This window comes from Limnobacter parvus (assembly GCF_024623725.1).
In the GTDB taxonomy this organism is placed as follows: domain Bacteria; phylum Pseudomonadota; class Gammaproteobacteria; order Burkholderiales; family Burkholderiaceae_B; genus Limnobacter; species Limnobacter parvus.
This window is the reverse complement of the sequence record NZ_JANKHG010000018.1, coordinates 1-453,389: the sequence shown is the minus strand read 5'-3', so window position 1 is coordinate 453,389 and position 453,389 is coordinate 1. Positions and strand designations below refer to the sequence as shown.

Genomic DNA, 453,389 nt, shown 5'->3' with positions numbered 1-453,389 from the left:
AAAATCGAGACATAATTCTGACACCAAGGGGTGGGTCAAAATTCAATGCAAATCCCGGGTCAAATTTGGGTGCAAATCAACATTCAAGCTACTGAAAGAAACTCTTGAACAGTTGAGACGTCGAGCGACGGAAGGCTTCCGACATTGATGCTGTACTTGATGCTTGTCACACCGAGTGGTGGGACATAGTCATCGGGGAGACGGGGAAACGCGCCGGTGACCTCAAAAACATGCACATCTCGGAATGTGAATCTAAGCAACGCGCCTGTCTGCCGCAAGCCTTCGTGCCAGCCGACCTGCGCCAAGCGTGAATCGAAAACATCGAGCGCACGCCCATCCAATACTAGCTTCTCCCGAATTTCATCGATGCGGTCTGCCAGGGTCTCGTCACCACCCAGACTTTTTTCCAGCATGACGCTGACAAACAGGAGGCGTTTGTTGATGGGTGGCTTCAGCTGATCGAGGCGGGAAATCTCATGTTTTGGCTCAGACCGCGTGGTGGTCTTTACTTCGACATGAATTCCCTGCCCGACGAAATCGTGGCGTTCGCTTTCCGGGCCGCTCCAAAGATGGCAAACCCGCGGGCCGAGGGTCGGGAACAACACATTCGAAAGTACCCAGAGCTCCCCGAACAGACCAATCTGCTCCGTCGCGCCAAGGTCGGGCGTGAGCGGGCGCAGCGCCGCGCGCATGTCGTCGATGATCCGTTCGACCGAGACCGCAGGATCGCGGCCTTCGATGCGAATCGCATGAATGACCTTGTTGGCGACGAGGGTCAGAAGCTCTTCGTGGTGGCTACCGGCGGAGACATCGAGCCAGATCTGTCCGCCTTCCAAGACTCGTACCTGAATGCTCTGCAGATCTGGCGGCAGGGTGTGCGGGGCGACATCAATCGCCAGAAGCAAGTGCAGTCGTCCGTCATCTGAAACGCCGATTAGTACAGCTTCGAGATGTTCTATCGCCTGTTCGTAGATGTCTTCATATGGAAGCCGCTGCTCGCGCAAGAGTGCCCAGCGTTCATGTGTGATCTCACCCATGGCGAACCCCTCGGTTCACGACAAACCGTTGATCGCCATCCGTTGTCCGCGGTAGAGACAGCGCGAGGCCCAACACGGCCTGGGTCGGTGCGCGCAGTGGTTCAGGATCGAGAGGGTAGAGCAGCAGCAGCCCTTGTTGTGCAGGGCGCTCTGCGCGCATTGCTCGGGCATTGAACCCTGAGCCGACGCGGTAGTTGTCCGGTCCGCCGTGCAGATCGACACCTTCGTGGCGTGGATCGATCAGGATGCCTATCGATTCTTTGGCCTGCAGCGAACGCCGCACAAGGCCAAAAGGCCTTCCGCCCAGCAGAACCTGACGTTCCCGCTGCGGATTGGCGACGAACACCGTCCAGTCCGTCAGCTCTCCCGCTTCGACGCGTTCAAGAATCCAATCGGCAATCTCAGCGCTCTGAAAAGCAATGCTGTTCGGGTGCCCTTCGTAGCGTCGCAGGAAGAGTGCGATGTCTTCTGCCGGCACATCGTGCGCAATGGCGCCACCATGCGCATCCTGTGTAGGTGGATGCTGCCACAGCAGCGCCGATGCCAAGTCAACGTTCCGCTCCAGCAGTTCCCTGTCCTGCATGGGAAACAGAATGGTCTGGGGGTTTTCGCCAGACCATGACCGCGCGTCAGCCGTTTGCATCTTGCTCTTGTTCTTGCTGGTAAGCAGGAGCTTGGAATGGGCGCGCATCCGGATGGCCATCTGGTCAGGCCTACAGCCGGCCTTGTTCAGCGCTGTGATGGAGTCACGAAGGGATTCTTCAACCAGCGCCAGCTCCACAAACCACTGCGCGATGCCCTCGGTCGTCCAGATGCGGATCAGGTCTTCGTAGCCTGTCCTGAAACCATACCAGCGGGCCATCTGCAGCAGCGAGTCCGCCAGCGTCGTGGTACGCAGGAAGTAGGCAATCGTCAGTCCTTCAAGGGTCAGCCCGCGCGACAGCCGATTGCCACCCACTGCAACGAGCTGCCGCCCAGGCTTGGCGTCGTACTCCAGTTCGTCGCCCGTCGTACTGTTAAGCACGACGACGACCAGGCGAGCCAAGTTCGTCATGGCCTCTTTCAGTAGAACTTCTTCGCTGCAGGGCAGATCGACCGGTCCTAGTCCTGCAAGCGTTGATCGGAACATTTGGCTGAGCACGCCGGGCTCTGCGCTCTCATGATGGAACCAGTTGCGGATCTGTTCCTCGATCGCCTCACCAATCCGTAGTTGGTCCTGCTGGAGCTGGGATACGTGCACTAGCATCGTGTTTGGCTTGCCCTGCTGGCCGCGTAGCAACCTGATAGCCCCGACTAGCGCAAACATCAGAAGGGCATCAGCAAGCGATTGGGGCAGATCTAGCGGCCCCCGGGCAACGATCGCCTCGCTCTTTTTGCGCTGCTTCGGCTTCAGAGCCTTCACATCTGCCGGGTCGACAGGACGCAGTACATCGCGGCCTTGCGCGCTGGTCCCGAAAAGCTCTTCGGTCCCTGTGTAGCCGTCCGGCCGCGGAAGCTGGACGACGAAGTCCTTGGGGAACAGGTCTTCGCCGACTTGGTTATCGCTGGCGTCGGGGTCGATGAGGATGTTGGCAAATGGCGTTGCCGTGTAGGCGATGTATGTGGCGCGCGGAATCTTCCTGAGAATGTCGCGGATCAGTGCATTAGTGAGTGATGGGGCAGTGTCCTCATCCGGTGCACTGTCCACGTCGATACTCGGGTCACGTCGATTGCCACGTGTATTGATAGATGCCTGATCGGCTTCGTCATCGATGAGAAGAACCGGTACGTCAGCGAGCCGACCTTCGAGTTTGCTGAACCACTGATTGAGCCGCTTTAGGATCGGGGTGATCTTCTTTGCGACGATCAGGACGGTACCGGACGATGCAAATCCGTCGGCTACCTCCGGCTCGCGAAAGTCGGCGGTCTCGTCGGTCAGCGTGATCCAGTCGACGCCTGTCCCGGCCAGCTCCAGGTCCAGCCGCTTCTGCGTCTGGTTCCGCAGCGAATCGTGAATGCCGGAAAGAACGATGATCAGCCGGTAGCCGACATCAGCTGCACGTGCTGCCACAGCCGTGAAGTTAGCTGTCTTGCCTGACTGGACATAGCCGACGACCAGACCGCGGCATTGGAACTCCGAGCGACCGATGGGCGTGGTCTTCGAGATGATTCGCAGCGATTCCTCGGCAACTGAAGCGATCTGATGAGGCTTCCATTTCTGCTGGGACTGCAGATAGGCTTCATGCCGGGACCAGTTGGTCCAGGCTGTTCCATCCGTCCACAGGGTCAGCCTGGGCTTCAGCATGAGAGGGAGGGGAAGCCGGACCTGCATCAAGCCTTATCCGTCAACTGGTTCGGAACACCGGCGTTCTCCAGAGCGCGAAGGAATTCAGAGAGGGCTGCCTTCACCTCGGCATCCTTGTCTATTAGCTGCACGAGCCTCACCAGCGTCGGCATCAGAGGGGTGACCTCGACTTCCTCCCCCTTGAATCCGGTCTTGCGCTGCCATGGTTTGTCGCCACTGCTGACAAGGCGGATCGAGGCTTTTTCCTTCTTCACTGCTGGGGGTGGAGCCAGAGGCGCTACAGTAGTGCCTCCTCCGGCTGCTGTCGTTGGTGGCACAACCCCATTTGGCGCTGGTTTGCCTGTAGTCGAAACATTCTTGCCACCACCTGTCGTTACTGGTGCAGGCTTCTCCTTCTTGTTGTAGCGAAGGCGGGCTGCTGCGCGAGGGGCCTTGATCAGGTCTTCCAGAGGCTTGGTGATCGCAAATGGCAAACGAACTAGTTGCTTGCTGATATCTACCTGCAGTTGCTCATCCGCGAGCCGGTCGAAGTCGATTGCGACACGAATCAGCTTGGTGTGCTCATCCTTGGCGAAGAGATCTTCCCAGCCCCCCCATTTGATGAGGCGGTCAAGACGGTAGAAGTACAGACCCTGGGCATCGTTGGCCCGGCCGTTCAGCGTGTGGCGATCACGTTCCACGCGTTGTTCCAGTGGGGGCAGATCCTTAATGTACTCGTCGAACTCTGCTTCGTTTGGTGTCACATACGCACGAACATAGAGAGCTGGCGTCTTGTCCGGACCAGAGCTCGGAAGCTCGATGCGATGCTGGTCATACTCCTTCGTCAGCGGATGTCCCATGGGATTGTTGGCGCGCAGGACCTCATCGTTCAGTCGGATGACGACCTTCTCGCGCCCGCGCGCTTTGCCTTCAAGGTACCTGTGGAAGACAAGCTCGAGGTGTGACCTGATGGCAGCAAGCTCCTGCGCGTAGGGAGAGTCTGCCTTGCCCCTCGCAGGCTCCATTGAGGGGCGCATCTGCGTGAGTAGTACGGCGGTGCCCGAGTCGCCGATGTCCACTGCCGAGGCATGTTCTAGTGCCACCGGGTCGTTCAAAAGCGCCCAGCGGCGCGTCTTGGCGAGGTGTTCCTTGTCCCAGGTGAACGTTGTGCTCTGGTTTCCAGCAGCCTTCGACACCACAGTCAGGCGATCGGCCTGGGACCAAGCCGCACCCTTCAGTCCATAACCGAACTTGCCCAGGTCGCCGTTGTCGTATTCACGCTGGTGCCCGATCTTCATTGCGTTGCGCAGACCCGATGGAGTCATACCCGTGCCGTCGTCGCGAATACACATCCACCGGCCGCCCACATTGGGATTTGGGAAGGTTATATCGATCTCCCGCGCGCCATGCGACAGGCTGTTATCCACCAGATCGGCCACAGCGCTGGGCAGGCTGTGGCCGGCACGCGCCAGGATCTTGAAGAGGCCGAGTGGGTCCGGTGCGGCGTCATCGTCGTTGTGGTTGTCGTCGTATTCTTTTTGTGACGTCATGGACACTGTCTCTGCCTCCTTGAATAGCTGGGGGAAGTGATCCGAAAGCACAGCCTGGCAGTGCTGACCTTCATCACCGTACAACGCGATCATTGCTGACTTGCCGAGCCGGGCGCTCTCTCCATGGCCAAGGATCGAAGAGCGTGCGGGGTGGTCTGCGGGGATGACAACCCAGGACGCATTGGCCGGGGTTATAGAAGCGTCAACGACCATTGCAAACAGAACACCGGGGTCGACAAATTTGTAGAAGGGGCTCGTCGGGCAGTCGCCTTCGAATCTCCAGTTTCGGTGCTGGCGCTTCAGCCAGGATGCAACCTCTACGACAGTGTGCTCGTCTTCCAGGCGCCGGCAGTTGATGGAGATTGTGTCCTGGTCTTCGGCGGAGGGGAAGACCGTGTCGACGACATCCCAGTCGAAGTTGATGGCGCGCTGCTTGGCGCGTTCCTTCCCCTGGCGGCGGTACTCATGAAACATGCCGAGTTCGGACGGTTTCAGCAGTCGGAGGATGGTGAACCTCATTTCGTCCCCTCGGTGGTCTTGATCTGTGATGGGTCCAGCCCCAGCAGGGATACGCGCATGTCTGGTGTTTCTGGGGCACCCAGGCACTCCCGGATTCCGCGAGCAATGGCATAGGCAAACAGTGGCGGCACGGCGTTGCCGATCTGCTTGAATGCAGGGTTCATCGAGCCCTTGAAAACAAAGCCGTCAGGGAAGGACTGGAGCCGCGCAGCTTCGCGGACGGTGATGGTGCGTGCTTGATCCGAGTCGAAGTGGATGTGGGAATAGGAGTCCTTGCCGAGGTGCGCCATCAGCGTGCGGACAGGGGCATCTGCGCGGAGCTTCCACCACTTGTTCGGAAACTTTCCCGGATCATAAGGAATACGCCAAGCCGCGATATAGGAGCTGACTTCCGGATTTCGCGGGTCAGTGGACAGACCGCTCTTCTTGCGGTTTGTAAGCCAAGTCGCAATCTTCTGCTCGACATAGGCGTGGACCTGCGGGTACTCCCAACCGGGCTCGATCTCGGCAAAGATCTTGTAGTCCCGGGGGAGATATCGAAAGACGTGTCCGGTCGTCGACTTGGTCGCAAAGCCCTTCCACTCGCGCATCAGGCGTGAATAGGCAGTTGTAGGTGTCTCAGTGGTGTACTCGACAGCTTCAGATGGATCTTTTGCCCCGCGTCGGATGGCGCCGGTACGCAGCAGCTCCTTGGCGAACCGCGGCGGGAGATCTGCAAGGGCCTCGGATGCTGATGTCGCTGCGGGATACTCGGGCGCCGGGTCCGGGATCCAGCGATGGTGCGCAGAGCCTTCTGCCTTCAGCACGCGGCGGGCGGCGTTCTTGGAACTGGTGTAGCCGGAAGGCAGGACGAGGTAGTGCGTCGGCACGGGAAACCGGGGTTTGATGCCGGCAGCCCGGTGGATGCCGACAAGAATCATCCGCTCCCGCATTTGCGGAACCCCATACCAGACGGAGTTCAGCAGCGTGTAAGCAACGTCGTAGCCTTCATCGACGAGGCTCTTCGAGACTAGCTCTGCGACGTTGGTGCCGCCATGATTAAGGATGTCAGGTACGTTTTCCATCAGTAGAGCAACAGGCTTTGTCGCCCGGATGAATGCGACGTACCGCTCCCACAGGCTCACCCGACCGTCTACGAGGAAGGCCTGGTCTGCCGTTACCTCTTCACGCAGGCGCGCCTGCTCGCGGAGCTTGGCCCGGCCTACACGGGCAAACGCCTGACAGGGCGGTCCGCCGACGAGTACATCGATCTGGTGGTCCGTGGCGCCCTGCAACCCGAGATCGCCGAAGACGGTGTCTGCGGTTTCGGTCACTGCATCTCGCGGGGCGTGGTGCGCTTCCTTGTCACCTCCGACTGAGCGAGAGCCGAAATTGGCTCCGTGCGACTTCGCAGCCCACGGGTCCATTTCGATGGATGCGACCGGCGTGAAACCGGCGGTCAGTAGGCCCAGGGAGATGCCGCCACATCCGGCAAACATGTCCATGTAGCGGATCTCTCCGCCGTTCTGTATGCGCTGCAGCTTGTCCCGGATCAGCTTGTCGTCGGAAGTCTGAGCGCTGGAGTTCTTGCCCGTCGAGGAGGACAGGCCGGCAGCGTGGGGGCTGGGCTTTTCGTTGGTCTTGCTGGGCTGCGACTTGCGCAGCTCGGTTTGGATGGACATCCGGTATCTCATATAGGGAACATGCGCCAGGACCAGCTGCATGGAGCGAAACCGTAAGGCGTCTCAAGCCTCCTTATACCACGCAACGCAGCCTGTTTCGTCGGAAATTGTAACTGATTCGCTGGCCTAACGCCGAGCTGCACCTGACGGCAATGGTTTTACCGTCTGCTAGTGCATATCAATTCTGTCCGGACGTAATATGCTCTTTGCAAGCTGCTGCCAAATTGGCAATGAGGACTGAATGAGTGAGGATGGCGCATCTGCCGTTCAGTCGCCGGCAGTGGCCAATGACCGCTTTCGTAGAAGAGCAGTCACATACTCGACGCCAGTTGAATCGCAGTCAGAATTGAACTACATCCCCACAAAAGTCACCAACTCATAGCAGCGCATTCAACAATTATGCGTGTTGCGCAATACGCAACAATACACTATGATTCTATCTTTCAAACATAAGGGACTTCGCAAGTTCTTTGAAATTGGCAGCACCGCTGGCATTCAAGCAAATCATGGTAAGCGCCTTCGCTTGCAACTGGCAGCCCTAGATACCGCTGAGACCATCAACGATATCGATATTCCGGGCTTTTCACTTCACCCACTCAAGGGCGAAATGCATGGCCGTTGGTCGATATCGGTGAACGGTAACTGGCGCTTAACATTTGAATTTCGTGATGGCAACGTCCACGTGCTGGACTATGAGGATTATCACTAATGAGCATGCATAACCCACCTCACCCAGGTGAATTCATCACCGGTGTTTACCTTGAACCGCATGGAATCAGTGGGCGGGAACTTGCAGAGAAACTGGATGTGGCTCCGTCTACCCTCAGCCGTATTCTCAACGGAAGCAGCCGGGTAACGCCAGAAATGGCGTTGCGGCTTTCTAAAGCGATCGGTCGATCTCCTGAAAGTTGGCTCGCCATGCAAGACGCTTACGATCTGTGGGTGGCACGCAAAAATGTAGATCTTCGCCGGGTGGGGAAGCTTCGATTGGCAAACGCCTGAAACCCCAACCTCAAACTACTTCTCCACCAACGCCCGTTCAATTAAATAATCCCTACGCCGCAAGCTTCTTAACCAGAAAATCGATGAAGATCCGCACGCGTGCAGCCTGGTTTTGTTTGCTGGGGTAGTACGCATACAAATCGGCGCTGGGCAATTTGAACGCTGGCAACACCCGGCGCAATCGACCGCTTTCAAGGTATTTTGTAACGTCCCATTCCGAGCGAATCACAATGCCTTGGCCATCAAGTGCCCAGCCTTGAACAATGTCGCCGTCATTGCTCGACAATGCACTGTGCACTTTCACAAACTCGGTTTGCCCATTCACCAGAAAACGCCACACACCATATGCATCATCATTTTGCCTGTGCACGATACAGCGGTGCTTGGCCAAATCCGCCAGTGTTTTGGGCACACCATGCTTTTCCAGATAAGCAGGCGCTGCGCACATGAACCGCCGATTCGACATGATTCGGCGGGCATTGATCCGGTTGTCGGGCAACTCCCCAAACCGAATGGCCAAATCAAAACCGGTTTCAATCAGATCAATTGGCCGGTCTGTTACTTCGAGTTGAATTTCAACCTCGGGGTATTCTGCAGTGAATTCAGACACCAAGGGCGCAAGGATGGTGCGGCCAAATCCCAGCGGCGCATTCACGCGCAAAATGCCGCGCGGCGCACGCCGACTGTCCAGAATGAGTTCATCCAGCTCTTGCAGTTCTGCAACCAGCCGAATTGCATGTTGAAGGTAAATTTCCCCCTCGGGGGTCAGGCTGATTTTTCGTGTACTGCGATTCAACAATCGCGCGCCAAGCCGCTTCTCCATCGAGGCCAGCCGCATTGTGGCTGCGGGGGGCGTAATGTTCATGGCCCGGGCGGCAGCAGACAAACTTCCCAGCCTGTTGAGAAGTACAAAAAACTCCAGTTCGGAAAAGGTCGCAGTTTTAAGCAAAACTTAATAATGATTTAAATAATGGATTAAACACACAGTATGAACTTAAAACTATTCTTGCACCACAGAAGCCGAATTTCAGGCCTTCGAACATCAAGGGAGATGCAAAATGAAAATAGTTGAAATCCGCGAGAAAACCATACCAATCAGCTCGCCAATTCGAAATGCGTACATCGACTTCAGCAAAATGACGCTGAGTTTGGTCGCAGTTGTGACCGATGTTATTCGCAACGGAAAACCCGTGATTGGTTATGGCTTCAATTCAAACGGTCGCTATGGCCAGGGCAAATTGATGCGCGAACGATTCATTCCCCGAATCATGGAGGCCGACCCCGCAACGCTAATGAGCGACACCGGCGAGAACCTGGATCCACACAAAATCTGGAATTGCATGTTCACCAACGAGAAGCCAGGTGGGCACGGTGAGCGTTCTGTGGCCATTGGCACCATCGACATGGCGGTGTGGGATGCAGTGGCCAAGATTGCAGACAAACCTTTGTTTCGGTTGCTTGCAGACCGTTATGGAAATGGCGAAGCGAATTGTAAAATTTTCGTGTACGCCGCTGGTGGCTACTACTACCCCGGTCAGGACCACGAGAAGCTGAAAGATGAAATGCGCAGCTACATCGACCGCGGATACACCGTCGTGAAAAAGAAAATTGGCGGTGCTTCGCTGGATGAAGACTTGCGCCGAATCGATTCAATCTTGAGCGTGCTTCAAGATGGCCAAAAACTGGCTGTGGATGCCAATGGCCGCTTTGATCTGGACACTGCCATCAAATATGCAAAGGCACTGTCGCAGTACGACCTGTTTTGGTATGAAGAAGCGGGTGACCCGCTGGATTTTGAACTGCAGGCCACACTGCGCAATTACTATAAGAATCCAATGGCCACCGGCGAGAACCTTTTCTCCATGCAAGACGCACGCAACCTGATTCGCCACGGCGGAATGCGCCCTGATCGCGACTGGTTGCAATTTGACTGCGCGCTAAGCTATGGCTTGGTTGAATATTTACGCACACTGGACATGCTGAAAGAACACGGCTGGTCGGCGAGCCGCTGCATTCCGCATGGCGGGCACCAAATGTCATTGAACATTGCAGCGGGCCTGGGTTTGGGTGGCAACGAATCGTATCCAGATTTGTTTCAACCCTACGGCGGCTTTCCAGACGGTGTGAAAGTTGAAGCTGGGTACGTTACTTTGCCTGAATTGCCGGGTATCGGTTTCGAAAACAAATCAGATCTGATTTGTGAGATGCGTAAATTGGCGGAATAAGCACGCGACGCAATCATTCGACGATTCAGAAGTCGGATGATTGCGCTCAACTACAAGCAACTCTAGTTTGCTTTCCAGAACTTGTAATCCGCCTTGTAATCCACATCCACTTTGTCGCCCGCATTGTCGGCCGTGCACTTTTTCGAAGGTGCAACACCACCCTGCGTGTTCACACGCTGCACATAGCTAACCGTGGTCATGATGCCCATACCGCCTGAAACGTCGGCTTTCACCAACTGGTAAGGAATATTCTTGCCGCCATTGCGGGAAACAGCCACCTGCGAACCGGTTACAAACGAACCATCTTTGGAGGCCCAGCGCGCGGGCGGACCGGAATAGTCGCCAATTTCTTTGCCGTCGCTGTTTTTCAGCACGGCCTTGGGGCCCGCCATGACCCACTTGTAAGTGGTCAGGGGGTCTTTTTCCTTGCTGCACTCATAAGTAATTTTGCCTTCCGCACTGGCTTCAAGCACCAGGGTGTTGCCAGCGGCCACTTGTATCAGGGCGGGCAATCCTTTCTGGTCATCATTGGCTTGGGCCTGCGCGCTTGCGGCGGCCATCAATAAAGAAACAACAAAAACACTCTTTCTTATGCTCATTCAACAACTCCTTTTGACTTGAACATGTTTAACGCCCCGGGTCCAAATCGGGCGTACCCCACGGCTGAACCACGCTTTCCCCGTTGGGGGGTATCACAAAAAAGGGGGTTGTTTTGCCTTTCAATGGCACCGCACTATATAGGACGATGCGCAAGAAGGGATTCCATGGATTCATTGTTGTGATGTCGCCATCCACCCGTGAATTACGTTTGCGAACCTTAATGACAACTTCCATTCGGTATTGGCAAAGCCGTTACAAGCTTATCGCCGTGTTGCTGGGCATATCGCCCTACCTGGCGTATTGGTTTTTGAAAATGAGTACCGCGCATCTGTTAACTGAAGATGCATGGAAAAGTGTTGCGCTGGTGACCACATTTTGGTCGCTGAATAACCTGCTGATTCTTGTCTACTTCGAGTACGGCAACCGAACCATCAAGTCTTCCCTGCTTCAGCATGAAAACGCCGAGAAAGCCCGAGACCTGGCCCAACGCGACCTTCAATCCTTGCTCAACGGTGTTCCTTACCTGCTTGGTTATTGGGACCACACACTGCACAACCGGTTTTCAAACAAAGCCTACGCCAAGTGGTTTGCGGTGAAACCTGAACAACTGCTTGGCCAACACATCAGTACGCTGCTTTCCCCAGCCCGGCTTGAGACAGCCATGCCTTTGATCACCAAGGCACTGGCTGGCCAACACTGTGAGTACACGGTGAAATTGAACGACAGCACCTCTGACAAACCCAGCAACATTCTGGTGCAATATTTGCCAGACATCGTACACGGTGAAGTCAAGGGCTTCTACGCGATTGGCCAGGACATTTCCGAAAAGCACCGGGCGGAACAAAACCTGATGCTTCGAAAGAAACTTCTGGAGCTGACCAGCAACATTGCCAACGTGGGCAGTATTGTGATTAACCCCGACACCACGGAAGTTCGCCTAACGCCTGAAGCCCAGCTGTTGCTGCATTCTGGTCACGAAGCCATGGCAGACCTTGGCGAATTTTGTAAACAGTTTGTGTGTGAAGCCCAACAAAATAATATTGAACAACGCATTCGCCTGGCGGTGCACAAACAGGAACGGCTGTCGCTTGAGTTTTTGGCCAGCGACAACCAGAAGTACTTTGGCTGCTCGGGTGAATCCGTCACGATTCAGGACAAACCCAGTTACGTGATGTGCCTGATGGACATCACCGAATCCACCCACACCAAAACCCGTTTGATTGAAGCCAAAAACCGGGCTGATCAAATTACAGAAGCGAAAAGCCAATTCGTCGCAATGATGAGCCACGAAATTCGCAACCCGCTGCACACCATTTTGGGTCTGTGTAATTTGCTGGATGAGCAATGCGACATCGAGACCAAAAAAGACCTGACCGAGAAACTGAAGTACTGCACCGAAGACCTTGTCGACTTGCTGACCAACTCGCTGGATTCTTTCCGCTTGGACCGGGGCGAACTGCATTTTGAAGAGGCCGATTTCGACCTGTGGGAACTGATCTACAGTGTGTCCAACCACATGTATGGTAGCGCCAAAAATGAAGACCTTGAGCTGAAAATCAACTTGAAAAACAAGCTGGGAAGGTATTGGCTCGGCGACGCTTTTCGGATCAAGCAAATGGTGGGCAACCTGGTCAGCAATGCTTGCAAGTTCACAGAAACAGGCCACATTCAACTGCATGTTGAACAGGTTTCAAACCAGGTCGTCAAGTTCACCGTTGAAGACACTGGCCCTGGTATTCCCGAAGAAAGCATCACCGACCTGTTTGCACAATTGGCCCAATCCACCCCGTCCACCGCGCGCCTGTACGGCGGTTCAGGGCTTGGCTTGAATCTGGTCAAATCGCTGGTGGAGCACATTGGCGGAACACTGCAAATTCAAAGCGTTGAAGGCAAGGGGTCCACAGCCACGCTGTACATCCCCCTGAAACCCGCGAACTCAAAATTCAGGGAAGTCATCAAGCCACTGGGCAAACAGCCTGTACAACTGGCCGTTTCGCATCCAGGCTGCCACGCACACGCGCGGGAAATGCTGGAATACATGGGGTTCAACATTGCGCCACAAAGCGTCTTGTTGATAACCGACGATGTAGACACTGCGCACACACACCTGGATGAACACCCCAGCCACCAAGCTCTGGTGCTGCCAGCACCAAGCGGACGCCTGCGAATTGTGGACCATCAAGCCTACGCCAATCGAATTGTTGCGGTTCAAGGCCCGCTTCAACCTGCAACGATATTGAAGTGGATTGAATCGGGTCAAACTGCCCACTTTGACATGCAGACGCTGCCTGCAACCCCGGAAAAGCCCGTTGAGTTGGTGGTGCTTCTGGTGGAAGACGTGAAGATGACGCGAACTGTCATTCGCACCTTGCTCAGCAAGCGCGGCATTCGATGCCTGGAGGCAGAAAATGGCAAAAAGGCGGTTGAAATTATCAAGGCACAAGGCGACAAAATCGACTTTGTGCTGATGGACATCAACATGCCTGTGCTGAATGGCATTGACGCCACACTGCAAATTCGCAGCGATTGCCGCTTTGGTGATTTGCTGGTGTATGCGCTAACCGGTGAAGACGAATCCACCACCACACACAGCCGAGACTGGTCGGTGTTCGACAAAGTGCTAAGCAAACCTTTGAAACTGCCTGCGCTGGAAGCACTGCTGGACAAGCACCGCGCTACAAAAGCCCACGCAACATGTTCAACACGATAAAAAACAGCACCACCGCGAATACTTTTTTCAGCAAATGGGCAGGTAGTATGTGCGCGGCTTTTGCGCCGAAAGGCGCAACCAATACTGAAGCCACCACCGTGAATAACAAAGCTGGCAAGTAAACGAAACCCAGGCTGCCGGGTGGCAAACCAGGCGCTGTCCAGCCGTTGAATACAAAGCCGATGGTGCCACCCACAGCAATTGGAAAACCCATGGCAGATGCCGTACCAATTGCCTTTTTGAAGGGCACATTGCACCACGCCAGAAACGGCACGGTAAGCGCACCACCCCCCACTGCCACCAGTGAAGAAGCCGTGCCAATGAACGCGGCCACAACGAACTGCCCCCACTTGCCCGGCAACACGCGGCCAGGTTTGGGTTTGTATTCAAAAATCATTTGAAACGACACCATGCCCATGAACAGCGCGAAGAAAAGCACCAGAAAATTGGACGAGACGTGCCGGGCCAGAAAAGTGCCAAACAAGGTGCCCAACAATATGCCGGGTATGAAATTTTTCACCACGTCCCAACGCACAGCGCCATGCAGGTGGTGCGCGCGCACACTGGAAACCGAGGTGAACAAAATGGTGGCCATGGAAGTGCCCAGCGCAAGGCGGAATATCCACTGTTGGGGCAGCGCGGCCAAATTGAATGCCCACACCAGTGCAGGCACCAACACACTGCCACCACCCACGCCCAGCAAGCCAGCCAAAAAGCCAGCGATGATGCCAATCGCAATATAAGCCGCCACGGCCTGCGGCGTGAATATGCCGTGAAACAACTCCATGCTTAGTTCTGCGTACACAAAAACTCCCCTTCTTGGTGTTGTTATCGGGTGTTTTCAGTCAACCAGTTCAATGCGCCATCGAATGTATGGAATTCCGACAATGAACGCGCTGGCACACGTGGAAAACGCTCACGTGCCATGCGGGTCAGCGTGTTTCCCGGGCCCACTTCAAAGTAAACCGTGGCGCCCATCTCGGCGCTTAGGTCGAGTGTTCTGGCCCACTGCAGAGGTTCAGAAATTTGGCGAGACAAGCATTCAACGGCATGCGCCTGTGTTTCAACAGGGCTGCCGTCCAACGCACTAAGTACCGGGCAATCAAACGCCTGCCAAGGTGTTTGCGCCAGCGCCATGCGAAAAGCAACCGTTGCACCCAGCAGCAAAGGGGTGTGCGAAGGCACCGACACATTCAGGTGCACCACATGGGCACCAAAATCGCGTTCAATGCCTTTGCAAATTGATTTCATCACCGCGGTGCTACCCGCCAGCACGGCATGTTGTTCATCGTTCACGATGGCGATGTACAAGCCATGTTCCTGTGCAATCAAGGCCAGCCTTTCCAGTCGCACACCTTTCACAGCCATCATGCCGTGGCCTTGCGGGGTTGCATTGTCCATACAGCGGGCGCGCTGCACCGCCAAGCGCACTGCATCGCTGGCTTGAATACTGCCCACCATTACATGGGCAGTTAGTTCGCCAATGCTGTAGCCCGCGCTTAATTCAATTCGAATGCCCTGATTTTTTAAGGCTGAAATAACCGCAGCGCCTGCTGCCACTATCAAGGGTTGGGCATGGGCATTTAAAAAACATTCACTGGCATTTTGAGCCACCGCCATGGCATCGAAAGGCATGGCTCGCAGCAAGGGTTGAAGGTGCGGCGCAAGCAAAGGCTCGGCCAACAGGCTGGGCAGCATGTCGATGGATTGGCTACCCTGCCCCGGGCACAGAATGCACAGGCTCATCGGTTGAACTCCGCCATGCGTGGCGCAACTGGCGTGTTGAAACCCGAAAGTGACTGAATGAACAGCGCCGCTGAAAGCAGATCGGCACTGCCACCGGGGCTTAACCACTGCGCTTTGAATTCGGCGCACATGGCCTGGGCATTTTTGCGCCAGCTGGGTGAAAACACACCGCCCTGCGCCAGGAACTGCTCCACACGGGCTTGCGCCCATTGCAGGCCTTTCAAACCGCCACGGTGCGCCAAATTGGTATCAGGAAGTTGGGCGATGGTGCACACCAGTGCGTGCAGTTGGGCTGCTTCTGCATCAAGCCCCTCAAGCAGCGCCCAGCGCAATTGGGGCACTGTAGTCCAGAACAAAACCGGGAAACCTTGCGCGGCTTGTTCACGTGCGCCGGGCAAACCAAAAGCATCTTTCACCTGCCTGCCGTGCGTGGTTTCGGCGTTTGAATTTGAGCTGGGCACACCCGCCAACAAAATATTGGCGCCCCAGTGCTGCGCAACCCAACGCCCCAATTCCATGGGTTTGAAACATTGGCGGTCACGGTACTGCGCACCGGCGGCACCCGCCAACAAACCCATCAGAAAAATTGCGCCCTTGTGGGTGTTCACGCGGTGGGTTGCATTGAACATGGCCTTTTCAGCGGCCATGCCAAGCACTTGTAATTCGCGAAATTGTTTGCCTTCATACCCGGCTTGAAAGCAGGCACCAAAGTAGCCTTTCAGCGCATGAATACTGGCGTGAAAGGTGTTGCAGTTCATGTCAGAATGGCTGCCGTTGTTGCCGGGGCACACAAGGCCCGGCTTAAGCTCCAGCTGCACTTCCTGCGCCAAGGCTATGCAAGCCATGTCATCGATTTGTTGTGCAAGTGGGGTAGATTGGGTAAGGGGCTGTGCGCGCATGTTGTTCATTGCACTTCCCCGGCCTGCGGTTCAAAAGCGTTTTTGAATTCGCTTAATTTCATCAGGCGAACTTCCGTATTGCTTTTCGCCAAAACCTGTTCGTTTTCGCTGCACAGTTCAAGCCAGTGCACCGCATCGCCTGCAGGGTTCAACACCTCGCCATCGACTTTGAATGTGGGGTGGTCTTGGCTTAGCTGCTTCAAACGCGCACACAATCCCGAAACGCTTTCCCAACTTGTGGGTTTGAACAACACATCCAGATCAGAATTTTCAGTGATGCAAGGCAAGCCTGTTAAAGCCTCAATGGCTGTTGACCCGTACACATGCGCGGGCATGTTCAATTCATTCAAATACACCAGCAACATATTGGCGCCAAACCGCCAGCCGAGTGGCAACTTGGCCAAAACATCGGCAAGCAAGGGCCCTGTTTGGTGTTGCAACACATCACTTGGGTTCACCAGAAATGACAAACGCCGTTTGCCCCAAGAAGCGGGTTCGGCCAACCCCACGCGCAACATGCCCTGCGGCACATCGGCTTGGCGAGCCACGATTAGCGGGTAGTTGCCCAGCACCCAGCGGTGCAACAGCGACAAGGCACTGATGGGCTCCATGGGCGCAGGGCCTGAATATTCCGCGTGCTTTACCGCATCAATATTCAGCCACACCAGGTCGTGGCGGTTGAAGGCATGCCCCAGTGCATCAAGCATGGCCCAGAACGCGTTTTATCACTTCACCCGCAGTGCGTCGGCCGCCGCGTTCCACGCCACGTTGAATGCGTGAATCTTTGCCAATTTCAGCGCTGGTTTTGGTTTGCAAATTTTTGATGGCTGCCGCCAGTTGCTCGGCATAATCGCCTTGCCACACCGCATCCAGGTGGCCCATGCGCAAATAATTTTCCACCCCCGGTGAAAACACGGGCGATTGCTTGGCCAGTGCTTCCAATTGATCCAAGGGAATTTTCGTAATGCGCGACATGGCCGGTAAGTTCATGACCTTGATTTCTGCATCGGCCAGTGCGTAGCAAGCATCGGCCATCATGCCGGTACTTATGTAGCCACCGCTTACAGCCTCGCCGTACACCACACTCAAAATAACGTGGCCGCGCTGGCGCGCCAGTTCAACTGCCTTGGCCAAATGCGCCATGTAGCCGTTCAAACCCATTAGCTCATCACGGCGGCGAAGGCGCTGGCCTTGTGTATCGAGTAAAAACACAATGGGTTCGCCTGCACGTTCCTTGATGGTTTGAATGACCACCCGCGCCATGGTCAGTGCCATGTCGGCCCCCACTTCGGCTTTCTCTGACGTGCCAATCACGGTCACTTCCTGATTGCCAATGGTGGCACGACCATAAAAATGATCAGCTTCCAGATACTCGGCTTTCCAGCCATCGGCAAACAATGCGTTCAACACTTGGTCGCGGTTCATCGTGCCCCCCTGGCCACATTGCGGGCGCTGGCGGTTGCCTCTACAAATTCATTGGCTGGCATCAAGGCCAGTTCTTCAGCGCTGGGCAAACCCAGCCGCTGCCATATTTGTTTGGCATCGCGGCAATCGCCGAATTGTTCAAGCCGTTGGGTCAACATGGCGTGCTCGGCTTCCAGGTTGTGCAAATCGAAATTCACTTTTCCGGAATCGAGTGCACCAAGTGCTGCATTTCGAAACGCATTCACTTCATCGGCCACCAAAGCTTGTACATCGCCCATCACATAACGGTGCTTGCCACCGCTGACACGCCACACCAGGGCGCGGTCGCGTGAATCGAATTCTTCCACGCCGTACACGGTTTCAATCACCTCTGGGCCCGACATGGCCAAACGCCCTTCTTCCGACATAATCAACACATCGCAACAACGCGCAATTAGACCCGTGCCACCGAAGCAGCCCGCTGCACCGCCGATCAAGCCGATGAATTGAATACCTTGTGCGCGGGCTGAACACACGGCCCGCATAATTTCGGAAACTGCGATCAACCCTGCATTGGCTTCGTGCAGGCGCACGCCACCACTTTCAAAAATCAACAACACCGCGCGCGGTTTTTCTTCAACGGCTTTGGCAATCAGCGCGGTAATTTTTGCACCGTGCACCTCGCCAATGGCACCGCCCAGAAACTCACCTTCCTGGGCGGCCACCAGCACAGGTGCACCACCCAAAGTAGCACGCCCAATAACCACACCATCGTCAAATGCCACGGGTTGTTCAAGCAGCGCCATGTGCGGGCTGCTAATACGATCTGCCGGTTTCAGGATTTCCTGAAAACTGCCTGCGTCGCACACGCCGTGCACACGCTCGCGTGCACTGGCTTCCAGAAAACTATTGGCCATGTTCGTTCTCCCATGCCTCGATGGCCTGGTCCAGCCGCAGGCTGACCACAGCAGGTGTGGCGCCCACATCGTGTATTTCAATTTTCAAACCACCTGCATTTTGGCGTTCTGCAAAATCAGTCAGTACGGCTTGCCAAATTTGTCCAAAGCCGCGTGCAGAAGTTTGAATATCGATTGAACAATGTGCAGCATCGCCGTCTTTTTCAAGCAGCACTTCGCAATTGCCACTGGCGGTAACACCCACCAAAATGGCATCGCTGGCTTTGCCTTGTGCCTTGCTGGGCAACTTGTAACGCAGTTGTTCCATGCTCATTGTGTTTGCCCTTACCAGTTGCGGAAACGGCTGGGCGGGTTGTACAAACCGCCTGAAGCACGCACCAAATCTTTTACGGTCTTAGCGGCCAGCAGGTCGCGGGTGGCGTCGCGCCGGGCAATGCCCAAATCTTCAGCGCGGCGAATTACTCCACGTGCGCGCAACGCTTCCACCATTTTTTTGTCGCGGGCCATGCCCACATCGGTGTAACCCGCCACGCCACGAATGGCTTGCTCGCGTTCTTCTTCACCCCGACACAGCAGCAAATTGGCAATTCCTTCTTCAGTCACAATGTGGGTTACATCATCACCGAAAATCATCACGGGCGGGTTGTTCAAACCCATGCTTTCCGCCAAATCCCAAGCATCCAGACGCTCTACAAATGCTGGGGCCATGTGCTCGCGGAATGTTTCCACCATTTGCACCACCAGCTTGCGCCCGCGTGGCATGTGTTTGGGGTTGGCTTGCGCTTCACGCCCTGCTTTCACCCAAGCTTCACTTTCATGCCTGCGGCCACGTGCATCGGCCCCCATATTGGGTGCACCACCAAAGCCGGCAATGCGGCCCTTGGTGGCGGTGCTGCTGTTGCCAAAGGTGTCTATTTGCAAAGTTGAACCAATGAACAAATCGCAAGCATAGTGGCCTGCTGCCTGGCAGAAAGCGCGGTTGGAACGCATGCTGCCGTCGTTGCCCGTGAAAAACACATCGGGCCGTGCGGCTATGTATTTTTCCATGCCCAATTCACTGCCAAAACTGTGTACGCTTTGCACAAAGCCTGCTTCGATGGCGGGTATTAATGCGGGGTGAGGGTTCAGCGCCCAGTTGGTGCAAATTTTTCCTTTCAGGCCCAGTTGTTCGCCGTACGTGGGCAGCAGCAATTCAATGGCTGCGGTGTCAAAGCCAATGCCGTGGTTCAAACGCTTCACGCCATATTCAGCGTAAATGCCTTTGATCACCATCATGGCCATCAATACTTGTATTTCAGAAATTTGTGCAGGGTCGCGTGTGAACAGCGGTTCAATGTAATTCGGGCGCGGGGCGTGAATTACAAAATCCACCCAATCTGCAGGCACGTCCACACGTGGCAAGGTGTCGCGTATTTCATTGACCTGCACAATCACAATGCCGTTTTTGAAAGCGGCCGCTTCCACAATGGCAGGTGTGTCCTCAGTATTGGGCCCGGTGTACAAATTGCCCTGTGCGTCAGCCGCTTCTGCAGCAATTAACGCCACATTGGGCGTTAAATCCACAAAGTAGCGGCCAAACAATTCAAGGTAAGTGTGAATGGCATTGATTTTGATTTTTCCAGCTGCCACCAGGTTGGCAAGGCGTGCGCCTTGGGGCCCGGAAAAGGAAAAATCAATTTCCTTTGCAATGCCTTTGTCGAACAGTGCCGTGTGTTCAGGCAAAGCCACCACCGATTGCAACAGGTGCAAATCATGCACATGCTGCGGGTTCACTTTGGCCAAACACTGCGCCAAAAAATCGGCCTGCTTCTGGTTGTTGCCTTCCAGACAAACCCTGTCGCCTGGCTGCACCACACTTTCAAGCAAAGCCACAGTTTGGTCTGCTTGCACCACCTTGCCGGAACTTCCGCCGGCAAGGTGAGCGGCGCGGCCCAGCCGGGCTGCCTTGGACTGTTGCCCTTGGCGCCATGCTGTGTTGGTCATGCTCATTGTTGAATCCTTAGCCGCTTTTAATAATCGTAGAACATGTCGGGCAAGAACAGCACCACTTCCGGAAACACTGACAGGAATGCGATGTAACCCGCAATAATCAGAATGAACGGAACAATGCCCCGGAAAATTTCACCGAACTTGATGTCGGGCGCAATGCCGTTGATCACGAACAGGTTCAAGCCCACAGGCGGTGTTATCAAGCCCAGTTCCATGTTGATGGTCAAAATAATGCCGAACCAGATTGGGTCAAAACCAGCAGCCAGAATCGGCGGCAAGATTACGGGTGTGATCATCAGGATAATCGCCACCGGCGGCAGGAAGAAACCCAACACCAGCAACAGCATGTTCACCCAGAACAACAAGGCCCACTTCGACATTTCCAGTGCCACCAGCCATTCCGCCATGCTTTGGCTAATGCGCAAGTAACTCATCACATAGGTGAACAGGAAGGACATGGCAATGATCATCATCACCATGCAGCTTTCTTTCGCAGTGCCTGTGAAAATAGCGCGCAGGTCATTCCACTGGTAGCACTTGTACAGCGCAATCACCAGAACAAGCGCAGCCACTGCACCCACACCCGCCACTTCAGAAGGTGTACCAAAGCCGCCGTACATGGCGCCCATGATCAAACCAATCAGCAAAAGGAAAGGCAGCAGACGCGGCAGCGACTCCATTTTTTCCTTCCAAGTGAAATGTTCTTTTTTGCTGACCTCTGCAATTTCTTCGGGGCTTGCAGTTTTCATCCAGTCATGGCGATCGCGAATGTATTTGATCACCACCCACACTGAAAACAGCACGGCCAGCAGGAAGCCCGGCACGATGCCCGCAACAAACAACTTGCCGATGGATTGCTCAGCCATTACGCCGTAAATAATCAGCGTAATGCTGGGCGGAATCAGAATACCCAGTGTGCCACCCGCTGCAATCAGGCCAGAAGCCAAGGCACCGGTGTAACCACGCTTGCGCATTTCCGGAATGCCCATGCCGCCAATGGCTGCACAGGTCGCAGGGCTTGAACCGCACAGCGCAGCAAAAATGGTGCAACCCATTACGTTGGCCACGCCCAAGCTACCGGGCATGCGGTACAACCAGCGGTAAGCAGATTCATACAAATCTACTGCTGCGCGGGTTTTACCAATGGCTGCCCCCATCAGAATGAACAGCGGAATGGTGAGCAGGGTGAAGTTGTCCAGTTCACCAAAAATGGTTTCTGCAATCAAATGAATATTGGTTGCAGGCATGAAAAAATACATGATGATGACGGCTGAACTTCCCAGCGCAAACGCGATGGGCATGCCCGAGAACAACAACACCAAAGTAAGGGCCGTATAAATCAGGCCAATTTCGACGACGCCCATATTAGCCTCCCTGTCCGCTGGTGGTTGCGTGGCCGTGCTTTGGAAGTTCAGGCGCTTTGCCCATCAAACCTTCCAGAATTTGCACCACGAATTGAAGCGTCAGCAACAGCATGCCGAACGCCATGAAGAAGTAAGGAATCCACAATGGCGGCCCCCAGGTGGAGCTGGTTGTCCAACCTTGGTCCCAGGCCTCGTGGCAATACACTGCCGACAAGTACGCCACCAAACCGCAAAACAACATCGACAAAATATCGCCAAACAAAAGGCGAATTCGGCTGGCACGTTTGGACATCACTTCATCCAGAATTTCAATGCCCACATGGCCGCGTTCGCGTTGCGTGTGCGCGGCTGCCAAAAACGTGGCGGCAATCAACATGAAAATACTGAGTTCGATCACCCAGTCATTTGAAATATTCAGTACATAGCGGGTGATCACTTCGTACACCAGCACGAATGAGCACACCAAAATCAGAAGTGCGGACAAATAAGCCATGGCTTGGTTAACGCCGCGCACGGTGCCGCTGAACAGTCGCCACAATGGGTTGTTCATAGTTTTCTCCGAGTGGAACCAGGTCACCAAACCCCTCGCTTTTGAAGGGGCTTGGTGCGCTTTGCTTTACTTCAAGGCTTTACTTAACTGCGGTGGCCATGTCCAACCACTTCTGGCCGTCTTTCACTTCTTCAGCGAAATCTTTCCAGGCAGACTTTTCAGCCACGGCACGCCACTTGGCGAATGTTGCATCGTCCATCGCGTAGGCTTTTTTGCCAGCTTTCTTCCAGACTTCAGCAGCCATCATGTCGTCTTTCTTGGACTCCTCGATGGAGAACTTCTCAAGACTTGCACCCACTTCCATCACCGCTTTCTGCTGGGCAGGTGTCAGGCGGTCAAATGTGGACTTGGCCATCAAGAGGGGTTCGAACATAAACCAGAATGAGTTCTGGCTGGCGTCGGTCAAGTGATCACCCACTTCTTCAAGACGGAAAGAAATGATGGATGTGCTGGATGTTACAGCCGCGTCCAACACGCCGGTTTGCATGGCGCTGTACACTTCGTTCGATGGCACGTTGGTAATCGAACCACCTGCACCCTTCAGCATCAAGTCCATGTGCTTGGATGCACCGCGAATCTTCACGCCTTTTACATCGGCCGGGTCAAGCACCTTTTTCTTGGAGGCAATACCGCCTGCCTGCCAAATCCAGGTGACCACTTTCACGCCTTTGCTTTCCAGCAGCTTTTCCAGTTCATTGCCAATGGGCTGGCCTTTCCAGCGGTGGCCTTGTTCGTAGCTGGTGATCAGGCCTGGCATCAAGGTGATGTTCACTTGTGGAATCTTGCCGCCTTCATAAGCCAGCGGGTACAAGGTCATGTCGACTGAACCGTTTTGCAGGGCACCAAACTGGGCAAATGTTTTCACCAGCGAGCTGCCCGGGAAAATTTCAAATTTCAGGCTGCCATTGGTTTTCTCGGACACTTCACGCGCAAACTTGCGCACCAAACGGTCACGGAAATCACCTTTTTCTTCGGTGCCACCCGGGAACTGGTGCGACACTTTGATGGTGGTGGTTTGTGCTGACGCGGTGGTGGCAAAACCAAAGGTCAGTGCGGCTGCAGCCATGCCGGCTACGAGGGGTTTGAACATAAAACGCATGAGTAAGTCTCCTCTCTTGCTTCTAATTGAACGCTGTTGAACCAGGTGAGTGATTCGCAAGCGCTTTCCACATCCGAACGAAATTTCTGAGTTCGTTCAATATTTCCCGGACAAAAGCGAGCCAAAGCCCGGGGCATAGGTCTTAAGACCCAATTTCTTTAACATCATGTAAGTCGTTGCGACCGAAGAAGACAATACGGGCATACCCGCGCGGTCTTCGATCTGCTGAATCGATGCCAGCGACGGCATTTGCACACAGGCCGAGGCCACAATGGCGTCCACATTGGCTGTGTTCAATTTTTTCGTGTGTTCAAGCGGGGCCAGCGGGTTCAACAAACCCACTTCCAAATTGTTCGACACTTCAAGCGAAATACTGTCAAGCACTTCAATGCCTTCGTGTTCAAGGTAATCCACCACCAACTGGGTCAGCGGTTTCATGTAGGGGGTCAGAATGGCAACCTTCTTGGCACCAATCGCTTTCAAACCATCCACCAACGCACCTGCGCTGGTGACCACGGGCGCAGGGCCACCGGCTTCCACGGTTCGGCCATGCAGGCGTTCTTCTGATTTTTTGTGATAACCCAAACCCATGCTCATGATGGCAACCAGGCAGGCGTAGCCAAGTACATCGACCCGGGCGTCAGCCAATTCAAGCGCGCAGCGATCGGAGTCTGCGTCCATCTTCGCCAACTCTTCTTTGGTCACATGCTGCATGCGCATGCGGCTGGAATGGAAGGTAAAACGCTCAGCCTCAACTGCCTCACGGGCACGCAAAATGGCTGGAATTTCCGTTTCCATGGTGGTGTTTGAGCTTGGCACAATCTGGCCAATTCGGTAAATCTTGTTCATTGAATACTCCGGGTGCGTGGAATCAGGTTGCCAGTTGGCGGGCCAGGTCCACAAAATCTTGTGCTACGAAATCGAACTCGCCCGCTTCTACTGCGGGCAAAGGCACGTGTTCACCAAACTCAAAAGGGCGCATCACATAAGCGGTGCGCATGCCCTGTGCTTTCGCAGCACGCAAGTCGCTGGGGTGGCAGGCACACAGCATCACTTGTTCTATTGGCAAGTTCAGCAGGCCAGCAACGCCGTGGTAGGTTTCAGGGTCGGGCTTGTAGTGCTTGAACAGCTCAGCCGACACAATGCAATCCCAGGGCAGGCCCGCGTTTTTGGCCATGCCGGTGAGCAGGGAAAAATTGCCGTTGGAAAGCGTGGTGATGGTGAATTGTTTTTTCAGGGCATGAAGACCAGCCACGGTGTCCGGCCAAGGGGCCAAGCGGTGCCAAACCTTGTTCAGGTTTTCGCGCTGCTCATCGCTCAAGCCCTGTAATCCAAACTTGTCTACGATGGAATCCAGGATCATTCGGTGCAGGCTGTCGATGTGCATCCAAGGCAATTCGCCCTTGCGAACACGGTCCATGGCCGGTGCGTAACCGGCGCGCCAAGCGTCAGCAAATGCAAAAGCGTCCAGCTGAATGTTCATGTGTTTGGCAATCAGCGAAACTTCGCGGGCAATGCTGCCACGCCAGTCAACCACCGTACCAAATACATCAAATGCAAGTGCCTTCACAGCACTGGCGGCTTGGTTCATCCATGTCTCCTCGTTTGTTTGCCCGAAACTGTTTGTGTTTGGACCTTTGCTCTTTTATTATTGTATTTAGAGCTTCACACTTTGCATGCGTTATTTGATTTCTTGTATACAAGACTAAATGTGCTCGTATACATTGTCAATAACGCTGATTCATTTTTTTTATCGCCTCCATGAAGAAAAAACTCTCAGAAGACGTTCGGGATCAAATTGAAGAGTTGATTGCCTTTGGCAAATTACCGCCGGGCGACCACTTGGATGAAACCGAGCTTGCCGACCGGTTCGGTGTTTCAAGAACACCAATTCGAGAGGCATTGAACCAATTGGCCACCGCTGGTTTGGTTGAGCTGCGCGCACGCCGGGGTGCGGTTGTGGCGCAATTCAGCGCCCAGCAATTGGTTGAAATGTTTGAAGTGATGGGCGAATTTGAAGGCATGTGCGGCCGCTTGGCTGCCCGCCGGCTGACCGATGAAGAACAAACGGAATTGGTGGCCACGCATGAGGAATGCAAAGCCGCCATGGCCAAGGGTGGTGACCCTGACGAATACTACCTTCTGAATGACAAGTTTCACGGTGTAATTTACCGCGGCAGCCACAATGAGTTTTTGATGGAGCAGGCCTGGAGCTTGCGCCGCAGGCTGCGCCCATACCGGCGCTTGCAATTGCGTGTGCGCGGGCGAATTCCAACCTCGTTGGATGAGCACGACGAAATTGTGAAAGCCATTTTGAATGGCGATGGCGACACCGCCAATGAATTGCTTCGCAGCCATGTGATGGTGCAAGGCCAGCGCTTTGCCGATTTGGTGGCATCGCTGCCTTTGCTGAAAACAAAAGCAGCCTGAACTCAGTGGCCTAAACCTTGGGCCGCGCCAATTCAAAATTACTGCGGGTGGTGCAGTACGCATCGCCCGTCAATTTCCCGACCGCGTCTAGCAAATCGTTTGCAATAAGGCCATTGCGCATCGCGGTGTCGCTTACATCAACTCCCAACACATCCAGCAGCATCATTGAACCTGCCATGGCGCCCTCGCCCACCAGTTTCACTTCACGCAAATTGCATTCGAAACGCACCAAGGCCTCTTCCACACCGGGCACAATCACCGCCTTGCTCAGCGATTTTTTCAATCCCGCTTTTTCGAACTCATCCACCTCAGGTGGGTAGTCGCCACAACTGGTATTCATCGCATCAACCAACACATGGCTAACAATGTTCACCACACATTCGCGCGTGTCCTTCAGGTTGCTCAGCGTGTCTTTTTCGCTGCGGTTGCGCGGGTTCACTTGCACCACGCACAACACCGGTGGCATGCAACTGGCCACAGTAAAAAACGAATAAGGTGCCAGGTTGGCAATGCCGTTTGCACTCAGTGTACTGACCCATGCAATGGGCCGCGGCACCACAGCACCTGTCAGCAATTGATAGTTTTCACGCGGGGCGATGTCGGCTGTGTTGAAGTACATGCTGGGTTTCCGGGTTGGTAGTTTTTTAAGTGCTGTTATAGTTTAGCCTGAACTAGCAATTGGGGTGGACGCATGAACCTGACAGTGAAAGTGATCGTGGGCATGGCGCTGGGCATTGTTGTGGGCTTGGCAATCAACTTTTCTGGCCTCAATTCTGAAGGCAGTTTCGTACAGGAATTTGTAACTGGTGGACTGTTCCATGTCGTGGGCAAAATGTTCATTAATGCCTTGAACATGATGGTGGTTCCGCTGGTGTTGTTCTCGCTTATTTGCGGCGTGTGCGGCATAGGCGACATTAAACTGCTCGGAAAAATCGGCAGTAAATCATTCGGCTTTTACATTCTGACCACCGCCGTTGCCATTGCAAGTGCGATATTAATTGCAGGTGGCCTGGGCATTGGTGAAGGCATGAACGCCAGCAGCAGCACCACTTTCACAGGTCGCGATGCACCCCCCTTAAGCGATGTACTCATCAACATCATTCCGACCAATCCCATCAATGCGATGGCACAAGGTGAAATGCTGTCGATCATTTTCTTCGCGATTTTGTTTGGCATCAGCTTGTTGCTGGTGGGCAAGAAAGCCACCAAGCTAATTGAGCTGATCGAGATCTTGAATGAAGCCATGATGAAGATGGTGACCATCATCATGGCGCTGGCGCCGTACGCCGTGTTCTGTTTGCTGGCAAAGGCCATGGCTGAACTGGGTGTTGAGCTGTTTACGCAACTCATCGGCTATGTGCTTGTTCTGGCGGGCGTGTTGTTGTTTCACCTGTTTGTCACCTTGCTTATTTTCCTCAAAGCATTCTCAGGGCTTAGCCCCCGTATTTTCCTGAAGAAAATTCGCAATGTGCAGGTGTTTGCATTCAGTACATCCAGCTCGAATGCCACCATTCCGGTTACATTGCGCACCGTAACCGAACGCATGGGTGTGAACAATTCGGTGGCTTCATTCACGGTGCCCTTCGGTGCCACCATCAACATGGATGGCACGGCGATTATGCAAGGCGTGGCCACTGTGTTCATTGCCAATATGTACGGCGTTGAGCTGGGTATTGCGGGCTACCTCACCGTCATCATGATGTCGGTATTGGCGTCGATTGGCACAGCCGGTGTACCCGGCGTGGGGCTGATTATGTTGTCCATGGTGTTTGCACAGGTGGGCTTGCCGCTTGAAGGCATCGGATTGATTCTGGGTGTTGATCGCCTGCTCGACATGCTGCGCACCGCTGTGAATGTCAGTGGCGACGCAGTGGTTTCACTCGTGGTGGCAAAAAGCGAGGGCAAGCTGGATGAAGATGTTTTCAACAATGAAAATCTTGAAAACAGCGACACTGGCGACATCCGCGTGAACAATGAAGTGAGGCGCGATTTTGCGCAGGCCATGTCCACGGCTTACAAAGGCAAATAATCAGGGTTTCAGGGTAATTGGCTGTACGGCCGCTTCACCCAGGTACACCGTGCCTTCCTGAATGGTACAAGCCAGGTTCATATTGCGCTGGGCCAGGCTGGCCAGTGTTGCGCCGTCTTCAACGCTTAGCTGAAACACTTGCACTTTGTCGAGCTTGTTCAACCAGTCCTGGTTCTGTTTCCACCACACTTCAGCTGATCGTGTGTAGCAATAAATCACCACGCGGCCCGAGCGGCCACAGGCCTTTTTAATGCGGCTTTCATCAGGTTGACCCACATCAATCCACACCTTGATTTCGCCGGTGGGGTCCACTTCCCAAACCGCTGCTTCATCTTCGGCGGAAAGGCCTTTGCCAAATTGAACGTCTTGACCCGCGTGCATGGCAAATGCCAGCAAACGAACCATCATGCGTTCTTCGGTTTCGGAAGGGTGCAGCGCAAGTGTTTGCGTGTATTGGGCGAAGTGGTTGCGGTCTAAGTCAGACACATCCAGTTGAACTTTGTATACGGTGGCTCGAAGGGCCATGGCGACTCGCGGTTTAAAACATTCAAACCGCGATTATCGCTGATTAAATGCGCCTTAACGACCCATGCGGCGCAAGGCTGCAGTAGAGAAGTCGGCAGGCGTGTACTTCTTGCCAAACTCGGCAAACTTTTCTTCGTTCGTTAAACCACCCACCAGGTAACGGCGCGACTGCAAGTCGTACAACACTTCACCAGTGCCGGCAAACGTGGGCACATGGTAAGCCTGCACCCCATACACTTCGCGTACACGCCACAAGGTGTTGCGACTGTCGTATTGGTCGGCATGCAGCACAGCCCATGAATCTTCATCAATGAAGAACACGCGCTTGGCGTAAATGTGGCGCTTGCCCGGCTTCAATGTGGCCTCCACAACCCACACACGGTGCAACTCGTACCGAACATATTCAGGGTTCACATGGTTCTTCTGAATAATCTGGTTGTACTTCAAGTTGCGGTCAGCAATTTTGTAGTTGTTGTAGGGCACGTACATTTCTTTTTTGCCCACCAGCTTCCATTCATAACGGTCGGGTGAACCGTTGAAACCGTTCAAGTCGTCGTTGGTTCGCAAGCCATCTGCACCAATACCCGGTGAGTCGTAAGCCAGTTCAGGCGCACGAATCACGCGGCGCTGGCCCGGGTTGTACTGCCACGCCAAGCGGGGTTCAGCCACCTGGTTAATGGGTTCATGCACCAAAGCCACCTCACCTGCTGCGTTTGCAGGTGCGGTAATTTGGTTCATGAAGTACAGAATGCGGTTCTCTTCCGGGCTGTCCATGAAAGAAGCAAGCGCAACTGTTTCAATTCGCTTGCCCACCGTGAAGGAACCATCGGATTGAACCGGAAAGTCAGCGGAATAGCGCACCACCGAGCCACCCAGGTCGCGGAAGTTGTGGTTCCAGATCACCTCAACACCGCTTTTGGGCACCGGGAAAGGAATATTCGATTTCTTGATGCCTTGCACACCGTTGCCACCGTCCACCAATTTCACATTCGGTGCCTCGGCCTTGGCTGCATCGTAAACCGACTGGCGATACGATGCGGTGCGGTGGGTTTTGTACACATTCATTTTGTACGTGGGGTAGCGCTTCATCATTTCCATCTGGCCGGGGGTCAAACTGGCCTGGTATTGCGCCATATTGGCCGAGGAAATGGTGAACAAGGGCTTCTCGCCAGCGAAGGGATCCACATAACCAGTTTCAGGATTAAACCCTTTGGGCACGGTGTTCAAACCACCAGTCCATTCCGGGATGGTGCCAGCGGCATTGCCTTTTTTCTCGGCACCGACAGGCGTCAGGCTTTTGCCCAATTCAGACAGGTCATTGGCCAGTGCTGCGCCACTTCCCAGAATGATTGCTGCTGCCAGCAATCCGTGTTTCAACTTTTGCACTGCCATTTCATTGTCTCCTTGTGGATGAATGGTTATCTTCTGGTGTTTTGATCTTGTTCACACAGGGCGAACACCTCGCCACTGCGCATGCTTTGTGTAAAAACGCTCGGATCGCAATAAATGCCGACAGGCGCGAAATCTTTCATGGTTTGCCCAAGCTCATCACCCTTCTCGACATTCTGGATGGCCTCGCCGAAGTCAGGGTTGTGCAACATGTGGCGATAAATAAGCAGTTGATCAGGATATGGGCCCCAAGGCAACCACAGGAATCCGTTTTCGGCGGTGGCATTGGCTGGGCGGTCTACAGGGTCGGAAATGACCACCGTGAAATAACCTTGATCATCCAGTGGCACTTGGAAGTCGGCGGCACAATCGGTGAAACGCTGAGTGGCAAACTCATTGGCGCACAGCGACCAATAACGCAATTGTTCTTCATTGAAGGCCACACCGGCTTGTCCACGGTACGTGGGTGCCTTGCCACGAACCAAGGCGATACTTCCGCCACTCCGATCAAATGCCGTGGTGGTGTAGGCGTTGTGAATGTTGCTTAAGAATCCGCCAGAACCGGAATCAACGCGATTGCCTGCCATGCTGGTGTCTTGCCCGGTCACATTGCCCAGAATTCGAAATGCAGTGTCCCCTAGGCTGAAGAACTTCACGCTGCTGGGCGGCTGGGTGGCCGTGGGGAAAGGCAGCGCCAGCTGGTTCGGGTAATCCAGCCCCAACAGCAATTCATTCAAACCCAATGGTGGCAACGCACCGCCTAGATTGGGCAACAAAGGCTCTGCACAGTTCGGAAGGGTACCCAGTTCACGGCTTCCATCGGCGGTTTCAAGTGTCAGGGTGGGAAGCCCCACACCACCATCAAAAAACTCACCCGCGTTTGATACATACACGCGATACATGAATACAGCCAATGCATTTGGGATGTTCAATGGACCAAGCGCAATATCACCGGTGTAGAAGGTGTTGGCCTTGCGAACCACATCTGGGTTTTGAACGGGAGACGGACCATATTCGAGGTAGGCAGTGTAGTTCCCGCCCGGCTTTGCACCATTGCGCACAAAGGGATTGCCATCCGGATGCTTTGGGTCATTGGGTGCAAGCTCAAAATCGGCCAGTGCATCGGTTGGGCGCAGTGCGGGATCGTAGGCGTTGTAGGAAAAATAACGAGCATCCGGATACCGGCCGTCAATTCGCAAGCGAGTTTGGGGTGAAACCGGTGCGGCCGCAACCCAATACTTGGCTTCGCTGTCGGGAAAGGCAATATTGGCTTTGTCGGGGTCTGATGCTGCCAACCAGCCACAACCTAAACCCAAGGGGCTTTCGGCGCCCATGACCTGTCGAAGCGACTCGCTGCTGAGCACATTTTCAGTGCCGGAAGGCGCCGCCGCCACACTTGCTGCTGTGCTGCTGTTGTCTGACAAACAAGCTGCAAGCAAAACCGTTGCCGTGGCAATGGTTACCGCCGTGAATACTTGTGAAAGTTTCACGCATGTCTCCTGATTTGTAGTTATAGTGTTTTTAATCACTCTAGATTAATACGAAGGTATTAATACAGGCAAGAACAAAATTACTCACAAAAACAAGCACATGAATCAAGCTGCAGAATTCACACCTGTTATTGATACTCGCGAACAGCTGCTACGGATTGCCTTGAATGAATTTGCCCAGCACGGCATTGAGGGAGTCACGCTGAGCAAAATACGGCAGCGTTCCGGCCAGCACAACCGCTCTGCGGTGCACTACCACTTCAAGTCAAAAGAAAAGCTGGTGGAAGAGGTGGTGGATTTTGTGAATGCCCAACTGGACGTGTATTGCAGACAGGCGCATGCTGAGTTTGCGCTTGGTAAGCCTGAATACAAAGAGTGGACTCGCCTGAGCGAACTGATTTTTGATCCTTTCCTGAAACTGTTTGCCAGCGGGGAAACCGGCGCCATTTGCATACAGTTTTTATCGCGCTTGACTTGGCAAACCGGCGAGCAAGGTCAAGGTTTCCTGACACGATTTTTCAACCCTTACATGGCTGTGTTTTCACCCACCATGCAGGAAATATTGCCGCAATATTCAGAAACCCAACTGCGATTCAAAATACACTTGGCAGTGAATACGGCAATTCACGGTTTGGCTGACTTTTCCATGGTGATGCACGATGAAACGTTGCGCCCCTTTCTTTCACAAGCAGGTGGCCCAAAGGAAATGCGCCGGTTGTTTCACGACTATGTCAGTGCTGGGTTAAAGGGCAATTAAACCAGCCGGCTTTGCCGCATGGCATGCAGCCGCGCTTTGCCAAGCTTCAACGATTCTGCATTTTCAACAATGGGTGACGGATAGGCAGGCGTGCCAAATTCAGGCAGCCAACGCTTGATGAACTCACCCTTGGGGTCTTGCTCAAGCTGTTGCTTCACAGGGTCGTAGACCAGCATTTGCGAAAAATGGCTGGTGCCTGAAGCAATTCGCACCTGCCCGTAGTGAATGGCAGGTTCGAAATCAAGAAACTGCTGCGCCAAATACAGGGCCACTGGTTGCCAGGGCAGGCCAAGTTGCACGCAAGCGAATGAAACCAGTGTGGCCCGCGCCCGCATGTTCAGCCAACCGGTTTGGCCCAGGAAACGTTGAAGCGCGTCAATGTAAGCAAATCCGGTTCGCCCTTGTTGCCACGCAAGCAGAAATTCTTCGTTCGTTTCAACCGGTTCTTCGGCATAAAACGCATCGGTTTCCAGACCCGTGTGGTTCTCGAATTGCTGAAAATAGCCCTGCCGCCAAATCAGCCTTTCGACAAAAAACCGGGCTGCGTCTTCCACCTTGGTAATCAAATACGCGTCGTTTTGACCATGCACGGTATTCACCAATGCGTTCAGTTTTTGCAACACTTCCCGGTCGCTGACCACGCCGTAAGCCAAATAAGGCGAGAGGCGTGAACAACCATTCCATGCCTTCAAGGGGCTCGAGATGGAAAACGGATAACTTTTAAGCTTTGCCGGGGTGAAGAATTTCGCGGCCACCGCACGGGCCTGCGCCCGCCCGCCTTTAAGGCGCAAGGGTTTGTCTTCCCCTGCCGCATGTGGCACCTTGGCGCGGTTCAATCCGTTCGGGGGTTTGGGTGCGAAAAAGGCCTGCAAATTTCGCCCAGCCGGGTTTTTGATTTCCTCTTGTGCGGCACGGTCCAGGTAGGTTTGGAAGTTCACTTTCTCGGCAAACGGATTGGCCATGAAGGTGTTTCGTTGCACATTGTTCTGCGGCAATTCCATGAATGCCACGCCCATGCTTTTGCACCACGCCGCCACCGCTTGGTCGCGCTTGTACTGCGCAAGCTGGGTGGTTTCCTGGTGTGCCCAAAGGTGGGTGAATTTGAATTGTGCATGCAATGCCGCCAACACTTCAACGGCTTCGCCCAGTTCTTCATGCAGGTAACCACCCACCTGTTCAAACTGCTGTTGCAGGTCGTCCAGGCATTCATGCACAAACAACTGGTGCTGGCGCGCTGTGTGTGCATCTGCAATTTGGCTGGGTTCGTGAATATAAAGGGGCAGCACCAAACCTTGGTGCTTGGCATTGCGCATGGCTTCAAACAGCGGCAGGTGGTCGCTTAAACGCAAATCCCGTTTGAACCACAACACCTGCATGCCACATCCTTGAACTGCTTAAAGGGGCTGCAAAACCCCGGCCGTCAACAGGCCCAACACCACGAAACCCAAGACCACACGGTAACCCACAAAAAGGCCATAACCACGTGTGCTGACTATTTTCAAAAACCAGATAATGACAGCATAACCGACGAAAAAAGCCACAAAAGTGGCCAAGGCCGTATTGGCCGGGCTAACAGGGCCTGCAACACCCCAACTTTTGTACAACTGGTAGAAGCCAGAAGCAAACACCGCAGGCACTGCCAACAGAAATGAATAGCGTGCTGCGGCCTCGCGGGTATAGCCCATTAGCAAACCTGCCGTGATGGTGCCGCCCGAGCGGCTTACGCCGGGAATCAAAGCCAGTGCCTGTGCAAAACCAAACAAAATACCGTCACGCCAGGTCATTTCACGCAGCTCGGTTTGGCGCTTGCCCACTTTGTCGGCAAGCCCCAGTATCAAGCCGAACACAATCAGCATGATGGCCGTTAGGTAGAGGTTGCGCAGGTAGGTTTCGATAAGGTCTTGAAACAACAAGCCCAAGACAGCAATCGGAAATGTGCCCACAATCACCAGCCAACCTAGACGGGCATCTGGATTGAAAGGAGTGTTTCGTTTGAACGAGGCACACCAAGCCAGGAATATTCGAGCAATGTCGTGCCGGAAGTACACCATCACCGCCAGTTCAGTGCCAAGTTGGGTGATCGCGGTGAATGCCGCGCCGGGGTCGAGCCCGGAAGGCAGCATGGGGCCGATGATGCGCAAGTGCGCACTCGATGAAATTGGCAAAAACTCGGTGAGGCCCTGGATTAAACCCAACACGATGGCCTCAAGCCAACCCACACCGTCGCCGGCAACAAACATGGTGAATTCCTGAAAATTGGTCAAAAACAGGTGGAAAACGCCCCAAACACAACGGAGCAAGCCATTGTTGGGTGCATTTCAATGCGCCACTATAGCAAGCCTGAACGGGGGAAAACATTTTTCTGAAGGGGAAAGAGGGCTGATATTTAACAAATGATTGCGCCTGCTTGCCTTGATAATGAAGAAAATCAAATAGAAAGGCTTGGGTATGGACAATCGGAAAATTTTTGTGACGCAGCCTGCGCTGCCGCCACTCGCGGAGTTCATTCCCTACCTGGAACAGATTTGGGACAGCAAAACCCTGACCAACAATGGCCCCTTTCACCAGCAACTTGAAAAAGCGCTGTGTGAATATTTGGGTGTGCCACACCTCGCCCTGTTCTGCAACGGCACCATTGCCCTGATGACCGCCTTGAAAGCCCTGCGCATTCAAGGCGAAGTCATCACCACCCCCTATTCTTTCGTGTGCACCAGCCATTCCTTGTTGTGGAATGACCTGGAACCGGTGTTTGTCGATGTCGACCCGGTGACCCTGAACCTGGACCCCCGCCGAATTGAAGAAGCCATTACCCCGAAAACCAGTGCAATTTTGCCAGTGCATTGCTATGGCCTGCCCACCAACACAGAGGAAATTCAGCGTATTGCCGATGTGTATGGCCTGAAGGTGATTTACGATGCTGCGCACGCTTTTGGCGTGAAGCAAAACGGCGAGAGCATTTTGAATGCGGGCGATTTGTCGGTGCTTAGCCTGCACGCCACCAAGGTGTTCAACACCTTTGAAGGCGGCGCAATTATTTGCAAAGATGCAAAAACCAAACAGCGCATTGATTACCTGAAGAACTTCGGCTTCGCCGATGAAGTCACCGTGATGGCCCCCGGCATCAACGGCAAGATGAGCGAGCTGAATGCCGCCATGGGCATGTTGCAATTGAAATATGTGGATGAATCGATTGCCAAACGCCGTCACATTCAAGCCCTGTACCGCGAACTGCTGGCCAACGTACCCGGGATTGAACACATGGCTGTGCCAGAAAACGTAGAATGGAATGCCGCTTACTTTCCGATTTTTGTGAATGCGCATTACCCGATTTCACGCGATGCGCTGTACACAAGGCTACAAGAACACGGCGTGAACGGCCGCCGATACTTCTTCCCGCTGATTAGCAGCATGCCCATGTACCGCGGCCTGCCCTCGGCAGCACCAAAGCGCTTGCCCAATGCTCACAAAGCCGCAGAGCAAGTGCTTTGCCTGCCGATTTACCCCGACCTGGCACTTGAAGACGTGGCCCGTATTTGCGTGATCATCGATGAGGCCAGCCGTGGCTAAAGTGCTGTTGGTTGACACCAATTTCTCATCAGGCCCCATTCTGAATTACCTGCGTAATGCCGGCCACACGGTGTTGTTCGCAGGCGGCAAGCCGACTGATTTTTTGGCCAAGGCCACGCCTGGTTACCACCCATTGGATTATTCAAACCCGGCTGCGCTGGCCGATTTGTGCACCGTGCAGGGCATCGAATACCTGGTGCCCGGCTGCAACGACCGCTCCTATTATTCGTGTGCCGAGGTTTCAGAAACCCTGCATTTTCCGGGCATAGACCGACTGGAAGCCACAGAAACAATCAATCACAAACAGAAATTCAGAAGCTACGCGCAGCGTGAAGGCTTGTCGGTGCCGCGTGTGTTCGGCAATGATGAAACACCCGCCTGCGCGGTGATTGTAAAACCCGTCGACGCCTACAGCGGCCGTGGCATTGCTGTGGTTCAAGCGGGCGAAGGTGGACAATTGCGAGCAGCCGTTGCAGCTGCCAAAGCGGAATCGAAAAGCGGCGACTGCCTGGTCGAAGAATACGTTGAAGGCCAGTTGTACAGCCATTCGGCATTCGTGGTGAATGGCCGTATGGTGCAAGACTTCATCGTGATTGAACATGGTTCAGCCAATCGCTTTGTGGTCGACACCAGCCACCTGGCCATCGACTTCCCGATGGAAGTACATACCCGTGTTCGCCGTGAAATTGAACACCTGGCGCAAAGCCTGCGCCTGTGTGATGGTTTGGTACACACGCAGTTTTTATTGCGAGGCGACAAATTCTGGCTGGTTGAAATTACCCGCCGCTGCCCCGGCGACTTGTACAGCCAACTGATCGAGCTTTCCACTGGCTTTCCGTATGTGGCCAGTTATGCAAAAGGTTTTTTGGGGCAAAGGGCGGTTTCTGGGCCGTTGAAGCAACAATTCATTTTGCGCCACACCCTGACCCTGCCACACGAAGGGCTGTTGCAGCACCTGCACTTTCATTACCCTGTTCACATGGAACGCTGGGTGCCGATTGCCAGCACGGGCGACTTGATCGCCCCAAGCCCGGCGGGTCGAATGGCCCTGCTGTTTGCACGCTGCACGAATGCAGCCGAACTGCAAACCCTGGCCAGCCACGCCACACAGCGTCGGCTTTACTCCTTCAATGGTTGAAGCCGCATGCAAAGGAAATCGAACATGAACAAACCCATCAAAGTTGCAATGATTGGCGGCGGCGTGAATTCCGCCGTGGGCCGCGTGCATGAAATCGCCATGAAAATGGACAATGAATTTGAACTGGTGGCGGGCTGCTTCAGCCGCAGCCCGGAATTCAATGCTGAATCGGGTCGTCAATACAATGTGCCTGCGCACAAGCTGTACCCCAGTGCAGAGGCGCTGATTGATGCAGTGGCCAGCGAAGTGGATGCGGTGGTGATTGCCACGCCAATCAAGTCGCATGCGCAGTACATTCACTTGGCACTCGACCACAATTTGCGCGTTATTTCTGACAAGCCACTGCTGGCCAATGTGCAGGAATGCAAAGAACTTTTGGCCCGCGTAAAGCCTGACAACACTCAGGTGTTCTCGATTTTCAATTACACCGGCTACCCGGCTGTGCGCGAGATGAAACGCCGCGTGGAAAGCGGCGCGATTGGCCACGTGTTCAAAGTGATGGTGGAAATGCCGCAAGATTCTTATATGCGCTTGACCAACCAAAACAAAACCCACGCCATTCAGGCTTGGCGGCTTGAAGATGGCGAAATCAGCTGTGTGTCGCTTGATCTGTTCGTGCACTTGCACAGCCTGGTGAACTTCGTGTGCGGCAACACGCCACACACCGTGAATGCATGGCAGCGCGCCATCACCAACGTGGCCCCCGGGCTGATCGACGAAGTGGATGCTGTCATTCGATACAGCGACAACCTGGTGGTGAACGCCTGGTATGGCAAAGCCGTGCTGGGCTACCGCAATGGTTTGCGCATACGTGTATTTGGTACCAAGGGCAGTTTGCAATGGCACCAGGAAAGCCCGGAAATTATTGAAGCTGCCGACGAAGCTGGCAACAAAATGCTGCTGGACCGAATTTCAACTGGCAGCGACATTACCGCTCAACCGCGCTATAACCGCTTTAAAGCAGGCCACCCTTCCGGCTTTATCGAAGCGTTTGCGAACTACTACGCCGACATTGCGCAAGCCATGCGCGATGAAAAATTGAACACCTACACATTGTCCACCGGCGTTGCGGCTGAAGGCTTGGCACTGAGCCAGGCAATTGCGCAGTCGTCTGCAAGCGGACAAGCAGTTGAACTTGGATTGTGAGAGTTTTGTACCCATGAGCACACCCAGCCTGGAAGAACAACTTCAACCGGTATTTGATGAAATCGATGGCAAACTTCAAGCCATTGAAAGTGGCGTGTACCTGCAACGGCAAAGCCCTGAATTAACCATCAACCAGCTTGCAGTGTTGGTGAATGAATGCCAGAACAAGCCCTATGCCAACTTGATGCAACTGGGCGTTCAAGGAACCACTGAACTGTGTACTCGGTTTGCTGCGCTGTATGTGAATGTGCTGACCGACCTGAAACACACCCTGAGCTTGAACAGCGTGCTGGTACTCACCAAGCAAAAGCGCTTCATGAGCCATGTGTTTGAGGTATCGGGTTACAACAGCAACCGCGCGGTGCTTAAGCTGCTGCTGAACAAAGCGCATGAGAAAAAAACCAAGAATTTGAGCGAGAATGCGGCCATGGTGCGCGCCCTGCTTTTGGCGGGCGTGGGCGATCTTGAACCTGGCGACCTGGTTGAATTGACCCTTGAAAATTCTGAGACTGCAGCCTTGCTGGCCATTGGTTTGTTGCTGGACCGCTTGCCCCTGACTGTAACTGGCGATGCAGGCCGCACATTCCTGCTGGAAGAATACAACCCCTACGATGCACTGCGCCCGCTTGAACAATACCGGGCACTGATTTCGAATATCTGGATGCTGTGCAGCTACAGCACATCGCCGCGCAAGCACGACATCAAGAAGCACCTGAACAACTGGTTTAAACGCGTTCACAAGGTTAAAGGCATTCAGGCCAAAGCAGTGGGCAGCGTGAAGCATGCGGGCAACACCCACAACAAACCAGTGATGGCGGTGATCGCAGAAACCTTTAAATCGGTGCACGCCATGTACCGTTGGTATGCGCCCATGATCAAAGAATTGCGGCGCGACTATTACATGGTCATGGTGTCGATGAAAGGCGATGTGGATGAACAATCCATCGGTCTGTTCGATGAATTCATTGAAGTGCCCGAAGAAGAAATGAACCTGCAAAGCGTGTTGAACAGCTGCACACCCAACATTGCCTGGTTCATGAGTGTGGGCATGCGCTCTTGGGGTATTTCGCTGGCTAACTTGCGCTGGGCCAGTTTGCAAGCCATGAGCTTTGGGCACCCCGCCACCAGCCACAGCACGGAAATGGATGTGGTGTTTGCAACACCCAATGTCTATGGCGGCGAAGGCGTGGTTTCAGAAAACATGTTGCTGTTGAACAGCCGCGTCAGCAACGTGGCCGAAGCCCACAAAGACCTGAAGCTTCCGCCCCCTGCCGTGCTGGATGATTCAGTTGTTTGCATTGCAGTGCCTTGTAACGCCATGAAAATCAATTTGGGTTTTGTCAGCGCCTTGAAGGAAATTGAACGCTTGTCTGCAAAGCCGGTGCGCTTCATGTTCTTCCCCAATGAATATGGTGTAGGGCATTTGTCCACCGAAAAACGTTTGCACAGCTATTTCCCCACCGCCGTGGTGGCACGCCGCACAGGCTATGAAGCGTATTTGAATTTACTGAACCAAAACCACCTGGCCCTTAGCCCCTTTCCGTTTGGCAATGCAACCAGCACAGTAGACTGCATGGTGCTGGGGCTGCCAGTAGTCAGCATGATTGGAAAGGAACCCCATTCGCGCAGCGATTTCGACATACTCGATTCATTGGGACTGGCTGAATTCTGCGTGGCCGATTCAATTGAAAATTATGTGAGTGGCGTGGTGCGTTACATCAATGAACCCGGTTTGCTACAAGAACTGCGTGCCATGGTGAATTCAAAAAACTTCATGCAGGAACACACAGTGGTAGACAATGAATTTTCAACCGAAATGTGCGCAGCACTGAATTGGGCCTACCAGCACATGGACGAAGTGAAAGGCCCGAGGGGCCTGGTATTGGAGGGCATGGGAAGGTGGCAGGCATGATGATCAAATCGCACATTGTTGACGACCTGTATTTCGAAATTCCGGAATCACTGGAAAAGATTTACACCCGATTTGAACCCTTGAGCACCCAAGTGGTTTGCGAACACTTGCGGCCCGGCGACACTTTTCTGGACATTGGTGCCAATTTTGGTTATTTCTCGCTGTTGGCCGCACACAAAGTGGGGCCCGGCGGGCGAGTGATTGCAGTTGAAGCATCGCCCGATGTGCTGCCCCACTTGAAGAAAAACCTTGCGGCATTTGCAAACACCGAGCTGGTGCATGCAGCTGTTGGCAAAGAACAGGGCACCACCGAATTTTTTCTGACCGAGGATTTCGTGAACTCGGGTGTATCGCAAAGCCCATTTCAAAAAAATGCTCGAAAAATTTCTGTGGCCCTGAACACCATCGACAACTTGCTGGCTGCGCGCGGTGCGGGCAAAGACATGGTGCAGTTCATCAAATGCGACGTTCAGGGCGATGAAATGGCAGTGCTGGAAGGCGCCAGGCAGTCCATTGCAAGCGCCACACGCCTGAAGATGATCATTGAATGGGCACCCGCCTGGATGAAGAAAGCAGGCTATGAACCCACAGAATTTCCTGCATTTCTGGAATCGCTGGGATTCACATCGATTGTGGTGGTTGACGACTACCTGCAAAAAACAATGACAGTGCAAGCCATGGAAGAAGAGTTTCTGAAAGACACCAGCGGGCGGCGGTTTTGCAATGTGCTGGCAATAAAGTAAACAGGCATGATATTATGACCACGCTCACATGACCATGGTCTTACGATGTCAATTCATGTATCAAAATCTCAATTTAAAGCAAAAGCCTTGGAGTTCTTCAGGCAAATAGAATCAACTGGCGAGTCTGTGATCATCACAGACCACGGCATTCCAACCCTTGAGATCAAACCGTTCAAGCAAGCAAACGCTGATCCTTTCGATGCGCTGCGTGACACAGTGCTGCGGTACGATGCGCCCACCGACCCAGTAGGGGAAGACGATTGGGATGCCAACCAATGATTGCAATTGATACCCATGTGTTGGTTTGGCTGGCCACAGGCACACGCCAACTGATCAGCAAAAAAGCAATGAAACGGATTGGCGAAGAATTGGAACGCGGCGAAGTGTGGGTTTCAACAATTAGTGCATGGGAAATCGCCATGCTGGTCGAACGAGAGCGCTTGGTACTTTCGCTTGATGTGGAGTCGTGGCTCAACAAAATAAATCAAATCAACGCAATCCGTTTTCAACCTGTCAGCAATAAAATTGCGATTGAAAGCGTTCGCCTTCCTGGCGAATTTCACAGAGACCCCGCCGACAGGTTAATCGTTGCTACAGCGCGCACCATGGGTTTGGCCTTGATTACGGCCGATGAAAAAATTCAAGCCTATCCGCATGTGAACACAATATGGTAGGAGTGGTTTTATTTCCACCCCTGCAACCACTGCGCTTCGTCTTGCAAATCGCGCCAATGAATAATTTGAGTTCGGCCTGAATGCACTGCTTCCAGCTCAACCTGCTCCACCAGTAGCTCGGCACTTTCTGGCTGCACCACACTGCGAACCAGAAAATGCTTTTCCTTGTTCACCGGCTTTACCGCAGTCCACTTGCTCAGCAACAACTTTTTCGGGTTCAAGCGGCGCATGGTTTACTTTCCCTGCGGTGAAAGCTCGATTTTGTTCATGTCGAATCCACGCGCTTTCAAGCGAGCAAGCAGGGCATCGTATTTGGCTTGCTCCACTTGCTGCGTACGAGCCAACACCCACAAATACTCACGGCTGGGTTCGCTGACCGCAACCAATTCATATTCCTTGTCCAAATCGATAACCCAATAATCGCCCCACACCATAGGCAGCCAGCTTAGCCAGGCAGGTGCAAACCGCACCTCAAACTTTGGTGAATTGGCACCGCCGACCTGGCGGGCCTGGCCTTCGGCTTCATCCATTTCACCGCTGGCCAATTGGCAGCGGTTCAAGACTTTCACCTTGCCATCGCTGCGCATGGAATATTCCGCGCTGGTGTTGCCCACACATTGTTTTTGAAAGCGGTTGGGATACTTCGCAATTTCATGCCAAGTGCCCATGTAGCGGGGTACATCAAGCGATTGGATGGTTTGCAGGGGCTGGCTGGCATCGGCAAGCACATGGCTTCCAAACATGGGCGTTACAAGCACTACAGCAGCACTCAACAGCATTTTATTCAAGAAAAATTTCATCACCAAGCCTTCAAAATTTGTCACCAATTCATGTGATATCGGGAGCAGCGGCGGGTTTTCCGGTTTATTCACGCCTTGCTTATTTCACCGCAGTGGAATGATGTACCACAACCTCGTCCAGCAAAAAGCCCTAGCTGATCAGCATAACGCATCAACAACAATTAAAAGGCAAGCTCCATGACCCTCAAGGACAAACATCTATTTAACGCCAGCTTACTTCTTGCAGGCGCATTGGCACTGTGTGGTCCCGCACACGCACAAGAAGTACCAGCAGTTTCCCCCACGCTGAAAAAGATGCTTGGCGCCTTGCCGCTGGCCGAAGCCAAAGAACAACTTCAAGGCATGGTTGGTGACTTGAAAAAAACCAGTTGTGGTGGTGGCCTGAAGGGCTGTTACTTCACGGAAAAAGGTCCAGTTCAACTTTACTTTTTCACCAGCAACACCGCGCAGCAAACCTTCTTTGTGGTCGTCGACAAATCATTCCCCATGCCCAAGCTGCTGAAAGAGAATGTTCAGAAAATGATGGGCAACACAGTGCTTAGCTCGCCCATCATTTCCATTTCGACCAGCGACTTTGAACTGGAAACCGTAAAAATGCCGCCTGACCTGCAAAAACTGGTGCGGGAAAAATACTTCAACGTGAATTCGCTGGCCTTCTCCAGTGGTGTGCAATTGGCTGCACGGGCCGACCTGGGTGGCCCCGTTAAAGCCGCCATGCAAAGTTTGGGCGTGCAAGGCAGTGATGTAACCATGCGCGCTGCAGTGGTCATGCCTATACCGACCGATCTGGCGGGTGGCGCGGGTACAGGTGCTGGTATGGCCGACGCAGTAAGCCACGGCGACACCATGAAGAAAGCGGGGGCTGATGCCCTGTCGCCCGAAGCATTCATTGAACTGCAGTTTGCGCCAAATGCAAGAATATCGCTGAGGCAACCAGAAATGGATTTGACCGACGCCACCTTCTTTTTGAACAACGCTTTAACTTTCGGTTACAAGGGCAATGCAATTTATCGCGCTGTACCCAATAAGAAAATCATTACGCAGTTTCAAACACCGCTGAGCCCCGCAGGCGCAATTGATTTTCTTGATTTCTCCTTCCGCATGGCCACGCCACCTGCATTCACAATGGAAGACCAAGCCCGCGTGATGATTGCCATGGCCACACCCGACCCGCGCCTTGCGCAATACGGCGGTGGTTTTATTCGCAACATTGAATCTTACAAAAATACGCTACTCACGGTGACCAAGCCACTTTCAGTGTTTCAGGTGCGCAACCCCAACCCACCCAATGAATACAGGTTTGGCGACAACACCAAACCCTTCCCCACCGACCCCAACAAATTCAACATCACTGTACTGGGCCCCTTGACCGATGGTGGCCCGTGGATGCGCGTGGCAGGTGATGCTTACATTCTTGGTCAAAAGATGGGATGGATGGATGCGTCTGCCGGCAAAGATGGCCTGCACGGCGTGGCCGGTGAAATGATTGACCTGAAACTGGGCCCATTGGGCCGCGTGAAAGTGAAGATGGAAGCCCTGGCCGACGTGGATCAGCGTTCACAGGAAATCAGCATGCGTGGCAACTTTGTGGGTCAGGCTGTGAACGTGGTGCTAAGCGGAAATACATTGAGTATTGAAGTGCCGCCCAGCTGTGTGAACCCATTTGAAATTAAAACAAGCGTGGCCATTGAAGCCAGCACCAACATTGCCACCGTGTTTGAAGGGCAAGGCGGTGCCAACGTGGACCCATCCAAAATACAAGGCTGTATTGGCGCGCAGCTTGAGGCCGCTTACAAGAAAATTGCAGGTGAATACAAAAACCTGAGTGGCTACACCGCCAGTGCGGCAAACGCTGAACTGAAGAAAATTGCCAATGCAGCAGCTGCCGCAGAAGCAGAGGCCAAAAAACAGGCCGAAGCAGCCGAACGGGAATACAACAAAGCGAAAGACGCAGCGCGCAATGTGGCCAGCACAAGTACGAACTCGGTGAATAAAGCCTTCAACGACGCAGGCAATGCATTCAAAAAATTGGGGAAAAAGAAGAAACACAAGCCTGCACCCGATCCCCGCTTTGCAGCCTCAGTGTTCGACTGGGACTTTTACTATGACAACAATCCAGACGTGGTGAAAGCCAAAGTTGACTTGGCCACCCACTGGGCCGACAGCGGATTTGAAAAAGGTCGCCAGGGCAGCCCGGAATTCGGCGCCTCGTTTTACTGGCACCGCTACACCGACGTGCAACAGCTTTGCAAACTGGGTGATCGCCTTTGTGTAACCAACCATTGGCTGAATTACGGTATAGAGCAGGGTCGCCAGGGCAGCCCCAACTTTAGCCTTTACAGCTACATGAACCGTTACTCTGATTTACGCAGGGTATTTGGTGAAGAAAACTACGAAACTGCAATTACCCACTGGTTTGACAACGGCGAAGAACTGGAGGGTCGCGATGCCTCACCGACTTCCACTGCCAAAGCAACCGTGTCTGGCCCAGCCCGGGTTGGTGGCGGTGGTGGCGGTTTCTGGAGCGACATGGCCACCTGCAAAAACCAGCACGTGACCGGCTTCCGGATTGGCGCTGGCCGCTTGGTAGACCGGGTGCAATTCAAGTACCCCAACGGCTGGGCACCTCGCCAGGGCGGTGGCGATGGGTGGCAAGCGGATGTAAACCTGCCCAAAGGCCAATACATTGTGCGAGTTGATTACCGCAATGGCAGCATGGTGGATCAGGTCAGCTTTACCACCAACACGGGCGTGAAGTACGGCCCCTATGGTGGCGGTGGTGGTAGCCCTGGCACCTACCTGGTTACACCGGGCGAGAAATTGGGCTGCATGCGCGGCCGTGCAGGGTCATCCATGGACCGGCTTACCTTTACATCCACAGGGCCACGTTAAATCATGAGTAAATTGATTCACACAGCACGCCTCGGCAAACTGGCCGCGGCCATGGCATTGGCGGTTTGCACCCTGCAGCCAGGTATGGCTGCACAAGAAAACACCGCAAGATCATTCATTGACATGGTGAAAGAGGTTCCACTGGTGCCCACCACTATGCGCGATTCAGACATGCTGACCAAAGTGACAGAGGCAGTGAAACACATCAAACGCCTTGAGCTAAGCGAAGCACATTTTGCCGTGAATGAAGCCCTGCGGCTTGACCCGCGCAATTCGCATTTGCACTTTCTGAATGGCTTTGTGTACCACCTGCAAGCCCGCCAGGGCGACACGCAAAAAGGCGAAATGGCCCAAGAAGGTTACGAGCAGGCCCTTCGCATTGACCCAAGCAACTGGATTGCGCAGGAATTTCTGGGCCTGGCCCACATGGATTTGAAACAGTTTGACAAAGCCAAGCGTGCGTTCTCGGAAGTGTTGTTGTTAACGCCCGACAGTGCGGTGTCCATCTATGGATTGATGGTGACTTCGTATGTCACCGGCGATGCGAAAACTGCCTGCGCCATGGCCACTCAGTTCAGAAAAGTTTCAGCGACGCTTTCACACGGATTCATTCGTTCAAGCATTGCGGTGTACGCTTCATGCGCCGATTTTGAACGCGCTGGTGTAATGCGGGAAGTGTTGAAAGGCCTGAACAATGCCGGGCCTGAGGTGGAGCGCGCCGACCGCCGCGTGGCACAGTGGAAAAATTTTTACAGCAAGCCAGCAGTGTTCAAACCAGGCAATGATCAACTCGCCCAGGCTTTTGATGTGCCTGTGGTGCCGTTCCCAAATCCACCACAAGGTGGCTCGGAATCTGAACCTGAGTCTGCGCCTGAATCAGCGCCAGAAAGTGCCCCAGCGGTTGCAGGGTCCAGCAGCGGCCCACGCATGTTGTTGATTGACGTGGTGTTGCTGTCGACTCAAGAATTGATTTCAACATCCAAGGGTGTGAACTTGCTGAATGCGCTAACCCTGCAACTGGGCAATGTGGCTGGCAACGTGGCCGCCTATTCGCGCGTGAACAATTCCAATGTGGCCAACGGCGGCCCGGCCGATGTCAGCACCGCCATTACACGGGCAGTGACCATTCCCGCCTTGTCGTATTCGCTCAATATTGCGAATGCCAACAGCTCGCTGAATGAGGTGTTGGCCCGCCCCACCCTGGCCGCGATTGAAGGCTTGCCCTCGGAATTTTTCTCGGGCATTAACTTGAGCGCTGGCTTTGTTTCAACCAGCGTGCAAGGTGGTACCACCGTGGTGCCGCTGGAAAAAAGAGTGGGCATTAAGCTGGCCGTAACACCTGTATTTTTGCCAGAGGGAAAAATTCAGTTGAAAGTGGAGGCCCAGCGCACCAACCTGAATGCCACCACCGAAAACCCGCGTGTGGCCTACCAAATTGAAATTGGTGAAACCACCGCCAACGCCAATGTGGTGATGAACCTGGGCGACACACTGGTGCTGAGCGGCCTGAGTGAAAAATCAAGTGCCAACAACAGAGACGGCGTTCCTGGCTTGCAAGATGTACCAGGCCTGCAGTACCTTTTCTCAAACAAACGCACCAATGATTTACAACGCTCTGTGTTGATTCTGGTTACACCCAGGTCGCCTGTACAAGTATCTAGCGCAGCACAAACTGAAGCCGAGTCGATGGACCAACGCATGAAAATGCTGCGCGAAAAGTTTGGATTTTCAAACAGTATGCCGGGCAATATTGAAGCGGTGATGACGCAGTTGGATTCCAACGACTTCTTCCGCGAATTCCGGCAGGGCGATGTGTCAATGGAACGCTGGGAAAGGATGAGGACCACTGGCGACCGTTTAAAAGAGGCGCTGGAGTTTTTGTACTACTAGGTAAGTGGCTGTTTTGCCAAAGCAGCCAAATCTTGCCATGGGGTAATACTCCAATGGCTACGCGCCAGGCCCGAGGGTGAAGGCAACACAAACAACACAGTGTTGCCAATTTTCTCGTCTTGCAGACCACATTGAACTTTGCCGCACAGATATTCTTGCCCTGCCCGCTTGCTGGTGAAGGCCAGTATTTTCGGCGCGTGCTGCAAAATTTTTGCGCGTAGTTCATCGCGACCAAAATCGGTTTTCTTCAACACGCTGTCGGCGCCGTACACATGTTTGGCCAGGTCGGTCAGCCCTAGCTTATATCGAGTGATGCTGGAGAAATTTTCTGCTGAAATTCGGTGGGGGGTTAAACCGACTTCAAACAAAGTGGGCCAAAAAGCATTGCCCGCGTTGGCGTAGTACGCACCACGTTGGGCCGACACAGTGCCGGGTGCGGTGCCGCAAAATACGATGTTTAAATGTGGCGCAAGAAGATCGGGGAGGATAGCGGGAGGTGAAAGATCCACAGCGGGATTAGTTCCAGATCAATTCATACTGACTCTGCACAAACCCAAATTCAAACGCTTTGGTGCTTTTGTGCAGTAGCTTCACATCCTTTGGTAATGGGCCGAATAGCGGCTTGCCTTCGCCCAACAAAACAGGAATGGTGGTGATTGTAATGCTGTTGACCAGCCCTGTCGCCAAAAAGCTTTGAATGGTTTGGCCACCGTCCAGGTACACCTTTTTTACCCCCTGCTTACCCAGCCTCTCAATTAAGGCAGCCGGTGCTTCAGTGCTGACCGAAACGCTGGACGGAACGGTGGGCGGCAAGGCTACTCCATTTCTGCTCATAACAATCACCGGAGTTGAACCATAGGGCCAAGGGGTGAAAGTAAGCACTTGCTCGAAGGTGTTGCGGCCCATCACAAGCACATCCACATCGGCCATGAATTTGCCATAGCCACAGTCCTCGCCGGGGGGCACCACTTGGTTGGCCTGGTTTAACCAATCAATGCTGCCATCTTTACGTGCAATGAAGCCATCCAGGCTTGTGGCGATGAATACCTCACATTGGGTTGTCATAGTTCGCGTTCTTCTAGTTGTTTTTCACAAGCCGAATGTCTATTTCGCGCTCCACATACTTCCACTCTTCCGAAGCCCGAAGTTTCACCAGCAGTTCATCGAATGCAGCCGTGTGCTCGGGTGCAAATTCAAACCATGTCAGAAAATCAAAGGGCTCACCAAGATCGCGGGAATGATGCAACTGCCTGGCAATTTCCGGAAGGTAAGCCAGTCCAATTTCAGTGTGATGCGATTGAGCCTCGAAGATTGCACGCCGCTCGTCTTGCGACAAGGCCCACCACTCTGGGCTTTTCTTGATCGGAATAAGGGCTGCACATGTTGAAGTGGGGCGATTCAAACCCTCTTGCCTGGCACGCAATTGCGCAATTTCATGTCGCTCGGCATAGCGCACATTGCTGGTAAATCCTTGAAGCACCCAAGTGCCACGTTGGGTCAGCTGGCTTGCTGGGGCATTCACCACGTTCAACTTTTGCACCGGCTCAATAGGCTCGCCAATAACCGCTTCGCAACGGTTAACCTGCCATTGGCCTTCGAAGCCGCCGATGAATGAGTAGTGGTTGTTCATGTGGGGAAAGGAGTATAGGTTTCTACTACCAATATCCCAGCTTAGTCCCACATGGTCAAGTGGCTGCCGTACCCTTAACCCACGCTGCCGGTGATCGGCAACACAATGCCAGTGATGTAGCTGGAGCACGCCGCCGAAGCAAGAAACACATACGCGGGCGAAATTTCTTCAGGCTGTGCAGGCCTGCGGTAATCAGATTGTGAACCAAACTGTTCGATCTCCGGACCTGATTTATCAGCAGGGTTCAGCGGCGTCCACACTGGGCCGGGGGCCACTGCGTTCACGCGAATGCCCTGGTCCAGCACATTGCTGGCCAGCGCCATGGTGAAGGCATGAATGGCACCTTTGGTGGTTGAATAATCCAGCAACTTTTCACTGCCTTTTAAACCAGTCACCGAGCCGGTGTTGATTATGGCTGAACCCCGCTTCATATTGGGCAGTGCTGCTTTTGCCATGTGGAAGTAGCCATACACATTGGTTTTCATTGTTTCATCAAAGCGTTCTTCGGTTAGATCGCCCAATGAATCGGCGTGCATTTGAAATGCTGCGTTGTTGACCAATACATCAAGCTTGCCGAAAGCTTTCACGGCCTTCGCAACGGCCTTCCGACAAAACGCAGCGTCTTTCACATCGCCGGGCAGTAACAAACATTGTCGCCCTTCTGCCTCTACATGGCGCCGTGTTTCCTTTGCATCCGAATTTTCACTCAGGTAAACAATTGCCACATCAGCACCTTCACGCGCAAATAACACCGCCACTGCGCGGCCAATGCCCGAATCGCCGCCTGTAATAATTGCTTTCATGCCTTCCAGTTTGCCGCTGCCTTTGTAGCCTTTGGCCAGAAACTTCGGTGCAAGATCCAAGTCAGCTTCCGTGCCGGGCTTTTTCAAATGGTTGCGCGACATGGGCGGCGCGGGTTGTTTCTTGCTGCTGGTTTGCACTGCTGGCTTGGCTTTGCTCGTGGTTTTTTTCGACTTGGCTTTGTCTTTTGAATCTTGGTCGCGCTGAATTTTTTGTTGTTTGCTTACTGTGGTGGAAGTGGCCATGCGTATCTCCATTGGTTGAGCTTTTGGAAGGCTTAATCTCTGGGAACGTCCAGTGAACTACCAGCATTTGGTGACGCGTCGCTGTACACGCCGATTCCCAGCCTTGAGACCAACTCGCCGCCCCACCAGGCTGTGACCAATGCCAAGGCCACCCCGGCGAAAGACCAGGCCATTGCGGTGGCAGTGGGCAGGGTATCGGCTTCCCGCAAATACCAACTTACAATAAACAAAACAGAAACTACAGCGTTACCTACCCCGTGCATCAGCCCTATTCGTTTGGCGCGGGTGTCGGGTGGAATTTTTGAATAATCCATCATGCCGAAAGGGATGGCGAACATGGCGCCAACCAAACCGGCTGTAAGCATCCAGTACGAGACGATCGCCATTGTGCTCAGTTCTGTAACAAGGTAAATGACATCGAAAATAACCGCAGTGCCCAACAAGCCCAGCGGAAAGACAATCAACATTTGATGAATTGGGTGCCCCAAGAATAACGCTTTCGCTTTCATTGCCTTTCCTCATTTTGGTTGGTGATTCCATCATGATTGGCGTCGGCGAGAACGTATGTGGGATTGTGCTGAGTGTGGTGTAAGACAGTGCCTAGGGGTGGGGTGACGACCTAGGGAGCTTCTAATGGGTCAGTTGATGGCTTATGAGAATCCAAACAAAGCCAACAAGGCTATTTACCTTTACTTGCTAGACATTCAATCTGACTTGCTCAGCGATTTACGAACCACCAATGTGCCTGTCCTTCCGGCGAGGCCAGCGCAATAAATAAGGCCACATTCACAAACACCGTTACCCAAAAAACAAACCGGAATGGTGCCTTGCTTGATTTGTGACGAAGCAGGTGTTGCCCGATTAACGCACCAGGCCACCCGCCAAACAAAGAAAGCCAATGCAATGTGCTTTCTGAAGTTCTCCAAGCACCTGTTTTTGCTGCGGACTTGTCCATGGCGTAAATTACAAAGGTGAAAGCACTGACCGTTAAATATACCGCCGCCAGAATCAGCGGTGGTTGCCACAGCAAGCTAACCACACCGAACAAAAAGACAAACGCTGGAATGGCCAGAAAAGACACCGTACCCCAAGACGCCGGCGCAACTTTCTCTTGGCGAAATTGGCTCGCCACAGGGCGAGAAAGGTGTACATTCTTTGCGCGTGGCTTGCCTTCCGGACCCAATTCGATTTCATAAAAAACGCGTTGATTCACCTGCGGGCGAACATTGCGAGCGCTGAACGCCTTGATGTGAACAAACACGTCAGCACCGCCCTGACTTGGCTGAATAAAGCCAAAGCCGCGATCGTCATTCCAGGTTTTCAAAATGCCTTCGATGTGCATATTTTTACAATCTATTAAAGTCGATGGCGACCAGTTTAATTGGCTTTTCCACTCGCTTTAGTCCGAATTTCCAACGCCCTGGCATTGCCCTTCTTGGCATGGTAGCGAACCGCATGGCGAATCAACCATTTCAAGTCAGTTGACGCCCCAGCTTGCAGCCAGCGTTCGCAAATTGAGAAAACCAGTTCCGGGTGGTCTTTGGCAATATCGCCCAGGTGGTTGGCCACACTGCGGCGCACATACAGTTCATTGTCATCTTTCAAATGTTCAAGTATGGGCAGCGTGGGCTGTGGGTTGACCACAAACGATTGAATGCGCTTTCCCCAAGGCAGCTTGGGGCGAGTGCCTTCACTGCACAGCCGCCGCACATGCGGGTTTGGGTCGCTTAACCACTTGCCAACCTGTGCCAGCGTGCGTTCTGGCTGGTGAATCAAAAACGGGCGAATGGCAAATTCGGCGGTGAAGCGCATGGTCAGTTCGCGCAAGGCTTGCGTGGACACATTGAACGGGTCTTCACCGTGGTTGTAACTTGGGTCCAAACCGTAATCGGCAATAAAAACGCTGTGCGGCAAATAGAAAAAACCGGCCACGCCCAACGACCCCACGTCAGCCTCTGCCGGGGTAAACGACTCAATAAGAATAGACACGGCCTGCGTGTAATTGGCAGGCAAAAATTGCCGCAGCGAATTTGCAATGTGCTGGGCACGTTGCATCAGTTCAAGCGGTTCTAAATTGCTTAACGCATGTTTGCAAAATTCATCCGCCGGAAATGCCTTGTGCGCGTAAAGAATGTTTTGCGCAAGGCACTCGATCGAGTCCTGATTCAAAAGAAGTTTAAGCGGCGTGCCCTTTTGAATGGCATTTGGCGCCAGTGGAACAGTGGGCGGACGGAGCTGCATCAGCTTGCAGATTCAAGAATTGTTTTCAAGGTGTGCAAATCGTGTTCAACCGCTTGCGCATCTTCTTCGAATTGCTGTTGCGACATACCCGCCTGCTGAAACAAAGTGAAGGTGAATTCACTGCCCTTGCCATTGGGCACCACACGCATTGGGTTGTGCACCACCACGCCCGATTCAAGCTGCACATCGTGATCGAGAACGCCAAAACTGTTTGCCGGCGCGAACTTGATTTTTACCTTGCCGAAAGGCGCTTGAGCCACCCATGCATCGCCCTGTTTTGTTATTTCAGAACGCGCCAAGCCAGCAGCCCAAAGCGGAAGATTTTCAGGGTTCGAGGCGTAAGCGTATACATCGGCTGGGGTGCGGTTAATGGTTGTGGTGATGTGTTTAACGTTATTCATTTCGTAAGATTACACGAGTGATCTGCCCAATGAAAAGCACGTGGGGTGTAGCGACTTGCCACATTTGTGGCGTTTCGCTACAATTGAAGTAATCACCTTGGAGGAGTTTTACATGGGCACTAGCAGCATTCGCTTGGATCAAGACCTGATCGAAAAAGCAACCATCATGGCCAAGGCGCTTAACCGCACACCCCCCAAGCAAATTGAGCATTGGGCAAAGATCGGTGAAATGATGGAAGACAACCCCGACTTGCCATATGAGTTTGTGAAGCAAGCGATTATCGCGAAAGCGGAACGCGAGGCAGGAAAGTTAGAGAGCTACCATTTTGGTTAAGGCCACCCATGTTTTACAGTCTCCGACCTTTAAGAAAGCTGTAAAAAAGCTGAATACCAATCAGAAACAAGACCTGGACGCAGCCATTAAGGAGCTGATGGTCGACCCCGCCATTGGGGAGCAGAAAAAGGGAGACCTTTCATTTTTGCGAGTACACAAATTCAAGATGAACAAGCAACTGACGTTGCTTGGATATAGTTTTGATGATGGTGCACTCGTTCTAGCACTTCTATCGAGATGTGAAGCGGTAGCTTGCTTGGGTGCACTTTCCCCGACCTGAGACGTTTACTTATTGGCAGGCTTTGGATAATCGTTGAATTTGTCCGGGTCCACACCATGTTCTTCATAGGATGCCAATGTCACATGCATCGTGGTTTCTTCTCATCGGTATCCTGATGTTGAGCAGAGGACTCGGTAGCCGATATCTACAGCGGCTTCCTTTCACCTCGGCAAATGTTTATCTCGCCGTTGGTCTTTTGTTAGGACCGACTGTTCTCAACTTATTTTATTTCGACCCGATCAAGCAATCAGCCCTTCTGGAAACGCTGACGGAGATTGCGGTACTCATCTCCCTGTTTTCGGCCGGCGTCAAAATGCCAGTACCAGTTCAAATTGCGCATTGGCGCGCGCCGCTGCGTCTGGCTTCCATCTCCATGGTGCTCACGGTAACACTCATTGCAGCCTTTGCTTACATCGTACTCGAACTGCCGCTTGGTGCTTGCGTGCTGCTTGGCGCAGTGCTTGCCCCCACCGATCCAGTGTTGGCAGCCGATACTCAGTCCCGCTATGCGGGCGACGAGGATCAACTCCGATTCACACTGACATGCGAAGCCGGTATGAATGACGGCATGGCCTTCCCATTTGTCATGCTTGGCTTAGGGCTGCTTGGCTTGCACGAATTGGGAGACACTGGCTGGCGCTGGCTTGCCGTCGATGTGGTGTGGGCGACCGCTGTTGCGATTGGGATTGGCGTGCTGAGCGGTGTTGCAATCGGAAAGCTCGTGTGGCGGCTTCGCGGTGCCAACGCAGAACACGATGTACTCGATGACCTGGTCGGCTTGGGATTGATTGCGATCGTTTATGGGTTAAGCGAGGCTTTGCATGCTTGGGGGTTTCTCGCTGTGTTTTTCGCTGCCGTTGCGTTGCGCCATACCGAACTCAAGCTTGCAAGCGCCATTGCTGTGAAACCTGAACAACTCGACGCAGGCGATGATGCCGGCGCTGCACCGCGGCCGATTGTGAGCGCCGAAGCATTGGTGTTCAAGGAACATTTAGAGCGGCTGTCAGAGCTAATGCTGGTTCTTCTTGTAGGCGGCATGCTCTTTTTAGATTACTGGAACTGGCAATCGGTCAGCCTCGCGGTATTCGTGTTTGTTGTAGCACGCCCGATAAGTGTTGCCATTGGATTGATCGGCACCCAGACGTCGTGGCGAGTGCGTGGCATTGCAGGATGGTTTGGCGTGCGCGGAATCGGCTCCGTGTATTACTTGATGTATGCGATTCAACACGGTGTTCCAGAAGCACTGGCACGCGAGTTAACGTATCTAACGCTGATTGTCGTTACGCTGTCGATTGTCGTGCACGGCACCAGCGTCAAACCCTTGCTCAATTTGCTATGGGGTCGGCGCGGCGCGTAGCAAGCCCGCCGCTCAGGCGGGCCGATACATCGACAGGCTAGAGTTATCCGCATTCACTTGTGAGCTGGAGACGTGTGTAGCTCAACACCCAATGCACGGATCAATTTCAGAACTGTGTCATACCTAGGTTTTGCTCCAAGAGCCAACGCCTTGTACAAGCTCTCCCTTGCTAATCCGGTGTCTTTTGCAAGTTGCGTCATTCCTCGAGCTTTCGCTACATCGCCAATGGCGATGAGAAAAACATCTGGGTTTTCGTCTTCTAGCGCGGCGTTCAGGTACTCTACGATAACTTCCTCGCTATCGAGATATTCAGCCGCATCAAATGTCGCGAGTTTCTTTTTCATGCCTTAACCCTCATAATCCTTAAGCAAAGCTTTGGCCAGTTTGATGTTACTTTTCTGTGTCGATTTATTTCCACCGCAAAGCAACAGGTAAACCACATCACCTTTGCGCGACTAATAAGCCCGATAACCCGGCCCGCAATGAATTCGCATCTCAGAAACACCTTCGCCTACGGGTTCACAATCACCGAAATTTCCTGCTTCAGCTGAGCGAACTCTTGAAATTATTCGAGCTTTCCCGATCGAATCACGCAATGCTTTAAGCCATGCGTCAAATTCTGATGTGCGTTGAAATGAGTTCATTTTGAGAAGCGTATCCGAACGGATACATTCAAGCAAGAATTGCTATGGAAAACTCTAACGTTGGAGTTGACCGGCACGCACCGGCAGGGCGCCACGAGACGTATGCTCACCTGCACGCCTCGCGGCACCCTGCCGCTGCGTGTCCGTGTCGAATGACCTGTCAGGTCGCGCGCCCCCGGAGGCATGCATGGAGCTCATGGCCTATAGATATGATGCTCTTCAGAAGCCGATCGTACTCGGGCTCCAGAACGTCACGCAATGATGCCGCCGGATAGCGGACACCGTTTCGTTCAAAAGCGGAGACATGGAGTTCCCTGATCTTCGGTTTGGTGCCGGTCCAGTCCTCGTTGTACGCGGCACGCACGACGCTCCGATGCTTGCTCATATTCGCTACTGCGGCAAGCCGCTTCCAGTCCGAGCCTGATTGAAGGGCTGTAAGCGGAGCAGACAAACCAGAGAACTCCTTGTCCTTCTTTAGGCTGGCCGCAACCCGAGGAAGTGAAATCTCAGGGTCCTTCAGTGCACCAGGCCTAAGGTTCTGCCCGGCTCCGAAATACACCGCGTGAGCAAAGATGTCGGGGATGGCGTGAAGGCTTTGGATGGCGGCTAGCGCATGGGCACCGGCTTTAACCATGAAGACGTTGAACGCCAACTCCTTCTTCTCTGCACCTGCGACGTGAAGCTCTAGGATCGTTCTTGCTCCTGAGAGGTGTCGCCGCTCGAAGTCCTTCGAAAGCCGCATTGCTTCGCGGAAATGATACGAGGAGAACGCCTTTCTATCGTTGACAGCACGTGAACTCTCGCGGAAGAGCGTCTCTTGCTCCCGTCCGAACTGGCGCCTTACCAGCGAGCTCGTGTCTTTGAGATCCCAAGGCTCCATTGCGCGACCTAACGTTTAAGCTAAGGGGCTGGCTTTAGCCAGTCCCAGTGAGCGAAGCGAGCGATTTGAGCGCATTGTTAGGCGAACTATTCACCTGTTGCAATATGCTTTCGGTCGGCTGTTCGTGTTAACCGACCTTCCTTCATTAGTAAACCAATAATGCTGTAGCTCAGATAGTCTTTTGAACCACCACCATAGTCTGACTGTAGGCCAAGATATTTTGCGGCATCCGAGTTTGAAATTCCGTGCGGGTTTGCCTTGGCTAGCTCCATTACGGCGGACTTCATGAGCTCAAGCGCCATTTGAGCTTTTTCATAACACCCGTCAGGGATGTTTGCTTTTATTTTTTTGGCTAATATTCTCTGTGTTCGGACGAACTTTATTTGTTAATAATCCACCCTGAGAACGAATTCCGAACGCTGAAATTAACTCTGCTTCAATTTTTAAAGCTTGCTGCTCCGTTAAGTTATCAGCAATTATTGTGTGTATCACTTCGTGTCTCGATTCTTGTATTTTTTTAATTACCGAGCTTTTTTCTGATTCATCAATTTTTGTGTGATGTTCCCAAGCACGATTACCCGTTCCTTTACCGATATAGAAAGGCTTAGATGGCTTTTCTGTTGGGTCTTTAAGTGCATAAACGTAGAACGGATTTTGGGCCATGCTGGTTTGCCTAACTAAATTTGTCGAAGAATAACTGCGATATCCATTTATCCGAACATCACCCCGAGCACTACCCGACCGACGGAGCCCTTTGTACAACTTGGCGATTGAGTGTGGCGTAATCAGCACCTTGAACTCATTTTCTTGATACACCATGGCCACCGCATGCCCTAACAGCAGCGTGGCGTTGAAACACAAATTCACAGTCGTTTTAGAATGTAAATTACCCAGTATTCCAAGGCAAGCAATCGACCCAAACTACCTCTGCTTAATTAACAAACAATGCCTTGAACCCCCCATAAATACTTGTTTTAGCCAACAAACAAATATGCACATCCCCGCATTTGAGGGGTGACGCAAAAGATCAGTTCAGAAGCCAATGCAAAAGATATAAATTCGACAAACTGCGTTGAATCACATGGGCACCAGTTTGTGAATATCGCCAAACTTTCTAATTCGTCTAGCCACTGGAATAGCAATCGCCATTCACCGCGGGGGTTTATTGCCCCGGAAAAATATCAAGCCGCAGGCACAGGCCCTGTCAAAAAACCGTGAATTGGATCGCTAAGTAGAGGTAAGGGCACACGGCGTGGCAGCGTGTTTCAATTTATTAAATGACTGTAGATACTGCGTAACATTCATAAAGTATGTTATTACACTAACTATATTCTGAAGCATCGCAGGTCTGCCCCAATGAATACCCGACTACAACACATGCCCGCCCAAAGCGAGCACTTCCTGCGCACACCTTTTCTGGCGGGCAGCGACATTGAATCCAAACGCGGCGAGCTGTTGCAGTACTTTCACGCAAGCTTTGATCGGTATGAATCGCTGTTTGAGCTACTGACCTGCGACGAGGCCTATTACAAAAAGCCAATCAACCTGCGGCACCCGCTGATTTTTTACCTGGGGCACACAGCCACCTTCTTCATCAACAAATTCATGTTGACCGGCCTGATCGACAAGCGCATCGACCCGCGCCTGGAATCGATGTTTGCTGTGGGTGTGGATGAAATGAGTTGGGACGACCTGGACGATGCGCGCTACGACTGGCCCACCGTGGACGAAGTACGCGCATACCGCCACAAGGCGCGCGAGGTGATCGACAACGTAATTCGCAACACGCCCTTCACCTTGCCGATTGGCTGGAACGACCCGTTTTGGGCCGTGGTAATGGGTATTGAGCATGAACACATTCACCTTGAAACCTCGTCGGTATTAATGCGCCAGCATGCCTTGCACTATGTGAAGCCACACCCAGCCTGGCAACCTTGCCGAAGCACGGGCGTTGCGCCGGCGAACACCCTGGTTAATATTCCTGCGGGCCGCGTGGTGTTGGGGCGTACGTTAACCGAACCCATCTATGGCTGGGACAATGAGTACGGTCGCCACGAGGCCGATGTACCTGCGTTTCAAACCGCTCGCCATTTGGTCAGCAACAGCGAGTTTCTGGAATTTATCAATGCGGGTGGCTACACCAACAATCAGTATTGGGACGGCGAAGGCGCAGGCTGGAAAGAATTCACCAAAGCGACGCACCCCACCTTCTGGGTACCCGACAACACCGTGCAAGGTGGCTGGAAACTCCGATTGCTGGCTGAAGAAGTGCCCATGCCCTGGAACTGGCCCGTGGAAACGAATTACCACGAGTCGCGGGCCTTCTGCTGCTGGAAAGCCGAACAAACCGGCCAGCCGGTGCGCTTGCCCACTGAGGATGAATGGAACCGCATTTACGATCATGCGCAGCTTGCCGAAGTACCGAGCAACACGCGCGCCAATGCGAATTTGCACCTGGATTATTGGGCATCGAGCTGCCCGGTGAACCACTTTGCGCACGGCGAGTTGTTCGATGTAGTTGGCAATGTGTGGCAATGGTGTGAAACGCCCACCTACCCGTTCGATGGTTTTGATGTGCACCCGATTTACGACGATTTCACCAGCCCTACTTTTGACAATCGCCACAACATCATCAAGGGCGGCAGTTGGATTTCATGCGGCAATGAAAGCCGCCATGCCTCGCGCTACGCATTTCGAAAACACTTTTTTCAGCATGCCGGGTTTCGCTATGTAGTCACCGACACACCGGCCACCAACCCGTTGTCGACCTATGAAAATGACGCCTTGGTGTCGCAGTACGCCGAATTCCATTATGGCGACTCGCCATTGGGTGTGCCCAACTTCGCCAAGGCGATGGCTGATTTGGCGATTGCTGCCCACCAAAAACATGGCAACGGCCTGCTTGGCAAAGCACTCGACCTGGGTTGCGCCACTGGACGCTCCAGCCTTGAATTGGCCCGCGTGTTCAACAAGGTGATTGGCATTGATTTCTCAACCTTATTGATTCAGGTCGGCATTCGCCTGAAAGAAACAGGCACCATTCGTTACACCTTGCCAGACGAAGGCGAACTTCTGAATTATTACGAGCGCAGGCTGGATAATCTTGGCCTTGCCGACACAGCCGGCAAAGTGGAGTTTTGGCAAGGCGATGCCTGCAACCTGAAAGACATTCACACTGGCTTTGACCTGGTTCTGGCGGCCAACCTGATCGACAGGCTGTATGCGCCCCGCCGCTTCTTGAATGAAATTGCCAGCCGCCTGAATCCCGGTGGACTGCTGGTGCTTGCATCGCCCTACACTTGGATGGAGGAATACACCAAGCGCGAGGAATGGATAGGCGGATTCAAAAAGGATGGTGAATCGTATGGCACCCTGGATGGCTTGAAAGACATTCTGGGTGAACAGTTCACGTTGGTGGAAGGGCCACAGCCTGTGCCTTTCGTAATTCGCGAAACGCGACGCAAACACCAGTACACCTTGAGTGAACTGACGATGTGGAAGCGCAATGAGTGAACCATTGAATTGATCAGTGGCGCGGCTGGCGGGGATCGAACCCACGACCCTTGGCTTCGGAGGCCAATACTCTATCCACTGAGCTACAGCCGCGCAGGAAGGCGTTAGTGTACACCAGCGCCCGTATCTAGGATACTGGAGGTATATATCCACCGTACTGTTGCTATAAAAATGAAATTCGCCGCTATTCTTCGCTCAAAAGCGCTGATTATTCCGCTTCTTGTCATTGTTTTGTTTTATTTGTTCGCTTGGGCGGGCCTGCCGCGCCTGGTTCACTGGCAAGCCGAAAAGCAGGTACTTGAACGTTCAGGCCATGTGTTAAAAATGGGTCTGCCTGAACTGAACCCCTTCACATTAACGCTGAGCGTGCCCAACCTGAACCTGAGCACGCCCGAAGGCGAACCGCTTGTAGCGTTCGACCAGTTGTACCTGGACATTTCCGGCACTGACCTGTTCAAAGGTTTGATCGCATTAGACCAAATCGACCTGAAAAACCTGAATATGAATGTTGCGCTGCTGCCGGAAGGCCGGCACAACTTCAGCGCCCTAATGGACGCTTTTAAAAACGATGAGCCCGAGCCTGAAGACAACACCGAGCCGCCAGCATTTTTGCTCAGTCAGTTGATTATTTCCGACGCGGTTATCGACTTTCATGACCGCCGCAAACCCGATGGCCTTAAAACCCGCTTAGAACCATTAAACCTTGAACTGCGCGACCTGGCCACGCGTTCTGAAACCGACGGCGCTTTTATTTTGAACGCGGTAACCGGCCTGGACGCCGAGCTAAAGTTGCGCGCTCAAATTCAGTTGGCCGACCCCTCAGTGGTGGGTGAAATGTCGCTAATCGGCTTGAACATTGCCAAACTGGAACCGCTTCTACAACCGCTGTTGCCCACCGCCCCACCGGCTGGCACTGCCGACCTGTCGCTGAATTTTGATGTGAACCTGGCCGAGCCCATGGCTCAACCCGCAGCCGAGCCCACCGCCAATAGCAGCGAAGCGTCGCAGCTAAAAGTATTGATCAACAATGTGAACGCAGAGGTGCGCGATTTCGCCATTGCGGCCAAGCAACAAGGGCAATCGGCTTCAGCGCAGTTTGCCAAGTTGAACATCAACAATGGCAGTTTTGATTTGCAAGCCAACAAGGCCGAACTGGCAGGTATTGTGTTGGCCGGTTTGCAAATGAGCCACGCCAACAAAGCCAAAGCCCTCGCCCTGAACGCCATTGAAGTAGGGCCGATTACTGTTGACCTTGCCAAGCAACATGCTGAAGTAAACAGCGCCACCGTGAAAGGTGGGCAGGTGAATGTGAAACGCAATGCACAGGGCGAACTAGACCTGATGGCGGCGATCAACGACTGGATTCCAACTGCAAAACCGGCAGCAGAACCGAAGGCCAAAGAGGCCGATGAGCCCGCCAAACCCTGGACCTATGCCGTGAATACGGTTGCAGTTTCCGGCATTAACGCAGCAATTGCCGACGAATCGATGAAGCCAACGTTGAGCATTGGTTTGAACAACATTGCCGTGTCCACCAGCGGAGTGACCCAGAACCTGAACAAGGCCCTGCCCCTGAAAGCCAGCCTGGACATTCAAAGCGGCGGCCGCATTGCGGTAAATGGCGATTTAACGCCCGCCACCGCAGCCACGCAATTGAATGTGGAAGTTAACGAATTGTCTTTGAAACTTGCGCAGCCTTTCATAAGTCAGTTTGCAAAACTGGACCTTGCAGCAGGCACGGTTAGCACCAAGGGCAAAGCCACTTACAACGCCAAGGAACAAGGCTATGCAGGTAGCCTGACTGTGGCCAGTTTGCGCCTGAATGAGGCAGGTAACAAAAAGTCGTTTCTGCAATTCAACAGGCTGTCCACCCCGGGCTTCACAGCCAGTGCAAAGGGTGTGAATATTCAGCGCCTGACACTGGATGGTTTGGACACAGCGCTGCTGATTGCGAAAGACAAATCCACCAACATCAGCCGAATTCTAGTGAACGAGGAAGAACCAAAATCCAGCACAGTACCTTCTGAAAAACCTGCGGCCACGTCCCCGGCTTTTGCAGTGAAAATTGATCGCTTCAACCTTGCCAACAGCGAGCTGGATTTCGCGGATGAGTCACTGTTCATTCCGTTCGGCACACGCATTCACAGCCTGGAAGGTGTAGTAAATGGTTTGTCGAACAAGCCCGGTGCGCGCGGTGAACTGGTGTTGAAAGGCGCGGTGGATGAATATGGCGAAGCCGATGCCAAGGGTTCGCTGAACCTGCTCGACCCCACTGCATTCATGGACATTGCAGTGAAATTCACCAACGTCGAAATGAGTAACCTGACCGCATATTCCGGCACGTTTGCGAACCGTAAAATTGAAGCTGGCAAATTGTCACTGAACCTGAATTACAAAATCGACAATCAACAACTAAACAGCACGAACCAGGTGATCGTGGACAAACTGAAATTGGGCGAACGCGTGCAAAGCCCGCAAGGCCGCGACCTGCCTCTGGAACTTGCGGTGGCCATACTGGAAGACAGCAATGGGCGCATCGATTTGGGCTTACCCATTACCGGCAATTTGAACGACCCACAGTTCAGCTTTGGCGATATTGTGTGGAAAACAATTGGCAATGTGCTGACCAAAATTGTAACTGCACCCTTCCGCGCACTGGGTGCTTTGTTCGGGGGCAGTGCTGGCGAGGAAATTGGCAAAGTTGCGTTCAACCCTGGTGCCAACACGCTAAGCCCTTCACAACGTGAAAGCCTGAAAAAGCTGGGTGAAGCACTGACCACCCGCCCCAACCTTGCACTGACCGTGCAGGGCACCTGGGCACCAGCTGACAAAACAGCCATTCAAAACCTGCAAATGCGTCGCGCTGTAGCCCAGCAAGCAGGCGAGAAATTGCAGGCCAATGAAGACCCTGGCCCCTTGGCCATGAACGGTGAAAGCACACAGAAAGCCATTGAAGACCTGTTTGAAAAGCGCTTCGGCGGCGGTGAGTTGGCTTCATTGAAAAGCGGCTTTAGAACGGCCAACCCCGGTGAGCTGGAACAAGGCTTGGCTGGCAAAGCTTTGGGGCAAATTACAAGTTTGTTCAAGGACACCCGCGAGCTAAGCGCCGCAGAAATAAATACACTAAAGGGCAAAAACTTTTACGCCGTACTAACGCAAAAGCTGCAAGATGCTGAGGAAGTAACCCCCGCGCAATTGCAGGCCCTGGCCACACAACGGCAAGATTTGATCAGCAAGGCCTTGGCTGCAACCGGCGTGTCGGCTGAACGGCTGAAGGTGGACTCACCTAAAGAAACCAAGGCCACTGAAGAGAAAACCGTGCCGATGGAGCTCGGAGTGGCTGTTAATAAATAAAACTATTGGACATGCCAAGGGTTGACCACGTTCAACCCTGCAGCTTTAAAAGGTGCCTCATCCCGCGTGGCCACTGCGAAATTGTGCGATTTTGCAATGGCCGCGATATAACCATCGGGAGTTGGAAAGCCCCTTCCAGCTGCGCGCGCCGCGACAGCCAGGTCGGAATGATGCAGAGCGGCATCAGCGTCAAACGCCAGAATACGGCCAGCAAACATATCCACAATGCCATTTAAAATTTGGTTCAGCTCGTTCTTGCGCCGACCTGCCGACAAAACACCGATTCCAAACCGAAGTTCGGCCAAAGTGATGCTGCTCAAGTAAAGCGTGTCGGCAGCTTGTTTGTCGAGCCACTCAATCACAGCGGGGTTGGGTTGGACCCTCATGGTTTCAGAAACAACATTGGTGTCGAGCAAGATCATTCAAACCTCAAAGGCTCGGCTGCTGACTTGTCTCGCGTTTTTTCCATTGCCGCCGCTTCATCATTTGTCAAACCGCTTTTACGGGCCAACTCTGCCAAGGCTGTTCCCAAACGGATACGTTCAGGCGGACACACCGTGGACTGAAGAATGGCGCGAATTTCCGCTTCAGTACTGCGACCATGCTGGGCAGCGCGAACACGAAGAGCGCGATGAACCTCTTCGGGAAGATTTCTAACAGTGACTGTCCTCATGACTTCACCTCTTGATTAATGACATCATTGATTGTATATTATACACAATGCTATCACCACTCAGCAATCACACATTCAAGCCCGCCTTGCTGGCCAGTACCTCGCGTGTAACCCTTATGAACTCCCGGGTTTTGGCGGGCATGGGGCTGGCATAAGGGCACACAGCGAATATGTCGGCTGGCGCGCCAGCCCAGTCGCCCAGCACGCGCACCAGTGCGCCGGTTTTCAGTTCTTGCTGAATGTCCCATTCAGAACGCAGCAGCACGCCCTTGCCTTCCAGTGCCCACTGCACGGAAACATCGCCATCATTTGAACTCACCGGCCCGTGTACTTTCACCGTGGTTTCCTGTTTGCCATTGCGCAATTGCCAGTTGTTGAAGGTGTGATTTTCCTGGCGAATCACCAGGCAATGGTGCCGCGTTAAATCAGCCGGGTTGTTCAACGCGCCTGCGGTGGCCAAATACGAGGGCGCTGCACACAATATGCGCCGGTTGCTGGCCAGCTTTTGCGCAATCAGCCTTTGGTCGGGCGGTTCACCGAAACGCACAGCCAAATCAAAACCCCCTTCGATCAAATCAATGGGGTGGTCGGTAAGCTCCAGAATCACTTCCATGGCGGGAAACTGCGCATGGTAGGCCGACACCACATTGGCCACATGCTTGCGGCCAAAACCCAAACTCGCATTCACACGCAGCTGGCCACGCGGTGTGTCTTGCCCGGCGCGCAGGGCAGATTCAAGTGCGTCAATCTGGCGAAGAATGGTTGCACCTTCCGCAAGGTAGCGTTCACCCTCGGCACTCAAACCAATGCGTCGCGTGCTGCGGTGTAGCAGGCGCACGCCCAGTCGTTTTTCCAGCGCCGCCAGGCGACGGCTGACCGCAGGTGGAGTGACGTCAAACGCCATTGCCGCGCTGGCCAGGCTTTCGTGGCGCACCAATTCGCTGAAAAATGCCAAATCCGACAACTGCTTCACCAGCTTGCTCCTTGTCCAATTCGTGTGTATTTGTTAATAATATTTTAAATATCGCGCCATTGTAGTAATTTTTATAACGAATACACTGGGGCCTTCCTCATTCAACAGCGCACCCACCCATGTCTTGGCTCGCCCTACCCGATTTGCTCCTTATCCTGTCGCTGGGCGCGGCTTTGGGTTTCTTTGGTGGACTGTTTGGCATTGGGGGCGGCATTATTGCAGTGCCGCTTTTTATCATCGGGTTTGGTATGGACCAAGCCCTGGCCCAGGGCACCGCGCTGGTGTTGATGGTGCCCAACCTGCTGATTGGCTGGTGGCGCTACCACAAGCACCACCACATGCCCTGGATTGCGGTATTGGCGATTGGCATCAGCGCCACCATTACCACCTGGTTAACCGCCAAGCTGGCAGTGCAGCTTGATCAAAACGTGCTGCACTGGATATTCAATCTGTTTGTGCTGGCAGTTGGGTTTCGCATGCTGATGCTGCGCAAGAATCCAAGCGATGGAAATACCCTTTCCAACGAACCGCGCACTGTCACCATGCCGTTCGTGGGTGTGCTGGGTGGCACCAGCATGGGCTTGTTGGGCATGGGGGGTGGCTTGGTGGCCACACCCCTGTTAACCAGCGTGTTCAAGCACACCCAAACCACAGCACAGGCCTTGTCGTTGGCCTTGGTGGCACCCAGTTCCGTCATGGCGCTGACCACCTATGCCAATGCCCACCGGGTAGACTGGGCGCTCGGCCTGCCCCTCGCATTTGGCGGATTATTCACCGTTTCTGCGGGGGTGGCGATTGCGCATTATCTGCCTGAAAAAGCACTGCGCCGAAGCTTTGCGGTGGTCATGATCATTGCGGCAATCTGGCTGATTGTGCAATCACTGCACACGCACTAAGCTTTTCCGGTAAGAATAGAGGCTTCCTGCAACTAGCCTTTCCCGCCGAATGAAGCTGGCAGCCCTGTTCCGTTTCGTGTTGTTTGCCACCTTGCTTGGCCTTGCGTCCAACGTGTGGATGGGCGAGCGCGCAGAGCAACTGCAAACCACCCAAACCGAACTGCTGACCGAACGCCTGAACGCGATCAACGAGTTGCGCCTGGTTCAATCCGAATTCGATGCGCTGCAAACCATGGTGGCGGCCTACACCGTGGGCAAAAACAGCCAGCACCTGGTGAACTACTACGAGCTACTGGATACCCACGCTGGCGAACGTGTTTATGAGTACCCGGTGAACAATGTGTACTGGAACAAGTTGATCGCGGGCAGCACAGATCGTGTTGAGTTGATCTTGGCCAAGGGCCCAACGCTTGAAGAAAGGCTGCTGAACCCGGAGCGCCTGGCGCCACAGCTGGGCAGCCAGTTGAAGGAATCGGTAGACAGTATTCTGACGCTAAGCCGCAAACTTCGCGAACGTGAACAAATTGTGTTTGCGCTGACACAAGGGCTGTACGACCCTGTTGCCAAGCGATATGTTTCAGAAGCCGAGGTGCGCGACGACCTGGCCATTCAAATGCTTTTTTCGGAAGAATACCTGGGCATGACCAATGCCGTTCGCGCGGAAATTCAAGGACGGATTCGTGCGGTGGAATTGGGCTTTCAGGATGTGATTACAGAACAAACGGACAACATTAAAACGACGGCCAATTTTGATTTGTATTTGGGTGTATTGGTTACGCTGATGGCCTTGTTGGGCTTGGCGATGTTGCAGCGTTTCGTCGTTGAGCCTTTGCGTGACTTCAACAAAGCGAGCGAGAAAATTGCCAAAGGCAATTACAGCGTGCAGTTGCCTGAACCCAAGTTCGTCACGGAAATGGTGAACTTGTCCAAAGGATTTGCGGTGATGGTGGGTTCGTTTCGCCGTGAACTGGAACAGGGCGATGCAGCCCGCGAAGCACAATTGGCAGCGCTGGAAGCCAAAATGGGCCGTGAACGTGCCGAGGCTCAAGTTGAAGCCCGGGGGCATTTGCTGGCAAACATGAGCCATGAGATTCGCACGCCCATGAATGCGATATTGGGTATGACGGCACTGACCCTGAAATCGAATTTGCCCGAGCAGGAACGCAATTATTTGTTGAAAGTACAAGACGCTGCGAAGTCGCTGCTTGGCCTGCTCAACGACATTCTTGACTTTTCCAAAGCCGAAGCAGGTATGGTGGAATTTGAACAAATTCCATTCACTTTGGACGAAGTACTGGCCAATTCTTTCTTGGCGGTTCAAAGTCAGGCAGCCAGCCGGCATTTGGTCTTGCTGAACGACATTGCGCCGGGTTATTCAGGCCAGTTGGGCCGCAGCCTGGTGGGCGACCCATCGCGCCTGCGCCAAGTGCTTAGCAACCTGTTGAGCAATGCAGTGAAGTTTACTGAGGCGGGGTCAATTCGGGTGTTTTCAAAACTGCAAACCCGAAGCGACAATTTGCTTGATTTAAGAATTGAAGTGCACGACACCGGGCCCGGTTTAAGCAAGTCGCAGCTGGACCGTATTTTTCAAAAATTTTCGCAAGGTGATTCCAGCATTAGCCGCGTGTATGGTGGAACGGGTTTGGGTCTAAGCATTGCGAGAGAACTGACTTTACGCATGGGTGGCGAAATTTCAGTTGAAAGTGCACAGGGCCAAGGCAGCTGCTTTTGGTTTTCCGTGCCGCTGACTTACGACAGCGATATTTTTCTGGAACCCATGCCGCTGGCCTACCAAACTGGCCTGTTGATGCAACAGCCGGGGCAGGTGGCCGATTGTGTGCAATCCGTGCTTGAATCGACAGGCCTGCAGCTGACCAAGGTCAGTACGCTGGGGGCCTGCCTAAGCGAACTGGATACACAAAGTTTTGATTGGGTGCTGCTGCAGTCGGATCCCTTTGAACCAAACCACCCCTTGCCCAAGGAACTGCTTGAGCATTTGAGCAACCCGGCATTGCGCATTGTGGCCATTGATCGCGATCTACTGGCAGCCGACAGTGCTTTGCTTCAACTGCTGCCCAGCGATTTAAGCAAACGCCTGATTCACCTGCCGCACCCTTTGCTGGCACAAGACATATGCACCACGCCATGGGGTGAAATAGCCGTGCCCACATCACGGGGCATTGAGCAAGACGCCCGCCTGACTTTGCAAGGCAAGAAGGTGTTGGTGCTGGAAGACCACCCGGTGAATCAGGTGCTGATTCGCACTTTGCTTGAAGCAGTGGCGCTGAATGTGACGCTGTGCGAAAACGGACAACAAGCGATGACTTTGCTGGACACCAACGATGCGCCAGATTTCGACTTGATTATTACCGACCTTGAAATGCCGGTCATGGATGGTTATCAATTCACTGCATGGCTACGCGACCAAACACGTTGGATGGACACGCCTTTGCTGGGTTTAACGGGCCATGCTTTTTCAGAAACACGCACACGCTGCATGGACCTGGGCATGACTGATTTTATTACCAAACCCGTGGAAGCAAATGTGCTCTACGGTGCTTTGATGGACCTATTGGACACACAAGCCACCATCGACTTTGAACCACCGCCATTGCCGGCCATTCCCTCACTGTTTTTAAAACACTGCGCGGACTTGCCTGACAAACTGCTGGGACACCTTCAGCAACTCGACGAGGTGGCTTTTGTTCGGGAAATTCATTCCATGGTCAGTTTGCTGGCACTGCTGAATGAAGATAGCCTACATCACAGCTTTCGCGAATTCGAGCAGGGTTTAAACACGCAGACGCTAACCGCACGCGAGGTGCATTCGCAAATCCGCACGGTTTGGCCTACATTGGTTCGGAAGTACGCTGAACTGGCTGAGAGCACCACCCCCCACTAGGGGAAACCAACCCCCTGAAAAGGTTAACCTCCCCGGAAACGGTGAACCCTCACCTATGCGATGCCAATTCAATCCTTGTCAGCCCACAATCATTAAACGATCAACGGCGAGGTATTGGATTCACCATGACCATTCGAGCACCCTACCGGGTTCTGCACAGCAGCCCATACAAAAAATACTCGTTCGAGCGTGAGGTGTTTTTCGAGACACTGGGTGCCTGTTGGGCTTTGAGTTCACGCAATGTGTCAGGGCTGTTTGGCATGCAGTTGCAAATCGATTTAAGTCGGGTTCAATTGTTGTATGGCGTGCCCAGTGCTCATCTGCCTGAACCGCTGTTGTTTCAAATTCTGACAGTGTTCCAATCGCGCCCCCGCGTGGGCCTGCATACGCACCACCTGCATGCTGAGCACAATGCGTTGGAATTGCTGGAGGACATGAATGAATCCGACTTCCTGAACTTCACCACAGGTTTTCAAGATGCGGTGAGTCAAATTCTGGAACCTTTGGACTGCTGGACCAAAGAATGCCAACAAGCCCATTTGGCCTTGAAATATTACGGACTGAACCTGGTTGAAAGCGGCATGCGCGAATCGAAATTCAAACGCACGTACGCCGACTTGTTGGTGAATTATTTATTGACCACACAGCGTGTGTTTTTACAGGAAAGCAGAACCTCGACTTACAACATTTAGTTGAGCTGTTTTTGCCGCAAGTGCTGGCGCAGCACCATGCGCAATTCAAGGAACACATCAGGGTCGTTCAGCAAGGTCATGTGATGCTTTTGCGCGAAGGTGACCCGTTGCGCACGGCCTGTATCGTCCGCCAATGCGGAATCGGGCGTGACAAGGCCATCACCAACCGTGGTGTTTAGCCAGGACGAAGTGTGATCGCCAATCGTTGACCCAATCAAGTGAAACATCACTTCCTGACCACCCTGTGCTTGCAAAGCGCCCAGCCCGTCTTTCAAATCACGAATACCTCTTGAACGCACGCCCAACACCTTGCCAATCGGCTTGGACAATTCAAATTTTCCAAACAGCTGTTCGCCCGCTGCAGCCAGCCGAGCCAACGGTGCACCCGCATGGGGTGAGCCCAGACACACCACGTCACGAATGGCGCGTTTCAGGATAATGTCGTCATCAGTTAGCGCTTCAACCACGGCTCGGCTTACCAATCCACCCATGCTGTGGCCCACCAAAGTAATGCCTTCAACGGCCACTGGCCAGTTGCGCACCAGCTTGTTCAACAGGCGTTTGAACTGACGGGCATTTGCATCGATGTTGCGGCCTGTGTTGTATCGCAGGTAAATCGAGGTCACAGGAAACTCATCTTGCAGCTTGTCGCCATAGGGGCGCGTGGCGGGCTCGCTGGGGTTGTAATACATCTGCCAGCTGTCTTCGTTACAGCACAGGCCATGCACAAAAACAATCAAATGATTTTTCGCATTGGGAAACTGGGCCATTAGCGAGGCCTGGTCTGCCGCCAAAGCCTGGCCGTTCGCATACAAATTCATGCGGACTTGCATGGGGTTGCGCGTGGCGGTTAAGTGGTCGCCAAACACACCATTGATGGCACTGGAAATGGCAGAAACCCGCTTGTCGGTTTTCGCATTCGGTGCAGTGGGCATGGGCAGGTGGTCCACCTGGTCCATCAATTCACCGCCCATGGCCTGATCGATAATTTGTGGCGAGGCCAAACTTTGATTGGCTTGGCGCACCACCCAGGCTGCGCCTGAAAACACACCCTTGCCCGCTTCGCGCACCGCGCCATAGACCAGGTCGGTAATTTCGTTGTGAATGGATTCAACCGGCTTGCTGGCATTCAAGGTGGCCGCGCCCACAGCTTTAAACGGCATGTCGCTGATGGCGCGGTGAAGTTCATGCACCCGAGTGGCAGCCTGTGCAATGGAGTCGCCCACGAAGTTCAAGGTGCCTTCGATTTTCTCGCCGGTGCTGGGTTCGGTTTTTTTGTTCATGGTCTGTCTCCGCCATGGAATGCATATTGTGTGGTGTGCAATTTAGTGCACAAATGTACACTTATTATTTTTTTAGCGCTAGAAATTCAACTCTAACGCTTGGGTTCTCTGCCTGCTATTTGACCGTTTTCGACAAGCCAAAGCAATAGGCCCAATACAGCAGCGCAATGAACAAATACCCTTCCAGATAAAAACTGCGCCACTGCACGTCGCCTGCCAGCGCCAGGGTTAGCGAGCCAGTTAATTCGAACAAGGCCACGATGGTGACCAGTGAACACTCCTTGAACAAGGTAATGAAGCTGTTGATAAGGCTGGGCAAACACGCCTTGATGGCCTGTGGCAACACCACCTGCACATTGCGCTGTACAACATTCAAACCCAACGCCTTGGCCGCCATGGCCTGGCCTTGGGGTACTGCCTGCAAACCACCGCGAAGCACTTCAGCAAGGTAGGCAGCGCTGAACAAGGCAATGGTAAACAGCACGCGGGTGAACAAATCGAAACCATCGCCGGGTAACCACAAGGGCAATACAAAAGCCGCCAAAAACAGCACTGTAACCAGTGGCAAGGCCCGCAACAATTCAATGTAGGCAATACAAAAACGGCGAACCGGCGCGAAGGTAGATTGCCTGCCCAAAGCCAACAACAGCCCCAACGGAAAGGCCACGCCAAAACCCACGGTGCTTAAGATCAGGGTGAGTGGTAAACCACCCCACAAGGCGGTGGGCACTGTGGGCAAGCGAGCAAAGCCGCCGTGAAGCAACAATGCGCTGGCAGGCAGCAAAACCGCCCACAGCGTGAAAGCTGTTTTGGGTTTGAACACCCGCGCCGCCGTGGCAAACAGCAACAACGACCACACCACCAGCACCATGCCCGCACGCCACTGCTCGGCCGCCGGGTAGCGGCCAAACAAGATGACCCGCCACTTTTCAGCCACCACACCCCAGCAGGCACCCTGCCCGGCGGCTTGTTGGCAGGCTTGCAGATCAGGCCGAAATACGGCGCTGAACACCGCCCAATCCACCAACGCCCACACCACGGGTGCCAGCAACAGGGGCAGTGCCACCCACAAAAAGCGGTTAAGCACCACGCTGGCGTTCACAGTACCCCCCGGTTCACGCGGGTGTTCAACACATTCATCAGGCCGGATGCCACCGCACTAAGCAGCGCATAGGTGAACAAAATAATGAGCACGCATTCAACCGCCTTGCCACTTTGGTTAATTGCTGTGTTGGCCACCGACACCAATTCCGGATAACCCACCGCCACACCCAGCGAGGCATTTTTCAACAGGTTCAAGTACTGGTTGGAAAGTGAGGGGACCATAACCCGCAAGGCCAAAGGCAACACCACATGCCGTGTGGTTTGCGCAGGGTTCAAACCCAAAGCCAAGGCGCCCTGGCGCATGCCCGGCTTCACGGTCTGTATGCCGGCACGCACCACTTCAGCAACAAAAGCTGCGGTGTACACAACCAGTGCAAGAAGGACGGCCAGGTATTCCGGGCTAAGCACCCAACCCCCTTCAATCGAAAAGCGCCCGCGCACAGGTGTTTCAGAAAACGTGGGAATGGCCAGACCACTTTTGCTGATGAACACAGTGTCGCCGATAGACCAAGCCTGGCTGGCAATCGGCAAAAACTGGGTAATGGCAAAGTAAATGGCCAGCAGTTGAAGCAACAGTGGAATATTTCGAAACAGGTTCACATAGCCCCTGCACAGCCCCTTGAGTAGCGGGTGCTGCACCAGCTGGCCCAGCCCAATGAACAAACCCAGCAAGGTGGAAAGCAGCAATGCAGGCAATGCCACCTTCAAGGTGTTCAACAAACCCGCCAACAAAATTTGCCAGTAAGGCGAATCGAAGGCCACTGGCCACCAGCCTTCGCTAAGGCCAAAGCCCGCAGGGTCGGTTAAAAATTCAAAGTTCACGCGGTGCCAGCCTTAGCGCAAAGGCGGGGCGTACATCAGCCCGCCTTGGGTCCACAGGGCATTCAGCCCGCGTTCCAGCTTCAAGGGCGATTGCTTGCCCAAATTTGCATCGAACACCTCGCCGTAATTGCCCACTTGTTGAATTATTTTCACCACCCAGTCCTGCGGCAAACCCAGTGGTTTTCCCAGGTTTTCAGCTCCGCCAAGAAACCGCTGTACGGCCGGGTTTTTGCTGTGCAAAGCTTGTTCAATATTGGCTTGCCCCACACCGAGTTCTTCAGCTTCGATCATGGCGAATACCACCCACTTCACAATGGCGAAAAATTCATCGTCGCCGCGCAACACGGCTGGGCCAAGGGGTTCTTTGGAAAACACTTCAGGCAACACGGTGTAAGCATCGGGCTTGCCGCTTTGGCTGCTTTTCAAACCAATCAACGCCGACACATCGGTGGAAAACGCCTGGCACCGGCCACTGAAAAAAGCTTTGTAAGCCGCCTCGAAATTGTCGTACACGATGGCTTTGGCCTTGATTCCTTGCATACCCAAGTAGGTGCTTAAATTTTTTTCATTGGTGGTGCCTGACTGCACGCAAATTTCCGCACCGTTCAATTCTTTGGCGCTTTTTACACCGAAATGCGTGGGCATTAAAATGCCTTGACCATCGAAATAAGTGATTGCGGTGAAATGCACATTCAAGCCGGCATCGCGGCTAAGGGTCCAGGTGGTGTTGCGCGAAAGGATGTCGATTTGCCCCGCCTGCAACGCGGCAAAACGTTGTTGTGAACTTAAGGGCGTGAATTCCACTTTCTGTGCATTGCCCAAAACGGCGGCGGCCACCGCACGGCACACCGAAACATCAAGACCGCGCCATAGACCATCTGCACCCAATGCAGAAAATCCGGCCACCCCGCTGCTAACGCCACAGCGCACAGCGTCGCGTTTGTGAATTGCATCAAGCACCGGGCCTGCATGTGCAGTGCCAATCATGCTGAAACCCAGAAAGGCTGCAACCATGAAATTCAGCCATTTCATGGTGCGCCACCTGCGGCATAGGCACCACTTACTTTCAATTGCAAACGGCCCAAATACTCCTTGATGGCTGTGGTGCTTTCTTCAAGTGCCTGCGGTTTTGGCAGCCATTCCCAGACGGGGCGCTGTTCATACAACACCCGAATGTCGGTGCGCACCGGGTACACCGTGAAGCCTGCTTTTTCAAACCACAACACCGAGCGACCCATGTGAAATGCTGAAGTTACCAATGCAATGGTGCGTGCATCAGTACCCAACATTTCACGGGTGCGCAAGGCGTTCTCGAACGTGGTTCTCGAGCTGCTCTCAATCACCATTGCGCTGTCGGGTACACCCATGTCGGTCATGAAAATTCTCATGCCATGGGCCTCGGCTTCGCGCCTTGGGTCGGCAGAGAACTGCCCACCGCTTAACACCACACGTTCGGCCACCCCTTGCTTGTAAAGACGCGCGCCTTGCCACACCCGATCACCCGCGTCATTCAAATCCGGTAAAGTTCTGAGTCCTTCATAACGCCCCTCCAGGCCCCCGCCCAGCACCACGATTGCATCCACTTTGGCAGGCAAGGGTCGGCTAATTTCCAGCGCGGTGGCTTCATTTTCCAAGCCGCCCAGCATGGCATCACTTACCCAAGGCAAGCTAAATACCACCAACTGAACATGCGCCAGCACCAACACACGTTTGCGCCACTTGCGCCCGCCAAACAAGCCCAAACCAGCCAATGCGCACAGGGCAAGCCACAAACCCAAAGGGCTTAACAACCAGATTGCATATTTGGTAAGTTCTGCCGCCACGGCACCCTCCGCAATTGAATTCAAGGGAACATTGTAGACGTGTCACCCCCTGTACTTGCGCGCTACACTGTTTTACTTGTTCACTCCTGACTTGAAATCATGCCCTTTCCAAACCACGAACTCAGCATGACCGTGCTGATGACCCCCGACATGGCCAACTTCAGCGGCAAGGTGCACGGCGGGCATATTTTAAAATTACTGGATCAAGTGGCCTACGCCTGTGCAAGCCGCTATGCAGGTATGTATGTGGTTACCTTGTCAGTAGACAGGGTGCTATTTCGCCAGCCCATCCGTGTGGGCGAACTGGTGACCTTTCTGGCAAGCGTCAACCACACAGGCAATACCTCGATGGAAGTGGGCATCAAAGTGGTTTCTGAAGACATCCACAAGGGCGTGGTCAGCCACACCAACAGTTGCTTTTTCACAATGGTGGCCATGAATGAAGACGGTACACCCGGCAAAGTACCCCCGTTTGTACCGACCACGCCCGAAGAGAAAAGACGCGCCACAAAAGCTGAAATGCGCAAGGCGTTCCGGATAGAATATGAGCATAAAATGAATGCTCTGTAACCAATTTTTGCCGCGGTACTTCCATGGATTTAAGTAGTCTTGCTTCTGAAGTTGAACTTGAATCCACCCTGGATCGCGTGTGCGACGACAAAGCACTGTTGGTGGAATTGCTGGGGATGTTGGTCGATGACTTTAAAGGCGAACAGGCTGAGTTTATTGCTCACCTTGAAAACGAAGATTACCCTTGGCTGCGCAGCAAGGCGCACCACCACAAGGGCATTGGCGCCAACCTGGGTTTGTTGAACTTCATGGCTGCGGCGAAAAGCCTGGAAACATTTGCCCAATTGGCCAATCAAGCAAAATGCAAAGAAGCCTTTCAAGAAATGCTAAACACCGTACTGCACGTGGAAGAGCTGTTAACAAACCTAGCTGAAAAATAGACTGCGCAATAACCAGCACCTATTCTATTGCCAGGTATTTGGCCAGCACTGCATTCAACTTTTCGCGACTTAAGGGCTTGGTCAAGTAATCATTCATGCCCGCGTCGTAGCAACGCTGATCCTCGCCGCTCATGGCATGTGCGGTCAATGCAATCACCGGTATGTCGGAATTGATGCCTTCGAAAGCGCCGCTTCGAATAATTCGAGTGGCTTCGTAGCCATCCATCACCGGCATTTGCCCGTCCATCAACACCACATCGAATTTTTCAACCCGCAGCAAATCAATGCACTCCTGCCCATTGTTGGCCACCACAACTTCAAGGCTCATGGACTCCAACACCTTGCAAATGACCATCTGGTTCATTGTGGAATCTTCAACCACCAGCACGCGGCCGCGGTACTTTGGGCGGTCCTCGCTAAGCGCTTGGGCCGTCAAACCGGGAGAACTTTCCACTTTACTGGTCAAGGCATCCAATGCCTTGCGTACATCGGCCTGTACCAGCGGCGTCATAATGACGCGGTCTGCCTTATTCCATGGCATTGAACCCGATTGGGTTTGCTCAGATTCCGTGACCAACAAACCAATCTTGACACCAGCCTGCGCAACCAACTGTTCAATGCTTTGACCCCAGGAAGGTAGTTCATGCATTAAGCGTGAGCTGACCAAAAGCACATCGCCCGGCTTGAACAGACTGGCAGACAAATCGCACACCGTCGATGAATCGAGTATGCGATTTTTAAAGCCCCACCGCGTGAACAACTCAGCCAAGTAAGTGGCGGTGTGTTTGCCATCAATCGCCAAATACACAGTGCCTTCGAAACCGGATTGCGCCTGGTGCCATGCGCATGGCATTTGCACTGAAGCGAATTTCAAATTCAGGGTAAATACAAATTCTGTACCCTTGCCCAGATCGCTTGAAACACGAATGCTTCCGCCCATCAAATCGACCAGTTCTTTCACGATGGCCAAGCCCAAACCACTGCCTTGGGCGCGGCGCGTGCTGGAATTATCCAGTTGCTTGAACCGTTTGAACAAGTTACTTTTTTCGGCAGGCGGAATGCCAATCCCGGAATCTTTTATTCTGAATTCCAACACCGATTCTTTGTCGCTGCGGCCAATTTCACGACAGCTTACCAACACGTATCCAGATTCTGTGAACTTGATTGCGTTGCCCACAAGGTTCAGCAAAATTTGTCGCAATCTAACTGAATCGGCGCGGTAATCGGTCAAAACCAAGTTGTTTGCAGGGCACACCAGCTCAAGCCTTTTTTGCTCAGCTTCGAACGACAGGGCAGAAGCCACTTCTTCAAAAATGGAAACCAGTTGCACATCTTCTTCACGCAGAGTCATCTTGCCACTTTCCACTTTGGAAAGATCCAGGATGTCATTGAGCAAAATCAGCAAAGACTTGGCGCTTTTTCTCGAGGCCATGGCCAAACGTTGTTGGGCTTCGTCCAGTTTGGTGTCCAGCAACAAATCGATGGCACCCATCACACCGTTCATCGGTGTTCGAATTTCATGGCTCATGTTGGCCAAAAATACGGACTGTATTTTTTGCGCTTGCACGGCCAGCGCTTGCGATTCAATCAAGGACGCTTCGCTGCGCTTTCTCGATTCAATTTCAACGCTCAAGTCCTTGTTCATCTGGCTGAGTTTTTCGAGGTTGGGCAGCGCCATGATGTATTTCAATTTAGGCAGCAAATACAAGGCAGTGGCCACAGACACCGCTGCCGTGGCAATCTTGGCAATTCCTTGGGCGTAATACAGCGGTATCCACAAGGTCAAAATGCCCATAACATGTGTAACACCACAGGCCAGAATAAAACCGGCGAACAAATAATAGATGGGCTGAAAAACCGCTTCGGCTCTTTTCCTGGCCACATAAACAATGCCAATTGGAATCGAAAAATAGGCCAGCGCAATCAGGATGTCGGAGATCACATGCATCGCCAGCAATTGGGGATTCCAGGCTATACAAAATCCGTGGGGCAAGTATTCATTGATGTTGTTCATGGACGAAGTGCTACACCTTCAGGAAACATTTTGGTTAATCGACCCAACGTTCATATTAGAACCCCAACGCCGTAGTGAGTCCAGAACCTTGTCAATCAGAAGCGGTTTGGTCAGGACTTCGTTCATGCCGGCATCAAGTGCCGCTTGATGGTCTGCAGACATGACACCTGCGGTCAACGCCAAAATTGGCAGGTCTTTCATGCCCAAGTTGTGGCGAATGTATTCACAGGTTTCAAGGCCATCCATGTCGGGCATTTGCACGTCCATCAAACACACATTCACATCGGACCGGTCCGGCTGCGACAACACGGCAATTGCCGCCTGGCCTGTTTCAGCCAGAATGACGCGTGCGCCGTGGGTTTCAAGAATTTTTCTTAAGATAAGCAAGTTCAGTTTTTGATCATCGACAGCAAGCACGGTAAGTCCTGACAAAAACACCAAATCATTTTGGTGCAAGTGGCGCTCATTAAAATGCGTATTGCTGTCGGAATTGGTGGCAAGATCTTCGAGTGTGTTTTTCAGAGCCGAAAAAGAAACTGGCTTCATTAACACTGCATCAAAGTGACCTTTGCCCAGTGATTCGTGTATGTGCTCCACTTCTTTGGGCCTGGCCATCAAAATCACTTTCGCGCCCGCTGAGCCATGAAGCTTTTTGATTTTCTGCGCCACTTCAAGCCCGGTGGTGTTGTGCAAGTGGTTGTTCACAATGTACAAATGCGGGCGTTCACTGGCAGGAATGTTTAAGGCCTGTTGCGCATCGCTGATTACCTTGGATTGAATACCGCACCATTCTGTCATGTGGCTAAGGCTTTCAAGCTGATGCCGAAATTCATCCACCACCACCACATCAAAAGGCAATTCACAACGCGGCGGTGTTTGAGAGGCTTGTTGATCGAGCGTTAACACCAGCGAGAAAGCAAACAAGCTGCCTTGCGCGGGTGCACTTACCGCTGAAATAGTGCTGCCCATTAATTCCACAAGCTTTTGGCTGAGCGCCAGACCGACACCAGAACCACCAAACCGACGGGAAATAGACGAATCAGCCTGCGAAAACGACTGAAACAGACGTTTCATGGCCGCTGGGTCCATGCCCAAACCCGTGTCTTGAATCACGAAACGAAGCACGCAATGATTGGTGTCCAACTGATCCAGAGTAACGCCGACTTTCACATAACCATTCTCGGTGAATTTGATGGCGTTGCCAGCCAGGTTGACCAACACTTGCCGCAATTTGGTCTCGTCGCCGATCAGTTTGTCGGGCACATTGGGTTCCACCGACACCACAAACTCGATGGGCTTGTCGGCCACGGCACTGGTCATTAAATCAGCCAGGGAATCAAGCAGACCCCGGGCTGAGAACGGACGTTTTTCCAGTTCCATGGCGCCGGCTTCGATTTTCGACACATCCAGAACACCGCTGACCAGCTCAATCAATCCACGCCCTGCGTTCTCAAGCTTTTCGACAAAATCCAGCTGCGACGAATCCAGTTTGCTTTGCTTCAGAATGTAAGCAAGCCCCACCACTGCATTCAATGGCGTTCTGATCTCGTGGCTGATATTGGAAAGAAACTCGCCTTTGGCCTTGCTTGCAGACTCTGCAACTTCTTTGGCCTGTCGATTCTCCTCTTCAACGCGTTTGCGCTCAGTGATGTCTTGAAAAGCGCCCAGAATAATTCGAGGTTCGCGGTGTTTTCCTTCGCCCTGAAAAATCACCTCGCCGAAAACATGCACCCAGATCAACTTGCCTTTGTAAGTGCAAAGTTGCAACTCAAGATCAACATTGTTTCCGTTTTCTGTGGCTTGCCTCAACGCGTTGGACAACTTCAGTGCGTAGTCACCGGGGTACATGGCAATGGCATCCAACAAGGTGGGCTGGGTTGAAAAATCAGCCTCGACAATATCAAAAACCTGTTTGGACCATCGCAACTCCTGGTTGGCACAATTCAATGTCCAGGCGCCCACACCGCACATGCGGCCAGCCACCTCCAAAAGGTGTGTGGTTGCGGTCAAGTCTTCCAGGCGATCATTTAACTCAATCGCCAAATTGTCCAGCGCAGCGGCCACATCACCCAACTCATCACCTTCAGGCAAGCCACAACGCGCGGCCAGGTTTCCATGCCTCATTTCGTTGGCCACGCTTTCAATTCGCTCAAGTGGTTTGACTACTCGGAATCGAATCAAGATCAATAAAAAAATGGAATTGACTGCGAACAACACAGCAAAAGTTGAAACAATTGTCTTGCGTTGGATGGTTAACTGTTCTTGCTTTGCTATGGCTGAATCAGCAATCTTGTAACTGATTTCGGCAACTTGCTCGGCCTCGGAAATCAAGCGGTCGACCAGCACATCGCTTCGCCTTTGATCCAACGAGGCCTGTTGAGATGCAACCATGTGCGAATAGCCGCTAAACAGAACTGCCAGGTCACTTAGCCTTTCGTCCAGCCTTGCCGGCAAGTCCGTTTGTTCATCCGAGAACTGAAGTTGCTCAAGCTGGCTGTTGATTGATTGATGCACCCCCCACCATTGGCGCAGATTGCTTTCACTGCTGTGCATCGACACAGTGTGTGTCAGCACCAACATTCGGGTTGAAAGCCGCGACACCTGGCGGGCTGCTTCACTCTGTTCAAGTGCACCCTGGCGCTGATCATTGATCAACAATACAGAACCAATGCCCAGCACAACCAGAACGACCAACACCGCCAAGGCAATCATCACTCCTTGTTTTAATCGAAGCGACGTTTTCATCGATACACAAAATCTACAGCGGAAGGGTTAAGTTTTCTCAACAAACTGGAATCAATAAAATCCAGAAATTCAGGATCCGTATTCGTGGCAGCAACATGACCTTCACGCTTGGCCCAGCGTGCCTGACCTTGTATGGTGGTCAGCAAGGATTGCTGGAGCGAAAGTTCGAAACGGTAAGTGGGCCAGGCTGCTTTGACAATTGCCATGCTTACGCCCGTCACTCGTGCCATGGTGCGCATGGCCTCGTCAGGATTTTTCTTGATCAATTGAATGGCGTCTTCAAGCGCCATCAACACCGCGGAAATACGTTTTGATTCAGCAAGCCTGTATTCATTGCCCACCAACAAGTTAAAGGTTTGGTTGTAAAGCCTTGGCGAAGAAACCACCTCTACTTTTGACCCACCCATTTCAAGGGCCACCTGCCCCCAGGGCTCCCAAACTGAAATGGCATCGACTTCACCCTTGGCCAATGCTCCAGCCAACTCATCGGCCCGCAAGGCCACGGGAACAACAGTTCGGGGATCAAGACCGTGGTAAAGCAAAAATACATCCATGAAATAATGCGACGCCGATTTGGACACATAGCCCACGCGCTTTCCTGCCAGGGATTTGATCCCTTCCGGTGCCGCACTTTTGCGCACAAGGAACTTCATGTCGTCTTTGTTGTTTACGAAAGTGGTGATCAAGGTTATCGGCTTGCCCGCATGCACTGTAAACATGAATGGCAGTTCAGATGAAGTGGCCATGTCCACTTTGCCGTCGACCAGTTCCTGCACGCAGCGGTTACCACCAATGCATTCAATCAGCTGGGGTTCAACCCCGTGTTTTGCGAACAGGTTTTTTTCTTTCGCAACAAAGAAGGGCAAGGACAACGGCGACTTCGACACTGCAATGCGTGGGTTGTCGGCCCATGCAGTTTGGCAAAAGGCGACCGCCACAAAAAGCAGGGCAGCGACACCACTTTTGAACCAACGGGAGTCGCCGATGGTTCCGGGCAATAAATTAAACATTGAATGAGCCAGGTGTAGGTTTGGATTCAAACAAGATGCGGGGTTTTTAGTCGGTTTGATCGATGAAAAAAGGGGGATTAACCCCCTTAATTTGTTACTTTACAGTTATTGTCAATTTAACATTGAATTAAGGCTCAGTTTGACGCCCTTGGCACCCTTAATACCTTGGTTTCACCCAGCTTTGCTGCCTCGATCTGCTCATCCGTGTAGGGTAGGCGATGCCAGTTTTTCTGCGAATATGCCTTGGTGTAGTCGTCAAAATGCGGATTGGCCGGGTCGGTAGACAAGGAATACGTCAACATCGCATCCGCCTGTGGATTGCCATTTTCATCCCAAGTCACAGCTTGAATGTAGCTGTTTCCGTAAGTAACCTTGTATCCTTCCGAATTCAGGCGATCCGGTTCTGTGCTCACAATTGTGAACGCGCCTTCAGGGCTGGTGCCACCGAATATGGGCGTGGCACTGGCCTGCACGCCCGACTTTTGAATGTCACCAAGGGGTGCGTCCAGTGCAAAACCAGCCGCTTGAACCGCCAGAATTGCATCGGCCAGCGCAGTCAGTGTGAAAGGATTGAGCACATTCAGGTTGTTGGGGGTGTTCACAGGGTTGGCGGCACTAAACCCGTTGGCCCAGAAATTGGTGGGCAATGAAATGGGCAAAGGGTTGTTCAGCGGCAAATGCAACTGGGGCACACCCACCGGCAAGCCGCCGGGATTGGCAATGGCGCGGCTCCAGAACTCACGCCACAGGTGTGCGCCTTTGCTGTCCAGATTGGCCTTTCCATCCCAAGCGGCCAATGTTGAGCAACCTTCCGCAGTTTGAACCGGCATTAGGCCTGTGCTCAACAACACGGGCAATTGACAAATGGTGTCGACCACCGCTTGTTTGGCCAGGGTGGCGGAATAAATTTCACTGTTCAGCGCAATGTCTTTCAGATTGTCTTGCGTGAATTTGTTGCCAGGCAAACCATCGGTGCCGGCCAGTCTGCGCTCGGCCTGAAGGGTGCACAGGCGAGTACGCAAAGTACGCTCGGCTTTTTCATCACCAATAATTCGCGCAAAGCCCTCCAAGGGTTCGGCAGGGTTGCTTAACCAGTGGCTGTCATTGCAGTTGGTTACATAATCGTCGCGCTGAAGCTTGGGCAGATTGCCAGCCCCAAAAATACCGGGTGCAGGTGCATCGGGGTCGCTGCCCCATTCACAGGCTGCGCGCGAACCGTCCAGCACCGGAAGGCCTGGCTGAAGCTGCCCAACCACCGTGCTGAAAGGCTGGGCTGAACAGCTTGACACCTTGGCATTGGTCACATGCGGCACCACAGTTACATCGCCATAGTAAGCGGGCTTGCCTGGACCACTGGCCACGGTATTAACCCACGGCACACCCAGTTCACTGCCATGCAAACCAATGAATTCTTCAAGCGACTGGGCCATGTTCCACTTCGCAAACTGATTGATCAGCCTGTCGTTTTCCACGTTCGCATCGCGCAGGCTGAAGGCCATTAACTGGTTCCAGCCCAACACGGGCATGCCGCTGACTTCCAATACCAGCATAGGGCCAAAGTGGCTACGGTACATGGTGCGTTGCAGGGTGTTAATGCTGCCATCGGCCTGCTTAACTTCAATTTCAGTGGGCAGCGCAATCATGTCGCGCAATTCACCTTCGTACAAATATTGAGTGGGGTTTGCCGGGTTAATCTGCAGCTGGTACAAGGTAAAGCGGAAGGCGGTTGAAACCGTGTGGCTCCAGGCCACATTCTCATTAAAACCAATCAACACTGCGGGCACGCCGTACAGCCCAACCCCCATGATGTCCATCGCCTTTTCGCCATCCAGTTCCAGAATATTGTGGCTGGGGTACAGGCGCTCAGTGCCCTTCCACGGAAAGTGCGGGTTGCCGTACACCAGCGACTCGCCGTTGGCCGTTGCCTCTTTACCAAAGGCGTACATATTGCTGCCAAAGCGGTCTTTGTTCTGCATGGCCGTGAAGGGGTTGGGGTTGCCTTGTAGCAAAGCAACTTTTTGCGCGGTGCTCAAGCCGGTTGATTCTTCATCGGCTTGCGCTGTGGGCAAAGCCGGAACACCGGGCAACGCAGGCAACAGGCCTGGTGGCTGTGCGTTGCCTATTTCAGTCACAAACACCGAGCTGCTTGCCAACACTGCCAAGCGCACAAAGCGGCGGTACATGTCATCGGTGGTAATTGGGGCCAGCCATTCTGCATCAACACATGCAGCGTGCGCTGGCACTTTGCTGCCATCGGCCTGCTCATATTCATGCTCGCCCGCTTTCAATTCAGCAATGTAGCGGTTCACGCCATCGGCATAGCCGGTCACCACGTTTTGGAAATCAGGAATTGTTTTGTCGCGGGTGCGCTGCCAGGCATTGCGGCTTGTGCCATCTGCACCCTCTTCTTCAAATGCGAACAGGCTTTTCCAGAAAAAATCGCTGGCCACATTGTTGGCCGTTGAACCATTGGGCTCAATGGTGTAAGTGCCATCTGGGCCAAAAAAGCGTGAGCGTTCACCACGGATGGTCAACAGGTCTTCAAGGAAAACGCACAGGTTGTCTTGCGCGAAAGCATAGCCCTGACCATAGCCTAAACTGCCGTAATCTTTGGCGCGAATATGCGGCACGCCGTAGGTGGTTCGGGTAATGCTGACGTCGTACTGAAAATCCGTTTCGTTGGGATTGGTGCGCCCGTCAGTGCCCGCCATGTTGTCGCTACCGCCCAGGCAGCCCGCCAACAGCAGCACTGCCGCGCCCGCCGTTGCCAACATCGTTCCACGCCGCAACGCGGCCTTGTTGTTCAAGCCTGTGATCACCGCTGTCTCCTCAACTTTATTTCTTGTTCTTTTAATACCGCCAATTTTTACAATCGGATTACAAATCAGTGATTTACCGACAAGGCAAGGGTAAAGTGCGGGCAGTAGTGAAAAATTCAAAAGCTTGGTGTAAGCACCGATTCAACCTGTGTACGCCTTGCGCCACAATGTGTACCTTCTGAAGCAAACGAACAGGCTTTCACACCATGCAACCCTACAACAACGATCAAACCGTTGCCCACTTCATCAATGGCAGCACATACAGCCAGCCTGGCGCGAAAACCGCCGATGTGTTCAACCCGTCGCTTGGCGCTGTGGCCCGCAAGGTTGAACTGGCCGACGTGGCCACCGTGAACAAATCCGTGGAAGCTGCCAAAGCCGCGCTGCCCGCCTGGGCCAACAAGCCACCGCTGCAACGTGTGCGCATCATGAACAAATTTTTAGCGCTGATGAACCAGCACCGCGACGAACTGGCCGCCATCATCACGGCCGAGCACGGCAAAGTGTTCACCGACGCACAGGGCGAGGTAAGCCGGGGTATCGACATTGTTGAATTTGCCTGCGGCATTCCACAGTTGTTGAAAGGCGATTACACCGAGCAGGTTTCAACGAATATCGACAACTGGACCCTGCGCCAACCCGTGGGCGTGGTAGCAGGCATTACGCCTTTTAACTTTCCGTGCATGGTGCCGTGCTGGATGTTCCCTGTGGCGATTGCCTGTGGCAACACTTTTGTATTGAAGCCCAGTGAACGCGACCCCAGCGCAGCCAACTTCATGGCACGCCTTCTAAAAGAAGCGGGCCTGCCCGATGGCGTGTTCAACGTGCTGCACGGCGACAAACTGGCCGTGGAAACGCTGTTGAATCATCCCGACGTGGCGGCGCTTAGCTTCGTGGGTTCCACCCCAATTGCCAAATTCATTTACGAAACCGGTGCCCGCAACGGCAAGCGCGTGCAAGCGCTGGGCGGTGCGAAAAATCACCTGCTTGTAATGCCCGACGCCGATTTGGACCAGGTCACCGACGCACTGATCGGCGCCGCCTACGGCAGCGCCGGCGAACGCTGCATGGCGATTTCCGTGGCTGTGCTGGTGGGCGATGTGGGCGACAAACTGATCCCCAAACTGGTCGAACGACTGAAAACACTGAAGGTGACCGACGGCATGGACTTGTCCGCTGAAATGGGCCCGATCGTCACCGCCGAAGCCTTGAAGCGGATCGAAGACTATGTGCAAATTGGCGTGGACGAAGGCGCAACCTTGGTGGTGGATGGTCGCGGCCAAAAGCCCGCGGGTTTCGAAAACGGTTTTTACACCGGTGGCACCTTGTTCGACAATGTAAAGCCCACCATGCGCATTTACCTGGAAGAAATTTTTGGCCCAGTACTGGGTTGCGTGCGCGTGGCGAATTTCACCGAAGGCCTGAACCTGATCAACAGCCATCAGTACGGCAATGGCGTAAGCTGCTACACCCGTGACGGCAATGTGGCCCGTGAATTTGGGCGCCAGGTGCAAGTGGGCATGGTGGGTATTAACGTGCCGATTCCCGTGCCCATGGCGTGGCACGGCTTTGGTGGCTGGAAGGCCAGCCTGTTTGGCGACATGCATGCCTACGGCGAAGAAGGTGTTCGCTTCTACACCCGCCAGAAATCAATCATGCAGCGCTGGCCAGACAGCATCGAGAAAGGCGCAGAATTCGTGATGCCCACCTCGAAGTAAACCAATTCGCGTAGACTCAGTTTCAATTCAACTAAGGCTACGCGAACTCCTCTTGAACACCGAACTCAAAGCGGGCGCACTGGTCGCATTCGGTGGTTACGCTCAAGCAATTGTGTATGGCATGCTGGCCTTCGCCCCCCTGGGTCAAGCCGGTCTGGCCTATGGCATATACGCCGGTTTGGCCAGTGCACTGCTGGGTAGCGCAGTGGGCGCTTTGGGCGGAAAAGCGCCGGTGCAGTTCGGTGGGCCACGTTCTTCCACCGCGCTAATTGTTGCAGGCTCGCTGTTGGGGTTTTTGCAGATCACCGACAATCACACTGAACTGATGTTGCTGCTGGCACTCGAAGTTTCGCTGGCAGGCTTGTTCATAGCCCTTGCACAGCGGCAAGGTGTGGGCAAGCTGATGCAGTTTTTACCCGCCCCGGTACTCATCGGCATGAACACCACGCTGGGCGTTTTTTCCGCCTACAAATTGCTGCCTGCCATTGTGGGTTTTGCGGTTTTCACCGGTTTTCTGGAGGCATTCAGCGAACCAGGGCCCTTTTCACTGGTGGCGCTGGGCGTGTCTGCAATCACGGTCGGGGTATTGCTGTACTTTCGGGCCATTCGACCCAACCCGCTGGGGCTGATGTATGGCCTGGCTGCTGGCTTTGGATTGCACTTGGTGCTTTTGTGGGCATGGCCGGGCGATTTGCCCGTTCAAACTGTCGCTGCGTGGCCTGTACACCCGTTTTTAAATACCACCGCTCAGCAGGTTTCCGGTGCAGCACAACAGTTGCCAGCCCTTTTTCTGGACAGGCCTGAACTGCTGCTGCAACTGGTGGCGGGCTCTGCCGTGTTGGCCCTTATGGTGGTACTGGAAAGCATGCAGTCGCTACTGCAAGTGGACCAAACTTTGGGCACACGCCACAACACCCGCCGCGAACTGAATGTGCTGGCTTGCGCCAACATGTTGTGCGGGCTTTTTCTGGCCTTGCCCACATCCAACTACTTTTCAAGAAGCAACACAGGTTTGTCGGTGGGCTCGAAAAACCGCCGCAGTGAAGCTTGGTACATGCTGAGCCTAAGCGCATTGCTGCTGCTTACCTGGCCTGTATTGGAGCACTTGCCACTGCACATTCTGGCCACCGCAGTGGCTGTCACTTCCCTCCTGTTGATACAGCCCAGCACGGTGCGGCTGGTTCGGCAGTTCTTTCGACCCAGGCAACGAAAAAAAATGTTGCCCACCGACCGTTTCACGGTGTGGGTGGTGCTGTCAATGATCGCGGTAACAGGGCTAAGCAACCTGTTAATTGGCACATTGGTCGGCGTGTTGTTCGTGGCCGCTTACTTTTTGCAACAACAATCCAGCAGCGGGCTGCGCAGCATTGAATATGCGCCTGCCGCCAGGTCGCGCAGCATGCGGCCGCGCGCACAACGCCAACACTTGCAAACCGCATTTGAACATTTGGCCTGGGTGCGTTTTGAAGGCAATCTGTTTTTTGGCAATGCGCCGTCGATCGCCATTGTGTTGCAGGATGAACTGACGAAAGCGCAGTCAATCATTCTCGATTTTTCGCACCTGGGCTACATCGACGACACTGCCTGCGACTGCATTGAACGATTGATCAACAACGCACCCACTTCCCTTGCTGTGGTGGCGGTGATGCCAAATACAAGCAACCCCAATCAAGGCGGGGCCGACCTGCTGCGCAAAGTCTTGGAAAAATTCAATGTGCCGGTTCAAGCCCACATTGATGAAGCATTCTGGTGGATTGAAAACCAGTTACTGGGCACCGCCGTTCACAACATAGCACCTGCCAACACCGAACAAGCACTGGTTCAAAGCCACCTGTGCGATGACATGAACCCGGAACAAACCCGGCAATTCACGCGCTTTTGGGAATGCACCCAAGTGGCCGCAGGTCAGGAATTGTTTCGTGAAGGTGATGACCCCTGCGGCTTGTATGTGTTGTTGCAAGGCCAGCTAAGTGCCTGGCAACACACGGGCAACACAAGCGAACGGCTGATGCGTTTTTGCCCCGGCAGCCTAGTGGGTGAAATGGCCTTGATCGACAACAAGCCACGTTCTGCCACAGTGCGCGCCGATTCCGAATGCAGCCTGCTGTTTTTGCCTGCCCGCCATTTTGAAGAACTTCGGCACGAGCATGCTGAACTGGGGCGCGTCATGTTGAACAACTTGGCCCGTGAGTTGGCCCTGCGCATTCGGTTGGCCAATCAAAGCCTTGCCATGATGCAGTAAGCCCGAAGCACCGAGCAAGCAGCCACTAGAGGAATTCCTCTTTGTGTGCAGCCCCGCGATGCCGTATTTTCTCGGGTGTGCACAACCTTGTAACACCCCATGAACAAAGCAGAATTTCAAAAACGCTATGGCAATTCAATTGGCAAACCCAAGCTAAGCTTGTTGCTGGGCGAAGCCAAAACCCCGTTTGAAGCCGCCAAGCTGGCGGTAGGCTGGCGTTTTCTGACCCGCAAAAATGTGGGCCAAGGCCAAACCGTGTTGCTGCTGCCTGGCTTTGGTGCCAACTCCAGCAGCATGACATTCATCAAGCGCTACCTGGATTCACTGGGTTACAAAGCGGTGCATTGGTCGGCCGGGTTCAACCACGGTGAAGTGGGCAAATTGCTTCCCCAGGTCATTGCCGACATCAAAGAACATGCCGACAAAGCCCAAGCCCCGATCAAACTACTGGGCTGGAGCCTGGGCGGTTATCTGGCCCGCGAAGCTGCACGCGAAGTGCAGCAGAACGTTAGCCGCATTGTGACCATTGGCAGCCCAGTGATTGGCGGGCCCAAATACACCGCCGTGAAAACGTTTTACGACATGCGCGGGCTGGATGTTGAATCGATCGAGAACAGCACCCTGAAACGGTTTGAGCACCCCATTGTTTGCCCCATCGTGGCCCTGTACTGCAAGAAAGATTCGATTGTGAGCTGGCAGGCTTGCATCGACCGCTTCAGCCCCAATGTGGAACACATTGAAATCGATACCCCCCACCTGGCCATGGGTGTTAGCAAGGAAGTGATGAACCTGCTGCCCTATTCATTGGGTACGCCGCTGAAATAGACAGGGCGTTGTGTGCCCCGGGCTTTCACTGACTTGAAAGTTTTCACCAGCGGCGTAGACTGAATTGTGTATAAACCGGGGGCCAACATGATTCGACAACACTACCAAGCACTCGACCACATCAGCGCAGCTGCCACTGACACCATCACGGTTAGCGACCCTAGCCGCCCTTTAAAACTTACACCCGACTCACCTGCTTTCGACGCGATGACCGACCTGCGTCGAGTGCACCCTGTAAGCATTTCAAGTTCAGAAACCCTGGACCAGGCTCGCACCACCATGATTGTGTGCGGCGTGAAGCTGCTGTTCGTGCGCAACAGCCAGGGCAATTTGCAAGGCTTGCTGACCGCGAACGACCTGGCTGGCGAACGCGCAATCAAGGAAGCATCTTCCAGTAATCGCAATGTGCCGGAACTTACTGTGAATGATGTCATGGTGAAGCTGCCCGACCTGGAGTTTCTGGAGTTCGGCGCGGTTTCACGCGCAGAAGTGGGCCACATCATTGCCACCCTGCGTGCGCACAACCGGCAACATGCGCTGGTGGTGGACAACCGCACTGGCAACCTGCGCGTGGTGGGTCTGTTTTCATCCACGCAAATTGCACGGCAAATGGGCATACCGGTGATGGACCCCGTAAAGGCAAGCACCTTCGCGGAAATTGAAGCGGCAGTGGCTTCGGCTTAGCGTTCGAGGCTGCTCAACATTTCGACCACCAGCGGGTGGTCGATGCTTTTCACGTTCCACACGCCGTGAATTTCCTCGTGCAAATCGCTGCACTGCCCCAACAGGCGCAGGCCGCTTAGCGTGCCTGTGTCGTAAACCCCCAGCCTGCTGACTGGAAACACCCCAAACCCGCGGGCTGCAAACACCGACATCAAGGCGCTGTCTTCAAATTCGCCAACCACATGCGGCGCAATGCCCTGTTGCGCGAACCAGTGATTCATGTCCACACGCAGCCTGGAATGGCCAGTGGGCAACAACACAGGCAACTCGGCAAGGCATTGCGGAAAATTGTCCACCTGGTTTTTCTTCACCCAGCGGGAAGAACCGTACCAATCCACTTCCGAAGTAATCAACACCCGGCTTTGCATGCGCAAATTGGGGTTGGCAGGTGGCGGCTGGCCTGCAAAAACGAAATCCAGATGATGCAAGGCCAACTCAGCCAGCAATTGCTCGGGTTCGCCTTCGTGGCAGGTCAAATGCAAATCTGTGGTGTTTAACACGGGCTTTAACAAGGCATGCACGGCCAGTTTGGAAATGCCATCGCACAAACCCACCTTGAAACGCTTCACAGGTTTGCTGGCCACTGCCCGCACCAGTTCCGGCAAGCTTTGGCCGATCTGAAAAATTTCCTCTGCTTTGGCAAAGGCCACCTGGCCCGCATCGGTCAATTCAACGCCACGCCCAGCAGGTTTCAAAAGCTGGTGGCCCAGGTCTTTTTCAAGCTCACGCACCTGCGCACTAATCGTTTGAATGGCCATGTCCATGCGCTCGGCTGCACGGGCAAAACCACCTTCTTTGGCCACCATCCAGAAGTAATGCAGGTGGCGGTAATTCATGCTCATGACATTGCTCCCCTCTCCCAACTTCGTAAAAACCGCAGTAATGCTTCATTAAATACATATTTTTCCGAATCTTCAAGCAGGGCACCATGGCGCCGTGTTCAATTCAACCCTGATGGAGTAATAAAGTGGACGTTTTAATGGAATTCATGCATGCCGACTTTCTGGGCACAGCCGCATGGATTTGGCTGTTGTTTGTCGGTATTGTGGTCGCGTTGCTCGCCTTCGACCTCGGCGTGCTGCACAAGGACGACCATGAAATTGGGGTCAAGGAAAGCCTGCTTCTGTCTGGCGGCTACATCACAGCCGCGTGTATTTTTGGTGCGTGGGTTTGGTGGTACCTAGGCTCGGAAAGCGGCATGAACTACTTCACCGGCTTTGCGATCGAGAAATCGCTGTCGATGGACAACGTGTTTGTCATCGCCATGATCTTCTCCTTCTTTGCCATTCCCCGTCAGTATCAGCACCGCGTCCTGTTCTGGGGCATCTTGGGTGTCATCGTACTGCGCGCCATCATGATTGGCCTGGGCGCAGCACTGGTGAAAGAATTCAGCTGGGTGCTTTACCTGTTCGGTGCCTTCCTGGTGATCACAGGTATCAAAATGTGGTTCATGGCCGACAGCGAACCCGACATTGAAAACAACCCGATCCTGAAGTTTCTGCGCAAACGCATGCGGGTTACCGACGGCCTGCGCGGCAATGCATTCACCGTGAAAGAAACTGACCCCAAAACCGGCAAGGTAGTGACTTTTGCCACACCCCTGTTGCTGGCGCTGGTGTTGATTGAATTCGTGGACCTGGTGTTTGCCGTTGATTCGGTGCCCGCAATTTTTGCGATCACCACCGACCCGTTCATTGTGTACACCAGCAACATCTTCGCCATTTTGGGTCTGCGTGCTTTGTACTTTGCACTGGCCGCGATGATTCACCGCTTCCACTACCTGAAGTATGCATTGGCCATGGTGTTGGTGTTCATCGGCAGCAAAATTTTCCTGGTGAACTTCATCGGCAAATTCCCGCCAGCGTTCTCCCTCAGCGTTACTTTGGGCTTGATTACCGGTGGTGTGCTGTTCTCGCTTTGGAAAACTCGCGGTAAAACCGAGGTTACAAAACTGGAACATGCAACTGAAAACAAATAAGACCGGTTGAAATGAAAACGGCCAGTGATTTACTCACTGGCCGTTTTTTATTCAACACGCATTTACATCCTGATTACTTGGGCTGCTTCACCGCTTCAATGGTAATCAGCACTTTCACTTCAGGGAAAAAACCTTTGTCCACTGCATAGCCCAAGTCGAAATCAGTGCGCTTGAATTCCGCCACTGCGTCGGCGCCACACACTTCGGCTTTTTTCATGGGGTGCATGATGCATTTGAAGGTATTGATTTTCAAAGGCACGGGCTTGGTAATGCCCTTCAAGGTCAGGTCACCCAGCACTTCCACAGGCTTGTCGCCCTCGAAGCGCATTTTGGTGGCTTTGTAAGTGATGGTGGGATGGACTTCCACATCGAACATATCGGAGTTTTTGGCATGTTCATTCATTTTCTCGAAACCGAAATCAAGGCTGGCTGCATCAATTTCAATGTCCACAGTGCCGGTTTTGTTGGCACGGTCCAGGGTCACCATGCCCTTGGTCTTTTCAAACTGGCCGCGCCACAGGGACAACCCGCCCATGTGGTCTGCCTCGAACGAGGGGAATGTGTGCGTGGGGTCGATCACATAGGTGTCTACCGCCGCATGGGCTGCGCCCATCATGCCCAGTGCCATCGCAGCGCCCAATACTGATTTCGATACGTGCTTGTACATCCTTAACTCCTTTTTATTGCTGTGTATTCAAAAGTGCTGCTGCCTTATTTGGCCGGCATCACCAGTTTAAAATCGATCACCACTTCGTCGGCCACCAGGCTGGTGTCGCCCCAATCGCCATCAGCGCCCACTTTGTAGTCCAGTCGCTTGATCTGCGTTTTGCCCGTGAAGGTGTGTTTGCCGCCTGCGGTTTGAATGCTGACTGGAAATTTCAAAGGTTTTTTAATGCCGCGAATGGTCAAATCGCCGGTGGCTTGCAAATTATTGCCGCTGCCCGTTACGCCGGTGATTACAAACACGGCCTTGGGGTGGTTCTTGGAATCAAACCAGTCTTTGCCCGCCACTTCCTTGTTGTAATCGGGGTCGCCCAAATCGTAACTGGCTGTGTCCACATTCAAAGTGGCTTTGGTGTTGGCTGGCTTGGCCGCATCGAACTGCACGTCGCCGGTGAATTTCGTGAAGTTGCCACTCACAGGCACGTTGAACTGCTTGAACGTGGCCTTCACTTCGCTTTGCGCCGGGTCGATGGGTGCGGCAACTGCGGGAACAGCCAGCGTTGCAAATGCCAACGCTGTTGCTGTGGCGGTGAATCGGTGAATCATGCTGCGTCCTGCTTGTATGGTTTCAATCAATTTTCAGTCGGCTTTCATACCAGGGATCATTCGGCCCAATACGCCGTCTTTGTCCAGGATGTGGTGTTTCAAGGCCATCAACACATGGCCCGCCACCAACAAGACCAAGCCTTTGCCCGAAAGTTCATGCAGGGTTTTAAACAACTCTTTGAGTTCCGCGTTCTTCTCGATGATCACCGGCAGTTCGACTATGCCAAACCACATCACCGGAAAACCCGCTGCAAGGCTGTACAAGTAACCAAATGTGGGCACGCCCAACATGGCTGCATACAGGGCCAAATGTCCCAATTTGGCCAGCAACACGGTTTTATGACCCCAATGGGCGGGGTATTTCGGGGTTTTTGAGAAGGTACGCACCACAATTCTTAGCAGCACCAACGCAAACAGCGTGACACCCAGCCACTTGTGCCAATTGAACAACTTCAGCTTGAATGGCGTAATTCCGGGAATGTCGACCATGTACAAACCCATGCCGAAAGCGGTCAATATTCCAACGGCCATTAACCAGTGAACCGCTACCATGGGCAAACCATACCGATGGTTTTCGCTGAGTGCGCTTTTCAAATTGTTGTCCTTGCAGGGTAGTCGCTTACAATGTCAGCAATAAATAGTTGGGTTTAAAGCTTTTTTCACGCTACAATTTACAGTTGTTTTGATGCTGCGTACATGTCTGTTCGGCCAATCCGCTTAGAATGGGCGCTGCGCGTGGGTGGTTTTCGCAAGCCGCCACAAATACGTTTCAAAATTACGTTTCAACCTAGCGCTTTCAATCAGGACGTCGTATGAGCGATTCGAACGAACACGAACTACTAATCAAGACACCGAAGCAACTTGTGTATGCCGTTATTGCTGCGTTTGTCATTCCAATTTTTGTCATTATTCTGCTGGCCTATTATGTCACCAGTAGCGAAAAACCCGCGGCAGGCAGCAATGCGTTCTCGGACGAAGCGATTGCACAGCGCCTGGCCCCGGTGGGCACCATCGACTTCGTTGATGCCAGCGCACCCAAGGTGCTAAAAACCGGCCAGCAAGTGTACTCAACGGCCTGTGCGGCTTGTCATGATTCAGGTGCAGCCGGTGCGCCGAAATTTGGGGATAAGGGCCAATGGGCTGATCGCCTGGGCAAAGGTTTCGACACCTTGTGGAAAAACGCAGTGAACGGCATTGGCACAATGCCAGCCAAGGGTGGCAATTCAAGCCTTGACGACATTGAAGTGGCACGTGCTGTGGCTTACATGGGCAAAGAAGTGGGCGCCGATTACGCCGAACCGGAAGCTCCTGCAGCTGAAGTTGAAGCCACCACTGAAGCAGCCGCCGAATCGAGCGCTGAAACAGCCAAGTAAATCTGGCGACTCAATTCAAGCATTTAGGCAAACAAGAACCCGCTGTTTAAGCGGGTTTTTTTATTGGGTCAGCAGTGTACCCACACCACGAAATATCAGCATGGCGTTTTCCACCACATCATCGACTGGTTTTTTGCAGCCGTCCATGCTCCAGCGGGCGGCCATGTAAAGCACCGACCCCACCAAACCCGAAGCCAACAGGGTTGAATCCAGCCCAGCCACCGCGCCGTCCTTGCGCTGCTCAATCAGCGGCTTGGCCAAGGTTTCCAGCATTTCAACAAAACTGTACAAGGTTTTCAGACTCAATTCTTCAAGGTGGCGATTCACAGTCAGCACTTCCACCAGCAAAATGCGTGCGGCCTGCGGGCTGTCTTTGAACTGGGTGAAGAACACGGTTAAGCCAGTGCGTGTTGCCAACTCCAGGTTGTCTTCATCCATATTCAGCAACACATGTTGCAGCTTCTCGCGCAACGTGTCGGTGATGTGCAGGTAGCAGGCCGTGAACAGCGCTTCCGCGTTGCTGAAGCTTTCGTAAAAATAGCGTTCAGTCAGCCCGGCTTCCTGGCACAAACCCTTCACCGTGGCGGCGTGGTAGCCGGTGGAACCAAAAATCTTGATGCCAGCCTCGATCAATTTTAAACGGCGCTCGGCCTTGCGGGTTTCATTGGACACCCCGCGGTATCGCCGCCCTGCGGCCTTGGCAATTTGCTCCGGTGCTTTCGCATTCATAATTGGAATAGATACTCAAAAAATAGGCATTGACAGTATGCAGGGTCAACATTAAATTGACAACCACGATTGTCAAATTACAGCGCAAGGCACAACCCCGATTGTGCCGCCAAAATCACGGAACGGAGACCAACACATGAAATCATTCAACGGCAAAGTGGCCGCAATCACTGGTGCAGCTTCTGGCATGGGCCGCACGCTGGCCCTTCAACTGGCCAAAGAAGGCTGCAATGTGTCCATTTCAGATGTTGACACCAAAGGCTTGGCTGAAACCGTAAAGCTGGTGAAAGCAGCGGCGCCCAATGTGAAGGTCACCAGCCAGCAACTGGATGTCTCCAACCGCGACGCCATGTACGCCTGGGCCGACCAAACCGCCAAAGACCACGGCAAAGTGAACCTGATTTTTAACAACGCAGGTGTGGCCTATGCAACCCCGGTTGAACACATCGACTACGACAAATTCGAATGGATTATGGGCATTAACTTCTGGGGCGTGGTGTATGGCACCAAGGCATTCTTGCCGCACCTGAAGGCATCTGGTGAAGGCCACATCATCAACACGTCCAGCGTGTTTGGTCTCTGTGCACAGCCCACACAAAGCACTTACAACTCCACCAAATTCGCGGTACGCGGTTTCACCGAAAGCCTGCGCCAGGAACTGGACATGATGAATTGCGGCGTATCTGCAACCAGCGTTCACCCCGGTGGCATTAAAACTGCGATTGCGCGCAAAAGCGTTACCTCGCCTGAAATTGAAGAATTCACTGGCGCAGACCCTGAAAGCGGCAAGGAGTTTTTCGAGAAAATGTTCATCACCAGCGCTGAAAAGGCTGCCGACATTATTCTGAAAGCCGTGAAGAAAGACAAACGCCGTGTGCTGGTTGGCCCGGACGCTGTGGCCATTGACACCATGGTGCGCACACTACCCGAACTGTACCAAACCATTATCGTTGGCCAAATGAAGAAAATGCGCGACAAACAGATTGCGCGCAAAAAGCGCAAAGCGGCCGAAAAGCAAACCCAAAGCGCCTAAGTTGGCTTTTGGACTTTGAATGCAAAACGCGGTTAGTCTTAGGACTGCCGCGTTTTTTTATGAAGGATTGAATTTGGAACAGAAAACCCTGTTGTTGGTCGGAGCCACTGGCGTGGTGGGCCAAAGCGTATTGGCACAGGCACTTGCGCACCCACAAGTTGGCAAGGTGGTAGCACTTACCCGCAAACCCATTGCCCTGCACCCGAAATTGTTGAACCAGGTGATCGACTTCAATGCCATTCCGGAAGAAGCACCATGGTGGCAGGCAGATGCCCTGGTGTGCACGCTGGGCACCACCATCAAAGTGGCCAAAACAGCAGAACAATTTCGCTTCGTGGACTACACACTGGTTTCGGAATTCGCCGCACTGGCTGCACAAAACAGCGTGCCATGCTTTGTTTTGAATTCCGCCATGATGGCCAGCCCCAAGGCGAAAGGTCTGTACCTGCGCACCAAGGGAGAAGCTGAACATGCAGTGAAAAATGCAGGCATTCACAGCGTGGTGATTGCGCGCCCCGGCTTGCTGGATGGCGACCGCGAAGAATTCCGCTTGGGCGAAGAGATTGGTTTAATTGCCAGCCGCCTGATTAACCCGTTACTGCCCAAGCGATTGCGCAGTGTGAAAGTGGAAAAGCTTGCCCATGTGATGCTGGAAGAAGCCCTGAAAGCGGAACCAGGCGTGAAGGTGTTGGAGTCTGAAAGTTTTCAGTGAGCCAGCCCGGCCCTGTAGGGCCTGCGTTCGCGGGTTATGATGTAACAACCCAATTAACCAGTTCAGCCATGGCCATTATTTTACTGATCGACGACGCCAACACCATTCGCAATGTGTGTGCGCAAATTCTGAAACAAGCCGGGCACGTGGTGCGCACAGCACCCACAGCACAAGCGGGTATCCAATCCATTGTTGAGCAAGGCGTACCCGATTTGATCATCACCGACATTGACATGCCAGGCATGGACGGGCTGGAACTGTGTGACCGAATCCGAAAAACCGGGGCAACGCTGCCCATCGTGGTGATCACATCGTATTCAGACAAAGAAATGATTCAAAAAGGAAAACAGCTGAATTTGGCGGGTTGGTTATTAAAACCAGTGACTCCCGACGCTTTGATTCAAAAGGTGAATTCAGCACTGGCGAATCGCTAGGTCAATTTCCAATCTCAGTTTCCAATTTTGGTAAGCAACCCCTTCAAAGCACTTAAACGGTCTTTCGGACTCATCTTGGGTGTGTCGTCAGGCAAGTCTTTGTCAGTTTCCAGTTGAAGCTCCTTGATAAACCGGGACGGAAAACAACTCACCAACTCGCGTGCTTTTTTGCGTTTTCTGCACCATGTAATGTTCAAACTGCGCTGTGCGCGGGTTACGCCCACATACATCAGGCGGCGCTCTTCTTCCAGCCTGTCGTCGGTCAGTTCGCGGCCTTCACCGTCGCCAAAACTGGGCAATATGCTTTCTTCACAACCAATCAAAAACACATGCGGAAATTCCAGCCCCTTGGCTGCATGCAGGGTACTTAGCTGAACCGCATCCGGCCGTGTGCCGTCGTCCTGCCTGTCCAGCATCGTCATCAAGGCGACCTTTTGCGTCAGGTCCAAAAGGGTTGAGCCTTCTTCATCGCCCTTGTCGCCCATCCACTTCACAAAGTCGAGCACGTTCTGCCATTTGCTTTGCGCACCGCGCTCGTCTTGCTGCTCGTACAGCCATTCTTCGTACTTGATGGTGGCCAGTAATTCGTTCAGCAAATCGCGGGCAGGCTCGCGCTGTGCGCGGTATTCCAGCTTGTTGATGAAGGTGCCAAAAGTGCGAAGTGCGTCCACCATGCCAGCATTCAAATGGCTTTCCGCACCCGTCTCGAAAATTGCTTCAAACAATGAAACCCCGCGCGTGCCCGCGTAAGTGCCCAAGGCCTCCAGCGTTTTTTGACCAATGCCCCGCTTGGGCGTGGTCACGGCGCGAATGAATGCGGGGTCGTCATCAGAATTCACCAGCAAGCGCAAATAAGCGATCACGTCTTTGATTTCGGCACGTTCAAAAAAGCTCTGCCCGCCACTCAAAATGTACGGAATCTTCTGGCGGCGCAAGGCCTGTTCCAGAATGCGCGCCTGAAAGTTGCCACGGTACAGCACCGCATAGTCTCCATACTTGGCACGGCGTTCGAAGCGGTGGCCGCTCAACATCATGGCCACCTGTTCAGCCTCGTGTTCATCGTCGGCCATTGGGCTGATCACGATGGGCTCACCCGGGCCATGTTCGCTCCACAGGGTTTTCGGAAACAGCTTGGGGTTGTTCTCGATGAGCCGGTTCGCAGCCTGCAAAATTCGCAAGGTGGACCGGTAGTTTTGCTCCAGCTTGATCACCTTCAGTTGCGGGTAATCCTCGGTCAGCTGCCGCAGGTTTTCAATGGTGGCACCCCGCCAGGCGTAAATGGCTTGGTCGTCATCGCCCACTGCCGTGAACATGGCGCGCGGGCCAGCGATTAAACGCAGCAAATCATACTGGCAGGCATTGGTGTCTTGCACCTCATCGACCAGCAGGTATCGCAGGCGGTTTTGCCAGCGGCTGCGCACTTCATCATTGCTGGCCAACAGGCGGGTGGGCTTCAAGATCAGGTCATCAAAATCCACAGCCTGGTATGCGGCCAAAGTGGCTTCGTAACTTTTGTAGAGGCGTGCAATTTGCCCTTCGTCCTCGCTGGTGGCCTGCGCCAGCGCGGTGTCGGGGTCAACAAGGCCGTTTTTCCAGAGGGATATAACGCTTTGCGCCTTGCGAATAAGTTGCTTGTCGGTGGTGCCATACAACTGCTGCACCAAGCCATAGGTGTCGGTTGAATCCAGAATCGAGAAGCGCGCCTTCAGCCCGGCATGCTTGTGTTCTTCCCGCAGAATTCGAATGCCCAGGCTGTGAAAGGTACACACCAACAGGCCTTTGCCTTCCTTGCCATGCAGCAACTTGGCCGCGCGTTCTTCCATTTCCTTGGCGGCCTTGTTGGTGAAGGTAACCGCTGCAATATTCTTGGCGCTCACGCCCTTGTTTTGAATCAGATGCGCGATTTTTTGGGTAATAACGCGTGTTTTGCCCGACCCTGCGCCTGCCAATACCAGGCACGGGCCATCGACATACACAACTGCTTCGCTTTGGGCTTTGTTCAGGCCTACAGACATACCGGGGGGCAACTCCAGGGGAAGGCATTAATGTACCAGAGGGCAATTACAAATCGACCGGGTCCACTTCCAAAAACCAGCGCACACTGCCGGGTAACTCGTGCAACTGCGCCAGCCACTGCGTTAAAAAACGGTGCAAGGCAGGCCGAGATTCGCTTTCAATCAGCATTTGCGCGCGTTCAATACCACCCACCCGCACCACGGTCAGGGGCACAGGGTCGCACATGAATACCGGGTTGTCAGCGTCCACCAAGGGTTCACCCAGCTCCCTCGCTGTGCTCAGGAACTGCAGGCAGTTGGCCAGCTTTTTGTGATCGGCACGAATGGTGGCCTGGTGCGAAAACGGGGGCATGCGCGCATCTTTGCGGGCCTGCATTTCATGGCTGACAAAGTGTTCGTAATCATGCGCTTTTAAAGCATCAAACAAAGGGTGCTGCGGGTAGCGGGTTTGCACCACCATGCGGGCGTCCCCCGCGCGGCGCCCAGCCCGGCCCGCCACCTGCATCAGCTGGGCAAACAAGCGTTCAGGCGCGCGGTAGGCGTGCGAATACAGAGAGGCGTCTACATTCAAGGCAAGCACCAGTGCCACATTCGCAAAGTCGTGGCCCTTGGCAATCATCTGCGTACCCACCAGCACATCGGCTTCGCCACTGTGGGCCTGTTGAAGCAAAGCCTCCATCTGCCCCTTGTTGCGGGTGCTGTCGGCATCTATTCGCAAAATATTCGCTGTGGGCAACAAGCCACCCAGTGTTTCTTCAATGCGTTGCGTGCCCCGGCCAAAACCCGTCAGGTCCTGGTTGCCACAGGTGGGGCAATGCGTGGGCACGCGCTGGCCCGCGCCACAGTGGTGGCAGCGCAGCATGCGTTCATTTTTGTGCCACACCATGTGGGCTGTGCAGTGGTCGCAGTTGGCCACCCAACCACACGCGTTGCACACCATTTGCGGTGCATAGCCACGGCGGTTCAAGAACACAATGCTTTGCTTGCCTGCCTCGAAGTTTTGCACCAAGGCTTGCATGGCTGGCTCGCTTAAACCTTCCTTGGCCGGAAAGTTGGCGGTGTTGATCAATTCCACTTTTGGCAAGCTTGCACCCAGTACTGCCCGATTCTTCAAGGCAAGGCGCTTGTAAGCCCCTGTGTCGGCTTTCAACCAGCTTTCCAGTGCAGGGGTGGCTGAACCCAATACGATGGGCACCTCGCGCTGTTTGGCCAGCATCAGCGCCAAATCGCGGGCATGGTAACGCATGCCGTCTTGCTGCTTGTACGAGGGGTCATGTTCTTCGTCCACCACAATCATGCCCAAACGCGGCAAGGGGGTTAGCACACCCAAGCGCGTGGCAATAATTACATCGGCTGCACCTGTGGCGGCTTCAAACCAGGCTTTGGTTCGGGTCAGTTCGGCCAGATTGCTGTGCATCACCACCACGCGGTGGGGTGCCAACCGTTCTTTGTACAAAGCCTGTGCGGCTGGGGTCAGGTTAATTTCTGGCAGCAACACCAACACTTGCTCACCGCACTTCAGGCGTTCTTCCACCGTGTGCAAATACACCTCGGTTTTACCGCTGCCGGTTACGCCGTACAGCAAAAAAGGCTGAAAACCTTTTGCGCTGGAAAACTGGGCCACAGCCGCCAGTTGCTCGGCGTTCAAAACCGGTTTCTCAAGTTTATCGACTTTGATCTTGCTGACCTTACTCACAGCGTCAGGATTGTTGCGCTCGGCCAGCAGTTTCATGGCGTGCTCTTTCGACTTGCCCACCATCACGGGTTCTTCACCCCGGGCATTCAACACACGCAAAGCTTTTGGCAAGGACTCCAAAGCAATCATGCCCAATGGGTGGTGGTAGTACTTGGCCGCGAATTCGATCAAGGCCTGCCACTCGGGGCTTAGGCACTCGCCTTCATCAAGAACCGCGTGCACGGCCTTGATGTTGTCAGCCATTTGCTGATCAGGTGCCACCCCTTGAACCAGGCCTATTCGGTGCTGCCGCCCCCATGGCACAATCACTCGCATCCCAAACTGGGGCGTGGTGGCGCACAACCATTGATAGGTAAAAGATTTGGGAAGCGGTGCAGCAACAAGCACGCTTACTAGCAAAAAGGGCGTGGTGTCAGGTGCGCTTGGTGTGTCTTGACTTGGATCTGTCTTCACAGCTTACTTTAAGTTTGTGGACTAGCTGGCTTGAATTAAACGGAATACAAAATCCTGAGCAGCAAATGTGGATAACTTTGTGGACATCCGTGGATTATTACCGGGCCTGCCGTACATGATGAAGTTCATCCTGTAAAGTACAAATTGTACAAAATTATATTTTATTCAATAAAAACAATTACTTAAAGACCCGTTCTTACTTTCGGAAGATCGTGCAATGCAAAAAAAATTTGGCGCAACACTGCGCCAAAAATGTGCATAAGTCCAAGTTTTTACTGCCTTTGTTTGCGGCTATAGGCGTGTACAGCATTCACCATCACTTCCACACTGTCCGGATTGGTGAACTGAGATATGCCATGCCCCAGGTTAAACACATGCCCCGCACCAGCCTGTGGCACACCAAAACTTTCCAATGCCTTGGCCACCTCGGCTTCAATTTGTGCGGGTTCTGCGAACAGCACGTTGGGGTCCAGGTTGCCCTGAATGGCGCAACGGTCGCCCACACGGGCGCGGGCCTGGCCCAAATTCACTGTCCAGTCCACACCCATTGCAGTGGCGCCTGAAGACGCAATGTCTTCAAGCCACAAGCCACCACCTTTGGTAAACACAATTGAAGGAATATCTTCAACAAAGCTTCCGCGGTTGGCTTGCAAGGGCAAGCTGGCCACAATTTTCTTGATGTAATTCAAACTGAACTTCTGAAATGCGCCATCGGCCAGGGCACCGCCCCAGCTGTCGAAAATCATGACTGCCTGTGCGCCTGCGTCTATCTGGGCGCGCAAGTATTGGCTCACCGCCTCGGTGGTCACTTCCAGAATACGGTGCATCAGGTCGGGGCGCTGGTACAACATGGTTTTCACTTTGCGGAAATCGCTGCTGCCGCCACCTTCCACCATGTAGCAGGCCAAAGTCCATGGGCTGCCAGAAAAACCAATTAGCGGCACCTTGCCGCCCAACGCGCCACGAATGGTGCTGACTGCGTCGGTCACATATTTAAGGCTGGTGCCAATGTCGGGCACTGCCAGCTTGGCCACATCCTCTTCGGTGACCAAAGGCCGCTCAAACTTCGGGCCTTCACCTTCAGAAAAATACAAGCCCAAGCCCATGGCATCGGGCACAGTCAAAATGTCTGAAAACAAAATGGCCGCGTCCAGATCAAAACGTTCCAATGGCTGCAGTGTTACTTCACAAGCGGCCTCCGGGTTGGTACACAAGCCCATGAAGTTACCCGCCTTGGCACGTGTGGCCCGGTATTCAGGCAGGTAACGGCCTGCTTGGCGCATTAGCCACACTGGCGTGTATTCCGTGGGCTCGCGGCGCAGGGCGCGCAGAAAGGTGTCGTTTTTGACGGGCTGAAAACTGCTCATGGTCATGGGTACTTTTTAATTGATGCGAAACAAAATTAATTCAAGCGAGAAACAAACGCTGGTGTTCGGTTTTCAAACAGCGGTCCATCACAAAAGGCAAACCCGCCGCGCGTGCTTTGGCTTCCACCAGGTCATTCCGAATGCCCTGCTGCAACCACACGGCGCCAGCGCCGATATTCATGGCTTGTGCAAGGACATCGGGCGTGTGCTCTGCCCGGCGAAACACATCCACCAAATCAACCTTCAAACCGGTTTCTTCAACTGCGGTTTTCAAGTCGGGGTAACAGGTTTCACCCAGCAAGCCGCTGGGGCGCCCCTGCAAGGCAGGGTTGATTGGCAAAATTCGATAACCTTGTGATTGCAAATACTTCGCCACAAAAAAACTGGGCTTGTGGGCTTGCGATGAAAAACCAACCACTGCAATGGTTTTGGCATTCGTCAGCAATTGCTTCAGTTCAGCGTCTTGCATGCACAATCTTCCAGCGGTCGCCCGCCTAAGCTCAAGGTTTGAAGGCTTCCATTGTGCCTGAAAAACCGCTGCTTCGGATCCAGCCAAGGCCATCCCGGGTGGTGGTCTTGGGTCGGTATTCGCATCCAATGTGACCTGAGTAGCTTAAGGTATGGGTATGCAATTGCTGCCACACTTGCTGGTAATTCAAACCCGCACCGTGCAATGCTGGTTCATCGCGATTGGGCACACCTGCAATTTGCAAGTGCTTCACGCGCCCGGTGGGAAGGTACTGCGCCAGCGCGGCCACCGCATCACCTTCCACCTTCTGGCAATGGTACAAATCCATTTGAACGCCCAGGTTGGGCTTGTTGAGCCGTTTGATGATGTTGTGCGCAGCGGCCTGCTCAGCAAGCAGATAGCCCGGTACATCGCCCCGGTTAATGGGTTCGATCAACCAGTCAATTGGCAAGGCACTCATGGTGTCGGCCAACCAATTCAGGTTGTCTTCATAGCAGGCCAAGGCATTTGCAAGTGCATCAGTGCAATTTAAGTCGACTACGCCAGCCAACACATGCACCTTTTTCACACCCAGTGTTTGTGCGTAACGGGCTGCCTGTTCCACTGCATGTCTAAATTCGTTCCGCCTGGCTGGGTTTGCTGCCAAGCCGCGGTCGCCTTGCGCCCAATTGCCCGCTGGCGCATTGATCAACACCCACTCAACGCCTGCAACTTCAGCTTTTTCACGCAACAGTTCAGCCGGGTGTTCATAAGGGAACATGCACTCGGCATATTTAAAGCCGTCTTGAGCACAGGCTTGCAAGCGTTCCGGAAAGTCATACTCGGTGTACAGCCAGCTCAGGTTGGCGGCCAGCTTCATACTTCAAACACCAAATTTGGATTGAAAAACGGGTTTTCAAACACCTGCGGTGTGACTTGCACCTGCCCGCGCTCCATTTTGCGGGCCTTGCCTTTTTTACGCACATAGCCACGCGGGTTCACCAACACGCGGGTTTGCCCGCCATTTTGGTGAACGGTGTAATCGAAGGAATCGTGCATGTGCCCATGCACCCACACATCGGCCTTGCCCATCATGCGGCTAAGGTCAGAAACAAATGCAGCATTGATCGGGCTTAAATTAAACCGGGCATGAATGCTTTGCGGGTGCGGCGCGTGGTGCGTCACCACGACTGTTTTTCCATCGAAGGGTGCGGCCAATGCGGATTCAAGCCAGTCGATGTTTTGGTGATGCAGATCGATACCCATGCTGGGCGAAAATTGATTGCCCCGCATGCGTATCAATTTGTAATCGGGCAGAAACGCTTTGGCCACCAGTTCTGCACCAAAACGCCAACCGGGTTGAATGTTGAAATCTGTCCAAAGTGTGCAACCTAGAAAACGAACGCCTTCAATCACCACACTGGTTCGTTGCAGGTAGTTCAAACTTTTGCGGGCGGCAATATTGAACAAATGATCATCAAGAATTTCAATGTCGTGGTGGTAATACTCGTGATTGCCCGCCACGTAAATGTGCTTATGTTCACCTAGGTCGGCCAGTGCTTCCAGCCCTTTTGTGCCTTGGTGAATGTCGCCGGCAAGAATCATCAAGTCCACGCCTTCTGCCGGGCGCGGCACTGCCGCCAAGGCCGGGAAATTGCGCAGGGTCTCTAGATGCAGGTCAGAATACAAAGCGATTTTCATGCTTTCATTCTAACCTGTACCGGGAATTAATTTGCCTTACACACCCTCGGTGCGTAGTGCTTCGCCCATTTGTTCAATACAGCGCAGCACATGGTCTTCCAGAATCTGGCAGCTAATGTGTCGCCAATCCAGACGGTTGATGAAAATCAGCTTGTCTGTTTTCTCATTGATTGCAAACCAAGTTGGAATGGGTGTGGATGATCCCATTTCACGATTGGCTTGCAACACCTTTTTCGCGGCCGCCAAATTGTCGACATGAAAGTTGCGCAACTCGATGTGAATATCCACCCAATGCACACCTTCCATTTCACCTTCAAGCAGCGCAACAGGTTGGTCATTGAAAAAGAAAACCGGGCCAGTGGGGCCGCGTTCACTTGGACGTGAACGGCTAAGGTCTGTGAGTAGATCGTTGAATTTGGTGTACATAAAGTGGCTCCCTGATAGCCCTTTATGTCGCTGATTTGTGCGCGTAGTTCCAACTTACTTGGAAACACCTCCGTTCAAGTTGAAACTGCCAAGAAAAAAGCCACGATTTTCACCGTGGCTTCTCTCTGGTTTTTACACCGGGTAATACTTAGCGTACTTTTCTCAAGCGCTTGATGGCTTGCAACTGCGCAATCGCGGAAGCCAATTCAGCCTGTGCCTGAGCATAGTCAATGTCTGCACTGCGATTGGCCAATGCTTCTTCAGCCAAACGTTTGGCTTCCGTTGCTTTGGCTTCATCCAGGTCAGTGCCACGAAGGGCCGTGTCTGCCAGAACAGTGACTGAGTTGGGTTGTACTTCCAACACACCACCATTTACAAACACCACTTCTTCCTCGGCCTGACCTGCAATCTTGATGCGAACTGTACCGGGCTTAATGCGTGTAATCAGCGGGGTGTGGCGTGGGTAAATACCCAGCTCACCCTGCTCTCCGGGCAAAGCAACAAACTCTGCTTCACCTTCGAAGATTGATTCTTCTGCACTCACCACGTCCACGCGGATTGTCGACATACTCATTTCCTTTGTGATGGGTGCCGGCTTGGGCTTTCACCTGAACCGGCACACGACACAGCAATCGGATTACTGAATTTTCTTGGCTTTTTCAAAGGCTTCGTCAATGGTACCAACCATGTAGAAAGCCTGTTCCGGCAAGCTGTCACACTCACCGTTCACAATCATCTTGAAGCCGCGAATTGTTTCCTTCAGTGACACGTACTTGCCGGGCGAACCGGTAAACACTTCAGCCACTGTGAAAGGCTGTGACAGGAAGCGCTGGATTTTACGCGCGCGGGCCACGGCCAACTTGTCTTCTGGAGACAATTCGTCCATACCCAAAATCGCGATAATGTCGCGCAATTCCTTGTAGCGCTGCAATGTTTGCTGCACGCCACGGGCCACGTTGTAATGCTCTTCACCAATAATATTGGGGTCAACCTGACGTGATGTGGAATCCAGTGGATCCACCGCAGGGTAAATACCCAACGATGCGATGTCACGAGACAACACAACAGTGGCGTCCAAGTGGGCAAACGTTGTTGCTGGTGACGGGTCGGTCAAGTCATCCGCAGGCACGTAAACCGCTTGCACGGAGGTAATGGAGCCCTTCTTGGTCGAAGTAATGCGCTCTTGCAAGCGACCCATTTCTTCGGCCAGTGTAGGCTGGTAACCCACCGCTGAAGGCATACGACCCAGCAACGCAGACACTTCGGTACCGGCCAATGTAAAGCGGTAAATGTTGTCCACGAACAGCAGAACGTCACGGCCTTCGTCACGGAAGTATTCAGCCATGGTCAGGCCTGTCAACGCAACGCGCAGACGGTTGCCGGGAGGCTCGTTCATCTGACCATACACCAGTGCCACTTTGTCCAACACGTTGGAATCTTTCATCTCGTGGTAGAAGTCGTTACCCTCGCGAGTACGCTCACCCACACCGGCAAACACGGAATAACCACCGTGCTGCTTGGCGATGTTGTTGATCAATTCCATCATGTTCACGGTCTTGCCCACACCCGCACCACCAAACAAGCCCACCTTACCGCCTTTGGCGAACGGGCAGATCAAGTCGATCACCTTGATGCCTGTTTCCAGCAGTTCTGTCGAGGGTGACAGTTCTTCGAAAGCAGGTGCATCCTGGTGAATGGAACGTGTGGCCTCAGTGGTTACAGGACCCGCTTCATCGATTGGGCGACCCAATACGTCCATGATGCGGCCCAGTGTGCCTTGGCCCACAGGTACAGAAATCGGCTTGCCTGTGTTGTGCACAGCCATGCCACGGCGCAAGCCGTCTGATGCACCCAAACAGATGGTACGAACCACACCGTCACCCAGCTGCTGCTGAACTTCCAGTGTCAGTTCGGAACCTTCCATGGTTAGCGCGTCGTACACTTTCGGCATGCTGTTGCGTGAAAACTCAACGTCAATCACCGCGCCGATACACTGTACGATTTTTCCTTCGTTTGTCGCAGTACTCATCGTTATTCCCTTAATTCAAAATCGTTCCGAACTTCCGCTTACACAGCCGCTGCGCCGCCGACGATCTCTGCCAATTCTTTCGTAATGGCAGCCTGACGGGCTTTGTTGTAGGTAAGTTGCAGTTCACTGATCACATTCTTGGCGTTGTCTGACGCTGCCTTCATCGCAACCATACGTGCTGATTGTTCTGAAGCCATGTTCTCTGCCACAGCCTGATACACCAATGCTTCGATGTAACGCAGCAGCAAATCGTCAATTACGGCCTTCGCATCCGGCTCATAGATGTAGTCCCACGACGTGGAATCTTCATCGGCTTGCAGCCTTTCGCCACCCAAGGGCAGCAGTTGCTCAAACACAGCCTCTTGCTTCATGGTGTTTACAAACTTGGTGTATGCCAAATACACGGCATCCACTTCGCCTGCAACGTATGCATCAAGTTGAACCTTGATGGCACCGATCAGCGCTTCCAGGTTGGGCTTGTCACCAAGCCCAGTCACCTTGGAAGTGACCTCAACACCAATGCGGTTAAAGAAGCCTGCGCCCTTTGTACCGATTGCGGTTGCTCGTACTTTTGCACCCTTGCCGCCCAATTCCTGAAACTTGCTGGTCACCAAACGCAGAATGTTGGTGTTCAAGCCACCACACAGCCCTTTGTCAGTTGTCACAACAATCGCCGCAACGCTTTTGATTTCGGTGCGTTCCACCATGTATTCATGGCGGTATTCCGGGTTTGCTTTGGCCAGGTTGGCGCAAATATTCCGAACTTTGTCCGCATAGGGACGAGCCGAACGCATACGGTCCTGGGCTTTGCGCATTTTGGACGCAGCCACCATTTCCATCGCCTTCGTGATCTTTCGCGTGTTTTGCACGCTCTTGATCTTGGTCCGGATTTCCTTCATTCCTGACATCGTATTTCCTCCAATGACCGGGAAGGTGCAAGACCTTCCGAGTTATGCGGTGGGTACAATCAGATCGCTCTGATTAATACGCGCCAGTTTTCTTGAATGATTTCACGGCTTCGTGCAGCTTTGGCTCGTCGTCTTTCGACAACTCGTAAGTCTGCTCGATACGATCGATCAGGTCCTTGTGGCTTGTCTGCATGAACTGACGCAGAGAAACTTCGAAGGGCAGAACGTTCGCGACGTCAACATCATCCAGATAACCATTGTTGATTGCGAACAGGGCCAGTGCCATTTCCCATGTTTTCAATGGGGCGTACTGGGGCTGTTTCAGCAATTCAACTACACGGCGACCACGTTCCAGCTGGCGGCGGGTTGCTTCGTCAAGGTCGGAAGCAAACTGCGCAAACGCAGCCAATTCACGGTACTGGGCCAAGTCGGTACGAATACCGCCTGACAGCTTCTTGACCACCTTGGTTTGCGCTGCACCACCCACGCGAGACACGGAAATACCCGCGTTGATCGCTGGACGAATACCGGCGTTGAACAAGTCGGTTTCCAAGAAGATTTGACCGTCAGTAATCGAAATTACGTTGGTTGGAACGAATGCGGTTACGTCACCTGCTTGGGTTTCAATGATTGGCAGCGCGGTCAATGAACCGGTTTTGCCTTTCACTTCACCCTTGGTGAATTTTTCAACGTATTCAGCGTTCACGCGTGATGCACGCTCTAGCAAGCGGCTGTGAAGGTAGAACACGTCACCTGGGTACGCTTCGCGGCCGGGTGGGCGACGCAGCAACAGGGAAATTTGACGGTAAGCCACAGCTTGCTTGGACAGATCGTCGTACACGATCAGGGCGTCTTCACCGCGATCGCGGAAGTATTCGCCCATGGTGCAACCAGAGTAAGGAGCCAGGTATTGCATGGCTGCTGATTCTGATGCAGAAGCCACCACAACAATGGTGTATTCCAGCGCGCCGAACTCTTCAAGCTTGCGAACCACGTTCACGATGGAAGAGGCTTTTTGGCCAATTGCCACGTACACGCAAGTTACGCCAGTGCCTTTCTGGTTGATGATCGCATCGATCGCCACAGCTGTTTTACCAGTTTGACGGTCGCCAATGATCAATTCACGCTGGCCACGACCAACGGGAACCATGGCATCAATCGCTTTCACACCGGTTTGCAATGGCTGGTCGACTGATTTACGTTCAATAACACCGGGAGCCACTTTCTCGATCACGTCAGTCATCTTGGCGTTCACTGGGCCCTTGCCGTCAATCGGCACACCCAATGCATTCACCACGCGACCACGCAACTCAGGACCTACGGGCACTTCCAGAATGCGGCCGGTACACTTGACCATGTCGCCTTCAGAAATGTGTTCGTATGAACCCAAAATAACGACACCCACGGAATCACGTTCCAGGTTAAGTGCCAAACCAAAGGTGTTGCCTGGGAATTCCAGCATTTCACCTTGCATTACATCTGACAAACCATGAACGCGGCAGATACCGTCGCTCACGGACACTACAGTTCCTTGTGTCCGGATGTCGGCCGATGATCCGAGGCCTTCGATCCGGCTCTTGATCAGTTCACTGATCTCAGAGGGATTAATCTGCATATTGATTGCTCCAATTACGTTTGAGGGCCAAGTTAGGCTGTTAAAGCCGCCTTCATCGCGTTGAGTTTGCCGCGCACCGAACTATCCAAAATCTGGTCACCCACGGTGACGCAAACGCCACCAATCAATGATTCATCCACCTGAACAGTTACGTTCAATTTGGAACCAAATTTCTTTTCCAATGCGCCACGTACGTTTTGAACTTCAGCTTCAGACATTGGGAATGCAGAGGCGATGACCGCGTCGGCAGTACCTTCATGGCTGTTCTTCAATTCTTCGAACTGTCGAGCGATTTCTGGCAAGGCCAGCAAACGGCCATTTTCCACAAGCGCACTCAAAAAATTCGTTGCTTGCGCTTCCGCCGGTGTCTTGGTCAGTTCGGTAAACACTTTCAACACCTGCTCGTCAGTCAACTTGGGGTTGCTGACCAGCAATTTGATGTCGTCATTGCTTGCGACTGCCGACCACGACTCTAGCCAATCACTCCACTGATTCAGGTTTGAAGTTTTAGCAACTTCAAACGCGGCTTCAGCGTAAGGACGGGCGATGGTGGATAGTTCGACCATGTTTTGTTTCCTTAAGCGTTTGGCTTACAGCTCGGCTTTCAGTTGATTCAGCAAATCAGCGTGGGCCTGGGCGTTCACTTCCTTCTTCAGGATTTGCTCTGCGCCTTTCACCACGAGTGTTGCCAACTGATCGCGCAACTGGTCACGGGCACGTTGTGCTTCGTTTGCAGCTTCCGCTTCAGCCTGCGCAAGAATTCGCTTGCGCTCAACTTCGGCTTGTTGTTTTGCCTCTTCAATAATTTGCTGGGCACGCTTTTCAGCTTCTGCCAGACGCTGCTGATTTTCAGAACGGCTTACTGCCAATTCCTGTTCAGCTTTACGACCAGCTTCTGCCAAAGCCTGCTTACCACGTTCCGCAGCGGCCAGGCCGTCTGCGATTTTCTTTGCACGCTCATCGATGCTCTTGATCAGGGGTGGCCATACGAATTTCATCGTAAAGACCGCCAAGATAAAGAAAACGACGAGCTGAGCGAACAGCGTTGCGTTTAAGTTCACGGCATGTTTCCTCTAAAACGCACGAATTGGACTTAAAACATTCGTGCGGTGTTGTTCGAAGGAAGTGGCTGTAAATTAACCAACAAATGGGTTAGCAAACGCGAACATCATCGCGATACCAACACCGATCAGGAACGCAGCGTCGATCAAACCGGCCAAAACGAACATTTTTGTTTGCAGTTCGTTCATCAGTTCTGGTTGGCGTGCGGAAGCTTCCAGGTACTTACCACCCATGATCGCGATACCGATACAAGCGCCGATCGCGCCCAAACCAATGATAATGCCGCAAGCAAGAGCTACGAAAGCAACGTTAGTCATGACAACTCCTTAAATTTAAAAATGAAAAATTAAAAAACCAAAAAAACCAAAATCGATCAGTGGCCCTGATGTGCCTGGCCGATGTAGATCAAAGTCAACATCATGAAAATGAAGCCCTGAAGCAACACGATCAGAATGTGGAAGATTGCCCAAATTGTTCCGGCCAACACGTGGCCCAAGAAGGCAAAGGCACCACCCAAGGACAACGCAGCTGCGCCACCCAGCAAAGCGATCAGCATGAACACCAATTCGCCTGCATACATGTTGCCGAACAGTCGCATGCCCAAAGACACGGTTTTGGCGGCAAATTCAATCAGGTTCAATACAAAGTTGGGGATCCACAGAAGTGGGTTCGAGCCAAACGGCGCGCAGAACAATTCATGCACGAAGCCGCCAGCGCCCTTGATTTTCACCGAGTAATACAACATCAAGACCAACACACCCAGTGACATGCCCAGGGCACCGTTCAAATCGGCTGTGGCCACCACACGCATGTAGGGGTCGCCGGGGTTTTCAGCAAAACCAAGGTTGTACAACAGGTGACCCCACGACATTGGGATCAGGTCGACAGGCACCAAGTCGAAGGCATTCATGACCACGATCCAGAGGAACACGGTAAGAGCCAACGGTGCGATAAAACTGCGGTCGCCGTGAACAATCGCTTTGGATTGGTTCTCGACCATCTCGACCATCATTTCGACGAAGCCCTGAAAGCGGCCAGGTACGCCAGACGTGGCTTTGACAGCTGCTTTGCGAAGCATGAAGATTACAATTAGACCAGACAGGATGGAGAAAAACATCGTGTCAAGGTTGATCACTGAGAAATCGACGATAAAGCCTTGCTTATCGGTAGCGAAATGCTGCAAGTGATGGACGATGTACTCTGAGGGCGTGGGCCCATTCGGTGAAGATGCCATACTTATCTCAAGAAAAATGCCAAAAAATAGCTTTTGAGGGTGACGATCGCCGTGAGGATCAGGGACCACCAAACAATGTTCGGGTCAACCTGGCTCGCTACAAACATGATCGCGATTGTTGCGCCTACCTTCAGAAATTCTCCGGCCAAAAACACAAAGGTTCCGCCCATTGGGGTTTTGCTGCCCAAGGCCAACCGTGCTGCGAACAATGTGCTCGGCAAAGCGACGGCCACGAAACCCCATGCAGCAGACTGCGCGTGAATTGGGGACACCAACAACATGAGGAGGCACACTGCCACCCCGATGACCCATTGGAGCCCGACTATTATCCACATATTTGCTGCGCTGCCACATTTAACCTTAATTGGGTACGTATTTCCCGCAAGGCCCACGTGTATTTTGACAAACCGCCAGATTATAGGGGTTTGTACGGCCCCTAGTCAAACGAAAACGGCTTAATTTTCACACCGATTTGGTGCAGAAATCAAAGCTCGTCTTTGGGAAAGCCGATGCGCGCTAGCACACCGTCCAACTCGTCCAGATTATTGAATTTGATAGTAACACTGCCCTTGCCATTTGCATTGGCTTTTAATTGCACTGCGCTGGCCAGCCAGTCGGCCAAACTTTCTTCAAGGCGGCGAACGTCGGCGGTCTGCTTTGGTTTTGTACCTTGCCGATCAACATCACTGGCCCAATCGTTTACCAGTTTTTCGGTTTCACGAACGGACAAACGCTTGTTGACCACCTCGTTCGCGCAGGCGATTTGCTCAGCAGCGGTTAAAGCGAGCAAGGCACGGGCATGGCCCATTTCAACATCACCAGCCAGCAACATGGTTTGAACCGGGTCGGCAAGGTTCAACAAGCGCAACATATTGCTTGTTGCGCTGCGTGACCGGCCAATCGCGCGGGCTGCATCTTCATGCGTCAGGTTGAATTCCCGAATCAAACGCTGAACACCCAGGGCTTCTTCCAGCGGGTTGAGGTCTTCACGCTGAATGTTCTCAATCAGCGCCATGGCCAAAGCTGATTCATCGGGAACTGCACGCACCAGCACCGGCACTTCGGCCAAGCCTGCCAACTTGGAAGCCCGGAAGCGACGTTCACCTGCAATGATTTCATACTTTCCAGAACCAATTGGGCGAACCAGAATTGGCTGCATGATGCCCTGGCTTTTGATCGACTCAGCAAGCTCCATGAGCGAGCTTTCATCCATGCGGGAACGCGGTTGGTATTTACCGGCCTGCAGCTTGCCCAGCGGCAGAGTCATGACCTGCTCGCCCATGTCGCGGGTAGAGTCATCGCCCGATGGGCCCAACAGTGCTTCCAGGCCCCTTCCAAGGCCTTTGGTGCGTTTAATTGCGTTCATAGCTTCTTCTGGTAATTAAGTTTAGGCGGTAGCTTATGCAACAGTTTAGGCAGCAATCGGCAAGCCCAGGCGTTCTACCATTTCATTGGCGAAGTCCAGGTAGGCCTTGGCCCCTTTGCTGGACTTGTCGAATAGCACACCGGGCACGCCATAACTGGGTGCCTCAGCCAACCGCACATTGCGCGGAATAATTGTTTTGAACACCTTGCTGCCAAAATGCTTTTCGAGCTGGGCGGAAACTTGCTGCGCCAGGGTCATGCGCGGGTCGTACATCACACGAAGCAAACCAATGATGGTCAGGTTCGGGTTCAGGTTCTTGCACACCTGTTTGATGGTGTTGACCAAATCGCTTAAACCTTCGAGTGCATAGTATTCGCACTGCATGGGAATAACCACGCCGTTGGCGCAACACAGAGCATTTAGGGTCAGCAGTGAAAGCGCGGGTGGGCAATCGATCAAAATAAAATCATACTGGCTGTCGACTTCTTGAATCGCCTCGCGCAGTTTGATTTCACGGTCCTCGAATTCCACCATTTCAACTTCGGCACCGGCCAACTCTCGATTGGCTGCCAGTACATCGAACTCGCCTTCTGCACGCACGGTGGCTTCGGCAACACCTACCATACCCACCAACACTTGGTACACGGTGTGCTTTACGCTGCGCTTGTCGATACCGCAACCCATGGTGGCATTGCCTTGCGGATCAAGATCGACCAGCAACACACGCTGTTTGGCCAAGGCCAGACCCGCCGCCAAATTCACCGCCGTGGTGGTTTTTCCCACGCCACCTTTCTGGTTGGCAATGCAGAAAACTTTCGCCATCTTCTTGTCCTGTGAATGAATGCTTTAATTCTAGCGTTTAATCATGAACAAGTGCCTTGCCTCGCCCAGGAATGGCACTTCAATTGGATGAAGCGCATCAATTCGCCAGCCAGCGGGCACGTCGCCGTCGACCTCCACCCGACCTTTCAAAGCAGCAAATTGACCATTTTCAGCCAACAAATGCTGGCTAAGCGCAATGAAATTGTCGATGCTGGAAAACGCTCGGGAGCAGATCAAATTAAAAGGTTTCTGGACTTGGTATTCTTCAACCCGACCATGCACAGCCTGCGCATTTCTGAGCCCCAGACTGGCAATGGCTTGTTGCATAAAAGCCGCCTTTTTTTGGACGGTGTCAATCAGAGTAATTTGCCAGGCGGGCTGTGCAATGGCCAACACCAAGCCTGGCAGGCCTGCACCGGCACCCACATCCAGAATTTCCGGCTTGTTTTCTGCCTGCAAGGCGAAGGAAATTTCCGGCAACACAGCCAGTGAATCAAGCAAATGATGGGTAATTAATTCGCGGTTGTTGCGGATGGCAGTCAGGTTGTACACCCGATTCCATTTCTGAATAAGCTGGCCGTACTTAAAAAGTTGTTCATGCTGTTCGGCATTCAAACCCAAACGCAGCTTGGCAATGCCCTCTTCCAGCAAGGTTTGGTCTGACGACCCCAGGGTTTCAGACTTCGGTTTTCGGTGGGCGGAATTCAAGCCACTTGCTCCGGCGCCTCAGGTGCATCATCGACTTTCGTTTGGCTGGCACGATTCAACAAGTCACGCTTTTTCAAATGAACCAGCAGCAAGGAAATTGCAGCGGGCGTAATGCCCTGAATACGCCCTGCCTGCCCAATCGTTTCAGGCTTGTGGGTGTTCAGCTTTTGTTGCACTTCTTTGCTAAGCCCGTTCACGCCAGCGTAGTCAAAATCTGCGGGCAGGCGAATGGCTCCATTCCCCGCACCACGTTCAACTTCTGCCTGCTGCCGAAGTACATAGCCTGCGTACTTCACCTCAATTTCCAACTGGGAAATCAGCTCACTTTGAGTCAAAGGATTGCCCATGGCCAATTCGCCACTTTCTTTCAGCAATGTGCTCAGGTTCTGATAACTCACATCGGGGCGCTTGAGCAGATCGTACAAATTGTATTCACGGTCAATGCCCTTGTGCAACACACGCTCGGCTTCCGCCTGTGCCACGATTTTCGGATTGATCCACGTGGAACGTAGTCTTTGCTTTTCTTGCTCCACGGCTTCGCGCTTTTCAGAAAAGGCTTTCCAGCGGATGTCGTCAACCAAACCAAGCTTTCGGCCGATTGGGGTGAGTCGTTGATCCGCATTGTCTTCTCGCAGGCTTAGGCGGTACTCAGCGCGGCTTGTGAACATGCGGTAAGGCTCTGCCACGCCCTTGCTGGTCAAGTCGTCTACGAGCACACCCAGATAGGCTTCATCGCGACGAGGCGTCCACTGATCTTTGCCCTGAACCATTAACGACGCGTTAAAGCCCGCCAACAGCCCTTGCGCTGCGGCCTCTTCGTAACCAGTAGTGCCATTGATTTGGCCTGCGAAGAATAAACCCTCAATGGCCTTGGTTTCCAACGTGGTTTTCAATGCGCGCGGGTCAAAGTAATCGTATTCAATCGCATAGCCTGGGCGCATGATGTAAGCGTTTTCCAGGCCTTTGATGGAGTGCAGCAAGTCAAGCTGAACATCAAACGGCAAAGAGGTCGACACACCATTTGGATAATACTCATTGGTGGTTAAGCCCTCGGGCTCAAGAAAAATCTGATGCGATTCCTTGTCTGCGAAGCGATGAATTTTGTCTTCAATGGACGGGCAGTAACGTGGGCCCACACCTTCAATCACACCGGTGTACATTGGGCTGCGATCCAAGCCACCACGAATAATGTCGTGGGTATTTTGATTGGTGTGTGTGATCCAGCAAGGCAACTGCTTTGGGTGCATGGCCGCGGTGCCCAGATAGGAAAACACAGGCACCGGATTCAGATCACCAGGCTGTTCTTGCATGACTGAGAAGTCAATACTGCGGCCGTCAATTCGCGGGGGCGTTCCAGTTTTTAGGCGCCCTTGCGGCAGCTTCATTTCCTGCAAGCGTTGACCCAAACCAATCGAGGGTGGATCCCCGGCACGACCCGCCGAGTAATTTTGCAAACCCACGTGAATTTTGCCATTCAGAAAAGTGCCTGCGGTTAACACAACAGCCTTGGCTTTAAACTTCACGCCCACTTGTGTAACTGCACCGCAAACGCGGTCACCATCCAGCAGCAGGTCTTCTACTGATTGCTGAAACAGGCTTAAGTTGGCTTGGTTTTCCAGACGAGTACGAATGGCTTGACGGTACAAAACACGGTCAGCCTGCGCACGGGTAGCGCGCACCGCTGGGCCCTTGGAGCCATTCAAAATTCGAAACTGAATACCGGCTTCATCCGTTGCAATGGCCATGGCACCACCCAAGGCGTCCACTTCTTTAACCAAATGCCCCTTACCAATACCACCAATGGACGGGTTGCAAGACATTTGCCCAAGTGTTTCGATATTGTGCGTCAGCAATAGTGTTTTGCTACCCGCGCGGGCGGCGGCGAGTGCAGCCTCGGTACCGGCATGACCACCACCAACCACAATGACATCAAATTCTTCTGGGTAAAACATTCTTTGCTCCTGGCACTTGGTGCCGGAATTCCTTAACGGAACTCGAAATTTATACGGCTTCGCCCTGACGCGACATTGCCAACATTGGCGCAATTATATGCTGTGGTGAGTTTTTGCCCAAGTGAACATGTTTCACGTGGAACACAAAACTGACAAATCGTTTGGCTAGGTCTCACACATAGCTAGGTAGAGGCATCTGCAAAGTCGAAGTCCCTCCTCCGCCTGAAAGCGGAAGGACGGACATGCGAACTTCGCAAATGCACACAACCAAACTGCGAACCGTGGATCACCAACTGCTAATTCTCAGATACCGATCGGTACAACTTTATGGCTCAATCACTGATCGCCGTTTCTAACTGGGGTGGTAGCCGTGTCGTGATCTTTCTCTGCCCGAAAGTGTGAGTTGATGGCGTATTGCTGATTTTCAGTGGTGTTACATCATGCTGCCGATTCAAGATCAAGGCGCTCGGCTTGATTCGCAGCGAAGCGCGATCCGGAGGATCGATGCGAATACGCCCCAATCAACCCACTCCACCAACAATCACATCAGCTCAGAAATGTTCCACGTGGAACATCACGCAATCCACCACTTCACGTATGGCCAATAGCTGTCGTAACTGGTTCGCAGAATAAGCAAAAAAACCACTGCCAACAGAATCTTCCGCACAAAGCCAGCCCCCTTACGAATCGCCAAGCTTGCACCAACCTTGGCACCCGCCAAATTAAACACTGCCATCAACAAACCCAAGGCAACAATCACATGCCCAGCAGGCGCAAACCAAGCCAACGATGCAAGGTTACAAGCAATATTGACCATCTTGGCACCTGCCGTGGCCGCCAGAAAATCGAAGCCGAAAAATACAACGAAGGCGACCATTAAGAACGACCCGGTACCTGGCCCGAAAAACCCGTCGTACAAACCAATCGTCAAGCCAACGCAAGCGCCGAAAAAACGCTCGCGGTTCTTGTCGAGCTTGGGTGCATGAACACTGCCAAGGTCTTTTCGCAGGAAGGTGTATATGGCCACCGCTATGAGCAATATCGGCAACAACAACCGCAGCACTTCTGTGGAAACCTGAGTAACAATGTAAGCGCCGCAAAATGCGCCAATTAATGCCATGACGGTGGCTGGGATCACCGCATTCCACGGCACTTGAATGGCTTTGGCGTACTTATAAGCAGCAAAGGTGGTTCCCACCACACTGGAAATTTTATTGGTACCCAACAAAGTGGCGTGACCCTGCGTGGGCAGCAAGCCAAACAAGGCCGGAATCTGGATCAAGCCACCGCCACCCACCATGGCATCAATTAGACCCGCGCCAAAGGCTGCGATGCAAAGTGCAATTAACACCCACAATTCAATATTTTCAAGCATGCAAGAAAAGTTTCCAAAAAAGAAAACAGGCGCCTTGTGGGCGCCCGCCATAGGACTAATTCCGGAGTATCAGAAAAAAGTCAAAACTTTAAAACCAAATCAAGCAGCTAGGCGGCTCGCAATTTGCGCTTTGGTTTCTTCCAGCTGGGCTGGCAAGTTGTGCTTCAACTTCTCGAACAACTCCGCATGCAAATCCAGCTCTTCAAGCCAGGCTGCTTTGTCGATCGCGGTAATGGAATCAAATTCAGCCTTGCTGAAATCCAGACCATCCCATGAAATGTCGTCGTAAGTCGGTGATGTACCAAACACGTGGTCAACGCCTTTGCCCTTGCCTTCAACACGCTCAAGCGCCCACTTCAATACACGCATGTTCTCGCCAAAACCAGGCCATATGAACTTGCCTTCGGCATCGGTACGGAACCAGTTCACGCAGAAAATCGCGGGCAACTTGGCACCGGATGACTCCAGCTTCTTGCCCAAGTCGAGCCAGTGCTGGAAGTAATCCGACATGTTGTAGCCACAGAATGGCAACATGGCAAATGGGTCGCGGCGCACTACACCTTGCTGACCAAAGGCCGCAGCGGTGGTTTCTGAACCCATGGTTGCAGCCATGTAAACACCTTCTACCCAGTTGCGGGCTTCGGTGACCAAAGGCACGGTGGTTGAACGGCGACCACCAAAGATGAACGCGTCAATTTCAACGCCAGCCGGGTTGTCCCAGTTACTGTCGATTACCGGATTTTGTTCAGCGGCCACCGTGAAACGTGCGTTGGGATGTGATGCCTTGCGGCCGCAGTCAGGTGTCCAGTCTTTGCCTGTCCAGTCAACCAGGTGCGCTGGCGCTTCCTTGGACAAACCTTCCCACCACACATCGCCATCATCGGTCAGCGCAACGTTGGTGAAAATTACATTGGCATTCAGGGAAGCCATGCAGTTGGAGTTGGTTTTGGTGTTGGTACCAGGGGCCACGCCAAAATAACCCGCTTCAGGGTTGATTGCGCGCAGCTTGCCGTTGGCATCGGGCTTGATCCAGGCAATGTCGTCACCAATGGTGGTTACTGTCCAGCCCTTCATGGATGCAGGTGGAATCAGCATCGCAAAGTTGGTTTTTCCACAGGCCGACGGGAATGCCGCAGCAACGTGGTACTTCTTGCCTTCGGGGTTGGTAACACCCAGGATCAACATGTGTTCCGCCAACCAGCCCTGGTCACGGCCCATGGTAGAGGCGATGCGCAGTGCCAGGCACTTCTTGCCCAACAAAGCGTTGCCGCCGTAGCCGGAACCATACGACCAGATTTCACGTGTTTCTGGGTAGTGAACGATGTACTTCGTGTCTGGGTTACAAGGCCAGGAAACGTCTTTTTGACCTGCTTGCAAAGGTGCGCCCACGGTGTGTACGCATGGCACAAATTCGCCGTTCGAACCCAACACATCGTAAACAGCCTTGCCCATGCGCGTCATCATGCGCATATTGACTACCACGTAAGCGGAATCAGACAACTCAACACCGATGTGGGCAATCGGGCTGCCCAATGGGCCCATTGAAAATGGGACGACGTAAAGCGTGCGACCACGCATGGAGCCTTTGAACAAACCGTTCAGTGTGGCGCGCATTTTGGCGGGGTCTTCCCAATTGTTGGTGGGGCCTGCATCTTCCCTGTTTTCGGAACAGATGTAAGTGCGGTCTTCCACGCGAGCCACGTCTGAAGGATCAGACCAAGCCAGGTAGGAATTCGGGCGCTTTTCTGGGTTGAGTTTGCGAAGAGTACCCGCTTCAACCATTTCCGCGCAAAGGCGTTCATATTCTTCTTGAGAACCATCGCACCACACAATATTCTTGGGCTCGGTAAGGGCTGCAATTTCTTGCACCCAAGCCACAAGCTTTTCATGCTTGACATACGACGGCACGGTCTGGCTGACCATAGACAGCACTGCACTCATGCTAAAACCTCCAATAGACAAAATGTAATTCTTTGGTGCGGGGGCTTTGGCGTTGCTCGACAGTGTGTGACCGGAACATGACACCAAGCACACGGGCGACAGGCTTGTCGTTTATCCGCAAACTTAGCCCTCGAGTTTAACATGTTGTAAGCAAACGGAAATAAGTTTTTCCTATAGGCATTATCATGTATTCGCATGCCTTGTTTGCATTCGGTTAAAGCCCATGTAAAGTGGCGTTTCTGCCTTACCGACCACGCATTATGAAACTGATCGCCATCTGCACCGGGCTTGTTGCACCGCTTGTTTACCGAACCGCATCAGGCGCTATAAAAACGGAAGCCAGCGGCATTAAAAAACAGCCTGTCAGCACTGAAGAAAACGCCGTACCGATTGAGCTGAAAAAGCTGGGCCTTGAAGGCGATGAACAATGCAATTTGTCGGTGCACGGTGGGCTAGACAAAGCGGTGTACATGATGCCCGCAAAACACTATGCCTTCTGGCAAGCCCGCCGGGAAGAAAAGGGTTTGGACACTGCACTGCCCTGGGGATTTTTAGGTGAAAACCTGGTTGTTGAAGGACTCGATGAAACCCAAGTGCGCATTGGCGATGAATTTGAATTCGGTTCCGTTCGATTGCGTGTCACCGACCCACGCGAACCCTGTCACAAGTTTGCAATTCGAATGGGGTTCGGTGCAGCCCCCAAACAAATGATTCAGCAAGGCAACTGCGGCTGGTACTTGCGCGTTCTTCAAACCGGCCACATTCAGGCCGGCGAAGTGGCAAAACACTTCAGCAACCCCCAGGGCAAAACGGTGCTTGAATCATTCCGTTACAAAACCCACAAAGGCCAGATGGATCTGCTTTAAAACCTTAAGCAGCCAATTGTTTTTTCCACGCCTTGATTTGCTTGGCAGCGGCCACCGAACCAAGACGGGCCAACCTTTCCAGCCAAGCGGGATTGGGATCGTAAGAAAAATGCGTGACTGCCAAGGCCAAGGCTTCCTCATCCCAGCCATCGTCCACATACAAATCAAATAAGGCCTCTGCTAGTACAGGGCTTCGAGGCAAGGCACGCAACCACTGCTCCGCCTGAGTAATCGCATCTCGAGACCTGCCCGCATCGCGCAACTTGCGCACGGCCACCACCGCTTCAAAATCATCAACCGCTGATTTTCGAAGCAACTCGGCCAGCAAAAACTTTTCTTCAAGGTGTTCCAGCAGCGCCCGCAAACGCAACCTGCGCCAGCGCTTGTCAAATGACCGCCAACTCACGTTGCTGGTGGGCTGCATTTCATTCATGTCGTTGATTTCAAGCTCGACCAAACCCAACACGGTGTGCCTGTCGCACAGTGCAATTTGCTTCCACCACCAAGAGGGGTCGACCAAACCGGCTTGATCAAGCATGGCCACTGGGTACACCAAGTGAGCCCGCTCAATCGTATTTTCAACACGGCTGGAAACTATGCTTAACCAGTCGCGAGTGAACTCACGCACAGCCTTCAACAAAGAACCATGTTTGTCATCAGCCCCTTCGCAAATGGTCATCAGCTTCTGCAGAGCATGCGCACCCAAATCAACCAGCAAGTTCGGATCAGCGCTGCGATTCAATTCCGACTGCAACCACCCATCCAGAATCTGAGTTCGAATCGCAATTTTTTCGCAGGATTGCGCGGACGGGCAGCGCGCTGAACCCACGAAGCGATTAATGAGTTGTTTGAGTTTACGAGACCGCAGTTTATGGTCAAGCCCCTCGGGCGAATCGAGCAACTCGCAACTGCCCTCCAGAAACTGCAAAGCACGGTGCAAGTCGGGCATGTATTGAGACGCACGGCCCAACCACAACATCCACTCTTGACCACTCCGAGAGGCCAACGCAGAAGTGTGATGCTCTTTTGCCATCGGGTTTCCTTTGCTAGCGCCGCACTTTGTAGTGCCCGGGGGCATAGGCTTTCGATAGCCCAAACCCTCGCAACTTCAGGTGTTTGGTTTTACGGCCGGTGACCCGCTCGCGCCACATGCGAAAACTGCTGGCTTTCATGTTGGCTCGCATTAATTCGATGGTCTGGGATTCGTTCAATCCAAATTGAAGTTCTATCGCTTCAAAAGGTGTCCGGTCTTCCCAGGCCATTTCAACAATGCGGGAAACTTCTTCTTGAGACAACTTAAACTGCAAAGGTTTGGACATCTGATCTCACTGACCGCTACACTGGAGAAAAACTCAATAATCAGTATAAGACAGAAGGGGCTTTTCCGTGAAAAAGGCGTTGCTTGGCTTAATCATTTTAATGACGTTCGTCATCGTTGCTTTTTTTGCAATGGGCCTTTACTCAGAAACAGGTAAGGCATCGGGGCTGGCCATGGGGCAATTGGCCCCCTGTCCCAATAAACCGAACTGCGTGAGCAGTGAAAGCTCACCCTCAGACGATCATGCCATTCCCGCCTTTTCAATAGTTCCTGCCATGGGCGATGAACCCTTACTTAAGGTCAAGGAAGTCATTGAACTGCTGGGCGGCGATGTCGATTACTCCGACGAAAATTACCTGGCCAGTACATTCACAAGCGACCTGTTCGGCTTTGTGGATGATGTGGAATTTCGCGTCGACCAGGGAAGTGGCTTGCTTCACGTTCGTTCCGCATCCAGAGTGGGATACAGCGACCTGGATGCGAATCGAAAACGTGTTGAGCAAATCAGGCAATTGCTGGCTACCAACTAGAGCGACTATGCACCCAGCTTTGTGAATTTATAAGTGACAAGTTCGTAGAATGTGTCCCCCAAAAGGGGGACAGAGTGTAAAGTATGCACCGAGGAAAAAGCAGGACGGAGACACTTCGAAGATGAGCAGTCCAAAAGAAATTGACGAGGCAGTAAGGCTTACAGAGCTTTACCAACTCGATATTCTGGACACGAGCAAAGAAGAATTTTTTGAAGCCTTGGTGGACTTGGGCTCAACCTCTTTTGACTGTGCTTTTTGCTTCATCGCCTTCGTTGATTCTGAAAGAGTTTGGTTCAAAGCGAAACGCGGGTTCGAAGCCAAGGAAGTACCACGCGACCTTTCAATCTGCTCGCAAACAATCAAACACAATGAACCCCATGTGATTAACGATTGTGCTGTGCATCCCGATTTCAAAAACAATCCTTTGGTCACCGAAAGCCCGGGGATAAGATCCTACCTGGGCGTTCCTTTGCATTCACTCAATGGAAATAAAATTGGCACTTTTTGCTTGTTGGACAACATTCCACGTGACTGGACAGAAGCTGAAATAACCATTGCAAGCAGCATGGCCAAATTGGTCGAACACTCGGTCATTGAGCGAGCCATCAAGGTTAAAGAATCGAGCGAAGCCGCTAGCGGCGCGCAGCATCCATCAACAAACGCACAAAGCCTTGGAAGCTGGAAAAGCATTGATCACAACAGCAAGATTGAACTTTCACCGTCCATGGAGAAATGGCTAAATCTGACCCAGTCCAGGTCGGTGAGCGCCGCCTGGTTCAACGATCTTCCCATTGCAGAAGACAAAGACAAGGTTACATCAGCCCGGCTTGAGCGAAACGGAACGGCCTTCACCTACAGGGTGCGTTTGCCCAACGACTCGATTGTGATGTTCGAAGAACAGGTTTACGGCAATGACCAAGCGGGCATGGTACGGCTGTTCGGCCTGGTTAAGAAAATTAGCAAGCCTTTGCCAGAATCTCCAACACACATGGAAGAGAACGCGGAAGCAGCCCGTATGGAACCCAGTGTGGACCTGAAGCGCTTTCCGAAATCGTTTTTGAAAGAATCCGTGAAGGGCAGGATGCTACTGGATTACACCGGCCAAATCACGGGGCTGGCTGGCCCCGATGATGACGAGTTTTTCAAAATTAAATCCAAAGAAAACCTGATCGATCTGCTTCACGCGGAAGACAAAGACCCATTTCAGACGGTTTTTAAACAGAGCCTTGGCAACAAAACCCCCTGCGAGACATGGGTGCGCCTGAATGACCAAGAGGAAGCCAACACCTGGCTACGAATCGAGCTGTTCCCCAAGAAAGGCTTCACAGCATTCAAGAAACCACATTTTGAGGCGAAATTCACGGCGGTGATCAACAAAGCATCGTCCATGCAAAAATCGGTTTTTGATGAAACCCTGCTGAACCTGACCGGCACTTTGGCCAAGGTGGGTGGGTGGTACTACCACCTGGACAGTGGAATGCTGAAAACCACGGAAATGCTGCGTGAAGTGCTAAGCACCAGCAAAGAATCACTGACAACAATCTTCCACCTCAGCGCCATTGTTTCAAAATTGTCTGGCCGCAATATTGCAGTGTTGTTCATCGAGTGCATCAACAATCGAAAACCGGCCAGCCTGGAGTTTGAATCGCAAGAAGACGAGAACAACAAAAAATGGTTTCGCATGATGATTCGCCCGTCCATCGGTGAAGAAGGTGTGCCAGTGGGCCTTTATGGCTCCATTGCAGACATTTCAGAGAGCCGGAGAACCGAACTGGCGCTGGAAAAAAACCTGTTGGCTTACAACCTGATTGTCGACAACCTGACCGATGGTTTGGTCGAGATTGATGCGGCAATGAACGTGAGTTTCGTAAATCGGAACGCCAAGGCACTGCTGCAACAAGACCGTGAACTGTTTGTGCACGCCATGCCCCTTCACGAACTAATTCCAGACCTCGACATATCCCAATTTTCAGTGCTGCTGGAATCAGTCAATCAAGTTGGTTTTTCTAAACCAGTCGAGCAGTACGTTCAGTTTATCAAGCGCTGGATATCGATTCGCGTATTTAAATCGAGCTCGGGTTACACCATCCTGATCAAAGACATCACCAAGCGAAAAAACCAAAGCAGCGATCTGTACATGCTGAACTCGGCGATCGAACAGATTCGCGAGGTCATAATGGTGACCAACGACGTAAGGAAAACGAAAGAACCATTTGGATTGCTTTACGTGAACTCGGCGTTCGAAACATTCGTAGGTCAGGGTCGAGACAAGTGGCTTGGACGGAATCCTTATCACCTAATCCACGGAAGAATTCCAACAAGAGACTATCGACAGCTGCTTGTGGCTTTTCTGAGCCGACAAAAAATATTGCTTAAAACAGAGTATGAAATCAATCCAGATCACAAAGTACCTTGCGATATTTTGATTTCCCCGTTTCTGGACACTGCACGCAACGCGCCCTGTTTTCTGGTCGTGTTTCGAGTGCTCGAAATTTAGCGGATCAGGCCAGTGTCGTGCCCACGCTCAGCACCTGCGCGCGTGGCGTAAAAACCATGGCATGAATGGTCTTGACCAAGTTGGCCATCGTGTCTGCAGTGTCTTTGCGCAAAAATCTGGCCGACTGGATTGAATCCAGCCTGCTTAGGGCAAATGCTTGCGCTGTTTTCAGACTTTCAGGATTGCAAGACATGTAAGACACTGGCACCAAGTGCAAATACCTGTCGTAGAAGGCGACGATGTCTTGTAAATCATCGTAGGCATTGTCAGGAAAATGTAGATCAGACAAAACAGCGGCCGGCAACGCTTGATTGCCTTGCTCGGCTTGCTCAAATGCATCCCGGATGTCGCCAAACCGCTCAAACACAGTCAACGAAATCGGGACGTAAGTCACTTTCGCAATTTCCTCGATTGCTTCTTCGACAACCAAACGATAGAACGGAGAATCTTCGGCAACCCAGATTTCCAGTGGTGCTGACATCGATTCACTCATTTTGATCACCCAGCCGCACGGCATTTAACTTGACCTAGTCAGGTTAATTGATCCGGCCACAGCCTTCATCAATACAAAGAGACCCCCCCCCTATTTTGGGGAAACCGGCACACACATCCAACGGTTCAAATGAAGCCATCCTCCAAATGAAGGGGCACCACGCAAAGGGTGGGCACGTACTATGGAGTGAATTATCGGTAACGCCGATTCTAATTACTGTGAAACAACAATTCTGGAGGGACGCTAATGAGCCCCAATGCAGTACTTTTGATCGAAGACCACCCATTGGTTTCCATGATGCTGGCCGACATGTTGACAGAGCATGCCCCCGACCTAAGCATTCTCAAGGTGCCAAGCATTCAAGCCAGTGAACAACACATTCATGAAAATCCGCGTTTGGTGATATTCGACTTGAACCTGCCTGATTGCGAAGGCGTGGCATCGGCTCGGCGCGTGCGTGACCTGTTCCCGTTTTCCCAGTTGTTGGCCTTCACTGGAACCACGCACGATCACATATTGGCCGAGCTTCAGGACATGGAAATTCCAGTAGTTCGGAAATCAGCGGATTACCACGAATTGTTGGACGCTGTGATGAAGGGACTCACTGCAATGGGCGTTCAATACCAGCAAGGCATGAATGCAGACAAACTGAAATCGAAAAATGAATTTCAATCCAATATCATTGCTCCGGGTTCAAAAAAACCACTGACCTGGCGCCAAGTTGAAATCATGCGACGAATTGCTGTGGGCATGACAGCCAAGGAAGCAGCCAAAGACATGAATTTAAGTCCGGAGACCGTGCGCGCGCACATGCGGGAAGTGCTTGTTAGACTGGGAGCACAAAATCGCGCCCACGCTGTTTCTATTTTCACCAAAGCTGAACGACAATCCAGAATGTTTGAAGAAACACAAAGTCACTGATTCAGGGCCGCGATAAAATCAATAAACAGGCGGGCCCATGAAACTGACGCTGCTGATTCGCATTTTTGGATTGCTGATTCTGGTGTTCTCGGTGTTTGGAATCGGCGTGAAGAGCGTTTCCATTCACCAGCAAACCATACAGGAGGATTACTACCAAGCGTGGGCTTCCGACGAAGCCATTCTGACGCAAACGCTGGCGGAATTCGATGCCATGCGCAAACTGGTTTTGCTGTATGCAGCCAGTCGCAACCCCGAGTACATCAATCACTACCTTGACATTGTCGGTTTGCACAACGGCAGCCGGGTTTATTCAGAACCCGTAGCGTCTGATTATTGGGTTGATGTGCTGACCGGTGAGAAAAAAGAGTCTGCCGTGTCTTGGGGGGTTGGCCAAAATCTCAGTGAAAGACTTTATACGCTGCGCTTTATCGGAGAAAATGAGCCCGCCATTGAGAACATTCTGGATCTGCGCCACCGGCTGGAAAAAAACGAACTCGGCGCATTTGCAAGTGGTATCACCCGCTTTGTTGACAAACAAAATGGCGAGTACCTTTCCCCGCCTGAAGTGCGCGAAACATTTGGTGTGTTGTTTGATCGCGAACACATAGAACTGACCAATGCACTGTCTGCTGAACTGTCAGGATTCATCGCACAAGAAAAATACCGCTATCTGGCTTTGATTGATGCTTCGCGGAAAGAGCTTACCTACAGTGTTTATCTTGACGTGGTGTTCACCATGCTGTTTCTGATCGGCCTGTTCATCGGTCTGATTTCAATCAAGAAAAAAGTGATTGACCCCATCAATTCACTGTACAACGCCAGCGAAGAAATCATGAAAGGCGATTACACGGTGCGCGTCAACAACCGCACCGGGTCGCATGAAATCAACTTGCTGATCCGCGCTTTCAACCGAATGATTCGTTCGTTTCAACGGGATCTTGAAAAAAGTGAACGTGTAAAGCAAGCGCTGGAAGAAGTCAGCCTGGCCAACGTTGAAAAAGAACGTGCCAAGAACGAATCAAGAATAAAAAGTTCATTCCTGGCCAATATGAGCCATGAAATTCGAACACCCATGAATGCGATTTTGGGCATGACCGCACTTACGCTGAAAACCGACCTGAATGAAAAGCAAAAGGATTACCTGAGCAAAATTCAATTGTCGGGCGACAACCTGCTGCACCTGCTCAATAGCATTTTGGATTTGTCGAAAATTGAATCCGACATGTTCAAGCTTGAGAAACGCCCCTTCCGGCTTGACGATGTGTTGGAGGAGGTGTTTGGCACCCTGGGCAATTCTGCGTTAAACAAAGACATTCGTCTGCTTTACACACTGCAGGGCAAAGGAGTGCAGTCCACTTTGAATCGGCTGGTTGGCGATTCTTTGCGGGTAGGCCAGGTACTAAAAAACCTGATTGGAAACGCCATCAAGTTTACCAACGAAGGCCACGTTAACCTAACGGTTAAAGTGCTCAAGCAGATTGACGACCATGTCACGCTGCAGTTCAGTGTCAGTGACACTGGCATTGGCATGAGCAAAGACCAACTACAACGTGTGTTCGACAAATTCACACAGGCCGATTCCAGCACCACCCGAATGTTTGGTGGCAGTGGATTGGGCTTAAGCATCGCCAAAGAATTGGTTCACTTGATGGAAGGCGATATTCATGCACACTCCACCCCGGGGCGTGGCTCTGTTTTCTACTTCACACTGAACCTGAAAATTCAGGAACAGGAAGCGCCTGCGCGTAACCTTGACTTGCTGCATGGACCAGACATTAAACGCGCTTACATTTGTTCGCTGGACCAAAAACTGCATCGATCCATTTCCAGCATTCTGGATCAGTTCTATGTGCCCCTCGCGGCTTTGTCACCCGAAGAACTGCTGACCGACCAAAAGCCCTTCGAGTCCAAAGACGTGGTGTTTATCGACAGCGACATCGCCAGTTCATCACCAGAACTGCTGTCCTTGCTGAAATCAAATCGTCTGAATGAAAGTGAGAATTTGGTGTGGCTGTCCAATCGAAATGCTGTTGAATTTCAACGAATACACGGTGCTGATTCGCACAACCGGGTGTTGACCACCCCAATTCTGCCCGTGCATTTGATGAAGTTGACAGACCGACAAGTGCCCAATACGGCACCTGCGGAAGTTGTCGCGAAAACGCGAGGCGCCAAAAAAGAACATGCGTCAACATCGAAAACTTCTGGCCAGACCAAAGTTCGCGCAGCAAAAATTTTGATTGTCGAGGACCACCCGTTGAACATGGAACTGTTGCTAGATTTCCTGGGCCCAAAAAACTACCAGATCAAATGTGCGAAAGACGGTCGTGAAGCAATAAAGATTCTAAAGAACTCCCCCGAACCGTATGACCTGATGATTTCAGACCTTGAAATGCCGTTTGTGGATGGTTATCAACTGGCAACCTGGGTGCGCGAAAACGCAGTGCATTGTGTCACCCCGATCATGGCCTTGACCGCCCACGCATTTGAGCAAACTCGAGTTCGATGCGAAGAACACGGCATTAACGACGTGTTAACCAAACCGTTCCATGAACAAAACCTGTTTGATGCCATTCACCGATGCCTGCGCAGCACAGAAGGCGTGTTGACCGGCTTTGAGACCAGCAATGAAACCCCAGCGACCAACAAGATTGAACCAGTGGCCACCCGCCAATCCGCCATTTTCAAGGTCAGTAGCTTTGAACCCGATCGGATGGCGAAATACCTGGGCAAATTCCTGCAAACCAGCGAGAACCTGATTGAACGCCTGGCCGCCTGCATTGAGCAAGACGACCTGCAAACCTTCAAGCGTGAAATTCACTCACTGGCCGGTGTGTTGGGCATGCTGGGTACAGACAGCGTGAAAGAGCAGTTCTCACAGATGGACAAACTATTAGAAGAACCCGGCACGCACATTGCCGTGATGGAAGAAATTCAAAGCGTGTGGCCAGGCATTGTGGATGAAGCTGAAAAAATTCTGGTTTTAAGCAATCGGTTTGGAAAACATTGAGCTGCAAAACAAGGTGAATTGTTTTTAACGCCCACCATGTTTTAAACTCGTTCTACAAGAATTAACAAAGTAGAAGTTCTGCGCACTTTGGGTGCCAAGAGCTCACCAAAAAGCTGTCGAAAGTATTTCAAGGGTTTGATGTGAAACAATTCGTGTTTGCAGTATTGACTCGCCTGTCGCTTGGCGCCATGGTCATGGCCACTGGCGTGGCTCACGCAGAGGTTGTTGTAGTGGGTTCAAAACAAATTCCTTTCACCCAGATTTCTAAAACAAAACTCAGGGATTTGTACACCGGCCAAAGCCAACTGGTGGGCGATGCCAAAGTGTTGGTGATTGACAGAGAAGATACATTCGATCGAAGGGAGCAATTCATCTCTCGCACCTTGGGCTTCACCAGTGAGGAATTTGCGACGGTTCAAAGACTGATGGAATGCATCGGAATCAGCAAAGCCCCCACAGTGGCTGACAACAGCCAGCACATGGTGGAGATGTTATCGAACAACCCGAATGCACTGGGTTATTTGAGTCGGGACGAATTGGAGAACCATCCCTTGGGAGCCAAACTACAACACATCAAGGTACTGGCTGAATAAAAGGCAAACGTTTATGTACAAAGCGATCACATTGCTAACGCTGACCGCAACACTGAACTTGTTGGGCCAGGGTTTTGCTCATGCATTTTGTGCTGGTGCGATTGTGAAAGAAATTCAGTCGATTGCCAAAAAACCAGAAGTTGTGGAGGCAGTTAAGCTGGCCAATTTGAACCCGCCATTGCCAGCAGACCTGCATGCGCTGGACGCGCGCTGGATTGCTTCAAACGGTCAGGAAGCAGAGGCCAGAAAAATTCTGGCATCTACAGCCTCTGAATTCTTGAGGAAGACATTAGAAAAGCGGGTTTACTTTAAAGAAGCCATATTGACTGGAAAACTGGGTGAAACAGTTGCGATGAACATGGTCACCAGTGATTACTGGCAAGGCGATGAAGAAAAATTCACCGAAATTTTCGATACCAACCAACCCTCCAGAAAGCCGGATTTCTACATTTCGCGGGCGCGCTGGGACGAGAGCGTCAAATCCATGATTTCACAGGTCAGTGTGCCTGTTTACGATAGCGCATCGATGATTGGTACCTTGACCATAGGCATTGATCTGAAACGCGTTCCACAACAAAATCATTGAAATCAATTCGACCGGCAGACAACAGTCAATCGTTTAACTTCATTTTTACGCTGCGTTCCGCTTTCAAAAAAACATTCACCGCTTGCGCTTTGTTGGACACTTCCAGCCGCTTGAAGATTTCCCGAATGTGACCCCGAACCGTCTCGGGGCTTAAGCCGATGCGTTGAGCCACCATTTTTGCAGACAATCCTTCTGCGGTCATTCGCATGATTTCAACCTGACGCCAAGTCAGGGGCTTCGCACCCGGGTAAGCCACAATGCTGGATTGATGCTCGTTTGCAGGTGCGGCTTCTGAAAGAGACCTGTCCAAAATACCCGACTTGAACAGTGCCGCCTCAATTTCATGGGCCAACACAGATTGGCTGCACGCCTTGTCGATAATGGCGTAATTCAACTGCACGGCGCGCGCTTTGATTTCCTCACTGACGAAGCCGGTGTAAATCAAACCACACACCTTCGGAAACATCGAGTCGAGCCAGTTGATCGTGGCTTCACCTTTTGAATCTGTCAACGTTAAATCAAAAATAATCAGATCAGGTTTGTTGAACAGGTGTTCACGCGCCTGGGCAAGGCTGGTCACTACGCTTAATACAGCATGGGGTGCCATGTCTTTGCACACATCCTCAATCACCATTGAAATAAGCGGGTGATCTTCAAGCACCAGAATTTTTTGATTTTTCATTGTCAGCAGGCTGGGTCGAGCACACGGGGGCCCTTAATGGCTTTTTTGGCCTCTTTCTAATTCCCAAAGAGTACATGAATTCAACGGAACAAATAAGTGTGCTTTTTGCATTTTCTCGCAATGGGCTCCACCAACTGGGGGGCCCTCACAATCAAGCATCCCCAATCTACGGAATGGTATGAATGTCTAGAGTCCGTAAGATAAACCCATGCATCAACATCTCAAAGGTATTGAATCATGAACATTGCGCTGGTCGTGCCACATCGAGACGACAAACTTCTTTCGCTGGATTGTCAGTCAATCGAAACAGACATTGCACTGGAGCTGGACCATGTGGCGTATGGTTTAAAAAGTTTTGCTGATCAATTAAGAAAAACCAGATCCGCCCAAGCGCGGTTTGCCAAAGTCATTCAACTTAAAATTTGGGTGCTGAACAAGCCCACTGTGTTGACCTTGCTGGAACAATATTTGGAACAGGTTACGCTGGCTCAACAATGGCTGCACCTGGACATGCAGAGCCACGACAATGCCATTGAATCGCTTTGTGAACAACTGCTGTTTTTAAGCACTGTGTTTGAACAAGAATCGGAGTTGATGGAACAGATAGCAGTGGTTGATCCAAACCTGGCACTGTGCGACTAAGTGGCGTACCTGCTTGAAGCTATTTGCCAATGCAAAAACGGCTAAAAATCAAGCCCAGTAAATCATCGGGCAACATTCGTCCCGTAATTTCCCCCAAGGCATCGTGAGCCAAGCGCAACTCCTCGGCAAACAAGTCCAGAATACGGTCATCTTGCTTCGCAAATTCGTGCGCAGTGCTCAGATGCTGCCCACACACATGCAAGGCATCCACATGGCGCTGACGGGCCATGAAACCATGGTCGGGCGTGTGGGCAATGCCCACTTTGGCCAGTATGGCGTCTTTCAATGCTTCCAGCCCTTGACCACTTTTGGCTGACACGGCTTGTACACCCGGCGTAACAGCCAATGGCTGGGCAAGCAAGTCAATTTTATTTAGTACAGTTAATGTGGGCAGATGAACGGGCAATTCCAAGTGCTGTGCAAAAGCGTCTTCTGAAGTCAACGTTGCATCTTTCAGCACCAGTACCAAGTCGGCTTCCGCCACCGATTTGCGTGTGCGTTCAATGCCGATTTTCTCGACTTCGTCCACCGTGTGGCGCAAACCGGCTGTGTCGACAAGCACCAAAGGTATACCCCGAATGTTCAACTCCTGTTTGATGCGATCGCGCGTGGTGCCTGCAACTGCCGACACAATGGCAATTTCTTCGCCTGCCAAGGCATTCAACAGGCTGGATTTTCCCACATTCGGTTCTCCGACCAACACAATTTGCAAGCCATCGCGAAACTTCACGCCTTCTTGCGCCGCGTTCAACAATTCGCGGTGGATGGTCATGATGTGGTGCAACTGGCCTTTGGCGTCCGCTTTCTCCAGAAATTCGATTTCTTCTTCCGGAAAATCCAGTGTGGCTTCCAGCAACAAACGCAGGTGAACAATTCGATCGGCCAAGGCATTGACCTGTTTGGAAAACACACCACTTAGCGAGGCTGCTGCAGCTTTAGCGGCGGCCACAGACCCCGCATCAATTAAATCAGCCACGGCCTCGGCCTGCGTCAAGTCCAGTTTGTCATTCAGGAAAGCGCGTTGCGTGAATTCACCGGCCATGGCATGGCGCAAGGGAATATTCAGTTGACGGGCCACTGACAATGCGTGACCCATCACGCCTTGCAACACAGCCTGGCCGCCGTGGCCTTGAAATTCCAGTACGTATTCACCCGTGAAAGAGGCCGGTGCATTGAACACCAGTGCAATGCCTTCATCGATGGCGTGCTGCTCAAAATCGCGAAGTGTTAACAGCGTGGCTGTGCGGGCTTGGGGCAGTTTGCCGCAAAAAGCCAGGCAGAAAGATTCGAATTGGGAAACAGAGGGAAAGGAGAACCGCACCACCCCCACCCCGCCCTTGCCGGGCGCGGTGGCGATGGCCACGATGGGGTCACCGTGCTGTTGCGGGTGCAGACTCAATTTGGCGTGTAATTACCCACTGTTGGGCAATCGACAAAATGTTGTTCACAACCCAGTACAGCACCAAACCGGCCGGGAAGAAAATGAACATGACCGAAAATACCAGGGGCATGACCATCATGATTTTGGCTTGCACGGGATCGGGTGGCGTGGGATTCAATTTGGTTTGAATGAACATGGTCACTGCCATCACCACTGGCAGAATGTAGAAGGGATCGGGTGCAGCCAAGTCGCTGACCCAACCCAGCCAGGGCGCGTTGCGCATTTCCACACTGGCCAGCAAAACCCAGTACAAGGCAATAAACACCGGAATTTGTACCAGAATTGGCATACAACCACCCAAGGGGTTGATCTTTTCTCGCTTGTACATTTCCATCATGGCGCGCTGGAAGCCCATTTTGTCGTCGCCGTATTGTTCCTTAAGCTTTTGCATGCGCGGACCCACTTTGCGCATTTTGGCCATCGATCGGTAACTGGCTGCAGACAAAGGGAAAAACATCAATTTGATCAGAATGGTAAGTACCACAATGGCCCATCCCCAGTTGCCAATGTAACTGTGAATTTTCTCAAGCAGCCAATAAATGGGTTGTGCAATCACGGTAAGCCAACCATAGTCGACCACCAGATCAAGACCTGGGGACAATGCTTCCAGCACACGCTGATCTTGTGGGCCCGTGTAAATTTTTGCAGAGTAAGATGCGGTTTGCTCGGGCGCCAAGGTACCCAGGCTGCTGACCAAACCGATGGAATACAAATTGGCGTCCACTTGGCGTGTGTAATTTTCGCGCGGACCATCTTGCCCGATAACAGCTGACACAAAGTAATGCTGGATCATGGCCAACCAACCAGAGTCGGCCGTTTTTACGAAATCGGCACTGCGATCAGCAATGTCGTCAAAATCAATTTTTTGATATTTTTTCTCGGGTGTGTAAACGGCAGGGCCAGTGAAAGTAGCGTACAGAGCCGAATCGCTTTCAAGCGGATTGCCGTCCCTAGTGATCTGAACATAGGCACTGGGCGAGACCGGTTCGGCATTCAAATTGCGCGCAGTGATCGCCAAATCAATGTCGTAACGGTTCCTGAACACGGTGTAGTTGTACGTGCTTTCAATACCACCACTTGTTGCCTTGAACACCAAATTAAGACTGTCTTGCCCAGCAGCGAAGCTGGTTGCACCGGGCTGCAGCTCAAACAGTGTGCGGTGATTTGGCGCATCAGCAGCACCCACCAAACCGGCTTGACCCACATAGGTTCGATTTGTTGACTGCTCAAACAACTGAACAGGCAATTCCGGATTTTCAACAGCTGGGTGATTCAGTAACTTTGACGTGATTAACTGAGCACCTTGGGTGGAAAATTGCAATTCAAGCACGTCGCTTAACACAGTGATTGTTTGTGCAGCCGGCGCAATTTCGACGGCAGGTGCAGCGATTGCGTTGGGATCTGCTGGCACATCGCTGGACGCTTGAACAGGGGCGTTGGGCAAGTCATTGATTGCAGCAACATTGCCAGCACCTTGTTTGGTCGCCGCATCTTGATCAACTGTTGAAGCACCTGTGCTAAGGCCAAACAAGGTGGGCTTGCCAATCGAAGCCTGGTAGTTGTCCCACAACATGATCAGGGACAAACTGAATATCATCAAAAGGACTAGCCTGCGCGTTTCCATTTAAATCCTTAATTACTAAGATTCGTGACCGGGGCGTTTGGCTTCGGGAACAGGGTCCAGCCCGCCAGCATTCCAGGGATTGCATCGACAAATGCGGCCCAGTGACAGGACCGCGCCTTTCCATGCGCCATGAATTTTAACTGCATCAAGCGCATATTCCGAGCAACTGGGGTAAAAACGACAAGATGGCGGGAAAAGAGGGCTAACTGCAAGCTGATAACCACGAATTAACGCTGTGATGGCACGCGCCGTGATAGATCGCTGAAAAGTTGTTGGAGTTCTGTCCACCATGCCGCTCGATCTGACTGACCTATTGCCTTGACTGGTTTGCTTAACCGAACCAAGAATTTGCCTTGGTATTCACCCAGCGCATCTTGGCAGGCATGGCGGATTAACCGCTTCAAGGTGTTTCTGTCGACTGCCCGTTTGGCCAAGCGTTTGGGTATTAAAATTCCGAATTGGGGAGGGGTTTCTTGGAACAATGCGTGGAGCATCAATCGGTCTGTTTTGGCAACTGGCCTTGTTTTTAACAAACCGCCAAATGTTTCAGATCGAGTGATTTTCGTCGCGTTCGACCCGGAACCCACCCCGTGCAATTCAGAATATTCAAAGCTTCACGGCTTAAACAGCCAAGCGTGCGCGGCCTTTGGAGCGACGTGCGCGCAGTACTGCACGACCACCGCGGGTGCGTGAACGTACCAAAAAGCCGTGTGTTCTTGAACGGCGAACTTTAGAAGGTTGATAAGTGCGTTTCATGGCAAGCCTCTGGCCCACATGGGCTTAAAATTTGGCGGAAAAAATAGGGTGTTACCTGGTGCGTCATTCAGCGCGTTGCCGAGTATCTCAAAGCAGGCACCAAGGGAACCCAAAATTATAGAGGCAAATTCGTGAAAAACCTAGAAAAATCTTCAAGTTCACTGCAAGGCGATGAATCGGCCACTCAATCCGTGGGGGTTTGGATACAATGGAACGCTATGTTTCAAATTCCTGCAAAGCAGTTCATCCGAAAAATAAGGCTATCCATAACGTGATTGATCAATTCTGGGACCACTGTGTTGAAGCGCTTCGGAAGGAAATTCCCGCTCAACAAATCAAGCTGTGGATCGAACCACTCAGTGTGGTTGAATTTGATGAAAACACCGCAAGCCTGAGCATGGCTGCGCCCAACCGATTCAAACTGGATTGGGTACTTAATAATTACGGGGGACGGTTTAATGAACTGGCCACGGAATTTTTTGGATGTGACATGGCCATTCAATGGCAAGTGGCGGCCAAACAAGCCAGCCCCTTGATGGCCCCGCAGCCCTCGGCTGCAAAAACCAGCAGTGAAGCAGCCTTGCAGGGCGCCCCAAAAGTGGCAGCGGTAAAACGTGATGAAATTGCGGCCACAGTATATGAACGCAGCCGCTTGAACAGGGACCTTTGTTTTTCCAACTTTGTGTCCGGTCGAGCCAACCAGCTGGCCAGGGCTGCGGCTGAACAAGTGGCTTCCAATCCCGGCGTTTCCTACAACCCCCTGTTTTTGTATGGTGGCGTTGGTCTGGGCAAAACCCACCTGATTCATTCCATCGGCAACCGCCTGCTGGAACAAAACCCCAATACCCAAATTCGCTACATTCACGCGGAACAATATGTCAGCGATGTGGTGAAGGCCTATCAGAAAAAAGCTTTTGAAGAATTCAAACGCTCCTATTACTCACTCGATTTGCTGCTTATCGATGACATTCAGTTCTTTGGTGGCAAAAGCCGCACCCAGGAAGAATTTTTCTATGCATTTGAGCAACTAATTGCCGCCAAGAAGCAAATCATCATTACCAGCGACACCTATCCCAAAGACATTCAGGGCATGGATGATCGCTTGATTTCTCGCTTTAACAGTGGCCTGACAGTTGCGATCGAACCGCCTGAACTGGAAATGCGTGTGGCCATTCTATTGAAGAAAGCCGAACAGCAAAAAATCCAATTTTCAGACGATGTGGCTTTTTTCGTGGCCAAACACATGCGCAGTAACATTCGTGAACTGGAAGGTGCGTTGCGCCGCATCATGGCCTTTGCCAGCTTCCACAACAAGCCTGTGACCATGGATTTGGTGCGTGAAGCACTGCGCGACATGATTTCTGTTCACCATGGACAGGTTTCGGTCGACTCCATCCAGAAAACCGTGGCCGATTACTACAAAATCAAAGTGGCTGACATGTTTTCGAAACGTCGACAGGCTCAAATTGTGTTACCACGCCAAGTGGCCATGTACCTGGCCAAAGAGTTAACAGAAAAAAGCTATGTCGAGATTGGAGAGCTGTTTGGTGGGCGAGACCACACGACCGTGCTACATGCCGTAAATAAAATTTCCGAATTGCGCAATCAATCTGCAGAGTTGAATCATGCACTGCATGTGCTGGACCAAACATTAAAAGGTTGATTTAGAATTGTGGAAAAGTATGTAACAACGGTGCACAAGCAGTCGAGTTATCCACAGAAAAAAATGAAAATTGAATATCCGGGAAAAGTTATCCACAGAGTCCAGATCGAGTCCCGGAAGTTCTACACCAGTTTTGAAAGAACCTAAGAAACTCAATTCAAAGGGAAAAATGGAGTTGTCCACATAAATGAAGCAACTCTATTAACTAATCCTATAAGGAAATATTAAATGGAATTAATTCATAGCTCACGCGATGCATTGGTTCGAAAGCTGCAAATCGTTAGCAACATTGTCGAACGTCGAAACACATTGCCTGTGTTAGCCAATATTTTGTTGAAGAAAGAAGGTGGCTTGCTAACCCTGTTGTCTTCAGACATTGAAATGCAGATTCAAACCAGCGCTGAAGTTGGTGGAGGCGGTGAAAACACGGCTACCACTGTGGCTGCGAGAAAATTCCTGGATATTTTGAGATCACTGCCCGAAGACTCGGATGTGATGGTGAAACTGGAAGGCAAAAAGATGTCAGTGCAGGCCAAAAAAAGCCGTTTTGCATTGCAAACTCTGCCTGCGGAAGATTTTCCATTGGTTCAGGAACCCAAAGAATGGGTAACACAAATCAGCTTGCCGCAGAAAATGCTTAAAAATTTGCTGGGCATGGTGCATTTTTCCATGGCCCAACAAGATTTGCGGTATTACCTGAACGGTGTACTGCTGGTCATTGAAAGTGCCTGCGTTCGTGCGGTGGCGACAGATGGGCACAGGTTGGCTTACGCCGATGCGCCCGGACAAGGCGGAGCATCCAAACATGAAGTGATCATTCCTCGTAAAACCGTGCTGGAACTGTCGCGTTTATTGAATGAAACTGATGACCCAGTAACGATCGATTTGGCCAGTAACCAGGCCAAGTTCTCATTTTCCGATATCACATTGATCACCAAACTGGTGGAAGGGAAATTCCCCGATTACCAGCGGGTTATTCCCAAAACCCATCAACATCATGTGGTAATTGCGCGCGATGCCCTCTTGCATTCTTTGCAGCGGGCTTCGATTTTGACCAGCGACAAGTTCCGAGGCATTCGTTGGGTATTGGGTGCAAATGGTTTGACCATTGTGGCCAACAACTCGGATCAGGAAGAAGCACGGGATGAAATGGAAGTCGAGTACCAAGGGCCCGAGATTGATGTGGGTTTTAACGTAAACTACCTGTTGGATGTGTTGAACAACCTCAAGTCGGACACCGTGCAGTTTACGTTGCAGGACGGAAACAGCAGTGCATTGGTGACCACTCCAGGCAAAGACGACTTCAAATACGTCGTTATGCCCATGCGTATTTAAAAAACAAGATTAAAACAACAACACCCTATGACTTCAGAAACACAGAACGACGGAACTTTGCCTGATCAATCCACAGGTGCAGATTACGGCGAAGGCGCCATTCAGATTCTTGAAGGGCTGGAAGCCGTTCGAAAAAGACCAGGCATGTACATTGGCGATACCTCTGACGGTACCGGTTTGCATCACCTTGTGTTTGAAGTTGTAGACAACTCGATTGACGAAGCCTTGGCAGGTCATTGCGATGACATCGTCGTCACGATCCATGCAGACAATTCAATCAGCGTGACAGACAACGGTCGGGGTATCCCAACTGGCGTCAAGATGAACGACAAGCATGAGCCCAAACGCTCGGCGTCTGAAATTGCGCTGACCGAATTGCACGCGGGTGGCAAGTTCAACCAGAACAGCTACAAAGTGTCGGGTGGTTTGCATGGTGTGGGTGTGAGTTGTGTGAATGCACTGTCGATTTGGTTGCGCTTGATTGTTCGCCGGGATGGCAAAGTGCATCAGTTGGAGTTTGCACGGGGTTTCGTTCAGAATCGCATCATCGAGCAGGTGGATGGCGTCGATGTGTCGCCGATGAAAGTAGTCGGAACTACCGACAAACGCGGTACAGAAGTTCATTTCTTGCCCGACACCGACATTTTTCAGCACAACCACGATTTTCATTATGAAATTTTGGCCAAGCGCCTGCGCGAGCTGAGTTTCCTGAACAATGGCGTACGCATTCGCCTTAAAGACGAACGCACTGGCAAAGAAGATGATTTCGCCGGCAGCGGCGGCGTCATGGGTTTTGTTGAATTCATCAATGCCAATAAAAAAATTCTGCACCCGAATACGTTTTATGCCGCTGGTGAACGACCGGCTGAAACTTATGGTGGTATTCCCGGCACCAGCATTGGAGTTGAGGTATCAATGCAGTGGAATGACGGGTTCAATGAATCGGTTCTGTGTTTTACCAACAACATTCCACAACGCGACGGTGGTACCCACCTGACAGGCTTGCGCGCTGCGATGACCCGAGTTATTGGCAAGTACATCGAAACGCACGAAATTGCCAAAAAACAGAAAGTGGAAGTGACCGGCGATGACATGCGTGAAGGATTGTGTTGCGTGCTTTCAGTGAAAGTACCTGAACCCAAGTTCAGCAGCCAAACCAAAGACAAGCTGGTTTCAAGTGAAGTACGCGCCCCGGTGGAAGACATTGTGGCCAAGGTACTGAGTGAATACCTTGAAGAACGCCCAAATGACGCCAAGCTGATTTGCGCCAAAATAGTAGAAGCAGCTCGAGCCCGTGAAGCGGCGCGCAAAGCGCGAGACATGACACGCCGCAAAGGTGTGCTGGATGGCGTTGGTTTGCCCGGCAAGCTGGCCGACTGCCAGGAACGTGACCCCGCGAAATGTGAAATTTACATTGTGGAGGGTGACTCAGCGGGTGGTTCGGCCAAACAGGGCCGTGACCGCAAATTTCAAGCTATTTTGCCTTTGCGTGGCAAGGTGCTGAACGTTGAAAAAGCACGGTTTGACAAACTATTGACGTCAGAGCAAATCACGACACTGATTACTGCGCTGGGCACCAGCATTGGCAAAGACGATTTTAACTTGGCCAAGCTTCGTTACCATCGCATCATCATCATGACCGATGCGGACGTGGACGGCGCTCACATTCGAACTTTGCTGTTGACCTTGCTGTATCGCCAAATGCCCGAACTGGTTGAGCATGGCCACATTTACATTGCGCAGCCACCGCTTTACAAGGTGAAGCATGGCAAAGACGAACGTTATCTGAAAGACGACCAGGAAGAAGCGCAATACATGTTGGGCATTGCTTTGGAAAAAGCAGCCTTGATTCCAGGTGAAGGCAAAGATCCAATTAAAGGTGAAACCCTGGAAGAACTGGCACGCCAGTTTGTAACTGTGGAAGCCGTGGTTCGCCGCTTGAGCCGAATGATCGACCCCGATGTGCTGAATGCATTGGTGGAAGGTGTGGAACTGGATCTGGATACCGAAGAAGCATCGATTGCCAGCGCAGCGCGTTTGCAGGCAGTACTTGACCCCACCATCATGACGGTGTTTTCGCAGTTTGATGAACAACGAGACAAACACCGGGTATTGATTCACCGCCGCCACCACGGCAATGTGCGCGTAACCACCATTGACCCTGACTTCGTTCACGGTGCCGATTATCCCCTGTTGGCGCATGCGGCCAAAACTTTCAAGGGTTTGATCATGGAAGGCGCTGAAATGCAGCGTGGTGAGGGTGACAAACAAAAAGTACAGGCGGTACAAAGCTTCCGTGAAGCCATGCAATGGTTGCGTGAACAAGCCGAAAAAGCAGTTACAAAACAGCGCTACAAAGGCTTGGGTGAAATGAACCCACAACAGCTTTGGGAAACCACCATGGACCCCACTGTGCGCCGCTTATTGCGTGTTCAGATTGAAGACGCCATTGCAGCTGATCAAATATTCACAACGCTGATGGGCGATGAAGTGGAACCGCGCAGGGCATTTATTGAGAGCAATGCCTTGAAAGCAGGGAATATCGACATTTAAGCGATTGTAGAGCGAAGAAATAGTTGGCCAGTTTTGTTAAATAGTTGGCCAACCTTTTTCGAACTTTGAGATATAGAGAAACGGCTAACTTTGGTTGGCCGTTTTTATTTCATACAAAAGATTATTGATTTGACAGAATTTGTCCTTGATCATAGAAGAGGTTAATTTCCAGTCAGCCCTTGCACTGGCATTACAGGAGCTTTTAGGACACTGCACCAAAAGCCACCTGTGTAAGATCAAATGGAGGCTATGAAAAATTATGGCTGCTTAGCACGATCCAAATGAAAAGCACTTTGATTGGATTTTGTAACTGCAAAGCTGTGCCGTAGCCAGATGCTATTCTGATAGGGTCGTTCCAACTTTAAGATTATGAAATAGGCTTTTGCTGCTTCATAGTCAGTGGTGATAGCAGTACCATCGCAGTTTGCCTGGATGTACCAAGATTCGATTTGGTAAACAAAGGCTGGCGCGGGCGCTCCGTAGACTTCGAAAACTCCGGTTCCATCAGCATTTAATATGGTTCGTGGAGCATTCCGATCGTTTGCCTTGTAAGTTCCCACATATTTGGCAGTTTCTTGACGAGTTAAACCATATAAAGCAACCTCACCAGGGTGCAAAGAATCCGGATTTTCAACTGTCAGTGGAATCCCTGTGCACTTGCTTGCTGTTGGTTTTTGACTCAAAAGAACAAGCCGAGTGTGTTCATTTGCTGCCTGCCCTGGTTTGTAAAGAACTACCGACCCTTTGTCCGGCCTAGCAAGATAAGTAATGCCATTGTTAGGATTTGTATAGCTATATTCGCAGTTGCCAACATGCTGGTAAATTGAGGTTTTGTTTGCTTCTTTGAAAGTCAGTGTGTCTTTACTTTGGGTAACATCCACTCTGTATGTTGAGCCTTTTAGTTCGTAAACTCCGTCTTTTAGCTGGCAATCAGGTTTGTTGATGTTCTTTGTTGATTGCGCTGAGACACCGGTGACGTTTCCAATGAACAGGTAGAAAAAACTTACTGTTAGTAAGGTGAATATGGATATTTCTTTGGATATGTTGCGAGACGTTGTATTCGTCATGGTGAAGATCCCTGTCTAGTTCCTTTGAAACAGCGTATTTGCGTAAGCTTATTCTTGCAAAGCCCTCAAAAAAGGGCCTGTAACTTTACGGGCAACCTACTTTTTCTTAGTCAGATTTACATCAACCGTGACTTCTGCATGTACGAAATATTAGTCAGAAGAACAGTCGGATAAACATCCTCTAGAACCGCGACGTTAGTGAGTTTGTTGAAAAATAGCTTTTGGCAATTCATGTCGATCACCGCTGGTCAACTAATTTCGGTTGGCCGTTTCCTATTCCAAGGGCTCAAGGAAAACAGTAAGCTTTGGTGCTGTTCACTGATGCAACTTTATTGGATTCAAATTGAGCAAACCAGACAATTCAAAATGGCTTGGACTCACTGTCATTTCATTGGCTTGCGTGCTGTATTCCATGGACCTGACGGTGTTGAACCTGGCGATACCGGCCATCAGTGCAGACCTTCAACCCAGCAGCGCACAACTACTTTGGATCGTCGACATATACGGTTTCATGGTGGCAGGGGCTTTAATCACCATGGGCACCTTGGGCGACAGAATTGGTCGGCGCAAATTGCTGATGATTGGTGCAACTGCCTTTGGAGTTGCTTCGGTGTTGGCGGCGTTTTCAAACAGCGCTGAAATGTTGATTGTGACCCGGGCACTTCACGGTTTGGCAGGGGCAACCATTGCGCCGTCGACGCTTTCATTGATTCGAAACATGTTTGATGATCCCGCTGAACGCATGAAGGCGATTGGTATCTGGATCAGCAGTTTTTCGATCGGTGCAGTCATGGGACCCTTGGTGGGCGGTGTATTGCTGGAATATTTTTGGTGGGGCTCGGTGTTTTTAATCAACGTGCCAGTGATGATTCTTTTGCTGGTTCTGGCACCTCGCCTGCTGCCGGAGTACAAAGATGAGACTGCCGGCCGCCTGGACATTTCAAGCGCGGTGCTTTCACTGGCGGCCGTGTTGTTTGTAATTTATGCGTTGAAGCACACTGCAGAAAATGGTTTCAGCCTGTTGAGTGTGATGTGTTTGGCGATGGGTTTGACCTTGGGTACTTGGTTTGTAAGGCGACAGAAAAACCTGAGTCATCCATTAATCGACTTGAACCTGTTCAAGGCACCAGGATTTGTCGCGGTATTGGGCACGTACTTGTTAAGTTGCCTGACCATGTTTGGTGTGTATGTGTACATTGCACAGTACTTGCAGCTGGTGCTGGGGTTAAGCCCTTTGGTGGCTGGCGCGTGGACCGTACCCTGGGCTTTGGCTTTTGTGGTGGGCACCAATGTAACACCATGGCTTGCTGCCCGCCTGGGGCAGGCTCGCCTTGTGGTGTTGGGTTTGCTGGGCACTGCGGCTGGTTTTGCAGGCCTTGCCTTGTTGACTGTGCAGCCGAACATGACTTTGCTGGTGGGTGCCACTGTGGTGTTGGCTTTGGGACTGGCGCCCATGTTCACTCTGGGCACGGAATTGATTATCAGCAGCGCGCCCCCGGAGCGGGCGGGCTCGGCCTCTGCCTTGGCGGAAACCGGGGCTGAATTTGGAGGTGCTGTGGGCATTGCGGTGTTCGGCAGCATTGGCGTGGCAATTTACCGGGCGCGAATGAACGATTTGTTGCAGCCTGAGTGGCCTGCCGAAGTGTTGCGTGCTGCACAGGACACTTTGGGTGGAGCTGTGGCGTCAATGGTTCAGTTGCCTGTGGCAGAGCAAGCCACGCTTTTGCTGGCTGCACGCAGTGCATTCATGGAAGGCATGCAGCTCATTTCAATTGCTGGTGTGGTGGTGATGCTGTTGGCCAGTGTTCTGGCTTACCGAAGTTTGAAACACCTTCATTTGACCCATTAAGAAGGCCGAATACTTCGATAGGTGGTTTCACGTTCCTGACGGCTGAATACGAGCTGCCACAACATGCCTTTGCGCGATCGAAAATAGGCTGCGCAGGTGTTCAGGTAGTAAGTCCACATGCGACCAAATCGTTCATCGTAGGCAGATTCCAGTTTGGGCCATGCTTGTTTGAAATTGGCATACCAGGCCATGAGTGTTTTGTCATAATCGCCACCAAAATTGTGCCAGTCTTCCAGCACCAGTTTGCCGTCGATGTGTTCTGTAATTTCGCCGGGCGATGGAATTTTTCCGTTCGGGAAAATGTACTTGTCAATCCAGGGGTCTGTGGCCTCGGTTTTGTTGAATCCGCCGATTGTGTGTAATAAAAAAAGCCCCTGCGGATTCATCAGCCTGTGCACAGCGTCAAAGTAATCCGGGTAGTTTTTCAAGCCCACGTGTTCAAACATGCCTACGGAAACTACTTTGTCAAACTGCCCTTTCAAGTCGCGGTAGTCGATTAATTCGATGTCTACGAATAGGCCTTTACACCGTGCACGTGCATAGGCCTGTTGCTGGGCCGAAACTGTAATGCCCAGTACCTGAACATCAAAATGTGTGGCGGCGTACCAGGCCAGTCCACCCCAGCCACAACCAATGTCGAGTAGTTTCTCGCCTGGCTTGAGTTGAAGCTTGCGGCAAATCATGTCGAGTTTGTGAAGCTGGGCTTCTTCCAGATTGGTCGCCTTTTCCCAATACCCACAAGAGTAAATCATCAGTGGATCGAGCATGGCCTCAAACAAGTCATTGCCTGTGTCGTAATGGTGTTCACCCACTTGAAATGCGCGCGTGGGCGCTTGCAGATTGATTACCTTTTCGCGCAGTGCCAACATCAGCCACTGCATTTTGGTCCATGCTTTGGTGTGTTCATCGGCGTTGCTGCGCATGAGCCGATACATCAGTTCATCAAGTTGTTCGGCATGCCACCAACCGTTCATGTAGGCTTCGCCCAGGCCCAGTGAACCTTGGCTGAGTACGGCATTGAACAAACGCTCGTCAAGTATTTGAATGTCATGGGGGTTCGGGCCGTTAATTTCTACACCTGCATTGTGCAGCGTATCGGCGATTAGTTTGGGCACGCGGCTGGCGTTGACCAAATCAGCGGTGTTCGTTTTCATAGGCAGGTGTGCGTGCTATGTCGACGAATTAATTATTGCAGATGGTTAATGAATTGCCAACGAACCTAAAAGGTTACCAGTTGTAATGCTTGGCGTTGGGTGGAAGTTCTTTCACCACATTGCCTTTCCATCCCTGTAGATGTGCTGCACCCTGTGCTGCACCCATTACCATTAAAGTGGGGATGGAGAAGAGAAACATCAAAATACCAATGTTGGCTATGGAATATTGGGGTGAGGGGTTGGTGCCAATATCTAGGTTTTCCGGACCTGAAAAGATAGGGACGACTGTACCAAAAATAATGGCCAGTAAAGCACCACCCAAACAACGGCCCACACTGTGACACATGCTTCGTGAGGCTGGCCCGGTTCCAAGGGTTCTTTGCCCGTTCGAAGCCAAATTGTTAGCGATTCGGGAAAGGTTCGCATTCGATGCCAGAATAATGTTCATGTTAAAAATGCGTAATCCTTCGGCTATAAGGATAAGCCCACGTGTAAAGCCGTGGTATTGGTGCATGTTTTTCACCATGTATTCGCCCTTGAAACAGTTTTGGGCGGCTCTACTTGGGTCTGCCATTTTTGCGGAATGTTTTTCGGCGTAACCTTTCGTTCCCCACTTGTTAAGGGTTCCCGACATTGAGGTGCCCAACATGATATCAACAGGCTTCACTGCATGTGAAAAACCTCTTAAGGTTGCACGCTGTACTTTTGGCACCCACCTGTTCTCCAGAATTTTCCTGGCATCGGTCAGGTCTGTTGAAGGTTTTTTCGTTTCTGAGTGGTCAATCAGGCTGAGCAAGGCCACGAAATGACTTTCTTTCGTGGTTACGGCTTTTGCATAACAGTATTTGGCCCACTTAGAACCATTTACTGGTTTGTCCACTTGAAGGTAGCTTCCTACGGCGCGCCTTAAGGCAAGCATATTCTCAGCATCAGATTTGCTCAAATCAATTGCAGCCAGCGCCTGGTTTAAAAGCACGGGTACCTTGTCGCTGTCTAAATGTGCTGCACCAACCTTCCCAAAAATATGCAGACCTTGCATGGCTTTGGCCGTTATCTGAACTAATTCGGGTTTTCCATGCATCGATTTCAAATGATGCAACAACTGATTCATGTTGGTGCTCAAGTCGGTCTGAAGGTCTTTTTTCTGGCCATTGCCCATGTGCTGTCTTTCGACGATTCTCTGACTTCTCACCCCAATTATGGTACCGATCAAACCCATGAGAGAGGACGCAGCCGGAAATGCAATAATTGCCCCAAGTAGGCTTTGTCCGAACAGGGAAGGAAGCTTATCTTCACCAATTCTGTTTTTTGCGTAGCTAACTCCCATCCCGGTTCCAACACCAATAAACGCAAGCAAGCCAAACATGAATGCTTTGTTTTTGGTGCTTTTGTCGTCGGTAGATTGAGTAACTAAATTTCGGGCGAGGGTGGTTGTCATGCCCGTTGGTGCAGCCATCATTTCGCACAAGCCGTGAAATCCGTGTGCATAGCTCGATACTTTGTGCGCCTTGGCATTGCGCTTGGATGCACCTTTGGCTTGGTCGAAGTAAGCGGGGTTGTAACGAACGTGATCTTCGCGATTGGTGCGGGTTTGAACGCCGCCCGAATCCCATACTATTTTGTCGTATTCTTCGTCAGTCAGTGCCTTCCCACGCTCTTCAGACTTGCGAGTTGCGATTTCGTCTTTTCGAAGCAGGGCAGCTTGTACATATTGCCGGGATTCAAAATGTGCCTTGGCCATCACACTGACACCGCGTGATGCGCCAATAGCATCCTTCAGTTTATTGAAGAACGTCCGTTCTTTGAAAGTATTGCCACTTACGTACTTATGGCCTGACTTGCGCGCAATATTGCATTTCACCTTTTGGTCTAGGGCAGCGTTGGTGCACAGCGAAGGTAGAGCAACAATTTCTAAGGCCACGGTAGGTCTCCCGTCTGCACAATCACGGTGCAGTTCATATTGTTTATGCCCCTAAACATGTCACAAAAGTGTCAGATGTTCAAAAGCAGTCGGATAGGTATCACTCTTTATGTATCACTTGAAACATAAAAGTTTGACAAAATCCGGGTTTTCCCTAGTTTTTGTGCACTGCAATAGCGCAGTATTTGAACTCAGGAATTTTGCCGTGGGGGTCGAGCGCAGCATGGGTCAGTTTGTTGATGGCGGCCTCTGCATAACAGAAAGGCACAAAGACATTGCCCTGTGGTGTGCAAGAGTCGGCACGGGCAAAAATGGTAATTTCGCCGCGCCTTGAACGCAGGCTGACCTTGTCGCCTGGTTGGATGTTCAGGCTGTTGAGGTCTGAAGGGTTGAACAAGGCCGTGGGTTCGGGTTCGATTGCATCCAGAACACTTGCCCGGCGGGTCATGCTGCCGGTGTGCCAGTGTTCCAGCTGACGACCTGTGATTAGTACAAAGGGAAATTCCACATCGGGCTTTTCAGCAGCACCGCGATATTGGGCGGGCACCAGCCGCGCTTTGCCGCTGTGCGTAGGGAATTCTTCGGTGAATACAACGGCCTGACCTGCATCGCCCTCGTGCAGGCAGGGATAAACAACCGCGTGTTCCCGTTGCAGACGTTGCCAGGTTATGCCTTCAATGCTGTGCATGGCGCGGCGCATTTCATCAAACACGTCTTCAACTGTTTGGTAATTCCAGCTCAGCCCCAAACCCTGCGCAATGCTTTGAATGATCCACAGGTCTTGCCGGGCCAGGCCGGGCGGGTCGATTGCCTGTTGGCCCAGTTGCACAAGCCGGTCGGTGTTGGTGAAGGTGCCTGTTTTTTCCGGAAAGGCGCTGGCGGGCAGCACCACATCGGCAAGCGTTGCGGTTTCAGTCAAGAAAATGTCTTGCACCACCAGAAAATCTAGCGCGGCCAATGCTTTGCGGGCATGGTTCAAATCGGGATCGGACATCGCCGGGTTTTCACCCAGTATGTACATGCCTTTTACGGTGCCCGCCAAAATGGCCTGCATGGTTTCCACCACAGTAAGGCCGGGTGTGCTGCTTAAAGGGGTGTTCCACAGGGTTTCGAATCGCCGTTGTGCTTCTGTGTTGCCAACGGGCTGGTAATCGGGGTACATCATGGGGATCAATCCGGCATCCGATGCGCCTTGCACATTGTTCTGCCCACGCAAGGGGTGCAAGCCAGTGCCGGGGCGGCCAATTTGCCCGGTGATCAGCGCCAACGATATCAGGCAGCGTGCGTTGTCGGTGCCGTGGGTGTGCTGTGAAATGCCCATGCCCCATAGAATCATGGCTGATTTCGATTTGGCGTAAAGACGAGCCACTGCGCGCAATTCGCTGGCCGGTATGCCGCAAATCGGGGCCATCGCTTCAGGGGTGCAGGTGGCTACATTGGCCTTCAGCGCATCAAAACCTTCTGTGCGGGTTTTGATGAATTCTGTGTTGATTAAGTTTTCATCAATGATGACGTGCAGCAGGGCATTGAGCAGCGCCACATCGCTGTCGGCCTTGAACTGTAAAAAGTGCGTGGCATGGCGCGCCAAATCAGAGCGCCGTGGGTCGGCCACAATCAGTTTGGCGCCCTTCTTCACGGCATTTTTAATCCAGGTGGCGCCCACGGGGTGGTTCACAGTGGGGTTGGCACCGATCACAAATATGACTTCGGCTTGGTCCACGTCCATCAACGGGTTGGACACAGCACCCGAACCAATCCCTTCCAGCAATGCGGCAACGGAAGACGCATGGCACAAGCGCGTGCAATGGTCCACATTGTTGGTGCCAAAACCTGTGCGCACCAGTTTCTGGAACAGGTAGGCTTCTTCATTGCTGCCTTTGGCCGAGCCAAAACCAGCCAGGGCATTGCCACCGTGGGTGGTCTTTATCTGCTTCAGCTTGCTGGCTACCAGGGCCAGTGCTTCTTCCCAGGAGGCTTGGCGAAATGCGGTGTGAACCTGTTCGGTATTCAACAGATCCACAGGGTTTTTGGGCACACCTTCACGCCGAATCAGCGGGTGGGTCAGGCGTTGTTCATGGTGAACATAGTCAAATCCGTATCGGCCTTTCACACACAGGCGGCCTGCGTTGGCGGGTCCATTTTGGCCCTCCACGCGCAAAATTGTGTTGTCTTTCACATGGTAGGTAAGCTGACAACCCACACCGCAATACGGGCACACGGAATCGATGGTTTTGTCAGCCTGCTGGTGGGCATTGGGCTTGGCTGGGCTCAGTGCGCCGGTGGGGCAGGCTTGCACGCATTCACCACAGGCCACGCAAGTGGATTGGGCCAGGGCATCGCCTTGATCAAACACAATGGTCGCATGTTCACCTCGGTGGGCCAGGCCGATGACATCGTTCACCTGCACTTCCCGGCAGGCGCGCACGCAGCGGGTGCACTGAATGCAGTGGTCCAGGTTCACGGCAATGGCAGGGTGGGAATAATCGGGGGGCACGGGTGCGCGGGCGTCAAATCGTGTGCCGTCAATGCCCATGATTTCGCACCAGTGGGCCAATTCATTGTCGGCTTTTAACGCGGCCAGGTTCGTATTTTCCGGCATGTCAGCCAGCAACAGTTCCAGCACCATGCGTTGCGAGGCAACGGCTTTGGCGGAGTCGGTGGTAACCACCATGCCTGCTTCAACTTGTCTGCAACACGATGCGGCCAGGGTGCGTTCACCGTCAATTTCAACCATGCAGGCGCGGCAGTTGCCGGCGGGCTCAAGGCCATTCTTGTGGCACAGGTGGGGTACGTTGATGCCTTCACGCTGGGCCACTTGCAACAGGGTTTCGCCAGGCAGGGCTTGAACCTGTTCACCATTGAGCTGAAAACCGATCATGTTGCGTGTGTTCATGTGGCCGCTCCCGGTGGGCTGTTGGCAACTTCATCGCCTTCAATTTCATGCGGAAAGTAGCGAATAACACAATCGACAGGGTTGGGCGCTGCCTGGCCCAAGCCGCAAATGGAGGCGTTGCGCATCACATCGCCCAACTCAGTAAGCAGCGGTACATTCCAGTTTGGCTGATTGACCAATGCCAGTGCTTTGGCGGTGCCTGCGCGGCAGGGGGTACATTGGCCGCAGCTTTCATGCACGAAAAAGCGCATCAGGTTACGGGCCATATTCACTGCGCTGTCGGCTTGAGAAAACACCACAATGGCCGCCGAACCAATGAAGCAGCCGTGGGCTTGCAAGGTGTCGAAATCAAGCGGCACATCGGCCAGCCTGGCAGGCAAAATTCCACCCGATGCGCCGCCCGGCAAATAACCATACAGGGTGTGCCCGGGCTGCATGCCGCCGCAGTATTCTGCAATTAATTCCTTGAGTGTGATGCCCGCGGGCGCCAAGTGAACACCGGGTTTGTTCACCCGGCCAGACACGGAAAATGACCGCAAACCGCTGCGCCCATGGCGGCCCTGCCCGGCAAACCACTCGGCACCTTTGTTTAAGATGGTGGGCACCCAATACAGGGTTTCAAAGTTGTGAACCAGCGTGGGCTGTTTGAACAAACCCACTTGGGCCACATAAGGTGGGCGCAGGCGGGGCAGGCCACGTTTGCCTTGAATTGATTCCAGCATGGCCGATTCTTCACCGCAAATATAGGCTCCTGCTCCGCGCCGTAGTTCGATTGTTGGCATGTTGGGCATGGGTGGCTGGGTGTTCAGAGCTGCCAATTCAGCTTGCAGCATGGCGCGGCAGGCGTGGTATTCATCGCGCAGGTAAATGTAAACAGTGCTGGCCTGAACAGCCCAAGCGGCGATCAGCATGCCTTCCAGAAACTGGTGCGGATTGCGCTCCAGGTGCGTGCGGTCTTTGAAAGTACCGGGTTCACCTTCATCAATATTCACCGCCATAAGGCGGGGTGCGGGCTGTTCGCGCACAATGGCCCATTTTCGCCCTGCCGGAAAACCTGCACCACCCAGGCCCCGCAAACCGGAACTTGAAAGTGTCTTGATAACCGATTCAACAGAACGCTTTCCTTGTGCGCATTCCTGTAGGTGTCGGTAACCGCCTTGCGCGTAGTAATGGGCCAGATCTACATAGGGTGGGGGCAGTGCTTGAGTGTGCTGGCCAAAAGCCGCTTCCATAATTTCATGGTGGTTGGCCCAACCCATTTCATGTTGGCCCACGGCCACTGCGGGCGCTTGCTCGCAGCGGCCAATACAAGGCACAGGCTGAACACGCACCGTGCTGCCCAACAAGCTGGGCAATTTTTCAATCAAGGTTTCAGCACCCGCCATGCAACAGGCTGGGCCATTGCACACCCGCACCTTGAGTGTGTGTTTTATAGAGTTTTCAGAATCCACCACATCGAAGTGGTGGTAGAAAGTGGCCACTTCAAACACTTCGGTTTGGCTTAAGCCAAGGCATTCGGCCAGTGCGGCCAGGTGAGTTTTGGGAAGGCAGCCCAAACGGTCGTGCAGCAAGTGAAAGTATTCAATTAGCAGGTCGCGCCGCAGGGTTTGCGGGCCCAAACATTCGCGAACAAAGGCCTGAACCCTCAAATCCACTTGCCTGCCTTTGGGTTGGCTGCGGCGCTGTTGCGCAGAATCAACAGCCTTGGCAATCGGAATGATTGCGTGATTCATCTTGTCCCCGCCTTGTTGTGTTGCTTTATGTGGCTACATTAGGCCCGCATTGAACTTACACAGCCCTTTCTAGGACCAAGGGGGGTGGGTGAAGTTCACCGCCAAGGTGCAGCCGGGATTTGCGTTAGTAGATTGTGTCAACCCAAGTTTGTTGCGCTGCGGTAGCATCGGGTTCTTGAATTCTGTTTTTAGAAAAATGTGTATGAAAAACAAGCCTTTTGGCATTTTATGGGTGGCACTGGCAGCATTGATTTTGTCGGCTTGCGCCACTGTGTCGCCTTCGCCTGAACCTGCGCCTGAAGCGGTGCCGCAAGCACAGGTGCAAAACCCCGATGTGCCGAAAACCCGCGAACCCGTGGTGGCACTGGTGCTGGGCGGTGGTGGCGTAAAAGGATTTGCCCATGTGGGCATAATCAAGGTGCTTGAAAGCCACGGCATTAAACCCAGCATTGTGGTGGGCACCAGCGCTGGCAGCTTTGTGGGCGCCTTGTACGCCAGTGGCATGAATTCATACACCTTGCAAAGCGTGGCCCTGGGTATGCAAGAAGCCGACATTCGCGATTTAACCTTGAGTAGCCAAGGATTTCTAATTGGCGAAAAATTGCAGCAATATGTGAATGCGCAGGTGAAGAACAAGGCGATTCACCAGTTCCCGATTCGCTTTGCCGCTGTGGCCACCGACCTGGAAAGTGGCGAGAAAGTGGCTTTCAACTACGGCAATGCCGGGCAGGCGGTGCGGGCTTCATGCAGCATTCCCAACGTGTTTTTGCCCGCGCGAATTGGCAAACGCCAGTTTGTGGATGGTGGGCTGGTTAGCCCTGTGCCCGTATTAACAGCCCGTGAAATGGGTGCCGATGTGGTAATTGCTGTCGACATTTCGGCCAGACCACGCAGCGGCGCTGGCGCGTTGGGTTGGTGGGGGTTGCTGGACCAAAGCATCAACATACTAAGCCAACAAGCCATACGCGCTGAACTGGCCCATGCCGACGTGGTCATTCAGCCCAGCGTGCAGCACGCTGATGCGTTGAACCTGGACCAGCGCCATGAGTTTTTGCTGGAAGGCGAAAAGGTGGCGCAGCAGTTGGTGCCTAAAATTCGGGCAGCAATACAAGGCAGCCGAGAACGGCTGATGGCCAAGGCCGCACAAGCAAACCCTGGGGCACGTCTCTAAGTTTTCGCAGTACAATGCCTGGATGGCAACAGATAAAACAGGGCATGCAGGCATGGGTTCCGAGCAGCACAAACCCACAATATTGATAGTTGAAGACCACCCGATGATTTCAATCATGTTGGCTGACATGATTGAACAACTTCTCAACCACAGCGAAATCATTGTTGTCGACAATCTGGAAAAAGCCCGTGGGCTGAAGGCCATGCCCGAAGTGGTCATTGCCGACCTGGATCTTCCTGATTCCAAGGGGGTCGGCACCATCAACGCATTTTCTTTGATGTTTCCTGACTGCACAAAAATGATCTGCTCTGGCGTGCTTGACAAAAGCCTGGCCCGGGAAGCCGAGGCAGCGGGCTATTTCTATGTGAACAAAGCGTCTACCTACCCGGAATTGCTGCGCGCTTTGCAGGTGCTGTTGGTGCAAGCAGGTGTGCTCGACATTGCACCACGCAGCACGGAAAAAACCGCCAATGAATACCATTCCAATATTTATGCTCCAGGGTCAGACAAACCCCTAACCTGGAAGCAGGTTGAAATCATGCGCAAAACTGCCGAAGGCCTGTCGGCCAAGGAAGTGGCCCGGGAAATGGACATCAGCCCCGACACCGTGCGCGGGCATATCAAAGAAATTTTTCTGCGTTTGGGTGCCAAAAACAAAGGCCAGGCGGTGGAAATTTTCGTACGTGCCGAACGGCAGGCACGCCTGCTTGACTCTTGAATATGACCCGGCTGGAGGCCACACCATGCGTTTTTTCATTCGTCCTTTTCTGATTGCTTTAACCTTAATGTATGCAGGCACTGTTGCAGCCAACAATTTGTCGGGAATTACCAGCAAAGAAGCAGTGACCGCATTGCGCACCACGCTGGACAAGGGCGCCGATGCAGCGGTCGGTAGTTTGGGCAAAGCCGATGGGTTTTTGGGCAACCCGGCGGTGCGAATCAAGCTGCCGGATTACCTGGAAAACAGCAAAGGCATGCTGAAAATGATGGGCATGGGTTCGCAACTGGACCAAATGGAAGTCAGCATGAACCGCGCTGCGGAAGCCGCTGTGCCCCAGGCCAAAGCTGTGCTGAAAAAAACCATACAGAACATGACCGTTGAAGACGCCAAGCAAGTGCTGGGTGGTGGCGACACCGCAGTGACCGACTTTTTCCGCAGCAAATCTCAGTCGGATTTGTTTGCCCAGCTGCTGCCCATCGTGAAGGGCAAAACCGCCCAGGTGGGTCTTGCCCAACAATACAATGCGTTGGCAGAGAAAGGCAGCCGCTTCGGTTTGGTGAAAGCAGAAGACGCCAATCTTGAAAGTTATGTCACCAACAAAGCGCTTGATGCGTTGTTCTTGATGGTGGCCGAAGAAGAAAAAGCGATTCGGGCCAACCCAGTTGCGGCGGGTAGCGCCGTACTTAAAAAAGTTTTCGGGAGTATGAAGTGAAAAAAATGACACAACTGGCAGCGCTATCTGCCTTGGTTTTGTTGGCTTCTTGTTCAGAACACCATGAACATGGTGCAGATGCAGAGCATACACATGATGCACCAGCGGTAGTGGAGCAGGCTGCAGCCCCTTCTCAGGTTCAAGATGGAATCGCCGTTCAAAATGCCTGGGTACGCCCCACGGTGGGCGAACAAGATGCTACAGGGGCGTATTTGAACATTACCAGCCAAGACGACTTGACCCTGGTCGGTGTGGCCACGCCTGCTGCTGAAATTGCCGAAGTGCACGAAATGAAAATGGACGGCGACATCATGCGCATGCGCATGGCTGAACGCATTGAAATTAAGGCTGGTGAGCCGCTGGAACTGAAGCCCGGTGGTTACCATGTGATGCTGATGGCACTCACAGCGCCAGTTGCGGCGGGTGATGAAATCGAGCTAAGCCTGCAGTTTGAAAAAGCCGATGGCAGCAAAATTGAAATGCCCGTCAAGGCCGTGGCTGGGCAAAATGCGGGTGGTGACCACCACAGCCAGGGTGGCAGTGGCGATCACAAACACTAACTGGTTAGAACGCGAATTTGACACCCACCAGCACTGAACGGCCTGCCAGTGGCGTGTAGCCTCGAACAGTTTTCAGGGTGGTGGCTGAAAATGCCAGCTCATCGGTCAGGTTTTGCAGGTTGGCGAATACTTCGCCACCTGTTTGGCCCCATGTAAAAGCTTTGCCAACGCGCAAATTCACCAGTTCATAACCCTCTACCTCCACATCCCCAGCGCCGGCTTTGCTGCCGCTGACCCAAATCAGTTCTGGTGTAATGGTCCAGCCCAGTTGTGTGTAGGCGGCACTGGCCACCACGCGTTGCGGGCTGATGCGTGGCAGGTTGCCGCCACCATCGGTTCGTTTGCCGCGAACAAAATCGTATTGGATACTGGGCTGCAACTTGCCCGCGCCCATTGAGTAGGCGGTTTGATAACCCAATTCAATTCCTTGAAACTCAGCGGGCACGGCGGTGAAGTCGAACACGTCAATCAGTTCGCCGCCATCGTTGAATTGCGCGTTGGCACCTGTCCGACCAATCAGCGCGATGTAATTGCTGTATCGGCTGGCAAAGGCCGTGGCATTGAATTTGGATTCCCCCTGTGCCCAGGTGCTGGTCAACTCCAGGTGGCGGCCGCGTTCTTCCTGCAAATTCGGGTTGCCTTTTTCATAAGCATCTGTGGCCACATGAACGCCATCGGCATACAACTCAAAGCTGGACGGTGCGCGTTCAACCCGCGATACCGAACCACCCAGCGACCAGCCATTGCCGATTGGTGCCGTGTAACCGAATGAAACCGAGCTGGGACTGAATGCCCGATTAATGGCTGGGCCACCGGTAACACCAGCGCCTGCCACGGGGCCGTTTTGTGGTGACAAACCACTGCTGGCAGCGTTGACGTCGACCTGATCGCCACGAAGACCAAATTCAAACACACCACTGTGTTCATGCCCTCGGCTGGCGCGGAAAATCGTGAACACGCCAGTTTGGTCGGTGCTGGTGCTGGGCACGAAGGCCTCATCTCCCACAGCGGAAAAATCGGTGCGCTCAAACTGCACGCCTGTGCTGGTGTTGATGTTCAAGCCCGCGATAGAAAAAGGCTGCAGGGCCACTTCCACACGGCCATCTATGCCGTCGTTCACAAACAGCGTGGCCGGTGCGCCGTCTTCAAACTCCTGATGCTGGTAATCCGTTTTGGCCAGGCGGTATTTCACTTGCTTGAAGGCGGCGTTGTTAAAATTCTGCTCGCCCTCCAGTGCATAGCGCTCGCTTTCCATGCCGATGCGCACATCAAGCGATTTCGGCACGCCGTATTCATTGTTGTACCGCTCGGCGGACACACCAATGTAGCCGTTACCCGTTTGGAATGATGCACCGATGGCTGCACCATCTGATTTCGAGGACGAGTTTTGCACGCGGTTGCCGCTTACACCATCGGGGTCGGTGAAGGTGGGGGTTTCAAGGTCGCTGGTGGTGCGCTTGAAACCGTCCAGATGAATGCTGACGCCTTGCCCCAGACCGGCGTCCAGCTTGAAGCCGCCCGCTGTTTGGTCGGCGGCCCCGCCGCCCAGCAAATTCACTTCACCTTCAAAGCCTTGTACTGGCTTGCGGGCGATACGCTGGTCGACCAGATTCACCACGCCACCCACTGCGTTGCCACCGTAGGCCAGTGCGGCCGGGCCACGAAGAATTTCAACCTGGTGCAAGGCAAAGGGATCAACGGGCAAGGCGTGATCAAAACTGAGCGCAGACACATCGACCGTGGCGGCTGAATTGCGCAGAATCTTAATCCGGTCGGAATCTTGCCCGCGCACAATCGGTCGGCTGGCGTTTGGTCCAAAACCGGTGGCAGAAATGCCCGGCTGGTAGCGCAGGGCTTCGCCCACGGTGCTCGCGCCATTGGCGTTCAACTCATCGGCAGTCATGATGGAAAAAGGTTTGGTGATGGATTCCGGTTGTTCGGTCGTGCCAATAACCACCAACGATTCAAGAACTGGTTGCAAATCAGTTTCCTGTGCAAGCGCCTGTGTTTGGGCGATAAAAAGCAGACTGGCCAACGCTACGGCGTGGCGTTTGAAATGAAAAGTATTCATTGTTTTTCCTGAAATGCCGCGCGCCAACACACCGCCTAAAGTTGAAACAACAAGACGAAGGCGTGGCAACTTGGCCAAAACCAAGCGGCAATTAATTAAAAGAGGGTGTTGTTTGCTTCAGGAAAAGCCGGGGGGTCGCGCACCCGCACGCGTTGCGCGAACAGGGTGTTGCGTGGTGCTGCGCTTGCCGTGTGTTGTGTACCCAACAGGTTAAGCAAGGGCAAGGCGCAGCTGGTTGGTGGGTTCGAGACCGCCGCTTGTGCGGAGGCAAGTCCGTCAAACAGCAGGCAAGAATGCAGCGGGTCGTTGTGGGCTGTGTGCTCGTGACCATGGCTGTGAAGTGACTCGGCTTGAAGCTGTTCCCGATGCTCGATACTGTGGGCAAGCCCAACCCATTGCGCGGCCACAAGGGTCAGCGCAATCAGCATGTGTGTAAACCAGCGTGCGTGCAATCGAAAAACCAAAGGAGTTAACGGTGATGCAAGTAGTGTAGCAAGGCTGTCAAGCGGGTGAAAAATTCATCGGCCTGCTTTCTTTCGCATCTGCTCAAGGCGCTGGTCTTTCATGGTCCAGATGTCGCCAATCCACGATTTGAATCGACCTTTGAATTCAAGGTCACCCCGAAAATCGCCGGCAATCATGTCAGTGGGAATAGGCAAAATTTCCACATGCACCTGCATGTTCGGCTGCTTGCCGCACAGCCATGACCAAGTGGTGTTGCCCTTGCTGGGGCCATACGCAATGGTTACATTCACCATGCCTTCAAATTGCTCACCCATGGCATTCAGCGATGCAGAAAGGCCGCCGTATTTGGGGCCCAGCAGGTAGGTGTAGGGCGATTTGGTTTTGGCCTTCTTTACATTTGTGAATCGTGTGCCTTCCAGAAAATTGATTACCGTGACTGGGCTTTCTTTGTAAACCTGGCAAGCCTTGCGGGTGGTTTCAAGGTCTTGGCTGGCCAGCGCCGGGTTGCGGGCAATGGCACTGCGGCTGTGGCGTTTCATGAACGGAAAATCCATGGCCCAACACACCACGCCCACGATAGGCACCCAAATCAGTTCTTTCTTCAGGAAAAAGCGGCCAAACGGTGCGTGGCCGTGCAGCACATCGAACAACACCACTATGTCGGCCCATGCCGCGTGGTTGCTGATCACCAGGTAACTGCTTTTGGGTTTGAACTCACCCTGAAATTCCACATGTCCCTGCGCGCCATGCAACACCTTGTACGACAGTTTGTTGGAACCCACCCACCACGTGGCAATTTGCACACAGCAGTTCGACGCCACGCGCTGAACCCGGTATACGGGCACCAGGCGCAGCACAATAAACGGGAACATAATGATGAACCAGAACGTGATGCACAGGCTCATCAGGGCAACGGTGAGTACACCAATGACCGGGGCAGGTAAAATTTTAGACAAAGGCACTTGAAGATCCGGAGGGTAAAAGCTTTGCGGGCTTGTGGAATCAAAACAAGCCCGGATATTACCCCAGATTTCTTTAAACGCCCAACAAGCCAGTGACTACATCCAGGGGGAAAATGCCCTGCGGTGTAATGCGATTGGCGCCATCGGCCACTTCAAACGAAGCCGACAGCCTTTCAGATCCACCCCGTTCAAGAATGGTGCTGACCGCCCAATATTCGCAAGTGGTTTTGTCTTCGGCCACCCTTAATACGCTATAGCCGCGTTCAGTGACGTTCACGTGTTTGATGTGCGGGCTGGTAAGGCGAATGGCTTGAATGATCTGGTTGGGCAATTCAAGGCCGGGCGAGGTTACGGATGTAACCACGAATTCAGTGGCCACGCTGCCTTGGCCAGTCACTGGGTTGTAACCACCCACCAAATCGATGGGCTGGTTGGGGTTGTCCGTGATGTCGGCCACCCAGCTGGTGTGTACATCCCCAGTCAAAATCACCACATTGTTGATGGGTTCGCCACCATCGTCGCCGCGCAGGGCGTTGATAATGCGCTGACGTTCGGCACTGTAGCCGTCCCAAGAGTCACCATTCAAGCCGGAGGGGGCCAGAATTTCGCCCAGTTGCGCGGGTGCCGGGTTGTTTAAACCGGGTTTGATAATCCACTGGTGAAACACGACCTGGTTACCGATCAGTTTCCATTGGGCTTGCGAATTACGCATGCCGTTGATCAAAAAGTCGTATTGCTCTTCGCCAATCATGGTGCGATCTGGCTGGCTGGCAACGCCATCGACGGGATTCACTGGCGTTGCGGCTTCAACATCGCGGTCGAACAGACGAGTGTCGAGCATGAACATGTCGACCATGTCGCCAAACTGCACACGGCGGAAAATTTTGGCCTGATTGCCAGGTTCGGGCAGTCTGATCGGCATCCATTCATCGTAAGCACGCTGGGCAAAGCCCTTGCGCTCCTCCCACACGCCTTCGGCACCCTCAGTGTGATTTTCTGCGCCATCGCGATAGGAGTTGTTCGTGGATTCGTGGTCGTCCCAAATCGTGATGAACGGAAAACGCGTGTGCAGTTTTTGCAGGTCTTCATCGCGCTTGTACTGTGCGTGGCGGGTGCGGTAATCAGAAAGGGAGATGATTTCTGTTGCAGGTTCGTACTCACGCACATTGCCGTATTGCCCTGTGCCATATTCGTAAATGTAATCGCCCAGGTGAATAATCGCATCGATGTCGTCGCGCTCGGCCAATTTGGCATAGGCATTAAAAAAGCCGTGTGCCAGGCTTGAACAGCTCACCACTCCAAAATTCAAGGGGCGCTTGTTGCCAGCGGCGGGCGTAGTGCGTGTGCGGCCCACAGGGCTGGTTTTGCCATTGCTACGAAATTGATAGAAGTACACCTTGTCTTGCTGCAAACCGTCGCAGATAAGTTTCACAGTGAAGTCTTGTGCGGCAGTGGTTTGGAAGTTCATGGACTTCACAAACATAGTTAAGCCCTCGTCTTCGAATACATCCAGCCGGCCGCCCACTGTGCTGTCTGCGTTCTCAGGCGTAATTCGGGTCCACATCACCACGCTGTCAGAAGCCGGGTCGCCACTGGCCACGCTGTGCAAAAACTGAACGTTTTGGGTTGCCGTGTCTTCATTCGGATTAGCGCCAGGGCCGTTGCCCAGTCCTGGGTTGTTGTCACTGCCACAGCCATGCAGCAGGCTTAATCCGGTTACACCTGCAGTGCCAATACCCAGACCCTTCAGAAATGATCGGCGGGTAATGCCCGGGCGCTTTTGAATTCGGCTGCGTTTGCGGCGTGGACCTGACATGGGGTGTTCCTTGAATTGGGTTTGTACCCTAGGCGCCGGGCATCAATGCAAGAAGACAACGATGTGGCGGGCACCCGAGTTAACAGAGTTAACCTTTTATACCCGCCGAATTGAATTTTGGTTTTTGCAGCATTATTCAGTGTGACGCGTCACCAATTCGTCACATGCCTTGTCACACTGAAATACTGCTTTTATGTTTTGAAGTAAGACACAGCGCGCTGCAAGTCTTCCGACATGCTTTCGACCTGACGCGATTGCCCTTCAAGTTGCATACTGGCCATTTTCAGTTGTTCCGACAAGGAAGAAATGTCGCTGACCCGTTCCGAAATATCCTGGCTGGCAGCTTCTTGTTCCTTGGTGGAATTGGCCACGGCCAGAGCGTATTCGACAGATTGCTCAAAGTGCTGGACAATCTCCTGCAATCCACCCATTAGTTTGTTGGCGTACTGCATGTTTTCTGTCATGTGCTCGCCCACCTGTTCCACTGATTTGTTGGAACGCTCGGAATAAGTGCAAATTTCGCCAATCAAGGTGCGAATTTCATCGGTGGCTGTAGCGGTATTTTGTGCCAAGGTACGCACTTCATCGGCCACCACCGCGAAGCCGCGGCCCTGTTCGCCAGCACGCGCCGCTTCAATGGCCGCATTCAAAGCCAACAAGTTGGTTTGCTGCGCAATGCCTTGAATCACAGACACAATGCCGTTGATGCGGTCAGAACGCTCCACCAGGCCAGCAATTTCTTGCGTGGTGGTGTGCATTTGACCGGCCATGTCGTTCATTTTGCCTTGAAGGGCTTGCATCAGCTTCATGCCGTTTTTGGCGGTGTCTGCTGAAACTTTGGCTTGCACTTCGGTTTTGTGGGCATAGTCAGAAATTGATTTGGCGCTGGCGCTCATTTCTTCCACGCTCACTGCCGTGGCGTTTGAACTGTCCGCCTGTTTTTCGGCTGAAGTTGACAAGCCCGACGCCACATTCACCAATTCGCTGGACGCACTTTTGAACGTACTGCAAGCCTGTGAAACCTGATTGATGATTTCACGCAAACGAACTTGAAGCTGTTGCATGCCATCCATGAGTGAACCGCTTTCACATTTGAGCACAGCCTGCGTCAAATTACCTTGGGCCATTGTGGCCACCACGTCCAGTGCTTTGGCAGGTTCGCCGCCGATTTGTTTGCGAAGCGAGGTCGCCACCATACCCACGGTAATGCCACACAGCAAGACAATCAGCACGCACACAACGGCAATGGTGGTTACTGCGGTTTGAAACACCGCGTCGCCTTGTGCAACCGCCGCCTCCATGGTGCTTTTCACACTGGAATTTAATGCGTTCATGGCGTTGTCAATTTGTTGCTCCAGCGGATCGCCCTGGCTGAGCAGTATCAGGGTAGCTGCTTGAACTTCACCCAGTTCGGACTGTTCCACAACCCGCGAGTAAACCGCATGCAATGCGGTGTTGTCAGTATTAATGGATTCGATCAAACCGCGGGTTTCGCCTTCGGGTGCATTGGCCAGCATGCTTTGCCCGAGCAGGTCAATTTCCGCATCCAGAGCCAACATCCGCGATTTGGCCAGGTCGAAGCGGTTCTGTTCGTCGGCAAGAATAACATTGCGTGCCTCACGCGCCAGCAAAGCAGATTTACTGCCCAGATTGGACACCTCGGTCAGCAAATTCACCTGCTTTTCCGTGTTTTGTTGATTGAACTGGTTCAAGGTGTGGATTTCATAGACCGCAAACACGCTCAATGCGAGCAAGGCGGCGATGGGTATGCCCATGACCACACCCAGCCGCATGTTCAGGCTGGTGTTGATCACTTTGTTCATGATTGTGGATGGCATGGTTTTGACCTGCTTGGTTGAACTTACTTAAGGGCTTGAATGTTGACACCAATTGTCAGTGTGCCGATGGCCTTGCCACCGTCCATCACAGGAACAGAAACCTGCGACACCACCGCACCCGAGCTTTCGTCTTTCTTGGCACGGGCCACGTAGTCAGCGCCTTTGCCTTCGGCGTAGGCGTTCACGAATTTGGGTTCGTCGCCTTGCCAGTAGTCGGAAGTCATGCTGCTGATGGCCACATTGGCTCCCTGGTTGTCAGTCAAGATGCTCTCGACAAAATAGGGCTTGGCTTTTTCAGCGGTTAGCAACAATTTAGACACTGGGGTTGCCATCATTGTTTTGCCTTCGGGCAAGCCGCCGGCTGCAGCAATCCATTTGTTGTCCAGGGCTTTGATTGCATCCATGGAAAGGCCTTGCGAATTTTGCGCTTTCACGGCGGCAATCACTTCAGGTTTTGCCGCAATGGCTTTGATTTCGGGCAACACATCGTTCGCGCTGGCGGCGAAAACTATGCTTCCTGTTGTCAACAAAAGGCTGGCCAAACCGGCTTTGGCAAAAGACTGGAATTGATTCATTGGGTGTGCTCCATTTTGACTAAGCGCAGGTCTTAATCTGTAGTTGGTTTGAACATGTCCACCGTCAAGGGGATTCCAATAGATTAAGGATTTGATTTGCAAAGCAATTCAAGGATTAACCACAGAATTCGCCCTTACTAAATATGCTTGCTACAAATGAATGAATTGCTAGGGTAAACCCTTGCATCTGTGCTTGAGTTGATCGAACAGTTGCGCCAAACGTGCGTTGGCGCTATGTTTGGTGGGGTACCGCACATAGCGCTCACAAAAAAGGGGAAAACATGAAGAAAATGATGCTTGCTGCTTCTGCAGTTGTGGTTTTGGCGGGTTGTGCTGCGGGTGGCATGTTCGGCCCAGCGCCGAAAGACGGTGAACTGGCCCAGCCAACCGATTACAAATCCTGGCCCGTATTCCTGGCCGGAATTGAGAAGCCAACCGGACACATCCGCGACATCTACATCAACCCAACTGGTGCGGCTGCCAAGAAAGGCGATGCCTTCCCCAACGGCACCGTGAGCGTGATGGAAATCTACAAAGCCACCAAAACTGGCGACAAGATGACCAAAGCGGGTCTTGAAAAAGTTTTTGTGATGTACAAAGGCAGCGACTGGGGCAGCACAGCGCCAGAAGGCATGAAGACTGGCGACTGGGTTTACGCGTCCTTCGAGCCGAATGGCCAGCCTTCCAAAGTCGACTATGCCACTTGCCGTGGTTGCCACTTGCCTTTGGCTGACAAAGACTACATTTTCCACTATGACAAGTATTTTGACACCCGCAAGAGCGCCCAGATTCTGGACGACCATGCAGGCAAAATAGCCATGTCTGTGGAAGAAGCGCATTTGGCCGCATTGGTCAGCAAATAAGCAAATCCAGAGCAATTTGCTGGATAGAAAAGCCACCTGATGTCAGGTGGCTTTTTTTTATGGTCCGTTGCTGGCGCTATCATGGTGCGCACCACACCCCTGTTCCGGAGTCACTATGCGTTACTTCCTTTCTGCCTTGTTTGCTGTTTTGCTGTTGGCAATTGGCGGGTTGGTGTACTTGCTGAAATCACACCCCGTCATTCAGCCAATCGACGGTGCCGATGGCAATCCACAATCGTCAATACGCCTGTTGTTCCTGGGTACTTCGTCGATGGCCTGGACCGACGACACCAGTACCTGGCTGATCGATGGATTTTTCTCACGCCCAGCCATTGAAAAGGTCATTTTCACGCGTTTGAACGTCGACAAACCCCGTGTGGACGAAGTGATCACCGAAGTATTCCGGCGCTTGAACATGCCCGAGGTTCTAAGTGGCATCGTGGTGGCGCATTCGCATTACGACCATTCAATGGATGCGCCTTATTTGGCCATGCAGTATGGTGGCCGCTTGGTGGGCTCGGAATCGACTTGGCAAATTGCCAAGGGCCAGGATTTGCCTGCCTTGCAGATGGACCTGCAAGCCGAGCAGGGGCAGGTCAGTTTTGGCAACTTTGACATCCGTTTGCAAGAATCTGCTCATGCCCCCACCGGTTTCACCGGCGGCTTCAATAACAAGCCAGTCTTCCTGCCTGCCCACGCCTTGCAGTTCAAAGAAGGAGTCAGCTATTCGTTTTTGGTGTCGCACCCATCAATGGGTTCTGCACCTTTTGCGCTGATTCAACCCAGTGCGGGTTTTATTCCGGGTCAAAACAAAGACGTTCGCGTGAACACGGTGCTGCTGGGCATGGGCGGTTTGGGCAAACTAAGTGATGAATACATCGCCGAGTACTGGCAGGAAATGGTGCTGAACACGCAGGCAAAAACCGTGTACCTGATTCACTGGGACGATTTCACCTTGCCCTTGATTCAAGAAGGTAAAATCAAGCCGCTTAAATCAATGCCAACAGCACTCGATGACTTTCCAAGATCCCTTGAATTGTTAAAGATGTTTTCGAAACGTGATGAAGTAACGCTACACATATTGAATGCGTGGGAAATGGTTTACTTTTAATTTCACCGTGCGAATCAAGCACGCACAAGCCATACATTTGTCGTACCTCAACCATGCCCAAACGCAACAACCTGCAGTCCGGAAGTTTAAGCAAGTCGTTTGCAGACCTGGTCCACAACGAGGTCACCGCTTGGCTTGTGTTGGCACTTTCCCTAATTATCACTGCGCTGGGTTGGTGGCTGTCCAGCCAGGCCATCGAGAAACGCGCGAATGATCGTTTTTCATTTGAAGTGCGCGATGCGCAAGAACGCATTCAAACCCGAATCAAGCAGTACCAGCAAATTTTGCGAGGAGGTGTCGCCTTCTTTGACGCGCACCCTCAAGTGTCTCGTGAACAATGGCGCGTGTATGTCTCGTCGCTAAATCTTCCACAAGAGCTTCCGGGTGTGCAGGGGTTTGCATTCGCTGAAAAGGTAAGGCCAGAAAACTTGCTTGCCCATGAATCCGCGATTCGCAAAGAAGGTTTTAATGCTTATTCGGTTACGCCCCAAGGCCCCCGAGAACTTTATTTTCCAATTGCCCTGATTGAGCCTTTCGATACGCGCAACCAGCGCGCGTTTGGTTTTGACATGTATTCCGAGCCGGTTCGTCGTGAAGCCATGATTCGATCCATGGACACTGGTCTTGCCACAGTGTCTGGCTTGGTGAGGTTGAAACAGGAAGATGAGCTCAATCCCAAACCTGGTTTCTTAATGTATCAACCAGTGTACGCAAATGGTGTGGACCCTGGCAATGTGGAGGCTCGTCGGCAGGCCATTCGTGGTTTTGTGTACAGCCCTTTTCGCGCCCCTGACATGATGCGCAACGTGCTGGGCCTGGAGAAAATCGCTTTGCATTTTCAACTATTCGACTCACCCAGCTTGAACCCGGAATCATTAATTTACGATTCAGAACCCAAACTGGAAGACGCTGATTTACCAGACAGCCGACCACACCGTCACTCTGCTGTTGTGCCAGTTGAATTGTCTGGGCGAACCTGGACCGCCGTGTTTGAAAGCGCACCGGAATTTGACAAGGAAGTGCACAGTCAATTGCCCAATTTGATTTTGATTGCAGGCGGACTTATTGATTTGCTGCTGTTTTTGACCCTTGTGTCGCTGGTTAGGCAGCGCAAAGAGCAAAGCGCCACCCGAGCAAAAAGCTTGTTTTTGGCCAGCATGAGCCATGAAATACGCACCCCGCTGAACGCCATTATTGGTTTGAACACCCTGCTGAAAGATCAGGTCAAAGACCCTGAAGCAGCCTTGAATGTTCAGCAAGTGCATGATGCATCCCAGCGTTTGCTGGCCACACTCGATGATGTACTCAGTTTTTCGCAGATTGAATCGGGTTCTCTAACCCCCGAAGCGATTGAATTCAATCTGCATGAACAGATCAACAAAACACTGCGTCAATTCACCTTGCGGGCGCAACAAAAAGGGTTGGACATTCAGCTGGAACTGGATGCGCTGACACCCAAAACAGTGCGTGGGGACCCTAACCGCTACACACAGGTTCTCGACAATTTGTTGAGCAATGCCATCAAATTTTCTGAACAAGGTCTGGTTTTGATACATGTTCAAGCGGATCAAATTGATGAGCACCAGGTTATTTTGCGCACTGAGGTACACGATCAAGGCATCGGTTTTGACATGCTTGAATTTCACCGCCTGGTCGAACCGTTTGAGCAAGCTGACAACACAACCACCCGGCGCTTTGGTGGTACAGGCCTGGGCTTGGCCATTTCAAAACGACTTGTGGAGTTGATGGGGGGCAAACTTTCCGCCCAATCAAGACCGGGCCTAGGAAGCACCTTCACTTTTACGGTACAAGTTCAGGCGGTGTATGCCGAAAGTTTGCAAGTTCCACCACAGGCCGGCATTGACAAAGCAACCTTGTTTGGTAAAAAAATCCTGGTGGTTGAAGACAACCGACTGAACCAGCATGTCATTAAGGCCTTGCTAGAACGGATGCAGGCAGAAGTGGTGTTGGCAGAGAATGGCCAACAAGCTGTCGACGCAGTGATTGCCGACCCCACCATCAGCCTGGTGCTGATGGACATTCACATGCCAGTGATGAACGGCATTGACGCCACCCGCTTGATTCGGCAACTGCCCGGGGCTTCGCGGCGACTACCTATTGTTGCCTTGACTGCATGTGCCTTGCGGGAAGATGAGTTAATTTGTCGGGCTGCTGGCATGAATGAATTCCTGACCAAGCCGGTCGACGTGCCCTTGTTGCACAGTGTGCTGGTTCAGCTACTGTTGGCCCCGCGCTGAGAACGCGAACATGCCCACCAGCATGGAAGCCGCGAACACCAGTCCATCTGTCATTCCGCTGGCTGCCGCCACCACCGCAGGCCCAGGACAAAATCCGCCTATTCCCCACCCTGCACCGAACATCACCGCGCCCAGCAACAGTTTTCGATCGATTTCCGTGCCGGTGGGTAAATTCATCGGCATGCCCAACAGGCTGTGTTTCAAGCGTTTGGCCACCAGGAAGCCGGGCAAGCCGATCGCAATGGCGCCCCCCATCACAAACATCAAAGAAGGGTCCCAGGGCACTGACAGGTCAAGAAAGCCAATTACCTTGGCCGGGTTCGCCATGCCGGAAACGAGCAGTCCGAATCCGAAAATCAGGCCAGTGACAGCGCTCACAATGGCAAACAATGTGTTGTTCTTCATACCGGGTGTCCAGTTAAATTGCGTGCATCAACACGGAGGCCACCACAAAACCCGCGACCATAAAAACAGCAGTGGCCACTACGGACCGGGGCGACAAGCGGGAAAGTCCGCACACGCCATGCCCACTGGTGCAGCCCGAGCCCAAGCGCGTGCCGTAGCCCACCAGCAAACCAGCCAAGATCAACGCCCCGGTGCTGCGCGGGCTTTCAAATTCAAAAGGGCCCAACAGTGCGATGTATAGCCACGGTGCTGCCACCATGCCCAGCACAAAGGTGATTCGCCACAGGGTTTCATCGGTTTGGGGTTTTAGCAAACCGCCCAGAATTCCGCTGATGCCTGCAACCCGGCCATTGAATAAAATCAGCATGACTGCGGACACACCAATCAGCGCACCGCCCAACAAGGCTGGATAAGGGGTAAAGGCGTCCCAGTTAACAGTGATCATAAAATACCCCAAATGTATATGATTATTGACTCATATTAGCATGGTCCGAATTCAGTCGCCAATCTGGGCCTGCGTTACAATGTTCGGTCCGCTTTACACAACCAAGCCTTATGTTTTGTCCAGAAACCGTTCATGCCGTGCGCTCGGCTTGGTTAAAAAGCCAAGGGGTGTTCACTGCACTCGATCCGGATTTTGGACAAGGTGAACAATTCGAAGCCCTGTGCAAAATTGCGCAAACCGACGGGCATGCGCCAGCCTCGCAACTGCGCTATTTGGGTTTGCTGGAAGAATCAGCCAGCCACGCCCCCGGCCTTCACTACCTAAGCCTGCCTGAAATCAACATTGAATTGCACCTGTGGGTTGGCCCTGCGAAAGCGGGTCTTCAGGAATTTAACGGGCAGTTTGATGCGGTGCTGCATCCGGATGCGCAACGCCTGTACAGCCGCCGTATCAAAGTGCAGGCGCTCAAGCCAATTCAACCGGCAAGTGTTGCCGTGGTGGGCGCTGGCATTGCAGGCAGCAGCGTGGCCTGGGCACTTTGTAAGAAGGGTGTGAAGGTGCACCTGTACGACAGCGCCAGCGAGCCCGCTGCGGGTGCTTCTGGCAACTGTGTGGGTGCCTTTCACCCACACATTACCCGGGGCGATTCACCATTGTCCAAACTCAGCCGCCTGGGGTTTCAACACACCGTGCAGGCCTTGAAAGAACTAAGTGCTTTGGGTTTGTTGGCAGAAGGTGAAGACTGGGCCACGCCCGGGCACTTGCAAACCGTGCCACACGATGAAGCCGAGCGCACCCAGGAAACCCTGGCCATGCTGAATTTTCCTGAAACGCTGGTGCGTTGGGCACAGCCCAATGAATTGCTGCCCACGCCGCTGGGCGGACTTTACTTTCCGCAAGGTGGCTGGGTAAAACCGGCACATTGGGTGCGCGCCAATTTGAAGGCATGCGGCGAACTGTTGACCACCCACTTCAACAGCAAAGTGACCAATTTGCAGGCACTGCGCGAACAACACAGTGCGGTGGTGGTGTGCTGCGCCGAGGGGTCTATTGACCTGGCCCCAATCGAAGGTGCAAAGGTAAGCAGTGTGAAAGGGCAAATCAGCAAGTTGCGCAGTGTGGCGCAACCGGGCGTGGTGTTGTCGGGTGAAAGTTATGCCATTGCCCCTCAGGGTACCGACTGGATGGTGCTGGGTGCCACTTATGAACGACCTGTGGTGGATTTAACTCCTAGTACCCAAGCTGATGCCGAAAACATGGCGCGCTTCAGCGCTGCATTTCCAGGTTGGCCATTGGGTGAACTGATTGACCACCGCTGCGCTGTGCGCTCGGTGTGGCACGATCGCCTTCCTGCCATTGGCCCAGTGCCCAACAAGCCCGGGGTGTACATGAGCACAGGCTTTGCATCACGCGGCCTGCTATGGGCAGCGCTGGGCGGCTGGCAGGTGGCGAATTACTGCACGGGCCACGCATTTGAATCGAAGTTGCTTGGAAAAATTACACCCCGGGCAGCCAGGGCGTAATTTGAGTAGGCGCAATACCAATCAAGTAGCTTATTAGCTTGCCTTGACTTTGGGTTTGGCAACTGCTTTTGTGGCAGTTTTTGTTGCCGCAGGCTTGGCAGCGGTGGGTTTCGCGGCAACCTTACCTTTGGCAGCACCTGGCTTCTTCTCGGCTTTCGCTTCGAATTCAAAGCCAATTGCACCATCGGGTTTCTTCACCAAAAACGCTTTGAACGCACGCCGCGTTTTCGACGACACAAAGCGCGTTAACAAATCGGTTTTGCCTTCCAGCAGCAGTTTTTCCATTTGCTCGCGCTCAATGGGCTGCTGCAAAATTACTTTGCCTGAACGGAAGTCGCAGGTTTTTGCCGCGCCTGTCGATTTCTCGCACACGTAGTTGGTGGGTTGCTCGTACACATTGGACGCGCACTTGGGGCACGGACCCAAACGTGTTTCACCTGAAAAGTCAATGGGCTCGCCATTGTCGTCGTCTTTGGCTTGGCCAAAGTCGAATTCCAGTTTGTGCTCGTTGCTAAGCTTCAACACAGCAGCAAATGGACGGCCCATTTTGCTGCGAAAGCCATCAAGCATCGGCAGCTCGCGGTCTTGAAGCAGCTTTTCAACTTCTTCAACTTCAAACTGACGTCCGCCTGGTACTTTGGAAATTGAAAATTCGCATTTCGTGCAAGCGAAACGGCGGTAGTTTTCTTTCACCACGCTGCCGCAGTTCGGGCAGGGTGTTACCAATGTGGCGTAGTCGCCGGGAATGGTTTCCTCGGTGTAATTCTTCGCGCGGTCCACAATGTTCTGTGTAATCTTCGCGATTTCTTCCATGAACTGCTCGCGCGACAACTCGCCCTTTTCCATACGGGAAAGTTTGTACTCCCACTCACCGGTCAGTTCCGGCATGGTCAGTTCTTCAACATCCAGGCCGCGCAGCAGGGTCAACAACTGAAAGGCTTTGGCGGTGGGCACCAGCGCGCGTTCTTCACGCACCAGGTACTTCTCGTTGATCAAACCTTCAATGGTGGCCGCACGGGTGGCGGGCGTGCCCAAGCCCTTGGTGCCCATGGCGTCGCGCAATTCTTCTTCTTCCACCAATTTGCCAGCGCCTTCCATGGCGGAAAGCAACGTGGCTTCGCTGTAGCGTGCGGGCGGCTTGGTGTGCAGGGTGTGCACATCAATTTCATCGGTGCTTACTTTTTCACCGGCTTCAACAGCCACCAAGCTGTCGTCGCCAGCCGCCGCCGCGGCACGGCCGTAAATGGCCAGCCAACCCGGCTTCACCAGCACCTTGCCTTCGGTTTTGAAGGGGTGGCCTTCCACCGTAGTAATGCGGGTGGTGACATTGAATTCCGCAGGCGGGAAAAACACCGCCAGGAAACGCTTCACCACCAGGTCGTACAACTTGGCTTCGGGTTCACTCAAATTCTTGGGCACTTGCAGGGTTGGAATAATCGCAAAGTGATCTGAAATTTTGCTGTTGTCGAACACCCGCTTGTTGGGCTTCACCCAATTGTTCTTCAAAATCTGTTCGCAGAATTGCCCGTAGGCCCCTGCAATGTGCCCGGTTTCCAAACCCACAAAGCTTTTCAGGGTCTGGTTCACCGTGGGCATGTAATCTTCAGGCAAGGCCTTTGAATCGGTACGTGGGTAGGTCAGCACCTTGTGCTTTTCATACAGTGCCTGGGCCAGGCCCAGCGTGTTTTTCGCTGAAAAACCAAAGCGGCTGTTGGCCTCGCGTTGCAAGCTGGTCAAATCAAACAGCTGCGGTGCAATTTGTGTGGTGGGTTTGCTTTCTTCTTCCACCGTGCCTGGCTTGCCGTCACAGGCGGCCACAATGGCTTTGGCCTTGGCTTCATCCCACATGCGGTCGGCGCGTTGTTCGGGGTCTTCGGCCTTTTTAAAGCCGGGGTCGAACCATTTGCCTTCATAGGCACCGGCCTGCGCACCAAAACTGGCGCGCACCTCGAAATAGGTGCGGGAAACGAATTTGCGAATTTTTTCTTCACGTTCCACAACAATCGCCAGCGTGGGGGTTTGTACCCGGCCAACTGTGGTCAGGTAAAAACCACCTTCCTTGCTGTTAAATGCGGTCATGGCACGCGTGCCGTTAATGCCCACCAACCAGTCGGCTTCTGAGCGGCAACGCGCTGCATCGGCCAGCGGCATCATGTCGGCGTCGCTGCGCAGGCTTGAAAATGCCTGGCGAATGGCGGCCGGTGTCATGGACTGCAGCCACAGGCGTTCAACCGGCTTGCTGCTTTTCGCGTATTGCGCAATCAGGCGGAAAATCAGTTCGCCTTCGCGCCCCGCGTCACAGGCGTTGATCAGGCCGACCACGTCTTTGCGTTTGATCAAACGATTCAGCACCTTCAGGCGCGATTCTGTTTTTGCAATCGGATTCAGGTCGAAGTGCGTGGGCAGCACAGGCAGGTTTGCAAAGCTCCACTTGCCGCGCTTCACTTCAAACTCTTCTGGCGCCTTGATCTCCACCAAATGGCCCACTGCCGATGAAAGCACATAATCATCGCTCTCGAAGTAATCGTCGTGCTTGGTGAAACCACCCAGCGAGCGCGCAATGTCGGCAGCCACAGATGGTTTTTCCGCGATGATCAGTTTTTTGGGGTTTTCGCTACTCAATTAGTTCAACTCGTCAGTGTGTGTAATTTCAAGGCCTTGTGCGCCGAAGTGTAAGTGGGTGTTATCCAACAAATCAAGGCTTTCTCAACAATCTTCAATTCAGGCGCCGCGTCTGCTTTTTTTAACATACACCATTTGTGCGCACCCAACGGTTACCGCTCTCACCCAGCACCAGTCCGCTTAACTCCAGTTCGGTCAGTGCGGCCAACGCTTCGTCGCTACTCAAACCCAATTGTTGCGCCAGTGTGTCGGCGTGCAGGGGGTCGTGACCCAGGCATTCCAGCACCCTGCTCAAGCTTTCGTCCAGTTCAGTGTCAGTGTCCATGTCGCAGTTCAATACTGTGTGGCAAAGGCTGTCATCTTCTTGCAACAACAACGGTAAACAGCTCATTTTGGATTCAGGCAGGCTGGCCAGGGTTTCTTCAAGCAGTTCTTGCGCGGTTTCTATTAGTTGAGCTCCTTTTTTAATCATGGCGTGGCAACCCTTGCTTTGGCTGCTGTGAATGGAACCGGGTATGGCGGCAACCGGGCGGCCCAGCTCGCTGGCCACGCGGGCCGTAATCAGTGAACCTGAACGCAAGGCCGCTTCCACCACCAGCAAGGCATCGGCCAAGGCAGCAATAATGCGGTTGCGCCTGGGAAAGAAGGCTGGCTGTGGCGCGGTACCGGGCGGGTATTCCGACAACACCAGTCCACCTTGCTGAATAATCTGGTTCTTCAAACTCGCATGGTGTTTGGGGTATATTTCATCGGACCCACAGCCCAACACGGCAATGGTTGCACCTTTGGCCTCCAGCGCGCCTGCGTGCGCTGCCCCATCGATGCCCTCAGCAAGCCCGCTGACCACTGCCCAACCGGCCTGTGCAAAGGCTTTGGCAAATCCATGCGCATTGCCGATGCCCGTGCGTGTGGCATTTCGGCTGCCCACCATCGCCACACCTCGCGCATTCAGCAGTTGCCGTTGACCCTCTCCGAATAAAATTAAAGGCGGGTCTTTCAGCTGTAAAAGGCCTTTTGGATAGTCTTCACAGTGAATGCTGACCCAAAACCGGTTGTTGCTTTGCAACAACCAAGCGTTCCCAATGGCATGCCAAAGCCGGACCGCCTCGCAAGGCGCAGGTAAACTACAGCTTGGGCCCTGCTGGGCCAGTTCAAGGCGTGCGCGGGCTTTCAGTGTGGTGTTGTAAGCCAGGTTCATGGCACCCAGTAAATTATGCATGGGGCTTGCCATGGAATTTGCGAACTATTTTTGCCACAGAAGGTATATCCTTTTAAGTATCGACAGTGAAGGTTTTTGAAAGCATGGCTTTACTCCCAATTTTGCGTTATCCGGACCCGCGCTTGAAAACGGTTGCCACCCCTGTCACTCAGTTTGATGACGCGCTTGTCAAGCTGACCCAAGACATGGCAGAAACCATGTACGATGCCCCCGGCGTCGGCTTGGCGGCCACACAGGTGAATGTGCACAAACGAATCATCGTGATCGATGTGACCGACGACAATTCCGGCCTGACGGTTTTCATCAACCCGGAAATCATCGACGCCAGCAAAGAAAGCAAGGTGTACGAAGAAGGCTGCCTGTCTGTTCCAGGCATCTACGAGAAGGTAGAGCGGCCAGACACCGTGAAAGTGCGCGCCCAGAATGTGAAAGGCGAGTGGTTTGAAATCGATTGCGATGAACTGCTGGCCGTGTGTATTCAACATGAAATCGACCACCTGAATGGCAAGGTGTTTGTTGAATACCTGTCGCAGCTCAAGCAAACCCGAATCAAAAACAAAATCAAGAAGCAAGACAAGCTTCAAACAGCTTGACCGCTGGCCCCCCTATGAATCGAACCCTGAAAGTGGGCTTTGCCGGCACACCCGAGTTTGCTCGGGTTGCGCTGGGGAAACTGATGGCTGCTGGCTACCGGGTGCACTTGGTGTTGACCCAACCCGATCGCCCCGCCGGCCGCGGCATGAAATTGCAGGCTTCCCCTGTAAAACAGTTGGCCCTTGAACATGGTTTGCCCGTGCTTCAACCTGTCAGCCTGAAAAAAGGTGAAGAAGCTGAACACGCATTGACCGCAATCAAAACCGCCGTGCATGGCCAGCCGCTTGATGTACTGATTGTGGCTGCTTATGGCTTGATACTGCCCCAGAATGTATTGGATGCGCCCCGCTTTGGCTGCCTGAACATTCATGGCAGCCTGTTGCCACGCTGGCGCGGTGCCGCGCCGATTCAGCGTTGCATTGAAGCAGGCGACACCGAAACCGGCGTGTGCATCATGCAAATGGAAGCCGGGCTTGATACCGGCCCTGTGCGCCTGTGGCGTGCGCTGCCCATTGAATTGACTGACACCGCCAGCACCCTGCACGACAAATTGGCTGTGCTGGGTGGCGACCTGCTGGTTGAAGCGCTCGATTCCTTGCAGGCTGAAACCCTGCCCTTGGTACCGCAGCCTGCTGTGGGCGTTACCTATGCTGAAAAAATTACGAAAGCGGAGGGCATTATTGACTGGAGCCGCAGCGCACTTGAACTTCAGCGTACACTGCGTGCCTTCGATCCGTTTCCCGGTGCCAATACCCTGTTCAAAGGCGAACCGCTGAAGTGTTTCGACTCAGAAACCGTGGCTGTTGCAGGCCTTATGGGCAAGCCCGGTGAGGTGTTGTCGGTCGATTTCCAAGGCATGGAAGTGCAGTGTGGCCAAGGCGTACTGCGAATCCGCATCCTTCAAAAGGCGGGCAGCAAGCGCCAGCCTGCGCAACAGGTGGCTCAGGCCATGGGCTTGGTGGCGGGAAACCAATTCGGCGAAGCAAGCTCCAATTAGTCGCGTATTCGAAAACTTGCTTGAAAAAGCAGAGAAAATCCTTATTTTTAAGTTGTTCAAACCACTAGGCCGTAACGCGGTCGGGAAGCGAAAATCATGTACAACTGGATGAAAACTTTCATGCTGATGGCGGCCATTACCGCCCTGTTTCTGGTGTTAGGTGGCATGTTGGGTGGCCGTGGCGGCATGTTGCTGGCTTTGGGCGTGGCTCTGGCCATGAACTTTGGCGCCTACTGGTTTTCCGACAAAATGGTTTTGCGCATGTACAAGGCCAAGGAAGTCGATGCCAGCAATGCGCCCGAGTTCTACAACATGGTGGCCGAGCTGGCGCAGCGCGCCGACCTGCCCATGCCACGTGTGTACCTGATTAACGACCAGGCCCCCAATGCGTTTGCAACCGGGCGCAATCCCGAGAATGCTGCCGTGGCTGCAACCACTGGAATTTTGCAGGTGCTTTCAGCACGCGAATTGCGAGGCGTGATGGCCCATGAATTGGCCCACGTGAAGCACCGCGACATCCTGATTTCAACGATTTCAGCCACCATGGCGGGTGCTATTTCCGCTTTGGCCAATTTCGCCCTGTTCTTTGGTGGTCGCGGCGAGAATGGCCAGCCCATGAATCCGATTGCCAGCATTGCGCTGGCCATTCTGGCGCCCTTGGCGGCCTCGCTGATTCAAATGTCGATCTCCCGTGCGCGTGAGTTCGAAGCCGACCGCGGAGGCGCTGAAATCAGTGGCGACCCAGCGGCTCTGGCCAGTGCACTGGACAAAATTCAACGGTATGCCAAAGGCATTCCGTTCCGTACCACCGAAGCGCATCCGGAAACTGCTCAAATGATGATCATGAACCCGCTGTCAGGCAAAGGCATGGCAGGCCTTTTCTCAACCCACCCACCCACTGAAGAACGCATTCGCCGCTTAATGGAACTGGCCCAGTCCACTGGCGGCCCACGTTGAAGCCTGTTCACAGCACCCCGCCCAAGCTTACCGAAGCCAGCCTTGCTTTTGCCCTTTTAAAAGCCGCCGCCGTTTTAACCCGAGTGTTGCGTGAAGGCCGGTCGCTGGACCAGGCATTGGCCGCGGAAAGCAAAGGCGTAAAAAGCCCACAGGCGCTGGGCGCCATTCAGGACCTGGCCTACTTCGGCATGCGCAATTTGGGTCCGGGCCAAGTGCTTACGCGCTTGATCAGCGGTAAAACCCTGCTAAGCCCTGAACCGTTAAATGAACTGATGGCCTTGGGCTTTGGTCTGCTGTGGGACGACAAAAATCCCAAGTACCCAGCCCACACCGTGGTCGATCAGATGGTGTATGCCTGCACCGGCAGCGAGCAGTTTGCCCGCGCCAAGGGGCTTGCCAATGCCTGCTTGCGCAACTTCCTGCGCGACGCCAACACTTGGCGCACCAAAGCGCTGGAAGACCCGCTGGCCCAACACAAATTGCCTGTGTGGTGGGTTGAAAAGCTGAAGAGCAGCCACCCTGATCACTGGGAAACCATTTTGACGCAGGCGCAAAGCCACCCACCGCTGGTGGTTCGTGTGAACAGCCGAACCAGCACCCCACAGGCATATGCAGACCAGTTGAATGTCGCAGGCATGCAAGCCAGCTTAATTGGCAAGCAGGGTGTGTTGCTGGCCAAGCCCGTGCCGGTGTCTTCACTGCCCGGCTTTGATTTGGGTCAGGTGTCGGTTCAAGACAGCGCAGCGCAACTGGCCTCGCAACTGTTGAACCCCAAAAACGGCCAACGCATTCTGGACGCATGCGCTGCCCCCGGCGGCAAAACAGGCCATTTGCTGGAACTGGCTGACATTGAATTGGTGGCCCTTGATTCCAACCCCCAACGCCTGGGCAGTGTCGAAGACAACATTCGCCGCATTGCCCCAACTTTAAACGGGCAGTGGGATTTGCGCTTGAAAGTGGCCCAGGCCGAACTGCTGGATACGTGGTGGGATGGCGTGCCCTTCGACGGTATTTTGGCCGACGTGCCGTGCACCGGTTCAGGCGTGGTTCGCCGCCACCCCGACATTCCCTGGTTGCGCAGACCCGATGACATTGCCAAGTTGTCGCAGATTCAACACAAAATATTGAATGCCTTGTGGTCTACCCTGAAGCCGGGCGGTACACTTTTGCTGGTGACCTGTTCCATCTTTCCTGAAGAGGGGCCCCTGTTGGCAAAAGCTTTTCAAGAGAATCACCCCGACGCCCTGGCGCAAACTGCGCCGGGTTGGGTGTTGCCAACGGTTTCTGGTAATCCCGACCAAGGTTTCGATTCGTCTCCAGACGGCTTCTTTTTCGCCAAGTTCGAAAAATCTACAACCAGTTGAGGATGTGCCTTGAAATCTAGCTGGGCCCACGCCTTGTCATGGAATGTCATTTTGCGCGGGCTGGTGGGTCTGTTGCTCATGTGCATTCTGGCTGTGGCGGTGGCGCAGCAGGATTCCCTTACCCGTGTCACTGCAGTGAAGCTTGAGCCTGGCAAGCCTACGTCCTCGGCAGCTGCGTGGAATCTTGCGGCCGAATTCCAGATTGAGCTGGGCCCTAAGCTGCGTGAAGCAGTGGACCGTGGCCTGCCTCTGCAATTCACAGTTGATTTTCAGCTCATGCGATCGCGCTGGTACTGGATCGACGAAGAGGTGGTCAACACGACCTACCCGCTGAATTTGTCCTACAACGCCCTAACCCGCACCTACAGGGTGGTGACACCCAACAACACATACACCACCCCCACGCTTGAAGACGCCATGCAACACATGGTAAAGGTGCGCGATTGGGCTGTTATTCCCCGCGACCGAATTGAAATTGGTCAGCCATACACGGCGCAGGTGCGCTTCCGACTTTTGTTGACCGAGCTGCCCAAACCATTTCAAATCAGTGCATTGGTAAACAGCGAATGGGATTTATCCTCCGAATGGCTGGTGTTTGAGTTCACACCCAAGCGCGAGAGCTGGAAATGAACCCCTGGCTGGAAAATACCCGGTGGATGCGCTACACGCTGCTGATTCTGGGTGGCCTGGGTGGCGTGTTGTTATTCTTGTTGGCCTCCGCCTCGTCAAACACCGATTTTTTTGAAAGCAATTACCCGCTGTTGATCACCCTGAATGGCGTAATTGCGGCTGGCCTGTTTGGTATTCTGGCACTGTTGATTGTGCGCATGGTGCGCCGTTACCGGGCCGGTGTGTTTGGCTCGCGCCTTATGTTGCGCATGTCTTTGTCGTTCGCACTCATGGGTTTGATACCCGGCTTTGTCTTGTATTTGGTGTCAGTGCAGTTTCTGGCAAAAAGTATCGACAGCTGGTTCGATGTGCGGGTGGATGGCGCGCTTGAATCGGGTTTGAACTTGGGTCAAACCGCACTCGATAGCTTGATCAACGAACTGGCCTTGAAAGGGCAGTCGATTTCGATCGAATTGTCGCGCGCCACACCCAGTGAGCAGTTGCTGGAACTGCCGCGCCTGCGCGATGCAGCCAATGTGCAAGAACTCACCTTGCTGACTGAAACAGGACAAATTCTGGGCAATTCCGGCGGGCAACTGGACAGTTTGCTGCCCAGCATGCCCACCCAGGTGATGTTGCGCCAGGCGCTGATGACTCGCCCTTTCCAGCAGCTTGAACCCGACCCGGATGACCCCGATGGCCGCCTTTACATGCGAGTGGTGGTGCCGATTGCACCACCCTTGACCAGCTTTGATCTGGGTCAGCGCTATGTGCAAATCATGCACCCCGTGCCAGATACCCTTTCCCAGCGCGCCAACGCTGTGCAAAGTGTGTACCGCGATTACCAGGAATTGCAGCTGTCGCGTTCTGGCTTGCGGAAAATTTACGGCATCACGCTAACGCTGGCATTGTTGCTTACGGTTTTTGTGTCGGTGGCCGCGGCGTTCTGGTTGTCATCGCGTTTGTCATCGCCCCTGTTGTGGCTGGCTGAAGGCACAAAAGCATTGGCCAGTGGCAATTTCAAGACCATGCAGCCCGTGAACGCGGACGATGAATTGCGTGAACTTGTCGATTCTTTCAACACCATGACCCGGCAGTTGTCGGAAGCGCAACGCCGCTTGCAAGCCAACCAAAATCAACTGGCAGCCAACAATGATTTTCTTCAAAGTTTGCTGACCAGTTTGTCGGCAGGCGTGCTGGTGCTGGACCACAAACTGCGCTTGAAGATGTACAACGATGGCGCGCTGAGAATTTTTGACCGTTCCCTGGCTGAAAACCAGGGTCACCCGCTGGACGACATGCCCGGCCTTGAAGGCTTCGCCATGGCAGTGCGTGCCAGTGTGGCCGACAATCAGGGCACCGACAGTGAGGAAAGTGGAATTTGGCAAAAACAGCTTGAAATTCCGCGCGCCTTTGATTCGCAAAGCTCCAAATCCATTTTGGTTCGAGGCTCGCGTTTGCCCGGCGAAAAAGCCGGTTACGTGCTGGTGTGCGACGACATTACAGCGCTGATTTCCGCCCAACGCACTGCGGCTTGGGGTGAAGTAGCGCGTCGCTTGGCGCATGAAATCAAAAACCCGCTGACCCCAATTCAGCTTTCGGCTGAACGTTTGCAAATGAAGCTGGCCGACAAGCTCGAAGAACCGGAATCGGGCATTTTGCTTCGCGCCACACGCACCATCGTGAATCAGGTTGAATCGTTGAAGCGCTTGGTGAATGATTTTCGTGATTATGCGCGCTTGCCACCTGCCGATTTAAAGCCGCTTGATTTGAACGACTTGGTGGTGGACGTACTGGCACTGTACGATGTGCATGTGGGTATTGACGAACAGACGGAATCGCGATTCGTGCCTAAATTAACTGAAAATTTGCCGCTGGTTGCTGGAGATTCGTCGCAGCTTCGCCAAGTGATCCATAATTTGTTGCAAAATGCATTGGACGCATGTGTTGATTGCGCCGCGCCGCGAGTTGAGTTGCGCACCGAAGGATTGAAAGCGCCTGAAGGCGAACACGATCACCTGGTGGGTGTGAAGTTGGTGGTGGCAGACAACGGGCCGGGCTTTAATCCGGATTTGTTGGCGAAAGCGTTCGAGCCCTATATCACCACCAAAACCAAAGGCACTGGTTTGGGATTGGCGATTGTGCGCAAAATCGCAGATGAACACAAAGCACGTATTGCCATTCGAAACAGGGTAGATGCACAAGGGCGGGTTGTTGGTGCAGCGGTGGAGTTAACCTTCCCCGTGTTGCAAGACGCCTTGAACAATGCTGAACATAGTCAGGCCGCATAAAGAAGGAACTCTCTAACATGGCGACCATTCTCGTTGTTGATGACGAAATTGGAATTCGAGAACTTTTATCTGAAATCCTGGGAGACGAAGGGCATGCCGTGCTGCTTGCAGAAAATGCGAGTCAGGCACGAACGCTTCGCGACCAGGAACAACCAGACTTGGTGCTGCTCGACATCTGGATGCCCGACACAGACGGCGTGACGCTGTTGAAAGAATGGTCAGTGAAGGGTCTGTTGACCATGCCGGTCATCATGATGAGTGGCCACGCCACCATCGACACCGCGGTAGAAGCCACCCGCATTGGTGCGCTTGATTTTCTGGAAAAACCAATTTCCTTGCAGAAGCTGCTGGGCGCTGTTGAAAAGGGCTTGGCCCGCGGAAAAATGGTTCAATCGGCCCGCGCCTTGATGCAGTCTCAGCCCAAAACAAACGGTGTCCCCGGTACGGTGAACGGTGGTGGCGCAGGTTTAATTGCAGGTGCTGCAGGTGCCTCATCTGCACCCGATTCCAGCCCATTGGGCCAAGCCTTGGCAGAACTTTCCACGCTCGATCTGGATGCCCAACTGCGCGATGCACGCGATTCATTTGAACGCATTTACTTCGAATACCATTTGCGCCTGGAAAACGGCAGCATGACTCGTCTCGCCGAGCGCACGGGCATTGAACGCACCCACTTGTATCGAAAACTGAAGCAACTGGGCGTTGAAGTGGGCCGCACAGCGCGAAAAAATATCGCATGAAAATTATCATCGTCGGTGCCGGGCGCGTGGGGTCAAGCCTCGCAGAAAGCCTGGTGTCCGAACACAACGACATCACCCTGATTGACCCAGACCCCAAGGTGTTGGCCGACCTTCAAGATCGTCACGACCTGCGCACCATAGCGGGCAACGGCGCTTTACCACGGGTGTTGAAACAAGCTGGTGCGGAAGACGCCGACATGTTGGTGGCTGTAACACGCAGCGATGAAACCAATTTGGTCGCCTGCCGCATGGCCGCCTTGATGTTCAATGTACCCCGCCGAATTGCGCGGGTTCGTTCGCCTGAAATGATGGAACAGGCCAACCTGCACGGCGACGATGGTTTCAATGTTGACCATGTCATTTGCCCCGAACAAAGCGTAACCGATCACCTTGAAAGGTTGATTGAATTTCCCGACGCCCTGCAGGTGCTTGAATTTGCCGACGGCAAGGTTACTTTGGTGTCTGTTCGTGCTTATGCAGGCGGCCCTTTGGTTTCACACCCCATCGAAGACATTCGTAAACACCTTCCCAAAGTGGATGTTCGAATTGTTGCCCTGTTCCGCGAAAACCAGCCTGTGGCCGTTGAGGGCTACACCATGATTCAGCCCGGCGACGAGGTGTTTTGCTTGTCCGCCACCGAGCATGTTCGCACGGTCATGTCTGAACTTCGCCGCATGTCCAAACCGGTCACGAAAGTCATGATTGCCGGCGGTGGCAACATTGGCCTTCGCCTTGCCAAAAGCCTGGAAGACAATTACCAGGTGAAGGTAATTGATTCTGATCGCAAGCGTTGCGAAGACCTGGCCAACCAATTGGGCTCGCGCACTTTGGTGCTGTATGGCGATGCCACAGATGAAGACCTGCTCGCCGAAGAGAACGTGCAAGACGTGGATACTTTTATTGCGCTGACGAATGACGATGAGAACAACATCATGTCATCGTTGCTGGCCAAACGCATGGGCGCCCGCCGCGTTATCGCGCTGATTCAGCGCAAGGTGTATGCCGAACTGGTGCAGGGTGGCCAAATTGACATTGCTTTGGCGCCGTCCAATGCCACGCTGAGTGAACTGCTGAAACACATTCGCCGTGGCGACGTGGTGGCTGTTCACAGGTTGCGTCGCGGTGTGGCTGAGGCCATTGAAAGCATTGCCCATGGCGATTCAAAATCATCCAAGGTTGTGGGCCGTTCAATCGATAAAATCGACATGCCCAAGGGTGCCGTGATCGGCGCAATTGTTCGGGGCGAACAAGTCATTATGGCGCACCACGACACGGTGATTGAACCGGAAGACCACATCATTACTTTTGTAGAAAACCGCAAGCTGGTGCCGCAAGTTGAAAAGCTGTTCCAGGTCGGCGTGGGGTTCATTTAAAGTGGTGCGCTCGGCATGAGGAATTCCCTGTTTCCAGTGCTGGGTGTATTGGGTTTTGCCGTGGCATTGTTCTCAGTGGCTTTTCTGGTGCCGTTGACCTATGCCTTCATCACCGGCGAGCCCACGGTGCGGGCCTTTGGTATTGGTTTTCTGATCACTTTCGGAATCGGCGTGGCTGCCCATTTGTTAACCCGCAGCTTCAGGCGTGAACTTCAGCCGCGTGACGGATTTCTGTTGGTCTCCACAGTGTGGTCCGGTCTACCTGCATTTGCCACCATTCCCATGCTGTTGTTCTTCGAAGACCTCAGCGTCACGGATGCTTACTTTGAAATGGTGTCGGCACTGACCACCACGGGTGCAACCGTGCTGAGTGGTTTGGATGACATGCCCGCCAGTATTAACATATGGCGACACCTGTTGTCGTGGATGGGGGGCATGGGCATTCTGGTGTTGGCCGTTGCCATTTTGCCTTTGCTGGGCGTGGGCGGTTCGCAAGTGTTCAAGGCCGAAACCCCCGGTCCAATGAAAGACAGCAAACTAACCCCCAGAATTACGGAAACCGCCAAGTCGCTTTACATGGTGTACTTCATGTTGTCGGTGGCGTGTGCAATCAGCTACAAACTCGCGGGCATGACTTGGCTGGATGCATTTTTGCACACGGGTACCACTGTGTCATTGTCCGGGTTTTCATCGCACGACGACAGCTACGCATACTTCGATTCAGCCGCAATTGAAATGGTGGCGGTGGTCTTCATGATGATCGCTGCAGTGAACTTCTCCATCCACTTTTTGGCTTGGCGTGGCAAGTCTTTTCGCCCCTATGTGAATTGCCCGGAAGCGAAATGGTTCTTCATGTTGATCATTGGCGCGGTGCTGTTGATCACGGTGTACTTGCTGGCGCACCAGGAATACACCACTTTCAGCGAGGCGTTTCGTTACGCTTTGTTCAACACCGTGTCGGTGGCCACCACCACTGGTTATGCAAACACTGATTACGGCCAGTGGCCATTGTTTGCCCCTTTGCTAATGATTTTTTTAAGTATGTTTGCAACCGCAGCGGGCTCAACAGGCGGCGGCATCAAAATGTTGCGCGCGGTTATTCTGTTCAAACATGCCATAGGCGAGTTGTCGCGTATTCTGCACCCGCGCGCCATTAACCCTGTTCGTATACGGGGCTCTGCCGTCAGTTCACAGGTTATTTTTGGTGTGCTGGCTTTCATGTTGATGTACGGCATGAGTGTGATCACCATCACGATGCTGTTTATCTTCACCGGGCTGGATCCAGTTTCAGCCTTGACCACCGGCATTGCTATGATCAACAACCTGGGCCCCGCGCTGGGCAATTTTGGTCCGGTTGACAATTATTCTGCATTGGGTACTTTTCAAACCTGGGTGTGTTCATTTGCCATGTTGCTGGGTCGCCTGGAAATGTTCACCATCCTGGTGCTGTTTACTCCGGCTTTCTGGCGGAAATGAAAACACACGCTTTCCTGGTGCATGGTCGAAATCCGGAATACCGTGCCCGTCGAATTGAACAATTGCTGGCTGAGCAAGCAGGCGCTGGCAAAATCACCGTGATGGCCAGTGCTGAGATATTTTCGCGTGCATCTGTGCAAGTGCAGGCTGAGCTGTTTCGTGCAGATGAAGATCGCAAGGCACGTGGCATACATGTGCTTCGCTTAAGCCCGGGTTGCTTGTGTTGTTCCTCCAAATTGGTGCTTACAACCCACCTTGCTCGTACCTTAAGATTGAACCAACCGAATGTATTGTTAGTCGAACTGGAAAGCCAAAGTCATCCTGAGCAAGTGTTAAAGTTATTGAAAGAGCCTCAATGGAATGACTGGTTTGCCGATATAACTCTTGTGGAGGAAGTTGCTTAGGGGGTTCAACGCCCGGTGCGTGGCCTTGAAATTGCTAGATAGATCACCATATTCAACCTGAAAGTATTATTTGGAGGTTTGCGATGTTAATGATGATTGATAGCCCCTTTTACTGTGTGGTGGATTTGGTCATGAGCGAGGGGCAACCCAGCCTTGGCATTGAAATCGTGGACAAGAACAATCAGCGTGAACTGTTTTTACAGGGCGATGCGGCTGAACGATTCCGCGAAGAGGTGAAATACCTTGCCGCCCAAGAACCCGATATCGACGACATTGAAGCCTTTATTGAAGGCTACAAACCCTGGATGCAGCATCCTGTTACTTTGCACTAATTAAAGCCCAAATTAGCCGACCCTGTGAACTGCCAATTGTTCAAACAGGTCGGCCCCACTTCCTGTTTATTCCTGACCCGGATGCATCACGACCACTGGAACAAGACGGAATATCGACCGGTTCAGCGTGTTCGCGGTTACAGGATCTATCACCAATCTTCCACGGTTTCTGAACATGTGCTCTGTCAACCTGGCAGGCATGGGTTCGGGTATGTCGTTTAATTCGTTGTAAGACACATCCAGTTCGTGAAGATTTGAAAGTTGCCAGATACTGCCTGGCAATTCGTTCAATTCATTGTGGTTCAGGTCGAGTATTCTCAAGCCGCGCAGCAGTTGAATGTCGATGGGCAAGGAGGTCAGGTGATTGCCACCCAGTTCAATTCTGTGAACTCGAGGCTGCTCGGCCAGGTTGACACCATAAACCTGGGGGCCGCCCAGCAAGCCCGGCGCGAACAACCTACCCTGCGGAACTGGAAATGAGGTCAAGCGATTGTTTTGAACTGAAAGTTCGTGCAGCATGATTTTATTCTTCCAGAAGTCCTCAGGAAGTGTTTGCAGCCGGTTTCCACACAGCCTTAAAACGGTCAAGTTTCGCAAGCAGTGCAGGCAATCTGGAAATGACTCAAGACGATTGCCGTTCACATCCAGGGTTCGCAACTGGGTTAAATGCCTTAGGCAGTCAGGCAGGCTTCGCAGCCCAAGTCGGCCCAGATCAAGATTTGTCGTTCGTTGTGTAAAACAGCGCAGAATACGCTGGCTTGTCTCTAATCGATACTCCGTGTTCAAGCCGTTTTGGCTCCACTCATTGAGCTGACGGGAAAATTCATGGAGATGAATTTGATGATCTGCGTCGGCGCCGGTGTCAATTTCCGTGAGTGCGCGTTGAATGTGATTCAGGTTGTTCAAGCCACCCGCTGCAATTCCGTTGTTCATGTTGCTTACCTAGTTTTGCTGCTGAACGTATGGCGACATGAAACCCGTAGAGGTGCTTTTGGCGCGTTGGTTGGCAGGCGTGTAAAGCATTTGGTAGCAACTGGTGCTAAATGGTTCACGCTGAATTGACTAGGCTTGAATCAGGCCGTTCCAGGCGGCCAGTGCCAGCGCTGCACGCTGCTCCACCACCTTGGCTATGTCGCTTACCTGATCAAGCCCAGCGGTAAGCCATGTGCCACCTACGGCTTGCACGGCTTTTACTTCACGCCATTGCGCCATGTTTTCCAATGTCACGCCGCCGGTGGGCACAATGCGTGCAGCAGCCAAGGGCGCGGTAATACCAGCCAGCGCCTTGGGGCCACCAGCCGCCATGGCCGGGAAAAACTTCAACAACTCAAAACCCAATTCAAGTGCGCGCATCATTTCTGAAGCGGTGGCCACACCGGGTACCCACGCGTAACCGCTTTTCAAGGCGTGTTCCGCTAGTGCTTCCGTTAAGCCGGGCGATATGAACAAAGTTGCACCCAAGTCGGCAGTTTGGTCAAACTGGGTGGGCGTTAGCACGGTGCCTGCTGACACGCGCAGGTCGGGAAATCGCTTGGCGATTTCACCCATGGCTTGCAGGGCCTCGGGGGTGCGCAGCGTAATTTCAATTTGAGTAATTCCGCCCGCACAAAGGCCTTCGGCAATTTCCAGCCCTTGCTTCACGCTGGGAATAACCACCACGGGCAGCACGCCTTGCTGTAGCCAATCGCGGGTTCGTTCAGCTCGGGTTGTTGGGTTGTGAATCATTGTAATGCTCCAGTTTTAGTCGGTGAACAGGTTGCTTGCGCCTTCTTCGGCGCTGCTGACTGTGTTGCGCCACACCTGAAAGTAACCGCGCCCGTGGCTTACGGCTTGGGCAGGTGTGGGCATGGGTTCGCGTTGGCTTAAATCAGCGGTGGTGTGCAGCACACCTTCATGGGCATCCACGCGCACCACATCGCCATCGCGAAGGCGTGCAATGGGGCCATCGGCTTTGGCTTCGGGGCACACATGAATGGCGGAAAGCACTTTGCCGGAAGCGCCACTCATTCGGCCGTCAGTCACCAGTGCAACGGGCAGGCCGCGGTCTTGCAATACACCCAGAATGGGCGTGAGCTTGTGCAGTTCCGGCATGCCATTGGCGCGTGGGCCTTGGTGGGCCAGCACCACCACCAAAGCCTGCGTAAACTCACCGCGCTCGAATGCATCGATGACCTGGTGCTGGTCTGTGAATACGCGGCAGGGTGCTTCAACAAATCGGTGTTCTTTTTTTACAGCTGAAATTTTGCACACGCCACGGCCCAAATTGCCTTGCATCAGGCGAATACCGCCATCAGGCTGAAAGGGATCGGTGTAGGGGCGCAGCACCTCAAGGTTGCGCGAAGGGCCTGGCGGGCGTGTTGAAAATGCTTCTGCGGTGGGCAGCACTTCAGCCACCGTGTTGGCCATGCTGGTGCCCCACACGGTGGGTGCTTCACCATCCACAAAACCGCCATCAATCAGCGTGGCCAGCAAACCTGCCGTGCCGCCTGCTGCCTGAAACGCGTTGACGTCTTCAGTGCCGTTGGGGTACACACGGGTCAGCAATGGGGTGACGCTTGAAATCACTTCAAGGTCGGTCCAGTCGATTAAATAACCCGCAGCGCGCGCCACGCTAACCCAGTGAATGGTGTGGTTGGTGGAACCGCCGGAAGCCATCAGGCCCACCAGTGCATTCATCAGGCAGCGCGAATCAACCAGTGTGCCCAGTTGCAAGGCCGGGTTGCGTGTGGCGCTTTCCAGCGCTCGCACACTTTCTGCAATCAAGGCTTGGCGTTGTGGGCTGCTGGGCAATTCAAACGCACCGCCCGGAAATTGCAAGCCCATGAAATCAAGCATCAACTGGTTGGAATTGGCTGTGCCGTAAAAGGTGCAGGTGCCAGGGCTGTGGTAGGCTTTTTCTTCCGATTGCAACAGTGTTTCGCGGCTGGCTTTGCCTTGTGCAGCCAGCTGGCGTGTTTTGGCTTTTTCAGAATTCGACAAGCCAGTTTCCATGGGGCCGGCGGGAATGAACACAAAAGGCAAGTGACCAAAGCCCAATGCACCGATTAGCAAGCCAGGTGCAATTTTGTCGCATACACCCAGCAAAATGGCGCCGTCGAACACATCGTGGGACAAGCCCACGCAAGCGGAAAGCGCAATTACATCGCGTGAAAACAGCGACAATTCCATGCCCTCGCGGCCCTGGGTTACACCGTCGCACATGGCGGGCGTGCCGCCAGCCACCTGTGTGGTGGCCCCCAATGCGTGGGCGTGTTTTGCAATCAATTCCGGGTAAAGTGCAAAGGGTTGGTGGGCCGACAACATGTCGTTGTAGGCAGTCACAATGCCCAGGTGCGGCGACTTGTGCAGTGAAATAACACGCTTGGTGGGGCTGGGAAAAATTGCCGTGGTGTGGGCCAAATTGGCACAACCCACCGCAGTGCGGTTTTGTGGCCCTTGTGGCAAGTTGCTTAAATAGGCCGCGCGCGTCGCTGCTGATCGCTTTTCAATGCGTTCACGAAGCTTCAGCAATGTGGGGTGTAGTGTGGTTGCCATTGCACAGACCTTGTTAAGATTGCTTGTAGAGGTTCAATGTTTGTAACATAATTACAATAAGTAATCAATTTTTGTAACCAATTCGTTCAGCCACTCTGGAAGCCAATATGACCGACAATTCTCCACTGCCCGTGGGCGCTTTCACCTTTGTGTTGCACGGTGCGGGTGGCGATTTGGCCAAGCGTAAAATTATTCCCGCCCTGGCCCACCTGGCCAAATCGGGTTATTTCTCGCCTGAATCAAAGATCATCTTCGCACAACGCGATGCATTAAGCCCTGCGGATGCCTTGGCACAGGTCGATGCATTCCTGGCTGCCGCCGGCGATGAAGCCGCACGTGAATCTATCCCGGCCTTGTTGCCCTACCTGCACACCTTGCAAGTGGTGCTGGGCACCGCAGACTCTTGCACTGCCATGGCGGGCGCTGTGGCGGGCAGCCCCGAACCGGTGGTGCATTACGCCGCCCTGCCTTCTTCCCGTTTTATCGATTTGATTAACTGCATACCCACCGTGCGCGACCCGGCCAAGCTGCGCTTGGTGCTGGAAAAGCCATTGGGTTTCAACGCCAAAGAATCAGCCTTGATTGAAGAAGCAGTGGCCGCCAAGCTGGATGAATCGCAGGTGTATCGCATTGATCATTACTTGGGCAAACAGGCGGTTCAAAACCTGCTGGCGCTGCGTTTGGGAAACCGAATTTTCGAGCCATTGCTAACGCGCGAACACGTGGCCCATGTGCAAATTACGGTGGCGGAAGATTTGGGTGTGGAAGACCGGGCCGGTTTTTATGAACACGCTGGTGCGCTGCGCGACATGGTTCAAAGCCACATGCTGCAATTGCTGGCCACCGTGGCCATGGAACCACCTGTCAGCCTTGAAGCAAATTCACTGCGCGATGAAAAGCTGAAGGTGCTGCGTTCGCTGAAAGTGCCGCAGGTAACCGGCATTCCGGAAATTGTGGTGGGTCAATATGGCGAGGGGTATGTGAAAGGCCAGCCTGTGCCCAAGTACCGCAATGAAAAAGGTGTGGCAGCCAATTCCACCACAGAGACCTATGTGTCGTTTCGCACCGAAGTGCAAACCTGGCGTTGGGCCGGTGTGCCTTTCCTGTTGCGAACAGGCAAACGCATGCCCCGTCGCTTCGCTGAAATCGTGATTCAGTTTCGCGATGTGCCCAAGCCGCTGTTTGAACCGGTGGGTGGGCAGTGGGTGGGCAACCAGTTGGTGATTCACTTGCAGCCCGAAGACAAACTGGAATTGAAACTGCTTGCAAAAACACCGGGCGAGCGTGAACGCTTAAAGCCAGTGTCACTCGACCTGGATTTTTTCAATACATGGCGCATTCCGGTGCGCGATGCTTACGAGCGTTTGATCACCGACATTTTGCGGGGTCGCCTGGGTTTGTTTTTGCGCCGCGACGAAGTACAAACCCAGTGGGAATTTGTAGACCGCATTTTGAATGATTTGAAAAACCATGGCATGGAACCTGTGCCTTACACCAGTGGCACCTATGGCCCATCATCGGCCACTGCAATGGCCATGCGGGCAGGTGCAATTTGGTCAGAAGACGGGCTTTGATTCTGATCTGACAAGGAGTTGATTGTTGGAAACCATTCAAATTACCGACTGGAACGAGTTTGTTGCCCTAACCACCGAATGTGATGGTTGGGCGTTTCGTGGGCTACAAGACGCAGATTGGTCATTGCTCAGTTCCCTTTCGCGGTACTTGCACAATTACGTGCCCGACAAAGCGACCTGGCGTTCACGCGAGGAACGTGCCTTCCGGATTTTTCGCCGCAAGGCGCACAATTATTTGCCTGATGCCAGCGTGCTGGACGACGATGTTCGATGCCTTGCGCTAATGCAGCACCACGGCGCACCCACGCGCATGCTTGACTTCACCAAGTCGCCATTTGTGGCCGCATTTTTTGCACTGGAAAGGGCCACGAAAAATTCTGCGGTGTTTGCGCTGGACACGCCCCGTTTGTGGATGGCCACACCCAGCAACAATGCAACCTTGCACCGCGACATGATCGACCCGCGAATCGAAGGCAATTTCGAGCGTTACTTTGCATCGAACACCAACGACATTATGTGGGTGGGCGAACCCGACCGAATGGACGGGCGGCTGGTTGCGCAATCGGGAACATTCGTGGTGCCGGGGGTGCTGGACAAACCCATTGACGAAATTATTCAGCACTATGAAACCGGCCCTGCGATGATTCGCAAGTTTGTTTTGCCTGCCAGCCTTCGCAAGGAAGCCATGTTGGCCTTGTACCGAATGAACATTACCCACGCCACGCTGTTTCCCGACCTGGACGGGCTTTCGCGCTCTATTGCCTATGAACTTGAAATTACCTGGCCCGGGCATTTGCAGGCCACGCGTGTGTAGTTATTGGATTTCCTGGCGACTTGCCTGACGGTATTCTTCAAGCCGGTTGCCCCGGTACACTTGCTTGAAAAATATTGGGGTCAGGAATGTGGTCACAATGCCCATCAACACCAGTGTTGAAAACATGGTGGGCCCAATAAAGCCGTTTTGGTAAGCAATGCCAGCAACCACCAGTTCCATCACGCCGCGGCCATTCAGCACAGCACCCAGACCCAGGGATTCGCGGTGGTCCATGCCCACCATCAAGCCGCCAAGCCAACCCGCGAACAATTTGGTTACGATTGAAACCAAAATCACGATCAGCGGGAAATCCCATTCGCTCAAGCTGACCAATTGCAGTTCAAGCCCCAGGTAGGCGAAGAAAATTGGCGCCAGAAAACCATTGGTGATTGAACCCAAGCTGTTTTGCAGATCTTTGTAGCGCGAGGCAATAAAGTGTTTTTTGTCCAAAAACAGCGCCCCGAAAAACGCGCCAATTACGAAGTGAAAACCCAGCGCTTCGCTGATGGTGCCGAACACCAATACAAACACCACCACAATGCCAAACAGCGCTTCCGGGCCAAACACGCGGATCATCGATTCAGGCAATGCCTGCACATTTACATTGCGTTTTTCCAGCCAGTTGAGCAATTGGTTAAGCCCCACTACTACCAAACCCAGCGCAAGCAATTTGAGGGTGGCAATGCCAACCGCCTGGCCCGTGTCGCCCAAGGTTAGGGTTTCAGGCAAATTCAGAACAATACCCAGAATAAAGAGGGCAGCCACGTCGTTCACCACCGCAGTGGCCAGCGAAAACTTCGCGATAGGCGTGTGCAGAATACCCAGGCTGTCCATCAGCTTAACGGCCACGGGCAGGGCGGTGATTGAAATGCACAGACCCAGAAAAATCATTCTCATGATGTCTTGTCCAAATGCTGCGGCCACCAGAACGCCACCACCAAAAGGAATGAAAAAACTGATGGCGGCCAATAGCAGTCCCCGGCCTTTCATTGCGCCCACGATGTCAGAAAAGCGCATTTCAAGGCCAGCATTCAGAATGATCAGAAACACTGCAAGTTCGGTGACGCCTGCCAAAGCCTTGTTCGGCTCAATCAAACCCAAAATTGCTGGCCCCAACAGCACGCCCGCCAGAATTTCACCGATCAGTTCGGGCTGGTTGTAGCGTGCAAACAAGCGCCCAAACAAGCGGGCAACTACGATGAGCAACAGCAGGCTGGAAAGCAGTGACATGGGGAAATGTAGAAAATGTTGGCGATTGAGTTTACCACCGGGAAGGTTAGGGTAAACGCGAAGTTCTCAATGTGTTCAAATGTGCAGATTGTTTAATTTTGAAGTTGCCCACATGTCTGATTCTGAAAAACACCTGGAAGAAACCTGCATTAACAGCACCCGCGTTTTCGATGGGCATTTAATGAAGGTGAACCAAGACACTGTGCGCCTGCCCAACGGTGAAGAATCGGTGCGGGAATACACTGTGCACCCCGGCGCTGTAGCCATTATTCCCATTCTGGACGACGGCAGGTTCGTGATGGAACGGCAGTTCCGCTACCCCCTGCACCGTGTGTTTCTGGAATTCCCGGCGGGAAAAATTGACCCTGGCGAAGACCCTGTGGCAACCGCCCACCGCGAACTGCTTGAAGAAACCGGTTATGTGGCGCAAACGCTGGAATACATCACCACCATCCACCCTGTCATTTCCTATTCCACAGAAAAAATCGAGCTGTATGTGGCGCGTGGCCTAACCCTGCAAGAAAGGCAACTGGACCACAACGAGTTTCTGGACGTGGTGCTGGTAGAACCGGCCGAGTTGATGAAGCAAATCAAGGCCGGTGAGGTGAGCGATGTAAAAACCATTATTGGGGCGTTTTGGGTGGGCGGATCGTAAATTTATTGAGGTAAATCTGCTTAGTGTTGTATTATTTGCTCATATTTGATCAAATTATTAGATAAGTGAGCAGATTAATGAATGATCACCCTGTAAAGATCAACCCGATCAAAGTTCTGCTTGCGGTTCAAAAATTGGCGCGTTCGGGCTTGCAGGAAGTGTCTTCGACCGATGTAATTGAAGCCACGCAGGGTAGTTCTGCCACCGTGCGGCGCCATCTTGAAACATTGTGTCAGGAAGGTTTGTTGATCCGGCAGGGCAAAGCCCGCGCCACCCGGTATCGACTGGCTGGCTTGGCGGAAGTGTCCAATAACCCGCATACCAATTTTCTGGAATCACCCGCTGCGCCATACGGGCCCGCACAGCCGCGTGAGCAGCCGGAATGGTCTGCACAATCGCAAGCGCTACTACGCAAACTCAACAAGCCCCTCGCAGCGCGAAATCCAGTGACTTATCAACGCGATTTCGTTGACGGGTATGTGCCCAATCAAAGCAGCCTACTTTCAGAGCAAATCGCTGATCGTTTGTATCAGGCAGGGCGGCTTCGTGAACAACAACCTGCGGGTACTTATGCACGCAAAGTGCTTGAGCAACTCTTGATTGATTTGTCATGGGCTTCTTCGCGTTTGGAGGGCAATCGTTACAGCCTGTTGGCCACCGAGGAATTGTTCAAGCGCGGTATGGTGAGTGGCGACATGGATGCCGTGATGTTGATGAATCACAAAACCGCAATTGAATTTCTCGTGGACACCGTGCCATTGCAGGGTTTGACTTCTGCCCTGCTTAAAAGCCTGCACACCGCGCTTATGCAGGATTTGCTGGAAGACATGAATGCATTGGGTGCCATTCGCCAAAAAGTGGTGAATATCAGCGACACAGTGTATGTGCCCACCCAGGTACCTGCTTTACTGAATGAAATGTTGAACATCATTCTTGAAAAAGCCCGCCTGATTAAAAACCCCTTGGAGTGCGCGTTTTTTCTATGGATAAATTTGGCGTATCTGCAGCCATTTGAGGACGGCAACAAACGCACCAGTCGCCTTGCTGCAAACATTCCTTTGATGCTCTACAACTGCGCGCCGCTTTCATTTCTGGATGTGGAGCCCATCGATTACGCAAGAGCCATGATTGGCGTGTATGAATTTCAGGATGTGTCATTGGCAGCCGATTTGTTCTGCTGGACCTATGAACGATCGATGAACAAGTATGTGGTCGTGATGAATTCAATGGGTGTGCCCAACCCCTTGCGCATTCAATACCGTGAAAGTCTGAATCAAACGGTGGGCTTGGTCGTGCGGCGGCGTTTATCGGCCGCGCAAGCACTTGAACAACTTGAATTAACCGAAGACAGCTCACCTGGATTGAAAGCGATGCTGATGGACGAATTGCAAATCTTGCAAGTGCACCATGGCTCGCGTTATCGGCTCGATATGAATTCAGTGCAAGCCTGGATCCAGGATGGACGGCCGCACTGAGAGTTTAAAATTGCAAGTCGCGCACATACGGGTTGCTTCGGCGCTCCTGCCCAAAGCTGCCTTCCGGGCCATGGCCGGGAATGAACACGGTGTCGTTGCCCATGGGCCACAGCCGGTTCCGAATGCTGTCGATCAGGGTTTCATGGTCGCCACCGGGAAAGTCGGTTCGGCCCATGCTGCCCACAAACAGCACATCGCCCACAAAGGCACGTTTTGCTTCTTCTGAATAAAACACCACATGGCCCGGTGTGTGGCCAGGGCAATGGCGAACATTCAAGGTGCAGTTGCCAATTTGCACCGTGTCGCCATCGCTTAGCCAGCGGCTGGGCGTGAAGGGCTTGCTTGGTGGAAAGTTGAACATGCGGCTTTGATCGGCCAGGCGGTCTATCCAGAACTGGTCGCCCTCGTGCGGGCCGATAATGGGCAACTTCAACTGTGTGGCCAATTCTGCCACACCACCAGCATGGTCAATGTGTGCATGGGTCAGCCAAATCGCTTCCAGTTCCAGTTTGCGGTCGGCGATTGCTTTGTTCAGTTTTTGAAGATCGCCGCCCGGGTCGATGATCGCTGCCTTGTTGGTTTCACCGCACCACACGATGGAGCAGTTCTGCGCAAATTGGGTAACCGGTATGGTGTGGTAGTGAAGCATAGTGGGTGACTGGTTTGAAATAGAGGTAATGGTAGTGAGTTTGCTGTGGCGATTCAATGTTTGTAATACATGTCACAAAGGAACGAATTCAAAGGCCCAGCTACTTAGTGGTCCTATTTACAACACGGAAATAAAAATGATCAACGCTTCAGCGGGAAGTGCAGCCCCTAACAGCTCTGCGCCTGTGTGTGAGTCAATGCAGGGAAGGAATGGCATCCATGAACTGAATCAGCTAAGCCCCAACAACTCATCAACAAGGTGCACGGCCCACGATATTTTTGTCTGGAGCGGCCTGAGTGGAGCGGCCTGCGTTGTTGCAGGCCCAGGACTGGCACTGTCGTACAACGTGATTTTAGGGGGCGTAATCAGCGGTTTGGCCGTGCTGTGTTGCAGTGTTGCTTGTTACAACAGGAACAGTACGGAAGATGACCCAAATATGCGTGATCCGAATTTCATGCTGGATTGATGAAGCTTCAAACCCGAGACGCGCCAGCGCTGACCTGCTCGGGTTTTGAAGCGCGGAAAAGATGTTGAAGCGCTCAATTCAATATCGGGTTGTCGGCAATGTCATGATTTACGTCGGCGTGGCCTTGTTCGTCATTTCTTACGGCAATCACCACGTCACGCAGTTTGGCGTCGGGTTGTAGCTTGTAATAGTCGATCGCAATTTTCGGCGCGGCGATGTTTTCAATTCGGCCAGAGTCAATTTCGTTCAAGTACTCGGTGTAACTGATCACCGCCTGGTTCTCGAAGTACCCCACCATGCGGTGCGCAGTTTTTGGGAAAAACACATACAAAATAAAGTAGAAGTGCCAAAACACCAGTTGGGCAAACAAAACCAACAAGCGTTCCATGGTGCTTGGTTTAGCAATTTCAAGAAAGATCATCAAATGCATGCGCTCGTTTTCAGCTTCTTCCAGCAAAGTACGAATTTTGGGCCCATAGCCGGTCTGCATTTTTCTCAAACTTTTCAAATGAATCCACATTCCGGCGACCATACCGGGTACGCCAGCCACTGTTTCCAGAACAACAGCACGGTTGCCATAGCGTTTGGCAAAGAAGGTGTCTGCGAACCACCGAAAGAACATTGTGAGGGATTTGGCGAACTTGTCTGAGAAATCCTTGGGTACCGGTTCCATGTGTTCAACTCCATTTAATGCTGTGGCGAGGCAGGCTGATTCATATCGAAAAATGTATGAATCTGGTTTACTAAGAATTAGTCTACGCTTATATAGGTATGTAGGCTAGCTTAGGCCCTATTGGGTGGAAATCCATAATTCGCACACCTTGCCACGGAGAAAATCGCACCATGTCCGAATCAGTCTTTAAAGCAATTTTGCTTCTCGCAGCTCTTTTCTTCACCGGGTTTTTTGCGTTGGTTGTTGTACCGCCCTTAGTCGAAAATCCGGATGTGTGGGGTGCTTTTGCAGCTGGATTTGTGAACCCCTATGCCAGCGGCTACTCGACCGACGTTCTGGTGTGCTGGTTTATTCTTGCGACTTGGGTGGTTTATGAAGCCAAAACCCATGCAGTTCGGTACGGGTGGGTTTGCCTGCTTTTGGGCGTTGTACCCGGGGTGGCGGTGGGGTTTGCTTTGTACTTGTTGATTCGGGGCAAGCAGATTAAATAGGTTAGCCCGTACTCGATAACAGGGGTATACATAAGACGATAGTTTGCGTTGCAAATAACGACCGCTGCAATCTTTAGTAACTCACCCGCATCCAGTTGAACTTCCTTAATGCTCAGGTCACGACCGCAGGCGCAGCCTATCGGTCTCTTCGTTTAATTCCAAAACAATTTGCTCTTTGCCGCTTCACGTGTTTAAATACCATCCATGTAGAGGGTAATTGGATGTTATGCAGATGGCAAAAAATGAAATTGAAGTTCGACCCCGAGTCGGCGAAACCGAAAAGTTGACGATTAATCTGGGCGTTGTTGATCTGGGGCAGATCGACCTTCTGGTTCAGGAGGGGTTCTATTCGAACCGCACCGACCTTATTCGCACCGCGATCCGCAATCAGCTGACCGTGCACGCCGAGGAAGTCAAGCAGACAATCGCTCGCCGAACCTTGTTGCTGGGTTTGCAGCACCTTACCCGTGCCGATCTTGAGCGGGCATTGGCCGCCGGAGAAATGCTGCAGATTCAGGTCCTTGGCCTGGCGCGGATTGCCGACGACGTTTCCCCTGAACTGGCTCGCGCCACCATCGAATCGGTTGTTGTTCTGGGCGCCTTTCAGGCGAGCGCGGCAGTGCGTAAGGCACTGGCCGATCGCATTCACTGAACTCATTCACTGAACTTATTCACTGAGCTTAATTTCTCAAGGACAAAATTATGAAACTTTCTGACGATCTGCGTAGCCGCTTTTTCAAGGCAATGCCCTTGCCCAAAACATCATTCCCGATGGGCTCGTTCAATATTGATTCAATCAACGCGACGATCAATGGGGCGCTCAGCTCGGCCGGTCTGAATACGCAGACGGGTCCGATGAAAAATGTCATGGACACCATTCAGCAATCGCTTTCCACCGCTGGCTTAAACCACGCCGGCCTAAACCAGCATGTGCCAGCAGCCAGCGAGCGAGGTGTGATCATTGAGGGGGTTGCCCGGGAAATCGTCACGCCCGACGAACGTGGCGAGTTCCTTAGCCGGTCGTTCACCAACCATGCCGGCACGCGAGCCTACAAGCTTTACATCCCGGCGAGCTATGCAGGCCAGCTGGGCGAACCGGTACCGGTGGTCGTGATGTTGCATGGCTGCACCCAATCGCCAGATGACTTCGCTGCCGGCACGCGGATGAATGCCTTGGCCGAGCAGCACGGTTTTCTGGTGGTTTATCCCGCCCAAGCCGCCAATGCGAATGGCTCAAAGTGCTGGAACTGGTTCCGCTCGGAAGACCAGGATCGCGACCGCGGCGAGCCCGCACTGATCGCCGGTATCACGAAAGAAGTTGTGGCCAATTATCACGTGGATGAACGTCGCGTGTTCGTGGCCGGGCTGTCGGCGGGGGCCGCCATGGCCGTTATTCTCGGCGTAACCTACCCTGACATTTATGCTGCGGTTGGCGCCCATTCCGGCTTGCCTTATGGCGCTGCCCACGACATGCCCTCTGCCTTCGGTGCCATGAAAAGAAGCACAGGCCTGCCCGGTATGCCGAATCGAACTGGATCGAGCGCCCATCAGGCAGCAGGGCGATGTGGCGTGCCAACCATTGTTTTTCATGGCGACCGCGACCATACAGTCGACGCGCAAAATGGCACCGAAATCGTCGAGCAGGCCATCCGTAGCCACTCGGGCGAATCGCGTTTGCAAAGCAGTGTTAGTCAGGGTTCGACAGCAGGTGGCCGCCAGTACAGCCAAACAGTGTATGCCGATGCAACGGACCAACCTGTTGTCGAGGAATGGGTGGTGCATGGCGCTGGCCACGCGTGGTCAGGCGGCAGTTCACAAGGGTCGTACACCGACATGGGCGGACCGGATGCTTCGGCCGAGATGGTCCGCTTTTTTTATTCGCAATTACGCGCGGGCAACGCGTAATCCAGGATGAGGACTGCTTCAGATTGGCCGACAAGGCCCTTTGATTAAAACCTTTTCATATTCAAGAAACACTGAGAAGCGCGGCACAGATGGCGCGCTTTTCCGGTTCTGGAAGTGGATGCGCAAGCAGTCCCTCAATGGTGAACACGCTGATTTTCACTCTGGCTTCAATCATGTCTGGCGCCACCCCTGCTTGCTGTAACTCAAAGCGCAGCATTTCTTCACTCAGCAAATGGAACTGATCGTGCCAGGCATTGATGGTCGCAGACTTCTCCAGCCTACTGTGCACGGTGCTGACCAGGCGGCTGACCCGTTTAAGCTGGCTTGCAACCCAAAGCATTCGGTCTGTGGGGTTCGATGCCGATAACAGTACATAGCCCTCAACGCTTGCCGAGAACTCGGCATCGAGCACAGCGACCAACACCTCATCTTTGTCCTTGAAATACCAGTAAATGGTGTTGGGTGCTACCCCTGCGGTCGCGGCCAGGCGACTCATCGATGTGGCCTCGTAGCCTTCGTCAATGAACAGTGCCCGCGCGGCTGCAACAATTTCCTTGTGCTTGGCCTCGCGGTCTTGATCACGCTTTGTTTTTGCCATCTTGGGCTCCTGCTTCCTTCACTCATGGGCCTTGCGCCCATCAAAATTGCTAACAACATTGTAACAGGTGTTGAATGTCATTCAACAATCAGATAGTATTGTGTTGAATAGCATTCAACAGCAGCCTGCAAGGATAGAAAAAAATGGCTAAAGCGCTTTTAAAAGCCGATTTGCATCGGCTTCCCACAAACGAGCTACTTCAGCTGTTTACAACACTGCAAGCCCCAGAAATACAGGAAATGCAGGGTGATTACCGGGCAAGTCTACTAACGCAGCCAAACTTGCTGGCCAAGGCTTTCGGCTGGGTGGCGGTGGCCAACCCCATCAGAAGCTGGCAATCCAAAGCCTTCCGGTCGGTGGATGGCGAAACTGGCCGGGGTTACAACACCTTTCTGCAGGGTGGTCAGCTTGTGCAGCACTATCCCATGCTAACCCTGCTGGCACCCTCTCGCTTCGATGGCCGGCCGGCCTACCAACTTGTTTACCGCCATTTCGAATCCCTGTGCGGCGATGTGAACATGGTGGACGAGGTACGCAGGGTAGGGCCTGGGCTTTATCTCGGCATTGGTACCTGGGGTTTTAGCAAGGGTCAACGTCATATTCCCCTTCCCTTTGTGCTCGAAGGCCCTGTTGCACCGTATCAAGGCGACATCGGCCAGGTACGCAAGAATTTTGTTATCGGATCGCGGGAATTGCCCGCATTTTCAGGAGCATGAACACCATGAATACCACCCAACGTACTGCACTGGTTACAGGCGCTTCCGCAGGCATTGGCGCTGCTTTTGCACGCCATCTGGCCTCGGAAGGATATGCGCTGCTGCTGGTTGCACGCCGCATAGATCGCTTAAAGGAACTTGCTGATGCGCTGACTGCGCAGTACGGCGTGCGCTGCGATGTATTTGCCGCCGACCTTAACGACCCGGCTGCACCAGCCGAAATCATGGCTTTCGCCCAGAAGCAGGGCATTGCCATTGACGTGCTTGTTAACAATGCGGGCCTTTCCGGCAAAACAGCGTTTGCAGACACGCCATGGCCAAAGCTGGCTGCCGAAATTCAGCTGATGGTTACCGCCCTCACCGAGCTTTGCCATCGCGTGCTGCCCGGTATGCAGGAACGTGGCTGGGGCCGTATTGTTAATCTTTCCTCTTTGGCTGCGTTTTCGCCACCAGGCGCCAGCCTGCTGTACACCGGCATCAAGAGTTATGTGCTGGGCATGTCGCAATCGCTGGACATGGAACTGAAGCCACAAGGCATTCATGTGACGGCGCTGTGCCCGGGTTTTACACGCAGTGAATTCCACGACACGATGGGCACGCGCGATTCCGCAGACAAGTTACCCGACATGCTTTGGCAGGAGGCAGACGACGTTGTGCGTGAAGGCTGGAAGGCCGTGATGAAGGGCAAGCCCGTGTGCGTGCCCGGCACCGTCAACAAGATCCTGGCCGGCAGCATGAGGCCCTTACCGGTGGGTCTTCAGTACCACCTGGGTAATCGCCTGAATCCATTCAAGGAAGGTTGAGGGGATATTACTAAGGGGTGCTTGTCGGCCGAAGGGGACTTTGGACGAGCCTTGCGTTTAGGTCCGTATCTCCAAGTTGCAGACTTCTCTCCCACGAAAGATCAAGTTCGTGTAAACAGAGGTTGTGTGATGTTTAATTGTTGGAGTACTCGTTTGCGCTTATTAAGTTTAACGATGGGAATGGGGTTGTTTTGTCTGTTGCAGTCAGGCACTGCATTGTCTGATGATTCGCTGGGCTTGCCTGGTATCGTCAACGTAAGTTGTGCGAACTCAAATTATTCGCCCGTGGTATTGGTACATGGAACCTTCGCCAATGCTCGTCGTGCTTATTCAACTGTGGCACCCGTCCTTAAGGAGAATGGCTTTTGTTTATATGCGTTGAATTACGGTAGACAAGGTGGTTATGGCGTAAATGGAACCGCTGATATCGAAGCCTCGCTTTTAGAAGTAACTCAGTTTATCGGTACTGTCTTGCAAGAGACGGGTGCAAAAAAAGTCAGTGTTATTGGTCACTCACAAGGTGGGCTGTTAGCCTTTCTTGCTTCGAATACGCCGGAGTTTGCTGACAGGATAGACCGAATAATCGCAGTCGCTCCCAGTTTGAGGGGCACTGATCGGATCTCACCCAAGGTATCCTCAGTACATTGCCCCGCATGTGTTCAACTTGGTAGCAAATCTGACTTTATGACAGATCTGCAGAACAGAAGGCTCAATCAGGCTGGTTTGCGAGCCCTAGTGCTTGCCACAAAAGATGATCTAGTTGTTACACCAGTTGAAAGTCAGTTTCTAGATGAACCTGGTGTAATCAATTTATATTTACAAGATCGATTCCCGAATTTACGCGCATCACATTCGGGTTTATTGCATGTGCCTCAGGCCGTAGCATTGATCAAGGAGTTTCTGATCCAGGAGTGAACACCAAATGTTCGCTCCGGCCGACCAGCAGAAACAATCGAAACAAGCCTCACCCTCCATAAAATGCAAACACCAACAAACTCATACCGTCTGCATCAATTATTTGCACACGTATATCAGTCATTCCCATTTCAGCGGTTAATGATTCCAGGTGCTGCGGTGTGTACAAAGCATCTAATTGAACTTCCTTTAACGCTGCCTTCACCTTTGCCACATCCACTGCGGGGAATAACAAGGCTGGCAATACATCGAACGTTGTAGTCACGGTCTCGGCGTTGGGGTTAGGGCCAAGAAGAACAGTCAGCGTTGCACCGTAGTGCACGCAACTGAAAAGTTGCAGATGAAAACCACCAATGCCTTTCAGGGCACCCATGTAACCAGTATTTCTCTCCAACTTCTCAAAGCCAATCACATGCCTCGATTTTTTAAACTGCTGGACATCAACGCCACTGTGTTCATACACGCAGTCGCTTCCGGAACCTGCCCAAGCAGGCGCTAGGGAAGTTGAAAGACACACAAAGAGAAAATATAAAGCAGTTTTCTTAATCATAATTTCTCGGGCTAAATGAAAATGAAGTTACGCATGGTTTTGGTCTTTTTGAACAGGTGGTTTAAGGCGGGGCTACCTTGTTGGCCAAATTTACAGGGAACCGCAACACCAGCTTTTCAAGACGGATTCAAAGTGTTCTTCGGAGAAAGGCGAATTAGCTTATCAGTAAGCCGATAGGCCACAGCCCATAACAGCAGGTTGAAAACAGTGACGCCGATACTCAGAGCAATTGGTGCATCAAACATTAAATGCAAAAACGACAGTGGGAACAAAAGTACGATCACAGTTTTGGGCCACTTTCTTGCATGTAGATACGCTTGTCTTGCTGCCAAGGTGGCGTAAACGGAAATAAAAAGCATGCACGCAAGCATCCACTCGACGGAAAGATTGCCGTACAACGATTCAGCCGCCGCCAGGTTTAATACCCCCGCCATGCCTGTTGCCACAATGCAGATCGCCCAAGAAAAAGGGGTGGAAAGTTGTAGCTTCATGAGTTCAAACCGACCAGGTAAACATTTATTTCCTTGATGTTGCCATCCAGTGCGCTGGATAGAAATGAAAGGCCAGCTGCGATAGAGTCTTTCAAGCTTTTGATTGCGCCCGCTGTAATTTGTGGGGCTGGGTAGCGCTTGGGTTCCACGCCTTCACGTACAAGTTTTTTGAGTTCGCCATTTGAAATATTTGGCCTGCGCAATCTGATCATTTCCTTGGTAAGCAAGGCTGCTTGTTGTCTGTTGATATTGCCGGTAAGAGCCGTGGGAATATGAACTCCTGCATTGCTTAGTACCTTGATTGCGCGGCGAGCAGCAACGGCAGAGGCCCCAACGCCCAAAAGTGAAACACCGTCTAGTACTTGCAGGCTTGTTTTATAAGCCTGCACATTGTCCCATTGTTGATTCCTTCCAACATGGAACATCGCATTGTATGTCCGAATGCCAGAGTTGAAGCAACTGAGCCCCGTGGCGGCAGTAGCGGCGACGCCGATTGTAGTTAAAGCCAAGCTTGTGCCGCCTGTAACTGGCGCTGCAGCGGCAGTACCGAATGTCACCACGCCCGCAATAACAGCGGCTGAACAGTTGATGGCTGCCATTGCACCTTCCCCAGCCACTTCACGCGCAGAAACTTCTGGTTTTCCTGTTGTTACATCAATAACGATGTAATGATTGTCTACTGGTGCGGTGTGTGGTTGACGCAGTACTTCGGCGTTTCCATCGATGGCCAGAACCACACCCAAAGGGCGAAGTTCAATCACTGAATTAGTCGCTTGAAGGCATTGCTGACGAATTTGGGGTGTAATCAGAGTAGACATTTTTGAAAACGAAATGTGGGCAACCGAGCATTATTATTTCGTTTTGGGAAAAACTGAAAAATAGGGTGGAACGGTCACTCTGAATGGTTACCTTGGTTAGATCCCCTAACGGTTAAACCACGGGGCACCCAAAGTACTTCTTAAATACCTGTATAACAAATACTTGCTTTTTACCTGTAAAACAAATAAATTAATTTTATTCGTAATGCAGGTAAATTTTCCATGGCAAATCAGCAACAGGTTTTGGTTACAAGTTCACAGCTTGGGCACATTTTGCAAACGTCTCGCAAGGCCAAGCGCATGTCTCAGTCTGCGCTGGCCAGCAAGTTGGTGTTAAGCCAATCGCGCGTGTCGCATTTGGAGCTGCACCCCGAAGAACTTAGTCTGAATCAGCTAATGAACTGGTGCGCAGTTTTGGGGCTGGAGTTGCTTGTGGGCGTGCGTGGCACCCATTCAAATCAAGCCGCCAAGGCGGATTGGTAACATGGGCCGCAAATCAAGCAGTCAGAGTTTGTCTATTTGGTCCAATGGGCAGCGCGTTGGTGTCTGGACCATTCCTGCGCGGGGCGACATGCTGCTGCAGTACGATGCAGATTGGGTTGCCTCTGCCATGGGTCGGCCTTTGTCCTTGTCTTTGCCTTTCAATTTCCAAAATTTGCCATTCAGCGGCAAGAAGGTTTTGAATTATTTTGACAATTTGCTACCTGACAGCGATGTCATTCGCAAACGAATTGCTGAGCGATTTAAAACCGGCTCCACAGACCCTTTTGATTTACTGAAAGCCATTGGCCGTGATTGTGTGGGCGCAGTTCAACTGTTGGGCGAAGACGAAGAACCTGAGGCGGTACGCACTGTTGAATGCACACAGGTTACGAAAAAAGACATTGAACACATTTTAATCGACACCGTGTCGCCTGCTGGTATGGCTGCTGGGCGCCACAACAGTGCCGAATTAAGAATATCAATTGCCGGCGCGCAGGAAAAAACAGCCCTGCTGCGCTGGAAGGGCAAGTGGTGCCTGCCACAAGGTTCAACACCCACCACCCACATTCTGAAGCTGCCCTTGGGTTTGGTGGGTGGGCGGCAGGCTGATTTCACAAGTTCGGTCGACAATGAGTGGCTATGCATGACCTTGCTGAAAGCCTATGGTTTGCCAGTTGCTCACGTTGCCATTGAAACATTTGGTGCGCAACGCGTGTTGGTAGTCGAGCGATTCGACCGAAAGCTGGCACCCAATGGTGAATGGCTAATGCGTCTTCCGCAGGAAGACTTTTGTCAGGTTGAAGGCTGTTCGCCTTTGCTGAAGTATGAAAGCGACGGCGGCCCGGGGCTGAAAGCTTTATTCAATACACTGCGCGGGTCTGAAAATGCTGCCGCTGATTTACGCACTTTGATGGCAAGCCAGGTTTTGTTCTGGCTGCTGCGCGCGCCAGATGGACATGCAAAAAACTTCAGCATTCAAATACTGGCAGGAGGCAAGTTTCAGTTGGCCCCTTTGTACGATGTGATGTCGGCTTACCCTGTGCTGGGCAAGGGTCCCAATCAGTGGTCGCCTTACCAATTAAAGCTGTCGATGGCTTTGCTGGGGAAGAATCGTCACTACGACATGCATTCAATTGCTCGAAGGCATTTCAACAGCACTGCCCAACAGCTTGGTTATGGCGACGATGCTGAACATGTCATTCAAGAGTTGATTGAGCGCACGCCAGCCCTCATTGAAAGTGTGCAAAAAATTCTGCCCAGCGGATTTTCTACGCATGTTGCGGAAACGGTTTTGGGTGGTTTGGAAAAAGCTGCAAAAAAACTTGGGTCAATGCAAACATCATGAAAACCCTCCTCATCACATATCACTCCATCACCGGCGGTTCCAAAGCCATGGCCCAGGCAGTGGCCGAAGGCGCGGCCACCGAACCCGGCGTGCACACACAGCTTTTGCACGCCAGCGAAACAAATGCTGAACATGTGTTGAATGCGCATGGCTATGTGTTCATTGCGCCGGAAACTTTGGGCAACATGGCGGGTTTGATGAAAGACTTCTTTGACCGCACCTATTACCCGGCCTTGGACCAGTTAACAGGCAGGCCCTACGCCGTGTTGGTGTGCGCTGGCAGCGACGGCCAGGGCGCTGTGAAACAAATTCAGCGCGTTGCCACGGGGTGGCGTTTGAAGGAAATGGCTGAGCCGATTGTGGTGTGCACGCATGCGCAAACGCCAGAGAAAATTCTGGCGCCCAAAACAATTGGCCCTGCCGATCTGCAACGCTGCCACGATTTGGGTGCTGCCTTAGCAAGTGGTTTAAGCATGGGGCTTTTCTAGCTCACTAAGCTAATTCCGCCACTCAGTTTCTCCACTCCGGCAGCCGCACATCTTTCCACACCGCAAACGCGCGCAAGCCAACAGTAACCACCACACAGCCCACCAAGTTCACATAGGCGGGGTTGTCCAGTTCACGCAGGCCAATATAGGCCCAGCCGCCAAAGAAGGCGCAAATGGCATAGGGGCGGTGGTCTTGAAAAGCCTGTGGAATTTCATTGCACACAATGTCGCGCAGCACACCGCCAAAAACACCGGTAATTACACCCATAAACACCGCCACCAGGCTGGGCATGCCCGCTTGAATGGATGCGAACACACCCGCTGCGGTGAACAGGCCAAGCCCCAGGGTGTCGGGCCACAATATGGCTTTTTCAGTGAATTTGAAATGCCGCTGCCGCATAAACAGCATGGCGATGATGCACAGCACGAACACGGCCCACAGCAGCTCAATGTACTTTACCCAGAAAAAGGGCCGCACATCCAGCAGCAAGTCGCGCAGCGTGCCGCCGCCAAATGCGGCAAGAAATGCCACCACGCAAACGCCCACCGCATCAAGCCGCTTGCGCGCGCCCACCAGAATGCCGCTAAGCGCAAAGGCCAATGTGGCCACCACTTCAATGCCCAGTTGAATGTTCTGGCTAAGTTCGCCAGGGTTTAGCGCGGCCATATTACTGTACCACCGCGCGATCAACGATCACGTAGTGTTTGCGCACAGGCTCCAACACCTCGAATACGCCCGTGAATTCCGCAGGAATTACCCCCGCATCGCCTGGGCCAAATTGTTCAGCCTGGCCATCAGCGTTCGTAATTTGAACGCGACCTTCCAGCACATGAAAGAACTCGTCTTTCCCCGGTGCAAAGGCAATTCGCCATGCCCCGGTTTCGCAGGTCCACATGCCGGCGCTTACGCCGTTTTGTTCGTAGTGGTTCCAGGTGGTGCGAAGGGGGTTGCCTTTCTCCAGGCGATCCGGGCGGGGGTGGTCGTGTTCCAGCGGTGTGTTGCACTTGGCAAATGCAGTTAGTTTTTTGATCATGGATTGAACTTTGTTTTAAACCGTGGTCTATTGTAATGGCAGGCAGATTGGCTGCCTGTTTTTTTAACTTAGGAGTTTTTCATGAAATCAATCATTACTAAAACCAGCGTATTCCTGACCAGCTTGTTGGCCACTACCTACGCATTTGCAGGCTCTTGCTGCGAAACTGGTGCAATTTGCTGCGCCATGGCCATGCCTTGCTGCTAATGCAGCACGCAACTTAAACAGCCTGCTGTTTTAAACCATGTCGCGATTCTGGAAAACTGTCACACAATGGCTCGTGGCCCTGTTGTTGGGTGCGTTCTTGTTTCAGGCTTTGGCCGCAAGCGCGAGTGAATTGTGTCGTCTACAGTGCCAGAAGGATTGGAAAACCAATGCCGCTTCAATTGGTGTTTTCCAAGGCGAGCCCACTGACCAGTGGTCATCGTTTTCAACACCCTGCCCCGATTTGTCCGTTGGCAACGATTCAGTCCCGGCTGATTCCAATGCCTGCAACGAATGTGGCATGTGTGCTTTGAACCCGGTGTTTGCCGTGCAACAAGTCCACGCGCAAATGGTTGTGAAGCACCCACCCCAGTCATTTCTTGAACCCCCTCAGGTTCAGGCGTGGTTGAATGATCGACTTTTCAAGCCACCCCGAGTTTAAAACCCCGCAGTCCAATTTTCCCTACCCGGTGTAGAATCTAGCCACGTTCCGCTAGAGGTTTCATTGTGTCCACAGCTTTTCGTGTGTTGTCGTTCATCCCGCCGATGACGCAGCTCAACACACCGTATCCGTCCACTGCCTACATCACCGGCTTTTTGCGCAAGCAGGGCATTGACGCCGTGCAGGCCGACATTGCGCTGGGCCTGGTGTTGAAACTGTTTTCGCCGCAAGGGCTGGATAGAATTGCCGAGGAAATTGAGCAGTACGAGGAAGTTACCGAGCGCGTTGCCCTGTTCATGGACCAGTTCAGCCGTTACCGCGCCACCATTGGCCCCACCATCCGCTTTTTGCAGGGGGGTGATTCCACTTTGGCACACCGAATCAATAGCCGGGGCTTTCTGCCCGAAGGCCCACGGTTTGAATCGCTGGACGTGTATGTGGACGAAGAGGGCGGCGACCCACTGGCCTGGGCCTTCGGTGCCTTGGGTGCGCAAGACAAAGCCCGGCACCTCGCCACCCTGTATTTAAACGATTTGGCCGATGTAATTGCCGATGCCGTGGATGAACGCTTCGAGTTTGTGCGTTACGCCGAATCGTTGGCGGGCAGCCAGGCCAGTTTCGACCCGTTGGCCAATGCCCTGCAACAGCCTTTCACTTTGATTGATGAAATTTTGGTGGAACTGACGCTGGCTGAATTCAAGCGCCAGCAGCCGCAACTGGTGTTGTTGTCGGTGCCCTTTCCTGGCGCTGTGTACGCTGCCTTGCGCATGGCGCAGGCCATGAAAGCCGAAAACCCCGACATTAAAATTGGTTTGGGCGGTGGTTATGCCAACACGGAATTGCGTGAACTGGCCGAGCCACGGCTGTTCGACTTTGTTGATTTCGTTACGCTTGATTCTGGCGAACGCCCCCTGCTGTGTTTGATTGAGCACTTGCAAGGCAAGCGTGGCCCGCAGCGCTTGGTGCGCACCTTTACGCGCAATGCCGAGGGCAAAGTGCAGTACACCAACTGGGCCGAACCCGATGTGCCCTTCGGCGATGTGGGCACCCCCACTTGGGACGGCCTGCCACTGCACAGCTACCTTAGCTTGCTCGACATGCTGAACCCCATGCACCGCCTGTGGAGCGACGGGCGCTGGAACAAGCTGACCGTGGCGCATGGCTGCTACTGGAAAAAATGCAGCTTTTGCGATGTGTCGCTCGACTACATTTCTCGCTACGAAAACGCAACAGCCACCGAGCTGGTGAATCGCATTGAAGCCATTGTGGCGGAAACCGGGCAAACCGGTTTTCACTTCGTGGATGAAGCCGCACCGCCCAAAGCGCTGAAGGCCTTGGCACTGGAATTGATCGAACGCAATGTGTCGATTTCCTGGTGGGGCAACATTCGTTTTGAAAAATCCTTCACGCCCGAGCTTTGCCAGTTGCTGGCCGACAGCGGTTGCATTGCCGTCAGCGGCGGGCTTGAAGTGGCATCTGATCGCCTTCTGAATTTGATGAAAAAGGGCGTGTCGGTTGAACAAGTGGCGCGGGTCACCAAGGGCTTCACCGATGCAGGTGTGCTGGTGCATGCCTACCTGATGTACGGCTTCCCCACCCAAACCGTGCAAGACACAGTCGATGCACTGGAATACGTGCGCCAGTTGTTCGCAGAAGGCTGTATTCAATCGGGCTATTTTCACCGTTTTGCCTGCACCGTGCATTCGCCCGTGGGCAAGAACCCGGAAGAATACGGCATTCAACTAAAGCCCCTGCCCCAAGGCACCTTTGCAAAAAACGACATTGGTTTTGTTGACCCCACCGGGGTAGACCATGCTGCGCTGGGCGAAGGGCTGAACCGCGCCTTGTACAACTACATGCACGGCATTGGGCTGGATCAAAACGTGCGCAGCTGGTTTGATCAGCAAGTGCCCCGCCCCTCGGTGAAAAAAGATTTCATCGAGCGCGCTTTGTACAGCCAACTTAATACCCAGGTGAAATAAAGCAGTTAATATTAACAGGGTGTAAAATTCAAAGGCGGCACCATGAGTTTGAAAACCCTGCTGATGCCCACTGTTACCCAACGCCGCTTTGCGCGCAGCACATTGCTGGCCAAGCGGGCCAAGGCTGAAAAGCAACGTTTGGCATCGGGCCGCCCCCATCAAGTTTTCTATTTTCATCAAGTTGACGACCCCTACAGCCATTTGTTGGCGCAGACGTTGCCGCTTTTTCTGGCGCGCTACAAGGTCGAGCTGACGCCCTATATTGTCAGCCTCCCACCTGATTCAGCTGCGCCCGAACGCGACAGGCTGGTGGCCTACAGCCGCGTAGATGCGGCTTTGCTTGCAAAACACCATGGTTTGAATTTCACTGATCATGGCAAACAGCCCGACAAAGAACGCTGTGCGCACGCCACCCATTGTCTTGTGGCAGCCATAGAAAGTGGGCAGTTTGTTGAACATGCCAGTGCGCTGGGGCAGTGGTTGTGGGCGAAAGATGAAATGCAAACCCCACCCGAACATCTCAATGCTTTGAAAGCTATTTCAAGTGAAAAAGTTCAAACATATATTGCAGAAGCCGACGCCCTGCGCGAAAAACTGGGGCATTACCTGGGCGGCATGCTGTATTACGAAGGCGAATGGTATTGGGGCATTGACCGGCTTTACCACTTGGAGCAACGCCTGCAAGAACTTGGCGCGCAACACGAGGGTGTAACGGGTGTGCTTTTCCCTGCAGACGATGGCCTAACCCAAACCCAGCCACTTGAACATCCGCCAAACATTGATTTTTTCTTTTCATTTCGCAGCCCCTATTCCGCCATTGTGGCACCACGCATTTTTGAGTTGGGTCGGCGAACGGGCGCAAAAGTGAATTTGCGCTTTGTGTTGCCCATGGTGATGCGGGGCTTGCCGGTGCCCAAAGTGAAGCGCGAATACATTGTGTACGACACCGCGCGCGAAGCGCATGTGCGCGGCATTCCGTTTGGCCGCTTGAACGACCCCGTTGGCAAACCCACCGAGCGTGGCCTGGCTTTGATTCCATTTTCCGAGCAGCACAGCAAGGGGCAGGAATTCGTACTCTCTTTCATGCAGGGTGTGTGGGCCGAAGGCATTGATGCAGGCAGTGATAAGGGGCTCCGAAAAATCGTGGAGCGCGCTGGATTGAGCTGGGAAGGCGCGCAGGTGGCCTTGCAGCACGAGACCTGGCGGGAACGCGCGGCGGCCAACCGCGAGGAATTGTTTGCGGCAGGTTTGTGGGGCGTGCCTTCATTCATGGTGGGCAACACCGTGGTGTGGGGGCAAGACAGGTTGTGGGCCTTGAGTGGGCCTTGACCTTGCCACCGTGTCAGGGTTTCTAATAGAGTAGTTGTTCGTACTCATAAAGGAAGCGCCATGCCCGGTTGCAACCATTGCCACACAGACGAAGCTGCAGTAAGTGCCGCCAACCCCGGTTTCCGCAAGGTGCTGTGGATCGCATTGATTGCGAATGCGGCCATGTTTTTCATTGAAATTGGTGCAAGCTGGCGTTCGGGCTCCGTGGCCTTGTTGGCCGATGCCGTAGATTTTGGTGGCGATGCGGCCAACTATGCATTGTCCCTCTTCGTACTGAGTATGGCTTTGCAAACCCGCGCCAAGGCGGCGTTGGTGAAAGGTGTTTCAATGGGTTTGTATGGTGTGGGTGTATTGGGTTTTGCGCTTTACGCTGCATTCAGCGGTGAAGTGCCGGTGCACACCACCATGGGCTTGGTTGCCCTGTTGGCTTTGGCGGTGAATGTGGGGGTGGCTGCCATTCAATACAAGTACCGCGAGGGCGATTCCAATATGCGTTCGGTGTGGCTGTGTAGCCGAAACGACGCAATTGGCAACCTGGCGGTGTTGGGTGCCGCGGTGTTGGTGGGCGTTACCCAAACCGCATGGCCTGATCTGGTTGTGGCGGCGCTTATGGCTTCACTGGGTTTGTCTGCTTCAGTCAGTGTGATCAAACAGGCGCGGGGAGAAATGCGGGTGCCATAGCTGAACCAACCCATACCGAGGAAATGTGGAACTGATTGTTGGAATACGCAACGAAGTGGTCCTTTTATCACCATGGAGCACTCTAATGCCAACACCCATTTCAAATGCCGCGACCAGCCAGGCGCCTGCGCAACAATCGATGGATAGAAATCAATCATCGCAAATCGATCGCGAAATAAATAGATGCATGATGTGTGTTACGGCTGGATGTTTGGCAAGTTCAGTAGGAATGTTTGCTGGGAATGTTTATGCAAGCCCCATTGCTCTGGCCCACTGTTTGTATGTTGGTGGACTTTTGTCAGCGATGGCTGGTGTTTCGTTGGGTTGCGCGGTGATTTGCGAGGCTACGCCGTGTTGTAATTCTGAGTCTACAGGCGAAGACACAGTAGACTACTCAGACCCTAGCAACTACAGCGCCTGATACAACACACGCCCCCACATCCACCCGCGCTTTCAGCCGGGTGACCAGCAAAAACAGCCCACCCAGTTTGCGGTGAATAAACAGGCAATCAATGGGTGGGGCATGCCAGAATTTTCTGTCTTCGCCCAGCTCAAAGCCTTTGTCACGAATTTTTGCAGCCAGGTCGGTGTTGCCAAAATCGAATACGCCTTCTGTGCACAGCGGTATGCAGGCCAGTTCCATCAAGTCCAGTACCAGGTCGCGGTGGTAAGGTTTTGTGGTGGAATCAAAGTAGCCAATCCGCAGGCCCGCTTTTTCCATTTGGCTTCGGCTGCTGGCTTGCGCGGCTTTCATCACATCCACATAGCCATCCACCAGTTCTTTGTTGAAACTGCGTGTGGCACCAAAATCAAGAAGCACCACTTTGCCGGTTTTGGGGTTGTAGCGGTAGTTCGCAAAGTTGGGGTCGGTTTGCATCAGGCGCATGCCCAGCAATTCTTTGAACAACAATTCGAACATGGTGGTGGCAATTTTGTCGCGAACGGGCTGTGTGGCATGTGCCATTTGTTCAATCGGCACACCTTCCACATAGCGCATGGCCAGAATACCGCGCGTGGTCAAGCTGGCATCCACGGTGGGAATTTCAAATCGCTCGTCTTCACCCAAGGCTTCTGTGTATTTCACAATGCACTCGGCTTCACGCAGGTAGTCGGCTTCTTCGTGCAACTGCTTTTTGGCTTCAGCCAGCAGCGCAGCCAAATCAAAAGTTTTGGGCACCAGGCCTGTAAAGCGCAGAATGGTGGCCACGTTGTCGATGTCGCTGTCGATGCTGTCGCGCACACCTGGATACTGAATTTTAATCGCCAGCTTTTCACCAGTTAATGAAATGGCTTCATGCACCTGGCCGATGGATGCAGCTGCAATTGGGGTCAGATTAAATTCCCGAACCCGTTCATCCCAGTTCTCGCCCCATTCTTTTTCAAGCACTGCCAGCAGTTGCTTGCGCGGCATGTGTTTGGCGTCTTGCCGAAGCTTGGCCATAATTTCTGCCAGTTGGGGTGGCAGCATGTCGCCGGCATCCATCGACACCAGTTGCCCCAGTTTCATGGCTGCACCGCGCAGTTGCGCCAGTTGGTCGGCCACGCGCATGGCATTTTTGGGGGTCATTAACAGGCTGCTCAGCTTGGGCCGCTTGCCTTGCGCCAACTGTTTGGTGCCATTTTTCACCACCGACCCGGCCACTGTAGTGGCCAAGGCACCAAAGCGGCTTAAGCGCGCAAAGCGGCCAGCGGGTACTGCCGATTCATTGGCATTTTTAGTTACAGGGGGTTTGTTGCTGGACGACATGGGAAGCACTGCTTTGAAGCAAGATCGAACTTCATCTTAAAACAAAAGGCGCCTGTGCGGGGAATCACAGGCGCCCTTTGAAAACCGTCACATCGACTGATTTATTTAACCATTAGCTGGCATCGCCCTTGTTAAGGTTTGCACCTTTGATCATGCTCAACACTTCAGCGCGTGTTGTAGTGGATTTGCCGGGTTGAACAATCGCGCTTGCATCGCCAGGCACTGTGTTGAATTCACCTGCTTGAACAGCTTGAATGTAATCGTTCAGGACAACCTGGCGTGTTAACTGACCGCGCTGGCTTTGTTCGGTGAATACATGCGTTGTGGCATCACCACCGGCCAGCACCACGGCTGGAAAAGATGCTGAAATGGCCAGTACGGAAGTAGCGATTAGTTGACGTGCGTTCATGGTATATCTCCTGTAGTACAACGTTGAGTTTTGGCCGCAGCGTTTGTCGCCTTGGCATGAGTTGTACTTTACGCAGGCTCGAATGACCAAGCACCCACAGGCACATTACAAGTTTGTAATTTAAAAATGGGGCTTTGCCTTCTATACTGCAAGGCATGTTCAGTCACGAAAGTGAAGTGGTGTGTATGAAAGTTCTGGTGATTGAAGACGAGAAAAAACTGGCCAGTTACCTGCAAAAGGGACTGAATTCCGAAGGGTTTGTGGTCGATGTTGCGCACAATGGCATTGATGGTTTGCACCTGGCCACGGAAGGTCATTATGAATTGATTATTCTCGATGGTATGTTGCCCGATCTGGATGGCTTGGGCGTACTTGCAGCGTTGCGCCAAACCATGAACATACCCGTGTTGATGTTGACTGCCCGATCCATGGTGGAAGACCGTGTGAAGGGCCTGCAAGCGGGTGCCGACGATTACCTGACCAAGCCCTTTGCATTTTCAGAATTGGTGGCGCGCGTGCATGCATTGGCTCGCAGGGCCAAAGGACAGGCGGGCGCGGTGGCCGAAAGCAGCCACTTGAGTTTGGCCGATCTGGAACTGGACGCTGTAAAGCGCCACGCCAAACGTGCTGGTCAGGATTTGCGGCTTACCGCCAAGGAATTCAGTTTGCTGTGGCTGTTGTTGCGCAGAAAAGGCGAGGTGCTTTCACGCACCGAGCTGGCTGAGTTGGTGTGGGACATGCACTTTGACAGCGAAACCAATGTGGTGGATGTGGCGGTGCGCCGGCTTCGCAGCAAAATGGATGAACCCTTCGATCAGCCATTGTTACACACCGTGCGCGGCATGGGTTATGTGCTTGAACAAAGGCAAGTGGAGCAGGCGTTGTGAGGCGCTCCATTGCGCGGCGGTCTTCGTGGCAAATGTCGATTCTCAGTATTCTGGGCGTGGGCATTATCGCCGTTATCAGTTATCAAGCTATTTGCATGTGGCAAGACATGCGCCAACAAGACACCCTGGACCGTGCGGCGTCCAGCATTGAGCAAATTTTGGCGCGCAACAGCGAGTTAATGCCGGTTGAAATGTGGAGCCGGGTCGATGAGTTGTTAGTCAGCCTTGGCGATGTGCGCGCCAAAGTACATGGCACTGATGGCCAGGTTTTGTACGGCCCGCAGGTGTTACTGAGTCAAGAGAAACACAAAGTTAGCGCGATGTATCCCTTGGTGGGTTTGGGCGGCAACATGCCAATGCGCGATCTTGAACTGGCCATTGATGTGTCTGAGGAAAAACAGTTCTTGAACTTCATTGCCCTGCTGTTCACGGGTGTTTCAGTGGTGTGGGGTGCGTTCATTCTTTTGTTGAGTGGTACTTTTGCGCGGTTTCAGCTAAAGCCCTTGAACAAGTTTGGTCGGAAAATTGCTGATTTTGATCCATCCAATTTAACCGCGCGAATTGAAGGAGATCACGAGCCTGAAGAGCTTTACCCCGTTATTGAGCAATTCAATAAATTGATGGGCAAGGTGGGTCAGTACCATGACCAACTGCGTGCCTTCAATTCAAATGTGGCGCATGAACTGAATACCCCGCTTTCAAGCCTGACGGTAAGCCATGAGCTTCTGCTGCGCGAGAAAAACACTGATCCGGCGCATTTGCGGGAGGCACTGCACAGTCACCTTGAGGAGCTGCAGCGCATGAACCGCATCATTCAAAGCATGCTGTTTTTGTCGCACGCCAGCCAAGGGCAATACAAGGATTTTCGCCAGATTGAAAAACTCAGCGAATTGGTAATTCCTGTGATGGATTACATGGAGGCCATGGTGGACGACAAGCACCTGAAATTTGATTTGCAAGGTGATGCAGGCGCGAAAGTTGATGCCGAGTTAATAAAACGGGCTTTGTCCAATCTGGTTTCGAATGCCATTCGCTATGCCGAAGAAGGCAGCATCATTCATGTGAATATTCAGCAAGAAGCAACCACTGGGCTGGTGAAAATAACGGTGAGTAACAAGGGTGTTTGTATTCCTGAAGCCAGCGTACCGCATTTGTTCGAACCGTTTTACCGGGTCGACCAGGCACGCAAAGAAAGCGGTCAAAATCATGGTTTGGGCCTGGCCATTGTGGCAGCAATTGCGCGGCTGCACGGCGGTGAGCCGTTCGCGCAAAACGATGCGGGCTGGGTTCAAATTGGTTTCACTGTCAGGAATTAGTATCTTCTAAAAGTACCTCCGTTCTGTGTAAACGCATGGTGAGCTGGAGCGTTGGGAAAGGTGCAGCTTAATTCGCACCAATCTCAACGTATTCTAAAAAAGGTTACCCGCCATGTTTAACCAACGCAGCAGGTCGCGCTCCCTGTCGTTCGATTCGCATCGCAACCAAGGCTCTTTTGTGGGCAAGGTTGGCAAGTTTCTGTTTGTTGTTTTCACTTTGATGTTGGTGATCGGGCTGACCATGTTTGGCGTGTCGTCTTGCCAAGACAACGCCGCTTCTCAACAACTGTTGTCTTATGCTTCGAAGAATGAATGTGAGTTTCGTTTCGAGGGCGTTGGCCTTACCCTGATTGAAAAGCATTGTGGCAGCGACGCCGGTGTGTATTTCATGACCCCACAGGGTTTGCACACCGCCCCCTTGATTGACCCAGAAGTCAGCGCTTTGATCGATCAACATGGTTGTGAGGCGCCGAATCAGTGTGCATTCAATCTTGAAATGAACAACAGCTCGATTAGCGGTCAATTTGATTACACAATCAACGGAAAAGAAGGTTTTTACAGCTTTGAATGGCCGCGAGATGAGCAGCCCCGTTTGGTCGAAACAAGCAGCTCCCCCAACAAATCTTGATTCTTATTTAATTCATATCTCCTGCCAAGGCCCACTGATATTGGGTCTTGAGTGGGTACCACAGCTTCAGCAGGCTTTGTTACAGCCAGCTTCATAAAAGCGTCACAGCGCATTCGTACACTTCGTGCATTGTCTACATGTCTAGATCACTGCCATGACCCTGTACGCCCTTGCTCGAGACACCGGTGAAGCCCTTTACTTCCAGATTGCACGTCAACTGGAACAAGAGGTACTTCGCAACTACCAACCCGGTGATGGTTTGCCTGCCGAAGGCGAGCTTGCAAAAAACTATGGTGTGAACCGCCACACCCTGCGCCGAGCCATTGATGAATTGGTCGATTCTGGTCTGCTTGAACGCCGACACGGCAAAGGCGTGTTTGTGCTCGACACCTACCTGGACTATCAAATTGGCCAAGGTACGCGCTTCACAGAAAACCTGGCAGCCCATGGCATGCAGGCCGAAGACATCGTTCACAAACGGCAGGTTATTCCCGCCATTCACCGCGTGGCCGAGCGCTTGAAGATTGCGGTCGCCGACCCAGTGGTTTGGATTGAATCGGTGCGCACTGGCGAAGGGCGCCCCTTGTGCGTCATTTCACATTTCCTGCCCGCCGTTAAATTCCGAAATCTTGAGAACTTGTACGAAGGCGGATCGCTGCATGCCTTGCTAAAAAAAGAATACGGCTGCACACCGCGCCGTACAGAAAGTTTGGTCACTTCAGTGCTGCCACAAGGCGAAGATGCGCGCTTGCTGAGCATGCCGCAAAACCGCCCGGTACTGCGTGTAAAAAGTTTGAACCTGTGCAGCAAAACCGGCGAGCCCGTGGAATACGCCATCACACGTTTCCGCGCCGACCGAATTCAATTGCGTATTAATCCTTAATTACCATTCGGAGAATTTTCATGATTTCCAAACGCAACACCCTGAAAACCCTTTCTGCGCTGGCTGTTGCAGCGGTATTCACACCCAGCCTGGCTTTGGCCCAAGTTCAAAATGATGGTTCAGCCAACAAGCCCCTGCGCGTGGTGTTGATTCCCGCAGACGGTGGAACGGAAGACGGCACCAAAAAAGACTTCCAGCCGGTATTCAACGCCATTACGCAAGCCACTGGCGTGAACTTCGACATCAAAGTGGGGCAAAGTTATTCCGCCGCAGTGGAAGCCATGTGCAGCGGCGCCGCCGACATTGCGTTTTACGGCCCAGCCACTTACCTGCAAGCCAAGGCGCGTGGCTGTGCTGAACTTCTGGCACTGGCTGTGCGCGGTGGTGGCTCGGTTTACTACAGCGGAATTTTTGCCCGCAAAGATGCGAACGTGAACAGCTTTGCCGACATCAAGGGCAAGCGCATTGCTTTAGGTGATGTGAACAGCACATCCAGCTTCAACATTCCAGTGGCCATGATGATGCAAAACGGCGTGAAGCCATGGGCTGACGCCAGTGCTGTGAACATGGCTGGCAGCCACGCCAACGTGTTGAACGCGCTGAACGAAGGCCTTTCCGATGTGGGTGGCGCGTCGTTTGATTCATTCGAAAAAGCAGTGAATGCCAAGGCCATCGACCCCAACAAGTTCAAGGTGGTGGCCAAAAGTACTCCGATTCCATACCCACCGCTGGCCATTCACCCCAAAGTGAATGCCGATGTCAAAGCCAAGTTGCGCACAGCTTTCGACACTGTGCACACCATGCCCGGCATTACCAAAGACCAGATTCGAGGTTACGGCGGTGGACGGGTTGATGCCTACACATCGAAGGTGAGTGAAGAAGACATGGCCAACGCTGGCAAGTTGTTTGATCTGGTGACCGACAACGTGAAACAAGACCTGATGGCCAAAGCCAGCAAGCGATAAGGAGTAACACCGTGATTGAGTTCAACACCATTTCCAAGCAGTGGGCCGATGGCACGCAAGCGCTAAGCCAAGTTTCACTGAAAGTTCCGAGAGGTCAGTTTTGCGTCATTCTTGGCCCCTCGGGTGCGGGCAAATCTACTTTGCTGCGCGCAGTCAACGGCTTGGTAAAACCCACGCAAGGCTTCGTAAAAATTGATGGCGAGGTGTTGAACTCAAGCACTGAAAAATTGCTGCGCCAACGCGTGGCTATGATTCACCAGCACTTTAATTTGTCGCCGCGCTTAAGCGTTGCATCGAATGTGTTGGCGGGCATGTTGCCCAAGGTCAGCATGGCCCGCGCCTTGTCGGGTTGGTTTGAACCCGAGCAGCGAGACAAGGCCTGTGCCTTGGTTGAACAGGTGGGTTTGAAGCCTGAGCACTTAACCCGCCGTGCCGGTGATTTGTCTGGCGGCCAACAACAGCGTGTGGGCATCGCCCGCGCTTTCATGCTCGACCCCGAAGTGGTGCTGGCCGATGAACCGGTGGCCAGTCTGGACCCCAAAATTTCATCCGACATTTTGGGCTTGATTCGCGATGCAGCCCGCGAGCGCAATGCCACCGTAATTTGCAGTTTGCACCAAGTGGATTTGGCCCGCGAGTTTGGCGACCGCATTGTAGGCATGCGCAACGGCAAGGTGGTGTTTGATGGCACGCCTGCTGAGTTCACCGATGAAAAAGTGAATGACCTGTACCACGGTGCGCGTTGGGAGGACACGCCTGCCGAGGAAGAAGAATTTGAGTTGGCTGTACCGGGCTTGCGCCTTGCCACAGCTTAATAACAGCACCCACACCATCACTGCATACGGACAACTACACCATGAGTAGCAAACCCATTCCCATGCCGCCACCCGGCACGGAACTGCGCTGGAAACTGGAAGCCCCCTACAGCGCCAAACACCTGTTGATTTTGATTGCAGTGTTTGCTTTGTTGCTGGTGACGGGCCACCGCACCGAGATGGACAAAATGGTCAACATGACCAGCCAGGCTGTCGGCAACCTGATGGGCTTTAACGACGATTCCCAAGTGGTGCGCGGCTTTTCCCGCGTGGGCGACGTGATGTGGCCGCCCATTGTGGCCACGCAGGAAGAAACCAACCGCTTGCCTGATCTGGATCGAGAGAATTTACCCGGCTTTGCTTACATTGAAACGCAGGAAATCACGACGCAACGCATGAACACCGACACGCTGGAAATGGAAAGCGTGACAGAAACCCGCGAGGTGCTGGTGCGCCCCTTGGGTTATGTGTGGGACGTGTTTGTAAAAATGATTCAAACACTGGAAATTGCGTTCTGGGGCACCATAATTTCAGTGGTGTTGTCTATTCCGCTGGCTTATTTTGCTGCGGTGAATTACAGCCCCAATAAGTTCACTTACACCGCAACGCGGGGTCTCATCAGTTTGCTGCGTTCAATGCCCGAACTGATTGTGGCGCTGTTTTTGGTGTTGGCCTATGGCTTTGGCCCAATAGCTGGTGTGTTGGCGTTGGGCTTTCATGCAGCCGGTTTTCTGGGCAAGTTCTACGCTGAAGACATTGAAAACGCAGACAAGAAACCGCAAGAAGCGTTGGAAGCGATTGGTTCCGGCAAGCTGAAAACCTTGTGGTATGGCGTTATTCCGCAGGTGTTTCCGCAGTACATCGCCTACACCGCCTACATTCTGGATCGCAATTTGCGCATGGCCACTGTTATTGGTTTGGTGGGTGCGGGTGGCATTGGTCAAGAACTGAAAGGTCGATTTGATCTTTTTCAATATGGCCACGTCATGACCATTCTGATTGCAATTTTCATCTTCGTGTTTGTACTCGACCAATTGTCGGCACGCATTCGCGCCAAGCTGATTTAAGGGTGATCTGAACATGAGCGTGAACAACATACCTCGCAGCCAGTGGTTGCGCATGTGGCAAGCCAGCGAACCTTCGCACATCAAGGCCTTGGCCAGGCAAGTCACTGTGGGCTGCGAGATCACCGACCTTCACATTCCCAAAGCGGGTTTGGGTTTGCTGCAACTTCGCGACAGCGCCTTGGGCGACGCCTATTTTCTGGGTGAAATTCCGGTCATCAAAGCCCATGTGCGAATACAAAGCCCCACCGGCAAATCGGTTGAAGGTGGCGCAGTGTGTATGGACGACCGCGTGGGTTTAACGCGCGCCATGGCCATTCTGGACGGGGTGTTGTCGGCAAAGTTACCGGGTTGGGAATTGGTCGAACACAGCCTGCATACAGCGGCTGCACAGGTACAGGCCGACACCGCTTTGCGCCGCGCCAACTTAAGCGCCACCAAGGTGGATTTTTCATTGTTGGGCACGATGGACGAGGATGACGATGCTTGATCAATCCAACTACTTAAGCACTTACACCCCGCAAGTTCAACAATTGAATTTCAGAGCACTGATGAATGCATTTGCCTACCCAGGCCGCATTCAAAACCTGCATGGGAACAGCACCGCCCTTGAGCAGGTGTTGGCCACGCTGATTGACGGCGAAGTGGCTTTGGCCGACCCCGACAATTTGTTGAATGGCGATGTGCGCATGCGGCTTGAGGCGCGCATGGAAACACCTGAATGTGCGCAATTCATTGTGTGCAAAGGTGAAAACCCACCCGTATTTCAACCCCTGCTGGGCACGCTGGAAGAGCCCGAACACGGCGCAACCCTGATTGTGCAGGTGCAGGGTTTTAGTGCCACGAACGAATCAAGCGAACTCACACTGACAGGCCCCGGCATTGAAAAAGAAAACACATTGCACGTGGCCGGATTGAATACGGCATGGTTGCAACGCCGTGCCTTCTGGAATGCAGCATTTCCAACCGGTGTTGATTTCATTCTAGTGAGCGAAAACCAGGTGGTGGCTTTGCCCCGCAGCACCCAAGTTAAAGGAGAATTCTAATGGGTTATGTGGCCATTAAAGGTGGTGCAAAAGCCATTGAAGGCGCCGAACTGGCGTTTGAAGCATTGCGCACCGCAGAAGGAGAGCAAGGCACGCCGATTAGTTTGAACGCCATTGAAAACCAGTTGCGCCTATTGACCAGCCGCATTGTGTCGGAAGGAGGCTTGTACCACCCACGCCTTGCGGCTTTGGCCATCAAGCAGATGCAGGGCGACACGCTGGAAGCCGGTTTTGCCTTGCGGGCTTACCGTTCCACAAAGCCGCGCGTGCTGGAAACCCCGGTGCAAAGCACAGGCGACATGCGCTTGATTCGCAGAATTTCAAGCGCTTTCAAAGACATTCCCGGCGGGCAAATGTTGGGCCCCACCACCGATTACGCCTTGCGCCTGATGCGCCTGGATTTGGTCGATGAACAACCTGAGGTGTTTCAAAACATGGCGCGTCGGTTTTTGAAAGAACACGCTGCGGCTGCAAACCTGCCCGACACCTTTCCCAAGGTACTTGATTCCCTGCGTGCCGAGGGGCTAATTCCTGAAACAAAGAACAACCCCGCGCAAGCCTTTGATATTACCCGTGAACCGCTGGTGTTTCCTGTGACCCGTTCCGCATCGCTGGCCACCATGGCGCGTGCAGAAACAGGTTCACTGCTGGCCATGGCGTATTCCAATATGCGTGGCTATGGCGATGTACACCCCACTGTCGCTGAATTGCGTGTGGGTTACCTGCCCATCATGTTGCCGCATCCGGTGACTGGCGAGCCCACCGAGGCCGGCGAAGTGTTGGTGACCGAATGCGAAGTGGTGGCCATGTACGAAGGGGCCGAGCCCGGAGAAATACCCACTTTCACATTGGGTTATGGCGCGTGTTTGGGCCACAACGAAACCAAAGCCATTTCAATGGCCATTCTGGATCGTGCCTTGCAGAAAGGCATGCGCGATGGCCCTGCCAACCCGTCCGAAGACCCGGAATTTGTGCTGCTGCACATTGACGGTGTTGACTCCATGGGGTTTGCCAACCACTACAAAATGCCGCACTACGTCACCTTCCAAAGCGACATGGACCGCCTTCGCGCCACACAAATGAAAACAAGAGGAGACCTGCACGATGCGCCACTATGAACTGCCCATCCAAGAGGCAGACAGCGACATGCTTGATGGGGCTGCCTACAATTTTGGTTTTCTGGATGAATACGCCAAGCGCGAAGTGCGCCGTACCATTCTGAAAGCGATTGCCATACCCGGTTATCAAACACCCTATGCCAGCCGTGAAATGCCAATGGGCCGTGGTTTTGGTACGGGTGGTTTGCAGCTTACGCTGTCCTTGATCGGGCAAAGCGACACACTGAAGGTAATTGATCAGGGTGCCGACGATTCCGTGAATGCGGTCAACCTGCGCCACTTTGTGGAATTGACTTGTCCCGGTGTGTCCACCACCGAGCGCACCGTGCAAGCCACCATTATTCAATCGCGCCACCGCATACCCGAAGTGCTGTTGCGCGAAGACCAGGTGCTGGTGCTGCAAGTGCCCTACCCCGACCCGCTGGTGGTGGTTGAAGCATCCGAGGAAAAACGCAAAACCATGCATGGCGAAGGCGATTATTCACGCTTGCTGACCAAGCTGTATGAAGACATTGTTCAGTTCAATGAAATTACCATTTCGCATCGCTACCCCACCAAAATCAATGGACATTATGTAATCGACCCCAGCCCGATTCCGCGTTATGACGTGCCCCGTTTGCACCATTCGCCCAATCTGATTTTGCTGGGTGCTGGCCGGGAAAAGAAAATTTATGCCGTGCCGCCCTACACAAGCGCAGTGCCGCTGGCGTTTGAAGACATGCCTTTCCGCATTGAAAACTTTGTGGATTCAAAAGGCAAGCGCCACGCCTGCATGCGCTGCGGTTGCACCAACAGCTTTCTTGATGAAGTCATCAGCGAGCAGGGCCAGCGGCAATTTCAGTGTTCAGACAGCGATTACTGCAACGACCAGTTGGCCTTGAAAGTGCAGCACCCTGAAGGAGCCAACGCATGAAACCCATTCTTCGCGTGCAGGGCTTGAGCAAAATTCATGGCCGTGGCTGCTCCAAATGCATCGAGACCACAGGCCCCGAGCATGAAACCAATATTTGCAGTTGGTGTGGTTCGGTGGTGGCTGCGCATGATGTCAGTTTCGATCTTCACCCCGGGGAAATTCTGGGCATCATGGGTGAATCGGGCAGTGGAAAATCAACCGTGGTGAAAACCCTGTTTTTTGATGAAGAGCCCACCCGCGGATCGGCACAGTTTCTCGAGAGCCCCGACGAAGACAACTTTGCCTGGAACCTGTTTGAACTGAACGCCGCGCAACGCCGTTGGCTGCGCAACCACCGCTTTGGCATGGTGTATCAAAACCCGCATCTGGGGCTGAATTTCAATGTGTCTGCGGGTGGCAATATTGCCGAACGTTTGTTGATGAGCGATTTGGTAAATTACAAAGCCATTCGTGAACGCGCGCTTGATTTGTTGGCACGCACCGAGGTGCTCGCTGATCGAATTGATGATTCGCCCAAGAAGTTTTCAGGTGGCATGCAACAGCGCGTACAAATTGCGAAGGCTTTGGCCACTCAACCCCCTTTGCTGTTTCTGGATGAAGTCACCACCGGCCTGGACCTGTCTGTTCAGGCCCGTATTCTGGATTTGATTCTTGAAATTCAGCAAGAGTTGAAAACCGCCATGGTGGTGGTAACACACGACCTGGGCGTGATTCGCCTATTGACCAGCCGCGCCATAGTGATGAAGTATGGCCGCGTGATTGAAACCGGACTGACCGATCAAATTCTTGAAGACCCCCAGCATGCATACACGCAGCGGCTGGTGGCTTCTGCCTTGTAAAGGCTTGCAGAGAACATGAACCCAATTCTTGAAATCAACAGCCTGGGCAAGCACTTCACCCTGCATGAACAGGGCGTGCAAATACCATCGTGCAGCCATGTGAATTTAACTGCAACCACGGGCGAGCTGACCGCACTGGTGGGCCCCACAGGCGCGGGAAAATCGTCGGTATTGAAGTGCGTTTACCGAACCTATTTGCCCAGCAGTGGCAGCATTCTGTTCACGCAAGAAGATGGCAGCACCATTGATTTGTGCACGGCCAGTGAAAGCGAAATGCTGCAGCTTCGCGAACGCGACATTGGCTTTGTAACCCAATTCTTGCACTGCCTGCCCCGCAAGGCCGCCATCGATATTGTGGCGGCACCAATGCTGCGCCAGGGTGAAAGTGCAAATACTGCGCGCGAAAAAGCACGCGAACTACTCAACACCTTGAATGTGCCTGAACGTTTGTGGAATGTGCCACCTGCCACATTTTCTGGCGGTGAAAAGCAGCGCGTGAACTTGGCTCGGGGCTTGATTGCCAAGCCACGTTTGTTGTTGCTGGACGAACCCACTGCCAGCCTAGACCCCGACACCACCGACCGCGTGGTTGATTTACTGAACCACATTAAACAAGACGGCGTGGCCATGTTGGCTATTTTTCACCACCCGGAACTTGTTGATCGCTTGGCCGACAACGTGGTTGAACTGGCCATGGCACGCAACACATTGGAGTTACACGCATGACCAAGCAACTATTGACCAACGCCCGCGTGGTGTTGCCCCACGGTGTATTTAACAACACCGCAGTGCTGATTGAAAACGGTGTGATCACATCAATCGACCCGGTGAACACCACCGGCGCAACGGTAATTGATTTGAAAGGTGCCTTGCTGATGCCCGGCTTGGTCGACTTGCATTGTGATGCACTGGAAAAAGAAGTGGAGCCGCGCCCCGGTGTGCACTTTCCCGTGAACTTTGCCTGTGCACAAGCCGACAAACGCAATGCAGCAGCGGGTGTTACCACCATTTACCATTCGCTTTCTTTTGCCAACCATGAGCTGGGTGTGCGCAACAACACCTTCGCTGCAGAATTGGCGCGCGCCGTGCATGCCTGGCAACAATATGCATTGGTCGACAACCGCGTACACGCCCGTTACGAGGTCACCGATGAAACCGCGGTGAATGTACTTACCGACTTGCTGGTGCATGGCGATGCACATTTGATTTCATTCATGGACCACACACCGGGCCAGGGCCAGTTCAAAAGCGTTGAAGCGTATCGAAATTATCTGGGCAAAACCTACAAGAAAAGCGATGAAGAATTCGACGCTATTCTTGCCCAGAAAATGCAGGCTGCGCAGGGTGCCACTGCCCGCATGGAAGCACTGGCCGCTGTTGCAAAAGCGCATGGTGTTTCCATTGCCAGCCACGACGACGACAGCCCCGAAAAAGTGGACATTGTTCACAGCCTCGGTGCAGTTATCTCCGAATTCCCGATCAACCTTGAAACCGCGCAGGCCGCCAAGGCCAAAGGCCTGGCCACCTTGTTCGGCGCACCGAATATTTTGCGCGGCAAATCGCAATCGGGTTCCATGCGCGCGCTTGATGCTGTGATCAATGGTGTGGCCGACTGCCTGTGTGGCGATTATTCCCCCGCCGCCTTGCTACCCGCTGCACTGGCTTTGCCGGCACTGGGAGGTATTTCAATCAGCGACGCTGTGGCGCTGGTTACCTTGAACCCGGCACGCGCTGCGGGCTTGAACGACCGTGGCCAAATTGCCGTGGGCAAGCGTGCTGATTTAATCGCAGTGGCCCACCCCGACAACTTGCCCCAAGTGGAACGTGTGTGGGTGGCGGGCAAACCGGTATTCAGTGCGCAATTTGCCAACTTGAACCACAGTACTGCTGCGCAACATCATTCGGAGCATTCGCTTGTCTAACCGCCTTGTTTACGTGGTTGGCCCCAGCGGCAGCGGAAAAGATTCTGTGATGGCCTATGCCCGCACTCAGTTGGCGGGCCAGCCCATGGTGCAGTTCGCGCACCGTTACATCACAAGGCCTGCCCATGCGGGGGGTGAAAATCACATCGCTTTGACCGAAGCTGAATTCAAGGCACGCGTGCAGGCAGGCTTGTTTGCCATGCACTGGCAAAGCCACGGCAACGGGTATGGCATTGGCACCGAGGTCAACCAATGGCTAAGCAAAGGCATTACTGTTGTAGTGAACGGATCGCGCGAGTACCTGCTGCAAGCCATGAAAAATTATCCTGAACTGCTTGCAATCACGATTGAGGTGACACCGGATATTTTGAAACAACGGTTAATGGACCGTGCTCGCGAAAGCGAAGCCGAAATTGACACGCGAATGAATCGAAACCGGATTCTGCAACTTAGTCATCCGAAAGGCATTGTGATCCACAACAATGGCGCGCTTGAACACGCAGGTGCCGCGCTGGTGGATTTGATTGAACAACACAGCAAGGTGACATTGTGCGAGTAACTTATTTGGGAACGGGCGCAGCAGGTGGAGTGCCCCGCTATGGTTGCAACTGCCTTGCGTGTGAAAGAGCGCTTGCCAACCCTGTGTTTGTTCGCAGACCTTGTTCTGCCTACATTGAAGATGGCGACACCCGCGTGGTGTTGGACGCAGGTTTGATGAACCTGCATGAACGTTTCCCCATGGGCAGCTACAGCGCGATTGTTCTCACTCATTTTCACCCCGACCATGTGCAGGGTTTGTTTCATTTGCGTTGGGGTGTTTCAGGCCACGTGCCCGTGTATTGCCCGCCCGATTCCGAAGGCTGTGCCGACTTGTTCAAGCACCCGGGTATTCTTGAATTCAGGCCCCAGGCCAAGTTCGAGCCCTTTCAAATCGGTTCGCTTACTTTCACGCCGCTGCCGCTGATTCATTCCAAAGTCACCTTTGGATATCTGATTGAAAACCAGCAAGGCGTGCGTTTTGCTTACCTCACCGACACAGCGGGCCTGCCGCCCGAAACGCTGGCCATGCTGCAGCAAAATGCACTGCATGGTATGGCCATTGATGCAACAGCCCCGCCGCCAAGCAATGCCGACCACGCACCCGGCAATCACAACCACTGGAACCAGGCGTTGGAATTGATTGAACAAATCAAACCCACCCGCGCTTGGCTAACCCACATTGGCCATCGCAGCGACACTTGGCAAATCGACACCAACCCGGTGCTGCCTGCTGGTGTGAATGTGGCCTGTGACAACGCCATTATTGATTTGCAATGACCCAAGCTGCGTTGTTCATCGTCTTGTCAGTGTGCATGCATGTGGTGTGGAATCTCATGGCGCGCCAACAGCCCAAAGCACGCTATGTGCTGTGGTGGGTGTTGATTGGGCACCTGGTTCTGCTTGCGCCCTGGGGTTTGTACCATCTATTTCAGCACACTGAATTCACATCTGAATTCATGGCGGTGGCTGCCATTTCCGCCACTGCAAATGCCTTGTACTTTCTGGGTTTGAAAAAGGCCTATGACCACGCACCTGTTGCCTTGGTGTATCCACTGGTGCGCAGTTCGCCCTTGCTAATCGCCCTGTGGGGTCTTTGGTTGTTCGACCAACACCTCAGCCTTGCCGCATGGCTTGGCATCGGTATCAGTGTACTTGGGCTGGCTTTGCTGGCCGACACGGGGCGTGGCAGTGCCAACAAAGCCGCCTTGCCTTGGGCGTTTCTGGCCATGCTGTGCACCAGCGTGTATTCGCTGAGCGACAAAGCCGCTACAGCCCACATTGAAAGTTTCAGTGGACTGTTGGGCTTCGTTTCAATTGGCTATTTCGCAGCATGGCTGGTGCTTACTTTCGAAATGAAATTTAGCAGTGGCCGTTGGGTACCCGCACAGCGCCCGCCGTTGTGGGTTATCGCTGTGGGTGGTTTGTGCGTGGGCTTGGCTTATGTGCTCGTGATTGCCGCAATGCGCAGCATGCCCGCCGCCGTGGTGGTGGCTTTTACCAATGCAGGCATTGTGTTGGCCACGCTGGCCTCCATTTTCCTGTTCAAGGAAAACGCACACTGGAAAATGCGCTTGGCAGCTTCGGCCACCATCGTGAGTGGTTTGGTTGTGTTGCGCTTTTAAGCTTCAATTCAGGTAAATCAGGTAAATTGGTAGCATCATGAAAGCCAATTCCAGCACTTTGATCATTGTCACACTATTTGCCATCGGCATTACAGCCATGGTCTCCACTGTGTATGCCGATGATGACCATCAACGCATCCGCCAACTGCAGCGCAGTGGCGAAATCCTTTCACTAGAGCAAATTTTTGACCGAGCGCGTGCCGTCAAGCGAGGCCGCATTCTGGATGCTGAGCTTGACGACGATGATGGTCGATACATTTATGAAATAGAATTGCTGGATGCCAATGGGCGGGTGTGGGAAATGGAATTTGATGCGCGCACAGGTCGTTTGCTTGAACTGGAACAGGACGATTAAAAGTCATGCGATTGTTGCTGGTTGAGGACGATGTGTTGATTGGCGGGCAGCTGCACAAACAACTTGGCAAGTCTGGTTATGCTGCAGATTGGATACAAGATGGCATTGAGGCCGAGGCACAAGGCCGCATCGAACCATACGATTTGGCTGTGCTTGATCTGGGTTTGCCTGGAAAACCAGGATTGGAGGTATTAAAAAGTTGGCGAGCGCAAGGCTTGAAGTTGCCTGTGATCGTGCTGACGGCGCGTGGTACCTGGCAAGAAAAAGTGGATGGTTTCAATGCTGGGGCAGATGATTATGTGTCAAAACCATTTCAAATCGAGGAATTACTGGCCCGAATCAGTGCCGTGCTGAAGCGGGCCGTGGGCACAGCACCGGAGTCATTGAAGGCCAAAGGATTGTTGCTCGACGAAACACTACAAACCGTGAAAGTCGGCAATGAAGAACCTCAACAACTGACGGCCACCGAATTTCGACTGCTTCGCTATTTCATGATGCACCCAGGCCAACCTTTGAGCAAAACGCGATTGACTGAACATGTGTATGAATACGACGCTGACAAAGACAGCAATGTAATGGAAGTGTATGTCAATCGGCTGCGAAAAAAAATCGGTCCGCACTGGATACAAACCCGCAAGGGTCAAGGCTACGTATTCAGCGAGCCCTCTGAATGAACTCACTTCAAAAACGTTTGTCCTCGGGGCTGATTCTCAGTCTTCTGGTACTTTTGTTTGCGCAATGGTGGTTTTCATCCAAAGCCATTGAAAGACTGCTTGAGAACCAGTTGCTTGATCAACTGCAGCAAGACAGTGAAGTGCTGCTTGCCGGAGTTGAGTTTGATGCTGCAGGAAAGCTAAGCTTAAGTTCAAGTCGTTTGGTACCCGCTTACCAACAACCTTACTCGGGGCACTACCATGCATTGAAATTTGCTGCGGACACTCAGTATTCCCGCTCGTTGTGGGACGCAACATTTGCAATGCCCCAGCCTAGAGGTGCGCCAGCATCCACCTCACGACAAGCTGGTCCAGATGGTCAGCAATTGCTGGTTTACACCCGAAACTATCAGAAAGACAACCAACAATTCACCATTGCGATTGCCAGAGACATCACCCCACTTCAGAACAACCTGATGAATTACCAGTGGGCAAACGCGGGCTTTTCCGGATTGTTTTTGCTGGCCTTGGTGCTGATTCAAAGGTGGATTGTTGTAAGTACTTTAAAGCCTTTGAAGGCGGTACAAATTGCGATGGCCCGCCTGCGACAGGGTGAAATTACGCAGCTTCAATTCCACGGCCCGGATGAAATAAAACCTTTGGTGGATGAGTTGAATCGTTTGTTGACAGCCATTGATCAACGTCTAAAACGCTCGCGTGAAAGCATGGGTAATTTGGCGCATGCCTTGAAAACTCGTCTCGCCCGGCTCACACAACTGAGCGGGGACAATGATCGCTCTGGTTTTTCAACCGAAGTCGATGCCATGACCCTCGAAATTGCACGACTGATCGATCGCGAAACCGCTCGAGTGCGTGTGGTGGGCGATTTGCGCCCGGGACAACGCGTGGATTTGGCTGAAATAATTCAAGCCTTGGTGAATAGTTGCAAAGCAATTTACAGAGAGAAGAATCTGCGATTTGTTGTGAATGTGCCAACGTCCGCACGCATGCTCGGCGACCGCGAGGACCTGTTCGAATTGTTTGGAAACTTGATTGACAATGCATCAAAATGGGCAGCCCTCCAGGTTCATATTTCGCTCAGTGGCAGCACCCTGATTGTTGCAGATGACGGCCCCGGTTGTCCCGAAGACTCTTTGCCAACTTTGGCCCAGCGGGGTTTTCGCGCAGATGAAAATACCCCTGGGAGCGGGTTGGGCCTGGCCATTGCGCAAGACATTGCAGGCAGTTACAACGCTGTGCTTGAATTCAAGAACAACAACCCCGGGCTCGTCGCGACTATCACCTTCAAGCCCGGGACACTGACCTAGAACCAGTCTTTGTCGATTTTTAATACCTTGCCAGTTTTTGCATCCAGATCGACTTCAACTTCACGTCCGTCAGCATCCACAACTTCAACTTCCCATTTCCAGCCTTTGGCGTAATCGCGGTCATCCAGCTCCAATTCCGTCACAACGCCTGGCGCTTCTTTCAACGCAATTGCTCGGGCCTGATCAGCGCTGATCAGGTCAAAAGTCTTAATAATTTCCGCGCTGCGTCTTCCATCGTCATCCGCCAGCGCGTATGCGGGCAATCCAAGCAACAAAGCCAAAGTCAGTGCGGCGAGTGTGGGGGTAGGTCTTCGCATCATGTTATTTCTCCTGAGTGGGTTCAATGTGTAGCCAGTTTAGGAAAACAAGATGAATTGAAGCTGAAAATGGAATTAACTTGTGTGTGGCAATCTGTTGTTAAGTGGTGGGCAGCAATATTTGCACCGCACAACCCTTTTCTTCTTCACTTTCTATTTCAATGTGTCCACGCATGCGTTTCACAATGCCATACACCATGGCCAGCCCAAGGCCTGTGCCCCGCTCGCCCTTGGTGGTATAAAACGGTTCCAGGCAACGTTTGCGGGTTTCTTCATCCATGCCCACGCCCGTGTCGTGCACTTCTATTACGACCTGTTCCTGGTCCGCGCGTTTTTCCAGCCGGGTCGACAAGGTCAAAATTCCCCCGGTTGGCATTGCATCTACTGCATTCAGAATCAAATTGGTCAATGCTTCACGCAATTCAGGTTCTGATGCATCCACCATCGGTACATTGCTCCCGTGCTGAATTTTGAATTCAATGTTGATGCCGTTGCGCTGTGGAATGTCTTGCCAGCGGGCCTGGGTAAGTTCCATGGACTGCTCGCAAATTTCAACCAGATTCACACGAGTCAGCGCAGTACCCTCTTCTTGTCCCCGGGCAAATTGACCCATTCGTTCTATGGTTCTTGCAACATCATCAATGGCCAGTTGAATGGTTTTTAGTTGCTTGCGCCCGCGGTCGCTTAGATTGGTTTCCGAGCCGAGCAATGCGTCGGTATACAAAGCCACTGGAGAAATGGCGTTGTTGATGTCGTGCGCAATGCCCCCCGCCATCTCAGCCAAAGCTCGCAGACGTTCTTGCTGAAGCACAAGCTGTTGCGTCCGCTTCAAATTCTGGTAGGCCTCTTGAAGCTCTTGCAGCAATTCTGTTTGAGCCAATGCCAGGGCCACATGCTCGGCCAGTTGTCTTAAAAACTCCAGTTCATCGCTTGAAAATGCATCCAGCCCCTTGCGGGCGGTGGTAATTGTACCCAGTACTTTATTGCCCTTCATTAAGGGTGCAATTACCATGCTGTTTAAGCTGGCCACTGCATGCATTTTTTCGGCCGTTGCGCACCGACTGCCAGCCAGGTTGGGTTGATAAACAAATTCACCGCGCAGCGCACGGTCCAGGTGTGCGCCTTTGGCTGGAATGGACTCATTCAGGTAAAAGCCGACCTTGTTGGCGGCACGTCCGGTTAGGTTGCCCAGTGACCTGAAAGTGATGGTGCCGTCTGTTTCCGAATACGACGCAGTCAGGCAAAAATCGGCTGGCAATTCATTTTCAATGCTGTTGGTGACCACTTGGTAAATGCTGTCCAAGTCGTGGCGATTGCCAATCGCGCGCGTAATTTCATTGAGCAGGTTCATGCGGGTCAATTGCGCGTTGCTGCGCCGTTCCGCTTGCCGAATGTGGGTCATGTCCGTCATGCCGCCAATCATTCGAATGCCTTTGCCGTGTTCATTGCGAATCACGTAGCCACGGTCCATCACATCAAGCCAGTGACCTTCCACATGAGCAAACCGGTATTCATCTTGCCAACTTTCTGCGTCTGAATTGATGGCAGAAAAAATACTCTTGACCGCGCGGTCCCTGTCTTCCGGGTGAATGCGGTTAATCCAGGAGTCATTGCTGGGTTCAACCTTGCTGCGGTCAAAGCCGAACAATTTTTCAAAACCTTCGTTCCACCATATTTCATCGCTGACCAGGTTCCAGTCCCAGATGCAGTCTTTGGCGGCGCTGGCCAGCAGGCGGAATCGTTCGGATCCTTCTTTGAGTGCCGCTTCAGCCTGTTTTCGCTCTGTAATGTCCCGTTCAATCGCAACCCAGTGGGTGTACCAGCCAGTTTCGTCAGCCACGGGAACGATCTCAAGTTCCAGCCAGAACATTTCTCCAGATTTGGTGTAATTGATTAATTCTTCCCGCACGGGGCGCCATTCCACCAAGGCCGCCCGAATTCGGGCCAAGGCATCCCGTTGAGTCAGTTCGCCTTGCAGAATGCGTGGCGTTTTTCCAATCGCTTCTTCTCGCGTGTATCCGGTGCGGCGCACAAAGGCTTCGTTCACATAAAGAATTTTTGGGCCATCGTCGCCGATGGGTTCGGCTTCGGTGATCAACACAATGTCATTGAGTCGGTCCACACAGGTTTCGAGCAGGTTCAGGCGTTCTGCGCTGCGTGCCCGCTCTTCAGCGAACATCAGGTTTTCAAGTGCCAGCGACAAATTTTTTCCGACTGTTCTTAGCAGTTGCTTCACTTCGTTTGTAAAAAAATGAACGCCCGCGCCAAACAAAACCAGGCTGGCGTGAAGTTTTCCTTGCGCATGAACAGGCAGAATTACGAACGATTCCAAGCCTTCTGCAATGGCTTGCTGATGCCACATTTTGGCTTGAGGTTCTTCCGCCACATTCTGGCAAACATGCATTTTCCCGGCGCGCAGCCGGTCGGCCAAATTGTGGTCATTCGGCAATGTTGTGGACGACATGATTCGGTTCACAAACTCTTGTTGTGAGCCGTCAGCCGCAGTCACTTTCAGGTCGCTTAAATCGTGCCCGAATTCACAGACCCAAGCCAAGGGAAGCCCGCCCAACGAACAAAACACATTGCACACTTCCTGTAGCAATCGCTCTGGTTTGTCCAAAGTGGTGGTAATTTCATTCACGCGGTGCTGCGCTTCCAGCAGGCGGTTCATGTGCATCAAGGTGAGCGCCGCCTGCTTTGATTCTGTAATGTCCTGAAATGCGCCTTGCACTCGGGTAATCGCACCGTTGCTGTCACGTACCGCTTCACCCACAACACGTGCCCAGATTCGTCGGCCTGTCACGGTTCTCATTTCAGGCTCCATTTCAAATGGAACCCCTTCAGTTGAACACCTAAACAGTGCCGCCCGCACAATGCCCTGCCATTTGCCATGGTAGTGCTGCAAAGCGTCTTTGTAAGACGACGGCAGTTGCCCGCTTGGAATGTCGAGTATGCGGAAAATTTCCTCTGACCAGTACAGCTGTGGTTCAGTGCCCAGTTCGATGGCCCAGGCACCCAGCTTGGCCAGTCGCCCCCCAATTCGTTGCAAAGCCTCGTTGCGCTGAAGCTGGTCCTCTGCCGTGTGTCGTTTGAGGGCGTTGTGTGTGGTCGCAACGAATGGCACTTGCGGGTTTTGCCGCAGGGGCAGGGTGATTGAAAATGTGGCGCCTTGTCCTGGTGTTGAAGTGGCCTTGATTTGCCCACCGTGCCGTTCGACGATGCGGAAGACATTGGCCAGGCCCATGCCATGTCCCTCGAAATCATGTGCATTGTGCAGGCGTTGAAAGGGTTTGAACATCTCATCTGCGTGTTCAGGGTCAAAGCCTGCACCGTTGTCTATGACTCGAATCTCGATGTGATCATCGTCGACATTCGCTTCCACGGCAACACAAGGTGGTTCTTTCGCCTGGCTAAACTTCAGGGCATTCGAAAACAGATTCACGAAAACCTGTTCCAGCAACGATTCATCCCCCTCAATGTCTGGCAGCTTCGCAATCGTCCATTCCACTTGGTGAACAGCTTCAGCCGACTCAACTTGTGAACGGGCTTTTTCCACCACTTCGTCCAAGGCCACTTGGTCAAATTTCAATTCGCCCGTGCCCAGCCGTGCGAAAGCCAGCAGATCCGACACCAACTGCCCACCACGCGCACTGGCTTCGTTGATTCGCAGCAGGTAACGTTGCTCTTGATCGTCCAGTTTGCTGTGGGCACGGCGTGTCAAGCTGCCTGCAAACCCTTGAATGATGTGGCACAAAGAGTTCAAGTCATGCGCAACACGCCCGGCGAAGTGGTCCAATTCCTGGTTCATTTCCACCAGGCGGGTGTTGCTGGCCGAAATATCCTGTATTAAGCGGGTGTTCTGTTGTTTGAGTTTGCGAACCTCAATGGCCCTGTGGAGCACAGGCATCAATTCGCTCACCTTGAACGGTTTCAAGACGTAATCGAGTACGCCCAGCTTCATTGCGTCTACAGCAGTTTTCAGGCTTCCGTGCCCAGTCATCAGCACCGCGCTTAAGTCAGGGGCAAGCTGGTGTGCTTGCTGAACCAGTGCAATCCCATCCATCGTCGGCAGGCGCAGGTCGGTTAGCAGCACATCAAAACTTTGTGTTTGCAGCGCCCTCAAAGCGGTTTGGGGGTCGCTAAAGCCCGCAACAAAATAGCCCGCATCCTGAAGTAAGGAACACAGGGCCTCAAGTTGGGGCTTCTCATCATCCACGACGATTATTCGGAACTGCTCGAGCATCTAAAACTCCGGTCGTCGGCTTGTTGCAAGAATTCGCTGATTACAATGTCTCACAATTACTGGATTTTCCTAAATGAATCAATCCCCTCTTTTGAGAAACGCTTCATTGGCACTGCCATTCGTGCTGATCTGGACCAGCGCATTTCCCGCGGCAAAAATTGGCCTTCTGGACAGCCCACCTTTGCTGTTTTTGGCTTTTCGGTTTTTGGTGGCGGGCCTGTTGATGCTGGCTTGGGCCCACTGGCGCGGCACCCTTCGAATGCTTAGCCTCGCTGAGCTGGGTATTTTAAGTGCCCTTGGCCTGTTGAACCATGCGCTTTACCTGGGCTTAAGCTGGACTGGCATGGGCAGTCTTTCTTCAGGCCTGTCCACAATCTTGATCAGCGCCAACCCAATCGTGGTGGCTCTGTTGTCCTCATTTTTGTTGCGCGAACCGTTGACCCGCCAGAAGGTAATCGGCCTTGCCTTGGGTTTTCTGGGGGTGGCTTTCATTGTGCGCAATCGAATCGGCAGCACCACCGACACGCTTGAAGGTTTTATCTTGGTGCTGGCTGCTCTGTTCACCTTGGCTTTTGGCACGGTGCTGTACAAAAAATGGCCGGTTCGCACCGACATAGTGACCGGCACAGGGTTTCAGATCATGCTCAGTGGCTTGCTGCTGTTACCTGTTGCTTTGTGGGCAGAAGATTTGTCGATGGTGAACTTCACACCCAGCTTTGCAGCAGCGTTTGCCTGGCTGGTGGTTGTGGTGTCAATCACGGGGTATCAGCTGTGGTTCAACTTGCTTGAACGCGGCAGCGCCAGCGCGGCCAGTGTGTGGTTTTTCCTGACACCGCCCCTGGGGTTACTGGCTGGCGCCTGGTTGTTAAACGAGCCGTTGAACTGGATCGACTTTATCGGCATTGTGCCGGTGGTGCTGGGCATTGTGCTGGTTACCCGGGCCAAATAAAAAAAGGCGAACCAGTCAGGTTCGCCAAAACAGCAATCAGTGATGGAGATGACTAGCGATTGCTTACGAATTCGGGAGCAAAACGCTGTCGACCACGTGAATCACTCCGTTGGACTGGTAAACGTTGGCAATCGTGACCTCGGCAGTGCCGCCTTTTTCGTCCATTAGCAACACTTTGTCACCGTTTAGCATTGCACCAAGCGATCCGCCAGCGGCGGTTTTCACTTTCACCATGCCACCGGCCTGCACAATCAGATTGCTTAGGTCAGCGGCTGAAATCTTGCCCGGTACCACGTGGTAGGTGAGCACGCCTTGCAAGGCTGCTTTGTTTTCAGGCTTCAATAGTGTGTCCACTGTTCCCGTGGGCAACTTGGCAAACGCGTCGTTGGTGGGCGCGAACACTGTAAATGGACCCTTGCTTTTCAGTGTATCAACCAAGCCAGCAGCTTTCACTGCTGCCACCAGGGTGGTGTGGTCTTTCGAATTCACAGCATTGTCAACAATGTCTTTGTTGGCATACATTGCTGCTCCGCCCACCATGACATCGGCCTGTGCTGGCAGGGTAAAGGCCGCGGCAGAAAGAGCCACACCACTCAACAGCACAGATTTTGTGAATTTTGACTTCAACATGATTATTACCTCCAATTGGAATTTCAAACTACAAGATTTTCCACACGCTTCGGTGTACAAACCGGAATCGTTGTTAGTTCGAGGCCATTGAGGGCGGTAAGTTCAAGTATTGGCAGTTAAGTTTTGTTAAGACGCCCGCTGGCGCCTCGCCGGGCTTATTTTGAAGTCTTCTCGGCCTGTACCCGCCCAAGCACGGTCACCTGGCCTTTTGGGGAAAATTTGAACAGCACCACCTCCCCGGAATTTGGATATATCCCGGTCAATGCGGTGGTGTTCACCTGGTGGCTGACATAAAGCACCTTGTCGTCGGGATTCAAGGTGGCCAGATGTTCCTTTAAAGCTGCAGTTTGTTCGGCGCTGCTGCCGCGACCTTGAAAAAATGAATTCAATGCCGGCAACTCTTGAGCTTTGCCCAGGTTTAATTCTTTGGCCGTGTGCAAGCACCGGCACCACTGGCTGGAATAAACGGCAGTCAGTTTTATACCTTTGCTGCGAATGGCGTTCCCCAAACTCCGAGCTTCTTCACGGCCTGTCTTATTCAGGTCTCGCTGGGTACTGCATTGGCCCAAGGTAAAGCCATCGGGGTCACCATAGCCTGGTGCCGTGGCGTGTCGCATGATGGCGTGTACCCCCGGCTGTTTCCAGATTTCCCATGGGTCCGAGCCAGTTTGCGCAGCAGAAATCGCGGGAAGCACGGCAAGCATTGAAAGGGCAGCGATGGAAGCAATTCGGTACAACATGAATTCACCTTGTTGATGCGTTTTTCCGGATCCGGAAAACAAAAAAGCCAGTTTACACTGGCTTTTTTGTCATTTCACTTCAGCAGTAATCAGGCTTTTGCTTTTGCCAAAGCCTCAAGTCGTTGGCGCTTGGCCTTGGAGCGCAGGTTCAGCAACTCAACCAGCAGCGAGAAGCCCATGGCGCTGTACAGGTAAGCCTTGGGGACAGACTGCCCAAAACTCTCAGCCACCAACAGCATGCCCACCATCATCAAAAACGCCAGTGCCAGTACTTTCACTGAAGTGTGCGCCTCAACGAATTCGCCAATTGACTTGGCGAAAACCATCATCACACCCACAGCAACCATCACGGCGGCGATCATTACTTCAATGTCGTCGGCCATGCCCACCGCAGTAATTACCGAGTCCAAGCTGAACACGATGTCCAAAATACCGATCTGGACAATTGAGTACCAGAACAGCTTGGCACCAGTCTTCTGGATGGCGGCGCCGGCTTCCAGTTCTTCCGTAACCTGATGGGGTGCTTCCACTTCCAGGTAAATTTCCTTGGATGCCTTCCACAGCAGGAACAAGCCACCAAAGAAGAGAACAAGGTCCCTGCCCGTAATTGGATTACCCGCAACTTCGAACATGGGTTCAGTCAAACCGATAATCCATGACAGCGAGAACAGCAAACCCACGCGTGTGGCCATGGCGAACATCAGGCCAAACTGACGAACCTTGTCGCGAATGTCGGCAGGCAATTTGGACACCAACACTGTAATGAACACAATGTTGTCAATGCCCAAAACAATTTCCAAGGCCGTCAAAATCGCAAAGGCGATCCAGACGTTTGGATCCATCAGTAATTCCATGTGAATCTCCACTTTCGAATCAAAATCAACAGCCCGCTATTTTGCACCACATTTCGCGATGTGGGTGATCATTTCGTATTCTGACTGCTCAATGCCAATCGATTTAGCAACAAATTAAATTGAATCGGTTTTGCAAAGTGGTAATTGAAGCCAGCCTCTTCCGCTTTTTGAATGTCGCTGTCAAAGGCATAACCCGTCAGTGCGGCAATTTCTCGTGCCTGATTCGGGCCGTCTGTGGCTCGAATCTGCTCGGCCACCTCGTATCCATTCAACTTGGGCATGTCGATGTCCAATAGAATGAAATCGACGGGCTCAGACAAGGCAATCTTTAGCGCTTCAGCACCATTTTTGGCCACGCTGACTGTGTGCCCGTCCTTTTTCAGGAAAGTCTCGATCAATTTGATGTTCAACGGCGTGTCGTCTGCCACCAGCACATGAAGTGATCGGGTTGGCAAAATACGCTCTGCACTAAGACTCGTAAGCACCTGTTCGCGTTTCAGTGTGACTGAAAACACCACCTGGGTGCCTTTGCCAGGTTCGGAGTCCAGTTGAATTTCACCGCCCATGGCCGTGATCAGGCTTTTCACAATCGACAGGCCAAGCCCGGTGCCACCATATCGGTTTTCGCGGTCGGTGTGCACTTGGGAAAATGGTTTGAACAGCTGGTGTTGTTTGTCTTTCGGAATGCCAAGTCCAGTGTCACTTACCTCAAAAGTAAGCATGTCTTGGTCCGCATTAACAGGCGTGCTGCTGACTTTTAGGCTTACTTTGCCGTGAGAAGTGAACTTGATCGCATTAGATAGCAGATTTTGTAAAATCTGGCGGAGCCTGCCCATATCGCCGGAATAAATCTGTTGCTCACCCAGGTTGTTGTGAAGTTCGAATTTGACCCCTTTGGATTCACAAGTCAGGCGTGGTAATTCAGAACTTCCCTTGAGCAACTGGTCCATCAAAAATGGCGAGTCAATTATTTTGACCATGCCCGACTCTAGTTTGGAAAAGTCCAAAATGTCATTCAGGATCGCAGACAAAGTTTCAGACGATTGCACCAAGTGCCCCGCTTGCTCCTTCATTTCCCCATCCGGAAGGTCCATTTCCAGCAATCGCGCAAAACCCATGATTCCATTTAGAGGCGTGCGAATTTCATGGCTCATCGTGGCCAAAAAGCGACTTTTCTCGGCGTTGGAGTCTTTTTCTGCTTTTGCAGCAATCGCGGTTTCCCGCAACCTGCTTTCAAGTTCAAGTTGTACGGTGCGGTCCAGGTGAGTGCCGACCACCCGGGTCGGTCTGTCCTCTTCATCCCGCACAATCAATGCTTTGGCAAGAATATGAACCCAATGCCCACGCCTGTGCGCCATGCGGAACTCCGCTTCATAGGAGTCCTTTTCAGGGTTGTTCAGGGCGTCGTGAAGTGCTTTTTTCGCCAGTTCCAGGTCGTCTGGCGCTGTCAAACGTTCCCAAGTGCCGAAGTCATTGGTCAACTCATGGTCTTCATAGCCCAACAGTCTTTTCCAACTGGGCGAGAAATACACCTTGTCAGTGCCGACATGCCAGTCCCACAACCCATCGTGCGAACCCTCCATGGCCAATTTAAAGCGCTCTTCGCTTTCGGCAAGGCTGTCGCGCATCAGGCGTTCTTCAGTCACATCCTTGCACATCAAGATAATGCCGCCCCGATTGCCATCCGGACGCAGCCAGGGCTCAATCGCCCAGTCCAGCCAGATGGTGCTGCCATCGGCGTTAACCCAGGGGTCGGATGTGGCGGAAACGCTTTCACCAGCCAGTCCCGCGCGGTGAGCTTGGCGCCAGCGTTCGTTCAAGTTGGGCACCACCTCATAATGATTTTTGCCCACCAGGCTGCCCTTCGCTTGGGTGAATGTTTGAACCCACCGGGAAGACGCAGCAACGTAATTCATGTCCTGGTCAAACATGGCAATTGGAATTGGCGCTTGCACAATCAATGCCTCAACCACCCAGTAGCTTTCTTTGGCCGACCTCAGCGCTTTTTCCAGCGAAAGGCTTTTCTCAGTCAGACCCCTGGTCAGGTCTAGAATATCTCGGGAAATCGGTTGCAGCTCGGTGGGCAATTCCCGCATCGTTCGCTCAAGTGCTTCCGGGTCGTTCTTGCGGACTTGATTCAGGTAAGCGCTTGCTTTTGCAGACAAGCTTCTACCCAAAGCCAAAACCAACAGCAAGGTGGCTGCAGTGCCAATAATCAAGGCAAAAATCGCACCGAGAAGCGCCTGGGAAATGGGGGACGACACCGCATCCAGCGGCGTCACCGTGGCTGAAATCCAGCCCAGGCTTGCCGTGTCCGCACTGTTGTTGGGCGCAAAAGCGATCAAGTAGTCTTCCCCATCGCTCAGGGTTTCAATCGACCAATTGCTTTGACCCGCCACTGCCTTTTGAAAGCCTTCCATGGCGGTCCATGCCGTGCTGTCCTGAAAGTCCGCGCGATCAAGGCGGTTGCCCATGCGCAAGGCGCCGTCTTTGGTCAGAATCACAGTGGGGGCAGATGGATTGATCCTGTTGAAAACATCTTGCTCAATCTGGGAAATGAAATATTTCCAGTCCAGGTGAATACCAATAACACCGATCACTTCCTCTTGTTGGTTTCTAAGCGGCGTCGTGAAATCGATGAACTGATATTTTTCCTCGGCCCGGGAAGGCAGCAAAGCCGCAAGAAGCGCGGCTTCGTGAACATCCATAATTGCAGGTGCGATCAAACCCTGCTTGAACCAGGGCCTCGCGGCCACGCTTTTGCCCACCAACAGGTCATCGAGTGCAGCCAACACGGTGCCATCTACTGCGGCCACACCAATCCACAAATAGCCGGGTGTGTGTTCGCGCATGATCTGCAGCAATTTCGTTTGCTGTTCAGTTGAATAGTCGCCGAAAGACTGCTCAATCCTGCTGGTATAAACCAGGTCCCGAAGGTGTTCGGTCAAATGGCTGTCCACCGACTGGGCAATTTGCTCGGTCTGTGCCTGCGCGGTCAGGCCAGCTTGATTGATGGTGTTGTCACGTAAAATCCAGTGAGCGGTAAGCACCACCGGAATTGACAAAAGAAGAAGGGCAATCAAACTGCCCACGATCAGGCGGCTGGTGAAGCTTGACCGAATATTGAAATTGAACATTTAAAGGAATTCGCAGAGAAATTGGGGGAAATTGGTTCACTGTATCTCAGTGTGCGACAAGGCTCAATCGTTAAACAAGGTCAAAAAGCAAGCCAGTTTATGTAAATGCTCTTTAACAGCATCTAACTACCAACATTGTTGAATATTAACAATTGGCGGGTAACATATAGCCACGTTAATTTATGGTGCACCCAACAATGAATCTGGAAGCTCCCGATGTTCTGATTCGTACCGTGGGCGCGTTGGCTTTTGGGCTTAGCATCGCTGGGTTTTGTGTTATCTCCGAGCGCGGTACCAAACTGCTTTTTGCCATCTCCTCGTTTGCTTGGGGTCTTCAGTATTACCTTCTGGGTGTGCACACCGGCTTTTTGATCATGATGCTGACCGGGGTTCGTCAAGCAGTCACCATTTATTCCAACATCATGAGCAAACAACTGCGTTTGTTTCTAGTTTTCGCCTTTGGCAGTTTGGCAATCGCGATTGCGGTGTTCACCTGGCAGGGTTTGCTGGCCAGTTTGTTGCCTTTGCTCGCCACTTTGTTGGGGACTTGGGCACTGTTCATGATGGGCAATGTGGGCATGCGAAAAGCCACGTTGGCCACCAATGTGTTGTGGGCGGTACACGGATACCTATTCGATTCCTGGGAGCTTTGCCTGACCATGATCGTGATTACTGTGGCGAACCTGTATGGCTTGTATCGGTTGCGAGTTTCGCCGACGGTTGTTCCGTAAGCGATCGATATGTTTTGAGGTTCGTGTGCTGCATCGCCTTGCCTATGCAGGACATTTGCTCTGGGCGTGATCGCGAAGTTCCCGTGCTGCATCACCTTGCCTATGCAAGGCTTCTGGTTCCGGCTTAACGATTCTGGCTTGGGGTATGCAAAGCGCAATGGCGCCTTTGCATCGATTGCTGCGCAATCGCCCCGCGCTGCGAACCCGCCGGGAAGCCTCGCTTGAAATCGGCAATGTGATGCAGCACCCAAACCTCGCGATCACGCAAACTTGCGCCGAAGCCGAAGCTGGCGAAGGTCGCATTGCCCTCAGCCCGCCTTAAAGAAAGCCTGCCCGTTTGAATTCACACGCCACGTTCGGCGGCAAGCCGACACCGAGTTCGGCCATCAGTTTTGCCGAATCTCGATGAGTCAGTGTGAATTACAAAAAGGGAGTTTTCAGGCTTTCAGGCGGAATGAGGGCATGCGCCTGAGCAAGTCAAGGGGTCTAGGCAAGTGAAGTGCTTAGACATGCTCCTGAGCAAGCGAATCGGCATTTTTAAGGAATCGAGGCGCTTGGTCACGCAAACGCCAAGCTGGACGGCGCTTTACGTCACAAATTCGCACCGCATCACGCCATTTCCCTGCTAAAATGCAGCCTGTTTTCAAACCCTTGCATCATAAAGAGGCCCCGCGATGAACACGCGCCCCGCTTCTTCGCCTGCCCAGCACAACAGCCTTGTTGTCAACGGCGCCGCAGTCGAAGCCCAACTCCGTGAACTCCTTCAAAAACGCATCCTGATTCTGGACGGTGCAACCGGCACCATGATCCAGCAATACAAGCTCACGGAAGCCCAATACCGGGGCGAGCGTTTCGCTGATTTTCACCGCGATATCAAGGGTAACAATGAGTTGTTGGTCATAACCCAGCCCGCCATCATGACCGAGATTCATGAGCAGTACCTGGCCGCTGGCGCTGACATTCTGGAAACCAACACCTTCGGTGCCACCACCGTGGCGCAGGCCGACTACGACATGGAACATCTTGTTGATGAGATGAACCGCGAAGCTGCCCGCCTGTGCAAAGAAGCCTGCGTGAAGTACTCCACGCCCGAAAAGCCCCGCTTTGCCGCGGGTGCCTTGGGCCCCACGCCCAAAACTGCGTCAATCAGCCCCGATGTAAACGACCCCGGCGCGCGCAACATCACCTTTGATGAACTGGTCGCCACCTACTACCAGCAAACCAAAGGCTTGGTTGAGGGCGGCGTGGACCTGCTGCTGGTCGAGACCATTTTCGACACGCTGAACGCCAAAGCCGCGCTGTTCGCGATCGATCAGTATTTCGAAGATTCCGGCAACAAGTTGCCCATCATGATTTCCGGTACGGTGACCGATGCTTCGGGTCGTGTGTTGTCTGGCCAAACCGTGGAAGCGTTCTGGAATTCCGTGCGCCATGCCAATCCCATCACCATTGGTTTGAACTGCGCCTTGGGTGCATCGTTGATGCGCCCGTATGTGGCCGAATTGTCCAAAATTTGCGACGTGCCCATTTGCGTGTATCCCAACGCTGGCTTGCCCAACCCCATGAGCGACACCGGCTTTGACGAAACACCGGAAATTACCTCCAGCCTGGTAAAGGAATTCGCAGCGTCTGGCTTTTTGAACGTGGCCGGTGGCTGCTGTGGCACCACGCCTGATCACATTGCCGCCATTGCCAAAGCACTTGAAAACCAAAAGCCGCGCACCATTCCCACAGTCGAGCCCAAGTGCCGCCTGTCTGGCCTGGAACCTTTGAACATCGACGACAATAGCCTGTTCATCAACGTGGGCGAGCGAACCAACGTGACTGGTTCCAAAGCTTTCGCCCGCATGATTTTGAATGAGCAGTACGACGAAGCCCTCAGTGTGGCCCGCCAGCAAGTTGAAAACGGTGCGCAAATCGTGGATGTGAACATGGACGAAGCCATGCTCGACTCCAAAGCTGCCATGGTGAAATTCCTGAACCTGATGGCCTCTGAGCCCGATATTTCACGCGTGCCCGTGATGATCGACTCCTCAAAGTGGGAAGTGATTGAGGCCGGTTTGAAGTGCGTGCAGGGCAAGGCGGTGGTCAACTCCATTTCCATGAAGGAAGGCGTTGACGAATTCAAACGCCAGGCCAAGCTGTGCAAGCGCTATGGTGCCGCAGTCATCGTGATGGCCTTTGATGAAAAAGGCCAAGCCGACACCTACGCCCGCAAAATTGAAATTTGCGAACGCGCCTACAATATTCTGGTGAACGAAGTTGGCTTCCCCGCCGAAGACATTATTTTCGACCCGAATATTTTCGCGATTGCCACTGGCATTGAAGAACACGACAACTACGGCAACGACTTTATCGAAGCCACAGGCTGGATCAAGAAACACCTGCCACACGCCAAAATTTCAGGCGGTGTGTCCAACGTGTCATTCAGCTTCCGCGGCAATGAACCTGCGCGCGAAGCCATTCACACAGTGTTCCTGTACCACGCCATCAAAAATGGCATGACCATGGGTATTGTGAACGCCGGCATGATGGGTGTTTACGATGAACTGGAACCTGAACTGAAAGCCCGCGTGGAAGACATTGTGCTGAATCGACAGCCCAATCTTCCGTCCAACGATCCAGACTTTGGCAAATCAGCCACTGAACGAATGATCGAATTCGCAGGCACCCTGAAAGCTGGCGGCAAAAAACTTGAAGAAAACCTGGAATGGCGCAACCAGCCGGTACAAAAGCGCCTGGCCCATGCGCTGGTGCACGGCATTACCAACTTCATTGTTGAAGACACCGAAGAATGCCGCGCTGAAATCGCAGCCAACGGTGGCCGCCCAATCAATGTGATTGAAGGCCCGCTGATGGACGGCATGAATGTGGTTGGCGACCTGTTCGGTGCAGGCAAAATGTTCCTGCCGCAGGTGGTGAAAAGCGCCCGCGTCATGAAGCAGGCGGTGGCCCACCTTATTCCTTACATCGAAGAAGAGAAAAAGCAACTGGTTGCCGCTGGTGGCGACGCAAAAGCCAAAGGCAAAATTTTGATTGCCACGGTGAAAGGCGACGTGCACGACATTGGCAAAAACATCGTCACAGTAGTTCTTCAGTGCAACAACTTTGAAGTTGAAAACATGGGCGTGATGGTGCCCGCCGAGCAGATTCTGGCCAAGGCCAAAGAAATCAATGCCGACATCATCGGCTTGTCGGGTCTGATTACGCCATCGCTTGAAGAAATGGCCTATGTGGCTTCTGAAATGCAGCGCGACCCCTATTTCCGCGACCGTGGAATCCCGCTGCTAATTGGCGGTGCCACCACCAGCCGCGTACACACCGCCGTGAAAATTGCACCACATTACGAAGGCCCCACCGTGTACGTCAGCGATGCAAGCCGCTCCGTCGGCGTTGCTTCCAACTTGTTGTCCGATGAATCAGCCGACACTTTCAAGGCCGACCTGAAAGTTGAATACGAGCGCGTGCGCGAACAGCATGCCAACAAAAAGGCCCAACCGCTGATCAGCATTGAAGCCGCACGTGCCAACAAACAGCAGATCGACTGGGCTGCTTACACGCCGCCCAAGCCCAAGTTCATTGGCAAACGCTACTTCAAAAACTACGATTTGGCTGACATTGCCCAGTACATTGACTGGACCCCGTTTTTCCAAACCTGGGATTTGCATGGCGGTTACCCCCGTGTGCTGCAAGACGAACTGGTGGGCGACGCCGCCCGCAAAGTGTTCGCCGATGGCCAGGCCATGCTGAAAAAATGCATTGAAGGGCGCTGGCTGCAAGCGAATGCGGCGGTGGCGTTTTTCCCGGCAAACACTGTGAATGATGACCACATTGAAGTGTATGCCGACGAAAGCCGCAGCCAGGTGCTGTTCACCTACAGCCCGCTGCGCCAGCAAGGCGAAAAACGTGAAGGTATTGCCAACAAATCGCTGGCCGATTTCATTGCACCGAAAGGCCGGGGCGACGACTACATTGGCATGTTTGCGGTTACTGCTGGTTTGGGCGTGGAGAAGAAAGAAAAAGAATTCCAGGCCGCCCACGACGATTACTCCTCCATCATGTTCAAGGCCCTTGCCGATCGCATGGCCGAGGCCTTTGCCGAATGCCTGCACCAAAGGGTTCGCAAAGACCTGTGGGGTTATGTGGCCGACGAAACCTTGAGTAACGACGATCTGATCGCCGAGAAGTATCAAGGTATTCGTCCTGCACCGGGTTACCCCGCTTGCCCGGAACACACCATCAAGCGAAACATGTTTGAGGTAATGCAGTGCGAAGAAATTGGCATGACACTGACTGAAAGCCTGGCGATGAACCCGGCGGCCAGTGTGTCAGGTTTCTATTTTGCCAACCCGGAAAGTGATTACTTCAATGTGGGGCCAGTGGGTCAAGACCAATTCGGCGCCTTGCTGAGCTACAGCGGTCGTGAGGCGGACGACCTTAAAAGAGCTTTGTCTACCGTCTTGGCGTAATCAATCCCATCTCTCCCTTGCCTTGTCGTTCCTGAGGCAAGGGATTCACACTTTGTCCGTTTATACCCCTTCCATACCTCCATCTAGCTAACATTTCTGCGCAATCATTGCGCGGAAGGAACCATCCTGATTTCTCTGCCACTTATTCACATGCAGGGAAAAAATAAATAGGTCAACTGTACGCAGTGTGGCCAATGTTTCAGGGGTTCAGCACATGTTGGAAGCGCTCAATCGTTTTGCCCGTTTGGCGTCGGCTCGGTCCGAAGTGGTCGGTGCCTCACTCATCATCCTCATGATCGTCATGATGGTGATTCCTCTCAACCCCGCAGTGATCGACGTGCTGCTGGCTGTGAATATCTCCATCTGTATTCTGCTGGTCATCAGTGCTGTACTGATCGAAACCCCGCTCTCGTTCTCGTCATTCCCGGCCATCTTGTTGATGACCACGCTTTTCCGGCTTGCCCTGACTATTTCAACCACCCGGCTTATTTTGCTTGAAGCCGACGCCGGCCACATTGTTCAAACCTTCGGTGAGTTTGTGGTGGGCGGCAACATCGCAGTAGGTCTTACCATCTTCCTGATTATTTCAGTGGTGAACTTCCTGGTGGTCACCAAGGGTTCTGAGCGAGTTGCCGAGGTTGCCGCAAGATTCTCTCTAGATGGAATGCCGGGCAAGCAAATGTCAATCGACAGCGATCTTCGCGCTGGCCTCATTACGCAGCCCGTGGCCAAAAAACGCCGTTCCGATCTTGAAAAAGAATCACAGCTTTTTGGTGCCATGGACGGTGCCATCAAATTCGTAAAGAACGATGCCATTGCTGGCTTGGTTATTACGGTGGTGAACTTGCTGGGTGGGCTCACCGTGGGTATGTTGCAGCGTGACATGAGCTTTTCAGATGCAAGCCAGATTTACACAATTCTGTCGGTGGGTGATGGTCTGGTAGCAATCATCCCATCGTTGATGGTGTCGATTGCTGCGGGCCTTATCGTAACGCGCGTTACCAAAGGTGAAGCAGATGGTGCCAACGTTGCTCAGGACATGATTAAAGACTTGAGCAACAACAGCAATGCCTTGCAAATCAGTGGCATTGTTTGTTTGATGTTTGCCTTCGTGCCAGGCATGCCAAGTTTTGCCTTTGTCACGATCGCAGGTTGCTTTTTTGCAGGATGGTTCTTTGCCAGCAAGAAAAAGGAAAAAGCACCCCAGCTAAACGTGTCTGATCAGTTTCAAAGCATGGTGCACGGTGCCATGGGCGGCAAGATGGAAGACGTGCTTAGCACCGATACTTTCCCTGCCTTTGAAATTCGCATACCCGCATCTCTGGAACCTAACTCTGCCACCTTGGTGCAGAATATTTGCCGCATGGCAAGGAACAGACAGGTTGATCACCTGGGTATCTTGATTCCGGTATTTGAATTCAAGAAACATCCAGGTGATCTGGTCGAGTTCTATGTGTACGGCGTACCGTCATTGGAACTGGATATCTCCGACAAGCGCCTCACCTTGTTTGCCGAAATCGCAATACTCGATCAAATTGCGGGCCTGCAATATGAAATTGAAAAAGACGTAATTACGGGCAAGTTCAACCTCTTGTGTGATCCGATACACAAACTGTTGCTCGATCAGTCAGGCATTCAATACGAAACTTTCGAGACAAGACACATTGCAAGGGTCAGTGCGTTGGTCATTCAAAAAATTGATCAACTTTTCACCTTGAATGAATATCAGCGCCACGTCACCACTTTGGGCGACAAGTTTGGTGAGCAGCTCAAGGAACTGGAGCGTGTTTTGCCAATGACCAAGGTGGTTGGTGTCATGCAGCGTTTGATGGCAGAGCAGGTGTCCATCAAGAATTTCCGCTCCATCTTAAATTCCCTGATTGAGTGGGGCCAGCGGGAGCGAGACATTGGTGTTATTTCCGAGCAAGTTCGTCGCGGTCTACATGAGCAGATTTGCCACCAATATGTGGTCAATCGAAAGTTGAAGGTATTCATTCTTAGCCTTGAATTTGAGCAATTAATTCGAGAATCCTTGCGCAGCGATGTGGGCGGCGCATTTATCGACATTGATGCCAGTTCATTGAATGAATTGGTAGATCGCGTTGAATCGCAGATCAAGCAACATTTGGTTTACCAATACGTGCCTGTAATTATTTGCTCCATGGATTGCAGGCAGTTCGTACGCCAAATTATTCAGAACTCACTTTTCACTGTTCCGGTTCTTTCACACCAAGAGCTTTCTTCGGGGATCGATGTTGAGGTCTTGGGCTCGATTGAGCTGGAACAAGAATCAAAACAAATTAATTAAAACAGGTAACGCACATGCTTCATATTCAAATTAAAGCAAAATCCGGGCTGCATGCTGGTGCCTTGTGGAGATTCGATCAAACGTTTCTGACCATGGGTGCCCATCCACAAGCAGATGTTTTTCTGTGTGATCCTGACATACCAGACAATTTGATCACGTTGCGAAAAATGGGTCGTCGCTATGAGATTGAAAGCATCAATAGCGAAGCACGTTTAACCTCGCCTGATATGAAAAAGGTTGAGGCGACACTGTTTCCTTCGCAGTCACTGATGCTGGATTTCAGGCATGTGCAGTTAGAACTTGAGGTTCTAAATGCTTCGTATGGGTTGGCAACTTCCGTGCGAGACAAAGCCGCCCGAAACCTCTATCGGGCAGTGCAGTTTCTACGAAGTTTAGGTGCCAGGGCCATTGTGGCCTTCCTCTTTGTCATCAGCTTGCTGATCACAACCACTGTGTTGTTCTTTGGAACTGCAGGCGTTGTGAAGTCTCAGGCCAGCGTACCCAACAAGCTAGAGCAAGCAAAAAAGCGCAGTGATGTGATTCCTGTCAAAGCGCGAATGGCCATGAATATTGAACAGGAGTTCAATGCGTTAGCTCGAAGAATGTCTTTTACTTCAATGAATGTGAATGTAGAGAATGATGAAGTAGAAATCGACGTCGAGCTTTCGCGCGCTCAGGCCATTGAATTTGAGCGACTCCTTTCGCAGGTCACTCGCGACTACGGGAATGAAGTTGGAATCCGTGCATCCCTGCGTTTATCTGCAGAGCAACTTGCGATTGATGAGATCCAAGTGGAACAACTTGTTTTGGGTGTAAAGCCTGTTTTGGTTTTACGTGATGGCGAACGTCTGTACATCGGCGGCAACTACAACGGTGTAAAGCTGGTCGGTATTCAATCGGACAAAGTGGTTTTTCAAGGAAGCACTCTCTATGAGGTGATGCTGTAATGTCGAAGCTAGACTTGGAACTTCAGCCAACGGTTTTAAATGCAGATGCACTGCAGCAACTGCGCAGCCGTGTTAAAGCGCTAAGTCCAGTCCGGCGAATCGGTTTTGTTAACGAGATTGTTGTAACAACCGTGAAGGCCAATTTGCCCGATGTTGTTCAAGGCGAACTGTGCGAAATTGAATCCACCAATGGTCAGGTGGTGTTGGGTGAAGTGATTGCATTTACTGAACATGAAGCAACTATTTCTTGTCTTCAGTCGGTGGTCGGAATCGCCCTGGGTGCAAAGGTTACCCCACTGGGCAAACCACATTGCGTGAAAGCAGACGACCGGGTTATGGCCACGGTACTGGACGGCATGGGGCGCAGCATGGATGAGCCAAACAATTGGCGCCTGGGTGTCTTATCCACAGAACAAGATGCAATACCTGTTATTCGCCCGGCACCACCCGCAACCCAGCGCCCGCCTGTTGCCGAAGCGTTCACCACTCAGATACGTGTTATCGATGGTTTGCTCACCCTGGGTATCGGACAAAGACTCGGTATTTTCGCCCCACCCGGTTGCGGTAAAAGTACATTGATGGCGCAAATTGTACGTGGCGCAAATGTGGATGCGGTTGTATTCGGATTGGTGGGTGAACGTGGTCGTGAACTGCGTGAATTCATGGAACGAGAAATTTCTGACGATATTCGGGCAAAAAGTTTTTTTGTGTGCGCAACATCCGATCGCTCACCTATCGAAAGGGTGCGAGCAGCATTCACAGCCACTTCAATTGCAGAGTATTTACGTGATCAGGGAAAGTCCGTTTTGTTGGTGGTCGACTCCCTGACCCGACTCGCACGTGCACAACGGGAAGTTGGCCTTATGGCGGGTGAGCCCTCAACCCAGTCAGGCTTTACACCTTCCGTGTATTCAATTCTTCCGGAGTTAATCGAGCGTTCAGGACGCACTTCCAAAGGCAGTATTACTGCCGTGTACACAGTATTGATGGAAGGAGAGAAGCTTGAAGATGATCCAATCGCCAGCGAAGCCAAAAGCTTGCTGGATGGCCACATTGTTTTAAGCAACAAACTCGTTGAGAAAAGCCATTTTCCCGCCATTGATGTTTTAAAAAGTTTGTCTCGAGTGGCCAGCCACGTGGCCAGCACGCGAACTCAAAGTGCCGCTGCGGCATTACGTCGCGCGTATTCCCTGTTTCAGGAAGTTGAGTTATTGATTCGACTGAATGAATATCAGCCTGGCACAGACCCTTTGATTGATGAGGCCGTACTGATCAAGCCAAAGCTTGATGAGTGGTGCAAGCAAGGACGTTTTGACATCGACTCACCCAAGCAGGCGCTATCTCGATTGGACGCAATTGTGTCCAAATTCGAAAGTGTAGTCAGGTCCAGAGGTTAAGGTGAATTCGATTGAGAAAGAGCTCAAGCAAATCGAACAAATTCGAAAGTTGAGGGTGGATAACTTCCGTCGCCAGCAAGGTATTGTGGCTGCCGAGAGGAATCAGGCAGCCAGACAGATTCAACAAGCAGAAGAAGCGTATCAAAGCACCGAGATTGAGCTAATCGGAGAACAAAAAAATCAGCTTCAAGCATTGAAAAGCTCAAGCTCTGTCAAGTCTCACGAGGTCGTTGCTTATACAAAACTTCAACTCAAAGGCGTCAAACAGATTAAAGACGCATTCAATCATGTTGAAGACTCAAAAGCAAAGCTTAAAGAGGTTCAAGAAAGACTTAATTCAAGCACGGTTGAACTAAATCGGGCGGAAAAGAAACTCATTGGTTTGCAGGAAGTAATTAAAGAAGAACTCTGGGAATGAAAAATTGATGACTGAAGTAGATCCAGTTGAGATTCTTCAAAACGAACCGCAAAGGTGGAGTTTTGAAAGCCTCCGTTCTGTGCGTTATGACCCCACGCATACAACGGTATTTGCGCGCTCATGCGGCATACTTCAGCGTTTTTATGAATATGAAACTGAAACCCAGTCGGAATTGGCGTTTCGAAGGGTCACTGGTTTACCCTTCAAGGGGTCACTGGGCGATTTGATCTGGCTTAGTGCGTCGAATGAACACAGTGCGGACATATCGATCGGTGTGGACAGTGCCTATGTTTATGAAAGAACAGGTTGCTTTGTCACGCCAAAGTTAGCTGCCTGGGGTGGCGGATCAGTCGTGCCTCTCTTCGACATCGTGTGTGCGGCAATCAATGAAATTGAGAATCTGTTGAACATTCGTGTTAACCGGTTCATGACACTTGAAGAACTGCCCAAGAAAAGCCCTTCAAATTATCTGGCTGTGGATCATCGAAGAGTCTGTAAAGTTTTCATTCTCGGTAACCCAGTAACCATCGGCGCTTTGGAAGAGCAGGTGCGTCATTATTGCCCCGCGTTCTGGGCTGACCACGAAACCATGTCAAAGGTGGTTCATTTTGAAATGTCGGTTTATTTAAATCCTGTTCAGCGCATCTGGGCCAGTGAGGAACTTGGCTCGCTTGGGTTAGGCGATTTGGTGGCTGTCCAGAATTACACCGCTGACTCAGTATCCAAAAGCCTGCGCGGCTTCTTGCGATTTCGTGGAAACAAGTTTTCCAAATCCAAATATGAGGTATTTCTCGTGATGAATGAAGAAGACACCAAGCTTCACTATGGTTCCGACGACATTAATAAATTTGAGCAGGAGGAGTCTGACAAGTTGTTGGCACCTCATGAGCAAATTGAATTGGAGATTCATGCGGGCCGAACGACGATTCTGTTCAACGACTTGTGTAGTGTTCAAGCCGGCACCTTGATTGAGCTGCGTGAACATGCCTTGCCCACTGTCACTTTGTGCGTGATGGGTTCGCCAATTCTTGAAGGCGAACTGGTTCATTTCCAGGATCAGCTGATGGTTCAGGTTACAAGACGACTGGACTAAAAAGGGTTTTCACATGAACGAGAGCATTAATCCAATCGGGTTAATCGTTACGATCGCTTCACTGTCTGTGTTGCCTTTGGTCGCGGTTACTTGTACCTCTTTTCTGAAAATATCAGCAGTGTTGCTAATCCTCAGGAATGCAATTGGCGTCCAACAGGTGCCCTCGAATATGGTGCTGTATGGTATTTCAATGGTCATGACCTTGTTGGTCATGGGCCCCATATTGACCGATGCAGGAAATCGATTTGCCCCGGAAGGAAAAATGCCTGTTTCCGGCGTTGAAGTGCTGGAATCAATTAACTCCGCGGTTCCCCCGTTCAAGAAATTCATGCTTGCCAATGTGGATGAAGACTACCTGAACAGCTTCCACAGTACCGCGCAGCAATTTCAGAAAAAATACAGCTCTGCGCCAGTTGAGAAAACAGATCTTTTTGTGGTCATGCCCGCATTTGTTGCTTCCGAGCTGGCAGACGCATTTCGTATTGGGCTGTATCTGTATCTACCATTTGTGATCATTGATTTGGCGGTATCCAGCGCATTGATGGCCTTGGGCATGATGATGGTGTCGCCGATGTCACTGACCGTGCCTGCAAAAATCGTTCTTTTTGTTGCTGTAGAAGGATGGGCAAAAGTCCTTCAAGGTTTGGTTAATTCTTACTTGATGTGACCCATGCTCTCCTACTATGTTAATCAAGCATTGCTGCTTTCACTGTTGATCTCGGCACCCGTCGTCATCGTGACGGTTATTTTGGGTTTGCTGTTGGGCTTGCTACAGGCTATTTTCCAGCTTCAGGATCAGGCACTTCCCTTTGGCATCAAGCTTGTTGCAGTTGTTTTGGTCTTGTTCGCTACGGGGCCGTGGATTGCACAAACCTTGATTCAGTTCACAGATTTAATGCTGGATTTGATCTCGCGGAGCGCCAAGCTGCCATGATTGAATTGATGGGAGATACAGGTGATGGTCTGCGAGATTTCATCGCCGTTATCTCTTATCACCTGCCCCGTGCTGCGGCTTTCATGTGGTTCTTTCCACTCTTTGCGAAGGGATATACCAGTCCATTCATCAAAGCGGCCGTGGGTGCCACACTGGTCATGTACCCGGCTTTGGCATCCACTGAATTCTACACCGTTGGAATCGCCGTTCCTTCCTTCAACGTCCTTACTTTTGTGAGCGAAATTCTTTTGGGTGTGTTGCTTGGGCTGACCATTGCCTTGCCATACCACGCATTTAAAGGTTTTGGTGCGTTGGTGGATGTGTATCGCGGGGCTACATTTTCTGCCCAGGTAAGCGGTAATGATTCCGGCGAAGAGCTGCCACTTGAAACTTTATTTGGCCTCTTGTTTGCCGCCTTAATGTTTGCAGGCCCCGGTTTGCACGCAGTCACGGTGCATTTACTACAAAGCTATCTTTTAATGCCGCCCGGCACTTTGGTGATGGGTGGGTTTGATACCTGGATTACGACATTGATGAGATTGACAGCAGATTCGATTGCGTTCGCTGTGCTTCTAAGTGGCCCAGTGTTAATTGCCATTCTGGTTGTTGAACTGGCAGTAGAAATTGTGTCCGCATTTGCCCAGCAACTGCAGGTGTACAGTCTGGAATATGGCTTGCGCAGTGTGTTTGGGATTGCCGCTTTGTTGGCGCTGATGCACTACGCAGAAGATGAAATCTTTCATCTGTTTCGAAATTACAGCGAAAGTCTTTTTTTGTTGCTGGAGGGTATGCAATGAGCGGCGAAAAAACCGAACAACCCACGCAGAAAAAGCTGGATGACGCCAGAAAAAAGGGCCAGGTCGCTGTTTCCAAAGACATGCAGATCGTAGTGAAACTGGGCATGTTTTACCTGGTGTTTTTTTGGCTTTCAGACAGTTATGCTCCTCGTTTTGTCGAACTGATTGATTTGATTATTGACAGTGGGTTCAATCAGCAGGGCCACTTTTCACCCGTCATATTTAATCTTGCCAACGAAATCCTTTTTTTGATTGTTGGCCCTTTGGTGGCAGTGTGTGCAATCGCCGCGACTTTGATGACCTGGGCCCAGATTGGATTTCTGGTCGCTCCCGAAGCTTTGATACCTTCGTTCAAAAAATTCGATGCGGTGTCAAATGTAAAAAACATGCTTTCCAAGAAAAGTTTTATTCAGCTTTTTCTTAATGTTGGCAAAGTTTTAATCTTGTCGTGGGTGGCTTACCTGGTGTTCATGGACAGTTTGTCCAACATGATCAATAGCTACAGAGTGGGTATCGGGTATTTCTTTACAGTACTGGTTGATTGCTTAAAAGACATTATCTTTTTCTCGCTGGCCTTGTTCCTGATTCTTGCCGCCATCGATTGGGCAGCAGAATACATGAATTACATCAAGAACAATCGAATGAGTAAAAATGACATTAAGGATGAGCACAAGCAGAGCGAAGGCAGCCCAGAGAACAAGAACCGCAGGCGCAGAGAGCACAGAAGCATCTTGAATTCCTCGCTGAACAAAATGGGTGATGCAAAGGCCATTGTGGCCAACCCAACTCACATTGCAGTCGCGCTGGACTACGAACCTGGAAAACATGATTTGCCTTTTATTCTTTGTATGGGCGTAGATGATGAAGCAATGCAGATGCGCAAGCGAGCCAAGGAGCTCGGTATACCGGTGATCGTCAATGTGCCTTTGGCAAGAAGCCTGTATTCCGATTGTGAAGAAGAGGAATACATCAAGAAGGAACATCTTGTTTTGGCTGCAGAAGTGTTTCGCGCAGTGGTTCAACTTAGCCAAACAAACGGCACAACAGATTCCCCCCCATCAGAACACTGACCCTGATTGTTTCAATATTGGAACTTCCGCCTGTTTTAAGTCACAGAAACAGGTAGTGGTCTGCCCGGTATGCAGTCGGACAGGGCCAATGTTCAATTTGGAAGGGTTCACGCGATGCAAACCACAGAGCTACATCTGATTCAGTTACTTCCACCTGCGGTGGTCTTAATCATTCTAGTTGCTGCCTGCTATTACTTTTATAGCCGGTATGTGACGCCCTCACGGGAACTGCGCAGCCTTTTGGCAAAAACCAGCGTCACCATTCGTTCAATGAGCGATGGCGATGAAGGAATGCGGCGTATTGGTGCAGCAAAGGTGTTTCAAAATACGCCTCTGGAATCCGTGTGGAAGGACTTTGCCAAAACCTTGCACACCCAGACCATCAGCAATTCCGAGTCAAAGCGTGTTCGAAAGTCCAGATTGACAGTACCCGTGTCTTATTGTTTTTCTGTGGCGACTGTGATTGATCGCCCTTTGGGGGTTGATTATTTCAAGCATCTGCCCGGTATTCTTACTGGCATCGGCATCATCGGAACCTTCTCTGGCCTGTTGTTTGGGCTTTCCAACTTCGACGCTTCCAATGTTGAGCAAATGAACAAAAGCGTTGCCATGCTGCTTGCTGGTGTCCGCGACGCTTTTTACGCTTCGGCTGCCGCAATTACTGTTGCCATGGTTATTACGCATTGGGAAAAACTGCTTTACCGTCACTGTCTGAAGTCCCTGGATGATCTGGTGGATGCACTCAACAATCTTTTTGAAGCGGGTGTTGGCGAAGAATATTTGGCCACTCTAGTGCATCATTCTGCCAACTCCAGTGATCAGGCCAAAAGCTTAAAAGATGAGTTGATCCAGGCCATGGTGCCAGTGATTCGGCAACTGGAAACTGTTCAAACTCAACAATTGGAAGGCTTGGGTGAGGTTCTTAGTCAAGCATTGAACGAGTCGAACCGGCGCTTGGCTACGCAACTGGAAACTGCCCTCATTCGTCAGGTGAAAACACCGATCGAAGAAATGGGACGAAATCTTGAAAATCGTATTAGTCACATTAGAAACAGCCCGCAAGATCTGGCGCTAAAGGTTATTCGCGCCCGCCAGCAAGAAGGTGGCGCAGAGTTAACGACGGAGGCGCCATGAGCTCCGGCAAATACCAGCCATCCAGCTCACTGGATGACGCTGAGAAGCCCTTCTGGATTTCTTATGCAGATTTGATGACAGCGTTGATGATCTTATTTTTGGTCATCATGGTGACTGCTTTATCGAATATCAGCGCCAAAACACAAGAAGTAATGAAACAAAGCGAGAAAGTTGAAACTGTGATTGAAAACCAAGAGGTTCGTCAGTCCGAAATAGAAAGCGTGTGCGACTTTCTTGCCGAACGGACCGCCGAATCGTTGCGTGGTGTGTATGTTGATTGCAAGTTAAATCGCATCAATTTCGGTGAGGTTGGGCGGTTCAAAACAGATGAATTCAAGCTGGGGGCAGACGGAGTCGAGGCTCTTGAGGGCATGGTGCCCTTGATTCTGGAAGCCGCTGAAACTCCGTTGGGGAAGAAGTGGCTGAAACAGATCTTGATTGAAGGGTTCACCGACACCGATGGCTCGTATCTGTACAACTTGAACTTGAGCTTGAAGCGGTCCGAGTGGGTGATGTGTACCCTGCTGCAAAACGAGCATGCTAGCAATGTCAACTTAACTGCTGAACAGCGTCGCCAAATCAAGAAATTGTTTCTCGCTGGCGGTGTTGCGTTCAATAACTCCCGTGAATCCAAGGGCGCAAGTCGTCGAGTTGAATTGCGGCTGCAGTTTTATGGCCTTGATTCCGAAGAAGGCGTTAACCGCACCAATGAAGCGAAGTTCGATGACATAGGCCCAGAGCGTTGCATGATTTAACACGCTTAAATTTGGCGCGTTGGGATTATTGGAACTATTCGCCATTGCAGGGCACTTAAAGTAACGATCAGTATTGGAGTGAGAACATGACGGTTAACCCCAGCTCAGCTTTGCCTGTTACTTTGGGTCAGGCAACTCAAATCCAGGCGCCAGCGGAAAACGTCGCTCAGTTCAAATCCCTGATGATGAGCATTGAAAGCTCGCTGGGTAAAAGCCAATCCAGTTTGGATGACAAAAAAAGCTCTAGTGAATGGGCTGGCTCCAGTCTTTTGGAAGACACCGCGATACGGGTGAATCTGGCGGAGAAAGCAGTTCATCGACTCGAGAAAGACATCAACAGTAAAACCGCTGAAATGAGTACGGCCAACGACTTAAAAGGCAATCTTGCTCAATTGATGGTTGAGCAAAGACATGCCCAAACTTACTATTTTGTTGGATTAAACCGGGTAGGCGAGGCTTCCCAAAATTTTTCCGAAGAGTTGCAGTCCGTGACGCGGGGGCGTTGATCATGTCACGCATTGGTTCAACCGTTTTGCAGTTAATCGTCTCCTTTATTTTTCTGGGGTCAATTACTGCTTGTTCCGACAGAACAAATTTGTTTACGGGGCTAAGTCAAGCCGAAGGCAATGAAATTTACTCGTCTCTGCTCGAGGCTGGCATTCCAGCCGAGAAAAGTTCAGGCAAAGAGGGGGAAATCATTACAGTTCCTCAACAAATGTCGTCTGAAGCGTTGCGAATTCTCGAAAAGAAAGGTTTGCCTCGCGACAAGAAAACCTCGATTGGCGAAGTGTTTAAAAAAGACAGCATGATCAGTTCGCCTTTGGAAGAGCGTGCGCGCTATCTGTATGCCTTGTCGCAAGAACTGGAGCAAACTGTAATGGACATGGATGGCGTATTGTCTGCCCGTGTGCACATAGTTCTTCCCGAGCGCTCGAATCCCGGCGAGGCATTATCCCCTTCATCAGCAGCGGTATTTGTTAAGTATGCCGATGGCGCAAGCTTTCCAGCATATGTACCTCAAGTAAGGGAGCTGATTTTCAAAAGCATACCTGGGCTTAGTGGTGACGCACAGCGCAGCGTAACGATTGCGGCAGTGCCCTCAGAGGCCAAGGTAGACAATTGTGTGCCTTTGCTTTGGTACGGCCCAATCGCCTTGCATCCCGAAGACAAGTTTTATTTTCTCAGCATTGTGTACTTGTTTTTTGGCATGTGGGCTTTGTCTTTGGGCATTGTCTGGTTGCAGGCCAAAGATCCGTCGGAGTGGCCCGAGTCGTTGTTGAAATTTAAATCGAGGTTCATGAAATGAACGGCAGTCTGCGCTTCGACACTCAGTGGTGGGCATGGTGGTCAAATCCGCTAGTGAATGTGCATGATGAACAGCTTGCTGTATTGCCCGTAATCACACAGAAAACGCAAAAACTGGATTACTTCAAGTTATTCGAATTGCGAAGTGTACTCGCACTTCCAGACATGCCAGATGATTCTCTGGATACCAAGCTTCAGCTACGCGCTTTGGCTTTGGCCAGTCGAAGTCAGTTGGAAAGTCATTTTTTAAAGCTGGCTGTATGGGGCATGGATACAAGCATTCTCCACGCCAGGGCACAAGACTGGCAATCGAATTACGGGATTACTTCGCCGGATCACATTCGTGAAATCGTCACACTACGAAACGAAATGCCAGGCGAAATATACGTGTGGCACGACACGTTCGCAAGCCAACTAAAAATGCTCAATAGCCAGCCCGTGCTAGTCGGTGACAGGGCTCTTCTAAGTCTTGCAATCTATTTGAAAAGTTTTTTCCCGCTGTTGTATGCACGTTGGAAGTTGACTGTTCCGTTGGCAATTTCTGAACTTGCATCGAAGCTTGAATCGATTCCTCTTGATTTGTGGGAGACGATCGACTCGCTTACTTCGTTTGCAATCGAATCGCTTCACCACGAAATTTTTGAACCCTTCAAAGCGGACAGTATGGAAATGCCTGATCTTGAAGGGTTGGACGAGTTGGATGAATTTGACCTGCCGAGCGATCTAAGTCGGGGGTTCAGTCATGCTTAAGCTGCTTCGTCGCGTGGAGTTTCCTGATCAACTTCAAGCAGCGGCCCCTTTAATAAAGGCCTCATTGCTTCGTCATGTTAGCGATTACCACAGCATTGTTCACCAAGCCAATCTGGAAGCCCAGCATATTGTCAGTGAGGCGCGCGAAGAAGCAAAACACATCCGTGAATCTGCCCGGCAAGAAGCTTTGGGGGAACTGCAAAAAGAATTGAAGTCAATCGCATCGCTGTTTGCAGCCGAGGTGGTTGGCTACAGGCAGAGAGCAACCTCGGTTTGCCTTGAAATTTGTACTGCCTTGCTCGAAAACATGATGGGTGAATGTGATGAAAAGTCAAAAATGCGCCTGTTAATCGTTGCATTGCTGGAACGAAGTCACAGTGCCCGGGAACTTACATTGCAGGCGCACCCTGATCAGCTTGCACTGGTGGAGCGCACTTTGATGGATGTACTGGGTGGTCAACTGAACTACAGAAAATGCACCGTACAAAGCAATGAAGAGCTGGGCTTGTTTGAGTTAAACATTACTACCGCAAATGGCGCGCAGATCATTGTTTCAATCGAGAACCTGATGCACATGTATCAGGAAGAAATTGACTCGCTGAAGCCCGAAATTCAAAGGGCATTTCAAGGAACTGGGGAAGTAAATGAAGTCGCCACATAAATTATTGTCTGGTTTTGTGATCGCATGCGCCGTGCTATTTGGCCCGATCAGCACTGTTTATTCGCAAGCCAAGGGTGATACAAAAATTTACATTGCACAAGGTGAAGGCGCAAAACTGGTATTGCGAAATTTACTCTCGATGTTTGGCAAAAAACTGGTGGCAGATGGCTTGACTTCTGCCCCCGTCAGCGGTCGATTTGAAGCGAAATCGGTTGAAGACGTGATGGGCTATTTTCAAAGCGCGTATCAAATTAACTGGTTCCAGAATGGAAACACGGTGTATGCCTACAGTGTGGGGGATTGGAGTACCAAACGCCTTTATGTGGGCGGGGAGCGCTCAAATGACGACTGGAAGCAGATGATTGAGTCTGCAGGGTTGGCTTACAAAGAATTCAATGTGGTTTATAGCCAAGATCACAAAGAGCTTCTCGTTGCCGGGCCCCGGTCATATCTGAAGCTTTTGGAAAGCGCTTTCAAGCAGGAGCGACCTGATCCGTCAGAACAGGACAAGTACGGCATTGAGTTGATGGTGTTTCCTTTGAAGCATGCCTCAGTTGAAGACCGCATAACAAATTTGCGCGGATCGAGCGTGGTGACTCCGGGCGCATTGACCGTATTGCTAAATCTGCTCAACTTACCGAGCCAGTCAATGTCGGTTGCGCCCGAGCTTAAAAGCCAGTCCTCTATGAAGTCAAGAAATAACATGCCAACCGGTATAGTTGGTATGGGTGATTTAGCAGCATCCCAAGGCAACGCCGGGCGGATGGGGCAAATAGCGGATATCGGGGGCGCAGCGTCGAAGCAGGACCCCTCTAAAGAAGCTGCATTAAGCGTGACTTCAGACCCTAGAACCAATGCAATTTTAATTCGTGATGCCAAAACCAAATACAGCTATTACAAAACCTTGATCGACCAATTGGATAAGCCCGTTCAAATGGTCGAGATTGAAGCCATGTTGATCGAGATTGATCAACGAAGCTTGAACCAGTTAGGTATGGAGTTTGGAATAATCAGCTCTCGGTTTGGATATGATTTCCCAGGTGATGCGGTTGGTCGGCCCAACCTGGTCCCGCGCCCAAACCTTATACCCGGAAGTAACTCAATTATTGACCCAGCCCAGTTCATGGTGAGGCTTAGGGCATTGGCCGCTGACGAGCAAGCCAAAGTGCTGGCACGCCCCACAATTGTTACTCAAGACAACGTGTCTGCTTACATCGATTTAAGCCAAACCTTGTTTTTGCCGGTTTCCGGTGAGCGTGTTGCCGATGTGGTCGAAGTAACTGCAGGTAGCTTGTTGCAAGTTACGCCGCGCGTGGTGTTTGAAAATGGAGATGAAAAAATATTCCTTCGTGTTGAAATTCAGGACGGAAGTTTGGTCAATTCAATCGGGCAAGGTATTCAAACGCCTCAAGTTCAAAATACATCGCTAAGTACACAGGCTCTAATTCATCGTGAGAAGGCCATTTTGATTGGTGGTTATAACCGGGACAGCAGTGAAGACAAAGAATACAAAGTACCCGGGTTGAGTAGTTTGCCTTTCATTGGAAAAGTGTTTACCAGTACAGAAAAGAAAAGCCAGACCGTTGCGCGTTTGTTTCTGATTACACCCAAGCTGGTCGATGGTGGTGCATTGCACGATACCCAATCAACCAAGAGTGCACTGGATAAAATGCAGATGTCTTTCAAGATCAAGGAACCTGAGTCTGCCCCGGTTCCCACACTTCTAAAAATTGATGGATCTTTGAGGAGGTAATTGACATGGCCGTAGAAGTCAAAGGAGTTCCTCAGGTAGTTACTGCGCAAGAAGCGTTGCAAAGCGGGCAGCGCCCGCAAAATACCCTAACTACGAAAGAAAAATCCAAGGTGGGGCGCTTTGTAGAAGCGCATAGAACCAGCAAGACGGGCCATCAGCCTGACGCTGTTCAGCAGATTAGAAATGCAGAGTTAGGCAAGCCACAAATAAGCGCAGCAGAGCAAATGGCTGCTGTCGCTTCATCTGGCAGGTTGAATCGGCCAGGTTCAAGCTCACGAAAGTTTTTCAAGCAGATGTACAAGGTTTTGTTCATCGACAATGAAGACTTCCTGAATCGTGATCTGCTCCATTTTGTTAAATCTTTGAAGCAAGCATCCAGTGGCTTTGTTGAGTCGTCTTCAACGCTGAGCCAAGATCAAAAAACTTTAAGAAAGTACCTGCTTGCGGAAATTGGTCAAAATACAGATTTTCTAAGCCAATCAGACCAACGTTTGTTGAACGCCTACAAGGCCAACTTAAGTGCAGCCGAAGAGGACTTCATTCAGCAATCAATTGCGGCATTCAAGTCTGCCGCCTCACAGCCCATGAAAAGGGTAAGTCAACGAGAATTTGTTAAAGCCTTTGCCGTAATGGACACCTCAGAGGCAGAAACCAGCAATGAATTGGCGCGGTGTTTCAAACTTTATGCACATTTGATTGATGCGCCAGACTTTGTCAGTCAAATGAAAATGGTTCGCCACGGCTTAATTGATTTGCTGAAACGTGAAAACGTAAAACAGAAAAAGGGTGAAAACCGGACCAGAGAGCATCAAATTGCATCAAGAATCAATGCAATAAACCTGCTTATTAAATCGCATTTGATTAACAAGAAATTTCTGGATGTATGTAATAGGTCTGCACTGAAGTCACTTCCAAAGTTAAGCGCCCTGGTCGAACACTGTTACCAGATTGTAGTAGCCATAGATTTGGTTGCTGGGGTCACTGCATTGATAAAGGCTTCGGCCCAGGTAAAGGGTGAAGGAAAACAGGCCAAAGGTGTTTTTATTGCAAATTTTGACAGGCTTGTACTTCAAAGTGACTTGTACAAGGACCTTTACAAAAACAGTGCGCACCGCCAGCACATTGTTGATGCAATAACCAAACACGCCAAAGCTTTTGCTGTGCTTTCTCCAGGTGAAGCGTGAGCGAAGAAGATGAATCATCTATCGTTCCCAACCTAGAGCGTCTGGATGATTGGGTGCTCTTGCCAGAAGAACCAAATTCATGGGGCTATAGGGGAGATTACTTTGTTGTTTGGGTGGCAGACACGCCGCCTCATTCCTCGGTAATCGAAGCTTGCAAGGCACTTCAAAAAGATTCACTTGCATTTCCTGCCTTTACCGTTCGCATGGTTGAAGCCCCATCTTTCGGCTTGATTGCCAATTCCAAAAATGCAATTGGTTTTGAAGACGCCATTCGTGCGAAAGCAACCTTGGAAAAAATTATTTGGGAAATACAGCGAGTCAGTAGATAACTTAGCAGGTAATCAATCATGAAGATTCAAAATGACGGCGAGAGAAATCCTAACGACCTATCTACCTTGGTGAAACGGCGACTGGAAAAAAAGGCTGCTGGTATTACTTATCAAGCCGACTTGGTTATGAACAAGCCGGTGCACAACAAATCCATCGAAACACAAAAAGAGCATGAACATGAAAAGCCTTTGGTTGATGCATTCAATTCCCTGATGTTGGGCTTTCAGTCTGAGTTTGAACCTCCTTCGCCGCAAGACGATGCAAACCGGGGGGCCGGAAAATTTCCGACTACCCAGCGATACCCAGAATTAAATGGAACTTCAAATCCTTTTTCCGCACTTAATAAACAGGAGGTCTCTGAAATTAAAGCAGTTACCTCTGAAAGAAAAGTTGAGTTCATGGTGGATTTGCATGATTTGGGTAAGGTGAAGGTGCTTGGTCAGTTCAACGGAAGTGGTCTTCAGGTTCAGTTGGTATTGCCCAGTGTATTGCCCAAGTCAAAGCATGAATCGTTGGCAAAAATATTAAGCACCCAGTTGGCGAAAGCGGTTGGTGTACCTGTGGAGATTCAAATTGATTGATCCTGCTTCAGCTATAGAAGTTTCGCCTTCGGCGGGCGGTGGTGTTAAGGCAAATGCTTCACCTAACCTGGTTCAAGATTTTGAGGCTTTGATGAACAATCCTGCTCCGGTGCCGGGCACCGTGGTGAACTTTGTTCAAAAAGCAGAAGGAAGTTTGAAAGCCACTGAAAGCAAAATTGAATCCAAGCTTGATGATTTTGGATCAAGTGGTCAGGTTTCGTCGCTGATCGATGCCATGCACCAAAGTAGTTTGCGGTCAGTTTCCCTTCAGCTGACATCTAAAGTGGGTGCGAAGGTTTCAGAGGGTTTTGAGCAGTTGGTAAAGCAGCAATAAATCATAGTTTGTTGTGAATTTTTGAATGTAGCAAGGAGGTTGTATGGAAGTTCTTGATGCAGGGCAGAAGGTTTTCGCTTTTGCTGACCGGCATGGCAAAAAAATCTCTGAACTTATATCCATGCCTGATTTTGGTAGTTCAGTTGTTGATGGTGCCACATTGAATTATGAAATGACAATGATGGGCATTTATTGGCAGATGGCGGGGACTTTGGTGAAAGAAATGACTGAGCCACTTAAAAGTATTGTCAACAAGTAGGAGTTGAAAATGGAGGTAAGCAACGCGACATCTGTAAACCAAACTGATGCTGTTCCGACAGCTGATGAAACCGAAGCAGCCGAGGCTGCATTTGAACAGCAAATGATGGATTCACTTTTTCGTGAAATATTGTTGGCAGATTCACCCTTTAAAGAAATGAATTAAGGAGAAATAATCATGGCTCAAGCCAATGGTCAGGTAGGTGCTATATCAGCAGCGCTTCAAGCTTCTGAAGACGAAGTTCGGCGATTATCAGGAGAGCTGGGAGCGGCTGTAGACGTTACGCAAGCCGCTCGAATCAAGGCGGATCTTGATTTGGAAATTCAAGAGATGGTTATGAATGCAAAAGCATTGGAGTCTTTTACCGATGGTGTGGCAAAGGGCAACGCTGCTGCTGGTATTCGATAATAGAAGTTTTGTTGTTTAAGACTTTGGGTTTTCGAATCAATACATCAGGTTTGAAAACCCAAATATAAGGAGATGCCGTTATGTTTCTTTCAGATGCGAAAGGTTTATCGGATCATTTAAATCACGATTTCGAAGAATATGATCGGGCCAAGGACATTGCGGCTATTAATAAAAGCTTTAGCCAAGTTAGTGCGGGCAATACATTGTCGGCCGATTTAACGCTGTTTTCCGTTAATCTTTTAAGAAGCACATACCCCGCTGAACAGCTCACAGCAATGGCTGAGGAAGTTACTCCGATTGAGATGGAAGTTAAGCAGTTGGTTAATAATCTAACGGGTGCTAATTCTTCTGATAAAGACACCGCTTACAAAATTAGTTCGCATTCATTGCAGGGCATTCAGGCCATGGTGCAGAAAAATGGAAAAGACGGTGTTATGTCAGATCTGATCTTGAGTAAGATCGCAAATGACAATTTGACAGAAATTGAACTTAGCCCAAAAGAGGCACAAAATCTTGCTGTGGTTTTGCGAGAAAATCTATCGAATTTAATTCTTGCTAAATTTACTAGTGAGGCACTTATGGGAACTATAAGAACCCATAAAGAACAAACAACTAGCACTATAAAACAATTCGAAGACACTGTTTCTGGTCAATTCAGTATTTTGCGTTAAGGAAATTGATATGTCTACAGCCAACCCTACAGCAGCTGGAAATCCGCCAGTTCATTCTACCAACGTTGAAAAAAATTCTGCGCCCCCAAGCCTTGATAAACTCACAGACAATTGGTTGGCTGTTAATGGTTTTAGCGATATTTCCGAAGTTGGTATTGACGACCTTGAAAAGTTCTATAACCATCTTAAGATTATGTTGGAAAGGTATCCTCAACTAAAAAATTCCTTCCAGTTTATGAGCACTTTGGACAGAGTTGAGAATCTGTATGCAGAATGGTCCAAGTTGCCTCCCGATCTTGATTTTAATTCGGTCAAGCTTCAATACGCTTTAGTTGAAGATTTTATGAGCATATTGGGTTCTGCCGGCAGCGAAAACACGTCGGCTGTTGAAATGTTGGATACGGCAAAGGCCGTTAATGCCCAGTTCGACAAAATCCAGGATTTTATGGAGAACCGGAATTACACAGCCGATTCCCCTGACGCCATGATTGCGGAAATAAAAGCATTTCAGGGCAGCGTTGCCAAGCTTGGGGATTTGGGTTTGTCCGATTCTGAACTTCAGGCAACCGGGCTTGGCGAAGAGGGCTGGTTATTAATCTCGCTAACACGCGCTGTATCAAGTTATGAAACTGGAAAATCAGCGGGTGCAGACGAAGCGAAGAACGCTAGCGTTTTTAGAAGCAATGTGGCCACTGCAAAGCTGGGTTATGTAAAGCAACAGAATTTGAATGAATCTGTTGTTGTTTCCCATCAGAACGCAATTGACGCTGAGTCATTGGTTCAAATGGACAAAATTACGGACGCATCAGAAATTCAATGGTTGCTTGAGTCTGCAGATCCGGAAGCGATCGACAATTACATCCACGCTTTATCGGACAAGCTGAGCAAGTGCCCCGACACGCCTGAACATTCTTTATTGCGGGGATACATAACAACTCTAATTGGCGCAGCCCGTGAGCTTAAGTCTGCGTTGCAAAATGTGGGTATGGGCTTTCATACGGCTTTCTATGCGTTTGTCGACAAAACAACCAGCGCTACAAAAGTTTTTAACACTGGTCTTGCGGGGTATGCCAGGGATGAAGGCGATTTGGCACTTGAAGAGACTTTCAAAGGCAGTGCAAGACAAGCTGAGGAGCTTAGAAACACGATTCTCAGGATTTTGAATCAAATCGCCGAAAGGTGGCTTGAGGCCTACAAGGAGATTCGTTGATGAATATCGTTTTTGATCAGGCTGTCACTGAAAACCTTGAGACATACGGCGATTCAATTGAATCTTTTGAAAAATTCATTCTCGATTTGACTGAATCATTGAGAGAACTCATCGAGAGTGGTTTTCAAGAAACAAGCAGACTTGAACTGGCTGAAAATGAAAAGGCACGTGAAGCCACTGACAAGATGCTGAAGAGCTGGGACAAAGCCGAATCAGCCCGAGTTTGGGGCATGGTCGCCAAGGCTTTTGGATTTGCTATTGTCGCTTTGACTATGGCCACGCCCTTGGTGTGTTTAACACCCATGACTGCTGCAATGGCAATGACTACGCTTGTTTCCTTGGCAGCCTCCCCTCTGATTGAAAAAGGTTTCGCCAAACTTGCGGAGGAGTTAGGACCGGTAGCAGGTCCAATTGTGGGTTTGCTGGTTATGGCTGCCTTGTTGTTGGTGGCCTGTCGAGGATGTGCCGCCGGCTTTTCGAAAATGTCTGCGAAGGCAATGACCATGCCAAATGTGACAACAGCCATTTCAAACTTAAAAACTGCGTTTATGAATGCAACCAAGGGTGGTTTGTCTACCCAGCAACTGAATGCGGTGCAAGCCTTTTGTGACAAATTGAATTATTCCATGCTGGGTGTGCAGTCGGGTGCGCAATTGGCAACCTCGACGTTCAGGTTCCAGGCTCAAAGCCTAATGGCTAATGTAGATATGGATAAGTCGGATATGCAGGATATTTTGAGTTTGATTGACGCGTTGATGGATGAAACACAGCTAACCAAACAGCAGCATGACGCCGCAATTGATATGTTGAGCACCATTTACACCCCCGCCCCCAAATTTTAAGGAACCACAATGAGAACAGATGCAGCAACAACCAGCCCCGTTCAAGTGGTTGATTTTGGGCAGTCGGAAACGGGTGTAGATCTTGAATTGATGAATCTGTTTCAAACGCAAGGGCTTTCAAAAGAAGATGCGCAGGCAAGCGTTGCAACGTTAAGTGACGACCAGAAAAAAATCATGTTGAGTGCACTCAGCAGCGGACGCGACTTTACCAACGAAGACTTGGTTGCGCTTGGGTTTGACCCATCCGTGGCTGACAATTTGTTGGTTGTGCAGAATGCCACAACTGTATATGGCCTGCCGTTGGCTAATTTCTCGATCTTGTTAATTCAGTTGTTAAGAGAGTCTTCAGCTGAAAGCAAGAAGATATTGAAGGACCTTCTTGAGGCTAGGGGAGTACAAGCAGAAAAAGTGTTTGGCCACGCCATGACAGCAGCATTCATCGACATTGGTTTTGGCGCTGCAACTGCTGGGGTTGGAACGGCGATTGGTGTTGCAGGTGCGCTCAAGGGCAGTCCAAAGCTGAATGACAAGGGGCAGCCTGTGCCAAGTTTGTTGGATAAATTTTTGCCCAGCCCAATTGCCTACAGCACCGTAAGCCAAGGTTGGAACTCAGTAGGGCAGGGTGTGTCAGGTATCGAACGTGCCAAGGGTGACATGGAAAATTATGAGAAAGAAGAAATTACCAGCTTGTACGATTTGGCAAAAACAGCATTTGATGAAGACAACCAGTTAATACACACCGCCGCCAACACCATTTAAAGGAGAGCAGAGCATGGTAACTCCCTATACACCAGGCATGTACGACAGTGGTGCTACTGGTCAAACAACATCAACCGGCACCGACACTGATGCATCTTCAGTGGCAGGTGATTTTTACGAGTTGCCAGATGGCCGGTGGGCTTATGACATCAGCGAATCTACCACGGTTGTGGCCAGCAGCAAGGAAGATCTATTGATAGTGCTGGAATTCGCGGGCGTACAGGTTGCTTATAATAAAAAACAACCGGACGGACCCAAGGGTAAGCAGGTAGGTGACATAAGCCTCTCCGACATGTTGGAAATGGGTATCCCACTATCACTCAGTCTTGAAAGGATTAACGGCCAAACTAGAAGTGTAATTGTATTTGACAAAGGGCTGGTTAACGAGGCAAAAAATTACGCCAATCAGAATTTCATGGGTGGCGACATTATCGAATACCCACCAGGATTTGATGTTTATTTTGAATCAACGCACAAGTTGGATTCTGAGGACCCCAATGTGCTTGCCCGTGAAACTGCCGGATTAAAGGGAGCAGCATTGGCACTCTATGAGCCGGGTAGTGCTCCAATTAATAAAGGTGAGGTAAGCCCGGAAACTCAAACAGTGCTTGATGAAGTGTTTCCCGGCGTAAAGCATGACCAAGGTCACGTGAATGCGCTGATTGCCATGGGTTTTCTTCAAAAAAATGAAAAGGGCGTGGTTGTAACAACACCGCATGGTACAAATTTCATGAACGCGCAGACCACAGTTGCGGGCAGCCAGAATACCCCGTTGTATCCACCTGCTTTGGGTCTTGGTGCATATAACCAGGAACAACTGGATGACGCTGCAAAAGCCAGCGGCTTCTTTTCCGGTGAGGGCTATGCGCCAAACGCCAACGCCGGTAGTGTTTCTGATTTGGCAAAAAAGCTTCTGGGTGGATTGGGAGGTGCGGAAACGCCGGTGCCATCCAATACTGTTATAGGTGAAGGCGCTGAAAGCATGTTTCAAGCCCTATTTGGTGGTGGGCCGCTTACTGCAGAACAGCTTGCGATTGCACGTGACATGGGGCTGGTTACATGGGACGCCGACACCGGCAAGATTGAACTTACGCCGAATGGCAAAATTTATGCTGATTCCGTGAGTGCGGCAACCTCGTCAGATCCGGCAGCTTCAGGACCCGTTGCACCTGCAAAACCCACTTACATGACCCACCCGGATTATCAAGCGTGGGTGAGGGCAGAAGCTTTGGGGAATGACAATGTCAAATTCCACCCAGACAACAGTGAAAAATCGTGGGATGCGGACAAATATGGCTCTCCACAAGAACTTGCGGACAAAGGGCTCCCTCTTTGGATGGCTGAATGGATTTTCAGAAATTTCGCAAACAAAGGAGTTGTTAGTGAGACAACCCTGAATGCCTTGATCGCAAACGGTGTCATAACCCAAGAGAACAAGGACAAGGGTGGCAAGAAGCATGATGCTTATGGCCTGACAGAGAAGGGGGTTAAATTGGCGCTTGCTGACCCGACTTCCAGCTTTATTAATGATCCCGAGACAATTGAGGGATATTTTCATGAGGGTATGGCAAGGGCTTGGTATGCAGAGCATAAATCACGCCCTGACCTTAAAGACGAGAAGGGCGGCGCATCTAATAAAGCCAGTTTTAGGCACTATTCGGTGATACACGGTAACGCGTTGGAAAATACGGCGAAGACTGGTCCGGACAGCGCCAAGTACACTGATTACTACAATACCTGGGCCAACGCTCCACAAGCGTTCGCGCCTGGAGCTGCCGAGGCACCCGCTTATGGTTAATTGGCCAAAGTGATTGTTGAGATAGCATGTGGCTTCGACCCTGCACTTACCGCACTGGAAGAGCAGGGGGAACTAAATAAGGCGATGGGTTACTTAAGAAAAACTACACATACCGGAATTTATGTCTTCTCCTTCATCAGCTAACAATTTACCTATCATCTCTGGGCCAAGCCAAGCTGGTCGAGAGCGGGTCGAAGATACTTCTGGCCATACAAAGAAATCTGCAATCGTTTGTGGCGCGGCCGCGCTGGGTCTGGCTGCTTTAACCGTGGGTTTGGTGGCAACACTGCCAGCTTCTGGCCCTGCCGTAGTGGCATTCGTGTTTTGTGCGGCAGTGGCCGGGTTGTTGATTTTTGGGGATTCTTCCGGAAAAAATGATGATCAGCCTGCACTTTCGCAAGCCGAACTTAACAGGCGGTATGAACGAAATTACATGGTGAATAACCAGCATGCAGATCAATTTGACATTGATGATCATTAAACACAAAAAATCAGTTGGCGATTCTTTGACCTGCATGTAATTCAATTATCTTTGATTCCCCACTAAATTTGAATATGTGTATATCCGTTTGACTTTCCTCTAGCTTGTCTTCAAAATCAAACAAACGTTTGATTGTTAAAGAATGCAGAGGAGACATTGCAGTGAGACTGACCCAGGAACACAAAGAACTGCAGCGCACCATTGAGCGCTTCGTAGACAATGAAATCAACCCGCATGTGGCCACTTGGGAGAAGGAACAGATGTTCCCCGCCCACGAGCTATTCAAGAAGATGGGCGATTTGGGTTTGTTGGGCCTGACCAAACCGGAAGAGTTTGGTGGTATGGGTCTGGATTACAGCTATTCTGTGGTCGCGGCCCAGGCTTTGGGAAAAATTCATTGTGGTGGCGTGCCCATGGCCATTGGTGTGCAAACCGACATGGCCACGCCCGCTCTGGCCCGCTTTGGCAGCGATGAACTACGTCGCGAATTTCTGGCGCCCGCTGTGGCTGGCGACATGGTGGCCTGTATCGGTGTATCAGAACCCGCAGCGGGTTCTGATGTGGCGGGTGTAAAAACAACCGCCAAAAAAGACGGTGGCGACTACATCATCAATGGCAGCAAGATGTGGATTACCAACAGCTTGCAAGCCGACTGGATCTGCCTGTTGGCCAATACCAGCGAAGGCAAGCCGCACCAGAACAAATCCCTGATTATTGTGCCCATGAAAACCCCGGGCATTACAATCGAGAAGAAGATTCACAAAATCGGCATGTGGGCATCCGATACCGGCCTCATCCACTTCGACAATGTGCGCGTGCCGCAGCGAAACCTGATTGGCATGGAAGGCGCGGGCTTCATGTACCAGATGATCCAGTTTCAGGAAGAGCGCCTTTGGGGCGCTGCCAACAGCATTGAAGGCATGATGCATGTGGTGAATGAAACCATTAATTACACCCGCCAGCGCAACCTGTTTGGCAGCACGGTGCTGGATCAACAGGTGGTGCACTTCACACTGGCTGAACTAAAAACTGAAATTGAAGCCCTGCGCGCCTTGGTGTGGCAAGCCACCGAAGAATACGTGGCGGGCGGCGAAGTGACTGAACTGGCCAGCATGTGCAAACTGAAAAGCGGCCGCTTGGTGCGCGAAGTGGCTGACAAGTGCCTGCAATTTTGGGGCGGCATGGGCTTTACCTGGGAAAACCCGGCCTCGCAGTTGTACCGCGATGGTCGCCTGATTTCGATTGGCGGTGGCGCCGACGAAGTCATGTTGAGCATTATTTGCAAATTCATGGGAATTTTGCCGGGCAAGAAAAAGAATGCCTAGGATCAAAAAACTGCTGGTTGCAAACCGCAATGAAATTGCGCGCAGAATTTTGCGCGCAGCCAAACCTATGGGTATTGCCACGGTGGCGGTGTATTCAGAGGCCGATGCAAAAGCACTCCATGTGCAGGAAGCCGATGAGGCGTATTGCATTGGCCCCGCCCCTTCGCTTGAATCGTACCTGCGAATCGACACCCTGATTGAAACTGCGCTGAAATCCGGGGCTGACGCCATTCACCCTGGTTATGGTTTTGTGTCGGAAAGCCCTGCTTTTGCACAAGCTTGTGCAGACGCTGGAATTACATTGGTGGGCCCCACGCCGCAGGCCATTGCTGACATGGCGGACAAAGCCCGTGCCAAAGAAATTGCGCAACAAGCTGGGCTGCCATGTATTCCGGGCTTCAGTGAGGCGGATTCGACCGTGACTGACTTGATGGCCGCGGCACAGCGCATCGGCTACCCGGTGATGATCAAGGCACTGGCAGGTGGCGGCGGGCGCGGCATGCGTTTGGTGAACAGTGAATCGGAATTCGCTGCGCAACTGCATTCAGCCCAGCTGGAGGCAAAAAACGCGTTCAACGACGACCGGGTGATGCTCGAAAAAGCAATCATCAACCCACGCCACATTGAAATTCAGGTGCTGGCAGACATGCATGGCCATGCGGTGCATCTTGGCGAACGTGATTGTTCTGTGCAGCGCCGCCACCAGAAAATTGTGGAAGAAGCACCCAGCCCGGCAGTGAATACCGAGCTGCGCGCGCGCATGGGTGAGGCGGCACTGAAACTGGTGCACGCCACAAACTACGTGGGCGCAGGTACGGTTGAATTCTTGCTGGATTCAAACTGCGATTTTTATTTCATTGAAATGAACACGCGCCTGCAAGTTGAGCACGGCGTAACGGAAGCGATTACCGGCATTGACCTGGTGCAGTGGCAACTGCGCATTGCATCGGGCGAACCCTTGACCTTGCAACAAAGCGACATCAATTTCACCGGCCATGCAATTCAAGGCCGTCTGTGTGCCGAAGACCCGGCCCGCGATTTCATGCCGCAAACAGGCCCTGTGTTGGCCTGGAAGCCCGATTTGCACAGTCGTTGCGACCACGCTCTTGAAGTGGGTGGCGAAGTAAGCCCGTGGTACGACAGCCTGTTGGCCAAGGTGATTGTGCATGCTGAAAGCAGACTAGCAGCTTGCGAGAAACTGGCCGATGCTTTGAATAGAACTACGCTGGTGGGCTTTGAGCACAATGCCTTGTATTTGCAACGCATTGCCAGCCATGCAGTGTTTCAACGTGGCAATTTTGGCACCGGGTTTTTGGCAGCGCATGCTGATGAATTGTTGAAGCCACAAACATTCGATGCAGAGCATGCAGTGGCCGCCGTGTTTCTTGCCTTTGAGCAAAACGCAACAAACAGCGCTTGGCCTTCAAGCCTGAGTGGCTTTTCAAGCACACGTGCATTGGCTCGCCCTTTGAAGTTGAAAGCTTCGGGTGCAGCGATCAATTTAAGTGTGACTAAAAACGCGGGGAGTTTTCAGGTTCAGGTGCGTACCGCCGGGCAGGAAGAAAGTGAAGTTCAACTTGAGCATTGGCAGGCGCTTGCCACTGAACAAGGCTTGCAAGTGAACACTGTGGTGAATGGCTTGCCGAGTCGGTTCATTGTATTGCCTTACATTGGTGGTGTTTGGGTAAAACGCCAACTGAACCCGCAGGCTGTGTTTGTGGAGGATGAGACATTGCGCAGTGCCTCAGCAACCGCAGAAGGGGTGTTTCAGGCCCAGATCAAAAGCCCGATGAATGGCAAGATTACGCAGGTGTTGGTACAGGTTGGCCAGGTTGTAGAGCCAGGCACGGTGTTGGTTTGCCTGGAGGCTATGAAGATGGAGCATCGAATTGCGGCCAAAGCGAGATCGACTGTAGAACAGGTGTTGGTTCAGGTTGGCGAGCAAATGAAATTGAAGCAACTCATGGTTCAACTCAAAGAAGTCGAATAACAGAAGCCGAATAACAGAAGCCCAGCAACGCGGCTTACGGAGACAGAGGAATGGATGACTTCTTCCGAAGTGTAGAGCGGTTTGTGAATGAACAAATCAAGCCGAATGTGAATGATTGGGATGAGGCCGGGGAGTTTCCTCGCGAGTTGTACAAGCAGGCAGGCGACTTGGGTTTGTTGGGCTTGGGCTACCCGGAAGAAGTGGGTGGATTTGAATGCACCCTGGCCGATCGATTGAAGCTTTCGAATCTGGTGTGCTCTGCGGGCAGTGGCGGTTTGTTGGCGGGTTTGTTCAGCCACAACATTGGCTTGCCACCGTTGTTGAACCACGGCAGTGAAGAATTGATTCAAATGATTGCCCCAGCTGTGTTGAAAGGTGAGGCCATCAGTGCACTGGCGATCACTGAACCCTCGGGTGGGTCGGATGTGGCGAACCTGAAAACCAAAGCCGAATTGTTCCAGAAAGACGGTGTGGCCCATTACCGCATCAATGGCGAAAAAGTGTTTATTACCAGTGGTGTGCGTGCCGATTGGCTAACCGTGGCGGTTCGTACAGGCGAGCCCGGTGCACGGGGTGTTTCAATGATGATGGTCCCTGGCAATGCCAAGGGCCTGACGCGCAGCCCGTTAAAGAAAACTGGATGGTGGATGAGCGACACCGCCAGCATTTACTTCGACAATGTAGAAGTACCTGCCAGCCATTTGGTAGGCAAGGAAGGCAAAGGCTTTCGAATTGTGATGGAAAACTTCAACACAGAACGTTTGATGCTGGCAGGGGCCTGCGTGGGGTTTTCGCGCGTGTGTTTGAACGAGGCGCTGGACTGGGCACAAAACCGGCAAACATTCGGCAAGCGTTTGCTGGACCACCAAGTGATTGCGCACAAGTTGGCCGACATGCGCATGAAAATTCGGGCAACCGAGGCGTGGTTTGATGAAACGATTGCTCGAATCGACAAGGGCGAGATCAATGAAGAGTTGATTGCCGACATTTGTTTGCTGAAAAACCAGTCCACTCAAACATTGCAGCATTGCGCAAATGAAGCTGTGCAAATTCTGGGTGGCATGGGTTTTATGCGTGGAAGCTCGACCGAGCGTATTTACCGGGAAGTGAAGGTGATGTGCATTGGCGGAGGGGCCGAGGAGATTATGAAAGAGCTGGCGATACGCCAACTTGCGTGGTGATTTCAAACCACCCCCCGAAAGAGGTACACTAAGCTGCTGCTGTTTGAACAATTCGAATAAATCGGCGCGCCACGGGAGTAATTTGAACGCGGTAAATCAGGATTTGTCAGTATAAAACCTACAATTATTGTAAAAGATTGTTAATTAATACGCAATTTTCGCATCCATTTTCTGATTTCAGCCAGTAAAACTCTCACAAGGCGAAACATTGCCGAACTTTTAAATGAACACACCATTGTCGGAGAATGCACTGTGGCTAATATCACTGGAATTATTAAAAGCGTGTTGGGAGAGGTTTCTGTAACCCGTCCTGACGGAGAACAAGTCCTTCTGAAGGAAGGCGACATTATTTCTGCAGGTGACACGGTCACCACCAGCGCTGAGGGCTCAGCCTACATTGAGTTCCCAGGCGTAGAAGGTCAGCAAGCCACCGAAGGTATTTTGCAAAGCAATGCGGTTGCTACTTTAAAGGAAGGCGAAGCGGGCGCTGAGTTCGAAATCGCACAAGGCGAATTTGAACTGATCACCGAAGGCGAAACTGTTGCGGTATCCGGCGCGGGCGGAATGTTCGGCCTGTTTGGCGCAGGTTTTGCCGCAGGTGGCTTGGCTGGTCCTTTGGCTGCAGCAGCAGGCGCGGCTTTTGTGTTGAGCAGCGACAACGATGACAACGGCGCAGTAGGCGGCGGATCAGCTGGTGGTGGTTCGGGCGAGCAGGTTGTGGGCGCTTTGGAGCCAGTTGTTGATGCAACCGGCTCAGCAGCGCCAGCCGTCGGCCAGCTCCTGGACGTATTGTCACCGGTTACCACGGTGGTTGATGAGCCTGTAGGTGCCTTGGCACCTGTTACCGGTGCCTTGGACCCCGTGCTGGAAGAGACCGCACCCGTAACCGATGCGCTGGAACCAGTTTTGACCCCGGTGAACAGCACGTTGACTGATGCGCTGGACGGCTTAAGCCCAGCCACTGATGCACTTGACGAGAACGTAACGCCCATCACTGAGGCTGTTGAAGAGGCCCTTTCACCTGTGGTCGACGTTATTTCTGGTGCCGTGGATACATCGCCCGTGAATTTGAGTGTGGTTGCTGATCAACTTGCCGGCGGTTTGAGCATGGTTAGTCCACAAATTGCAGATGGCGTTGCACAAGTGGTCGGTCAGCTCGACCCGGTTCTAGCTCCTTTGAATGATGGATTGGCTCAAGGTGTAGGCGCTGCTGCGCCTTTGTTTGATGGCTTGGCCACTGCAACGGATGCATTGCCAATGGTTTCGCAACCGTTGGCCGATGGTCTGGACCAGGTATTTGACGCACTGACTCCAGTCACTGATCCACTAATCGACGCCCTGTCCGGTGGTTTGCCAATTCCTGGTGGTGATGGCGGTGGTGCAGCTGGCCCAACTGGTACACCTTTGGACGCAGTACTTGGCCCAGTGACTGATGCCTTGGGTGGCGCCGGTGGTGGCGCAGGTGGTTTGCCCGGAATTCCAGAGACAGGTACTCCGCTGGACATGATTACCGAATTGCTGGACCCAGCCATTTTGACCGACGCCTTGGCGGGTGCTGGTGGTGGCGGTGCGGGTGGATTGCCCGGAATTCCAGAGACGGGTACTCCGCTGGACATGATTACCGAATTGCTGGACCCAGCCATTTTGACCGACGCCTTGGCGGGTGCTGGTGGTGGCGGTGCGGGTGGATTGCCCGGAATTCCAGAGACAGGTACTCCGCTGGACATGATTACCGAATTGCTGGACCCAGCCATTTTGACCGACGCCTTGGCGGGTGCTGGTGGTGGCGGTGCGGGTGGCCTTCCTGGCTTGCCAGCAACTGGCACGCCCCTGGATGATGTGACCTCCTTGCTGGATCCATCTTCCTTGCCAATTTCTTCAACGGGCACCCCGCTGGACGGTGTGTTGGGAATGCTGCCAACAGACAGTTTGCCCATCTAAGCTTTGTGGTATTGCTTGGGGCTCCGACCCCCGGGCAAAGTGAAAAGGCACCCTTCGGGGTGCCTTTTTGCATTCAGTTCGCTGCCAGCTGAAGCGCACCGGCTTTGGTCAGCATGCTGTCTGCAAAAGCGATACTGTCTGGCCTTAGCGCTGCTGCGCTGTCGTGCTCAGGGTCGCGATTCGAGAAATCGGTGCGAATAGACTTCACCCTTTTGTAGATTACCTCGAATGCTTCAGGCGCGACTTTGGCTACGTATGCCAAACCCACCAGGTCGGCCAAGGTTTCCTCAAAATGAACATTGTTTTTGAACTGAACACCCAGGTACGCTTCAAGCGCCTTTTTTGACTCAACGCGTTTTCCTTTCTCGGACATCAAGCAGTGTGTCAGTTCATGGGCTGAAGTGAAAGCCAGAAATGCAGCCTCCATTCCTTCATGGCCCGAATCCAGAAAATGCGACCACACGCGTTTGGCATCAGCATGCTGATTCACATGCAGCACGCAGGCCTTGACTCCACTGTTGGTCAAAAATGGTGAGGGGTTGTTCATGGTGCTTTCACGCACATGAATGCGCCTGGTGTCGATTGCGTACACCTGCGCAAACTGTCGAATTTCCTGTTGCATGGTGGCCGTGTCGGGCAGGCTGGCCTGGGGCGTGAACAAATTGACCAAACCAAAAAACAAACCGTTCCACATCGCATGCTCCAAAAACTCCGTTGATGTTTGTAGAACGGCAGTTTTGGGGTCTTTCAACATTGCACCAATGCGTTGCCCTTAAAGGGGGTATTCAAAGCGGGTGGGGGCGTGAAATGGGTGCGGTCGTGGCAAAATAGGGCGAATACGGCGCATATGAAAGGAGTCAATTCGAATGAGTATCAACAGCCCGGTGGCTATCGTGACAGGCGCGGCAGGCAATTTGGGACAAGCTGTGGCTGCCCATTTGGGAAACTTGGGCTACCGCCTGTTGTTGGTTGATTTGAAGCAGCCCGATTGGGACGGCGAGGGCGATGCAGTGTCGATCGGCAATGTCGATTTAACTTTGCCCGAGCACGCCGACGAAGTGGTGGCCCAAGCTTGGGAATATTTTGGGCAAATTGATGCGGTGGTAAACATCGCAGGTGGTTTTGTGTGGGAACGCCAAGTGGACAGTAGCCTGGACACTTGGAACACGCAGTACGCCATGAATGTACAAACCGCGGTGAACATGTGCCAGGCCATATTGCCGCAGTTTCAAGCGCAACAAAGTGGCGTGCTGGTGAACATTGGCGCGGCCGCTGCAGGCAAGGCCGCCGAAGGCATGGGTGCTTATGCGGCTGCAAAATCTGCAGTGCTGCGTTTAACCGAGGCACTTGCAGCGGAGAACAAGCATTTGGGCGTTCGAGCCAATGCAGTATTGCCCAGCATTCTGGATACGCCAGCCAATCGCGAAGCCATGCCGGACGCAAACCCGGCCGACTGGGTAACACCCGAATCGCTGGCCGGCATTATCGCGTTTTTGATTTCTGATGCAGCACGCGACATTAACGGCGCCGGTATTCCGGTGACTGGTCGGGTTTAAACAATGGAAACTGATTACTTTCGATTGGCAAGGCCGAACAGGTAGTTGTCGATCGTGAATTCCGCCTGTTCCATCAAATCGAACAATTCAGGGCTTAGCACGTAGTTCGCAAACAAGCCGTCGATCAGCGAGTGCAGGCCAATCGCCGCACGGCGGGCATTGATGTGTGCAGGTAGATCGCCCTTGTCAATGGCTGCCTGAAAGTCGGTTTCAATGGTCTGCAGACAGCCTTGAATGGTTTCCAAGTGCATGTCGCGAATGGGCAGCATGTCGTCGACCATTTCGGTTTTGTGCATCACGATGTCGAACACGCGTTGAATTTGCGGGTTTTCAGCCAAAGTGCGCACCACATGCATGGACCTAATGCGCAGGTACGCCAAGGGTTGTTGCTCGGGGTGCAGGTCGGGTGTCGCAATAAATTCATCCATTGGCAATATCACGCGCTGTAACATGGCATCGAACAGGTCGGCCTTGTTTTTGAAGTGCCAGTAAATGGCGCCCCGCGTTAGTTCAGCAGCCTTGGCAATGTCGTTCAGCGTGGTTCTGGACACGCCTTTTTCTGAGAACACAGCTTCAGCCGTGTCCAGAATCAGGTTGCGTGTTTCTTGCGCTTCTTCTTTCGTTTTTCTTACCACAATCGTTGTCGCCAATTTACAAAGTTATTTACATACACTCATGTATGTATGTATTATCTGACTTCTCAGTCATTAAATCAAGCCGAAAAATTCCCACAAGGATAGTACAGGGCACACATCATGCACAGCAAGCCATTGAATCTAAAGCAAACTCAAGCTTCTTCCTACAGCCGCGCATTCGCAGGGGTAACCCTTCTGCCCGCGTTGCTGGTGACTGTTTTGTCCGGCGCACTGTTGCTGGGCTGTGGCCAAGGCGCCGATGCGCAGGCACCCGGTGGCCCGGGTGCTGGCCAAGCCGCACCCGTGCCTGTGGTCGAGGTAAAAACCCAACAACTTGAACTGACCTACGAATACCCGGCACAAATTGCGGGTTTGCGCGAGGTTGAAATTCGCGCTCGAGTGGCGGGTATTATCGAGCGCCGCCTGTTTGAAGAAGGTGGCCGGGTGAAAAAAGGCCAATCGTTGTACAGCCTGGACAACGCCCCTTACCAAACCGCATTGGCCCGTGCCTTGGCTGATGAAAACGCTGCAAAAGTACGCGCAGCGCAGGCCGAACGTGATTACAAGCGCGTGATGCCCTTGGCAGAAAGCAAAGCGGTTTCGCAATCGGAACTGGATGGTGCGCAATCCGCGTTTGAAGTGGCCAAGGCCGATGTGTTGGTGGCCAGCGCAGCGGTGCGCGCAGCGCGTTTGAACCTTGAATATGCCCGCGTTGAGTCGCCTGTGAATGGTTTTGCAAGTCGTTCGCTGTATTCAGAAGGCAGCTTTGTTTCCGGCCCTTCCGAATTGCTGACCACGGTTACGCAGATTGACCAGGTGTACGTGAATTTTGGTATTCCTCAAAAAGACCATGAGCAGCTTAGAAAAGGGCTGGCCAGTGGGGCAGTGAATTTGCCCACCGGCGATTTGGTGGTTGAGGTGCTTGGGGCTGATGGCCAGCCCATGGGTTTCAAAGCCAAGCTTGGTTTTCAAGACGTGCGTGTGAACCCGGCCACTGGCACGGTGGACGCACGCGCTGTGCTGGTCAACGAGCGGGAAGTGTTAAGCCCAGGGCAGTTTGTGCGCGTGCGGATAAGCGGTGCAGTACAGAAAGATGCGGTGCTTTTGCCACAACGCGCTGTGCTTGAGAACCCGGAAGGCGGAAAAGTGGTGATGACAGTTAGCCCGGAAAACACCGTGGCACCCCGCCCGGTGGAAGTAGCCCAATGGATGGGCGACCAATGGATTGTGACCAAAGGCTTGGCCGCCGGCGACAAAGTGATGACCGATGGTTTTATGAAAGCGCCACCCGGTGCACCTGTAAAGCCGGTAATGGAAGGCAGCGAGAACCAGCCTGAGGTTGCAAAACCTGCAGAACCTGCAGCGCCAACCACTGAACCGAAGCAGTAAGGGGTCGATTCATGTTTTCCAAATTCTTTATCGACCGGCCTGTGTTTGCGGCTGTGTTGTCGATTTTCATCATGCTGGCAGGTTTGGCCGCCATGCGTGGTTTGCCAATTGCCCAGTACCCTGAAATTGCACCGCCTGTGGTGCAAGTTCGTGCTATTTACCCCGGTGCATCTGCAGAGGTGATTGCAAGCACTGTGGCAGCGCCAATTGAAAACGCCATCAACGGTGTGGAAGACATGATGTACATGAGTTCAACTTCGGCCAGCAGTGGCGTGGTTGAAATCATGGTGACGTTCGAGATTGGCACCGACCCAGACCAGGCTGCGCTGAACGTGAACAATCGCGTGAAGCAAGTGGAAAATATTCTGCCGCAAGAAGTGCGCAGGCAGGGCGTGACGGTCAACAAGGGCTCGTCCTCGTTCTTGCAAGTGTTGGCGTTTTATTCTGAAGATGGCAGGTTCGATGACTTTTACACCTCGAATTACGTAACCCTGAATGTGCTGGACCGCATCAAGCGAATTCCTGGCACCACCAACGTGCAAATTTTTGGGGCGAAAGACTACGCCATGCGCGTTTGGATCAAGCCCGACCGCATGGCCCAGCTGAAACTGACTGCAGGCGACATTGCCGCCGCATTGAATGAACAAAACGCGCAGTTTGCAGCCGGCAAGGTGGGCCAGGCGCCCACGAATAACGGTCAAGAGTTGGTGTACACCATTACCACGCAAGGCCGCTTGCAAGAGGTAGCAGAATTCGAGAATGTGCTGATTCGGGTGAATGAAGACGGGTCGTCCTTGCGCTTGAAAGATGTTGCCCGCGTGGAACTTGGATCGAAAGATTACGACTTCACCGGCCGCATCAACGGCAAGCCTGCCACGCTGGTGGGCGTGTTCTTGCAGCCGGGTGCCAACGCGCTTGAAGTGGCGCAAACCGTGAAAGGCACTGTCGATGAAATTGCTGCCGATTTTCCGGAAGGGCTGGATTACGCTGTGCCCTACGACACCACCCGCTTTGTGGAAGTGTCGATTCGGGAAGTTGTGAAAACCCTGATTGAAGCGATGATTTTGGTGTTCATCGTGGTGTATGTGTTTTTGCAAAACTGGCGCGCTACCTTGATACCAATTTTGGCGGTACCGGTTTCATTGCTGGGCGCGTTTGCTGGCCTGTATGTGCTGGGTTATTCCATCAACACCTTGACGCTTTTCGGCATGGTGCTGGCCATTGGTATTGTGGTCGACGATGCCATTGTGGTGCTGGAAAACGTTGAGCGGATTATGCATGAAGAGGGCTTGGGCGCGCGCAAAGCGGCAATCAAGGCCATGCAGGAAGTAACAGGGCCAGTGATTGCGATTGTGTTGGTGCTCTCGGCGGTGTTTATTCCAATTGGCTTCCTGGGTGGGCTGACTGGCGAGCTGTACCGGCAATTTGCGATCACGATTGCGATTGCGGTGATTGTTTCCGGCATTGTGGCGCTTACGCTGACGCCCGCTTTGTGTGTATTGCTGCTGAAGCATGAGCACAAAAAACCGGGCAAGTTTTTCACCTGGTTTAATGACTGGTTTGGCCGCGTTACCACCAAATATGTAGGTGGCGTGAAGTTCATCAGCATGCGCCCCGCCATTGGCATTGGCTTGTTTCTGGTGATGCTGGTGGTGACCGCCGGCTTGTTTAAAGCCACACCCGGTTCGCTGGTACCCGATGAAGACCAGGGCTACTTTATTGCTGCAGTATTTCTGCCCGATGGCGCAACCTTGCAGCGCACCGACAAAGTGGTGGCCGAAGTGGTGGATGCGGTGGCCGCCAACCCAGCCAACGAGTATTCAGTGGCATTCACGGGTTTCGACTTTTTGGGCGGCAGCTTTAAAAACAACGCCGCAACCATGTTTGTAACCCAGCGCCATTGGGACGACCGCGAGGCCGTGACCACTGATTTGGTGGGTGAGTTGTTTGGCCGCACTGCGGGCATTCAGGAAGGTTTGGTGTTGGCCTTTGCCCCACCACCCATTTTCGGTTTGGGCAATGCCGGTGGTTTTGAGTTTTATATTCAAAACCGGGGTGAAGGCGGGCCTGCAGAACTGGCGAAAGTCATGAATGCATTCATTGCCAAAGCCAATTCCGACCCACGTTTGGCGGGCGTGCAAACCCTGTGGCGCCCAGGCACCCCGCAGTTGTATGTAGACGTCGACCGCGAACGTGCGCGCGCCATGGGCGTGAACATCAATGAAGTGTTCGACACCTTGTCTGCAAGCTTGGGTACTTACTATGTGAACGACTTCAACAAGTTTGGCCGTACCTGGCAGGTGTTGATGTCGGCCGATGCGCAATACCGCAAAAGCCCAACCGACATTGGCAATATGTATGTGCGTTCCAACAAAGGCGAGATGATCCCGATTTCAGCCTTTGCAAAAGTAGAGTTTTCGCAAGGTCCGGAAACTTTAGAGCGTTTTAACAATCTACCAGCGGTGAAGTTGCTGGGAAGCGGCGCGCCCGGTGTAAGTTCAGGCGAGGCCATTCAAGCGATTGAAGACATTGCGGCAGAGGTATTGCCCAATGATTTCAGCTACGATTTTTCCGGTGCTTCATTTCAGGAAAAACGTTCAGCAGGTTCATCCAGCTTTGCGCTTGTTTTGGGGGCACTCATGGTGTTCCTGATTCTGGCAGCTCAATATGAAAAGTGGACTTTGCCGTTTTCGGTGTTGCTGGCCATGCCATTTGGTCTGTTCGGTGCATTGTTGGCGGTGTGGATGCGCGACATGACCAATGACGTGTACTTCCAGATTGGTTTGGTTACCCTGCTGGGCTTGGCCGCGAAGAATGCAATCTTGATTGTGGAATTCGCGGTGCTGAAGCGCGAGGAAGGCATGAGCGCTCTGGAGGCTTCACTGGAAGCGGCCCGTTTGCGCTTCCGCCCAATCTTGATGACCTCGTTTGCGTTTATTCTGGGCGTTGTTCCGCTGGCGTTTTCCAGCGGTGCGGGTGCCGGTGCGCGGGCAGCAGTAGGTACTGGCGTGATGGGTGGCATGACTGCCGCCACGCTGTTGGCCATTTTCTTTGTGCCCCTGTTTTACCGCTTGATTGATCGCGGTGAAAAAGGTGGACGACACCATGGTGATGAAGAGGAAGCAAATGATTCATCCAATCAAAATTCAACAAACAAAGGGGGCGAGCATGTTTAAAGCCCTGCCGAAAACTGCCATCGCAATGGGATTGGCACTTACACTTTCGGGTTGTGCATCCAGCATTCCTTTGCTGGAAAAATTCCAGGGCAAACCCGAGCAGCCCATGCAGGTGGAAGTGCCCGAGAACGCCAAGGGCGTTGGCATCGACACGGTTCAAAATGAAGCCTGGTGGTTGTTGTTGGGCGACAAAACCTTGACCACGTTGGTTGAGCAAGCCCTGCAAAACAACACCGATGTGCGCTTGGCCAATGAGCGATTGAATGAAGCGGGTGCTGCGCTGGGTATTGCCAAGTCGCAACAGTGGCCTTCAATTTTTGGCCAGTTCACCACGGGCCGCAATCGCCCTTCACAGGCTGGAAATGTGCCCGTGTTTGGCGGCCAAAATGTGTATGAGAACCAACAGTTGGGCATCGGTGCTACCTGGGAACTTGACCTGTGGGGCCGAATCGGCGCACTGGAAGATGCAGCACGTGCCGGCTTCATGCAGCAGGGTTACAACGTGCGGGGCGTGCGCTTAAGTGTGGCGGCCACAACGGCGTCGCTGTACACCCAGGTGCGCGTATTGGGCCTGCAAGTGAAGGTGCTTGAGCAAACGCTGGAAAGCCGTGATTCAGCCTACAAACTGGCCAAACAGCGCTACGACGTGGGCTTGAGCAATGAACTGCAATTGCGCCAAACCGAAGCCGAGCTGTTGGCTGTGCGCGCGCAACTACCAGACACCCGCGAACAATTGGCCCGTGCGCAAAACGCGCTGGCTGTGGTGGTGGGTGGCAACATGCCCGAACTGCCTGCTTTGGCGGTTGACAACCTGCAACTCACCAAGCTGTTTATTTTGCCCGAAGACACACCTTCAGAATTGTTGTTGCGTCGACCTGATCTGGCTGCTGCCGAACAGCAATTGCTGGCTGGAGAAGCCAACTTGGAAGCAGCCCGCAAAGCGTTTTTCCCTACCATCGGTTTGAGTGCATTTGGTGGCCGTGAAAGTGCAGATTTGAGCGACTTGTTCAGTGGTCCAGCGCGCATTTGGAGTTTTCAGACCCAAATTACCCAACCGATTTTTCAGGCAGGTCGCCTGTTTGATGAACGGGATGGCGCGGTGGCACGCCGCAACCAATCAGTGTTGCAGTACGAGGCTGGTATTCGCACCGCATTCCAGGAAATTTACGACGCCATTGTGGCGCAGCGTGAAGCCCGCGAGCGCTTGCAGGCCCGCCAGGAACAAGTTCAAACCCTGACCCAGGTGGTACGCTTGGCGCAATTGCGCGTCGACAATGGCGTGGCCAATCAGCTTGAGCTGCTGGACGCGCAACGCAATTTGCTGAATGCACAGCTCAGTTGGGCGTCTGCATGGCAAAGCCAGCAAGGTGCCACGCTGGCCATGATTCGTGCGTTGGGCGGTGGCTTTGATGCCGAGCAAGTGGCCTTTAAGGAGTAATGTGCCTGTGATATAACCACATTGGGTTAACCCATGGCATTTACAAAAACTTAAAGTCAAGGAGCAGGAGATGGCAGGTTATTTTGAGTTGAGCAACAGCAGCGACGGCCAGTTTCGGTTTGTTTTGAAGGCAGGCAATCACGAAACCATATTGACCAGCGAACTTTACAAAACCAAAGCTGCTGCGCAAAACGGCATTGAATCGGTTCAGAAAAACTGCGGAGATGCTCCACGGTATGACAAGAAAGTGGCTGCCAATGGCAAGCACCATTTCAACTTGAAAGCTGCCAACCACCAGGTGATTGGCTCCAGCCAGTTGTACGCATCGGAGGCGGCTTGCGACAACGGGATTGAATCGGTGAAAACCAATGGCAAGACCACTACTGTGAAGGATTCGACGAGTTAATTTTTAAGCCCACACAATTAGCTTCGGTTTTTGTGTGGGCCTATGCTTTATTTGATGTAGCTGTTTTTTGACAGTTTCATTATGCGTGTTATGAGCGCACTGGCAGACTCCTTAGCCATCGCTTCATCGACTTCGAACTTAAGTCTTCCAAATTTCAAATCCATTATTTTTTTTGCACGAATATTAACTTGAAATTCATTTTTTGACGCATTCTGAAAAGCTTTTATCGCATTTTCCGCCTCTTGTCGCGTCTCAAAAATTTCACTGATCAAAATTATTTCGTGAACATGATTGTGTAAGGTGAACTTGAATCGGTCGTCAATTGTTTTTGCCAACGAGAAGTACCCGGAATGTTCTGATTTTTCTAAGGGAGCTGAAATGTATTCTTTAGATCTATCATGCAACATTTCTCGCGAGTTCCCTCCGGAGGGACCGGAATCTCCTCGTGCCTTAGCCAGCAAATGAAGCCCTTCTTCAACAGGTGTTTGCTTGCCTCGCATGGCACGAACCTGGAATCGGGTTTCAGCATCAAACTCTGCCAACATCAGCGTAGTCATTTCATCAATTAGCGCATTCAAAGGTGTGCCACGCGCCTTGGCTAGCGCCTTCAGTCGAGCATGTTTTTCATCAGATAGGCGCACAGTTAAAGCAGCCATTCAAACCTCCTGCAAAAGCTGGTTTGGGGTCAGAATTCTCAAATTACCAAAGAACAATTCAGTCCTTTTAAAGTCCTTGATATTCTGGGTCACGATTGCTTCCGCATTACCAGCAATCGCAAGTTCAATTAAATGATTGTCTGCTTCATCACGAAGGTTAGGCCGCCAATTGAAATAAATTTTCTGAAGGTTACATTTCGAAAAAAACAAATTCAAAAGCGTATTTCTCTCGTCGTGGTTTAAGCGGCTTGATTTGAATAAGTTTTGCCTGGATAACACGGCTTCGAACTCATTGATCAAGGCGGTTCCAATCAAAGGGCGAACCTTCTCAAGAAGTACAGCCTCGATCACTCGTGTGCTGTCGCCATTGCCAAGGCAAGCTGAAATAAAAACATTGGTATCGATAACAACAATCATGGTAAATGGTAGCATTTTTGACACCACAATACATGTTTGGTTTCAGTAGAACAAATCCCCTATCCGTTCTGTCACTTCCCGGTTATGATCAAACCATGACATCAAAGAATGTCATCTAGACTAAAACGCCGGAGACCGATCATGACCGCCACCACCACTGCCCGTAGAAAGCCTGCGCGTGCTGCATCCAATACCGACACGGTACTGAAGCAGCGCAATGTGAAGTTTGACTGGTCGGAAACGCCCATAGACTGGCTTCCCAACGAGCCCTATTCCAGTTACTTCATCAATGAAATCAACCTGATTTTGCCAGCAGGTGAATTCTGGTTTTGTCGTCTGTACAACAAGGCCTTGCCGCTGGTCAGCGACGAAAAACTGAAAGAAGATGTGCGCGGTTTCATCAAACAGGAAGCCATGCATGCGCGCGGCCACAGCTCGGCCACTGAAGAATATTTGGCAGCGCGGGGCATTAAAACCGAGCGCAATCAAAAACTGATGAAGTGGCTTTTTGATGTGGTGCTTGATGACAAACCCTTCGGAAAGAAGGTACCGGCCCTGCTGGAGCGCCGCTGGTTGTTGGCCCGCCTGGGCCTGGTGGCCACCATCGAACACATGACTTGCGTGTTGGGCATGTATGCACTGGAAAACAAAAAGTGGGATGAAATCAATGCCGACCAAGTGATGCTTGACTTGATACGCTGGCACGGCGCCGAGGAAGTCGAGCACCGCAGCGTGGCCTTCGATTTGTACAAACACCTGGGTGGCGATTACCTGTCGCGTTATTACATGGCCGCAATCGTGGTGCCCATGATCATCGGTTTGTGGGTGGATGGTGCCGCCAATATTGCCGGGCAAGACCCGCGCTTTGCCAAGAAAAAACCAACGGTGTACAAACCCTGGATGTGGGTGGAATGGTTCAAGAGTTCCCGCAAGGGTTTGCTGCCCAACCCACTGTGGTTGGTGATGCAGCAATTGCCTTATTTCAGCCCATGGTACGATCCCTCCAAAGAGGGTTCTACTGAATTGGCCCAAGCCTATTTGAACCAGTCCCCGGCTGCCATGGCGGCCAGTACGATTGCGGCAAACCTGAAGGAGGCCGCTTAACTTTTGCGAGGATTCATGTCCACACACAGCACAAACAAACCGGTAGTTTTGGACAATGTTGAACAGTGTGTGGATGAAATCCTTCAGCGGCTCGGCAAGCAGATTAGAGTGGGTTTGCCTTTGGGTTTGGGTAAACCGCCTGAACTGATCAACGCCTTGTACCTGCGCGCAAAGGCCGACCCGTCAATTGATTTGACGATTCTTACGGCATTGTCACTAGAAAAGCCTGTGCCAGGTTCCGACACAGAAGCCGCTTTCCTGAAACCCTTTGTGGAACGCGTTTGGGGCGATTGCCCCGACCTGCTGTATGCCGTCGATGCAACAAATGGCAAGTTGCCTGGCAACATAAAGGTGCACGAGTTTTTCTTCAAGCCGGGCAGTCGCATGGGTAATGTGGATGCCCAGCAAAATTATGTCAGCACCAACTACACCACAGCAGCGCGCGATATTTTCCACATGGGCTGCAACCTGGCCATGCAGGCGGTGTGCAAACCCGATGAAGGCGAAGCCACGCATTATTCCCTGAGTTGCAACCCCGATACATCGATAGAACTGGTGCGCATGCTGAGGCAAAGTGGCCGTGGCCACATGGTGGTGGGGGTTGTGAACCAGCGCTTGCCCTACATGGGCCACAGTGCAGAAGTACCTTGTGAAGAATTCGACGTGGTGGTGGACCACCCCCGGTATTCCACCACACTGTTTTCCACGCCGAAATTGCCAGTGGGGCTGGCTGATTATGCCTTGGGTTTTTACACCAGTGCGTTGATTAAAGACGGCGGCACTTTGCAGGTGGGCATTGGTGCCTTGGGCGATGCAGTTGTGCATGCGTTGCACCTGCGGCACACCCAAAATGCGAATTACCAAAGTGTACTAAAAGCCTTGAACTGGGGCGAGGCAAGCTACAAACTGGCTGAACAAATCGGTGGAAATACCCCGTTCGAAAACGGCTTGTATGGTGCCACCGAAATGTTTGTGGATGGTTTTTTGCACTTGATGCAAGCCGGGGTGCTGAAACGCAAGGTTTACGATCACTGGGCTTTGCAACGGTTGATCAACCAAGGCGGGCTTGACCCCGCCAAGCCCACTTCCGCAGTGTGGGAAAACCTGGTTGAGCTGGGCGTTCGTGAAATTACCCCTGACGATCTTGCCGTGTTCAAACACCACGGGCTGTTGCAGAACAATGTGCTGATGGATGGCGTGTGGCTGGTGTTGCCCAACGGACAACGTGTTTTGGCCAATCTGGCTGACCCGAATACACTGTACGCTTTGGCGCAGAATAGTCTGGGTTCACCGTTAAAAGGCGGCACGGTGCTGCATGCCGGGTTTTTTCTGGGCCCCACGGCCATGTATTCAGCATTGAAAAACATGCCGCAAGACGAGCGCGATGCCATTCACATGCTGGGTGTAGAGCATGTGAATCAACTGGATTTGAACCACACCCTGTACAACGAACAACGCACGCACGCACGGTTTGTAAACACCGGTATTTTGGCCACGCTGGGCGGTGCGGTGGTGTCAGATGGCCTAGCTGATGGCCGCGTTATTTCCGGCGTGGGCGGGCAATACAATTTCGTATCGATGGCGCACAAGCTACCCACCGGGCGCAGTATTTTGATGATTCGCGCCGTGCGCGAGAATGAACAAGGTGGCAAAGCAACCAGCAATATTGTGTTCAGTTACGGGCACTGCACAATTCCCCGCCACTTGCGCGACATCGTAGTGACCGAATACGGCATCGCCGATTTGCGGGGCAAATCAGATTCCGTTGTGGCCAAAGCGCTGCTTGAAATTGCGGATTCACGGTTTCAGGCCGAGCTGTTGAAGCAAGCCAAAGAAGCAGGAAAAATTGAACCTGATTATCAAATTCCTGCCGCGTTTCAAAGCAACACCCCTGCCAACTTGGCTGCCCGGTTGGACTCACCGGAGAAAGAGGGTTTTTTGCCTGCATTCCCGCTGGGCTGCGACTTCACCGAGCAAGAATGGATGCTGGCCCAGGCCCTGAAGGACGTAAAAACCCTGGCGGCCACCACGCCCAAATGGAAGTTGTTACTGAAGGCTTTGATGGCGGGCAGCCCACCTGCATCGGCTCAACCGTATTTGGCGCGAATGGAGCTGACCGAAACCCATGGTTTACAAGCCAAGGTGGTGCGCGCACTGTTGGTGGAGCAGTTAAAAATTCAAGGTGCCCTGGGTTAGGCATTGCAACTTTCCCCAGCTTGCCGAGTCTAGGTACAAGTGATATGTTGCGGTCTATGACAAAAGTGGTAAGAACCCTTCTACTGTGGATGATGTTGTTTGCGTTGCCTGTTCAAGGCATGGCGCAGGCAAGCATGTTCGCATGCCATTTGCAGGGGGATAGTTCCGCTGAGTCTGTATCCATGCTGAATCACAGCGACATGGACCACGGAAGCATGGATCACAGCATGCACGCCACCGACGACACCGACCCTGATTCAGCCAAGAAGCTGATGAAGTCGCTACACGGTTGTTGCAACTGCGCCCCTACCTGCGCGGTGGTTTTATTGCCCGTGGCTCAAGCCAGTTTTGGTGCTGTTCAACACGACATACTTCACCCCATTTCAGCCCCTCAAATTCCCCATTCAGCCGACACGCGCCGAATAGACCGACCGCCAAAAACACTCGCAATTTGATTCGTGGGCACTGAGCGGGCTAAAACCTGCACGTGCCCTGTGTATTGAACAATTGCGAGGACCTATGAAGTTCCATTATTTAGTCGCGTTGCCCTTGTTGGGCGTGGCTTTGCCCGTCCACAGCGAAACAGCAGCGCAAACATTTGAATACCAATCGGCGTTTGAGGGCTACCAGGCCTATTCCGATCCTGAAATTCAAAACTGGCCCAAGGTGAACAGGCTGGTTGAAGAAATTGGTGGTTGGCGCGTGTACGCCCGCGAACCTTATGAAAGCAAAGCGGAAAACAACTCGGACAACCCAGAAAAGGGTGCTGCACCCACCGGTGCCGCCAATCCACCTGCCGCCAAGCCGCATCAACACGGAGGCGCCCAATGAACGCGCCGATTGTGTTGAAAAAAACAGCCATCGCTTTTGCGGTGCTTGTGTTGGCGGGTTGTGCGTCGGTGAATATCAATGAGTCAGTCGAGCAAACCAATCAGGAATTGAATGGTTTTACCGATGGCAAGCTGAGCCTTGTTCAAACCGACGAACAGCGCCAAGCCATGGCTACCAAAGCAAGCGAAATACTGAAAGAGCCGCTGAGCCAACCCGCTGCTGTGGAACTGATGTTGACCAACAGCCCGCAGTTTCAAACTGTATTGGCTGAAAACTGGGCACAGGCTTCCCAAGCCGCGCAAAGCGGGCGATTGCACAACCCGGTGTTTGTATTTGAACGAGTGCGTTTCAAAGACGAGGTGGAAATTGGGCGTTTGCTCAAGTTTGGCCTGCTTGATCTGTTAAGCCTGCCTGCCCGTCAAGGCATTGCTCGCAGTCAAATTGATCGAGCCCAGTTGCAGTTAACCAGCAGTGTGGTGGACCAGGTAACTCAAGTACGACAGGCTTGGGTAGACGCAGTGGCTGCCAAACAGGCACACACCTACGCCCAACAGGTGTTTGAAAGTGCACAAACCAGCGCCGAACTGGCCCGCCGCATGCAGGAAGTGGGCAACTTCACTCGCTTGCAGCGTGCACGTCAGCAAAGCTTTTATGCCGATGCTGCCTTGAACCTGGCCGCCACGCGCCACAAGGCAACCGCCGCCCGTGAAAACCTGGTGCGCATGTTGGGCTTGAACACAGAGCAAACCATGCAACTGAAGTTGCCTGACCGGCTGCCCGATTTGCCAGATGCGCCCAAGGCCCCGGCCGAAGTCGCCAAACAAGGCGAAGAACGCCTGGATGTACGCATGGCCAAGCAAGGTTTTGACACCAGTGCCAAGGCGCAAGGGCTGGGCAATATTGCCAGTTTCCTTGACCTTGAAGGCGCAGTTCGTTACGACACCGTATTTGACAATGGCAGTGGCGAACGCGCCAACAAAAAGGGTTGGGAGCTTGAATTGCGCCTGCCAATTTTTGATTGGGGTGGTATGAAGCGTGATGCCTTCAATGCCAATACCCTGGCGGCAGCCAACCGGCTTGAATCAACACTGCGCAGCGCGCAGTCTACCTTGCGTGAAAGCTATTCCGCCTACCGCACCACCTATGACATTGCACGCCACTATCGCGATGAAATTGTGCCCTTGAAACAAACCATTGCCGATGAAAACTTGCTGCGCTACAACGGCATGTTCATTGGCGTGTTTGAGTTGCTGGCAGACAGCCGCGACCAGGTGAATACCGTGGTTCAGGCCATCAATGCGCAAGCTGATTTTTGGCGGGCCGATGCGGCTTTGCAGGCCACTGTGGTTGGCAAACCCGTGCTGGTGTCGGTCAGTGGTGCAGCGGCAAGTGCTGGCGGCGACGCCGGCGGTGGCCACTAAATAAAAGGATATTGAACATGACTTCCAGACGAGAATTTTCCAGACGAGAGTTTTTTAAGGCCGCCGCACTAACAGGCGGCGCAGTGGCAGCAGCCAGTGTCAGCAAAGTGGCCATGAGCGCTTTGCCTGAACCCATTTTGCAAACATCACCCGACACCATGCCCCCCTTGGTGCCCAACACCGGCCGGCCCTACAACCCCGTGGTTACCTTGAACGGTTGGACATTGCCCTGGCGTATGAACAACGGCGTAAAGGAATTCCACTTGGTGGCTGAACCAGTTTTGCGTGAAATGGCACCGGGCATGACGGCCCACTTGTGGGGCTACAACGGCCAAAGCCCTGGCCCCACAATTGAAGTGGTGGAAGGCGACCGAGTGCGAATTTTCGTGACCAACAAACTGCCAGAGCACACCAGCATTCACTGGCACGGCCAGCGTTTGCCCAATGGAATGGACGGTGTAACTGGTTTGAACCAGCCGGGTATTCCGGCGGGCAAAACCTTTGTGTATGAGTTCGAAGCGCGCAGGCCCGGTACCTTCATGTACCACCCGCATGCGGACGAAATGGTGCAAATGGCCATGGGCATGATGGGCTTTTGGGTCACGCACCCAAAAAACAAGAACCCGTTGATCAGCGAAGTAGACCGCGATTACTGCTTCTTGCTGAACGCCTATGACATTGATCCTGGTGCTTACACACCCAAAATCATGACAATGCTGGACTTCAATTTGTGGACCTGGAACAGCCGCCTGTTCCCCGGCATTTCGCCTCTGGTGGCACGCCAGAATGACCGCGTGCGTTTGCGTGTTGGCAACCTGACCATGACCAATCACCCCATTCACATTCACGGCCATGAATTTGAGGTAACGGGCACCGATGGTGGCCCCACGCCGAAGAATTCACGCTGGCCTGAGGTGACCGTGGACATTGCGGTGGGGCAAATGCGGCAAATGGAATTCATCGCCAATGAGGAAGGCGATTGGGCGTTCCACTGCCACAAAAGCCACCACACCATGAATGCCATGGGCCACGATGTGCCCACCATGATTGGCGTGGACCACAGGGGCATGACCAAGAAAATCACCAACCTGATTCCCGACTACATGGCCATGGGTGAACGCGGCATGGCCGACATGGCTGAAATGCAAATGCCGCTGCCCGACAACACCATTCCCATGATGACTGGCGATGGGCCTTTCGGGTCGGTGGAAATGGGTGGCATGTTCAGCATGATCAAGGTGCGCAAAGACCAAAAGCCCGGCGATTATTCAGACCCTGGTTGGTACAAACACCCAGAGGGCACAGTGGCATATGAATTCACAGGTGAACTGGCCAAACCGGCGCGCAGCAGCAACGCAGGGCAGCCCAGCATGAAGTTGGCTCAGAAGCAGCAGCCGCACATTGAATTGCAGGTGCGTAAACCCACTGGCCATTCCGGTCATTAATAAATTGTTGTAAAGGAATGTAAATGTTGAAATTATCTGGAATCGTATTGGCCTGTGCTGCGTTAACTGTAGGTATGGGCAATGTTGCGTTCGCCCATGGCGAAAAGAAAAGTGGCAGCGCTGCGGTTGTGAAAGAACAAACCGATTGGGGCATTGCTGGCGATGCCGTCAATGTAGTGCGCACCATTGATGTGAGCATGGGCGACGACATGCGGTTCAAGCCAGGCAAGCTGGAAGTAAAAGAAGGCGAAACCATACGTTTTCGCGTGAAGAACACCGGCAAGCTGCTGCATGAATTTGTGATTGGAACGAAAGCAGAGAATGCCAAGCATGCAGAGTTGATGCTGAAATTCCCTGGAATGGAGCATGACGAGCCGTACATGGCCCATGTGAATGCAGGGGAGGCAGGTGAAATCATCTGGACTTTCAACCGGGCGGGCAATTTCGAGTTTGCCTGTCTGATTGCAGGTCATTTTCAGGCGGGCATGGTGGGCACAATCACCGTGGTAGCCCAATAATTTTTGAGATTTTTGAAGGGGAAGTAATCATGAAAAATACATTAAAAACCAGTGCCTTGCTGTTGGCTTTGTTGGGTTCAAGTGCCGTGTATGCTGGCAACCACGCAGGCGGGCACAGCCACGATCATGGCAGTGTTAAAGAAGCGAAGGAAGCCATGGCCGCTAACACTGAAATGGCCGACGGCGAAATTCGCAAAATCAATAAAAACACGGGCAAAATCACAGTGAAGCACGGCGAAATCAAAAGTGTTGAAATGCCACCCATGACCATGGTGTTTGGTGTGGCCGACAAAGCCATGCTGGAAGGTTTGAAAGAAGGCGACAAGGTGAAGTTCAACGTGAAGCAGGAAGGGTCGAACTACACCGTGACTGAAATCAAGAAAGCACAGTAAAAGCTTAATTTTACCGATAAGAAATCAGGCCATTGGGTTTGGTGGCAAACGCCTCCAGCCCATTGGCTTGGTCTGCCAACACGCCCGCAATTTCGCCTTCGAAATGCGCCTGTTCGTTAAAACTCGACAGGCTGATTCCGCGTTGCCCAAACAACAATTTGCTCACGCTGCAATTGGTGATCATCCAGTTCAAACTGAATGCATTGGCATCCGGCAGTTGAAGCAGGTTTTGTGCGACCACCGTGATTGGTCCGCCGGAAGTAAACACCACCACATTGGCAGAACTTGAACTTGAATTCGAAGCAGTGCTTTGCCGAAGTTGCATGGCCTGCGCGGTAACGGAACCCAAACCAGCCATGACCCGTGTTTTAAATGTGGCCCAGCTTTCCGGGTAATCAGCATCGTGTTGACCACTAACCCAGCGTGCAATGGCTTTCTCGAAAATTTGCTGAAAGGCTTTGCGTGGGTCGGCGTTCTGCATCACCTGTTTTTCAAATGCATCTGATTCATCGTATTGGCCGATCAGTGCTTGCAAAATGGCTTCATGGTCGTACTCGTTCAAACCGGCATGCTGCACCGGTTCCTTAAATACGCCGTAGGTGCTGGCAAAGGCCTGTGCGGTTTGCAGATGCCTGTTCATGCTGCCACTGAAAAAGCCGTGTAGTCTAATTTTGCGTGCCTTGAACCATGCGCCCAGTTGTGCAGCTTGCAACTGTCCAAGCTCAGAAAGTTGATCGTAATCGGCACTGTCAAAACTGGCTTGGCCGTGGCGCACCAAATAAATTGTTCCCATGCGTATTAACCTAATTTTTTGATCAACGATTTGCAGCGCCAATCGAAGTAATTCACCATAATCCAGAAGTTTTTGAACGCTGGGTTGCGGGTTTGCTTGTGGTGGTAGCGGTAATAAATTTGCTGTGCAATTACGGCAATTCTAAACAGGCCAAACACTTCATAGAAAGTCCAGTTGTCGGTCTGCATGCCAGTTTTCTTCAGGTAGTAATCCACCATTTCTTGACGGGTCAGCATGCCGGGCAAGTTCGATGGTTGGCGTTGCAGCATTTTCATCAAGAAATTGTCGTCGCCTTGCACCCAGTAGGTAATTACACTGCCCAGGTCCATCAAGGGGTCGCCCACTGTGGCCAATTCCCAGTCCAGCGCACCTATAATTTCTGTCGGGTTACTTGGGTTTAACACCACATTATCAAGCCGCCAGTCGTTGTGAATCATGCACAGCTTCACGTCTTCGGGGCAGTTGGTATTCAACCATTGGCGCACTTTTTTGAATGAACTCACGTTCCAGGTTTTGGCTTTGTCATAACGCTGGTTCCACCCGTCCAGTTGGCGGCGTGTGTAACCACGGCCTTTGCTCAAAACATCCAACCCACTGCTTTGAATGTCGATTTGGTGAAGCTCGATGAAGCGGTCCAGAAAGTTGGTGCTCAATTCACGTGCTTGTTCTTTGCTCAGAGAAACACCGCGCGGCATGTGCTTGCGCGGAATAATGCCTTCAATGCGGTGCATCACATAAAATTCGCTGCCAATCAACGATTCATCGGCACAATGGCCCACCATATTCGGCACATAAGGGTACACGGGTTTTAACAGGCTTTGAATGCGAAACTCGCGGCCCATGTCGTGTGCACCTTTGGCTTTGGTGCCCTTGGGTGGGCGGCGCAAAATCAAGTCCGCTTCCGGGTATTTCAAGCGGTAAGTCCAGTTTGACGCACCACCGGAAAACTGCGTGAGTTCGGGTGTGTCGCTCAGTGTTAAACCTTGCGTACGCAACCAGCCTGTGACCACATCGGTGTTCAGTTCCTCGCCTTTCCGAACCGATGAGCCTGTATCAAGCACGGAATCAGTCATTACTTGAAACCCCGCTTCATCATTTCAATGCGGGCAATCACGCCTTTGTGCACCTCGTCCGGGCCATCGGCCAGGCGCAGGCTACGCGCCTGAATGTAGAAGCCGGAAAGCGGCGTGTCGCGGCTAACACCTGCGCCACCGTGCATTTGAATCGCCATGTCCACCACCTGTTCAAGCACATTGGGTGCCACCACCTTGATGGCCGCAATCTCGGTCATGGCGCCCAGCGCGCCGACCTGGTCCAGTTTCCATGCTGCATACAGGGTCAACAAGCGGGCTTGGTCAATCGCCAAGCGCGCTTCGGCCACGCGTTCGCGATTGCCGCCCAAATTAATCAGCGGTTTGCCAAAAGCAACGCGGGAAATGCCGCGCTTGATCATCAAATCCAGCGACTCTTCGGCGGCGCCAATACAGCGCATGCAGTGGTGAATGCGGCCTGGTCCCAGTCGACCTTGCGCAATCTCGAAGCCTTTGCCCAAACCAGCAATTACATTACTTAATGGCACACGCACATTGTTGAATTCCACTTCGCCGTGGCCGTGCGGTTCATCGTAAGTGCCGAACACGGGCAACATGCGTTTTATGGTGACTCCAGGCGTGTTCAAGGGCACCAGCACCATGGTGTGCTGGTGGTGGCGGTCTGCATCGGCATTTTCAGTGCGGGCCATCACGATTGAAATTTTTGCGCGTGGGTCGCCAATGCCGCTGCTCCACCACTTGGTGCCATTAATCACTACTTCATCACCTTCCAGTGTGGCGGTGGCTTGCATATTGGTGGCGTCGCTGCTGGCCACATCAGGTTCAGTCATGCAAAATACTGATCGAATTTCTCCAGCAAGCAGAGGCTCAAGCCATTCTTTTTTTTGTGCTTCGCTGCCGTATTTCCACAGCACTTCCATGTTGCCGGTGTCGGGCGCGTTGCAGTTGAACACTTCAGGGGCCATCAGGCTGCGACCGGTTTCTTCGGCCACCAGCGCATATTCCATGGTGCTTAGTCCTGCACCCAGTGTGTCGTCGGGCAGAAACATATTCCACAAACCTGCTTCGCGTGCCTTGCTTTTCAAGGCTTCCATTTCGGGTGGAATGCGCCAGTTCACCCATTCACGGCCATTGCACTGGGCTTCAATTTTGTCCCAGTAAGCCGCCTCAAGCGGGGCAATTTCGTTTTTCATGAAGGCGCGAACGCGCTTTACAAAGTCTTGCGCTTTTGCGCTGGGCTCAAAATTCACAGCTTGTCTCCTGAATGTTTTTGAGGTTCGGCTTGTTTCCTCCGATATCATCCATGCTATCGGAAAAGATAAGGTGTCAACAACATGCAAGCTTTGGGCAAACTTTTGATTGCGGCAGTTTTGCTGCCCCTGCTGATCATTGGCGGTGTATTGGTGTTTGGTACTACCAAAGCCGAGCCCGTGGCCTGGAACCCGCCACCCATGCCCAGCCTGACATCGGGCCCATACGCCAACAACGATCTGTTGAAAGATGCACAAGTGTTTGGCACCTACAACCTGCTGCAACCCGAGTCGATTGCACCCGGGCCAGATGGCCTGCTGTACACCGGCATGAACACAGGCGAAATTGTTCGGTTTGATCCTGAAAAAATGCAGGTTCTTGATGGCCCACAAAAGAGCCCGCAAACCACTCCTTTCGATTTGATTTCAAATACCAAGGGGCGCCCATTGGGCATGGTGTTTCACCCCGAAGGGTTCCTGGTGGTTGCAGACGCAATCAAGGGTTTGTTGAAAGTAAGCCTGCAAGGTGAAACTACAGTGCTTTCCACAGAATCAGAGGGTTTGCCTTTCAGGTTTGTGGACGATGTTGCGGTAAGTGCTGATGGCCGATACGCCTACTTTTCCGATGCGTCCAGCAAGTTCGATTTGAACAATTATGTACTGGATGTGCTTGAACATGCAGGCAACGGCCGCTTGTTGCAATACGACTTTCAAACCGGTGAAACCAAAACCTTGCTCAGTGGTTTGCAGTTCGCCAATGGCGTTACCTTGTCAAAAGAAGGCGATTATTTGTTGATGACCGAAACTGCTGATTACCAAATTATTCGGTACTGGCTAGAGGGCGACAAGGCGGGTACCAGCGATGTGTTCATCGACAGTTTGCCCGGCTTTCCAGACAACATTCGCACCGATGCCGATGGCAATTACTGGCTGGCCATTCCCAGCCTTCGCGACCCTTTGCTGGACTCACTGGCCGACAAACCGGCATTGCGCAAAGCCATGGCCAAGTTACTGAATCATGTCGAGTTTCCCATCAAACCCCATGCGATGGCCTTGGCCATTAACCCGCAAGGCACTGTAATCGCTAACCTGCAGGCGCAAAAGGCCGGTGATTATTATTACTACATCACGCAGGTCACGCCGTTTAATGGCAAACTGTATTTTGGTTCCGTACACATCAATGGGGTGGCAACTATTTCCAACCCCTTGGGTCAGTGATGTATTAATGACATAGGAGTGTGTTCGATGACAAAATCCACAACCAAGGCTTCAATCAAGGTCTCAACCAAGAAGCCAGACATGCCTTCCATCAACATCGGTATTCCCGATGCCAAGCGCGCCGCAATTGCGCAGGCTTTAAGCCGCTTGTTGGCAGAAACTTATACCCTTTACCTGACCACCCACAATTTCCACTGGAATGTGACGGGCAAAATGTTTAATACCCTGCACACCATGTTCATGGGTCAGTACACCGAAATGTGGAATGCAGTGGACCCCATTGCTGAGCGCATTCGCGCGTTGGGTTTTCATGCACCGGGTTCGTATGCCGAGTTTGCCAAGTTAAGCACCTTGAAAGACGCGCCCGCCAAGCCACCCAAGGCCATGGAAATGGTGGAAATTCTGGCCAAAGGCCATGAGGCCATCGCCCGCACTGCACGTGAAATTTTTCCGATCATTGAGGCTGGTGATGATCAACCATCAGCAGACTTGTTGACGCAACGTATGGACATTCACGAGAAAACTGCCTGGATGCTGCGAGCGATGCTTGAGGATTGATTCAGCTTCTTCTCAAGTAACCCAGGCGGGGGGCAAGGCAGTATTTGCCCCTTTTTTTGCATCTGTTTTGCCTTGCAAAGAGTAGTGTTAACGTGACCGAAAAAAATTCTCCAGATCCGAGTGAGTTTGATTACGAGGCCGCTTTACTAGCGTGCGCGCGGGGCGAGAAATTCGCTTTGCAAGCCATTTATGCCCGAGACAGCCGTTGGTTGTTCGCAGTGGCATACCGAATCGTAAAGCGTCGTGAATTGGCCGAAGAGGTGCTTCATGATGCCATGGTCAAAGTATGGAATCGCTCGCGACTTTATTCCCCAGCGTTGGGGTCAGCCCGAGGATGGGTGTACACGGTGGTGCGCAATCAGGCGTTAAATTCAGTGCGCAAACGCATGATGGAGGTGTCTTCCGAAGACCACGATGTGCCGGAATTGTCGACCACCGACAATCAGGAGCTCGCCCAGGAAGCAGACAAACTGAGTGCTTGCCTTGGCAAATTGGATGAAACCAAACGCAATGCCATTGTGCTTGCATTCGTAGATGGTTATACACACGAGCAGATTGCTCAACGACTGGATTCGCCGCTGGGCAGCGTCAAAAGCTGGATACGGCGCGGATTATTGAAATTGAAGGAGTGTTTGTCATGACAGAGACACAGGCAGAAGCCCGAATTATCGAGGCTGGCGAGTACGTGCTCGGCGTAATGACAGACGCCGAGCGTTTCGACTTCGAGCAGCGCTTAAGTCAAGAACCCGAGTTGGCCTTGGAAGTAAAAAGCTGGACTGAACACTTCGCTGCCATGTCGCAAAAGCTTGACCAAGAGCCGGTGAACCCGCGCGTATGGGCCAAGGTGGACCAATCAGTTGCCAAGGCCAATACTGCAGGCAACGCATCGCCATTGGCATGGTTGTGGAAAGGTTGGGCTGTGGCTGCCAGTGCGGCCGTGGTGGTGTTGGGTGTTCAATTGCTGGGCGCTAGCCAAGGCGCAAGCGATGCACCCCGTTATGTGGCCGTAATGAAAAGCCCGGACAAAACCACTGAATGGCTTGTTGAGGCCATGGCAGACGACACCATTCGTGTGTACCAAATCGGCAATTTGCCCATTGAAGGCAACCCCGCCAACATGGGCAAAACCTTGCAGTTGTGGACTAAGGCACCCAATGACCCAGCGCCTACATCACTGGGTTTGATGGAGTGGGGCAAGCCCATGGTGGTGCGTGCTGACAAGCTGCCCGATCTGGTTGAAAAACAGTTGTTCGAAGTTACGCTGGAACCTGCCGGTGGCTCGCCTTTGGGCAATCAGCCATCGGGTGAAATCATGTTTATTGGCAATGCGGTGGCGTTGAAATAGTTTATCAATTGAATCATATTGTCAAAATTGCATCCAAAAAGCCTACTTTGGAGTTGCTTGATGATTAGGAGCTATTTGCCCCTACGTATTTGGTAACTTCAGAGGGATACAACATGTCTTTTAAAAATAAAACGATCACAATTGCAATCTCGGCAACTCTGCTGGGCGGCTGTTTTCTGGACGACGACAACTCAATTGTTGCAGCACCGGACGAAGCCGATGTGCTTCTGATCACTGATGACAACCGGCTAATTGGGTTCAATCGCACTGCACCAGCCACGATTTTGAAGAACGCGGCTCTAACTGGTTTTGTCGATGCCAATACTGAAGAAGTTGTTGGCATGGATCTGCGCCCCAGAAACAGCACGGTTTATGTTCTGACCAAACAGGACATGACCAACACCGGTCGCCTTTACACCTTGAACGAAGACACCAACACATTGACGCTCGTTGGGACAAATCTGGGAGTGGCTTTGAGCGGCGCATCATTTGGTGTGGACTTCAATGCCCAGGTAGATGGCCTGCGCGTAATTAGTGATCAAGGTCAGAACCTTGTGGTTAACCCCACTGCTGGCACAGCCACTGCTTTCACTGCACTGAGTGGCTCCTCAGTCGACGGAGACGCTGCTGCATACACCAACAGTTTTGACGGTACCCTGAACGTGCGCATGTTCAACATTGATGCTGCGCGCAACAAGCTGGTACGCCAAGGCACTGCTGCCCGCGCATTCAATGCTGGCGTAACCGAAGATGTGGCCAGTTTGGTCACTTTGCCGATGGGCGCAACGATTGAGTCTGATGTAGCTTTTGATATCGACGGTTTCAACAACCTCGGTTACGCCATCATGACAATTGGCGGTACCACCAAATTCTACGAAATCGATATCCCCTTTGATGCCGATGGTACAGAAGCCGCCGTGCTTCCCATCCCAGAAAACCCTATGTCCCTCAACCCTTTGGCTGCCGTGGAATTGGGAACGCTTAATTTATCGGATGTGGTTGTGGGCATGACACTGTTGCCACGTGGTGCTGACCTGGCACCTGTAGTGGTGGGTTTGAATGGTGACCCGGCAGGAATGGGTACCCAGTCTTTGGCATCTGTACCAGCGAGGACTCCCAACGTGGCGCCCGAAGTGGCCGACATTACCGGTCTGGAAGCCGGTGAGCGCGTGCTGTCAATTGATTTCCGTCCGTTCGATCGTAAAATTTACGCTTTGACCAGCGAAGCCAACATTTACACAATTGACCGTGAAACCGGTGAAGCAACTTTGGTTGTGGCCATCGCGAATCCTGTCGGCCAAGCCATTCGGGATGGCGTCGCTGCAATGGCGCCAAACACGAAAGCTTACAGCATCGACTTCAACACCACGGTTGCCGCTTCCGCTACTTTTGATGCCCTACGTATCATCGGTGCGACGGAAACTGGTGCAGCAACGAATAACTACCGTATTCCTGGTGTTCGACTGGATGCAGACAATGCAATGGCCGGCGTGGCAGCAACGGATCCTGACGTTCGCTTTGCACCGGCAGAAGTTCCAGCTGTTGACTTCGGGCTTTACGGGATTGCCTATGCCAACAGCGTGACCCGCCCAGCACGCCCAGCCGGAGCGCCGGCTCGTGTAATTCCAGCTCCACGATTGATCGTTTCGGATGCAACCAGCAACCGCTTGCTTGAACTTTTCAATTTGCCCGTTAACGCTGATCCGATGATGGGTGAGGTTGTGACTGCTGGCAACTACAGTGGTTTGAAGAACCTGCGTACACCTTTGAGCAATGTCTCTAACGGTGCAACCCCGCCAGTTGGTGTTGATCAGGCAGCATTCAACGACTTGAGCGGTTTGGATATTTTCGGTGGTGATAACGGCCTTCGTTACTTGGTCGCCAGATCGATGAACAGCGGCCCATACTCGGTGTTCAATGTGAACATTACACAGGGTTCTGTTGCTCCGGTGTTGACTACTGTTGGTCAGTTTGGAACTGGCACCACCGACACAGCCGCTTTGTTTGACATCACGATCGCAAACTAAGTCAACTGTTCAGCTTTACAAATGAAAAACGGGCCAGCTTTTCTGGCCCGTTTTTTTGGTTTATCAAGATTGGGTTGTCTACGATACCTGCGCTTTCGCTTTCAAACCTTCCAAATTCAGAATTTCAATATTGCCCCTTCCCAACTGCAGCAGACCGTCATGTTCCAGTTCTTTAAGCATCTGGTTCACGGTTTGGCGGGAAATGGAAAGCATGGCCGACAATTTCTCTTGTGACACATGCAGTGTGCGGGCACTGATGGTGCTGCTGTCAGACCGAATGCCGTAACCTTCGGCCATTTGAAGCAGCCTGCGCGCAAGGCGTGTGTGTGTGGGCAATAGCGCCGCGTCTTCAATGGCGCTAAAAATTAATCGCACTTTCTGGGTTAACAACAAACCAAATTCCCGCCAGTAGTTGGGGTTTTCTGCAATTAATTGGTCGAGCAAGGCTTGGCGTACATGAAGTATGGTGGCTGGACCGTCGGCCAGTGCGTCGTGCGTGCGCGGTTGACGGTCGAACAGGCAAATTTCGCCGAACCAGTCGGGCGAGTCGATCAGGGTCAAAATTACGTGTTTGTCGTCGGCACCATGTTTGCTGGCCCCCACAATCTGCACGGAACCGTTTAAAACGGCATACAGCCCGTCTGCGCAATCGCCCCGAGAAAACAGGCGTTGCCCGCTCTGAAATTGCCGCAGTACGCCCTGTTTTACCAAAGCCTGTTGAAGGTTGACCGGTAACTTGGCGAACCACCTACCCCGGTTCAATATTTGTTCAATGTGGTGTGTTTGCATTTTTTTTTAATGTCTCCTGCCTCTTAATCGTAAATTAGCATCAAATGTCAGGCAATTGACAGACCTTTCAGTGCTGATTTGTAACCATAAAGATTCAAAATCATACAATTACTGCACACGCCGTTTCAGGGAAATACGCATCATGAAAACATTGGTTGAACAGTTGGCCACGTACGCCACGTACCACCGCGACCCTCGCAATATCGCCACCCACTTCATTGGCGTTCCGATTATTGTGCTGTCGGTGTTGATTTTGCTCTCGCGAGTGTCTGTCGATGTGGCAGGTATCTCGGTTACACCGGCGCTGGCCGTGTTCATCCTATCCAGTCTGTTTTATTTCAAGCTTAGTCTGGTTTATGGTTTGGCAATGTTTCTTGTTCACGGCGCTTTGCTGATAGTCGCGGGGCACTTCGCAAGCCTTGGCACCGCCGCTTGGTTGAGTGCCGGTATTGGCATTTTTGTGGTGGGCTGGATTATTCAGTTCATCGGCCACTACTATGAAGGTCGCAAGCCCGCGTTTGTAGATGACATGATCGGTTTGGCGATCGGCCCCTTGTTCGTGGTGGCTGAATTGGGTTTCCTGGTCGGCTTGGGTAAGAAGACCCAAACGCAGGTAGAGGCGATTGCGGGGCCAGTGCGCCGCCGCGAGACAGCCAGCGCCTGAGTTTTTAAAGAAGCTTTCGAAGCTGGGGGTTGATTAAAACCCCCAGTGCACATCCACATTTTTCTTCTGCGCTTCTTCCAGCATTTTTAGCAAAGGGTAAGCACGCTGCTCCAAGCCAACATGGTTTTTCAGCGCAATTTTTTCTTCCGCCGTTAGCTCGTCTTCATCGATTGGATTTTCCGCTTTTGCCATGCGTTCCGCGTTCACCGCTGCCACCAATTGGGCATGCGCGTGGGCCAGGTCTTTCGGCTCAATTACGCCGCGTTCCCCAGCATCAATGCCCATGATGCGAAACATTTGTTCGGCATTGGATTTGAACATTACAATGTCGCCCGCCGCTTTTGACTTGAATTTAACAATACCCATTCTGTTCACACTCTGGTTATTACTGCTATTGGTCTGCATGAAGTGCCCCTACAATGGGGCACCTGCCTAATTTTCGCCTCAAAGCGCTTCATGAATTCAATCATTGCCCAAAGCCGCCTGTTTTTCATCGCCTTGTTTGCTTTTATCACGCTGGCGGCCTGTTCTCCGCAATACAACTGGCGTGTTGTTCCAAACACGGATGTGGGCTACATGGCCACTTTTCCCGACAAACCCGCACAAGTTACACGCACTCTGGAATTAATTGGGTTACAAGTTCCGTTGACGATGCATGCTGCGCAGGTCGAAGGCATGTACTTTGCCGTGGGCACTATGCCCCTGAAAGGCGAACTGCAGGTTCAAAGCGTTGCACTGCGCGATGCCCTGGCGCAGGCCGTGGCCAACAATATTTCAGCAGGTAAACCTGAACTGAAACCCATTCAGTGGCTTGGCAAGCCCGTTCAGGAAATGACCTTGAGCGGAACCCTGCCCAATGGCGACACGGCTTTTGCGCATGCTCGTTTTTTTGAACATCAAGGCACATTGTACGAGGTGTTGATGATGGGCCCAGGCCCACAGGGCAATCCCGATGAATTGACTTCCTGGTTTGGTGGCTTTTCCCTGCTGGGGCAGTAATGCGCTACAACCCCAATAATGTATCGCGTGAAACAGGACCCGATGGCGTTGAGCACATGTATGTGAACGGTGCTTTGGCCGTTCGCATGTTTGTTATTTTCGCGGCCGCGTACATCATGTCGTATGCCTTTCGCGCCATCAACGCCGTTATTGCGCAGCCCCTGGTCAATGAACTGGGTTTGTCGGCAGGGCAGTTGGGGTTTTTGGCGTCTGCCTACTTTTTGTCGTTCGCTTTGATGCAACTGCCCGTGGGCGTGATGCTTGACCGTTACGGCCCCCGCCGGGTTGAAGCAGTGCTGATTGGTTTCGCCGCACTGGGCGCTTTGTTGTTTGCTGTGGCCGATTCCTATGCAGTGTTGTGGTTGGCGCGGGCGCTGATTGGGGTAGGCGTGTCGGCGTGCTTGATGGCCGCAGTCAAAGCTTATTCTTTGTACTTCCGGCCCCATTTGCAGGCCAGTTTGTCGTCGTGGATGCTGGTGGCGGGTTCACTGGGTGCGCTTACGGTCACCACGCCGGTTGAGGCGGCACTGCCCGCCCTGGGTTGGCGCGGTGTGTTTGGATTGGCCGCAGTGCTGTGTGTGTTTGCGGGTTTGGCGCTTTGGTTTGCCTTGCCGGCTTTGTTCAAACCCCAGAAAACCGAATCTGTTGGGCTAATGGCGCAGGGCTACAAGGCCATTTATGCGCACCCCCACTTTTGGCGTGTTGCGCCGCTGGCCATGATTACGCAAGGTGGTTTCATGGCCTTCCATGGTTTGTGGGTCGGGCCATGGTTTACCAATGTCATTGGCTTAAGCAATGCGCAAGCAGCGCAGAACATGTTCTTGATTTCAGCAGTGCTCATGTTGGGTTACCTTACCCTGGGCTTTTTAACCAAACGCATTTCCAAAGCGGGTGGCGATGAAGACCAAATCATGATGATCGGCATGGGTTTGTCGCTGGTGGTGTTTGCTGTGCAAATTTTGCAAGGCGCAGGTTCCAGTGTATGGGGTTGGTTGATTCACGCCTTCCTGATTTCATCAGGCATCATGACCTACGCCACCTGCAACAAACCATTCCCAAAAAAGTTGACCGGTCGTTCAAGCACTGCTTTGAACTTGCTGATTTTCATTGGTGCTTTCAGCATTCAATGGGGCATTGGCCTGGGCATTGATGCTTTTGTGGCATTGGGCGTCAGCAACACCGATGCCATGCGGTGTTCGCTGGCAGTGCTATGGCTTATGCAGCTGTGCAGCTGGATTTGGTACGCCCGCCCGGGGCGCAAAGTCAGTCATTTGATTCCATTCAAGGGCTTGCGGTATTGAATGGCAGTGGCAATGTGCTTTTTCTGAATATGGGTTTCCTCTTCAAGGTCGGCCAGCGTGCGCGCCACCCTGCAAATGCGGTGCAGGGCGCGTGCCGATAAATGGTGTTTTTGTGCATAACTTAGCAACAGCTTTTCACCTGTGCTTTCTGATTTGCAGTGCATGGTAATTTGCCCTGCAGTCATTTCACCGTTCAGGCACCCCTGCCGAGCCATTTGAATTTTGCGCGCCTTGATTACCTGTGTCAGCAATTCAGCGCTGCCTGTGTTCGTCACACTGGTGTTACTAGTCTGCAGCAGCGAGGCATGGTCGACGGCTTGAACATCGACAGAAATGTCCAGTCGGTCGGCCAGGGGGCCCGATAACTTTCCTTGGTACTTTCGAACCTGGTCGGGTGTGCATCGGCATTCTTTCACCGGGTGCCCCAGCCAGCCGCAGGGGCATGGGTTGTGTGCGCATACCCACAAAAATCGGGCCGGGAAGCTGGCCTGGTGACCTGATCGGGAAATATTCACTCGCCCGGTTTCCAGCGGCTCGCGCAGCGACTCCAAACAGCGGCGATCAAACTCAAGCACTTCATCGGTGAACAAAATACCTTGGTGGGCCAAAGTAATTTCACCCGGTGATGGCGGGTTTCCCCCACCAATCAGTGCGGCCATTGAGCTGCTGGGGTGTGGGTTGCGAAACGGGCGGGCCGGGCTTAGCTGGTCGCTTTCGCCTTTCAGGCTGCGAATGGCTGAAATTTCCAATGAATCCTCAAAAGGTAGTGCGGGCAACAAACCGCCTGTGCGTTGGGCCAGCATGGACTTGCCACTGCCGGGTGGCCCCACCAGCCGGATGTGGTGTTGCCCGGCTGCCGCCGCCAGCAGGGCGTGTTTTGCAGTTTGGTGGCCAACCACTTCCGACATGTCGGGTGTTGCTTTGGGCGCGGTATCTGTGATGTTGTGTGTTTGCTGTGCAATGGGTTCGCCATGCCCCACCAGGTGTGCCGCTGCTTCAAACAAATTGTTCGCGCCAAACACGGCAATGTCGGGAACTGCTGCTGAAACGGCAGCTTGTGTCTTGGGCATCATCAGTTTCAAAGGGCGATGGCGTTGTGCGGCTTCCTTGCGTGCAGCCACGGCCAGTGCGAACGGGCTTCTAACCGAAGTAAGCGCGCCTGAAAGTGACAATTCCCCTGCAAACAGCCAGTCAGTCAAATCAGCCTTGGCCAATTGCCCAGAAGCACTGGCAATGCCCAGCGCAACTGCCAAGTCAAAAGCCGCGCTGCCCTTGGGCAGGTCGGCCGGCGCCAAATTTACAGTAATGCGCTGGGAAGGAAATTCAAATCCGCTGTTCAGTAGCGCAGACCTAACCCGTTCCTTGGATTCGCGAATTTCTGTATCTGGAAGGCCAACCAGCGCAAATGAAGGTAGGCCAGCGGACAAATGCACTTCAATTTGAACGGCGACGGGACGCACTCCCACGAAAGTGAGGCTGTGAAGTGTGGCTAGGGGCATGGGGGCGGGCAGGTTAATCAAACCTCGATGATTATCCCCACCCGGCTGCTCAGAGCAAACGAGTGCTCTGGTCTGTGTCACCCAGTGGGGTCAGGCGCGCTTTTCCAGTTCGGCCACGCGCAATTCCAGTGCATGCACCTTTTCGCGCAGTCGGTTCAACACTTCCCTCTGAATCTCGAAGTCCTCAAGGCTTACAAAATCCATGTCTTGCAAACCTTGTCGAATGAGCTGAGTAACAGGATTCTCAAGGTTTTGAAGGCCCTTCGCATTGAGCAGATCGCTCACTTTGGATGCGATTGCATCGAATGGAGTGTTTGCCAAAATTTCCCCCAATAGAGTGGTGTTGTACCGCACCAAAATAGTGCACTAAAATGGTGCGGTGTCAGAAAATTCAAAAAATCGAATCGTTATTGTGCCCGAAAAAGGGGGATTTATCGCGAATTTACCGACGAGTACCGAGCTGGCACGCTTCTCGCTAATAGACCCTTGCCAAAAAAACTTTACGGCATTCATCTATTTTTAGGAGAGTGAGATGAAAAAATTAGTACTGGTCGCTGCAATCGCCGCATCAACCTTCGGGGCTATTTCTACTGCACAAGCTGAAGTCACTACATCTGCAAACGTGGGCGTATATTCCGACTATCGTTTCCGTGGTGTTAGTCAAACCAATAACGATTTCGCCCTTCAGGGTGGATTCGATGTGGATTTCGGCAACGGCTTTTATGTTGGCAACTGGAACTCCAACGTTTCTTTCGGCGCCAACAGCCTGGAAATGGACTTCTACGGTGGCTACGCTGGTGAGTTCGCAAACGGCATCGCCTACGATGCTGGCCTTTTGTACTACTACTACCCCAACACACCCAACAACACGGGCTTGACCGACGCGGACACTTTGGAAGCTTATGGTTCACTGGGCTTTGGTGGTCTGACCGCATCATTGAATGTGTCTTTGACTGATGACTACTTTGCGCTGCAATCAATTACCAATGGTGTGCAACAAGGCGCAAACTCCGACCTGGCTGGTTCAACTTACTTCAAGCTGGCTTACGAGTACCCAATCTCTGAGGCCTTGGCTTTTGGCGTGTCTTATGGCATCACGAACTACGCTGATGACATCGTTGCAATCGACGGCGTGACTGCTCTGGATTCATATCAGGATTACTCAATTGGTCTGACCTACACTGCTGGTAAGTTCACCTACGGCGCGGCTTTTGTTGGAACGGATGACGACGGCGAAATGGTTCTGGGTAAAGACCAGGGCGAAGCCGACCTGATCCTGTCCATCAGCACATCGTTCTAAATTTATTACAGACAGCGCTCTGAAGAGGGGCGCTGTTTTTACCCTCTTCAAACTTAATTCAGGAGTGCGTAATGAAGCTAATTTCAGCAGTCATTAAGCCTTTCAAACTCGATGAAGTCCGTGAAGCGCTGTCTGCCATCGGCGTGCAAGGCATTACGGTTACCGAAGTGAAAGGTTTTGGTCGCCAGAAAGGTCACACAGAGTTGTATCGTGGCGCCGAGTATGTAGTCGACTTTTTGCCCAAAGTGAAAATTGAAGCGGCAGTGGACGATAGCCTGGTTGATCAGGCCTGTGAAGCCATTGAAGGCGCAGCCAAGACCGGCAAGATCGGCGACGGCAAAATTTTCGTATTTGATTTGTTGAGTGTTACCCGTATTCGCACAGGCGAAACCGGTAAAGACGCCCTTTAACCAGAGAGAAGTGAGGAAATCATGAAAAAACTTCTGACTGTCTGGCTCGCGGCCGCTGCACTGGGTTTCAGTGTTGCAAGCCCGGGCGTGTTTGCACAAGAAACACCGATGGCGCCCGCCATTGAAGCCACTGAAACAGTGCCTGCTGCAGGTGATGCAACAGCCCCCGCAGTTGAACCTGCTGCTGAAGCGCCCATGGCCGCGGAAGCTGCACCGGTTGAAGAAGCCGCACCTGCTGTTGAACAAACAGTGGACAAAGGCGATACAACTTGGATGATGGTTGCCACCGCGCTTGTTATCTTCATGACCGTGCCTGGGCTGGCACTGTTCTACGGCGGCCTGGTCCGTTCTAAGAACATGTTGTCCGTGCTGATGCAGGTGTTCACCGTGTTCTGTCTGATCGTTGTGTTGTGGGCAATTTATGGCTACAGCCTGGCATTTGGCGGTGGTGACAATCCATTCGTGGGTAACTTCAGCAAGATCTTCTTGAGCGGTGTGACGCCAGACTCTCTGTCGGCCACGTTCACTGAAGGCGTGATGATCCCAGAATTCATTTTCATCGCATTCCAGTCCACATTCGCGGCGATTACATGTTGCCTGATCGTGGGTGCATTCGCTGAGCGCATCAAGTTCTCTGCTGTGCTGCTGTTCTGCGCAATCTGGTTCACATTCAGCTACATCCCAATTGCTCACATGGTGTGGGACGCTGCTGGTTTCATTTTTGCAGACGGCGCAATCGACTTCGCTGGCGGTACTGTTGTCCACATCAACGCTGCGGTAGCTGGCTTGGTGGGTGCATACATGATCGGCAAGCGTATTGGCTACGGTAAGGAAGCAATGCCCCCGCACAACCTGGCATTGACTATGGTGGGTGCATCCATGCTGTGGGTAGGCTGGTTCGGCTTCAACGCAGGTTCAAACCTGGAAGCCAACGGCGGTACAACCCTGGCGTTCATCAACACCATCTTGGCCACGGCTGCTGCCACCCTGAGCTGGTCTGCTGCTGAAGCACTGTTGAAGGGCAAGGCCTCCATGTTGGGTGCTGCGTCTGGTGCAGTGGCTGGTTTGGTTGCGATTACACCTGCCTGCGGTACGATTGGCCCGATGGGCGCCCTGATCTTGGGTCTGTTGGCTGGTCCAATCTGCCTGTGGGGCGTAAGCGGTCTGAAGAAAATGCTGGGCGCAGACGATTCACTGGACGTGTTCGGTTTGCACGGCGTGGCGGGTATCCTGGGCGCGATCATGGTAGGTGTGTTGTCTGCACCTAGCTTGGGCGGCACCATGGGCGACGACTTCGTGATCGGTTCGCAAGTTCTTGTTCAGTTGAAAGGTGTGGTCATCACCATCGTTTGGTCTGGCATCGTTGCTGCAATCGCCTTCAAGTTGGTTGACCTGATTGTTGGTCTACGTGTTTCCGAAGACGCAGAGCGCGAAGGTCTGGACATCACCTCTCACGGTGAAACAGCCTACAGCAAGTAAACACACTCTCCACTTAGGTGGAATCCTTCAGCCCGGGGTAAAGGGCTGATTCAAAGGCACCTTCGGGTGCCTTTTTTGATTTCTGAATTCATGCGAACTTTCATAGGCTTAAATGATACCTAAGTGCCCTGATTGCAATTTCTCCTGAGCAAGCTGTATGCCGCAAGCGATTAACTCAAATTTCCGTTCACCCGCCACTCCGAATGTGAATGAACCCAAGAAACGTGCGTGGTCGTGTGTCGTATTGAGCATTGGTGCTGCGCTTGCTGCAAGCTATGCAGGAATGCGTTCATCGCCCGTAAAGAACGCGCTTGATCCGCAAAGTGTTGAGGCGGGTTTTCTGCGCAATGGAACATTTGGTGCCCCTTTGGCGGATGGCCAGCGATTGGACGGGGTTGTGGTGTCGCGGGGAGACCGAGTCAGCAACGTGATCAATGATCCTTATTGCGAGGGTGCTGGCATTATTTTGTCTGATCAAGCCAAGAAAATATTTGATCAACATCGCGACAAACCAAAATACGCAGGCCCTGAAGGGCAGTTCAAGCTTGCCATTCTGGCCGCGAAAAAAACACGTGAAAAGTTCATGGCGCGCCCGGTTTACGGCACCCACGGACAAAACGACATTGCATCCATTCAAATGGCGAATTCCAACGCTGTAAAAGGTGGCTCGCCCCTATTGTCTTTAACACTGAACAATTACACAGCGGCCTATTTTGCTTTGGGTGGAGTAGACGACGACGGCATCCAGAAGCCCGTTAACCAAGACGGCAAAGTTTTTTTGGGCCAAGTCAACAACGCCTCAACGATTTACCCGGTGGTGGGCGGCAAAATAAAAGGCGTTGCCATTGGAAATGATCCCCGCCCGGTGACGGACAGAGGAATGACGCTTGCGCAAGGAATGAACATACCGTTTTCAGAAATGTTGATTGTGGGTGGCTATTATTTTCATGGCACCTTGCCTGTGCAAGATGCCTTCAGGCAACCACTGGAAACCCTTAGACAAATTCCAGATTTGTATGGCAGCTCACTTTCGTTTCAGATGCTCGATCCGATCAAGGGCAAACCGGAATTCTATCCATTTCACCATCACCTGCCGCGCATTTTAAAGGCGATACGTGAAGGGTAAATTGCTGAGTAAACATAGGCCGTCGTTGAATTCACCGGCGGTGACGGGTGGGGGGAAGGTTCAGGGAACCAAGTCTGCGATTTCCAAGCAGAGCTTGGTCTCTGAATCTTCCCCAATCCCCCTAACCCCCCAACACCCTCCGTAAATACCCACCCCCGCCTTCACGCCCGATTTCCCCTCCCCAATGTGGCAGTGCAGCGTTTTGGATTACACTTGGCGAAGTGTCTTACCCAGAGAATGTTGATGGTTCCACATCTAATTACAGCTTTAACTGGTCCTCTATTGGACCTTGAAAAACGAATGCTCGACAAAACCACCGAGATCGAGCGTTGGTTTCGCATGGCTTGGAACGAGAACATCCCCCCGTTTTATACCTCGGTCGATGTACGGAACGCGGGGTTCAAGCTGGCGCCTGTCGACACCAATCTGTTCCCCGGTGGCTTTAACAACCTGGCGCCCGACATGATGCCGCTGGCCATTCAGGCCGCCATGAGCGCAATTGAAAAAATCTGCCCCGAAGCGCGAAGCATGGTCTTGGTGCCGGAAAATCACACACGCAACACGTTTTATCTCAGCAATGTCGCCCGTTTGGCGGCCATTCTGAAGCAGACCGGCCTGGACATTCGCTTGGGCTCAGTGTCGCCAGAAATTACCGAACCCACCCGTTTCGATTTGCCCGATGGGCAGCACATTGTGCTGGAACCGTTGAAGCGATTCGGCAAGCGAGTGGGTGTTGAAGGGCTGGAACCTTGCGCAGTGTTGCTGAACAATGACTTGTCGGCGGGCGTACCGCCAATTTTGCAGGGCATTAAAGACCAAATCCTGCTGCCACCACTGCATGCCGGCTGGGCTACACGTCGAAAAAGTACGCACTTCAAAGCCTACGATTCTGTGGTGGAAGCCTTTTCTGAAATGCTGGAAATTGATCCCTGGCTAATCAATCCGTATTTCACACACCGCAATCAGCTGAATTTTCAGGAACGCGTGGGCGAGGAAGCCTTGGCGCAAGCAGTGGACGAGGTGCTGGTCAAAACCCGCATCAAATATGCCGAGTACGGCATAGACGAACAACCCTATGTGGTGGTGAAAGCCGATGCTGGTACCTATGGTATGGGCATCATGACGGTGAAAGATGCATCTGAAGTGGTGGGTTTGAACCGCAAGCAACGCAACAAGATGTCAGTGGTGAAGGAAGGCCTGCAAGTATCAGATGTCATTATTCAAGAGGGTGTGCACACTTTCGAAAGCATTGAAGACGCGGTGGCTGAACCGGTGGTCTACATGATTGACCGCTATGTGGTTGGCGGTTTTTACCGCGTACACACTGGCCGTGGCCGCGACGAAAACCTAAATGCGCCAGGTATGCACTTTGTACCCTTGGCGTTCGAGACACCCTGCAACACACCCGACTGCAGCGATCGCCCTGATGCCGCAGTGAACCGCTTCTATGCCTACGGCGTAATCGGTCGTTTGGCGGCGTTGGCTGCTTCCCAAGAACTTGAAGCCACAGCCAGTGTGGAATTGGCCGCATGAGTAGCCGCAACTTCATTTGCGTGGTCGACCCGCTGAGCAGCTTGAACCCGAAAAAAGATTCATCGATTGCGATGATGGAATCGGCCCAGTCGCGCGGCTGGAAAGTCGGCGTGATTGAAGATGGCACCATGCATTGGGCCAGCGGTGCAGGTGTTCATGCGCAGGTGGTGTGGATTTCAATTGATCGGGCCAACACCGCTTGGTACAGCGAAGTGGGGCGTGAGGAAGTGGCGTTGAAAGACCTGGACGCCATCATCATGCGCAAAGACCCACCTTTTGACGCGGAATTCGTCACAGCCACCTGGTTGCTGGAGCAAGCGGAGCGTGAAGGCGCGCGCGTGTTCAACAGCCCGCGTGCCATTCGCGATCACAACGAAAAATTCACCATTGCGCAGTTTGAACAGTTCGTGGTGCCCACTGTGGTGTCGCGCAATGCCGCGCAGCTTCGCAGTTTTCTGGACCATTACCCCGATGCCATTGCCAAACCGCTGGACGGCATGGGCGGCACTTCGATATTTCGCCTGAAGAAAGGCGACCAGAATGTGGGCGTTATTCTTGAAACATTGACCGACTACGGGCGGAAAACGGCAATGGTTCAACGTTACATTCCTGAAATTGTGGACGGCGACAAACGTGTGCTGTTGATCAACGGCGAACCGGTTCCATTTTGCCTGGCCCGCTTACCCAAAGAAGGCGAGCACCGCGGCAACCTGGCTGCAGGCGGCACAGGCCGGGCCCAACCCTTGAGCGAAAGCGATTGGCACATTGCCAGAACGCTTGGCCCGGAACTGAAAAGCCGGGGCCTGTTGTTGGTTGGGCTGGACATTATTGGAGAAAATTTGACCGAAGTGAATGTCACCAGCCCCACCTGTTTCCGTGAAATCATGGACCAAACCGGTTGCCCTGTGGCCGACCTGTTCGTTCAAGCCGTTGAAGCAGCATTGCAGGAGACCGCTTGATGTTGGGCCTGGTATTGGTAACCCACGCACCCTTGGGTGATGCAATTCGCCAATGCGTTCAGCATGTGATGGGCTCGATGCCCGAGGGCTTTGCGGTCGTTGACGTGCCCGCCAACGAAGAAATTGACCACACCGTGCAGCGCATTCAAAGCGCAGCACATGAAGTACAGGCAGGCACGGGTGTGGTGTTTTTAACCGATCTTTTCGGGGCAACCCCCTCGAATGCGGCAGTGCGTGCGGGTGTGGAATCGCTTAAGCTGCCATCCGTACTGGTGTCGGGTTGCAACCTACCCATGGTGCTTCGTGCGCTTGGGTTTCGTGACCTGCCCATCAATGAAGTGGCCGAACGTTTGGTCATGGGTGGCCGAAACGGCATTGTAAGTACCGGTGCCACTGCGCCTCAACGTCAAACCTTTAACCCGGCAAAAAACGATGATTCAGCAAGAAATCACCATCAGCAATAAACTGGGCTTGCACGCCCGCGCGTCTGTCAAACTGACTCAAACCGCAAGCCGGTTTCAGTCAGAAGTGTGGATTGCCAAAGGCGGCCGCCGCGTGAATGCGAAAAGTATCATGGGTGTCATGATGCTTGCTGCAGGCAAGGGCCATGAAGTGGTACTGGAAGCGGAAGGCAGCGATGAAGCAGAAGCCATTGCTGCCTTGGTTGCCCTGATCGACGACAAATTCGGCGAAGGCGAGTAAACCATGACTCTGGCCCTGCATGGCATTGCGGTATCCCGAGGCATTGCGGTTAGCCGTGCCCTGGTCTGGGACACCGCCATGCGGGACATTCCCCGCAATCGCATCGAGAAAAAATCGGTGCGCTTCGAGAAAAAACGATTCGACAACGCCATAAAGCGCGTGGCCGATGAACTGGTTGAAATTCGCAGCCAGATTGCCGCAGATTCCCCCGCTGAATTTGATGCCTTCCTGAATTTGCACAGCCTGATTCTTGCCGATCCAATTTTGTCGGAAGAACCGAAGAATCTGATTCAAAGCAAGTTGATCAACGCCGAATGGGCATTGATTGAGCAGATGGAAGTGCTGCTGGAACAATTCTCAGCCATTGAAGACGACTACTTCCGAGAGCGCAACAGCGATGTGCGGCAGGTTGTCGAGCGGGTTTTGAAATCGTTGCGTGGCCACGCAACCGCACTGCCATTGCCGCCAGAGGGTGAGAACGAAGACCCTTGGCTGATTGTTGCGCACGACATTTCCCCGGCCGACATGGTGCAGTTGAAAGGTCGCCGTGTTGGCGCATTCGTCACTGAGCTCGGTGGTGCCACTTCACACACTGCCATCGTGGCGCGCAGTTTGGGCATTCCAGCTGTGGTCGGCGTGCCGCGCGCGCTGGAGTTTGTGCACAACGGCGACCTGGTCGTGGTTGACGGCAAAATTGGCGCCGTGTTTCTGGACCCAGCGGCCATTGTGGTCGAGGAGTACCAGCGCAAGCAAGCCATATTGGCGCTTTCGCGCCAGCGGTTGAAGCGGCTGATTACCACCGAAGCACGCACCCAATGCGGACGGCGTGTGGAGTTAATGGCCAACATTGAATTGCCCGAAGACATCAAAGGCGTGGTCGATGCTGGCGCAGATGGCGTGGGTCTGTTTCGTTCCGAATTCCTGTTTATGAACCGCAAGGAATGGCCATCAGAGGACGAGCAGTTTGAGGCTTACCGCAAGGTGATCAAGGCCATGAAAGGCAAGCCGGTCACAGTGCGCACCCTTGATCTGGGTGCTGACAAAACACTGCAGTTTGACGGGGTGAACAGCAGTGCGCCACCGGTTTCAAGTACCTCGGCTCTTGGCTTACGTTCTATCCGCTTCAGCCTTTCCGAGCCCGCGATTTTTCTTACGCAGATTCGCGCTTTGCTGCGCGCAGCCAAGTACGGGCCAGTCAAGATATTGTTGCCGATGCTGACCAATATTCGGGAAACCAAACAAGCGCTGGCTTACATCGACATGGCACGCGAACAGTTGCAGGAACGCCGTTTTCAAGCCAACCAGGCCGTACCAATCGGCGGCATGATTGAAGTGCCCGCAGCCGCGCTTAGCCTGCCGCATTTTCTAAATTACCTGGATTTTGTGTCAATCGGCACGAATGACTTGATTCAATACACTTTGGCCGTTGATCGGGTGGATCATCAAGTCGCTCATCTTTACGACCCGTTGCACCCCGCCGTGCTGCGTTTGGTTCACGAAGTAATTACCAGTGCTGCAAAAGCCGATGTACCTGTCAGTGTGTGTGGTGAAATGGCGGGCGACATTCGCCTGACGCGTTTGTTGTTGGGAATGGGTTTGACTCAATATTCAATGCACCCCTCGCAGTTGCTGGATGTGAAAGAACTGCTTTTGAAAACTGATTTTGAAGCCATTCAAAAACAGGTCAAGAAAATAACCCGCACATTCGACATTGATAAAATTGACGCACTGATGCGAGAACTGCACAAAGACTAATGGCCTGTTTGAACGCCGACCCGCAGTTGCACTGCTTTCGCAGACCCCTTTGGGATTTATACTCAAAAGCTTGCAAGAACCAATCAACCAACAAAAGAAAAGCCGAATTGTGTCTGCCAACCAGTCTGTGGGCTTTGTAAAGCCCGAACTTATTGAGTTCACTGCACCGCTGTTGCTCGAGTGCGGCAAAACCCTGCCCAGCTATTCGCTGATGGTTGAAACTTATGGTGCGCTGAATGCCGATAAAAGCAATGCCGTGTTGGTGTGCCACGCACTGAATGCCTCTCACCATGTGGCTGGCCTTTATGAAGGGCAAGAGAAAAGCGAAGGCTGGTGGGACAACATGGTGGGCCCGGGCAAGCCCTTGGACACCAACCAGTTTTTCGTCATTGGCGTGAACAATCTGGGTTCGTGTTTTGGGTCAACCGGCCCCAGCAGCACCAACCCGTTAACTGGCAAGCCTTACGGTGCCGACTTCCCGTTTGTGACTGTCCAAGACTGGGTGAATGCGCAGGTTCGCCTGGCAGACCACTTCGGTATTCAGAAGTTTGCCGCGGTCATGGGCGGAAGCCTGGGTGGCATGCAAGCCCTGCAATGGAGCTTGAGTTACCCAGACCGCGTGGGCCACTGCATGGTTGTGGCTTCCACGCCCAAGTTGAGCGCACAGAACATTGCCTTTAACGAAGTAGCCCGCCAAGCCATTGTGACAGACCCGGATTTTCATGGGGGCAACTATTACGAGCATGGTGTGGTGCCCAAGCGCGGTTTGCGTTTGGCCAGAATGATTGGCCACATTACCTACTTAAGTGGTGATGACATGGCCGAGAAATTCGGTCGCACGCTGCGCAACGGCGACTACAACTACGGGCTGGGTGTTGACTTTCAGGTGGAAAGTTACCTGCGTTACCAAGGCGACAAGTTTGCAGATTATTTTGATGCCAACACCTATTTGCTGATTACCAAAGCGCTAGATTACTTTGACCCTGCCCGCCACACGGGTGGCGATTTGGCCAAGGCGCTGGAAGCCGCAAAGGCAAAATTCTTGCTGGTCAGCTTCACCACCGACTGGCGCTTTGCCCCGGAGCGTACCCGCGAAATTGTAGAAGCGCTGATGGCCAACCAGCGCGATGTAACCTATGCTGAAATCGATGCGCCGCATGGTCATGATGCGTTTTTGCTGACTGACGAGCGCTACCACAATGTAGTGCGTGGCTACTTTGAGCGCATTGCCAAGGAGCTTGCATGAAAACCCTGCACGCGGTTCGACAAGACGTACAGCCCTTGCCCATTGTGGTACCCAGGGCAGATCTGGATTTGATTGAAAGTTGGGTGCCCATGGGTGCACGTGTGCTTGATTTGGGCTGTGGTGATGGCTCGTTTCTGGCGCGCTTGATGAAAACTCGAAATGCCACAGGTTACGGCGTGGAAATTGACGACACCAACGTGCAGCGCAGTGTGGCAAATGGCATCAACGTGATTCAGCAAGATCTTGAAAAAGGCCTGGCCATGTTCGAAGATCATGCATTTGACGTGGTTATCTTGTCGCAAACATTGCAGGCGATGCACAACACCGAGCGCATTCTGAAAGAAATCGCGCGGGTGGGCAAAGAGGGCATTGTAAGCTTTCCCAACTTTGGTCATTGGTACCATGTGTGGTCTATTGCTTGGGGTCGCATGCCAGTATCGAAACAAATGCCCTACCAGTGGTACAACACGCCCAACATTCACCTGTGCACCCCCAAAGACTTCGAAGTGCTGGTTGCTCAAATCGGACATAAAGTGCTGGGCAAGCAATTATTTTTGCATGGCGAACCAGTCGAATTTTTGGGCAATTTGCGCAGTACGCTGGCGGTGTATCGCTTCAAGCCAAAATTCGCTGTGTAGCGCATCATGCAAAGCCCGCCACCCACACCCCTTGAAAAGGATTACTGGCAGCAGGTTAAGCGAATTACCGGGCGTTTGTTGGTGGTCTGGATTGCGCTGATTCTGATTGTTGTTCTGTTTGTTCCCCGGCTTGGCATCACGGTGTATGGCGTGCCGCTGACGTATTGGCTGATCTCCAGTGTTCTTCTTTTAAGCTTTTTGGGTTTGGTTGCATGCTATGCATGGCGCCTGGATAGGTTAGAATCGGAATTCAAACGAGCGGTGGAAAACAACCGCAACCTACCAGGAGACAGACATGAAGAGCAGCACCGGCGAGGTGGGGAAACCCCTCTCTGACACCAAAAGCACGCCCCTGCGGTTCGTAACCGGGTCGTCGCTGTTCGACGGGCACGACGCCGCAATCAATATGATTCGCCGTTTGTTGCAAAGTCAGGGTGCTGAAGTCATTCATCTGGGGCACAACCGATCTGTGCAGGAACTGGTCGATGCCGCCATTCAGGAAGATGCCGATGGTTTGGCCGTTAGTTCTTACCAAGGTGGCCACAATGAATTTTTCAAGTACATGGTCGATGAGCTGAAAGCTCAACACGCAGGCCACATTCAAGTGTTTGGCGGTGGTGGTGGTGTCATTCTTCCTTCTGAAATTGAAGCCCTTCAAGCCTATGGTGTAAATCGTATTTACAGCCCGCAAGATGGACAGAAAATGGGCCTGGAAGGCATGATTGGCGACATGATTGCCCGCGCAGCGCAAGTGCGCGACGCGCGTAAAAAGGCTGAAGTTGCGTGCACGCCTGAAGGCATCAAAGCGCTGGCCAGCAATTGGCCGCTGTTGACCCAGCTGATTACCCGCCTTGAACGCGATGAAGTGCCTGCTGCTGACCTGGAAGCAATCCGCACGCTAGCCCAAGCCAGCAAAACCCCGGTGCTGGGCATTACTGGCACGGGCGGTGCGGGCAAATCCAGCCTCACCGATGAATTGATTCGCCGCCTGCGCATGGACCATGGCGATGACTTGACAATTGGCGTGGTGTGCGTTGACCCATCGCGCCGCAAAACCGGTGGTGCCTTGTTGGGCGACCGCATTCGAATGAATGCCATTGGCCCCTGGGCAGGCAATGGCCCCAAAGTGTTTATGCGTTCACTGGCCACCCGTGATTCCGCGCAGGAAGTGCCCGCCACCTTGCCTGATATTATTGCGCTGTGCCGTGCCACCGGCTTTGATGTGGTGCTGATTGAAACCCCGGGTATTGGCCAGGGCGACGCAGCAATTGTGCCGCATGTGGATTTCAGCCTGTATGTGATGACGCCTGAATACGGCGCAGCCAGTCAGCTTGAAAAAATCGACATGCTGGATTTCGCTGATTTTGTGGCGGTGAACAAATTCGACCGCAAAGGCGCACTCGACGCCCTGCGCGATGTGTGCAAACAGGTGCAACGCAACCGCATGGCGTTTACCAGCATGCCCGACACCATGCCCGTTTACGGCACGCTGGCCAGCCGCTTTAACGACGATGGCGTTAGTGCCCTGTACAAAGCACTGCGCGCCGCCATGCCGATTGCCAAGCCTTCCAAAGATCTGTTTAAGGCCATCGACACCAAACACTCCACCACCATGAAGGCGGTGGTGCCTTCCGAGCGCGTGCGCTACTTGGCTGAAATTGCGCAGGCTGTGCGCAGCTACAAAGCGCAGGTGCAGAAAGACGTGGCCGCCGTGTACGACCTGGAATGCATGGAACGTGCGCAAGCCTTGATGCTGGAACACAAGCCCGACAAAACCAAGGCTGTTGAAGCATTGGGCGACATTGTGGAGTGGACCCAAACCCGGATCAGCATGGCTGCTCAAAAAGCCATGAAAGATTATTCCAAACTGGCGGAGGGCTACCAAGGCGACACGCTGACCTACGAGGTGCGTGGAAAGGCCCTGCAAGCACCGCTCACGGTAACCACACTGTGTGGCTTGAAAATCAATCGTGTTAGCCTGCCCAAGTTCACCAGCCGCGCCGATTTGCTGAAGTTTGTGATGTTGGAAAATCTGCCCGGTTATTTCCCGTTCACGGCCGGTGTGTTTCCAGTGAAGCGCGAGGGCGAAGACCCCACCCGCATGTTCGCCGGTGAAGGCGACCCTGCGCGCACCAACCGCCGCTTTAAAATGCTGAGCAGTGCCAGCGACGCCAAGCGTTTGTCGACCGCGTTTGACTCGGTCACCTTGTACGGTTTCGACCCCGACCTGCGCCCCGACATTTACGGCAAAGTAGGCACCAGTGGTGTGAGCGTAGCCACGCTAGACGACATGAAAGTGTTGTACAGCGGCTTTGATTTGTGCGCGCCTAGCACCAGCGTGTCGATGACCATCAACGGCCCGGCACCCAGCATTCTGGCCATGTTCCTGAACACCGCGATTGACCAGCAGGTGGACAAATTCACGGCTGAAAACAAACGCGCCCCGAATACCGATGAATACGCGAATATCAAGGCCGCCACATTGAAAGCGGTACGCGGCACCGTACAAGCAGATATTCTGAAAGAAGACCAAGGGCAGAACACCTGCATCTTCTCGACTGAATTCAGCTTGCGCGTGATGGGTGATATTCAGCAGTACTTCATCGACCATGAAGTGCGCAATTTCTACAGCGTGTCGATCAGCGGTTATCACATTGCTGAAGCTGGAGCGAACCCGATTTCGCAACTGGCCTTTACGTTAAGCAATGGCTTCACATTCGTGGAAGCTTATTTGGCGCGCGGCATGAAGATCGACGACTTTGCGCCCAACTTAAGCTTCTTCTTTTCCAACGGCATGGACCCGGAATACACCGTGCTGGGCCGTGTGGCACGCCGCATTTGGGCCATCGCCATGCGCGACAAATACGGCGCCAGCGACCGCAGCCAGAAACTGAAATACCACATTCAAACCAGTGGCCGTAGTTTGCACGCACAGGAAATTGCATTCAACGACATACGCACCACCTTGCAAGCGCTGATTGCAGTTTACGACCACTGCAACAGCCTGCACACCAATGCCTATGACGAAGCGGTAACCACCCCGACCGAGGAAAGTGTGCGCCGTGCCATGGCCATTCAGTTGATCATCAACAAGGAATGGGGCCTGGCCAAAAATGAAAACCCGAATCAAGGTGCGTTTGTAGTCGAGGAACTGACCGAACTGGTTGAAAACGCAGTGCTGGATGAACTTGACCGCATCAGCGAACGCGGCGGCGTGCTGGGCGCCATGGAAACTGGCTACCAGCGCAGCAAGATTCAAGAAGAGTCGATGCACTATGAAATTCAAAAGCACGACGGCACCTTGCCCATTGTGGGAGTGAACACCTTCACCAACCCGAATGACAACTCCGACTCATTGAACTCGCTTGAATTGGCGCGCGCCACTGAGGAAGAGAAGTTGAGCCAGCTTGATCGCCTTGCAGAGTTTCAGCAAAGGCATGCGGATGAAAGTGGACCCATGCTGGACCGCTTGAAGCAAACTGCCATGGATGGCGGGAATGTATTTGAAGTCCTGGTCGATGCAGTGCGGGTGTGTTCGCTGGGGCAGATTACGCAGGCGCTGTTTGAAGTCGGTGGGAAGTATCGCAGGTCGATGTGAGTTTCTGCCAACTCGTCGCGGATTTCACCGACTCGTCGTGGATTTCACCAACTCGTCGTGGATTTCACCAACTCGTCGTGGATTTCACCAACTCGTCGTGGCTTGCCTGTTCCGCACTGAAAACCGCTTAATCCCTTATTGAATTCATCCTTGCTCAAAGAATTCGGCAAAACAGATGGCCGAATTCTTTGTCGGCCGTGGGCCGAACGCGGCGTGTGAATTCAAACGGGGCGGTTTTCTTGAAGTGCGGAATAAGTAACACACGCCGAGTTGGCTGGTCAGCGCCGCGCTTGCAGATTAGGCACTCTTCAGACCTTTTCATTTGCTGCGCATCAGTCCTTCTTCACTGCTTTGAAGTTCAGAAAACTTGCGCCTTCAAAGTAGACTTTCATTGTGTCCTTGGTAAGTGAGACCACCCAAAAAGTGGTGAATGTCTCTGCGTTTCCTTCTTCCTGACAACTAGCCTCGGCAGTTGTCAGTTCCAAATCGGTCAGGCCCGTGTTTTCAGGTGTGAATTCTTGGATCGGCGACACGGTCTCGTTAAGTTGCTTGATGACCTCCGTGTTCGTTTTAGCGGTTTCCTGTAAGGTCAATTTTCCATTGCACTGAGTTAGCAGGTCGAATCCGTTTTGGGGGGAGTTGAAATCAAGTACCTGCCCCTTGCGCTGATCCAACGCATCAGCAAGCAATGAATCGCATCCAAACGCACAGCTGAACGTTTCGAATTGCCAAGTTGTAGGCGTTTCCTGTGTAACTAGTAATTGAGCAGGCGGTTGCTTGGTAGTCGGATCGCAAGCCACAAGGAGTACTGATATAAACACGAATGAAAGTTGAAGTTGTTTATGCATATGTACTGCCCACGTTCTTCAAGTAAATGGAGACTGATTGAGTGGAGTGGGTTTTCAGACGGCGAAAGTAATGTTCTCGTTTACCCCAGAAACCATTGCTGAATCTGACGTATTCCACGCCGGTAGATGATTGTGAACCAATCCAGCGTTCCTGGTCGACAACGATTCCAATGTGATTCACAAAACTCCCAGTAGCCGGAAAAATAACAATGTCGCCAGGTCGCGGGTTATCCACCGTCTCAAATAACTCGCTGCCAATAAACCCTTGAACATTGGTTTGAAACATTACTTTCTTTTCTGGAAACAAATTGCCCAACACATGAGCAACGAATCCGGAGCAATCAAATCCCTCCAGAGTTTTTCCACCCCATTTGTATTTTCTGTTATCAACAATTCTGTGAACACGCTCTGCCTCGTAAACAATGCCTACCCCACTGTTTTCCAATACGCGATCACTCATTGCAGTCCCTGAAAAATTTAAAGGAAACAAATTAAGTTGAATATCATTAACGGTCAAATGGGGGGGCGTTTGTGTCATCCGATTTGATGGCATTAATTTGGCAGATTAACTACCAAGTTTGCCGATCACTTGCTGCGTTTAGCCCAATCGGCAGCAATGTGCCAATCGCATCGCCTTCAAGAAAACCTGCCCGTTTGAATTCACACGCCACGTTCGGCCAATAGCCGACACCGAGGCTTGGCCGGTAGTTTTGCCAAGCGAGGTGAGTTAGTGTGAAACTCAAAAAGGGATCAACAGGTTTTCAGGCGTGCGCTTGGGACTTGCGACAATTGGGCCTACAAGCGTGATTAACGGCAATCACTTTGCGTTAAAATCAGACGATCGAAGTACGCCAAAAGCAGCACCATGAAACTCAACGCCGATCTTTCCCAACGCGCAGTCGTCAACAGCAAGGAAGTGGATTGGATTGCCTCCCCGGCCCCAGGTGTTTGGCGCAAACCGCTTGAGCGTGATGGTGACGAAGTTGCACGTTTAACCTCCATTGTGCGTTACGACCCGGGTTGTGCATTTCCCGAACACGAGCATGGTGGTGGGGAAGAATTCTTCGTGCTCGAAGGCACATTTGAGGACGAGTTTGGCGCCTACCCAGCTGGCACATTTGTAAAAAACCCCGTGGGTACCAAGCATTCACCAAAGTCGACTGAAGGTTGCACCATTCTGGTCAAGTTGCGCCACATGCGGGCGGAAGATCAAACTCCGGTGGTCATCAACACCAACAAGGCTGAATGGCGACAAGGCCTTGTGCCCGGTTTGAAAGTGATGCCGCTGGACAGTTTCGAAACGCGCCACACCGCGCTGGTTAAGTGGGCTCCAGAAACCTATTTCAATATGCATCGCCACATTGGCGGCGAGGAAATTTTTGTACTGGAAGGTGTGTTTTCCGATGAGAATGGCGACTACCCGGCGGGCACCTGGATTCGCAGTCCGCATGCCAGTGTACACACGCCTTTCAGCAAGCCTGGTTGTACCATTCTTGTTCGCACGGGTCATCTTGTTGACTAGTCGAACGCCGTTTGTTTCAAATCGGTGACTTGTCTCTTAGTAGGTTTCACCTCATCCTAAGCACTCACAACTTGGTAACAGTTCAAACCCATTTGGATTGTCGCCATGCTGTACAACACCCACTCAATTTTCCCTTTATTGTTCATCGCGCTGCTTGCAGCATGCGGTGGTAACAACGATGCCCCTGCGCCCACTCGAATTGATGAGCAAGAAAATCAAGCCACTATCAATGCGGGTGAAGACCAGCAAGCGGCGGAACGATCTACGGTGGTGCTTAACGCGCAAGTAAATACACCCACTGATCAATCGGTGGTCGCTTATTCTTGGTTCCCCGCCAATGAGAATACGGTTTTTTTCGGCGAGGCGGGTCGATCAGACGAATCTGCACTGACCCTGGTGCTTCCTCAAGTTGATCAGGACACCGCGGTTGAATTCGTTGTGCAGGCCCAGCTTTCCAACGGCACGGTGCTTGAAGACCGGGTTGAAATAGAAATTCAGAACACATTCAACAATGCTTTGCCGGTTGTTAACACCAGCTTCACACCCATTCAGGCCGACAACCGCCTTGTTGCCAACGCCTGTGAATCAACAGATGCCGATGGCAGCATTGAATCTTTTCAGTGGCGCAATGAAACGCTGAACCTTGAATACGCTGAAGCCACCTGCAATTTGAGTGTGCAGCTGCCCAATTCCCCAGACTCACAAACCTACACAATTCGTGCCATTGCCATCGACAATCAGGAAGGCCTTGGTTTCAAATTATTCAATGTGACCACACCCAATCGCGATGCCAACACTGCACCCGTGATTCAAAATGCCAGCGCCTTGCCTGAACCGGTGCGCCCCGGTGAAACCCTGAGTCTTCAGGTGCAGGCAAGTGATGCAAACGGCGACACTTTGTTTTATCGCTGGACACAAACCAGTGGCCCAACGCTTTCAATAAACAATGCCGACCAGGCCACCGCACAGGTAACAATTCCCGCTGAATTTCAAGATCAAATGCTAAGTTTTAGCATTGAGGTGTCCGACCGCTCAACGTTTGCAGCAAGTGTGGCTCAAGAAACCGTGAATGCCACCGTGCGGGCCAACACTGCCGGCACGGCAAGCTTGTTCAGTTGTTTGCAAGACCCCACGGGTTTAGGTTGCCCGCTGGCGGGTGTGTTGTCTGCACCGCCGCTGGGTGTGCAGCAACCCGCTAGTCAGCAGTTCTCGGCTGGGCAATGCACGCCGTTCTACGGTGGTGGCTTGACCGGGCAAGGCTATTCCCATTTGCTGGGGGCCATGCACGAACACACCGCCTATTCCGATGGGCAAGCCGACACCGATCCCGAACAGGTTTATCGCCAAACCCGCGAGCGCGGCATGGATTTCGTGATGTCGTCGGATCACTCAGACAACCTGGCCATTCCTTTGGCCCTGCCCGACACCGACAACTGCACCGACAACCCTTTGTCGTGCCTTATATCTGATCCGGACAACCTGCCCAACAGCCTCACCAAGTGGCGCAGCACGCTGAATCAGGCCAATGCCGTCACCGGTGAGTCACCAGGAATGTTCACCGCGATGCGTGGTTTTGAATGGACCTCTGATCGGTTTGGCCATGCCAACGTGTACATGAGCAAGTTCAATATCAATGCCAAACTTGGCCCCGGCTATGTGGTGTCCATGGACTTGTTCTGGCAATGGTTTGTGTTGTCGCCGCAATTTGGCGGTGGTGGCGACGGCATCATGGTGTTCAACCACCCTGGCCGTGAAGACGCCATTCACGGCGTATTGCTGCAAATTGGCGAAGGTGTGGGTCAAGCCACGCGCATGGCAGGTGCATTGAACGCATTAAATGTGTTCCAGCAAGGCGACCCCGCCTATGCATTCAACGACTTCAAGTATGTGGCTCCAGCCGATTACCGGGTGGTGGGGCTGGAAGTATTCGGCAAGGGTGATGAGTACGACACCGACGGCAAGTTCGGTTCTTGGTATGGCCATGCGCTTGACAAGGGTTGGTACTTGGGGCCAGCGGGATCGGAAGATCACCATGCCACCGATTGGGGCGGCAGCAGTTTGCCAAAAACCGTGGCCATTGCCCGTGCCAACAATCAGGCTGAAATTCGGGAAGCCTTTTTGGCTCGCCGGTTTTACACGGTTGCTCAAAACGAAAATGCACTGCGTATGAATTTTAATGCAGTGCAACCCTCAACACAGAGCGCCCAGCGCCTGCCCATGGGTTCACGCATCGGCACACGCAGCGACACTGTTCAGTTTGAATTTGATGTCAGCAGCACCAACACTATGGATGCACTGGAAGGCATGTCGTTCGAATTGTTCAGTTCACAGTCAGGCCCGAGCAGCAATGAAGAGGGGCGTTACTTGCCACTTCAAACCGTTGCTGGCAAGACAGGGCAATTCACCGTTACACCGGCAGATGGAAAGAATTGGTATTTCCTCCGTGTAAAGCGGGGTGATCGCATTGTGGCGGTGAGTGCACCCATCTGGATTTTCAAGGGAAGCGACCCATTGCCGGAATGCAAGGCCTTTTAAAGTGACGTTGATTTAAAACTCTTCAGCCCACTTTTTGAATTGGCTTAGCGAGCCTTTGAACAAGTGGTCAATGTCGGCCAGTTGTTCATCCACAAACTCCCGCACTTTCGAGCCTTTGCTGGCAGGCTCCACCCGCAGGTGGGCCTCGCATTGCCCGTCGGCCGTGCTTACGCGCATGTTCAGCTTGTGGGCAATGCGCAGCATGGCCTCGTTGTCGGTCAGCGTGTATACAAACAGCATTTCAATGCCGTCGTTGCGAGCGCGGCGCAGGGCACGTTGAAACAGCAATGTGCCCAGGCCATGCCCACGCATGTTGGCGTCCAGTGAAAGCCCCAATTCAGCGCCTTTGGGTGCAGGGCTGTCTGCTGATTGGTTCAGTTCAGCCAGGTGCACCACACCCAGCAACACATCATCACGCCCAAAAATACCGAACACCGAATCGCGTTCGAAATCAATGCTGGCGGTGTATTTGGCAATGGCCGCATCGCCCAGCGCATAACTGAAGCGCAAACGGCGGTCGGTTTCATCCAATGCCAGCAAGTGTGCAAGAATCAAGGGACGGTGCGATTCATCCAGTTCCACAATTGGAACCTTCGACAAGCCCAGAATGGACGCAGCCCGGCGCCCCAGGACGCTGGGGATATCAAACCACTCAATGGGCTCTGAAGACATAATGAACTCGACTGCAAAAATTGTGAAAATCGGAAATATGCTTACATGATCCATCAACAAGAAAGCAAGCCGCAACCCAATACCCTGCAAGTTGGAGTACCTATTCAATTCTGCGAACTGGGCCAGGTCGAGTATTTACCGACTTGGGAAGCCATGCGCAATTTCACAGAAGCCCGCTCAGAGCAGCCTGGCGGGCAAATTAGCGACCAGATCTGGATTTGTGAACACCCTCCTGTGTTCACTTTGGGTTTGGCTGGCGACCCCGCACACATGTTGCAGCGCAGCAACATACCCTTGGTGAACACCGACCGTGGGGGGCAAATAACCTATCACGGCCCCGGTCAAATCGTGATTTATCCGCTTTTGGACCTGCGCAGGTTCGGTTTGAAGGTGCGCGAATACGTTCAATTGCTTGAGCAAAGCATCATTGACGCTTTGGTGGCCGTGGGTGTGGCAGATGCCCAACGCAAGCCCAGTGCACCCGGCGTGTACACCATGCACCACGGCAGCCTGGCCAAAATTGCCGCCTTGGGCATCAAGATCCGCAAGGGCTGTGCCTATCACGGCTTGTCGGTGAATGTGAACATGGATTTAGCACCCTTCCAGCACATAAACCCTTGTGGCTACGTGGGTTTGGAAACTGTGGACTTGGCCACGATTGGTGTTAAAATTTCACCCTCTGAGATGCAAGTGCATCTGATGAAATATCTGATTCAACACCTTGAAGCTGCGAGATCCGCAGTGGCAAAGTAAACAAACGGCCATTTCACCCAAAGGCCAGGGAGCAAAAACGTGTCCGAGATCAACGAAAATTCAGCCGTCGCCAAAGAACTCAGCGCGGTGAGCGATCCGACCGTCAAGCAAAAAGCGGCCGCCAAAACTGCCCGCATACCCATCAAGATTGTGCCTATGGAACAGCTGAAAAAACCCAGCTGGATCCGGGTCAAAGCTGGTTCACCGTCTACCCGCTTCTATGAAATCAAGGAAATTCTGCGCGAGCACAAGCTGCACACCGTGTGTGAAGAAGCCTCTTGCCCCAACATCGGTGAATGCTTTGGCAAAGGCACGGCCACCTTCATGATCATGGGCGACAAATGCACCCGCCGTTGCCCCTTCTGCGATGTGGGCCACGGCCGCCCCGACCCACTGGATGAAAATGAGCCTCTGAACTTGGCCAAGACCATTGCCGCTTTGCGCTTGAATTATGTGGTGATTACATCCGTAGACCGCGACGACTTACGCGACGGTGGCGCAGGTCATTTTGTGGCCTGCATCGAAAAAACCCGCGAGTTGTCGCCCAACACAAAAATTGAAATTCTGGTGCCCGATTTCCGTGGGCGCCTGGATCGGGCACTGGGCATTTTGAATGCTGCCCCGCCCGATGTGATGAACCACAACCTGGAAACCACCGAGCGCCTGTACAAAGAAGCCCGCCCGGGTTCCGACTACAAACATTCATTGAAGCTGCTGCAGGAATTCAAGAAAACCCACCCCAACACGCCGACCAAGAGCGGCATCATGGTGGGCTTGGGTGAAACTGATGAAGAAATCTTGCAGGTGATGCGCGACATGCGCGAGCACCAGGTCGACATGATCACAATTGGCCAGTACTTGGCTCCATCAGGTCATCACCTGCCAGTGCGCCGTTATGTGCACCCCGACGTATTCAAAATGTTCGAGGAAAAAGCCTATGAAATGGGCTTCACCCACGCAGCAGTAGGAGCAATGGTGCGCAGTTCATACCATGCCGATGAACAGGCGCATGGCTTGGTGTAACTAGTTGCGAAACTGCCCCGCGCTGATGAATTCGCCAAAGCGTTCACACCAAACAATAGCAGCGCTGTAATTTTGCAAGTCGGTGTTCGGTGGAAGGTCGAGGATAAACCCACCGAAGGTTTTTACAGACCCCACCCGAAGCGATTGATTTTTGATTTCCAGAAAGCCCGCTTCGTCTTCAATAAATTTTGGAGTCAGGTACAAGTAGTAATCGGGCCCCGGCGCAAGCTCACCCTCGAATACCGCTTGGCTTGCCGTCAGGGTTAAGCGACCCTCTCCCCAATGCAGAAAATCACTGCCCTTCAAGTCGCGTTTGAATTCAGTCGAGAACAGTGCACTGCTTTGCGAAGCCGCAATGGCTTCCGTACCAGGGCCTTCAGGTTCTACCAAAATGGGGAGTAAATAAATACCCAGTGCAACACCAAGGACCAGCGCGCCAGCATGGGTAATCAGCAGAAGAAGTTTTTTCATGGTTTATCTAGCCATCAGGGTTTGAATCTATTAATTCGCTCCCTGGGCTAAAAACGTTTCACGCGATGTTTAATATATTCAAGGCGTTGGTAGGTTGGAAAAAGTAAAGGCTTAAAGCTCTCGCTTGTCTGAACACTCACCCAAGCCACCATCCAGCCTGCAGCGAATGCGCTTCAAAATCTTCATCATCTCCGGGTCGTAAAATCCATCGGCAGTCATCTGGATTCTCGATTCACGCATTAGCACATCGTATTTCGCTCGGTCACTAGCGGGAATGTCCAGCCATGCCGCAGCTGGAATTCCTTTTTCGGAGGTATCGACCAGCGCGATCGCCCGGTCAAACTGCTGTTGAATCCATACACGCGACTTCTGCCCGAACCCTTCTGGAAATTTGTCTTTCTTGATCAAAATATTGGCCGTTAACTGCACCAGCGGAAATCGGTAGATGCCGCCCTTGTTGCCAATGCCTTTGTACAATTCAAGTGGTTGGTAGGCAATGGCGGGTGCCGCAATAATGTCCACCTGCCCATTGTTGAATTTGGTGCCGAAGTTGATCACTTCACTTGAAACGGGTTGTGCACCCAGTTGCTGAACCATTTTCGCTTGTGATTTGTCGTAGTCGAGCACAGCAATTTTTTTACCGGCTGCTTTTTCAACTGAATTAATCGCGCGGTCATTCACCATCACATAAGCGGCACCAATCGGCAAAATACCAGCCACTTCAAACAAGCCCGATGTCATTTTGTCGGCCAGTTTCGGGTTGCTCATCAAATCGATTACTGTGCGCAAGTGTTTGTACGTCGGCACCGCGCCAATGGAGTCAATGCTGCCCACGAACTGGTTGAATTGCCGGCCCCGCAGTGTTGAAATCGCGGCTGCGTCGCATTTGCCGGTTTTGAAGTCTTCGGCAGCCAGGCGTTCATCTACATATGCTTCCAACTCTATATTCGCACCCCAGCCTTTCGCGGCCACTGCATAATCGCGCGCCTGCGCAAAAGCGGGGCCACTGCGCCCGGCAATGTCGAAAATGCACATCTTGATGGTGTTGGCGTTGGCCTGTGTGGGAAGTGCCAGGCTTGCACCCAGCAGCAGGAGTGCTGCAGCAGCGGTTGTGTTCATGTCGTCTCCGGTAATTTCAGGCTTTTTTGTAATGAATTTGCCCTTGTGAAATTTGATTCTACAGAAGAATTACTCTACTTCCTCCACTGAAAACCAAGCGGCCGCCATTGTGTCGACACAGGAAGTTTCCGAACAAGGGCTGTAGCCCTCCAGACCTTTCTCGGTTCGAACCAGTCCAAAACCATAGTGGTCTTGCATGTTCAAATGAGCATAGTCGCGTGGCCGCTCGGTCACCACCACCAGGAACTGGTTTTCCCCGGCAGGCCCTGCGGCCTGTATGGGTTCGTTGGCGGGCGGCAAAGTCAGCGCCTTGTTGGCTTGAATCGCCAGCACCGGTACGCGCACATTGGGAAGCAACTGAATGAGCGACTGGTCGGAAGAGCGAACGTAAACCGCCACATAGCCATCGATGGGCGACAACGCCTCAAAGCGCAACAGGTCTTCACCTATTTTCAGAACGGGCTCGCTCATTTGAATGGTGAGCTGCGAATTGGCCTGGTTCAACACCGATTGAAATGCAGGTTCAATCGGGTTGGGTGCTGTTTCAATTTGCTCGGGGGTGGGCAATGGCAACTGCTCAGTGTTTTCCGTGGGCCTGTCAAAAAGCCCTGCCGCCCAGGCAATGCTTACAACAGCAGCAATGAGTCCCGTGACAATCAATCCAATCAACATACCCTTGATACTTGTTGCGTCATCTCCTTCTTTCTCGCTCAGCTTTTCCAAGACGGGCATTGCTGGCACAGTTGTCGGCACATGTGTTGGCAGATCAAACAAGCTGAGTACGTCTGTTTGAACTTTGCACATGGCCTCCCGAAACTGGGCCATGCTGGCAGTTCGATCTTGAGGCTGCACAGCCAGTGCGCTATCGACGGCATGCTTTATTTGCGTACTGAATGGCAGTGTGTTCTGCGTGTGCAGCGGCACATAACTGTCGTTGACCAAGCGGCCCACAGACGAGGGTGGGGTTTTGCCGGTTATTAAAAAATGCGCCACGGCGGCCAATGCATACACGTCGGTCCAAGGGCCTTGTGTCATTGATGGAACTTCCGCGTACTGTTCTATGGGTGCGTAACTGGCTTTTAAAATCACAGTGAACGGCTGCGACACATTGCCAATCACCCGGCGGGCTGCTCCAAAATCAAGCAGAATCGGCAAGCCTGTGCCCTCCTGAATAATAATGTTCTCAGGTGAAATATCTCGGTGGTAACACTGCTGGTTGTGCATCACTTCAAGCGCTTCTGTCAGCGCCACAAGCCACATCAGCAACTGGCTTTCCGGCAAGGGTGCCCCTTGCTGGTCCATGCGCTGTTGCATGTACTGTTTCAGGGTTGTGCCTTGGTACAGCGGCATCACCATGTAGGCGGTGCCTGCCATTTCCCAAAAGCGGTACACTTTCACCAGCGCGGCATGGTCAAACTGGGCCAGCAAGCGCGCCTCGTTGACAAAGCTTTTCAGCCCTGTTTCATAAGTGCCGTTGTGTCGGCGGTCGCGCACTTTCACTTGTCCGTCGGGCATGCGTTGCGCAAGCGATGCAGGCAGGTATTCCTTCAGGGCCACTTGCCTTTCAAGCATGGCATCCCAGGCTTTGTACACAATGCCAAACCCCCCCACGCCAATGACGCCCCGAATCTCGAATCCTTCAATCAGTGTGCCCGGTGGCAAGGGCTGCTGGTTGGCCTCGCATGTTGAAACAGGCGCGGCTTGTATTACCGTGTTGTCGTTCATCACAGTGCGATGCCCATGCCAATCAAGGTTTCAAACGCATCGGCTTTGGGCAGCCCCCGGCACTGCATTACCCAGTTCACTTGCCCGTCGAATTCAATTCTGAACCAAGTACTGTGGCAATCGTTGCTCACTGCGTTTTGACCAGTTGGCACGGTCATGGCAACCTTAGGCAGGTGCTGCAATTCATTGGCCAGTTTGTCCAATGTCCATTCATCGTTCATGGCGGCGGCGCACATGCCATAGGCGTGTGAAAACCAGTCGGTCAAGGTTTGTGGCTCAATGTGCTGATTCAGCACGGTAGAAGGCTCTCCCGCTTCGTTTTGTGCGGGTAGCTGTTCCATCAGTACAAACGGAAATGCGCGCCCCGCTTTGTCTACGGACGGCATGATCACACCCACAGCCAGATTGTCTTCAAGCGCAGGCAGAGCCTTTTTGCCCAACACAAAACCATGCATGGGTGTTTGAAAGTAAGCGCGGGTCCATGCATCGCCATGGGTTTCTTGCCCAACTTGCATGGCCTCGCTGAGCCAGTTGTCGAGCGCTTCGCACACCTTGGCAGGCATGTTGTGGCTGCAAAAATCGCCCACGCAGGGCAACTTGCCAAACCATGAAATTGTGCGTTTGCTATTTATTATGTTCATAAATTGCCCGGGCAACGGAATTGGCGAAGCTCATTCAAGCGAAGCGGATTGAACGCCGAATTCGCCATCACTTCAAATTCAAACTGTTTGCCTTCGAGTGTAAAAATGGCCTTGAATTTTTCTGGCCGTTCGGTGTTTTGAATTTGCGCCGAATCGAACAAGCGGAACAGGGCCCATGGGCCGTTGTAAGTTTTGTACGCGCCTTCCGAAGCCCGAATGCGTAACGTGGATGATGGCGATTGTCCACCCCACTGAATGCGGTGGTTGGGTTGAAACTGTTTGGAAAACATTTTCAAGTCGCCATTTGTTTCCATGTAAAACACATCGCTCGGGTTGCTGGAATTCAGCAAACGCATTTCTACATTGAAGGCTGCGTTGGGCGTGTTGCCGGGGAAGAATACATCGCGAATTCTTGCAGCCCGCTGAAACTGGATAATGGCCGGGTTGGCTGGTGCTTGCGACCCGTCGCTCAGTGGCTTCAATTTCCAGTCGGCCGAACCTGTGTCCACTACGCTGGCCAAGCGGCTTGCAAAAAACTGATCCATCAAACCACCGGGGCCGAAAAAGCGCGCAAAGTCGTCGCTTAGTACATCAAGACCCGAGCCTGAATGAATCGGGTAGCGGTTGGACACAGTGCGTCTGCACACGTCTTGCAGTGGGCGCAAGTCGGCGCTTAAGTTGGCGCGCTCGGCCGCGCGACCTTGCGCACTGCCTTGCCCGGCCAGTTGCCCCACAATGGCGCGAACCGGTTCAGGCAATACACCGGCATTTACCTGAACCTCGTCCATGGCTGCGGGGGGTGGTGGGGCTGACTTGCTTTTTTTCGCACTGGCTATGGCGGCCAGTTGGGCGTACAGGTCGTTCAGCAAAGTGGACACCTGCGAGTAGGCAGGTGGGTTGCCTTCAAAAAGCCCATTGATGTTGCTGAAATGTTCATCCACTTGTTGTTCCAGCGGGGCTACAAAGTCAACTGGTTTGAAATCAGACCCTGCCAACAAAGCCACATTGGGCGACAGTGCTTGATTCGCTTTCTGATTCGCCACTGCTTCAGCTTTGTCGCTGTTTTTCCCCAACGAGCCTGCCAACCGCGTGTTTTCAGAAACGCCTTCCAGAAACTTTTTTAATGGGGACTGCGGGGAAGCCAATACGCGGGATAAATCCACGGCTTGCTCAAACTGTGCCGGGCGCTGAATTTGTACGTCTTTCAGGTAATTGTCCCAAACCTGGATGTAATCGCGAATGTACAGTTCGCGTGCGCGGCGCATCAAACCAGGCGTGTTTGCAGCGTTCATCGAGTTGCTGTTGCCCTCGCCCTTGCCTTCACCCAAAACCCAACTTGCTTCATCGCTCAATTGTTTGGCCTGCACAGGCAGTTGGACCAAAAAATAACTGACATACGTATTGCGCGTATAAAGCGCATCCACACCCTGATTCAACGATTGCCCGCTTGAACGGGTGAAAATGCCGGCTGCACTCACCCCCACTGTTTTCACCAAATTGAAGTCGCTGTTTGCATCGGGTTTGAAAAACCGCACCATACGTTTGTAAAGCCTTTCATCCAGCGCTTGTGCGCCAATAATTTGCCGCGCGTTCTCAATTAGTTCTGCGTCTTTGGGTGGAAGCTGCAACGGTGCCCCCAGCGCTATTGCGGCTTGCAAATGCTGGCTTGCAGATTCACGCAAATCGGGTTCGTAGCCGGAAAGTACATTTTGTTGCCAGTCAAACACCACCCAGGTGGTCAGCGATTCTGCATCGAACTGCGCCGGAGTGTGAATCATCACATAGGCTTTTAAAGACTCGTAAGCCAGCTCCATGTCCTGGTTCAGTGCCGCGCGCAACCTGTCTTCAAGGCGTTTGGCCACACGTGGCATCAATGCCGTGTTCAAGGCGTTTCGATAAGCAAATTGCTCAGCCTGAGCCAGCTTCTCGTCCTGGTTCAATCCCAGCTGGTGCCCAAGTTTATCGGGGCTATTTTGCGCAACCTCTCGCAGCTCGTCCAAGGTTTGAAAAAGTTCTTGCAGGGGCGCTTGCGCTTCGGTGGGCAGGGTGGCGGCTTTGGCAGCAAGCCGTTCCGTGCGCTCAAGAGTTTGGGCAATGGAATTGCTGTTGTTGCCATGGCTAATCCACCAACCCAGCGACAGCAGGCCAAACAGCACACAGACGAATGAAAGTACGCCCACATAGAGGCCTTGTTCCAACAGCGCTTTTTTCTTCACATAAGAAGCAAGGTGTTGTTCTGCGAACACCACTTGCGACAACACATCGCGAATGAAAAAGCTTTTGCCTTGCCCTTTCACCGCAGAATCAATTCCGGCATTCGGCGCCATGGCCGATGCAATTCGATCAAACACCGTACCGTCTTGCGTGCCGCTGCTTAAATAAAGACCGCGCAATACCACCGGCTTTTCAAAAGGACTTTCCGATTGAAATGCCTGCGAAAGAATGGATTCAATCGCTGGCTTGAGTTGTGCCAAAGCCAGTGGGAATTCAAACAATTTGATCCGTCTGTTTTCTTGTTCTTCGCGCATCAGGCGGGTATTCAATTGCTCACTCAAGCGATCTACCATCGCGCCCAGTGCGCTGGGCAGGGTGTTGGTCAGTGTGGTGTTTAGTGTGTTCGGGTGTTCGAAATTCACCCCCCAGGCTTGTGCGCGTTCGGCTTCGCTGAGTCGCCCAAATGTTTCTTTGAAGCCGTTGAGCAAATCGAGTTTGGTGATCAACACATACACTGGCGGGCACATGCCCAAGGCGCGAATCATTTCTTGTAGACGCAGTGCAATTTTCGCAGCCGTTTCTTTTCTTCTCGATTCTGTATCCAGCAATTCCTGAATGCTCAGCGTTAACAACACACCATTCACTGGTTGCTTGGGCCGGTGTTTTTTCAGCAGGCGTAAAAATGAATTCCAGCCAGCGGCATCGGTGTTCTGGTCAGAATCTTGTGTGGTAAAGCGCCCGGCGGTGTCGATCAACACGGCTTGGTCTGTGAACCACCAATCGCAGTTTCGCGTGCCACCCACGCCCTTGATGGCGTCTTTGCCCATGGGATCTTGCAAAGGAAACCGCAAGCCGGCATTTTTAAGTGCCGTGGTTTTTCCACTGCCCGGCGGGCCAATAATGACGTACCACGGTAGTTCGTACAGGCCGGGTTTGCTTTGGTACCAGGCCTTGCGCGCCTGGTGCTGTTTCAGCGTGCCAACTGCTTCATTGAAAATGTCTTGCAGCTTTGCTGACTGCACGCGCGATTGTTCATCCTGGCGAGTCAACCCCGCTTTTAGTGCGTGTTCAGCCTTTCGCACTTTCCACCAGCGCCAGGCCAGCGGCCCAAACACCAGCAGAAAAATCACAATGCTAAGCAGCACCTGAACCCATAGGCTGCTGAAGGGGCGCGATTCGCCGATTGACACAATCGGGCCTACCAGCCAAATCAATGCCAGAAATCCCAGAAAGGCCAACAGGCTCAGAACAAAACGAAGAAGCATAGTGAACTCGGGTGGTATTTATTGGCTGTGAATCAAGGTAATTTCAACGCGTCGGTTTAGGGCGCGGCCTTGCGCCGTGTTGTTGGGTGCAATTGGGTTGGCAGCACCTGCGCCTTCGGTGGCGATCGCCGTATTGGGCAAAAAGGCCGCGATGCGTTGCCCGACATGTTCTGCACGTTCAGCTGACAATTGCCAGTTCGATGGAAAGCGGATAGAGCGAATCGGTTGGTTGTCGGTGTAGCCCGTCACCGTAATTTGCCCGGGGTGCAGCGACAGTTCCTTGGCAACCTTGTCGACCAAAGGCGCGGCTTTGGCGCTTAGCTCAGCACTGCCGGAGTCGAACAAACCATCACCCACCAAAATCACGGTGGATTTGTTGCCCAGTTGTTTCAAAGTCAGCAAACCAGCCATGATTTCCTGCTGCAGTTGAACCGGCAGTTCAAGCCCGAAAACAGGATTGACGGGGGCAGCAGCAATTTGAGTGAACTCAGGCGCAGGAAATGAAATTGACGTAATTTCAGCAAACGCTTGGTCAGATTGAGTGTTCATGTTGAAATACAATCCAAGAAAAAAAAGGGTACCCAGCGTGCTCAGCACACTGATTGGTAACCACAGAGGAATTTGAAGAAAACTTTTTCTGGAAGCGGGCGCTTTGGATTTCCAGAAATCAGGGTGCAGTTGGGCAAGCGGATGGAGTGGATGCGATTGAACCAGTTGAAACAAGCTGGTGCGAAGCTGTACCAGTGCAATGTCGCCACCCGTTTCTACTTTGTATTTGCCTTTAAACCCCAGGCTAAGCACCACAGCCATCAGCTCCAAAAGCTCCTTATTTTCTGCGGGGCTTTGCATCAGTTTCTGGATCAGGGCAAACACCTTTTCGCCGCCCCATGTTTCACTGAAAAACTGCAGCAGCAAACTGTGGTTGGCCCATTGACCCGAACCACCCCAAGGCGTGTTGGCTGCGCGTTCGTCCATGAATGTGCACAGCACATAGCGAACTGAAAGCCGTTCAGCTTGTGGGCGTCGCATTTGTTCCAGTGTTTGGTCGAGTTCTCGTAAGCCCCTCAACATTGTGTTGGACAAGGCCTTGGCTGAAGGCACCTCAACCATGTCGCCCACTGCGCAAATCATTCGCAGCAGTGGGCTGGCATGCACCAGCAGTCCGTTTTCACTCGCCGCCGGGTTGTTTTGCAACTGGCTTAGCATGTGGTCAAACCGGGCCTGTGCGTGGGAGTGCTCGGCCTCGCCAACGCGGCCAACTGATTCAGAAGGCCCTAAAATATTGTCCAGCGACTGGATGGCTGCTGACGCGGGTTTGCCCAGTCGGGGTTTGATAATGGTGCGCTCGCCACCCAAGGCGAAGAATGGATCGTCTGCGTTCAAAGCAAGCGCTCCTGTTCACGGCGAACTGCCCACAGTTCAATGCGCAGTTCGGGCAAATCCCCGGCATAGTGAATGGCCAAATGCCCGGTTTGCTCCAGCATTTTCCACAGGGGTTCTGTGCGTGTTTCCAGTTGGAAATAAATGTGGTCTGCGTAATAGGGGAGCGCCGCAGGGCTTTGCTGAACAGTTTTCATCCGAACGCCCGGCAAATTCAAATTCACCAAATCACGCAGCTTTTCAACCGGGCCAATTTTCACAGTGCTTGGGAATTGGCGTTGTACCAATTCTTCGGGCGCCAGGGCATGCACGGTGAGGTAAAAATGCGCGTCGCTCAGCAAGCTGCGATCGGTTACCTGGCCGATGTGCACACCACCCTGTTTTTGAACCAAGGGAATTTGAATTGCATGTTGATCGTGAAGCCCAGCCAACGCGTTGCGAATACCGTTCAGTACATTTTCAAAAGCCAAGCGCAAGTTGTCGTGGTCGTAATTGGGTGAAAAGTCGGCGGCGGTGTCATCGCCGTACAAAGTCACCGCGCCCAGGCAGGCCAGCAAGCGAAGGTAGGCCACTTCAGGGTGCAATTGTTTGGTATTCAGCAAATGTGCAATAACCAGCCTGTGTTGAGTGCAGCTCTGCAACAAAAGGAAGTCGCCAATTTCAGAACTGTTGTGGCTGCCCTTGCGAATTCTACGTTGGCGAAGTTGCGCTATTTTGCTTTCAAGCAGACCCAGCACAGCTTCAAGTACTTGGCGAATATTCGCGTTTTTCAATCCACACAAGCAGGGTTCGATAAACCGCGTGTTGATTTGAATTTCGTGATTTTTCGATTCCTGAAGTTCGCACAACTGCAGCTGCACATGGCCTTCCTGGTGCAGGGCATCAGCGCTCAAAAACAGGTTAAGCCGGGCCAGCTCGACAGATTGGGAATCAAGTTCAGGGTCGTACACACTCGGAATTTCTTCTGTGTTTGACAAAAATTTTGAAGTACTTGCGGTGTTTTTTTCGGGTTTGTTGGCTTGCCAGTCAAGCTGCCCGGCCGACCAATGTGGTTTGGCCAGTGACAGAAAAACTTTTCCCGATTTTGGAAAGCTAGAAATGTTCAGACAGGGCGGGGCAGGGTCTTGATCAGGAATTGAAAAGTAAGTGCCATCCTGGAAAAAACCAGATGCCTTTAATACACCAATTTTTCCGGCCAGCAACAAATCTGGGTCCAGTTGCAGCGTATGAAAACCATGGGAATACGCATTGAAGTTCGCAGTTCGCACATGAATTTCATGCTCGAAAAAGCGTTCTTGCTGCTGGAAATGTTGTGGCTGTAGAAAAAGCCCTTCACTCCAAATCACTCGGCTGTTTTTAGTCATAACGGGGGATGAGTTTCACTCTCTGTTTACTGGGATGTATCACTCGTTGAGCGAATTTTTTTAAAAGGAATAGACTCGACGCCCAAGTCGCGAAAAATCCTAACACGAGATTTTTTAAGGTGATTTTTTTACCGATGCCCTACCTATTCCGGAGTAGCTATGTTTGAGAAACACATCCTGAAGTTCGCTTTGATGGCGCCCCTCTTTGTTGGTCTGCATTCGCTTGCCCATGCCGATTCGTTGGTGGTCGATTTGGTCGACACAGTTCCCGCTGTAGAGCAGGTGAAAGAAGGTTTGTTTCCTGAAGAGGCTTGTGAAGAACTCCGCAAGAACGGTTTCAAGTGCATGGGCTTTAAGCCTGCTGTGCGCTTTTCAATTCCCAATGCCCACTTCCAGCTAGGCTCTGCGGAATTGCCAGTTGAACTGAAAAAGCAGCTCGATGTGTTTGCCCAAGTGCTCAGCAATCGCCCCTCAGACTCGCCCTCGGTACTGGTAACTGGGCATGCCGACGCAAGCGGTAACGCGCCGTTGAATCAAGCGCTGTCATCCGAGCGAGCCAAGGCGGTGAAGTCTTATCTGGTTCAAAAGGGTGTTGCACCCACCTTGCTGCGCGTGGAAGGCAAGGGAGCCGACAAGCTGGTGGATGCGAATAATCCGTTTGCACCCGCCAACCGTCGAGTTGAAATTAGCCGCTTGCCTTGATCTGGACTGACCCTGTACCACAATGAACAAACTGATTAGCCTGAGCGGATCAGCCCCGCTGGACGAAGTGCATTTCAGGTCTGCACGCCTGCATGAGGCCTTGTCGGAGAACAGCACCGGCACGGTGTACCTTGAGTCTGACTCTGCCACTTTGAATGCAGATGACTTTTTGGGAAAAAACCTTTGTTTGGCGTTTGAAACACGCGAGCAAAGCAAACGCTATTTCGATGGTGTCATTGTTGAAATGGAACAAGTGTCCATGGCCACAGGCGGGCGGTGTGCGTACCGGCTTGAACTGAAATCATGGACCTGGCTGCTCGGTAAAAATCAGGAATTTCGGGTTTATCAAAACAAAAACATACCTGCCATTGTGGCGGAAGTAATTGCGCGCCATGGTCACCCCTCGGTGCGTTTTATTGATCGAAGTATTGGTGCAAAACGCGTTTGGGAATATGTGGTTCAGTACGGCGAAAGCGACCTGAATTTCATTCGCCGCATTCTTGAACAGGAGGGTGTTTACTTCTATTTCGAGAATGCAAACAATTCGCACACCCTGGTGTTGATAGATTCAAGTACTGCCCATGCAAGCTTCCCAGGCTATGATTCCCTGACTTACGACCCGGCTGCGCAAGGCGGTCGTTTAACGCCTCAGGAAATCATTGCCAGCATGGCGATGCGAAAGTCGATTGAGCCCCCCCGGCATGCACACACTGATTACAACTTCAAAACACCGTCCTCTTCTTTGTTGGTGAATTCGCAAGGCAAAGCTGAGTCGTACAACTCGGCCTTTGAGGTGTTTGAATACCCCGGCGAGTATGAAAACGAAGGTGAGGGTGCGCATTACAGCCAGCTTCGCCACGAAGAGGCGCAGGCGCGACAACTGGTGTTCAATGCAAGCACCGCAGCGCGTGGTGTCAGCGCTGGCTATTTGCTGAAAACCGTGTGCAAAGACAACCCCGCTTTTTCCAAAAGCCTGTTGATTGTTAGTACCCGCATTGGCATTCACGAGTCAGAACCCGAAGCCAATGGCGGCGCGCAATCCGATTTTGATTGTCAATTCGAGGCCATTGAGTCCAGCCAGCCTTTCCGGCCTGAACGCAAAACCAGAAAGCCTCAAGTCAGGGGGCCTTTGCCCGCATTGGTGGTGGGTCCGGAAGGCCGTGAAATTCACACCGATGAATTCGGCCGAATCAAGATTCAGTTTTATTGGGACCGCTACGGCCTGCGCAATGAAAACAGCTCGTGCTGGGTGCGCGTGGCTTCGCTTTCAGCCGGAAAGGGTTGGGGCTTTGTTGCAATTCCACGCATTGGTCAGGAGGTGGTGGTGTCGTTTGAAGACGGCGACCCCGATCGTCCACTGGTCACTGGGATGTCGTTCAACGCGGAACAAACACCGCCCTATTCTTTGCCCGGCAACAAAACAGTGTCGGGTTTGCGCTCGCAGTCTTCCGAAAAAGGCTCGCCCAGCAATTTCAATGAATTGCGCTTTGACGACAAGCTGGGCAGCGAATACGTTTGGTTTCAGGCCGAGAAAGATTACATGAGCCTGATCAAGAACAACAGCAGCACTGAAATTCGTGGAAACTCCAACAGCCTGCTGCACGGGAACTTGATTGAAGAAATCAAGGCCGATGTGTCGCGTACCGTGTTGGGCCAGGTTAGCCAGCAAATCGACAAGGCGTTAAGCCTGACTGCAAACGACGATGTACTGGCCACGGTTCAGGGTTTGTTCAGCTTGATGAACAACGGGCAAATTACCATCAGCACTGCTGGGCAATGCTCATTAAAATCCCGGGGCAGCACCGATGTGGATGCAGTGGGCAACCTGAACCTGAGCACAGACATGTTGGGTAATGTAAAGGCAGGTGTTGGCTTGAAGCTGAGCGCTGGTTTGTTCATGTCCTTGAATGTGGGCGCTTCATCGATTGTCATGACTCCGGTGGGCATAAAAATCAGTTCACCTTCCATCACTTATGGCGGCGGCGCTGAAGCTGAGGGTGCAGGCGGTGCTTCGCCTACGCCACCTGAAAGTGCGCTGGCACCTTCGGTGGTCGAGCCGCCCGTTGACCCACTTTCCTGACAGGTAGCATGCGATGCAGTCTGTGTACGGGGTGGCCCCCAGTGATCTGATTTCTCAAGGCCCTGCATTGGTCGAGTTTCCAGCTTTTTTGGGGCGCACCGTGGGCGGTGCCATTCCCATTGATTGCAACGTGAGTGTGGTGAAACTTGCCGATGCGGGCTTGATCAACAACAAGTTGTGGGCGTGGAAGCCGGTTGAACGGGGCTATGTCGTTTCAGTGAATCCGATCCCATTTTCTCTATTAAAAAATCATCTGCGGCGAATGCGCCAACTTCAAGATGAACTGGGCTGCAATCGGGTGTGGCCTTGGTTTGATCCGCGGTATCTGAAGATTGCACTCAATACGCTGAACGGCAGCGATTTGTCGAATCTGTTCGGTCCAATTCAGTCGTTTGGGTTTGCTGTGGGCGAACAGGTTGAGCTGTATGTGATGCAAGGCGATCAGCTACAAATCAAGCAGGTGCCGGCATGATGACGCTCGATTTGAAAGCAGGTTTCGAGGCACTGGCGTGTGAGGACAACTTGCATAGAATTCACGCCTTGCTCACTGAGCTTGATCTGGACCACGGCTACAGCAGCCAATCTGATTTTCAAGATTCCTTAGAAAATGCGATTCAAAGCCTGCAGCAACACGGGGTATTGAGTGCCTATCAGCAAGCGTGCGTGCTGCTTTCTTATTATGTGGGTGAAGTTGACTTCAAGCAATTTTTCGAGGTGCTGTTGTCCCCACAAGCTTTGGTTGCCCAGTGTGTTCAGCTGGCATTGAACCGTGGTGTGCCGCCCACTGCGTATCAGCACTTGCACAAGACTTTGGCAGGTGTGGGCCGTGTTGATCAGGCATGGCTTGAATTACAGGCTGAACCCGATTTGCTTCAAGGTTTGAGGGCACATGTGCCCGGCCAGTTTTTGCTTGAAGTGGCGTGTAATCACGAAGGGGTTATTGATCCCGTTGTTTGTTCGGAATTCAATACACAAGCCAATATCTTTCGAAGTGAAACCGGATTTCAGCACAAGTTGTTTGGAAAGTTCACGCCTGAAAAACTTTTGGCACAAATGTGTGAACAGGCCATTTCAAACGATCCATGGATTGTCAGCCCGAACCCGATTGTTGAGCGGTGTGAATTGGGTATTAACCAGGGCACCAACCAAGGCAGCGGTTTTAAACCCATGCAACAACTTGAAGTGGTGGATGCGCGCACGGCCAGGGTCCAATACGGGCAGCGTGCATTTGAATGGACAAATGCGGCCATCCGCCAAGTTGAAAGTGCCTGGCATGGTGTTGATCACTTGAACGATGCAGGCGTTCGTGTTGCAAAGCCTTTCATGCACGTCGATTTTGACCTGCATGCAGGGTGGCGCAAAGCCACTGGCATTGGTGCACCAGTCGAGTTTGTTTCCACCGGCATCACCACCTTGCATTTGCCCGCAGGTGCATTGCAATGGCATGCCCACTTTCTGCATGCGGGTGTGTTGGTCAACTTGACCATTCAAGCAGCCCGCGATGTGTGCATCGACTGGAATTTATATGATGCACGGCCTGCGGGCCAACTGCCATTTGGCGAACCCTTGCTGATCTGTCAGCAAACCGTGCCCTTGAAAATTCAACTGTCGCCTGTGGTGTGTGTGGGTAGGCCCTTGCTGAACTTGCGCAACCAAAATGCCGGGGAAATGACCTTCACGCTGCTTACCAAGATTGATCCAGAATTTCACCGCCTGGATGCTGAACTTACCTTGAGTCATTCTGAACTGGTGTGCCAATGGCAAGCTTTTGACCCCCTGTGTGGCATTGCCTCCAAAAGCTGGGCTCTGCTTCCTGCTTCCACCTTGATGCAGTGGGAGTTAATACATGGATAAAACCCTGTTGCTGCGAGCCATTGCGTTGGGGCAAGACGCTTTGCTTGCGCTCAATGGAATGATTCTCGGGAAGCTGAATGCAGGGCAGGAAGTTCGCATGCCTGTGCATGAATTTATTCAGGCCGGAGAGAACCGCCTTCAGGTGTTCAGTTTGGAAGAATTGCCAGATGGTGAAGGCAGTGTTCTGGCCAAATCCGATTGCTCGGTTCAAGTGTGGGTTGAGTTGCAAAAAGACCGTGGCTCTGCCACGCAGGTCGAGCCGCATATTCTGTTTGCACTTGAAGAATCATTCAATCGCGGGCAACGAATACACAAAGCACGCATGCTTGATGTACAGCTTGATTTGCCGGTCTCATTTCCGCGCTGGCGTTATCTTGATGTTTTGCAGTCCACACCCACTGAAAGCGACCGCATAAAAATACAGGACTTTGTATTGAACATGCAGGGCCTGTTTCGCGGCAGGAAAGTGTCGGCGTTGTCGCCTTACTTTACGCATCGCAACCGTGAAATCGCCACTGCTTATGGCCTTGATCTTCAACAAGCCCACAGCAATTTCACGAAGTATTTGAATCAACTCTGCATGAACAGCACGCTTGAAGATTCAATGCAGGACCCGCAGGCGTGGCTTTTTTATACCGTGCGAAATTCGGCGGTGTATGCCTTGCTGAACATGCAGCATCAGGCCTTGTTTCAATTTCAATGTGTCGAAGACAACACCACCATCCACCTACCCATGCATGTGGGTGTGTTGGGTGGAGAAGTGTTTGTGCTGCGATAGGAAGCCTCATGAACTCAAGCTTCCAGTTCAAAGTTGATTGTCTGCAGCCTTCAACAACATCGCTTCAGCCGTGGCCCGTGCCACTGCATGGCGGCATTGTTGGTCGTTCGCAGGAATGCACTTGGGTGCTCGATGATCCCAATCGAATTGTGTCGCGTCAGCATGCCCGAATACACATTGATGATGCGCAGTGCTACTGGACCGACCTGGGAACCAACAGCACGCAGGTCAATGGCAAACCCATGCCGCAGGGAGAACAGGTTCGTTTGAATCTGGGTGACGTGTTGAAGATTGGCGACTACCTGCTGACCTTGGAAATGGCAGATGCCCACTGGTCGGGACTGGATGCTTTATTGCCCCGGCAGGAAGTTGATCCGCTTGAGTCCTTGATGCCCCAAGCCGAACCGGCGTTAAATATTGATGACTTGTTGGCCGATTTGAGCCCCGCTTCACAGCATCAGGCACAAGACTCTGTTTCCCGCGTGCCCGTGCTGGCGCAGCGCATGTACGTAGGTTCTCAGGGCGCACAGGTTAATCGATCCATCGAGCCAGAAGTTCCATTGTCGAACGCAGCGCAGCCAGCCACCGAGAAAGAACTCGAAAACCTGCGGTATTTGTTGGGAATCGGTGTTCAAGGTTGCATGCAGTTGTTGCAAGCCAGGCGCGTGTTCAAAGAAGAAATGGGTGGTGATTTAACCACCATTTCAGGCAAGGCCAACAACCCCTTGAAGTTTTCGAGCTCGCCAGAAGAGGCTATGGCCCGGTTGCTGGGCGAACCCTCACAAGCTTACTTGCCTGCTGATCAGGCTTTACAGCAGGCTTTTCAAGACGTGTTAATTCACATGCAATTGAGTGTAGCGCGCATTCAAACCACGATTGAGCAAATGCAAACCACTTTCGACCCCCAGGTCATCATGGCCGAGGCCACCCGCCAAGGTGGATTGGCGATGGGCTTAAGTGCCACACGCAAGGCACGTTTGTGGGATTTGTATTGCGAGCGTTATCAAAAGTTGAACGACACATGGAATTAACACTACAACTCAGCGGTTCAAACGCTGGCAACCCTGTCAAAACACGTGTGCTTGAACGAAGCGATATAGGTCACCGCGCAGAAAATCAGGATGCCTTGGGGCAGCGCATGGTGGGCGATTGGTTGATTTGTGTGTTGGCCGATGGTGCCGGTGGTCATCGGGGTGGTGAAGTGGCATCGACCCATGCCGTAAATGCCTTATTGAATGAGTTTGCCCTCACCCCAACACAAGATGCAAACCAGTTGTTGGCCATGGTACATCGAGTGAATTCGGGCATTTTGAAATCGCAGCAGTTGCATTCTGAGCTTGAAAACATGCACACCACCCTGTGTGCGTTGGTGCTGAATCAACAAAGTGGGCAATTGGTTTGGCTGCATGTAGGCGATTCGCGGGTCTATCATTTTCGGAGCAGCGAGCTTGCTGCGCGAACGAAAGACCACAGCGTGCTGCAGTGGATGGCCGACCACCAGCAAACAGAGCCAGTACCCAGCCGCAACGCCTTGTACACCGCCTTGGGGGAACAACCGCAACAACTGGTTGTTGAGGTGTCCCCAATTTCCGTGGCGAAACCCGGAGATTGTGTGGTGCTCTGCAGTGATGGGCTGTGGGAACACTTCAGTGACTCGGAGTTGGCTTTACTGACTTGCAATCTTCGTCACGACCCAACATGCACTGAGCACATTCATCAGTTGGCCTTGGACCGAGCGAAAGGGCGTGCCGACAACCTCAGCAGCATGTTTATTTTTGTGGAAGGGGTTAGTTCATCTGGTTGATACCAAACCGATGACGCCAATCCAACGACGCAATTTTTACGTTTTGATTTTTAATGCTTCAATCCCGTTCGCCTTTACTTTCAGTATCAAAAACTCATGCATTCCATCCAATTCGTCAGCGCATTGTTGCTGGCCACCTTTGCCTTGCCTGCTGTTGCGCAAGTGTCTACTCCGGCGCCGTTTCTGAATTCTGAATCTGCGCCACCGGCACAGGATATTGAATCGACACCAATGATTGACAACAAAGCTGATCAGAAGGCCGCGCCAGAATTGGGCAAGCCTATGAACGATTTGTCGATTGACGTAACGGCGTATCAGCTTGACGGTTTTTCAACCATTGAGGGTGTGGACAAACGCGATCAGGCTGAGATTCAGAAGCGTTTGTTGGTGTATGTGGGTGCAGGGCGAACTTTCGAAGACCTAAGCAGCGCAGCACAAGTTGTGACTGCCTACCTTCAAAGTGAAATGGGACTGTATTTGGCCTACGCCTACCTGCCCGCGCAAGACATCAAAAACGGTGTGGTCACCATTGCCGTTTTGCCTGGCGTGCTGGAGGGCGTTGAGGTGGTGTGGCCAGCGGATGAATTGCGTGTCAGCAAAGAAATTGTTCAGGCACACCTGGATCGCTTGAGGCCCGGCGATGTTATTCGCGTCGACGACGTTGAGCGGGTCGTGTTTTTACTGAATGACCTGCGCGGTATTCGCATGTCGTTTGCAATCAAGCCCGGAACGCAGGCGGGCAAGGCTATTTTGGTCGCCACACCCATGAATGACAAGCCCTTCACAGGCAGTCTGAGCGTTGATGCCAACGGGTCGCGCTATGCAGGAACTTACCGAGGTATTGCCACCGTGTCTTGGGAAAGCCCGTTTGGTTTGGGGGATTCCCTGTCGATTAGCCATCTGCAGTCGGATACTGGTGGACTTGATTTTACACTGCTGGGCTACACCTTGCCCGTGGGCTCCAGTGGTTTGAAACTGGGTGCGAATGTGTCCACAGTGAACTACACCTTGAACGAAAATGATTTCCCTTTGGGCTTAAACGGCAATGCGGAATCAGTGGGTGTATTTGCACTTTATCCACTCATTCGTTCTCGTAACTTGAACCTGTTTGCTTTAGCAGGTTTCGACAAAAAAGAATTTACTGATCGCCAAACCCTGACTGGTCTTGAAACGGTGAAAGACATTGAATCTGTGAGACTTGCTTTAAGCGGTGATTCCCGCGATGGTTTGATTGGGGGTGGTTTGAATTTCTTCAATTTCACTGTTGAGGAAAGTGAAGTGAATTATCCAGGCGGCGTGCCGTTTGGCCTCGACGATAGTTTGAACGCCATGCGTGTGAATTATTCCTTGGGTCGACTTCAAACGCTGGTGTCGGGTAAGTGGATGTTGTGGACTTACCTGCGCGGACAACAAGCATTGGACAACCTGGACAGCAGCGAGCAATGCTCGCTGGGCGGTGCAACAGCAGTGCGCGCTTTTGCCCAAGGCGAAACCCCGGGTGACAGTTGTGATTTGTTCACCGTTGAAGCCCGTTACCTTCCCACTGCGAGCTGGCTTGGCAGCTACGCACGCGAATTGTCTTTCAACCTGTTTTATGACCAGGGCCGGGCGCAGCTAAGGCACAACGCGAGCGGGCAGGGCAATGGCTTTAACAACCACGCCGACCTTGCTGGCTACGGACTTGGCCTGGCCTGGGACCGGCAAAACGTATTCACTTTCAACTTGAGTCTGGCCTGGGAATTGGCCGGTGTACGCCGTTCCGACCCCAAGCCACAAAGCCCCAGAATTTTCGCTTCGTATGTTTACTATTTCTAACAGGGTACGCACCATGAACACCGCCATTTGCACTTCTACTCGTTCGTTCCCTTTAAAGCCACTGGCCGCTTCCTTCTTGATCATTTATGCCGCAGGCGTTCAATCTGCGCCTGTATTTCAAAGCTCACAGGGTGGAAACGTTGTGGTCACAACCCCGGATGCGACCACTACGGTAGTGACCCAAACTGGAAGCCGCGCGGTGGCCAACTGGAGCGAGTTCTCGATAGATCAAAACGAGACAGTTCGCTTTATTCAGGACAATGCAACTTCAGTTATTTTGAACCGTGTAACCGGCGAAGACATTTCCAATATTTTTGGCACCTTGCAAGCCAATGGCCGCGTCTTTTTGATCAACCCAAATGGCATTGTGTTTGGTGCGAATTCGCAGGTCAGCGTGGGTGGTTTGGTGGCCTCCACATTGAGCTTGCAACCCGGTGCTCAGGGCAACAATTCCGATGTCGAGCTGGAGCTAAGATTAGATGCGGCTTCCATTCTCAACGAGGGGAGCATTACAGCCAATGACATTGTGTTGATTGCGCCCTCGATTACAAACAACGGTACTTTAATGACAAGTGGCGTAAACGGCGCTGTGCAACTCATAGCTGCAAGCGAAGTCACCGTAGACACATCGGGCGACAATTTGGCCTTTGAAGTGCAGGCTGGTTATGAAAACGCATTAATAAGCCAATTGGGTACTGTCATGGCTGAAGGTGGTCGGGTGGTTTTGTTGGCCAGGCCTACTTCTGATTCATCATCGAGCGTTATCAATCTTGCAGGTGTGAATCAGGCTGCGCGAATAACCATTGACGGAAACACGGTTCGCTTGAGTGGCGCCATCAATTCCGGCAATGGCAATGGGACGCTGGAAGTGACTGCTGGCAACATTACTCAAACGGCTGAGGTCAACGTCGACAATGCAACATTGAATGCAACAGACAGTGTCGCACTGGGCGATTTTAACGCAGTCGGTACGTTGACTGTCAATGCGGAAAATTCGCTTACCTTGGGTGATTTGACCGCCAATCGCTTGGTCATGAGGGCCGACAGCATAAACCAGAATGCAGACACAAGAATTGCAGTGGCGAATACCACCAGTTTGACGGCACGCAGTGTTGCTTTGGGCAATGCCGGCAACAGCTTTGAAGGCCCGGTCATATTGAATGTTGCAGAACAAGCCACGCTTGGCAGCAATGCCGATTTGGCTGTTCAAGGTACAGCTGGCAGTGCAACGTTAAATGCCAGCAATGTGATGCTTGGTAATTTGACAACAGCCGACGATCTAGCCGTCACTGCGCTTGGCAGTGTGGGTCAAGTTGAAAATAGCACGCTGACTGTGGCTGGTGCCGCAACTTTGAAAGCAGTGAACGTCGATTTGGACAACGCGGGCAACAGCTTCGCCGAGCCAGTAAATTTGAATGTGACCGAGCAGACCACCCTGCGTGGAGCAGGTCGACTTGAAGTGGCTGGCAGCGTGAACAATGTCTCGCTGGAAGCACAACACTTGGTGCTGAGCAACCTCGCCGCTGAAGGAAACCTAAGCCTGAAGGCCAACACCATTGGCCAGACAACAGACCTTGTTGTTCAGGGCAGCACACGAATTGAAAACACCGGCGCAGTGAATCTTTCCTTGTCGAATGACTTTGTGGGCGATGTAACGCTGTCTGGTTCCAGCAGCGCAACCGTGAATTTGACCGACCGGAACAATGTGCGTGTGGGCGGGCAGACTGGCTCTGTGAACATCACAGCAAATGGACTTGAAGCCGGGACCGGTGTCGTTACGCTGGGCAACTTGCGTGCACAAGAACTGACGGTGAACGCAAACACCGTGCGCAACGCAGACACAAACACCTTCGGTGGCGCAGTGAATGTGTCCGGTACAACCCGCTTGACTGCAGGCAATGTTGAACTGAGCAACGTGAATAATAATTTTGGTGGGCAGGTGGCCCTGCAGGTCAGTGAGCAAGCCACGCTGAGTGATGCCAACAATTTAAGTGTTGGGGGAAATGCAGGCGGTGTGACCTTGAATGCCGGGTCAATTGAATTTGAGCAGGCTTTAAATGTAGGCGGTAATTTGGCTCTGGAGGCTTCCAGCATTACTCAAGACGCTGCGTTGACTGTGGTTGGTTCAACCAGTATTAACAATACAGCATCAGTGGTCTTGACCAATTCAGGCAATGATTTCACAAGTGCAGTTGAACTGCGCAGTGCAGGTGATGTTGAGCTGTTCGATAGAAACAGCATTGAGGTACATGGCAGTTCGGATACATTGAGAGTGACCACAGCTGCTGGCACCACAACTTTGGGCGATCGGACCGCGGGTGAATTAACCGCAGGTAATCTTGTTGTGAATGCAGATCGCATTGTGCAAAATGCACGCGTGGTGGTCAATGATGAGGCCACTTTGAACGCAATCCAGATTGACCTGGCCAGTTTTGAAAACGATTTTGTCGGCCGGGTAATATTGGACTCAGGCGTACAGGCCAACGTGCTGGATGCCAACAGTTTGCAAGTGGCGGGCAGCAGCAATGCGACCAATCTGCGAGCGCAAACCTTGATTGTGGATGGCTTGACAACCCAGGGCACAGCCAACCTGACCGCCGATGTAATTCGACAGGAAGGGGCTTTGATCGCGAACGGCCCGACCAATTTAAAGGGCGGTGAGGTTCAGCTGAACACTTCCGTGAACAATATTTTTGCGGGTGCTGTGAATGTGGACCTAACAGGTGCCGCGAATATTCGTTCATCGAACAACCTGGTGATTAACGGCGCTGCAGCCACAGTGAATGCTGATGCAACAAACAATTTGACTTTGGCCTCACTGAACTCTCAAGACATTACTTTGAATGCCGGGCAAGTGAACTTGCAGAATTTCACAGCTGCTGGCAATTTGACATTGAATGGCGGCACCATCAACCAACAAGGTGCCTTAACTGTAGAAGGAACAACCACGCTGGGTGCCAGCAATGTGTTGCTGGGCCAGCAACGCAATGATTTCAAAGGCGATGTGGTGTTGAACAATGCGGGCAGCGTTGCACTTCAAGATGTAAACACCCTGGGTGTAGCAGGCCGAGTGAATGGCTCAACAACGCTGATTGCCGAATCAATTGGTCAAACCAATGCATTGCGCACCGACTCTACTCTATTGCTTCAGGCCAACAATGTTAGTTTGACCAACGCTGAAAACCAGTTCAACGGCATCGTTCGACTTGAAGGTGCCACGCAGGCGGCTTTGGTCAGCCAAGGTGATTTAACCGTGGCGGGCTCCAGTCTTGGTAACGTCGACTTCACTGCGGAAGAAGTCATGTTGAATGAACTTGGTCCAATTCAGCAATTAAGGGTGGCCGCAGACGAGGTGAAACAAGGTGCCGCCTTGTTGGTACAGGGGCAAACCACGCTTTCAGCCAACAAGGTTGAGTTCAACAATTCAGACAATGATTTTGTGAATACTGTCGTGGTTCAAGCCAGAAGCGCATCGAACCCTTCGGTACAAATTCGTGACAGAAACTCACTGACCATTCAGGGTGAAAACTTGGCGCTGGCCGCCGAAGTTCAAGGCAGTTTGACTGTGCAGGCCAACAATTTGACCTTGGGTCGCAGCACAGTGGGTGGTCTTACCAACATCGATTTGAGCGGTGTTTTAACCCAGACCAATTCAATTACCCTGAACGGTTCACAGTTGTCCGCCGATCGCATTGTTTTGAACAATTCCGCCAATCGCTTTAATGGCACAACCGAGCTTGATTCACATCAACTGATCGAACTCCACACAGCGGGCGATTTAACCGCCGACACTGGTTCTTCCACCGGCGCTTTGGCGCTGAATATTGCCGGCAACACCAATTTGCAGGGTGGGCAAATCACCTTGGCGCAGTCTCAATTTGGCGGTGACTTGGCAGTGAATGCCAATCAGATTTTACAAGCCGCTGGCGCAAGCGCAATTGAAGTGCAAGGCAACACGCAGCTGGCAGCCTTGGGTGGTGCAATCGATTTGCAAAACCCGAACAACCAGTTCAATGGCGATGTAAGCGCCAATGCGGAGCAAACAAGCTTCGCAACGAATGGTGACTTGCGTTTGTTGAGTTTAATAAGCCGTGGTGGAGAAATTACAGCCGATGGGCGCTTGCTGTTGTTGGGCAATATTGAGCAAACAGGTGGAACGCTGGCTTTTACTGCCCGCGGAATTCCTCGCCCCTTGTCGTCGGCAGAACTTGCATTGATGCTGCCACCATCGCTGGATGTGTTTTCGAACAAAGAGGCGGTGAATCCAATTTCCGGCTTCGGGCGTCTTGACGTGGCCAGCGCGGTAATTGATCAACAGGCTGGGCAAATTTCGACTGCAGCAAGTGCAACCACCGTGTTCAATTCCACCCGACATGGGTCTATTAACCTGACCCGGGTGAACCAGATCAATGGTCGTTTTTCCGCTTTGTCGGGTCCAGATTTTGGGCAGGCATTTGTGTACAGTCCGAACCGCGGCGCCAGCCTTATTGCAGTCAACAACGACGTTCGTTTGCGGGCCAGCGAAAACGGAATCGAAGCCGATTTGGTGGCCATTCGATCAAGGGGTCTTTCGACCCAGGGTTCCAATGCGGTCATTCATGCACGCATGCCTTACAACGACATTGCTGTTGGAACTTCCCGTTCGTTCCCGGCTTTGACCTTGTCAATTCCCTTGAGCAACTCAGCAGGCACTCAGAGCGGGGCGGCCCCTTTTGGTGAATCTGCCAATTCCGGGCAATCTGTTGGGGATGGTGCAATTCGCGTTGAACTGGGTGATGCATCGCGCGCCGGTTTGGGTGGTTTCCTGACTGTGTTGCCATTTGAGGGAAGCAATCTGCTGCCAGGGCAGGTGGTGTATTTGGCTGGGCCACAGCGACCTGGAACACAAGCATTCTTTTATGACGGCGCACGAAGCCTTGACCGGATTCCCGTGGTTTACAACGGTACTTTGCTGCTGTCGCCCCAGGAAAATGCGGCTTTGACCACGGCGCAAGGTGCAGTGGTGCTGGCCCGGCAGGAACAAACCCGTTCGGTGGTGCGCACAGAAAATGTGGCCGGCAAGGTGATCAATGGCGTGGTGGTAGAAGTGGGTCCAGGTCGCCCAGCCACCGAAGGTGAAGGCGGTGCAAGCAAGCCAGCTTCCTGTGATTCAGCCGAGGATGACCTGAACTGCAATCTGTGATCTTTGTTTGAATTAGGGACTTCCTGTGTAGCCATGGCAGGGAGTCTCGCGCATACTCCGTGTTGACATTTTTAATCCAAACCGGAGTGAATTCATGAAAACCAAAGCCGTGTTGTCCGCCGACGACGTTCAAGCCATTCTGGCAGCCGCCCGTGCTGAAGCGGATAAAAACAACTGGGGCGTCACCATCGCTGTGGCCGACGATGGCGGTCACTTGTTGGGCTTGTTGCGTCTGGATGCCTCGCCAACCATGAGTGCTTACATTGCCCCAGCCAAAGCCAACTGTTCTGCACTCGGGCGTCGTGAAAGCAAGATGCTTGAGGATGTAATCAACGGCGGTCGTACATCGTTTTTGTCTGTGCCCAAACTTGAGGGCATGCTGGAAGGCGGCGTGCCAATCATGGTGGATGGCCAATGCATTGGTGCGGTGGGTGTCTCAGGTGTTAAATCAGACCAAGACGCACAAATTGCGCGTGCGGGTATTGCTGCGTTGAAGCTGTAATAGCAGTACGGCATATGTGGATAGAACCTCGGCCGTTGGCCGGGGTTTTTTTACGCGCGATTGCTCGTCTATAATGGAGGCATTGCCCAACATTGTGGAGCCTCATGAGCGACCAACTCACCCCCATATCAGACCAGGAAGAATCCAACCGAACCATCGTTCTGATTGCCTACATTCTTGGCGCTGTGGGTATATTCACGGCCTTCATACCCATTCTGATCGCCTTGATTATTTGCTATGTGAAGCGTGGTGAATCTACAGGTACCATTTACTACAGCCACTACGACTGGCTGATTTCCACATTCTGGATTGGCACTTTTTGGTTCGTGGTGTCCATCGTCACTATGTTCGCTTTTGGCTTCGGCATGCTGGTGTATTTTGCGCTCAGTATTTGGCTCTTGTACCGTTTCGTGAAGGGATTGCTTCGTTTCAGTGAGCGCAAAGCTGTTGTCTAAATCATTCAAGCCAATGCACGTTATTCGAGCTTTCCTGTTGTGTGGCTCTGTTTTCCTACTCCATGGCTGTGCCAGTTTGCAAGACGGTTCTACCGATTCCCTGGTGCTAGAGGACGGCACCGTGTTTGTGGGCGATGCCGCTGATCGAGGTGTGGTTCAGCAAGCCCTGCTGGCCCAGTTTCGCGAATGGCGTGGCACCCCCTACCGTCTGGGTGGCAATTCCAAATCAGGTATTGATTGCTCCGGTTTTGTGCAGCAGACACTCGCGTCCCATTTTCAAATCAATGCCCCACGCACCACTGCCCAGCAAGTGAATATGGGTGAAGCGGTAGATCGAAGTTCGCCCAAAGTGGGCGACCTTTTGTTTTTCCGAACAGGCTATAGCACGCGACATGTGGGCTTTTACCTGGGTGGTGGCAAGTTTCTGCATGCGTCCACCAAGGTGGGTGTGACCATCAGCAGGCTCGATGATTTGTATTGGCAAAAAACATTCTGGCAAATTCGCAGGGTGATGTAATAAAAAAGCCCGCTTTGCAGCGGGCTTCCGGCTACGCCGTTGAGGGTTACTGTTGCTGTGCCAAAACCTCAATGCGTTGCTCAATCGGCGGGTGGCTGCTGAACAAGGCCATCACGCCGCCTTTGCCAGAAATTCCCGATGCAGCCATGTTCGATGGTAAATCGCCAGCCTGCATGCCGCCCAAGCGCTTCAAGGCCGAGATCATGGGTTGTTTGGTTCCCATCAACCATGCAGCACCCGAGTCGGCACGGAATTCACGCTGGCGCGAGAAGTACATCACGATGATGGACGCCAAAATACCCAAGGTAATTTCCATCACGATGACCGTGATGAAATAACCCATGCCGTGGCCGCTTGATTCGGAATCGTCTTTGCGCAAAAACTGGTCGACCAGAAAACCCACCACGCGGGCCAGGAAAAACACGAAGGTGTTGACCACGCCTTGAATCAGGGTCAGCGTAACCATGTCGCCGTTGGCCACGTGTGCCACTTCATGCGCCAGCACAGCTTCGGCTTCTTCACGGCTCATGCTTTGCAGCAGACCGGTGCTGACTGCCACCAGCGAGTTGTTCTTGCTGGGACCCGTGGCAAACGCATTTGGGGCGCCTTCGTAAATGGCCACTTCGGGCATGGCAATGTTGGCCTTCTGTGCAAAGCGCTGAACGGTGCTGACCAGCCACTGTTCGGTCGGGTTGCGCGGGGTTTCAATGACCTGGGCGCCAGTGCTCCATTTGGCCACTTTCTTGCTGATCAACAAGCTGATGAACGAGCCACCGAAGCCCAGCACAGCACTGAATGCCAGCAACATGGTCAGGTTCAGCTGGCCCCCGGCCATGAACTGGTTTAAACCCAGTACATTCACGGTGATGCCCAGTACCACCATGATGGCGATGTTGGTGGCTAAAAATAAAACGATGCGTTTCATGATGCGTGTTGTCCTTTCAACAATTGCAATGGGGTCACCCGGTGAAGGGTGTGTTTAAGTTGGCGGCGTACAGCGCGAGCCGCTGATTCAACCGCTTGGTCAATGGCGCTAAGCCAATGCGGCCCGGCACTGTTCACAATCACGGGCGCTTGCCCATCGATTTGAATTTCAATCACACAACTGCGCTGCTCAGCGGGCTGCGTTTTGCGGCGGTCCAGTTTCACAGTGATGTTCTTAATCTGTATCGAAAGTCGGCTGATGGCAGAGCCCATGCGCCGTAGAACATATCGGCGTAAGGTGTCGTCGACCTCGGGGTGCTGGGTCACAATTTCTGTATTCATCGAGCGTGCCCTCCTTGAGGGGAAATAGACAGTTGAAGTGTACGCTGGTTCAATGTAAGAATAAATAGAACACTCATTGATTAAATAATCGAAAATATCGAAGGGTTTAATGAAGCTGACCGACTTGAATTACCACCACTTGCGTTACTTCTGGATGGTGGCCAACACCGGCAGCCTGACCGCGGCAGCCGAGCGGCTGGGCCTTCGAGCGCAAACCCTTTCGAGCCAGATTACGCAGCTGGAACAAACCTTGGGGCGTGCCTTGTTTCAACCGGTAGGCCGGGGCCTGGGGCTGACTGAAGCGGGGCGAATCGCCCTGCGCTACGCCGACCAGATATTCCAGCTGGGCGAGCAAATGGCCGAAAGCCTGGGCGATGAGCAGTTGGATTACACGCTGCGCTTGTCTGTGGGCATTGCAGATGCTTTGCCCAAAACCGTGTCGTTCCACATGATCGAACCCATTTTGGGCATGCAACGCCCGGTGCGGCTGGTGTGTCAGGAAGGTCGGTTTGAAACCCTGTGTTCAGAACTGGTACAACACAGCGTGGACGTGGTGCTGGCCGAGCGCCCCGGCGGACAAGGCACCGCGCACTTGCAAGTGGCGAAGTTGCTGACCTACCCGGTTCGAATTTTTGCCAGCCCTGTCTTGAAAGCCAAGTATGCCGAAAATTTCCCGAACAGCTTGCAACATGCGCCCTTCCTGATGCCATCGCGCAACAACGTGCTGCGCTTGAAGCTGGAGCACTGGCTGGAAACTGTGGGTGTGGAAGTGACGGTGGTGGGCGAATTCGACGACCTGGCGCTGCTGGAAACTTTCGGGAGGGCTGGCTTGGGTTTGTTTGCCGTACCTGCAATCTTGATTGAAGACGTGGTGCGAGACCACACGTTGGTACACATGGGCGATGCGCAGGGCGTGGTGGAAGACTTTTTTGCATTTACCCACCCGCGCAATTTGGATCACCCTGCCTTGAAACTGTTATTTGGCAACAATTCCAGCACTAACCCCAATACAAACCCGGATCGCCCGAAATAAGCGCTTGCAGTACACTGCCTGCTTCTTGCTTATTTCCCTGTACGGTTTTCTATGTTCTTGCGCATTGTTGCGGTTATTTTTCCAGTGTTTGCGGTGGTGGCTCTGGGCTATTGGTATGGCCGGGTGAAAAAGCCGGACATGCGCTTTGCCAATCAGTTGAACATGGAAATTTTTGTGCCTGCACTGGTGTTTTCAGCGCTGGCCAGCAAGTCGTTTGACATTGAAACTTACTGGCTGCTGGCAGTGGGTGGCGCAATCATTGTGCTGGGCTCAGGCCTGCTTGCATGGCCAATTGGCCGTTATTTGGGCATCGACAGCCGAATTTTTGTGCCCCCCATGATGTTCAACAATTCCGGCAACATGGGCCTGCCATTGGCCATTTTGGCTTTCGGTGAACATGCCTTGCCTGCTGCGGTGATGTTGTTTTTGGTCAGCAACACGCTGCATTATTCCTTGGGCACCTGGATGATGAGCCCCAACGCCCGAATCCTGATGCTGTGGAAAGAACCTGTGATTGCAGCATCGATTGCCGGTTTGCTGGTGAGCATGCTGAATATTCAGGTGTGGGAACCCTTGTATTTCGCCATCGACATGATCGGTGACGTGTCCATTCCTTTGTTGCTGTTTTCGTTGGGTGTAAGGCTTACACAGGCCGATTTTTCTGATGTGAAACTGGGTGTGATCGGTGGAGTGTTGTGTCCGCTGACAGGTTTGATATTCGCTGCACTGTGTGTGTGGCTGTTGCCCTTGACCCCCGAACACGCCGCCATGCTGATTGTGTTTGGTGCCTTGCCACCCGCGGTGCTTAGCTTTGTGTTTGCTGAGAAGTATGGCTTGCAGCCGCAGCGCGTGGCTTCACTGGTCATGATGGGCAACTTGATGAGCCTGATTTTCGTGCCCTTGGCTTTGTATTGGGTTTTATGACCCGTCAAGCGCGCCGGGCATGCTAACCCACACGCGTTGTGCTTTCGGAAGGCGCAGCGTGGCGCTGCTTAAAAGTTCAGGGTATTGGGCCAGGTCAATGACCAGTCGTTCACTGCGCGGTGCACTGTAAACATGCCCCAAGGTGGGGCCGGTGCGCATGCCCAAGGCGGTGAATTCCGGTGTGTTTATCCACAAACCTGATGGCAATGTAGCCAAGGTGTTGTAAATGTCATCGGATTCTTTGGAGGCATGCAGCCCCACTTGCACCTGAATGACTGGGCCAAAAGGTGAGCGTTGAATTGGTTTTACTGTTTGCAGCTTGCTGTTCAGTTGCAAAGGTGGCAGGGCGCTGTTCAATGCAATGTGAATGGTGTTGCCCCGCAGCTTCACAGCAGCCTCGTCGATTTTGATCAGGCTTTCCAGTTCCAGGCCCACATACTCAATAATTGGCAGCATCGACATGCCGAACATGTGCACTTGGGTGGGCGTGAATTCAAGGTGCAGTTGATCACTTGAAACCAGCAATTCGCCACGAAGGGTGGCGGGCAGCCAAAGCAAAGGGATCCCTAAAATTTGGGGCTTCACCTGCAATGCCAATTCAATGTGCGGTTCACCGATGGTGCTTTTCACTTTGCGAATCGGGCTACCCGAGTAGTTGAACAGGGCCTTGTTCATCATGATGTTCAAGGCGTTTTCGCTTAGCAGGATTTGGCCCGCATGCACGTTTTGGGGCGCAGTGGGCAGTTGCCCCAGGTCGGTGGCGTTGGTGCTGGCAAGCAAGTTTTCAACGCGCAGCTCGATCCCTTCCTTGGACAGCAATGTGGCCTCGCGCACAGCCAGGGTCACAGTTTGTGGTTTGGTCTGTGCATTCAAAAATCCATCCAGTTCAGCGATGGCTTGCTCGCCCTTGCTTAACAATGCAGTTTCACTTTCTGAAAGCGTGCCTTCCTGTGCACTGATCCAGATTGCACCATCGGTGCGCAGTTGAACGGTGCTTGTTGTAATCAGCCTGTTTAAGTTGTTCAAGGCTATCGGCAAAAAACCATTGGACACCCCTGTGACCAAGGCGGGCTGACCCGACAACACCATGCCGGCCGCGCGAAGTGTGCCGCCCTCGGTGTACACAAAACTGCCAGGACAAGACGTGCTGCAAAAAAACGGGGGTGCTTGTTCTGTGCTTCCAAATTGAACGGATACTTCGCCATCGCCAAGCTGCAGCGCGTTCAATTCAAAATCGATTCGCGGCGCTTGAAGAACCTGATCAAGATTAAGCACCATGGCTTGGCCTTGCAAGGCGACTGCTTTTGATTTCATATTGATCAAAGACTGCAACTGAATGTTCGTAGCAAGCAAGGCTTGGTACACCGGCAAGCCCGCCACTTTCAGTGTGCTGGGCGTTAGCGTAATTTGACGGTGATTTTTAACAGTGGGTTTGCCTTCCATGGTGAAAGGAATCCACAAGCCCAAGCGGCGAATGTCGCCGGCAATTCGTATTGCTTCGGGGGTGGTTTCCACGCGGGTAATTCGCAGCGGCGCATCGCTGGCTTGCAGTTCAGCCTGCACCAGTGTTTGCAGCACGGCATCGGCGATCTGCAGGCGTGCGTAACTTACTTCAACTTCAAAAGCAGAAAAGATGTCCAGCGAAACGGATTGGCCTGCGCCAGTAGGGCGAAGCAGGCCGTGCAATTGATCCACCTTGAATTCAATATTGTCGGCCAGTGAAAGCTGGCTGTTGCGCACCTGCACCAGCGCATGTTCGCCAGTGCTGGCTGCCCGGGGCAGGCTGCTACGCCAGTCTTGAACAGTTTCAAGTGCACTGCTGGCTGCGTTGTTAGTGGTTGCGTCGGCTACCGCCAAGGCCGCAGGCAGCAAGAAAAACACCAAGGGCATGGCCAGTGTGGCTAACAACGAAAACCGATTTTTCATCCTGAACCGCGAAAGTAAACTTGGATTGAAGTGTAGCGGTGTGGTGGTGTTTTGCCTTGAGTTTGACCTCTAGGGCGTGTCACTTCGGTTTGTAGCCCCAAACTTCATTCAGGCGATTTTCGCGGCCACATGTTGTTTTGTAGAACTGGTAGCGCATGGGGTTGGTTCGGTAAAAGTCCTGGTGATATTCCTCAGCCATGTAGAAAGTTTTGGCTGCTTCCACTGTGGTGTAAATTGTTTTGAATTTGCCAGTGTCCAACAATTCTTCTTTGCTTTTTTGGGCTTGCTGGTGCTGTTGCGCATTCAGGTAAAAAATAGCCGAACGGTATTGTTCACCCACATCGCAAAATTGCCGGTTTTCCACAGTGGGGTCGATGTTGGTCCAAAAGTACTTCAACAAACTGCTGTAGCTGACTTGCGCGGGGTCGTACTTCACTCGAATCACTTCGACATGCCCGGTTTTTCCGCTGCTGACCTGTTCGTAGGTGGGGGAAGGCACACGCCCGCCTGTGTAGCCGGAGTCAACTGCTTTCACACCTTTGACTTTCTCGAACGCCTCTTCCATGCACCAGAAGCAGCCCCCTGCAAATATGGCTTCTTCAAGCTGCTGAGCCTGTGCCATGGGAAGCAGGCCTGTGAGCCCCAACAACAAGACCGCTGTGTTTCGGCGCCAAACTCCCCAAGCCATGTGTGTACTCCTTGTGCAACTTTCAAACTGATTGTGGTGTAAACCACGCTTTTGCTTTCAATCAGACCGGCTTTTTGAAATAATGTTCACCCCTTGCCCGAAAAGATCAGTGAAATCATGAGTTTGTTGCCACACGAGTTGGAATTGCTAGCCCCCGCACGCGACGTTGAAATTGGTCGCCAAGCGATTCTGCATGGCGCAGACGCAGTGTACTTGGGTGGGCCCGTGTTTGGCGCACGCGCCAATGCCGCCAATTCAGTGGCTGACATTGCCGGGCTGGTGGAATTTGCCCACCGCTACCATGCGCGCATTTTCACGACAATCAACACGATTCTTCACGATGCCGAACTAGAGGAAGCCCGCAAGCTGGTGTGGCAACTTTATGACGCGGGTGTGGACGCGCTGATTATTCAAGACATGGGTCTGCTGGAAATGGACCTGCCGCCCATTCAGCTGCATGCCAGTACGCAGTGCGACATTCGCACCGTGGAAAAAGCAAAGTTTTTGGCCGACAGCGGGTTTTCACAGCTGGTGCTGGCGCGTGAGCTGACAGTTGAGGAAATTGCAGCAGTGCATGGCGCGGTGGGCAATTCAGCCACCATTGAATACTTTATTCATGGTGCGCTGTGCGTGGCATTTTCCGGGCAGTGTTACATCAGCCATGCGGAAACCGGGCGCAGCGCCAACCGGGGCGATTGTTCGCAGGCTTGCCGCTTGCCTTACACGCTGACTGACCAAAGCGGCGCAGTGGTGGCTTTTGACAAACATTTGTTGTCCATGAAAGACAACAACCAAAGTGGCAATCTTGAACATCTGATTGATGCCGGTGTGCGTTCGTTCAAAATTGAAGGCCGCTACAAAGACATGGCCTATGTAAAAAACATCACGGCGCATTACCGGATATTGCTGGATGAGATCATGGAGCAGCGCGGCGAATTCACCCGTGCGTCCAGCGGCACCACTCGCCATTATTTCAGGCCCGACCCGGACCGTAACTTTCACCGTGGTTCAACCGATTATTTTGCCAGTGGCCGGCAAATTGACATTGGCGCTTTTGATTCTCCAAAATTTATCGGCCAACCGGTGGGCCATGTGGTGGCGGTGAATGACAAAAGCATCGACATTCAAACCAGCGATGAACTGCACAATGGCGATGGCTTGAACTTCATGCGCAAGCGCGAGGTGGTGGGTTTGCATGTGAACCGCGCTGAAAAGTTGCACAGCAAAGGTGAAGGACAGGCTTTGTACCGTTTGTTTCCCAAAGACCCAATTTCAAGCTACGGTGGTTTGAAAGCAGGCATGCCCATGCACCGCAACCGCGACCACGCCTGGGACATGGCTTTGGCCAAGGAAAGCGCCGAGCGCCGAATTGGCTTGTGGCTAACGCTGACCGAGTGGATGGAGGGCGATGAACTGAAAGGCTTGCAACTGGGCTTGACCGATGAAGACGGTGTTGCCGCAACCGCCCGGGTGGAAATGGCACTTGAACTGGCCAAGCAGGCCGACACCGCCATTGAGAGCATCAAAACCCACTTGGGCAAACTGGGCAGCACCGATTTTTCAGCCTTGGGTTTGAATGTGCACTTAAGCCAACCCTGGTTTGTGCCTGCCAGTACCTTGAATGGCATGCGCCGCGAGGCGATCGAGGCCTTAAATGCCGCCCGTGTGGCCGCCTGGCACCGCCCTGCCCGCAAAGAACCAGTGCAGCCTTACGTGGACTACCCGGAAAAGTCGCTTAGCTTTCTGGCCAACGTTTACAACGACATGGCACGACAGTTTTACAAAAAACACGGTGTGGAAATGATTGCGGCCGCCTATGAGTCGCATGAGGAAGCAGGCGAGGTGCCTGTAATGATCACCAAGCATTGTCTGCGATTTTCGTTTAATTTGTGCCCAAAACAGGCCAAAGGCGTGAAAGGGGTGCAGGGGCAGGTTAAGGCCGAGCCCATGGTGTTGGTCAATGGTGATCAAAAGTACACTTTGAAATTCGATTGCAAACCCTGTGAAATGCACATCATGGGTACAATGCGCAAAGACATTTTCAACAGCCCACCCCCGTCGGTGGTACCCATAACCTTCGTAAAACGCAAGCCAGCGTGAGTTTCGACGAGCATGTGTCCGTGCCGTGATATTCGATTTCATGGGTACGTCAAATTTTTGTCATTTTTTTGTCATAATTCTTGGATATCCTTGTAAATCTGCCGAATTCATCGCTGGATTAAATATCTACCTATATGTCTGATTCCTCTACGATCATTGTCCCGACCAAGCGGGGCGACGCCATATTTGGCCTATTAACCAGCGGTGCATCTTTGTTTACACTGCTGTTGTTGGGCGGAATTATCGCTTCCCTTGTGGTTGCATCATGGCCCACCATCACCGCATTTGGCTTGAGCTTTATCTACACAGCCAACTGGGATCCCCCCGCTGAGCAGTTTGGTGCCTTGGTGCCCATTTACGGCACAATCATTACCTCTTTCATCGCCCTGATAATCGCTGTACCAATCAGCTTTGGTATCGCACTTTTCCTGACCGAATTGGCACCACCATGGCTTCGCCGCCCGCTGGGTACCGCCATCGAATTGTTGGCTGCGGTGCCTTCTATTGTTTACGGCATGTGGGGTTTGCTGGTTTTTGCGCCTATTTTTGCAAAGTACGTGCAGGGACCGCTGGGTGCCACACTCGGCCAAGTGCCAGTAATCGGTGCTCTGTTTTCCGGCCCTCCCATCGGAATTGGTCTGCTGACTGCCGGCGTGGTGTTGGCCATCATGATCATTCCTTACATTGCTGCGGTGATGCGTGACGTGTTTGAAGTAACACCAGTCATGCTGAAAGAAGCGGGTTACGGCATGGGTTGTACCACTTGGGAAGTGATCTGGAAAATTGTGCTTCCTCACACCAAGGTGGGTGTAATCGGCGGCATCATGCTTGGCTTGGGCCGTGCCCTGGGCGAGACCATGGCGGTAACTTTTGTTATCGGCAACACCAATTACCTCAACGACATTTCTTTGTTCTCGCCCGGTAACAGCATTACTTCTGCACTTGCCAATGAATTCGCCGAGGCCGACGCCGGTCTGCATACATCGGCGTTGATGGAGTTGGGTCTGATTCTGTTCCTGATTACTTTTGTAGTGCTGGTCGCTTCAAAGCTGTTGTTGTCCAAGCTATCGAGCAACGGGAGATAAAAGATGAGTAGCATTTACACAGCCGCCGATGGCGCGGCTGAAAACCAGCCTGCAGTAACCGTGGCAGTCGACGAAAAAATGCGCCTGAAAATGCAGGCCAAACGAAAGCTAATGAATTCGTTTGCGCTTGTACTGTCTTTGGCCGCAATGTCTTTCGGTCTGTTTTGGTTAATCTGGATTTTATATACCACAATCACGTTGGGCATCAACGGATTGTCGTTGAGTTTGTTCACTGAAATGACCCCCCCTCCCGGCGTGGAAGGCGGTGGTTTGGCCAACGCCATCGTGGGTACTTTGTTGATGGTGGGTTTTGCCACATTGTTCGGTACGCCATTGGGCATTCTGGCGGGTATTCACCTGGCCGAGTCTCGAAAGGACAGCAAACTCGCAGGCTCCGTCCGGTTCATCAACGACATTTTGTTGTCAGCGCCATCCATTGTGATCGGCCTGTTTGTGTATGCGGTGATGGTTCGAGTGATGGGTCATTTCTCCGCCTGGGCGGGTGTAGTTGCCTTGGCCCTTATCCAGATTCCGATTGTGATCCGCACCACCGAGAACATGCTGCGGCTTGTGCCAGACGCACTGCGTGAAGCCGCATTTGCTTTGGGCACGCCCAAGTGGAAAATGGTGATGTCCATTACCGTGAAGGCAAGTTACGCGGGTATCTTGACTGGAATTTTGTTGTCGGTGGCCCGCATCGCCGGGGAAACCGCGCCATTGCTGTTCACTGCACTGTCGAACCAGTTCTGGAACACCGACATGATGAAGCCCATGGCGAACTTGCCTGTGATGATTTTCAACTTCGCGCTGAGTCCGTTCACCGAATGGCAGGAGTTGGCTTGGGCGGGTGTGTTCCTGATCACGGCCGGTGTTTTGATATTGAACATCATCGCGCGAGCGCTGGTGAAAAACTCCAAATAATTGACTATTGAAGGTCTAGCTATGTCTACTACTGAAGTTGTTGAAAGAACGAAACTGGAAGTCAAAGACTTGAACTTTTACTACGGTGACTTTCATGCATTGAAGTCGGTCAACCTGACAATTCCCGAAAGGAAAGTGACGGCATTTATTGGCCCGTCTGGCTGTGGAAAGTCGACCCTGCTTCGCGTGTTCAACAAGATGTACGCCTTGTATCCAGAGCAGCGCGCCGAAGGCTTGGTATTAATGGATGGTGAAGACCTGATTTCCAGCAAGAAAGACATTGCCTTGATCCGCTCAAAAATCGGCATGGTTTTTCAGAAGCCCACACCGTTTCCCATGTCAATTTTCGAAAACATTGCGTTTGGAGTGCGCTTGTTTGAAAAATTGTCCAAAGGGGAAATGGAGGAGCGCGTTGAATGGGCGCTTTCCAAGGCCGCATTGTGGAAGGAAGTCAAAGAAAAGCTGCACCAGAGCGGAAACAGCTTGTCGGGTGGTCAGCAGCAGCGCTTGTGTATTGCGCGGGGCATCGCCATCAAGCCAGAAATCTTGCTGCTCGATGAGCCCTGTTCGGCGCTGGATCCGATTTCAACGGCCAGCATTGAAGAGTTGATCACTGAACTGAAAGAAGACTACACAGTGGTGATTGTGACCCACAACATGCAGCAGGCTGCCAGGGTTTCTGATTACACCGCTTACATGTATTTGGGTGAGTTGATTGAGTTTGGTGTAACCGATCAAATTTTCTTAAAACCCAAAAAGCAGGAAACCGAAAACTACATCACTGGCCGATTTGGTTAATTGTTGTTGGGGTACGTGAATTCAGCGTGTTAAAAACCACATTTGGGTCGCCGAGTGTGGTTTTTTGACATTTATGTGTCTGCCTTATTTCTGTCATTATTCTGAAACATTGGTGCGGCATGATTGAGGCACTTTAATAAGTGAGGTGAAATATGTTCAACATTAAAACTATTGCGACCGCGATCTCCGCGGGTGCTTTGGCCCTTGGCATGACTTCGGTCAACGCCGCAGAAATTACCGGCGCTGGCGCTTCTTTCCCAGCTCCAATCTATTCCAAGTGGGCTGACGCCTACAACAAGGAAACTGGCAACAAGATGAATTACCAGTCCATCGGTTCCGGCGGTGGTATTCGTCAAATTGATGCAAAAACTGTTGATTTTGGTGCCTCTGACGCACCATTGAAGCCAGAAGACTTGAAGGCCAAAGGCTTGATGCAGTTCCCAACCGTGATTGGTGGTGTGGTTCCAGTGGTGAATATCCCCGGTATTGCCCCAGGCGCGATGAAACTGACTGGTGAAGTTCTGGGCAACATTTACCTTGGCAAAATTGCCAAGTGGAATGACAAGGCAATTGCTGATTTGAACCCAGGAATGAAGCTGCCAGACGCGGACATCGGTGTTGTACGTCGTGCTGATGGTTCAGGCACTACTTTCATTTTCACTAACTACCTGAGCAAAGTAAACGCAGAGTGGAAGAGCACCGTGGGCGAAGGCACAGCAGTGAAGTGGCCAGTGGGCTTGGGTGGTAAGGGCAACGAAGGTGTTTCAGCTTTCGTACAGCGCCTGCCTTTCTCAATCGGTTATGTTGAGTATGCATACGCAAAGCAAAACAAACTGACTCACACTCAGATGAAGAACAAGGACGGTGCTTTCGTTCAGCCGGCTGAAGAGTCATTCAAAGCAGCTTCTGCAAACGCCGACTGGTCCAACAGCTTCTACGAAATCTTGACTGAGCAATCAGGCAAAGAAGCATGGCCAATCACTGGTGCAACGTTCATTCTGTTCCACACTGAACAGCCAAACGCAAAGAAGGCATCTGATGTACTGGACTTCTTTAACTGGGCATACAACAAAGGCGGCAAGATGGCTTCTGACCTGGACTACGTTCCACTGCCAGACGCAACCATCAAGCTGGTTCGTGATGCCTGGAAAAAAGATGTCAAAGCAAAAGATGGCGCAATCGCATTGAAGTAAATTTCAGCCTCGGTTGAAATTTGGAAAGGCCCCTTACGGGGCCTTTTCGCTTTTGGTTTGTCAGCAAAGTTATTATTGAGCGCTGATGTACACAAGGTTACGATATGCTGCGACAAATGACCGATGTGTAATATTTCGCTTTGCGAGTAAGCCTATGACCTTGCCTGATTTCGAACACCTGACCTTGCTGATGTATGTGGTGGCAATCCCTTATTTTTTTGCCGCCATGGCGATTGAAGGTTGGGCAATACGCAGAAAGCCCAAGGGGTTCTATGCAGGCTATGAATTCAAAGACTCGCTGTGTTCGATTGCGATGGGCGCCCTGAAGCTGGTGACCATGGGGCTTAGTGTGTTTTGGGCTTATCCCGTGATGTTGTGGTTGTTTGAATACCGCGTGGTGGACTGGGATATTTCTACGTGGTGGTTTGTGCCATTGTTGTTGGTGGCTGATGATTTTTGCTATTACTGGTACCACCGTGTGGCACATCGCTGCGCCGCATTCTGGGCTGAACATTCCAACCACCACACCAGCGAGCATTACAACCTGAGTACTGCGTTGCGCCAGTCGGTGCTTGGGCCTTTCTACACCTTTGTATTCTGGCTGCCTTTGCCGCTTCTGGGCATGGACCCACTGGTACTGACTTTCGCCCACACGGTGAATTTGCTGTATCAGTATTGGATACACACCGAAACATTGGAGGTGCATGGCTGGTTTGAGAAGGTATTCAACTGCCCGCAACATCACCGGTTGCACCATGCCAAAAACGAGGAATATCACGACTGCAACTACGGCGGCATCTTGATTGTGTGGGACCGCTGGTTCGGTACTTACCGAGAATTCGTTCCGGGTGTGAAGCCTGTGTACGGCACTTTGACTCCCGTGTTAACCACCAACCCGCTGAAGCAGGCAGTGGCAGGATGGGGGCATTTGATTCAGAAAATAAAGGCAACACCCGATTTAAAAAACCGGGTGCTGTGTTTGATCAAGCCGCCGGGTTGGGTGCCTGAGAAGTTGTGACCGATTCGTTTGCGCTAAAGGCCTTGTAAAGCACCAGGGCCAGCAATCCCCCGATGATTTCAAACACCACATAAGCGGGTACGTCGGCAGGTGCAATGCCTGCAAAGCTGTTTGAGAACTGACGACCAAAAGCGGCTGCCGGGTTGGCAAACGATGTTGATGATGTAAACCAATAAGCTGCGCCAATGTAGCAGGCCACCATGCCTGAAACCCGTTCTTGCTTGGCCATCAGAATAACCAGCAACAAGCCGGCTGTGGCTACAATTTCACCTGTCCAAATGCCCCAGCCTGTGCGGGCTTTCTCGGAAAACTGCAGCAATTCCATGTCGAACATTTGATGAACCAGAATGGCACCAAAGAATGCGCCGGCCAATTGAACAGCGACATAAGGAAGAAATTCTGATGCAGCTTGTCGCTTTAATATCACCATGCTTAGCGTAACAACCGGGTTAAAGTGTGCACCGCTAACAGGGCCAAACACTTCAATCAGGATGTACAAACCGAACACCGTTGCAAGCGTGTTGGCGATCAAAGCAACACCGTTGTTGCCTTCAGAAAGGTTCTCAGCCATGACGCCTGAACCGATCACGATTGCGAGCAGTAGCAGGGTGCCGAGAAATTCAGCGCCCAGTCGTTTGGGTAGGGTGTACATGGCTACTTAGCTCCGTGCAATATTGGCCAGTGCTGCATTCAGGTCGGCTGTGTTCATGGTGTCCAATGGCAACTGAATCAGTTGCATCATTTTGAAACCAATGGCCTGGCGTGTCAGTTCGAACGCGCGTGGCTTGTTTTCTTCCAGCTCGTTCGACGGGTCGGGGTAGCCCCAGTGGGTTTTAACCGGGCTGCCCGGCCAGTAAGGGCACTGCTCGGCAGCCGCGCTGTCGCACACCGTAATGACGATATCGATTTTGGGTGCGTCTGCTTCGGTGAATACATCCCAGCTTTTGCTGGTGTACTGGCTGGTGTCAATGCCGATGCTTGCCAAGGCTTGTAAAGCGTACGGGTTCACGCGCCCACTGGGCGCACTGCCCGCGCTGAAGGCTTTGATGTTCTTTCCATACTGCTGTGCCAAGTGGTTCAGCATGCCTTCAGACAGCACACTGCGGGCAGAGTTGTGGGTGCAGAGAATGAGTACGTTGATGCTCATGAAGATACTTTTCCTATTTTTTCGACTTCGTGTTGAATGGCTAGTTTTTCAAGTTTTGCAATGGGCAGTGCCAACATCAGCTCAATGCGCTTGCGAAGTAGCAGGCCGACATTGCGGAATTCCTGAATGATGTGTTCGTGGGTGCCCTCGGCTTTGGCGGGGTCGGGTGCGCCCCAGTGGGCCAAAATGGGTTGACCAGGCCAAATTGGGCAAACTTCGCCAGCTGCCTGATCGCACACGGTGAATACGAAATCCATTTGAGGTGCGGTGGGTAAGGCGAATTCATCCCAGCTTTTGCTGCGCAAGTTGCTGGTGTCCATTTCCCATCGCTGCAAAAGTTCCAGCGTGTGAGGATTCACTCGACCTGCAGGGAAACTGCCTGCAGAGTACGCCTTAAATTGCCCGCGACCCAGTTGGTTCAATATGGCCTCAGCCAGAATTGAGCGTGCAGAATTGCCAGTACAGATGAACAGCACATTAAATGTTTTTTCACTCATGATGAGCCTCGTTGTGTTGTGGTGCGGTAACAGGTGTGCAGCCTTGCCCCTCACAGCAGTTTTCCGTGAGGTAGGAAATAACGTTGTTCATGTGATCAAACTGCGCGCTGTAAATCAGGTTGCGCCCTTCGCGGATGGGCTGAACCAATCCAGCGTTGCTGAGTTCTTTCAAGTGGAACGACATGGTTGCCGCTGGTATGTCGAGTTGATCGCAGAGCTGCCCTGGCGTTAGACCGGCAGGGCCTGTTACCACCAGTGCGCGAAATACACGCAGACGCGAGGCGTGGGACAGTGCGGCGAGGGCTTTGATGATGTCATGTTCTTCCATAATTCGATAATAATGGAAATATCGAATCCAATTGTGAATTTTTTATTAAAATCAGGCGGCTCGAGGGATTTTTTTGTCGGCGCGTTTGCGAACTTTGGGCTCTGGTGCTGTTTCATGTGAATGGCCGCTGAGCCATTCTGCCGATTTGTTCCACACATGTTCCCGAGCTTGACTGCCCAGAATTACGCCCATGTGGCCACCGGGGGCCAGCAAGAACGATTTGTCTTTGGAGGCCACCATAGTCAAACTTTTTTTGGCCATGCTGCCAGGAACCAGATGGTCCGTTTCACCTGCAAACACCAACATATTGGCGGTGATGTTGCCAAGGTCGGAAACTTCATTTCCTATTTTTACCTTGCCGTTGGCCAGTTTGTTGTCCACTGCAAAGCGGATCATGAAGTCGCGTACTACACCGCCCGGGTACAGCATCATGTTGTTCAGGTAATCGGCCGTCGTGGTGTGTTGTTCCACAAAGTCGCGGTCGTTTAAGCGGGTCAGCAGATCCCAATAGGTGGTGATGCTGGCCACAGGCGCGGTGAGCTTGAACCCCAGGCTGACCATCCAGCCAGGTGGGCTGAACAGGGTAGGGTTGATCCGGTCCAGGCGAAATTCACTGTACTTGCGAATGAAGCGGGCCGTAACATTCAAGGTGTTGGACGCAAACGCCATGATGTTTTTGCCATCGCGCAAGTCGATCGGACTTGCCACAGTGAGCAGATTTCGGATGTGCTTGTCGTGACCGTAACCGGCGTACAACAGGCACAAAAGCCCGCCCATGCACCAACCGAACATCGATATTTCTTTGGATTGGCTGTGTTCGCGAACCGCTTGCAGTGCTTGGCCCATCATGGTGTGGCTGTAGTCGAACAGGCCAAGGTGTCCGTCTTTGCGCTCAGGCTTGCCCCAATCCACCAGGTACACACGAAAGCCCGCTTCCACCATGGATTTTACCAGGCTGCGGTCGGGCATCAGATCGAATGTTTCGGTGGTCACGCCCAAGGGTGGCACCATCACCAAAGGCACGGCGTGTTGTTTGGCTGCTTCGCCCTTTGCTGCGGCAGGTGCGTAGTAACGAACCCGCATGGGCAGGTGTTCGGCAATTATTTCGTATTCAGTTTTTCCGGATTGAATCAGGATGTCTTTGCGAAAAAACCAGTCCGCCGCGTTGGTGGCAGTGTTCACAGCCAACTCGTTGATTTTCAGGGCGGTTTTGAATAGTTTTTTCACGGTGTTGCGGTGCAATGTTTGGACTGACGCAGTTTATACGCAGAGCAGGGCGATTCGGATGAGGGTTTACTCTAAATGATGGTTTCTGACCTGAACTTGAAGGCTCCCGCTGCGGCTTCTTGCCAATTCGGCGTGGGTTGCCCATTCCGCACTGAAAACCGCTTGATCCCTTTGTGAATTTATTCTTGCTCACCGAGCTCGGCAAAAGGGCGGGCCGAGTCTCGGTGTCGGCTTGAAGCCGAACGCTACGAATAAAATCAAACGGGGCGGTTTTCTTGAAGTGCGCCCCAAGCAATCCCACTGCCGAGTTGGCTAAACAAACCAGCCGCTGAAATCATCCTTCCATACTCGCCCACATGCCATTCCATATCCGCATGCCCGCTTTGTCCACTTCATCCACAGCACTCAAAAACCGCTCGCGTGCTTGAACATCTACCCATTCAGCTGGCAGAAATGGATCGTACACCACGTGCTTGATGGCAGTACCACCCAGCAGAAACGATTCGCGGGCAGCCACTTCAGGTTCAAGTGCGCCTGAACGTTCCAGCCAGGTGTGCATTTTCTTTTCCAGCTGCGCGTAGTTCTGCTCCAATTCTTTGGGCTTCCAAAGGGTGCGAATGCGCTGGGTTAGCTCAGTGTCAAAATGCTGTGCCACGAACACAGGGGCTTCTTTTTCAAGCCCAAGTTTGTAAAGCCTTGCGCGGACGGATTCAAGCGTGTCTTCAATGTTGTTGGGGCGAATGAACAGGTGTTCATTCAGTGGTTGAAAACCCAACATCAGCAAGGCGCGTGCACGGGCGCGTTGTTGTTTGGCTTCGCTGCGTGAAAGTTTTTCGGCCTGAACCACAATGTAGCTGCCATCCCAGGCGCGAACCCGAGTGCTGCGGGTGCGCCATGCGGCCACGTCATCAGCCAACGTGTGGGCATCGTCAGTTAACTGGTAGAGCGCCCTGCCTGCTGATTCAATAAGCCCCTCGGCAGAAAGCCGCACCAATGCAACCCGGGTGTTGTTCACACTGATGTCGAAGATGGCGCAGGCGGCAATCGCTTGTTTTGCTGACAGGGGGCGACCCTTGGAGGCGAGCAGCAGGTCAAGAATCAGGCTTTTGGCGGTGGGTTTTCGCACGATTTGATTGTTCTTCTAAGCAAAGTTGAAGTGTATGCAAGGCAGGCGCACTGCGCAAACATCATCGCTTGTTTGTGCGATCATTGGCTCACCCAGAATAAGGAGACGAAATGATCAGGGCATGGATTTCCAGGGCCGCAGACCAAACACAGGCCGAGTTGGAAACACTCGATGAGTCTGATTTTGCCGGGCAAGACGTGGTGTTGAAGTTGCATTACAGCTGCCTGAATTACAAAGACGCGTTGGCGCTGACGCACACTGCGCCGATTGCGCGCAAGTACCCCATGGTGCATGGTATTGATGCGGTCGGTGAAGTAATTGAATCCAATTCAGCGCAGTGGCCGGTGGGCACGGTGTGCCAGGTCAACGATTGGGGGCTGGGTGAAACCCACTGGGGTGGCCTGGCTGAGCGTGCCAGTGTGCCCGCGCAATGGATTTCCCCAATTCCTGAAGGCCGTAGCGCTCGATGGGCTGCGGCGCTGGGCACCGCCGGTTACACCGCCGCATTGTGTGTAATGGCTTTGCAAGACCACCCGGTGAAGCCTGAAGATGGCCCGGTGCTGGTGACGGGGGTAAGCGGTGGCGTGGGCACGGTGGCCTGTTTGCTGTTGCAACATTTGGGTTACGAGGTGGTGGGCCTGACCGGGTCGATAGATGCCACAGGTGAACCGGTTTCAGAATCGGCAGCCAAGCATTTTGAACGCTTGCAGCTGGGTTCCACGCACTTGATACACCGCGAGTCGATGAGCCGCGCTGGCAAGCCTTTGCAAAAAGAACAGTTCGCAGCCGTAGTTGATAGTGTGGGCAGCCACACGCTGGTAAATGCCTGTGCCCAAACCAAATATGGTGGCGTGGTGGCTGCCTGTGGTTTGGCTCAGGGTATGGATTTTCAGGGCAGTGTGGCGCCCTTCATTTTGCGGGGTATTACCTTGCGCGGTATTAACTGCGTGTACCGCAGCCACGCCGAGCGTGACCGGGCATGGGGCATGTTGGCGCAAGCACTGGGCGAGTACGATCTTGATTTCATGATCAAGGAAGTTCGCTTGGCGCAGGCACTGGAAAGCGCTCGCCAGGTGCTGGCCAATCAATTGCAGGGGCGTGTGGTGGTGAACTGTGCCTAGTCAACGCCTAGGGGCCATGCCGTACCTGGCCCTGATATTAAATGCTTTGGTGTGGGGTGTTTCCTGGTGGCCCCTGCGGGAATTGCAGGGCGAGGGCTTGCACCCGCTGTGGTCTTCGGCTGCCACTTACCTATTGGGTGCGGTGGTGCTGGTGTGTACCATACCCAAGGTGTTGGCGGAATTCATTGAACACAAACCCTTGTGGCTGTTGGCGCTGGCGGCAGGCACCACCATGGTGGGGTTCAACTGGGGTGTGTCGATCGGCGAAGTGATTCGCGTGGTGCTGTTGTTTTACCTGATGCCAATTTGGGCTGTGCTGATTGCGCGTGTGGTGCTGAAAGAAACCATTACGCTGAAAGCTGTGTTGCGGGTTGTTTTGGCCTTTGCCGGTGCAGTGCTGGTGCTTAGTCCCGATGGCTCGCTGGGTTTTCCGGTGCCATCGAATATGGCGGAATGGTTGGGCCTGATGGGTGGCGCTGCATTTGCCTTGAACAACATTATGCTGCGGCATCAAGCAAAGCGAACAGCGCAGTCCCGTTTATTCGCCATGTTTGTCGGTGGTGTTGTGGCTCCCTTGGTGGTAGCCACCGCGCTAGGGCTGTTGCTTGGCGAAGGCAATTTGCTGGTGCAGTGGCCTGTGGTTCCCGGCATGTATGGCATCTTGGTGTTGATTGGATTTGCAGTCACATTGCTTGTGGCGAATTACGGTTTGCAATATGGCGCATCGCGTTTGCCTGCGAATGTGACTTCGGTGGTGATGTTGTCGGAAGTGGTGTTTGCCACACTGTCGGCAATTCTGCTGACGGATGAAGTGCTGACTTTGCAAGTAGGAATTGGTGGGGCCATGATTTTGCTGGCTGCGGCTTTAAGCGCGCTAGACGGAAACGACGCGCATTGATTGAAGGAAGAAAAATGAATCACCTGTTCAGAGTGGCCCTGGCCACAGCGGCTTCAACCTTGCGTGGTTGGCAAGGCATGGTAGTGACTGAGCCTGCTGCAGTTCAACCCGAAAAAGCGTTGAAACTGTATGAATTCGAAAGCTGCCCCTATTGCCGCTTGGTGCGCGAAACGCTGACCGAGCTGGGGCTGGATGCCGACATATACCCTTGCCCGAAAGGTGGTACGCGTTTTCGTCCGGAGGTTCTGGAGCAGGGTGGAAAGGCTCAGTTTCCGTTTTTAATCGACGACAACACCGGCGTGAAGCTTTACGAATCCGGCGACATTATTGAATACCTTTACAAAACCTACGCCAAGCGTGAGGTGCCAGTTCGTGTCAAAGCGGCGTTGCCCCAAGCAGTTTCAAGCTTGGCCAATTCGGCTCTGGGTTTGGGCGCAGGCACCAAAGTGCGCCCTTCCAAACAGCCTGAGCAAATGTTGACCCTGTACAGCTTTGAGGCCTCGCCATTTTGCAGGCCTGTTCGGGAAGTGTTGTGTGAACTGGAAATTCCTTACCACCTGGTGAATTTGGGCAAGGAACAGTTTGCGGACATGGGCGTGAACGGCGTGCACGCTGCGGTGGGCGAATACAACCCGGTCAAGGGTGGCAAGCGCGAGCAGTTTTTGGCGAAAACCAACAAGATGATGGTGCCCTATCTGGAAGACCCGAACACGGGCAAGTCCATGTTCGAATCCAGGGCGATTGTGGCTTACCTGCTAGAAACCTATGGTGGGTGAATGTATTCGCTGGTTTAGCAGGGAATAAAAAACATCACGGTTTCTGTCCAGCCTTCGGTGTAGTGGCGCAAATACACTTTGTAGTCGCTGCGAACGCCCAAAACAATTTCAGGTACTTGCCAGAAATGTGCCGGGTCGTGGTACACGGCCACAGCCAGTTTTGGGTGGTCTTCCTGAATGTGCCATTTCATGCCTTCCAGCGCTTTGGGCTCTGCGCCTTCCAGGTCCAGCTTGATGAAGCTGACTGATTCGGTGGTGCGGTTGTCCAAAGTGTCGACATCGATTTTCACTGATCCACTTTCTGAAATTCTGCAGGCCGAGCCTGCGCTTGCGTCAAACGACAAGGTCTGCTTTTCATTGAACAAACCCACCGGGTGAAATTCAATCTTGCTGTGTGCGGCCAGTTTGGTTTTGGCGGCGCTCAAGGTACTTGGTGTGGGTTCAAAAAAATGCACGCCACCATAGTTGGGGCAGCGTTTGATGAATTCTTCGGTGGTGTAACCATCGAAGCCACCACCGTCCACGAACACCTCGCCGGGTGCAAACCTTACGAAAGGCTCAAAGTACTGCTGATCGGCGGTGTAATCGAAAAAGCGCATGGCGCGCAGGTTGGCATTCAAACGGAATTCCATCACGCGGTTGAACACTTCACGCGATTCCTGATCGGCAAACAGCTCGCGCACCCACTCAAATTTTTCTGGAGCCGCCGCGTATTTTGCTTGTGTTTCGGCCAATGCTTCAACCTGTGGCAGCTGAAAGTGGCTGGCATCCGCCACTGCAAAATAATCCATGGACACCACACCATTCAAGCGCAGCAGTTTGTTCATTGCTGTTTTTGGTCGTGCTTGTGTAACCGTGGAAATCACCATGCTGCCCGCGGGTACTTCGTTCAACTTCACTATTGGTTTGCCACGGTACTCGGTGGCGGTGGTGTATTCGTCGATGAAACCATCCAGATTTGCTTTGTCAGCAACCGCATCGGCAAACTCGTTGATGCCCAGCACAAAGCGCTTCTGGGTGGTGTTGCCGAAAAATTCCGCATGGAAGGCGGCGGCGTGTGCTTTCTGGCTGAGTTGTTTCATGGCGGTGCATATAGAGGTGGCGATGAAACCAGTCTATCGACCTGCCTTGGTGTGTTAGGCACGGAAAAGCGAGGGAAAACAGGTGCTTATAAACTTATTCAGCACCTGTCATCGGGCCTGCTTCTTAACCCATCAAGTTGGGATACGCCCTTTGATACTTATGCAGGAAACCCCGCGGAGCCGCTGGCTCATGCGCGCAATTTCGGGCCAATGTGTGCGCGTAAATCGCAGGCCAATCGTGCGCTTGGGCCAACTCGGTTTCTGTGCGCGGGGGCTTTACAAACGATTTGGCCAAACGCAGCGGTCGCGGTGTGATTTCAAATTCGTCGATCAGCTCAAAGTTGGAATCAAGCGATTCATGCACAACCCGGCTGCGGTCTTCGTCGCTGATGGGTGGAGTACCGAAATACTGGCTGATAATTTTTCCGGGGCTGATGGTGTACTTGCTAAAACCAAGGCCCACAAAATGCTTCTCCGACCATGCAGAAATATTGGGCTCAAATTCACGGATGGATTGGCCGCCTGTGCCAGTCATCACCTGAATGTAACCCAAGGGGTTGGCTTGCCCAAGCACCATGGGTTTGGAGCGCTGGTACACATGGTCGTGGCCGCAAAGCACAAGGTCCACGCCATAGCGCAAAAGGATTTGATCTTCAACTGCGATCAGCGTGGGGTTGCCTGGTGCGCGGCCCTCCTGGTCGGTCCAGATGGTGTAGTGCTGAAAAACCACGATGAAATCGATTTGACCCAAGGCCCGGCGAACTGCTGCCACTGCCAGGTCGGCTTCCAGTGTGGCCAGTTCTTTCAGAATTTTTCCGTCTTCCAGGAATGCACCACCTGTGAAGCCGAAAAAATGCACCCGGTTGTAATCGAATGAGAAGAACGACACTTCGCCAGGTTGGTTGAATCGGTTGTTAAAGGCGTAATCTTTAAGCGGCAGCAGGGGCACGTCGGCCGCTACATTGTCTTTGTTCTCGTGATTGCCGGGCACTGCCATCGTTGTGGTAGTTGCCAGCAAGGCTTGGTTCTGATTAAACCAGGTGTCCCAAATGGGCTGGTTGCCGTCGGCATAACAAAGGTCGCCAGCCAACAACAGCAAGTCGTGCTGGTGCTGGGGTTTCATGATTTCAGCAGTCAATCGTTGCGGCAATTCACCAATTCCGTGATCACCAAAGTGAATCATGGTCCAGGTTTCGTCGGCTTTTGGCGTGGGGTCAATCACGAACACTTCTGACCAGCCACTTTCACTCGAGCCGACGCGGTACCTGAACGCCTGGTCTGGATCGATGCCATTCACCACCACTTTGTGGGTTTGATTCTCAAGCCCTGTGGTTTGTGTGGTGGAGGCCATTGCGCTGTTGGGAAGCGGGTTTGCCAATGCGTTTTTTGCATCCGTAAGCGACATGCCCGCAGGCACGGGGCCCCATTGAATTTCCGTGGCTGGGCAGTCGAGGCCATCGGTGAACCAGCACAGGGCCCGCGAGGTCGATGCGTCGTTGAACAAGGCGGCGTGTACGCCCCGTGGCGGGTGGCTGGCAGGCACTACTACATTTGGCGGTGTAACAGGGTTGCCCACCCCAGGTGTTTCCGTGGGTTGGGTTGGTGAAGGGTTCGGGTTGCTGGCCAACTGCGGGTTGTTTTCCGACCCGCAAGCTGCCGCCAAACTGATGACAGGCACGCTTGCACCCAGCTTCAAAAATTTGCGTCGGTTGCCAAATGATTCAGTGCTCATGATTACTCCCGGTGATCCCATTGGTACTGCGAGTGTGAAGCTTCAGCTTCGAGGGACTTGTCAGCAAGACAAGTCAAAAATACGTCATGATCGCCTTGTGTTTATTTGAAACCGAGTGGTGCTACGATGCTTCAAACTATTCCTTTTTGATGGTGGGTCAGCCAATGAATGAATCCATGAAACTTGCAGAAGAATTTCTCGACAGCCTGGATGAAGAACTCGAATTGTCGCTCGAGGATTTGTCATTCGACCTGGCCATTGACTTGTCAGAAGAGCAGCACAAAGCAAGGCGTAGTTACTTCACCCACTTGTTTGAATTACAACGTGAGTTGGTGAAGCTGCAAGAATGGGTGGTTGCCACCGGGCACAAATTGGTCGTGATTTTCGAGGGGCGGGATGCGGCCGGTAAAGGCGGCGCCATCAAGCGGATTACCCAAAGGCTGAACCCGCGCGTGTGCCGAGTGGCGGCATTGCCTGCGCCCAACAGCCGAGAAAAAACCCAATGGTATTTTCAGCGCTATGTGCAGCATTTGCCCGCAGCGGGTGAAATGGTGTTGTTCGATCGCAGTTGGTACAACCGGGGTGGTGTGGAACGGGTGATGGGCTTTTGCTCGGAAGCTGAGGTTCAGGAGTTTTTCAGAACAGTGCCTGAATTTGAAAAGATGCTGGTGGGTTCAGGCGTTCAAATTATCAAATACTGGTTTTCGATTACCGATGAAGAGCAACACACACGGTTTCAGGCCCGAATTCAGGACCCCATGAAGCAGTGGAAGCTCAGCCCCATGGATTTGGAAAGCAGAAAGCGTTGGGAGGCGTATACCAAAGCAAAAGAAGAAGTGCTGGAAAGAACCCATTCCGACTTCGCACCGTGGTGGGTGATTCGAGCCAATGACAAGAAACGGGCTCGTCTGAATTGCATTTCGCATTTGCTCAGCACCGTGCCGTACACCGAGGTAGCCCAAACCGGTGTTGATTTGCCTGCAAGGGTGAGAAACCCTGACTACTACCGGCAACCTGTTCCGGAATGGATGTATGTGCCCGAGATTTATTGATGTTTGCCCATTTCGGCTTTGTTTCGGCGAATCACCGATTCAATGATTGATTGAACTTCTTTGAGGTCTTTTACTGTGCGTTCGGCCACGGGCTTTTCTTTGGCGGTGTCAATGGCGCGTTCGATGGATTGTCGGGCAACTTTCAGTTCTTTGATCAGGTCTTGCATAAAAATTCTCCAGAAACGGATCGTGATTTTAGTTGCTTCGACATTGTTTGGTGAAAGTCCACATACGTATTTTAGCGAGTGTTTCCTCAAGATGACATGTCATTCAGTCCTGATAATTGATGTAAATCGGGTTGCTGATGGCGACCATGGGCAAGTTGGGTATGAATGATCCAGGTGCATTGGCCAGCGGTGTGGCCACACCTTCCATGGTGACCCGGTAGTAGGTTCTCGTATTCGCGCCGGGCTGATCGGTAAACGACACGCTGGTTTGGCCCGGCAATATGTTCATGCTTGTTAAAACAGAACCATCCCGAATCACATTGGCTCGGTAAAACTTGGGTTGAAACTGGATGTTCTCCAAGTCAATTTTGAGTTGAACTTCCCTGTCTTCAGTCAGTTCCAGGTTGTCTCCCATGCCCAAATCATAATTGCCATCAGATTTCGATGAAGCAGTCAGTACCAGTCTTGGAGACCGTGGGGTTGCGGAGATGGAAACACGACCGGCATTCAAGGCCTCAACCACGGCTTCACCGGTTTTTTCGCGGGCGCGAACCCAGGTGGTCGGCGTGCCCATGGCATTCACAAAGGGTTGAAAGTTGTTGGGGTCGATTCGCGTTGGAAATGACTTGATATAACCATGGTGGGAATCGCTGCCACCGCGCCCAGTCATTCGTCGACCTGTTCGAATTTGATCATCCCAAATGGTTTGTGCATTGGTGTTGAGTAACCACACCGCCGATTGCCAAACCTCGATGGAACGCACCACATCGTAGCCATATCCCCATGGGTCGCCCGAGGCAGGGTGGTTGGCAGAGAAGTGAATGCCCAATGAGTTGACCACTTGTTGAACCTCGATACTTTGGCCATCGCGCACCGCATACAAGGCTTGATGGTCGTACGGACTTGCGGAAAAAGTGTTGGCGTGGCCCTTGCCCGTGGTCCATTCAGCGCCGTACAACACCACCAGTTCATCGTCTGATTTATAGTCAGGATCGGCCCAAGTGTTGTTCGCCAAATCGCCGTTGACCTGGTTGTCGTGGTCAGTCACACCCAGGTAATCAAGTCCGTTTGATTTTGCAATTGCAATGACCTCATTCATCGGGCGATTGGATGCGTCGGTGCTGTAGTTGGTGTGCACATGCAGGTCGCCGGCCATCCAGATGCCTTCATTCACAGGCAAAGCAGCAGGCACAGGAAATCCACCAAAGGCTCTGGATGCAGTGGCCCCTTGGCTGGGGTTGACTGTTGGTGCTTGGTTCGATCCGTTCTCGTTGTTCAAGCTGTCGCTGGAGCAGGCACCCAGGCCGAGCAAAGCAAAAAGGGCAAACGAAAAGTACGCGCGGTGAATCATGAGAATGTGCCTATGCTGCTGGGTGAAACCGAAAAGTTTCCTGGTAAGTAGACTTGATACTCCGGCTTGCGCGAACTCGATTCGAACTGGGTGTCTATATGAATCGACACCGAGTTGTCATGTGGCTGTTCAGAAGTTGTGTTTAAAGCGACTGGTTTTTGACAACTCCAGTTCAATGTCGAGCCAATTCAGGTAATAAGCTCGGCTGGCCGGGCTTTCCGGATTGAATTCGGATATGCCAAGCCCCGCCTGGGTTGCTCGCACCACATCGCTGAGTTCTTTCACAACGCCTGGGCAAACCTTCGCGATTTTAAGCAATTCCTCAGCCACCGCTTTTACTTCTGCCCTGGGCAAAACAACACCCGACAGCAGCCATCGAACTGGAATATTTTTCTGAGTGGCGGCTTCAATGGTTGGAACCACTGCGGCCATGTCGAACAGGCTCGCTTTGGTAGGAATTACCAACAAATCACTGAAAGCCATCACGCGGGCCAGCCATGCTTTGTCGATGGGTGGCGTGTCAATAAAAACAAATTCATGGCCGCTGTCTTTCAGGTGTTCCAGCTCCAGTGCAAAGTCGGCCTTGTCACTTTCGATCAAGCTTAATCGTTTGCTTTTAACCTCGGGGTTGGACTTGCGCGCATCAAACCACACACCCAGCGAACGTTGGGGATCCAGGTCGAGCAGCGCCACTTTCTTTTTGGTCGATTGCAGGGCATTGACGGCTAGGTTGATGCAGACCGTGCTTTTGCCAACGCCACCTTTGCGGCTGGCGACAATAATGGTTTTCAATGTGTCCGAATTGTTGATCAGAAAAACCAATCATACTTCATATTAAAAAGGCAGCGGAATATTCAGTGGCAATGCACCTTCAAACCGGTTGGTGCCGCGCTGAACTGTGAACGATTTGCGCATGGCTTCGTTTTCAACGCCAATCAATGATTCATCGGTAATGCTTTGTGCGTACTTCCAGGTCACGTTCATTTGCTCGCGCTGCATGTCAATCAAGGCGAAGCCTTTGGTTTTCAATTCGCTGTATTTGATGTGCGGGTTGATCAAAGGAAGCAATGTTGACACCAGGTCGGCCACTTCGTCGGGAAAGCCCGATGAGGTGACAGAGGGGGTTACAATTTCAACGCCCAGGCTGCGTTGAAGCTGGTTGCCACCAATCAGGGCAATCGGGTTTTCATACAGTTCAATCGCCCAGCTTGTGTGAATGTCGCCAGTCAACACCACCAGGTTTTCAATGCCGATGTCTTTGATGAAATTGAACACGCGGTTGCGCTCGGCCACGTAGCCGTCCCATTGGTCCATGTTGATACTGACCAAATTGCCCAGTAATTTTTGATCCAGCAATTCAATTTGTGGTGCTTCCAGAATGTTGAGTTGACCAAACATGACCTGCTGGCCCAACACGGTCCATACGCTGTTGCGCTGTTTCGATTCAAAAAGCCGGTCGCTGAGCCAGCGGCGCTGCTCGAACCCCAGAAGTTGGCGGTTGGGGTTAAAGCGATCGGGATCAACCGCCATGATTTCAGCTTGCTTGTCGCGGCCCACAATGCGGGTGTCCAGCATGATCAAGCTGCACAAATCGCCGATTTGAAAGTCGCGGTAAATGACTTCGCGCGGGTCGGGTGCCAGTGTGTTTTCATCGCGCGGGAAGCGTTCGCGCAACGGCATCCAGTTGTAATAGGCGCGTATGGCGGTGGCTTTGCGTTCCTGGTAATCGCCTTCGTCGGGCTGGTGATTTTCAGCACCGTCGATGTAAGCGTCGTTGGTAATTTCATGGTCATCCCACACAGCGATCATTGGGTGGGTTGCATGCAAGGCTTGAAGCTCGGGGTCGGCTTTGTACTGCTGATGCCTTAAAACATATTCCTCGCGGCTTACCATTTCCTTTTGCGGATTCGGGGTGCGTGCAATGCCATTGCGCATCAAGTCAGCACCGCCGCCACCGCCTTCGTACAGGTAGTCGCCCAGGTGCACCACAAAATCAAGCGGTTCACGGCGAACCATTTCATACACCGAGAACAAACCGGCCGGGTAGTTCGAGCAGCTTAGGGTGGCAAACTTCACCGATTCAACCTGCCCGCTGGGCAGTGTTTTTGCCTGACCTATTCTGGAGGGCTGGCTACCCGCTACGAAACGGTAAAGCAGCGTTTGGTTTCCTGCAAGTTCAGGCAGCTCGCCTTGCATGAACCGTGTGTCGCCATACAAAGCCTTGTTACCCAGGTCTACCTTTACGGTGTAATCGCGGTCGCGAAATGCAATGAATTCACCAAGGCGGTTGATGGGGCCTTCCGCAAACCTGGCTTCCCATTGCGCCATGTCGGCCAGTGGTGCGTCCAGCAGCACGTACTCCAGCATCACGGGAATTTGTTCGACCGATTCTTCTCGCGGTGAAAGCGCGGTCCACAGAATGATGGCTTGGTCTGTGGGGTCGCCACTGGACACGCCCCATGGAAATGCACCTTGTGGGTTCAACAATTGGTTGACCGATTCAGCCGGTGTGACCGGGTTTGGAGAACCCGACGAATCGCCGCTGTTGTTTGGGTTCAGACCATCTGATCCGCAAGCCACCAAGGCAGGCAATGACAAGCCGGCAAGGCTGGTTCGAAGAAAGTGACGACGGTCCATGGTGCATCCAGTGAAAGCATTGTGTTGATATTTATACTGGAGTGGCGGCCGGTTTGGGTTCGAGTATTTTGTCAGCGTGACGTGTCATGGGAATTTCATAAACAATTAAATGGAACCCCTTGGGTAGGTTTTGGCCACCCAATTAAGTCGACCATTGAATGAGCGCAATTTCGTATGCGCTTTAACAGCCTTTCACGCGCCACAGGAAACCTTGCAAAACATGTTCGTGGCATCAGCCAGGAATCGGCGCGTATTGCAGACTGCGACGTCATCAAGTTGCTTGGAAAGCATTGCAATTTGAACTATCTCAGGGAAATTGTAGGCAATGGTCGAAGCGCAATCCAGCCCAGAACCGCTCAAACGTCTGTTTCCGAGGCGGGCTTGCTCGCGATTGCTGCCTATACCTCGGCAGGGCTTGACCGCATGATTCATGAAACGTATTCGAGTACGGGCGGACCTAGTCACCATCGCGGAGCCATGCTTGCATTGGAATCGCTGATTCTCAGAACCCTGCACACAATGGCCCTTACCCGGGTCGGTGCCGTAAAAAGAAACCTTACACTGAATCCGGAAGAGTTCAGGTCAATTTACAAACCCGGCGCACTTGTCCGCTTTGATCGAATTACTTCGGTGACCTTGCAGCCCCACCAGGTGTACCGAGGTGGAAATGTTGACTTGACGATTGGTTCTGACATCGATGTGATTGATGTCTCGTCGCTGTCCGCTTTCTCGGGTCAACACGCCAGAGGCGAGAAAGAAGGTCTGCTCGAGCCGGGCAGTATCTTCGAGGTGCTTCGTATGGAGCCGCGTAAAGAACATTCGCCGCTAGATTTACCACAACCGGGTGCGCCGTTGCATTGCGAGGAATGGAGCGTGGTTTTACGTCAATCTGAGCTCACCTTCGATCCCAAGTCCCCATTAGCCAATCCATAATCGGATAAGTAATATTGAAGTTCTTGTGCGCCATAATTCGTTGATCGTGGTGGGTGGTGTGCAGCCGCGCAAAGCGCGTGAAGCCCGGAATGCGGTGCACCCAGTGGCCTTCTTTCAAGTGATAAGAAAGGTGCAACAGCTCGTAGTTCAGGTAATACGCCATGCCCGTGGCCACCAGCAACAGCGCCACATTGGCATTGAACAGCCAGGCCACCAAAAAGCCCATGGGCACAAAAAATGCGGCAATGAAGAACCCCACAATGGTGATGGGAAACAGCACAGCTTTGAAATCTTGGTTGCTGTCAATTTCCATGTGCGTGTCGGTGAAAAATTTGTGGTGCTGCAACGAGTGGCGTTTGTACACAAAGCCCAAGCCCTTCACAGGGCGGTGCATGGCGTATTTGTGCCCGGCCCATTCAGCAAAGTTGGCATACAAGAAGGTGGCGGGAATGGTCAGCCATTCAAGCAAGCTGGGCGATTCAATCCAGTACACGCACAAGGCGATAACACCCAGGCCCAGCGTCATCGTCATGGCCAGGTGCAAATAGCCTTTGTACCCCGCAGAAATAAATTCCGCCCGGTAGTTGGCGCGCACGGATTGAACCGCAGAGTTCTGAGAATCTTTGGGCACCAAGGGTTTGACTTTGGCATGCATGGTATTACTGTCTCCTGCACTATGATTTTTATCTTGTAATGTTAGCTTGCCCTTGATCGGTTGGAATTTCAAGTGCTTTGGTGGGCGTGGGCAAGCTTCGCCGCCTGCGCTGATACACTTTATAAAAAGCACAATTAAAGACGAAGCAAAGGAGCCGATGATGAACGCACTGATTTCCGACAACCCACCCGCCCACATTGCTGCAGCCGAATGGCAGGCCCGTGTCGATTTGGCTGCCGCTTACCGCCTGGTCGCCATGCACCGCTGGGACGATTTGGTGTTCACCCACATTTCAGCCCGCGTGCCCAATGAAGACGGCCACTTCCTGATCAACCCCTACGGCTTCATGTTCGAAGAAATTACCGCCAGCAGCCTGGTGAAGGTGAACATGAATTGCGAGAAGGTGGACAACAGCCCCTATGATGTAAACCCCGCGGGCTTCACCATTCACAGCGCAGTGCATGCAGCGCGCCACGACGCCCATTGTGTCATGCACACGCACACTGTGGCAGGCGTGGCTGTGTCCACTCAAGAACAGGGCTTGCTGGCAATTTCCCAGCAGTCGCTGTTTCCCTTGGCGGGTTTGGCGTACCACGACTATGAGGGCCTGGCCCTGCGGGAAGATGAAAAAGCGCGGCTGCAGGCCGACCTTGGCGAGTGCAACAACATGATTTTGCGCAACCATGGTTTGCTGACATGCGGCGCCACGGTGGCCAATGCATTTTTGAATATGTTTATTTTGCAGCGTGCTTGCGAGGTTCAAATTGCTGCGCAATCGGGTGGGGCAACGCTGATTCCAATTCCCCAAACCATTGTTGAAGGCATTAAAGCAGCAGCCGCGCAGGTTACCCGTGGTTTGGGCGGCAACATTGCCTGGCCCGCGCTGTTGCGCAAACTAGACCGTGAGCAGCCTGATTACAAAAACTGAATTTTAAAAGCGGGCTACTGACTGGCAAGGCTCAGGGTGCGGCCTTGGGTGGTTCAGCACCCGTTACCGTGGACACATATTTCGCCAGAATTTTCATTTGATCCACAGTTAAGTGATCAACAAAAGGGGGCATGCCCCCTTTGCCGTTCTTGAGTGCGTTCAGCACACGATCTTCACTGGGTTTGAGTACATCCAGCACTGGGCCGATTTTTCCTTTCGTACCTGCGTCGGCCAGGGTGTGGCAAATGGCACAAGCTGGCTCGGCATCGGTTTGAAACAGCTTGCGGCCTTGTTCAAGAATGGCAGCGTCGTCCATTGCAAATGCACTGGATACACACAAACCCAAAACCAACACGCAACTGTTTCGCATCATGATCAAGCCCTCAATTTACGGGCTTTGAACAAGCCCCAACTGCTGTCCAGCATATAGAAAAACAGTGCTTTCAGGGCACCTTCATTCGGCACAGGGTTTTTGCCCTTGCCCATGCGGTGAATTTGGCGGGTGTACCACTGAATTTCAAGCAGGCCGGTGCGGTCTACAGCCTTCACGCCCGTTATCAGCGGTTTAACCGGGTACAGAGCCTCTTTGTTGTCCAGCAGGCGGTTGGGCAAATCAGGTTCCATGGCAATAGAACGGGCAAGTCCAATCAAATCCACTGCACCGCTGTTCAGTGCCTCTTTCATGCCGCCCACGGTGCGGAATCCGCCGGTCAGCATCAAGGGCACTTTGCACACGGCGCGCACTTTCTCGGTGAAGTCGATGAAATAGGCTTCGCGTTTTGCGGTGCTTTCTTTCTTGGGTTTTGCGCTGGCGCCTGTCATGGCTGGGGCTTCGTAGGTGCCGCCAGACACTTCAATCATGTCGATGCCGCGTGCAGTCAGTTCTTGAATCACCGCCAGCGATTCTTCTTCAGAAAATCCACCTTTTTGAAAGTCGGCAGAATTCAGCTTGATACCCACCGGGAAATCGGGGCCCACTTGTTTACGCACTTCGTCGTAAATGGCCAGTACAAAGCGGCGGCGGTTTTCTGCACTGCCGCCCCATTGATCGGTGCGCTGGTTGCTCAGGGGGCTTAAAAACTGACTGATCAAATAGCCATGCGCACCATGAATTTGTACGCCATCAAAACCAGCATCTTTGCACACCTTGGCGGTGCGGCCCCAGCGTGCAATCAAGTCCAGAATTTCAGTCTCGGTCAGTTCGCGCGGGGTGGCAAACATCATTTGCAGGCTTTTGTGAAACGGCACGGCTGAAGGCGACACGGTTTCCTTGTTCATGCCTTTGGGGCACTGTTTGCCAGGGTGATTAATTTGCACCCAAATTTTACTGCCGTTGGCCTGGCCTGCTTTGGCCCACTGTTTCAGCATGGGCATGTCGCGGTCGTCTTCAATCACGACGTTGCCTGGCTCTGCACGCGCGCGCCGGTCGATCATCACATTCCCGGTTATATTCAAGCCAATGCCACCGGCTGCCCAACGCTGGTAAACGCGCACAATTTGCGGGGTAACGCGGTTGTCTTGGGTGCCCAAGGCTTCGCTCATGGCAGCTTTTACAAGGCGGTTGGGTACTGTGGCGCCGCAAGGCAGGGTAAGGGGATCGCGAAGTTCTATGCGCATGGGGTGTCTCCGGTGTCTCTAAATTGAAAATTATTGTTGTCACATGGTAGCGTGGACGCATGAAAAAAATTGAAGTCAACACACTAATTTTCACAGCCTTTGCCATGTGCGCATTTGCGGCCAATTCCTTCTTTTGCCGGGCCGCTTTGGGTGCAGGGCAAATTGACCCGGCCAGCTTCACCACAATTCGCCTGATCAGCGGTGCCATTACCCTGTGGCTGTGCCTGCGCATTCAAAACAAAGGCGCGCAACAAGGCAACTGGGTGGGGGCCTGGGCTTTGTTCGGTTATGCGGTGCTGTTTTCCATGGCCTACCTGTACATGAGCACGGGCACGGGCGCGCTGATTTTGTTTGGCAGCGTTCAACTCAGCATGATTGCCTATGCGGCAAGCCAGGGCGACCGTTTAAAGGGCCTGCGCGCGCTGGGTGCGGTGGTGGCAGTGGCTGGCCTGGTGCTGTTGCTGTGGCCGCATCTACAAACACCTGCTTCCATACTTGCGGCGCTTAGTATGGCTTTGGCCGGCGCATGTTGGGGCGTGTATTCGGTGGTGGGCAAGGGTTCGAAATTTCCTTTGGCCGACACCGCGGGCAATTTTTCGCGTGCTGCATTGCTAATGGCGCTGGTGTGGCTGGCCGTTTATCTGGCTGCCCAAGCAGGCATTCATATTCCTGGCGTAACCACTGAACGTGGCCTGGCCCTGTACACGGTGTACTTGCCCACGCCCACTGTGGCAGGGGTGCTATTTGCAGTGGCTTCGGGCTGCCTGGCCAGTGGAATTGGGTATGCAGTGTGGTACAAAGTGTTACCGAATTTGCCCACCACGTCGGCTGCCAGTGTGCAGCTGAGTGTGCCGGTAATCGCCGCACTGGCGGGGGTATTGTTTCTGGATGAATCGTTGACAGCCACTTTGCTGGTGGCCATGTTCATGACTTTGGGTGGCGTGTACCTTGTTTTACGTGCCAAGCGTTAATGCGTTAATGCGAAGTTGACGATGAAATACATTACGCAATGAAAGGGATTTGATGAAAGAAACTGACAAGCCAGCCAATAAACCCGTTGCCAAACAAACCAACAATTTGTCGACTCTGGCCAAGCAGTTTTATTTGCAGCATTGGGGTTTGCTGTTAAGCGCAGCCTTGGTGTTGGCAGTTGTAATCAATTTGTGGCCGGTTTTGGCACCTTTTGTAGCGGCCTTTGTGTTGGCTTACTTGCTGGCTGCGCCTAGCCGCTGGGTGCATGCCAAATTGCGCGGCCGCATACCCCTGCCGGTGTGCGCAGTGCTTACTTTTTTCGTACTGCTGGTAATTTTCTCCAGCGTCAGTTTGTTGTTTATTCCAGTGGTGCTGACCCAGCTTGAACTGATACAGACCAATCTTCCGCAACTGATTGTGAATGTGAAACGCACCGTGTTGCCTTGGTTGAACGAGGTCTTCGGCTTAAGCATTTCAGTGGAAAGCACTGATTTAAAAGACCGCATTGCAGGTTACATCAGCGACAACCGGGGCACCCTGGCTGAAATCAGCACCAAGGTGCTGCGTTCCGGTTCCCAGTCGGTGTTGGGTATTACGGGTTTTGTGTCGCTGACGATTATCGCCACGCTGTTTATTCTTCCGGGGTGGACACAAATCTGCAAACAGTTTCAGCAGGTGTTTCCACCGCATTTGTGGAAGCGCGCCCAGCCTTTTTTTAGCGAAATCGACACGGTCATGACCGAATACATCAAGGGCATGATGATCGTGGTGCTGTTTCTAAGCACTTTTTATTCGATCGGCCTAAGCCTGGTGGGATTGCAAAGCGGCTGGGCGATCGGCATGCTGGCCGGCGTGTTGTGCGTGGTGCCCTACCTGGGTTTTGCAGTGGCTTTGCTGGTGGGCTTGCTTACCGCTGCGCTTGAGTTGCAAGGGTTCTTGCCCATATTCCTGGTGCTGGCGGTGTTTGTGACGGGCCAATTTCTGGAAGGCTTTGTTTTAACGCCGTTGGTGGTGGGCGATAAAATCGGTCTGTCGGCACTTGCTGTGATTTTCGCGCTGGCGTTTTTCGGCGCCATATTTGGCCTGGTCGGTGTGTTTTTGGCACTGCCGCTGGCTGCGATTTTCAAAGTGGCCTACATGCATGCGTTTGCGAAATACGAAAAAAGCGACTACTACACCCAGCGTGGTTAAAAAAAGACCGGTGGGCTGCTCACTTCTCCCACCGGTTGATCATCCCAAGTTTTCTGTCACGAAATCTTCGGCTTTTTAAACGTCAACAAATCTTATGCTGCATTGGCCTTTAACTGGCTGTTCATGCGGGCGCGAATTGCATTGGCAATTTCAGTGTTGGGCTTGCGGCCTGAGCCTTCCACGGTGGCCACGAAGTTGTCGATTTCTGTCAAGAACCGGCTGTTGTCGTGCATCCAGGGATGGAAGTCGGCTTTGAAATAGTCCATGAATTCGCCGTTGGCAACCGGCTTGCGCAGCACGCCCACCTTGTTGCCCCACAACATCTTGGTGACAGTCCAGAAGCCTTTCAAGTGGCCGCCTTTGATTGTTTTGTCGGCCATTACCAGGCGCACATGGAAGGTCATTACCAGTGGCCAGAATATGGCAGTGGCCAGCACCATGGCCAGGCGGCGGCTGAATCGGTTGCGCACGGTATTGGGCAGCACATGGTTCCACACATCGTAAGCCACGGCTTTGTGTTCGGTTTCTTCGTAGGCGTGCCACATCCACATTTGCTTGTAGGCGGGGTCGGATTTTTCGCCCAGCACATCGGGATTGCGCAGCAATTGGTCGGCCATCAGCGCGGTGTAGTGTTCCAGTGCAATGGTGCCTGCCAGTGTCAAGCGCTTGCCCAGCGTTTTTTTGATGAAGGCCAAAAAGCCCCACAGGAAATTGTCCAACTGCGAAGCAGGCAGGCCGGCACGGTCCAACATTTCGTTGTATTCCACATGCTCGCGGCTGTGCATGGCTTCCTGCCCAATAAAGGCCACTACGGCTTTTTTCAATTCGGGGTCGGTAATTTCATCGCGGTAGTTGCGCACAGCGTCCATGAACATGCGCTCGCCAGCAGGGAAGAACAGCGACAGGGCGTTCATGAAATGGGTCACGTGGGGGCCTTGTTCATGCCAATTGGATACCTTCTCTTCGGGAAGATTCAATTTGACATCGCGGCGTACAGGCATGATGTTTTTCATGGTTTGGCTCCTACTTTTATTGTATTGTTGTCGACACGATAAACCGTGACATTGAGCAATGTAACAATAAAATTTCAGGGCGACAATACCTAAAACTGAGAATAACTTCTAGAGAATGATTCGGGTTTACCCGTACTAAAGGCTGGTTTTAAAGCGCTCTGGAATGGGTGTTGAACGGCCTGTTTCCGGGCTTACCCACACCATTTTTGCGCTGCCTGTGGCCACCAATACATCGGGTGCGTCGGTGCGGCGCATTTCATAATGTTGCACCAGGCTGCTGCGGCCCATGTCGCCAGCAAATATTTTTACCTCAACGACGCCCGGTGCTTTCAGCTCTTTTAAAAAGCTGCACTCGGTGTGAACAATCACCACATAGGCGGGGTTGTTGTCGGCGCTTTCGGGGAACAGGTCGATCCATTCAACGCGCGCTTGCTCGAAACAACGGAAATAGACGGTGTTGTTTACGTGGCCAATTTGGTCCATGTCGCCCCAACGCAAAGCAACGGTGGTGGAATAAATTTCTTTCATGGTGGCCTAGCGTTGGTTGCGTTGTTCGGTGCGCCATTGCCAGGGGGCGAGTGGCGCTGTTTGTTGCCACAAACCTTTGCGGCTGTTGCGGGCCTGGTCCTCGGCTTCACCGTACAGCGCACGGTCTTCACTGCTTTGGCTGCGCGCGAATTCCTTGTACCACCATGCATGCCCTGCCTCAATCGCTTTCAGGTTAAGATCGATTTCGCCTTCGCACAGGCGTTGCTCGCACCCCTTGATCGGCAGCACCACCTTGGCCACTTGGCGCTTGTATCGGTCGGTGTTGTTCACCACGATCTTCACATTTTTATTCAACACCTGCTGAGTCAGCCAGTTTTTGGATTGTTCGCCGCCTGCCTGGTTCAATTCCGGTGCGTCTATGGCGTGCATCCGGATTTTGTGGGTGGCACCGTCGCGGTTGCGCACAGTAATGGTGTCACCATCTGCCACACGGGTTACGGTGGCCAGGTAAAAACTACCCGACGTGGCCGAGCCCGGTTTGTTTTGGCTTTCCGAGGCATTGGGGCCGTTACCAATACCTGGACCATAAGGGCTGACGTAAAAGCCTGCCAGCGCCAAAAGCAGAGCCAACACTTTAAAGATCATATTGGGTTTCAGAATGTTCAAGGTTAAGATGGTTGGCGCGCCGAATTGTCAATGTTCGCCGCTTTCCGTCATTATTAAAAAACCAGCCGAGATTACCATGGACAGAGTCAACCTGCAGTTCAACAACGACAACACCGTGGCCACCGTGGCCTTGAATCGACCCGAGAAGCACAACGGTGTGGATTGGCCCATGCTGAAAGCGGTGCGAAAAGTGCAGTTGCAACTGGCCAGTCACAAAACCCTGCGCGCAGTGATTCTGAAAGGCGAAGGCCCTTCATTTTGTGCTGGTCTTGATGTGAAGTCGGTGATGAGTAACCCGAGAACCGCCGTGGTGATGTACGCCAACCTGTGGTTGCCCATGCGCAATATTTTTCAAACCTGGAGCATGGGCTGGCGGGACTTGGGTGTGCCGGTGATTGCACAAATTCATGGCAATTGCTTTGGTGCCGGCATTCAGCTGGCCATGGGTGCGGACATTCGGGTGTGTACACCCGATTCGCAGTTGTCGATTCTGGAAGCCAAATGGGGCCTGGTGCCCGACATGGGTGGCGCAGCACTGGTTCGTGAACTGTTGCCTGTGGATGTGGCCAAGGAATTGACCATGACAGGCCGCGTGTTGAGTGGCTTGCAAGCCAAGGAATTGGGTTTGGTGACCCATGCCGTGGACAACCCCGAAGAAAAGGTGCAGGCACTGGTGCAAGAAATTTTGACGCGCTCGCCCGATTCAGTGGCAGCAAGCAAGTTCATGCTGCAGCGTATTTTCGGCATTGATGAAGACGCGCATTTAACCCAGGAACGCCGCTGGCAGCGCCGCGTACTGGGCTTCAAGAACCAGCGTATTTCAGTTGCGAAAAACAGCAAACAGCCGACCATGCCATTTGCAAAACGCCAGATTCGTTGAAATTGCTGCCGGGCCGCATCCAGCAGGGCACTTGATGAAGTACCAAACAATTAGAAAATAAAAACAATCCGGAGACACTCCCATGAAGGCCCTGACCCCCAACGACCAACTGTTCTTGTGGCTGGAGCGCCGCAACCAGCCCATGCATGTGGGCGGGCTTGTTTTGTTGAAGCCCGGCAAAGGCCAAAACACTGCGGATTACGTTCACAAGGTGGTGGCCGACATGCGAACGTTCACGCAGCCTGTGGCGCCCTTTAATTTGCGTTTGAAGTCGCGTTTGGGCATGTGGTTTTGGATGGAAGACGATGAATTCGATCTCGAGGCGCATTTCATTCATTTGTCACTGCCCAAGCCCGGCCGCATTCGCGAACTGCTGGAATTGACTTCCAAACTGCATGCTTCACCGCTAGACCGTGGCAAACCCCTCTGGGAGGCCTATGTCATTGATGGTCTGGAAGACGGCCGAGTGGCCTTGTACACCAAAGTACACCATGCCCTGGTCGATGGCGTGGCCTGCATGAAAATGTTACAGCGTTCAATGGCCGATAGCCCGGAGATTATGGATATTCCGCCGCTGTGGGCCAATCCGAACCTGCGCGGTTCAGTACAGCGTTCAGACGCTGCCGAAGGCTTGGTCACCTTGCTGAGTCAAGTTGCAAGCACCGCCAAAACCCAGTTGCTCAGCTTGCCCAAGGTGGTGAAGGAAGTGGGCCGTTCGCTTTGGCAAACCAGTGTGGCTGATCCCGATTTTGTGTCAGTGATTCAGGCACCCCGCAGTGTGTTGAACCGCCGCATTACCGCCTCGCGCCGGGTGGCGGCGCAATCGTGGTCGATGGAACGAATCAAGGCCTGTGCCACGGGCTTGAACCTGACTTTGAACGATGTGGTGTTGGCCATGTGTGGTTCGGCCTTGCGTTCCTACCTGGGGGAACTGAATGCCTTGCCGGCCCGCCCGCTGGTGGCCATGGTGCCGGTATCGCTCCGCAAAGACGACACCGCCACTGGCAACCATGTGGCCTTGTTGTTGGCCAATTTGGCCACCGACACCGAAGATCCGGTGGAGCGGATTGAAACCATTGCACGCTCGGTGAACCATTCCAAGGAACGCTTTGCCAGCATGAATCAAACCGAAATCATGAATTATGTCACCACGATGATGGGCATCAGTGGCTTCAACATGCTGACTGGTTTGGCACCCAAGCTGCAAGCGTTCAACATCGTGATTTCGAATGTGCCTGGGCCCAAGCACACCCTGTATTTCAACGGTGCAGAAGTAGACGGCGTTTACCCGGTTTCATTGCTGCTGGATGGCCAGGCTTTAAACATTACCCTGAACAGTTATGCCGGAAAGCTGGAATTTGGTTTGGTGGCCTGCCGCCGCACCATGCCTTCCATGCAACGCCTGCTGCAATTTCTGGAAGATGGTTTGCTTGAGCTTGAACAGGCAGCGGCTACGCGTCGTCGATAGCGCGCGACGCCATCGCAATATTGAACAGAAATGGCCAGCGCTGGAATGAATCGTACACAGCCTGGTCCAGTTGAATGTCTTGGTACATGTTGTAATCAAAGCCCTCTAGCTGCGCGCTGAGGGCGTAGATGTCGTGTGCCATGTCGGCGGGTGGCATGAACAAAGCAGGTGGATCGTTGGGGTTAAACTTTGCCATGTGGTTTCCTTGTGCCCTCAGTTTGCCGTCGCAATGGTTTGTGCGGGCCCCAATACTTTCCAAGCCGCCCCTGGTGCCTTGATCCAGTATGAACCCTGACTTTCCATCACGGTGATATTGCCCTGTTGAGAAACCAACCGTGTGTTGGTCAAGTCACTCAACAACACCGGCCAAGCGGGCTGAAGCTGTTGCTCGCTGGGTTGTGCCAGCCAGCGGGCCAGCAACTCGCTCAAGGCGGTGTAGCTGACTGATTGTTTCACTGAAAAAGGCCCGGTCGCTGCCGGCACATAGCCCGGTGCAACCCAATAACCAAACACGGGCACTTTGGTGATGGCCGGTGTGGGCAGTTCACGTAACCCCACAAGTTGCCCGTATTCGCCCGTTAAGCCAGCGCCGTGTTCCGGTACCACCATCACCAACGCTTTGCGTTCGCTTCGTTTGATTTCTCCCAACACCGATTGAATGTCATTCAACACACGTTCCAGGCGCAATGGGTAGCTGTTCAGGCTGTTCATGTTGTTGTTGGGCAAGCGGTTTCCGTCGTGCAGGGTGATGCTGTTGTAGTAGTACGCCACGGCGGGGCCACTTTGTTCAAGCCGCTTTTTCCACCAGGCGCGCAAGTAGTCACCGTCGCGGCCCACCACCGAGCCGTCAAATGCTTCAACGCCCTCTGGTACTTCGTTGTGGGCTACAGATTGCTTCACTGTGCCACCCATATTGGTTTTGACTAATTGACTGAAGTCCTGAAACTTGCCATCGTGATTCAGGCCCATTTCAATTTCAAACCCCGAGTTGCGCAATTGCTCAAACAACATGCAGCTGCTAGTTGGGGCGCCGTACAGTTCATCGTGTCTGGCTTGTCCGCATTTTCCGCGCAACAGTCGAATGGCTGCAGGGCCAGAATAGCTGGTGGCGGAATTGAAGTTCTCGAAAATGAAATCAGCTTGTCGAATAGCCGGGTGCTGGCTTTGCTTCGCGTACTGAAGATCAGCCCAGGACAAGGAGCAAATTTGCAGCACCACCACATCAAAGTCGGGCGCAATTGCAGGCGCAAATGGCGAAAGTGCCACGGTGCGTTGCCGGTCAAAAAATCCACTGAGTACAGCACCTGGGCCTGCACCTTCGTTTTCATCGTCGCGCAATTTGGTTTGGTTTTCCTGGTCGCGCGCCACGCGCAATTTTTGAAATTCAAGTTGGCCCAAAGCAAGGCGCTCGGCTGGCGACAGGTTCTCCCGCGCCTGTATTTGCGGTTCCGCATTGGCAATGACGTTGCCGGTTTCGGTTTGCTTTTGCAGGAACGGCAAGGCCTGCAGTGCCAGCAGGCCCAACAAGCCGAATGCCACAATGGTACTAATGCGCAGGTAACGGTCCAGAACGCGAATCAGCATGAATGCGAGCAGCGCGCTCCACAGCATCCAAGGCTGAATGGTGCGTTTTAGCAATTCCCACAGGTAATCCAGTGAAAAGCCAAACAGTGCTTTGATTTGATCCACCAGTGCCAGCGAAACCACCAAACCCAATTCATGCAACAGCAGTGCAATGGCAGGGCCGGTGAACACCAGGTAACGGAGTACGCTTAACAGTTGCCTGTTTTGATAGGCGGCCGGGTTTGTGATGATCAGTAGTGCAAACAGACCCAGGTTCCACAGTGGGCTCAAGGTAAGCTGGCCTGCAAAATGCAAGCCAAATTTGATCAGGAAATAAAGGTTCCACAACAGCACGGCCCTAGTTCTCCCACTTCTCGTTTTGGGCCTTGTTACCCATCAGGCGATTGCCCAAGATCACTGCACCGCCTTTGATCCAGGCAAATAGGCGCACATAGCCCGTTATGCCCTTTGCAAACACATCTTTCAGGCCGCCCAAGGCACGGTCGCGTGTTGGGTCTTCCTGCCAATTTAGCCAGGCATCGGCACGTCCGAAGGTGCATTGAATCAGTTGGGTTTCCTGTTCGGGTGTCAGGTTGGTGAACAGCGCCTCCACGCGGCCGCTTTCAGTAAAGTGCACTTTGGCGGGGAACAGGAATTCACGGTCACCGCGATGCAGGCCCACCTGAACCTCGCTGAACTCACGGATGCCGGTGGTGTCTGCAACAGCCAGTGTTAAGCCAGCGGCTGAGTATTCTTCGGTGTAGCAACTCACGGTGTATCCACCGGGCAGTTTTAAAAATGCGGGCATGATCATTCGAACCCGGTGGTGCACATGCTTCTGGACCGACTCGGTGGCCACGCCCACAGCAGCCCCCAAAATTGCCAGGTTAAAACCACACCACAACAGGTTCATCAACACCGTGCCGGTTTCGTGCGTGTTGAATACAAACAGCCGGAACAGACCCACAACGAAACCCAGCAGGTTGATCAAAAGCAAGATCAAATACGGTTTGGCAATGTTGGAATCAAAGTAGCTTTTTTCAATCAAGCCACCTTTGGAGGTCACGTTGAACTTGCCCAGTTTGGGGTTGATGAAGGCCAATGTGGTGGGCAGAATAATGTACCAGGACAACACGGTTTCATACACTTCAGACCAAAACGACCGACGGTATTGGCCTTGAATAACCGAGTTGGTGTAGCTGGAAATAATCAGTTGCGGCAACGCGTAGCTCAGGATGGTCAGCGCGGCGGCGTTGATCAGGTGTTGCTCAAAGAACAGATAGGCCATCGGCATGATCAGGAAAATCATGCGGGGTATGCCATAGAAAAAATGCAACATGGCATTTGAATAACAAATGCGCTGAAAAATGCTAAGACCTTTTTTGAACATGGGGTTGTCGGTCCGGAATATTTGGGCCATTCCCCGTGCCCAGCGAATTCGCTGGCCAATGTGTCCAGCCAGGGTTTCCGTGGCCAGGCCAGCGGCCTGGATGTTGTTCAGGTAAACGCTGTTGTAGCCCAGGCTGTGTAATTTCAGTGCGGTGTGCGCGTCTTCCGTCACTGTCTCAACGGCAATGCCACCCACTTCTAGCAGGGCTTTTCGTTCAATCACGGCACAACTTCCGCAAAAAAATGAGGCATTCCAATAGTCGTTTCCGTCTTGAATCAAACCGTAGAAAAGCGACCCTTCATTGGGCATTTGCCGAAATGAGTTGAAGTTGCGTTCGAATGGATCAGCTGAAAAAAAATGGTGGGGTGTTTGCACCAGCACGCATTTTGGGTCGCGGCTAAACCAGCCCATACAGGTTTGTAGAAAAGACCGGGTTGGAATGTGGTCGCAATCAAAAATTGCGATGTACTTGCCATGGGTGTGCTTCAAGGCATAGTTGATGTTGCCTGCCTTGGCGTGTGAATTGTCCGGGCGCGAAATGTATTCCACACCCGCCTGTTTGGCAAATTCCTCAAAGGCGGGGCGGTGACCATCGTCCAGAATGTACACCGTTATTTTTTCCAGCGGCCAATCCAGCCCCTTGGCTGCATACACGGTTGGGCGCACCACCGACAAAGGTTCGTTGTAACTGGGAATGAACACATCGACGGTGGGCCAGTCGCTTAAATTCAATTCCAGTGGCATGGGCTTGCGCTTTAAGGGCCAAGCAGTTTGAATAAAACCGAAAATCAGAATAATCCAGGTGTAGGATTCGGCGATCACCAGGGTGTAGCCCAAAAATATTTCAGCGCCTGTTTCAAGGTCGAGCGAGCTGGTGAAGCGCCAGAACACATAGCGTGCCAGCAGCAGCATGGTCAATGCCATCAGGCATAGGTTGGCGAACCGCTCGGGCAGCCGTTTAAATAACATGGCGAACAGGTAACACACCACAATAAAAACCCATTGCCCGGCCAGTGGCAACGAGGCTTGTGCTGTGAACAGGAACAGCGCCAGGGCGGACAAGCCCAGCAACCAGCCCATCACTTTAAATCGAAGTATGAAAGCACTGGTGTATTCGATTTTCTGTTCAAGCCTGGCAGCAACAACAAAGCGGTCTGCCAGTCGGCCCAGTCCGCGCTGGAAAGCTTTTAATGGTCGCTGAATGGTGAACCGGAACACAGCAAGCACTGGGCTGAACAGATCATACAAAGCCACCAGAAAAACCCGGAACGCCGCTTTCAAGGGGTGCGTACGCTCGGTGCTCGCCAAGGCACGGTTCAGGCTGTTAGGACGCAGCCACAGGGCCTGAAACAGGCGCTTAAGCCGCACGCCGCCACTTAAGTTGGGGTATTCGCGCAAATCAAGCAAGCGCTCCAGCCGGTTGATCCAGTTCGATGACTTGCTCATCCGATCTCCGAATCTATCCAGTTGCACAGTTTTTGCTGATCGTCCACCAGTTGCGAGCGCGGCGCATAATCGGCCAACGGCAAACCTGCGGCCATGCTTTCCGACAAGGCTTGGTCTTCATGCAGGTAAAAAGGCAGCAAGCGGTGGCTTAATTTCATTTTGCACAAGGTCCACAGGTCCAGATGCAACACCTTTGCCGAGTCGAACCGGTTCATCAAAAAATAGGATGCACCACGGCTTTTCAGCAGGTGTGGCAGCATGGCGTCGATGCCCAATATGGACGCGGAGTCTGGCACCAGGGTAACCAGATTCAAGTCGGACATCGCCATGGTTTTCAAGCACCAGGGCGCTGGCCAGCGGGGAAGGTCAATAACTACAACCGCGTTGTCTTTGATCGCCGGGTGTCGCAAAAGCTCAGCCAGCCGTTCCGGGCGCTCCATCAGGGCGCGATCAACTGCCAATTGCTGCGCAATGCTCAGCTGGCCGAAGGGCAGCAGTTGAAAACCAGCGTCCGTTGTTTTCAAGGAGTTTGGCAGGTGTTCAGCACCCTGCAATATCACCTGCCCCAATCCGTGCGCGGTGGCAGCAGTGTAGCCCAATTGGAATTCAATGTTGTTGGCGGGGTCAGCTTGTACCAACACCACATTTCGACCCAACATGCACAGGTGATTTGCCACTGCAATCGACAAGCTTGTGCGGCCTGCGCCGCCCGAGGGGGAAACCAGGGCAAGAATGATCATGCGTCCTCTTCCTCATCAGGGCCTGCAATCCACTTGCCATGTCGCACGAGCTGGTCGCAGTCGTCTGGCAACTGATTGTTGCTCCAATTGGCCCAGTCGCTTAACCAGATTCGAGTGCCTGGACTTCTCATCATTTTTCCAACCATCAGAATTGTAACCAGAATACCTAGCAACAGGCCGCTGATTACCAAGGTGATTACGATCATGACGGCACCCCTCGCAACAATTGGCCCATTCGTTTAGTCCAGGGCCTGTCGTTGCTCAACGCTTCAGGTGCGTCGTTCCAAAGCTCTGCAAGTTTGGCGGGCTCATTAAAATCATGGCCCATCAGATCTTCAACAGACAGGGGCTCCAGTTCTTTGTACAAATCGGACAGCAGGTCGGCCTGGGTCTGTTCACCTAGAAACTGAATGTCGCCACTGAACAGCACTGCAATGTTCTCCCTGAAACAGGATTCAAGCCAGGCGCGATAGGTGGTTTCATCAGGCTCCACTGCCCACAATTTCAAAACATAAATTGCCTCGCGGGTGGCTGTGAACATGCAAGTGGCCTGTGACCAGTTGGCCAGTCGAAGTGCTGTTTGCGCGGTCATGTGCCGCATCAGGGAAAGTCGTGTCATGGTGCAGGAAACTGACCACCGCTTTGCCAACTGCATCATCATGAGGCCGTGAACGGCAAAAGTGGGGTTCGGTATCACCGTCAGCAGGCCTGGCATGAATACCTCGTGAAGGTCGCGTGCAAAGTTTGCCGAGTGCGAACCTCTCGGGAGTTCCTGCGGCCTGGTTTTAGTAATTTTCTCTGAAGAAAATCCGAGCCAGTTTTCAATACTTTCCTGTTGCAACCACACGGAGTCCGCACCCATGCGAAGCAAAACCGACGCTTCTTGCCGGCTTATATCGCCATGGGCTTGAACATGGATACCTTCCATCTCATTGTTACCAAATCGAAGGCTGTGGCAGGCCTGGGCCAATTCGTTCAGTCCGCTGAAAGTCTGGCTGTCCAGCACATGGTGGATTTTCAATTGGGGCAGCAAGGCATTGTCTGTCCACAAATTGGTTTGCAATCCCCACTGTGTGGGCCACCAAGGGCGAAATTCAAAATCACCCTGATCGGTCACATCGGCCAGCCCGTCGGCAAACACGCCCCAGTCGGGTAGATCACCTTGAACTGGCGTCACAACGTGCGCTTGCGCGTGCAGTGCCCATTGGTTCAATAGGCGCATTTGCGACATGGGGTTTCGCTCATGAAGCAGTTCGTCGCCATGGTCAAACCACATGTCCGCATGCTCAAGAACGACCAGAGCGGGTTGCAGCACACACAGGGAGTCCATGGAGCGGCACAGTTGACGCACGCCATTCTGGCTTCCTGTTTTGCCCGGCAAATTTTTGACTGACACCACGTCCAGGCCTTTCAGGGCTTTGGAACGCTTGCGCAGGTAAGGCTCCAGCAGGCTTCTAACCTCTTTGTGAGGGCTCGCGGTCAGCCACAGGCATGCCTTGAAGGGGGTTTCTTCTTGCGAGTTCAACCAGTATTGAACAAGGCCTTGCGAAAAGCTTTTCGCGTTTGGAGCACGCACCACATACGCACCGGGTTTGGGCAGGTCGATCATTCAGAACCTCGAGTACGGTGAAATGCCTTCCGGTGGAACACTGAGTTCAAAGAAATCACCGAAGGAGTATTTCAGGTACACCTGCATGCGGTCCGGGTTGTAACCTTCCGACCGGTCAATTTCAAAGTAGCCGCCCGCGACCAGGTTTGTGGTCACCTGTTTTTCCAGCGCAAGGCGCAAACCTGTGCTGGTGCCACCACCGGGCCCACCAATTTGAACTGTTGGGTTGCCCTGTGCAGCAGCGGCGGCAGCCAGTTCGGGGTTCAGTGGATAGAGATCGGTGTCGTCTTCGCGTGATTCGCTGGCGCCAATTCTGGCTTGAGCTTGCCAGGACCAGCCATTCATGTTGCCAGTCCATGTGATCGGAAAAGACAGCGATCCGAAGGCTTGTGGGCTGTAATAACCCCCTTGCCCAAATGTGTAGAAGCGCAAGTTTTTCTCGAAAGTCCACAGAAACAGCGAAGCACCGATTTCCACCTCATGGCCTTGCCGCTGGAAGACTGTTTTACCCAGAATACCTTGCAGGTTGAATTCGGTGTTGTCCGGAATGTTTTTGCCGGTAATCAGGTTTGCGCGCGCAATGCCCACGAAATCAAATGTGGGGTTAAATGCTTCGTAATAAACAGCGCTGACACCGTTGCGTCTGGCGCCGCCCCAACTTTCACCCGTCAGTGGATCGATCGCCCCGGTGGTCGACAGTACACTGCCATTGACCATGCGCCGGGCCAGTTCCAGACGCAGCGAACCATCGCCAAGGTTGGTGAACCATTGCAGACCACCCACCCAGTCGTTGACCGGAAAATTGCCCACGGTGGTGCCCAGATCAACCCGGTATTGATCGGTTTGAATGCCCATCCCCACAACATGGCCACGGTAATTTTGATCAAGTCGACCGGGTACAATCGCAGGGTCAGTGGGCAGGGTGGTACCCAGCTTGGCAAAGTTGGCTGCAGTGGCCGGGTCAGCCCGTCCCGACCGCGTGTTGAGTGAGTCGGCCCGAAAGAACAGGGTGCGTTCAAAGTCCATCGGCACGTCAAGCTGTAGTGGTATCTCCTCGCTGTCGATTCTCGAGACGCCCGCGTCGCCGTCGATAAGGGAATTCTCAAATCCCATTCGGAGTCGAATCTGCTGTTTGCGGCGAAGGTCTTTTTCAAATGCCAGTATTTCAGGTTCAGCCCGCCAGGTGGGTGTTTCCCCCACGGCGCTGGCCAGGGCGTTGAACTGCCCGGTCTGTTCAAGTGCGCGCAGTTTGTCAAGGTGTCGGCCGTACAACACCCGTTTCTCAAGGGCGCTCATGCCCTCGGTCCATTTGTCGCGAGGCACCGGTTCAAGCAAGGCAATCGCATCGGTTTGCCTGTCTTGTCTGGCTGCCAAAAGTGCCGAGGCAAAGCGCATTTCCTGGCCCTTTTCAAGGGCCAGGCCATCCGCCATCACTTTTTGCGCCGCCAATTTGCTTTCCTTGTCGCCCTGCTCATCGAGCAACACGGCAAGGTCGTAGCGAAACCAGGGGTAGTCCGGGTTCAGGTTGACCGCCTCTTGAAGCAACTTGGCTGCAGCGCTTGCTTCCTTGGCCTCGATTTTCTTTTGGGCCTGATCGCTCAATCGCTGGCCCAACTCAAAATTCGACAGCACCGGTTCAGTGTCCTCGGCAGGTACCACCTCGACAGGCTGGGCGATCACTGCCGCAACAGGTGCAGCACTTGTTGCCGGTTGACGGGGATTGGGTCGCGGTGTTGCTGGACGTGTGCCTGCTGCTTGCGCAGTGTTGCCGACCGCATCCCCGAGTTCAGCCAACAATGTTTTGTAGCGCTTGTCGTTCGGAAACCTGCGTGCAAGTTCAGCAACTTGTTGGCGGGCGTATGTGCGCCCATCGGCTGTGCGGTTCATCAGGCGGTAAATTTGAACAGCGGCCTCGCCCAAGGGGGGCTGCGGCAAGAGCTGTCTAAGTCGTTCAGTCAGGTTCGCTGGAACAACCTCTGAATCTGCCAAATAGCGCAGTTCCGCGTACTGTTGCCGCTTTTCTGCGGCCAGCGTAATCGCTTGTTGAAGCTCGATGGCAAAGGGATGGTTGCCATGCACCACCTGCAATTTTCCAAGCCATACGTTGGCCGCTTGAATGTCGCCGCGCGCCAAGTCAACAAGACCCTGCCAGCGTAGCGCCGAGGCATTTCTGGGTTCGATCAGTAAAATTTTATTGAACGACTGAGCAGCTAGATCGAATCGAAACCGCTCGTACCAGTAAACACCTTTGTCATTCAACGCCAGAATATTGGTTTGTCGGGTGTCAACCGCCGCATGGGCCGTGGCAGGAACACTTAAAGGCAATGCAGCGCAACACGCTTGGATAGCCAGTGCAAGCCCACACAGGCGTGGACGGATCAGGTCATGCTTAGCCACAGGAAGGTACCTCTTTACCACGGGGCAACAACTCGCCAGTTGCGTTGAATTGATACAACTTGTCCATGTAGCCCTGGCCGAACAGGCTCAAGGCGCCATTGTAGTAGCCGTAGGCCAGCCAGCTGTCCTTGTTGGCTTTTTTCAGGCTTCTTGCGTTGAATTTTTTGGCTTGGTCCGGCAACCCTGCGGCTTGCAGGAACGGCGCCATGGCGACCTGAAAACCGGCAGGTCCGGCCTGCGTAGACACATTTTTCCCCAGCGGTTCAAACCATTCAGGCATGTTCTGGCGCTTGAGCAACAGCCCAATAGTCGGTGATAGTTGTTTCAACAGCGCGTTGGTCACCGGGTCGCCGTTGTGGCTCATCCCAATCCACATGTAGGTTCGAATGGCGTCGTAGTCGCCCCGCTGTTCATCTTCAGGCAAGGTCATTTGCCCGTTGTTGTAAAGCACCCAGTCCGGATAGCTTCCTGTGGCACCGGTTTGCAGCAACAGTTTTTGGCTGGCCAGGTACACTTGTGCCCAGCGGGCATCGTCAGCCCATGCATCGGCAAATCGGGCCATCATGAAGGGTGGCAAATAGCTTGGATTCAGCTTGATCGCACCGTCTTCCTGAACAAACCCGGTGTGGCCGGGCAGAATGCTCAAGCCCAGTCCATTCACATCAATGCTTTCTTTGCTCAAAATCAAATTGCCCAAATCGCGCGCTTTGTCCGCGTACGGTTGATGGCACCACACCCGGCTGGCTTCCAGCAGTGCATAGGCAATCCACAGGTCTGCATCTGACGCACTGTTTGCGTCGATCACCCCCCATGAATCGCCCTGCTTGCCCCAAATCCAGGCCGGCAATTGTTTGCCCATGTCACCTGCACTCAGGTTGTTCTCTGTCCACTTCAATATGGAATCGAATGCCTTTCGGTCTTGCGCAACCAAGGCAAAAAACAGTCCATAAGATTGACCTTCGGACACGGTACGCAGGTCTTCCTGGCTGCGATCAATCACACGGCCGTCTTCACTCACGAACGCCGCTTTGAAACCCTCCCAGCCAGGCCAGCCCGAAGGTGGCGCAGCACTGCAAGCAGCGGCGGATGCCAGCAACAATGTGCCCACGAAAAGTCGCCGCGCGCCCTGATACCACTGCACCATCTTAACCGCCCTTCGTGCGGCGCGATGCCCGGCTCGACAGCCAGCCAAATGCCAGAATGGCCAGAATTACACCGGCCAGTGCGCCACCCACTGCAATCAGGGCGGGGTATTCCGAGAATGCAATCCGCAAACGCAGCCACCAAGGCAAGGCACCACTAATGTAAGTGTTCCCAAGGCTGTAACTTTGAATTTCATCGCTGCGGATCAAACTTACACTGCCTTTGATTTGTGCAACATCACCATAATCCGACAAAGCAGCCACGGCGCGCTCGAAGCTGTCCTGATCGGTTCCTGTAATGACCAGTCCCGCTTTTTTGTCAGCCAAATGCGATTCGAATCCCATGATCGCACCCAGTGAACCAGCCGTTTGGATCAGTGCCCGGGCCTGCTCTGTGGGTTGAAGTTCCGAATCACTTTGCCAAAGGCCTTTTAGCCACTGGAATGCAGGTGGTAGCCCCATGCTGCGTTCAGTAGAATTCAACACCATTGGCAAGTTCATCTCGGCAGTATTAAGCCAGCCCAGTCGATCACTTGTACCCAAGGCCAACCAGTGTTTGTTGCCAATATTTTCTGGTGAGTCAGTGACCAGCACGCTGGTGCGGGTTGCCGGCAAACCCGTCCATTGTCCGAACAAGCCCATGACATTCAAATAAGACTTGATTTCAAGCGGGGTGGGGTTTGCGGGCAACACCACAACGGTGTCGGAAAGGTCAGCCATGATGGTGAATGGGTATCCACCGTTGGCAAACGCTGTCAGGTTGGGCATGCGGGTGTAGTGCGGCAAATCGGAAAAATCAAGCGTGGATTCCGGATCAATCGATCCGCGTGCCACTTGAGTGACGCGGGTGCAATTGCCACCACCTTCCGCCATGAATCCAAATGAGAAGGCCAGCTCGTTGTTACCACCCACGCGAAATGCCGGAATCTGAAGTGATTCCTCACTGGTCAGTTCGGCTTGTCCCAGCAAGTTGATGTTGATCTTGTTTTGTACCTGTTCTGAACGCGGTGCAAGGCGAAACGACTGAATCAAGGAGTTATTGATTTCAATGTTCAACAGCGAGTCATTCCACTTGGAAGGCGCGGTGTAACGGTACTTCAGGTCCATCGGAATGTTGCGGCCTGCCCAACTGAACAGATCAGGTGGAAGGCGCAAACTGACCGCGGCTCGTGGCTTGTCGGAACTGACTTCCAGTTGACCCTGAAAATCAATCAGTTCGCCAAAGCGCACAGGGCGTTCAGTGGACACGTAGCGAGGCGCATCATAGGGCTTGCGCGGCGCACCCAGATCCACTTTCTTGACCAGGGCTTTTTGGCCACTCAGTACTTGCCCTTCTATCACCAGACCATACACAGCCTGAAGCAATTCTTCATCAGTGCGGCCCATCACGTAAAGGTGTTTGATCCATGGGTTCTCGGCTGAGTTCGCCATCATCAAGGTTGGGCCTTCAATGTCAGTGGCGCTCATGCCTTCCGGCATTTTTTGACCCGTGGTCAAAATTATGGTGTGGCGAGTTGGTGACGCTGAATCAATTAAATCGAACTCGGCTTGTCTGTAAAAAGCCTGCGCGCCCATCCACGAGGCCAAAACCCCGGCGGCTTTTGTGCTGGTTTCAGTTTGTTCCGTGGGTAGCACCAAAGGCAAACGCAGCTTGCGGTTGTCGCGTGGATCAAAAAAAGGTGCAGGCAAAAGTGCCAGATCATTCACCAGATTTAGCGGAGTAGAAACAATCGACAAGGTACTTTCAGGGCGAATGTCAAATCGCAAGGTTGGATTGTTGGGGTCGACGCATTCTGTGTCGTACGTTCCATCGTATTCAATTCTTACTGAGGCGAAATCAGAGAAAAGAACCGGGTCCAATTCAATGTCCATGGTGTGTGGCACGCCAGCTCGGTTTGAATTCAGCTGCGAAATTCCCGACAACTGATTGTTCACGTACACCCGAATAAAGGATTGGTCGTGCCGCATGCCCTGTGGATAAAGCACTTTGAGACTTAAGCTGGCCCTGGTTACAAGTTCATCCAGGCGAATGCCGGAATTGAGTTCAATGAATCGACTGCTTCCACTTAAGCGCACGCCGTCTGCCTGACCCATTTGGGCAAAGGTCAATACCCGCGCCCGTTCCGCCACCGGCGCCGAATCTTGAGCGGATGTGGGTGTGGTCACCGTGGTTGTGGCGTTTTCTTGCGCGTGGCTGGACAGGCAAGCTAGGCAAACTGCAAGGGCAATAAATGGTCGCATATACTGGGGTTTGGTCAACTTGATTACAATCATCAAAGCGAAATAGAAGTTAGGTTCTTTCTTCGCAATCCACTGTGGTTAAACAATATTTATTAATTAGTTGGTTTTTAATAGTTTGATGGAATTTATCCACTACATCTAGGTACGTTATCCTATTGTTTTTGTATATGCTCACTCTATTGAGCAAGATTTATACAATTATTATGTGAAGTGTCGTACTGCGCACACTTTGTATGCGAATAATTTAGAGTTTTAGGGCGGAATATATGGTTTCAACTGAAGAGGTCGGCGACGTTTTCGTTTTGCGTGTGGAAGCCGTTCGGCTAGACAGCGCGGTGGGAACAATCGTTCGAAATGCCGTGGTTGACAAACTCGATTCCGTGTCCAAGTTTGCACTGGACATCGGCGCCGTTAAATTGGTGGATTCAGGTGGCTTGGGTTCTCTGGTTGCTTTGTTAAAAAACATTTCGAACCATCAGGGCAAACTGGCCTTGGTGGGCATGAACAAATCAGTTCGCATGATGTTTGAGTTGTCCAGAATGGACCGCCAGTTTTCTTTGATTGAAGACATGCCGCACGCCATCGCGTTTCTTCAGCAGGCTTAATCGAAAGTGACTGAAATCAACCTGGTCAAACCACTGCCCAAAGTTTTGGTCGTTGATGATTCAGTCGTAGAGCGCAACCTGCTGGTTCACATGGTTGCGAAGTGGGGCTACCCTGTCGAGTTCGCTGCGAATGGCCATGATGCCATCGAGTTGATCAAGCAAGAAAAAATTCAGTTGGTGCTTGCTGATTGGCAAATGCCCGGTATGCAAGGTACCGAGCTGTGTATCACGCTGCGCAATCTCGAGTTGGGGCAATACACCTACATCATTTTGATGTCGGCCCAAAACGACGAAGAGTTTTTGATCGAAGCCCTGGGCGCTGGCGCAGACGATGTTTTAGCCAAACCTGTGGACGGCAACGAACTGGAAGCCCGGCTGCAATCGGCTGTGCGTCGTATTGAACTGCAGGCGCGCCTTGCCAACAAAACTGAAGAACTTTCCCGGGCACATGATGTAATCGCTCACGATCTTCGGGCTGTGTCCGGGCTGCAGCGCAGCTATCTACCCGAAGTCGACAGCCCTTTTCCCGGTGTGAATTACAAATGGTTGTCTGTGCCTTCCAAGTATGTGTCGGGTGATCATCTGCATGTGTTCGAATTAACTCCCCAGGTGTACGGTTTCTACCTGCTCGATGTTTCGGGTCATGGCATTCCAGCTGCGGTGAAGTCGATGCAGTTGGTCCAAATGTTTGCCGATCATTCGAGCTCCAGCATTGTTTTCGATCAAGGTGTGGATGCGGATGGCCAGCGTCTAGTTTCCCGGCCACGCGATGTTGTTGCACGTTTGAACCTGTTGTTTCAACAAACAGAATCAGACCTTTCGTATTTCACCATGATCTACGGGTTGATCGATGCCCGCACCCGACAGGTGTCGCTGTGCCAAGCGGGGCACCCTTCGCCTTTGCTGCTGCGGGACGGTAAAAGAGTTGAGATTCTGGGAGACGGTGGCTACCCGGTCGGTTTGTTTGATTTTGACGAGTTTCAAGATGTTGACCTGGTCCTGGGCGATGACGATGCCTTGATTTTGTATTCCGACGGGGTCACCGAAGTTCTTTCTGCAGATTCTGAGGGATTTGGGGAAGATCGCCTGCTCGAATTTGTGAAACAACAAACGCGACTGGGTCGTTGTACCGATTTACCCGAACGCATTCAAATGCGGGTGCAACATTGGGGTGGGGCTGTTGTTCAGCAAAAAGGCTTTGAAGACGACGTTTCCATTTTAATGCTGGCACCGCGCCCCGGCCTGCTTGATCGCGTGGAGGAGGGCGATTCCGACCGCCAGGTGCCTGAACTTGTTTTCCGTTTGCAGGAAATGCAAAACGAAGTTGCTGCACCGTTGTCCGACGATTCAGCCAAGTCGATCGTGATTGTTGACGACTCCCGCAGCTTTTTGCGTATTTTCGAGGCCATGCTGCAAAGTTGGGGTTACAAGGTTCACTCCGCAAAGAATGGTCATGAAGCGCTTGTTCTGATCGAGAAGTTTCAGCCGGATTTCGTGCTGACAGATTGGGACATGCCCGGAATGAGCGGCATTGAGTTGTGCGAGCAGGTCCGTTCCCAAAAGCAAAACGCCTACACCTACATCATCATGATTACTGGATATGCCTCGCGGGACGACCTTTTGAACAGCCTTCGGGTTGGTGCCGACGACTTCATGACCAAACCAGTAAATCCCAGCGAGTTGAAAGTGCGCCTGAAAACCGCTGCGCGCATTGCCAACCTGCACACCGGGCTTGAGCGTCGCCACAGCGAATTGAGTCATTTGTACGAAGCCCTTCAGCGAGACATGCGCGAGGTGTCTCGCATTCAGCGTGCCTTGTTGCCCAAAAGCAAATCAGATCCATGGCCCTTTGCCATTCAAACCCTGTACCAGCCCTTGGGCTATGTGTGCGGCAAGCAAATGGGCGTGCTGGAAACACAGCCGAATGAACACGGGTTTTTCATGTTGTCCATGCCTGGTGACGACACCGCCACTGCCTTGCAAACCATGGCACTGGCCCGCTGGTTTTCCATGGCTCGCGCTACCCGGGTTTTGTTTCCAGTAGAAACCACGAGCGCCAAGGTGCGTCGTTACCTGGCCAACCCTGAGCAAGTGCTCGCCCAGCTCTCCAGCATTTCGCCCACCTTGGGCGAAGAGGCGCCTCAATTCGATTTGTTGTACGGTCTCATCAATCTTGATCAAGGTACCTTGTTGGTTGCCGGCATTGGTGACTGGTCCATGGTTTTGGCCCAGCCTGGTTTCGAGCCAATGTTCCTGGGTGAACATGGTCAGCAGCAGGCGACCCCCCGCGAGGGCAAGGTGATTTATCAGGGCGTGATCTCACCCGGGAGTCGCCTGTATTTTTACCCGAAAGAATGTGCGCAGGCACTCGGGGTGGCCGATGAACAGGTTTGGAAAAACCAGATACTTGCCATCGAGGCCTCGGGCAACCTGATGCACAAAGAGTTTTCACGACTGCTGGACAGCGGTCGTCTGCAAATCGAGATGGAATCGGACGTGGCGTTGTTGGGTTTGCAGTGGCGTGAAAGTTTTGAGCCTACTCGCCTTACCTTGCCCCCTGATCAACTGCAACAATTGCTGGTCACATTACAAACAACGGGTTTGGCATTGAACGATGAATTCACGACCTACCCTAAGGCTTTGAAGACAGGCGAATACCTCGATCACATGGCTTTTGATGCGGTCGCAGACACAGTCAATATTGGCGTGTTAAGCCATGCTGTGCGCGCGTTTGTTGAAGGAATGGCTTACCCTGAAGACATATGTTACAACACCGACCTGGTGGTTTCAGAAGCCCTGACCAATGTCATGGTGCATGGCTTTAAAAGCAAGAAACCCGCCCCGGTGCAGCTTGTTGTGGTCGCATTTCAGCAGATTGTGGGCGTGATGTTGCGGGACACTGGCAGTGCGATTCCGTCTGCAGTGTTTGACAAAATGCGCAATGAGCAATCATTCCAGGATGATTTGTCATTGAGTGAATTGCCCGAGGGCGGCATGGGCCTGGTGTTCATGCGTGTGGTGTCGCAACGCTTTAGCTACCAGGCAACACCGGAAGGCAATCAGTTAATCCTGCTGTTGTAATTTTCAGGAAACGCAGGGCAAGCCACTACTTCTTTTGCTTTTCAGCAGAAGGGGTTTCAGGCTCCCCCACTGTGGGAATTACGCCTGTGGGTTGCAGCGCCAGGTTGTCTGGCATTTCCTCTGCCATCTTGTCGATCAACCCAACAATCCGGTCGTCCACAAACTTGCTGGCCGATTTTTGTAAGGCCCGGGACACCTCGGATTCAATTGCTGTCATGGCCAAGGGCCGTATTTTCCAGATCAACTGCGCCAGTCTGGGTAATTCTTCTTTGGGTGGCAGGTTGTCGCCGTATTGGTCCAGTTCCTTGACGAACAGCGACACGGCCTGGTCGCAGAAGCTTTCCAGGTGACCACGCAATGAATGAATCAGATCGAGCAGGTCGACCAGCGGAATGCCTGCACTCGCCATTTCAGCACCCGCATGCAGAATTTTAGGACTGGGCGCCCGGTAACGCAGGCCGTCGGGTTCCAGTAAACCCAATTCGATTGTCTTGGCCAAGGCCCCCCGGCTTAAATTAGTGCCAAACAATGTGGCCAAATGCACAGGATTGTAATTTTTTGGAATTTCGTCGGTCCACGGACTGGTGATGGCATGCGTTAAGCCAAGCAACTGGCGAAGGTCATAACCTTTGTCGATTGCATCAAGCATTTCCTGAATATTGCTCAAGGTGTAACCGCGACCCAGCATTTGCCCGATCAGTTTCAGGCGTGAAAGGTGGTCTTCGTTGTAAAAACCAACGCGGCCACGCTTTTCTGGTGGTGCTAGCAACCCCCGGTCTTGGTAGGCGCGCACGTTTCGTACCGTTGTGTTGGCAGTGCGTGCCAACTCATCAATGGTGAACTCACGGCCCTGCCCACTTGCGGAAGTGTCTTTGTTTGCCGACGATTTTTTGAAGCGAAATGAAACCATGTAAGAATTGTAACCAAATGTGAGAGTATCTAGCCAACCAAGAATCACGCCGTAACGGATTATGAACAAAACCATTTTTCTAACGCTCGGCCTGCTCGGCGTCGCAATCCAGGCCAACGCCCAGGAAATTCAGAACAAGACCCTGGATGAAGAAGCGCTTCGTTCCTGCTTGTTTCTTGAAGACGACCAACTGCGGCTTCGCTGCTTCGATGATGCCACAGGCCGCAGCCTTGTGGTGAAAGATGGCGCAGCCCCAGAGGCCGCTGCAGCCATTGACGGTGGCTTGTTGCTGTACAAAAGCAGTGACGACACAACCCTGAGCTGGCTTGATCGCCGTTGGGAATTGGCGCCCGCCTCCAAGCGTGGCACCTTTTCAATTCGGCCTTACCAGCCTGTGTACCTGTTGCCCGTGTTTCACAACAAGTCGCCCAATTTGCGCCCCACCAGCCCAAACCCCGACAACACAGTTCAGCCGGGCGATGCACCCGAAAACCTGGACCGCAACGAATTGAAGTTTCAGGTCAGCTTGAAAACCAAGGTGATGGAAAACATGTTTGGTGACAATGGCGATCTGTGGTTTGGTTATACGCAATCCAGCCGCTGGCAATCCTTTAATTCGGACGTGTCGCGGCCGTTTCGGGAAACCAACTATGAACCGGAACTGATATTCACCTGGCGTTCAAGCTGGACCGACTTCGCCGAGGTCACCGGATGGGAGCCACGCCTGTTGGGTTTAAGCTTGAATCACCAATCAAACGGGCGTGCATTGCCTTTGTCGCGTTCCTGGAACCGAATAATTGGCATGGTCGGTTTTGAGCGTGAAAACACAATGGTTCAGTTCCGGCCTTGGTTGCGTATTGAAGAAGATGCCGCCGAGGACGACAACCCGGACATCAGCGAATTCATGGGCCGTGGCGACATGTTGTTGGTTCACAAACGGGACGGCCATGAATATTCATTGCTGACCCGACACAATTTTCGCGGTGGTGATCAATCTCGCGGCGCAGTGCAGTTCGACTGGGCATTCCCGCTGACCAGCAATTTGCGAGGCCATCTTCAATATTTCACCGGCTATGGCGAAAGTTTGATTGATTACAACTACAAGTCTGATTATTTGGGCGTTGGTTTGTCATTGGTGGGTTGGTATTGAAAGCTGCGCTTACGTACTTGTTGGCTGCATGGTGTTGCCTGGCTGGCGTGGCGCATGCCAATCAAGCAGTCGTGTTCGTGCTGGCAGCCGGTGAAAATGTGGTGGTTACCAATCTCAAGGGGCAACGCTACAGCGCCTTGCCCACGCAGCGCCTGCTGCAAGGCCACACGGTCAATGTGCCCAAGGGGCAGCGGTTTTCGGTGGTGGTGTTGAACACCGGCAATCGGCGGGTTTTCAATGGCCCTGCAAAACTCAAGGTAATATCAGACACAATTCGTGTGCTCAGTGGGCCCGCTGTAAAAGTGTTTCCACTGGAGCAATCGCAACTGGATCTGATTGAGCAATGGACCAGCGTTTATGCGCGGCCACGCGACACAGCGCTGATCAGCAGCGCAGAATCAGAAGCAAAGCCTGTGCTTCAGGTGACTCAGCCTATTGATGGTTCTTTGCTGCTAACCCGCACTCCTGAATTTATTTTCCAGGGTGATTTACCGCGCGAAGGTAATTTGATTATTTTCGATGCCAAGGGCAAGCGCTTTTGGGTTGAGCCACTGGAAAGCAAATACGTCAGTTTTCCACCCGCAGCCAAATTCGATTGGGGTCAAAGCTTCACATGGGAAGTGCGGCGCCTGACCGGCGGGCGTGTAGTCAGCGGAAGCTTTCAAATCGCCAGTGAAGAAACCGCGCGTAGTTTGCTGGAAGCGCGCGTTCCCGACTTGCCGGGCACACTGCCCGAAAGCCAGTTGTTCTATGGAATGCGCCTGCAACTTGCTGGCGCCTACAAGGAAGCGATTGAAGTCTGGCATTCTTTGGGTATGACTTTAAGCCCTGGCGGCCAGCCAAGTCGCTTGCCTTAAACACGCGCTAGCTAGCCAAACCAGCATCAATGAATCAAGCGTCCAGTTCTTCCCACCGCGCATAGGCAGTTTGTAACTCACTTTCCACCGCAGCCATGCGCGCCTGAGCTGCTGTAATTACACTGGCTTCTTGCTGATAAAACCCGGGGTCGCCAATTTTTGCTACCAGTTCAGTTTGTTCGGTTTCCAGTTTTTCAATCAAGGCGGGCAACATTTCAAGCTCGCGCTGCTCTTTGTAGCCCAGTTTTTTGGCTTTCTTTGCGGGTTCGGCAACCGGGGTGACAGTAGCCGCAGCGGTGTTCAAAGCAGGCTGTGATTGGGTTTCAATGCGTTCTTTGCCCACATTGGCCCATGGGTCGGTGGTGCGCTGGCGCAACCAGTCGTCATAGCCACCCACGTAATCACCCACCACGCCATCACCTTCAAACACCAGGCAGCGGGTCACAATCTGGTTCAGAAATTCCCGGTCGTGGCTGACCAGAATCAGCGTGCCCTGGTAGGCCATCAACTTTTCTTCCAGCAGTTCAAGTGTTTCAATGTCCAGGTCGTTGGTGGGTTCATCCAGCACCATCACGTTCGACGGCGTGGAAAAAAGCTGCGCCAAAATCAGCCGCGCGCGTTCACCACCCGACAAGCTTCTCACTGGCTGGCGCGCCCGGTCTGGCGTGAACAGAAAGTCTTGCAAGTAACCAATTACATGCTTGGCCTGGCCGTCGATGGTAATGAATTCTTTGCCTGCGCCAATAATTTCAACCGCAGTGTCTTCTTCATTGAACTGGCTGCGCAACTGGTCGAAGTAAGCAATTTCCAGTTTTGTGCCCAGCTTTACATGGCCTGAATCAGGTGGCAGTTGGCCCAGCAGCACCTTCAGTGCTGTGGTTTTGCCAATGCCGTTGGGGCCCAGAAAACCAATTTTTTCACCCCGCATAATTGTGTTGGTGAAATTGCGCAGAATCGGCAAGTCGCCCAATTGCTTGCTGATGTCAGTCAGTTCCGCCACCAATTTACCGCTTCGTTCGGCTTCCTGCACCTGTACCTTGGCGGTGCCCACCACATTGCGGCGGTCTGAAAACTGCTTGCGCATCTCCATCAAGGCGCGCACACGGCCCTCATTGCGTGTTCGGCGCGCTTCAATGCCACGGCGAATCCACACTTCTTCCTCGGCCAGTTTTTTGTCAAACAGGGCGTGGGCTTTTTCTTGCGCATGCAAAAACTCGGCTTTGCCTTTCAAGTAGCCTTCGTAACCGCCCGACCAGCTTTTCAGCATGCCGCGGTCCAGGTCGCACACGCGGGTGGCCAGCTTGCGCATGAATGAACGGTCGTGGCTCACGAAAATAACCGCGCCTTTGAACTGGCGCACCTGTTCCTCCAGCAATTCAATGCTGGGAATGTCCAGGTGGTTGGTGGGTTCGTCCAGAAGCAGCACATCGGGGTTACTGACCATGGCTTTGGCCAGCATCACCTTGCGCTTCATGCCACCCGATAGTTTTGCAAAGGGCAAATCAGGTGGCAATTTCATGCGGCTTAAAATTTGATCCACTTCACTTTCAAGGTGCCAGCCGTGGTGCTCGCCCAACTCGTGCTGTGCATCTTCAAGAATTTTTGCTTGTTCGGGGTTCAGTGAATCGTGGTCAAGCGGACCCAGGGTGCGGCTAATGCTGATGTGTTTGCCCAGTGCACCAAAACCTTGGGCCACCACGTCAAAAATCGTTTCATTGTGTTCTTGCGGCACGGCCTGTTCCAGGCAGGTCATGCGCAGCCCGTCTTGCTTGATCACCAAGCCATCTTCAGGCGTTGTTTCGCCTGTCAAAATGCGGAACAGCGTACTTTTGCCCGTGCCATTGCGGCCCACCAGGGCCACGCGCTCGCGTTCTTCAATCGAAAAATCAACTTGATCCAGCAGAACGGTGGTGCCGATGCGGTACGTGGCTGCTTTTAAACCCAACAACATGTTTGTTCCTTTCGTATTTATTTGGTGGCGCTCAACGCCAGTGCGCAGCACAGGGCTGCATCGGGCGTGAACTGCCAGGCGTTGACTGCTTCAACGCAGGCCTTGGGGCGCATTAACTGGAATGCACCCACTTCGCCATCGCGGTTACAGGGGCGGTGGCCTAGCTTTAACTGGCCGTGAAACAGAATCACGGTTTCATGATGCCAGCCACCATACAGCAAGGGCCGACTTAACACCAGTTCATGGGGAACCAAGGGCTTAATCCACGAAAAATCGTCTGAATTTAGCCCGGCTTCTTCATCCAGTTCACGCCACAAAGTGCTTTCAACGGTTTCCGCGCTGGCAATCCCGCCCGCTGCCAGGTTGTCCAGCATGCCGGGATTTTCATGTTTGCTGGTGGCCCGTACACCGACCCATATATGTCCCAAGTGGTTTTCTACATGCACATGCACTGCACGGCTTCTAAGTCCCAGGGTTTTGAACAAAGCCCGCTCGGCAGTGGCCAGGATTTGCCCCCTCGGGCTGAGCACCAGTTGTTCCTCATCGCGCCAGCCGGGTACCAAGCCCAAGGCGCGAAGGCGGTTGGCAATCGAAGCGAATGCGGCACTTAGTGCTTGCGCGTTCGTGTCAGTGAATAAATCAAACCCACGCAGGCTCTGCGTCAACGGCAAGTCCGCTGCCTCGAATGCGGGCAGCAACAGGTGCAAGTGCTGCCGGTCCAAGTGCCCCAGGTGTTCGTCGTTCAGGTACCAGTTGCAGAAACGCTGTGAAGGTGCGCTTTGCCCGTCGCGCCAGCGCGCGATGAACGGTTTGAAATGAGCGGGTACGTTGTTTTGCAACCAGTCTTGATGAGCGGAAATCATAGTTGCTGTGGCTTAGGTTTGAATCAGTTTTTTGTTGTTTTGAATGCTCATTAAAATACCTGCGCCCATCCCCAGTGTAACCATGGCAGTACCGCCATAACTCATCAAAGGCAGGGGCACGCCTACCACCGGCAAGATACCGCTGACCATGCCAATGTTCACAAAGGCATAGGTGAAAAAGATCAGCGCCATGGCACCGGCCATCAAACGGGAAAACAAGGTAGGCGCATTGCCTGCAATCACCAGCCCCCGAACGATCAGGCAGGTATACAGGGTTAACAATACCAAGCAACCTAGCAGGCCAAATTCTTCCGCCAACACTGCAAAAATAAAGTCAGTAGTGCGTTCGGGGATGAACTCAAGGTGGGTTTGTGTACCCTGTAGAAAACCTTTGCCGGTAAAGCCGCCTGAGCCCACCGCAACAGTGGATTGAATAATGTGAAAGCCTTTGCCCAACGGGTCTTGTGTGGGGTCAAGCAAGGTAAGCACGCGCTGGCGCTGGTATTCATGCATCATGGTCCAGAACATGGGCAGGCTGGCCAGGAAAAGGCCGGTAAGCCATGCCATCACTTTCCACGAAAGGCCGGCGAAGAAGATCACAAAGAAGCCCGAGCCCAACACCAACAGCGCCGTACCCAGGTCAGGTTGCTTCAAGATCAATATGCCGGGAATGGCCAAGATAACGGTCGCCACTGCAAATTCGCGCCAACTGGAGACATTTTCCCGCTGCTGGAAAAACCAGGCCAGCATCAAGGGCATGGCAATTTTCATGATTTCAGAAGGTTGAATTCGGATAAACCCCAGGTTTAGCCACCGTTGTGCACCTTTGGAGATGTCGCCAAACAATTCAACTCCGATCAACAGCACCACGCCCACCACATAAAGGGGCACGGCAATCCGCATTAAAAATTGCGGCTTCAGGTTTGCAGTCACCCACATCACGAAAAACGCAATCAAAAGGTTGCGGGAATGATCGGCAAACCGACCCTCGAAATCAAAGGCTGCGCTGTATTGTGTGATCAGCGCAAACACCACCAGCGACAACAGAATGGTACTAAGAACTGGGTCGAAAACGGTCAAAAAGGGTTTCACACGCGGCCAGAATGGCTCGCGCTGCATGGGGCGGCGCATGTGCCTGTTCATGGGGCTGCCTCCTCGGTCGGAGCTAGCGGTGGTGTCGGCAACATGATCGAAGGATCGCTTTGGGCTTCCTGTGCCCAAAATGTGTCCAGAACCTGTTTGATTGCAGGCGCGGCGGATTGGCTGCCAAAGCCGCCGTTTTCTACAATCGCCGCCAGCGCAATTCTTGGTTGTTCCATCGGTGAAAAGGCAATGAACCAGCCGTGGTCTCGAAGGCGTTCCGCCGAGGCCGAGCGTTCCTTGTAGGTTTCGCCTTGCTTAAGGCCAAAGACCTGCGCAGTGCCAGTTTTGCCTGCAACTTCATAGGGGGAGTTCTTGAACACCAAACGTGCCGTACCTTCCAGCACGGCACCACGCATGCCCAATTTCACGGTGTCCACATGGGCTTGTTTCAAATCAAGCTGACGAAATGCCTCCAAGGGTTTTTCCGTTACTTTCCCGCTGACCGGGTTTTGAAACGCACGTACCAATCGCGGCGTGGCATTCATGCCTCCGCTGGCCAATACGGCCGTGGCGTGGGCCAATTGAAGCGGGGTGTAATTGTTGTAACCCTGACCAATTGCCACCGACACGGTTTCGCCTGAATACCAGCGTTGGGCCTCCGCCTTCTTGAATGCATTCGCTTTCCATTCCCGTGAAGGCAGCACACCAGTGCGTTCACCATCCAGATCAATGCCAGTGCGCGACCCGAATCCGAACCTGCCCATGAATTCGGAAATAATGTCGATGCCCATGTCGCTACCCAACATGTAGTAATAGGTGTTGCATGATTCCGCAATCGATTTGTACATGTCGACAAGGCCGTGACCGCCAATTTTGTCGTCCATAAAACGGCGCGAACCGAAATCGTAATACCCCGGGTCGCGCAGGGTGGTGGATGCGGTACGAAATCCTTTTTCAAGCGCGGCCAAAGCCATGAACGGTTTGAAAGTAGAGCCTGGTGGGTAGGTACCTGAAAGCGGGCGGTTCAGCAGAGGGCGGTCAATGCTTTCATTCAGCAATTTCCAGTTTTCTGAATCAATGCCTTCGACAAATAAATTGGGGTCGAAACTGGGTGCGCTCACCATGGCAAGAATGTCGCCATTGCGTGGGTCGATCGCCACCAGCGCGCCCCGTTTGCCCGCCAGGGCTTTTTCCGCCGCATCTTGCAGGCGAATGTCGATCGACAGCATCAGGTTTTCACCCGGCACGGCGGGTGAGCGAGAAAGAACCCGAACTGCGCGACCGCCTGCCGAGGTTTCCACTTCTTCAAAGCCAGTGCGGCCATGCAACTCGGTTTCATAGCGCTTCTCGAGTCCGTCTTTGCCGATGTAAGCGGTGCCCCGATAATTGTTGGTTTGGTTGAGTTCTTCTATCCGGTCTTGGTCGCGCGCCGAAATGCGGCCAATGTAACCCAGCAAGTGGGCTGCGTGCGCACCGTAGGGGTATTGCCGGAAAAGTCTTGCGCGAATTTCAACGCCGGGAAAGCGAAAGCTTTGGACGGCAAAGCGCGCAACTTCTTCATCGGTCAGTCGGGTGCGAATCGGGATGGATTCAAAGCGTTTGGATTCAGCCCGCAGCTTCTTGAACCGGCGGCGATCCAGCGAAGAAATTTCCACTATCTTGCCCAAGTCGTCAATCATCTCATTGAGATTTTCGATTTTGGAAGGCGTAATTTCGAGTGTGTAGGCCGAATAATTGTTGGCCAGTACCACCCCGTTGCGGTCCAGTATCAGTCCGCGGTTTGGAACCAGCGGAACGATGGTAATTCGATTGTCTTCTGCTTTGGATTGGTACTTCTCGTAACTAATAACCTGTAGCCAAAGCAAACGTGCCACCAGCACCATGAACAGGAGCACCACAAACAGGCCAGCCAGAAACAGCCGAAACCGGAATCGTTTAATGGCCTGTTGTGGATGGGTGAATTCGGTCATATTGGGCGGTCATTGTCTCGATTTTGCGGTAGCTTTTGTGGTGCAAGCAACAGAAAATGCATCAGCGGCCACAGGGCCGCAGTCAGAGCGCTTTCGGCAAAAATGTAGGCGCCCGGAAACGTGCCGCCGAACATCACTCGAATGATCACCGTGATGGCTTGCGCCGCCAGAAGCAGGGGAAAAATGTGGGCGGCCTGCATCAGTGGCGAGAACCACATCACCCTGCGATGAATCGTGATCGCAAAGTAAGACAACAAGGTATAGGCCAACGCATGTTCGCCAAACACACTGGCAGAATGCACGTCGATGGCAGCACCAAAACACCATGCAACGCCAATTCCAATTCGGCGCGGTTGCCGAATGTTCCAGAACACGAGCACCAAGGCCAGCATGTCGGGGGTAATCCAATTGCGATCAATTGGTATAAATTTGAACAACATTGCTGCAAACAGCGAAAAAGCGATGAACCAAGGATTCACCGGTCGCAGAATTTCCGAATCGCCAAATGGGTTAATTGCCATTTCCTGCCCTCAGGTTGTTGCTGGGCAACGGCAAGGCGGTGCTCGGGGCAGTTGTTGCGGCGGCGGCGGGGGGCGCCGTGGTTGGCGCATTCTCTGCAGGTGCTTCGCCTTCTGTGGTGGGGGCGTTCTCAACGTTTGAACTTGTTGTGTCCCGAAAGGTATCCAGCACCAATACAAAACGATGGCGCTCTACACCAGCAATTGGTTCACAGAAAATGCTGGCAAAGGCATAACGCGAGTTTCTTTCCACGCGAATAACCCGCGCCACTGGAATGCCCCGCGGGTAAACTCCATCAAGTCCAGAGGTCACCAACAGGTCGTTGTTCTCGATGTCGGCATTGGCTGCCATAAAGCGAAGTTCGATCAGCCCACCATCCAGGCCACCATACGCCACGCTTCGTAAGCCATTTCGCAGGCTTTCCACAGGGATTATTTGTTCTTTGTCCGTAATCAGGCTGACTTCAGCGCGGCTTGGGAAGGCGCGTGTTACCTGGCCCAGCAAGCCCAGTTCGTCAATTACAGGCATGCCTTCTTTGACACCCTGAATCAAACCCTTTCCGATGATGATTTTGCGGGAAAAAGGATCGCGAGCATCGCTGACAATTTCACTGAGAATGGAGCGTTTCACCTGCAAGGTGTTGCCCACATTCATCAGTTTGCGAAGCTTCTCGTTCTCCTGCTTCACTGTTTCCAGTTCATGCAGCTTCTGCTTGTCTTGAATCTGTTCGCGAATCAGTTCTTTGTTTTCAGACTGAAGTGTGTCCAGCGTGGAAATGTAGTCGATTCCAGCACGACCCCATTCAACTGGTAGGCTGGCAACCTTCTGTACTGGGTACAGCACGGTGCCCACCACTTTGCGCACCACTTCCATAGCACCAAAGCGCGCATCAGCAAACAAAAGCCCCACCGAAAGCGCAACAAAGAAGACCAGCCGCACACGTGCGGATGGTCCCTGTTTGAACAACGGTGGTGGTGTGTACTCCATAGGCTTTTCGCCGGTTCAATGCCAAGCCGTGTCAGAAGCCAGAGTTCGAACCGTTTGTACTCTACTTATTCGCTGGTGAAAATAGTGCCCAATTTGTCCATGCGTTCAAGCGCAAGGCCACAACCACGAACCACGCAAGTCAAGGGGTCTTCGGCCACGTGTACTGGCAAGCCGGTTTCTTCCATCAACAAACGGTCCAGGTCGCGCAGCAAAGCGCCACCGCCGGTCAACATCATGCCGCGCTCAGCAATGTCAGCGCCAAGTTCTGGCGGTGTTTGTTCCAGTGCAGACTTCACGGCGGAAACAATTGCATTCAAAGGTTCGGTTAAGGCTTCCAGAATTTCGTTCGATGAAATTGTGAAGCGTCGTGGAATGCCTTCCGACAAATTGCGGCCGGTTACTTCCATGTCTTTCACTTCTGAACCGGGAAAAGCCGAGCCAATTTGCTTTTTGATGGCTTCAGCTGTGGGTTCGCCGATCATCATGCCGTAGTTGCGGCGAATGTAACTGATGATGGCTTCATCAAACTTGTCGCCGCCCACGCGCACGCTGCCTGCGTACACCATGCCACCCAGGGAAATAATGCCTACTTCCGTGGTGCCGCCGCCAATGTCAACGACCATTGAGCCTGAGGCTTCTGAAACCGGCAAACCAGCACCAATTGCAGCAGCCATGGGTTCTTCAATCAGGTAAACCTGCGACGCACCTGCGCCCAATGCGCTTTCGCGAATGGCACGGCGTTCAACTTGTGTGGACCCGCAGGGCACGCAAATGATTATTCTGGGGCTGGGTGAAAACAGTCGGCTTTCATGCACCATCTTGATGAACTGCTTGAGCATTTGCTCAGTCACCGTGAAGTCGGCAATCACGCCGTCTTTCATGGGGCGAATGGCCTCAATGTTGCCCGGCACTTTGCCCAGCATCTGCTTGGCTTCAAGGCCCACTGCAGTGATGGTTTTTTTGCCGTTGGGGCCGCCTTCCTGGCGAATTGCAACTACGGAGGGTTCGTCAAGAACGATTCCCTTGGTGCGGGCGTAAATTAGCGTGTTGGCCGTGCCCAAATCAATGGCCAAATCGTTTGATAAGTAGCTGCGTAGAAACCCAAACATGGTGATGTTCTAACCTGTATTGTGTAGTTGGAGAGCTGCCAAGCCCGCGAAGCTCAAAGTTGTCTAGAAGTTGTCCGGCTCGCCACTATTTATGGAACTTCACTTGTCAAGTGGCGTAACTACCGATGATAACCTATAAAATATGCAGACTTTGATCAACACAGACTTTCACCAAGTGGCTTTTGCATCATTTAGAAGCGATGCTCTGGCCTGCTTGTTGGCGGAGAAAATTTATGTCCCTGGATTCTGGGCAAATTGCAAAAATTGCGGCTTTGTCGCGCTTGAAAGTAGCACCCGAGCAAGCCCAAGCCCTTGAGCAACAATTGAACAACATCATGCAATTGGCCGATCGCTTAAGCAGCGAGAACACCGACGGTGTTGAACCCTTGGCGCACCCAATTTCGTTGATTCAACCCATCGCCTTGCGCTTGCGCGAAGATGCCGTTTCGGAGGCCGACAACCGCAGCGCCAATATGGCCAATGCGCCCGCGGCCGAGAAGGGGCTGTTTCTGGTGCCCAAGGTGATCGAGTAATTTTTTCACTGCCTTATGTCGTGAGTTCTTCATGAATAGCGTGGTCCCCCTAATTTTAAAAATCTGACATTGGAATGTGGTTTTAAGCATGTCTTCCAAACTTCAAAGCATTTCCCAGCTGCGCACTTTGCTGGACGAGAAAAAGGCCAGCGCCACCGAGTTGGCGCAGCAAGCGTTGCGTGAAGCGGGGCAACAATCCAAATTGAACGCATTCGTCGACATTCGCGATGACCTGACGCTTGAACAAGCCAAGGCCGCCGATGCGCGCCTGGCTGCAGGCGAAACCGGTGCCTTGCTGGGCATTCCTACCGCGCACAAAGACATTTTTGTCACCCAAGGCTGGACCAGCACTGCGGGCTCGAAAATGCTGGCAGGCTACCAAAGCCCGTTTGATGCCGAAGTGGTGGCCCGCCTGAATGCAGCAGGTACCGTGAACATTGGCAAGGTGAATTGTGATGAATTCGCCATGGGTTCCTCGAATGAAAAAAGTGCCTATGGCCCTTGCTTGAATCCTTGGGACACACTGGCCGTACCCGGTGGTTCCTCTGGCGGCTCGGCTGTTGCCGTAGCTGCCGGTGTGGTGCCTTTTACCACGGGTACCGACACAGGCGGCTCAATTCGCCAGCCCGCTTCGCTGTGTGGCATTACGGGCATTAAGCCAACTTATGGCAGTTGCAGCCGTTACGGCATGATTGCCTACGCCAGCAGCTTGGACCAAGCCGGTCCGATGGCCCACAGCGCACGCGATTGCGCACTGGTGTTGAACGCCATGGTGGGCTTTGATGTGAAAGACAGCACCAGTGTGCAGCGTCCGGCTGCTTCCCAAGGCGTCAATGAAGATTTCACCGCTGGTTTCGGAAAGCCCTTGCGCGGCGGAGATGCAGCAAATCCACTCGCTGGTGTTCGCATTGGTTTGCCCTCAGAATTTTTTGGTGAGGGTTTGGCCGCCGATGTGCGTGCGCCAATTGATGATGCGCTGAAGCAATTGGAAGCCATGGGCGCAACCTTGGTGAGTATCAGCCTGCCCCGCACGGAATTGTCGATTCCAGCTTATTACGTGATTGCACCCGCCGAGGCCAGTTCCAACCTGTCGCGCTTTGATGGCGTGCGCTATGGTCACCGCGCTGCCAATTACACCGATTTGAAATCCATGTACGAGAATTCGCGCAGTGAAGGATTCGGTTTGGAAGTGCAGCGCCGCATCATGGTGGGTGCCTATGTGCTCTCGCACGGTTATTACGATGCGTACTATTTGCAGGCCCAGAAAATTCGTCGCCTGATTGCACAAGACTTTCAAGCCGCTTTTCAACAGTGCGACTTCATCGCCGGGCCGGTTAGCCCTACGGTTGCGTGGAATTTGGGCGAAAAATCTGCCGACCCGGTTCAAATGTACCTGGCCGATATTTATACGCTAAGTACCAGCCTGGCTGGTTTGCCCGGCATGAGTGTGCCGGTGGGTTTTGGCGACAAGAATCGCCCGGTTGGCATGCAGCTGATTGGCAATTATTTCAAGGAAGGGGAATTGCTGGCGCTGGCAGATTACTACCAAACCGCCACCGATTGGCACCTTCGCACACCGTTTTAACAAGGATCGCACCATGCAATGGGAAATTGTGGTGGGTCTTGAAACCCACACCCAGTTAACAACAGAGTCAAAAATTTTCTCTGGCGCAAGTACCGCCTTCGGCGCTGAACCCAACGCGCAAGCCTGCGCCGTGGATTTGGCATTGCCGGGCGTACTGCCAGTGATGAACAAAGCTGCAGTACAGCGCGCCATTCAGTTCGGATTGGCGGTGGGGGCCAAGGTGGCCGAACATTCTGTATTCGCCCGCAAAAATTATTTCTACCCCGACTTGCCCAAAGGCTACCAAATCAGCCAGTTTGAAATTCCGGTGGTGCAGGGCGGCACAGTCAGCTTCTTGCTGGGCGATCAAATGAAAACCGTGCGACTGGTGCGCGCTCACCTCGAAGAAGATGCGGGCAAAAGCCTGCATGAAGACTTCGCGGGTCAATCGGGCATCGACCTGAACCGCGCGGGCACGCCCTTGCTTGAAATTGTGACCGAGCCCGACATGCGCTCGGCCGAGGAAGCGGTGGCTTATGCCAAAACTCTACACACTTTGGTTACTTGGCTGGGCATTTGCGACGGCAATATGCAGGAAGGCAGTTTCCGTTGCGATGCCAACGTGTCGGTGCGCCCCAAAGGTGAAACCAAGCTGGGCACGCGTTGCGAAATCAAGAACCTGAACAGCTTCAAGTTTTTGCAGGCCGCCATTTTGTATGAAGCGCAGCGCCAAATCGAGATCATTGAGGATGGTGGTGTCATCAAGCAGGAAACACGGCTTTACGACCCGGATCGCAACGAAACCCGTTCCATGCGCAGCAAGGAAGACTCGGAAGACTACCGTTATTTCCCCGACCCCGATCTGCCACCGCTTGTTATTTCTGCCGAGTGGGTTGAGCAAGTGCGCGCTGAAATGCCTGAACTGCCGGGCCAGAAGCAGGCGCGTTACACCGCCGAATTGGGCCTGAGCGAATACGACGCTGTTACTTTGACTGCCAGCCGCGCAATGACCAATTATTTCGAAAGCGCATTGGAGGTGGCTGGCAATGACAAAGCCAAGCCCCTGGCCAACTGGTTGCTGGGTGAGTTCTCGGCCAGCCTTAACCGCGATGATAAATCACCGGCCGAGTCGCCGATTGTCCCTGAACTAATGGCGGCACTGGTGAAGCGCGTGGTGGATGGTACCTTGAACAACAAAACTGCAAAAGTGGTTTTTGCCGCTTTGTGGGATGGCAAGTACAGTGATGTTGATGCGTGCATCAAAGGCGAGGGGCTGGAGCAAATTTCCGATTCTGGCGCGGTCGAGAAAATGATTGACGATGTGCTTGCAGCGCACCCAGGCCCGGTGGAGGAATACAAAGCTGGCAAGGAAGCCTCGTTTAACTTCCTGGTGGGGCAGATCATGCGCGCGGCGCGTGGGAAGGCCAACCCGGCGCAGGTGAACGAGATTTTGAAAGCGAAGTTGAGCGCGTGATTTTGCCAACTCGTCAGCGTTGCCTGCTTCCTCACTGAAAACCGCTTGATCCCTTATTGAATCAATTCTTGCTCACCGAGCTCGGCAAAAAAGATGGCCGAGTCTCGGTGCCGGCTTTCAGCCGAACGCTGCGAATGGATTCATATGGGGCGGTTTTCTTGAAGTTCGGAACAGGCAAGCCCATTGCCGAGTTGGCATGAATCTGCGCCAGCGACGCTCTACAGCCACGCAATTAAGCGCTGGGTTTGACGCCCAATCGGCAGCGTTGTTCCAATCGCTTCGCCTTCAAGAAAACCTGCCCGTTTGAATTCACACGCCACGTTCGACCAAAGGTCGACACCGAGGATCGGCCATCAGTTTTGCCGACCTCGGTGAGTCAGTGTGAACTTCAAAAAGGGGTCAACAGGTTTTCGGGCGAAAGATTGTGACTCGCGCCGATTCGGGGTCCGGATTTGATTGTTGAATCAGCGGTCTCGCGGTTTTGGAGCCCAGAAACAGACCGGTCATAGCGGATGGTCGTAATCTGCAATCAGCGGCGCATGGTCCGAAAACTTTTGCGCCTTGTACACACTCACTTCGCGAATCGAATCCCGCAAAGCAGGGCTGACCATCTGGTAGTCAATCCGCCACCCCACGTTCTTGGCATAGGCCTGGCCTCGGTTGCTCCACCAGGTGTAGCAGCCTTCCGTTTCTTCGGGGTAAAGCACGCGGTAAGCATCAACCCAACCGCGTTTTTCCATGGCGTTTCCAATCCACGCGCGTTCTTCAGGCAAAAAACCGCTGTTCTTCAAGTTGCCTTTCCAGTTCTTCAGGTCAATTTCCTTGTGGGCAATATTCCAGTCGCCACACAACACAACAGGCTTCTTCTTGCTCTCAAATTCATCGAAAACTTCAGCAAAATGATCTAAAAACCGGAATTTGGCTTCCTGGCGTTCTTCTGAGCTGCTGCCCGATGGAAAGTAAATGGACGACACAATCAGGTTCTCGAATTCCGCAGTCACCATGCGTCCTTCTGCGTCGAATTCAGCATTATTTAGGCCATAAGTCACGTTAAGTGGTTTTATTTTGCTGTAAAGTCCCACCCCGCTGTAGCCCTTTTTCTCCGCTGCCTGAAAGTAGCCAGTGTATTCACCAGGTTGCAGGTGTTGGGGCCCCAGGTCGGCAAGGTGGGCTTTAATTTCCTGAACACACACCACATCGGCCTGGCTTTGGTTCATCCAGTCGAAAAATCCTTTTGTGTGTGCAGAACGAATTCCATTCAGATTTGCTGAGATAATGCGGGTCATTGTTTGAAGTCTGTTTTTAGGGATTGATCGTGGTCGATTCAAATCAAAATTTGCAGGTGCTTTCCGATCAGTTTTTGCAGTTCGCTGTCGAAAAGCAGGTGTTGCGCTTCGGTGAATTCAAAACCAAGGCAGGCAGAATGTCGCCTTATTTTTTCAATGCGGGTTTGTTCAACTCGGGTTCATCACTTCAAAAGCTTAGTGAATTTTACGCACAAACTTTGTTGGAGCAAACCGCTGAGCGTGGAATTGAGTTCGACATGTTGTTTGGCCCGGCGTACAAGGGTATTCCATTGGTGGCGGGTGCAACCATGGAAATGGCCCGGCGCGGCCGCGATGTGCCCTATGCATTTAACCGCAAGGAAGTAAAAGACCATGGCGAGGGTGGCTCACTGGTTGGGGCACCGCTTGAAGGTCGTGTTGTGATTGTTGATGATGTTATTTCAGCAGGCACATCGGTTCGCGAATCGGTGGAAATTATCCGTGCAAACGGTGCCGAACCGGCGGCGGTGTTAATCGCATTGGACCGCATGGAAAAGGGTGTGCGCGACGGGCAAGACACAGAACACTCGGCTGTTCAGGAAGTAGAACAGCTTTATGGCATTCCCGTAATAGCAATTGCCAACCTGCAAGACTTGTTGCGCTATCTATTAACACGGCAAGCAGCCAATGTTCGCTTGGCTGGCTGGTATGAAAAGGTAAAGGAATACCGCGCCCGCTACGGTGTGCTTTAAAGCACGACCGACACGAGTTCATGCCCCGAAAGTGCGCGGTAAATGGCGTCCAGCTCCTCTTGGCTGTTCACTGGCACATTGCAGGTCAGGCTCAAGTAGTTGCCTTTGCTGCTCGGACGCATTTCTACGCCCGAAACATCAAAGCTTGGGTTTAAGGAAAGCAGCAAATCGCAAATGACCTGAGAAAACTCCGGTACATTTTTGCCCATCACCTTGATCGGAAAATCGCATGGAAATTCGATCAGGCTTTGCTTGCCTTGGCCGGGTGTTGTCTCGCTCATTGCTTACTCTTCAAACCAAAGTTTTGCCGAATCCACCACACGCCCGAACAGGCCTGCTTCCTCAATGGTTGTCAGCGCTAGCAAAGGCACCGTGCCGATTGTTTCTCCGTTCAAGGTCAGCTTCAATGAGCCCAGTTCTGTACCCGCAGGAATAGGCGCAATCAAAGTGCTTTTCTTCTCGACAGTGGCTTTAAGTTGTTTGGCCATGCCGCGGGGAACGTTGATTAACAGGTCTTTGTTCACCCCCAGTTTTACCTCTTTTTCCTGGCCCTTGAATACTTCGCTGGTGCTGATGGCTTGCTTGGCTGAATACAGTTTCACGGTTTCAAACATTTGGTAGCCATAGTTCATCAGTTTCAAGCTTTCCTGGGTGCGTGCCTGATCAGACGTGGTACCCAGTACTACGGAAAGCAAGCGACGGTCTACGCCATTGGGCAGTGTGCGATTGGCTGAACTCACCAGGCAGTAGCCTGCTGCATTGGTGTGGCCGGTTTTCATGCCGTCGACCGAGGAGTCAATCCAAAGCAGGCGGTTGCGGTTGGGCTGGCGAATCCCGTTGTAGGTGTATTCCTTGGTGGAGTACATTGTTTTGTAGTATTCCGGAAAATCCAGAATAATCCGTTTGGCCAAAATTCCCAAATCGCGTGCGGTCGTGTAATGCTGAGGATCGGGTAGACCAGTTGCGTTTCTGAAGTTGGTGTCTGTCAGACCCAAGCGTTTGGCCTGCTGATTCATCAGCGTCGCAAAATTGTTTTCATCGCCAGCCAGTAATTCAGCAATGGCGCGGCTTGCATCATTGCCCGATTGCACAATCACGCCATACAGCAGTTCTTCTACGGTCACTGGCTTGTTGGGCTCAATGAACATGCGCGAACCCTCGGCTTTCCATGCGAATGGCGAAACTGGCACTTGCTGGTCCATGCGGATTTGTTTGCTTTCCAGCGCTGCAAATGCCATGTAGGCAGTCATCAATTTGGTCAGTGAAGCAGGGTCAAGGCGTTCCCGGCTGTTAAATTCAGCCAAAGTTTGCCCGGTGGTCAGGTCGAGCAACATGTAACCTTTCGCGCCAATTTCAGGCGGGGGCGGCATAACGCTGGACTGGGCAATCGCCTGGCTTGCGCCAAAGCCAAGGCCCACGATCAAGGACAATTGGCCCAAGTGGCGCTTGAATCGGGAAATTCCTGAATTAAACAAGTAAAAAGCTCCTGTATTTTAAAAATGGAAAAACATGTTTGTTGGCGTTCAGCTAGGGTAGTAACGCACAACCAGCTCTTTAAGTTGAGGCAGTTTTCCATGAAAAAAGTGTTCCACCCCGGGCATTACCACCACGGGAACATTGGTTTGCCCCGCCCAGCGCAGTACATCGGTCAGTGGCACGGTGTCGTCGACCTCGCCGTGAATCACCAGGGTGTCCTCGGGTACGGGTGCAACGGTAAAGCGGCTTGTTGCTGTGCCCACCAGCACCATTTTGCCAATTGCTACGTCTGCTTTACGCAGCTGCTCCGCAGCGTGGGTGGTCACAAAAGCACCAAACGAAAAACCTGCCATGGCAACTGGCTGATTTTGTAGTGTTGCGGGCAGCAGCTTAACCTTGGCTTCATGAGTTAGTTGAACCATGTCGCTTGTTTCACCGTCGCCATTGTCGTGCGCTCCGGCACTTTGACCCACGCCTCGGAAGTTGAAGCGCACTGTGACATAACCCAGTTGAAGAAAAGCGCGCGCCAGCGTTTGCACCACTTTGTTGTCTTTGGTGCCGCCAAACAAAGGGTGCGGGTGCGCAATTACTGCCAGCCCTTTAACATCTTCAGCTGGTTCGTCAATGGACACTTCAATGGGACCAGCCTTGCCTTCCCACAACTCATGTCGTGTTTTTGGATTCATGGCAGTCGAAGGCGTTCAACAATTTGACCGCCCACCAAGTGGGAATCGATGATTTCGTCCACATCGGTGATGTCCACGTAGGTGTACCAAATTCCTTCGGGGTACACCACCAGCACTGGGCCTTCATCACATCGGTCAAGACAACCTGCCTTATTCATCCGAATTTTACCCTGACCATTCAAGCCCAGTTTCTTGATGCGTTCTTTGGCATGCGCGTGGGCTGCCGATGCATGGCAATCCGCGCAACAACTTTCGTTGTTGGGCCGCTGGTTCGTGCAAAAGAAAACATGCTTCTGGAAGTAGCTCATGGCTGGTGGAATCCGCGTGGGTGCTCAGGGTTGCTTTCTATTATCGCCGAAAACGCCGTTCGGGCAGGCTCAAAAACGTTAAAACAGTCACTGCCAGAATGGGCCACAATTCACTGACCCAACGGCCAGCCTCTTGCAAAGTTCTGAAAATCGCCAAAACCCCGGTACCTGGGTCACCCAGTTCCGGATCGTGCACGCCAGGCAGCAGCAGGGTGATCAGCCAGCCGGCAAGAAGGTGAATCAAGCCGATTCGCGCCATGTGGTGCGGCAACACTGGCATCATTGAAATTGCCAGGGACGCCACAAAAGCAATTGCCAGCCCCAGGCTGTTGGCTTCAAACCAGCGCTGGACCAAATAGCTCCATGCTGGCATGGGTGCCAGAACCAGGTAATCGAGCAGGCGAATTAACAAGGTCAGAATTATCAAAACAATCAAAAGGCGTGCGCGCGGAGACCCGGCGTGGGTTTGTGCAAGGCCAATCATCCAGGCGCACATTAAAAAACAGTAATTAATGAATGTAGGCGCCATGGTTTCAATGTGCAGTAAAACCTCCAGTGGAATTCCGAAGGGCGTGCCTTGTTGCAAAGGGTCGGGAATTTCAAACAAGTTTCCCAGCCACAAACCGGTGCTGAACGTTGGGTTTTGGGGCGGAAATATGCTGATGAACCACAGGCTAAGCAACCCCATCCCAATCCATGCGCGCTGAATGAGCCAATGCTCCAGGCGGCGATTCAGCGAGGGGGCGATTCGATGTTGTGCGGTGACATAGATGCCAATCATCACGCCCAGTGCAGCGCCCATGGTGTTTGTTGCCAAATCCATTTTCGAAGGTACGCGGCTGGGTAAAAAGGTTTGCACCGACTCCAGCGCAAATGAAATCAACATGCACAACAAGACCGCCAAAATCTTGTCGAAGGTGCGGGGTTGTTTATTCAGACCCAGCAACATCAAAAAACCCAAGGGGATGTAACCCAAGGTGTTGATCATGATGTCGCCCCAAAGCACTGTTTGGTGCACGGGGATCCAGGGTCCAAACAGAAACTCCAGCGGGCCAATGCCGATGTGTCGCCAACCGCTGTAGGGAAAAAGGCTTAGGTGGATCACCACGCATGCATACAAGCTCGCAAACATCAGAATCCCGGTGTACGGAGTTCTTTTCAGCAGGCTGGAATGGATTGGCGGCATGGAGTTTGAACAATTCCTTGGTTTTATGGCACGTTGGGGGGGTAATATGAGCGCAAATCTGTCATTTACCCAGATGTACCCCTCATTCGATGTTAACCCAAGCCGATGTGCACTGGATCGAACTCGATTCGGTCGACTCTACAAATGATTACCTGACACGCGCTTACCAACAGAGCCGCGTGTCCGGATGTGTTGCTGTGCTGGCGCATGCGCAAACGGCTGGCCGCGGGCGTTCTGGGCGTAGCTGGCAGTCCGCGCCGGGCGCAAGCCTGTGTTTGTCGTTAGGGATGCCATTGGCGGGGTACCAACTTCCCTTCCTGCCCCTGTGTGTGGGGGTGGCCGTGGCGCAGGTGCTGGAAATGCTGAATTTGCCCGTTCGCTTGAAATGGCCCAATGATTTGCTGATTGACGATCAAAAACTCGGTGGCGTGTTGTGTGAATCGTTTCAAACCGATGGCGGACCTGTCACAGTGATGGGTGTAGGGCTTAATCTATTGCCTATGAATGTGCCCGATGCGCTTTCTGGGCAAGGCGCTACAAGTCTGGCAGCCAGCTTGCCAGAAGGCGCAACCCCGTCTGCGCTCACTTTGGCGCAGAGCATCATTCCTTCGGTTTTGAATTTGATCAATCAGGCCCAACAACAGGGTGTAGCCGCAGTGTTTAACCTGTTTACACAACGTGATGCATGGTTGGGTCGCGAGGTGCAGGTGCTGGATCAAGGCGAAGTTTGCTACATGGGCAAGGCCATGGGAATTAACGAACACGGCGCATATTTGGTGAACACCACCGGTGGATTGAGGGCGTTGAATGCGGGCGATCTGTCTTTGCGGGTGAACGCGTGAGCGGCGCCTTGTTGTGCATTGATGCAGGGAATACGCTTGTGAAATGGTGCGTTCATACCGAGCCAGCCCAGCCTTTTGGGTCGAAGAATGAATTTTTTAGTCATCCCACTTCAGGCTTCAAGCCATTTTGCAATTCATTGAACTTGATCCAAGACCAACTCGGGCAGGTCTTGAAGAAGCAAGATTTTTCATTTGAAGCCGTGGTCTTGAGCAATGTGTTGGGTCCCGATTTCGAGCAGGCAGTGCGCCAGTTGTGTGATGCCTACCAGGTGCCTTTGCATGTGTTGGCGGTGAACACGAACACGCAGTTGCAATCGACCTACGACAACCCTGCCGCTTTGGGGAAAGACCGCTGGGCGGCGTGCCTTGCGCTGACGCAGATCAGTCGTTTCAGGGTCAATTTACTCGTCAGTTTTGGCACCGCTACCACGCTGGACGTTGTTGTGAAAACTGCCAACTGGCAGCACCAAGGCGGTTTCATCGTGCCCGGTGTACAAACCATGTTGCGCAGTTTGAATGCCAATACAGCAGAGTTGCCACAGGTTGAATTACAGATTCCCGTTGCAGGTGGTGTGTGGCCCACCAACACGCAACAAGCCATTGGTGAGGGGGTAGGCAGAATGCAGGTCGCGTTGGTTGAGTCGTTGGCCCAAGAGTTGCAAACCCGCCATGGCGAGCTGCCCGCAGTGTGGTTTTGTGGTGGCTTTGCTTCAACGATGCAAACTAGTTTGCCGCAAGCCTTTGTGCTGGAACATGCCGTATTCAAAGGCCTGGTTTTTGATTACCAGTTAAGCAGGCGTGGTTCGCGATGAACAGATGGCGTGCTTTGTTGGGCCTTCTGATTGCAGGCAATCTGGGTTTGTTGGCTTGGGGGTTTGGTGGCAGTGGGGGGAATATTAAAACCATTGAAAGCCCGGGCTTGCGCGCAGAATGGGTATCAGTGGAGCGGCCTTGGCAGGAAGCCGTCGAGGTGGTGCGAACACCTGCCCCAGTGGCCCCGAAAATTAATTTGAAGCAAGGGCAGGCGCAGCTGGATTCCGCAATTGAAACAGCCAGCAAGCAGGTGTTCGACGATCCCAAAAACAATCAGGAATGCTTGGTTTGGGGGCCGTTGTTGCAAAGTGAATCAGCACGTGTGCAAGATTCGCTGGCCAATTGGGGCGGTGAAACAGACCGGCTTGAGCGGCAGGTTCCGGTGGGCTACGTGGTGTACCTGCCGCAAGACATGGTGAACAGTGGCGTGGGTATTGAGCAGTTGTCGGGCAAGGGCATCACCGACATGTTTTACATCACAACCCCTGGCCCTCTGCAGGGCACGATTTCACTGGGGCTGTTTCGTGATGAGGATCGGGCAAACATTCAGAAAGACGAGTTGGCCCGCCGCGGTGTCGAGGGTGTACAAATTCGTGAACGCCTCGGTCCAGTGCGTGTGTTTTTTGAACTGCGGGGTACGCCCGCGCAACTGGATTCAATGCGCGCTATTTTCAATTTGAATCGCAAGGGTGAATTAAAGCCTTGCGAGTCCTAAAGATCTCCGCTTCGATCGTGCTTCAGGAACACACTGTTTAACGCTGTGTCGTCGGCATTCACGCTTTTGCTCCAGCAAATTACCTTGAATGCCTCACCCATGTCCGCTTCGTTCAATAGCGTATTGAGGTTTTGGCGCAGCAGTACCCCAAGTGTAGGGTGTGTAAATTCTGCTTGTTGCGCTGCCAAATCCAGAATGCCATGTCCCAGCAAAAATTCCCCTTGGTGGCAATAGCCTTCCAGTTCGCCTGCGCAGCTGCTTAGCGCCTCATACACTGCGCTGAAGTTCACATGCGCAGTCAAATCCTGTTCCCCCACCTTCACCAAAAAATCATCGTGCGCCGTGTGGCGGCTGGTGGCACGCAAGGTGCCCTGGCTGCGGGTGGGGTGGTAGTACATGGCGGCGTGAAAACCATAGTCAATCAACAAGGCCACGCCGTTTAACCGTTCGGTAATTGTGCGCACCCAAGCAGTGCTCTGTTCTGCAATTTCTGATTCGAACCCCTCAGGCCATGGGCCATACAAGGCGTTCATTTTTTGAATTTCCGTGGCAAACAGTGGGTCGGCTGGTTTCCATACAAACTGCAATCGATCGTCAATATATTGGACCCAGGCTTCCAGTGGCCCGTTGCTGTGCCATTTGAATCGCCGCACCGGGGTTGCATCCAGAATTTCGTTGCCAAGCACCACGCCTTGGATACGTTCTGGCAGCTTGCTCAGCCATTGAATTTTCTTGAGTACTTCCGGGCCATGCTGCGCGGTCAGCCTTGCAAGTTGAACTGTTTTCAGGCCCCCTGACAAATCAACAATGTTGTATTGCGTAACCAAGTCGCCCGCACTGCTCAATACATCACAGGCCAGTTGCCCTGTGCCCGCGCCAAACTCATACACCACGCCGTTGCAGCGTGGCAGTACACCACGAATTGCCTTGCCAATGGTTTGACCAAACAGGGGGCTTAGTTCGGGCGCGGTTATGAAGTCGCCATCGCGGCCAAAAATGCGGTCGCCCCGGCTGTAATACCCGTGTTGCGGGTGGTACAGGGCAAAGTGCATGAATGCATCAAAGCGAGTGGCTTGATTAAAATTCGACAGCATGGGGCAGGTCTGGTTTAGAATAGAGGGTTGTTCTTTTAAAAATCAAAGCCTTGGGGCAACATTGCAGCAATATTCATGTTCGCTTTGATACGTTTTAGATTCTAACCGATGACGCAATTAAAACTATCGACATCATCCTCACCGCAGTTCGCCTTGGTAACAGGCGGCGCGAAGCGATTGGGCAAAGCCATTGCGCTTGAATTGGCGCGCGCTGGCTGGTCGATTGTGTTGCATTGCCGAAGCTCCCTGAACGAGGCCCGAGACACCGCAGTGGAAATCCAGGCTTTTGGCGTTCAGTGCGTGGTGGTTCAGGCCGATCTTGAGAAGCCTGACGAAGTGGACGCTCTGTTTGATGAAGCCGAGAAAGCTGGCCCCATCCGCTGCGTGGTCAACAATGCTTCCTTGTTTGAATTTGATTCAGGTGAAAATTTTCAACCTGCACTGTTCCACCGGCACATGGCATCCAATTTGGCTGCACCCATTCAATTGGCCAAGCGCTTGTTTCACCACGTGCCAGACTACGAACAGGCAGTTGTAGTGAATTTGCTTGATCAAAAACTGAAAAACCTGAACCCCGATTTTTTAAGCTACACGCTGACCAAAGCCGGGCTTGAAACTGCCACCACCATGCTGGCCATGGAACTGGCGCCCAAAGTGCGCGTGGTGGGCGTGGCCCCCGGCCTAACTTTGATATCGCATTTACAAACCGACGCGCAATTCGAGAACACCCACCGAATTTCGCCCTTGAATAAATCTTCCGAGCCCCAAGACATTGCCAACACGGTGCTGTTTTTGGTGCAAAGCCGCGCAATCACTGGCACCACCATTCTTGTGGATGGTGGGCAGCATTTGGTGCCCATGGCGCGCGATTTCAGCATGATGACACCATGACAGACTGGTTTTTTGACCCTCGCTTGGCCGATTGCCGCCGCGTATTCATACGCGATTTCGACGTGTCGGCAGCCATCGGCGTTTTTCCCCAGGAGTTGGGGCGCACGCAGGCTGTGCGCATCAATATCGATTTCTGGGTGAAGTGCGCTTCCACGCCTTCCGAGCGCGATTTGTTGGTTGACGTGGTCGATTATGACTTCGTTCGACCCGGTATTCACGGCCTTATCCAGTCGGGCCACATTGGCTTGCTTGAAACGCTGGTCGACAAAACCCTGGCCCTCGTGCTTGATCACCCCAAAGTACTGGCAGCCCGCGTGCGCGCTGAAAAATCCGAGGTGTACCCCGACTGTGAATCAGCCGGTGTGGAGGTATTCCGCTTCAAATCTTCGCTGAGTATTTAACCATGCAAACCATCACCATTTTCCCCAACAAGGCCGAGCAAAAAGAAGCGTTTGAATTCAACAAACTTGAAAAGCGCTTGACCAAACAGGTGGGTCAAGCCATCGCTGACTTCAACATGATTGAAGACGGCGACAAAGTCATGGTGTGTGTCTCCGGTGGCAAAGACAGCTATGGCTTGCTCGATGTTTTGTTGCTGCTTCGCCAGCGCGCGCCCATTCACTTCGACATCATTGCGGTGAACCTGGATCAAAAGCAGCCCGGTTTCCCGGAAGAGGTGTTGCCCAATTATTTGCGCAGCATCAATGTGCCTTTTCACATTGAAGAACAAGACACATATTCAATCGTGAAGCGTGTCATTCCTGAAGGCAAAACCACCTGCTCCTTGTGTTCACGTTTGCGCCGTGGAATTTTGTACCGTGTTGCGACTGAGTTGGGTGCCACCAAAGTGGCCTTGGGCCATCACAAAGACGACATATTGCAAACTTTGTTGTTGAATTTGTTTTACGGTGGCCGCATGAAAGGCATGCCACCCAAGCTCGTCAGCGACAATGGCGAGCACACCATTATTCGCCCCCTGGCTTATTGCCGTGAAAGTGATTTGGCCCGCTATGCTGAAGAAAAAAGCTTTCCGATTATTCCGTGCAACCTTTGCGGCAGCCAGGAAAACTTGAAGCGCAAGGAAATGGCCGCCTTGCTCAAGCAGTGGGAAAAACACAACCCGCGCTGGATCGCCAATCTGTTCACATCCTTGTCCACCGTGGTGCCTTCGCACCTGATGGACCGCAAGCTGTTTCCGTTTGAAACCATTCGCCCCGGCGCAGTGCTCGAGGACGGCGCGGGCGACACGGCGTTTGATGCGGATGACGAGTGTTAAGCAAGATCCGAAGGCGCTAGGAAATGTTGTGTGCCTGATGCTTTGTGGCCGATTCAAGGCGGGCTTCCCGGTTTGATTTAATGCGAGGTGCAGGCCCGAAGGGCATGATGCGAACACGCTTGGCGTTTCGCATGCACCGAGCAAGAATCAAATAAGGGAACCAAAGCCCGACAAGGCCATGAAGCATCAGGCATTCAATCTGCACCAAGCGACTTCAAGCTTTGCGAAGCATCGTCATCACTTCAAAAACAGCTTGTACGCCGGGTTCTCGGTTTCGTTCACCGCCGGGTAGCCCAACTGTTTCACAAACTTGTCGAACTCAGCATGGTCCGCGGGTGGCACTTGAATGCCCACCAGAATGCGGCCATAGTCAGCACCATGGTTGCGGTAGTGAAACAGACTGATGTTCCAGCCAGGGTTCAAAGCGGTCAGGAATTTGGTCAGTGCACCAGGCCGCTCGGGAAATTCAAAGCGGTACACCAGTTCATGGTCAGCCAAATTCGAACGGCCGCCCACCATGTGGCGCAAGTGCAGCTTAGCCATTTCATCGTCGGTCAGGTTCAGAGCATCAAAGCCTGAGGCGATAAAGCGTTGTTGCAGCTCATCAGCCTGCGCCCGGTTGCCGATTTGAATGCCCACAAAAATATTGGCCTTGGCTGAATCGGACATGCGGTAGTTGAATTCAGTCACATTCGTGGGGCCCAGCAGGTCACAAAATTTCCTGAAACTGCCGCGTTCTTCCGGCACTGTAATCGCGAAAATTGCTTCGCGCTGTTCGCCCACTTCGGCACGTTCTGCCACAAAGCGCAGGCGGTCAAAGTTCATGTTGGCGCCACAGGAAATCGCAACCAGTGTCTGGTTTTGCAAACCCATTTCAGCGGCGTATTGCTTCAAGCCCGCCACAGCCAATGCACCGGCGGGTTCCAGAATGCTGCGGGTGTCTTGAAACACGTCCTTAATGGCGGCACAAGCTTCATCGGTTGTTACCCGCACAATGCCGTCCACATATTTCTCGCACAGGCGGAAGGTTTCTTCGCCCACCAGTTTCACTGCGGTACCGTCGGAAAACAGGCCCACCTCAGCCAAAGTCACGCGTTGGTGGTTCTCCATGCTTTGGGCCATGGCGTCGGAATCTATGGTTTGCACGCCAATGATTTTAATATCTGGGCGCAGTTGCTTTACATAAGCACCCACACCCGCAGCCAAACCACCGCCACCAATGGCAATAAAAATGGCATGAATCGGGTTTTGGTGCTGGCGCAGAATTTCCATGCCCACGGTGCCTTGGCCCGCAATGACGTCAGGGTCATCAAATGGGTGTACGAAGGTTAACCCTTTTGCTTTTGCCAATTCGGCGGCGTGGCCTGCCGCATCGCTGTAACTCTCACCAAACAGCACCACATTCACCCAGTCGCCGCCAAAGCGTTTAACCGCATCAATTTTCAGGGCGGGGGTGGTGGTGGGCATCACAATGGTGGCCAGGCAATTCATTTTGGCCGCAGACAAGGCCACGCCCTGCGCATGGTTGCCTGCAGATGCAGCAATCACGCCGCGTTCAAGCTGAATCGGGGTAAGGTGCGCCATCTTGTTGTAAGCACCGCGCAGCTTGAAGCTGAACACCTTTTGCATGTCCTCGCGCTTGAGCAACACCTCATTGCCGGTGCGTATCGACAAAGAATGCGCACGCTCCAGTGGAGTTTCGATGGCCACATCGTAAACTTTCGCAGTCAGTATGCGTTTTAGATAGTCTAGACCCACAAAACACCTTTTTTGGCGACTTTTTGATTGAAATATGGGCATTGCCCACGCAGGCTACACTTTACAGCATGAGGACAATCCCATTCAGTGCCCGGCGCGTTTGGGTCGCATCTGCGGGTCGCCTTCGGGCATAATTCAGGGTGAGTTTTTCAAGGACAGGTTCAAACCCCCAATGGCACAATCAAAATCGGCTCAATCAAAAGCAAAACCCCAAGCCCACAAATCCAAGGGCAACGCCATTCCGGCTTTCGTATTCGGCATGGTGTTTGGACTGCTAATCGCGTTGGGCGTGGCCCTCTTTGTCAGCAAGTCTGAATTGCCTTTCTCGGGGGCTGAAACGCAGGGCGCGGTGGCCAAGGTGTCGCCAGGCCCTGGCAATAACCCCCCCGATCCGAATTCTGCAATTTATGGAAAAGCCAATGCTAATCAAGGCAATGTGGTAACTGCAGACCCATTCCAGCAGGGAACGGAACCTCAGACCGCCGACTCCACTCCAACCGAGCAAGTTGAACCTGTTGCCCAGACCGTCTACTTCTTGCAGTTGGGTAGTTTCAGGAATCGGGAAGATGCGGAGCAATTGCGGGCGCAGTTGGCCTTCGTTGGAACTGAATCGGAAATCGCTGTGGGTGAGGTCAACGGAAATATTGTGAATCGCGTTCGTGTTGGCCCCTTCGTCAGTGCGAATGAAGCCTATCAAGCCCGAATCCCGCTTACCAAAGGTGGATTCGAAGCAACTGTAGTCAAGGAGTAAAAACATGAAGCGTCGTGAATTAATTCAAAGTGCGGTGGCATTGGGTGTGGTGGGCTCGCTCGGCGGTTTGTCGCCGGTCATCGCTCAGGATTCTGGAGCCTTTCGCAAGGTCAGCAAAGAAGTGCCGCGCTCTACTCCAGGAAAAATCGATGTGGTTGAGTTTTTCTGGTATGGATGTATTCATTGCTACAACTTTGAGCCCAAAGTGAATGCTTGGGCCAAAAAGCTGCCCAGCGACGTGGTGTTCACCAAGGTGCCAATTGTGTTCCAAAGCCAGCGAGTCAACTTCCAAGGCCATCAGCGTCTGTATTACACTCTTGAAGCGATGGGAAAGCTGGATGTGGCGAACATCAAAGTGTTCGAGGCCATGCACAAAGACAAAAAGCAATTGGCCAACGACGCCCAAATTTTCGATTTCGCCGAGTCAATAGGCCTTAAGCGAGAAGAGTTTGCTAACGTATTCAAGTCCTTTGGTGTGAACGCCAAATGTGCACAAGCCAAAGCCTTGTTTGAAAACTACGGTGCCGATGGTGTGCCCACTCTGGGCATTGATGGCAAGTTTTTCACCTCTGCGTCCATTGCGGGTTCTGAAGACAATGCAATTCGGGTTGCGGAAACGCTGATCAAGCGTCAGCGTCAGGCTTAATCGGTTAGGGGGTGAGCATGGGGGCAGTGGTCTGTTGGGGTAGCTTGATTCGCGGTCTGGCAGTGGCCAGCTTGGCGTTGGGACTTGGTGCCTGTTCGAGTGTTCCTCTGGATCAGCCAAGCCCCCCTCCTGCGCCGCGTCAAATTGCAAGCAAGCCCAGTGCGCCACCGCCGGTCAAACATGAAAATTGGGAGCCTGCGCCCCAAGGTGGTGGATACTACTTGGACGATGGCCCCGGCGATCTTCGCCCAGCCAACCTGGACGATCTGCCGTCCGCAGTCCCCCAGTTGGAGCCCATTGCGATTCGCAACACTCGGCCATACACCGTCATGGGTCAAAGCTTCAAACCGCAAACATCGTTGGAAGAGCCTTACACCCAAAAAGGACGAGCCAGTTGGTATGGCAAGAAATTTCATGGTGCCAAAACTGCCAACGGTGAAATTTACGACATGCATCAAATGACAGCGGCGCACCCCACTTTGCCGCTGCCCAGTTATGCCAAGGTGACCAATCTGACCAATGGCAAGTCTGTCATTGTTCGTGTGAACGACCGAGGCCCCTTCTTGCGGGGCCGAATTATCGACCTAAGCTACGCCGCGGCTTTTCAACTCGACTACATTCGACAAGGCAGTGCAGACGTGCTGGTTGAAAAAATGACACCCGATGCAATTGCCCAATACCACGCCGATAAAAATGGCAGGCAGCTGGCCAACAATGGCGTGCGTGTTGAGCAAGTTGGCATGCCTAAGCCATCAGCCTTGGTGCCTGCTCACCGGACACCGCTCTACCTTCAAATTGGCGCATTCGGCAGCAAAAGCAACGCCGAAGCCTTGGTGAATCAGGTTTCCACCAATCATGAAAGTTTTGGCAAGGTCAGCCAAATTTTGTCTGAGTCGGGGGTTCACCGCGTCCTGGTAGGGCCATTCATGTCAATTGACCAGGCCAATGAAGCGGCCATCGAGCTCACTGCATTTGTTAACGTCGAGCCCGTCATCAAGCAAGACTTGATCCTGCCCTGATCGTCCCCAAATCAAGAATCAGCCCGCCAAAGGGCAACACACCCAACTAAGGAAAGGCATGGAGCAATATCACGGAACCACCATTTTGTCCGTACGCCGGGGCAGCAAGGTTGCACTTGGTGGCGACGGGCAGGTTACTTTGGGCCACATTGTGGTCAAAGGCTCAGCGCGCAAGGTTCGCCGCTTGCATCACAATAAAATTCTCGCTGGGTTTGCGGGCGGCACGGCCGACGCGTTTACGCTGTTTGAGCATTTTGAGGCACAACTTGAAAAACACTCGGGCCACTTGCTGCGTGCTGCGGTAGAGCTGGCCAAGGAATGGCGCACCGATCGCATGCTGCGCAGGCTAGAAGCCATGCTGGCCGTGGCCGATGAAAATCATTCCCTTATTATTACCGGCAACGGTGATGTACTGGAACCCGAGCAAGGTCTGGTGGCCATCGGCAGCGGCGGCGCGTATGCACATTCCGCAGCCAAAGCATTGCTTGAAAACACCGAATTGCAGCCCGAAGAAATCGTGAAGAAAGCACTTACGATTGCCGGCGAATTGTGTATTTACACCAACCAACACCACACCATCGAAGTGCTGCCATGACTCAATTGACCCCCGCAAACATTGTTGAAGAACTCAACAAGAACATTGTCGGCCAAGATGCTGCGAAACGCGCTGTCGCTGTGGCACTTCGCAACCGTTGGCGCCGCATGCAAGTGGCCATGCCTTTGCGCCAAGAAATTACACCCAAAAACATTTTGATGATCGGCCCCACAGGTGTGGGCAAAACCGAGATTGCACGTCGCCTTGCCAGGCTTGCCAATGCGCCTTTCATAAAGATCGAGGCCACCAAGTTCACTGAGGTGGGTTATGTGGGTCGCGATGTCGACACCATCATTCGCGACTTGATGGAAATTGCATTGAAGCAGGTGCGCGAAGAAGCGCAGGGCGGTGTGGTTGAAGAAGCCAAGACAGCCGCTTTTGATCGTGTACTGGATGCTTTGCTGCCTCCCGCACGCGATTTCGGATTCACAGAAAAAGCGCCGGAACCCGACGAAAACCGCACGCGGATTCGTTTTCGTGAAAAGTTATTCGCAGGCGAACTCGACGACAAAGAAATTGAAATCGAAGTGGCTGCAACGTCACCCAATTTGGATGTGGTTGGTCCCCCCGGCATGGAAGAGCTGACCGGGCAATTGCAATCCATGTTTCAAAACATGTCGGGCGGCAAGAAAAAGTTGCGCAAAATGAAAGTGTCTGAGGCACTGAAGGTCATTCAAGATGAAGAAGCGGCCAAGCGAGTAAATGAAGAAGAAGTGCGCGCTAAAGCAATTGTTCGCGTTGAACAAGACGGTATCGTGTTTCTCGATGAAATCGACAAAATCGCCACCAAGGCCGATGGCCGTGGCACCGATGTGTCTCGCCAGGGTGTGCAGCGCGATTTGTTGCCATTGGTTGAAGGCACCACGGTCAACACCAAGTACGGCATGATAAAAACAGACCATATTTTGTTTGTGGCCAGCGGCGCATTCCACTTGTCCCGTCCTTCGGACCTTATTCCTGAACTTCAGGGTCGCTTCCCGATCCGGGTTGAACTGGAATCGCTTACCGTGGACGATTTCAAGCGAATTCTGACCAGCACGGACGCCTGTTTGACCGAGCAGTACAAAGCCTTGCTGGCCACCGACGGTGTAGAACTGGAATTCACCGACGAAGGCGTGCGCAGGCTGGCCGAGATAGCATTTACTGTGAACGAGAAAACCGAAAACATTGGTGCTCGACGTTTGTACACAGTGATGGAGCGTCTTTTGGAAGAAGTAGCTTTTGATGCCAATGGCCAGCCGAAAGCTGTAACAATTACAGCTGAATTTGTTGATTCCCGCCTGGGTGAAGCCGCCAAATCGGAAGATCTCGCGCAATTCATTCTCTAGAATCGGCTGATCGGCATTGCCGCATCATTTGTCCGGGTAGATTGGCTTTAAAATGTTTTTTGTGCCCACATTTCTACCCGGACAGCCCATGACCACCGACATTCTTACCCCAGCCATCAAAGCCAAAGTTTTGTCCGAGGCGCTGCCTTACATTCGCCGTTTCCATGGCAAAACCGTGGTGGTGAAGTACGGTGGCAACGCCATGACTGATGTCAACCTGCAAAAATCATTTGCGCACGATGTGGTGCTGCTCAAGCTTGTGGGCATCAACCCGATCGTGGTGCATGGTGGGGGCCCACAAATCGATGAGGCTTTGCGCCGTATCGGCAAGCAGGGCACATTCATTCAGGGCATGCGTGTAACCGACGAGGAAACCATGGAAGTGGTGGAGTGGGTACTCGGTGGCCAGGTGCAACAAGACATCGTCATGATGATCAATGAACACGGCGGCAAAGCCGTGGGGCTGACTGGTAAAGATGGTGGCCTTATTCAGGCACGCCGCATGAAACTGGCTGACAAAAGCGAACCTGGAAAATTTCACGACATCGGTTTTGTGGGTGAGATTGCATCCATTGACCCCGCCATTGTGAAAGCCTTGCAAGACGATGCTTTTATTCCTGTCATTTCACCCATCGGTTTCGGTGAAGACGGCATGGCCTACAACATCAACGCAGACTTGGTGGCTGGCAAAATCGCTGAAATATTGAAAGCTGAAAAGTTGATCATGATGACCAACACGCCTGGTGTTCTGGACAAAGACGGCAAGCTGTTGACCGGGCTGACCGCCAAGCGCATTGATGAGCTGTTTGAAGACGGCACCATTTCAGGTGGCATGCTACCCAAACTGTCCTCAGCCATCGAGGCGGCAAAAAGCGGAGTAAACTCGGTTCACGTGGTAGATGGTCGTGTGCCGCACTGTCTGTTGCTCGAAATTCTCACCGATCAGGGTATTGGCACCATGATCCGAAGCCACTGATTACGCGCGGGCCAATCCGCGAAACACGCAGGGGGAGATATGTCGAACAAACGAATACCCAATCTGTCGGTCACCGATGGTTTTGATTTTGTAAAAAAAATCTGGGGAAATTTACCAATCCCCAGCGTAATGAATCCCACCACCGATCTCGACGAGCTCGACAAACGGATTTCCGATTTGAAAGCAGTCGAGCAGTGGTTGAATGTCAACCTCAGCATGTTGCGCGCCACAATTCAAGGGTTGGAAGTGCAGCGCGGCACCATTGCGACCATCAAGTCTTTTAGCTCGAACTTGGGTTTGGGTGGCGATCGCCCAAGCGATGTCAACAAAGCCGTGAATGACGAACTGATTCGAAACGCCATGCAGGCTGCAGTGGCCCCGCCGCCGGTCCCTCGAGTTGAGCCCGTGGCACCCCGCATGCCAGATCCCGATCCAGAGCCAGCGGACAGTGATGCAAGCGCTGCCTCGCAAGAATCATCCAAAGCCATGATGTCCAACGCAACCGCATGGTGGGGCTTGTTGCAAGATCAGTTCAACAAAGTGGCGGCGGCAGCCATTACAGCCCCTGGACTGAATCCCGACGGCGAAGCTGCGGCTAAGAAAGTTGCAGCCGCTGCAGCAAAACCCAAGGTCAAGCGCGCGTCAACTCCGCGTAAAAAGCCGGCAAGCAGCACTACCACCAAGGCTCGCACCACGCGCACAAGGACTTAGATGTTTCGATTTGGCCACGCCACACACCCCAACTGGAGGGAAGCACTTGAACTCGTGTTGGTGCAGCTCGAAGGCCAAATGCAACTGGAGCAGTTCGCAAGCGACATCACTCGGCCACAGAAGCTGGGCCTGATTTACGCCACTGAAGCATTTGCAGAAACCATGCCGCAAATTTTGCAAGGTTTAAAACAGCGAACCGGTTTCAAAGACTGGGTGGGTGGCATTGCGCCCGGGGTTTGCAGCAGTGGCGTGGAGTACTACCAAGAACCCGCATTGGCCGTCATGTTGATGGAATTTCCTGCAGACTCTGCTCGTGTTTTTTCAGGCAAGGTGCCCCTTCCAAAGCCTGGCACACTCACCGCCTCGGGTCGGGAAGCCATGTCTTCTGCGCTAATACACATCGATCCTTTGACAGAAGACATCGACGACCTGCTTGATGACTTGTCATTGAAAGTCAGCACCCGTCAAATATTCGGTGGGCTTGTTTGCGCAGGCGCGGCAAAAACGCACATTGCAATCGAGCCTTTGTCTGGCGGGGTATCTGGCGTGGTGTTTGCCAGTGGCCTGCCCATCGAGGTGCGTATGACCCAAGGCGTACAAGTGGTGGGTGCTGAACATGAAATTACTGGCTTGCGCGGTAATTTTGTTGAAGAACTCGATGGTCTTCCTGCACTCGATGTCTTGCTCACCGACCTTGGCTTGCAGCCCGACACCGATGAAGAAAATCCGGCCAATCAGGCCGCCGATGTGTTGGCCAAACGATTCGCCCACGGTTTGTTTGTAGGCCTAACCGACCAATCGCTGGCCGAGGCAGTGGCCTTAAGGGGCATTTCAGCAGGTCGCTCGGAAGCGCATCAACTTAAGGTTCGCCCGGTTGTGGGCATGGACCCCAACAAGAAATCTCTGGCCGTGGCCGAAGACTTCAAGCTGGGTGACCGCCTTTCATTTTGCACACGCGATGAAAACTCAGCCCGAATGGACCTAACCCGCATGTGTGCTGAACTTCGTGAAGACTTGGATGCACCGGCACCCAAGCTGAACGAACTTCAGGCTGCTGGTTTTTCTGGAATCCATTCTCAGCGCAAACCGCGTGGTGCAGTGTACATTGCATGCAATGGGCGAGGCGCAGCACTTTTTGGCTTGCAAGGCGTCGAGCAACAAATTGTGCGCGAACAACTTGGCGACATTCCCTTGATCGGGTTTTCTGCCAATGGTGAAATTTTCCGGGGTGCCCTGTATGGGTACACGGGCGTGTTGGCCTTATTTTTCTAAATTTGATTACGAATATGAATATTTTGATTCTGGCTGCAGGCAAGGGCACGCGAATGAAATCCGCCTTGCCCAAGGTGCTTCACGCTGTGGGTGGGCAGTCCATGCTGTCGCGCGTTTTGGGTACTGCTTCACAATATGAAAACCCACATGTGGTGGTTGTGGTTGGTCATGGTGCGCACGAAGTAAAGCAACACTTGGCGTCGAATTCCAGCGTTCATTTTGCAGAACAAACCGAGCAGCTTGGCACGGGCCATGCCGTTCAATGTGCCAGCTCCGCCTTGGCAGACCACCCGGTTACGCTGATTTTGTACGGCGATGTGCCGCTTATTCAGTTTGATTCTTTACGACCCCTGGTGAAGGCCGCACAGGCTGGTCAGCTGGGTTTGATGACATTGAACATGCCAAATCCGCAAGGCTATGGGCGCATTCTTCGCGATGCAGAAGGCGCAGTGGTTGGCATTGTCGAACAGAAAGACGCCACGCTCGCCCAGCAGGCCATCACGGAAGTCAATACCGGCATTTTGGCTTGCCCCACGGTGCAGCTTAAGCAATGGGTCAGCCAGCTCAGTAACAACAATGCTCAAGGCGAGTACTACCTCACCGACATCATTGCCATGGCGCATGCCGAGGGCTTGCTGGTGCGCACTTCGCAGCCTGCAAACAGTTGGGAAGTCTCTGGCGTGAACTCTCGCATTCAGCAGGCAGAACTTGAGCGAATTTGGCAGTTGCACCAAGCTGAAAAACTGATGCTGGAAGGTGTGCAATTGCTCGACCCCGCACGAATTGATTTGCGCGGCGATCTGGTCTGCGGCACTGACGTGTCCATCGACGTGGGCTGTGTGTTTCAGGGCAAGGTGAGCTTGGGCAACAATGTGTCGATTGGCCCCTACTGTGTTCTGAATAACGTCACCATTGCGGCGGGTACGCGCGTAGAGGCTTACTCCCATTTGGCAGATGCAACCGTGGGTGAAAATGCCGTCATTGGCCCCTACGCACGCCTGCGCCCCGGTGCCAAGCTGGGCAATGAAGTACACATCGGCAATTTCGTCGAGGTGAAAAATGCAAGCATTGCCCACCAGTCCAAGGCCAATCACCTGGCCTACATCGGTGATGCGCAAATTGGCGAGCGCGTAAACGTGGGTGCAGGCACCATCACCTGCAATTACGATGGGGCGAACAAACACCTCACCATCATTGAAGACGACGTATTTATTGGCTCCGACACCCAGCTGGTTGCGCCAGTCACCGTGAAAAAAGGTGCCACACTCGGTGCTGGCACCACGCTGACCAAGGATGCACCTGAACATGCGTTGACTGTTTCACGCGCGAAGCAAGTTACGATCACGGGCTGGAAGCGCCCGGTCAAATCAACCAAAAAATAAAGGAATACCTCCCACCATGTGCGGAATAGTCGGCGTACTTTCAAAAACCAACAGCGTGCCAGTGTTGATTGATGGCCTGAAAAAACTCGAATACCGCGGATACGATTCCGCAGGTTTGGCCATTCAGTCCAATAGCGATCAATCCATTCAACGCGCACGCAGTGTGGGCCGCGTTGTTGAACTCGATTCCACCACCAAAACACTGGCCGCCCGCATGGGCATTGCCCACACACGTTGGGCCACGCACGGCGTGCCCAGCGAACGCAACGCTCACCCGCACGTCAGTGAAGGGCAGGGCATTTCAGTCAGTGTGGTGCACAACGGCATCATTGAAAATCACGAAGACATTCGTAGGGCACTCACCGCGCAGGGCTATGTATTTCAATCCGACACCGACACAGAAGTAATAGCCCATCTGTGCCACAAGCACTTGGTGCAAGGCCTGCCATTGTTGGCTGCGGTGCAGGCCACAGTCAAGCAACTGGAAGGAGCGTTTGCCATCGCAGTGATTTGCAACACGGCACGATTGAATTTGGTGGCCTCCAAGAAAGGCGCACCATTGCTGGTTGGGCATGGCGAAGGCGAATTCTTTCTGGCCTCGGATGCCTCCGCTTTGGTGGCATACACAAAGCTGATTACTTACCTTGAAGAAGGCGACGTGGTTCAGTTAGAAACTACAGGCGTGTCTTTTTACGATGAGGCTGGCAACACCGTCGAGCGGCCTATTATCGAAAGTCAGTTGTCAGCCGATGCGGTGGAACTGGGTCCCTACGCCCACTACATGCAAAAAGAAATTTATGAGCAACCCGGCGCCATTGCCGCCACATTGGAAATGGTCAGCAATGCGTCGGCCGTCAAGCCCGAGCTGTTTGGCGCCGAAGCGGGCGATGTTCTTCCCGGTATTCAGCAGGTGCTGATATTGGCTTGTGGCACAAGTTACCACGCCGCTTTGGTTGCGCGTTACTGGCTTGAATCAATTGCCGCCTTGCCTACCAGCGTGGAAATTGCCAGTGAATATCGCTACCGTACCAGTGTCAGTTTGCCCAACACCTTGGTGATTACCATTTCGCAATCTGGCGAAACAGCCGATACATTGGCAGCGCTGGAACACGCCAAATCTCAAGGCATGGTGAACGCCTTGTCCATTTGTAATGTGCCAGAATCTGCGCTGATTCGCGCTAGTAAATTAAGGTTTCTTACACGCGCAGGCCCAGAAATCGGCGTGGCTTCCACCAAAGCATTCACCACTCAGTTGGCCGCGCTGTTTACCTTCACCATGGTTATGGCCAAGCTGCGTGGCAAATTGTCTGCTGATCAAGAGAAGACGTTAATCACTCAGCTTCGGCATTTGCCTTTGGCCATGCAGAACATCCTTGCACTTGAACCTGAAATCAAGGAATTGGCCGCGAGTTTTGCAGAAAAGCGGCACGCACTTTTCCTGGGGCGTGGCGTGCATTATCCAATCGCCATGGAAGGTGCGCTTAAGCTGAAAGAGATCAGTTACATTCACGCAGAAGCATATGCCGCTGGCGAGTTAAAGCACGGCCCGCTAGCACTTGTAGATGCCGACATGCCCGTGGTTGCCGTTGCTCCGAAAGACACCTTGATTGAAAAATTAAAATCGAATTTGCAAGAGGTGCGCGCGCGTGGTGGCGAACTCTATATTTTTGCCGACCGCGACACCAAAATTGAAAAAGCCGATGGTGTGCACGTCATCAATTTGCTTGATCATGCCGGGCACTTGTCGCCCATTTTGCACACCCTGCCTTTGCAGTTGTTGTCTTATCACGTGGCCTTGGTCAAGGGCACGGATGTTGATAAGCCCCGCAACCTTGCGAAGTCGGTTACGGTCGAATAACCGTTTTTGCTTCATCGTCTTTGAACTTCCGCAAGGCTTTTTCGGAGCCTTGCATGCGGCTTAGTTTCTCAGCCACCCGGTGAAACAAACCGGGTGCCAAAACCAAAGGTGTAATCGTCTTTGGCGCAATAATTTTGCGCTGGCGTTTTTCAATTCCCCGGTACATCGCATCAATGACCTGTTCGGGCTCCACTGCACCAAAAGCGCCTTTGTGCCCACCCCACAGTACGCCCGCGTTCACCTCCTTAATCATGGCAGTATTCGTGAAAGTAGGGTGCACGCAACCTACATCAATACCGTCCAGTGCCAGTTCTTGTCGTGCCACATCCGCCAATGCCTCCACCGCAGCTTTGGACGCAGCGTAGTGCCCCATCAGCGGCGTGTGAATCGCGGCAGCAAGAGATGAAATCACTTGCAAGTAACCTTTTGTCTCTCGCAAATAGGGAATGCCGGCACGAATTGTGTTGAACACACCATTCACATTCACCTGCATCACTGCATCAAAATCTGCAGGATTCATGTTTTCAATTGAACCCATTTTTAGAATACCCGCATTGGCCACAATCACATCAATTCGGCCAAACCTTTCTTTGCATTCGGCCATGGCCAATTCAAGTTCAACCTGATTGCATACGTTGGCCCTGCAGCCTGCAATCGCCTCGCCGCCCAAAGCGTCCACCTGTTGAAACACTGCATCTGCATTCACATCCACAATGAAGGCTTTTCCGCCTTTGATCAATACGCGCGCGGCCAAACCAGCGCCCAAACCGCGTGCACCGCCTGTAATAAAAACCACTTTGCTTTTCATGATGAAGTCCAAATAATTAAAATCATATTTTTTCAATGAAATCGATGCAGTCTGCAGCAAAACGATCCGGTGCTTCTTCCATCGGAATGTGTCCAATTTCGCGGTAAATCTTTAATTCTGAATTTGGAATGTCTTTGTTGAATTTCACCGCCATTTCTATGCTGACCCAACGATCGTTTCCGCCCCACACAATCAGTGTTTTGCACTGAATTTCCGGCAATCGTTCAGGGCCCAATTCACCATCGGTAAACACGCCCACCATCTTGCCCACCGCACTGCGGTTGGGCTTGTGCATGAACAGCTCCAGATATCGGTTCAGAACCTCTTTCTTCAATTTCCGTTTGTCGCCATACACATCGCGAACTGCCATGCGCAACAAGAAGGCAGGCACTGTGTACTGGGTAAGCCAGGCAATCGGTTTAATGGTGAACAAGGTAATGTAAATCGGCAAGGGGGCGTGGTACCCCACCGCATCTGAAATAATCAAGCCGCGCACGCGTTCAGGGTGGCGTTGGGCTTGGTCCCAACTCAAAAATCCACCGAATGAATTCCCGATCATCACGCACTTTTTAACTTGCAGTTCATCCAGCAGTGCATCAACAAATCGCTGATAAAAAGCCACATCCATCTTGCGCACTTTCCCGTGTTCGTCCAGCACCGGGCCAGTCAGTCCAAAGGGTGGTAAATCGAATCGAATTATTCTGAACTGCTTGCTCATGTGGCTGCACACATCGTCCCATGTGTGCAGGCTCGCAGCAAAGCCATGAATCATCACCACATCAGGCCCACTGCCCTCAATGCTCACGTGCACATCAATGCCCATGCAGTGCACAAATGTCGATGTGTTCAACGCATGTTTTGCGCGAAGCGCGTGTGCGCCTGGGCCAGCCCATCCAAACTCATTCAGCAGCGTGTTCAAATCGAGTCTCCTGATCGTTGTGTTTGAATAGAGTGTAGAAGTACCCTAGCATCGGCGAACTTGATTACAATCAAGTTCAATTGACATTTCCGGACAAAACTATTTTCGTTATGCCAGCACGTCGAACCGTTGTCAGCGTCAAAATTTTATGCGATCTGGGTATGCGTTTGGGCTCTCCCCTGAATGCATTGCTTACAGGCTCTTCCATTTTGCCTGCACAACTCGCGGATCCTCATCTTGAAATCGATCCAGATCAGGAGCTACAAGTCATACACAACCTGGTCCGTTTGCACGGCAAAGTGCCGGGTTTGGGGTTGATGGCTGGGTCTGAATATCACTTAACCACCTATGGTATTTGGGGTTATGCGCTTATTACCAGTCCGACTTTTCGACAGGCAGTTGAGTTGGGCTTGCGTTACCTCGACCTTACATTCGCATTTTCAAAAGTAGAGCTAAAACAATCTGCTGGCGTTGCATCCATTGTGTTGTCAGTCGATCATCTTCCGCCTGCTGTGCGTGCATTTGTGGCCGAGCGAGACAGCTCCGCCATTCAGGTTTTGCAACGTGAGCTGTTCGGTGTCAGCTTGCCTTTGCGTGCCATGGAATTCACCTTCGCGCCCAATGCGCCCATGTCCCAATACGAAGCCATGTTTGCCTGCGTGCCGCAATTCAATACAGAATTCAATCGCGCTACTTTTGATGAGCAATGGCTGAACCTGCCGCTGCCAAAATCGAACGAAACCAGTGCCAAGTTCTGTGAAGTGCAGCTCGAAAGTTTGTTGTCGCGACGCATGCAACGGGGCGGTGTTTCTGCATGGTTGCGCAACAAATTGCTGGCTGATATTTCTTCATCGCCCAGCCTGGCACAAATTGCCACCGACCATTTCATGACTGAACGCACGCTGCGCCGCCGATTAACCACTGAGGGCACCAGCTACCGCGACCTGCTCACCGAAGTTCGGCAAACCATGGCCGAAGAATTACTCACCTCCACAGGTCTTAGCGTGTCGGAAGTGTCGTCCCGGCTAGGTTACTCGTCGCCGTCTGCATTCATTCACGCCTTTCAGAAGTGGCATGGCTGCTCACCGCGTCAATTTCTTGATACTCGACCTGAGCAGGTAAAGCGCGATTAATCCAGGAATGGCCGCCGCAGTCGAGAAAATAAAGAAATCGCTCCATCCGTATCCCGCAACCACATAGCCAGCCGGGGCGGCCAGATACACCCGACCCATTGCTGCAAGTGAGGAAAGCAGCGCGTACTGCGTTGCTGAAAATTCTTTGCTGCACAGGCTGGTCAGCAGGCCGACAAATGCAGCAGTGCCCATGCCACCGCACAGGTTCTCAACAAATACTGCGCTGCCCATGGCCCAAATGTTGGGCTCCATAATCGACAGCACCCAGAACGACAAATTCGACACCGCCTGAAAAATTCCGAACAGCATCAACGACCCATACAGGCCCATCCGTGTCATTAAGGCGCCGCCCAGAAATGCTCCCATCAAGGTAGCGATCAGGCTCACTGTTTTGTTCACTGCACCCACTTCAGTCAGGGTGAACCCAAGCCCTTTCAGCAAAAAAGCAGTGGTTAGCGAGCCTGCAAATGCATCGCCCACCTTGTAAAGCACAATCAACAGCAGAATCCAGATTGCAGCTTCTTTGTTCAAAAAGTTGCGTGTGGACTCTTTCACAATGTCGAACAACTTCCTTTTTACCTCTCGTCTGGCAAGGTCCTCGGGTGTGTCCGCAGTGGGGCTGAATGCTGTAATTACCGCGCAGGCCGCAATCAGGCCCGCCATCAGCAGGTAGGTGCCAGTCCAGCCCAGAAACTCCCCAGCCAGAATCAAGGCCAAGCCGCCAGAAACCAGCATCGCGACTCTGTAGCCCGTCACATAATACGCGGCACCCAACCCCCTTTCCTGGGCAGGAAGCAGGTCGGTTCTATAGGCGTCGATCGCCATGTCCTGGGTTGACGAACAAAAAGCAATCGCCACGGCCACTGCCGCCACAGTCCAGGCCGAATGCGCATCCACGAATGCCATGGCGGCAATCAAGGCTGCACAGGCAAGCTGCATGATTGCGATCCAGCCACGCCGCTGATCAAAAAAACCAGGCTTTAGATAATCAAGGAAAGGCGACCATAGAAATTTGTAGGTGTAGGGGAATCCCACCACTGCATACAAACCAATGGTCTTAATGTCTACATTTTCAACCGCCAGCCACGCTTGAAGCGTGCTACCGGTCAAGGCCAAAGGCAGGCCGCTGGAAAAACCAAGAATTAATATACAAATAAGTCGGAAAGGGGGCATGAGGTGTTGACGTTGTGTGAAAAAGCATACATAATCCGGGGTTCTCTTTTGGAGAGATGTCCGAGTGGCTAAAGGAGGCAGACTGTAAATCTGTTGGCGTACGCCTACGCTGGTTCGAATCCAGCTCTCTCCACCAAGAATTCAAGCAGTTTAACCGAGTGTGCCCCTGAAAAGGGGGTCACAAGGTGTGCGGGTGTAGCTCAATGGTAGAGCTGAAGCCTTCCAAGCTTATGACGAGGGTTCGATTCCCTTCACCCGCTCCAGGCTTTTATAGAAAGATGCTCATGTGGCTCAGTGGTAGAGCACTCCCTTGGTAAGGGAGAGGTCGGCAGTTCGATCCTGCCCATGAGCACCATACCGTTTAACCGCACTCCCCAGTTTGGGTGCTCGCACCGAGGTCGTCATGGCAAAAGAAAAGTTTGAGCGTAAGAAGCCACACGTAAACGTTGGAACGATTGGTCACGTAGACCATGGCAAGACAACATT

The 453,389-nt window shown here is 52.6% G+C and carries 427 protein-coding genes, 4 tRNA genes and 3 pseudogenes; 239 read left to right on the top strand and 195 right to left on the bottom strand.

Annotation, left to right across the window (positions count from 1 at the left end; translation table 11 throughout):
* Window positions 1-83: 83 nt before the first annotated feature.
* From NSP04_RS12570 to NSP04_RS12555, 4 genes are read right to left on the bottom strand one after another with little or no spacing between them, the layout of a single operon-like run.
* Window positions 84-1,037, bottom strand: coding sequence for a PD-(D/E)XK motif protein (locus NSP04_RS12570; RefSeq protein WP_257512693.1), 954 nt, complete (start codon window positions 1,035-1,037; stop codon window positions 84-86).
* A complete protein-coding gene (locus NSP04_RS12565) occupies window positions 1,030-3,348 on the bottom strand; it encodes a Z1 domain-containing protein (protein ID WP_257512692.1) in 2,319 nt (772 codons plus the stop codon). Before NSP04_RS12565 ends, NSP04_RS12570 begins: the two co-directional genes overlap by 8 nt.
* A complete protein-coding gene (locus NSP04_RS12560; protein WP_257512691.1) occupies window positions 3,348-5,369 on the bottom strand; it encodes an ATP-binding protein in 2,022 nt (673 codons plus the stop codon). Before NSP04_RS12560 ends, NSP04_RS12565 begins: the two co-directional genes overlap by 1 nt.
* The gene (locus NSP04_RS12555; RefSeq protein ID WP_257512690.1) at window positions 5,366-7,030 is read right to left on the bottom strand and encodes a DNA cytosine methyltransferase; all 1,665 of its coding nucleotides are present in this window, start codon (window positions 7,028-7,030) and stop codon (window positions 5,366-5,368) included. Before NSP04_RS12555 ends, NSP04_RS12560 begins: the two co-directional genes overlap by 4 nt.
* Before the next feature lie 430 nt (window positions 7,031-7,460).
* On the opposite strand from NSP04_RS12555, the gene NSP04_RS12550 reads away from it, so the two are divergent.
* On the top strand, window positions 7,461-7,739 hold the full coding sequence (locus tag NSP04_RS12550; RefSeq protein WP_257512689.1) for a type II toxin-antitoxin system RelE/ParE family toxin: 279 nt from the start codon (window positions 7,461-7,463) through the stop codon (window positions 7,737-7,739).
* The gene (locus NSP04_RS12545) at window positions 7,739-8,032 is read left to right on the top strand and encodes a HigA family addiction module antitoxin (protein ID WP_257512688.1); all 294 of its coding nucleotides are present in this window, start codon (window positions 7,739-7,741) and stop codon (window positions 8,030-8,032) included. The genes NSP04_RS12550 and NSP04_RS12545 overlap by 1 nt, the downstream gene beginning before the upstream one ends.
* Window positions 8,033-8,084: 52 nt before the next feature.
* Here NSP04_RS12545 and NSP04_RS12540 read toward each other — a convergent pair whose 3' ends face one another.
* Window positions 8,085-8,897: a LysR family transcriptional regulator gene (locus tag NSP04_RS12540; RefSeq protein ID WP_257512687.1), complete on the bottom strand. Its 813-nt coding sequence runs from the start codon at window positions 8,895-8,897 to the stop codon at window positions 8,085-8,087.
* A gap of 193 nt (window positions 8,898-9,090) precedes the next feature.
* Here NSP04_RS12540 and NSP04_RS12535 point away from each other — a divergent pair, with 193 nt between their 5' ends.
* Entirely contained in the window at window positions 9,091-10,257 is a 1,167-nt protein-coding gene (locus NSP04_RS12535) for a mandelate racemase/muconate lactonizing enzyme family protein (protein WP_257512686.1), read from the top strand.
* 62 nt (window positions 10,258-10,319) lie between these two features.
* Here NSP04_RS12535 and NSP04_RS12530 read toward each other — a convergent pair whose 3' ends face one another.
* Complete coding sequence (locus NSP04_RS12530; protein ID WP_257512685.1) at window positions 10,320-10,856, bottom strand: DUF3455 domain-containing protein; 537 nt, start codon at window positions 10,854-10,856, stop codon at window positions 10,320-10,322.
* A 221-nt stretch (window positions 10,857-11,077) separates the two neighbouring features.
* Between NSP04_RS12530 and NSP04_RS12525 the strand changes: the two genes are divergently transcribed.
* Window positions 11,078-13,567, top strand: a complete 2,490-nt coding sequence (locus tag NSP04_RS12525) for a PAS domain-containing sensor histidine kinase (RefSeq protein ID WP_257512684.1) — start codon at window positions 11,078-11,080, stop codon at window positions 13,565-13,567.
* Here NSP04_RS12525 and NSP04_RS12520 read toward each other — a convergent pair.
* The 13 genes from NSP04_RS12520 to NSP04_RS12460 all read right to left on the bottom strand — a co-directional run bounded on the left by NSP04_RS12520 (window position 13,533) and on the right by NSP04_RS12460 (window position 25,126).
* Window positions 13,533-14,372: a sulfite exporter TauE/SafE family protein gene (locus NSP04_RS12520; RefSeq protein WP_257512683.1), complete on the bottom strand. Its 840-nt coding sequence runs from the start codon at window positions 14,370-14,372 to the stop codon at window positions 13,533-13,535. The two genes, NSP04_RS12525 and NSP04_RS12520, sit on opposite strands and share 35 nt — an antisense overlap.
* A 23-nt stretch (window positions 14,373-14,395) precedes the next feature.
* Window positions 14,396-15,313 (bottom strand): acyltransferase domain-containing protein, encoded by a 918-nt coding sequence (locus NSP04_RS12515; RefSeq protein WP_257512682.1) that lies wholly within the window; start codon window positions 15,311-15,313, stop codon window positions 14,396-14,398.
* The gene (locus NSP04_RS12510; RefSeq protein WP_257512681.1) at window positions 15,310-16,221 is read right to left on the bottom strand and encodes a triphosphoribosyl-dephospho-CoA synthase; all 912 of its coding nucleotides are present in this window, start codon (window positions 16,219-16,221) and stop codon (window positions 15,310-15,312) included. Before NSP04_RS12510 ends, NSP04_RS12515 begins: the two co-directional genes overlap by 4 nt.
* Complete coding sequence (gene mdcG / locus NSP04_RS12505; protein ID WP_257512680.1) at window positions 16,218-16,919, bottom strand: malonate decarboxylase holo-[acyl-carrier-protein] synthase; 702 nt, start codon at window positions 16,917-16,919, stop codon at window positions 16,218-16,220. Before mdcG ends, NSP04_RS12510 begins: the two co-directional genes overlap by 4 nt.
* On the bottom strand, window positions 16,912-17,637 hold the full coding sequence (mdcE, locus tag NSP04_RS12500) for a biotin-independent malonate decarboxylase subunit gamma (RefSeq protein WP_257512679.1): 726 nt from the start codon (window positions 17,635-17,637) through the stop codon (window positions 16,912-16,914). Before mdcE ends, mdcG begins: the two co-directional genes overlap by 8 nt.
* Window positions 17,634-18,533 (bottom strand): biotin-independent malonate decarboxylase subunit beta, encoded by a 900-nt coding sequence (locus NSP04_RS12495; protein WP_257512678.1) that lies wholly within the window; start codon window positions 18,531-18,533, stop codon window positions 17,634-17,636. The genes mdcE and NSP04_RS12495 overlap by 4 nt, the downstream gene beginning before the upstream one ends.
* The gene (mdcC, locus tag NSP04_RS12490) at window positions 18,523-18,846 is read right to left on the bottom strand and encodes a malonate decarboxylase acyl carrier protein (protein ID WP_371825024.1); all 324 of its coding nucleotides are present in this window, start codon (window positions 18,844-18,846) and stop codon (window positions 18,523-18,525) included. Before mdcC ends, NSP04_RS12495 begins: the two co-directional genes overlap by 11 nt.
* 11 nt (window positions 18,847-18,857) lie before the next feature.
* Window positions 18,858-20,516 carry a malonate decarboxylase subunit alpha gene (gene mdcA / locus NSP04_RS12485; RefSeq protein WP_257512711.1) on the bottom strand — a complete coding sequence of 553 codons (1,659 nt, stop codon included), beginning with the start codon at window positions 20,514-20,516 and terminating at the stop codon, window positions 18,858-18,860.
* A 26-nt stretch (window positions 20,517-20,542) separates the two neighbouring features.
* Window positions 20,543-21,886, bottom strand: coding sequence for a TRAP transporter large permease (locus NSP04_RS12480; RefSeq protein ID WP_257512677.1), 1,344 nt, complete (start codon window positions 21,884-21,886; stop codon window positions 20,543-20,545).
* A 1-nt stretch (window position 21,887) separates the two neighbouring features.
* Window positions 21,888-22,436, bottom strand: coding sequence for a TRAP transporter small permease subunit (locus NSP04_RS12475; protein WP_257512676.1), 549 nt, complete (start codon window positions 22,434-22,436; stop codon window positions 21,888-21,890).
* Between the two features lie 79 nt (window positions 22,437-22,515).
* Window positions 22,516-23,535 carry a TRAP transporter substrate-binding protein DctP gene (dctP, locus tag NSP04_RS12470; protein WP_257512675.1) on the bottom strand — a complete coding sequence of 340 codons (1,020 nt, stop codon included), beginning with the start codon at window positions 23,533-23,535 and terminating at the stop codon, window positions 22,516-22,518.
* A gap of 96 nt (window positions 23,536-23,631) precedes the next feature.
* On the bottom strand, window positions 23,632-24,384 hold the full coding sequence (locus NSP04_RS12465; RefSeq protein ID WP_306815346.1) for a maleate cis-trans isomerase family protein: 753 nt from the start codon (window positions 24,382-24,384) through the stop codon (window positions 23,632-23,634).
* A gap of 22 nt (window positions 24,385-24,406) precedes the next feature.
* Window positions 24,407-25,126: a haloacid dehalogenase type II gene (locus tag NSP04_RS12460; protein WP_257512674.1), complete on the bottom strand. Its 720-nt coding sequence runs from the start codon at window positions 25,124-25,126 to the stop codon at window positions 24,407-24,409.
* 170 nt (window positions 25,127-25,296) lie between these two features.
* Here NSP04_RS12460 and NSP04_RS12455 point away from each other — a divergent pair, with 170 nt between their 5' ends.
* Window positions 25,297-25,965 carry a GntR family transcriptional regulator gene (locus tag NSP04_RS12455; RefSeq protein ID WP_257512673.1) on the top strand — a complete coding sequence of 223 codons (669 nt, stop codon included), beginning with the start codon at window positions 25,297-25,299 and terminating at the stop codon, window positions 25,963-25,965.
* Between the two features lie 10 nt (window positions 25,966-25,975).
* On the opposite strand, the gene NSP04_RS12450 is transcribed toward NSP04_RS12455, so the two are convergent.
* Window positions 25,976-26,584, bottom strand: coding sequence for a flavin reductase family protein (locus NSP04_RS12450; RefSeq protein WP_257512672.1), 609 nt, complete (start codon window positions 26,582-26,584; stop codon window positions 25,976-25,978).
* 72 nt (window positions 26,585-26,656) lie between these two features.
* Between NSP04_RS12450 and NSP04_RS12445 the strand changes: the two genes are divergently transcribed.
* Complete coding sequence (locus NSP04_RS12445; RefSeq protein ID WP_257512671.1) at window positions 26,657-27,994, top strand: dicarboxylate/amino acid:cation symporter; 1,338 nt, start codon at window positions 26,657-26,659, stop codon at window positions 27,992-27,994.
* On the opposite strand, the gene NSP04_RS12440 is transcribed toward NSP04_RS12445, so the two are convergent.
* From NSP04_RS12440 to NSP04_RS12430, 3 genes are read right to left on the bottom strand one after another with little or no spacing between them, the layout of a single operon-like run.
* Window positions 27,995-28,519 carry a YaeQ family protein gene (locus NSP04_RS12440; protein ID WP_257512670.1) on the bottom strand — a complete coding sequence of 175 codons (525 nt, stop codon included), beginning with the start codon at window positions 28,517-28,519 and terminating at the stop codon, window positions 27,995-27,997.
* A 54-nt stretch (window positions 28,520-28,573) separates the two neighbouring features.
* A complete protein-coding gene (locus tag NSP04_RS12435; protein ID WP_257512669.1) occupies window positions 28,574-29,911 on the bottom strand; it encodes a DUF1329 domain-containing protein in 1,338 nt (445 codons plus the stop codon).
* Window positions 29,912-29,937: 26 nt separating this feature from the next.
* Window positions 29,938-31,398 carry a hypothetical protein gene (locus tag NSP04_RS12430; RefSeq protein ID WP_257512668.1) on the bottom strand — a complete coding sequence of 487 codons (1,461 nt, stop codon included), beginning with the start codon at window positions 31,396-31,398 and terminating at the stop codon, window positions 29,938-29,940.
* Between the two features lie 100 nt (window positions 31,399-31,498).
* On the opposite strand from NSP04_RS12430, the gene NSP04_RS12425 reads away from it, so the two are divergent.
* Window positions 31,499-32,155 carry a TetR/AcrR family transcriptional regulator gene (locus tag NSP04_RS12425; protein WP_257512667.1) on the top strand — a complete coding sequence of 219 codons (657 nt, stop codon included), beginning with the start codon at window positions 31,499-31,501 and terminating at the stop codon, window positions 32,153-32,155.
* On the opposite strand, the gene NSP04_RS12420 is transcribed toward NSP04_RS12425, so the two are convergent.
* Both NSP04_RS12420 and NSP04_RS12415 read right to left on the bottom strand, forming a co-directional pair.
* Window positions 32,152-33,531: an FAD-binding domain-containing protein gene (locus NSP04_RS12420; protein WP_257512666.1), complete on the bottom strand. Its 1,380-nt coding sequence runs from the start codon at window positions 33,529-33,531 to the stop codon at window positions 32,152-32,154. The genes NSP04_RS12425 and NSP04_RS12420 overlap by 4 nt on opposite strands.
* 18 nt (window positions 33,532-33,549) lie before the next feature.
* Window positions 33,550-34,395, bottom strand: a complete 846-nt coding sequence (locus tag NSP04_RS12415) for an undecaprenyl-diphosphate phosphatase (RefSeq protein ID WP_257512665.1) — start codon at window positions 34,393-34,395, stop codon at window positions 33,550-33,552.
* 208 nt (window positions 34,396-34,603) lie between these two features.
* On the opposite strand from NSP04_RS12415, the gene NSP04_RS12410 reads away from it, so the two are divergent.
* Genes NSP04_RS12410 through NSP04_RS12380 form a run of 7 tightly spaced genes read left to right on the top strand, consistent with a single transcriptional unit; the run spans window position 34,604 to window position 41,335 of the window.
* Window positions 34,604-35,722: a DegT/DnrJ/EryC1/StrS family aminotransferase gene (locus NSP04_RS12410; RefSeq protein WP_257512664.1), complete on the top strand. Its 1,119-nt coding sequence runs from the start codon at window positions 34,604-34,606 to the stop codon at window positions 35,720-35,722.
* Entirely contained in the window at window positions 35,715-36,860 is a 1,146-nt protein-coding gene (locus tag NSP04_RS12405; protein ID WP_257512663.1) for an ATP-grasp domain-containing protein, read from the top strand. The genes NSP04_RS12410 and NSP04_RS12405 overlap by 8 nt, the downstream gene beginning before the upstream one ends.
* Before the next feature lie 24 nt (window positions 36,861-36,884).
* A complete protein-coding gene (locus NSP04_RS12400) occupies window positions 36,885-38,006 on the top strand; it encodes a Gfo/Idh/MocA family protein (RefSeq protein ID WP_257512662.1) in 1,122 nt (373 codons plus the stop codon).
* 13 nt (window positions 38,007-38,019) lie between these two features.
* Window positions 38,020-39,918 (top strand): tetratricopeptide repeat protein, encoded by a 1,899-nt coding sequence (locus NSP04_RS12395; RefSeq protein WP_257512661.1) that lies wholly within the window; start codon window positions 38,020-38,022, stop codon window positions 39,916-39,918.
* Window positions 39,915-40,661, top strand: a complete 747-nt coding sequence (locus NSP04_RS12390; protein WP_257512660.1) for an FkbM family methyltransferase — start codon at window positions 39,915-39,917, stop codon at window positions 40,659-40,661. The genes NSP04_RS12395 and NSP04_RS12390 overlap by 4 nt, the downstream gene beginning before the upstream one ends.
* A 45-nt stretch (window positions 40,662-40,706) precedes the next feature.
* Window positions 40,707-40,940: a type II toxin-antitoxin system Phd/YefM family antitoxin gene (locus NSP04_RS12385; protein WP_257512659.1), complete on the top strand. Its 234-nt coding sequence runs from the start codon at window positions 40,707-40,709 to the stop codon at window positions 40,938-40,940.
* Window positions 40,937-41,335, top strand: a complete 399-nt coding sequence (locus tag NSP04_RS12380) for a type II toxin-antitoxin system VapC family toxin (RefSeq protein WP_257512658.1) — start codon at window positions 40,937-40,939, stop codon at window positions 41,333-41,335. The genes NSP04_RS12385 and NSP04_RS12380 overlap by 4 nt, the downstream gene beginning before the upstream one ends.
* Before the next feature lie 8 nt (window positions 41,336-41,343).
* Here the strand turns inward: NSP04_RS12380 and NSP04_RS12375 are convergent, their stop codons facing one another.
* Window positions 41,344-41,565, bottom strand: coding sequence for a TIGR02450 family Trp-rich protein (locus NSP04_RS12375; protein WP_257512657.1), 222 nt, complete (start codon window positions 41,563-41,565; stop codon window positions 41,344-41,346).
* Between the two features lie 3 nt (window positions 41,566-41,568).
* Window positions 41,569-42,135 (bottom strand): lipocalin family protein, encoded by a 567-nt coding sequence (locus tag NSP04_RS12370; RefSeq protein WP_371825023.1) that lies wholly within the window; start codon window positions 42,133-42,135, stop codon window positions 41,569-41,571.
* A gap of 177 nt (window positions 42,136-42,312) precedes the next feature.
* Here NSP04_RS12370 and NSP04_RS12365 point away from each other — a divergent pair, with 177 nt between their 5' ends.
* Window positions 42,313-45,027 (top strand): jacalin-like lectin, encoded by a 2,715-nt coding sequence (locus NSP04_RS12365; protein WP_257512656.1) that lies wholly within the window; start codon window positions 42,313-42,315, stop codon window positions 45,025-45,027.
* A gap of 3 nt (window positions 45,028-45,030) precedes the next feature.
* Window positions 45,031-46,917 carry a secretin GspD/PilQ domain-containing protein gene (locus NSP04_RS12360; protein ID WP_257512655.1) on the top strand — a complete coding sequence of 629 codons (1,887 nt, stop codon included), beginning with the start codon at window positions 45,031-45,033 and terminating at the stop codon, window positions 46,915-46,917.
* On the opposite strand, the gene NSP04_RS12355 is transcribed toward NSP04_RS12360, so the two are convergent.
* From NSP04_RS12355 to NSP04_RS12320, 8 genes are all read right to left on the bottom strand, one after another.
* Window positions 46,914-47,426, bottom strand: a complete 513-nt coding sequence (locus NSP04_RS12355; protein ID WP_257512654.1) for a mismatch-specific DNA-glycosylase — start codon at window positions 47,424-47,426, stop codon at window positions 46,914-46,916. The genes NSP04_RS12360 and NSP04_RS12355 overlap by 4 nt on opposite strands.
* Window positions 47,427-47,433: 7 nt before the next feature.
* Window positions 47,434-47,982 (bottom strand): dihydrofolate reductase family protein, encoded by a 549-nt coding sequence (locus NSP04_RS12350; protein ID WP_257512653.1) that lies wholly within the window; start codon window positions 47,980-47,982, stop codon window positions 47,434-47,436.
* A gap of 13 nt (window positions 47,983-47,995) precedes the next feature.
* On the bottom strand, window positions 47,996-48,547 hold the full coding sequence (locus NSP04_RS12345; RefSeq protein ID WP_257512652.1) for a chlorite dismutase family protein: 552 nt from the start codon (window positions 48,545-48,547) through the stop codon (window positions 47,996-47,998).
* Window positions 48,548-48,621: 74 nt separating this feature from the next.
* Window positions 48,622-49,593: an SDR family oxidoreductase gene (locus tag NSP04_RS12340; protein ID WP_257512651.1), complete on the bottom strand. Its 972-nt coding sequence runs from the start codon at window positions 49,591-49,593 to the stop codon at window positions 48,622-48,624.
* A gap of 32 nt (window positions 49,594-49,625) precedes the next feature.
* Entirely contained in the window at window positions 49,626-50,102 is a 477-nt protein-coding gene (locus tag NSP04_RS12335; protein WP_257512650.1) for a DUF2231 domain-containing protein, read from the bottom strand.
* Window positions 50,103-50,311: 209 nt separating this feature from the next.
* Window positions 50,312-50,935 (bottom strand): cold shock and DUF1294 domain-containing protein, encoded by a 624-nt coding sequence (locus NSP04_RS12330; protein ID WP_257512649.1) that lies wholly within the window; start codon window positions 50,933-50,935, stop codon window positions 50,312-50,314.
* 35 nt (window positions 50,936-50,970) lie between these two features.
* Window positions 50,971-51,834, bottom strand: coding sequence for a DNA alkylation repair protein (locus tag NSP04_RS12325; protein WP_257512648.1), 864 nt, complete (start codon window positions 51,832-51,834; stop codon window positions 50,971-50,973).
* Window positions 51,834-52,235, bottom strand: coding sequence for an SRPBCC family protein (locus NSP04_RS12320; protein WP_257512647.1), 402 nt, complete (start codon window positions 52,233-52,235; stop codon window positions 51,834-51,836). Before NSP04_RS12320 ends, NSP04_RS12325 begins: the two co-directional genes overlap by 1 nt.
* A 112-nt stretch (window positions 52,236-52,347) precedes the next feature.
* Here NSP04_RS12320 and NSP04_RS12315 point away from each other — a divergent pair, with 112 nt between their 5' ends.
* From NSP04_RS12315 to NSP04_RS12305, 3 genes are all read left to right on the top strand, one after another.
* Complete coding sequence (locus tag NSP04_RS12315; RefSeq protein WP_257512646.1) at window positions 52,348-52,569, top strand: TA system antitoxin ParD family protein; 222 nt, start codon at window positions 52,348-52,350, stop codon at window positions 52,567-52,569.
* Window positions 52,562-52,849 (top strand): type II toxin-antitoxin system RelE/ParE family toxin, encoded by a 288-nt coding sequence (locus tag NSP04_RS12310; RefSeq protein ID WP_257512645.1) that lies wholly within the window; start codon window positions 52,562-52,564, stop codon window positions 52,847-52,849. Before NSP04_RS12315 ends, NSP04_RS12310 begins: the two co-directional genes overlap by 8 nt.
* Before the next feature lie 76 nt (window positions 52,850-52,925).
* Window positions 52,926-54,206: a cation:proton antiporter gene (locus NSP04_RS12305; RefSeq protein ID WP_257512644.1), complete on the top strand. Its 1,281-nt coding sequence runs from the start codon at window positions 52,926-52,928 to the stop codon at window positions 54,204-54,206.
* A gap of 53 nt (window positions 54,207-54,259) precedes the next feature.
* Here the strand turns inward: NSP04_RS12305 and NSP04_RS12300 are convergent, their stop codons facing one another.
* The 5 genes and pseudogenes from NSP04_RS12300 to NSP04_RS12280 form a co-directional block, all read right to left on the bottom strand.
* Window positions 54,260-54,550 carry an addiction module antidote protein gene (locus NSP04_RS12300; protein ID WP_257512643.1) on the bottom strand — a complete coding sequence of 97 codons (291 nt, stop codon included), beginning with the start codon at window positions 54,548-54,550 and terminating at the stop codon, window positions 54,260-54,262.
* Window positions 54,551-54,553: 3 nt separating this feature from the next.
* Window positions 54,554-54,850, bottom strand: a pseudogene (locus NSP04_RS12295) (type II toxin-antitoxin system RelE/ParE family toxin).
* A 160-nt stretch (window positions 54,851-55,010) separates the two neighbouring features.
* Window positions 55,011-55,730 carry a hypothetical protein gene (locus NSP04_RS12290; RefSeq protein WP_257512642.1) on the bottom strand — a complete coding sequence of 240 codons (720 nt, stop codon included), beginning with the start codon at window positions 55,728-55,730 and terminating at the stop codon, window positions 55,011-55,013.
* An 86-nt stretch (window positions 55,731-55,816) separates the two neighbouring features.
* A complete protein-coding gene (locus NSP04_RS12285; RefSeq protein WP_257512641.1) occupies window positions 55,817-56,017 on the bottom strand; it encodes a hypothetical protein in 201 nt (66 codons plus the stop codon).
* Between the two features lie 37 nt (window positions 56,018-56,054).
* On the bottom strand, window positions 56,055-56,393 hold the full coding sequence (locus tag NSP04_RS12280; RefSeq protein ID WP_257512640.1) for a GIY-YIG nuclease family protein: 339 nt from the start codon (window positions 56,391-56,393) through the stop codon (window positions 56,055-56,057).
* Window positions 56,394-57,086: 693 nt separating this feature from the next.
* Here NSP04_RS12280 and ovoA point away from each other — a divergent pair.
* Window positions 57,087-59,243: a 5-histidylcysteine sulfoxide synthase gene (gene ovoA / locus NSP04_RS12275; RefSeq protein WP_257512639.1), complete on the top strand. Its 2,157-nt coding sequence runs from the start codon at window positions 57,087-57,089 to the stop codon at window positions 59,241-59,243.
* Between the two features lie 17 nt (window positions 59,244-59,260).
* Here ovoA and NSP04_RS12270 read toward each other — a convergent pair.
* Window positions 59,261-59,336, bottom strand: a tRNA-Arg gene (locus tag NSP04_RS12270).
* 78 nt (window positions 59,337-59,414) lie between these two features.
* Between NSP04_RS12270 and NSP04_RS12265 the strand changes: the two genes are divergently transcribed.
* Window positions 59,415-62,597, top strand: a complete 3,183-nt coding sequence (locus NSP04_RS12265) for a DUF748 domain-containing protein (RefSeq protein ID WP_257512638.1) — start codon at window positions 59,415-59,417, stop codon at window positions 62,595-62,597.
* 2 nt (window positions 62,598-62,599) lie between these two features.
* On the opposite strand, the gene NSP04_RS12260 is transcribed toward NSP04_RS12265, so the two are convergent.
* The 3 genes from NSP04_RS12260 to NSP04_RS12250 all read right to left on the bottom strand — a co-directional run bounded on the left by NSP04_RS12260 (window position 62,600) and on the right by NSP04_RS12250 (window position 64,243).
* Complete coding sequence (locus tag NSP04_RS12260; protein WP_257512637.1) at window positions 62,600-63,019, bottom strand: type II toxin-antitoxin system VapC family toxin; 420 nt, start codon at window positions 63,017-63,019, stop codon at window positions 62,600-62,602.
* Window positions 63,016-63,270 (bottom strand): FitA-like ribbon-helix-helix domain-containing protein, encoded by a 255-nt coding sequence (locus tag NSP04_RS12255; protein WP_257512636.1) that lies wholly within the window; start codon window positions 63,268-63,270, stop codon window positions 63,016-63,018. Before NSP04_RS12255 ends, NSP04_RS12260 begins: the two co-directional genes overlap by 4 nt.
* Window positions 63,271-63,337: 67 nt before the next feature.
* Window positions 63,338-64,243 carry a LysR family transcriptional regulator gene (locus NSP04_RS12250; RefSeq protein WP_257512635.1) on the bottom strand — a complete coding sequence of 302 codons (906 nt, stop codon included), beginning with the start codon at window positions 64,241-64,243 and terminating at the stop codon, window positions 63,338-63,340.
* A gap of 119 nt (window positions 64,244-64,362) precedes the next feature.
* Between NSP04_RS12250 and NSP04_RS12245 the strand changes: the two genes are divergently transcribed.
* The 3 genes from NSP04_RS12245 (at window position 64,363) to NSP04_RS12235 (ending at window position 68,733) form a co-directional block, all read left to right on the top strand.
* Entirely contained in the window at window positions 64,363-65,139 is a 777-nt protein-coding gene (locus NSP04_RS12245) for a sulfite exporter TauE/SafE family protein (RefSeq protein WP_257512634.1), read from the top strand.
* A gap of 49 nt (window positions 65,140-65,188) precedes the next feature.
* Complete coding sequence (locus NSP04_RS12240) at window positions 65,189-68,041, top strand: hybrid sensor histidine kinase/response regulator (protein ID WP_257512633.1); 2,853 nt, start codon at window positions 65,189-65,191, stop codon at window positions 68,039-68,041.
* A 125-nt stretch (window positions 68,042-68,166) separates the two neighbouring features.
* The gene (locus NSP04_RS12235; RefSeq protein WP_257512632.1) at window positions 68,167-68,733 is read left to right on the top strand and encodes a hypothetical protein; all 567 of its coding nucleotides are present in this window, start codon (window positions 68,167-68,169) and stop codon (window positions 68,731-68,733) included.
* On the opposite strand, the gene NSP04_RS12230 is transcribed toward NSP04_RS12235, so the two are convergent.
* The 5 genes from NSP04_RS12230 to NSP04_RS12210 form a co-directional block, all read right to left on the bottom strand.
* The gene (locus tag NSP04_RS12230) at window positions 68,730-70,016 is read right to left on the bottom strand and encodes an alpha/beta fold hydrolase (protein ID WP_257512631.1); all 1,287 of its coding nucleotides are present in this window, start codon (window positions 70,014-70,016) and stop codon (window positions 68,730-68,732) included. The genes NSP04_RS12235 and NSP04_RS12230 overlap by 4 nt on opposite strands.
* 115 nt (window positions 70,017-70,131) lie before the next feature.
* On the bottom strand, window positions 70,132-71,118 hold the full coding sequence (locus NSP04_RS12225) for an amino acid ABC transporter permease (protein ID WP_257512630.1): 987 nt from the start codon (window positions 71,116-71,118) through the stop codon (window positions 70,132-70,134).
* Window positions 71,115-71,942 carry an ABC transporter permease subunit gene (locus NSP04_RS12220; RefSeq protein WP_257512629.1) on the bottom strand — a complete coding sequence of 276 codons (828 nt, stop codon included), beginning with the start codon at window positions 71,940-71,942 and terminating at the stop codon, window positions 71,115-71,117. The genes NSP04_RS12225 and NSP04_RS12220 overlap by 4 nt, the downstream gene beginning before the upstream one ends.
* A gap of 12 nt (window positions 71,943-71,954) precedes the next feature.
* Window positions 71,955-72,974, bottom strand: a complete 1,020-nt coding sequence (locus NSP04_RS12215) for an amino acid ABC transporter substrate-binding protein (protein ID WP_257512628.1) — start codon at window positions 72,972-72,974, stop codon at window positions 71,955-71,957.
* On the bottom strand, window positions 72,971-73,765 hold the full coding sequence (locus tag NSP04_RS12210; RefSeq protein ID WP_257512627.1) for a YdcF family protein: 795 nt from the start codon (window positions 73,763-73,765) through the stop codon (window positions 72,971-72,973). The genes NSP04_RS12215 and NSP04_RS12210 overlap by 4 nt, the downstream gene beginning before the upstream one ends.
* A gap of 99 nt (window positions 73,766-73,864) precedes the next feature.
* On the opposite strand from NSP04_RS12210, the gene NSP04_RS12205 reads away from it, so the two are divergent.
* The gene (locus NSP04_RS12205) at window positions 73,865-74,335 is read left to right on the top strand and encodes an acyl-CoA thioesterase (protein WP_257512626.1); all 471 of its coding nucleotides are present in this window, start codon (window positions 73,865-73,867) and stop codon (window positions 74,333-74,335) included.
* 23 nt (window positions 74,336-74,358) lie between these two features.
* The gene (locus tag NSP04_RS12200) at window positions 74,359-74,715 is read left to right on the top strand and encodes a hypothetical protein (protein ID WP_257512625.1); all 357 of its coding nucleotides are present in this window, start codon (window positions 74,359-74,361) and stop codon (window positions 74,713-74,715) included.
* Window positions 74,716-74,734: 19 nt separating this feature from the next.
* Here the strand turns inward: NSP04_RS12200 and NSP04_RS12195 are convergent, their stop codons facing one another.
* From NSP04_RS12195 to NSP04_RS12180, 4 genes are all read right to left on the bottom strand, one after another.
* Window positions 74,735-76,729, bottom strand: a complete 1,995-nt coding sequence (locus tag NSP04_RS12195) for an ATP-binding protein (protein ID WP_257512624.1) — start codon at window positions 76,727-76,729, stop codon at window positions 74,735-74,737.
* Between the two features lie 18 nt (window positions 76,730-76,747).
* Window positions 76,748-79,474, bottom strand: coding sequence for a hybrid sensor histidine kinase/response regulator (locus NSP04_RS12190; RefSeq protein ID WP_257512623.1), 2,727 nt, complete (start codon window positions 79,472-79,474; stop codon window positions 76,748-76,750).
* Window positions 79,471-80,484, bottom strand: coding sequence for an ABC transporter substrate-binding protein (locus NSP04_RS12185; protein WP_257512622.1), 1,014 nt, complete (start codon window positions 80,482-80,484; stop codon window positions 79,471-79,473). Before NSP04_RS12185 ends, NSP04_RS12190 begins: the two co-directional genes overlap by 4 nt.
* A 134-nt stretch (window positions 80,485-80,618) precedes the next feature.
* Window positions 80,619-83,303, bottom strand: a complete 2,685-nt coding sequence (locus NSP04_RS12180) for a penicillin acylase family protein (protein WP_257512621.1) — start codon at window positions 83,301-83,303, stop codon at window positions 80,619-80,621.
* A gap of 206 nt (window positions 83,304-83,509) precedes the next feature.
* Between NSP04_RS12180 and NSP04_RS12175 the strand changes: the two genes are divergently transcribed.
* The 4 genes from NSP04_RS12175 (at window position 83,510) to NSP04_RS12160 (ending at window position 88,772) form a co-directional block, all read left to right on the top strand.
* The gene (locus NSP04_RS12175; protein WP_257512620.1) at window positions 83,510-85,021 is read left to right on the top strand and encodes a CoA-acylating methylmalonate-semialdehyde dehydrogenase; all 1,512 of its coding nucleotides are present in this window, start codon (window positions 83,510-83,512) and stop codon (window positions 85,019-85,021) included.
* A gap of 52 nt (window positions 85,022-85,073) precedes the next feature.
* Complete coding sequence (locus tag NSP04_RS12170) at window positions 85,074-87,263, top strand: cyclic nucleotide-binding domain-containing protein (protein ID WP_257512619.1); 2,190 nt, start codon at window positions 85,074-85,076, stop codon at window positions 87,261-87,263.
* 99 nt (window positions 87,264-87,362) lie between these two features.
* Window positions 87,363-88,088, top strand: a complete 726-nt coding sequence (locus NSP04_RS12165; protein ID WP_257512618.1) for an esterase/lipase family protein — start codon at window positions 87,363-87,365, stop codon at window positions 88,086-88,088.
* An 87-nt stretch (window positions 88,089-88,175) separates the two neighbouring features.
* Window positions 88,176-88,772 carry a CBS domain-containing protein gene (locus NSP04_RS12160; RefSeq protein ID WP_257512617.1) on the top strand — a complete coding sequence of 199 codons (597 nt, stop codon included), beginning with the start codon at window positions 88,176-88,178 and terminating at the stop codon, window positions 88,770-88,772.
* On the opposite strand, the gene NSP04_RS12155 is transcribed toward NSP04_RS12160, so the two are convergent.
* A complete protein-coding gene (locus NSP04_RS12155) occupies window positions 88,769-89,653 on the bottom strand; it encodes a LysR family transcriptional regulator (RefSeq protein WP_257512616.1) in 885 nt (294 codons plus the stop codon). The genes NSP04_RS12160 and NSP04_RS12155 overlap by 4 nt on opposite strands.
* A gap of 137 nt (window positions 89,654-89,790) precedes the next feature.
* Here NSP04_RS12155 and NSP04_RS12150 point away from each other — a divergent pair, with 137 nt between their 5' ends.
* Window positions 89,791-90,789 (top strand): TerC family protein, encoded by a 999-nt coding sequence (locus NSP04_RS12150; protein ID WP_306815361.1) that lies wholly within the window; start codon window positions 89,791-89,793, stop codon window positions 90,787-90,789.
* 73 nt (window positions 90,790-90,862) lie between these two features.
* Here NSP04_RS12150 and NSP04_RS12145 read toward each other — a convergent pair whose 3' ends face one another.
* From NSP04_RS12145 to NSP04_RS12135, 3 genes are read right to left on the bottom strand one after another with little or no spacing between them, the layout of a single operon-like run.
* Window positions 90,863-91,456: a YceI family protein gene (locus tag NSP04_RS12145; protein WP_371825022.1), complete on the bottom strand. Its 594-nt coding sequence runs from the start codon at window positions 91,454-91,456 to the stop codon at window positions 90,863-90,865.
* Between the two features lie 44 nt (window positions 91,457-91,500).
* Window positions 91,501-92,058 (bottom strand): YceI family protein, encoded by a 558-nt coding sequence (locus NSP04_RS12140; RefSeq protein ID WP_257512614.1) that lies wholly within the window; start codon window positions 92,056-92,058, stop codon window positions 91,501-91,503.
* Between the two features lie 33 nt (window positions 92,059-92,091).
* Window positions 92,092-92,652 (bottom strand): cytochrome b, encoded by a 561-nt coding sequence (locus NSP04_RS12135; RefSeq protein ID WP_257512613.1) that lies wholly within the window; start codon window positions 92,650-92,652, stop codon window positions 92,092-92,094.
* 218 nt (window positions 92,653-92,870) lie between these two features.
* On the opposite strand from NSP04_RS12135, the gene NSP04_RS12130 reads away from it, so the two are divergent.
* Window positions 92,871-93,431: a c-type cytochrome gene (locus NSP04_RS12130; RefSeq protein ID WP_257512612.1), complete on the top strand. Its 561-nt coding sequence runs from the start codon at window positions 92,871-92,873 to the stop codon at window positions 93,429-93,431.
* A 60-nt stretch (window positions 93,432-93,491) separates the two neighbouring features.
* On the opposite strand, the gene NSP04_RS12125 is transcribed toward NSP04_RS12130, so the two are convergent.
* Window positions 93,492-94,160 (bottom strand): TetR/AcrR family transcriptional regulator, encoded by a 669-nt coding sequence (locus NSP04_RS12125; protein ID WP_257512611.1) that lies wholly within the window; start codon window positions 94,158-94,160, stop codon window positions 93,492-93,494.
* Window positions 94,161-94,296: 136 nt separating this feature from the next.
* Here NSP04_RS12125 and NSP04_RS12120 point away from each other — a divergent pair, with 136 nt between their 5' ends.
* The 3 genes from NSP04_RS12120 to NSP04_RS12110 are packed head-to-tail and all read left to right on the top strand — an operon-like array spanning window position 94,297 to window position 96,339.
* Window positions 94,297-95,193, top strand: coding sequence for an SDR family NAD(P)-dependent oxidoreductase (locus NSP04_RS12120; RefSeq protein WP_257512610.1), 897 nt, complete (start codon window positions 94,297-94,299; stop codon window positions 95,191-95,193).
* A gap of 19 nt (window positions 95,194-95,212) precedes the next feature.
* Complete coding sequence (locus NSP04_RS12115) at window positions 95,213-95,905, top strand: NAD(P)H-binding protein (protein ID WP_257512609.1); 693 nt, start codon at window positions 95,213-95,215, stop codon at window positions 95,903-95,905.
* Complete coding sequence (locus NSP04_RS12110) at window positions 95,902-96,339, top strand: response regulator (RefSeq protein ID WP_257512608.1); 438 nt, start codon at window positions 95,902-95,904, stop codon at window positions 96,337-96,339. Before NSP04_RS12115 ends, NSP04_RS12110 begins: the two co-directional genes overlap by 4 nt.
* Before the next feature lie 14 nt (window positions 96,340-96,353).
* Here the strand turns inward: NSP04_RS12110 and NSP04_RS12105 are convergent, their stop codons facing one another.
* From NSP04_RS12105 to NSP04_RS12000, 22 genes and pseudogenes are all read right to left on the bottom strand, one after another.
* Window positions 96,354-98,354 carry a UvrD-helicase domain-containing protein gene (locus NSP04_RS12105; RefSeq protein WP_257512607.1) on the bottom strand — a complete coding sequence of 667 codons (2,001 nt, stop codon included), beginning with the start codon at window positions 98,352-98,354 and terminating at the stop codon, window positions 96,354-96,356.
* A gap of 46 nt (window positions 98,355-98,400) precedes the next feature.
* Window positions 98,401-100,503: a primosomal protein N' gene (locus NSP04_RS12100; protein WP_257512606.1), complete on the bottom strand. Its 2,103-nt coding sequence runs from the start codon at window positions 100,501-100,503 to the stop codon at window positions 98,401-98,403.
* A gap of 272 nt (window positions 100,504-100,775) precedes the next feature.
* The gene (hemE, locus tag NSP04_RS12095; RefSeq protein WP_257512707.1) at window positions 100,776-101,870 is read right to left on the bottom strand and encodes a uroporphyrinogen decarboxylase; all 1,095 of its coding nucleotides are present in this window, start codon (window positions 101,868-101,870) and stop codon (window positions 100,776-100,778) included.
* A 40-nt stretch (window positions 101,871-101,910) separates the two neighbouring features.
* A complete protein-coding gene (locus NSP04_RS12090; protein ID WP_257512605.1) occupies window positions 101,911-102,339 on the bottom strand; it encodes a CoA-binding protein in 429 nt (142 codons plus the stop codon).
* Between the two features lie 31 nt (window positions 102,340-102,370).
* A complete protein-coding gene (locus NSP04_RS12085) occupies window positions 102,371-103,198 on the bottom strand; it encodes a hydroxypyruvate isomerase family protein (protein WP_257512604.1) in 828 nt (275 codons plus the stop codon).
* The gene (locus tag NSP04_RS12080) at window positions 103,195-104,019 is read right to left on the bottom strand and encodes a metallophosphoesterase (protein ID WP_257512603.1); all 825 of its coding nucleotides are present in this window, start codon (window positions 104,017-104,019) and stop codon (window positions 103,195-103,197) included. The genes NSP04_RS12085 and NSP04_RS12080 overlap by 4 nt, the downstream gene beginning before the upstream one ends.
* 36 nt (window positions 104,020-104,055) lie before the next feature.
* On the bottom strand, window positions 104,056-104,445 hold the full coding sequence (locus NSP04_RS12075) for a hypothetical protein (RefSeq protein WP_257512602.1): 390 nt from the start codon (window positions 104,443-104,445) through the stop codon (window positions 104,056-104,058).
* A gap of 148 nt (window positions 104,446-104,593) precedes the next feature.
* Window positions 104,594-105,013 (bottom strand): F0F1 ATP synthase subunit epsilon, encoded by a 420-nt coding sequence (locus tag NSP04_RS12070; protein WP_257512601.1) that lies wholly within the window; start codon window positions 105,011-105,013, stop codon window positions 104,594-104,596.
* A gap of 69 nt (window positions 105,014-105,082) precedes the next feature.
* Entirely contained in the window at window positions 105,083-106,474 is a 1,392-nt protein-coding gene (atpD, locus tag NSP04_RS12065; protein ID WP_257512600.1) for a F0F1 ATP synthase subunit beta, read from the bottom strand.
* A 38-nt stretch (window positions 106,475-106,512) separates the two neighbouring features.
* Complete coding sequence (atpG, locus tag NSP04_RS12060; RefSeq protein WP_257512599.1) at window positions 106,513-107,382, bottom strand: F0F1 ATP synthase subunit gamma; 870 nt, start codon at window positions 107,380-107,382, stop codon at window positions 106,513-106,515.
* Between the two features lie 73 nt (window positions 107,383-107,455).
* Complete coding sequence (gene atpA, locus NSP04_RS12055) at window positions 107,456-108,997, bottom strand: F0F1 ATP synthase subunit alpha (protein WP_257512598.1); 1,542 nt, start codon at window positions 108,995-108,997, stop codon at window positions 107,456-107,458.
* 32 nt (window positions 108,998-109,029) lie between these two features.
* Window positions 109,030-109,563, bottom strand: coding sequence for a F0F1 ATP synthase subunit delta (locus tag NSP04_RS12050; RefSeq protein WP_257512597.1), 534 nt, complete (start codon window positions 109,561-109,563; stop codon window positions 109,030-109,032).
* A gap of 24 nt (window positions 109,564-109,587) precedes the next feature.
* On the bottom strand, window positions 109,588-110,058 hold the full coding sequence (locus NSP04_RS12045) for a F0F1 ATP synthase subunit B (RefSeq protein WP_105027747.1): 471 nt from the start codon (window positions 110,056-110,058) through the stop codon (window positions 109,588-109,590).
* A 75-nt stretch (window positions 110,059-110,133) separates the two neighbouring features.
* Window positions 110,134-110,376 carry a F0F1 ATP synthase subunit C gene (gene atpE / locus NSP04_RS12040; RefSeq protein ID WP_008247085.1) on the bottom strand — a complete coding sequence of 81 codons (243 nt, stop codon included), beginning with the start codon at window positions 110,374-110,376 and terminating at the stop codon, window positions 110,134-110,136.
* Window positions 110,377-110,432: 56 nt separating this feature from the next.
* Window positions 110,433-111,293 (bottom strand): F0F1 ATP synthase subunit A, encoded by an 861-nt coding sequence (gene atpB / locus NSP04_RS12035; protein ID WP_257512596.1) that lies wholly within the window; start codon window positions 111,291-111,293, stop codon window positions 110,433-110,435.
* 2 nt (window positions 111,294-111,295) lie between these two features.
* On the bottom strand, window positions 111,296-111,628 hold the full coding sequence (locus NSP04_RS12030) for an ATP synthase subunit I (protein WP_257512706.1): 333 nt from the start codon (window positions 111,626-111,628) through the stop codon (window positions 111,296-111,298).
* A gap of 149 nt (window positions 111,629-111,777) precedes the next feature.
* Window positions 111,778-112,659, bottom strand: coding sequence for a ParB/RepB/Spo0J family partition protein (locus tag NSP04_RS12025; protein ID WP_257512595.1), 882 nt, complete (start codon window positions 112,657-112,659; stop codon window positions 111,778-111,780).
* Between the two features lie 45 nt (window positions 112,660-112,704).
* The gene (locus tag NSP04_RS12020; protein ID WP_257512594.1) at window positions 112,705-113,481 is read right to left on the bottom strand and encodes a ParA family protein; all 777 of its coding nucleotides are present in this window, start codon (window positions 113,479-113,481) and stop codon (window positions 112,705-112,707) included.
* A 30-nt stretch (window positions 113,482-113,511) separates the two neighbouring features.
* Window positions 113,512-114,189 carry a 16S rRNA (guanine(527)-N(7))-methyltransferase RsmG gene (gene rsmG, locus NSP04_RS12015; RefSeq protein WP_257512593.1) on the bottom strand — a complete coding sequence of 226 codons (678 nt, stop codon included), beginning with the start codon at window positions 114,187-114,189 and terminating at the stop codon, window positions 113,512-113,514.
* Window positions 114,190-114,236: 47 nt separating this feature from the next.
* Window positions 114,237-116,141 (bottom strand): annotated as a pseudogene (gene mnmG, locus NSP04_RS12010) (tRNA uridine-5-carboxymethylaminomethyl(34) synthesis enzyme MnmG); the annotation flags it as partial.
* A 574-nt stretch (window positions 116,142-116,715) separates the two neighbouring features.
* A complete protein-coding gene (locus NSP04_RS12005) occupies window positions 116,716-117,516 on the bottom strand; it encodes a sulfite exporter TauE/SafE family protein (RefSeq protein ID WP_257512591.1) in 801 nt (266 codons plus the stop codon).
* Window positions 117,517-117,615: 99 nt separating this feature from the next.
* On the bottom strand, window positions 117,616-119,457 hold the full coding sequence (locus tag NSP04_RS12000; RefSeq protein WP_257512590.1) for a phosphoenolpyruvate carboxykinase (GTP): 1,842 nt from the start codon (window positions 119,455-119,457) through the stop codon (window positions 117,616-117,618).
* A 260-nt stretch (window positions 119,458-119,717) separates the two neighbouring features.
* Between NSP04_RS12000 and NSP04_RS11995 the strand changes: the two genes are divergently transcribed.
* Window positions 119,718-120,323 (top strand): MOSC domain-containing protein, encoded by a 606-nt coding sequence (locus NSP04_RS11995; RefSeq protein WP_257512589.1) that lies wholly within the window; start codon window positions 119,718-119,720, stop codon window positions 120,321-120,323.
* Between the two features lie 4 nt (window positions 120,324-120,327).
* Here NSP04_RS11995 and NSP04_RS11990 read toward each other — a convergent pair whose 3' ends face one another.
* Both NSP04_RS11990 and NSP04_RS11985 read right to left on the bottom strand, forming a co-directional pair.
* Window positions 120,328-121,356: a hypothetical protein gene (locus NSP04_RS11990; RefSeq protein ID WP_257512588.1), complete on the bottom strand. Its 1,029-nt coding sequence runs from the start codon at window positions 121,354-121,356 to the stop codon at window positions 120,328-120,330.
* Between the two features lie 13 nt (window positions 121,357-121,369).
* Window positions 121,370-121,642, bottom strand: coding sequence for a TIGR03643 family protein (locus NSP04_RS11985; protein WP_257512587.1), 273 nt, complete (start codon window positions 121,640-121,642; stop codon window positions 121,370-121,372).
* Window positions 121,643-121,742: 100 nt separating this feature from the next.
* Here NSP04_RS11985 and NSP04_RS11980 point away from each other — a divergent pair, with 100 nt between their 5' ends.
* On the top strand, window positions 121,743-122,171 hold the full coding sequence (locus NSP04_RS11980; RefSeq protein WP_257512586.1) for a DUF1499 domain-containing protein: 429 nt from the start codon (window positions 121,743-121,745) through the stop codon (window positions 122,169-122,171).
* A 121-nt stretch (window positions 122,172-122,292) separates the two neighbouring features.
* The gene (locus NSP04_RS11975) at window positions 122,293-124,668 is read left to right on the top strand and encodes a GAF domain-containing protein (protein WP_257512585.1); all 2,376 of its coding nucleotides are present in this window, start codon (window positions 122,293-122,295) and stop codon (window positions 124,666-124,668) included.
* A 4-nt stretch (window positions 124,669-124,672) separates the two neighbouring features.
* Here the strand turns inward: NSP04_RS11975 and NSP04_RS11970 are convergent, their stop codons facing one another.
* A complete protein-coding gene (locus NSP04_RS11970) occupies window positions 124,673-125,161 on the bottom strand; it encodes a hypothetical protein (RefSeq protein WP_257512584.1) in 489 nt (162 codons plus the stop codon).
* A 246-nt stretch (window positions 125,162-125,407) separates the two neighbouring features.
* Here NSP04_RS11970 and NSP04_RS11965 point away from each other — a divergent pair, with 246 nt between their 5' ends.
* The 4 genes from NSP04_RS11965 to NSP04_RS11950 all read left to right on the top strand — a co-directional run bounded on the left by NSP04_RS11965 (window position 125,408) and on the right by NSP04_RS11950 (window position 130,271).
* Window positions 125,408-126,082, top strand: coding sequence for a response regulator transcription factor (locus NSP04_RS11965; protein WP_257512583.1), 675 nt, complete (start codon window positions 125,408-125,410; stop codon window positions 126,080-126,082).
* Between the two features lie 37 nt (window positions 126,083-126,119).
* Window positions 126,120-129,092 carry a hybrid sensor histidine kinase/response regulator gene (locus tag NSP04_RS11960; RefSeq protein ID WP_257512582.1) on the top strand — a complete coding sequence of 991 codons (2,973 nt, stop codon included), beginning with the start codon at window positions 126,120-126,122 and terminating at the stop codon, window positions 129,090-129,092.
* Between the two features lie 140 nt (window positions 129,093-129,232).
* Complete coding sequence (locus tag NSP04_RS11955; protein ID WP_257512581.1) at window positions 129,233-129,685, top strand: type 2 periplasmic-binding domain-containing protein; 453 nt, start codon at window positions 129,233-129,235, stop codon at window positions 129,683-129,685.
* Between the two features lie 13 nt (window positions 129,686-129,698).
* The gene (locus tag NSP04_RS11950; protein WP_257512580.1) at window positions 129,699-130,271 is read left to right on the top strand and encodes a hypothetical protein; all 573 of its coding nucleotides are present in this window, start codon (window positions 129,699-129,701) and stop codon (window positions 130,269-130,271) included.
* 25 nt (window positions 130,272-130,296) lie between these two features.
* On the opposite strand, the gene NSP04_RS11945 is transcribed toward NSP04_RS11950, so the two are convergent.
* Window positions 130,297-130,953, bottom strand: a complete 657-nt coding sequence (locus NSP04_RS11945; protein ID WP_257512579.1) for a response regulator transcription factor — start codon at window positions 130,951-130,953, stop codon at window positions 130,297-130,299.
* 237 nt (window positions 130,954-131,190) lie between these two features.
* Here NSP04_RS11945 and NSP04_RS11940 point away from each other — a divergent pair, with 237 nt between their 5' ends.
* A complete protein-coding gene (locus NSP04_RS11940) occupies window positions 131,191-131,595 on the top strand; it encodes a hypothetical protein (RefSeq protein WP_257512578.1) in 405 nt (134 codons plus the stop codon).
* Between the two features lie 19 nt (window positions 131,596-131,614).
* On the opposite strand, the gene mnmE is transcribed toward NSP04_RS11940, so the two are convergent.
* Genes mnmE through rpmH form a run of 5 tightly spaced genes read right to left on the bottom strand, consistent with a single transcriptional unit; the run spans window position 131,615 to window position 135,416 of the window.
* A complete protein-coding gene (gene mnmE / locus NSP04_RS11935; RefSeq protein ID WP_306815344.1) occupies window positions 131,615-132,994 on the bottom strand; it encodes a tRNA uridine-5-carboxymethylaminomethyl(34) synthesis GTPase MnmE in 1,380 nt (459 codons plus the stop codon).
* A complete protein-coding gene (gene yidC / locus NSP04_RS11930) occupies window positions 132,966-134,660 on the bottom strand; it encodes a membrane protein insertase YidC (RefSeq protein ID WP_257512576.1) in 1,695 nt (564 codons plus the stop codon). The genes mnmE and yidC overlap by 29 nt, the downstream gene beginning before the upstream one ends.
* Window positions 134,661-134,675: 15 nt before the next feature.
* Complete coding sequence (yidD, locus tag NSP04_RS11925) at window positions 134,676-134,951, bottom strand: membrane protein insertion efficiency factor YidD (RefSeq protein ID WP_257512575.1); 276 nt, start codon at window positions 134,949-134,951, stop codon at window positions 134,676-134,678.
* Window positions 134,888-135,247: a ribonuclease P protein component gene (locus tag NSP04_RS15050; RefSeq protein ID WP_371825021.1), complete on the bottom strand. Its 360-nt coding sequence runs from the start codon at window positions 135,245-135,247 to the stop codon at window positions 134,888-134,890. Before NSP04_RS15050 ends, yidD begins: the two co-directional genes overlap by 64 nt.
* A gap of 34 nt (window positions 135,248-135,281) precedes the next feature.
* Window positions 135,282-135,416, bottom strand: a complete 135-nt coding sequence (rpmH, locus tag NSP04_RS11920; protein WP_257512574.1) for a 50S ribosomal protein L34 — start codon at window positions 135,414-135,416, stop codon at window positions 135,282-135,284.
* 274 nt (window positions 135,417-135,690) lie between these two features.
* On the opposite strand from rpmH, the gene dnaA reads away from it, so the two are divergent.
* The 3 genes from dnaA to gyrB all read left to right on the top strand — a co-directional run bounded on the left by dnaA (window position 135,691) and on the right by gyrB (window position 140,967).
* A complete protein-coding gene (dnaA, locus tag NSP04_RS11915; RefSeq protein ID WP_257512705.1) occupies window positions 135,691-137,079 on the top strand; it encodes a chromosomal replication initiator protein DnaA in 1,389 nt (462 codons plus the stop codon).
* A 228-nt stretch (window positions 137,080-137,307) separates the two neighbouring features.
* Window positions 137,308-138,414 (top strand): DNA polymerase III subunit beta, encoded by a 1,107-nt coding sequence (gene dnaN / locus NSP04_RS11910; RefSeq protein WP_257512573.1) that lies wholly within the window; start codon window positions 137,308-137,310, stop codon window positions 138,412-138,414.
* Window positions 138,415-138,441: 27 nt separating this feature from the next.
* A complete protein-coding gene (gyrB, locus tag NSP04_RS11905) occupies window positions 138,442-140,967 on the top strand; it encodes a DNA topoisomerase (ATP-hydrolyzing) subunit B (protein ID WP_257512572.1) in 2,526 nt (841 codons plus the stop codon).
* 257 nt (window positions 140,968-141,224) lie between these two features.
* Here the strand turns inward: gyrB and NSP04_RS11900 are convergent, their stop codons facing one another.
* Window positions 141,225-142,034 (bottom strand): hypothetical protein, encoded by an 810-nt coding sequence (locus NSP04_RS11900; protein ID WP_257512571.1) that lies wholly within the window; start codon window positions 142,032-142,034, stop codon window positions 141,225-141,227.
* Window positions 142,035-142,377: 343 nt separating this feature from the next.
* Here NSP04_RS11900 and NSP04_RS11895 point away from each other — a divergent pair, with 343 nt between their 5' ends.
* The gene (locus tag NSP04_RS11895; RefSeq protein WP_257512570.1) at window positions 142,378-143,883 is read left to right on the top strand and encodes an MFS transporter; all 1,506 of its coding nucleotides are present in this window, start codon (window positions 142,378-142,380) and stop codon (window positions 143,881-143,883) included.
* Here the strand turns inward: NSP04_RS11895 and cfa are convergent.
* From cfa to NSP04_RS11875, 4 genes are all read right to left on the bottom strand, one after another.
* Complete coding sequence (cfa, locus tag NSP04_RS11890; protein ID WP_257512569.1) at window positions 143,880-145,037, bottom strand: cyclopropane fatty acyl phospholipid synthase; 1,158 nt, start codon at window positions 145,035-145,037, stop codon at window positions 143,880-143,882. The two genes, NSP04_RS11895 and cfa, sit on opposite strands and share 4 nt — an antisense overlap.
* Window positions 145,038-145,110: 73 nt before the next feature.
* Window positions 145,111-146,958 carry a hypothetical protein gene (locus NSP04_RS11885; RefSeq protein WP_257512568.1) on the bottom strand — a complete coding sequence of 616 codons (1,848 nt, stop codon included), beginning with the start codon at window positions 146,956-146,958 and terminating at the stop codon, window positions 145,111-145,113.
* A gap of 154 nt (window positions 146,959-147,112) precedes the next feature.
* A complete protein-coding gene (gene fdhF / locus NSP04_RS11880; protein WP_257512567.1) occupies window positions 147,113-149,851 on the bottom strand; it encodes a formate dehydrogenase subunit alpha in 2,739 nt (912 codons plus the stop codon).
* On the bottom strand, window positions 149,848-151,584 hold the full coding sequence (locus NSP04_RS11875; RefSeq protein WP_257512566.1) for an NADH-ubiquinone oxidoreductase-F iron-sulfur binding region domain-containing protein: 1,737 nt from the start codon (window positions 151,582-151,584) through the stop codon (window positions 149,848-149,850). Before NSP04_RS11875 ends, fdhF begins: the two co-directional genes overlap by 4 nt.
* A 202-nt stretch (window positions 151,585-151,786) precedes the next feature.
* Between NSP04_RS11875 and NSP04_RS11870 the strand changes: the two genes are divergently transcribed.
* From NSP04_RS11870 to NSP04_RS11855, 4 genes are read left to right on the top strand one after another with little or no spacing between them, the layout of a single operon-like run.
* Window positions 151,787-152,755 (top strand): patatin-like phospholipase family protein, encoded by a 969-nt coding sequence (locus tag NSP04_RS11870; protein ID WP_257512565.1) that lies wholly within the window; start codon window positions 151,787-151,789, stop codon window positions 152,753-152,755.
* A gap of 22 nt (window positions 152,756-152,777) precedes the next feature.
* Entirely contained in the window at window positions 152,778-153,473 is a 696-nt protein-coding gene (locus NSP04_RS11865) for a response regulator transcription factor (protein WP_257512564.1), read from the top strand.
* A 25-nt stretch (window positions 153,474-153,498) separates the two neighbouring features.
* Entirely contained in the window at window positions 153,499-154,188 is a 690-nt protein-coding gene (locus NSP04_RS11860; RefSeq protein ID WP_257512563.1) for a DUF4197 domain-containing protein, read from the top strand.
* 5 nt (window positions 154,189-154,193) lie between these two features.
* The gene (locus NSP04_RS11855) at window positions 154,194-154,748 is read left to right on the top strand and encodes a copper chaperone PCu(A)C (protein ID WP_257512704.1); all 555 of its coding nucleotides are present in this window, start codon (window positions 154,194-154,196) and stop codon (window positions 154,746-154,748) included.
* A gap of 4 nt (window positions 154,749-154,752) precedes the next feature.
* Here NSP04_RS11855 and NSP04_RS11850 read toward each other — a convergent pair whose 3' ends face one another.
* The 6 genes from NSP04_RS11850 to NSP04_RS11825 form a co-directional block, all read right to left on the bottom strand.
* The gene (locus NSP04_RS11850; protein WP_257512562.1) at window positions 154,753-156,819 is read right to left on the bottom strand and encodes a TonB-dependent receptor; all 2,067 of its coding nucleotides are present in this window, start codon (window positions 156,817-156,819) and stop codon (window positions 154,753-154,755) included.
* A gap of 95 nt (window positions 156,820-156,914) precedes the next feature.
* Window positions 156,915-157,247, bottom strand: coding sequence for a hypothetical protein (locus NSP04_RS11845; RefSeq protein ID WP_257512561.1), 333 nt, complete (start codon window positions 157,245-157,247; stop codon window positions 156,915-156,917).
* Window positions 157,248-157,337: 90 nt separating this feature from the next.
* The gene (yihG, locus tag NSP04_RS11840) at window positions 157,338-158,246 is read right to left on the bottom strand and encodes a 1-acylglycerol-3-phosphate O-acyltransferase, YihG family (protein WP_257512560.1); all 909 of its coding nucleotides are present in this window, start codon (window positions 158,244-158,246) and stop codon (window positions 157,338-157,340) included.
* Between the two features lie 73 nt (window positions 158,247-158,319).
* Window positions 158,320-160,062 carry an alkaline phosphatase D family protein gene (locus tag NSP04_RS11835; RefSeq protein ID WP_257512559.1) on the bottom strand — a complete coding sequence of 581 codons (1,743 nt, stop codon included), beginning with the start codon at window positions 160,060-160,062 and terminating at the stop codon, window positions 158,320-158,322.
* A 191-nt stretch (window positions 160,063-160,253) separates the two neighbouring features.
* Window positions 160,254-161,900 (bottom strand): methyl-accepting chemotaxis protein, encoded by a 1,647-nt coding sequence (locus NSP04_RS11830; protein ID WP_257512558.1) that lies wholly within the window; start codon window positions 161,898-161,900, stop codon window positions 160,254-160,256.
* A 23-nt stretch (window positions 161,901-161,923) separates the two neighbouring features.
* A complete protein-coding gene (locus NSP04_RS11825) occupies window positions 161,924-162,475 on the bottom strand; it encodes a hypothetical protein (RefSeq protein ID WP_257512557.1) in 552 nt (183 codons plus the stop codon).
* Window positions 162,476-162,756: 281 nt separating this feature from the next.
* On the opposite strand from NSP04_RS11825, the gene NSP04_RS11820 reads away from it, so the two are divergent.
* From NSP04_RS11820 to NSP04_RS11810, 3 genes are all read left to right on the top strand, one after another.
* Complete coding sequence (locus NSP04_RS11820; protein ID WP_257512556.1) at window positions 162,757-163,338, top strand: cytochrome P460 family protein; 582 nt, start codon at window positions 162,757-162,759, stop codon at window positions 163,336-163,338.
* Between the two features lie 115 nt (window positions 163,339-163,453).
* A complete protein-coding gene (locus tag NSP04_RS11815; protein ID WP_257512555.1) occupies window positions 163,454-164,449 on the top strand; it encodes an MBL fold metallo-hydrolase in 996 nt (331 codons plus the stop codon).
* Between the two features lie 53 nt (window positions 164,450-164,502).
* The gene (locus NSP04_RS11810; RefSeq protein WP_257512554.1) at window positions 164,503-166,707 is read left to right on the top strand and encodes a CHASE domain-containing protein; all 2,205 of its coding nucleotides are present in this window, start codon (window positions 164,503-164,505) and stop codon (window positions 166,705-166,707) included.
* Here NSP04_RS11810 and NSP04_RS11805 read toward each other — a convergent pair.
* The gene (locus NSP04_RS11805; protein ID WP_257512553.1) at window positions 166,687-167,112 is read right to left on the bottom strand and encodes a YeeE/YedE family protein; all 426 of its coding nucleotides are present in this window, start codon (window positions 167,110-167,112) and stop codon (window positions 166,687-166,689) included. The two genes, NSP04_RS11810 and NSP04_RS11805, sit on opposite strands and share 21 nt — an antisense overlap.
* Window positions 167,113-167,125: 13 nt before the next feature.
* On the bottom strand, window positions 167,126-167,554 hold the full coding sequence (locus tag NSP04_RS11800; protein ID WP_257512703.1) for a YeeE/YedE family protein: 429 nt from the start codon (window positions 167,552-167,554) through the stop codon (window positions 167,126-167,128).
* Between the two features lie 113 nt (window positions 167,555-167,667).
* Here NSP04_RS11800 and mnmC1 point away from each other — a divergent pair, with 113 nt between their 5' ends.
* Window positions 167,668-169,080 (top strand): FAD-dependent 5-carboxymethylaminomethyl-2-thiouridine(34) oxidoreductase MnmC1, encoded by a 1,413-nt coding sequence (gene mnmC1, locus NSP04_RS11795; protein WP_257512552.1) that lies wholly within the window; start codon window positions 167,668-167,670, stop codon window positions 169,078-169,080.
* Window positions 169,081-169,113: 33 nt separating this feature from the next.
* Here mnmC1 and NSP04_RS11790 read toward each other — a convergent pair whose 3' ends face one another.
* Together NSP04_RS11790 and dprA are read right to left on the bottom strand one after the other, a co-directional pair.
* Entirely contained in the window at window positions 169,114-171,702 is a 2,589-nt protein-coding gene (locus NSP04_RS11790; protein ID WP_257512551.1) for a DNA topoisomerase III, read from the bottom strand.
* A 121-nt stretch (window positions 171,703-171,823) separates the two neighbouring features.
* The gene (gene dprA / locus NSP04_RS11785) at window positions 171,824-172,921 is read right to left on the bottom strand and encodes a DNA-processing protein DprA (protein WP_257512550.1); all 1,098 of its coding nucleotides are present in this window, start codon (window positions 172,919-172,921) and stop codon (window positions 171,824-171,826) included.
* A gap of 83 nt (window positions 172,922-173,004) precedes the next feature.
* On the opposite strand from dprA, the gene def reads away from it, so the two are divergent.
* The 11 genes from def to NSP04_RS11730 all read left to right on the top strand — a co-directional run bounded on the left by def (window position 173,005) and on the right by NSP04_RS11730 (window position 184,058).
* Window positions 173,005-173,514 carry a peptide deformylase gene (gene def, locus NSP04_RS11780; protein WP_257512549.1) on the top strand — a complete coding sequence of 170 codons (510 nt, stop codon included), beginning with the start codon at window positions 173,005-173,007 and terminating at the stop codon, window positions 173,512-173,514.
* A 14-nt stretch (window positions 173,515-173,528) separates the two neighbouring features.
* Window positions 173,529-174,512 carry a methionyl-tRNA formyltransferase gene (gene fmt, locus NSP04_RS11775; protein ID WP_257512548.1) on the top strand — a complete coding sequence of 328 codons (984 nt, stop codon included), beginning with the start codon at window positions 173,529-173,531 and terminating at the stop codon, window positions 174,510-174,512.
* Between the two features lie 96 nt (window positions 174,513-174,608).
* Entirely contained in the window at window positions 174,609-175,469 is an 861-nt protein-coding gene (gene htpX / locus NSP04_RS11770; RefSeq protein ID WP_257512547.1) for a zinc metalloprotease HtpX, read from the top strand.
* Window positions 175,466-176,833 (top strand): 16S rRNA (cytosine(967)-C(5))-methyltransferase RsmB, encoded by a 1,368-nt coding sequence (rsmB, locus tag NSP04_RS11765; RefSeq protein ID WP_257512546.1) that lies wholly within the window; start codon window positions 175,466-175,468, stop codon window positions 176,831-176,833. The genes htpX (NSP04_RS11770) and rsmB overlap by 4 nt, the downstream gene beginning before the upstream one ends.
* 9 nt (window positions 176,834-176,842) lie before the next feature.
* Window positions 176,843-177,463, top strand: coding sequence for a DUF4390 domain-containing protein (locus NSP04_RS11760; RefSeq protein ID WP_257512545.1), 621 nt, complete (start codon window positions 176,843-176,845; stop codon window positions 177,461-177,463).
* Complete coding sequence (locus NSP04_RS11755; RefSeq protein ID WP_257512544.1) at window positions 177,460-179,733, top strand: sensor histidine kinase; 2,274 nt, start codon at window positions 177,460-177,462, stop codon at window positions 179,731-179,733. The genes NSP04_RS11760 and NSP04_RS11755 overlap by 4 nt, the downstream gene beginning before the upstream one ends.
* Before the next feature lie 17 nt (window positions 179,734-179,750).
* Complete coding sequence (locus NSP04_RS11750) at window positions 179,751-180,473, top strand: response regulator (protein WP_257512543.1); 723 nt, start codon at window positions 179,751-179,753, stop codon at window positions 180,471-180,473.
* The gene (trkA, locus tag NSP04_RS11745; protein WP_257512542.1) at window positions 180,470-181,846 is read left to right on the top strand and encodes a Trk system potassium transporter TrkA; all 1,377 of its coding nucleotides are present in this window, start codon (window positions 180,470-180,472) and stop codon (window positions 181,844-181,846) included. The genes NSP04_RS11750 and trkA overlap by 4 nt, the downstream gene beginning before the upstream one ends.
* Before the next feature lie 15 nt (window positions 181,847-181,861).
* Window positions 181,862-183,322, top strand: coding sequence for a TrkH family potassium uptake protein (locus NSP04_RS11740; protein ID WP_257512541.1), 1,461 nt, complete (start codon window positions 181,862-181,864; stop codon window positions 183,320-183,322).
* Window positions 183,319-183,726 carry a GTP-binding protein gene (locus tag NSP04_RS11735; protein WP_257512540.1) on the top strand — a complete coding sequence of 136 codons (408 nt, stop codon included), beginning with the start codon at window positions 183,319-183,321 and terminating at the stop codon, window positions 183,724-183,726. Before NSP04_RS11740 ends, NSP04_RS11735 begins: the two co-directional genes overlap by 4 nt.
* An 89-nt stretch (window positions 183,727-183,815) precedes the next feature.
* Window positions 183,816-184,058: a BTH_I0359 family protein gene (locus NSP04_RS11730; RefSeq protein WP_257512539.1), complete on the top strand. Its 243-nt coding sequence runs from the start codon at window positions 183,816-183,818 to the stop codon at window positions 184,056-184,058.
* A gap of 66 nt (window positions 184,059-184,124) precedes the next feature.
* On the opposite strand, the gene NSP04_RS11725 is transcribed toward NSP04_RS11730, so the two are convergent.
* From NSP04_RS11725 to edd, 3 genes are all read right to left on the bottom strand, one after another.
* A complete protein-coding gene (locus tag NSP04_RS11725; protein WP_257512538.1) occupies window positions 184,125-184,991 on the bottom strand; it encodes a leucine-rich repeat domain-containing protein in 867 nt (288 codons plus the stop codon).
* A 129-nt stretch (window positions 184,992-185,120) separates the two neighbouring features.
* Complete coding sequence (locus NSP04_RS11720; RefSeq protein WP_257512537.1) at window positions 185,121-185,783, bottom strand: bifunctional 4-hydroxy-2-oxoglutarate aldolase/2-dehydro-3-deoxy-phosphogluconate aldolase; 663 nt, start codon at window positions 185,781-185,783, stop codon at window positions 185,121-185,123.
* Between the two features lie 15 nt (window positions 185,784-185,798).
* On the bottom strand, window positions 185,799-187,592 hold the full coding sequence (edd, locus tag NSP04_RS11715) for a phosphogluconate dehydratase (protein ID WP_257512536.1): 1,794 nt from the start codon (window positions 187,590-187,592) through the stop codon (window positions 185,799-185,801).
* Between the two features lie 107 nt (window positions 187,593-187,699).
* Between edd and zwf the strand changes: the two genes are divergently transcribed.
* The gene (gene zwf / locus NSP04_RS11710) at window positions 187,700-189,166 is read left to right on the top strand and encodes a glucose-6-phosphate dehydrogenase (RefSeq protein WP_257512535.1); all 1,467 of its coding nucleotides are present in this window, start codon (window positions 187,700-187,702) and stop codon (window positions 189,164-189,166) included.
* A gap of 25 nt (window positions 189,167-189,191) precedes the next feature.
* Window positions 189,192-189,980: an FRG domain-containing protein gene (locus NSP04_RS11705; protein ID WP_257512534.1), complete on the top strand. Its 789-nt coding sequence runs from the start codon at window positions 189,192-189,194 to the stop codon at window positions 189,978-189,980.
* On the opposite strand, the gene NSP04_RS11700 is transcribed toward NSP04_RS11705, so the two are convergent.
* Complete coding sequence (locus NSP04_RS11700; protein WP_257512533.1) at window positions 189,981-191,210, bottom strand: cation:proton antiporter; 1,230 nt, start codon at window positions 191,208-191,210, stop codon at window positions 189,981-189,983.
* Between the two features lie 112 nt (window positions 191,211-191,322).
* Between NSP04_RS11700 and NSP04_RS11695 the strand changes: the two genes are divergently transcribed.
* Together NSP04_RS11695 and NSP04_RS11690 are read left to right on the top strand one after the other, a co-directional pair.
* Window positions 191,323-191,865 carry an NUDIX domain-containing protein gene (locus NSP04_RS11695; protein ID WP_257512532.1) on the top strand — a complete coding sequence of 181 codons (543 nt, stop codon included), beginning with the start codon at window positions 191,323-191,325 and terminating at the stop codon, window positions 191,863-191,865.
* A gap of 77 nt (window positions 191,866-191,942) precedes the next feature.
* Window positions 191,943-193,340: a Fic family protein gene (locus tag NSP04_RS11690; RefSeq protein WP_257512531.1), complete on the top strand. Its 1,398-nt coding sequence runs from the start codon at window positions 191,943-191,945 to the stop codon at window positions 193,338-193,340.
* Window positions 193,341-193,344: 4 nt separating this feature from the next.
* On the opposite strand, the gene NSP04_RS11685 is transcribed toward NSP04_RS11690, so the two are convergent.
* Complete coding sequence (locus NSP04_RS11685) at window positions 193,345-193,989, bottom strand: MBL fold metallo-hydrolase (RefSeq protein ID WP_257512530.1); 645 nt, start codon at window positions 193,987-193,989, stop codon at window positions 193,345-193,347.
* A 136-nt stretch (window positions 193,990-194,125) separates the two neighbouring features.
* On the opposite strand from NSP04_RS11685, the gene NSP04_RS11680 reads away from it, so the two are divergent.
* The gene (locus NSP04_RS11680) at window positions 194,126-194,455 is read left to right on the top strand and encodes a hypothetical protein (RefSeq protein WP_257512529.1); all 330 of its coding nucleotides are present in this window, start codon (window positions 194,126-194,128) and stop codon (window positions 194,453-194,455) included.
* Window positions 194,456-194,528: 73 nt separating this feature from the next.
* Here NSP04_RS11680 and NSP04_RS11675 read toward each other — a convergent pair whose 3' ends face one another.
* A complete protein-coding gene (locus NSP04_RS11675) occupies window positions 194,529-195,182 on the bottom strand; it encodes an alternative oxidase (RefSeq protein ID WP_257512702.1) in 654 nt (217 codons plus the stop codon).
* A 116-nt stretch (window positions 195,183-195,298) separates the two neighbouring features.
* Here NSP04_RS11675 and NSP04_RS11670 point away from each other — a divergent pair, with 116 nt between their 5' ends.
* The 3 genes from NSP04_RS11670 (at window position 195,299) to NSP04_RS11660 (ending at window position 197,524) form a co-directional block, all read left to right on the top strand.
* Window positions 195,299-195,619 carry a DUF2834 domain-containing protein gene (locus NSP04_RS11670; RefSeq protein WP_257512528.1) on the top strand — a complete coding sequence of 107 codons (321 nt, stop codon included), beginning with the start codon at window positions 195,299-195,301 and terminating at the stop codon, window positions 195,617-195,619.
* Between the two features lie 232 nt (window positions 195,620-195,851).
* The gene (locus NSP04_RS11665) at window positions 195,852-196,271 is read left to right on the top strand and encodes a ribbon-helix-helix domain-containing protein (RefSeq protein ID WP_257512527.1); all 420 of its coding nucleotides are present in this window, start codon (window positions 195,852-195,854) and stop codon (window positions 196,269-196,271) included.
* A gap of 203 nt (window positions 196,272-196,474) precedes the next feature.
* Complete coding sequence (locus NSP04_RS11660) at window positions 196,475-197,524, top strand: extracellular catalytic domain type 1 short-chain-length polyhydroxyalkanoate depolymerase (protein WP_257512526.1); 1,050 nt, start codon at window positions 196,475-196,477, stop codon at window positions 197,522-197,524.
* Between the two features lie 61 nt (window positions 197,525-197,585).
* Here NSP04_RS11660 and NSP04_RS11655 read toward each other — a convergent pair whose 3' ends face one another.
* Window positions 197,586-198,122 (bottom strand): TetR/AcrR family transcriptional regulator, encoded by a 537-nt coding sequence (locus NSP04_RS11655; protein ID WP_257512525.1) that lies wholly within the window; start codon window positions 198,120-198,122, stop codon window positions 197,586-197,588.
* Between the two features lie 143 nt (window positions 198,123-198,265).
* Here NSP04_RS11655 and NSP04_RS11650 point away from each other — a divergent pair, with 143 nt between their 5' ends.
* The 3 genes from NSP04_RS11650 (at window position 198,266) to NSP04_RS11640 (ending at window position 200,556) form a co-directional block, all read left to right on the top strand.
* Window positions 198,266-198,838 carry a hypothetical protein gene (locus NSP04_RS11650; protein ID WP_257512524.1) on the top strand — a complete coding sequence of 191 codons (573 nt, stop codon included), beginning with the start codon at window positions 198,266-198,268 and terminating at the stop codon, window positions 198,836-198,838.
* Between the two features lie 5 nt (window positions 198,839-198,843).
* A complete protein-coding gene (locus NSP04_RS11645) occupies window positions 198,844-199,641 on the top strand; it encodes an SDR family NAD(P)-dependent oxidoreductase (protein WP_257512523.1) in 798 nt (265 codons plus the stop codon).
* A gap of 153 nt (window positions 199,642-199,794) precedes the next feature.
* Complete coding sequence (locus NSP04_RS11640) at window positions 199,795-200,556, top strand: alpha/beta fold hydrolase (RefSeq protein WP_257512522.1); 762 nt, start codon at window positions 199,795-199,797, stop codon at window positions 200,554-200,556.
* Window positions 200,557-200,605: 49 nt separating this feature from the next.
* Here NSP04_RS11640 and NSP04_RS11635 read toward each other — a convergent pair whose 3' ends face one another.
* From NSP04_RS11635 to NSP04_RS11625, 3 genes are all read right to left on the bottom strand, one after another.
* Window positions 200,606-201,106, bottom strand: a complete 501-nt coding sequence (locus NSP04_RS11635) for a hypothetical protein (protein ID WP_257512521.1) — start codon at window positions 201,104-201,106, stop codon at window positions 200,606-200,608.
* Between the two features lie 116 nt (window positions 201,107-201,222).
* Window positions 201,223-201,597 carry a hypothetical protein gene (locus tag NSP04_RS11630; protein WP_257512520.1) on the bottom strand — a complete coding sequence of 125 codons (375 nt, stop codon included), beginning with the start codon at window positions 201,595-201,597 and terminating at the stop codon, window positions 201,223-201,225.
* Window positions 201,594-202,415, bottom strand: a complete 822-nt coding sequence (locus NSP04_RS11625; protein WP_257512519.1) for a hypothetical protein — start codon at window positions 202,413-202,415, stop codon at window positions 201,594-201,596. The genes NSP04_RS11630 and NSP04_RS11625 overlap by 4 nt, the downstream gene beginning before the upstream one ends.
* Window positions 202,416-202,637: 222 nt before the next feature.
* Here NSP04_RS11625 and NSP04_RS11620 point away from each other — a divergent pair, with 222 nt between their 5' ends.
* The 3 genes from NSP04_RS11620 to NSP04_RS11610 are packed head-to-tail and all read left to right on the top strand — an operon-like array spanning window position 202,638 to window position 204,731.
* The gene (locus NSP04_RS11620; RefSeq protein ID WP_257512518.1) at window positions 202,638-202,898 is read left to right on the top strand and encodes a helix-turn-helix domain-containing protein; all 261 of its coding nucleotides are present in this window, start codon (window positions 202,638-202,640) and stop codon (window positions 202,896-202,898) included.
* A 1-nt stretch (window position 202,899) separates the two neighbouring features.
* Entirely contained in the window at window positions 202,900-204,243 is a 1,344-nt protein-coding gene (locus NSP04_RS11615) for a type II toxin-antitoxin system HipA family toxin (protein WP_257512517.1), read from the top strand.
* Entirely contained in the window at window positions 204,240-204,731 is a 492-nt protein-coding gene (locus NSP04_RS11610) for a flavodoxin family protein (protein WP_257512516.1), read from the top strand. The genes NSP04_RS11615 and NSP04_RS11610 overlap by 4 nt, the downstream gene beginning before the upstream one ends.
* Window positions 204,732-204,753: 22 nt before the next feature.
* Here the strand turns inward: NSP04_RS11610 and NSP04_RS11605 are convergent, their stop codons facing one another.
* Window positions 204,754-205,398 carry a trimeric intracellular cation channel family protein gene (locus NSP04_RS11605; protein ID WP_257512515.1) on the bottom strand — a complete coding sequence of 215 codons (645 nt, stop codon included), beginning with the start codon at window positions 205,396-205,398 and terminating at the stop codon, window positions 204,754-204,756.
* Window position 205,399: 1 nt separating this feature from the next.
* A complete protein-coding gene (locus tag NSP04_RS11600; RefSeq protein WP_257512514.1) occupies window positions 205,400-205,765 on the bottom strand; it encodes a cupin domain-containing protein in 366 nt (121 codons plus the stop codon).
* 81 nt (window positions 205,766-205,846) lie between these two features.
* Here NSP04_RS11600 and NSP04_RS11595 point away from each other — a divergent pair, with 81 nt between their 5' ends.
* From NSP04_RS11595 to NSP04_RS11575, 5 genes are all read left to right on the top strand, one after another.
* A complete protein-coding gene (locus NSP04_RS11595; RefSeq protein ID WP_257512513.1) occupies window positions 205,847-205,972 on the top strand; it encodes a hypothetical protein in 126 nt (41 codons plus the stop codon).
* A 37-nt stretch (window positions 205,973-206,009) separates the two neighbouring features.
* Window positions 206,010-206,411: a hypothetical protein gene (locus NSP04_RS11590; protein ID WP_257512512.1), complete on the top strand. Its 402-nt coding sequence runs from the start codon at window positions 206,010-206,012 to the stop codon at window positions 206,409-206,411.
* Window positions 206,412-206,515: 104 nt separating this feature from the next.
* The gene (locus NSP04_RS11585; protein WP_257512701.1) at window positions 206,516-208,393 is read left to right on the top strand and encodes a B12-binding domain-containing radical SAM protein; all 1,878 of its coding nucleotides are present in this window, start codon (window positions 206,516-206,518) and stop codon (window positions 208,391-208,393) included.
* A 42-nt stretch (window positions 208,394-208,435) separates the two neighbouring features.
* Window positions 208,436-209,722: a DsbA family protein gene (locus NSP04_RS11580; RefSeq protein WP_257512511.1), complete on the top strand. Its 1,287-nt coding sequence runs from the start codon at window positions 208,436-208,438 to the stop codon at window positions 209,720-209,722.
* A 60-nt stretch (window positions 209,723-209,782) separates the two neighbouring features.
* Entirely contained in the window at window positions 209,783-210,403 is a 621-nt protein-coding gene (locus tag NSP04_RS11575) for a cation efflux transmembrane domain-containing protein (RefSeq protein WP_257512510.1), read from the top strand.
* Window positions 210,404-210,797: 394 nt separating this feature from the next.
* Here NSP04_RS11575 and NSP04_RS11570 read toward each other — a convergent pair whose 3' ends face one another.
* Together NSP04_RS11570 and NSP04_RS11565 are read right to left on the bottom strand one after the other, a co-directional pair.
* Window positions 210,798-212,150, bottom strand: coding sequence for an ABC1 kinase family protein (locus NSP04_RS11570; protein WP_257512509.1), 1,353 nt, complete (start codon window positions 212,148-212,150; stop codon window positions 210,798-210,800).
* Between the two features lie 112 nt (window positions 212,151-212,262).
* A complete protein-coding gene (locus NSP04_RS11565; protein ID WP_257512508.1) occupies window positions 212,263-212,559 on the bottom strand; it encodes a hypothetical protein in 297 nt (98 codons plus the stop codon).
* Window positions 212,560-212,744: 185 nt separating this feature from the next.
* Between NSP04_RS11565 and NSP04_RS11560 the strand changes: the two genes are divergently transcribed.
* The 20 genes from NSP04_RS11560 (at window position 212,745) to NSP04_RS11465 (ending at window position 229,453) form a co-directional block, all read left to right on the top strand.
* Window positions 212,745-213,446, top strand: a complete 702-nt coding sequence (locus NSP04_RS11560; RefSeq protein ID WP_257512507.1) for a heavy metal response regulator transcription factor — start codon at window positions 212,745-212,747, stop codon at window positions 213,444-213,446.
* A 32-nt stretch (window positions 213,447-213,478) separates the two neighbouring features.
* A complete protein-coding gene (locus NSP04_RS11555) occupies window positions 213,479-214,762 on the top strand; it encodes an ATP-binding protein (protein WP_257512506.1) in 1,284 nt (427 codons plus the stop codon).
* A 112-nt stretch (window positions 214,763-214,874) separates the two neighbouring features.
* On the top strand, window positions 214,875-215,390 hold the full coding sequence (locus NSP04_RS11550) for a hypothetical protein (protein ID WP_257512505.1): 516 nt from the start codon (window positions 214,875-214,877) through the stop codon (window positions 215,388-215,390).
* 154 nt (window positions 215,391-215,544) lie between these two features.
* Entirely contained in the window at window positions 215,545-216,273 is a 729-nt protein-coding gene (gene phnF / locus NSP04_RS11545) for a phosphonate metabolism transcriptional regulator PhnF (protein WP_257512504.1), read from the top strand.
* A 20-nt stretch (window positions 216,274-216,293) separates the two neighbouring features.
* On the top strand, window positions 216,294-217,238 hold the full coding sequence (locus NSP04_RS11540) for a phosphate/phosphite/phosphonate ABC transporter substrate-binding protein (RefSeq protein ID WP_257512503.1): 945 nt from the start codon (window positions 216,294-216,296) through the stop codon (window positions 217,236-217,238).
* Window positions 217,239-217,249: 11 nt separating this feature from the next.
* Window positions 217,250-218,053: a phosphonate ABC transporter ATP-binding protein gene (phnC, locus tag NSP04_RS11535; protein WP_257512502.1), complete on the top strand. Its 804-nt coding sequence runs from the start codon at window positions 217,250-217,252 to the stop codon at window positions 218,051-218,053.
* 41 nt (window positions 218,054-218,094) lie between these two features.
* A complete protein-coding gene (gene phnE, locus NSP04_RS11530) occupies window positions 218,095-219,120 on the top strand; it encodes a phosphonate ABC transporter, permease protein PhnE (RefSeq protein ID WP_257512501.1) in 1,026 nt (341 codons plus the stop codon).
* 13 nt (window positions 219,121-219,133) lie between these two features.
* Entirely contained in the window at window positions 219,134-219,607 is a 474-nt protein-coding gene (gene phnG, locus NSP04_RS11525) for a phosphonate C-P lyase system protein PhnG (RefSeq protein WP_257512500.1), read from the top strand.
* Window positions 219,600-220,163 (top strand): phosphonate C-P lyase system protein PhnH, encoded by a 564-nt coding sequence (gene phnH, locus NSP04_RS11520; RefSeq protein WP_257512499.1) that lies wholly within the window; start codon window positions 219,600-219,602, stop codon window positions 220,161-220,163. Before phnG ends, phnH begins: the two co-directional genes overlap by 8 nt.
* Window positions 220,163-221,281 (top strand): carbon-phosphorus lyase complex subunit PhnI, encoded by a 1,119-nt coding sequence (locus tag NSP04_RS11515; RefSeq protein ID WP_257512498.1) that lies wholly within the window; start codon window positions 220,163-220,165, stop codon window positions 221,279-221,281. The genes phnH and NSP04_RS11515 overlap by 1 nt, the downstream gene beginning before the upstream one ends.
* Window positions 221,268-222,194: an alpha-D-ribose 1-methylphosphonate 5-phosphate C-P-lyase PhnJ gene (locus tag NSP04_RS11510; RefSeq protein ID WP_306815341.1), complete on the top strand. Its 927-nt coding sequence runs from the start codon at window positions 221,268-221,270 to the stop codon at window positions 222,192-222,194. Before NSP04_RS11515 ends, NSP04_RS11510 begins: the two co-directional genes overlap by 14 nt.
* On the top strand, window positions 222,191-223,033 hold the full coding sequence (locus NSP04_RS11505) for an ATP-binding cassette domain-containing protein (protein WP_257512497.1): 843 nt from the start codon (window positions 222,191-222,193) through the stop codon (window positions 223,031-223,033). The genes NSP04_RS11510 and NSP04_RS11505 overlap by 4 nt, the downstream gene beginning before the upstream one ends.
* 15 nt (window positions 223,034-223,048) lie before the next feature.
* Window positions 223,049-223,759 carry a phosphonate C-P lyase system protein PhnL gene (gene phnL, locus NSP04_RS11500; RefSeq protein ID WP_257512496.1) on the top strand — a complete coding sequence of 237 codons (711 nt, stop codon included), beginning with the start codon at window positions 223,049-223,051 and terminating at the stop codon, window positions 223,757-223,759.
* On the top strand, window positions 223,756-224,955 hold the full coding sequence (locus tag NSP04_RS11495) for an alpha-D-ribose 1-methylphosphonate 5-triphosphate diphosphatase (protein ID WP_257512495.1): 1,200 nt from the start codon (window positions 223,756-223,758) through the stop codon (window positions 224,953-224,955). The genes phnL and NSP04_RS11495 overlap by 4 nt, the downstream gene beginning before the upstream one ends.
* Window positions 224,948-225,514: a phosphonate metabolism protein/1,5-bisphosphokinase (PRPP-forming) PhnN gene (gene phnN / locus NSP04_RS11490; RefSeq protein WP_257512494.1), complete on the top strand. Its 567-nt coding sequence runs from the start codon at window positions 224,948-224,950 to the stop codon at window positions 225,512-225,514. Before NSP04_RS11495 ends, phnN begins: the two co-directional genes overlap by 8 nt.
* Window positions 225,505-226,272 carry a phosphonate metabolism protein PhnP gene (phnP, locus tag NSP04_RS11485; protein WP_257512493.1) on the top strand — a complete coding sequence of 256 codons (768 nt, stop codon included), beginning with the start codon at window positions 225,505-225,507 and terminating at the stop codon, window positions 226,270-226,272. Before phnN ends, phnP begins: the two co-directional genes overlap by 10 nt.
* The gene (locus tag NSP04_RS11480; RefSeq protein ID WP_257512492.1) at window positions 226,269-227,117 is read left to right on the top strand and encodes an EamA family transporter; all 849 of its coding nucleotides are present in this window, start codon (window positions 226,269-226,271) and stop codon (window positions 227,115-227,117) included. The genes phnP and NSP04_RS11480 overlap by 4 nt, the downstream gene beginning before the upstream one ends.
* Window positions 227,118-227,154: 37 nt before the next feature.
* The gene (locus NSP04_RS11475; RefSeq protein WP_257512491.1) at window positions 227,155-227,472 is read left to right on the top strand and encodes a PepSY domain-containing protein; all 318 of its coding nucleotides are present in this window, start codon (window positions 227,155-227,157) and stop codon (window positions 227,470-227,472) included.
* Between the two features lie 5 nt (window positions 227,473-227,477).
* Complete coding sequence (locus tag NSP04_RS11470; RefSeq protein WP_257512490.1) at window positions 227,478-228,146, top strand: response regulator transcription factor; 669 nt, start codon at window positions 227,478-227,480, stop codon at window positions 228,144-228,146.
* Complete coding sequence (locus NSP04_RS11465; RefSeq protein ID WP_257512489.1) at window positions 228,143-229,453, top strand: sensor histidine kinase; 1,311 nt, start codon at window positions 228,143-228,145, stop codon at window positions 229,451-229,453. The genes NSP04_RS11470 and NSP04_RS11465 overlap by 4 nt, the downstream gene beginning before the upstream one ends.
* Here NSP04_RS11465 and NSP04_RS11460 read toward each other — a convergent pair.
* Together NSP04_RS11460 and NSP04_RS11455 are read right to left on the bottom strand one after the other, a co-directional pair.
* On the bottom strand, window positions 229,450-229,773 hold the full coding sequence (locus NSP04_RS11460; protein ID WP_257512488.1) for a PepSY domain-containing protein: 324 nt from the start codon (window positions 229,771-229,773) through the stop codon (window positions 229,450-229,452). The genes NSP04_RS11465 and NSP04_RS11460 overlap by 4 nt on opposite strands.
* A 97-nt stretch (window positions 229,774-229,870) precedes the next feature.
* The gene (locus tag NSP04_RS11455; RefSeq protein WP_257512487.1) at window positions 229,871-234,013 is read right to left on the bottom strand and encodes an ATP-binding protein; all 4,143 of its coding nucleotides are present in this window, start codon (window positions 234,011-234,013) and stop codon (window positions 229,871-229,873) included.
* A 73-nt stretch (window positions 234,014-234,086) separates the two neighbouring features.
* Between NSP04_RS11455 and NSP04_RS11450 the strand changes: the two genes are divergently transcribed.
* The gene (locus NSP04_RS11450; RefSeq protein ID WP_257512486.1) at window positions 234,087-234,962 is read left to right on the top strand and encodes a DMT family transporter; all 876 of its coding nucleotides are present in this window, start codon (window positions 234,087-234,089) and stop codon (window positions 234,960-234,962) included.
* A 63-nt stretch (window positions 234,963-235,025) separates the two neighbouring features.
* Here the strand turns inward: NSP04_RS11450 and NSP04_RS11445 are convergent, their stop codons facing one another.
* The 4 genes from NSP04_RS11445 to NSP04_RS11430 all read right to left on the bottom strand — a co-directional run bounded on the left by NSP04_RS11445 (window position 235,026) and on the right by NSP04_RS11430 (window position 240,323).
* Entirely contained in the window at window positions 235,026-235,592 is a 567-nt protein-coding gene (locus NSP04_RS11445; RefSeq protein ID WP_257512485.1) for a fasciclin domain-containing protein, read from the bottom strand.
* Between the two features lie 155 nt (window positions 235,593-235,747).
* Complete coding sequence (locus tag NSP04_RS11440; RefSeq protein ID WP_257512484.1) at window positions 235,748-236,332, bottom strand: histidine phosphatase family protein; 585 nt, start codon at window positions 236,330-236,332, stop codon at window positions 235,748-235,750.
* 89 nt (window positions 236,333-236,421) lie between these two features.
* Window positions 236,422-237,186: a TerC family protein gene (locus tag NSP04_RS11435; RefSeq protein ID WP_257512483.1), complete on the bottom strand. Its 765-nt coding sequence runs from the start codon at window positions 237,184-237,186 to the stop codon at window positions 236,422-236,424.
* Between the two features lie 68 nt (window positions 237,187-237,254).
* Window positions 237,255-240,323 (bottom strand): ATP-binding protein, encoded by a 3,069-nt coding sequence (locus NSP04_RS11430; RefSeq protein ID WP_257512482.1) that lies wholly within the window; start codon window positions 240,321-240,323, stop codon window positions 237,255-237,257.
* Between the two features lie 197 nt (window positions 240,324-240,520).
* Between NSP04_RS11430 and NSP04_RS11425 the strand changes: the two genes are divergently transcribed.
* The 36 genes from NSP04_RS11425 to NSP04_RS11250 all read left to right on the top strand — a co-directional run bounded on the left by NSP04_RS11425 (window position 240,521) and on the right by NSP04_RS11250 (window position 276,139).
* Complete coding sequence (locus tag NSP04_RS11425) at window positions 240,521-241,054, top strand: YgjV family protein (RefSeq protein ID WP_257512481.1); 534 nt, start codon at window positions 240,521-240,523, stop codon at window positions 241,052-241,054.
* 145 nt (window positions 241,055-241,199) lie between these two features.
* Window positions 241,200-241,376, top strand: coding sequence for a hypothetical protein (locus NSP04_RS11420; RefSeq protein ID WP_257512480.1), 177 nt, complete (start codon window positions 241,200-241,202; stop codon window positions 241,374-241,376).
* 352 nt (window positions 241,377-241,728) lie between these two features.
* Entirely contained in the window at window positions 241,729-245,523 is a 3,795-nt protein-coding gene (gene metH / locus NSP04_RS11415; protein ID WP_257512479.1) for a methionine synthase, read from the top strand.
* Window positions 245,524-245,737: 214 nt separating this feature from the next.
* Window positions 245,738-247,831 (top strand): flagellar biosynthesis protein FlhA, encoded by a 2,094-nt coding sequence (locus NSP04_RS11410; protein WP_257512478.1) that lies wholly within the window; start codon window positions 245,738-245,740, stop codon window positions 247,829-247,831.
* A gap of 14 nt (window positions 247,832-247,845) precedes the next feature.
* Entirely contained in the window at window positions 247,846-248,778 is a 933-nt protein-coding gene (locus NSP04_RS11405) for an FHA domain-containing protein (RefSeq protein ID WP_257512477.1), read from the top strand.
* Window positions 248,778-250,175 carry a FliI/YscN family ATPase gene (locus tag NSP04_RS11400; RefSeq protein WP_257512476.1) on the top strand — a complete coding sequence of 466 codons (1,398 nt, stop codon included), beginning with the start codon at window positions 248,778-248,780 and terminating at the stop codon, window positions 250,173-250,175. The genes NSP04_RS11405 and NSP04_RS11400 overlap by 1 nt, the downstream gene beginning before the upstream one ends.
* A 1-nt stretch (window position 250,176) precedes the next feature.
* The gene (locus NSP04_RS11395) at window positions 250,177-250,593 is read left to right on the top strand and encodes an Atg14 domain-containing protein (protein ID WP_257512475.1); all 417 of its coding nucleotides are present in this window, start codon (window positions 250,177-250,179) and stop codon (window positions 250,591-250,593) included.
* A 7-nt stretch (window positions 250,594-250,600) separates the two neighbouring features.
* Window positions 250,601-251,686 (top strand): FliM/FliN family flagellar motor switch protein, encoded by a 1,086-nt coding sequence (locus tag NSP04_RS11390; protein ID WP_257512474.1) that lies wholly within the window; start codon window positions 250,601-250,603, stop codon window positions 251,684-251,686.
* A 13-nt stretch (window positions 251,687-251,699) separates the two neighbouring features.
* Window positions 251,700-252,353, top strand: a complete 654-nt coding sequence (sctR, locus tag NSP04_RS11385; RefSeq protein WP_257512473.1) for a type III secretion system export apparatus subunit SctR — start codon at window positions 251,700-251,702, stop codon at window positions 252,351-252,353.
* A 3-nt stretch (window positions 252,354-252,356) separates the two neighbouring features.
* Window positions 252,357-252,620 (top strand): type III secretion system export apparatus subunit SctS, encoded by a 264-nt coding sequence (gene sctS, locus NSP04_RS11380; protein ID WP_257512472.1) that lies wholly within the window; start codon window positions 252,357-252,359, stop codon window positions 252,618-252,620.
* On the top strand, window positions 252,617-253,417 hold the full coding sequence (locus tag NSP04_RS11375) for an EscT/YscT/HrcT family type III secretion system export apparatus protein (protein ID WP_257512471.1): 801 nt from the start codon (window positions 252,617-252,619) through the stop codon (window positions 253,415-253,417). The genes sctS and NSP04_RS11375 overlap by 4 nt, the downstream gene beginning before the upstream one ends.
* Window positions 253,414-254,487, top strand: a complete 1,074-nt coding sequence (locus NSP04_RS11370; RefSeq protein ID WP_257512470.1) for an EscU/YscU/HrcU family type III secretion system export apparatus switch protein — start codon at window positions 253,414-253,416, stop codon at window positions 254,485-254,487. The genes NSP04_RS11375 and NSP04_RS11370 overlap by 4 nt, the downstream gene beginning before the upstream one ends.
* Before the next feature lie 114 nt (window positions 254,488-254,601).
* The gene (locus NSP04_RS11365) at window positions 254,602-255,621 is read left to right on the top strand and encodes an anti-phage protein ZorA-like protein (protein WP_257512469.1); all 1,020 of its coding nucleotides are present in this window, start codon (window positions 254,602-254,604) and stop codon (window positions 255,619-255,621) included.
* Window positions 255,618-256,376 (top strand): flagellar motor protein MotB, encoded by a 759-nt coding sequence (locus tag NSP04_RS11360; RefSeq protein WP_257512468.1) that lies wholly within the window; start codon window positions 255,618-255,620, stop codon window positions 256,374-256,376. Before NSP04_RS11365 ends, NSP04_RS11360 begins: the two co-directional genes overlap by 4 nt.
* Window positions 256,377-256,462: 86 nt before the next feature.
* Window positions 256,463-256,882 carry a hypothetical protein gene (locus NSP04_RS11355; protein ID WP_257512467.1) on the top strand — a complete coding sequence of 140 codons (420 nt, stop codon included), beginning with the start codon at window positions 256,463-256,465 and terminating at the stop codon, window positions 256,880-256,882.
* Between the two features lie 2 nt (window positions 256,883-256,884).
* Window positions 256,885-257,682, top strand: a complete 798-nt coding sequence (sctJ, locus tag NSP04_RS11350; RefSeq protein WP_257512466.1) for a type III secretion system inner membrane ring lipoprotein SctJ — start codon at window positions 256,885-256,887, stop codon at window positions 257,680-257,682.
* Window positions 257,679-258,431: a hypothetical protein gene (locus NSP04_RS11345; RefSeq protein ID WP_257512465.1), complete on the top strand. Its 753-nt coding sequence runs from the start codon at window positions 257,679-257,681 to the stop codon at window positions 258,429-258,431. The genes sctJ and NSP04_RS11345 overlap by 4 nt, the downstream gene beginning before the upstream one ends.
* The gene (locus NSP04_RS11340; protein WP_257512464.1) at window positions 258,424-259,092 is read left to right on the top strand and encodes an HrpE/YscL family type III secretion apparatus protein; all 669 of its coding nucleotides are present in this window, start codon (window positions 258,424-258,426) and stop codon (window positions 259,090-259,092) included. The genes NSP04_RS11345 and NSP04_RS11340 overlap by 8 nt, the downstream gene beginning before the upstream one ends.
* Window positions 259,076-260,845 (top strand): type III secretion system outer membrane ring subunit SctC, encoded by a 1,770-nt coding sequence (gene sctC / locus NSP04_RS11335; protein WP_257512463.1) that lies wholly within the window; start codon window positions 259,076-259,078, stop codon window positions 260,843-260,845. The genes NSP04_RS11340 and sctC overlap by 17 nt, the downstream gene beginning before the upstream one ends.
* Before the next feature lie 5 nt (window positions 260,846-260,850).
* Window positions 260,851-262,029 carry a hypothetical protein gene (locus NSP04_RS11330; protein WP_257512462.1) on the top strand — a complete coding sequence of 393 codons (1,179 nt, stop codon included), beginning with the start codon at window positions 260,851-260,853 and terminating at the stop codon, window positions 262,027-262,029.
* Window positions 262,026-262,358, top strand: a complete 333-nt coding sequence (locus tag NSP04_RS11325) for a hypothetical protein (RefSeq protein ID WP_257512461.1) — start codon at window positions 262,026-262,028, stop codon at window positions 262,356-262,358. The genes NSP04_RS11330 and NSP04_RS11325 overlap by 4 nt, the downstream gene beginning before the upstream one ends.
* An 18-nt stretch (window positions 262,359-262,376) precedes the next feature.
* The gene (locus NSP04_RS11320) at window positions 262,377-262,940 is read left to right on the top strand and encodes a hypothetical protein (protein WP_257512460.1); all 564 of its coding nucleotides are present in this window, start codon (window positions 262,377-262,379) and stop codon (window positions 262,938-262,940) included.
* A 91-nt stretch (window positions 262,941-263,031) separates the two neighbouring features.
* On the top strand, window positions 263,032-263,274 hold the full coding sequence (locus tag NSP04_RS11315; protein ID WP_257512459.1) for a hypothetical protein: 243 nt from the start codon (window positions 263,032-263,034) through the stop codon (window positions 263,272-263,274).
* A gap of 43 nt (window positions 263,275-263,317) precedes the next feature.
* Window positions 263,318-263,533 carry a hypothetical protein gene (locus tag NSP04_RS11310; RefSeq protein ID WP_257512458.1) on the top strand — a complete coding sequence of 72 codons (216 nt, stop codon included), beginning with the start codon at window positions 263,318-263,320 and terminating at the stop codon, window positions 263,531-263,533.
* 9 nt (window positions 263,534-263,542) lie between these two features.
* Complete coding sequence (locus NSP04_RS11305) at window positions 263,543-263,698, top strand: hypothetical protein (protein WP_257512457.1); 156 nt, start codon at window positions 263,543-263,545, stop codon at window positions 263,696-263,698.
* A gap of 12 nt (window positions 263,699-263,710) precedes the next feature.
* Window positions 263,711-263,941, top strand: a complete 231-nt coding sequence (locus NSP04_RS11300; protein ID WP_257512456.1) for a hypothetical protein — start codon at window positions 263,711-263,713, stop codon at window positions 263,939-263,941.
* An 80-nt stretch (window positions 263,942-264,021) separates the two neighbouring features.
* Entirely contained in the window at window positions 264,022-264,612 is a 591-nt protein-coding gene (locus NSP04_RS11295; protein WP_257512455.1) for a hypothetical protein, read from the top strand.
* Window positions 264,613-264,622: 10 nt separating this feature from the next.
* Window positions 264,623-265,822, top strand: coding sequence for a hypothetical protein (locus NSP04_RS11290; protein WP_257512454.1), 1,200 nt, complete (start codon window positions 264,623-264,625; stop codon window positions 265,820-265,822).
* Complete coding sequence (locus tag NSP04_RS11285; RefSeq protein WP_257512453.1) at window positions 265,822-266,664, top strand: hypothetical protein; 843 nt, start codon at window positions 265,822-265,824, stop codon at window positions 266,662-266,664. The genes NSP04_RS11290 and NSP04_RS11285 overlap by 1 nt, the downstream gene beginning before the upstream one ends.
* Before the next feature lie 9 nt (window positions 266,665-266,673).
* Entirely contained in the window at window positions 266,674-267,423 is a 750-nt protein-coding gene (locus NSP04_RS11280; protein ID WP_257512452.1) for a hypothetical protein, read from the top strand.
* 13 nt (window positions 267,424-267,436) lie between these two features.
* Window positions 267,437-269,221 (top strand): hypothetical protein, encoded by a 1,785-nt coding sequence (locus NSP04_RS11275; RefSeq protein WP_257512451.1) that lies wholly within the window; start codon window positions 267,437-267,439, stop codon window positions 269,219-269,221.
* A gap of 121 nt (window positions 269,222-269,342) precedes the next feature.
* Complete coding sequence (locus NSP04_RS11270) at window positions 269,343-269,702, top strand: hypothetical protein (protein ID WP_257512450.1); 360 nt, start codon at window positions 269,343-269,345, stop codon at window positions 269,700-269,702.
* Window positions 269,703-269,863: 161 nt separating this feature from the next.
* Entirely contained in the window at window positions 269,864-271,027 is a 1,164-nt protein-coding gene (locus NSP04_RS11265) for an acyl-CoA dehydrogenase family protein (protein WP_257512449.1), read from the top strand.
* Window positions 271,020-273,017, top strand: coding sequence for an acetyl/propionyl/methylcrotonyl-CoA carboxylase subunit alpha (locus tag NSP04_RS11260; RefSeq protein WP_257512448.1), 1,998 nt, complete (start codon window positions 271,020-271,022; stop codon window positions 273,015-273,017). Before NSP04_RS11265 ends, NSP04_RS11260 begins: the two co-directional genes overlap by 8 nt.
* Window positions 273,018-273,067: 50 nt before the next feature.
* Window positions 273,068-274,198 (top strand): acyl-CoA dehydrogenase family protein, encoded by a 1,131-nt coding sequence (locus NSP04_RS11255; protein ID WP_257512447.1) that lies wholly within the window; start codon window positions 273,068-273,070, stop codon window positions 274,196-274,198.
* Between the two features lie 252 nt (window positions 274,199-274,450).
* Window positions 274,451-276,139, top strand: coding sequence for an Mce/MlaD family protein (locus tag NSP04_RS11250; protein WP_257512446.1), 1,689 nt, complete (start codon window positions 274,451-274,453; stop codon window positions 276,137-276,139).
* Window positions 276,140-276,212: 73 nt separating this feature from the next.
* Here the strand turns inward: NSP04_RS11250 and NSP04_RS11245 are convergent, their stop codons facing one another.
* Window positions 276,213-276,893 carry a hypothetical protein gene (locus NSP04_RS11245; protein WP_257512445.1) on the bottom strand — a complete coding sequence of 227 codons (681 nt, stop codon included), beginning with the start codon at window positions 276,891-276,893 and terminating at the stop codon, window positions 276,213-276,215.
* 112 nt (window positions 276,894-277,005) lie between these two features.
* On the opposite strand from NSP04_RS11245, the gene NSP04_RS11240 reads away from it, so the two are divergent.
* Entirely contained in the window at window positions 277,006-277,695 is a 690-nt protein-coding gene (locus NSP04_RS11240) for an SDR family NAD(P)-dependent oxidoreductase (protein ID WP_257512444.1), read from the top strand.
* 14 nt (window positions 277,696-277,709) lie between these two features.
* On the opposite strand, the gene NSP04_RS11235 is transcribed toward NSP04_RS11240, so the two are convergent.
* The gene (locus tag NSP04_RS11235; protein ID WP_257512443.1) at window positions 277,710-278,330 is read right to left on the bottom strand and encodes a TetR family transcriptional regulator; all 621 of its coding nucleotides are present in this window, start codon (window positions 278,328-278,330) and stop codon (window positions 277,710-277,712) included.
* Between the two features lie 120 nt (window positions 278,331-278,450).
* On the opposite strand from NSP04_RS11235, the gene NSP04_RS11230 reads away from it, so the two are divergent.
* The 4 genes from NSP04_RS11230 to NSP04_RS11215 all read left to right on the top strand — a co-directional run bounded on the left by NSP04_RS11230 (window position 278,451) and on the right by NSP04_RS11215 (window position 284,739).
* Window positions 278,451-279,719, top strand: a complete 1,269-nt coding sequence (locus NSP04_RS11230; RefSeq protein WP_257512442.1) for an efflux RND transporter periplasmic adaptor subunit — start codon at window positions 278,451-278,453, stop codon at window positions 279,717-279,719.
* Between the two features lie 11 nt (window positions 279,720-279,730).
* Window positions 279,731-282,895: an efflux RND transporter permease subunit gene (locus tag NSP04_RS11225; RefSeq protein ID WP_257512441.1), complete on the top strand. Its 3,165-nt coding sequence runs from the start codon at window positions 279,731-279,733 to the stop codon at window positions 282,893-282,895.
* Window positions 282,888-284,333 (top strand): efflux transporter outer membrane subunit, encoded by a 1,446-nt coding sequence (locus NSP04_RS11220; protein ID WP_257512440.1) that lies wholly within the window; start codon window positions 282,888-282,890, stop codon window positions 284,331-284,333. The genes NSP04_RS11225 and NSP04_RS11220 overlap by 8 nt, the downstream gene beginning before the upstream one ends.
* A 70-nt stretch (window positions 284,334-284,403) precedes the next feature.
* Window positions 284,404-284,739 (top strand): YegP family protein, encoded by a 336-nt coding sequence (locus tag NSP04_RS11215; RefSeq protein ID WP_257512439.1) that lies wholly within the window; start codon window positions 284,404-284,406, stop codon window positions 284,737-284,739.
* 47 nt (window positions 284,740-284,786) lie between these two features.
* On the opposite strand, the gene NSP04_RS11210 is transcribed toward NSP04_RS11215, so the two are convergent.
* Complete coding sequence (locus NSP04_RS11210) at window positions 284,787-285,395, bottom strand: YegP family protein (protein WP_257512438.1); 609 nt, start codon at window positions 285,393-285,395, stop codon at window positions 284,787-284,789.
* On the bottom strand, window positions 285,396-285,812 hold the full coding sequence (locus NSP04_RS11205) for a putative toxin-antitoxin system toxin component, PIN family (protein ID WP_257512437.1): 417 nt from the start codon (window positions 285,810-285,812) through the stop codon (window positions 285,396-285,398).
* A gap of 141 nt (window positions 285,813-285,953) precedes the next feature.
* Between NSP04_RS11205 and NSP04_RS11200 the strand changes: the two genes are divergently transcribed.
* The 8 genes from NSP04_RS11200 (at window position 285,954) to NSP04_RS11165 (ending at window position 293,719) form a co-directional block, all read left to right on the top strand.
* A complete protein-coding gene (locus NSP04_RS11200) occupies window positions 285,954-286,916 on the top strand; it encodes a metal-dependent hydrolase (RefSeq protein WP_257512436.1) in 963 nt (320 codons plus the stop codon).
* Between the two features lie 15 nt (window positions 286,917-286,931).
* On the top strand, window positions 286,932-289,112 hold the full coding sequence (locus tag NSP04_RS11195; protein ID WP_257512435.1) for an acetyl-CoA hydrolase/transferase C-terminal domain-containing protein: 2,181 nt from the start codon (window positions 286,932-286,934) through the stop codon (window positions 289,110-289,112).
* A 56-nt stretch (window positions 289,113-289,168) separates the two neighbouring features.
* Window positions 289,169-289,567, top strand: a complete 399-nt coding sequence (locus NSP04_RS11190) for a hypothetical protein (RefSeq protein ID WP_257512434.1) — start codon at window positions 289,169-289,171, stop codon at window positions 289,565-289,567.
* A gap of 64 nt (window positions 289,568-289,631) precedes the next feature.
* Window positions 289,632-289,943, top strand: coding sequence for a hypothetical protein (locus NSP04_RS11185; protein WP_257512433.1), 312 nt, complete (start codon window positions 289,632-289,634; stop codon window positions 289,941-289,943).
* Entirely contained in the window at window positions 289,940-291,364 is a 1,425-nt protein-coding gene (locus NSP04_RS11180) for a TolC family protein (RefSeq protein WP_257512432.1), read from the top strand. Before NSP04_RS11185 ends, NSP04_RS11180 begins: the two co-directional genes overlap by 4 nt.
* 17 nt (window positions 291,365-291,381) lie before the next feature.
* Entirely contained in the window at window positions 291,382-292,809 is a 1,428-nt protein-coding gene (locus tag NSP04_RS11175; RefSeq protein ID WP_257512431.1) for a multicopper oxidase family protein, read from the top strand.
* Between the two features lie 23 nt (window positions 292,810-292,832).
* Window positions 292,833-293,327, top strand: a complete 495-nt coding sequence (locus tag NSP04_RS11170) for a cupredoxin domain-containing protein (protein ID WP_371825020.1) — start codon at window positions 292,833-292,835, stop codon at window positions 293,325-293,327.
* Window positions 293,328-293,356: 29 nt separating this feature from the next.
* Window positions 293,357-293,719 (top strand): copper-binding protein, encoded by a 363-nt coding sequence (locus tag NSP04_RS11165; protein ID WP_257512430.1) that lies wholly within the window; start codon window positions 293,357-293,359, stop codon window positions 293,717-293,719.
* A gap of 10 nt (window positions 293,720-293,729) precedes the next feature.
* Here the strand turns inward: NSP04_RS11165 and NSP04_RS11160 are convergent, their stop codons facing one another.
* Genes NSP04_RS11160 through NSP04_RS11150 form a run of 3 tightly spaced genes read right to left on the bottom strand, consistent with a single transcriptional unit; the run spans window position 293,730 to window position 296,814 of the window.
* Complete coding sequence (locus tag NSP04_RS11160) at window positions 293,730-294,512, bottom strand: histidine phosphatase family protein (protein WP_257512429.1); 783 nt, start codon at window positions 294,510-294,512, stop codon at window positions 293,730-293,732.
* A 5-nt stretch (window positions 294,513-294,517) separates the two neighbouring features.
* Entirely contained in the window at window positions 294,518-295,585 is a 1,068-nt protein-coding gene (locus NSP04_RS11155) for a phosphotransferase family protein (protein WP_257512428.1), read from the bottom strand.
* Window positions 295,585-296,814 (bottom strand): acyl-CoA dehydrogenase family protein, encoded by a 1,230-nt coding sequence (locus NSP04_RS11150; protein WP_257512427.1) that lies wholly within the window; start codon window positions 296,812-296,814, stop codon window positions 295,585-295,587. The genes NSP04_RS11155 and NSP04_RS11150 overlap by 1 nt, the downstream gene beginning before the upstream one ends.
* Window positions 296,815-296,898: 84 nt before the next feature.
* Here NSP04_RS11150 and NSP04_RS11145 point away from each other — a divergent pair, with 84 nt between their 5' ends.
* The 5 genes from NSP04_RS11145 (at window position 296,899) to NSP04_RS11125 (ending at window position 301,962) form a co-directional block, all read left to right on the top strand.
* Window positions 296,899-298,032, top strand: a complete 1,134-nt coding sequence (locus NSP04_RS11145) for an SMP-30/gluconolactonase/LRE family protein (RefSeq protein ID WP_257512426.1) — start codon at window positions 296,899-296,901, stop codon at window positions 298,030-298,032.
* A gap of 27 nt (window positions 298,033-298,059) precedes the next feature.
* On the top strand, window positions 298,060-298,590 hold the full coding sequence (locus tag NSP04_RS11140; protein ID WP_306815338.1) for a Dps family protein: 531 nt from the start codon (window positions 298,060-298,062) through the stop codon (window positions 298,588-298,590).
* A gap of 92 nt (window positions 298,591-298,682) precedes the next feature.
* Window positions 298,683-299,231: a sigma-70 family RNA polymerase sigma factor gene (locus tag NSP04_RS11135; protein ID WP_257512425.1), complete on the top strand. Its 549-nt coding sequence runs from the start codon at window positions 298,683-298,685 to the stop codon at window positions 299,229-299,231.
* The gene (locus NSP04_RS11130) at window positions 299,228-299,935 is read left to right on the top strand and encodes an anti-sigma factor (protein WP_257512424.1); all 708 of its coding nucleotides are present in this window, start codon (window positions 299,228-299,230) and stop codon (window positions 299,933-299,935) included. Before NSP04_RS11135 ends, NSP04_RS11130 begins: the two co-directional genes overlap by 4 nt.
* Before the next feature lie 113 nt (window positions 299,936-300,048).
* Window positions 300,049-301,962, top strand: a complete 1,914-nt coding sequence (locus NSP04_RS11125) for a DUF4394 domain-containing protein (RefSeq protein WP_257512423.1) — start codon at window positions 300,049-300,051, stop codon at window positions 301,960-301,962.
* A gap of 78 nt (window positions 301,963-302,040) precedes the next feature.
* Here the strand turns inward: NSP04_RS11125 and NSP04_RS11120 are convergent, their stop codons facing one another.
* Window positions 302,041-302,751, bottom strand: coding sequence for a Crp/Fnr family transcriptional regulator (locus NSP04_RS11120; protein ID WP_257512422.1), 711 nt, complete (start codon window positions 302,749-302,751; stop codon window positions 302,041-302,043).
* Between the two features lie 142 nt (window positions 302,752-302,893).
* On the opposite strand from NSP04_RS11120, the gene NSP04_RS11115 reads away from it, so the two are divergent.
* Entirely contained in the window at window positions 302,894-303,415 is a 522-nt protein-coding gene (locus NSP04_RS11115; protein ID WP_257512421.1) for an Mpo1 family 2-hydroxy fatty acid dioxygenase, read from the top strand.
* A gap of 33 nt (window positions 303,416-303,448) precedes the next feature.
* Here the strand turns inward: NSP04_RS11115 and NSP04_RS11110 are convergent, their stop codons facing one another.
* Window positions 303,449-303,820 carry a DUF1840 domain-containing protein gene (locus NSP04_RS11110; RefSeq protein ID WP_257512420.1) on the bottom strand — a complete coding sequence of 124 codons (372 nt, stop codon included), beginning with the start codon at window positions 303,818-303,820 and terminating at the stop codon, window positions 303,449-303,451.
* Between the two features lie 51 nt (window positions 303,821-303,871).
* On the opposite strand from NSP04_RS11110, the gene NSP04_RS11105 reads away from it, so the two are divergent.
* On the top strand, window positions 303,872-304,414 hold the full coding sequence (locus tag NSP04_RS11105; RefSeq protein ID WP_257512419.1) for a hypothetical protein: 543 nt from the start codon (window positions 303,872-303,874) through the stop codon (window positions 304,412-304,414).
* On the top strand, window positions 304,414-305,715 hold the full coding sequence (locus tag NSP04_RS11100; protein WP_257512418.1) for an MFS transporter: 1,302 nt from the start codon (window positions 304,414-304,416) through the stop codon (window positions 305,713-305,715). Before NSP04_RS11105 ends, NSP04_RS11100 begins: the two co-directional genes overlap by 1 nt.
* Here NSP04_RS11100 and NSP04_RS11095 read toward each other — a convergent pair.
* Window positions 305,682-307,214, bottom strand: coding sequence for a YifB family Mg chelatase-like AAA ATPase (locus NSP04_RS11095; protein WP_257512417.1), 1,533 nt, complete (start codon window positions 307,212-307,214; stop codon window positions 305,682-305,684). The two genes, NSP04_RS11100 and NSP04_RS11095, sit on opposite strands and share 34 nt — an antisense overlap.
* 90 nt (window positions 307,215-307,304) lie before the next feature.
* A complete protein-coding gene (locus NSP04_RS11090) occupies window positions 307,305-307,535 on the bottom strand; it encodes an accessory factor UbiK family protein (RefSeq protein ID WP_257512416.1) in 231 nt (76 codons plus the stop codon).
* Window positions 307,536-307,746: 211 nt separating this feature from the next.
* On the opposite strand from NSP04_RS11090, the gene NSP04_RS11085 reads away from it, so the two are divergent.
* The 13 genes from NSP04_RS11085 to icmF all read left to right on the top strand — a co-directional run bounded on the left by NSP04_RS11085 (window position 307,747) and on the right by icmF (window position 321,960).
* Window positions 307,747-308,514 carry a TorF family putative porin gene (locus tag NSP04_RS11085; protein ID WP_257512415.1) on the top strand — a complete coding sequence of 256 codons (768 nt, stop codon included), beginning with the start codon at window positions 307,747-307,749 and terminating at the stop codon, window positions 308,512-308,514.
* A gap of 71 nt (window positions 308,515-308,585) precedes the next feature.
* Window positions 308,586-308,924 carry a P-II family nitrogen regulator gene (locus NSP04_RS11080; RefSeq protein WP_159569150.1) on the top strand — a complete coding sequence of 113 codons (339 nt, stop codon included), beginning with the start codon at window positions 308,586-308,588 and terminating at the stop codon, window positions 308,922-308,924.
* Window positions 308,925-308,945: 21 nt separating this feature from the next.
* Entirely contained in the window at window positions 308,946-310,403 is a 1,458-nt protein-coding gene (locus tag NSP04_RS11075; RefSeq protein WP_257512414.1) for an ammonium transporter, read from the top strand.
* A gap of 157 nt (window positions 310,404-310,560) precedes the next feature.
* Window positions 310,561-311,529 (top strand): hypothetical protein, encoded by a 969-nt coding sequence (locus NSP04_RS11070; RefSeq protein ID WP_257512413.1) that lies wholly within the window; start codon window positions 310,561-310,563, stop codon window positions 311,527-311,529.
* A gap of 243 nt (window positions 311,530-311,772) precedes the next feature.
* On the top strand, window positions 311,773-313,062 hold the full coding sequence (gene gshA / locus NSP04_RS11065; RefSeq protein WP_257512412.1) for a glutamate--cysteine ligase: 1,290 nt from the start codon (window positions 311,773-311,775) through the stop codon (window positions 313,060-313,062).
* Window positions 313,059-314,021, top strand: a complete 963-nt coding sequence (gene gshB, locus NSP04_RS11060; RefSeq protein ID WP_257512411.1) for a glutathione synthase — start codon at window positions 313,059-313,061, stop codon at window positions 314,019-314,021. Before gshA ends, gshB begins: the two co-directional genes overlap by 4 nt.
* Window positions 314,021-314,485 carry a PTS sugar transporter subunit IIA gene (locus NSP04_RS11055; protein ID WP_257512410.1) on the top strand — a complete coding sequence of 155 codons (465 nt, stop codon included), beginning with the start codon at window positions 314,021-314,023 and terminating at the stop codon, window positions 314,483-314,485. Before gshB ends, NSP04_RS11055 begins: the two co-directional genes overlap by 1 nt.
* Window positions 314,454-314,723, top strand: a complete 270-nt coding sequence (locus NSP04_RS11050) for an HPr family phosphocarrier protein (protein WP_257512409.1) — start codon at window positions 314,454-314,456, stop codon at window positions 314,721-314,723. The genes NSP04_RS11055 and NSP04_RS11050 overlap by 32 nt, the downstream gene beginning before the upstream one ends.
* 3 nt (window positions 314,724-314,726) lie before the next feature.
* The gene (gene ptsP / locus NSP04_RS11045; protein WP_257512408.1) at window positions 314,727-316,478 is read left to right on the top strand and encodes a phosphoenolpyruvate--protein phosphotransferase; all 1,752 of its coding nucleotides are present in this window, start codon (window positions 314,727-314,729) and stop codon (window positions 316,476-316,478) included.
* Window positions 316,479-316,560: 82 nt separating this feature from the next.
* Window positions 316,561-317,724, top strand: a complete 1,164-nt coding sequence (gene metX / locus NSP04_RS11040) for a homoserine O-succinyltransferase MetX (protein ID WP_371825025.1) — start codon at window positions 316,561-316,563, stop codon at window positions 317,722-317,724.
* Window positions 317,721-318,362, top strand: a complete 642-nt coding sequence (gene metW, locus NSP04_RS11035) for a methionine biosynthesis protein MetW (RefSeq protein WP_257512407.1) — start codon at window positions 317,721-317,723, stop codon at window positions 318,360-318,362. The genes metX and metW overlap by 4 nt, the downstream gene beginning before the upstream one ends.
* A 6-nt stretch (window positions 318,363-318,368) precedes the next feature.
* Window positions 318,369-318,698 carry a DUF4212 domain-containing protein gene (locus tag NSP04_RS11030; protein WP_257512406.1) on the top strand — a complete coding sequence of 110 codons (330 nt, stop codon included), beginning with the start codon at window positions 318,369-318,371 and terminating at the stop codon, window positions 318,696-318,698.
* A complete protein-coding gene (gene icmF / locus NSP04_RS11025) occupies window positions 318,658-321,960 on the top strand; it encodes a fused isobutyryl-CoA mutase/GTPase IcmF (protein ID WP_257512405.1) in 3,303 nt (1,100 codons plus the stop codon). The genes NSP04_RS11030 and icmF overlap by 41 nt, the downstream gene beginning before the upstream one ends.
* 332 nt (window positions 321,961-322,292) lie before the next feature.
* On the opposite strand, the gene NSP04_RS11020 is transcribed toward icmF, so the two are convergent.
* Both NSP04_RS11020 and NSP04_RS11015 read right to left on the bottom strand, forming a co-directional pair.
* Window positions 322,293-322,808 carry a hypothetical protein gene (locus NSP04_RS11020; RefSeq protein WP_257512404.1) on the bottom strand — a complete coding sequence of 172 codons (516 nt, stop codon included), beginning with the start codon at window positions 322,806-322,808 and terminating at the stop codon, window positions 322,293-322,295.
* Window positions 322,801-323,346: a C40 family peptidase gene (locus NSP04_RS11015; RefSeq protein WP_257512403.1), complete on the bottom strand. Its 546-nt coding sequence runs from the start codon at window positions 323,344-323,346 to the stop codon at window positions 322,801-322,803. The genes NSP04_RS11020 and NSP04_RS11015 overlap by 8 nt, the downstream gene beginning before the upstream one ends.
* Before the next feature lie 327 nt (window positions 323,347-323,673).
* Here NSP04_RS11015 and NSP04_RS11010 point away from each other — a divergent pair, with 327 nt between their 5' ends.
* Entirely contained in the window at window positions 323,674-324,330 is a 657-nt protein-coding gene (locus NSP04_RS11010; protein WP_257512402.1) for a cupin domain-containing protein, read from the top strand.
* Between the two features lie 105 nt (window positions 324,331-324,435).
* On the top strand, window positions 324,436-326,865 hold the full coding sequence (locus NSP04_RS11005) for a PKD domain-containing protein (RefSeq protein WP_257512401.1): 2,430 nt from the start codon (window positions 324,436-324,438) through the stop codon (window positions 326,863-326,865).
* A 12-nt stretch (window positions 326,866-326,877) separates the two neighbouring features.
* On the opposite strand, the gene NSP04_RS11000 is transcribed toward NSP04_RS11005, so the two are convergent.
* Window positions 326,878-327,537 carry a GNAT family N-acetyltransferase gene (locus NSP04_RS11000; protein WP_257512400.1) on the bottom strand — a complete coding sequence of 220 codons (660 nt, stop codon included), beginning with the start codon at window positions 327,535-327,537 and terminating at the stop codon, window positions 326,878-326,880.
* A gap of 45 nt (window positions 327,538-327,582) precedes the next feature.
* On the opposite strand from NSP04_RS11000, the gene lipB reads away from it, so the two are divergent.
* Both lipB and lipA read left to right on the top strand, forming a co-directional pair.
* Entirely contained in the window at window positions 327,583-328,290 is a 708-nt protein-coding gene (lipB, locus tag NSP04_RS10995; RefSeq protein WP_257512399.1) for a lipoyl(octanoyl) transferase LipB, read from the top strand.
* Between the two features lie 39 nt (window positions 328,291-328,329).
* Complete coding sequence (gene lipA / locus NSP04_RS10990; protein ID WP_371825019.1) at window positions 328,330-329,313, top strand: lipoyl synthase; 984 nt, start codon at window positions 328,330-328,332, stop codon at window positions 329,311-329,313.
* On the opposite strand, the gene NSP04_RS10985 is transcribed toward lipA, so the two are convergent.
* From NSP04_RS10985 to tssK, 7 genes are all read right to left on the bottom strand, one after another.
* Window positions 329,314-329,784: a DM13 domain-containing protein gene (locus tag NSP04_RS10985; RefSeq protein ID WP_257512398.1), complete on the bottom strand. Its 471-nt coding sequence runs from the start codon at window positions 329,782-329,784 to the stop codon at window positions 329,314-329,316.
* A gap of 111 nt (window positions 329,785-329,895) precedes the next feature.
* Window positions 329,896-330,903 (bottom strand): putative solute-binding protein, encoded by a 1,008-nt coding sequence (locus NSP04_RS10980; protein WP_257512397.1) that lies wholly within the window; start codon window positions 330,901-330,903, stop codon window positions 329,896-329,898.
* A 69-nt stretch (window positions 330,904-330,972) separates the two neighbouring features.
* Complete coding sequence (locus NSP04_RS10975) at window positions 330,973-332,628, bottom strand: serine/threonine protein kinase (RefSeq protein WP_257512396.1); 1,656 nt, start codon at window positions 332,626-332,628, stop codon at window positions 330,973-330,975.
* Window positions 332,628-333,269, bottom strand: a complete 642-nt coding sequence (gene tagF / locus NSP04_RS10970; RefSeq protein ID WP_257512395.1) for a type VI secretion system-associated protein TagF — start codon at window positions 333,267-333,269, stop codon at window positions 332,628-332,630. Before tagF ends, NSP04_RS10975 begins: the two co-directional genes overlap by 1 nt.
* On the bottom strand, window positions 333,266-336,748 hold the full coding sequence (tssM, locus tag NSP04_RS10965) for a type VI secretion system membrane subunit TssM (protein ID WP_257512394.1): 3,483 nt from the start codon (window positions 336,746-336,748) through the stop codon (window positions 333,266-333,268). Before tssM ends, tagF begins: the two co-directional genes overlap by 4 nt.
* An 18-nt stretch (window positions 336,749-336,766) precedes the next feature.
* A complete protein-coding gene (gene tssL / locus NSP04_RS10960; protein WP_257512393.1) occupies window positions 336,767-338,131 on the bottom strand; it encodes a type VI secretion system protein TssL, long form in 1,365 nt (454 codons plus the stop codon).
* Complete coding sequence (tssK, locus tag NSP04_RS10955) at window positions 338,128-339,492, bottom strand: type VI secretion system baseplate subunit TssK (protein WP_257512392.1); 1,365 nt, start codon at window positions 339,490-339,492, stop codon at window positions 338,128-338,130. Before tssK ends, tssL begins: the two co-directional genes overlap by 4 nt.
* A 159-nt stretch (window positions 339,493-339,651) precedes the next feature.
* Between tssK and NSP04_RS10950 the strand changes: the two genes are divergently transcribed.
* The 12 genes from NSP04_RS10950 (at window position 339,652) to NSP04_RS10895 (ending at window position 355,181) form a co-directional block, all read left to right on the top strand.
* Window positions 339,652-340,194, top strand: coding sequence for an OmpA family protein (locus tag NSP04_RS10950; RefSeq protein ID WP_257512391.1), 543 nt, complete (start codon window positions 339,652-339,654; stop codon window positions 340,192-340,194).
* A 22-nt stretch (window positions 340,195-340,216) separates the two neighbouring features.
* Window positions 340,217-342,274 carry a type VI secretion system Vgr family protein gene (locus NSP04_RS10945; RefSeq protein WP_257512390.1) on the top strand — a complete coding sequence of 686 codons (2,058 nt, stop codon included), beginning with the start codon at window positions 340,217-340,219 and terminating at the stop codon, window positions 342,272-342,274.
* Between the two features lie 13 nt (window positions 342,275-342,287).
* The gene (locus NSP04_RS10940; RefSeq protein ID WP_257512389.1) at window positions 342,288-342,746 is read left to right on the top strand and encodes a hypothetical protein; all 459 of its coding nucleotides are present in this window, start codon (window positions 342,288-342,290) and stop codon (window positions 342,744-342,746) included.
* Window positions 342,743-344,128, top strand: coding sequence for a hypothetical protein (locus NSP04_RS10935; RefSeq protein ID WP_257512388.1), 1,386 nt, complete (start codon window positions 342,743-342,745; stop codon window positions 344,126-344,128). The genes NSP04_RS10940 and NSP04_RS10935 overlap by 4 nt, the downstream gene beginning before the upstream one ends.
* Window positions 344,121-344,906, top strand: coding sequence for a hypothetical protein (locus tag NSP04_RS10930; RefSeq protein ID WP_257512387.1), 786 nt, complete (start codon window positions 344,121-344,123; stop codon window positions 344,904-344,906). The genes NSP04_RS10935 and NSP04_RS10930 overlap by 8 nt, the downstream gene beginning before the upstream one ends.
* Before the next feature lie 8 nt (window positions 344,907-344,914).
* On the top strand, window positions 344,915-345,937 hold the full coding sequence (locus NSP04_RS10925; protein ID WP_257512386.1) for a type VI secretion system-associated FHA domain protein: 1,023 nt from the start codon (window positions 344,915-344,917) through the stop codon (window positions 345,935-345,937).
* Complete coding sequence (locus tag NSP04_RS10920; protein WP_257512385.1) at window positions 345,928-346,710, top strand: PP2C family protein-serine/threonine phosphatase; 783 nt, start codon at window positions 345,928-345,930, stop codon at window positions 346,708-346,710. Before NSP04_RS10925 ends, NSP04_RS10920 begins: the two co-directional genes overlap by 10 nt.
* 96 nt (window positions 346,711-346,806) lie before the next feature.
* Complete coding sequence (locus NSP04_RS10915; RefSeq protein WP_257512384.1) at window positions 346,807-348,525, top strand: ShlB/FhaC/HecB family hemolysin secretion/activation protein; 1,719 nt, start codon at window positions 346,807-346,809, stop codon at window positions 348,523-348,525.
* A 13-nt stretch (window positions 348,526-348,538) separates the two neighbouring features.
* Window positions 348,539-353,707, top strand: a complete 5,169-nt coding sequence (locus NSP04_RS10910; protein WP_257512383.1) for a beta strand repeat-containing protein — start codon at window positions 348,539-348,541, stop codon at window positions 353,705-353,707.
* Window positions 353,708-353,801: 94 nt separating this feature from the next.
* Window positions 353,802-354,209: a heme-binding protein gene (locus NSP04_RS10905; RefSeq protein ID WP_257512382.1), complete on the top strand. Its 408-nt coding sequence runs from the start codon at window positions 353,802-353,804 to the stop codon at window positions 354,207-354,209.
* Window positions 354,210-354,313: 104 nt separating this feature from the next.
* Window positions 354,314-354,664, top strand: coding sequence for a DUF4870 family protein (locus NSP04_RS10900; RefSeq protein WP_257512381.1), 351 nt, complete (start codon window positions 354,314-354,316; stop codon window positions 354,662-354,664).
* Window positions 354,657-355,181 carry an NlpC/P60 family protein gene (locus tag NSP04_RS10895; RefSeq protein WP_257512380.1) on the top strand — a complete coding sequence of 175 codons (525 nt, stop codon included), beginning with the start codon at window positions 354,657-354,659 and terminating at the stop codon, window positions 355,179-355,181. The genes NSP04_RS10900 and NSP04_RS10895 overlap by 8 nt, the downstream gene beginning before the upstream one ends.
* Window positions 355,182-355,227: 46 nt before the next feature.
* On the opposite strand, the gene htpX (NSP04_RS10890) is transcribed toward NSP04_RS10895, so the two are convergent.
* Window positions 355,228-356,106 (bottom strand): protease HtpX, encoded by an 879-nt coding sequence (htpX, locus tag NSP04_RS10890; protein WP_257512379.1) that lies wholly within the window; start codon window positions 356,104-356,106, stop codon window positions 355,228-355,230.
* On the bottom strand, window positions 356,103-356,447 hold the full coding sequence (locus tag NSP04_RS10885) for an HPF/RaiA family ribosome-associated protein (RefSeq protein WP_257512378.1): 345 nt from the start codon (window positions 356,445-356,447) through the stop codon (window positions 356,103-356,105). The genes htpX (NSP04_RS10890) and NSP04_RS10885 overlap by 4 nt, the downstream gene beginning before the upstream one ends.
* Window positions 356,448-356,556: 109 nt before the next feature.
* Here NSP04_RS10885 and NSP04_RS10880 point away from each other — a divergent pair, with 109 nt between their 5' ends.
* Both NSP04_RS10880 and NSP04_RS10875 read left to right on the top strand, forming a co-directional pair.
* Complete coding sequence (locus tag NSP04_RS10880; protein ID WP_257512377.1) at window positions 356,557-357,480, top strand: LysR family transcriptional regulator; 924 nt, start codon at window positions 356,557-356,559, stop codon at window positions 357,478-357,480.
* A gap of 51 nt (window positions 357,481-357,531) precedes the next feature.
* Window positions 357,532-358,404: an AEC family transporter gene (locus tag NSP04_RS10875; protein ID WP_257512376.1), complete on the top strand. Its 873-nt coding sequence runs from the start codon at window positions 357,532-357,534 to the stop codon at window positions 358,402-358,404.
* On the opposite strand, the gene NSP04_RS10870 is transcribed toward NSP04_RS10875, so the two are convergent.
* Together NSP04_RS10870 and msrA are read right to left on the bottom strand one after the other, a co-directional pair.
* Entirely contained in the window at window positions 358,399-360,330 is a 1,932-nt protein-coding gene (locus NSP04_RS10870; RefSeq protein WP_257512375.1) for a hypothetical protein, read from the bottom strand. The two genes, NSP04_RS10875 and NSP04_RS10870, sit on opposite strands and share 6 nt — an antisense overlap.
* 79 nt (window positions 360,331-360,409) lie before the next feature.
* A complete protein-coding gene (msrA, locus tag NSP04_RS10865) occupies window positions 360,410-361,018 on the bottom strand; it encodes a peptide-methionine (S)-S-oxide reductase MsrA (RefSeq protein WP_257512374.1) in 609 nt (202 codons plus the stop codon).
* Window positions 361,019-361,135: 117 nt separating this feature from the next.
* Between msrA and NSP04_RS10860 the strand changes: the two genes are divergently transcribed.
* The 6 genes from NSP04_RS10860 (at window position 361,136) to NSP04_RS10835 (ending at window position 368,133) form a co-directional block, all read left to right on the top strand.
* Window positions 361,136-363,118, top strand: coding sequence for a peptidase U32 family protein (locus NSP04_RS10860; protein ID WP_257512373.1), 1,983 nt, complete (start codon window positions 361,136-361,138; stop codon window positions 363,116-363,118).
* A 134-nt stretch (window positions 363,119-363,252) separates the two neighbouring features.
* Window positions 363,253-364,203, top strand: coding sequence for a phosphate ABC transporter permease PstC (gene pstC / locus NSP04_RS10855; protein WP_257512372.1), 951 nt, complete (start codon window positions 363,253-363,255; stop codon window positions 364,201-364,203).
* Window positions 364,204-364,206: 3 nt separating this feature from the next.
* Window positions 364,207-365,124: a phosphate ABC transporter permease PstA gene (gene pstA, locus NSP04_RS10850; protein WP_257512371.1), complete on the top strand. Its 918-nt coding sequence runs from the start codon at window positions 364,207-364,209 to the stop codon at window positions 365,122-365,124.
* 21 nt (window positions 365,125-365,145) lie between these two features.
* On the top strand, window positions 365,146-365,922 hold the full coding sequence (gene pstB, locus NSP04_RS10845) for a phosphate ABC transporter ATP-binding protein PstB (RefSeq protein WP_257512370.1): 777 nt from the start codon (window positions 365,146-365,148) through the stop codon (window positions 365,920-365,922).
* 161 nt (window positions 365,923-366,083) lie between these two features.
* Complete coding sequence (gene pstS / locus NSP04_RS10840) at window positions 366,084-367,115, top strand: phosphate ABC transporter substrate-binding protein PstS (RefSeq protein WP_257512695.1); 1,032 nt, start codon at window positions 366,084-366,086, stop codon at window positions 367,113-367,115.
* 154 nt (window positions 367,116-367,269) lie between these two features.
* Window positions 367,270-368,133: a sterol desaturase family protein gene (locus NSP04_RS10835; RefSeq protein WP_257512369.1), complete on the top strand. Its 864-nt coding sequence runs from the start codon at window positions 367,270-367,272 to the stop codon at window positions 368,131-368,133.
* On the opposite strand, the gene NSP04_RS10830 is transcribed toward NSP04_RS10835, so the two are convergent.
* The 6 genes from NSP04_RS10830 to NSP04_RS10805 form a co-directional block, all read right to left on the bottom strand.
* A complete protein-coding gene (locus NSP04_RS10830) occupies window positions 368,099-368,785 on the bottom strand; it encodes an MIP/aquaporin family protein (protein WP_257512368.1) in 687 nt (228 codons plus the stop codon). The two genes, NSP04_RS10835 and NSP04_RS10830, sit on opposite strands and share 35 nt — an antisense overlap.
* 6 nt (window positions 368,786-368,791) lie before the next feature.
* Entirely contained in the window at window positions 368,792-369,280 is a 489-nt protein-coding gene (locus NSP04_RS10825; protein ID WP_257512367.1) for an arsenate reductase ArsC, read from the bottom strand.
* Window positions 369,277-369,777, bottom strand: a complete 501-nt coding sequence (locus tag NSP04_RS10820; protein WP_257512366.1) for an arsenate reductase ArsC — start codon at window positions 369,775-369,777, stop codon at window positions 369,277-369,279. The genes NSP04_RS10825 and NSP04_RS10820 overlap by 4 nt, the downstream gene beginning before the upstream one ends.
* Window positions 369,770-370,105: an ArsR/SmtB family transcription factor gene (locus NSP04_RS10815; RefSeq protein WP_257512365.1), complete on the bottom strand. Its 336-nt coding sequence runs from the start codon at window positions 370,103-370,105 to the stop codon at window positions 369,770-369,772. The genes NSP04_RS10820 and NSP04_RS10815 overlap by 8 nt, the downstream gene beginning before the upstream one ends.
* Before the next feature lie 51 nt (window positions 370,106-370,156).
* Entirely contained in the window at window positions 370,157-371,332 is a 1,176-nt protein-coding gene (locus tag NSP04_RS10810) for an alpha/beta fold hydrolase (protein ID WP_257512364.1), read from the bottom strand.
* A gap of 334 nt (window positions 371,333-371,666) precedes the next feature.
* Window positions 371,667-372,458, bottom strand: a complete 792-nt coding sequence (locus tag NSP04_RS10805) for a PaaX family transcriptional regulator C-terminal domain-containing protein (RefSeq protein WP_257512363.1) — start codon at window positions 372,456-372,458, stop codon at window positions 371,667-371,669.
* A gap of 110 nt (window positions 372,459-372,568) precedes the next feature.
* On the opposite strand from NSP04_RS10805, the gene NSP04_RS10800 reads away from it, so the two are divergent.
* From NSP04_RS10800 to NSP04_RS10790, 3 genes are read left to right on the top strand one after another with little or no spacing between them, the layout of a single operon-like run.
* Window positions 372,569-373,579: an MDR family oxidoreductase gene (locus tag NSP04_RS10800; protein WP_257512362.1), complete on the top strand. Its 1,011-nt coding sequence runs from the start codon at window positions 372,569-372,571 to the stop codon at window positions 373,577-373,579.
* The gene (locus tag NSP04_RS10795; RefSeq protein WP_257512361.1) at window positions 373,572-374,477 is read left to right on the top strand and encodes a DMT family transporter; all 906 of its coding nucleotides are present in this window, start codon (window positions 373,572-373,574) and stop codon (window positions 374,475-374,477) included. The genes NSP04_RS10800 and NSP04_RS10795 overlap by 8 nt, the downstream gene beginning before the upstream one ends.
* Before the next feature lie 14 nt (window positions 374,478-374,491).
* The gene (locus NSP04_RS10790) at window positions 374,492-375,253 is read left to right on the top strand and encodes a glutathione S-transferase N-terminal domain-containing protein (RefSeq protein WP_257512360.1); all 762 of its coding nucleotides are present in this window, start codon (window positions 374,492-374,494) and stop codon (window positions 375,251-375,253) included.
* Between the two features lie 14 nt (window positions 375,254-375,267).
* Here the strand turns inward: NSP04_RS10790 and NSP04_RS10785 are convergent, their stop codons facing one another.
* Both NSP04_RS10785 and NSP04_RS10780 read right to left on the bottom strand, forming a co-directional pair.
* Window positions 375,268-376,335 (bottom strand): FkbM family methyltransferase, encoded by a 1,068-nt coding sequence (locus NSP04_RS10785; protein WP_257512359.1) that lies wholly within the window; start codon window positions 376,333-376,335, stop codon window positions 375,268-375,270.
* 124 nt (window positions 376,336-376,459) lie between these two features.
* Window positions 376,460-378,067, bottom strand: coding sequence for a purple acid phosphatase family protein (locus NSP04_RS10780; protein ID WP_257512358.1), 1,608 nt, complete (start codon window positions 378,065-378,067; stop codon window positions 376,460-376,462).
* A 164-nt stretch (window positions 378,068-378,231) separates the two neighbouring features.
* On the opposite strand from NSP04_RS10780, the gene ppk2 reads away from it, so the two are divergent.
* Window positions 378,232-379,119, top strand: a complete 888-nt coding sequence (gene ppk2, locus NSP04_RS10775) for a polyphosphate kinase 2 (protein WP_257512357.1) — start codon at window positions 378,232-378,234, stop codon at window positions 379,117-379,119.
* Here the strand turns inward: ppk2 and NSP04_RS10770 are convergent.
* From NSP04_RS10770 to NSP04_RS10755, 4 genes are all read right to left on the bottom strand, one after another.
* Window positions 379,113-379,286: a hypothetical protein gene (locus NSP04_RS10770; protein ID WP_257512356.1), complete on the bottom strand. Its 174-nt coding sequence runs from the start codon at window positions 379,284-379,286 to the stop codon at window positions 379,113-379,115. The genes ppk2 and NSP04_RS10770 overlap by 7 nt on opposite strands.
* Window positions 379,287-379,389: 103 nt before the next feature.
* Window positions 379,390-380,637 (bottom strand): CehA/McbA family metallohydrolase, encoded by a 1,248-nt coding sequence (locus NSP04_RS10765; RefSeq protein WP_257512355.1) that lies wholly within the window; start codon window positions 380,635-380,637, stop codon window positions 379,390-379,392.
* 129 nt (window positions 380,638-380,766) lie between these two features.
* Window positions 380,767-381,459: an AAA family ATPase gene (locus NSP04_RS10760; protein ID WP_306815335.1), complete on the bottom strand. Its 693-nt coding sequence runs from the start codon at window positions 381,457-381,459 to the stop codon at window positions 380,767-380,769.
* 12 nt (window positions 381,460-381,471) lie between these two features.
* The gene (locus NSP04_RS10755) at window positions 381,472-383,274 is read right to left on the bottom strand and encodes an alkaline phosphatase D family protein (RefSeq protein WP_257512354.1); all 1,803 of its coding nucleotides are present in this window, start codon (window positions 383,272-383,274) and stop codon (window positions 381,472-381,474) included.
* 174 nt (window positions 383,275-383,448) lie between these two features.
* Here NSP04_RS10755 and NSP04_RS10750 point away from each other — a divergent pair, with 174 nt between their 5' ends.
* Window positions 383,449-384,207 (top strand): hypothetical protein, encoded by a 759-nt coding sequence (locus NSP04_RS10750; RefSeq protein ID WP_257512353.1) that lies wholly within the window; start codon window positions 383,449-383,451, stop codon window positions 384,205-384,207.
* Here NSP04_RS10750 and NSP04_RS10745 read toward each other — a convergent pair.
* Complete coding sequence (locus NSP04_RS10745) at window positions 384,170-384,862, bottom strand: sterol desaturase family protein (protein ID WP_257512352.1); 693 nt, start codon at window positions 384,860-384,862, stop codon at window positions 384,170-384,172. The two genes, NSP04_RS10750 and NSP04_RS10745, sit on opposite strands and share 38 nt — an antisense overlap.
* A gap of 160 nt (window positions 384,863-385,022) precedes the next feature.
* On the opposite strand from NSP04_RS10745, the gene NSP04_RS10740 reads away from it, so the two are divergent.
* Window positions 385,023-385,790, top strand: a complete 768-nt coding sequence (locus tag NSP04_RS10740; protein WP_257512351.1) for a class II aldolase/adducin family protein — start codon at window positions 385,023-385,025, stop codon at window positions 385,788-385,790.
* Between the two features lie 31 nt (window positions 385,791-385,821).
* Here NSP04_RS10740 and sorU read toward each other — a convergent pair whose 3' ends face one another.
* Both sorU and NSP04_RS10730 read right to left on the bottom strand, forming a co-directional pair.
* Window positions 385,822-386,163 carry a SorU family sulfite dehydrogenase c-type cytochrome subunit gene (gene sorU, locus NSP04_RS10735; protein ID WP_257512350.1) on the bottom strand — a complete coding sequence of 114 codons (342 nt, stop codon included), beginning with the start codon at window positions 386,161-386,163 and terminating at the stop codon, window positions 385,822-385,824.
* 2 nt (window positions 386,164-386,165) lie between these two features.
* Window positions 386,166-387,407: an NADH:flavin oxidoreductase/NADH oxidase family protein gene (locus NSP04_RS10730; RefSeq protein WP_257512349.1), complete on the bottom strand. Its 1,242-nt coding sequence runs from the start codon at window positions 387,405-387,407 to the stop codon at window positions 386,166-386,168.
* 59 nt (window positions 387,408-387,466) lie between these two features.
* Here NSP04_RS10730 and NSP04_RS10725 point away from each other — a divergent pair, with 59 nt between their 5' ends.
* The gene (locus tag NSP04_RS10725; protein WP_257512348.1) at window positions 387,467-388,378 is read left to right on the top strand and encodes a DMT family transporter; all 912 of its coding nucleotides are present in this window, start codon (window positions 387,467-387,469) and stop codon (window positions 388,376-388,378) included.
* A 52-nt stretch (window positions 388,379-388,430) separates the two neighbouring features.
* Window positions 388,431-389,570: an AI-2E family transporter gene (locus tag NSP04_RS10720; protein WP_257512347.1), complete on the top strand. Its 1,140-nt coding sequence runs from the start codon at window positions 388,431-388,433 to the stop codon at window positions 389,568-389,570.
* A 92-nt stretch (window positions 389,571-389,662) separates the two neighbouring features.
* Here NSP04_RS10720 and NSP04_RS10715 read toward each other — a convergent pair whose 3' ends face one another.
* From NSP04_RS10715 to NSP04_RS10705, 3 genes are all read right to left on the bottom strand, one after another.
* Window positions 389,663-390,583 carry a metal-dependent hydrolase gene (locus NSP04_RS10715; RefSeq protein WP_257512346.1) on the bottom strand — a complete coding sequence of 307 codons (921 nt, stop codon included), beginning with the start codon at window positions 390,581-390,583 and terminating at the stop codon, window positions 389,663-389,665.
* Between the two features lie 135 nt (window positions 390,584-390,718).
* Window positions 390,719-391,111, bottom strand: coding sequence for an acyl-CoA thioesterase (locus NSP04_RS10710; RefSeq protein ID WP_257512345.1), 393 nt, complete (start codon window positions 391,109-391,111; stop codon window positions 390,719-390,721).
* Window positions 391,112-391,117: 6 nt separating this feature from the next.
* Entirely contained in the window at window positions 391,118-391,717 is a 600-nt protein-coding gene (locus NSP04_RS10705; protein ID WP_257512344.1) for a thermonuclease family protein, read from the bottom strand.
* A gap of 97 nt (window positions 391,718-391,814) precedes the next feature.
* Between NSP04_RS10705 and NSP04_RS10700 the strand changes: the two genes are divergently transcribed.
* Window positions 391,815-392,618 carry a crotonase/enoyl-CoA hydratase family protein gene (locus tag NSP04_RS10700; RefSeq protein ID WP_257512343.1) on the top strand — a complete coding sequence of 268 codons (804 nt, stop codon included), beginning with the start codon at window positions 391,815-391,817 and terminating at the stop codon, window positions 392,616-392,618.
* Between the two features lie 82 nt (window positions 392,619-392,700).
* A complete protein-coding gene (locus tag NSP04_RS10695; RefSeq protein ID WP_257512342.1) occupies window positions 392,701-394,086 on the top strand; it encodes a WS/DGAT/MGAT family O-acyltransferase in 1,386 nt (461 codons plus the stop codon).
* Here NSP04_RS10695 and bcsR read toward each other — a convergent pair.
* From bcsR to bcsB, 9 genes are read right to left on the bottom strand one after another with little or no spacing between them, the layout of a single operon-like run.
* Window positions 394,070-394,282 carry a BcsR/BcsP family cellulose biosynthesis protein gene (gene bcsR / locus NSP04_RS10690; RefSeq protein ID WP_257512341.1) on the bottom strand — a complete coding sequence of 71 codons (213 nt, stop codon included), beginning with the start codon at window positions 394,280-394,282 and terminating at the stop codon, window positions 394,070-394,072. The two genes, NSP04_RS10695 and bcsR, sit on opposite strands and share 17 nt — an antisense overlap.
* Before the next feature lie 17 nt (window positions 394,283-394,299).
* On the bottom strand, window positions 394,300-396,003 hold the full coding sequence (gene bcsG, locus NSP04_RS10685) for a cellulose biosynthesis protein BcsG (protein ID WP_257512340.1): 1,704 nt from the start codon (window positions 396,001-396,003) through the stop codon (window positions 394,300-394,302).
* A gap of 4 nt (window positions 396,004-396,007) precedes the next feature.
* On the bottom strand, window positions 396,008-398,485 hold the full coding sequence (bcsA, locus tag NSP04_RS10680) for a UDP-forming cellulose synthase catalytic subunit (protein WP_257512339.1): 2,478 nt from the start codon (window positions 398,483-398,485) through the stop codon (window positions 396,008-396,010).
* Window positions 398,482-399,225, bottom strand: coding sequence for a cellulose biosynthesis protein BcsQ (bcsQ, locus tag NSP04_RS10675; protein ID WP_257512338.1), 744 nt, complete (start codon window positions 399,223-399,225; stop codon window positions 398,482-398,484). Before bcsQ ends, bcsA begins: the two co-directional genes overlap by 4 nt.
* A complete protein-coding gene (locus NSP04_RS10670; RefSeq protein WP_257512337.1) occupies window positions 399,222-399,431 on the bottom strand; it encodes a hypothetical protein in 210 nt (69 codons plus the stop codon). The genes bcsQ and NSP04_RS10670 overlap by 4 nt, the downstream gene beginning before the upstream one ends.
* The gene (locus tag NSP04_RS10665) at window positions 399,428-400,834 is read right to left on the bottom strand and encodes a hypothetical protein (protein WP_257512336.1); all 1,407 of its coding nucleotides are present in this window, start codon (window positions 400,832-400,834) and stop codon (window positions 399,428-399,430) included. Before NSP04_RS10665 ends, NSP04_RS10670 begins: the two co-directional genes overlap by 4 nt.
* Window positions 400,835-403,231 (bottom strand): cellulose synthase subunit BcsC-related outer membrane protein, encoded by a 2,397-nt coding sequence (locus tag NSP04_RS15045; RefSeq protein ID WP_257512335.1) that lies wholly within the window; start codon window positions 403,229-403,231, stop codon window positions 400,835-400,837.
* Window positions 403,224-404,339: a cellulose synthase complex periplasmic endoglucanase BcsZ gene (gene bcsZ, locus NSP04_RS10655; RefSeq protein ID WP_257512334.1), complete on the bottom strand. Its 1,116-nt coding sequence runs from the start codon at window positions 404,337-404,339 to the stop codon at window positions 403,224-403,226. Before bcsZ ends, NSP04_RS15045 begins: the two co-directional genes overlap by 8 nt.
* Window positions 404,340-404,376: 37 nt before the next feature.
* Entirely contained in the window at window positions 404,377-406,614 is a 2,238-nt protein-coding gene (bcsB, locus tag NSP04_RS10650; RefSeq protein ID WP_257512333.1) for a cellulose biosynthesis cyclic di-GMP-binding regulatory protein BcsB, read from the bottom strand.
* A gap of 266 nt (window positions 406,615-406,880) precedes the next feature.
* On the opposite strand from bcsB, the gene NSP04_RS10645 reads away from it, so the two are divergent.
* Both NSP04_RS10645 and NSP04_RS10640 read left to right on the top strand, forming a co-directional pair.
* Complete coding sequence (locus NSP04_RS10645; RefSeq protein WP_257512332.1) at window positions 406,881-407,219, top strand: STAS domain-containing protein; 339 nt, start codon at window positions 406,881-406,883, stop codon at window positions 407,217-407,219.
* A gap of 6 nt (window positions 407,220-407,225) precedes the next feature.
* Window positions 407,226-410,300, top strand: a complete 3,075-nt coding sequence (locus NSP04_RS10640; RefSeq protein WP_257512331.1) for a response regulator — start codon at window positions 407,226-407,228, stop codon at window positions 410,298-410,300.
* A 25-nt stretch (window positions 410,301-410,325) separates the two neighbouring features.
* On the opposite strand, the gene NSP04_RS10635 is transcribed toward NSP04_RS10640, so the two are convergent.
* On the bottom strand, window positions 410,326-411,210 hold the full coding sequence (locus NSP04_RS10635) for a MerR family transcriptional regulator (RefSeq protein ID WP_257512330.1): 885 nt from the start codon (window positions 411,208-411,210) through the stop codon (window positions 410,326-410,328).
* A gap of 61 nt (window positions 411,211-411,271) precedes the next feature.
* On the opposite strand from NSP04_RS10635, the gene NSP04_RS10630 reads away from it, so the two are divergent.
* Both NSP04_RS10630 and NSP04_RS10625 read left to right on the top strand, forming a co-directional pair.
* Window positions 411,272-412,360, top strand: a complete 1,089-nt coding sequence (locus NSP04_RS10630) for a phospholipase A (RefSeq protein WP_257512329.1) — start codon at window positions 411,272-411,274, stop codon at window positions 412,358-412,360.
* Window positions 412,357-413,217, top strand: coding sequence for a hypothetical protein (locus tag NSP04_RS10625; protein ID WP_257512328.1), 861 nt, complete (start codon window positions 412,357-412,359; stop codon window positions 413,215-413,217). The genes NSP04_RS10630 and NSP04_RS10625 overlap by 4 nt, the downstream gene beginning before the upstream one ends.
* 34 nt (window positions 413,218-413,251) lie before the next feature.
* On the opposite strand, the gene NSP04_RS10620 is transcribed toward NSP04_RS10625, so the two are convergent.
* The 7 genes from NSP04_RS10620 to NSP04_RS10590 form a co-directional block, all read right to left on the bottom strand.
* Window positions 413,252-415,168 (bottom strand): ATP-binding cassette domain-containing protein, encoded by a 1,917-nt coding sequence (locus tag NSP04_RS10620; protein WP_257512327.1) that lies wholly within the window; start codon window positions 415,166-415,168, stop codon window positions 413,252-413,254.
* A gap of 17 nt (window positions 415,169-415,185) precedes the next feature.
* Window positions 415,186-416,031, bottom strand: a complete 846-nt coding sequence (locus NSP04_RS10615; RefSeq protein ID WP_257512326.1) for an NUDIX hydrolase — start codon at window positions 416,029-416,031, stop codon at window positions 415,186-415,188.
* A 12-nt stretch (window positions 416,032-416,043) separates the two neighbouring features.
* Complete coding sequence (gene rodA, locus NSP04_RS10610; protein ID WP_257512325.1) at window positions 416,044-417,174, bottom strand: rod shape-determining protein RodA; 1,131 nt, start codon at window positions 417,172-417,174, stop codon at window positions 416,044-416,046.
* Entirely contained in the window at window positions 417,171-419,084 is a 1,914-nt protein-coding gene (mrdA, locus tag NSP04_RS10605) for a penicillin-binding protein 2 (protein ID WP_257512324.1), read from the bottom strand. Before mrdA ends, rodA begins: the two co-directional genes overlap by 4 nt.
* Window positions 419,081-419,605 carry a rod shape-determining protein MreD gene (gene mreD / locus NSP04_RS10600; RefSeq protein ID WP_257512323.1) on the bottom strand — a complete coding sequence of 175 codons (525 nt, stop codon included), beginning with the start codon at window positions 419,603-419,605 and terminating at the stop codon, window positions 419,081-419,083. Before mreD ends, mrdA begins: the two co-directional genes overlap by 4 nt.
* Window positions 419,595-420,590, bottom strand: a complete 996-nt coding sequence (gene mreC, locus NSP04_RS10595; protein ID WP_257512322.1) for a rod shape-determining protein MreC — start codon at window positions 420,588-420,590, stop codon at window positions 419,595-419,597. Before mreC ends, mreD begins: the two co-directional genes overlap by 11 nt.
* A 65-nt stretch (window positions 420,591-420,655) precedes the next feature.
* The gene (locus NSP04_RS10590; protein WP_008248080.1) at window positions 420,656-421,699 is read right to left on the bottom strand and encodes a rod shape-determining protein; all 1,044 of its coding nucleotides are present in this window, start codon (window positions 421,697-421,699) and stop codon (window positions 420,656-420,658) included.
* Window positions 421,700-421,932: 233 nt separating this feature from the next.
* On the opposite strand from NSP04_RS10590, the gene gatC reads away from it, so the two are divergent.
* The 3 genes from gatC (at window position 421,933) to gatB (ending at window position 425,270) form a co-directional block, all read left to right on the top strand.
* The gene (gene gatC / locus NSP04_RS10585; RefSeq protein WP_257512321.1) at window positions 421,933-422,232 is read left to right on the top strand and encodes an Asp-tRNA(Asn)/Glu-tRNA(Gln) amidotransferase subunit GatC; all 300 of its coding nucleotides are present in this window, start codon (window positions 421,933-421,935) and stop codon (window positions 422,230-422,232) included.
* A gap of 88 nt (window positions 422,233-422,320) precedes the next feature.
* Complete coding sequence (gene gatA, locus NSP04_RS10580) at window positions 422,321-423,817, top strand: Asp-tRNA(Asn)/Glu-tRNA(Gln) amidotransferase subunit GatA (RefSeq protein ID WP_257512320.1); 1,497 nt, start codon at window positions 422,321-422,323, stop codon at window positions 423,815-423,817.
* 13 nt (window positions 423,818-423,830) lie between these two features.
* A complete protein-coding gene (gatB, locus tag NSP04_RS10575) occupies window positions 423,831-425,270 on the top strand; it encodes an Asp-tRNA(Asn)/Glu-tRNA(Gln) amidotransferase subunit GatB (protein ID WP_257512319.1) in 1,440 nt (479 codons plus the stop codon).
* A gap of 503 nt (window positions 425,271-425,773) precedes the next feature.
* On the opposite strand, the gene NSP04_RS10570 is transcribed toward gatB, so the two are convergent.
* The gene (locus NSP04_RS10570) at window positions 425,774-426,556 is read right to left on the bottom strand and encodes an exodeoxyribonuclease III (RefSeq protein ID WP_257512318.1); all 783 of its coding nucleotides are present in this window, start codon (window positions 426,554-426,556) and stop codon (window positions 425,774-425,776) included.
* Window positions 426,557-426,579: 23 nt separating this feature from the next.
* On the opposite strand from NSP04_RS10570, the gene pyrE reads away from it, so the two are divergent.
* Window positions 426,580-427,287 carry an orotate phosphoribosyltransferase gene (gene pyrE, locus NSP04_RS10565; RefSeq protein WP_257512317.1) on the top strand — a complete coding sequence of 236 codons (708 nt, stop codon included), beginning with the start codon at window positions 426,580-426,582 and terminating at the stop codon, window positions 427,285-427,287.
* Here the strand turns inward: pyrE and NSP04_RS10560 are convergent.
* The 5 genes from NSP04_RS10560 to NSP04_RS10540 are packed head-to-tail and all read right to left on the bottom strand — an operon-like array spanning window position 427,284 to window position 430,943.
* Window positions 427,284-427,568, bottom strand: a complete 285-nt coding sequence (locus NSP04_RS10560) for an HP0495 family protein (protein WP_257512316.1) — start codon at window positions 427,566-427,568, stop codon at window positions 427,284-427,286. The two genes, pyrE and NSP04_RS10560, sit on opposite strands and share 4 nt — an antisense overlap.
* Window positions 427,569-427,571: 3 nt before the next feature.
* Window positions 427,572-428,762 (bottom strand): D-alanyl-D-alanine carboxypeptidase family protein, encoded by a 1,191-nt coding sequence (locus tag NSP04_RS10555; RefSeq protein WP_257512315.1) that lies wholly within the window; start codon window positions 428,760-428,762, stop codon window positions 427,572-427,574.
* A gap of 48 nt (window positions 428,763-428,810) precedes the next feature.
* Window positions 428,811-429,449 carry an alpha/beta hydrolase gene (locus NSP04_RS10550; RefSeq protein ID WP_257512314.1) on the bottom strand — a complete coding sequence of 213 codons (639 nt, stop codon included), beginning with the start codon at window positions 429,447-429,449 and terminating at the stop codon, window positions 428,811-428,813.
* The gene (locus NSP04_RS10545; RefSeq protein ID WP_257512313.1) at window positions 429,446-429,757 is read right to left on the bottom strand and encodes a (2Fe-2S) ferredoxin domain-containing protein; all 312 of its coding nucleotides are present in this window, start codon (window positions 429,755-429,757) and stop codon (window positions 429,446-429,448) included. Before NSP04_RS10545 ends, NSP04_RS10550 begins: the two co-directional genes overlap by 4 nt.
* A gap of 40 nt (window positions 429,758-429,797) precedes the next feature.
* Window positions 429,798-430,943 carry a VanZ family protein gene (locus NSP04_RS10540; RefSeq protein WP_257512312.1) on the bottom strand — a complete coding sequence of 382 codons (1,146 nt, stop codon included), beginning with the start codon at window positions 430,941-430,943 and terminating at the stop codon, window positions 429,798-429,800.
* Window positions 430,944-431,032: 89 nt separating this feature from the next.
* Here NSP04_RS10540 and NSP04_RS10535 point away from each other — a divergent pair, with 89 nt between their 5' ends.
* From NSP04_RS10535 to NSP04_RS10525, 3 genes are read left to right on the top strand one after another with little or no spacing between them, the layout of a single operon-like run.
* Window positions 431,033-431,785: a biotin--[acetyl-CoA-carboxylase] ligase gene (locus NSP04_RS10535; protein ID WP_257512311.1), complete on the top strand. Its 753-nt coding sequence runs from the start codon at window positions 431,033-431,035 to the stop codon at window positions 431,783-431,785.
* A complete protein-coding gene (locus tag NSP04_RS10530; protein ID WP_257512310.1) occupies window positions 431,782-432,597 on the top strand; it encodes a type III pantothenate kinase in 816 nt (271 codons plus the stop codon). The genes NSP04_RS10535 and NSP04_RS10530 overlap by 4 nt, the downstream gene beginning before the upstream one ends.
* Complete coding sequence (locus tag NSP04_RS10525; protein ID WP_257512309.1) at window positions 432,594-433,313, top strand: hypothetical protein; 720 nt, start codon at window positions 432,594-432,596, stop codon at window positions 433,311-433,313. The genes NSP04_RS10530 and NSP04_RS10525 overlap by 4 nt, the downstream gene beginning before the upstream one ends.
* Here the strand turns inward: NSP04_RS10525 and NSP04_RS10520 are convergent.
* Entirely contained in the window at window positions 433,310-434,407 is a 1,098-nt protein-coding gene (locus NSP04_RS10520) for a class I SAM-dependent methyltransferase (protein ID WP_257512308.1), read from the bottom strand. The genes NSP04_RS10525 and NSP04_RS10520 overlap by 4 nt on opposite strands.
* Window positions 434,408-434,515: 108 nt before the next feature.
* Here NSP04_RS10520 and NSP04_RS10515 point away from each other — a divergent pair, with 108 nt between their 5' ends.
* The 3 genes from NSP04_RS10515 to ttcA are packed head-to-tail and all read left to right on the top strand — an operon-like array spanning window position 434,516 to window position 436,574.
* On the top strand, window positions 434,516-435,298 hold the full coding sequence (locus NSP04_RS10515) for an SDR family oxidoreductase (RefSeq protein ID WP_257512307.1): 783 nt from the start codon (window positions 434,516-434,518) through the stop codon (window positions 435,296-435,298).
* The gene (locus NSP04_RS10510) at window positions 435,295-435,699 is read left to right on the top strand and encodes a dihydroneopterin aldolase (RefSeq protein ID WP_257512306.1); all 405 of its coding nucleotides are present in this window, start codon (window positions 435,295-435,297) and stop codon (window positions 435,697-435,699) included. Before NSP04_RS10515 ends, NSP04_RS10510 begins: the two co-directional genes overlap by 4 nt.
* A 2-nt stretch (window positions 435,700-435,701) precedes the next feature.
* A complete protein-coding gene (gene ttcA, locus NSP04_RS10505; protein ID WP_257512305.1) occupies window positions 435,702-436,574 on the top strand; it encodes a tRNA 2-thiocytidine(32) synthetase TtcA in 873 nt (290 codons plus the stop codon).
* A 237-nt stretch (window positions 436,575-436,811) separates the two neighbouring features.
* On the opposite strand, the gene ilvA is transcribed toward ttcA, so the two are convergent.
* The gene (gene ilvA / locus NSP04_RS10500; RefSeq protein ID WP_257512304.1) at window positions 436,812-438,332 is read right to left on the bottom strand and encodes a threonine ammonia-lyase, biosynthetic; all 1,521 of its coding nucleotides are present in this window, start codon (window positions 438,330-438,332) and stop codon (window positions 436,812-436,814) included.
* A gap of 172 nt (window positions 438,333-438,504) precedes the next feature.
* On the opposite strand from ilvA, the gene NSP04_RS10495 reads away from it, so the two are divergent.
* The 10 genes from NSP04_RS10495 to glmS all read left to right on the top strand — a co-directional run bounded on the left by NSP04_RS10495 (window position 438,505) and on the right by glmS (window position 448,870).
* Complete coding sequence (locus NSP04_RS10495) at window positions 438,505-439,083, top strand: SPOR domain-containing protein (protein WP_257512303.1); 579 nt, start codon at window positions 438,505-438,507, stop codon at window positions 439,081-439,083.
* Between the two features lie 4 nt (window positions 439,084-439,087).
* Window positions 439,088-439,729: a thiol:disulfide interchange protein DsbA/DsbL gene (locus NSP04_RS10490; protein ID WP_257512302.1), complete on the top strand. Its 642-nt coding sequence runs from the start codon at window positions 439,088-439,090 to the stop codon at window positions 439,727-439,729.
* A gap of 17 nt (window positions 439,730-439,746) precedes the next feature.
* Window positions 439,747-440,748: a septal ring lytic transglycosylase RlpA family protein gene (locus NSP04_RS10485; RefSeq protein ID WP_257512301.1), complete on the top strand. Its 1,002-nt coding sequence runs from the start codon at window positions 439,747-439,749 to the stop codon at window positions 440,746-440,748.
* A 58-nt stretch (window positions 440,749-440,806) separates the two neighbouring features.
* Window positions 440,807-441,343, top strand: coding sequence for an ATP-dependent protease subunit HslV (hslV, locus tag NSP04_RS10480; RefSeq protein WP_257512300.1), 537 nt, complete (start codon window positions 440,807-440,809; stop codon window positions 441,341-441,343).
* Complete coding sequence (hslU, locus tag NSP04_RS10475; RefSeq protein ID WP_257512299.1) at window positions 441,340-442,671, top strand: ATP-dependent protease ATPase subunit HslU; 1,332 nt, start codon at window positions 441,340-441,342, stop codon at window positions 442,669-442,671. The genes hslV and hslU overlap by 4 nt, the downstream gene beginning before the upstream one ends.
* A gap of 88 nt (window positions 442,672-442,759) precedes the next feature.
* On the top strand, window positions 442,760-443,647 hold the full coding sequence (gene argB, locus NSP04_RS10470; RefSeq protein WP_257512298.1) for an acetylglutamate kinase: 888 nt from the start codon (window positions 442,760-442,762) through the stop codon (window positions 443,645-443,647).
* Between the two features lie 39 nt (window positions 443,648-443,686).
* A complete protein-coding gene (locus tag NSP04_RS10465; protein ID WP_257512297.1) occupies window positions 443,687-444,358 on the top strand; it encodes a PhaM family polyhydroxyalkanoate granule multifunctional regulatory protein in 672 nt (223 codons plus the stop codon).
* A complete protein-coding gene (locus NSP04_RS10460; RefSeq protein ID WP_257512296.1) occupies window positions 444,359-445,630 on the top strand; it encodes an FIST signal transduction protein in 1,272 nt (423 codons plus the stop codon).
* A gap of 14 nt (window positions 445,631-445,644) precedes the next feature.
* Window positions 445,645-447,012 carry a bifunctional UDP-N-acetylglucosamine diphosphorylase/glucosamine-1-phosphate N-acetyltransferase GlmU gene (gene glmU, locus NSP04_RS10455; protein ID WP_257512295.1) on the top strand — a complete coding sequence of 456 codons (1,368 nt, stop codon included), beginning with the start codon at window positions 445,645-445,647 and terminating at the stop codon, window positions 447,010-447,012.
* 16 nt (window positions 447,013-447,028) lie between these two features.
* A complete protein-coding gene (gene glmS / locus NSP04_RS10450; RefSeq protein WP_257512294.1) occupies window positions 447,029-448,870 on the top strand; it encodes a glutamine--fructose-6-phosphate transaminase (isomerizing) in 1,842 nt (613 codons plus the stop codon).
* On the opposite strand, the gene NSP04_RS10445 is transcribed toward glmS, so the two are convergent.
* The gene (locus NSP04_RS10445) at window positions 448,857-449,678 is read right to left on the bottom strand and encodes an SDR family NAD(P)-dependent oxidoreductase (protein ID WP_257512293.1); all 822 of its coding nucleotides are present in this window, start codon (window positions 449,676-449,678) and stop codon (window positions 448,857-448,859) included. The two genes, glmS and NSP04_RS10445, sit on opposite strands and share 14 nt — an antisense overlap.
* Window positions 449,679-449,700: 22 nt before the next feature.
* Complete coding sequence (locus NSP04_RS10440; protein WP_257512292.1) at window positions 449,701-450,597, bottom strand: alpha/beta fold hydrolase; 897 nt, start codon at window positions 450,595-450,597, stop codon at window positions 449,701-449,703.
* Window positions 450,598-450,758: 161 nt separating this feature from the next.
* On the opposite strand from NSP04_RS10440, the gene NSP04_RS10435 reads away from it, so the two are divergent.
* Complete coding sequence (locus tag NSP04_RS10435) at window positions 450,759-451,730, top strand: AraC family transcriptional regulator (RefSeq protein WP_257512291.1); 972 nt, start codon at window positions 450,759-450,761, stop codon at window positions 451,728-451,730.
* Here NSP04_RS10435 and NSP04_RS10430 read toward each other — a convergent pair.
* Window positions 451,680-452,903, bottom strand: coding sequence for an AmpG family muropeptide MFS transporter (locus NSP04_RS10430; protein WP_257512290.1), 1,224 nt, complete (start codon window positions 452,901-452,903; stop codon window positions 451,680-451,682). The two genes, NSP04_RS10435 and NSP04_RS10430, sit on opposite strands and share 51 nt — an antisense overlap.
* Before the next feature lie 50 nt (window positions 452,904-452,953).
* Here NSP04_RS10430 and NSP04_RS10425 point away from each other — a divergent pair.
* From NSP04_RS10425 to NSP04_RS15075, 4 genes and pseudogenes are all read left to right on the top strand, one after another.
* Window positions 452,954-453,039 (top strand) — tRNA-Tyr (locus NSP04_RS10425).
* Between the two features lie 53 nt (window positions 453,040-453,092).
* Window positions 453,093-453,166, top strand: a tRNA-Gly gene (locus NSP04_RS10420).
* Window positions 453,167-453,183: 17 nt separating this feature from the next.
* Window positions 453,184-453,258, top strand: a tRNA-Thr gene (locus tag NSP04_RS10415).
* A 48-nt stretch (window positions 453,259-453,306) separates the two neighbouring features.
* Window positions 453,307-453,389 (top strand): annotated as a pseudogene (locus tag NSP04_RS15075) (GTP-binding protein); the annotation flags it as partial.

Bases quoted from the DNA above. Each gene is read 5' to 3' on its own strand.
- NSP04_RS12570 (WP_257512693.1), bottom strand. From the start codon at position 1,037: ATGGGTGAGATCACACATGAACGCTGGGCACTCTTGCGCGAGCAGCGG.
- NSP04_RS12565 (WP_257512692.1), bottom strand. From the start codon at position 3,348: ATGCAGGTCCGGCTTCCCCTCCCTCTCATGCTGAAGCCCAGGCTGACC.
- NSP04_RS12560 (WP_257512691.1), bottom strand. From the start codon at position 5,369: ATGAGGTTCACCATCCTCCGACTGCTGAAACCGTCCGAACTCGGCATG.
- NSP04_RS12555 (WP_257512690.1), bottom strand. From the start codon at position 7,030: ATGTCCATCCAAACCGAGCTGCGCAAGTCGCAGCCCAGCAAGACCAAC.
- NSP04_RS12550 (WP_257512689.1), top strand. From the start codon at position 7,461: ATGATTCTATCTTTCAAACATAAGGGACTTCGCAAGTTCTTTGAAATT.
- NSP04_RS12545 (WP_257512688.1), top strand. From the start codon at position 7,739: ATGAGCATGCATAACCCACCTCACCCAGGTGAATTCATCACCGGTGTT.
- NSP04_RS12540 (WP_257512687.1), bottom strand. From the start codon at position 8,897: ATGAACATTACGCCCCCCGCAGCCACAATGCGGCTGGCCTCGATGGAG.
- NSP04_RS12535 (WP_257512686.1), top strand. From the start codon at position 9,091: ATGAAAATAGTTGAAATCCGCGAGAAAACCATACCAATCAGCTCGCCA.
- NSP04_RS12530 (WP_257512685.1), bottom strand. From the start codon at position 10,856: ATGAGCATAAGAAAGAGTGTTTTTGTTGTTTCTTTATTGATGGCCGCC.
- NSP04_RS12525 (WP_257512684.1), top strand. From the start codon at position 11,078: ATGACAACTTCCATTCGGTATTGGCAAAGCCGTTACAAGCTTATCGCC.
- NSP04_RS12515 (WP_257512682.1), bottom strand. From the start codon at position 15,313: ATGAGCCTGTGCATTCTGTGCCCGGGGCAGGGTAGCCAATCCATCGAC.
- NSP04_RS12510 (WP_257512681.1), bottom strand. From the start codon at position 16,221: ATGAACAACATGCGCGCACAGCCCCTTACCCAATCTACCCCACTTGCA.
- mdcG (WP_257512680.1), bottom strand. From the start codon at position 16,919: ATGCTTGATGCACTGGGGCATGCCTTCAACCGCCACGACCTGGTGTGG.
- mdcE (WP_257512679.1), bottom strand. From the start codon at position 17,637: ATGAACCGCGACCAAGTGTTGAACGCATTGTTTGCCGATGGCTGGAAA.
- NSP04_RS12495 (WP_257512678.1), bottom strand. From the start codon at position 18,533: ATGGCCAATAGTTTTCTGGAAGCCAGTGCACGCGAGCGTGTGCACGGC.
- mdcC (WP_371825024.1), bottom strand. From the start codon at position 18,846: ATGAGCATGGAACAACTGCGTTACAAGTTGCCCAGCAAGGCACAAGGC.
- mdcA (WP_257512711.1), bottom strand. From the start codon at position 20,516: ATGACCAACACAGCATGGCGCCAAGGGCAACAGTCCAAGGCAGCCCGG.
- NSP04_RS12480 (WP_257512677.1), bottom strand. From the start codon at position 21,886: ATGGGCGTCGTCGAAATTGGCCTGATTTATACGGCCCTTACTTTGGTG.
- NSP04_RS12475 (WP_257512676.1), bottom strand. From the start codon at position 22,436: ATGAACAACCCATTGTGGCGACTGTTCAGCGGCACCGTGCGCGGCGTT.
- dctP (WP_257512675.1), bottom strand. From the start codon at position 23,535: ATGCGTTTTATGTTCAAACCCCTCGTAGCCGGCATGGCTGCAGCCGCA.
- NSP04_RS12465 (WP_306815346.1), bottom strand. From the start codon at position 24,384: ATGAACAAGATTTACCGAATTGGCCAGATTGTGCCAAGCTCAAACACC.
- NSP04_RS12460 (WP_257512674.1), bottom strand. From the start codon at position 25,126: ATGAACCAAGCCGCCAGTGCTGTGAAGGCACTTGCATTTGATGTATTT.
- NSP04_RS12455 (WP_257512673.1), top strand. From the start codon at position 25,297: ATGAAGAAAAAACTCTCAGAAGACGTTCGGGATCAAATTGAAGAGTTG.
- NSP04_RS12450 (WP_257512672.1), bottom strand. From the start codon at position 26,584: ATGTACTTCAACACAGCCGACATCGCCCCGCGTGAAAACTATCAATTG.
- NSP04_RS12445 (WP_257512671.1), top strand. From the start codon at position 26,657: ATGAACCTGACAGTGAAAGTGATCGTGGGCATGGCGCTGGGCATTGTT.
- NSP04_RS12440 (WP_257512670.1), bottom strand. From the start codon at position 28,519: ATGGCCCTTCGAGCCACCGTATACAAAGTTCAACTGGATGTGTCTGAC.
- NSP04_RS12435 (WP_257512669.1), bottom strand. From the start codon at position 29,911: ATGGCAGTGCAAAAGTTGAAACACGGATTGCTGGCAGCAGCAATCATT.
- NSP04_RS12425 (WP_257512667.1), top strand. From the start codon at position 31,499: ATGAATCAAGCTGCAGAATTCACACCTGTTATTGATACTCGCGAACAG.
- NSP04_RS12420 (WP_257512666.1), bottom strand. From the start codon at position 33,531: ATGCAGGTGTTGTGGTTCAAACGGGATTTGCGTTTAAGCGACCACCTG.
- NSP04_RS12415 (WP_257512665.1), bottom strand. From the start codon at position 34,395: ATGTTTGTTGCCGGCGACGGTGTGGGTTGGCTTGAGGCCATCGTGTTG.
- NSP04_RS12410 (WP_257512664.1), top strand. From the start codon at position 34,604: ATGGACAATCGGAAAATTTTTGTGACGCAGCCTGCGCTGCCGCCACTC.
- NSP04_RS12400 (WP_257512662.1), top strand. From the start codon at position 36,885: ATGAACAAACCCATCAAAGTTGCAATGATTGGCGGCGGCGTGAATTCC.
- NSP04_RS12395 (WP_257512661.1), top strand. From the start codon at position 38,020: ATGAGCACACCCAGCCTGGAAGAACAACTTCAACCGGTATTTGATGAA.
- NSP04_RS12390 (WP_257512660.1), top strand. From the start codon at position 39,915: ATGATGATCAAATCGCACATTGTTGACGACCTGTATTTCGAAATTCCG.
- NSP04_RS12385 (WP_257512659.1), top strand. From the start codon at position 40,707: ATGTCAATTCATGTATCAAAATCTCAATTTAAAGCAAAAGCCTTGGAG.
- NSP04_RS12380 (WP_257512658.1), top strand. From the start codon at position 40,937: ATGATTGCAATTGATACCCATGTGTTGGTTTGGCTGGCCACAGGCACA.
- NSP04_RS12375 (WP_257512657.1), bottom strand. From the start codon at position 41,565: ATGCGCCGCTTGAACCCGAAAAAGTTGTTGCTGAGCAAGTGGACTGCG.
- NSP04_RS12370 (WP_371825023.1), bottom strand. From the start codon at position 42,135: ATGAAATTTTTCTTGAATAAAATGCTGTTGAGTGCTGCTGTAGTGCTT.
- NSP04_RS12365 (WP_257512656.1), top strand. From the start codon at position 42,313: ATGACCCTCAAGGACAAACATCTATTTAACGCCAGCTTACTTCTTGCA.
- NSP04_RS12360 (WP_257512655.1), top strand. From the start codon at position 45,031: ATGAGTAAATTGATTCACACAGCACGCCTCGGCAAACTGGCCGCGGCC.
- NSP04_RS12350 (WP_257512653.1), bottom strand. From the start codon at position 47,982: ATGACAACCCAATGTGAGGTATTCATCGCCACAAGCCTGGATGGCTTC.
- NSP04_RS12345 (WP_257512652.1), bottom strand. From the start codon at position 48,547: ATGAACAACCACTACTCATTCATCGGCGGCTTCGAAGGCCAATGGCAG.
- NSP04_RS12340 (WP_257512651.1), bottom strand. From the start codon at position 49,593: ATGGCCACTTCCACCACAGTAAGCAAACAACAAAAAATTCAGCGCGAC.
- NSP04_RS12335 (WP_257512650.1), bottom strand. From the start codon at position 50,102: ATGAAAGCGAAAGCGTTATTCTTGGGGCACCCAATTCATCAAATGTTG.
- NSP04_RS12330 (WP_257512649.1), bottom strand. From the start codon at position 50,935: ATGCACATCGAAGGCATTTTGAAAACCTGGAATGACGATCGCGGCTTT.
- NSP04_RS12325 (WP_257512648.1), bottom strand. From the start codon at position 51,834: ATGCAGCTCCGTCCGCCCACTGTTCCACTGGCGCCAAATGCCATTCAA.
- NSP04_RS12320 (WP_257512647.1), bottom strand. From the start codon at position 52,235: ATGAATAACGTTAAACACATCACCACAACCATTAACCGCACCCCAGCC.
- NSP04_RS12315 (WP_257512646.1), top strand. From the start codon at position 52,348: ATGGGCACTAGCAGCATTCGCTTGGATCAAGACCTGATCGAAAAAGCA.
- NSP04_RS12305 (WP_257512644.1), top strand. From the start codon at position 52,926: ATGTCACATGCATCGTGGTTTCTTCTCATCGGTATCCTGATGTTGAGC.
- NSP04_RS12300 (WP_257512643.1), bottom strand. From the start codon at position 54,550: ATGAAAAAGAAACTCGCGACATTTGATGCGGCTGAATATCTCGATAGC.
- NSP04_RS12290 (WP_257512642.1), bottom strand. From the start codon at position 55,730: ATGGAGCCTTGGGATCTCAAAGACACGAGCTCGCTGGTAAGGCGCCAG.
- NSP04_RS12285 (WP_257512641.1), bottom strand. From the start codon at position 56,017: ATGAAGTCCGCCGTAATGGAGCTAGCCAAGGCAAACCCGCACGGAATT.
- NSP04_RS12280 (WP_257512640.1), bottom strand. From the start codon at position 56,393: ATGGCCCAAAATCCGTTCTACGTTTATGCACTTAAAGACCCAACAGAA.
- ovoA (WP_257512639.1), top strand. From the start codon at position 57,087: ATGAATACCCGACTACAACACATGCCCGCCCAAAGCGAGCACTTCCTG.
- NSP04_RS12265 (WP_257512638.1), top strand. From the start codon at position 59,415: ATGAAATTCGCCGCTATTCTTCGCTCAAAAGCGCTGATTATTCCGCTT.
- NSP04_RS12260 (WP_257512637.1), bottom strand. From the start codon at position 63,019: ATGATCTTGCTCGACACCAATGTTGTTTCTGAAACCATGAGGGTCCAA.
- NSP04_RS12255 (WP_257512636.1), bottom strand. From the start codon at position 63,270: ATGAGGACAGTCACTGTTAGAAATCTTCCCGAAGAGGTTCATCGCGCT.
- NSP04_RS12245 (WP_257512634.1), top strand. From the start codon at position 64,363: ATGTCTTGGCTCGCCCTACCCGATTTGCTCCTTATCCTGTCGCTGGGC.
- NSP04_RS12240 (WP_257512633.1), top strand. From the start codon at position 65,189: ATGAAGCTGGCAGCCCTGTTCCGTTTCGTGTTGTTTGCCACCTTGCTT.
- NSP04_RS12235 (WP_257512632.1), top strand. From the start codon at position 68,167: ATGACCATTCGAGCACCCTACCGGGTTCTGCACAGCAGCCCATACAAA.
- NSP04_RS12230 (WP_257512631.1), bottom strand. From the start codon at position 70,016: ATGAACAAAAAAACCGAACCCAGCACCGGCGAGAAAATCGAAGGCACC.
- NSP04_RS12215 (WP_257512628.1), bottom strand. From the start codon at position 72,974: ATGAAATGGCTGAATTTCATGGTTGCAGCCTTTCTGGGTTTCAGCATG.
- NSP04_RS12205 (WP_257512626.1), top strand. From the start codon at position 73,865: ATGCCCTTTCCAAACCACGAACTCAGCATGACCGTGCTGATGACCCCC.
- NSP04_RS12200 (WP_257512625.1), top strand. From the start codon at position 74,359: ATGGATTTAAGTAGTCTTGCTTCTGAAGTTGAACTTGAATCCACCCTG.
- NSP04_RS12195 (WP_257512624.1), bottom strand. From the start codon at position 76,729: ATGAACAACATCAATGAATACTTGCCCCACGGATTTTGTATAGCCTGG.
- NSP04_RS12190 (WP_257512623.1), bottom strand. From the start codon at position 79,474: ATGAAAACGTCGCTTCGATTAAAACAAGGAGTGATGATTGCCTTGGCG.
- NSP04_RS12185 (WP_257512622.1), bottom strand. From the start codon at position 80,484: ATGTTTAATTTATTGCCCGGAACCATCGGCGACTCCCGTTGGTTCAAA.
- NSP04_RS12175 (WP_257512620.1), top strand. From the start codon at position 83,510: ATGCAACCCTACAACAACGATCAAACCGTTGCCCACTTCATCAATGGC.
- NSP04_RS12165 (WP_257512618.1), top strand. From the start codon at position 87,363: ATGAACAAAGCAGAATTTCAAAAACGCTATGGCAATTCAATTGGCAAA.
- NSP04_RS12160 (WP_257512617.1), top strand. From the start codon at position 88,176: ATGATTCGACAACACTACCAAGCACTCGACCACATCAGCGCAGCTGCC.
- NSP04_RS12155 (WP_257512616.1), bottom strand. From the start codon at position 89,653: ATGAGCATGAATTACCGCCACCTGCATTACTTCTGGATGGTGGCCAAA.
- NSP04_RS12150 (WP_306815361.1), top strand. From the start codon at position 89,791: ATGGAATTCATGCATGCCGACTTTCTGGGCACAGCCGCATGGATTTGG.
- NSP04_RS12145 (WP_371825022.1), bottom strand. From the start codon at position 91,456: ATGTACAAGCACGTATCGAAATCAGTATTGGGCGCTGCGATGGCACTG.
- NSP04_RS12140 (WP_257512614.1), bottom strand. From the start codon at position 92,058: ATGATTCACCGATTCACCGCCACAGCAACAGCGTTGGCATTTGCAACG.
- NSP04_RS12130 (WP_257512612.1), top strand. From the start codon at position 92,871: ATGAGCGATTCGAACGAACACGAACTACTAATCAAGACACCGAAGCAA.
- NSP04_RS12125 (WP_257512611.1), bottom strand. From the start codon at position 94,160: ATGAATGCGAAAGCACCGGAGCAAATTGCCAAGGCCGCAGGGCGGCGA.
- NSP04_RS12120 (WP_257512610.1), top strand. From the start codon at position 94,297: ATGAAATCATTCAACGGCAAAGTGGCCGCAATCACTGGTGCAGCTTCT.
- NSP04_RS12115 (WP_257512609.1), top strand. From the start codon at position 95,213: ATGCAAAACGCGGTTAGTCTTAGGACTGCCGCGTTTTTTTATGAAGGA.
- NSP04_RS12105 (WP_257512607.1), bottom strand. From the start codon at position 98,354: ATGTCTGTAGGCCTGAACAAAGCCCAAAGCGAAGCAGTTGTGTATGTC.
- hemE (WP_257512707.1), bottom strand. From the start codon at position 101,870: ATGAGCAGTTTTCAGCCCGTCAAAAACGACACCTTTCTGCGCGCCCTG.
- NSP04_RS12090 (WP_257512605.1), bottom strand. From the start codon at position 102,339: ATGCAAGACGCTGAACTGAAGCAATTGCTGACGAATGCCAAAACCATT.
- NSP04_RS12085 (WP_257512604.1), bottom strand. From the start codon at position 103,198: ATGAAGCTGGCCGCCAACCTGAGCTGGCTGTACACCGAGTATGACTTT.
- NSP04_RS12080 (WP_257512603.1), bottom strand. From the start codon at position 104,019: ATGAAAATCGCTTTGTATTCTGACCTGCATCTAGAGACCCTGCGCAAT.
- NSP04_RS12075 (WP_257512602.1), bottom strand. From the start codon at position 104,445: ATGTACACCAAATTCAACGATCTACTCACAGACCTTAGCCGTTCACGT.
- NSP04_RS12070 (WP_257512601.1), bottom strand. From the start codon at position 105,013: ATGTCGACAATCCGCGTGGACGTGGTGAGTGCAGAAGAATCAATCTTC.
- atpD (WP_257512600.1), bottom strand. From the start codon at position 106,474: ATGAGTACTGCGACAAACGAAGGAAAAATCGTACAGTGTATCGGCGCG.
- atpG (WP_257512599.1), bottom strand. From the start codon at position 107,382: ATGTCAGGAATGAAGGAAATCCGGACCAAGATCAAGAGCGTGCAAAAC.
- atpA (WP_257512598.1), bottom strand. From the start codon at position 108,997: ATGCAGATTAATCCCTCTGAGATCAGTGAACTGATCAAGAGCCGGATC.
- NSP04_RS12050 (WP_257512597.1), bottom strand. From the start codon at position 109,563: ATGGTCGAACTATCCACCATCGCCCGTCCTTACGCTGAAGCCGCGTTT.
- atpE (WP_008247085.1), bottom strand. From the start codon at position 110,376: ATGACTAACGTTGCTTTCGTAGCTCTTGCTTGCGGCATTATCATTGGT.
- atpB (WP_257512596.1), bottom strand. From the start codon at position 111,293: ATGGCATCTTCACCGAATGGGCCCACGCCCTCAGAGTACATCGTCCAT.
- NSP04_RS12030 (WP_257512706.1), bottom strand. From the start codon at position 111,628: ATGTGGATAATAGTCGGGCTCCAATGGGTCATCGGGGTGGCAGTGTGC.
- NSP04_RS12025 (WP_257512595.1), bottom strand. From the start codon at position 112,659: ATGAACGCAATTAAACGCACCAAAGGCCTTGGAAGGGGCCTGGAAGCA.
- NSP04_RS12020 (WP_257512594.1), bottom strand. From the start codon at position 113,481: ATGGCGAAAGTTTTCTGCATTGCCAACCAGAAAGGTGGCGTGGGAAAA.
- NSP04_RS12005 (WP_257512591.1), bottom strand. From the start codon at position 117,516: ATGCTTGAAAATATTGAATTGTGGGTGTTAATTGCACTTTGCATCGCA.
- NSP04_RS12000 (WP_257512590.1), bottom strand. From the start codon at position 119,457: ATGAGTGCAGTGCTGTCTATGGTCAGCCAGACCGTGCCGTCGTATGTC.
- NSP04_RS11995 (WP_257512589.1), top strand. From the start codon at position 119,718: ATGAAACTGATCGCCATCTGCACCGGGCTTGTTGCACCGCTTGTTTAC.
- NSP04_RS11990 (WP_257512588.1), bottom strand. From the start codon at position 121,356: ATGGCAAAAGAGCATCACACTTCTGCGTTGGCCTCTCGGAGTGGTCAA.
- NSP04_RS11985 (WP_257512587.1), bottom strand. From the start codon at position 121,642: ATGTCCAAACCTTTGCAGTTTAAGTTGTCTCAAGAAGAAGTTTCCCGC.
- NSP04_RS11980 (WP_257512586.1), top strand. From the start codon at position 121,743: ATGACGTTCGTCATCGTTGCTTTTTTTGCAATGGGCCTTTACTCAGAA.
- NSP04_RS11975 (WP_257512585.1), top strand. From the start codon at position 122,293: ATGAGCAGTCCAAAAGAAATTGACGAGGCAGTAAGGCTTACAGAGCTT.
- NSP04_RS11970 (WP_257512584.1), bottom strand. From the start codon at position 125,161: ATGAGTGAATCGATGTCAGCACCACTGGAAATCTGGGTTGCCGAAGAT.
- NSP04_RS11965 (WP_257512583.1), top strand. From the start codon at position 125,408: ATGAGCCCCAATGCAGTACTTTTGATCGAAGACCACCCATTGGTTTCC.
- NSP04_RS11960 (WP_257512582.1), top strand. From the start codon at position 126,120: ATGAAACTGACGCTGCTGATTCGCATTTTTGGATTGCTGATTCTGGTG.
- NSP04_RS11950 (WP_257512580.1), top strand. From the start codon at position 129,699: ATGTACAAAGCGATCACATTGCTAACGCTGACCGCAACACTGAACTTG.
- NSP04_RS11945 (WP_257512579.1), bottom strand. From the start codon at position 130,953: ATGAAAAATCAAAAAATTCTGGTGCTTGAAGATCACCCGCTTATTTCA.
- NSP04_RS11940 (WP_257512578.1), top strand. From the start codon at position 131,191: ATGAACATTGCGCTGGTCGTGCCACATCGAGACGACAAACTTCTTTCG.
- yidC (WP_257512576.1), bottom strand. From the start codon at position 134,660: ATGGAAACGCGCAGGCTAGTCCTTTTGATGATATTCAGTTTGTCCCTG.
- yidD (WP_257512575.1), bottom strand. From the start codon at position 134,951: ATGGTGGACAGAACTCCAACAACTTTTCAGCGATCTATCACGGCGCGT.
- rpmH (WP_257512574.1), bottom strand. From the start codon at position 135,416: ATGAAACGCACTTATCAACCTTCTAAAGTTCGCCGTTCAAGAACACAC.
- dnaN (WP_257512573.1), top strand. From the start codon at position 137,308: ATGGAATTAATTCATAGCTCACGCGATGCATTGGTTCGAAAGCTGCAA.
- gyrB (WP_257512572.1), top strand. From the start codon at position 138,442: ATGACTTCAGAAACACAGAACGACGGAACTTTGCCTGATCAATCCACA.
- NSP04_RS11900 (WP_257512571.1), bottom strand. From the start codon at position 142,034: ATGACGAATACAACGTCTCGCAACATATCCAAAGAAATATCCATATTC.
- cfa (WP_257512569.1), bottom strand. From the start codon at position 145,037: ATGAAAACGAACACCGCTGATTTGGTCAACGCCAGCCGCGTGCCCAAA.
- fdhF (WP_257512567.1), bottom strand. From the start codon at position 149,851: ATGAACACACGCAACATGATCGGTTTTCAGCTCAATGGTGAACAGGTT.
- NSP04_RS11875 (WP_257512566.1), bottom strand. From the start codon at position 151,584: ATGAATCACGCAATCATTCCGATTGCCAAGGCTGTTGATTCTGCGCAA.
- NSP04_RS11870 (WP_257512565.1), top strand. From the start codon at position 151,787: ATGAAAAACAAGCCTTTTGGCATTTTATGGGTGGCACTGGCAGCATTG.
- NSP04_RS11865 (WP_257512564.1), top strand. From the start codon at position 152,778: ATGGCAACAGATAAAACAGGGCATGCAGGCATGGGTTCCGAGCAGCAC.
- NSP04_RS11860 (WP_257512563.1), top strand. From the start codon at position 153,499: ATGCGTTTTTTCATTCGTCCTTTTCTGATTGCTTTAACCTTAATGTAT.
- NSP04_RS11855 (WP_257512704.1), top strand. From the start codon at position 154,194: ATGACACAACTGGCAGCGCTATCTGCCTTGGTTTTGTTGGCTTCTTGT.
- NSP04_RS11850 (WP_257512562.1), bottom strand. From the start codon at position 156,819: ATGAATACTTTTCATTTCAAACGCCACGCCGTAGCGTTGGCCAGTCTG.
- NSP04_RS11845 (WP_257512561.1), bottom strand. From the start codon at position 157,247: ATGCTGATTGCGCTGACCCTTGTGGCCGCGCAATGGGTTGGGCTTGCC.
- NSP04_RS11835 (WP_257512559.1), bottom strand. From the start codon at position 160,062: ATGTCAGGTCCACGCCGCAAACGCAGCCGAATTCAAAAGCGCCCGGGC.
- NSP04_RS11830 (WP_257512558.1), bottom strand. From the start codon at position 161,900: ATGCCATCCACAATCATGAACAAAGTGATCAACACCAGCCTGAACATG.
- NSP04_RS11825 (WP_257512557.1), bottom strand. From the start codon at position 162,475: ATGAATCAATTCCAGTCTTTTGCCAAAGCCGGTTTGGCCAGCCTTTTG.
- NSP04_RS11820 (WP_257512556.1), top strand. From the start codon at position 162,757: ATGAAGAAAATGATGCTTGCTGCTTCTGCAGTTGTGGTTTTGGCGGGT.
- NSP04_RS11815 (WP_257512555.1), top strand. From the start codon at position 163,454: ATGCGTTACTTCCTTTCTGCCTTGTTTGCTGTTTTGCTGTTGGCAATT.
- NSP04_RS11810 (WP_257512554.1), top strand. From the start codon at position 164,503: ATGCCCAAACGCAACAACCTGCAGTCCGGAAGTTTAAGCAAGTCGTTT.
- NSP04_RS11805 (WP_257512553.1), bottom strand. From the start codon at position 167,112: ATGAAGAACAACACATTGTTTGCCATTGTGAGCGCTGTCACTGGCCTG.
- mnmC1 (WP_257512552.1), top strand. From the start codon at position 167,668: ATGTTTTGTCCAGAAACCGTTCATGCCGTGCGCTCGGCTTGGTTAAAA.
- dprA (WP_257512550.1), bottom strand. From the start codon at position 172,921: ATGCATAATTTACTGGGTGCCATGAACCTGGCTTACAACACCACACTG.
- def (WP_257512549.1), top strand. From the start codon at position 173,005: ATGGCTTTACTCCCAATTTTGCGTTATCCGGACCCGCGCTTGAAAACG.
- fmt (WP_257512548.1), top strand. From the start codon at position 173,529: ATGAATCGAACCCTGAAAGTGGGCTTTGCCGGCACACCCGAGTTTGCT.
- htpX (WP_257512547.1), top strand. From the start codon at position 174,609: ATGTACAACTGGATGAAAACTTTCATGCTGATGGCGGCCATTACCGCC.
- NSP04_RS11755 (WP_257512544.1), top strand. From the start codon at position 177,460: ATGAACCCCTGGCTGGAAAATACCCGGTGGATGCGCTACACGCTGCTG.
- NSP04_RS11750 (WP_257512543.1), top strand. From the start codon at position 179,751: ATGGCGACCATTCTCGTTGTTGATGACGAAATTGGAATTCGAGAACTT.
- trkA (WP_257512542.1), top strand. From the start codon at position 180,470: ATGAAAATTATCATCGTCGGTGCCGGGCGCGTGGGGTCAAGCCTCGCA.
- NSP04_RS11740 (WP_257512541.1), top strand. From the start codon at position 181,862: ATGAGGAATTCCCTGTTTCCAGTGCTGGGTGTATTGGGTTTTGCCGTG.
- NSP04_RS11735 (WP_257512540.1), top strand. From the start codon at position 183,319: ATGAAAACACACGCTTTCCTGGTGCATGGTCGAAATCCGGAATACCGT.
- NSP04_RS11730 (WP_257512539.1), top strand. From the start codon at position 183,816: ATGATGATTGATAGCCCCTTTTACTGTGTGGTGGATTTGGTCATGAGC.
- NSP04_RS11725 (WP_257512538.1), bottom strand. From the start codon at position 184,991: ATGAACAACGGAATTGCAGCGGGTGGCTTGAACAACCTGAATCACATT.
- NSP04_RS11720 (WP_257512537.1), bottom strand. From the start codon at position 185,783: ATGATTCACAACCCAACAACCCGAGCTGAACGAACCCGCGATTGGCTA.
- edd (WP_257512536.1), bottom strand. From the start codon at position 187,592: ATGGCAACCACACTACACCCCACATTGCTGAAGCTTCGTGAACGCATT.
- zwf (WP_257512535.1), top strand. From the start codon at position 187,700: ATGACCGACAATTCTCCACTGCCCGTGGGCGCTTTCACCTTTGTGTTG.
- NSP04_RS11700 (WP_257512533.1), bottom strand. From the start codon at position 191,210: ATGTCACTGCTTTCCAGCCTGCTGTTGCTCATCGTAGTTGCCCGCTTG.
- NSP04_RS11695 (WP_257512532.1), top strand. From the start codon at position 191,323: ATGTCTGATTCTGAAAAACACCTGGAAGAAACCTGCATTAACAGCACC.
- NSP04_RS11690 (WP_257512531.1), top strand. From the start codon at position 191,943: ATGAATGATCACCCTGTAAAGATCAACCCGATCAAAGTTCTGCTTGCG.
- NSP04_RS11685 (WP_257512530.1), bottom strand. From the start codon at position 193,989: ATGCTTCACTACCACACCATACCGGTTACCCAATTTGCGCAGAACTGC.
- NSP04_RS11680 (WP_257512529.1), top strand. From the start codon at position 194,126: ATGATCAACGCTTCAGCGGGAAGTGCAGCCCCTAACAGCTCTGCGCCT.
- NSP04_RS11670 (WP_257512528.1), top strand. From the start codon at position 195,299: ATGTCCGAATCAGTCTTTAAAGCAATTTTGCTTCTCGCAGCTCTTTTC.
- NSP04_RS11665 (WP_257512527.1), top strand. From the start codon at position 195,852: ATGGCAAAAAATGAAATTGAAGTTCGACCCCGAGTCGGCGAAACCGAA.
- NSP04_RS11660 (WP_257512526.1), top strand. From the start codon at position 196,475: ATGAAAAATGTCATGGACACCATTCAGCAATCGCTTTCCACCGCTGGC.
- NSP04_RS11655 (WP_257512525.1), bottom strand. From the start codon at position 198,122: ATGGCAAAAACAAAGCGTGATCAAGACCGCGAGGCCAAGCACAAGGAA.
- NSP04_RS11650 (WP_257512524.1), top strand. From the start codon at position 198,266: ATGGCTAAAGCGCTTTTAAAAGCCGATTTGCATCGGCTTCCCACAAAC.
- NSP04_RS11645 (WP_257512523.1), top strand. From the start codon at position 198,844: ATGAATACCACCCAACGTACTGCACTGGTTACAGGCGCTTCCGCAGGC.
- NSP04_RS11635 (WP_257512521.1), bottom strand. From the start codon at position 201,106: ATGATTAAGAAAACTGCTTTATATTTTCTCTTTGTGTGTCTTTCAACT.
- NSP04_RS11630 (WP_257512520.1), bottom strand. From the start codon at position 201,597: ATGAAGCTACAACTTTCCACCCCTTTTTCTTGGGCGATCTGCATTGTG.
- NSP04_RS11625 (WP_257512519.1), bottom strand. From the start codon at position 202,415: ATGTCTACTCTGATTACACCCCAAATTCGTCAGCAATGCCTTCAAGCG.
- NSP04_RS11620 (WP_257512518.1), top strand. From the start codon at position 202,638: ATGGCAAATCAGCAACAGGTTTTGGTTACAAGTTCACAGCTTGGGCAC.
- NSP04_RS11615 (WP_257512517.1), top strand. From the start codon at position 202,900: ATGGGCCGCAAATCAAGCAGTCAGAGTTTGTCTATTTGGTCCAATGGG.
- NSP04_RS11610 (WP_257512516.1), top strand. From the start codon at position 204,240: ATGAAAACCCTCCTCATCACATATCACTCCATCACCGGCGGTTCCAAA.
- NSP04_RS11605 (WP_257512515.1), bottom strand. From the start codon at position 205,398: ATGGCCGCGCTAAACCCTGGCGAACTTAGCCAGAACATTCAACTGGGC.
- NSP04_RS11600 (WP_257512514.1), bottom strand. From the start codon at position 205,765: ATGATCAAAAAACTAACTGCATTTGCCAAGTGCAACACACCGCTGGAA.
- NSP04_RS11595 (WP_257512513.1), top strand. From the start codon at position 205,847: ATGAAATCAATCATTACTAAAACCAGCGTATTCCTGACCAGCTTGTTG.
- NSP04_RS11590 (WP_257512512.1), top strand. From the start codon at position 206,010: ATGTCGCGATTCTGGAAAACTGTCACACAATGGCTCGTGGCCCTGTTG.
- NSP04_RS11585 (WP_257512701.1), top strand. From the start codon at position 206,516: ATGACGCAGCTCAACACACCGTATCCGTCCACTGCCTACATCACCGGC.
- NSP04_RS11580 (WP_257512511.1), top strand. From the start codon at position 208,436: ATGAGTTTGAAAACCCTGCTGATGCCCACTGTTACCCAACGCCGCTTT.
- NSP04_RS11575 (WP_257512510.1), top strand. From the start codon at position 209,783: ATGCCCGGTTGCAACCATTGCCACACAGACGAAGCTGCAGTAAGTGCC.
- NSP04_RS11570 (WP_257512509.1), bottom strand. From the start codon at position 212,150: ATGTCGTCCAGCAACAAACCCCCTGTAACTAAAAATGCCAATGAATCG.
- NSP04_RS11565 (WP_257512508.1), bottom strand. From the start codon at position 212,559: ATGAACGCACGTCAACTAATCGCTACTTCCGTACTGGCCATTTCAGCA.
- NSP04_RS11560 (WP_257512507.1), top strand. From the start codon at position 212,745: ATGAAAGTTCTGGTGATTGAAGACGAGAAAAAACTGGCCAGTTACCTG.
- NSP04_RS11555 (WP_257512506.1), top strand. From the start codon at position 213,479: ATGTCGATTCTCAGTATTCTGGGCGTGGGCATTATCGCCGTTATCAGT.
- NSP04_RS11550 (WP_257512505.1), top strand. From the start codon at position 214,875: ATGTTTAACCAACGCAGCAGGTCGCGCTCCCTGTCGTTCGATTCGCAT.
- phnF (WP_257512504.1), top strand. From the start codon at position 215,545: ATGACCCTGTACGCCCTTGCTCGAGACACCGGTGAAGCCCTTTACTTC.
- NSP04_RS11540 (WP_257512503.1), top strand. From the start codon at position 216,294: ATGATTTCCAAACGCAACACCCTGAAAACCCTTTCTGCGCTGGCTGTT.
- phnE (WP_257512501.1), top strand. From the start codon at position 218,095: ATGAGTAGCAAACCCATTCCCATGCCGCCACCCGGCACGGAACTGCGC.
- phnG (WP_257512500.1), top strand. From the start codon at position 219,134: ATGAGCGTGAACAACATACCTCGCAGCCAGTGGTTGCGCATGTGGCAA.
- phnH (WP_257512499.1), top strand. From the start codon at position 219,600: ATGCTTGATCAATCCAACTACTTAAGCACTTACACCCCGCAAGTTCAA.
- NSP04_RS11515 (WP_257512498.1), top strand. From the start codon at position 220,163: ATGGGTTATGTGGCCATTAAAGGTGGTGCAAAAGCCATTGAAGGCGCC.
- NSP04_RS11510 (WP_306815341.1), top strand. From the start codon at position 221,268: ATGCGCCACTATGAACTGCCCATCCAAGAGGCAGACAGCGACATGCTT.
- NSP04_RS11505 (WP_257512497.1), top strand. From the start codon at position 222,191: ATGAAACCCATTCTTCGCGTGCAGGGCTTGAGCAAAATTCATGGCCGT.
- phnL (WP_257512496.1), top strand. From the start codon at position 223,049: ATGAACCCAATTCTTGAAATCAACAGCCTGGGCAAGCACTTCACCCTG.
- NSP04_RS11495 (WP_257512495.1), top strand. From the start codon at position 223,756: ATGACCAAGCAACTATTGACCAACGCCCGCGTGGTGTTGCCCCACGGT.
- NSP04_RS11480 (WP_257512492.1), top strand. From the start codon at position 226,269: ATGACCCAAGCTGCGTTGTTCATCGTCTTGTCAGTGTGCATGCATGTG.
- NSP04_RS11475 (WP_257512491.1), top strand. From the start codon at position 227,155: ATGAAAGCCAATTCCAGCACTTTGATCATTGTCACACTATTTGCCATC.
- NSP04_RS11470 (WP_257512490.1), top strand. From the start codon at position 227,478: ATGCGATTGTTGCTGGTTGAGGACGATGTGTTGATTGGCGGGCAGCTG.
- NSP04_RS11465 (WP_257512489.1), top strand. From the start codon at position 228,143: ATGAACTCACTTCAAAAACGTTTGTCCTCGGGGCTGATTCTCAGTCTT.
- NSP04_RS11460 (WP_257512488.1), bottom strand. From the start codon at position 229,773: ATGATGCGAAGACCTACCCCCACACTCGCCGCACTGACTTTGGCTTTG.
- NSP04_RS11455 (WP_257512487.1), bottom strand. From the start codon at position 234,013: ATGCTCGAGCAGTTCCGAATAATCGTCGTGGATGATGAGAAGCCCCAA.
- NSP04_RS11450 (WP_257512486.1), top strand. From the start codon at position 234,087: ATGAATCAATCCCCTCTTTTGAGAAACGCTTCATTGGCACTGCCATTC.
- NSP04_RS11445 (WP_257512485.1), bottom strand. From the start codon at position 235,592: ATGTTGAAGTCAAAATTCACAAAATCTGTGCTGTTGAGTGGTGTGGCT.
- NSP04_RS11440 (WP_257512484.1), bottom strand. From the start codon at position 236,332: ATGTTGTACCGAATTGCTTCCATCGCTGCCCTTTCAATGCTTGCCGTG.
- NSP04_RS11435 (WP_257512483.1), bottom strand. From the start codon at position 237,186: ATGGAATTACTGATGGATCCAAACGTCTGGATCGCCTTTGCGATTTTG.
- NSP04_RS11430 (WP_257512482.1), bottom strand. From the start codon at position 240,323: ATGTTCAATTTCAATATTCGGTCAAGCTTCACCAGCCGCCTGATCGTG.
- NSP04_RS11425 (WP_257512481.1), top strand. From the start codon at position 240,521: ATGAATCTGGAAGCTCCCGATGTTCTGATTCGTACCGTGGGCGCGTTG.
- NSP04_RS11420 (WP_257512480.1), top strand. From the start codon at position 241,200: ATGCAAAGCGCAATGGCGCCTTTGCATCGATTGCTGCGCAATCGCCCC.
- metH (WP_257512479.1), top strand. From the start codon at position 241,729: ATGAACACGCGCCCCGCTTCTTCGCCTGCCCAGCACAACAGCCTTGTT.
- NSP04_RS11410 (WP_257512478.1), top strand. From the start codon at position 245,738: ATGTTGGAAGCGCTCAATCGTTTTGCCCGTTTGGCGTCGGCTCGGTCC.
- NSP04_RS11405 (WP_257512477.1), top strand. From the start codon at position 247,846: ATGCTTCATATTCAAATTAAAGCAAAATCCGGGCTGCATGCTGGTGCC.
- NSP04_RS11400 (WP_257512476.1), top strand. From the start codon at position 248,778: ATGTCGAAGCTAGACTTGGAACTTCAGCCAACGGTTTTAAATGCAGAT.
- NSP04_RS11390 (WP_257512474.1), top strand. From the start codon at position 250,601: ATGACTGAAGTAGATCCAGTTGAGATTCTTCAAAACGAACCGCAAAGG.
- sctR (WP_257512473.1), top strand. From the start codon at position 251,700: ATGAACGAGAGCATTAATCCAATCGGGTTAATCGTTACGATCGCTTCA.
- sctS (WP_257512472.1), top strand. From the start codon at position 252,357: ATGCTCTCCTACTATGTTAATCAAGCATTGCTGCTTTCACTGTTGATC.
- NSP04_RS11375 (WP_257512471.1), top strand. From the start codon at position 252,617: ATGATTGAATTGATGGGAGATACAGGTGATGGTCTGCGAGATTTCATC.
- NSP04_RS11370 (WP_257512470.1), top strand. From the start codon at position 253,414: ATGAGCGGCGAAAAAACCGAACAACCCACGCAGAAAAAGCTGGATGAC.
- NSP04_RS11365 (WP_257512469.1), top strand. From the start codon at position 254,602: ATGCAAACCACAGAGCTACATCTGATTCAGTTACTTCCACCTGCGGTG.
- NSP04_RS11360 (WP_257512468.1), top strand. From the start codon at position 255,618: ATGAGCTCCGGCAAATACCAGCCATCCAGCTCACTGGATGACGCTGAG.
- NSP04_RS11355 (WP_257512467.1), top strand. From the start codon at position 256,463: ATGACGGTTAACCCCAGCTCAGCTTTGCCTGTTACTTTGGGTCAGGCA.
- sctJ (WP_257512466.1), top strand. From the start codon at position 256,885: ATGTCACGCATTGGTTCAACCGTTTTGCAGTTAATCGTCTCCTTTATT.
- NSP04_RS11345 (WP_257512465.1), top strand. From the start codon at position 257,679: ATGAACGGCAGTCTGCGCTTCGACACTCAGTGGTGGGCATGGTGGTCA.
- NSP04_RS11340 (WP_257512464.1), top strand. From the start codon at position 258,424: ATGCTTAAGCTGCTTCGTCGCGTGGAGTTTCCTGATCAACTTCAAGCA.
- sctC (WP_257512463.1), top strand. From the start codon at position 259,076: ATGAAGTCGCCACATAAATTATTGTCTGGTTTTGTGATCGCATGCGCC.
- NSP04_RS11330 (WP_257512462.1), top strand. From the start codon at position 260,851: ATGGCCGTAGAAGTCAAAGGAGTTCCTCAGGTAGTTACTGCGCAAGAA.
- NSP04_RS11320 (WP_257512460.1), top strand. From the start codon at position 262,377: ATGAAGATTCAAAATGACGGCGAGAGAAATCCTAACGACCTATCTACC.
- NSP04_RS11315 (WP_257512459.1), top strand. From the start codon at position 263,032: ATGAACAATCCTGCTCCGGTGCCGGGCACCGTGGTGAACTTTGTTCAA.
- NSP04_RS11310 (WP_257512458.1), top strand. From the start codon at position 263,318: ATGGAAGTTCTTGATGCAGGGCAGAAGGTTTTCGCTTTTGCTGACCGG.
- NSP04_RS11305 (WP_257512457.1), top strand. From the start codon at position 263,543: ATGGAGGTAAGCAACGCGACATCTGTAAACCAAACTGATGCTGTTCCG.
- NSP04_RS11300 (WP_257512456.1), top strand. From the start codon at position 263,711: ATGGCTCAAGCCAATGGTCAGGTAGGTGCTATATCAGCAGCGCTTCAA.
- NSP04_RS11295 (WP_257512455.1), top strand. From the start codon at position 264,022: ATGTTTCTTTCAGATGCGAAAGGTTTATCGGATCATTTAAATCACGAT.
- NSP04_RS11290 (WP_257512454.1), top strand. From the start codon at position 264,623: ATGTCTACAGCCAACCCTACAGCAGCTGGAAATCCGCCAGTTCATTCT.
- NSP04_RS11285 (WP_257512453.1), top strand. From the start codon at position 265,822: ATGAATATCGTTTTTGATCAGGCTGTCACTGAAAACCTTGAGACATAC.
- NSP04_RS11280 (WP_257512452.1), top strand. From the start codon at position 266,674: ATGAGAACAGATGCAGCAACAACCAGCCCCGTTCAAGTGGTTGATTTT.
- NSP04_RS11275 (WP_257512451.1), top strand. From the start codon at position 267,437: ATGGTAACTCCCTATACACCAGGCATGTACGACAGTGGTGCTACTGGT.
- NSP04_RS11270 (WP_257512450.1), top strand. From the start codon at position 269,343: ATGTCTTCTCCTTCATCAGCTAACAATTTACCTATCATCTCTGGGCCA.
- NSP04_RS11260 (WP_257512448.1), top strand. From the start codon at position 271,020: ATGCCTAGGATCAAAAAACTGCTGGTTGCAAACCGCAATGAAATTGCG.
- NSP04_RS11255 (WP_257512447.1), top strand. From the start codon at position 273,068: ATGGATGACTTCTTCCGAAGTGTAGAGCGGTTTGTGAATGAACAAATC.
- NSP04_RS11245 (WP_257512445.1), bottom strand. From the start codon at position 276,893: ATGTTGAAAGACCCCAAAACTGCCGTTCTACAAACATCAACGGAGTTT.
- NSP04_RS11240 (WP_257512444.1), top strand. From the start codon at position 277,006: ATGAGTATCAACAGCCCGGTGGCTATCGTGACAGGCGCGGCAGGCAAT.
- NSP04_RS11230 (WP_257512442.1), top strand. From the start codon at position 278,451: ATGCACAGCAAGCCATTGAATCTAAAGCAAACTCAAGCTTCTTCCTAC.
- NSP04_RS11225 (WP_257512441.1), top strand. From the start codon at position 279,731: ATGTTTTCCAAATTCTTTATCGACCGGCCTGTGTTTGCGGCTGTGTTG.
- NSP04_RS11220 (WP_257512440.1), top strand. From the start codon at position 282,888: ATGTTTAAAGCCCTGCCGAAAACTGCCATCGCAATGGGATTGGCACTT.
- NSP04_RS11215 (WP_257512439.1), top strand. From the start codon at position 284,404: ATGGCAGGTTATTTTGAGTTGAGCAACAGCAGCGACGGCCAGTTTCGG.
- NSP04_RS11210 (WP_257512438.1), bottom strand. From the start codon at position 285,395: ATGGCTGCTTTAACTGTGCGCCTATCTGATGAAAAACATGCTCGACTG.
- NSP04_RS11205 (WP_257512437.1), bottom strand. From the start codon at position 285,812: ATGATTGTTGTTATCGATACCAATGTTTTTATTTCAGCTTGCCTTGGC.
- NSP04_RS11200 (WP_257512436.1), top strand. From the start codon at position 285,954: ATGACCGCCACCACCACTGCCCGTAGAAAGCCTGCGCGTGCTGCATCC.
- NSP04_RS11195 (WP_257512435.1), top strand. From the start codon at position 286,932: ATGTCCACACACAGCACAAACAAACCGGTAGTTTTGGACAATGTTGAA.
- NSP04_RS11190 (WP_257512434.1), top strand. From the start codon at position 289,169: ATGACAAAAGTGGTAAGAACCCTTCTACTGTGGATGATGTTGTTTGCG.
- NSP04_RS11185 (WP_257512433.1), top strand. From the start codon at position 289,632: ATGAAGTTCCATTATTTAGTCGCGTTGCCCTTGTTGGGCGTGGCTTTG.
- NSP04_RS11180 (WP_257512432.1), top strand. From the start codon at position 289,940: ATGAACGCGCCGATTGTGTTGAAAAAAACAGCCATCGCTTTTGCGGTG.
- NSP04_RS11175 (WP_257512431.1), top strand. From the start codon at position 291,382: ATGACTTCCAGACGAGAATTTTCCAGACGAGAGTTTTTTAAGGCCGCC.
- NSP04_RS11170 (WP_371825020.1), top strand. From the start codon at position 292,833: ATGTTGAAATTATCTGGAATCGTATTGGCCTGTGCTGCGTTAACTGTA.
- NSP04_RS11165 (WP_257512430.1), top strand. From the start codon at position 293,357: ATGAAAAATACATTAAAAACCAGTGCCTTGCTGTTGGCTTTGTTGGGT.
- NSP04_RS11160 (WP_257512429.1), bottom strand. From the start codon at position 294,512: ATGGGAACAATTTATTTGGTGCGCCACGGCCAAGCCAGTTTTGACAGT.
- NSP04_RS11155 (WP_257512428.1), bottom strand. From the start codon at position 295,585: ATGACTGATTCCGTGCTTGATACAGGCTCATCGGTTCGGAAAGGCGAG.
- NSP04_RS11145 (WP_257512426.1), top strand. From the start codon at position 296,899: ATGCAAGCTTTGGGCAAACTTTTGATTGCGGCAGTTTTGCTGCCCCTG.
- NSP04_RS11140 (WP_306815338.1), top strand. From the start codon at position 298,060: ATGACAAAATCCACAACCAAGGCTTCAATCAAGGTCTCAACCAAGAAG.
- NSP04_RS11130 (WP_257512424.1), top strand. From the start codon at position 299,228: ATGACAGAGACACAGGCAGAAGCCCGAATTATCGAGGCTGGCGAGTAC.
- NSP04_RS11125 (WP_257512423.1), top strand. From the start codon at position 300,049: ATGTCTTTTAAAAATAAAACGATCACAATTGCAATCTCGGCAACTCTG.
- NSP04_RS11120 (WP_257512422.1), bottom strand. From the start codon at position 302,751: ATGCAAACACACCACATTGAACAAATATTGAACCGGGGTAGGTGGTTC.
- NSP04_RS11115 (WP_257512421.1), top strand. From the start codon at position 302,894: ATGAAAACATTGGTTGAACAGTTGGCCACGTACGCCACGTACCACCGC.
- NSP04_RS11110 (WP_257512420.1), bottom strand. From the start codon at position 303,820: ATGCAGACCAATAGCAGTAATAACCAGAGTGTGAACAGAATGGGTATT.
- NSP04_RS11105 (WP_257512419.1), top strand. From the start codon at position 303,872: ATGAATTCAATCATTGCCCAAAGCCGCCTGTTTTTCATCGCCTTGTTT.
- NSP04_RS11100 (WP_257512418.1), top strand. From the start codon at position 304,414: ATGCGCTACAACCCCAATAATGTATCGCGTGAAACAGGACCCGATGGC.
- NSP04_RS11095 (WP_257512417.1), bottom strand. From the start codon at position 307,214: ATGCCCCTAGCCACACTTCACAGCCTCACTTTCGTGGGAGTGCGTCCC.
- NSP04_RS11085 (WP_257512415.1), top strand. From the start codon at position 307,747: ATGAAAAAATTAGTACTGGTCGCTGCAATCGCCGCATCAACCTTCGGG.
- NSP04_RS11080 (WP_159569150.1), top strand. From the start codon at position 308,586: ATGAAGCTAATTTCAGCAGTCATTAAGCCTTTCAAACTCGATGAAGTC.
- NSP04_RS11075 (WP_257512414.1), top strand. From the start codon at position 308,946: ATGAAAAAACTTCTGACTGTCTGGCTCGCGGCCGCTGCACTGGGTTTC.
- NSP04_RS11070 (WP_257512413.1), top strand. From the start codon at position 310,561: ATGCCGCAAGCGATTAACTCAAATTTCCGTTCACCCGCCACTCCGAAT.
- gshA (WP_257512412.1), top strand. From the start codon at position 311,773: ATGGTTCCACATCTAATTACAGCTTTAACTGGTCCTCTATTGGACCTT.
- gshB (WP_257512411.1), top strand. From the start codon at position 313,059: ATGAGTAGCCGCAACTTCATTTGCGTGGTCGACCCGCTGAGCAGCTTG.
- NSP04_RS11055 (WP_257512410.1), top strand. From the start codon at position 314,021: ATGTTGGGCCTGGTATTGGTAACCCACGCACCCTTGGGTGATGCAATT.
- NSP04_RS11050 (WP_257512409.1), top strand. From the start codon at position 314,454: ATGATTCAGCAAGAAATCACCATCAGCAATAAACTGGGCTTGCACGCC.
- ptsP (WP_257512408.1), top strand. From the start codon at position 314,727: ATGACTCTGGCCCTGCATGGCATTGCGGTATCCCGAGGCATTGCGGTT.
- metW (WP_257512407.1), top strand. From the start codon at position 317,721: ATGAAAACCCTGCACGCGGTTCGACAAGACGTACAGCCCTTGCCCATT.
- NSP04_RS11030 (WP_257512406.1), top strand. From the start codon at position 318,369: ATGCAAAGCCCGCCACCCACACCCCTTGAAAAGGATTACTGGCAGCAG.
- icmF (WP_257512405.1), top strand. From the start codon at position 318,658: ATGAAGAGCAGCACCGGCGAGGTGGGGAAACCCCTCTCTGACACCAAA.
- NSP04_RS11020 (WP_257512404.1), bottom strand. From the start codon at position 322,808: ATGCATAAACAACTTCAACTTTCATTCGTGTTTATATCAGTACTCCTT.
- NSP04_RS11015 (WP_257512403.1), bottom strand. From the start codon at position 323,346: ATGACACAAACGCCCCCCCATTTGACCGTTAATGATATTCAACTTAAT.
- NSP04_RS11010 (WP_257512402.1), top strand. From the start codon at position 323,674: ATGAAACTCAACGCCGATCTTTCCCAACGCGCAGTCGTCAACAGCAAG.
- NSP04_RS11005 (WP_257512401.1), top strand. From the start codon at position 324,436: ATGCTGTACAACACCCACTCAATTTTCCCTTTATTGTTCATCGCGCTG.
- NSP04_RS11000 (WP_257512400.1), bottom strand. From the start codon at position 327,537: ATGTCTTCAGAGCCCATTGAGTGGTTTGATATCCCCAGCGTCCTGGGG.
- lipB (WP_257512399.1), top strand. From the start codon at position 327,583: ATGATCCATCAACAAGAAAGCAAGCCGCAACCCAATACCCTGCAAGTT.
- NSP04_RS10985 (WP_257512398.1), bottom strand. From the start codon at position 329,784: ATGAAAAAACTTCTTCTGCTGATTACCCATGCTGGCGCGCTGGTCCTT.
- NSP04_RS10980 (WP_257512397.1), bottom strand. From the start codon at position 330,903: ATGAACACAACCGCTGCTGCAGCACTCCTGCTGCTGGGTGCAAGCCTG.
- NSP04_RS10975 (WP_257512396.1), bottom strand. From the start codon at position 332,628: ATGAACGACAACACGGTAATACAAGCCGCGCCTGTTTCAACATGCGAG.
- tagF (WP_257512395.1), bottom strand. From the start codon at position 333,269: ATGAACATAATAAATAGCAAACGCACAATTTCATGGTTTGGCAAGTTG.
- tssM (WP_257512394.1), bottom strand. From the start codon at position 336,748: ATGCTTCTTCGTTTTGTTCTGAGCCTGTTGGCCTTTCTGGGATTTCTG.
- tssK (WP_257512392.1), bottom strand. From the start codon at position 339,492: ATGACTAAAAACAGCCGAGTGATTTGGAGTGAAGGGCTTTTTCTACAG.
- NSP04_RS10950 (WP_257512391.1), top strand. From the start codon at position 339,652: ATGTTTGAGAAACACATCCTGAAGTTCGCTTTGATGGCGCCCCTCTTT.
- NSP04_RS10945 (WP_257512390.1), top strand. From the start codon at position 340,217: ATGAACAAACTGATTAGCCTGAGCGGATCAGCCCCGCTGGACGAAGTG.
- NSP04_RS10940 (WP_257512389.1), top strand. From the start codon at position 342,288: ATGCAGTCTGTGTACGGGGTGGCCCCCAGTGATCTGATTTCTCAAGGC.
- NSP04_RS10935 (WP_257512388.1), top strand. From the start codon at position 342,743: ATGATGACGCTCGATTTGAAAGCAGGTTTCGAGGCACTGGCGTGTGAG.
- NSP04_RS10930 (WP_257512387.1), top strand. From the start codon at position 344,121: ATGGATAAAACCCTGTTGCTGCGAGCCATTGCGTTGGGGCAAGACGCT.
- NSP04_RS10925 (WP_257512386.1), top strand. From the start codon at position 344,915: ATGAACTCAAGCTTCCAGTTCAAAGTTGATTGTCTGCAGCCTTCAACA.
- NSP04_RS10920 (WP_257512385.1), top strand. From the start codon at position 345,928: ATGGAATTAACACTACAACTCAGCGGTTCAAACGCTGGCAACCCTGTC.
- NSP04_RS10915 (WP_257512384.1), top strand. From the start codon at position 346,807: ATGCATTCCATCCAATTCGTCAGCGCATTGTTGCTGGCCACCTTTGCC.
- NSP04_RS10910 (WP_257512383.1), top strand. From the start codon at position 348,539: ATGAACACCGCCATTTGCACTTCTACTCGTTCGTTCCCTTTAAAGCCA.
- NSP04_RS10905 (WP_257512382.1), top strand. From the start codon at position 353,802: ATGAAAACCAAAGCCGTGTTGTCCGCCGACGACGTTCAAGCCATTCTG.
- NSP04_RS10900 (WP_257512381.1), top strand. From the start codon at position 354,314: ATGAGCGACCAACTCACCCCCATATCAGACCAGGAAGAATCCAACCGA.
- htpX (WP_257512379.1), bottom strand. From the start codon at position 356,106: ATGAAACGCATCGTTTTATTTTTAGCCACCAACATCGCCATCATGGTG.
- NSP04_RS10885 (WP_257512378.1), bottom strand. From the start codon at position 356,447: ATGAATACAGAAATTGTGACCCAGCACCCCGAGGTCGACGACACCTTA.
- NSP04_RS10880 (WP_257512377.1), top strand. From the start codon at position 356,557: ATGAAGCTGACCGACTTGAATTACCACCACTTGCGTTACTTCTGGATG.
- NSP04_RS10875 (WP_257512376.1), top strand. From the start codon at position 357,532: ATGTTCTTGCGCATTGTTGCGGTTATTTTTCCAGTGTTTGCGGTGGTG.
- NSP04_RS10870 (WP_257512375.1), bottom strand. From the start codon at position 360,330: ATGAAAAATCGGTTTTCGTTGTTAGCCACACTGGCCATGCCCTTGGTG.
- msrA (WP_257512374.1), bottom strand. From the start codon at position 361,018: ATGGCTTGGGGAGTTTGGCGCCGAAACACAGCGGTCTTGTTGTTGGGG.
- NSP04_RS10860 (WP_257512373.1), top strand. From the start codon at position 361,136: ATGAGTTTGTTGCCACACGAGTTGGAATTGCTAGCCCCCGCACGCGAC.
- pstC (WP_257512372.1), top strand. From the start codon at position 363,253: ATGTCTGATTCCTCTACGATCATTGTCCCGACCAAGCGGGGCGACGCC.
- pstA (WP_257512371.1), top strand. From the start codon at position 364,207: ATGAGTAGCATTTACACAGCCGCCGATGGCGCGGCTGAAAACCAGCCT.
- pstB (WP_257512370.1), top strand. From the start codon at position 365,146: ATGTCTACTACTGAAGTTGTTGAAAGAACGAAACTGGAAGTCAAAGAC.
- NSP04_RS10835 (WP_257512369.1), top strand. From the start codon at position 367,270: ATGACCTTGCCTGATTTCGAACACCTGACCTTGCTGATGTATGTGGTG.
- NSP04_RS10830 (WP_257512368.1), bottom strand. From the start codon at position 368,785: ATGTACACCCTACCCAAACGACTGGGCGCTGAATTTCTCGGCACCCTG.
- NSP04_RS10825 (WP_257512367.1), bottom strand. From the start codon at position 369,280: ATGAGCATCAACGTACTCATTCTCTGCACCCACAACTCTGCCCGCAGT.
- NSP04_RS10820 (WP_257512366.1), bottom strand. From the start codon at position 369,777: ATGAGTGAAAAAACATTTAATGTGCTGTTCATCTGTACTGGCAATTCT.
- NSP04_RS10815 (WP_257512365.1), bottom strand. From the start codon at position 370,105: ATGGAAGAACATGACATCATCAAAGCCCTCGCCGCACTGTCCCACGCC.
- NSP04_RS10800 (WP_257512362.1), top strand. From the start codon at position 372,569: ATGATCAGGGCATGGATTTCCAGGGCCGCAGACCAAACACAGGCCGAG.
- NSP04_RS10790 (WP_257512360.1), top strand. From the start codon at position 374,492: ATGAATCACCTGTTCAGAGTGGCCCTGGCCACAGCGGCTTCAACCTTG.
- NSP04_RS10785 (WP_257512359.1), bottom strand. From the start codon at position 376,335: ATGAAACAACTCAGCCAGAAAGCACACGCCGCCGCCTTCCATGCGGAA.
- NSP04_RS10780 (WP_257512358.1), bottom strand. From the start codon at position 378,067: ATGAGCACTGAATCATTTGGCAACCGACGCAAATTTTTGAAGCTGGGT.
- ppk2 (WP_257512357.1), top strand. From the start codon at position 378,232: ATGAATGAATCCATGAAACTTGCAGAAGAATTTCTCGACAGCCTGGAT.
- NSP04_RS10770 (WP_257512356.1), bottom strand. From the start codon at position 379,286: ATGCAAGACCTGATCAAAGAACTGAAAGTTGCCCGACAATCCATCGAA.
- NSP04_RS10765 (WP_257512355.1), bottom strand. From the start codon at position 380,637: ATGATTCACCGCGCGTACTTTTCGTTTGCCCTTTTTGCTTTGCTCGGC.
- NSP04_RS10755 (WP_257512354.1), bottom strand. From the start codon at position 383,274: ATGGACCGTCGTCACTTTCTTCGAACCAGCCTTGCCGGCTTGTCATTG.
- NSP04_RS10750 (WP_257512353.1), top strand. From the start codon at position 383,449: ATGCGCTTTAACAGCCTTTCACGCGCCACAGGAAACCTTGCAAAACAT.
- NSP04_RS10745 (WP_257512352.1), bottom strand. From the start codon at position 384,862: ATGCATGCCAAAGTCAAACCCTTGGTGCCCAAAGATTCTCAGAACTCT.
- NSP04_RS10740 (WP_257512351.1), top strand. From the start codon at position 385,023: ATGAACGCACTGATTTCCGACAACCCACCCGCCCACATTGCTGCAGCC.
- sorU (WP_257512350.1), bottom strand. From the start codon at position 386,163: ATGATGCGAAACAGTTGCGTGTTGGTTTTGGGTTTGTGTGTATCCAGT.
- NSP04_RS10730 (WP_257512349.1), bottom strand. From the start codon at position 387,407: ATGCGCATAGAACTTCGCGATCCCCTTACCCTGCCTTGCGGCGCCACA.
- NSP04_RS10725 (WP_257512348.1), top strand. From the start codon at position 387,467: ATGAAAAAAATTGAAGTCAACACACTAATTTTCACAGCCTTTGCCATG.
- NSP04_RS10720 (WP_257512347.1), top strand. From the start codon at position 388,431: ATGAAAGAAACTGACAAGCCAGCCAATAAACCCGTTGCCAAACAAACC.
- NSP04_RS10715 (WP_257512346.1), bottom strand. From the start codon at position 390,583: ATGAAAAACATCATGCCTGTACGCCGCGATGTCAAATTGAATCTTCCC.
- NSP04_RS10710 (WP_257512345.1), bottom strand. From the start codon at position 391,111: ATGAAAGAAATTTATTCCACCACCGTTGCTTTGCGTTGGGGCGACATG.
- NSP04_RS10705 (WP_257512344.1), bottom strand. From the start codon at position 391,717: ATGATCTTTAAAGTGTTGGCTCTGCTTTTGGCGCTGGCAGGCTTTTAC.
- NSP04_RS10700 (WP_257512343.1), top strand. From the start codon at position 391,815: ATGGACAGAGTCAACCTGCAGTTCAACAACGACAACACCGTGGCCACC.
- NSP04_RS10695 (WP_257512342.1), top strand. From the start codon at position 392,701: ATGAAGGCCCTGACCCCCAACGACCAACTGTTCTTGTGGCTGGAGCGC.
- bcsR (WP_257512341.1), bottom strand. From the start codon at position 394,282: ATGGCAAAGTTTAACCCCAACGATCCACCTGCTTTGTTCATGCCACCC.
- bcsA (WP_257512339.1), bottom strand. From the start codon at position 398,485: ATGAGCAAGTCATCGAACTGGATCAACCGGCTGGAGCGCTTGCTTGAT.
- bcsQ (WP_257512338.1), bottom strand. From the start codon at position 399,225: ATGATCATTCTTGCCCTGGTTTCCCCCTCGGGCGGCGCAGGCCGCACA.
- NSP04_RS10670 (WP_257512337.1), bottom strand. From the start codon at position 399,431: ATGATCGTAATCACCTTGGTAATCAGCGGCCTGTTGCTAGGTATTCTG.
- NSP04_RS10665 (WP_257512336.1), bottom strand. From the start codon at position 400,834: ATGATCGACCTGCCCAAACCCGGTGCGTATGTGGTGCGTGCTCCAAAC.
- bcsB (WP_257512333.1), bottom strand. From the start codon at position 406,614: ATGCGACCATTTATTGCCCTTGCAGTTTGCCTAGCTTGCCTGTCCAGC.
- NSP04_RS10645 (WP_257512332.1), top strand. From the start codon at position 406,881: ATGGTTTCAACTGAAGAGGTCGGCGACGTTTTCGTTTTGCGTGTGGAA.
- NSP04_RS10635 (WP_257512330.1), bottom strand. From the start codon at position 411,210: ATGGTTTCATTTCGCTTCAAAAAATCGTCGGCAAACAAAGACACTTCC.
- NSP04_RS10630 (WP_257512329.1), top strand. From the start codon at position 411,272: ATGAACAAAACCATTTTTCTAACGCTCGGCCTGCTCGGCGTCGCAATC.
- NSP04_RS10620 (WP_257512327.1), bottom strand. From the start codon at position 415,168: ATGTTGTTGGGTTTAAAAGCAGCCACGTACCGCATCGGCACCACCGTT.
- NSP04_RS10615 (WP_257512326.1), bottom strand. From the start codon at position 416,031: ATGATTTCCGCTCATCAAGACTGGTTGCAAAACAACGTACCCGCTCAT.
- rodA (WP_257512325.1), bottom strand. From the start codon at position 417,174: ATGAACAGGCACATGCGCCGCCCCATGCAGCGCGAGCCATTCTGGCCG.
- mrdA (WP_257512324.1), bottom strand. From the start codon at position 419,084: ATGACCGAATTCACCCATCCACAACAGGCCATTAAACGATTCCGGTTT.
- mreD (WP_257512323.1), bottom strand. From the start codon at position 419,605: ATGGCAATTAACCCATTTGGCGATTCGGAAATTCTGCGACCGGTGAAT.
- mreC (WP_257512322.1), bottom strand. From the start codon at position 420,590: ATGGAGTACACACCACCACCGTTGTTCAAACAGGGACCATCCGCACGT.
- NSP04_RS10590 (WP_008248080.1), bottom strand. From the start codon at position 421,699: ATGTTTGGGTTTCTACGCAGCTACTTATCAAACGATTTGGCCATTGAT.
- gatC (WP_257512321.1), top strand. From the start codon at position 421,933: ATGTCCCTGGATTCTGGGCAAATTGCAAAAATTGCGGCTTTGTCGCGC.
- gatA (WP_257512320.1), top strand. From the start codon at position 422,321: ATGTCTTCCAAACTTCAAAGCATTTCCCAGCTGCGCACTTTGCTGGAC.
- gatB (WP_257512319.1), top strand. From the start codon at position 423,831: ATGCAATGGGAAATTGTGGTGGGTCTTGAAACCCACACCCAGTTAACA.
- NSP04_RS10570 (WP_257512318.1), bottom strand. From the start codon at position 426,556: ATGACCCGCATTATCTCAGCAAATCTGAATGGAATTCGTTCTGCACAC.
- NSP04_RS10560 (WP_257512316.1), bottom strand. From the start codon at position 427,568: ATGAGCGAGACAACACCCGGCCAAGGCAAGCAAAGCCTGATCGAATTT.
- NSP04_RS10550 (WP_257512314.1), bottom strand. From the start codon at position 429,449: ATGAATCCAAAAACACGACATGAGTTGTGGGAAGGCAAGGCTGGTCCC.
- NSP04_RS10545 (WP_257512313.1), bottom strand. From the start codon at position 429,757: ATGAGCTACTTCCAGAAGCATGTTTTCTTTTGCACGAACCAGCGGCCC.
- NSP04_RS10540 (WP_257512312.1), bottom strand. From the start codon at position 430,943: ATGCCGCCAATCCATTCCAGCCTGCTGAAAAGAACTCCGTACACCGGG.
- NSP04_RS10535 (WP_257512311.1), top strand. From the start codon at position 431,033: ATGTTAACCCAAGCCGATGTGCACTGGATCGAACTCGATTCGGTCGAC.
- NSP04_RS10525 (WP_257512309.1), top strand. From the start codon at position 432,594: ATGAACAGATGGCGTGCTTTGTTGGGCCTTCTGATTGCAGGCAATCTG.
- NSP04_RS10520 (WP_257512308.1), bottom strand. From the start codon at position 434,407: ATGCTGTCGAATTTTAATCAAGCCACTCGCTTTGATGCATTCATGCAC.
- NSP04_RS10515 (WP_257512307.1), top strand. From the start codon at position 434,516: ATGACGCAATTAAAACTATCGACATCATCCTCACCGCAGTTCGCCTTG.
- NSP04_RS10510 (WP_257512306.1), top strand. From the start codon at position 435,295: ATGACAGACTGGTTTTTTGACCCTCGCTTGGCCGATTGCCGCCGCGTA.
- ttcA (WP_257512305.1), top strand. From the start codon at position 435,702: ATGCAAACCATCACCATTTTCCCCAACAAGGCCGAGCAAAAAGAAGCG.
- NSP04_RS10495 (WP_257512303.1), top strand. From the start codon at position 438,505: ATGGCACAATCAAAATCGGCTCAATCAAAAGCAAAACCCCAAGCCCAC.
- NSP04_RS10490 (WP_257512302.1), top strand. From the start codon at position 439,088: ATGAAGCGTCGTGAATTAATTCAAAGTGCGGTGGCATTGGGTGTGGTG.
- NSP04_RS10485 (WP_257512301.1), top strand. From the start codon at position 439,747: ATGGGGGCAGTGGTCTGTTGGGGTAGCTTGATTCGCGGTCTGGCAGTG.
- hslV (WP_257512300.1), top strand. From the start codon at position 440,807: ATGGAGCAATATCACGGAACCACCATTTTGTCCGTACGCCGGGGCAGC.
- hslU (WP_257512299.1), top strand. From the start codon at position 441,340: ATGACTCAATTGACCCCCGCAAACATTGTTGAAGAACTCAACAAGAAC.
- argB (WP_257512298.1), top strand. From the start codon at position 442,760: ATGACCACCGACATTCTTACCCCAGCCATCAAAGCCAAAGTTTTGTCC.
- NSP04_RS10465 (WP_257512297.1), top strand. From the start codon at position 443,687: ATGTCGAACAAACGAATACCCAATCTGTCGGTCACCGATGGTTTTGAT.
- NSP04_RS10460 (WP_257512296.1), top strand. From the start codon at position 444,359: ATGTTTCGATTTGGCCACGCCACACACCCCAACTGGAGGGAAGCACTT.
- glmU (WP_257512295.1), top strand. From the start codon at position 445,645: ATGAATATTTTGATTCTGGCTGCAGGCAAGGGCACGCGAATGAAATCC.
- glmS (WP_257512294.1), top strand. From the start codon at position 447,029: ATGTGCGGAATAGTCGGCGTACTTTCAAAAACCAACAGCGTGCCAGTG.
- NSP04_RS10445 (WP_257512293.1), bottom strand. From the start codon at position 449,678: ATGAAAAGCAAAGTGGTTTTTATTACAGGCGGTGCACGCGGTTTGGGC.
- NSP04_RS10435 (WP_257512291.1), top strand. From the start codon at position 450,759: ATGCGTTTGGGCTCTCCCCTGAATGCATTGCTTACAGGCTCTTCCATT.
- NSP04_RS10430 (WP_257512290.1), bottom strand. From the start codon at position 452,903: ATGCCCCCTTTCCGACTTATTTGTATATTAATTCTTGGTTTTTCCAGC.